Raw genomic sequence first — 458,517 nt, forward strand, 5'->3', positions numbered from 1 at the left:
CTTCGTCATCCTCACGCAGCCGCTCCATTGTTCTGAATTTCAGATCAGTGTACTCGGTATTGGTATCGGATGGACACGTTATCTGTCCTTCTTTCCGGGCATACTGAAAAGAACGTGTTGCACCGCCGCAACCAAGTTCCGCGCATGCCGACGTGCGTGGAGGAAGGAAAATTGTCATGGTAGAACGTCTCCTCGTTACCGGGGGTGCGTCTGGAATCGGTCGTGCCATTGCCTCGCACGGGCTGGCGCAGGGGTGGGAGGTCGTGGTCATAGACAAGCAGCCCACGGACCTCGGCCGTTCAATCACTGCGGATCTCTCCGACGTTGACAGCACAGCGGAAGCCCTCGAGGCTGCCCTATCGGAAGGTCCAATCACTCGGCTGGTCAACAACGTCGGCGCAGTTTTCCCCGCCCCACTCCGTGAGCAATCCCTGACCCAGCTCGATCAATCACATGCGCTGAACCTTCGGTGCGCCATACAGTGCACCCAGGGCGTCCTCGACGGCATGACGGAAGCCGGGTTCGGTCGGATCGTCAATATGTCCTCGCGTGCGGCACTTGGAAAGGAACTGCGCACTGCTTATGCGGCCGCCAAGGCCGGCCTTATCGGGCTGACCCGCACCTGGGCCTTGGAACTAGGCCGAGAGGGAATCACCGTTAACGCAATTGGACCGGGTCCCATCGCCACAGAACTGTTCATGAAGGCGAACCCGGAAGACTCACCGCGGACAAAAGCCATCGTTTCATCTGTTCCCGTGGGAAGGCTCGGCCAGCCGGAGGACATAGCCAACGCTGCAGGCTTCTTCCTGGACGAGCGCTCCGGTTTCATCACCGGCCAGACCCTGTATGTATGCGGCGGGCTCACCGTCGGAACAAATCCTGTCTGACACCGACCTCGCCCAGCCAAGCCACATGCAGCGGGCAGTGCTGCTAACTGGCCGGTGCGTTGCCTGCGTGGCCACGGCCAATTTGTAGCAGGTGCCGCGGTGCCAACACTTGCCCAAGTGGGCAGCTCTGAATGACAGAAATAGATTGAGATGGATAGAACCATGAACCAGGCTTTTGTGTACGACGCCGTGCGCACCCCGTTCGGGAAGTTCGGCTCCGGCCTCGCTGCCGTCCGTCCGGATGACCTTGCCGCGCACGTGATCAAGGAATCCGTCAAGCGGGCGCCGTCCCTCGACGTCGAGCGGATCGACGAAGTGGTGTTCGGCAACGCCAACGGTGCCGGTGAGGAGAACCGCAACATCGCCCGGATGGGCACGCTGCTGGCCGGGCTCCCGGTTTCCATCCCGGGCACCACGGTGAACCGGCTCTGCGGTTCCTCCCTGGACGCCGCGATCATCGCCTCGCGCCAGATCAACGCCGGTGACGCCGACCTGATGCTGGTGGGCGGCGCCGAGTCCATGTCCCGGGCGCCGTGGGTGTTGCCGAAGACGGAGAAGCCGTATCCGGCCGGTGACATGACCCTGGCGTCCACCACGCTGGGCTGGCGTTTGGTGAACAAGGCGATGCCGAAGGAGTGGACCATCTCTCTGGGCGAGGCCACCGAGCGGCTCCGCGAGAAGTACGGTGTGACCCGCGAGGCGCAGGATGAGTTCGCCGCCGCCTCCCATAACCTGTCTGCCGCCGCGTGGGACGAGGGCTTCTACGACAACCTGGTTGCCCCGGTCCCGGGCACGGACCTGGTGCGCGACGAGGGCATCCGGGCGGGTTCTTCGGCGGAGAAGCTCGCCGGGCTCAAGACCGTGTTCCGGGCGGAGAACGGCACGGTCACCGCGGGGAACGCGTCCCCGTTGTCCGACGGCGCCTCCGCGGCCTGGATCGGGTCCGAGGCGGCTGCCGGGCTGCTGGGGCTGGACCCGCTGGCGCGTATCGCCGGGCGTGGCGCGCACGCCAACGATCCCCAGTACTTCGGCTACGCCCCGGTCGAGGCGGCGAACAAGGCCCTCGAAAAGGCGGGCATCGGCTGGGAGCAGGTGGGCGCCGTCGAACTTAACGAAGCGTTCGCCGCGCAGTCCCTGGCCTGCATCAACGCCTGGGGCGTCGACCACTCGATCGTGAACCGGCACGGCGGCGCCATCGCGATGGGCCACCCGCTGGGTGCTTCCGGGACCCGGATCCTGGGCACCCTGGCCCGGTCCCTGCAGGCCTCCGGCGAACGCTGGGGCGTCGCTGCCATCTGCATCGGCGTGGGCCAGGGCCTGGCCGTCGTGCTCGAAAACATGACCGCCGCCGGAACCAACACTGGAAAGGACCAGTAATGCTGAACTTCGTAGATTCGGTCCAGGACGCCGTCGCCGGCATCAAGGACGGCTCCACCGTGATGATCGGCGGGTTCGGCAACGCCGGCCAGCCGTTCGAACTGATCGACGCGCTGCTGGACTGCGGCGCCACGGACCTGACCGTGGTGAACAACAACGCCGGCCAGGGAGACCAGGGCCTGGCCCTGCTGATCAAGGAAGGCCGGGTGAAGAAAATGATCTGCTCCTTCCCCCGGCAGTCCGATTCCTGGCACTTCGACGCCAAGTACAAGGCCGGCGAAATCGAGCTCGAACTCGTCCCGCAGGGCAACCTGGCCGAACGCATCCGCGCCGCAGGGGCCGGGATCGGCGGGTTCTTCACCCCCACCGGATACGGCACCATGCTCGCCGAGGGCAAGGAAACCCGGATCATCGACGGCCGCGGCCACGTGTTCGAAACCCCCATCCACGCCGACGTCGCCCTCATCAAGGCCCTGAAGGCGGACGGCAAGGGCAACCTGGTGTACCGCAAGACCGCCCGGAACTTTGGCCCCATCATGGCAGCGGCCGCGAAGCACACCATCGTCCAGGTCTCCGGGATCGTGCCCACCGGCGGGCTGGACCCGGAGAACGTGGTCACCCCGGGCATCTACGTCAACAGCATCGTCAAGGTTGCCGGCAGCGGCAGCACAGCAGGAAAGGCGGCCTGACATGAGCGTGCAGTCCAACGAAAAGTACCTCCAGACCTCGGCGACGCCCCTGGGCCGGGATGACCTCGCCCGGCTCGTGGCCCGCGACATCGCCCCGGGCTCGTTCGTGAACCTCGGGATCGGCCAGCCCACCCTGGTGTCCAACTACCTCACCGAGGACCAGAACATCACCCTCCACACCGAGAACGGCATGCTGGGCATGGGCCCCGAAGCCAAGGGTGAGGACATTGACGAGGACCTGATCAATGCCGGCAAGATTCCCGTGACCGAACTCCCGGGCGCTTCCTACTTCCATCACGCCGACTCCTTCGCCATCATGCGCGGCGGGCACCTGGACATCTGCGTCCTGGGCGCCTTCCAGGTCTCGGCCACCGGTGACCTGGCCAACTGGCACACCGGCGCACCCGGGGCGATTCCCGCCGTCGGAGGTGCCATGGACCTGGCCACCGGCGCCAAGGACGTCTTCGTCATGATGACCCTCCTGACCCGCGACGGCGCCTCCAAGATCGTCGAGGCCTGCACCTACCCGGTCACCGGCGTCAACTGCGTCACCCGCGTCTACACGGACAAGGCCGTCTTCCTCACCGGTCCCAACGGTGTCACCGTCCGCGAGACTTTTGGCTGCACCCTCGAGGAACTCCAGGAACTCGTCCCCGTCCCACTCAAGGCCCCGTTCTAACGGCCCGGAGCTAGGGAGTCGCATCGGCAGATCTTTCGATTTCCAGTCAGAAGTACACCCCAACTGAGGTCAGGAAACGCTGCAAGTTCGTCAGAATAGGGTGCAAAAGCCATTTTCTGCACATGCCAAGGGCGAAGTCTCAGATTCTGCTCTGACGGCGGTCCCTGTCGCTGAGATTGTGTCCTGCCTGGCAATTGCGCAACAACTTGTTCTCGGTACCGCAGAATCACTGGCAAGTACTGGCTTTTTCCACCGATAAACGACATGCGGCAGCCGTTCCCGGAACTTGTGGCATTCGTCACCTAGCTTGGGTTTATGCCGTTCCGCCGTCAGGCCATCAGGACACCAGGCATGGGTTGCTATTACTGCGTCATCGATGACGACTATGAGCAGCACGAGCTGGCGAGCCTATGGCTGGAATCACGGTTTTTTTCAGGCGCACATTCCGAGTCCACAAGTGCCCAGTACGCGAGTTCGATTTCCCTATTTCTGAGCTGGGCTGAACGGACCCGGCGGACCGCCGTGGAAGCAGCCGCGGATATCCATATTTTCGTAGCGTTCCTTGCCACGACACCCGTCGAGCGATGCGGGCAGCAGCCTCGTGCTGCGTCAAGAATCAACCGCATCCTTGTTGCCGTGAGGGAGTTTTTTCGATGGGCGGTAGCCGAACAAAGACTTCCCACGGCTGTGCTGGGTCATCTGTTTGAAGCAGTCGACCCGGAAGCCCGGCGCTGGGTCAGCCCGAGAGTACGGCACCGGCGTCGCGAGCCGCGGCGGACGGAATCTCCTGATGCCGCAGCGGCCGGCGAAGTAATCTCGCTCATGCGGCAGATGTCGACGGCCAGGGACAGGTTCATGGTCCTTGCGCTTGCCGTTACGGGTTTGCGCATAGGTCAGTTCTTGGGATTGAGACGTCAAGACGTGCATTTGGTTCCGGACGCCTCATTCTTGGGCTTAGCCGACCCCGTCACCAACGTCCTTTGCCGGATTCCTGGAGAGCACCTTCACGTGGTGCGGCGGTCCAATCCGAACGGTGCTTGGTCCAAGAGCCGATTCGACTTCTCCGTGCCGGTCCCGGCCGGACTGCTTCCCCTCTATGACGACTTCGCGGCTGAGCGTGAGGCGTGCCGCGAAGCCGACCGTAACGACATGCTCGTGGTGGCCCTCGTCGGCGACACCCGTGGCAGGGCGATGACTGCCCGCAACGCAAACAAACTCTTTGAGCGAGCATCCGCGCGAGCCGGAATAAGGCACATTCATCCCCACATGCTCCGGCATTTCACGGCCTCGGCTCATCTTGCCCAGGGAACAAGCCGTGATGAACTGCAGGTCCTGCTCGGCTGGAGCACTATGCGGTCAGCGGAACCCTACATCCATGTGTCTAACGAGGCTAAACGCGCAGCCGTGGAACGTGTGGCCGCCAATCTGGCAGAGAGCCAACGATGACGCTTCACCTAGTCCGAGCGGACGGTCAAGAGATTGACGACGGTTTCGCCGCGTCGTTCCTTCGCCAGTGGGATCACGACAGGTGGGACCTGCGGCCCCTCGGTTACCAGGTCCCGACGTGGGCCAGATTCGCCGACCGCCGTGACATGAACGGATTGGGCGCCACGCACATCAGCCAACCATGGCTAGGAGCCATCGCCCGCGAATGGGTCTTCAGAGGTGCGCTCAGACAACTCAGCGGCAGCTATATGGACGATGTCGTCATGGGACTGGCCCTGCTGTCATCGTCCCTGCGGGGCCGGCCGGATCGGGGGGATGATTGCCTCCGGTTGAAACGCGCCGACATGAGCGGATTCATTATCGGCGTCGGACGGCTCCAGAAAGCGGGCAAGATCTCCGACAAAGGCGCAGCGCGAATTATCCGGTTGGTCTCCATGGTGCTCGATGAAGTCCACTCCGGATCCATTCGTCAGGTTCACGGGCTACCGGTGTCATTGCCGTCTGAGTTCGCCCTCAGAAGATCCGATACGCCGAGAGCGCGGCCGGACTCCCCAGACCGCGCGAGCCATGCTCTTCCACACACGGTCGTGCGTCAATTGCTTTCGGACACTTCGCTGAAACAGCTGATCTCCGTCGGCGGGCCTACCGCGGTCAACTACGTCAAGATCGGCCTTGGGACTGGTCGGCGTCCCGGCGAACTGCTGCGACTAAGGGCCTCCAACTGCTTGGACTACAACATGCACCGCGACAGCACAGGGGAACACAGCGAACATGCCGTACTCGTTCACAACATGCCCAAGGTCGGGATTATTGGGTATCGTCTGCCGATCGACGCTCTGACGGCATCGGCCATATCCGAGCAGCAAACTTGGGTGCTGCAGGCATTTCCGCACACCCAGCAGGAACAGCTCCCGCTCTTTCCTTCGATTCATAACAATCCCGACGGGCGGATTCCGATCAACTCGAACCAGCTCGGAGTATGCCTAAGGAAATGGCTTGACCGGTTGCCGGAGCTGGCGGCGCCGGGAATTGATCAGGACGGCCGGGCAAAGCCGGACCAGTCCGCGCAGCCAGGTCACTCGCGCGCTTTCCCAAAGAATCGCATCTATCTTTATGCGTTCCGCCATACCTGGGCCCAAAACCACGCCGACGCAGGAACGCCGCTCGAGGTGCTTCAAGACCTCATGGGCCATGCGAGTCCAAGAACGACGCAGATCTACTACCGGATCACCAGTGCACGGCGCCACGAAGCGGTCTCCCGCCTGGCCCGGATGCGTGTGGACAACCTCGGCGGGCTAGTCGAGGCCGGCACCGCGGCAGGAAGCCGCGAGGAATCCAACCGGGCCATCATCGGCGCCACTGCTGTTCCCTTTGGCCAGTGCGTCGAGCCCAGCAACGTCCAGTCCGGCGGACACAGCTGCCCTTACCGAATGCGATGTCTGGGCTGCTCCCACTTCAGAACGGACCCCTCATACCTCCCGGACCTCCGCGAATACCTCACGCAACTCCTCGTCAGCCGCGAACGGATCAACACCGAAACCGGGATTCTTGAGCCATGGGCAGTCGAAGCTGCGACGCCGCGGCCAGAGGAAATCGAGCGAGTCCGCCATCTCATCCGACGATGCGAAGAATCCCTGGCGACCTTGACCCCTGACGAACGGGAGGAAATCGATGGCTACATCTCCCAACTGCGACGGAGCCGTGGTTCCATGAGCAAGGCAGTGCCATTAATGCTCTCCAAGACCGTTCGCGTCAGCGACCCAGACTTTGCACCTACCGGGCCAGAAGCCAACGCCCTTAGGGCGGGCGGGGTTGCAGGAGTTACAGTCCGATGAACACGAGAACGGCGGCAATGCGCGCCACTCGCCGCGCGACAAGCTCCACCAAACACCAAAGCGTCCGGACAACCATTGAACGATCCCTGGCACGTGCTGAACAGACCTCGGCCGCGGGCATCGCACGGGCAGCTGGAGTCTCGGAAACATTTCTCTATCGCCACGAGAAGCAGGACTGCGACCTCTGCCAAACAGTATTTGGAGGCGGACCCCTGACGTTCTACCGGCGGGCCACAGCACGCACCACCACCGGGAATGAGCAGAGAAACGCTCATGAAGCCATCACGACAACGCTCTCCCTTAAAGCAGACCTCGCCAACAGCACGGCAGCCAACCGGCGACTCCGCGAACAGATCCGCAAACTCGAACGCAAACTATCCACCATCCTCGGTTACCAAGCCGAAGCGAACCTTGGAATCGGCACTCTGACCGGCAACACGATCGACGAATCGGGGATGACCGCGCTCCAGCAAAGGATACGAGAACTCGAAGACACGCTCACTGAACGCGACGAACAACTTGAGGCCGTCAGGCGAGTCAACAGCGACCTTTTCAAACAACTCAACGGAGCGCGCCATGACCAAACCTAAGAACCACTTCATCCTCTCCGACGAAGACCTCATCAGAATAAAAGATGCAGCCCAGGTCCTTGAGGCGCTGGATTCAACCCGCCCCGCGGAGATGACCGAACTCTTTTACGCGGCACACTACTGGGATCTCTTGGAATCCCTCCGCGACTTGCTGGAAATGCTCGACTTCGGAAATACGACTGAGCATCGAGACAACCCCGAGCAAGCCTCAACCGACTGAACCTACCGCCAATCCGTATAGGTTCATCGTTTGTTAGACCACTTGCGCACGTCCCGGGCGCACAATCCCAAGGCTCCGACAGAAACCGGTACCGAGAACAGCCTGTTGCGCAGTTGCCAGAAGCCGTATGGACAACTAAGAATCCTGGCTGCAAGTGGCTGCGCCTGTCCGACCCTTGCCTGTCCTCGAATCTGCGGTAATAGTGCCACAGCCTGTTCTCGGTACCGCAGAATCACTGGCAAGTACTGGCTTTTTCCACCGATAAACGACATGCGGCAGCCGTTCCCGGAACTTGTGGCATTCGTCACCTAGCTTGGGTTTATGCCGTTCCGCCGTCAGGCCATCAGGACACCAGGCATGGGTTGCTATTACTGCGTCATCGATGACGACTATGAGCAGCACGAGCTGGCGAGCCTATGGCTGGAATCACGGTTTTTTTCAGGCGCACATTCCGAGTCCACAAGTGCCCAGTACGCGAGTTCGATTTCCCTATTTCTGAGCTGGGCTGAACGGACCCGGCGGACCGCCGTGGAAGCAGCCGCGGATATCCATATTTTCGTAGCGTTCCTTGCCACGACACCCGTCGAGCGATGCGGGCAGCAGCCTCGTGCTGCGTCAAGAATCAACCGCATCCTTGTTGCCGTGAGGGAGTTTTTTCGATGGGCGGTAGCCGAACAAAGACTTCCCACGGCTGTGCTGGGTCATCTGTTTGAAGCAGTCGACCCGGAAGCCCGGCGCTGGGTCAGCCCGAGAGTACGGCACCGGCGTCGCGAGCCGCGGCGGACGGAATCTCCTGATGCCGCAGCGGCCGGCGAAGTAATCTCGCTCATGCGGCAGATGTCGACGGCCAGGGACAGGTTCATGGTCCTTGCGCTTGCCGTTACGGGTTTGCGCATAGGTCAGTTCTTGGGATTGAGACGTCAAGACGTGCATTTGGTTCCGGACGCCTCATTCTTGGGCTTAGCCGACCCCGTCACCAACGTCCTTTGCCGGATTCCTGGAGAGCACCTTCACGTGGTGCGGCGGTCCAATCCGAACGGTGCTTGGTCCAAGAGCCGATTCGACTTCTCCGTGCCGGTCCCGGCCGGACTGCTTCCCCTCTATGACGACTTCGCGGCTGAGCGTGAGGCGTGCCGCGAAGCCGACCGTAACGACATGCTCGTGGTGGCCCTCGTCGGCGACACCCGTGGCAGGGCGATGACTGCCCGCAACGCAAACAAACTCTTTGAGCGAGCATCCGCGCGAGCCGGAATAAGGCACATTCATCCCCACATGCTCCGGCATTTCACGGCCTCGGCTCATCTTGCCCAGGGAACAAGCCGTGATGAACTGCAGGTCCTGCTCGGCTGGAGCACTATGCGGTCAGCGGAACCCTACATCCATGTGTCTAACGAGGCTAAACGCGCAGCCGTGGAACGTGTGGCCGCCAATCTGGCAGAGAGCCAACGATGACGCTTCACCTAGTCCGAGCGGACGGTCAAGAGATTGACGACGGTTTCGCCGCGTCGTTCCTTCGCCAGTGGGATCACGACAGGTGGGACCTGCGGCCCCTCGGTTACCAGGTCCCGACGTGGGCCAGATTCGCCGACCGCCGTGACATGAACGGATTGGGCGCCACGCACATCAGCCAACCATGGCTAGGAGCCATCGCCCGCGAATGGGTCTTCAGAGGTGCGCTCAGACAACTCAGCGGCAGCTATATGGACGATGTCGTCATGGGACTGGCCCTGCTGTCATCGTCCCTGCGGGGCCGGCCGGATCGGGGGGATGATTGCCTCCGGTTGAAACGCGCCGACATGAGCGGATTCATTATCGGCGTCGGACGGCTCCAGAAAGCGGGCAAGATCTCCGACAAAGGCGCAGCGCGAATTATCCGGTTGGTCTCCATGGTGCTCGATGAAGTCCACTCCGGATCCATTCGTCAGGTTCACGGGCTACCGGTGTCATTGCCGTCTGAGTTCGCCCTCAGAAGATCCGATACGCCGAGAGCGCGGCCGGACTCCCCAGACCGCGCGAGCCATGCTCTTCCACACACGGTCGTGCGTCAATTGCTTTCGGACACTTCGCTGAAACAGCTGATCTCCGTCGGCGGGCCTACCGCGGTCAACTACGTCAAGATCGGCCTTGGGACTGGTCGGCGTCCCGGCGAACTGCTGCGACTAAGGGCCTCCAACTGCTTGGACTACAACATGCACCGCGACAGCACAGGGGAACACAGCGAACATGCCGTACTCGTTCACAACATGCCCAAGGTCGGGATTATTGGGTATCGTCTGCCGATCGACGCTCTGACGGCATCGGCCATATCCGAGCAGCAAACTTGGGTGCTGCAGGCATTTCCGCACACCCAGCAGGAACAGCTCCCGCTCTTTCCTTCGATTCATAACAATCCCGACGGGCGGATTCCGATCAACTCGAACCAGCTCGGAGTATGCCTAAGGAAATGGCTTGACCGGTTGCCGGAGCTGGCGGCGCCGGGAATTGATCAGGACGGCCGGGCAAAGCCGGACCAGTCCGCGCAGCCAGGTCACTCGCGCGCTTTCCCAAAGAATCGCATCTATCTTTATGCGTTCCGCCATACCTGGGCCCAAAACCACGCCGACGCAGGAACGCCGCTCGAGGTGCTTCAAGACCTCATGGGCCATGCGAGTCCAAGAACGACGCAGATCTACTACCGGATCACCAGTGCACGGCGCCACGAAGCGGTCTCCCGCCTGGCCCGGATGCGTGTGGACAACCTCGGCGGGCTAGTCGAGGCCGGCACCGCGGCAGGAAGCCGCGAGGAATCCAACCGGGCCATCATCGGCGCCACTGCTGTTCCCTTTGGCCAGTGCGTCGAGCCCAGCAACGTCCAGTCCGGCGGACACAGCTGCCCTTACCGAATGCGATGTCTGGGCTGCTCCCACTTCAGAACGGACCCCTCATACCTCCCGGACCTCCGCGAATACCTCACGCAACTCCTCGTCAGCCGCGAACGGATCAACACCGAAACCGGGATTCTTGAGCCATGGGCAGTCGAAGCTGCGACGCCGCGGCCAGAGGAAATCGAGCGAGTCCGCCATCTCATCCGACGATGCGAAGAATCCCTGGCGACCTTGACCCCTGACGAACGGGAGGAAATCGATGGCTACATCTCCCAACTGCGACGGAGCCGTGGTTCCATGAGCAAGGCAGTGCCATTAATGCTCTCCAAGACCGTTCGCGTCAGCGACCCAGACTTTGCACCTACCGGGCCAGAAGCCAACGCCCTTAGGGCGGGCGGGGTTGCAGGAGTTACAGTCCGATGAACACGAGAACGGCGGCAATGCGCGCCACTCGCCGCGCGACAAGCTCCACCAAACACCAAAGCGTCCGGACAACCATTGAACGATCCCTGGCACGTGCTGAACAGACCTCGGCCGCGGGCATCGCACGGGCAGCTGGAGTCTCGGAAACATTTCTCTATCGCCACGAGAAGCAGGACTGCGACCTCTGCCAAACAGTATTTGGAGGCGGACCCCTGACGTTCTACCGGCGGGCCACAGCACGCACCACCACCGGGAATGAGCAGAGAAACGCTCATGAAGCCATCACGACAACGCTCTCCCTTAAAGCAGACCTCGCCAACAGCACGGCAGCCAACCGGCGACTCCGCGAACAGATCCGCAAACTCGAACGCAAACTATCCACCATCCTCGGTTACCAAGCCGAAGCGAACCTTGGAATCGGCACTCTGACCGGCAACACGATCGACGAATCGGGGATGACCGCGCTCCAGCAAAGGATACGAGAACTCGAAGACACGCTCACTGAACGCGACGAACAACTTGAGGCCGTCAGGCGAGTCAACAGCGACCTTTTCAAACAACTCAACGGAGCGCGCCATGACCAAACCTAAGAACCACTTCATCCTCTCCGACGAAGACCTCATCAGAATAAAAGATGCAGCCCAGGTCCTTGAGGCGCTGGATTCAACCCGCCCCGCGGAGATGACCGAACTCTTTTACGCGGCACACTACTGGGATCTCTTGGAATCCCTCCGCGACTTGCTGGAAATGCTCGACTTCGGAAATACGACTGAGCATCGAGACAACCCCGAGCAAGCCTCAACCGACTGAACCTACCGCCAATCCGTATAGGTTCATCGTTTGTTAGACCACTTGCGCACGTCCCGGGCGCACAATCCCAAGGCTCCGACAGAAACCGGTACCGAGAACGGGCTGTAGCGCTATTCAGCTGTCCGCCTCATCTTCCACACGCCCAGCCTAGATACCGATGCCACAGTTGTCGCAGGCCGCCTATGTACCCATCCGTCCTTCACACCTCTGGCATCCAAGGCGCCAGCGTTAGATGCTGTCACGGCCAGTCATGTTGCCCCGCTGAGCCTCGCTGATGAATCAACGTGAACCAGAAGAATTGCGAAGAGTGCCGTACCACTTTCGAAGCGACGCGGAGGAGCCACCGGTTCTGCTCCCAACGTTGCGCGAACAGGCACCGGAGTCGTCGCCACCGAGCCACAATTCGACCTTCTACAGTGCCGGCAACAACTTTGAGCTCGCCGCACCTCAAAGCGCAGTTGCAGGCTACGAAGCGTCGTCTGGAGTCCGAGAGGATATCCTGCGAGCGCCAACGCCAAGTGGTTCAGTCCAAGCTCCGCTCTCAAGCCGCAGAGATCGACCGGCTCGAAGCCGAGAGTTCGGAACAGCGGCTGAGCATCAACCTCCTCCAGTCGGAGGTCGCACGCCTTAAACGAGCTCAACGGACTAATGTGCAGGACCTGGCGCACACCGCGGCCTTGCTTGTCTCAATCTCCCGTGCCAAGGGAGTGGCCCTTGACGTCCGAACCTTGGACATCCTCCGCCGGCGGGGTTGGGATCCAAGCAAACAGCAAGCAGGGGCACCCCGACTGTGACCATGTCTATCGCACGTCTGTCTGCCCAGTCGGGTCTGCGCTACCTGTTCAAGACGACGATGATGGATGACTTTTCCGGTTCTCCCCCGGACCCCACCACGTACTACATGAAGGCGGGCACACCCCAGGGGCGTTGGATTGGCGGCGGACTAAACGGCATCGGTAAGACGCTGGGTGACGCCGTTACGGAAACCGACGCAAGAGCGGTATTTGACATGGCGGTGCATCCGCAGACCGGCACTCCCCTGGGCAGGCCGCACGCCCAATCTGCCGCTGTCGAGAACAAGGCCGGCCAATCAGCTCAACGGCGTGCGGTCGTTGGCTTCGACCTGACGTTCAGCGTGCCAAAGTCGGTGTCCGTACTCTGGGCGCTGAGCCCGCACAGCAAGCAGCAGCAGATCCTGCGAACCCACCACGAAGCGGTAGAGGCGACCCTTGCGTGGCTGGAAAAGAACGTCATCCACACAAGGGCCGGCCGTAACGGAGTCGCCCATATCGGCACGCAAGGAGCAGCGAGCTCAACCCCATGAGCATCCACGCCCACGCGGGGACCCTGCCCTTCCCTGGCTGCGGGGATGGCTCGTTGCCGACAGGCGACGGCTGCGGCGGAAACGGCTCCGTTGGTTCGGACATGATTAGAATCCCCACATTCTGATGGCTATACGGGCAGCGCTCTAGTACAGATGCCAGTACAAGTCACTGCGGGTTGAAGCGCACGAGTACCCGGTACTCGATTTCTCCTCGTCGTCCGGAGGTAAGCTGTCGTGCGGCATCGGCAGTCCCACAGCACCACGGATACTGAAGTTCAGCCATCGGCTTACGGGCAGTTGGCATTCCCGTGCTGGTGGATGAGCAGTATTCTGCTTCCAACGGCGGGGGAATCATGGCGGAGACCGAGACGGAGAAGCTTGCGGACGGCGGCTCGATGGAGCTGGTCCGCGTGCCGGCCTGGGAAGTGAAGTACCGGCTGACAGACAACCAGGACGAGTTGGCGCACTTCGTATGCTGCCGCGACCTGGACTGGCGCAAGGCCGCCTGCGGCTACGAGGAACCCGACATGCCGATCATGAAGGAAGCCACGGTCCTCTGCACCATGTGCGTGGAAGTCATCCGCCGCCTGGGCGGCGAGCCGGGAGTACCCACCTGCCCCTACGACCAGCAGCCGTGCCCGGACGATGAGGAACTGGACCGGATCATCGACGAGCGAACCTCACGCTGACAGCGGCCCCATGCCTCAGTGGTTCGCGGTCCAGGTGTCTGAGCGCCTGGCGACGTTGTAGATGACGTCCACCCAGGCTGGCGTGAAGACCTCGCCCCCGCGTGTAACGGCGGCCCATGCCCCTTCCCCGGGCACGAGGAGGGTGGGCAGGTAACTGAGCACGCTGACGGTCGACCATGCCGCCACCAACGGCTGGACCGCCAGGTCCATCCGCGCTGCCCGGGACATGTACTCGGCGGCAAGGCCGGCATCCCGGGACAACGACTCGATCCATGTCTGCCGGTAGCCATCCGCGTAGGCAGTACCGTCTTTGGCCGTGACGGCATAGGTGCTGGTCTTGGTGTTGATGGCATGGATCCTGGTCGGGCCGATGACCAGGTGGTCTATGTCCTTCCGCGGCGACAGCGGGATCGAGTGCAGCACCTTGTAGCCGTCCCGCTCCAAGGCCGCGAGGACACCGGCTGTCCGCTGCTCACCGGCGAGACCGGCCCGGTACGAGGCATCGTCAAGGTTCTCGAGGAGCTTGCCTGGCCGGTTGGCGGCCAAGTCCTGCCAGGGCATCACCGCGCGCTGAGGTCTGGTCAGTTTCTCCGTCTCAGACTGAGGCTCCAGCGAGGGGGCCGGAGCCGAGAACCCGGGCGCCAGACCGGCCAGGGCACGCCTCAGCAGGGCCGCCGTCTCGACCGACTCCGGGACTGCGGCCATTGTGGCCAGGTCCAGGTAGCCGACCTTGGATCCGTCCTGCAGGTTGATGTACAGCCTCCGCAGTTCCTTGAGCTTCCAGGGGTTGTAGACGAAAGTGGGAGCAGGCGCAGGCGTCGGGGGCGGGTCAACGACCGCGGCAGGCGACGCCGCCCGCTCGGCCAGGGCCGCTGGTTTCATCCAGGCAAACGCATCCATGGCATGCTCCCTCATCGTCGTTTACAGGGAGCATGCGTAGGTCTATGCCATGACAGCCAGCCTCAGCGGATGACCTTGCGGATGATGGCCGCTGCCTCCTGGATGGCGTCGTGCTCCATTGTGAGCGGTTCGGGCTCGCCCGCGACCTGGAGGCCCTTCACGTCCCAAAGGCCGATGCTGGCCCAGCGCGGTTCGTAGAAAGACCACCACGACAGGCCCTCGACGGTGCCCGTGTCGTAGATGGCCCTGGCCCACTGCTGGGTGGAATCCCGGTCGCGGGAAACGACACTGCTGGGGCGCAGCGACCAGTCCAGCAGCACCTGCGGGTCATCGAGGTCCAGGATGGCGGGGTCCCCGGTGTACCGCACCAGCGCCTTCCGGGTCCGGTACGGGGTGCCGGGCGGCGGGGCCAGGATGTCCGGGGTCCAGGTCAGGTATCTGCCGAAAGCCTCGGCTACCGCGCCCTCCGGGCTGTCACCGACGTACAGCACCTTGTACTCACGGTCGGGGTCATCGACCCGGCCGGCCCCCTGGCGCGGCCAGATGTAGAGGGGGTGCCCTTGAACGGCACGACCGGGGTCCTCTCCGGCACCCCGACTACAGCAGGGAGGTCGACCTTCACAGTCGCCGCCACCAATGGGGTAAGCCCTGACGCCGTCTCGCCACGCATCACGATCACCGTTTCAAAAGGGCGCTCAAATTCAGGGGGCGTGGAAAAGCAAGAACGGGACCTTGGTAGCCACGGGCTGACCGCAACCTGCCCCAAGGTCTTCCGTTTGCACCCTTGGAGGACGAGATTAGTCAGTCCGGAGTGCCGGCTACCGTCCAGTCAATGTCACGCGCACACAGCTCCAGGTCCCTGGGACCTGATGGGGAAGAACCCTGGACGTGCCGGGCAAGCTATTCGGGAAAGACTCCCCTTCGTCCGTCAGCGGGTCACCGAAGATGTCTGGAGCCTCGCCAAGCTGTTCAAGGCCCTCGATTCGGGCGCTCTTCCTGCATTCGTCGGACACGGTGTAGCACCAGGTGGCGCGGCCTTCGGCGACGAGGCGCAGCAGGTCCATATGGCCGATCTGTGCCAAGTTCACCAGCACGGTGTTGTCGGGCATGAACAGCTGACCGCTCAAGCGTTTGCCGCCAACCCCAATTCGGCTGCCAGATCGTCAAGACGCATGGTCGATGTCACCCTCTCCAACCGGGTGCGGTCATCCGGAGCCAGCGCACCTTGAGCGAGGTCGAAACCATTGACTCACACCTCCGGGACAGATGCCAGCGATCCTTCACCCCCAGACCCATATGGCTTGACTACCTAACTATCAGCCTGCTTACAATAGCTACAGAGGATGGGGATCCGCCGTACGGGGAATCGAAGAGGGTGCGCTCAGCGAACGGGGCGCACCTTCTTCGCGTCCAGGGGCCATGGTCCGACGCAGCCGCTTTTGCCGCTGGTACCGTTCAACGATGGCGACCAAGAACAGGATCGGCAGATCCATCATCATCTTCCTGGCCGGCTTCGTGCCGTGGGCGCTGCTGTGGCAGCCACTCGGAGCTGTGCAGGCCTTCCTCGTCGGCCTGGTGGTGGCTGCCGCCGTCGCCATTTCCTTTGCTCTCATGGCCAGACGTGCCAGACGGCGAGCTTCATGACGCAGACCAAACGCCAAGCGCCGGATCCGGAGTGGGTGCTGATGTACCGGCAGGGTATCCCGGCCGCGAAGATTGCCGCCGGCGCGGGCGTGGCATGGTCCGTGGTGCGGTACCACCTGGCCCTGGCTGTGAAGCAGGACCCAGGCCTGCGTACCGAACATCTGAGGGCCCTGCCGCCTTCTCCCCCGCGGCTGACGGCCGCCGGCCAGCGCACCCTGGAGGAGCTTCTGGCCTTCCACGAGACGGAGGGACGGCTGCCGGTCGCCGGCCGGGACGCGCAAGAGTCGAAGCTTGCCGGGTGGCTGGCCCGGCGCCGCAAGGAGGCGGGCGACGGGGCCCTCTCCCCCGCCTACGCCCACGCGCTGGCGGCCATCCCTGGTTGGCGGGATCAGCCCACGAAACGGGACGTCGACGCGGCCCGCTGGGAGCGGCGCCTCACCGAGCTGGCCGCCTGGCTGGCAGCAGGCCATGAGCTCCCCCGGCACCAGAAGACCGAGGACCAGGAGGAAGGCACGCTGGGCGTGTGGCTGCACACGCAGCGCATCGACCATCGGGCCGGGAAGCTCACCGCGGCCAAGGAGAAGCAGCTGAACGAGGTCATCCCGGGCTGGCGGCAGGGCCGGGTGCGGCCGGGCGGGACAAGCCGGAGAGGCAGAGTCTAAGCGTCGGGCATTTTCCAGACGGGGCGCCTCGGCTCCTTAGCCGCCAGCCCAATGGCTAAAATTTCCCCCGCCCACAGCCCGTTCATCGTCGTCTTTGCCACACCGCAGACAGCGCTTGTACACCCGGCCGTCTTCGGAATGTTCGACGTGCCACTTATGGCTGATATTCAGCTTGCACAACAGCGCCCCAAACATGACAGTCTCCGTTCGGCGCAGACGGCTACTGGCAATCTAATGATGGCCCTGATCCAGCGCGGCCGGAACCGGTAAATACTGGCCCTTTACCCGTGCCAGAACCAGCAAGACTGTGCCTCAGTCAGGAAGGGTGAAGAAGCTGGCCGGATCCTCAGCGCCCAGCAGGTCGTGGTGGAAGGCGATGGCGTCCACCGGCCGCGTGTCCACGAAGAGGACGGCCACATTCCGTGAATGGACCACCGTGTACCGGGTGAGGTCTTCGACCCAGGAGTGGATGCCGGTGTACTCCTCGACAAACAGTCCGTTACCGAGCAGCCCCCGCTGATCGAGCAGGTCGTAGACAAGATTCCAGGCGAGATCCATGAGTTCATGGATGGCCGCCTCCACCGTTGGAGCCGTCATGATTCCATGGTCCTCCGGGGCACCGACAGATTTGCGGACCAGGGCAGGTGTGTCCCTAATGTGCCTGCATCAGAAGGGCCGGGAAACTACTCCGGCCTGCGGCCGCCAACTTCTCGATGCCAGTACCTGGCGTCCTCGCTCCCGGTGCTGAGTATTGCATCGAGCTGCCACGGCGCCGGCCACAGCTGCAGGAGATACTCGTCGACGGCGCCCTCGGCAAACTCCCCGAGGCGCCCCTCATCCCGGCCCTTGGCGCTAACACGCAGCCTGTAGGAACCTGGCGGAAGTCCTACGGGCCCGGTGTGGCCCCACCAGTCACTCCAGACCATCTCATGCCGGTTCGGCAGCGCGATAGATACCTCGACGACGTCCTCCCACTGCCCGTAATCGCTTCCCGGCGGTGAATCCAGGAGGACAATGCGAACGGGTGAGCCGCCCGAGCGCCGTGCAAGGTTAACATGAACCCCTTGCCAGTTGGCTGCGCCCACTAGACCGTTGATCTGTCCCCGGTAGAAGCGGTCAAAGTCTCCGTCAAAGGTGCCCTCCTCACCCCAGGAAAGATCGAACTGGCCGTAATCAGTCTCGATCACCTGGTCAAGGAGTACCTGTTCCACAGCCCCAGCGTAGCGCCACTACTGCCGGTCATCGTTCCAAGCGTCGTTCGGGAACCGTTCCGGGTGTTTGGGGTTCCTCCCCCGTTCCCGCCAGTACTCGTCGCGCTGCCAGAGCGATAACCGCACCGCCGCGGTCCCGTAGACGATGACGAAGACGACCTCGACCGCCAGCATCCCGGCCCGCCACGGCCACGGGACGTTCGGGATCAGGTTCAGCACAGCAAAGACCCCGACGAATGGCAGTAACCAGTACGTCAGGCGGTTGATCCTTCGCCGGGCTTCCTCTTTGGAGGCCGGAGGTTGGCCGCCTTGGGGTTCCTTCGCCGGTGCTGGCATGGATGAACTGAATCACCGGCCAGCGGCAGGGGCAAGGTGCTTGAGCTGATCTTTCGGTGGGCGGCTATGGAGAGGCTGGCTCGACGGCTTCCTGGATCTTCTGGACCGTGTCAGGGCTGGCTGCGATTTCGATGGGACCACCGTCTGAGTCGAAGCTGATGACCTGGAAGCCGTACGGCACTGCCTGCTTGTTATCGTGGCGGTCAGCCTTGCGCAGAGGGGATGGAGCGCCAAGGAGTCCGGTGAGGGCCCTGCTGCGGCCGATGGGGACCAAGTCTTCGTAGACGACCGGCTGGAAGTCGATCCGACCCGGCGCCGGCGTCGCGACGCCCAATTGCCAGACGCCGCTCAAAGATCCCAGCCTGGAGTCCGGATACCGCAGGAACATGAGCGACTGGCCGTGCTCGTCTAGCCTGGCCTTGGTCTTCCGAGTGCGCTTTTGAGCGAAGTAGCTGCTGCCCCAGAAAAACAACATCCAAAACACTGTATTCGCAACAGCGGTATCCAGCTTTCGTCCTAGGAGTATGTCAACGATTAGGACGACGACGCCGGCGAGGATGGCGAAAAGGACGGACGACAGGACTGGATGCTTAGCGGCCCACTTCCTCATGGCCAGAGTCTAAGGGCGAACGCGGTCCGCCACTACGGCTCTTCGTCGCCCGGCCCGGCGTCCTCGAGCCCGCCTGTGGCAATGCGCTGGGAGTCTTGAAAACTCTGCTGGCTGGTGGTTTCTAGGAGAGCAAGCAGGAACCTGAACGGTTCGGGGTCAAATTCGACCTGCCTTCGCCCCGCCCAAGCTTCGGCCGCGTCAACGGCTGCTCGCATGGCTTGCACCCCATACACATATGGGGTGTCCGGCGGATGGACCGGGACGGCTACCTGGACCTTCAGGAGGCGGTCGGTCTTCCGGAACGTTCCGGTGCGAACCCCTTGGAAACCAGGTGCGATGAGGTTCCCGGGCACATGGAACTCGACGTTCAGATTCAAGTTCGAATTGAGTTGATCTCTTACACCCGCAACATCCCTTGATAGCCGGATGAGAGCCTCCCGCCACATCCTGCTTTTAGGTGTGAAACCGCCGACGATGACCCCCACGGAGAGGGGTCTGGGTCGGTCGGATGAATCAGTCACGCCTCCTCGGCCCCCACCCCATCATCCACGAACTCGCCGGCGGCAATCCGCCCAGCGGTGCGCCGGTACGCCTCGGCGATGTAGTCCTCCAGATCCTGACGGCCGATGCGCCACATGCCGCGCGCACCAACCTGAAAAGCCCTCAGGTCACCGGCCTTGATCAGCACGTGGACCTGGTTCGGCTTCACGTTCAGCTCGTCCGCGACCTGGGTGGGCGTCAGTAAGCGCGGCTGGTTCGGTTTGTCAGTCACTCGGCCATCCTATGTGTGGAGGTGTACGGGTTTCTGTGTTTCAGGCGGTCTGTTGATGACGGTCCCCCACGGCAAACCCCTGGAACGTCACCTCGCAGCTGACGATGTCACGATTGGTCGGTGTCGGGGGCAACGACCGGGCCGGCCCACTTACCAAGCAGGTCCTTGTTGGCCTCCCTCAGGACGTCGAAGCCAGTTTCGGGGAAGCCCTCGGGGCGGCCCCACCACGCGGTGGGGGTCCGGGAAACCACCATCCGTTTTCCGTCAGCGAGGGGGAAGCTGTTCCAAGCGCCCACCGGCTTCAGGTCCCCATGCCCGGGACCGAGAACCTGGAATGCGAAAATCCCCGGCACCAGCGCCTTGACGAACGAATGATCTGCTGCGAACTCCCGGTCCTCGGGGCCTGGTACGTGCGTTTGAATCATGACGACGCGGGGCGTGACTCCTCCGAAATCGCGAAGCGTCACCGCGGCGTAGTCGTAGAGGGGTGCCAAGTCCTTGAGCAGTTTCGTCAGGGCGTTGATGCCTTCGGGCGCCCCGTCTTTGTACTCAGTGCCGACGATGACCCATCCTTCCCAGGTGAAGTTGACGTACCAGTCGCCGTGACTGGTGGGGAATATCAGGTCTGCTTTCCCGACGTCCGCGCAGCATTGTGTCAGTACCGCAGCGACCTGCCTGGGTTCGCAGCTGGACATCGTGGCGTGTAGCCCAGCGAGGATTCGGCCTGTGGTGTTGTCCGCAGCCCAGTCCGCCAGCCGGGCTACCAGGGTCCTGAAGGCGGGTGATTCAACCGCCCAGCATGTCTGGTTGTCCTTGACTTCCCGGAAGGCCAGAGGCGCCCCGTCTCTGTCGATGGCGGCGTCGCTGGAGCAGAGCGCGGCGATGTAGGCGAAGCGTCGCCGGGTGCGGGGACGGGGACCGAGTTTGTCCGAGCAGGCGGTGATGATTCCTTTGAATCCGAGTGGTTGTATCGCTTCGGCGATACTCGTGGCAATTTGGATCGCATGACTCGGGGCATTGACCGGAAAAACAAAGACGGCAAACCCCTGGCTGACCTCGACGGCATGGAATCGCTGGTGAGGAGCCCACGTCACGGTAATCCCCGCAATGGCCGCATTGATGTCAGCAGTAGAGAGCTGCACCGAACCCGTGCCAGGAATGCAGAGGAAGCCTTGCGCGAAAACCGCGAACGTATTCACCCGGCGGATTTTGGCGGCCTCGATGGTGACCGCGCCAATTGTCAGTTGCTTGCTTGGCTGAGTCCTCATGAAGCGATCCAAGTCTGCCGTCCCGCATCGCGGCAAGGGATTAATCAAGCCTTGAAGGAAAATTCATGACTAGCCGGTCTGGCCAGTAAGAAGCGCCTGGGGTGGTCATGGGCCGCGAGGGCGCCGTCCGAGTAGTCGATGGCCTTCCGGTCCATGGATTTGAGGGCCGCGAGCCGTGCTTCCACTTCGGTCTGCTCTCCGAGGTCTTCGAGGGAGTCGAACTGGGTGTCCAAGGATGAGGCCGCAAGTTCCTGCTGGCCGCGGACGGTGGCTTCCTTCCGGCGAATGTTCTCCTCGTACCGGCCGATGGCCGACGTAGGATCGCCGGCGTCCAAGGCCTTGAGGGCATCGTTGACCTGGGCGCACTCTGGAGATCCTCTACGTGCCGTGTCACCTGTCTCGTAACTATCAACGAACACCCCGATTCCAGCCCAAGGTTGCAAGACATAGTTACGAGAATGGCACTTGCCGGCGCCCGGCCGGGATTCCACCGAAAATCTGTGACCGTGCAGGTGAAGTGAGTGGTCAGTCGTTAAGACGTCTCCAGTCGCAGAAGTACTGATCAGATCAGAGCTCGACTTCTTCCGGGGCCACTAGGGACTTGCTCTTTTCCTGTCCGCATTGCCTGCGCGCACCACAGCCCGTAAGCCCTCACGAAGACCTAGCACCCAATTGCCGCGTTGCGTCCTGGCAAGCGGGGCCAGGTCCGCATGCAATTGCCTGCGTGCGGAGATCGCCGCGCGTATGTCTTGCGCGATCTTCGCGTCAATCATTTCGAGGTCCCTATCGATGAGGCCAAGGTCGACCTCAGATCCATGCAGTAGATCTGCCGTTCCCAAGTAGGCACTGGCCAACGTCGCCTGGGCGAATGCTCGGTCCTCATGGCTTGGGGCCATGAGCTGTGTCTTGAAGTTTGCCGCATCCTCACGGAGTTGCGCGCGAACGTAACCTGCCAGGGGAAGCGATGCACGCCATGGCCCTGAAATGCCCGTATCAGCGAGAATCCAGCGTGTGTGGTTTTGGGTCGGCGTTCGTGACCGCGAGACCCGCGCTTCGCCTAAGTAGATGTCATCCGCTCTCAGGACGGGAACGGTTCCGGACAGGCTCACTTTCCGGTCCTCCTGGAGATTTTCCTGGTATAGGATCTGGAGGGTTCGGATGGCATTCACAATCGTCGCTACCCCCGGTAACCACAACATGAGCCGAAGTACCTGGCCTGGCCGCGAAGGCCGTCCCGAGGCATCGACGATTAGATTCATGGTTGGACATATGGTGCAGGACGACCAGGGACCGGCACCATGGCCACAGTCCGGGCGCGGGGGGCGAGGCTCTCGCACCGTACGGACGGGCTCATCGAATGCCCCCCGCTCCTCCTCAGTCAGCTCAAACCCCTCCAGCTCAGGTTGCTGAAGCACGGTGCTGACTAGCAAAACGGTGTGGCGTTGGATCCGTCGCGACGCTTCGAGGGCCTCGGACGTCGAATCCCGTTGCATCAGGTTGACGTCTTCAAAGACGGTCTCTCCTTGTTGGGAGCGGACTCGACGAAGAACAGACGCCGCGACGGGATCGCTCATTAGGCGGTCGTAGATGAGTTGCACTTTAAGCGATCGGACTAATTCGTCATGCGCTTCTTGACGTAAGTCCAATTGATCATTGATGTCGTCGAAGTTGTCAGTTAGCGTGCCAAATGCTGCTGCCAGGCTTCTTTGGGCCGCAAATACCGTGTCGAATTGCGTGGTCACACCCGTGATTCCAGGATCGGATTGAATACCCAGGTTTCCAGTAACCCCTCCATCAACCAGCCAAAGACTGTTTGGCCGTCGCAGCCCCTTTCGGTTGCGGCTCCCCGTGGGATCGACAGGGTGCTTGATACCGATACGGACGGCGGGCAGAAATGGAGGCAAAGCGGTACTTGCCCGAAGGGCGGTGGAAAAGCTAATTGCAGACGCGTTCATGGGCTGGAGCGGCGGTGCCGCGATGAACGACTGATCCGTGTGTGCGATTATCCCGACATAACCCGACAGCCACAGCTCTGAGGCGACAAAAACATGTTCTCGATGCCAGTTACTGTTGCTGAGAAGACCAAGTCTGCCTGAGAAAACTCTATAATCCTGGGCGAGGAAAACGCGCGGAGCCAGCCATAACAGGTTCCCAAGACTAACGACAAACGCAGTGCCGCCGTAGGCCCATATCCAACCACCTAAAACGGGGGCGAGCGCGAAACCAATACCGATGGCTGCTGCCGTGGGCACTATAAACACAGCGGCAGCCATAAGCATGTGTCGCATTGAGCGGTGACGATCCATCAAGAGTTCGTACAGCTCTTCCAAGGCTTTGACGAGCTCGTCATCGGACGTCGGTCGGCGGATCGCGATCCATGCGTTCGCGAGGCCGCCGCCGCTGACGGAAACAATCTTGCGGACATCCTGCCACTGCCCGGCTGTGACGATCGCAAGCAACGCGCCAATGGCCGCAATGGCCGCACGATACCCGCCGCCTGACAGATAAACAACAACCCTCCGTGGCAACGGCGCCCCCTATCCCTGTTGAGACTTTTCATGCGCGGTGTCGGCTTGCGCAGCCTATTTCTACTTAGTAGCCTGCGAGTCATCAAACCACCACTAATGGCACTAGCGGGTAAAGACACCCCGGCTTCACTTCGGTTGGAGGTACGACTAAGTGCAACGCTGCCGCTAAAGAAGGGGCGATTAAGCAGCTGTTTCGTAACCTCCGCGCCTCGAGTCCCAAGAATTCCGAGACAATCTGGAGCATAGTGTTTGGGCACCTTCACCCTGCATTTCATCTTGCGGGGTAAACGTGTCTACGGCGGAAGCAACGGCACTTAGGCAAGAAAGCATGTTCCAGCTGCACGCTCGACCACCGTGGTGTAGGAAAACTGAAGTCGCGGTAGCTGCGCTGGGGGACCAAGCGTCGGCCCGCTTTTGCCTTTCCCAACCCCGGGTGTCCGCGTTTCCTCCTGGGCAGTGGTGTCGCCGAAGACACACCTGCGCCGTTCTTGCTCCGTCCATTCGTATGATGAAGGCTCCGTAGGGCGTTAAATATTCAATCAACGTGGGGAAGTCACTATGACCATTGAATCCAATCTCGTCGACGCACTTCGGGGTCCGTCCTTGAATTCGCCTGACCCGTGGAGGCGGCAGGCTCACATAATTGCGGATGGCATAGACAGATCGGGACTTGGTGCGCTCATTACCCGTGGAATGAGCGCACCATCCGAGAGCCGCAGTTGAGTGCGGATCGTGTGGAACAGGCTGTGATGAGATCAGCCACCATGCTCTCCTCAGATATTTCAGCATTGAGCGCGGCTGTAGCGCGCCAGACTTTAGTCCTCAGAGCATTGGAGGATGCGATTCGCAATCCTCGCGCCACTCAGGCCAGGGAACTGTATGAACGAGGCCTGAAATCAGTGAGGGCGGGCTGGGGACAGGAGGCCGTCCGCGACCTCCAGGAGTCCGTCGGCGCGACGCAGAATCCCTACGATGTGTCGGCCCAATTCGTGCTGGGCCTGGCATTGGCAGTTGAATCATAGCCGGCAGCCAGTGGCGATGCTTTCTCCCTTGCCTTCCGCTACTCATCCGACGACCCGGGCCTAAATTCGCTTGCTGCCGGCGCTGGCTTGCTGGGTTGCCGTGCGTATCTCGATGCCGGGGACGAGACGTCTGCAAAGTCACTCGTGGCCGCTGCCTTGGAACGAATACCAGATTGCGCGGAGCTCTGGTTCATGAGGGCCAGTCTCCACAGGGATTCAGTCGCCCTAGAGACTGCCCTAAGCCTTGCACCTGAGTTGTCCTTGGACGCAGTGGCGCTCGGCCTCCCTGAAGCGCGAGAAGTATCGGAACAGATAGCGGAGCGCGGGCCCATTGCCTCCATGCACGACATCAACGAGCTCTGCCGACGCACCGACCTTCCGGCAATGGACCTGCCTCCAAGGGAGGATGTGGCAGCATCATCCACCGTATACCCGACCTGGGCCGGCATGGTGGTTCCCGGCATACGACAAGCCATCGCCAAACATCACACCGAAATGAGCAGCGTCAGGTCCTCCATTCCATCTGCAGAAGCGATAGCGGACAGCAAGCCTGCAGGCGTCACAGCGAGTCATGCCTGGCTCAAGTGGGTTATCGGCTTCGGTGTACCGACGGCGATTCTCATCGGGGTGAGCAACTGGGTAGGTGCTGGACTTTCTCGTTTTGATTTTGTTCCCGGGATTCTGGGGGCTTTGATAGTCATCGCGACCCCTTGGATCACGATGTCAGCGGTTGGGATAGCCTCCATCGCGACGAAGAACAGCGAGAAAGTGAATCGTGAAACCACGAGGCGGATGGATGCTGCCCGTGAGGCTGAAAGAGATCTTGTCCGACTCCGGCAAGAGCAGTCGAGCCTGCTCAAGACTGAGTCCGCCGTACTCGAGATTGAAAGCCTGCTGAAACGAGCTGTGCCACCCCGCGTCTACCCTCTGACGCAGCCCTAAACCAGGCAGTCCAGATTTCCCAATGATCCGATGTTCACGGGTCTCCGCATGAATCTGCATGAGTGTAAGCGGCCATGAAAAACTGCCCATAGGCGGCCACGAAATTGCCCACTGACGGCCAGTAGAACTGCCCACTGGTGGCCATGAGATCTGCCCACTTCCTCAACTGTTCCTGCCGCGTCTTCAGCGGCGGGGGCCTCTCCCCGGGATTTGATGACGGTGTCTAGTCGCACCAAATGTCGTCCCAGGAAGAGGCCCTGTATGAAGCATGACGGAGAAATCATGGAAATTCTTGCTGCCTATGATCTGACCGGATCGTTGCGCGCCACCGCGGAGCTCACGGGCTGCTCGCACCACACTGTAGCCAGGCACGTCGCCGCGCGGGACGCCGGCCGGCCAATTGCAGAACCGGCGCCCCGGCCCAGGGTCACGGACGCTTACCTGCCTAAGATCGAGGAATGGGTAGAGGCGTCCAAGGGCCGGATCCGCGCCGACAAGGCCCACGAAAAGCTGCTCGCCCTAGGCTATGAGGGGTCCGAGCGGTCTACGCGCCGGGCGATCGCGCAGGTCAAGGCCGCGTGGCGGCTCGGACACACCCGTGTGCACCGGCCGTGGATCACCGAGCCTGGGATGTGGCTGCAGTACGACTTCGGCGACGGGCCACGGATCGGCGGCGTAAAAACCATTCTGTTCGTTGCCTGGCTGGCGTTCTCAAGGTTCCGGATCGTGATCCCGTTGCGGGACCGGACCGCGCCGAGCGTGTTCGCAGCCCTCGACCGGTGCTTCCGGATCCTGGGCGGGGCACCAACGTATGTCCTGACCGATAACGAGAAAACCGTGACAACGGCCCATGTCGCAGGGGTTCCGGTGCGGAACCAGCAGACCCTGGACTTCGCCCGGCACTACGGGGTCACCGTGCTGACCTGCCAGCCCGCGGACCCTGCAACGAAAGGCGGAGTCGAAGCGTCGGTGAAACTGGCCAAAGCCGACCTCGTGCCCACCGACACGAACCTGAGGCCCGGTTACGCTTCCTTTGCCGAGCTGGAGGCCGCCTGCGAGGCGTTCATGGACGAGGTCAACAACCGCGAACACCGGGCCACCCGACGTAAACCCGCAATGGTTTTGGCGGAGGAAGCGGCCCGGCTGCACCGGATCCCGGAGACCGCGCACACGGTCGCGTTCGGGCTGGCCCGTATAGTCCCGGAGAACACCCCGATGGTCTCCTTCGAGAACGCCCAGTACTCGGTGCCGTCGCATTTGCTCGGCGCGAAGGTGTTCGTCCGCTCCCACGGCACCGGCCCTGACGAACAGGTCATCATCGTCCACCACGGCCCGACCGGCCCGGTCGAAGTCGCCCGCCACGGCCGGGCAAGGCCCGGCAGTCCCGCGGTCATCGAGGAGCACTTCCCAGGGACCAGTACCAGAACCCCGGGCGACTACGCCGTGAAGGCACGCACCGCCGGTGAAGCCGAGTTCCTGGCCATCGGCGCCGGCGCCAAGACCTGGCTCGTGGAAGCCGCGGCTGCAGGAACAGGCCGGATGAACATGAAAATGGCCGAGGCCGTGACCCTGGCCAAGATCGCCGGGACCGAGTCCGTGGACCGTGCCCTGGGAGACGCCGCGCTGCACGGCCGGTTCGCCCACGGCGACCTGCCCTCCATCCTGAACGCGAACATCCGCCGCACCACCACCCACGCCGCTAACGAAACCAGGTCCCTCACCCAAGGCACCAGCGCCTGGGCAGGCCTCGGCGCCGAGCCGTCCAGCGCCCCCGCAAAGGAGCAGAGCCGATGAGCCCGGTCACCACCACGAACACCACCGCCCCGGCCCTGCCGGCCGAACTGGAAGCGCTGATGCGGCAACTGAAGATGCCCCACGCCCGGGCACTGGCACCGGAGCTGATCGCGACCGCCCGCGCCCAGCGCTGGGAACCAACCGAGATCATCAAGGCACTGTTCACCGAAGAAGCCGCAGGCCGGGCCCGGTCCATGCTCGCCACCCGGCGCAAAGCAGCAGGCTTCCCGACCGGGAAGACCTTCGACGTCTGGGACCCCGCCGTCTCCTCCATCCCGGCGCCCACCCAGCAAGCCCTGCGCACCCTGGAATGGATCACCCGACGCGAGAACCTGGTCGTCTGCGGGCCCTCCGGCACCGGGAAAACGTTCTTCCTCGAAGCCCTCGGCCAGCAAGCCGTCGAAGCCGGGATGCGCGTTGCCTGGTTCAGACTCGAAGACCTCGGCGCCCTCATCCGCGCACACCGCACCGACGACAGCGTCACCAGGGCCGTGGCTAGAATCCTCCGCGCGGAACTCGTCGTGATCGATGACATCGGCCTTCTCCCGGTGGCCACCGACGCCGCCGAAGGACTCTACCGGGTCGTGGACGCCGCCTACGAGAAACGCTCCGTCGCGATCAGCTCGAACCTGCACCCCGCCGGCTTCGATGAACTGATGCCCAAAACCCTCGCCACGGCAACCGTGGACCGGCTCCTGCACCACGCCCACGTCTGCCAAACCAGCGGCGACTCCATCCGACTCACTCAAGCCCTCGCCGGGAAAGGAGTCACCGAACTGAACTAACAAACCCTCGACGATGGCCAATCCCACCGAAAACCCTCAGTGGGCAGATCTGTTGGCCATCACCGGGCAGATTTACTGGCCACCAGCGGGCCGATTAACTGGCCGCCCGTGGGCAGAAACCAAAGGCCATTGACACATGAGCAGGAACCAGCAGTTCCACGTCCCGGTATGGGCACGGGGGCCATGCCTGTACTGTGCGAAGTGCGGGCCCAGTGGTTCTAAGACCTGCGCCGCACTTGGCTAGCCGTCCCCACGGATCCCTGAACGGCATGAGGCCGAATCGATACTGGGAAAATTGGACGCACGAAAACCAATTAGTTATCGCATAGACGCTGGACTGCTAACGGGGGCCCATCAGATCCCCTTACGGGCACCCGAAGCTATGTGTCGCCGACTCTCCCTATCTCGTAACCCAGCCGTCTCAAATCCTTAGGGATATGAGACGGCGAGAATGTTCGGTCCTAGTAGTCGATGGCCTTGCGGTCCATGGATTTGAGGGCCGCGAGGCGGGCCTCCACTTCGGTCTGCTCGCCGAGGTCTTCGAGGGCCGCGAACTGGGCGTCCAGGGATGAGGCCGCGAGTTCCTGCTGGCCGCGGACCGTGGCTTCCTTCCGGCGAATGTTCTCCTCGTACCGGCCGATCGCGGAGGTGGGGTCCCCGGAGTCCAGGGCTTTCAGGGCGTCGTGGACCTGGGACTGTGCGGCTGCCGTCCGGGACCGGGCCACGAGCTCGTTGCGCTTGGCGGCCAGCTCCCCAAGTTTGCCGCGCATCTGGTCCAGGCCCTGCTTGAGCTTGTCGACGACCTCGTTCTGAGTGGCCAAGGCCGGTTCCTGGGCCTTGGCGGTGGACTCGGCGGTCATCTGCCGGCCGATGGCGACTTTGGCCAGGTTGTCGAACTTGTCGGCGTTCACCGGGTTCCCGGCGGCCCGGAACTCGTCAGCCTTCTTCGAGGCTGCGATGGCCTTGCTGCTCCAGGTGCTGGCCTCGGTCATGGCACGGTTGTGGTCTTCTTCAGCCATCCGGAGGTTGCCGATCGTGGTGGCGACGGCGGCCTCGGCTTCGCGGATGTTCTCCGAGTAGTCCCGGACCATCTGGTCCAGCATCTTCTGCGGGTCTTCCGCGGAGTCCAGGAGGGCGTTCAGGTTGGCCTTTGCCAGCTGGGCGACGCGGGCGAAAATACTCTGCTTCACAGTGGTCTTTCTATCAGGAACGGGTTTCAGGCTTCATGTGTGCGGCAGCGTCAGGGGACAGACACAACGTGCAGCCCCTCCGCCGGCTACTCCGGCTACTGGGTCAGTGCATAGCTGCAGTGATGCGTACCGAGGCGAATGCCCCCGTTCCCCACTCCGACTCATCGACTTCTCCGTTGATGACATCGACCGTTATCCCGCCAGACCTCAGGTCAACAGTCTGGACAGCGGGCGTGCCGCACGTGAAATCGAAGGAGTGGTTGAGTGAGGATCCTCCAGGCTTGCGCTGGTCCAAGACCATCCTGGCTTGCGAAGTACCAATGCAGGCCATTGTGATGTCGTAGCTTCCGTCAGCGGGCACCCGACCGTTCACGACGAAGGAATTCATTCCGCCGCTGATCATCTCGGTCACGGCCATATAGGTGTCCGAAGTCGGGATGCCCAGCACCTCGTTCAGCTTTGCCCGGTTGCCCTGCTCAAGCTCTACAACATGAGATGGCTTTTCATGAGAAACCGTCGGTGGCTGAGCATTGACAGTGGCAGTCGCGTCGCCAGCCGGCTCGTTGGATCCGTCGTGGTATTCGCAGCCGGCGAGTCCTCCGCCACCTAGGACTGCTGCCGCAAAAGCTGCCGTGTACCGCCAATGTCGTACTCCCCCAAGACGTGACATGCCCTTGAGCCTACGCCAACCAGTGATCATGACGGAGCGCTTCAGACTGATTGCCCAGGCTGGCTCTCCTCGCCTGGCGTTATCCCCGCTGCCGGCGGCCGCGCGCCCAGATGACTTCCGCGACGCCGGCCAGGGCCAACGGGAACGCCACTACAGCGGCCACAAACCGCTTCAGGTCGTAGGGGGCCTGCAACCTAGCCAAGCCCACCAGAGCTCCGGGCAGCCCGACGCAGATGGTCACCCAGACGGGGTTGTCACGTGCGCCGGACCAGACAGCAGCCCCGAGCGACAGCGCGCAGCCGGCGTAGATGAAGAGACTGCCGGTCCAGACCTCCTGCTGTTCTGCCGGAGAAGGAAGCCAGATGTGCCAGCCGGCGCGCATATGCCGTAGCCGATCAGGAGTATCGAGGCGAGAATGAGCAGGATCCAAGTGCCCGTCCCCCGCCCGGCGCCTGGCCTTAGCCGACTCGTGCCTGGTCCAAGGCATTGAGCAGCCCGTCGGTGTCCGCAACGTCGTAAAAGGCCACTGTTTGCCCGAGCCCGGCACTGAAGAAGTCCATCCCCGTGTTCTGATACATTCCCATCCCCATCCCGAAGAGTCCTCCCTGAGATCCGAAGGTAACACTGACATGCCGTCCGTCCTTGGACCGGTCAACCTTGGTTGGCATGCCACTCACGGGCGACTCTGAAACGGATCTATCCCCCACGCAGACAATCGCGCGGCGGTCAGTGAGCCCGTAGGCCGTGCGGAGCTTCCGCCGCTTCTTGATGATGAACCGGCCAAAGATGAAGTAGAGGCCGACCAGGACGAAGGGGACGCCCCAAAGTGCGAAGAAGGGCTGTTGCTTGGCGGTGGTGACAGCCATGAACTCCCAGAAGATCGCGAAGCCGCCCCAGAGGATGCTGAACGGCACCAGGAAGGCGTCCGCACCGGTAAATCGGACCTTGGGGTCCGGTTGCCCAATCCATAAAAGGTGTTCACCTTGGCGGAGGAGCGGCAGAATACGGCTTCGCGGGTCGTCCATGCCGGAAGTCTTGCACAGCACCTCCGGCCTGAACAGGGCAAACTCCGCAGATACTCCACATCACTTGGCGGCCACGTCGTTGCGGCGGAAGGTGCCGGCGATGGAGAGTTTGCGGCCGTATTCGATGGACCCGTACCGGAACAGGTGGACGGCGAGGCGGATGATGAGGGCCCCGACGACCAGTAGCTCGACGATGACGATGGTCGCTTCGACCGGGGTTGAGGGTGCCGAAGGCGTTGCGGAGCAGCGCGGTGACCGGGGCGGTGAGCGGGAAGTACGTGAAGACCTGCACGATGAGGGCGCCGGGGTTGGAGATGACGAGGCTGAATGTGTAGAAGGGGATGAACATCATGGCCATCAGCGGCCCGAAGAGGGTGCCGGCTTCCTTGGCGGTGGGCATGATCGCCCCGATGGCGACCAGGACGCCGGTGAAGACGGTGAACCCGCCAACCAGCAGCAGGGCGCCGGTGACCATGGGGCCGGGTTCGAAGACCAGGGACGAGAGGTTCATTTCCGGCAGGGCGAGGGAGTCGCGGAAGAACAGGTAGGCGAGCCCGACCGGGGCCAGGAACACCAGGATCTGGACGAGCCCGACAGCGAACAGGGAGATGATCTTGCCCGTGATCAAGGTGGTCGGGTTCAGGGTGGTCAGGATCATCTCGGTGACCCGGTTCTCCTTCTCCTCCAGGGTGGAGTTCAGCATCTAGTTGGAGAGCAGAATCATCGAGATGTAGAAGACCACGAGGAACAGCATTGGCGGGATCACTCCCCGATGCCGGCGGCGACCTTGCCGTCCTTGAAGGTTTCGGAGTCGAATTTCACGGTCCCGGTCAGGGCTGCCGTCAGCTGGGGCGAGGCGACCTGGTACTGGGCCGACGCTGCCAGCAGCTGCTTGGCCACGGCTTCGTACTTGCCGTTCTCGAACATCCCTTTGTCGGCCCCGTAGACCTTCACTGGTTCCTTGGTCGGGTCCGCCGGGAACTGGAAGTACGCCTCGCTGCTGCCGTCACGCACCGCGGCGATCGCGGCCTCCGGGTTGTCCGTGTACGTCCCGCCGGCGGCCTTGGCGCCCGGGGCCATGATGATGCCGGAGGCGTCGCTGTACGTGAAGGCGAAGCGGGCGCTCTTCTGCGCCTCGGCGCTGTCCTTGGTGCTCTCATTGGAGGCGAACACGAGGGCGAAGACGACGATCAGGAGGACCGGGATCGCCAGGGTCGCGATGGCGAAGCCGCGCTTCTTGATGGTCCGGATGAATTCGAAGGCGACCACGGTGCCAAGGTTGTGCTGTGCCATGTCTAGTCCTCTGCCGTCTGTTCGCCGTAGACCTTGATGAAGATCTCATCCAGGGAGATCCGTGCCGGCGTGAAGGACCGGAGTGCGACGCCGGTCTCCACAAGTTCGCGCAGAACCTTCTCTTCGGAGGCTCCCTGCACGGGGGCCAGCTCGGCCCGGCCGTCGTTGGCCGTGATGATCCCGTACAGCTCCGATTCCGGCAGCACGCCGTCGTAGGCGATCCGGTAGACGGTGCCGCCGAACTCTTCCTGGACCTCTTCCACCGTCCCGTAAGCGTGGGAGACCCCGTCTTTGAGCAGGATTACCCGGTCACACAGCCGTTCGACTTCTTCCATCTGGTGGGTGACCATGATGACGGTGGCGCCGGCCCGCTTGTGCTCTTCGATAATGTCCATCAGCAGCCGCCGGTTCACGGGGTCAAAGCCCTTGGTCGGCTCGTCCAAAATAAGCAGTTCGGGATCGTTCATGATCGTCACGCCCAGCTGGACCTTTTGCTGTTGGCCGCTGGAGAGCTTGTCCAACCGGGACTTTGCCTTGTCGGCCAGACCCACCCGCTCCAAGTAGTGTCCGGACCAGGACCGGGCCGCGGCCTTGGACAGGCCCTTGAGCCGGCCGAAGTAGACCATCACATCCAGGACGTGCTCCTTTTTGTACAGGCCGCGTTCCTCCGGCAGGTACCCGAGCCGGGCGCCGTCCCGGGGTTCGAAGACCTTGACCCCGATATGCAGGGTCCCGGCCGTGGGCTGGTAGATGCCCAGTAACGCCCGCAAAGTGGTGGTCTTCCCCGACCCATTGGAGCCCAGGAAACCGAACGTCTCCCCCGCGTGCACGTCGAAGGACAGATCCCGGATGACCGTGGTGTCCCCGAAGTCCATCCGGAAGTCTTTGATGTGCACAAGCGGCTCCGCCGCGTCCCCCAACGTCATGGTCTCAGCCTATCTATGGCAGGTGGGTCCGTCCCCGACAGGCATGCGTAGAGGGACAGCCGTGGGTGCCAGTCTTGAGCAAACCTTGCGGGGGATCGTGGGCTGGCGTTTAGGAACGGGTCCTACCGTAGTGGCAAGGGCCCGCTTGTTGGGGGCAGGACCTTACACATGGGGACAGGGCCGGCGGCCGGGACACCACTGAGACCGGATGTCACAACGCCGTCGGCCCAACCCCCTCATCCCCGACCCGGACTCCATGGGCTCATCCTCAAAGCCGGCTTTTCACGCGGATGAAGAGGGCGACCAGCGCAGCCACGAAAAACGACAACGTGAGGACGGACAGGACGGCCAGGGCCGGGTTCGTCCACGGCGGCACCAGGTCGTACTCGGCGTTGCACTTAGTGGTCAGCGGGAACAGCTGGAGCTGCTCATGAGGGTGCGCGACGTGGTACTCGTGGTCGTACGGCTGCCCGGCACCCAGTTCGCATGCCTCTGCGACGTCGAGCCCGCCAGCGGCAGCGCCCTGGAAGAAGACGACAAACAGCAGGAACGCCGACAGTATCGTCAACCTCAGCCAAAAACCGGTCGGCTTCATATGCAGCAAGGCTTGCCCCCATCCTTTTGCTGGCAGCCTACCTATGTGTCCCCTAACCGCCGAAACGGGTACCGGTTACTCGGGCGGCCGTCAGGGAGGGTGTCGTAGCGTAATGGGCAGGGCCGGCGGCGATGGTGCCGCCTGAGACCGCGGCACCTCCCCCAGCCGCCGCCGGCCCCAGCACAAACTTAGCCCGTGATGAAGCCCTATACGGCGTCGTACTCCAGGCCGGTATTAAAGCTGTCGTGCTTCGGGTCTGCTCCGGACGAGCTCCACCCGTGGAGGCTGTAGCCCCATCCGGCCGGCCCATGAAGAGGTGTTGATTGCCTCGTCCCAGGCATCCTTTCTTCCTGGTTCCAAATGGGGGAGATGTGGTCGAAACCGTTCATCACCCAGTCGGGGCAGTCCCGCTCGATGCCAGATAGGCGTCAAGCCGGCAGGCAGCAAAGCGGATTTGCTTGCGGTGCGGTCGCCTACCAGCTCAGAATCCGGGATTGGCTGACCGACCGACGGGTCGGGGCCTGCCATGGTCTGACCTGCAATGGGTAAGTACGCTTCCGTCGGCGGGGAGAGTGATTTTCGCTGCGGAGGTAAGGGTGAGGACCTTAGTCAGGAATGAAAGAAAGCCCCAGGTCCTGGACTCGAACCACGGGGGCTTCCATTAGCTACCTCTTGCATAAATGACTACGATTTCCGTCTCGCGACGGAGTCAATGGCGAGCATCGCGTGGGTGAATCTTGATTCAGAGTCATAGAGAGATTTGTTAATTGAGGACGAATCTGCGCATCTTCTGCGCCTCAGAATAGGATAGGTGATGCGATCGTTTAGCGCCGCATATGTTGTTCGACACTGATTTCGTGGCGAGATCCGTAGAGCTGTGAGCTGAATGGCCGACTGGCTACCACCAGCGACTCCGTCGTCGCTGCGAACTCATAGAATCAGCGCACCCATGAAACGCCCGCATGAAGCCCCACTCCTGCAGGTAGCAGTTCGGGGGCCTTAGTCAACTGCTCGCGGTGTTCCTCACGCAGAACGTGCAACACCGCTTCTCCCCTATGTCCGGACATAAGAGGCGCAAGAATCTGCACTGCATCAAGCAGCAGGGTCACATGCGTTGCCGAAGGATTCTGGGTCGTTTGAATCAACGGTTCTCGCCCGTCATCAAATACGAGCGTCCAAGTGCAGTATGGCGGGGCAATGAATGTAGTCAATAGGATGCTGAGCGCGTGGACGGGCGGCACAGCAGGAATGCCTGACAAAGCACGGCGAAGAGGAACTAAGCCGTGGTCGGGAAGCTCGGAAGTAGTCTCAGTTCCGTCGATCCCCGCGTCATCCAGCGCCGACATGGAGGTGGCATATTGCTTCGTTGCATTTTGCCGGACCGCCTCCTCACTCCTCAGAAACTCCTCGGCCTCGACAGTAAGTTTTTCGACTTCCCGATTCAAGGGAGATAGGGTTTTTTCGATTATCGATGGGTCTTCCGCCAAGGCGTGGAGTTCTGCCTTCTTTCGAGCGGCTTTTGCCAGAGCATCTGCCAGCCGGTTGTACACATTATGAGAATGACCTGCAACCCACACGATGTCTGAATCCATAACTCCGCGGAGGCCCCGAATGGATTCAACGACTGGCATGTCACTTTCGTCCTTGCTGCCTGCCGGGCTCTGCAGTGCATGAAGTGCCTGGGTACTGTCAGTGCAGATGAGAAACTTGCGAGTAATAGCCGGCTTTCCCAAGGCACCATTTCGCACGGCGGCAGCAAGTTGCGGGTATATTTTATGCGTTTCCTCGATTGCACACTTAATGGCTAACAGTTCAGCACGTTTAATGGTGCCCTTGTCCTCAGCGAAACAGCTGGAGCCTTTGTGTACATGCAATTGGTCGTCGTGACTGCCCTTTATGGCAACGACCCATCCGACACCCATGAAGTATTTGTTTCCGGTCGCTGGATCCGGGAGACTCACGGAGGCGTCCGCAGCCACAACCGTCAGTCTGCTATTCGGCAGAACAATGGATTCGACTGACCTGATCTTCCTGTGAGCATCAGCCTTCGCGTTCCGAAAAGCCGTTTCCCCAATCTCCAATAGCTCCGGAAAGGGCGCTTCAGGGCTAACCGTGAATCGTTCAGGAAGCTCATAAAGTGAGGGGTTCCGAAGGTCCTTCGCCAGGAAGCTCACAACGACTTGTCCCTCGGCAACCGTATCCACCAACGCCTGGACTGCTGCGGAACACAGCTGCGAATGCGTGTGGCATCCAACGATTAGAAGCTCGCACAGCGGCTGACGACGGTCCGAAAAAGCAACCGTCCATCCATAAAACGGGTTGTTCAACCATGTGGAAATCACAACACAAAGCGGCTCGCCAGACAACGAATCGGTGGTCATCACAAAAACCTCAATGCCGGAACGAGCTCGCCAAAACGAGCGCGGCACCGCCCGCGTCTTGCTCCACACCGCTCGCCATACAGCCAGACCGCCATAGATAGCCTCCTCATAGGAGTGGCACCTTGACCGGAATCATACATCTTCGGGACCACCCAAGACCGCTTACAGCACCGATGTAGGTCAGGTATTGCGGCGGAATTCTGATGCCCGGAACCTGACCCGACGGCACTTACCGCAATCTCCCGTCACAAGGGGCAGCTTCCGGACCTACCTGATCTTTGAAGTCGCTTGCCCAGTGCGGCCAGTTAGGGCCACCATCAGTTGCGCGTCTGAATTGGCTGGGTGACTGGACGGGTCGAGACTAACAACGGCGGGCCGCAAGCAAGCACGCCCTGCATGCCCGCTCCGCGGCCCAGCTTCTGGCGATCGTAAAGTGCCCGGTCGAGCTGTGGTCGTGACCCGTGCGCTCCGGAGACGCCGTGGTGTACGTAAGGGTCATCACGGCGGGCGCCGGCGCCCAACAGGTCCGCCCTCTGCCGGTCGACGGATTGCTGCCGCGTCGAAACTCGCGCGTAGCGCCAGCAGGGAAGTTTCAGATCGTTCCGCGAAACTAGGATTCTTGCGATCGGAGCGAATACTCGTTCGATGAGACGCCTCGTCCCGATGATGCCGGATTCGTTCCCTTGGGATACGAGACAATCTGAAATTGGGGCACCGTCTCTCGGCAGTTTTGCCCGCGGGTGTTATGGGGATCCGCTGACGCCCATACTGAGCATTTCTGGTCCTTTTCGGCTAGCCGGGAAAGGTCATCAGGTGAAACTCCCTAGGGCGCGAGGAGACCCGGAAGCAGGATCTTCGTTCCGGAAATCACCACATCGGCTTGCCTGTTAGCGCAATGCCAGCTCGACTCGTCCGATTACAGAGTTGCTTAGAACCGCCAAGAGGTCAAAGGTCGTCAGCATTGGAATGGCCTCGGCCCAGCACAGCGATCGACTAAGGGCCCCCGACAGGATTAAAGGCAGTTCTTCAGGACGCCGACAATGACGTCATGCTCGGGTTGGGTGACCCAAAGCGCGTACTTGGCCTTGACGTCAGTTTGCCGCTCGACATATTCACACCGAAAAGCTTTGTTCGGGGGAAGCCATGTGGCGGCGTCTTTGTCGCCTTTGGCGCTGTTAGTAGGGCCGTCGGCGACCATGAGGTTCAGTGGGTCGTTCGCGAGCTCTTTGCGCTGATCTGCGCTCAGCTGCTGGGCACCTTTCTGCCACGCGTCGCTAAGCGGGACAATGTGGTCAATTTGGATGTCGGAGCTGGTGTCCTGCCCGCGGACGAAGTTGATCGTGGTGCCCGTGTACTTGTCGGCCAGTGTGCCTGTCGCGACGACGCAGTTGTTGGTACCGGGTTTGAACGTCTCCTCGGTCAGGTCGCGGGCGAGGATGTCATTACGTGTGTCGCAGCCGTTGTGGTCTGTGTCGGCCCAGGCGGGTCCGAACTCATCGCGGGTGTAACCAGTCTTTGGGGCTCGGCCCTTGACCGGGATGGTCTCAAGCTGGACGAGGGCTTGTCCTGCCTCTCGGGCAGCGCCACCGCCCGAAGACTGACCAGCAGAGGTACTTGGAGCGGTTCCGATGCCCTCTATGGCATGGGCGGCAGCGTCACAGCCGGCAAGCGGGCCGACCAGCAAGAGGGCGGCAGCGACTGTCAGGGCTGGGGCAATCGAGCGAATGATTTGAACGGCCCTTCCGTATTGAGGCGAGTTGCTTCACACTAACTTCGGCCACCTTGTGCAAGCGGTAAGAGGACATGTCGTGCCCGCCACACCGGAGCAAGTGTAAGAACTGAACCAGGAAGCCCCTGGCAGGCCGAATCAATTCACCGTGGCCAGGCGGGCCTTGGAACGGGTCCCTATCAGCCGCTGCTTGGTCAGGGGTTGCTCCGTTGATTGCTTGGACTCCGCGCCACCAGGAAGGATCTCGCTCAATCTCGCAATTTCCCGGATGTGCTCTGAGGTAAAGATGATCTTTCCCTTTCCCCAGCAGGCGTGAGGGAACTTTCCGCTGGTCGCGCCGTCACGCAGCCAAGACTCAGTGCAGCGCATCAGCGCTGCTGCTTCGGCAGGCTCAAAAAATTCGATATCCACAGCGTCTCCCAGGAATAGGTGCACGTTTCCCAGTTCATGCACCCGGCAGGACTCGCCAACATGACCGAGACCCGTAGTCGCCGGCGCCGACTCCCTGAAGGCTCGCTACAGCGGCTGGAAAGCCGTCACGGACCGCTCAGTGGCGTCGGCACCCACCTGCAATGCCTCAGGCATCAAGTGCCCGTAAACCTGCTCGGTGGTCTTCGTGGAGGCGTGCCCGAGCCGGCGCGAGATAGTGAACAGGGGGACGCCGTCCTGGATCAGCCAGGACGCGTGCGTGTGCCGCAGGTCGTGGATCCGCGGGCTTTTGGTCAGGCCGATGGCCTGGGCCGTGCGAACGGCAGGCACCCAATAGTCAGCCCAGTAGAGCTTGTGAACTATCCGGCCGCCCGTAGGCGTTGTAAACACCAGTTCTTTTCCTGGCCTGCTTGCCACCAGCGGGATCAGCAGTTCCACCAGCGCAGGGTTCAGCCCGATGGTCCGCTTGCCAGCGCCGGTCTTGGGCGGGCCAACATAAAACTGATTCTGCCCATCCCGCTTCCAAGCCTTGTTGATACGCGCGGTGGGCGGCTTCGAAAGCAAATCGACATCCGCCACGGTCAATGCGGTGGCTTCTCCGAAGCGGGTGCCGGTCATGACCAGGAAGTCCGTGAAGGCCTTGTACCGCTCCCCCATCCCCTCCATGATCAGCCTGTACTCGGCATGAGTCAGGAACATGGCCTCATCTTCAGCCTTCTCAATGTTCGGCAGCTGCACCCCACGACAGGGATTGCGGCTAATGTAGCCGAGCATCTCGGCGGTGTTCATCGCAGCCGAAATCAGGCCGTGAATGTTGTGGATCGTCTTGGGTGCCTTGCTCTTCGCCATCATCGACTTCACCCAGTGCGCGATGACGCGGTAGTCGAGTTTGTCCACGGGAACGTGACCTATGACTGGCCGGATGTGGAGGTCCAGCATGGTCTGGTATGTCTTGACCGTTCCGCTCGATGGGCGGACCAGCAGGTCGATGTGTTCCTGGATGACTTCCGCCACAGTGGGTGGATGTTTCTCATTGCTCAGGATGGCGTGCTGAGCAATTTCAAATGACTGTCCATTGGCGTCCAACAGGCGCTTAAGGGTTTCCGCCTCGGTAAGGGTGGCTACTGTAAGGCCTTGGGCGGTCTTGGTCTTCTTGTCCCGCCAGCGAACCATGTAGGACTTTGAACCGTCCTTTTTGGTGCGAGTACTGATGCTGGCCACACACAAAACGGTACGCTCGTGTACACACTTTGGCGGATTTTGTACACGCACATTCCTTCAACAGGCCCTTGACCTGCGGAAACACTGTGCCCGAGGTGGGACTCGAACCCACACACCTTTCGATACCGCATTTTGAGTGCGGCGCGTCTGCCAATTCCGCCACTCGGGCGCGGATTACGCGGAGCCAAAGTACGCTCACAGCTGACTGTGAGCAACGCGATCGCTTCACGTACGCGGAATTACTCTACATGCAGATAGGCTGAATTCCAGAATCGCGCCGCCGTCGCCGCAAACGAACCCTGCAAACCAAGTACAGCAGCGGTGGCACCTAAGATAGTGATGTCCCGCCGTACCTTTTCAAGGAGATCCCGTGACTGAACAGACGGAGTCCAAGCCCACGTCCCAGCCGGCGCGCCGCGTCATTGTGGCAGAGGATGAAACCCTCATCCGCCTCGACATCATCGAGATCCTGCGCGGCGAAGGTTACGATGTCGTGGGTGAGGCGGACAATGGCGAGAAGGCCGTCCAGCTCGCCGAGGAACTCAAGCCGGACCTGGTCCTCATGGACGTCAAAATGCCCGTCATGGACGGCATTTCTGCGGCCGAAAAGATCGTCAAGGCCCGCATCGCCCCCGTGGTGCTGCTGACCGCCTTCAGCCAGAAGGAACTGGTGGAGCGTGCCCGCGACGCCGGCGCCATGGCCTACGTCGTCAAGCCCTTCACCCCCGCGGACCTCATCCCGGCGCTGGAGATCGCACTCTCCCGGCACGAGGAAATCAAGGCCCTCGAGAGCGAGGTGTCCGACCTGCAGGAGCAGTTCGCCACCCGCAAGCTCGTGGAACGCGCCAAGAGCCTGCTGACCACCAAGATGGGCCTGACCGAACCCGAAGCCTTCCGCTGGATCCAGAAGACCTCGATGGACCGCCGCCTTAGCATGCGCGAGGTTGCAGAGACCATCATCAACCAGGTCAACTAACGCGCCGGCCAGGCCCCGAAGAGTTTCCGACGGCGGCCCGGCCCTACGCGTAAAGTACCCTAACGCGCACAGCACCAAAGCAAAGGACCCCTGCCAACCGGCAGGGGTCCTTCGCTGTGTCTGAAGACCAGGCTAGGCCTTCTTCTTCTTTTCCGGCCACGGGCCGAGCTTTTCCTTGTTGCTGGCGACGTCTCCGGCGCGCGTGGAGTCGGCGAGGTCGCCCACCTTGTGCACCTTCAGCGAGTTGGTGGAACCCGCCTTTCCGGGAGGCGAACCGGCGGCGATGACCACCAGGTCACCGTCTTCCACAAGTCCCATTTCCTCAAGGCTGCGGTCCACCTGGGCCGTCATGGCGTCGGTGTGGTCAACCATCTGGACAAGCACCGGCTGGATGCCCCAGGTCAGCGCCATCTGGTTCCAGACCTGCTCCACCGGGGTGAACGCGAAGACCGGCTTGATGGGCCGCAGACGGGAGAGCCGGCGGGCCGAGTCACCGGACTGGGTGAACGCACAGATGTACTTGGCGTCCAGCTGGTCGGCGATTTCGACGGCGGCACGGGTGATGGCGCCACCACGGGTCCTGGGCTTGGTCCCCAGCGGGGGGACGCGCTCCAGGCCGTGGACCTCGGTGGATTCGATGATCCGGGCCATGGTCTTGACCGTCTCGATCGGGTACTTGCCCACGCTGGTCTCACCGGACAGCATGACAGCGTCAGCACCGTCCAGGACGGCGTTGGCGCAGTCGGAAGCCTCTGCACGGGTGGGGCGCGGGTTGTCGATCATGGACTCAAGGACCTGGGTGGCCACGATGACCGGCTTGGCCCAGCGGCGTGCCAGTTCAATGGCGCGCTTCTGCACGATCGGCACTTCCTCCAGCGGAAGCTCCACGCCCAGGTCGCCACGGGCCACCATGATGGCGTCGAAGGCGTCGATGATCTCGGGCAGCTGCTCAACGGCCTGCGGCTTTTCGATCTTGGCGATGACCGGTACGCGGCGGCCTTCCTCGTCCATGATCTCGTGGACGCGGGCGATGTCCGTAGCGTCACGCACGAACGACAGCGCCACCAGGTCAACGCCGCGGCGCAGCGCCCAGCGGAGATCGTCCTCGTCCTTCTCGCTCAGCGCGGGCACGTTCACGGCCACGCCGGGAAGGTTGATGCCCTTGTTGTTGGACACCATGCCGCCAACGGTCACCTCGGTGACCACCTTGACGTCGTCCACCGCCGTGGCACGCAGGGCCACCTTGCCGTCGTCGATCAGCAGGGCATCGCCCACCTTGACGTCCTCGGTGAGGCTCTTCAGCGTGGTGGAGCAGATCTCCCGGGTACCGGGAACGTCTTCGGTGGTGATGGTGAAGACGTCACCCACGGCCAGGGCGTGCGGACCGTCGACGAAACGGCCCAGGCGGATCTTGGGGCCCTGCAGGTCGGCCATGATGGCCACGGCCTTGCCAAGGTCGGATGCTGCCTTGCGGACGTTCTCGTAGGTGTTGTCATGCACGGAGTAGTCGCCGTGGCTCATGTTCATGCGGGCGACGTCAACGCCGGCTTCCAGCACCGCGAGGGTGTTTTCGTAGCTGGCAATTGCCGGGCCAAACGTAGCCACAATTTTTGCGCGTCTCATATACCTACCCTATTGGTCTCTTGCATTGGTTAAGTTGTCTGCGAGGTGAACCCTCGATGCATCCTGCGGGACTGCGGCCAGAGGACGGCGGCTAGAGGACGGCGATGGCCCGGTCCGTCGGTGCTACGGGAGCGGGAAGGATCGTGCTTCCCATCAGGTACTTGTCAACGGCGGCAGCGGCGGCACGTCCCTCGGCGATGGCCCACACGATCAGGGACTGCCCGCGGCCGGCGTCACCGGCAACAAACACGCCCTCGGTGTTGGTCATGTAGTAGCCGTCGCGGGCCACGTTGCCGCGGCCGTCGAATTCGGCGTGCACCTGTTCGGTGATGCCGGCAGGCTCGGCACCGGTGAAGCCGAGGGACAGGAACACCAGGTCCGCCGGGATGATCCGCTCGGTGCCGGCCTTGGGGAGGCGCTTGCCGTCAACGAACTCGGTCTCCGCCACCTTCACGCCGGTCAGCTTGCCGTTCTCGCCAACGAACTCGACCGTGGACGCGAGGTAGGTGCGTTCGCCGCCTTCCTCGTGCGCGCTGGCCACCTCGAACAGGGTGGGGAACGTCGGCCACGGCTGGTGGCTGGCACGCTCCGACGGCGGCTGCTTGCCAATCGCCAGGGTGGTCACCGAGGCGGCGCCGTGCCGGTGCGCGGTCCCCAGGCAGTCAGCACCGGTGTCGCCGCCACCCAGGATGACAACATGCTTGCCGTGGGCGTTGATCTGGTTCTCGATGGTTTCCCCGGCGACTGCACGGTTGGCCGGCACCAGGTAGTCCATGGCGAAGTGGATGCCGTCCAGGTCGCGGCCCGGGATGGGCAGGTCACGCGGAACGGTGGCGCCGGTGCAGACCACGACGGCGTCGTAGCGCCTGCGCAGCTGCTCCCAGGTGACGTCGGTCCCCACGGAGACGCCGGTACGGAAGCGGGTGCCCTCGGCCTTCATCTGCTCGACGCGGCGGTCCACCTGCTCCTTTTCCATCTTGAAGTCGGGGATGCCGTAGCGGAGCAGGCCGCCGATCTTGTCGTCCCGCTCATAGACGGCAACCGTGTGGCCCACGCGGGTGAGCTGCTGGGCGACGGCGAGTCCTGCCGGGCCGGAGCCAACCACCGCAACGGTCTTGCCGGTCAGGCGTGCGGGCGGCAGCGGGTTGACCCAGCCGTTGTCCCAGGCCTCGTCGATGATCGAGACTTCCACCTGCTTGATGGTGACCGCGGGCTGGTTGATTCCCAGCACGCAGGACGCCTCGCACGGCGCCGGGCAGAGCCGTCCGGTGAACTCGGGGAAGTTGTTCGTGGCGTGCAGGCGCTCGATCGCTTCCTCACCCTTGTCCCGCCACATGAGGTCGTTCCACTCGGGAATGAGGTTGCCCAGCGGGCAGCCCTGGTGGCAGAACGGGACGCCGCAGTCCATGCAGCGTCCGGCCTGGGCCTTCAGCGTGCCTTTTTCCTGCGCCTCATAGACCTCTTTCCAGTCCATGATGCGGACGGGAACAGGACGGCGTGGCTGGGTTTCACGCTGGCGTACTTTCAGAAATCCGCGTGGATCAGCCACCGGTCACCTCCAGGATTCGAGACCATACTTCTTCGCCGTCGGGGTCAAGGCCCTCTTCGATGGCGTCGAGACGGGTTTGCAGCACAGCCGCGTAGTCGCGCGGCAGCACCTTGGTAATGCGGGCAGCGGTGTCATCGAAGTTCTCGAGGAGACGCGCCGCCAGCTGGGAGTCAGTTTCTTCCACATGCTTGACCAGCAGGCCGTGGACGATGTCGCGGTCTTCGGCGTCCAGCTCGCGGAGCTGGAGTTCGCCGGACTGCAGGGCGTCCTTGTTGACCTTGGCAGTGTCCAGGTCCAGGACGTAGGCGGTTCCGCCGGACATGCCGGCACCGAAGTTGCGGCCGGTGCGCCCGATGATCAGCGTCTGGCCGCCGGTCATGTACTCGCAGCCATGGTCGCCAATGCCTTCGACGACGGCGGTGGCACCGGAGTTGCGGACCAGGAAGCGTTCGCCCACCTGGCCGCGCAGGAACATCTCGCCGCTGGTGGCGCCGTAGCCGATGACGTTGCCGGCGATGACGTTGGTCTCCGCCTTGAACACGTTGGTACGGTCCGGGCGGACGACGATCCGGCCGCCGGAGAGGCCCTTGCCCACGTAGTCGTTGGAGTCGCCGTAGAGCCGCAGGGTGATGCCGGCAGGCAGGAAGGCACCCAACGACTGGCCGGCGGTGCCGTTCAGCGTGATGTCGATCGTGTCCGTGGCCAGCACATCCGTGCCGAAGGTCTTGGTGACCACGTGGCCCAGCATGGTGCCCACCGAACGGTCGGTGTTGATGACGTCAACGGTGATCTTCACCGGGCTGCGGTCCGTCAGCGCTTCCGTGGCCATGGTGATCAGCCGCTGGTCGAAGTGCTTGTCCAGCTCATGGTTCTGGCCGGTCATGTTGCGCAGCGGCGCGTCGTCGTCGAACTCCAGGCCGTGCAGGATCGGGTCCAGGTCCAGGCCGTCGGCCTTCCAGTGGTCGATCGCCTCGCGGGCGTCCAGGACCTCTGCGTGGCCAATGGCCTCCTCGAGGCTGCGGAAGCCAAGCTCCGCCAGGATCTCGCGGACTTCCTCGGCAAGGAACTCGAAGAAGTTGACCACGAACTCCGGCTTGCCGCTGAAGCGGGCGCGCAGCTCGGGGTTCTGCGTGGCCACACCCACGGGGCAGGTGTCCAGGTGGCAGACGCGCATCATGATGCAGCCTTCCACCACCAGCGGAGCGGTGGCGAAGCCGAACTCCTCGCCGCCCAGCAGCGCGGCGATCACAACGTCGCGGCCGGTCTTGAGCTGGCCATCCACCTGCACCACCACGCGGTCGCGCAGTCCGTTGAGCATCAGCGTCTGCTGGGTTTCGGCCAGGCCGAGCTCCCACGGGACACCGGCGTGCTTGAGCGAGTTCAGCGGTGAGGCGCCGGTACCGCCGTCGTGCCCGGAAACGAGTACGACGTCGGCCTTGGCCTTGGTCACGCCGGACGCCACGGTGCCGATCCCGACTTCCGAGACCAGCTTCACGTGGACCCTCGCCGAGGGGTTGGCGCGCTTGGCATCGTAGATGAGCTGCGCGAGGTCCTCGATCGAGTAGATGTCGTGGTGCGGAGGCGGGGAGATCAGCCCCACGCCGGGGGTTGAGTGCCGTGTCCGGGCCACCCAGGGGTAGACCTTCTGCGCCATCAGCTGGCCGCCTTCGCCGGGCTTGGCACCCTGGGCCATCTTGATCTGGATGTCGTCCGCGTTGGTCAGGTAGAGGCTGGTCACGCCGAAACGGCCGGACGCGATCTGCTTGACCGCAGAGCGGCGCTTGGGATCGAGCAGGCGATCCACGTCCTCGCCGCCTTCACCGGTGTTGGACTTGCCGCCCAGCTGGTTCATGGCGATGGCCAGCGTCTCGTGGGCCTCCTGCGAGATGGAGCCGTAGCTCATCGCTCCCGTGGAGAACCGCTTGACGATGCTGGAGACCGGCTCCACTTCCTCAAGGGGCACGGACGGGCGGTCGTTCTTGAACTTGAGCAGGCCGCGGAGGGTCATCAGGTTGGTGGACTGGTCGTCCACGCCCTTGGTGTAGGCCTTGAAGATGTCGTAGCGGCGCTCACGCGTGGCGTGCTGCAGCCGGAACACGGTCTCCGGGTTGAACAGGTGCGGTTCGCCGTCACGGCGCCACTGGTACTCGCCGCCGCCCAGCAGGGGGCGGTGCGGCTGCTCGATGCCGCCCTCGGGGTAGGCCATCTGGTGGCGTGCGGACACTTCGGCCGCGATCACGTCCAGGCCCACGCCGCCCAGCTGGGAGTGCGTGCCGGCAAAGAACTCGTCCACCAGGTCCTGGCCCAGGCCAAGGGCTTCGAAGGTCTGGGCGCCGGTGTAGGACGCCACGGTGGAGATGCCCATCTTGGACATGATCTTCAGGACGCCCTTGCCCAGGCCCTTGATCAGGTTGTAGACGCCGTCCTGCGGGGTCACACCGGTGACGTCGCCGGCAGCGATCAGCTGCTCCACGGATTCCATCGCCAGGTACGGGTTGACGGCGGACGCGCCGTAACCAATGAGCACGGCCACGTGGTGCGTTTCGCGGACATCGCCGGCCTCGACCACCAGGGCAGTCTTGGTGCGGTTGGCGCTGCGCAGCAGGTGATGGTGCACGGCGCTGACCAGCAGCAGCGACGGGATGGGTGCCCACTGGGCGTTGGAGTCACGGTCGGACAGCACGATGTACTGCACGCCGCGGTTGATGGCACCGGAGACCTGCTCGCAGATCTCGGTGAGCCGGGCGCGGAGCGCGTTCTCGCCGCCTTCGGGCCGGTACAGGCCGCGGACCTTCATGGCCACGCGATTGCCGTCCGCGTCCTCGATGTTGGCGATCTTGGCGAGCTGGTCGTTGTTGATCACCGGGAAGGGCAGCTGGACCTGGGGCTGGCGGACCTGCTTGGTGTCCAGCAGGTTGCCGTTGGGTCCGATGGCGCAGGTCAGGGACGTGACCAGTTCCTCGCGGATGGCGTCCAGCGGCGGGTTGGTGACCTGCGCGAAGGACTGGACGAAGTAGTCGAAGAGCAGGCGGGGGCGCTTGGACAGCACGGCCACGGGGGTGTCGGAACCCATGGCGCCCAGCGGCTCGGCGCCGGTACGGGCCATCGGGCCGAGCAGGATCTTCAGTTCCTCGGTGGTGTAGCCGAAGGTGCGCTGGCGGATGTTCACGGACGCGGCAGTGTGCACCACGTGCTCACGCTCGGGCAGGTCGTTGAGGTCGATCAGGTTGTCCTTGACCCACTCCGCCCACGGGTTGGCCGCGGCAACTTCGGCTTTGACCTCTTCGTCATCGATGATGCGGCCGGCCTCGGTGTCCACCAGGAACATCTTGCCCGGGGACACCCGGCCCTTCTTGACCACCTTGGAGGGTTCGACGTCGATCACGCCCACCTCGGAGGCGAAGACGATCAGGCCGTCTTCGGTGATCCAGAATCGTCCGGGGCGCAGGCCGTTGCGGTCAAGGGTTGCGCCCACCAGGTTGCCGTCGGTAAAGGACACGGCGGCGGGGCCGTCCCACGGTTCCATCAGCAGGGAGTGGTACTCGTAGAAGGCGCGGCGGGCCGGATCCATGGTGGCGTGGTTTTCCCAGGCCTCGGGGATCATCATCATGATCGAGTGCGTGATGGGCCGGCCGGACAGCCACAGCAGCTCCGCTACCTCGTCGAACGAGGCGGAGTCGGAGGCGCCGGGGGTGCAGATGGGGTACAGCTCTTCCGGCGAGTCGCCCAGCAGCGGGTTGGCGAGCTGGGACTGGCGGGCGCGCATCCAGTTCCGGTTGCCCTTGACGGTGTTGATCTCACCGTTGTGGGCAATGGTCCGGAACGGCTGGGCGAGCGGCCAGGACGGGAAGGTGTTCGTGGAGAAGCGTGAGTGCACGATCGCCAGCTTGGTCTTGAACCGCTTGTCCGAAAGGTCCGGGTAGAACGGCTCCAGCTGGGCGGTGGTGAGCATGCCCTTATAGACGATGGTGCGCGAGGACAGCGAGGGGAAGTACACACCGAACTTGTTCTGGGCACGCTTGCGGATGCGCCAGGCGCGCGAGTCGAGCTCGTTGCGGTCCAGCTCCTCGCCGTTGGCGGATGCCAGGAAGGGCTGGGAGAAGTAGGGCATGCAGGCGCGGGCCATGGCGCCCACGAGGTCGGCGACCACCGGCACTTCACGCCAGCCGAGGACCTTCAGGCCCTCATCGGCGGCCAGGCCCTCGATACCTGCCTTGGCGGCGTCGGCCTCGCGCTGCTCGGCAGGCAGGAACGCGGTACCGGCGACGTACTGGCCCGGTGCGGGCAGCTCGAACTCGGTGACCGCACGGAAGAACTCGTCGGGGATCTGCATGAGCAGGCCCGCGCCGTCGCCCGTGCCCTCGTCAGCACCCACGGCACCGCGGTGCTCCAGGTTGCGCAGGGCGGTCAGGGCGGCGTCGACAATGTCATACCCGGGTTCGCCGCGCAGGGTCGCGATGATCGCGAGTCCGCAGGCGTCCTTCTCCTGTTCCGGGTTGTAGAGCCCGGCGGCCTCCGGCATGGCTGCGAAGCGCTTGAACGGCGACATTGCAGTCTCAGGCTGGTCCGGTTCGGACCAGCTGGGAGTGTGAAGAGTTTGGGTCATGGGAGACGTCCTTCCTCCTGATCGTGCGTATGGAAGGGACACCGTTGGCCCCACTCGTCGGCGCCGCTGCGGTGGGCACAACAAAGTGTTGATTACTGGAAATTGTAGGTCAGCGCAGCCTGCTGAACTAACGGTTACGCAGGCCCCTGCCCGAGGCATCATCAGCCAGCAAATCCATGCTGGGCGGACGGTGCCCCATGCCACGACATTGTGGTTTTCGGGCGCTTCGAGCGGTGGCTCTGCTGCCCTGCCTGGCCGGCGCCCTACTTGCCGGTGCCGGCCTCCGGTGCGGGTCCTGTGGCTGTGCTGCCGGAGTGTCCGGCAGCCGTTGCATCCGTTCCGGGCTTTGAGCCCGCCGGTGCCGCCGCGGCTTCTTCCGTGGGATCGGAAGCATGCCTGGAACCGCTGTGGTTATCAGGGAGATTACCACGCGAATCACTATCTGAGACAACATCGTCCGGATCACGGACTTCATGACTGGCCACGGAATCGGTTCCCGGTTCCACGGTTTCCTCCGCTCCGTGCCCCGGAAGGTACACGGTGTCCGGGGCCGTCCGGCTTTTGAGGCCCAACAGGATGAAGGCGACCAGGGCCGCCAGGAACACGAAGATGCTGGTCCACACGTTGAGCCTGGTGGTGATGCCGAAGATGGTGATCTGTTCGGCGTCGTCGATGCGCATTGCCTCGATCCAGACCCGGCCCAGGGTGTAGTACATGGCGTACAGCCAGAAAAGCCGGCTCCGGCGGAAGTTGAAGCGCCGGTCCAGGGCCAGCAGGATCAGGACGCCGGCCAGGTTCCACAGGGACTCGTAGAGGAACGTGGGGTGGAAGAGGGTGTCCGCGGGCATGCCGGCGGGGAAGTTGGGGTTGTCGGCGTCCACCTGCAGGCCCCACGGCAGCGTGGTGGGACCGCCGAAAAGTTCCTGGTTGAAGTAGTTGCCCCACCGGCCTATGGCCTGGGCCAGGAGCAGGCCCGGGGCCGCTGCGTCGGCGAATGCGCTCAGCTTCACTCCGCTGCGGCGGCAGCCGATCCAGGCGCCAAGGGCCCCAAGGACCACGGCGCCCCAGATTCCCAGCCCGCCGCGCTGGATCTGCGGGATCAGCGAGAGGTCTCCGGTGCCGTCGAACCCCGGGCCGAAGTAAGCGTCCGGTGATGACACCACGTGGTAGAGCCGGCCTCCAATGATGCCGAAGGGGATGGCCCAGATGACGATGTCCCAGACGCTGCCTTCAGGGGCGCCGCGCCTGGCCCAGCGGACGGATGTGAGCCAGAGCCCCGCGACGATCCCCGCGAGGATGCACAGCGCGTAGGCGTGGATCCGGAGGCTGCCCCAAGGCAGGGGAATGTCGAAGCCGGACCAGTCCGGGCTGGGGATGCTGGCCGGCACCATCGTAGGTACCAGCGCGGCTGCCTGAAGGAGTGGCTGCATGTCCTAGGCCCCGGCTTCCTGCGCCAGGCCCGGTTCAGGCGCCAGGCCGGTGCTCAGGTCCTTGGTGAGGGCGGCGACGGCATCCACTCCCCCGTCGCGGAGGGCCGCCACCAGGGCGGTGCCCACGATGACGCCTTCGGCGTAGGCGGCGATTTCGCGGACCTGGTCCGCGGTGGAGACGCCCAGCCCGACGCAGACGCGCTCGGCGCCGGCGCCGTGCGCCGCCGCCACAACGTCCTTGGCTGCGGTGCTGACGGAGGTGCGGGCACCGGTGACGCCCATGATGGAGACGGCGTACACGAATCCACGGCTGGCATCCACGGTCCGCTGCATGCGCTCCGCGGTGGAGGACGGCGCCACGAGGAACACACGGTCCAGGCCGTACTTGTCCGAGGCTTCCATCCACTCGGCGGCCTCGTCCGGAATCAGGTCCGGGGTGATCAGCCCGGCTCCCCCGGCTTCGGCCAGCCGGCGCGAGAACTCATCCACGCCCATCCGGACCACCGGGTTCCAGTACGTCATGACCAGGACGGCGGCGTCGGTCCTGCTGGTGATGCCGGCCACGACGTCGAACACCTGGCTGACGTGGAAGCCCTTGGCCAATGCCTCGGTGGTGGCGGCCTGGATGACCTGGCCATCCATGACGGGGTCCGAGTAGGGAATGCCGATCTCGATCAGGTCCGCGCCGTTTTCCGCCAGGGCAATGCCTGCGGCGATGGTGTCCTCCACACTGGGGTAGCCGGCGGGGAGGTAGCCGATGAGGGCGGAGCGTCCCTGGGAGCGCGCCCTGTCGATGGCTGCTGCCGACTTGCTGGTCATCTCTGCCCGGTTGGCCATTTCTGCACTGCTCACAGCTGCTCCCCCTCTTTGCCGATCTCGGATTCGGCGGAATTCTTGTCCAACAGGTCAAACCATTCGGCGGCGGTGGCCACGTCCTTGTCTCCGCGTCCGGACAGGTTGACGATGACGATCTTTTCGGCCGCGGCCGCCGGGTCTTCGGCAGCAAGCCGCTGTCCCACCTTGATGGCTCCGGCCAGCGCGTGCGAGGACTCGATGGCGGGGATGATGCCCTCGGTGCGGCACAGGAGGCGGAAGGCCTCCATGGCTTCGCTGTCCGTGATGGGCTCGTAGCTGACCCGTCCGATGTCGGCCAGGTAGGAGTGCTCGGGTCCCACGCCGGGGTAGTCCAGGCCGGCGGAGATGGAGTGCGACTCGATCGTCTGGCCGTCGTCGTCCTGCATCAGGTAGGAGCGTGCGCCGTGCAGCACGCCGGGCTTGCCCAGGGTGATGGTGGCGGCGTGCCGGCCGGTTTCGACGCCGTCGCCGCCGGCCTCGAAGCCGTAGATCTTCACGGAGGGATCATCCAGGAACCCGTGGAAGATGCCGATGGCGTTCGAGCCGCCGCCGATGCAGGCGCAGACGGCGTCCGGGAGGCGGCCCTCCTGCTCCAGGATCTGGGCGCGGGCTTCCTCGCCGATGACCTCGTGGAAGTAACGGACCATGGCCGGGAACGGGTGGGCTCCGGCAGCGGTGCCCAACAGGTAGTGGGTGTTGCCAACGTTGGCCACCCAGTCCCGGAGGGCCTCGTTGATGGCGTCCTTGAGGGTCTGGGATCCGCTGGTGACGGGAATCACCTTGGCGCCCAGGAGTTCCATGCGGGCGACGTTAAGCGCCTGGCGGCGGCAGTCCTCGGCGCCCATGTACACCACGCACTCCAGGCCCATCAGGGCGGCAGCGGTAGCGCTTGCCACGCCGTGCTGGCCTGCGCCGGTCTCGGCGATGACGCGCGTCTTGCCCATGCGCTTGGCGAGCAGCGCCTGGCCAAGGACGTTGTTGATCTTGTGCGAACCCGTGTGGTTGAGGTCTTCGCGCTTGAGGAAGATGCGCACTCCCCCGGCGTGCCGGGAGAACCGCTTGGCTTCGGTCAGGAGGGACGGCCGGCCGGAGTAGTTCTTGTTCAGGTCAGCGATCTGCGCACGGAAGTCGGGATCGTCCTTGGCCTTGTTGAAGGTCTCTTCAAGTTCGTCCAAGGCGGCGATGAGGGACTCGGGCATCCATCGCCCGCCGTAGTTTCCGAAGTACGGCCCCGGGGCGTGGCGGAGGGATCCGCCCTGCAGGAATGCTTCCGCGGTGTTGTTGTCAGCGTTTCCTGAGGGTGCGTCAGCCATCAGTCCTGTCCTGTTCGGTGGTGGTTGGTCAAAAAGTTGCTGTTCCGGCGGTGGCGGCCGGACTGGTGTGCTGTCCTGCGGGCCGGCGTGCCACGGGTCCGCAGGACGACGGTTTGGTGCGTTTCGTCAGCCGCGGGCGGCGATGGCGGCGGCACCTGCGGCAGTGAACTCTGCGATGCGTTCCCGGGGCGTGGCGTGGCTTACCAGTGCCTCGCCCACCAGTATGGCGTTGGCGCCGCTGCCGGCGTAGTGCGTGACGTCGGCGGCGTCGCGGACGCCGGATTCGGCAACCACCACGGCCTCGGCCGGAATCAGCCCCGCCAGTGCGGCAAAGACGGAACGGTCGACGTCGAGCGTTTTGAGGTTGCGCACGTTGACGCCGATGATCCGCGCGTTGGCGGCCACGGCCCGCTCGATTTCCTCTTCCGTGTGGGTCTCCACGAGCACGTTCATGCCCAGGTCCCGGCTGAGGGCGCTGAATTCGGCCAGCTGGGCGTCCGAGAGGGCAGCCACGATGAGCAGGATGAGGTCGGCGCCGTGGGCACGGGCCTCCCAGATCTGGTACTCGTCGAGCGTGAAGTCCTTCCGCAGCAGCGGGATGTCGACGGCGGCGCGCACGGCGTCGAGGTCGGCCAGGGACCCGTTGAAGCGGCGCTGTTCGGTGAGGACGCTGATGACGGAGGCACCGCCGTCGGCGTACTGCCGGGCGAGCGACGCCGGATCCCCGATGCTGGCGAGATCGCCCTTGGAGGGGCTGCGGCGTTTGATTTCGGCAATGACTTTCAGCTGTTCCCGGGTTCGGGAGGTGCCGCCGAGGGCTGCCCACGCGTCACGGGCAGGTGCCGCGGCCTGGGCCAGGTCCTTCAGCTCGGCCAGGGAAACGAGCCGTTTCCTGGCCTCCATATCCTCCCTGACACCGGCGTTGATGTCGTCGAGAACAGTCGCCATCAGTGGCCGGAGTTCTTCAGCTTGCTGCCTTCGACGCCGTAGCCTGCCTTGCGCATGACGTATCCGAGGATCAGTCCGACGACCATGACAACGGCGCCGCCGATGAAGATGGGGGTGCTGGCGATGACGAAGGCGATGGCTGCGATGAGCGCGCCGACGAGCATGACGATGACGCAGGTCCACGCGGCCGGGCTGTTGCCGTGGCCCAGTTCCTGGCTGTGGTCAATGGCGCCGGGGGCAACGGTGCGGGTGCCTGACTTGGAAACGGACGCAGGTGCTTTGCTCATGGAAATCTCCTCAGGATGGATACTGCTTACATTCTGCCATTTTTTGGCTGCCGCCCGCGTACCGCAGGGCCTGCCGCCCCTGCCGGCGCCGGCGTCCGCCGGTCTTAGGTGGGGTCCTCGCCCCGGGAAAGCCGGTCCCAGCTGTCGATCTCGTCCACGGGGCCGGCCACCGCCGTGGCGCCGGCGGCCGTGGGTGCTGCCGCTCCGGCCGCGTCATATTTGGTGCGCGTCTTCCAGTAACGGGAGGCGGGCAGGATCAGCAGGGCTGACAGGGCGAGAAGGCAGCCCGCGACGACGGCGAGCAGCGGGAACGGGGTAACGTCCACGTGCGCCTGGCTGCCGGAGACGCCGGTGGCTGCCGCAATGGACCCTTGCGCCGCGGCGAGCGGATCGGCCAGGACGGTGGCCGCCGCCGTCACCACGCCTGCGGAGGCAAGGACGATGATGGCCGTGATCGCCCACCGGGCGATCCTGCCGGCGATGGCCGCTGCGAGCCCGCCTGCCAGGGCCACCAGGGCCAGGGCCGTCACCGTGGTGGCGGCCTTGCTGCCCTGCACCTGGATGGTGCTTTGGGCGGCTCCGGCCTGTCCCACCTGGTTGGGGTCCAGGGTGGCGGTCATCCAGGTCTGGGTGGTGGTGCCGAAGGCGGCCAGCGCCAGGAGGGTAATCAGCATGACCAGGGTGGACTTGCGCGCCCAGACCGGCACGGCCCGGGTCTTGCGGGCTTTGCCGGCCTTGGCCGCCGTATCCGCCTGTCCTGCCTTGGCCGCCTCTTCGGGGCGGCCTGCCGCCATGCCGGAGTCCGGCATCAGGAAACCGACCCGTCGGGAAGGGATTCCGCGGAAATGTTGTGCAGCGATCCGGCCGTGTGCACGGCGCGCAACGGAGCGGCGGCCTTGTTGACCGTTTCCAGGGCCTCGGTGGGGTTCACGGAGTCTGCCACGATGCCACCCCCTGCCTGGACGTAGGCGCGTCCTTCCCGGATCAGGGCGGACCTGATGGCGATAGCCATATCCATGTCGCCGGCGAAGTCGAGGTAGCCCACCACGCCGCCATAGATGCCGCGGCGGTGCGGTTCCAGCTCGTCCAGCAGCCGCAGGGCACGGGGCTTGGGTGCGCCGGAGAGGGTGCCGGCCGGGAAGGTGGCCTTCAGCACGTCATAGGCTTTGGCCTGCGGAGCCAAACGGCCCACCACGGTGGACACCAGGTGCATGATGTGGCTGAAGCGCTCCACCTCCATGAACTGGGTGACGTCCACCGTTCCCGCCACGCAGACCTTGGAGAGGTCGTTGCGGGAGAGGTCCACCAGCATCAGGTGTTCGGCACGTTCCTTTTGGTCGGCGAGCAGTTCCTCGGCCAGGGCCTTGTCCGCCTCGACCGTCTTGCCGCGCGGACGCGAGCCGGCGATGGGGTGGGTGATGACTTCCTCGCCGGTGACCGTGACCAAGGCTTCGGGCGAGGAGCCGACGATCGAGTACTCGCGGCCCTCGGCGTCGGCCAGGCTGAAGATGTACATGTACGGGCTGGGGTTGGTGTTGCGCAGGACCCTGTAGACGTCCAGCGCGGACGCCTTGCACTCCATCTCGAACCGGCGCGAAATCACCACCTGGAAGACCTCGCCGTCCACGATCGCTTCCTTGCCGCGGTCCAGCGCCGCAAGGTATTCAGCCTCGTCCCAGCGTTCCTGGACGCTGGAGGCAAAGTCCAGGGCCGCCGGCGTCAGGACGGAGACCGGCTGCACCACCGGGGTGCTGATTTTGGCCAGGAGTTCCTTGACCCGGCGCACGGCGTCGTGCCAGGCCTCGTCAACGCGTTCGGAGCTGTTGTCGAAGTTGATGGCGTTGGCGATGAGCAGGACCGTACCGTCCACGTTGTCATGCACGGCCATGTCGGTGACCAGGTTCAGGGCCATTTCCGGCAGCTGCAGGTCATCCTCGGGCGGGCTGACCAGCCGTTCCCAGTGCCGGACGGTTTCCCAGCCGAGGAAGCCCACCAGCCCGGAGGTAAAGGGCGGCAGCCCTTCGAAACGGTCGGTGCGCAGCGCCTCCACGGTGTCGCGGATGGCGTCCACCGGACTGCCGCTGACCGGCACGCCCGCGGGCGGCTGGCCCAGCCAGTGCGCCTGGCCGTCCTTGGTGGTCAGGGTGGCACGGGACTTGGCGCCGATGAAGGAGTACCGGGACCAGGCTCCGCCCACCGCTGCCGATTCCATCAGGAAGGTGCCGGGCTGACCCTGCGCCAGCTTCCGGTACAGCCCGATGGGGGTTTCGGCGTCGGCGAGGACCTTGAGCCGGACGGGAATGACGCGGCTGTGGCCGGCAAGTTCCCGGAATTCCTCGAGGCTCGGGCTGATGGTTCCAAGGTCCTGCATGGTTATGCTTGTCCGCCTGTTCTTCGAAAGGGCCGGCATTGCCGGGCGCCTTGGTGTGCTTGCTGGGGTGGCCGGGGTGTGGAGGAAACCCGGCCGGGCAGCGTGTCCGCCTAGCCTGCGTGGCCTGCCACCACGTCGAGGTCCCTGCCGTCGAAGCAGGTGCGGGTGCCCGTGTGGCAGGCCGCGCCCACCTGGTCCACGCGCACCAGCAGTGCGTCGCCGTCGCAGTCCATGGCCACGGATTTGACCCATTGCACATGCCCCGAGGTATCACCCTTGCGCCAGTACTCCTGCCGTGAGCGGGAGTAGAAGGTCACCCGGCCGGTGGTCATGGTGCGGTGCAGCGCCTCGTCGTCCATCCAGCCAAGCATGAGGACTTCGTTGGTGTCGTACTGCTGCACCACCGCGGCCACCAGGCCGGCGGCGTCGCGCTTGAGTGCCGCGGCTACCTCCATGGGCAGCGGGCTGGCCGGGACGGATTCCCCGGACGACGGCGGCACGGATGCCACAGACTGGGACACGGCGGATCCTGCGGTGGGGACGGGGGTTGGCTGCTCAGACATCGGGTCAAGTCTAGTGCCTTCGCGTGCCCGTCCTCCTGTTGTGAACAACGGCACGCCACCTGCCCCGGCGCTGCTGCCCAACTCCGCGCCTGTCGTGCTAGTTTTCCAAGTGATGCATTTCGTCGAACCGTCCCGAGAAGTCCTGGCCGAAACCCTGCTTGCGGCCGGCCCTGATGCGCCCACACTGTGCAAGGGCTGGCGTACCAGGGACCTTGCCGCGCACCTTTACCTGCGCGAGCGGAAGGCCGCCGTCGGGCTCGGTTTGATCATCAAGCGCCTGGCCAAGGCCTCGGACCAGGCAACCGCCAAGCTGGCAGCCAAGCTGACCACCAACGAGGACTACGCCCGGCTGGTCAACACCTTCCGCGCCGGTCCACCGGCGCTGTCGCCGATGAAGATCAAGGCACTGGACGAAAGTTCCAACCTGATCGAATACTTCGTGCACACCGAGGATGTCCGGCGGGCCGTGGACCGGTGGGCGCCCAGGGCACTTGATGAAGCGTACTCTGACGCACTGTGGGACGAACTGGTCAAGCGTGCCGCCATCCTCTACCGCGGCGTGGACCTGGGCATTGTCCTGGTCCGTCCGTCCGGTCCGCGGCATGTTGCCAAGCGCGCCCCCGTTTCGGTGGCGATCGTCGGCGAGCCGGGCGAACTGCTGATGCACGCCCACGGCCGGACACGCCACGCGCTGGTCACCTTCGAAGGCCAGCCCGACGCCGTCGCCCTCCTCCAGTCAGCCGAAGTAGGCCTCTGACCCAACTGGGTCGCAGTTGTTGTCGTTATGGGCGTTCATAACGACAACAAATGCGAGTCAGTCGGGTCAGCGGACTTCGAAGCCGGCTTCCCGGATCGCTTCCTTGACCTGGGACATCATGTTGTCCGGTCCCCAGTGGAAAATCGAAGCCGCCAGGACGGCGTCCGCGCCGGCTGCGACGGCCGGCGGGAAGTGTGCGGGCTCTCCGGCACCGCCGGACGCGATGATCGGGACCCTGACGGCAGCCCGGACCAGCTTGATGAGTTCGAGGTCGAACCCGTCCTTGGTGCCGTCGGCGTCGATGGAGTTCAGCAGGATCTCCCCCACCCCGCGGTCAGCCGCTTCCCTGGCCCACTCAATGGCGTCGATGCCGGTGCCGGTGCGGCCGCCGTGGGTGGTCACTTCGAATCCCGACGGCGTGGGCTGGGACCCCGGGCGGGTGCGGCGGGCGTCAACGGACAGGACGAGCACCTGGGAACCGAAGTGCCGGGTGATTTCGTCGATGACGTCGGGCCGGGCCACGGCCGCGGTGTTGATGGAGGCCTTGTCGGCGCCGTAGCGCAGGAGCTTGTCCACTTCCGCCACGCCGCGGACGCCGCCGCCCACCGTCAGCGGGATGAATACTTCTTCGGCCGTGCGGCGGACAACGTCGAACGTGGTCTCGCGGTTGCCCGAGGAAGCTGTGACGTCAAGGAAGGTCAGTTCGTCGGCGCCGGCGTTGTCGTAGCGGTGGGCGAGTTCCACGGGGTCGCCGGCATCGCGCAGGCCCTCGAAGTTGACGCCCTTGACGACGCGTCCGGCGTCGACGTCGAGGCAGGGAATGACGCGTACTGCTACTGCCATGGGGTACTCCTGGAGTCTGTGTTGGTTGCTGCGGGGCCGGCTCAGATGCGGCAGGCGTGGATGCTGCTGACCAGGATGGCGCGGGCGCCGAGGTCGTACAGTTCATCCATGATGCGGTTGGTTTCCTTCTTGGGAACCATGGACCGGACGGCCACCCAGTCGGAGTCGCGCAGCGGCGAGACCGTGGGCGATTCGAGGCCAGGCGTCAGGCCGGCCGCCTTCTCCACGAGTTCCTTGCGGATGTCGTAGTCCATCAGCACGTACTGGCGTGCCACCAGGACGCCCTGGAGCCGGCGGATGAGGACGTCGATTTCCTTGGCGGTGCCGTTGGCGGCGCCCCCGTTGCCGGTGCGGCGGATCAGGACGGCCTCGGATTTGAGGATGGGGTCGCCGAAGATTTCCATGCCGGCGGCCTTGAGGGTGTTGCCGGTTTCCACGACGTCGGCGATGGCGTCGGCGACGCCCAGGCGGACCGAGGATTCAACCGCGCCATCCAGCCGGACCACCTTGGCGTTGATGCCGCGTTCGGCCAGGTAGTTGCGCAGCAGTCCGTCGTAGCTGGTGGCCAGGCGCTTGCCCTCGAGTTCCTCCACCTTGCTGAAGTCGCCGACGGGTCCGGCAAAACGGAAGGTGGAGCCGGCGAAACCCAGCGGCAGCAGCTCTTCGGCTTCCACGCCGGCGTCCAGGAGCAGGTCGCGTCCGGTGATGCCGACGTCGAGTGTTCCCTGGCCGACATAGACCGCAATATCGCGGGGGCGGAGGAAGAAGAACTCGATCTCGTTGTCAGGGTCCACCATGACCAGTTCGCGTGTGTCGCGGCGCTGGCGGTATCCGGCTTCGGAGAGCATGGCGGAGGCGGCTTCGGACAGGGAGCCCTTGTTGGGGACGGCTACTCGCAGCATGGGAAATTCTTTCTGGGGTGGAAGGTCTGGGTTTTCAGGCAGTGCAGGCCACGGCGGGCCCGGCGGCAGTGCGCCGGACCGGTGGCTACAGATGCTTGTAGACGTCTTCCAGGGTCAGGCCTTTGGCGAGCATCAGAACCTGCAGGTGGTACAGCAGCTGGGAGATTTCCTCGGCCGCGGCTTCATCGGATTCATATTCGGCAGCCATCCACACTTCGGCTGCTTCCTCAACGACTTTTTTGCCGATGCCGTGAACACCGGACTCCAATTCAGCGACGGTGCGGGAGCCTTCCGGGCGGGTGGCTGCCTTCTCGCTGAGCTCAGCGAACAGCGTCTCGAAATTCTTCACGCCCTCCAGCCTACTTGGTGCAGCCGCAGCGGCGCTTCCCGGGCCGTTGCATGACGGGCGCGATGTGAGCGAATACACACACCGCGCCCGTGCAACAACCTGACGCCGGGTCCGGTGCTGCGCCTAGCTCCGGTACTGCTTGAGGACGACGGCGGTAGCCAGCGCAGCTGTCACGGCCTCATGGCCCTTGTCTTCCTTGGAGCCGGGCAGGCCTGCCCGGTCCAGCCCCTGCTGTTCGTTGTCGCAGGTGAGCACGCCGAAGCCCACCGGCACGCCCGTGGACACGCTGACGTCGGTGAGGCCCGACGTCGCGGCCTGGCAGACGTAGTCAAAGTGCGGGGTTCCGCCGCGGATTACGACGCCGAGGGCAACAACGGCGTCAAAGTGCGGTGCCAGCCGCGCTGCGGCAACCGGGAGCTCGAAGCTGCCGGGAACCCGCAGCACCGTGGGCTCCGCGATGCCGGCGTCCTTGGCGGCCCGGAGTGCGCCGTCCAGGAGCCCGTCCATGATCTGTGTGTGCCAGCTTGCTGCGATGATGGCCAGTTTCAGCTGCGACGTCTCGGCCGGGTTGAGGGTGCTGAGGTCGATGTCGGGGGCGCCGTGTCCACTCATGGGTTCTTGTTCCGTTCAGTCTTGTTCGTGGTCGAAGGGGGTTTCAGGGGCGGGCACGGGCACGGGAGCCACCCCGGTGTCCAGCAGCAGCCGGTGTTCCATGCGGTCCTTCTTGGTGCGCAGGTAGCGGATGTTCTGTTCGCGGGACGGCACCTCCGTAGGCACCATTTCCACGACCTTCACGCCCGCCTTGGCCAGCCTGTTCTGCTTGTCCGGGTTGTTGCTCAGCAGCCGCACCTCATGCAGGCCCATTTCGGCCAGGATCTGGGCTGCGGCCTTGTAGCACCGGGCGTCAACGGGGAGGCCCAGCTGCTCGTTCGCCTCAACGGTGTCGAAGCCGGCCTCCTGCAGGGCGTAGGCCTTGATCTTGTTGGCCAGGCCAATGCCGCGGCCTTCCTGGCCGCGCAGGTAGAGCAGCGTGCCGCCGTTGTCCCGGATCAGTTCCAGCGCGAAGGCAAGTTGTTCGCCGCAGTCGCAGCGGTAGGAACCGAAGACGTCGCCGGTGAGGCACTCGGAGTGCAGCCGCACCAGTGGTGCTTTACCGTCAGTGGGAGCGTTGGGGGAACTGACGGCGAGGTGTTCCACACCCGTCACCAGGTCCGTCCATGCCTGTGCCACGAACTCGCCGAAGGCCGTGGGCAACTGTACAACCGGCCCTCCGCTGACGGGATGGGGCGCTGCGCCGGACACCGTGTGGTGTTTCCGGTGGCCGTTCTGGTGGCTGTCGTCGCTGGCTGCCGCTGCCGTCATCGCTTCTCCTTCTCTTCGCCCGGCGTTACCCGGACATCCTCACGCTGGGTTCCCCCGGCCCCGGCTTCAAGATACGCCACCAGGTCCTCGATGGAGATCAGGGGGCATCCATGTTCAGCTGCGAACGAACGGAGCCCGTCCAGGCGCATCATTTCACCGTCGTCATACACCACTTCCGCGATCACCCCGACAGGCTCCAGGCCTGCAAGGCGGCACAGATCCACCGCGGCCTCGGTGTGGCCCTGGCGTTCCCGCACTCCACCGTCAACCGCGCGGAGCGGGAAAATATGCCCCGGGCGGGTCACGGATGCAGGACCGGCGTGCGGGTCGGCCAGAATCCGGGCGGTCAGGGCCCGGTCCGTGGCGGAGATTCCGGTGCTGACGCCGGTGGCGGCGTCACAGGACACCGTGTAGGCCGTGCCTTTGGCGTCCTCGTTGACCGCCGTCATGGGAGGCAGTGCCAGCGCATCCGCGCGGTCTCCGGTCAGCGGCACGCAAATGACGCCGGAGCTGTACCGGATGGTCCAGCCCATCAGGGCGGGCGTGGCGTGCTGGGCGGCGAAGATGATGTCGCCTTCGTTTTCGCGGTCCTCGTTGTCGACGACGAGCACGGGCCGGCCGGCGGCCATGGCCCGGACTGCGTCCTCAATGGAGTCCAGTCCCACGGCAGGCGCGGACGTCCGTCCGTCGGTCACAGTGACAGCCTCCGCGGATGCGGCGGGTTCCAGGCGTACGGCGGCGTTCACCATGCACCTCCTGCAACCGCGGCGCCACCGGTACCGGTTGCTGCATCCGCGTCGCGGAAGGCCAGCAGCCGCTCGGTGTACTTTGCCAGCACGTCGACCTCCAGGTTCACCCGGCTGCCGGTGGTTTTGGTCCCCAGGCCCGTTTCTGCCAGCGTGGTGGGGATCAGGCCTACCTCGAACCAGGGTTCCTGCTCCGAAGCCGGGCTGACGGCCGTCACGGTGAGGGAGACGCCGTCGATGGCGATGGAGCCTTTCTCGGCAATGTAGCGGGCCAGGTTGGCGGGGACGCCAAAACGCAGCCGCTCCCAGTTGCCCTGGGGTTCGCGTTCCAGCAGGACCCCCACGCCGTCCACGTGGCCCTGGACCACGTGTCCGTCCAGCCGGCCGCCCGCGGGAACACAGCGCTCCAGGTTGACCGAATCGCCGGCTGCGAGTTCGCCGATGGTGCTCCGGACCAGGGTCTCCCCCATGACGTCCACGCTGAACTCCTTGCCGTCGATGGCGGTTGCCGTGAGGCAGACCCCGTTCACGGCAATGGAGCCGCCAAGTGCCAGGCCTTCGGTGGAGCCGGGGGCGTGCAGCCGCACGGTGGCGCTGGTGTTACCGTCACGCTCGACGGACAGCACCTGCCCCTGCTCGGCAATAATTCCGGTGAACATCAGTAGCCTCCCTGGGCTTCTTCCGCGCTGCCGCGGGTTGGTGGGTGGTCGAGTGCAACTTTCCGTTGCGGTCTGAGGTGAAGCCTGAGGTCCCGGCCGAGCTTCCGGACGGCGCCGCCGTCGGCCTCGTCCCATTCCCATTGCTGGGCGTCCGGGAGGCTGGTGATGCCCAGCCCGTTCAGGGCGGGGGTGCCGGATCCCAGCAGGGTGGGGGCAAGGTAGACGATGAGTTCGTCTACCAGGCCGGCAGAGAGGAAGGAGCTGAGGATCCGTGAGCCGCCTTCCACCATCACATGCCGGATCCCGGCTTTGTACAGCAGGGTCAACGCTTCGCGGGGGTTCCGGGTGGGGAGGTGGACAGCCAGGCCGTCATCGCCGTGGATCGCGGCGTCGTCCGGAATTCCGCGCAGTCCCATGACGGCCCGTACCGGCTGTTTGGGTGCGGGGTCTCCGGAGGGTTCCCGGGCGGTCAGGCGGGGGTTGTCCACCAGCACGGTCTGGGTGCCCACCAGGATGGCGTCGATGCGGCCGCGGATTCCGTGGTTGTCTGCCAGCGACTCAGGGCTGGAGATCCATTGGCTGGTGCCGTCTTCGGCTGCTATCCGGGCGTCCAGGGTCTGGGCGATGTGGAGGGTGACGAACGGGCGCTTGGCGGCGACTGCCTCAAACCACTGGCGGTTCAGGTCCAGGGACTCGTCGGCGCCGAGGCCACTGCGGACCCGGACGCCGGCCGCCCGCAGTGTTGCTGCGCCACCGGCCGCCGGGTCATGGGGGTCGTCGACGGCGTACACCACGTCCGTGATGCCGGCGTCGATGATCGCCTGCGTGCACGGCCCGGTGCGGCCCACGTGGTCGCAGGGCTCCAGCGTGACCACCATGGTGCAGCCGGACAGATCAAGGCCGACGGCGGCGGCCTGGGCGATTGCGTCCGCTTCGGCATGCGCGGTGCCGGCGCCGCGGTGGTAGCCGGTGACAAGTTGGCGCCCGTCAGGACCGACGACGACGGCGCCCACCAGGGGATTCGCTCCGCGCGGACCCTGCAGGGCTGCCTGCAGGGCGTGCTCCATGGCGCGGGTTTCGTCGGCGCTGAAGGCGGTGACCACCCCGGCCGCGGGCTTCAGTTCCACCGGGCCCGTCATGCGGCGGCCGGGACGGATGGGGTGCCTGCCTTGGAGGCGGCAGTATTTTCGGCGGTTAAGAGCCATCGCTGGGGGTTCATGCGTGTCGTTCCTTCCCTGTCGAACCGCGATGGCTCCGGGGATACGACAGCAGAACGTTGCGGACCCAACGGGCCCACTGATACAGCTGTACGTGCTTCTCTCATCCAGACTTTAACTGTCGGTACCGGAATTCCACCGGTTCAACCGTCCGCCGGAATCCTCCTGGGAGGAAGCCGGCTCGCGGGTCGCGGACTGTCACCGCCGGTTCGGACTTACACCGACCCCGGAGCACGTATGTGTGTTGTTATTGTGCCACAACCGGCAGGGGCACCCGGTTATTCCGTCGCCCCGCGTAATGTCCGGCTGCCCTTGTGGCGCAGCAGGTCGATGGCTGCGGCGGGGTCATCGGCGCCGTAGACGGCAGAGCCCGCCACAAAGACGTTGGCGCCGGCCTCGGCGGCGCGGGTGATGGTTTCCTCGGTGATCCCGCCGTCCACCTGGATGGCTACTCCCAGCCCGGAGCCTTCCACGGCTTCGCGGGCCCGGCGGATTTTGGGGAGCGTGACGTCCAGGAACGCCTGGCCGCCAAAGCCCGGTTCCACTGTCATGATGAGCAGCATGTCCAGTTCCGGCAGCATGTCGAGGTACGGCTCCACGGGGGTGGCCGGGCGAAGCGCCATGCCCGCTTTGGCCCCCCTGCTGCGCAGTTCCCGCGCCAGCTTGATGGGCGCAATGGATGCCTCGGCGTGGAACGTGACCGATGCCAGGCCTGCGTCGGCGAACCCGGGCGCCCAGCGGTCCGCGTCGGCAATCATCAGGTGGGCGTCGAGTGGAACCGGGCTGACGGCCTGGATCCGCTGCACCACCGGCAGCCCGATGGTCAGGTTGGGGACGAAGTGGTTGTCCATGACGTCCACGTGCACGGCGTCGGCGTTGCTGATCCGCCGCAGTTCGGCCTCAAGGTTGACGAAGTCGGCGGAGAGGATGCTCGGGTTGATGCAGCATTGCGTCACAGGGTTGCCTTTCGGATGAACGTGCGTTGGTCGCAGGGAAGTTCCAGCCCGCTGCAGGGAGCGGGCGGGGCTGGTAGCCGCAGGTCGGGAAGCCGGGAATTCTTCCTGATCAGGTTTCTTTGCCTGTCAGGGTTTCTTCTCCTGTCAGGATTTTTTCTGTATCAGGGCCAGGAACATGGCATCGGTGTGGTGGATGTGGGGCCAGAGCTGCGCGGTCAGTTCATGGCCGGCGCCAAGGCTTCCAGTGAGGCTGACTGCGTCAAGTGCGGCGCCGGCATCGAGGAGTTCCAGGTCGCCGCGCTTCCGGAGCACGTCGGCCACAACAGCTGTGGTCTCTGCCGGGTGCGGTGAACACGTCACGTAGGCCACCACTCCCCCGGGCCGAACCGCGGCCAGGGCAGAGTTCAGCAGCTCGCGCTGCAGTGGGCCCAGGTCTGCAATGTCCTTGGGCGAGCGACGCCACCGGGACTCGGGCCTGCGCCGAAGTGCCCCCAGGCCGGTGCAGGGAACGTCCACCAGGACACGGGAGTATTGCCCCGGCTGTTCGGCGCCTACATCCCGGCCGTCGCCGGTCCGGACCTGCCAGCTGTCCTGCGGTACGGCGGACAGTGCCTGGCTGACAAGCTTTGCGCGGTGCGGGGCGGGCTCGTTCGCAAGAAGCGTGGCCCCCCGCTGGTGCGCAAGGGCACCAAGGAGTGCCGCCTTTCCACCCGGGCCTGCGCAGAGGTCGAGCCACGCTTCACCGGCACCATCGGCCGCCTGGCCGATACTCACCGAGGCCAGGGCCCTGGCCACCAGCTGGGAACCGACATCCTGCACCCGGAGGGTACCGGCGCGTACGGATGCCAACCGCCCCAGGTCACCGCCGCTGGAGAGCGCGGAGCCTTCCACCAGTTCCCCGGGGGTGGCACCGTTTTCCAGCGCTTCGTCGAGGCTGCCCAGCCCCGGCAGGGCCACAAGGTTGACCACAGGGGCGGCGTTGTCCGCTTCGAGCAGGTCGTTGATCTCGGCTGCGGGCCGGCCATGGGCCACGAGCGACTGGCGCATTGCCCGGACAATCCATTCGGGGTGGGCGTACCTGAGCGAGGCAATCTTCGTCTCGTCGGTTTCGCCCTCCACCAGCAGGTCCAGCCATTCCTCAAGGGGGTGGGCAGTGACCTTGCGGAGGACGGCATTGATCAGCGCGGAGGGTCCCGCCCCGATGAGGGCACGGGCAAGTCCAACCGTCTGGTCCAGTGCGGCGTGCGCGGGGACCCGCATGGCCAGCAGCTGGTGGGCGCCGATACGGAGGGCGTCGAGGACGGCGGGGTCAAGCTGGGCCAGGGGCCGGTCCACGCACCGCGCCAGGATGGCGTCGTAGGTGCCTTGGCCGCGCAGGGCTCCGTAGCTTAGTTCCGTGGCGAATCCGGCGTCGCGTTTGTCCAGCCGGTGGTGCCGGATCCGCGCGGGCAGCACGAGGTTGGCGTAGGCGTCCTCCTCAGCCACGGCACGCAGCACTTCGAAGGCCACCAGGCGGGCTGGATCGGCGCGCCTGGTCCGCTGCGACGGCGCCTGCCCGGTGAAGTTCCGCTGCGGCCCGCGGTTGCGTTCCCGCCCTTTGGCATCCCTTCTGCTGGCATCCCGGGGTCCGCCCTTGCCGCGGCCGCCTCCTCCGGCGCTTCCCCCTCCGCCGGTGTTTGGTCCGCCCGTGTTCCGTCCACCTGTATTACCGCCGGACACGCTCATTCGAACACCACACCCTCCAGTGAAGCCATGCCGCGTGCCCAGTCGGCTGCAGCCATCATCTTTTTCCCAGCGGGCTGGACCCGGGTGAGTTCCACGGCGTGTGAACCTGTTCCCACCAACACGGCTTTCCCCTGCAATGCCACTGAGCCAGGGGCAAGTCCTGAAATATCCGGCCGGAGCCGGACAGGTTCGAGCTTGACCCGCTGCCCGTCCAGCAGGGTCCAGGCGCCGGGCTCAGGGGTGACTCCGCGGGCCTGCCTGTTGATGGCAAGGGCCGGGTGGGACCAGTTAAGGTGTCCGTCCTCCAGAGTCAGCTTGGGTGCCAGGGAGACCTCTCCGGCCTGCGGCTGCGGCGACGCTTTTCCGGCCTCGATGGCGGACAGTGTCTGCGCCAGCAGGACGGCACCGCTGTGGGACAGCCGCTCAAGCAGGTCTCCTGCCGTGTCCTGGGGCCTGACCGCCTCGGTGAGGGTGCCAAAAACAGGACCGGTGTCGAGTCCCTCTTCAAGCTGGAAGGTCACGGCACCTGTGACATCGTCTCCGGCAATGACGGACCGCTGGACCGGTGCCGCGCCTCGCCAGGCCGGCAGCAGGGAGAAATGCAGATTGACCCAGCCGTGCGCCGGTATGCCCAGGGCCGCAGGGGGGACCAGTCCGCCATAAGCAACGATGGCCGCGACGTCCGGCTGCGCTGCGGCGATGGCGGCGACGGCGTCGGCGTCGACCCGGGCGGCACGGATGACATCAATGCCCAGTTCCCCGGCCCGTTGTGCCACCGGCGACGGCGTCAGTACGCGTTTGCGGCCTACCGGGGCATCGGGACGGGTCAGGACCGCGACCACGTTGAAGCCGGCATTGACGAGGGCGTCCAGGGATGGCACGGCGACGGCGGGCGTCCCCGCGAAGAGGACCCTCACCCTGCTCCGCCAAAGCTGGAGCCGGGGGTGCTGGTTTGGCCAAAGCCGGCACCGCCGAAACTCGATCCCACGTTCTTGGCGCGCTTGGCTGTGGTCCGCCCGGCGACGGCGTCGTAATTGGCGTTGCGGATGGACCGCAAGGCAGCCTTCCGGTCTTCGCCTTCGAGGCGGTCGGTGTAGAGGATGCCGTCCAGGTGGTCATTTTCGTGCTGGAAGCAGCGTGCCAGCATGCCCTCCCCGTCGATGGACACCGGGTGTCCATGCATGTCCACGCCGGTGACCCGGGTGGCGCGGAAGCGGCGGACAGGGAAACCGAGGCCCGGAATGGAAAGGCAGCCTTCCACCTGGTCCGGCTGGTAGTCCCCGCTGTTCTCCAGGACCGGATTGATGATGTGCCCTTCCACACCGTCGATGCGGTAGGTGAAGACGCGCTTGCTGACGCCGACCTGCGGGGCGGCAAGCCCTGCACCGTCCACGTCCTCCATGGTTTCGGTCATGTCGGCCACCAGTTTGGCAAGCTCGGGTCCGAATTCCGTCACGGGATCGGCAACTGTGCGCAGCACAGGATCACCGATGATGCGGATATTCAGAATAGCCATGCGCTTTTTGTCCTCACGGTTGGCGGCAAAGGGAACCTATCCAGTTTAGGTGCAGTCTCTCCGGGTCCATCCGGCGCTTAGGCGGTACGGGCCTGTGCCAGCGGCGGGGGTGCGATGGGCAGCAGCGCGGTGCCTGCACTGATGGTGTCCGCCGACAGTTCCCAGACCCGGCGCAAGGCGCAGAATTTCCACCAGTGGTGCTTGAGGACTTCGGGGTTGGCACGGACGGGCCGGACCTCCGTCTCCCCGATGGCGACGGCCAGCAGGACCGGGTTTTCGCCGTACTTCCAGGGCTCCCAGGTTCCCGCCTCCGCATCCACCAGGCTTTCCTCCGCCTTCATGCCGGCCACCAGCTGCATCACTACTTTGTCGTCCAGCGGTTTGACCAGGCCGTCGCGCGTTGTGCCCTTGGTCTTGTAGTCGATCAGGCAAATGCGTCCGTTGATCCGGGCCACAAGGTCAAGGGTGCCGGCGTAGCCCACGGTGTTGTTCCAGACCGTGATCTCGGGGGCGATGGGCTCCACCTGGAAGAGCTCCCACCACTCGTCGAAGCGGACCGCGAACGCTTCCTCCCCGTTGGCGGCCAACGCCTCACGGGCCTCCTTCATGGCGTGGGGACGTCCCAGCGCGCGCAACGCCACCTGCTCGCAGTAATTGTGGACGCGGTCCCCGCGCCGGGCGGCATCATCACGATAGGTTTCCGCAGCCTTGGCCGCACGGTTGATGGCCTGCTTGATTTTGGCCGGGCTGCCCAGGCAGTCCGACAGCAGCGGATCATTGGCCAGGCTGCTGGCACCCATGTAACCGAACCAGCCATCAAGGCCATGCGGCTGCTGGCTGATAACCGTGGTGATGGAAGGTACGGAAAACTGCTCAGACGTTGACCGTGCGTACATCCGGCCGTATTCGGTGGCGTGGGCGAGAAGCGGATCAGTCATACAAAAGACTCTTTCACAGGGGGCCGACAAAAGCTCCGGGAGGCAGGCGCTGCACATGAAAAAGGCCCGTCTCCGCTGCTGATGAGCGGAAACGGGCCTCTGCGGTGGGCGATACTGGGTTCGAACCAGTGACCTCTTCGGTGTGAACGAAGCGCGCTACCACTGCGCCAATCGCCCCGATGCATTTGAATGCTAGCCCACCTCTGCCCTATTTCAAAAATCGAACAACACACCCCGCTGACCGGTACCGCGCCGCCGCCTCTGCCTGGCCGGGAATCCTCGAAAGCAGACCGGCGGGACACAGCCTGCCGCCCCCGGGCGCCCCTGCCGCCGTCGGAAATTACACACCTGTAACTCGCAAAATCCGCGTGATTACAGCGATCTGGAGGCACACAATGGGCGCAGGGCCGGAGCGATTTGGAGAATCCCGGAACCTCCGATATTGTTTTTACTCGTTGGAACGCGAGGAAATGCCGGAAACGGCAGGGAATCAACCCTCCAAAATGCGGACGTAGCTCAGCTGGTAGAGCACCACCTTGCCAAGGTGGATGTCGCGAGTTCGAATCTCGTCGTCCGCTCGCAGGACACTGTCACAGCAAAGGTTCTTCGGAATTGACGCTAACACGGTGGGTTGGCCGAGAGGCGAGGCAGCGGCCTGCAAAGCCGTATACACGGGTTCGAATCCCGTACCCACCTCGGTGAAAACCATGGTTTCCGGATCCTTCGGATGCAATGGGCGATTGGCGCAGCGGTAGCGCGCTTCCCTGACACGGAAGAGGTCACTGGTTCGATCCCAGTATCGCCCACTGGCAAGGCAACTTGCCCGCAGTACCACCGGTTTACCGGTCCATCCTGCACACGCGGACGTAGCTCAGCTGGTAGAGCACCACCTTGCCAAGGTGGATGTCGCGAGTTCGAATCTCGTCGTCCGCTCTCTTACATCCCACAGCCGGTCTTCCGGTTCGGGGCGATTGGCGCAGCGGTAGCGCGCTTCCCTGACACGGAAGAGGTCACTGGTTCGATCCCAGTATCGCCCACCATGTAAAGCAGCTCTGCGGAGCTGCTTTTTTCGTATTCCCAATCCGCTGCAGGCGAATTCCCTTGGCACACCTTTCACGCCCGGATAGGATCGAAGGCGCGAGGAGCGACCTGGCTCCGCGACAGAAGGGAGGTGCTCGTGGGTTTGATTGACGATCTAAAGGGCAAGGCTCAGGGTCTCATCCGCGGCAACGAGCAGGCCATCAAGGACGGCATCAGCAAGGCCGGCGATTTCGTCGACACGAAGACCGGCGGCAAGTACGCAGGCCACGTCGACAAGATCCAGGATGGCGCTTCCAAGCTCATTGACAAGAACGGAACCCCGGGCCAGGCACCTGCCCCCGGACAGGTTCCCCCGGCAGCTCCTGAAAATCCGGTTCCGCCGGTGGACAGGGCTCCGTAAAGGATTTGGCCGGGGCCTTGCCCCAGCACGTCAACGGGGCGCGGGTCCCGCCGCGAGGCGGCGCCCGCGCCTTTGGCGTTTAAAGATGCCCTCGGCTGCCCGGCCAGTCTGCCTTTGGCAGCCCCGATTGCCGGTTCCCAAACCCGCGCCGGTAACCTGCCGGGTATGCCCAACTCCCCCGCACCCTCCAGGACAACCAAGGCCGGACTGCCGCGGTTCGACTCCCGGCCCGTTGTCGCCGGGATCGTTACCGCCCTGGTGGGCTTTACCTCGTCCTTTGCCGTAGTCCTCGCCGGCCTCAAGGCGGTGGGCGCCGATTCCACCCAGGCCGCGTCCGGCCTGCTGGCGCTGACCCTCGCCGTCGGGCTGGGCGTCCTGGTCCTCGCCTGGCGCTCCCGGGTTCCGGTGACACTGGCCTGGTCGACGCCGGGTGCGGCGCTGCTGGCTGCAGCGGGAATGCCCGACGGCGGGTGGCCGGCCGCCGTCGGCGCCTTCCTGGCGACAGGCCTGCTGTTGGCGCTGACCGGCATGGTGCCGGCGCTTGGCAGGTTGATGGCGCGGATTCCGTCCCCGCTGGCGCAGGCGATGCTGGCGGGGGTCCTGCTCCAGCTTTGCGTGGCCCCCTTCAAAGCCCTGGGCACGGTTCCCGGTTTTGTGGCGCCGGTGATCCTGTGCTGGCTGGTGATGATGAAGTTCGCTCCGCGGTGGGCGGTGCCCGCGGCTTTGCTCATGGCCCTGGGCGTGATCGGAATTTCCCTGGCGTCCGCCGGGACGCCGGTGGATGCGGGAGGCCTTATGCCCGCACTCGCCTGGACCACGCCGGCGTTCAGCCTGCAGGCCCTGGTGGGCATCGCCGTCCCCTTGTTCGTGGTGACCATGGCGTCGCAGAACGTTCCCGGGGTGGCTGTCCTGCGGTCATTCGGATATGACACTCCGTGGCGGCCGGCGATGCTGGTCACGGGAGCGGGGACTGTTGCGGGGGCTCCCTTCGGCGGCCACGCCATCAATCTTGCAGCGCTCAGCGCGGCGCTGGCCGCGGGCGGGGAAGCAGGCGGGGACCGGAGCAGGCGGTGGGTTGCCGGCTTCACCTCCGGGCTGGCCTACCTGGTGCTTGCCGCTTTTTCCGCTGCCTTGGTGGCGGTGGTGAACCTGGCGCCGGCCGGGATGCTCGAAGCAGTGGCCGGGTTGGCCCTGCTGGGAACCCTTGCGTCGGCGATTTCGGCTGCCCTGGCGGACACGGAAGACCGCATCGCCCCGGCCGTCACGTTCCTGATGGCGGCCTCAGGCCTGGCATTTGCCGGAATCGGTTCCGCGTTCTGGGCGCTCATTGCCGGGCTGGCGGTGCGGTGGGTGCTGCAGCCACGGCGCAGCGGGACCGCCTCTTAGGACGGTTCGTGGTTCTGCCCTTCACGCGCCAGGGCGGTCAGGCGGGACACGGCGCGGAAGTATTTCTTCATGTACCCGCCGGTCATCATTTCCTCGGTGAACAGCTGGTCGAAGGGGACGCCGCTGGCCAGGATGGGAACGTCCTTGTCGTAGAGCCGGTCCGCCAAGACCACGAACCGCAGCGCCACAGCCTGCTCCTTGATGGTTTCCACGTTGCGCCACACCACGCCGTCAATGCCGTCAATCAGTTGGCGGTAGCGGCTGGGGTGGACACCGGCCAGGTGGTGGATGAGGGTGGAGAATTCGTCCTGGGCAACCGTCTTGCCGTCGAACTCCGCCTTCATGTGGGCGTTAAGTTCGCTGTTTCTCAGCGGGGCCGGTGCGGCGGGGAGGCCGCGGTGGCGGAAGTCCTCGCCGTCGATGCGGATGACCTCGAACTGGTCCGCCAGGACCTGGATTTCGCGCTGGAAGTCTACTGCGGCAAAGCGGCCGTCACCCAGGGAACCCGGCAAAGTGTTGGACGTGGCGGCGAGCTTGACGCCGGCGTCGGCCAGTTCCCGCATGAGCCGGGACATCAGGACGGTGTCGCCGGGATCGTCGAGTTCGAATTCGTCGATGCAGACCAGCTTGTAGCTGCTCAGGGCGTCAACGGTCTTGCGGAAGGACAGGGCGCCCACGAGGTTGGTGTACTCCACGAACGTGCCGAAAGCCTTGGGGCCCGGCGAGGCATGCCACAGCGAAGCGAGCAGGTGGGTCTTGCCCACGCCAAACCCGCCGTCAAGGTAGATGCCGGCACGGGAATCGTCCTTTTTGCCGAACAGCTTCTTGAACAGCCCGCCTCCGTTGCCCGACCCCACGCCGTCGGCAAACCCTTCCAGTTCGCGCACGGCGGCGGCCTGGCTGGGCTGCTTGGGGTCCGGGCGGTAGCTCGCAAAGGAGACCTCCCCGAACCGCGGCGATGGGTAGAAGCCCTTGAGGAGTTCGTCCACCGAAACTGCCGGAGTGCGGGCGGCAAGCTGTTCGATCTGTACCAAGGTGGTCCGTTCTGCTGGTGGTTGGTCCCCAGAAAGGATACCGGCAATGCGGACCGGACCCGGGCTGGTTGCCTCCCTCCCGACCGAGGGCGTGACGAAGGCAACATTTCGTCCTATTAACGGAATACGGACAACGTCATGGGCGCTGGCTAGGGTGGGAACAGGTTCCAATGCATGTTCCACGGTTTCCCGTGCTCTTACTGAAAGGCCAAGCCATGCCCTACCCGGTTGAACAGAATGAGAAGTTCGCAGCCTACGCCCACCCGGAGCGGCTCGTTTCCACGGAGTGGCTCGAGGCTGCCATCAAGGACGGCGCGGTGGCCAATGGTGGGCTGGTGGTGGTGGAGTCCGACGAGGACGTGCTGCTGTACGAGACCGGCCATATCCCCGGTGCCGTCAAGATCGACTGGCACACCGACCTGAACGACGAAGTGTCCCGCGACTACATTGACGGCGCGGCCTTCGCTGAGCTGGCGGCGTCCAAGGGCATCTCCCGGGACAGCACCGTGGTCATCTATGGCGACAAGTCCAACTGGTGGGCCGCATACGCGCTCTGGGTCTTCACGCTCTTTGGCCACCAGGATGTCCGGCTGCTTGACGGCGGCCGGGACAAATGGATCGCCGAAGGCCGCGAGCTGACCAAGGACCGGCCTGCCCCCGCCCGGGGCAGCTACCCGGTAGTTGAGCGCGACGACGCCCCGATCCGCGCCTTCAAGGACGACGTCCTGGCTCACCTGGGCAAGCCCCTCATCGACGTCCGCTCCCCCGAGGAATACACCGGCCAGCGCACCCACATGCCTGCCTACCCGGAGGAGGGCGCCCTCCGCGGCGGCCACATCCCCACTGCGGCATCCATTCCCTGGGCCCGTGCCGCCGCAGCTGACGGCACCTTCCGCAGCAGGGAGGAACTGGAGGCCATCTACCTGGGCGAAGCCGGGCTGTCCGAGGGTGACGACGTCGTGGCGTACTGCCGCATCGGCGAGCGGTCCAGCCACACCTGGTTCGCCCTGAAGTACCTCCTGGGCTTTGATTCCGTCCGCAACTACGACGGATCGTGGACCGAGTGGGGTAACGCCGTGCGGGTGCCGATCGTCAAGGGCGCCGAGCGTGGTTCCGTTCCCGTCGCCGTCGGAGCCTGACGCAGGACCACCCGCGTAGACTTGGAACGATGACTACTCAAGCTTTGCCTTCCGCCCTGGCGGCGATCGTGGACGACTTCCAGGCCCTGTCCGAACCCGAGAGGCTGCAGCTGCTGCTGGAGTTCTCCGAAGGACTGCCGGAGCTCCCCGACCGGCTCAAGGACCACCCCGAACTCCTGGAGCAGGTGGTGGAGTGCCAGTCGCCGCTGTTCCTCACCATCGAGACAGAGAAGAACGACGCCGGTCCCGCCGGCGCCGTGCGGCTGTACTTCAAGGCCCCGGCTGAGGCTCCCACCACCCGGGGTTTTGCCGGCGTCCTGCACGAGGGACTGGACGGCCTGTCCGCGGAGGAGATCCTGTCCGTGCCGGACGACATGCCGGAGCTGCTGGGGCTCACCCGGGCCATCACCCCGCTGCGCATGAGGGGCATGACCGCCATGCTGGGAAGGATCAAGCGCAAGGTGGCCGCCGCCGCCAAGGTCGCCTGACCCCGCCTCCATGGCACGCAGGAACGGCTCCCAGGGAACCCCGGCCACAGCGGCTTTGACCGCGGCCGGGGTTCCCTTTGTGCTCCGCCCCTACACCCACGATCCGGCGGCCGCGAGCTATGGCACCGAGGCCGCCGAGGCCCTCGGCATTGATCCGTCCCGCGTCTTCAAGACGTTGATGGTGGACGTGGAGGGCCGGCTGGCCGTGGGCATCGTACCTGTCAGCGGAACCCTCGACCTGAAGGCAATGGCTGCCGCGCTCGGAGCCAAGAAGGCTGCCATGGCTGATCCCGCAGCGGCCCAGCGGCGCACAGGCTATGTGCTGGGCGGCATCTCCCCGATCGGCCAGCGCCAGCCCTCCCCCACGGTCCTGGACTCCTCCGCGTTGCGGCTGGAGACGATGCTGGTGTCTGGGGGGCGCCGCGGCCTGGACATCGAGCTAGCTCCGGCCGACCTCATCCGGCTGACGGAAGCTGTTGCGGCGCCCATCGGTTCGCCGGCTGCGGGCAACTCCCGTCCATAGCAGTGCAGGGGCTGGGAGCCCCTGGCTACTCGATGACGTACCGCTGCATCATGTCGTTGTCCTCGTGCTCCAGGATGTGGCAGTGCCAGACGTATTCACCCGTGAAGGATGAGCCGATGGCCAATGGGGCTCCCCCTGCCGCGGCCGCACCGAAGGGGACGCGGATCCGCGTCACTTCGCCAGGCATCGCCACCACGGTGTCCTTCCATCCCTGTTCATTGGCCGGCGCGGCCTTGGGACGGCCGATCAGGAAGGGCTTGACCGGTACAGCGCACCCCCTTCCGGGCGTGACGAGTCCGGTTTTGGGGTCTACGTAGTCCGTGGCCTCAAGGTAGGAGTCGGCATCGAACTTTTGCCGGTTGAGCACCTGGAACTGGGTGAAGTGAAGGTGGATCGGGTGGGCGTCCACGGTGGTGTTGATGAGTTCCCACTGTTCCAGTGTGTCTTGCTTCACCACCGTAATGTCGGGGCTGTCGAACATCCTGTTGTTCAGCAGCGCCATGATGGGAACGTCATCGGCGTTCGCCACTTCCACCAATGCCATGGACCTGGTGGCCACGGTGGGCAGTTCCACGAGCCGGGTGAGAGGCTCGGACCGCAGCTGGGCCGGCAGCGGCACCGTATAGCCGGGCTCGGAGAGGACAGTGAACTGCATGATTTGTGGGAGCGGGATGGCGCCGCGCTGGACAGATTCCGGCCCGTTCGGGAAGGGCACCCGGGCACTGTTGGCCAGGACCACCTTCGAACCTGCCTTCAGCCCGGCGAAGTCCACCACAATGTCTGCCCGCTCACCGGGTCCCATGACCAGCCTGTTGAGCCTGACCGGGGCGTCCAGCAGGCCGCCGTCGGACCCTATCTGGTGGAAAGTGACTGCGGTGCCGTCCGCGATGAACTTGAAGTCGTAGAACCGCGCGTTGGAGCCGTTGAACATCCGGAAGCGGTACTTGCCGCGGGCCACGTCCAGGTTGGGCCGGCATTTTCCGTTGACCGTGGCAACATCGCCGAAGAACTCAGGGGCCCAGGGCCGGGCTGCGCCGTCTGCGTCCACTAGTTCAGGGTTGGGCGGGTAGGCAAACGAGCCGTCCGGGTTGAACATGCGGTCCTGGATGACCAGCGGCAATTCATATGGCGGCGGTGGAAGATGTGTCCCGTCGCCGGTGTCGATGCCCGTACTGCGGGTGTCCCGGAGCAGGTAGCCACCGGCCAGCCCGGCGTAGACATTCAGGCGGGTGAGGCCCAGCGCGTGGTCGTGGTACCAGAGGCCGGCCGCATCCTGGTTGTTGCCATAGTGGTAGGTGTACGAGGCGCCGGGCCGGAAAGTCTGTCCAGGGCCGCCGTCGGACGTTGGTGCAGTGTTGCCGCCGTGGAGGTGGACAGCCGTCCTGGGAGATCGGGCGTCGTTGCTGCCAGGCGGGACCAGTTCCGGGTCGATGGCGAAGGCAAGGGGATGCCGCCCAATATCGTTGTGGACTGTGAGGCTCAGGGGTGTACCCTTCCGGGCGATGATGACCGGCCCCAGGTAACTCCTGGTTGATGCAGCGTCCTGGTACGTCAGCGTGTCGGTCAGGCCCATTTCGGCCTGGAAGCGGTGGCGGGAGTTGCGGGCCCACAACTCAAGGTTGCCGCCGGACCGCATGTCGATAACCCCCAGGTCGGCGAGCGCGGGAAGCTGCTCCGTAAAGGTGCCGGGCGGGGAAACAGGGGCCGCCAGTCCCGGGCTGGCCCCGGATCCATAAGCCTGGGTCAGAACACCTGCACCGGCCACAGCGCCGGCCTGCAGCAGTTGTCGTCTTGTAATGCGCATTTTGGGGCCCCATTTCTTCGCAGCGGTATCCCCCCTTGGGCAGCAGGATAAACCTGTGCTTTAGTCCGTCATAGGGTCACGGGTCCCCTCTGTAAGGGGGTGGGCCACCCCGGTATGCCCTCCAGTCCGCCCCGCGGCCCGGCCGGTGAAATGGTCCATGGTTTGGTTGACCCCCAGCACATCCATGACCCGGTCGAAGACGCCAACCGGAAGGACCCGCAGGGCCGGCAGCAGGTTCACGATGGGCGGCAGGACCAGCTTTCGGCGCCCGGCTTCGATGGCATCCAGGACCTTGGTTGCCACCTGCTCTTCCTGGAGGATGGGAAGAAGCAGGGGCCAGCGCGTCCGGACGCCGTCGAACATCCCCGTGTCGATGTAATAAGGGCACACCGCCAGCGTATTGACACCAATTTTTCCAGCGCGGAGCTCGGCACGGAGTGATTCGTTGAAACCGAAGGCGGCAAACTTGCTGGCGGAATAGTCTGTCTGGCGGGCGACGCCCACCAGGGCTGCAGCACTGGCAATGGTGACCACGGTTCCCCGCCGGCGGTCTACCATTCCGCCCAGGAAGCCGCGGGTGACCCAGTACAGGGCCATGACGTTGACCTTCATGGTCCTTTCGATGGCTTCTTCCGTGGCGTCGAGGAGTGCCAGGCCGCTGACCACTCCGGCGTTGTTGACCAGGATATCCACGGGTCCGGCAACAGCCGCCGCGGCCTTCACGCCCCCACGGTCCGTGACGTCCACGGCATGGGCTTCGGCCAAACCGCCGGCAGCCCGGATCTCGTCGCGCACCGCCGTGCCGCGTTGGACGTCCACATCCCAGATCACCACCCGGCTTCCGCGCCGGGCTGCTCCAAGCGCCAGGCGGCGGCCCAGCCCGCTGCCGCCTCCCGTGATCAGCACAGTTGCGCCGGAAAGCCTGGTTCCCTGGGGCATATCAGTCCTCCTGCGATGTTGGCGGCGCGTGTCCCGGCGCCACGGGCAGTGTCCTTTGACGGCTTCGGGGTACGCGGCCCATCACCCTGATGGCCCCTTTCATGATCCGTGCGTAGGTCCGGTTGGACATGCCGGGAAGGGGTGCAACACGGAGCAGCCGCTGCACGGCGATGGTCTGCGGCTCGGTGTACTTGAGGATGCCTTCCCGGCCGTGGCGGCGGCCTGCGCCGGACTCCTTCATGCCCCCGATCGGTGCATCATGGGATGCCCAGGTGGCTGCGTAGCCTTCATTGACATTGACCGTTCCCGTCAGAAGCCTGCGGGCCACTGCCTCGCCCCGCCGGGCCGACCAGACGCTGGCATTCAGTCCGAAGTCGGAATCGTTGGCCAGGGCAACGGCTTCGTCGTCGTCCGTTGTGCGGTAGACGGCCACCACCGGCCCAAAGGTCTCTTCCCTGGCAAGGAGCATCTCCTGCGTGACTCCCGTCAGGACCGTTGGCTCGTAGAACAGCGGCCCCAGATCCGGCCGGTGCCGTCCGCCGGTGACCAGTTGGGCGCCTTTGGCGAGCGCATCCTGGACGTGGCGGTCAACCCGTTCCAGCTGCGCCGGGCTGATGAGGGATCCCATGCCAATGTCCCAGTCCGGTCCGGGAGCCATGCGGATGCCTTTCACCGCGGCCGCGAAGGCGGCCAGGAAGCTGTCATGGACGTCAGTGTGCACGTAGATCCGTTCGATGCTGACGCACAGCTGTCCGGAGTTGGAAAAACAGGCGTGTACCGCGCCGGCGGCGGCTTTGCCCACATCCGCATCGGCCAGGACCAGCATGGGGTTCTTGCCGCCGAGTTCGGCCGAGAAGCCGATCAGCCGCTCACTGCACTGCCGCGCCACGGTCTTGCCGGTCTGCGAGGATCCGGTGAACATCAGAAAGTCGACCCGCGCGATCAAGGCAGGGCCAATTGCAGTGCCGGGCCCTGTGACCACTTGGAACAGGCCTGCGGGAAGCCCCGCCTGCCGGAGCAGTTTGAGCATCAGCAGGGCGGTGAAGGGCGTCTGCGAATCCGGCTTCAGGACGATGCCGTTCCCGGCCAGCAGGGCCGGGACGGCGTCCGAGACCGCAAGGGTCAGCGGGTAGTTCCAGGGGCTGATGACCCCCACCACTCCCTTCGGAAGACGGTGTTCGGTGGTGCGGGTCAGGACCGGGGCGGCGCCCTTCCGGCGGCGCGGCCCAAGGTGCCGTTCTGCGGTGCGCGCGTAGTAGTCCGCCGTCAGGACCACGTCCGCAAGTTCCTCAAAGGCGCTCAGCCGGGACTTGCCGCTCTCTGCCTGCACCAGGTCCAGGATGTCCTGCTCCCGGTCCAGCACCAGCCGGCGGAAGCGCCGGATCACCCGGCAACGGTCTTCGACGGAAACGCCTGCCCAGTACCGCTGCGCCACGCGGGCAGTTCCGACGGCGGCATCAACGTCGGGTGCGCTGCACAGGGGCACTTCGCCCACAAGCGTGCCGTCAAAGGGTGCGTGCGAAGCCTGCGTCGGGGCGCCCGGTGCTGCCGCAACCAGCCTTGACAGTCCCGCGGCGAGATCCCGGCCCCGCGCGCTCAAGGCCGCCGTCCCGGGCTGTTGTTCGTGGAGTTGGTCCGCCATGTCACGCCCCCGCAGCGGTGTGCCCGGCCAGCGTTCCAGGGGTGAGCCCCGTGCCGGGGTTGAGGCGCGGAGCGAGCTGCTGCCGGAGCCAGGCCTTAACCAGCCGTTCCCAGCGCTCGGGGTCCACATTCCATTCCTTGGTGTGCCGTGCGTGGTTGAACGTCTCGAACGTGACCATCTCCGGGTTCCGTTCGGCCAGGAGCGCGGACGGTCCGTAGGGCACGTACTCGTCGTCAACGCTGTGGATGATCAGCGTGGGTGTCCGCAGCTCCACGGCCCGGGACACCCAGTCCATGACCTTCAGGTCCACCGGTGCCGACAGGCCGGTCAGGCGGCGCCCCAGCGGGTGGCCCAGCATCAGCTGCCCGTAGCGGCCCACCAGCGACGGAATCCGGTTCAGCTGTGCATGGTGCGCCAACACGGTGACCCAGTCGATCACGGGTGCGTCAAGCACCATGGCCCGGATCAGGTGCCGGTACCGGGAAAGGTCCGCGGTCTGCAGGCAGATGGCCCCTCCCATGGACCAGCCGAACAGGACAATTTCCTCGGCCCCCTCGGCCAGCGCATACTCAATGGCGGCTTCGATGTCCTGCCACTCCGTGGAGCCCAGGCCGTACCGTCCGTCATCGGCCGACGGCGCCAGCCCGTCGTTGCGGTAGGACACCAGCAGGCTGGTCAGGCCCAACTCCAGTGCCGGTCCCACCGCCCGCAGCGCTTCCTGCCGGGTGGCTCCGCGGCCGTGCACCATGATGGCCCAGGTGCGGGCTGTCCCCTTGGCCCGGACCAGCCAGGCCGGCGCTTCCCCGCGCTCCACGGGTATCAGCACGTCCTCGGCAGGAATTCCGACGGCGGCCGGGTCAGGGTAGGTGGCGCCGCTCCACCATCCCCAGCGGGCCGTGGACAGGTCGCCGCTGTAGACGGCTTCGACCTCGCGCAGGACCGTGCGTTCGGCCGGCGAGTAGGAGATGATGCGGCCGATCCGCGCGTGGCCCTTGCCGCCGTCGAAAAAGAATCCGTAAACCCCATCCACGGTGGTGTCGTCATTGGCGGCCAGGATCACCTGCTGCTTCTGCCCGTCCCGGATTACGGCCAGCAGTTCCTTGTCCGCTGCCCGTTGCCGGGCCGGGGTAATGACGCGGCGGGCAAAGTACACGGCGAGCGCGGACGAACCGGCGCCCAGCAGGCTGGCCACGGAGCCGCCGGCGACGGCTCCGCCGATGGCCCACTTCGCCCCCGGCGACATTCCGCCGGAATCCCTGGTGGTTGCAGTCATTGCAGGGCGCGCTCGCCGGAAAGGTGCCATGGGACTATTCTTACCGGCGTTACCGCCGATACCCGCATTCCCGGGCAGGAACGGCACGGCGGCGCACGGCTCTCCGGTCGTGTTCCGGCACTTTCTCCAAGTGCGGTGCGGGCGCCCCCGAGCGGCGCTAGGCTAAGGCCATGAGTGATCCGATCATCATCCTGACCGAAGAACCCCTGGGCGCGGACGACCGCGTGAACATTGAACGGCTGGTGGATGGGTCGGACAGCCGGCTGCTGGTCCTGGTCCCTGCGAACACCGAGCGCCACCTGCTCGTGGACTTCCTCGAAAACCTCTCCATGCTGGACGTTGCCAAGGCATTCCGGGAACTCGCCGGCCGCAACCCGGACGCCGCCGCCGAGCGGGCGCACGCGGATGAAACACTCGCCACCTCGCTTGCCGCGCTGGAGGGCCTGGGCTCGGGTGTGACCGGCCAGGTGGTGGAGGGGAAGGCGGTGGACGGCCTTGTGGCGAAGGTCCGGGAAACCGGCGCCGCGCAGGCCGTGGTGATCACCAGGCCGCATGCCGTGGCCGATACCTTCCACACCGACTGGGCCAACAAGGCGCAGGACCAGCTCGGTGTCCCTGTGCTCCACCTGTACGCGGGCTCGGGATTTATCGGCGACTCCTGAGCGTTGGGAATGCTATGAGCATCTTTGGAAACAGCATCTTCGGTAACAAGTCGGCAGGCGTTGTTGGCGGGGCACCGGCCAATGCCACGCAGGACCCGGCCCGGCATGACACTGCCAGGCAGGACACCCCTCAGCAGGACACCGGCATCCCGGAAACTGCCGTCAGGAAGAGCGATGAACAGTGGCGGGAGGAACTGACGCCGGAGGAGTACCACGTGCTGCGGCAGGCCGGAACCGAGCGCCCTTACACCGGTGAGTACTGGGATACCCACACAGAGGGTGTGTATCAGTGCCGGGCGTGTGGCGCCGAACTGTTCACCAGCAACGAAAAGTTTGACTCGCACTGCGGCTGGCCTTCCTTCTGGGCTCCGCTGGCTGAGGGGAATGTGCGCTACATCCACGACAGGACCCTGGGCATGGAAAGGATTGAGGTGCGGTGCGCGTCGTGCGACTCGCACCTGGGCCACGTCTTTGAGGGCGAGGGGTATGGAACGCCCACCGACCAGCGCTACTGCATCAATTCGGTGTCACTCCGGCTGGTGGCCAGGGATGATGCCGGGGACAGTACGCCGGAAAGCTGAACCGGAGAGGGCAGCGTTCCGGGACTGATCCCACAGCGGAGGGACAGTCTCGATCCTTCCCGGAAACCATCGAGGCTAAGCATTTCTTACTAATGAGTTGTTTTGGCATAAGTCCTGCTGGTTGCTTGTTACGCTCACCGGAGAAGCAAGCAACCAGAAAGGCAGCCGACGATGACAGAGACCCTGACCACCGCCGTCACCGGGATTTCCGCACAGGACCACGACTGGCTCCGGCTCAAGGCCGCCGCCACCGCACTGCAGGCGCTCCAGGTCCAGGACGGGTCCGTCCCCAACCCCGCGGACCACGGGGAGGCAGCGCAGTACGTGGATGCCATTGTGGCCGCCATCCGGGCCCTGGCCCCCGCCTTTCCGCACGACGCCGACTACCTGGACGCCGCCTGCAAAGACTTCGAGGCATGGGCCGCCGGCGGCTTTCCTGTCCCCGACTTCCTCTCCTCGCTCCTGGCCTTCCAGCCGCAGGAGCACCGCCGCGACGGGCTGCAGCACCTTGTGGTGTTCCCTATGTACACCCAGAACGGCAGCAGCAACAGGCTGGTGGAGGCTGTGCTGGTGGAGGTCATCTGGCCCGAATTCATCGCCGGACTGGAGGCCGGGGACTACTCGAACAAGCTGTTCGTCCCCATCCGGTTCGTCGACTTCACTCCCGGCTACGACACGAACTCGGCCGTTCTCTTCCCCGAGACTGTGGCCGTCAGCCAGACCCCCACGTTCACATGGGGCGCCATCTTTGCCGACCGTGAAGCCGCCCGGTTCCGCCGCGTGCTGAAGGCCGCCGCGGAGATCACGGCCCTGGAGCTGCCGGAGGCCGCCGCGGAACTGCTCGCGGACCAGGACCTCACCGAGGCCACCTTCGTGATGTGGGACCTGATCCACGACCGGACGCATATGCGCGGGGACCTGCCGTTCGATCCGTTCATGATCAAGCAGCGGATGCCCTACTTCCTGTATTCGCTGGAAGAACTGCGCTGCGACCTCACGGCCTTCCGCGAATCGGTGCGGATCGAAAGGGACGACGACGCCGACCCCGACGCACGGCGGCACGCGAAGCTCGTACAGTACGCAATCATCTTCGACCGCATTTTCCGCTTCGCCATCACCGGCAGCCGGGTCCGCAACTACGATGGCCTGGGCGGCCAGCTCCTCTTTGCCTGGCTGCACCAGCACCACGTGCTGCACTGGACGGATACCCGGCTTACCATCGACTGGGATGAGGTGGCGGACGCCGTGATCGCCCTGGGTGCCAGCATCGACGAACTCTACTGGCGGTCCATTGACCGTCCCAAGACCGCCCACTGGCTGGCGGCCTACCAGCTGGTTTCGGCCACCGTCACGCCCAACCCCGCCTCCGTCTGGGCCAAGGGCCCGGACGCGCTGCCGTTGGCGGGGACGCCCCGCGGACTCACTGACCAGGTGCTGGACGACGAGTTCCCGCTGTCCATGTTCTACGAGGCACTGGAGAAGAAGATGCGCCCCGTCATTGAGTCCACCGCCGGGATCACCGGCCGCTCCGCGCTGTGAGCAGCGCCGGTCCGGCCGGGGGTGCGCCCTCCGCCCGGCCGCTCACTGTCCTGGTGGCCGGCGGCAGCGGCGCGTCGGGAATCGCCGTGGCGCGGGCACTGGCTGCCGCGGGGCACCGGGTGGCCACGGCGGGCTCCGACCAGGCCCGGATCACGGAGGCAGCGCGGAAAGCGGGCGACGGCGTCAGTCCATTTGCGTGCGACCTGGCGGTTTTGGCGGACGTCCGGCGGCTTCGCGACGACGTCACCGGCGCCTTGGGGGCGGTGGACGGCGTGATCCACCTGGTGGGCGGCTGGCGCGGGGCCAAGGGCATCGCGGACCAGTCCGACGACGACTGGGACTTCCTGGAACGCGGCGCCATCACCACGCTGCGCAACGTGTCACGCGTCTTTTTCGACGACATCGCCGCCTCCACGTCGGGAAGGTTTGCGATGGTTTCATCCACTGCCCTGGATCAGCCCGCCGCAGCGGTCGCCAGCTACGTGGCGGCGAAGGCCGCCGCGGAAACCTGGACCATGGCCATGGCCGATGGCTTCCGCCAGGCCTCAGGGAGCAGCGGGAGCCCGGCGGCCGCCACCATCCTGGTGGTCAAGGCGCTGGTGGACGATGACCTGCGCCGCGCCCATCCCGAGCGGAAATTCCCGGGGGCAACGGACGTAACTGACCTGGCTGCCGCCGTCGTCCGGCTTTTCACCACTCCGTCCGCCGAACTCAACGGCGCCCGGCTCCGGCTGGCGGACTGACCGCCTGTCTGGCTTTGCCTGGCGTGGCAGTACCTAAACTGAAAGCGTGAGCAACCCTATGACCACCACAGCAGAAACCCGTGCGGCGCTGCGGCTGCATGATCCCAACGTGCGCGGATTTGCCTCCGACAACTACTCCGGGGTCCACCCGGAAGTCCTGGCGGCCCTTGCCGCAGCCAATGGCGGACACCAGGTCTCCTACGGCGAAGACGACTACACCGCGCGGCTGCAGGAACTGATGGTTGACCACTTCGGCCCAGGCATCGAATGCTTCCCCGTCTTCAACGGCACCGGCGCCAACGTCCTGTCGCTGCAGTCCCTGCTCCCCCGCTGGGGTGCCGTGGTATGCGCCTCCACCGCCCACATCAACATGGACGAGAACGGGGCACCGGAACGCATCGGCGGCCTCAAACTCCTGCACGTGCCCACGCCGGACGGGAAACTGACTCCTGAACTGATCGACCGGGAGGCCTGGGGCTGGGGTGACGAGCACCGAGCCCAGCCGCTCGCCGTCTCCATCACCCAGACCACGGAACTGGGCACCTGCTACACGCCGGAAGAAGTCCGTGCCATCGCCGACCACGCGCACGCCAGGGGCATGAAGCTGCACATGGACGGGGCGCGGCTGGCCAACGCGGCAGCCCACCTGGGCGTGCCCCTGCGCGCCTTCACCCGGGACGCCGGCGTCGATATCCTCTCCTTCGGCGGCACCAAGAACGGGCTGCTCTTCGGCGAAGTAGTGGTGGCACTGAACCCGGAAGCCGCCCACGGCCTGGTCTACCTGCGCAAGATGGACATGCAGCTGGCCTCCAAGATGCGTTTCATGTCCGCCCAGTTCATCGCCCTGCTGGAAGGCGACCTGTGGCTGCGCTCGGCCGCACACGCCAACGCCATGGCCACCCGGCTGCGTGCCGCCGTCGACACCATTGAGGGCGTCCGGCCCACCCAGGAAACCGAATCCAACGGAGTCTTCGCCATCCTTCCCCCCGGCACGGCGGACCGTCTGCGGAAGTCCTTCCGGTTCTACGACTGGGATGAGGCGAAAGGGGAAGTCCGGTGGATGTGTTCCTTTGACACCACGGAAGAGGACGTCGATACCTTTGCTGCCGCGATCCGCCATGAGCTCCGGGAATACCGCGCCGGCCAGGCCGGGTGAGCGGCCGCCGACGGCGAGCCTTCCTGCCCCGGCCCGTCCCGCCCCGTAATCTGCCAAGGTGAACGCACTGGACCAGGTTCCCCCGGATTTTCTCCACGCCTTGGGAACCCTCAGGAAAGCCCGCTGCCGGAAGGAACTTCGCCTCGCGGAGATCCCAGCCCCCGCGCGGCTGGCACCCTTCGCCGTCGCGCTGGGCGCAGAGGTGATGGCACCGGGCGCCGCAACCCCGGCCACGCCGGTCCACGGACCTGCGGCCATTGCGTTTGCCGCCGCATCCGGAACGGCCGCCCCGGGACCGGCGGACGAGGACGAAACGGAGCTGGCCACCGGACGCTTCATCCTGCTGCACGATCCGGATGGCTCGGCGGTCTGGGACGGCGAGTTCCGGATTGTCACCTACATCCGGGCAGAGCTGGAACCGGAAATGGGCAACGACCAGATGCTGGGAACCGTGGCGTGGACCTGGCTGGTGGAGGCGTTGGAAAACCACAAGGCGGCATACCGGGCCGCCGGCGGCACCGCCACCCGCGTCCTCTCCGAAAGCTTCGGGACACTGGCCGGGCGGCCCGGGTCCATCGACATCGAACTCCGCGCCTCCTGGACGCCCGCTTCCTCCGATGTCCAGGCCCACCTTGAGGCCTGGTCCGACATGGTGTGCACGTTCGCCGGCCTGCCGCCGCTCCCCGACGGCGTCACCGCACTCCCACCCCGTCGGCGAAGCCAGCAGAACGGTTATGGGGCAGCCCGGTAAACTGGGGGCATCATGACCCCAAACATCCCGGAAAACACCACGGCCGGCGTCCCGGCTGCTGCTGCCGCATCCCACATCACGGTGGAGGGCTTTGACAGCCCCATCCCCGAAATCATCGACCTTGACTCCCCCCGGGACGGCGTTCCGCTGGTCATCGAAACTGCGTCCGGCCTGGAGCGGTGTGCCGCGGCCATTGCCGCCGGCACCGGACCCGCCGGCGTGGACGCCGAGCGCGCATCAGGTTTCCGCTACGGACAGCGCGCCTTCCTGGTCCAGATCCGCCGCGAGGGCGCCGGAACCTGGCTGATCGATCCCGAACCGTTCGAGAACCTGGACATCATCAACGACGCCCTGCGGGGCGTCGAATGGATCCTGCACGCCGCCACCCAGGACCTGCCCTGCCTTTCCGAGCTCGGGATGTGGCCGGACAAGCTCTTTGACACCGAACTCGCCGCGCGCCTGGCCGGGCTGCCCCGGGTAGGCCTGGCCGCCGTCATCGAGCAGCTGCTGGGATTCGGGCTTGCCAAGGAACACTCCGCGGCCGACTGGTCCACCCGGCCCCTGCCGGAGCCCTGGCTGCGCTATGCCGCCCTGGACGTGGAAGTCCTGACCGAACTGCGTGAGGAACTTATCGAGCTGCTGGAGGCGGACGGGAAACTGGAGTACGCCCAGCAGGAATTTGCGGCAATCCTCGCAGCGGGCATCGCTCCCCCGCGCGTTGACCCGTGGCGGAAGACCTCGGGCCTGCACCAGATCCGGGACCGCCGCCAGCTGGCCGCAGTCCGCGAACTGTGGCTGGAACGCGACTCGCTGGCGCAAAAACGCGATGTGGCACCGGGCCGGCTGCTCCCCGACTCGGCCCTCGTCGCCGCGGCGAAGGCCATGCCCGCCACCGTCCCACAGCTGCTCACCACCAAGGGGTTCCACGGGCGCGCTGCCCAGCGCGAAGCGCCGCGGTGGCTGCGCTGCATCGCGGCCGCCCGGGACCTGGAGGACCTGCCACCCCTGCACCTGGCCACCAACGCCCCGCCGCCGCCGCGGGTCTGGGCCGACCGCGATCCGGAAGCCGCTGCCCGCCTGGCCACGGCCCGGCCCCTGCTCCAGGCGAAAGCCGAGGAATTGAACCTCCCGCTGGAGAACCTCCTGACGCCCGACTACCTCCGGCGCGTGGCCTGGCGGCCGCCCGCGGACGTCACTGAAGACTCGATTTCCGCGGAATTGCGGACCCTGGGCGCCCGCCCGTGGCAGGTGGAACTCACGGCTCCGCTGATCTCCGCCGCCTTCCTGGACCCGCAGCCGCTTCCACCCAAGGAACCCAAACAGGCCGCTGCGGCGGCCGGCCAATAACCTTTTCGCGTTAGCCCTTGCAGGCTAAGTTACTCGCGAGTAACATCGGTGTGACCGACGCCAGGTGAGTGCCGCACTCCGGCATGCGCCCGGCGCTACGTCTCGATGAGGAGTTACACGTGAGCCAGCACGGAAGCGGCGCATCCCCGCGCACTGTCCGCGACGTCGTCTTTGTGGACGGCATCCGCACACCCTTCGGCAGGGCCGGCGAGAAAGGAATTTACGCCGGAACCCGGGCCGACGACCTGATCGTGAAGTGCATCCGCGGCCTCCTTCGCCGCAACCCGTCCCTGCCTTCGGAGCGGATCGATGAGGTGGCCATTGCCGCCACCACCCAGACCGGCGACCAGGGCCTCACCCTGGGCCGGACCGCCGCGCTGCTGGCCGGTCTCCCCCGGACGGTCCCCGGCTTCGCCATCGACCGGATGTGCGCCGGTGCCATGACGGCCGTCACCACCACGGCCGGCGGCATCGGATTCGGCGCCTACGACGTGGTGGTTGCCGGCGGAGTGGAACACATGGGCCACCACCCCATGGGCTCCGGCGCCGACCCCAACCCCCGGTTCATGTCCGAGCGGCTGGTGGACCCGGCAGCCCTGAACATGGGAAACACGGCCGAGAACCTGCACGACCGCTTCCCCGCCATCACCAAGCAGCGCACCGATGCCTACGCGGTGGCCTCGCAGGACAAGCTGGCAGCCGCCTACCGGGACGGCAGGATCCAGCCGGACCTGGTTCCCGTTGCCGCCCGGAAGCCGGGCGAGGGCTGGACCGTCCACAGCAAGGACGAACCGCCGCGCCCGGGCACCACCATGGACGACCTGGCCGCCCTGCGCACGCCGTTCCGGGCCCACGGCCGGGTTACTGCCGGAAACGCCGCCGGCCTGAACGACGGCGCAACCGCCGCTGTCCTTGCCTCCTCCGAGGCCGCCGCAGAGCTGGGGCTGCCCGTGAAGATGCGGCTGGTGAGCTACGCCTATGCGGGGGTGGAGCCCGAGGTGATGGGCATCGGCCCCGTCCCGGCCACCGAGAAAGCACTGAAGAACGCCGGGCTGACCATCGGGGACATCGGCCTGTTCGAGATCAACGAGGCGTTCGCCGTCCAGGTCCTGAGCTTCCTTGACCACTACGGCATCGCCGACGACGACCCCCGGGTCAACCGGTACGGCGGCGCCATCGCCGTGGGGCACCCCCTTGCCTCCTCCGGTGTCCGGCTGATGATCCAGCTGGCCCGCCAGTTCGAAGAGGACCCCTCCGTGCGGTACGGGATCACCACCATGTGCGTGGGCCTTGGCATGGGCGGCACCGTGATCTGGGAGAACCCGCACCACCCCGACTACAGCGGAACCCCCTCCGGGAAGACCGCCGCCGTTTCCGAAGGAGCCATGGCATGAGCGCCGCAGATTACCGCAAGTTGGCGGACCTTTTCCCCAACGAAACCGTGACCCACTCCTATGTGCAGGACATCGCCCTGCCAGGCACGGCGGGCAGGCCCAGCCCGGGCACCTTTGCCCTCGTCACCCTGGACAACGACCTGGACCACACCAAACCCACCACCCTGGGCCCCAACACCCTGGTGGAGCTCGGCACCGTCCTGGAGGGCCTGCGCGACCGTGCGGCCCGTGGCGGGATTGTGGGCGTCGGGGTGACCGGCAAGCCGCATTACCTGGTGGCGGGCGCGGACCTCTCCGCCGTGAAGTCGCTGGAAAAGCGTGAGCACGGGCTGTGGATGGCACAGCTGGGCCACGACGTCTATGCAACCCTGGCAAACCTTGGCGTCCCCAGCTTCGCCTTCATCAACGGCGCCGCGCTGGGCGGCGGCCTGGAAATCGCCCTGCAGTCCACCTACCGCACGGTGTCCACGGGGGCGGCTGCCCTGGCGCTTCCGGAAGCCTTCCTTGGCCTGGTGCCCGGCTGGGGCGGCGTCTACATCCTTCCCCGCCTGGTGGGCCCGGAAAATGCCGTAAAGGTCATGATCGAAAACCCGCTCAGCAACAACCGCCCCCTCACCGGTGCGCAGGCATTCGGCATGGGCATCGCCGACGCCCTCTTCGAGCCTGCCGACTTCCTGGAACAGTCGCTGGCCTGGGCGGCCGGTGTCATCTCCGGTGAGGTGGTCCCGGAGCGGGCCAACGCCGTCGACCCTTCCTCCCCTGACGCGGCAACCCGCTGGGCCGCCGCGGTGGACGCGGGGCGGGCCTTCGTCGAGGCCAAGACCTCCAACGCCTCCCCAGCCCCAGCCAAGGTCCTGGACATCCTCGAGGCAAACCGCACCATGACAGCGGCGGAGTCCGCCGCGCTGGAATGCGACACACTGGCCGGGCTGATGCAGACGGATGAGTTCCGCTCCACCGTCTACGCCTTCCTCGACCTGGTGCAGAAGCGTGCCAAACGCCCGGCCGGCGCCCCTGACCGCAAGCTGGCCCGGCCCGTCACCAAGGTGGGCGTGGTGGGCGCCGGACTGATGGCCGGCCAACTGGCCCTGCTTTTTGCCCGCCAGCTGAAGGTGCCCGTGGTCCTGACCGACATCGACCAGGCGCGCGTGGACAAAGGCGTTGCGTACGTCCACGCCGAGGTGGACAAGCTGCTGGCCAAGCAGCGCCTAAGCCAGGACGCGGCCAACCGGACCAAGGCGCTGGTGACGGGCTCGGTGTCAAAGGACGCCTTCGCTGACGCCGACTTCGTGATCGAGGCCGTCTTCGAGAAACTGCACATCAAGAAGCAGGTCTTCGCCGAGCTGGAAGGCATCGTGGCGCCGGAGTGCATCCTGGCCACGAACACGTCCTCGCTCTCCGTGACGGAAATGGCCGCGGACCTGCAGCATCCCGAACGGCTGGTGGGCTTCCACTTCTTCAATCCCGTGGCTGTGATGCCGCTGCTGGAAATCGTGCGCGCCCCGCGCACGGACGATGCCGTGCTGGCCACCGCCTTCGAACTGGCCAAGGCGCTGAAGAAGAACGGCGTGCTGGTCAAGGATGCGGCCGCGTTCGTGGTCAACCGCATCCTGCTGAGGCTCATGGGGGAAGTCACGGCGGCCTTCGACGAGGGCACCCCGGCGGAGGTGGCGGACGCCGCGCTGCGGCCCATGGGGCTGCCCATGACGCCGTTCACGCTGCTGGCCATGGTGGGCCTGCCCGTTGCGCAGCATGTCCAGGAGTCCCTGAACGCCGCCTTCGGCGACCGCTTCCCGGTCTCCGATAACCTCAAGAAGCTCATCGACAACAACGTCAAAGCACTGTGGGAGACCGCCCCGGACGGTTCGCGGACCATCCCCCAGTCCACGCTTGAGCTGCTGTCCTTTGGCTCCAGCCCGTCCACGGCGGAGCAGGTGCTGCACCGCGTCCAGGATGCCCTGGCTGAGGAAATCGGCCTCATGCTGGACGAGGGCGTCGTCGCCGGACCCGAGGACATCGACCTGTGCATGATCCTGGGCGCGGGCTGGCCCATGTTCCTGGGTGGCATCACGCCGTACCTGGACCGGGTGGGGGCCGCGGAGCGGGTCAACGGCAGGCGTTTCCTGGCACCGGGCGTCGCGTCCCCCGCCGCAGGGTAACCGGCACCAGGCCGGCAGCCAGGACGGTGGGTGCTGCCTGTCAGGCCGGGGTCAGCCGGCCGCCGTCGAGCGTCAGGAGCCGGTGCGCCGCCGTCCGTGCGTAGCCCAGGTCATGGGTGACCAGCACGACGGCGGCGCCCGCCGCTGCTGCCGATCCGACGGCGGCGTCCAGCAGGGCCAGCCCGTCCCCGTCCAGTGCCACGGTGGGTTCGTCCAGCGCCAGGACGGCGGGCCTGCGCGCCAGGACGGTGGCCAGCGCCAGGAGGCGCTGGTCGGATGCCGGCAGCTCGGCGGGGTGCTCGTCGGCGGCCTCCGCCAGCCCGACGGCCTGAAGCGCCGCGGCGGCGCGGCCGGCAACCATGTCCCGGCCCACCAATCGCTCCAGCCCGAAGCTGACCTCCCGCAGTACGGTCCGTTCAAACAGCTGGTCGCGCGGCTGCTGGAACAACAGGCCCACGGATGCAGCGGTCCGTCCGACGGGGTCGCTTGAGATGTCGCTGCCGCTGACCAGGACAGTTCCCGCGGTGGGTCGCAGCAGCCCGTTGAAGTGCCGCAGGAGCGTCGATTTTCCGGCGCCGTTGGGCCCGGTGACCGCCACGATCTCCCCCGGGTGGACCTGCAGGCTGATGTCCTGCAGCACTGGGGTGCCTGTGTTCAGGCCGCCCGCCGGTGCCGCCCTGCCCCATCTTCTGCGGCTTTCTTTTCCGCGAACCTGCGGGTCCGGGTACGCGAAGGAGACGCCGCGGAGCTGCAGGGCAGCCGGCCCCGTCTGCCGGGCTGCAGGCCGCCTTGGCGGTACCGCGGACTCCGGCACGGCAGGACGCCTGATTGCCCGGGGCAGCACTGGCGGGACACCGCCATCTCCGGAATGCCCCGCTCCCATACCGGCGGGATGCCCCGCTGCCGTGACCATGCCCCCAGCGAGTACCACCCATGTGTCTGCGTCCAGGAGCAGGGGGTCGACCACCTGGCTGAGGATTACGACGGCGGTACCCCGCTTCAGCAGGTCCAGGACCAGGGTGGCAAGATCCTCCGCCCCTGCCGCGTCCAGGGAGGCGAAGGGCTCGTCCATGACCAGCACAGGAGGTCCGGCGATGATGGCGCAGCCGATGGCCAGCCGGCGGAGCTGGCCACCGGAAAGCGTCCCGGGGTCCTGGTCCAGCAGGCCCTGAAGTCCCAGCAGCCCGGCCGTGCGCTGCACCGCCGCCTGCATGTCACCACGCCCCGTACCGGCATTCTCCAGTCCAAACGCGAGTTCCTCCGCCACCGTGGCGCGGACGGTGGACAGCACGGCGCCGGGGTCCTGGGGGACAAAGCCCACGTGGCGGCCCCACTGGGCGGGATCGATCCGCGGGTCCCCCGCGCCGCCGGCAAACTCAAGGCGCGTGCCGGACAACTCAAGGAACCCTGCCAGCGATCCGTGGCCGCCCGGAGGCAGCCAACCGGCCAGCAGGCGGCCCAGGGTGGACTTCCCGCTTCCGGAGGCGCCCAGGATGGCCGTGAAGGAGCCCGGTGCAAGAGATATGGCGACATCCTGCAGGGCCGGGACCTGCCCGTCGTGGAAGGTGAAGTGCCGGATCCCGGCGGCCAGCACCGGCTTGCCTGACGTGGCCGCATCACCGGCATGGCTGTCATTGCCCGCATTACTGTCATTGCCTGCATTACTGGCATTGCTGGCATTGCCCGCATCACTGGCATTGCGTTGGCCGCGGGACACCATGGGCTCAGCCACGTGCGCCCGCCTGCACTACCCGGAGAACCACTGCCGCCAGGGCAGCGAGCACCAGCACGATGCGTACTGTCCGCTGCCGGCCGGAATCAGCCACCTCGCGGTAGCTGGTCCGCGGCCCGGTGTTGCTGAGTCCCCGGGCTTCCAGGGCGGCAGCACGGGTGCCGGCATCATCGATCAGGGAGAGGACCAGCGGAACGGCCTGCAGCCGGAACGCGCCCAGCCTGGACACCATGCTGCGGGAGACCACAAGGCCGCGTGATTCCTGGGCCTGCCGGATCCGCTGCGCCCGGGCGGCGATGGCCGGCAGCAGGGTCAGGGTGGACGCCAGGACGAAGGCGAACCGGCCCTGTACGCCGCGGGCGGACAAGGCCGCCACGAGGTCGGGCACGCGGACGCTGAAGGAGAACAGCAGGAGGGCCAGGACCACGGCCGCCAGCTGCAGGAACCGCTGCCCGGCGAAGGCCAGGCCCTCCTGGGTGATACGGGCAGGTCCCCACTCTGCCAGGACGGTCCTGCCCTCCGGGAAGAACAGTCCGTGCAGCCACAGCAGCGACAGGCCAAGCGGGACCAGGACTGCCGCAGCCGCCGGGAGCACCCGCCGGGCCGTGCCGCCCGCCACGGACAGGCCAAGGCAGGCGGCAACCACGGCGAGGGACAGCGGCCAGGTGCCGGCCGCCGTCGTAATGGCCGCCGTGGCCGCGGCAGCCGTCAGCGACGTCAGCGGGTTAAGGCGTTCCCGCCTGGCCGGCGCTGCCGTCCTGCCTGCCGATGGTGCCGTCACAGCGTTGCGGTCAGCCCTTCCGTGCAGAATCCGGGGAGGTGCCCTGCGCGGGACCGTGCCCGGGCCCCTGTGCGGGAGCGTCAGCCGCGGCCTCCACGGGGGTGTTGCCGGCCAGGACCCGGTGGCGCCGCACGAAAGGGAACTGCAGGCGTGCCCTGCGGGGCAGCGCATAGACCAGGATGGCCACGACTGTGAACACGATGGCCTTGTCCATAGGGTCGGAGATCAGTGCCTGCTTGGTGATCGCGGCCAGGAGGGTGTCCCCCATGGCCCGGAAGGCGCTGACGATGGCCCCCGTGGCCACGCCGGAGGTGCCCCCGAAGACGAAGGCGGCCACCGGGGCGGACACCACGCCGGCGATGATTCCGGTGGCGAAACCGGCCACGGGAGCCAGGTAGAAGCGGCGGAAGAGGCCGTAGCGTGCTGCCAGCCCGGCGAGGCAGCCAATGAGCGCGGCGCCGGCTGCGAACGGAAGCACCGTGGGGTTGAAGAAGGACCAGACGATGCTGCTGAGCGCTCCGGTGGCGGCACCGGCGGCCGGGCCGGCCAGGACCGCGATCAACACCGTGCCGATGGCGTCGAGGTAGAAGGGAACCAGGGTGCTGCCAACGAACTGGCCGAGCACGATGTTCAGGACCAGGGCCACCGGAATGAGCACCAGGGTGGACGCGGGCAGCGTGGGCAGGACGGCGACGATCAGCAGGACTGCGCCTGCCAGGAAGCCGGTGAGGGCGATCAGGGCCGATGCGCTGCCCGGACCTCCGGTGATGTCTGCCGGCTGGTTGAGCACCAGGTAGACATAGGTGGCCGCGATGGCCAGGGCGCCGAGGATCTCCAGCAGCCGGCGGCGGGCCGCCGGGCGTTCCTGGGACGGAAGCGTCAAAGAGGGCGATGACATGGGGAATGTTCCTTTGGGTGCAGGCAGTGGCCCGGCAGTGCCGGGCCGGAGTGTGGCTGCCTATGTCACCTCGGCAGCAGCCGGCGGCAACTGCGCCGGGCCGGTCCGTGGCCCATTCTACCGGCCATCGTCCGGCAGCGTCCCGTGCCGGGTGGCCCGGTCATGACGGGTCCGTCCCTGCCCTGTCAGCCAACCCGGCGGGCCAGGCTTCCGATGGCGGACACGAGTTCGCGGAACGCCTGCTCCGGGTTGTTGCTGTCGACAATCCTGGCGTTTGGGGGTGTGCCCCAGAGCCCGCGGAAGTCGGCCACAGTGGTTCCCGCCAGGAGCGGCGAATCCGTTTCGACGTCCACGGTGGCGGTCCGCGCCGTGTACTCGAGCGTGCCTGCCGCGACTCCTGCGGCGAAGAAGTCGTGGACGTGGGCCAGGTATCCCTGGTCGTAGAGCCGGTGGAATTCAAAGTAGAACCGCAGGGCATCTGAAAGGTGCCTGATGAGGGTGTTGTCGGAGGTGCTGCGCCGCCCTTCCGGCTGTTCCGGGAGCAGCAGTTCGGGAACGCCGGCACCCGCGGCCCGGGCCAGCGCCGTGACGTGGGCCGGGTGCAGTTCCATGCGTTCGGTGGTGTCAAGGGAGCAGACGATGGGGAGTTTCTCCAGCGGCCTTCCCCGGTACGCGGCGTAGACCTCCTTGGCGGCGTGCGGATCCACGTGCGTGTTCCACTCGGCGGTGGGGGTGGTGTTGCCCTGGTGGTAGAAGGCGCCGCCCATGATTACTGCCTTGGCCAGGAGGTTGGGCAGTTCCGGTTCCTTGCGCAGGGCCAGGGCGAAGTTGGTCAGCGGTGCGGTGATGAGCGCGGTGAGCTCGCCTGGCCTGGCCCTGGCATGTTCGATCCAGAGGTCCACGGCGTCCCGGTCGCAGAGCCGCCCGGCGGGTTCGGGCAGCACGGCGTACCCGATCCCTTGCGGTCCGTGGGTCTCAGGGGTGGTGAGCAGCGGGATGGACAGGGGCTGGCGGGCACCAACCGCCACCTGGACCCCGGACCTGCCGCACAGTTCCAGCAGGGCCAGGGTGTTGCGGGCAACCTGGTCCGCGTCCACGTTGCCGGGAGAGGCCGTGACCGCCACGATCTCCGTGTCCGGGAGGGCGGCCAGGTAGGCAAGGGCCAGGGCGTCGTCGATCCCGGTGTCAACATCCAGGAGGTAGGCGGGCACGGCGGCCTAGAAGAGCGCGACTTTGGGCACTGCCGGGAAGATCCAGTCCAGGTCAGCCAGGTCTTCGGGCGTGGGGACCCAGTTCGCCGCTTCCGCGTTCTGCCTGACCTGCTCCGCCCTGGTGGCCCCGGCGATGACGCTGGCCACCGAGGGCTGGGCGGCAAGCCAGGAGAAGGCCACCTCGATTTCGGTCAGCCCGCGTTCCTTCGCGAAGGCGCTGAACCGGCCCAACTGGTCCCAGTCGGCGTCGTCCACCATGTTGGTGCGGGTGTGGCTGAGCCGGGACCCCTCCGGGGCATGGCCCGGTGAGTACTTGCCGGTGAGGAGTCCGTTGGCCAGCGGGAAATACGGCAGGACACCGAGCCCGAACTCCTCCGCGGCGGGCGTCACCTCAAGCTCGGCACGGCGGTCCAGGAGGTTGTAGTGGTTCTGGGTGGAGATGAAGCGGGCCGTGCCCAGTTCGCGGGCCACGTACTCCGCCTGGGCGATCTGCCAGCCGGAACGGTTGGAGTGGCCGATGTAGCGGACCTTGCCGCTGCGGACCAGGGTGTCCAGCGCCGCGAGGGTCTCATCGATGGGGGTCAGCGGATCCGGGGTGTGGAACTGATAGAGGTCGATCCAGTCCGTGCCGAGGCGCCGCAGCGAGGCCTCCACCGCCTGGATGATGTAGCGCCGCGACCCGCGGGCGCCGAAGTCCGGCCCGCTGCCGCCCTTCATGTCCATGCCGAACTTGGTGGCCAGGACGACGCCGGAGCGCTTGTTTCCGAGGGCCTTGCCGAGCATGGTTTCGCTCAATCCGGGCTCCCGCCCATAGGTGTCGGCAACGTCGAAGAGGGTGATGCCGGCATCCACCGCTGCGTGGACGACGGCGTCCGTGGCGTCCTGCGTCTCGGTGGCGGTATTGGCGCGGCCAAGGTTGTTGCAGCCAAGGCCCACGGTGGAGACGGTCAGGCCGGATTTTCCAACGCGGCGGTAACTGGTCAAGGACGCCTCCTAGAGGGTGAAGTTGCTGGCAGGCTTGGCTGAGTGCTTGAGCTTGAAGTGGTCAGGGTCGCCGTAGGGGGCGGCGCCGATGCTGAGCTTGGTGAAGTCAAGGTCCTCGCCGCGGGCGCAGACTTTGATGGCGTTGACGGCCTTGTTCACGTCCGGGCAGAGGCAGAAGATGTTGAGCTTGTAGTCAGTGAATTCGGACCGCTCCACCGTGCCCAGGCCGCGCCAGGCGAGGTGGCTGATCAGGGCGTCCGTGGCCTTCTGCTCCAGGTAGCGGTCCCGGTCGGTGCCCTCCCTGGTCTTGAGCGCGAACTGCGCCACCACCCAGAACTGTTCCTCGGTGGGGATCTCGGCGTAGCCGTCCTCCGCGCACTGGGCTGCGAAGGCGTCGAGGAGGCCCTCCGCGGCAGCAGCATCCGGGACGTCGGTTTCCTCGGTTTTGCTCTGGTGCCCCACGGCGCCGAAGTTCATGACGAACTGGGAGTACTCATCGTCGAACCAGGCCTCCCGGAAGTGGAGGGTGCCCTCGTCGTCGCGCTTGTAGACCCTGACAATGCCGCTCATTTACGTCCTTCTGTAAACCATTCGACGTCGGTGCCGTCGAATGGCGCCTGCTGTGCCTTCACGGCGTGGTAAAGCCCGTCCGCTGCGGCCTGGATGTCTTCAATCAGTTGCTGCGGGTAGCGCATGGAGACGCTGTGTTCGGCGAACTCGTCCTGGTCGTCGATGAAGACGCCGCGGTCAGCCGTCCGGATGACGTCCAGGTCCATGTCGATCACGTGGAACTCGGTCACCGCCGGCCGGATGTGTGTCCATTCGTGGCCCACCGCCAGGTCGATGTAGACCCGTACTCCCGCCGGATGCGCGGAGTCGTAGAACGTGGCCACCCAGTCACCCTCGCGCGGCACCAGCAGGACGGCGTCGGAGCGCGTGTAGAACGCGGCGCCGGGGCGGGAACAGAACTCGTTGGTGCCCTGGAAAATCCACCACCCGTGCCGGTCTTCGCCCAGGTACCGGCCCGGCACCACCCAGTGGGCCTTGCCGTTCCACTTCCGGTTCCGGGAGACCACCAGCTGTCCCGGCTTTAGGCCGTTGGGAACGCGCGTGGTGGTGGTGTGCAGGACCGGTCCGGACTCCCCGGCGGGGCCGGGATACTTCAGCTCGTCCTCGTCCCTCACAGGATCGGGAGGCTGCCGGTGGTGGGGTGCTGCTGCCCGGGCAGGGGCCGCGCAAACGGAACCTTGGTTCCCAGGACCTGCGCAACGACGTCGTGAGTGATCTGCTGGGCGGTCAGCCCAACGCGCTCCAGCACCTGGTTGCGGGTGCCATGCTCCAGGAATTCGACGGGCAGGCCAACCTCGTTCAGGGCGGTGTCCACGCCTGCCGCCCGCATCTCCTGCCGGATGCGCGATCCCACGCCACCGGCGCGGACGCCGTCTTCGATGCAGATCACCAGCCGGTGGTGCGAGGCCAGCGCGATGATGGAACGGCGGACCGGGAGGACCCAGCGCGGATCCACTACGGTGGTGCTGATGCCCTGCGCCCCGAGCCGGTTGGAAACGTCGAGGGCCAGCTCGGACATCGCGCCGACGCTGACGATCAGGACGTCGTTCTCGGTGGAGCCGGAGGGGCGGCGGGCAAGGATGTCCACGCCGTCGCTCAACCGCTCCAGCGCCTCGACCGCCGGACCAACAGAGCCCTTGGAGAAGCGGACCACGCTGGGGGCGTCGCTGATGGCCACCGCTTCGCGCAGTTCCTCCCGGAGCCGGGTGGCGTCGCGGGGCGCTGCCAGGTGGAGGCCGGGGACGATCTGGACCATGGCCATGTCCCACATGCCGTGGTGGCTGGCGCCGTCCGGGCCGGTGACCCCTGCACGGTCCAGGACAATGGTGACGCCTGCCTTGTGCAGGGCCACGTCCATCAGCAGTTGGTCGAAGGCACGGTTCAGGAAAGTGGCATAGACGGCAACCACCGGATGCAGCCCGCCAAAGGCCATGCCGGCGGCCGCGGTGAGCGCATGCTGTTCGGCGATCCCGACGTCGATGACGCGCTCGGGGTGCTTGGCCGCAAATTTGTGCAGGCCCACCGGGATCAGCATGGCGCCGGTGATGCCGACAATGTCCTCGCGCTCGTCGGCGATGGCGGCGATCTCATCGGCGAAGACGGAGGTCCAGGACTGGGCGCCCCCACTGCCGGTTGGTTCGCCGGTCTCGGGGTCGATGATGCCGACGGCGTGGAACTGGTCTGCTTCATGGGCCCGGGCAGGAGCGTAGCCGTGGCCCTTCTCCGTCATGGCGTGGACGATGACGGGGCCGCCGTAGTTCCTGGCGGTGGAGAGCGCGTGTTCCATGGCCTGGAGGTTGTGCCCGTCCACCGGACCGATGTATTTCATGCCCAGGTCCTCGAACATGCCCTGCGGGGCCCACCAGTCCTTGATGCCCTTCTTCATGGCATGCAGGCTCTTGTAGGTGAACTGGCCCACCGGGCCACCGTTCTGGAGCTTCTTCTTCCACCAGTCCAGTGCGCCCTCATACGCCGGCGCGGCGCGGAAGGAGTCGATGGTGGGGCGCAGGGAGGCAAGATAGTCGGCGAATCCGCCGACGGTGGGTGCGTAGGAGCGGCCGTTGTCGTTGACCACGATGACGACGCGGCGCTTCTTGTCCGCGGCGATGTTGTTGATGGCTTCCCAGGCCATCCCTCCGGTGAGGGCGCCGTCGCCCACGATGGCGACGACGTGCCTGTCGCCTTCTCCCGTGAGCTGGCGGGCGCGGGAGATGCCGTCGGCCCAGGACAGGGAGGAGGATGCGTGGGAGCTTTCGACGATGTCGTGCTCCGATTCGGCCCGCGCGGGGTAGCCGGAGAGTCCGCCTTCCTGGCGAAGGGTGCTGAAGTCCTGGCGTCCGGTCAGCAGCTTATGGACGTAGGACTGGTGGCCCGTGTCGAAGACGATGCTGTCGCGGGGCGATTCGAAAATGCGGTGCACGGCCAGCGTCAGCTCCACGACGCCGAGGTTGGGTCCGAGGTGGCCGCCCGTCTGGGAAACGTTAGTGATCAGGAATTCCCTGATCTCCGAGGCCAGCTGTTCCAGCTGTTTCTCGGTCAACTCGTTCAGGTCCTGCGGATTCCGGATGGTGTCCAAGATTCCCAATGACCCCTCCTTCGGGTGGTAGACGTGCCGTTTAACTCTAACGCCTTGGCTTGGCTGCAAAGCCGAAGCCCCGGCTGGTCGGTGACCGGCCGGGGCTTCGGGAGGATGGTGCCTGCTGGCAGTTACCGCTAGTTGGCGGAGATCTGGCGCAGCACGTACTGCAGGATGCCGCCGTTGCGGTAGTAGTCCGCTTCACCCGGCGTATCGATGCGCAGGACGGCGTCGAACGACTTCGAGGAGCCGTCCTCGGCGGTGGCGGTGACCTTCAGGGTCTTGGGCGTGGTGCCCTCGTTCAGGGCAGTGACGCCCTCCACCGAGAAGGTTTCCGTGCCGGTCAGGCCCAGGCTGGCAGCGTTCTCCCCGGCCGGGAACTGCAGCGGCAGGACGCCCATGCCGATCAGGTTGGAGCGGTGGATGCGCTCGTAGCTTTCGGCGATGACAGCCTTGACACCCAGCAGGGCGGTACCCTTGGCGGCCCAGTCACGGGACGAACCGGAGCCGTACTCCTTGCCGGCCAGGACCACCAGCGGGGTGCCGGCTGCCTGGTAGTTCTGCGCGGCGTCGTAGACGTAGGCCTGCGGGCCGTCAGCCTGGGTGAAGTCGCGGGTGAAGCCACCCTCAACACCGTCCAGGAGCTGGTTCTTGATGCGGATGTTCGCGAACGTACCGCGGATCATCACCTCGTGGTTGCCACGGCGCGAGCCGTAGGAGTTGAAGTCCTTGCGCTCCACGCCGTTGGCCAGCAGGTACTGGCCGGCGGGGGTGTCGGACTTGAACGAACCGGCCGGTGAGATGTGGTCGGTGGTGACGGAGTCGCCGAGCTTCAGCAGCACGCGGGCGCCGGTGATGTCCTTGACCGGTTCCGGCGTCGCCTGCATGCCCTCGAAGTACGGGGGCTTCCGGACGTAGGTGGAGTTCGGATCCCAGGCGAAGGTGTCGCCAGCCGGGGTGTCCAGTGCCTTCCAGCGGTCGTCGCCGTCGAAGACGCCCTCGTAGCCCTTGGCGAACATTTCCTTGTCGATCGAGGAATCGATGACCTGCTGGACCTCAACGGGGTTGGGCCAGATGTCCTTCAGGAAGACGTCGTTGCCGGCCTCGTCCTTGCCGAGCGCGTCGGTCTCGAAGTCGAAGTCCATGGAACCGGCCAGGGCGTAGGCGATGACCAGCGGCGGGGACGCCAGGTAGTTCATCTTGACGTCCGGGTTGATCCGGCCTTCGAAGTTGCGGTTGCCCGACAGGACGGCGCTGACGGCGAGGTCGTTGGCCTGGATGGCCTCGGAGATCTCGGGTTCCAGCGGGCCGGAGTTGCCGATGCAGGTGGCGCAGCCGTAGCCCACGATGTAGAAGCCGAGCTTCTCCAGGTAGGGGGTCAGGCCGGACTTTTCGTAGTAGTCGGTGACAACCTTCGAACCCGGGGCGACTGAGGTCTTGACCCACGGCTTGGCGGTGAGGCCCTTTTCGACGGCGTTGCGCGCCAGGACGGCGGCGGCCAGCATGACCGAGGGGTTGGACGTGTTGGTGCAGGACGTGATGGACGCGATGGTGACCGCGCCGTGGTCCAGCTCGAACTCGCGTCCGTCAGCCATCTTCACGGGAACCGGGCTGGTGATCCGCCCGGCGCCGCCGTGGGCCGCCGAATACTTCGGCGGTTCGCGGTCGGTGTCGGAGACGTGGGTTCCGCCGGAGGTGAAGGACGGGGCGTCGGAGGCCGGGAAGCTCTCTTCGAGGGACTCGTCCAGGGTGCCCGCGTTGGCGTCATGGGACACGTAGTTCTTGAGGTCGTGGCGGAACTCGTCCTTGGCCTCGGTCAACTCGATGCGGTCCTGCGGGCGCTTGGGGCCTGCAATGGACGGGACAACGGTGGACAGGTCCAGTTCCAGGTACTCGGAGAACTTGATGTCGCGCGACGCGTCGTGCCACAGGCCCTGTTCCTTCGCGTACGCCTCCACGAGGGCGACGTTCTGCTCGGAGCGGCCGGTGAGGCGCAGGTAGTCCAGGGTGACGTCGTCGATCGGGAACATGGCAGCCGTGGAGCCGAATTCCGGGCTCATGTTGCCGATGGTGGCGCGGTTGGCCAGCGGCACCGCTGCGACACCCTCGCCGTAGAACTCCACGAACTTGCCCACCACGCCGTGCTTGCGGAGCATCTCGGTGATGGTCAGCACTACGTCGGTTGCGGTGGCGCCGGCGGGGATGCTGCCGCTGAGCTTGAAACCCACAACGCGCGGGATCAGCATGGAGACGGGCTGGCCGAGCATGGCGGCCTCGGCTTCGATGCCGCCCACGCCCCAGCCCAGCACGCCCAGGCCGTTGACCATGGTGGTGTGGGAGTCGGTGCCTACGCAGGTGTCAGGGTAGGCGCGCAGGACGCCGCCCACTTCGCGGGTCATGACGGTGCGGGCCAGGTACTCGATGTTGACCTGGTGCACAATGCCGGTTCCCGGGGGAACCACCTTGAAGTCGTCGAATGCGGTCTGGCCCCAGCGCAGGAACTGGTAGCGCTCACCGTTGCGCTGGTATTCGATCTCCATGTTGCGCTCCAGCGCGCCGGAGTTGCCGAAGGCATCGATCTGGACCGAGTGGTCGATGACCATCTCGGCCGGCGCCAGCGGGTTGACCCGCTTGGGGTCGCCGCCCAGTTCCTTGACGGCTTCACGCATCGTCGCCAGGTCAACCACGCAGGGAACGCCGGTGAAGTCCTGCATGATCACGCGTGCCGGCGTGAACTGGATTTCTGTATCGGGCTCCGCATTCGGATCCCAGCCTGCCAAAGCGCGAACGTGATCGGCAGTGATGTTCGCGCCGTCCTCGGTCCTCAGCAGGTTTTCAAGCAATACCTTGAGGCTGAACGGAAGGGCTTCTGCACCTTCAACGGAGTTCAACCGGAAAATTTCGTATTCGGTTCCGGCTACATTAAGTTTGCCTTTTGAACCGAAGCTGTCCACAGTGCTCATCGCAGGACTCCTCTCGCAACAGTTTCATCTTTGTCGCGCGGTTGACCGCCTGCTAGTTAGGACGCCCTAAGTAGTTACAGGGCCCGAAAATTGCACACGGCCGGCCGAGAATTCGGGCGCGACGTGGGACTACTACGGTCATCGTAGTCCAAAACCGCGGCCGCATCACGGAGCCGGAGCCAGCAGTGCCACGGTCTCAAGGTGGTGGGTGTGGGGGTACAGGTCGAAGGCCCGGAGGCCGGCGAGGTCCCACCCTGAGCGGCGGAAGTAACCCAGGTCACGGGCGAACGACGCCGGGTCGCAGGACACGTAGGCAATGGCCCGGGGCTGCGAGGCAACGAGTTGGCCGACGACGGCTTTCCCGGCTCCGGCCCTGGGCGGGTCAAGGACCAGGGCGTCGAAATTCCGCGGCTTCTGGCGCAGGACCCGTTCCACGCGGCCCTGGACCACCTCCACCTGCGGCGCGGAGTGCAGGTTTTTCCGGGCGTCGCGGCTGGCGCCGGGCGCCCCTTCGACCGAGAGCACGGACCCGGTCTCCCCCACGGCGTCGGCCAGGACAGCGGTGAAGAGCCCGGCTCCTGCGTAGAGGTCGGCCACCACGGCTCCGGGGTGGAGGAAGTCTCCATGCCGGAGGAATTCTGTGACAGCCCCCACAAGTGTCCCGGGCGCGTCGCGGTGGATCTGCCAGAAGCCCTCTCCGGTAACGCGGAAATCGTGTCCCTCGGCGGACTCCTGCACCCAGGTCCGGCCGCGGAGCTGTGTCACGTCACCGGTCAGCGCATCAAAGGCCGCCACGGAAACGTCCCCCGGCACTTCCGCAGCAATTGCCCTCAGCCGTTTGTCCTTTGTCCCGGGCGCGGGCGCAAGGAGCACCAGGGGCCGGGAAGCGTTGGCCGGAGCGGCCACCTCAACCCGCTCGATGCCCTGGAGGTCCAAGTCCCACAAGCGCAGCGCGTTGATGGCGCCGCTGGCCAGGGGCATCTCCCGCACCGGGATGATCTGGCTGGAACGGTGAGCGTGCATTCCCAGCCTGCCGCCGGGGGTGACCGAAAAGCTGGCCCGTGTGCGCCACCCAAGGCCGGTGCCGCCGTCGTACTTTTCCCCTACCGCCTCCACGCTGCCCGCCCAGGCGGCGGGCAGTTGCTCAAAGCCGGCCAGCCGGGTGAGCTGTTCGGCCAGGACATCCGCCTTGAGGCTGCGCTGCCGGGCCAGTGTCATGTGCCCGAACTCCGCACCCCCCACAGGCGGGTGGCCGTGGCCCCATGCCCGGCGGGAATCCGCAGGATGCCAAAAGTGCTCCACCCGGTCGGGGGAAGCCTCGAGCACCTCGATGACGTCCGCCCGCCAAAACTTGGCGTCGTCCGCTGCATCGGTCAGCCGGACCCGGACTTTCTCTCCCGGGATGGCGTGCCGGACAAAGATGACCCTGCCCTCATGCCGCGCAACACAGTGCCCGCCATGGGCCACGGGCCCGACGTCGAGGACCGCCTCTTCGCCTGCATGCCCGGCAGCGTCCGGTGCCTGCGGCGCGGCTGTTGAAGTTCTTGCGGTCACTGGACGTCCTGGAGGTTCTTTGCTTCTTCGGATGATTTGAGCTGCCACGGAACACTGGCCACCATGACTCCGGGTTCGAAGTGCAGGCGGGTCTTGATGCGCAGGGCGGTCTGGTTATGCACCAGCTGCTCCCACCACTTGCCCACCACGTATTCCGGGATGTAGACCACGATCAGGTCCCGCGGGGAGTCCAGGCGCATTTGCTTGATGTACTCCATGATGGGCGTGACCGTCTCGCGGTAGGGGCTGGCCAGGACGGTCAGCGGGACCGGGATTTCGAGCTTTTCCCAGTCGGCGATGGTGTGGGCCGTTTCCTCCGCGTCGATGTCCACCGTTATGGCGTCCAGCCGGGAGGGCCGGGACGCACGGGCGTAGGCCAGCGCACGCAGGACGGGTTTGCGGACGTGGGACACCAGCAGGACGGCGTGCACCCTGGTGGGCAGGGCCCGGGGTGAGGAGTCCTCATCCACCGCGAGTTCCTTGGCCACGTTGTCGTAATGCGCCCGGATGCTCCACATGATCAGGAAGAGGACGAACATGGCCAGGAGGGCGATCCAGGCGCCCTGTTCGAACTTGGTGATGAGGACGATGACCAGCACCAGCCCGGTCATGCCGAAGCCGATGCTGTTGATGGTGCGGGACTTCATCATCCGGCGCCGGACGGCTTTGTCCTTGGCAAGCTTCAGCTCGCGCCCCCAGTGCCGGATCATGCCGAGCTGGCTGAGGGTGAAGGAGATGAAGACGCCCACGATGTAGAGCTGGATGAGCTTGGTGACGTCCGCGTCGAACGAAATGATGAGCACCAGGGCGCCTGCCGCGAGGGCAAGGACACCGTTGCTGAACGCAAGCCTGTCGCCCCTGGTCCGGAGCTGGCGGGGAAGGTAGCCGTCCTGGGCCAGGATGGAGCCGAGGACCGGGAAGCCGTTGAAGGCCGTGTTGGACGCGAACACCAGGATGACGCCGGTGGCCGCCACCACGATGTAGAACGGGATGCTGCCCGGGCCGAAGATGGTCTGGGCAATCTGGCTGATGGCCGGGTTCTGGACGTATCCCTCCGGCAGCGGGTTCCCGTCGAGCAGGAATTCCGTGGCCGGATCCAGCACGATGTGGACCTTGGTAGCGTTGGCCAGGTAGATGATGCCGGCCAGCATCGCGGCGCCGATCACCCCCAGGAGCAGGAGGGTGGTGGCCGCATTCTTGCTCTTTGGGTGCCTGAAGTTCGGCACGCCGTTGCTGATCGCTTCCACGCCCGTAAGCGCTGCGGCGCCGGAGGAGAAGGCCCGGAGCAGCAGGAACGCGCCGGCCAGGCCCACCAGGCCCTGGTCGAAGCCTTCCGTGGGGACGATGGTGAAGGCCGCCGACGGCGCCTCCCCCAGCTGCCCCGTTGCGGCCTGGAACACGCCCACCGCGGTCATGCCCAGGATCGATGCCATGAAGATGTAGGTGGGGACGGCGAATACGCTGCCCGCTTCCTTGATGCCGCGCAGGTTGACCAGGGCAAGGATGACGACGCCGATGGTGGCGATGACGGCCTGCTCACCGTGCAGTGACGGTACAGCAGTGGTGAGGTACGCCGCTGCCGAGGACATGGACACGGCAACGGTCAGGACATAGTCCACCAGGAGGGCCGAGGCTACCGTCAGCCCGGCGTACTTGCCGAGGTTTACGTTGGCGATCTCGTAGTCGCCGCCGCCCGACGGGTACGCGTGGACGTTTTGCCGGTAGGAAGCGACAACGGTCAGCAGGACCACCATGACCGCCAGTCCCACCAGGGGCGAGATCGCCACGGCGCTCACACCTGCCAGGGCAAGGGTCAGGAGGATCTCGTCCGGCGCGTAGGCTACGGAGGAAAGGGCGTCGGAGGCGAAGATCGGCAGTGCGATCTTCTTGGGAAGCAGGGTATGGGCCAGCCGGTCGTTCCGGAACGGCCTGCCCACCAGCACGCGTTTGACGGCGTTCAGTATTGTCAACACCCCACAAAGCTAGTCTGAATCGCGGACGATGTCATGACGGGCCCCGGCCGGGCCTAACCAGGGCCGTGCCGGTAGAGTTCTAGCTGCACGATCCTGACTTACATATGGAGGAGATACGGTGGCGCATTTCGTGATCATGGGATGTGGCCGGGTGGGGGCAACGCTGGCGCACACGCTGGAGGATGCCGGACATTCCGTGGCCATCATCGACCAGGACGACCGCGCCTTCCGCCGGCTCCGCCAGGGCTTTACCGGACGGAAAGTCACGGGCATTGGCTTTGACCGGGACACCCTCAAGCAGGCCGGGGTGGGCGAGGCCTATGCCTTCGCCGCGGTCTCCAGCGGGGACAACTCCAACATCCTGGCCACCCGGGTGGCCCGTGAGACCTTCCACGTCCCGCACGTCGTCGCAAGGATCTATGACCCGGGACGCGCCGAGATTTACCAGCGCCTTGGCATTCCCACCGTGGCGGCCGTCCGCTGGAGCGCCGACCAGGTGCTGCGCCGCATCCTTCCCGAACAGCACCTCGCGGGCGACTTCCGGGAGCCCTCAGGACGCCTGGTCCTGGCCGAACTGGACCTCGACGCCGGCTGGACCGGGCACCGCATCAGCAGCATTGAGAAGGCTGCCGATGTGCGCGTGGCGTACCTGACCCGCTTCGGCGAGGGCCTGCTGCCCGACGCCGGAACCGCCTACCAGGATGGCGACACCGTGCACGCCATGCTGCAGGTGGACCGCAGCGCCCAGATCGCCCAGATCCTCGCCAAAGCCCCCGCCAAGGAGTATCAGTGAAAGTCGTTATTGTCGGCGCCGGCAGCGTCGGATCGTCCATTGCCCGCGAACTGCTGGCGCACAAGCACGAAATCCTCCTTATCGACCTCAAACCGGAAGTGATCGGGCGCAGCGGCCTGCGGGGCGCCCACTGGCTGGTGGGTGACGCCTGCGAGCTCTCCACGCTGCAGGGCGCGAAGGTGGAAGACGCCGACGTGGTGGTTTCCGCCACGGGCGATGACAAGGTGAACCTGGTGGTGTCCCTGCTGGCCAAGACCGAGTTCGGGGTTGGCCGGACGGTGGGCCGGGTGAACAACCCCAAGAACGACTGGATGTTCAACGATTCATGGGGTGTCGACGTCGCCGTGAACACCCCGCAGCTGATGACGGCCCTGGTGGAAGAGGCAGTGGAGATCGGCGACCTGGTCCGGCTGCTGACGCTTCAGACGGGCGTGGCGTCGCTGGTGGAATTCACCGTCCCGCATGATTCGCACGTGATCGGCATGACCGTGGGCGACATCCACTGGCCGGAGGACGCCACCCTGGTGGCGATCCTGCGGGACCAGGCACCCATTACCCCCAGCCGCGACGACGTGATCGACGGCGGCGATGAACTCTTCTTCGTCACCACCATCGCCGCCGAGGACCGGCTGCGGGAGCTGCTTTCCTCCGCACCCGGCAGCATCGACACCGCCGGCATCAACGGTGGAGAGCAGGCGGGCGGCAGCGCCCAGCCGGCCACCGCCAGCGGATACGGCCCGGTCCCGGAGGACGACGGCTTCGACGGCTAGGTCCGCCGCTGCCCGGGGAGAGGCGGGGCGGCCTGGCCGTCAGGCGGGCTGGTCTGTCAGGCGGGCTGGTCTGTGCCGGCTTCAGGCTCCGCCGGGGCAGGCCGGGTCACCAGCCAGGCCACCCAGACGCCCAGGATGTACAGGGGGGCGCCCATAATGAGCCGTGTGGTGGCGAGGGCGGCCAGGCCGTCGGTGCCCATCAGGTAGAGGGGCACCTGCACAATGAGCCGGAGCGCCAGGACGCCCACGATGATCCAGGTGCCCAGGCGGTACGCCTTGACCCGGTCAGGTTCCTTACGCCATTCCACGCCCTCGTTGCGGATGAAGCCAAAGAGGAGCCCGGCCACGGGCCACTTCACGGCAATAGAGATGACCATCGCCAGGATGTAGGCGGCGTTGGTGAAGAAGCCGGGGAGGTAGAAGTCTTCGGCCTTGCCGGTGGTGTTGGCCAGCCAGGCGGAGATGCCGACGCCGACAATCCCCGCCAGGGCCTGGGTCAGAGGCCGCCGCTGTATCAGGCGGACAACGGTGAACACGGCTGCCGATGCCAGGGCGGCCACCAGTGACAGCGTGAGCTCGCGGGTGATGGTGAACGCCACCAGGAACACCAGGCCGGGAACGATGCTCTCGGCAATTCCCTGCACTCCCCCGGCGCTGCGCAGCACGTCCACCTGCCCGTCGTGGGTGCGGTGGAGTCCCGCTTTGGCGGCGTACCCGGCGGCGAGGCCGGCAACGGGTGATGGACCGGGAGCCTGCGGCCTGCCCTGCTGTTCTCTGCCCGGATGTGCAGGGCCGGATGGCTGTTCGGGCTCTTGCGCGGTCATTCGTTCTCCTGGCGGGACAGTATCTCGTAGCGGGGATTGAATATGGTGGGCATGTCTTCGCCCCGGGCCAGCATCCCCTCAACCCGGATCCGCGCGCCCGCTTCGATGCCCGGCACGCGGCGGCGGCCCACCCAGACGACACGGAGCCGGGGCGGCCTGCCCCGCTTCGGACCAGGGCCCGGACGTTCGGCGTCATCCTCGGACAGAATGGCACTGAATTCCGGGGTCCGGTCGGCAGGGACAAAGGTCACCGATTCAATGTGCCCCTGGCACATGACGCGTCCCTTGTCAGGAAGTTGCTCCAGTGGGGTGATCCGGCCGGACGCATGGACCGGGTTGTTGTAGGGAGACTCAGCCGATCTGGGTAATTTCGGGACCACGTTCGGGCTCCTCCAGGGTGGGCGCGGCGGGCGGAGGAGTGGCGGAGGCGTCCTTCGGCAGCCTCAGCTGCAGGAGGTCCCGCGGGGGCATGGGGCTGTCGCCACGGACCACTACGACCTGCCGGAACAGTGCTTCGAGCGGTTCCGCGGCGGGGCGTTCCAGCGCCGCAGGTCCGCCCAGGACGCCGCGCAGGAACCAGCGGGGACCATCGACGCCGATGAACCGGGCCACGCGGTAGCCCTGGCTCCCGTCCGGGAGCCCGGCAGGCAGCTTGGCCACCAGCTCGGTACCGAAAGCCCCTTCCACCTCTTCAACCTGGCCGCCCTGCGCACCGACCGACTGGCCGATCTGTTCGCGGATCTCATCCCACAAGGTCTCGGTTTTGGGCGCTGCAAAGGCCTGCAGCTGGAGGCTGGAGCCGTCCAGGTCGAGCGTCACCGCCACCACGCGCTGTGTTGCCTCCTCGACTTCGAGGCGGAGCTGAAGGCCCTCGCTGGGCGTGATCAGCAAGGCACCAAGATCCACATAGCCGTCGCGGCTGCTGATCTCGGCCTCATCGAAGGGGCCGTCCTGGCGGCGGGCGGCGGTGGCGGATCCGCTTTCTTCGCCGTCCGCAACCGTGAGCTCGTCGGCCGGCTCTGCCGGCTCTTCACTCTTTGCTTTCCTGCCGAACCCAAAGACCATGGGTGACTCCTTAATTCTGGAAAAGTGCCAGTCCTGAAACCTGCCGGCGAAACTTTGGAGGTTCCGCCGTCGTGCATGCCGGCGTGGCTGCGGGTGCAGCCTAAAGGTCAGGCTCCGGGGACGCTGAACCCGCCGGTGGAACCGAAGCCTCCGGTGCCCCGCACGGATCCGCTCAGTTCGCTGACAGGAATGAATTGGGCGTGCTCCACCCGCTGGATAACCATTTGGGCAATTCTATCGCCGCGCCGGAGCTCAATGGGCTGGGACGAGTCGGTGTTCAGCAGTGTTACCGAAATCTCGCCCCGGTAGCCCGCGTCAACGGTGCCGGGGGCGTTCACGATCGTCAGGCCATGCTTGCTGGCCAGGCCGGAGCGGGGGTGGATCAGCGCCACGAACCCATAAGGAAGGGCAATGGCCACGCCGGTGGGGACCAATTTGCGCTCACCGGGCATCAGGACCACGTCCTCGCGGGCGCGGAGGTCTGCGCCGGCGTCGCCCGGATGTGCGTAGGACGGTGCTTCCAGCTCAGGATCCAGCATCTTCAACTGGACCTGCAGGGTGGGAGCGGCGGTGGCGGGCAAGGCTGCGTCCGGGACAAGGTCTACCGTGGCGGGATGATCAGTCACAGTCACTCACTCTAACCCGCGCCCCCAAATCACTCCTAGGGAGACTCCCGGGGGGCCGGGCCGCGGAGCCTGTCCCAAGGTGAAATAGCCGGCCAAAGGTGGAAAGCTTGGGCTATGCCCGATTCAAGCTCGCCTGCGTCCGTTCCCAGCACACCCTCTGCCGGGACACCTGTTGTCTACAGGGAGAAGCTGTGGCCCAACGCCTGGATCTGGATCATCGCGGCCGGCGTCTCCGCAGCGGGCATCCTGGTTTTCGCCCCCATCAGCATGGCGGCAGGCTACACCGCGGCATTGGTGCTTTTCGCCATCATCGCGGTCCTCCTGGTTGTTTCCACCCCCGTCATTTCGGTCACGGCTGACACCCTCACCGTTGGAAGGGCCACCATCGAACGCCGTTTCGTCGGCGCTGTGCAGCAGTTCAAGGCCGGGGAGGCGACCGCGGAACGGGGCACCCGGCTCAACGGGCTCGCCTACCTGTGCATTCGCGGCTGGATCGATCCCGTCGTAAAAATCGAGATCACGGACCCCGCCGACCGGACCCCCTACTGGCTCGCCTCGACCCGCCATCCGGACCAGCTGACGGCAGCCCTGACGCGGCACTGACGCCGCCGGGGCCGCCGGTCCTTGCGCCCGCACGCACCTTTCGGGCCTGCTTCCAGCGGAAAATGACGGCGCGCCCTGCTCCTTGAGCCAATTCCCCGCCGCCGGGTGGCAGAGTTTCGATTGATAGTAATGCCAGGGTGGAGGATTTGTATGCAGGATCTACGGCTTGTAGGCGTGCACGACGACGGGACGCATCTCCTGTTAAGCGGGCCCGGCGGCGAGATGTTCCAGCTGCCGATCGATGAGGCCCTCAGGACGGCCAGCCGGTCCACGGCCAGGCCGCGGACGGAGAGGCCGGCCGTTCCCATGTCCCCCCGGGACATCCAGGCACGGATCCGTGCCGGTGCCACGGCTGCCGACGTCGCCGAGCTGTCCGGGATGCCGCTGGCCAAGGTGGAGCGTTACGAGGGCCCTGTCTTGGCGGAGCGCGAATATGTTGCCCAGCAGGCGCGGAAAGTTGAAGTCGCGGCGCCTTCCCCCGGCCACGACGTCTACCGGTCCGCCTTCGGCGACAACCCGGCAACGCTGGAGGACATGGTGGCCCACCGCCTGTCCGCCCACGGCATCGACCCCTCAACCGTGGAGTGGGACTCCTGGCGGCGCCAGGACGGTACCTGGACTGTCTCAGCAAGCTTCGAAGCCAAGCCCGGGGGTACCTCGGGAATCGGCGAAGAACCTCCTGCACTGTGGACCTTCAGCCCGGCACGGAAGTCCCTGCAGAACACCAACCGCTGGGCGCAGCAGCTGAGCGAACTTGAACCGCTGGACGGGCCCGTTCCTGCCCGCCGCCTCACCGCGGTTTCCGACCGCCCCTTTGATTTCGAGACGGACGCGGATGCGTCCAGGACGTCGCCGGCCGGCCAGGGAGTGCCCGTGCAGGATTCCGGCAAGGAATCCGACGGCCTCCTTGACATGCTCCGCTCCCGCCGCGGCCAGCGCCTGGGCGTAGATGAGGATTCCGACGACGCACTGGCGCTGCTGCTGACCCATGGCGTGCCCGCTGCCCACCCGCGCCCTTCCGAAGTGGCGGCTGAACCGGAGGCCGGGGAGACGGAACCGCAGGATGACCAGCGGGATGCGCCGGCAGCCCAGGGCGACTCCTTCATCAGGCGCAGGGACACCAGGCCTTCAATGCTGTCGAGGCTCAGCATCCTTCCGCCGCACCGTGACAGCCACGATGATGCGCTGCGGCTTCACGACGGCGTCAGCACCGACACGAGGGAAATCACCATTGCGGCGTCCCCGCAGAAGCCCGCCGGTCCGACTCCCGGGGCTGGTTCCGGAACTTCCGGCGGCGCCGGGCTGGACGAGCTGCTGGGCAGCAATCCCCGCCGCCCGGCGGCGAAGCAGGAAGACGCTTCCCCCTCCACCGGACAGCTGCCGGAGACTGAGGCGCCGGACCGGCCCGCACGGCCCAAGCGGTCCAGCGTGCCGTCCTGGGACGAAATCGTTTTTGGCACGCGGAGCGACTAGAAGCTCCCTCCCCGCACCGATGATGGCATTGGCCGCGTTACGCACGGGCGCGTGCTAAGCTCCCCACCACACGGCCGCTTCACATAGCGCAATCACCAGGAGGTCTGCGGTGCCGGACACAACCTGCCACATGTCCATCTCCCTGGACGGTTTCGTCGCCGGGCCGGACCAAAGCCGCGACAACCCCTTGGGTAGACGGGGCATGGAACTGCATGCGTGGCACCTGGGCGACCCCCGGGCCAACGACGCCGACAAGGTGGCCAGCGAATGGCTTATGCGCCCGCGCGGCGCTTATGTGATGGGGCGGAACATGTTCGGCCCTATCCGCGGAGACTGGGACGGGGAATGGAGCGGTTGGTGGGGACCCGAACCGCCCTACCACGCGCCAGTGTTCGTCCTCACGCATCATGCCCGCGACTCCCTCCAGATGGAGGGCGGGACGACCTTCCATTTCATCACCGACGGCTTCGATGCCGCCTACGCTGCCGCCCGTGACACCGCCGGGGACAAAGGCGTGGACATCGCCGGCGGGGCATCTACCGTCCGGCAGGCGCTGATCGCGGGAGTAATCGACGAACTCACCCTCGACATCGCGCCGGTGCTGCTCGGGTCAGGGGAACGGATTTTCGACGGCGTTGAATCCTTCGGCTTTGAACCCACCGAAGTGCTCCACTCGCCGCTGGCAACGCACATCCGCTATCGCCGCGTGCACTGACGGCCTCAACGTCTCCGTACGGCGACATGCTCCAAAGGCTCAAGCGCTGAGGTACTCCTGAAGTGCCTCTTCGAGGAGGCTTCGTTCGCCGGGCAGGAATCCTGGTGGCCACTTTGGTGGTTCCCAGTCCTGGTGTTCGCTTGTGTAGTGGCGGCCGGTGGTGAGGTCCAGCCGGGTGGTTCGTTCGTGCTGGCCGGGGTGGGTTTCCAGCCGGTGGTGTGCCGGAGCCGGTGGTGCTTCGGGCAGGGCTGTCCCAGGTTGCTGATTCCGGTGGTGCCGCCGTGGTGCCAGGCGAGGAGATGGTCGGCCTCCGTGTCCAGGGAGGTGTTGCTGCAGCCCGGGAACGGGCATTTCCCGTCCCGCATCCGCAGCCAGGCCCGCATCGCCCTGGGAACCCGGTAACTCTTCCGGCCGATCTCCAACGGCGCCCCGTCCCGCGGGTCCACCAACACCCGGTAAAACGAGCCCGCCCCGTCCGCGACCAGTCGCCGCGCCATCGACGCCGGCACCGGACCATACCCGTCCAGCATCGCCGGCTCATCGGTCAGGCCCATCAGCGCGAACACCGGAACCGTAACCAGCACCTCAGCGCGGACCGGCGACGGCTGGTGGCCAGTTCCGGATGCGGCGCTATCAGTGCCACCGGCACCGGCGCCCGGCCCCACAGCAGCCAAGACGCCGGCAGTGGCACTGGCACTGATGAGACTGGTGCTGCCGCCCCGGATGTTGCCGCTGCCGAGGATCGCTGCGGCGAAACTGTCGGCCCGCAGCTGGGGCATGGTCCTGTCCTCGCCCGGCCCCTGCAGGCCCCGTGCGGCAGCGGTGAGCCGGTTCCACCCAGCCTGGGCCTGGTCCGCGGGCAGGTACGCGCCCAGCCACGCCATCCCGTCCCGGTCCGCCCGGAACTCCACCCGCCGCTCCGCCACACCCCTGGCATGCCGCTTCTCCATCGACTCGGCGTGGTGGCGCTCCCGCCAGGTCCGGGCCTTGACCCGGAACCGGTGCGCCGGCAGCTCCCCAACCGGGCAGCCCCGGGCGGCATCCTGTGCTTCAGGGTCCAGGAAATGCGCCTCCAACGCCGCCGCTCCCACCGCATCAAGGGACGCCGTCTCATCTGCCAGCACTATCGCGTGCTGCCACGACAGGGTCCCGGACTGCAACGCCTCCAAAGTCCGCGGCAAGCTGCTGGTCAGGGCATGGGAGGTGGCCAGGAACGACGCCGCCGCCCGCGGACCCAACGCCAGCACGCACCCGATCTCCGCCGCGACCGCCATCTCCTGCGCCACCACCGGCACCCCCGGGCCCGCCACAGCATGCGCAGCCTCCGCGTACCCCACCGCAGCCTTCGCCTTCACCCCCGCAACCCGCGCCTCCACCTCCCGGGCCCCGGCAAGAATATCCAGGCAGCCATCGGCCAGACCGGCCAGCGGATCAATATCCGAGAACGGCAACGAACCCGCCCCATCCACCTCAGCCTGAAGCACCGCAAGGGCAGTACGGATCTCCTCGAACGCCCTCACCACCGCCGACTTCCCCATAAACCCGTCATGGCAAGGGGGTCCGACAATCAGAGCTGGCCACCTCAGTTTCAAGGGCAGCCCCGCTTCAGGGGTTTCTTTGACGAAGAGGGTGGGGCTAAGCCCCTCGGCTCCCGCCGGGTCCGCCGGAACCGCGCCAGAGGCAGGCGTCGACGTCGAACGGCAGCAACTGGTCCTGCTGGGCCATCAGGTTGGCGCCGTGGGCCGTCACCCGCCGCATGAAGTGGCGCCGGCACAGCGTTTCGTAGCCCACTACGGGTACATGCCCGGCGTCCGGGGCGGCGGCAGCCTCAACCACCATGTCCACGTCACCCACCACCACCTGCGCGCCCTCGGTGACCATGACGCCGTCGACCGTCCTGGCGTTGTGCGTTGCACGCCGCCCGCACCAGCACAGCGCCTCCACCTGCAGCACCTGAACCCGGTCGGCAAGCTCGATGAGCCGCTGCGAACCCGGGAACAGCCTGGTGCGGAAGTCGGCCGTGATGCCGAAGGCAAAGACGTCGACGTCGATTTCGTCCACCACCTTGGCCAGCTGCTCCACCTGCTCCGGGGAGTAGAACTGGGCCTCGTCGCAGATCAGGTAATCCACACGCTGGCCCTGGGTGCGGCGAAGCATGACTTCTTCCCAGAAGTCGGTGCTGTCCAGCACCTCCACGGCGTCCGTCTCCAGGCCCAGGCGGCTGGAGATCCGGGACTCTCCGGCGCGGTCGTTGCGGCTGAAGCGGACGCCGCCGCGGCCGCGGGCCCGGTGGTTGTAGTCCATCTGCAGCGCCAGCGTCGATTTGCCGCAGTCCATGGTGCCGGAGAAGAAGATGAGTTCAGCCACGCCGGCGGTTCCTTCCTTCGGCGGTGAAGCAGAGCAGCGGGACCTCCCGCTCCGCCTTCGTCAGCGAGCCGTGTTGGCCCACCACTTCCATGGCGGTGGGTCGCATCCGCCGGCCGTCATAAAGTGCGACGGCGTCACGCGCCGCGATCATCACGTCACCGATCCTGCCCGCAACAGCGGGACGGACGTCACCAAATAGTCCCCCGGCAACGGCTTCCTGGCGCGTAAAGGCCCATACCCGGTCGCCGAACCGCGCCTTCCAGGCGGCAAGCAGCCGTTCCGCTGCCCCCGCACCGGCTTCCAGGTCCGCCTCCTCCAGGTACAGGTGCACCATCCGCGGTTCACCGGCCGTATGGCGCACCCCGTCCACCAACCCGGGGTCGGTGGAGAAATCAATCCGCTGGGATTCCGGGACGTCCAGCATGCCGTGGTCTGCGGTGAGCACAATGGTGGTGCCGGCGGGAAGGGTGGAGTTGAGCCGTTTGACGGTGGAATCGAGCTCCTCCAACTGGTGTTCCCACTGCTCGGAACGGCAGCCGTGGCGGTGGCCCGCCTTGTCCAGTTCGTTGACGTAGAAGTACATGAGGGACGGGCCGGAGGTCGCCATGGCCTCGGCCGCGGCCGCGGTCCGCGCATGCGCGGTTATCCCGGAGATGAACCTGCCGCCCCGCAGCGCGGCGCGGGTCATGGGCGAGCCGTCGAACTGGGAGAGGCTGACGGTGCTGACGTCCACCTGTTCGGCGATCTGTTCAAACACCGTGGGGAAAGGCTGCCAGGTGGACGGGTCGACGCCCGGATCCCAGTTCCCCAGCAGATTGACCACCTTGTCCTGGTCAGGGTCCAGGACGTCGTAGCCCACCATGCCGTGCTGGCCCGGGGCAAGTCCGGTTCCAAAGCTGGACAGCGCCGCCGCCGTGGTGGAAGGGAAGGCGGAATCCAGCCACACGGGGACCTCGCCCTGCCCCGCCTGGATCACGGACCGCAGGAAGGGCGTGTGGGCCGCCTTTTGCTTCAGCAGGTTCCTGCCCAGGCCATCAGCCAGTACAACGCAGACCCGGGACGCGTCCGGTAGCCCAAGGGTATTGGTAAAGCCCACCACGCCGAGGCTTGCCGCGGCGCTGGTGAGGACTTCAGCCACGGAACGCTGTCCGTAGGCGGGAGGGGCTGGAAGGTCGGGCGTGCGGCCGATGGTTGGGGTTTCCTGGATGGCGCGGTGGCGGTCTTCCGGCATCTCAGCGCTGCTGGTGCCCGCGGCTGAGCCGGTTTCCGAACACCCCGGACCGCGTCCGCGGACCCATGGACTGGGCATGGGTTACGGGAGCCGCGGAACCGGTGTTGACCGCCCGCAGGGCCCTGGCGAAGAGCTTGGCGTCCTGCACTGCCTGCAGCCCGTCTGCCTCCGCGCTGATGCGGAGCACGATGTCTTCCTGGGCGATGGTTCCGGTGTAGCCGTGGTCAGCTTCGCACTGCGGATCGCCGCAGCTGGCCGGACCCATGTCCAGTCGCTGGCCACCGGACCATGCAATGGACAACGTGAGTTCCCGGACGGGGTCGGAGGGCTTGTAGTTCTGCGGCTGGGCGTACATGTAGCTCAGGACCACGGACCGGATCTGGGCCACGGGAACGGACTCGGTGGAGATCTGGGCGACGATTTGCTCCCCCGCCTCGTCCAGTTGCTGGTCATCCACGTGGGTGATCACCAGCATGTCCGCGGTGAGGACCAGCACGGTGATGTGGCGGCGCACCTCTGCCCGGTCGAAGTGGGTTTCCAGGTGCACCAGGTGGGCCACGCAGTCCCGGCCGTCCAGTGCGTCGTCGACGACGTCGGAGACCAGGCGGGGGTAGAAGCCGGCCTTCTGCAGCGCGTCTTCCAGGCTCTGGCCCTGTGTTCCGTGGTTGTGTGAGCTGTGCTGGCGGAGTGCCTGGTTTTCATTGCCGGGCGTTTCGGGCGCCGAAGCGGGAGGCTGGAAGCTCATGCCCCCATTTTCACAGATCGTCCGGTCACTTGCTAACCGCGTCAGCCCAGCATGGCGCGGCGGGCACTGTCCGTGCGCTGCGCGGCGTTGCCGATGCGTACATCAGCGGCGAGGATGGTGGCCCCGGCGGTGCCGCACAAAACCGGGTTGAATTCCACCAGCGCGATCTCCGGGTGGTTGTCCTTCATCCAGGCCAGCCTGGCGGCCAGGTCCTCCAGCGCAGGGACGTCGACAGCCGGCAGGCCCTGGTAGCCGAAGAGCTTCCGGGACGCCCGCGGAGCTCGGATGAAGTCGTGCACATCCGCCGCGGAGAGCGGCGGAACCCGGTGTGACCAGTCGTCCAGGAGGTTGACGGCGTCGCCGGCGAGGCCGAAGGAAATGACCGGGCCCAGCAACGGATCCTCGATGGCACGGAAGGTGCAGGCCTGTCCCACCGGCGCCATCGCCTGTACTTCCAGGGCGGGATCACCGTAGGCCGCGAGCGCGCGCCGCATCTGCACCACGTTTTGGCGCAGTGATTCGGCGTCCTCAATGCCAAGCCTGACCCCGCCAAGGTCAAGCCGGTGCCGCAGCGCGGGGTCGGTGGTTTTCAGCACCACCGGCCAGCCCAGCGCATCTGCCGCTGCCACGGCCTCGTCCGGTGTGGTGAATCCTGCAGAGGGCAGGACCGGGATGCCGTAATGCTTCAGCAGCGAAGCAGCCGCGGCCGGGTCCAGCTGATTGAGCTGGTCGCCCGTGACGTCCCCGAGCAGGGCGTCCAGCTCGGCCTCCGCCTTGCGGGGGTCGCAGCCGGCGGGTTCGACGAAATGCCCCTGGTCACGGCCGGCCCACTCCGCATAACGGACCACGGCCGCGAGCGCGGCCACGGCAGCCCCGGGGTTGGAAAAGCAGGGGACGGTACAGCCCTCCGCTCCCACCAGGCCCTCCACGTTGATGGCGGGGTCCAGGATGCCGGTGAAGGCGGCCACCACCGGCTTCCCGGCAGTAGCTGAACATTCGGCCAGGACCTGCGCCACCGCGTCGGCGGTCAGCCCTCGGGCAGGCAGCAGCGCGGCGACGGCGGCGTGCACGGCATCGGAGGCCAGGGCGTCAAGGAGGGCGGTCCGCAGTGCGGGCAGGGCCACCGACTGGCCGGCATCAAGGTCCAGTCCCGAAACCACCCGGGCAACGCCCAGCCCGTGCGCGGCGGCACTGTCCGCCACCACGTTGCCCAGCGCCTGGGAATTGCTGAAGATGGCGACGTCGGCTCCGGCGGGCAGTGGCTGCCCGGACACCACCTGCGCCACATCCACCAGCTGTTCCACGGTTTCCACGCGGATCACGCCCGACTGGCGCAGCATGGCATCCAGCGCCCCGGCCGGCGCCTGGGTGGTCCGGACGGCATGTCCGGGCGGCAGACGGAGCCCCATGGTGTCCGACTTGGCCACGATGACCGGCTTGGTGCGGGCCAGGCGCCGTGCGATCCGGGAGAACTTGCGCGGGTTGCCGATTGACTCCAGGTAGAGGCCTACGGCGGAGGTGTCGGCATCGTCTTCCCAGTACTGCATCATGTCGTTGCCGGAGACATCCGCCCTGTTGCCTGCCGAGAGCAGGCTGGACAGTCCCAGCCGACGCCGGGCCGAGGCGGCGTAGAGCGAGACGCCGATGGCGGCCGACTGGCTGAACAGGCCCAGGCCGCCGCGCAGCGGCATGGTGGGCGCCATCGACGCGTTCAGCGACACGTCCGGGTGAGTGTTGGCGATGCCCAGCGACGCCGGGCCGATCACCCGCATCCCGCTGGCCCGGGCCTGGCGCACCAGGGCGCGCTGCCGCAGCAGGCCCCGCTCGCCGTCGTCGGCAAAACCTGCCGAGGCGATCACAACGCCCTTGACGCCCGCTGCCGCGCACTCCGCCACGACGCCGGCCACTTCCTCGTAGGGAACGGCGATGATTGCCAGCTGGACGGGCTCGGGGACTTCGGAGAGCTTGCCGTAGGACATCATCCCGGCCAGTTCCAGCGCCTCCGGGTTGATGGCGTACACGGACCCGTGGAAGCCGCCCTCGATGATGTGCTCCAGCAGTTGGTACCCCACGGTGCCCCATTTGCGGCTGGCACCGATGACCGCAACGGACGACGGCGCCAGCAGGTCCCGGACGCTCCTCGCCTCGGCGCGGTGCTCGCGGGATTCCATGACGGCGCGCGATTTTTCGGTGGGGTCGATATTGAACTCGAGGCTGACGACGCCGTCGTCGAAATGGCGCTTGACGTCGTAGCCGGCGTCGGAGAAGACCATCAGCATCTTGCGGTTTTCCGGCAGCACCTCGGCGCTGAAGCGGCGGATCCCGTTTTCATGCGCGGCGGCGGCAAGGTGCTCCAGCAGGATGGAGCCGATTCCCCGGCCCTGGTGGGCGTCGGAGATGTTGAAAGCAACTTCGGCCTCCGTGGGATCGGCAAGCCGGTCGTAGCGGCCGATGCCGACGATTTCGCCGCGGATGGTGATGACGAACGCCACCCGGTCCTTGTAGTCCACTTCGGTGAAGCGCTTGAGCTCCTTGGCCGACAACCTGGCCTTGAACGCAAAGAAGCGCATGTAGATTGAATTCTGCGACTGTCCGGTGTGGAAGGCCTGCACGGCGTCCGCGTCCGACGGATGGATGGGCCGGAGATGCGCTGTCCCGCCGTCACGCAGGACGACATCGGCTTCCCAATGTTCCGGATATTCGCCGTCCCCGGGCTGATCCACCATAGGCTTAGCCTAGCCAAAAACTATCGCAGCACACCCCCAAGGCTGCACAGTAACCCCAGAAGGATTCACCAAACCCCATGGCCCGCCGCCAAAGTTCCAAGCCCATCGTGGAGAGCGACTACACGGAAAACATCGTCGATATCGATGTCACGTCCGAAATGCAGGGCTCCTTCCTGGAGTACGCGTACTCGGTGATCTACTCCCGGGCCCTCCCGGATGCCCGCGACGGGCTGAAGCCGGTACAGCGCCGCATCCTGTACATGATGAGCGACATGGGGCTGCGCCCGGACCGGGGCCACGTCAAGAGCGCCCGCGTGGTGGGCGAAGTCATGGGAAAGCTGCACCCCCACGGCGACGCCGCCATCTACGACGCCATGGTGCGCATGGCGCAGGATTTCTCGCTGCGACTGCCGCTGATCGACGGGCACGGCAACTTCGGATCGCTCGACGACGGCCCGGCAGCACCCCGCTATACGGAAGCCAGGCTGGCTGCGGCCGCCCTCACCCTCACCAACCACCTCGACGAAGACGTGGTGGACTTCGTCCCCAACTATGACAACCAGCTGACCCAGCCGGACGTCCTTCCCGCCGCCTTCCCCAACCTGCTGGTTAACGGCGCCACCGGCATCGCCGTCGGCATGGCCACCAACATGGCCCCGCACAACCTGGTCGAGGTCATCTCCGCCGCCCGGCACCTCATTGCGCACCCTGACGCAACCCTGGATGACCTCATGCGGTTCGTCCCGGGCCCGGACCTGCCCAGCGGCGGCCGGATCGTCGGCCTGGACGGCATCCGCGACGCCTATGCCACCGGCCGCGGCTCGTTCAAGACCCGGGCCAAGGTGGAGGTGGAACAGCTCTCCGCGCGCCGCACCGGCCTGGTGGTCACCGAACTGCCGTACATGGTGGGCCCGGAAAAGGTGATCGAAAAGATCAAGGATGCCGTCAACGCCAAGAAGCTGACCGGCATCAGCGACATCGTGGACCTGACGGACCGCAAGCACGGCCTGCGGCTGGTCATCGAGCTCAAGAACGGCTTCAACCCGAACGCGGTGCTGCAGCAGCTGTACCGCTACACGCCGATGGAGGACTCCTTCGGCATCAACAACGTCACCCTGGTGGACGGCCAGCCGCAGACGCTGGGCCTGGTGGACCTGTTGCGTGTCTACGTCGACCACCGCATCAACGTCGTCCGGCGCCGGACCGCCTTCCGGCTCGGGAAGAAGAAGGACCGCCTGCACCTGGTGGAGGGCCTCCTCATCGCCATCGTGGACATTGACGAGGTCATCCAGATCATCCGGTCCTCGGACGAGGCCGCCGCGGCCCGCGAGCGGCTGATGTCCATCTACGACCTCACCGAAATCCAGGCCAACTACATCCTGGAACTGCGCCTCCGGCAGCTGACCAAGTATTCCCGGATCGAGCTGGAGAAGGAGCAGGACGAGCTTCGCCGCGAGATCGCCGAGCTGGAGGCGATCCTGGGCTCGGAGGAACTGCTGCGCACCGTGGTTTCCGACGAACTGGGTGCCATTGCCGAAGACCACGGCACCCCGCGCCGCACCGTGCTGCTGGAGTCCGAGGCCGTGTCCCCCACCGTTGCGTCCGCCGAACTTGCCGGGGCCAACGGGAAGAAGGGCAAGGCCGTGCCGCTGGCACTGGAGATCGCGGACGACCCCTGCTGGGCCATCCTCACCGCGTCCGGCCAGATAGCCCGCACCGGCAACCAGGAGCCGCTGGCCGAGGCAGGGCCACGGAGCAAGCATGATGTGTACACCTCAGTGGTTAAGACGTCGGCCCGCGGCGAAATCGCCGCCGTCACGTCGCTGGGCCGCATGCTCCGGCTGCAGGTCATGGACATGCCGGTCCTGGCGCCGGTGGCCGGACTGCCCAACCTGGCGGGCGGCGTCCCCGCAAAGGATTTCCTCACGCTGGTGAAGGGCGAAACCCTGGTGGCGTTCGTGCGCCTGGATGAGGTCCTGGCCATCGGCACCGCCCAGGGCGTGGTGAAACGCGTCCAGCCGGACTACCCGCTGAACCGGGAAGACTGGGAAGTCATCACCCTCAAGGACAAGGACACCGTGGTGGGCGTGGCTCCTGCCGGTGACGATGCCACCGAACTGGTGTTCCTCACCAGGGAGGCCCAGCTGCTGAAGTTCCCCGCCGCCGCCGTCCGCCCGCAGGGGCGTACCGCCGGCGGGATGGCGGGCATCAAGCTCGCCGCAGGTGACCAGGTGATCTTCTTCGGCGCCGTCCAGCCCAAGGACGAGGCCGCCGTCGTGGTCACCATCGCCGGGACCAACGGCGCCCTGCCGGGCACGGCCCCTGGCACCGCCAAGGTCACAGCCGTCTCCGAGTATCCGGCCAAGGGCCGTGCCACCGCCGGAGTCCGGTCGCACCGGTTCCTGAAGGGTGAGGACATGCTGCTGCTGGCCTGGGCAGGGCACGGCCCGGCCAAGGCTTCATCCGCTGCCGGGGTGGCCCGGTCGCTGCCGCAGGAGCATGGCCGCCGCGACGGCTCCGGCGTCCCGCTCTCACAGGTCGTCGAAGCAGTGGGCCCGGCCATGGCATGGACGGACGGACCGGCAGCCGGGGAATAGCCCGGGCGCCACGGGCGATGCCGCGCGTCCGGCGCTCAGCCCGCTATGTCCCTGCGCCGGAAGCCGGCGACGGCAAGCCCCAGCAGCACGGCAACGGTGGCAGCGGACACCAGCACGCTGTCCCAGGCCACGCCCTGCCGCAGGGGGTCGTGGGCAACGTACTGGAAGAACGGCGACACCTTCTGGATGCGGTCGAAGGCATCCACCAGCGGCGCGAGGGCGTTGACGATGTAGGCGAGGACGGCCAGCACGGCCGGAACACCCCGGCTGAGGCCGGTCCGTCCGGTCCCTGCTGAAAGGGCAAGGGCAACGGTACCGAAAACGACGCCCAGCAGCGCTAAATGCAGCATGGCGGCAGCCACCTTGCCGGCCGGAAGGACCAGGTCCACCATGCTGCCCTCCAGCACCAGCGATATTCCCAGCACGGCGGCCAGCAGGAAGGTGCCCAGCACCATGGCCAGGAACTTGTCCACCACCACCCGGCCCCGCCCCACGGGGTTGGAAAGCAGCAGGTCCATCGTGTGCCGGTCCTCTTCCCCGCCGATGGCGCCCGCGCCGGAACTGATGGCATAGATCAGCACCGCAATCGGCCCCATGAAGGACAGCAGCTCCACCTGGATGTATCCGGTGGGAGTGGACATGTCGGCGCTGGAGGTGGCGAAAAGCGAGCGGAACGCCTCCGGCATCTGCTCGATGAAGCTGCTGATGGAGGGCTGTGACTTCACCGCGGGCCAAACGGCCGCGTACGTTGCCACGATGAGTGCCAGGGAGACGGCCCACGCCACCAGCAGCCTGCCCTGGTCCCGGAGCGTCTTCAGCAGGACGTTAGCCAGCATGGCGCGCCGCCGTTCCCGCGCCGGCGAGGCTGGCGCTGCCGGGTCCGTCCATTCCGTAGTAGCTCAGGAACGTCTCTTCCAGCGGCGCTTCAGAGCATTCGAAGTCCACCACCTCCCGGGCGCTGACCAGCTTCAGCAGCGCATCCAGGGCCGCCTGCGGCGCATTGCAGCTCAACGTGGTCCCATCCGCCAGCAGGTCCCGCACGCCGGGCACGCCGGCGAACTCCGCCGCGGACACCTCCGCCGCGAAGCGGGCCCGGACCCGGTGCAGTGAACGTGCGGCGAGGTCCTGCAGCCGCTCCACCGCCACCAGCTGTCCCTGGCGCACCACCCCGATGCGGTCTGCCACGCGCTCCACCTCGCCCAGCACGTGGGAGGAAAACAAGGCGGAGCCGCCCTCGGCAGTATGTTCACGCAGGATGGAATGGAAAACCTGCTGCACCAGCGGGTCGATTCCGCTGGTCGGCTCGTCCAGCACCAGTAGCCGCGGCCGCGACATCACCGCCAGGACCACGGCGAGCTTCTGGCGGTTGCCGCGGGACAAAGTGCGTGCGGGCCGGCCCAGGTCCAGCTCCAGCCGGGCCGCCACCTCGGCCGCCCGTTTGCCGTCGTCCCGGTGCCGGAGGTGGGCGCAGTAGGCCACGTGCTGGCTGCCGGTGAGGCGGTCGTAAAGCGCCGGCTCACCTGGCACGTAGCCCACCAGGCGGTGGACGTCCCGGGACTGCCGCCAGGCGTCCAGTCCCAGCACCGACGCTGTACCGGAGGTAGGCCGCAGCAGCCCCATCAGGAGCCGGATGGTGGTGGTCTTGCCTGCCCCGTTGGGGCCCAGGTAGCCGAACACCTCGCCCGGCCCAATGGTGAGTGTCACGCCGTCGAGCGCAGTGTTGCGGCCGAACCGCTTGGTCAGGCCCGCCAGCCGCACCATGCTTTCGGCACCGCTTTCCGCACCCCCGCGCTCTTCCGGGCTCATGCGGCAAGGCTATGCCGGGCGCTGCACGGGTCCCAGAGTCTTTCGGCCCACCGCTTAGACTGCTCCCATGCCTATCGTTCCTGATGAAAAGGACTGGACCTGGGTCCTGTCCCGTCCCTGCCCGGAATGCCATTTCGACGCTTCCAGCGCCACCCCGGCAACGGTACCGGGAAGCATCGAAAGCCTGATCCCCCGGTGGCTCGCCGTCCTGCGCCGGCCGGACGCGGCGCAGCGCCCCGATGACCACACCTGGTCCGCGCTGGAGTACGCGTGCCATGTGCGGGACGTTTTCGCGCTGTTCGACCAGCGGCTGAACCTGATGCTGGCAGAGGATGACGCCCGCTTCGAGGATTGGGACCAGGACCGGACCGCCATCGAGAAGGACTACGCCAACGCCGATCCGGCCGAGGTGGGCCGCGAACTGGCGGCGGAAGGACATCAGGCCGCCGAGTCCTTCGCCGGAGTCCATGAGGACGACTGGGGACGCAAGGGGCTGCGCAGCAATGGCTCGCAGTTCACCGTCCTCACGCTGTCCCAGTACTTCCTGCACGACGTCGTCCACCACCTTCACGACGTCAGCGGCTAAAGGCGCAGGCACGCCGGGGACCGTCCCGCCCTAGCGGGAAGCGGCCAACGATTCCCGGGGTTGTCCGGCGAAGGCCGAAAGATCCAGCCTGGCGTCGCCGGCCCTGATGTCAGCGGGATTGTGGGTAACCAGCACCACGGTGCGGTCCCGGAGTCCCGTGCGAAGGTCCGCCAGCATGGCTGCCGCCGATTCGGCGTCCAGGTGGGCAGTGGGCTCATCCAGCAGGATCACCTCCGCACCGGTCAGCAGGGTCCGCGCCACGGCCAGCCGCTGGCGCTCGCCGCCGCTCAGGAAGGCACCGCCGGGACCGATCCGGGTGTCCAGGCCCGCCGGCAGCCGGGCCACCAGGCCGGCAAGTCCGACGGCGGCCAGGACAGACTCCAGCTCGTCGTCCGCCAGGGTTGGTGCACCGTTCCCGGACGGCCGGCCCAGCATGAGGTTGCCGCGGATGGTGGAGTCGAACAGGTGTGCCTCCTGCGGACACCACGCCGCCCGGCCGGTGACCAGCGCCCGTCCCGCGGCCGGCGGCAGGAAGCCAAGCAGCACCGAGAGCAGGGTGGACTTTCCCGACCCCGATGGTCCGGTGACCGCCAGCCAGCGCCCGGGACCTGCCACCGCGAACACGCCGGAGAAGACCGGGACGTCTCCGGGCCAGGCCGCGGCCAGGTCCACCAGTTCAAGGCCCGGAGTGCCGCCGGCGCGGCCGGGAACGGACTGCAGCCCAGCAGACACGTCGAGGCGGCCGTCAAGGGCGCCCGACTCCCCCACCCGGCGCATCACGGCACGGAGCGCGGGGAACTGGCGGACCGCCGTCGTCATCGCTGCGTAGGGTTCCACCAGTGCCAGCAGCAGGAGGACCACCACGGCTGCCGTGGCCGGGGCAACCTGGGCCGCAAGGACCCCGGGAGCCGCCAGCCATGCGGCGGCCAGTGCGGCGGTGCCGCAGGCGGCGGTGGCAACAGCGTGTCCCAGCCCGTCGGCCCAGGCTGAGCGCTGGGATGCGCGCGTGGCGTCGCGGTCCTCCGCCAGCAGCGCCTCAAGCACACGGGCTGCCACGCCGTTTGCGTGCAGTTCCGCCCTGGCGTCCAGGGCTGCCGTCACGCGGCGCAGGACCCCGGAGCGCAGGGACTGCTCGGCGTTGGCGGATTTGCGGTCTCCCCACAGGGCGGCCGCGGGTGCCAGCAGCAGGCCGCTGATGGCCGCGCCGGCCACTGCGGGAAGGGCCGCCGGCACCAGCACGCCGGTGGCAGCCACGGCCAGGACGGAAACCGCGAGCGCCGTGAGGGGTGGCAGGACAACGCGTGGAAGGAGGTCGCGGACCGTGTCCACATCGTCGATGACCGTCCCCAGCACGTTGCCGCCCTGCAGGAGCCGGCGCAGCGACAGCGCCCTGCGGCTCAGAGATTCCCAGAGCCGGCCGCGCAGGCGGGTGAGCGCGGCGAAGACGGCATCATGCAGCAGCAGCCGCTCCCAGTAGCGGAAAACGGCCCGGCCGATGCCGAAGAACCGGACGCCGACGATCGCTGTCAGCAGGTAGAGAATGGGCGGCTGCTCGCTGGCCCGGATGATGAGCCAGCCGGAAAGGCCGGAAAGCGCGACGGCGAAGACGGCCGCCAGGGTGCCCACGACAGCAGCGGCGGCGAACCTGCCCCGCACCGGCGCCAGGAGGGCCGCCAGGAGGCGGGCCGCGCCTGGGGTAGCGCGAACGCTTGGGCTGACGGACCCGCTGGTGCCCGCTTCCGCCGCGTCGTCAACGCGTGCGCTGTCATTGCCGGCGGAAGCGGCGTCGGCAGAGCCGGGTTGGGTGGAGCCGCTTCCGCCGGGGCCGGGCAGGATGCCGGTCGCGCCGCCGCCGTGGTGCGGTGCTGCGGCAGCCCGGACCGCCGGCACGACGGGCACCAGCAGGTCTGCGAGCCGGCGGGTGCGCTGGTTGTGGGCCACCAGGATCACGGTGGCCTGGCCGCGGAGCCGCCGGATGGCCTCCTCCACAATGAGTGCGGAGGCGTCATCCAGGTGTGCCGTGGGCTCGTCCAGCAGCAGGAGGGTGGCACCGGCCTCGATCCTGGCCAGTCCGCGGGCCAGTGCCACGCGGCGCAGCTCGCCCGGGCTTAGCTCCGCCTGGTGCTTCGCTGCAAGGTGGGCGGCTCCGGCCCTCTCCAGGCAGCGGCGGGCAGTCTCTTCGCCGGTAAAGCGGTCGGGGGCATGGGTGGGGTCCGGCGAGAGGTACAGCAGCACCTCCTCCAGCACGGTTCCGGCCACCATGACGGGATGCTGCGGCACCCAGGCTACGGAACTGCGGTCCAGGCCGCTGATGGATCCGGTGATGCCCGTCCCGTCACCGGCGCCGATGGTTCCGGCCAGTACGCCCAGGACAGTGCTCTTGCCGGCACCGCTGGGTCCGTCCAGGGCGGTGATCCGATCCTGGGGGGCGGTGAAGGTGAGGGGGCCGACGGCGGCTCCGGACCGGCCGGCGTAGGTCACCGTGAGTCCGGTGACCTCGAGTGGGGCACCGGGCCTGCCGGCCCTGGCCGCCGGCAGGGGTATCGCTTCGGCCGCGCCGGTCACGGCGGCTGTTTCCGCGAGTGCCACCCGGCCGTCGTCGCTGGCGTGGTGGGCGGTGCCCAGTTCCCGCAGCGGAAGGTAGCAGTCCGGTGCCAGGAGCAGCGCCAGCAGGCCGGCCTCCAGCGGCATGCCGCCGTGGACCAGCCGGACGCCGATGAAGACCGCCACCACGGCGACTGAGATGGTGGCAATGAGCTCCAGGGCCAGGGCGGACAGGAACGCGGTCCGCAGGGTGCCCATGGTGCGGGAGCGGTACTCTTCGGAGATTTCTTCGAGGGCCTTGCGCTGGGCGGTTGCCCTGCCCAGTCCCACCAGGACCGGCAGGCCCTTGGCGAGCTCCAGCATGTGTGCGGACAGCCGGGCCAGCGACGCCTGGGCCTGGCGGACGCTGTCCTCGGTGTACCGGCCGATCAGCACCATGAACAGCGGGATCAGGGGCACCGTGAGCACAATGACCAGCGCGCTCACCCAGTCCGCGAAGAGGATCCGTGCCCCCAGCAGCAGCGGCACGGCGGCGCAGTTGACCAGCGCGGGAAGGAACTGGGTGTAGTAGCTGTCCAGGGCGTCCAGGCCGCGGGTGGCCAGCACCGCCAGGCCGCCGTCACCCGGCCCGGAGGACCGGACGCCCGTGCGCAGGGCACGCCCCAGCAGTTCTGCCCGGAGTTCTTCCTTGACCCCCAGCGCCGCCCGGCGGCCCGCGACGGCCTGGCCCCAGACGCTCAGGGAGCGGAGGACGACGCCGGCGAGCCCGGCGGCGAGCTGGGTTGCCCAGTCCGGGTTTCCGGCCACGAGTCCGGCCAGGACGGAGGCCACGGCCTGGCCGATCAGCACCAGGGAAAGCGCCTTGAGCGCGGCCAGGACGCCCAGCCAGTAGATTGCTGAACGGGTGGCCGGACCGGCGGGAAAGGTTGGCCGCACGTCAGCCCTTGGTGGTGAACGCCCTGGCGGCCACCGCCGGGAGGAAGCTGTGGGCTTCCGGGATGTGGGCGGCGCTGACGCGGCGGCGGAAGACCCAGTAGGTCCAGGCCTGGTAGGCGATCACCAGGGGAAGGCCAAAGGCTGCCACAATGCTCATCAGTCCCAGGGTGTAGTCCGAGGAGGAGGCGTTGGAGATGGTGAGGTCAAACGCGCTGTCCAGCGTGGAGGGCAGCACCACCGGGAACACGGCCCCGAAAATGGACGCCGTGCCCAGAACCAGGAAGGCGCCCAGGGCCAGGAAGGACCGGCCTTCGGAGCCCTTCCGGGCCAGCAGCCAGGCAGTAACGGCCGCAGCAACGGCCAGGACGACGGCGGCCCAGGTCCAGGGTTTGCCGTCCATGAACTGGATGGCCAGGGCCCACGCCGCGATGGGCAGGAGCAGGGCCGGCAGGAGCCGAACGAACCACTGGCGGGCGCGGTGCCGTACCTCCCCGTCGGTCTTGAGGGCGAGGAACGCCAGCGCGTGGAGCAGCGCGAACCCCACCACGGCGATACCGCCCAGCAGGGCGTAGCCGCTGAACCAGGCCATGGGGCCGCCTTCGCGGTCGCCGTTGGCGTTCAGCGGAAGGCCGGTGGTGGTGAGGGCCAGTGCGGCGCCCACGCCGAAGGCGGCAAAGAAGGAACCCAGCGCGATGGCCCAGTCCCACCGGTTCCGCCAGCTGTCCGTGTCCACCTTGCCGCGGTATTCGAACGCCACCGCCCGGAAGATCAGTGCCAGCAGGACGACCAGCAGCGGGAGATAGAGCGCGGAGAACAGCGACGCGTACCAGAGCGGGAAGGCTGCGAAGGTGGCGCCGCCGGCGGTCAGCAGCCATACCTCATTGCCGTCCCAGACGGGTCCGATCGTGTTCAGCAGCACCCTGCGCTCGGTGTTGTCGCGGGCGAAGAGCTTCATCAGCATCCCCACGCCCAGGTCGAAGCCCTCCAGGAAGAGGTAGCCGGTCCACAGCACCGCGATGGCGATGAACCACATGGTGGGAAGCAGTTCCATTGTTTGTTTCCTCTGCTTGGTTTCGGGCTAGTAGGCGAAGGCCAGGACGTCGTCTGCGTGTTTCGCGTCCCCGGGGCCGCCGGGTCCCGGGGTGGCGTCCTCGTTCTCGTCCACCGGCGCGTGGACCAGTTCGGGCATCGCGGAGACCACGCCGCCGCGGATGTACTTGACCAGCAGCTTCACCTCCACCACCAGCAGGACTGCGTAGACGGCCGTCAGGGCCACCAGCGAGGCGATCAGTTCCCCTGCGGAGACACCCGGCGATACGGCGGCGGCGGTAAACATGAACACCTGGTCGATGCCGCTGGGATCCGGGTTGGGCGCCACGACGAACGGCTGGCGGCCCATCTCGGTGAAGATCCAGCCGGCGGCATTGGCGCCGAAGGGGGCCAGGATGCCAAAGACTGCCAGCCGCATCATCCAGTGCGACTCCGGCACGGTCCCCTTGCGGGTGAACCACAGCGCCACCAATGCTGCCAGGGCGGCGAGTCCGCCAAATCCGATCATCATCCGGAATCCCCAGTAGGTGACTTCCATGACGGGCACGTATTCGATTTCCTGGCCGGCCCGCTCACCGTAGATGGGGTTGTCCGGCAGGTTGGTCCCGTAGTTGGCCTTGTACTCGGGCAGCAGGCTGTTGACGCCCTTGACCTCGGTGGTGAAGTCGCCCTTGGCAAGGAAGGACAGGATGCCCGGAACCTCGATGACGGCCACGACGTCGTCGCAGTTCCTGGACCCCACGTTTCCGACGCTCAGGACGGAGAAACCGGTGCCGTCGTGGCAGGCCGCCTCCGCGGCGGCCATCTTCATGGGCTGCTGCTGGAACATCAGCTTGCCCTGCAGGTCGCCGGTGACCGCGGTGCCGGCGAAGGAGATCATGGCCACCACGGCGCCGATCCGCAGGGACCGGATCCATACGCTGTGGTCTGTACGGTCACGGCCGGGGATGCGGACGTCTTCACCGGGGATGACCTTGCCGTCGGCACCCACCGTGTCAACGCCGTCGTGCCGCCTCCGCCACAGGTGGTACCAGGCGATGCCCAGGAGGAAGCCGCCGGCCACGGCCAGGGCGCCGAACAGGGTGTGCGGGACGGCCACGAGCGCGGTGTTGTTGGTGAAGACGGCCCACGCGTCGGTCATGACGGGCCGGCCGTTGATCATTTCCACCCCTACTGGGTGCTGCATCCAGCTGTTGGCCACGATGATGAAGTAGGCGGAGAGGGCCGATCCAATAACGGCCACCCAGAGGCAGGCAAGGTGGATGGCGGGCTTTAGCTGCTTCCAGCCAAAGATCCACAGTCCCAGGAAGGTGGACTCGACGAAGAAGGCAAGGAGGGCCTCGAGGGCCAGCGGGGCTCCGAAGACGTCACCCACGAACCGGCTGTACTCGCTCCAGGCCATGCCGAACTGGAATTCCTGCACGATTCCGGTGGCCACGCCCATGATGAAGTTGATGAGGAACAGCTTTCCCCAGAACTTGGTCATGCGCAGGTACTCGGGTTTGCCGGTGCGGTACCAGGCGGTCTGGATGACGGCCACCACCAGGCCCAGGCCAATGGTCAGCGGCACCATCATGAAGTGGTAGACGGTGGTGATGCCGAATTGCCAGCGTGCGATTTCCAAGGCGTCCATGGCAGTCCCTACTGTTTAGCCAATGTAGTTTTCTACGCTTTGTAGAACTGTAACTTCTACAAAGTGTAGAACATTGGCAGTGGCGGGCGAAAACCAATCGCCCTCCCCTAGCATGGCGCGGCAGGGGCCGGCGCGCCACATGTTCTACCCGATGTAGAACCCGGGCGGTTTTCGGGGTAGATTTGGTTATGTAGTTGAACAACCGCGCGACGTCACCGGGCGCCTTAGAATGCGCGGTGCGGGGAAACAAAAGGAAAAGTGAAATGGCTAGTCTTGGTGAACTGGAACGGGCAGTCATGGACCTGCTCTGGGCGGGCCAGGAAGCGGCTACGGCCAATACCCTGAGGGATCAGCTGGCGCGCACGTCCGCGGCGCAGGGCGGACCGGGCCACGAAGGCAAGGAACTGGCCGTCACCACGGTGCTCACCGTACTCTCCCGCCTGGAAAAGAAGGGGCTGGTGGAACGCGAACGCGGAACCCGCCCGCACCGGTACCAGGCCGTGTCCAGCCGTGCGGACCACACCGCCGAACTCATGCATGAGGTCCTCGGATCAGCCCCGGACCGCGAGGCCGTCCTGGCCCGCTTCATCGGGTCCGTTTCCGAAGGTGAAGCCGAGACGCTGCGTAAACTGCTGGGCCACCTCTAGCACACCATGTTCTGGGCCTCATACCTGCTGGCGGTCCTGGCGATAATCCTGGCCTGGCCGGTGCCAATTCTCCTGTCACGGGCCCAATGGCCGGCAAGGTCGCCGTTCACGGCCATGCTGCTGTGGCAGGCGATCGCGCTCGCGGGTGGACTCTCCATGATCGGCGCCATGCTGGTCTATGGCCTGGAACCAATCGGTGACAACCTCATCGCAGGGCTTCGCGCGCTGGCGGGAATGGTGCTGTTCAATGCCCCCACCACGGCGTTGGGCTTTTGGCATATCTTCGCACTGTCCACTGCTGCCCTGCTGACGGCCCACCTGGTGTTCACGCTGCTGCTGACGTACTACAAGATCCAGCGGCAGCGGCGCCGGCACCGTGAACTGCTCGCACTGTTGGCCTCCCCATCGGCCCAGGATGCCGGGACGCTGGTGATCAGCCACGACTCCCCCGTCGCGTACTGCCTCCCGGGGGGCGCCCGCTCCGTGACCGTGCTGTCGGACGGCCTGATGGCCGCCCTCGAACCGGACGAGCTGCGGGCCGTCCTGATTCACGAGAACGCGCACCTCAGCCAGCGGCACCACCTGCTGCTCTGGGCCTTTGCCGCCTGGCGGCAGGCCCTCCCGTGGCTGCCCACCACCCGGCTTGCACAGGAATCGGTCAACTCCCTGATCGAGATGCTGGCCGACGACGTCGCACTGCGGACGGAGAGCAAGGCCACCCTCATCAAGGCGATAGCCATCGTTGCCAGCGGGTCGACCGGAAACGCGGGCGCCGGCGACATCCGCCCGTCCTCGCCCTCGTTGGCCCTGTCCGGGCTGGAGTCGGCGTCGGGCGGACCGGGCTCGGACGCGGTCAGGACCGCGGCCTCCCGGGTCAGCCGCCTCCTGACCCCCCAGCCCCAGCTTCCTGCGGCCGTCCGCAGCGCCGTGTTGGCCGGGTCCGTCCTGCTGCTGGCGCTGCCTACGGCACTGCTGGTGGTTCCGGGGCTGCTGGGCTGACGCCGCCGTCGCGCTTCAACCCGGCGGGTGGGCTTGTCAAAGCCCCGGGATCGCCGAACCCATCCCAGCGCCCGGCGACCCTGCGCCCGGTCAGGCGTCGATGCGCTCCCGGTCCAGGCTGGACGCGCCGGCGATGATGAAGTCCTTGCGCGGGGAGACGTCGGAGCCCATCAGCAGGTCGAAGATCTCCTCTGCCTGCTGCGCGTTTTCGATCCCCACCTTGCGCAGGGTGCGGTGCCGCGGGTCCATAGTGGTCTCCGCCAGCTGCTCGGCGTCCATCTCCCCAAGGCCCTTGTACCGCTGGATCGGCTCCTTGTACCGCTTGCCCTCCTTGGCCAGGCGGGCCAGCAGGACGTGCAGTTCGGCCTCGGAGTAGGTGTAGATCATCTCGTTGGCCTTCTGGCCGGCGTTGATGACCTCCACCCGGTGCAGCGGCGGAACCGCGGCAAACACCCTTCCCTCCACGATCATGGGCCGCATGTAGCGGAAGAACAGGGTCAGCAGCAGGGTCCGGATGTGGGCGCCGTCAACGTCGGCGTCAGTCATGAGGATCACCTTGCCGTACCGGGCGGCATTGATGTCGAAGCTGCGGCCGGACCCCGCGCCCACCACCTGGATGAGCGCTGCACATTCGGCATTGGAGAGCATGTCCCCCACCGATGCCTTCTGCACGTTGAGGATCTTGCCGCGGATGGGCAGCAGGGCCTGGAAGTCGGAGGACCGGGCCAGCTTGGCGGTGCCCAGCGCGGAGTCGCCTTCCACGATGAACAGTTCGGAACGTTCGACGTCGTCCGTCCGGCAGTCAGCGAGCTTGGTGGGCATCGAGGACGTTTCCAGCGCGTTCTTGCGCCGTTGGGTCTCCTTGTGCACGCGGGCCGAGATGCGGGACTTCATCTCGTTGACGATTTTTTCCAGCAGCAGGGCCGACTGGGCCTTGTCGTTCCGGTTGCTGGAGGACAGTTTGGCGGAGATCTCCCGCTCCACCACCCGGGCCACGATGGCGCGCACGGCGCTGGTGCCCAGGATCTCCTTGGTTTGGCCCTCGAACTGTGGTTCGGCGAGCCGTACGGTCAGGACCGCGGTCAAGCCGGCGAAGATGTCGTCCTTTTCGATCTTGTCGTTGCCGGCCTTGAGTTTGCGGGCATTGGTTTCCACGGCTTTCCGGAAAGTCTTGACCAGCGCCTGCTCAAACCCTGACTGGTGCGTGCCGCCCTTGGGGGTCGCGATGATGTTGACGAAGCTTCGCACGGTGCTGTCGTAGCCGATGCCCCAGCGCAGTGCCACGTCCACTTCGCAGTCACGTTCGACCTCGGCCAGCTGGCTGTGCCCCCGTTCGTCAAGGACCGGGACGGTCTCCTTGAACTTCCCGGATCCATGCAGCCGCCACACGTCGGTCACCGCCGGGTCCGCGGCCAGGAACTCGGCGAATTCGGAGATGCCGCCGTCGTGGTGGAAGACCTCCTCGTGCGGGCCGGCTTCCCCCGGGGTTCCGGGGAGCTTGCGCTCATCCCGCACGGTGAGCTTGAGGCCGGGCACCAGGAAGGAGGTCTGGCGTGCGCGGGCAGCAAGGTCCTCGTAGGAGAACTTGGCATCCGGGGTAAAGATCTGCCGGTCCGCCCAGTAGCGGATCCGGGTCCCGGTGACTCCGCGCTTGGCCTTGCCCACAATGTCCAGTACCGAGTCATCGACGAACGGAGTGAACGGCGCTGCGGGGTCCGGGCGGGACCCGGTGTCCTTAAAGCGTCCGGGCTCGCCGCGCCGGAAGGACATCCGGTAGGTCTTGCCGCCGCGGTCCACCTCGACGTCCAGGCGCGACGAGAGAGCGTTGACCACTGACGCTCCAACGCCGTGCAGGCCGCCGGAGGCGGTATAGGAGCCGCCGCCGAACTTGCCGCCGGCGTGCAGCTTGGTGAACACCACTTCGACGCCGGTGAGCCCCGTCTTGGGTTCCTTGTCGATGGGGATGCCGCGGCCGTCGTCGTGGATCTCCACAGAGTTGTCCGCGTGGAGGATGATGCGGATGTCGTGGCCGAACCCGGCAAGCGCCTCATCCACGGAGTTGTCGATGATCTCCCAGAGGCAGTGCATGAGGCCGCGCGAGTCCGTTGAGCCGATGTACATGCCCGGACGCTTGCGGACGGCTTCGAGGCCCTCCAGTACGGAAAGGTGCCGGGCGGTGTACTCAGAGCTTGGTGCCACTGGTGATGAACTCCTTCAGGGACGTGGAAGCGGCGCTGGGACCGCACCTTCTAGGGTAGTCGGCGGCAGCGGCGACAGCCGTCTGCCACACCCGCAGCGCCTTGTGCGCCGCGCCACCAGCCTCCGTGATCCGCGGAACTGGGCAATTCTTGACCTAACCTTGCGGATACGCGGACAGCGAACTTGCCCCATCCTTGCGATGGATCGGATACGAATACTGGTTATATAGATGTACTGATCTACTAAGGAGGCCGACATGACAACAGCAGTGGCAGACCGCACACTAAACGCACTCGACCGGTGCGACCGTTGCGGAGCTCAGGCATATGTCCGGGTTGTACTCGAGTCCTCCGGCGGTGAGCTGTTGTTCTGCGGCCACCACGCCCGTGCAGTGGAGGCGACGCTCAAACCGTTGAGCTCCGGCTGGCACGACGAGACGGGAAAGCTTCACGAGAAAGCTGCCGTGGAAATCGACTAGATGAGGCATCGGTAACAACGAACCCTGCGGGGCCTTTCCACCACGGAAAGGCCCCGCAGGCGTTTAACGGGCCCCGCAGGCCTTTAGCCGCACGGAGGGAGCTCCTAAACAAACAGGGGCCGTTCGGGAACCCACCGTGCAGTGGGTTCCCGAACGGCCCCTGTTTTGTCGTGCGGAAGAGGTTAGTCCAGGTAGTCCCGCAGCACCTGCGACCGGGAGGGGTGCCGGAGCTTGGACATGGTCTTCGACTCGATCTGGCGGATCCGCTCGCGGGTGACGCCGTAGACCTTTCCGATTTCGTCTAAAGTCTTCGGCTGTCCGTCAGTCAGGCCAAAGCGCATGGCAACCACGCCGGCCTCGCGTTCGGAAAGGGTGTCCAGGACGGAGTGCAGCTGTTCCTGCAGGAGGGTGAAGCTCACAGCGTCAGCCGGAACAACGGCTTCCGAGTCCTCGATCAGGTCGCCGAATTCGGAATCGCCGTCCTCACCCAGGGGGGTGTGCAGCGAAATCGGCTCGCGGCCGTACTTCTGGACCTCGACCACCTTTTCCGGCGTCATGTCCAGTTCCAGTGCCAGTTCTTCGGGCGTGGGTTCGCGGCCCAGGTCCTGCAGCATCTGGCGCTGTACACGTGCCAGCTTGTTGATGACCTCGACCATGTGCACCGGGATACGGATGGTGCGGGCCTGGTCGGCCATGGCGCGGGTGATGGCCTGGCGGATCCACCAGGTGGCGTAGGTGGAGAACTTGAAGCCCTTGGTGTAGTCGAACTTCTCCACGGCGCGGATCAGGCCAAGGTTGCCTTCCTGGATCAGGTCCAGGAACAGCATGCCGCGGCCGGTGTAGCGCTTGGCCAGCGAGACCACCAGGCGGAGGTTGGCTTCCAGCAGGTGGTTCTTGGCGCGCTTGCCGTCGTGGATGATGAATTCGAGTTCACGCTTGTACTTCGGATCCATGGAGCCGTCGTCCGCGGCGATCTTTTCCTCGGCGAACAGCCCGGCCTCGATCCGCAGCGCAAGGTCGACTTCCTGCTCCGCATTGAGCAGCGCCACCTTACCGATCTGCTTCAGGTAGTCCTTGACGGGGTCGGCCGTGGCGCCGGCAGACATAACCTGCTGCACGGGCGCGTCGTCGTCGTCTGCATCGGAGTAGACGAAGCCCTTGCCGCTGCCGGCGGCACCCTTGACGGGGTCGGCGTCGACGTCCTCTGCTGCGTCCGGACCTTCGAGGACGATGTCGTCGAGGTCTTCCTCGACGTCTTCGACCTCGTCCGGGTCAACGTCACCGGCGGCGGACTTTCCCGCAGCCTCGGCTGCGGCCTTGGCGCCGGGCTTGGGCCCACGCTTCTTGGGCTCGCGCTTGCTGTCGCCTGCAGCCTCGCCGGCCGAAGCCTTGTTGGCTGCCCGCGTAGCTGCCCGCTTGGCATTGGTCGCGGCCTGCTTCTCCTCAGGGGACAAGACATCCTGGGCGGCGGAATCCTTCTTCGTGGAAGACGGGGTCACAGAAAACCTTTCTAGCGGTGGTCTGTGGAATCACCATACGGGCAACACCACTATGACCCTGTCAAGTCCGTGGTGGAAACCAAGCACCACCACGGCCGGCAGAGTCACTTAAGACAACTCCCGGAGTGGCTGTAATGTTCCCTTGCGGGGACGCTTACAAGCACTCGATACACGGACCCAACCGGGTCTCGGCATCCATTGTCTCACGATTTGCCCGGATCCAACCTCCCCTGCCGCCATCCGTTACGGCTGCCCCGGCGGGCCCGGCCCGGCCGGGGCATGTCCGGCCGGCTTCACGACGCTCGGGTCCGGCTCACAGCGTCTCCTTCTCCCCAGCAGGATCCTTCGGGAACTTTTGCCAGGCCGCCTCCTTCCGGGCGGCCCAGCCACAAAGCGTCCCCCTGCCCACGATATCCAGCAGGAGCTGGGCAAGCCGGTACTCCGGTTCAAGCTCAAGCGCCCGGCCCAAGTGGGCAGCCGCGTAGGAGCCGCGTCCCCGGGACCAGGCCACCCATCCTCGGAGCGTGAGCGCTGCGGCGGCCGGGTGTCCGCCCAACACTGCCAGGTGCCCCAGAATCCGGTCCAGCGCGTCCAGTCCGGCCCAGTCCGGCGCGGCCGGCGCCAGGCCCATGAGGACCTCGCCATAGCCGGCAGGAACAGCGCCGGAAGCGGCACCGCCCGCCCGGCGCTGCTGCCGGCCGGCGAATCCCGGCGGAGGCAGCAACGGCAGCGCCACTGCGGAAACGTCGCCCCCGTCCTCGGAAAGGACGCCGAACTGTTCTGCGCCTGCCTCCGCGGCGGCCCGTCCCGCCGCAGCCATCACGAGCAGGGCGTCGCGCCAGGTGGGAACGAGCAGCGTGGCGCGCAGGAAGGCGTCCCGTTCAACGTCCGGAATCCACTGCCCGTCATGGCTCCGCTCCAGCAGCAACTCCCAGAAGTCAAGCACCGCGTTGAACTGTGCCCTGCTGCGGGACTGCCCGCCGAGCTCGTCCTCCCAGCCGGCCTGTGCCTCAAGGACGGCCGCCAGGTGCATGGCAGGGACCGGGGCTTCCGGCTGGCTCCCCGCTCGTGGCGCGGGTCCAATGCTGCTGCCCCGGTACACCATCTCCGTATTCAGCATGCTGTCCCTGATCTCCTGCACGGGACGTCCCGGAAGCGGGCAGCAGGAGGCGTCGCTGCACAGGGCGTCCCGCCAGTACTCATCGCCCACCAACCAGGCATCGCGGACAGGCATCCCGGCCTGGTCCAGCGCACGTCGCACCGTGTCGACCAGGAGCTCGTAGGCGGATGGCGGTCCCATTCCGGCGTCGCTGGTGAAGACAGCCAGCAAAGAGCCGTCAGCGTCCTGGTCTGATTCAAGGTAGCGCCGGACGGCACGGGCAAACGCGGCGGGGTCGGCCTGGTTCGCCGGGCCCGGAAGGTCAAGCCGGAGTGTGGCTCCGAGCGTGGTGCCGTGCAGCGTCATGGCCACCAGGCTGGCAGCTGGCCAGTACCCGAGCGAATGCGGAATGAAGCCAAGGATGTCTTCCGGGCCGCGCACTATTAATCGTTCTGAACCTGTCATGGCTCCAGCATTCGCCGCCGGCGGGGGCGCGGGCAGTGGCCCGTCCGGCTATGTGGGTAACCGGTGCCGTGGAGGAAGAGTGCGGGGACCCCGCGAACGGGAGTGGCTCAGTCGTCCGTGGGCGTCGGCTGGCGGCGGCGGGCCAGGCTTTCACGGCGCTGCCGGGCGATGGCGCTGCGCAGCGGCGGAACCACGATGCCCTGGGCGGCCATTTGCCGGCGGACCTTCCGGCGGGAGGCCAGGATGGCTGCGGCACCAATCCCCAGGAGCAGGAACTGGACGCTCAAAGCCAGCCGGAAGGGTGCCAGGCCGTAGAGCACCCCCTGTGAAAACCCGGTGGCGTTCAGGACGTCGAGCACAAGGCCAATCAGGAAGATGGAGACCAGGGCAGCGATGAAGCCACCAACGTTGACAATGCCGGTGGCAGTGCCGATCCGGTGCGCGGGGTTGAAGGTCCGCGCGAAGTCGAAGCCGATCATGGAACCGGGGCCGCCGATTGCGAGCACCACCACCAGGCCTGCCAGCAGCCACAGCGGAGCGCGCCCGGGCAGCAGCAGCACCGCGGCCCATGCCGTGGCGGTGGCGCCGGCGATCAGCAGCACCATGGTGGAACGGCGCAGTGGATGGCGCGAAACGAAGCGCCCGATGAACGGGCCCACTGCCATGGCTGCGGCAACGTACAGGGCCATCAGCGCTGCGACGGTGGCTGCGTCCAGGCCCTGGCCCGAGATCAGGAACGGGTAGCCCCACGTCATGGCAAAGACGGTGCCACTGAACTGGATGGTGAAGTGGCTCCACATTCCCAGCCGGGTTCCGGGCTGGCTCCAGGCACGGGCCAGTGAGGCGCCGGTGGCCTTGAGTCCCTGCCGGGCGTGCGGCCGTTCGGTCCCCGGTGGGACATCCTGCAGGAGCAGGAGTACCAGCACGACGGCGAGTGCGGACATTCCTGCCAGCATCAGGAAAGCGGGGGTCCAGCCGGACAGGTGCAGGACCAGCGCGAAGGGCAGGACACTGAACAGCTGACCCAACTGGCCGGACATGCCGGTCAACTGCGTGACCAGGGGGACGCGGGCGGGGGCGAACCACAGCGGGATGAGCCTGATCACCGAGATAAAGGTCATGGCGTCGCCGGCGCCCACCAGGACACGGCCAAGGACTCCCCCGGGGATGCTCTCGGCGAAGGCCAGCTGCACCTGTCCGAGTCCCATCAGGACAGCGCCGCCTGCGATCATGGCACGGGAGCCGAACCTGTCCACCAGCAGGCCCACCGGGATCTGGAGCCCGGCGTACACCAGCAGCTGCAGGACGGTGAAGAAGGAGATGGCGGACGCGGTGGCGTGGAACCGCTCCGTGGCCTCGAGCCCCACCACGCCGAAGGAGGTCCGCTGCGCCACGGCCACCAGGTACCCGAAAATTCCAATGGTCCAGATAAGCCAGGCGCGGGGAGCAGTCACCAGTTCATTATGCCCGGCGCGCGCCCGCAGCCCGGAAGCCGTGACGTCCCGCTACTGCCCCGGGTTCTCCCTGGCCAGGTAGGCCTCCACGGCGGCACCCAGGTCGTCGGCGTCGGGAAGCTCGTCGTTCTCGTTGGCCAGGAGCGACCGGCGGACGATGCCGTCGGCCTTCTCGTCGTAGCGTGTCTCGAGGCGGGAGACCACCTGCTGGACCTCCTCGGACGCCTCGATCTGCTGGGCAATCTGCCGGCTGACCTCGCGCCCGGACTCACGGAGCCGGTCGGTGGGCAGCATCAGGGACGTTGCGGCGCCAAGGTATTCCAGGCCGGCGACGGCGGCGGTGGGGTACTCGGCCTCGGCGAGGTAGTGCGGGACGTGGATGACGTAGCCGGCAACATTGCGGCCCGCCTCCACGAGGCGCAGCTCCAGGATGTGGCCAACAGCGGCGGGAACTTCAACGGTGGGCTTCCACACGGAGATGCCCTCGATCAGCTCAGGCCGGTTCCCGTGTACCGTCACGCCCACGGGCCGGGTGTGCGGCACGGGCATGGGGATGGAGTGGATCCATGTGACCAGGTTGACGTCCAGCTTTTCCACGATGTTCACCACGGCACGGGCAAACCGTTCCCATTGCAGGTCAGGTTCGAAGCCGGCCAGGAGGAGGAATGGCTTCCCCAGCCCGTCCACCAGTCGGTAGAGGGCCAGCCGGGGCTCCTGGTAGTCCTGGATGTGGTCTTCCACGAAACTCAGGTGCGGCCGGCGGGACCTGTAGTCAATCAACTGGTCCGCATCGAAGACCGCCACGGGCTGGGCGTCGAGGGTGTCCAGCAGTTCGGCGTTGATCTGCTTCACCACATGGCCGGCGTCGGCGAACCCGGTGAAACCCATGACCAGGTTCAGCCCCTGCAGCTCCGGGCTGTGGAACAGCTCGATGTTGCTGGCATAGAGCGCGTCGGGGTCCAGCAGGGAGCCGGAAATCCGTTCAAGCACGGCGTGTTCCTTTCAGGGGTACGGGTGGACATCATTCATAACGCCGCAGGGGCACCCGGCATTCCGGGCCGCGGTGTGGCGCACATCTCAGGAAATTCTGTCGCTCCGCAGGGGAACGGCTACGATCGGAACTGGCCTGCCAGGCGGGCTTGCAACCACCCGGGCACCGTCCAGAACGGCCGGATCCGGGCCACCATGGCAGAGCGCCCAACATGCATCCCTGCCCGATCGTTTCGAGAATTGAGGACTCATCCCTGTGGTCAAGAATACTGAAGTCAACCTTAGTACCGTCTCGCGGGACCTTAAGAGGAACCCCAGCGATGCCGTGGTGATCGGGGTGGGGCAGGGAAGCGACGGGCCCGTCCTGCTGGACAACCCGCTGACGGCGAAGTCCGCGGAGGCCCTGGCTGACTCCCTCAAGGCACTCGGAGTTACCGGCGCGGCGGACCAGCTGGTCCGCCTCCCGGGACTGCCCGAAACCGGCGCCGGCATCCTGGTCCTCGCCGGAGTGGGAAAGGTGCCGGAAGGCACACCGCTCACCGGTGAGGCACTCCGCCGGGCAGCGGGATCCGCGGTCCGGCAGCTGGCCGGCCTCGCCACCGTAACCCTGGCGTTCCCGACGGCGACGGTGCAGGATGTCTCGGCCGTCGCCGAGGGGGCCGCGCTGGGCGCCTACGCCTTCACCGAGTTCCGGTCTTCCACGGACGGGCTCAAGGATCCCGTCCGCAATGCCGTCATCTTCACGGAACTGGCAGGCAGCACGGACCTGGGCGCCGCACTGAAGCGGGCAGGACTGGTGGCCAAAGCCGTCAACGCGACCCGCTCACTGGTCAACACGCCGCCGAGCCACCTTTACCCGGAGTCCTTCGCCGAGGCCGCCAAGGACCTTGCCAAGGGCCTCCCCGTCAAGGTCACCGTCTGGGACGAGAAGCGGCTTGAGAAGGAAGGCTTCGGCGGCATCATGGGCGTGGGCAAGGGCTCCACCCGCCAGCCCCGGCTGGTTAAGGTGGAGTACTCCCCCGCCAAGGCCACCACCAAGGTTGCGCTGGTCGGCAAGGGGATCACGTTCGACACCGGCGGCATCTCCCTCAAGCCGGCCCTGAACATGGGCGACATGAAGAGCGACATGGCGGGCGCCGCCGTCGTACTTAATACTGTTTTGGCCCTTGCCGGCCTGGGCCTGCCCGTGAAGGCGACCGCCTGGCTGTGCATCGCGGAGAACATGCCGGGCGGCGGCGCGTCGCGCCCGGCCGATGTGCTGACCATGTTCGGCGGCAAGACGGTTGAAGTCCTCAACACCGACGCCGAAGGCCGCCTGGTCATGGCGGACGGCATCGTTGCAGCCAGCCGCGAATACCCGGACGCCATCATCGACGTGGCCACGCTGACCGGCGCGCAGCTCATCGCCCTCGGCAACCGCACTGCCGGTGTCATGGGCTCGGAAAGCGTCACGGGCGCCCTCAAGGCGGCGGCCGACCGTGCCGGCGAACTGGTCTGGCCCATGCCCCTGCCGGAGGAGCTGCGCCCCAGCCTGGATTCCCAGGTGGCGGACCTGGCCAACATTGGCGAACGCCACGGCGGCATGATGACCGCTGCTGTGTTCCTTCGCGAATTCGTGGGTAAGGACAAAGCGGGCGAACAGATCCCCTGGGCGCACATCGATATTGCGGGGCCGTCCTTTAATAACGGCAGCCCCTACGGCTACACCCACAAGCAGGGCACCGGATGCACTGTCCGTACCCTGGTTGCCTACGTGGAGGACATCCTGGCCGCGGCCTGAGCAAACTGCCTGGGTCACGGGCTCCAGGCCCCGTGCCGCGCGGCCCTGCGGTGCAGTGATTGCTGTGCCACAGGGCCGCGTGACACTGGACACAAGCGCTCCACAAACGCAGCGCCAAGGTGGAGCATGGATAGGTGGTTCGCTAAGGTGAACCACGGTAGTCACAAATGCAAGAGAGTTGCCCTGCTGACATAATCACGGCAGTGCAAGTTCCAAGACCAGATGATGCGCGCAGAACGCGTCATCGTTCACGCGAGGGAGCGTTTTAGTGGCCGATCAGGCAACTGCGCAAGAATTCGACATCCTGGTACTCGGTGGCGGCAGCGGCGGATACGCTGCGGCGCTGCGTGCGGTACAGCTCGGCCTCACCGTCGGCCTCGTGGAGAAGGGCAAGCTGGGCGGCACCTGCCTCCACAACGGCTGCATTCCCACCAAGGCCCTGCTGCACTCCGCAGAGCTGGCCGACCACGCCCGTGACTCCGCCAAGTACGGCGTGAACGTCACCCTGGACGGCATCGACATCAACGCCGTCAACGCGTACAAGGACGGCATCATCGCCGGCAAGTTCAAGGGACTGCAGGGACTCATCAAGTCCAAGGGCATCACCGTCATCGAGGGTGAAGGCAAGCTGCAGGGCACCGACACCGTCGTGGTGAACGGCACCGCGTACAAGGGCAAGAACATCGTCCTGGCCACCGGTTCCTACTCGCGCACCCTTCCCGGCCTGGAAATCGGCGGCAAGGTCATCACCTCCGACCAGGCCTTGACCATGGACTTCATCCCCAAGAGCGCCATCATCCTGGGCGGCGGCGTCATCGGCGTCGAGTTCGCCTCGGTCTGGAAGTCGTTCGGCGTGGACGTCACCATCGTCGAAGGCCTGCCCTCCCTCGTTCCCAACGAGGACGCAACGATCGTCAAGAACTTCGAGCGCGCCTTCAAGAAGCGCGGCATCAAGTTCTCCACCGGCGTCTTCTTCCAGGGCGTTGAGCAGAATGACGACGGCGTCAAGGTCACCCTGGTGGACGGCAAGACCTTCGAAGCCGACCTGCTGCTGGTCGCCGTCGGCCGCGGCCCCGTCACCGCCAACCTGGGCTACGAGGAGGCCGGCGTCACCATCGACCGCGGCTTCGTCATCACCAACGAGCGCCTGCACACCGGCGTGGGCAACATCTACGCCGTAGGCGACATCGTCCCCGGCGTGCAGCTGGCCCACCGCGGCTACCAGCAGGGCATTTTCGTGGCCGAGGAAATTGCCGGCCTGAAGCCCGTGGTGGTCGAGGACATCAACATCCCCAAGGTCACCTACTCCGACCCCGAAATCGCCACCGTTGGTTACACCGAAAAGGCTGCCAAGGAAAAGTTCGGCGAAGACCAGGTGCAGACCCAGGAATACAACCTGGCCGGCAACGGCAAGAGCTCCATCCTGGGTACCTCCGGCCTGGTCAAGCTGGTCCGCCAGAAGGACGGCCCCGTGGTGGGCGTCCACATGATCGGCGCACGCATGGGCGAGCAGGTTGGCGAGGCCCAGCTGATCGTGAACTGGGAAGCCTACCCGGAGGACGTGGCCCAGCTGGTGCACGCCCACCCCACCCAGAACGAAGCCCTCGGCGAAGCGCACCTGGCACTGGCCGGCAAGCCGCTGCACGGCTAGTTTTCCGCAGCATTACCAGGCCCGGTGCACCCGGTCGTCCAGACCGGGTGCACTAGGCTTCCAACAAGGCAGCAATCATTCGCACTAAAGATCAATAAGGAGAACGGGGACGACATGTCTGAATCCGTTAACTTGCCCGCCCTCGGTGAGAGTGTCACCGAAGGAACCGTCACCCGCTGGCTCAAGCAGGTAGGTGACCGGGTAGAGGTGGACGAGCCGCTGCTCGAAGTCTCCACCGACAAAGTAGACACTGAAATCCCCTCTCCTGTAGCTGGCGTGATTGAAGAAATCCTGGTCGCTGAAGACGAGACCGCCGAGGTGGGCGCACCCCTGGTACGCATTGGTGACGGCTCCGGCGGCGGTTCCGCCCCAGCCGGGGAAGCTCCCGCTGCGACACCGGCCCAGGAAGCTCCCGCTCCTGCGGAGGCGCCTTCCACCGAGGCACCCGCTCCTGAAGCCCCGGCCCAGGCACCTTCCGCACCGGAGGCACCGGCCGCAGGCGGCGGCGAAAGCCATGAAGTAACCCTCCCCGCACTGGGCGAAAGCGTCACCGAAGGCACTGTCACCCGATGGCTCAAGGCCGTTGGCGACCAGGTGGAGGTCGACGAGCCCCTGCTGGAAGTCTCCACGGACAAGGTGGACACCGAGATCCCGTCCCCGGTTGCCGGCACGCTGCAGGAAATCCGGGTCAATGAGGACGAGACCGCTGAAGTCGGTTCCGTGCTGGCCGTCATCGGCTCCGGCGCTGCCGCTGCTCCGGCTCCCCAAGCTGCACCGGCCCCCGCCGAGGCTCCCCGGCAGGAAGCCCCCCAGCAGGAAGCTCCGGCTGCCGCCCCGGCCCCCGCTGCTCCGGCACCCGCCCAGGAAGCGCCCAAGGCAGCCCCCGCTCCCGCTGCAGTCCCTGCAGCCCAGGAGGCCGCACCGGCCAACGGGTCCGAATCCGGCTACGTCACTCCCCTGGTCCGCAAGCTGGCCAACCAGCACGGGGTGGACATCACTTCACTGTCCGGCACCGGCGTCGGCGGCCGCATCCGCAAGCAGGATGTCATCGCCGCCGCTGAAGCCAAGGCGGCTCCCGCTGCCGCACCGGCCGCAACCCCTGCCGCATCCGCACCGGCCGCATCGGCTGGAGCTGCCTCCTCGCTTCGCGGCACCACCCAGAAGGCTCCCCGCATCCGCCAGGTCATTGCCCGGCGCATGCGCGAGTCCCTGGAGATCTCCACCCAGCTCACCCAGGTCCACGAGGTGGACATGACCAAGGTCGCCAAGCTGCGCGCCAGGGCCAAGAACTCTTTCCAGGCCCAGAACGGCACCAAGCTGACGTTCCTGCCCTTCATCGCCAAGGCCGTGGCCGAGGCCCTCAAGCAGCACCCCAAGCTCAACGCTGCCTACGACGAGGACAAGCAGGAAATCACCTACCACAACGCCGAACACCTGGCGATCGCCGTCGACACTGACAAGGGCCTGCTGGTTCCGGTCATCGCAGACGCCGGCAACCTGAACCTTGCCGGCCTCGCCGGCAAGATCGCCGACGTTGCCTCCCGCACCCGCGACGGCAAGATCGGCCCGGACGAACTGTCCGGCGGCACGTTCAGCATCACCAACATCGGCTCGGTGGGCGCGCTGTTCGACACCCCGATCATCAACCAGCCGCAGGTGGGCATCCTGGGCACCGGCGCCATCGTCAAGCGGCCCGTCGTGGTTGCTGACGAAAACGGCGACGACTCGATCGCCATCCGCTCCATGATGTACCTGTCCCTTACGTACGACCACCGCCTGGTGGACGGTGCCGACGCCGGCCGGTTCCTCCAGACCCTGAAGGCACGCCTCGAAGAAGGCGCTTTCGAAGCGGACCTGGGGCTCTAGCCTCCGCAGCAATACGACAACGGCGGTGCCGGCATGGGTGGGAAACCTCCCGCAGCCGGCACCGCCGTCGCGGTTTAACCAACGCAGCCGCCTGCGCCCGGAGCCCCCGTGCGCGTGGCTTTGCTACGGGCCGTAGAACTGACTGGCTAAGCTGGAGCCATGAATATTCTCTTCAACATCCTGGTTTTCCTGCACGTGGTGGGAGCCGCCATGATCGTGGGCTACTGGATCGCCACGATGCGGACGCCCACCGTGCACCCCCGCCAGCGTGACGGCGCCTTCCTGCAACTGCTGACCGGCATCGCCATGATGGGCATCCTGCCGTTCCTGCCGGACAAGGATCCCAACTACGCCAAGCTGGGCATCAAGTTCGTCATCGCCGTCGTGGTCGCCGTCCTGGCAGTCATTGGGACACGCAAGGCCAAGAACGGCCAGCCCGTCTCCACCGGTCTCGCCCATGGCGTGGGCGGGCTGGCCCTGGTCAACATCGCCATCGCCACCATCTGGCAGTAACCGCTCCACCCCGGGGGCCCCGGTCATAATCCTCTGAGAGCGGACAATCCGTGCACAGGAGGTGCCTGGTCCCTAGGATGGAAAACGGTGGGTCCGGCCGCGGGTGCCGGGCCCGGATCGAATCGACGCTGAGGAGAGACATGGCTACAACACGCAACGCCCACACGGTATGGACCGGAAGCCTGACCGAGGGCTCTGGCAACACCACCCTGGACAGCTCCGGCCTGGGCACCTTCGATGTCACCTGGAAGGCGCGCACGGAGGCTGCCGGCGGAAAGACCAGCCCCGAAGAGCTGATCGCTGCAGCCCACTCCGCCTGCTTCTCCATGGCCTTCAGCCACGAACTCAGCCAGGCGGGATTCACGCCGGAGGAGGTCAACACCAGGTCCGAGGTTGGCTTCCAGCCCGGCACCGGCATCACCGGCAGCCACCTGACCCTGGAGGCCCGCATCCCCGGCATCTCGCAGGAAGACTTCCAGCGCATTGCCGAAGCCGCCAAGAAGGGTTGCCCCGTGTCCCAGGCCCTGGCCGGCATCGAGATCACCCTGGACGCCACCCTGCAGTCCTAGGCCACGCCGGCCTTGAGCGCATGATCTGAGCGCCACCGTCTGCACAACGCAAAGGCCCTGCCTTCCGGGCAATCCCGGAAAGGCAGGGCCTTTGCTGTTGCCGGTGAAGGCTAGCTCTCCTGCCGGCGGGCGGGCAGCGGAGCGGGCTTCAACCGGCGGTAGCCGGAACGCGCCGGCGGCCGGTCGGTCGGCAGTTCCTGGATCATTTCCTTCAGCGCCCCAATGCCGTACTCCAATTGGGGATCGCGCCCCGCGGCGTAGGCGTGCGGCGGGAAGGTCACTTCGATGTCCGGATCAACGCCGTAGTTCTCCACGCTCCACCCCACGCCGCCGCTGAACCAGTTGGCATAGCGGGGCTGGGTGACGCCGGTGCCGTCCGCCAGCGCGAACCGGTTGTCGATGCCCACCACACCGCCCCACGTACGTGTTCCGATGACCGGGCCGATGCCACGCAGCTTCGAGACCTGGGTGATGATGTCGCCGTCGGACCCGGCAAACTCGTCCGCGAGGATGATCACGGGCCCCCTGGGTGCGTGGTGGGGGTAGGTCCGCGGCTTTTCCCCGCGCGGCATACTCCATCCGGTGACCTTGCGGCCTATCAGTTCCGCGACGAGCTGCGATGTGTGTCCCCCACGGTTGCGGCGGACATCGACGATCAGGCCGTCAAGAGCTGTTTCCGTATCGAGGTCGCGGTGCAGCTGCGCCCAGCCGTTGGCCATCATGTCCGGGATATGCAGGTAGCCAAAGGTTCCGTTGGACGCTTCCCGGACGGTGCGCCGGTTGCCGGCAACCCATTCCTGGTAACGCAGCCGCTCCTCATCCTTGATGGGCACGACGGCGACCCGGCGCTGGGTGCCTTGGGCACCGCCGTGCCCCGGGCCGTTGAGGAGGGTCAGCTCCACGGCACGGCCGGCCGCTCCCACCAACTGCATGGCCGGGGTGACGGCTCCGGACAACGGGACGCCGTCAATGGCCAGCAGGATGTCTCCCGCCTTGGCCCCAACCCCGGGCCTGGTCAGCGGGGAGATGGCAAGCGGGTCGGAGGACTCGCCGGCCAGGATGCGGCTGATTTCCCAGCCGTGGGCGGTGTGCGCCAGGTCTGCGCCCAGCCTGCCCTGTCCCCGGCTGCCGCGTTCGGTAACCGGAGCGGGGCGCACGTACGCGTGCGATGTCCCCAGCTCGCCGTGCAGTTCCCACAGCAGGTCCACCAGGTCATCGTGGGAGCCCAGCCGCCCGACCAGGGGCCGGTAGCGGGCGTGGATGGATTCCCAGTCCTGCCCCGCCATGTCCTCGGTCCAGAAAAAGTCCCGCTGCAGGCGCCAGGCTTCATCGAACGCCTGTCCCCAGACGCTGAGCGGGTCCATCAGGACGCGGATGCGGCCCAGGTCCACTTTGACTGCCTTGCCGGAGTCCTCGTCCGCCTTGGCGTCAGAAGGCACCACGGTGACCTGTTTGTCGGAAACCAGTACCACCTTGCTGCGGTCGCCGGAGAGCCGGTAGCTGTCCACGGCGTCCACCAGGGTGGTCTGCCTGCGCCGTCCGATGTCGTACCGGACCAGGCTGGGGCTGGCGTCCTTGTCCTCCTGGCTGGCCTTTCCGTCGCCGGTCACGCCGGCCAGGGCTGAGTCGAGCCAGAGGAGGGCGCCGTCAACGGCCTTCAGCGAGCTGTAGTTGCCCTGCGGCACGGGAACGCTGATGACGCGGTGCGCCAGGCCCTCCGCGTCCACGTGCACGGCAGGCACGGCATCATCCCGTGCTTCGGCGCCGGCTGTGGCATCCGCGTCCGTTGTGGTTTCCGGCCCGGCGCCCGCGGGATCAACGGAAGGGCCAAAGGGCGACGGCGTCTCCGCGGCGAGTGCCACGAGGTACGGCTTGATGGGGCTGGGGAAGGAGAGGTCGAACGAATGTCCGTCGTACACGGGATCGAAGCTGCGGTTGGACAGGAAGGCGAGGAACTTTCCGTCCGGGGTGAAGGCGGGCGAGGCGTCGCGGAAGCGTCCGTCGGTCACGTCCACCGGTTCGGCATCGAGCTGGTCAACGGTGGCCAGGCGCAGCCGGCTGCGCGAGCCAAAGGACGTGACCGGTTCAGACCAGGCCAGCCAGCGGGAGTCCGCCGACCATGCCAGCTCGGAGATGCTGCCTTCGCCAATGCTGGCCACCCGCGAGAGATCTCCGCTGCGGGTGTCCAGGACGTGCACGTCGCCAAACGAGGTACCCAGGGCAACCCAGCGGCCGTCGGGGCTTGCTTCCAGCGAACTGGCGCGTGACGGCGTGGGGACGGTGATGCCTGGTTCTGCCGCGGGTTCCTGGGCGTCGGCCGCGGGGGCCGGGGCCTGCGGTGCAACATCTGCCTGCTGTTCGTCGTCCGCGGGCACGTGGACGGCCCCTCCGGACAGCACTGCCGCGCCGGACGCGGGAACAGGCTGCGGCAGGCTGACCGTTTCCGGCCCTGCCGCGCCGTCCTGTGCCGTATCGGCGGGAGCGGGATTTTCGGAATCGGGAGTTTCAGAAATTGCGCCGGCCTTGCCGCCGCTTGCCGGCGCGTGCCCGGCGCCGTGCGGTACTGGAGCGGCAATGTCCTTGATATGCAGTGCCTCCACGCCGTCGTGGTCCGCGATGTAGGCGATGCGGCCATCCCCCAAGGGCCGGGGAAGCCGGGCCCGCACTCCCGGGGTGGCCTCGATGATGCGGGACGGCCCGTCCTTGTGCCGCAGCCAGTGGATGGTTCCGTGCGACTCCACCGCGCTGGCGGCCCCCGCCGCATCCGGCGCCACCGCGCCCAGGTGCTTGACGGCATCAAGGAGGGCGGGACGCCTGGTCTGCGATGCCGAGCCAAGGGTGATGTCCAGCTTTACAGCCTCCGAGCCAAGATCATTCAGGACCCAGAGTTCGCCGGCTGATTCGAAAATGACGCGCTTGCCGTCCGAGGCGGCGTGCCGGACGTAAAAGTCCTGGTGGTCGGTGTGGCGCCGCAGGTCCTGTCCGTTGGGAAGGACCGAGTACAGGTTGCCGTAGCCTTCGTGGTCGGACAGGAAGGCGATCCGGCCGTCCACCCACAGGGGATCGGTGAGGTTGCCGTCAACGTCCGGCAGCAGCCGCTCGAACTCCCCGTTGCCGTCGCGGTCGATCCACAGTTTTCCCGCCGTCCCGCCACGGTACCGCTTCCACCAGGCCGGTTCGCGGGACAGCACGCTGGCCAGCACCACGGGACGTTCGTCGCCCACCTCGGGGCCAAATGCAACGGATTCCACCGGCCCGTAGGGGAGCTCCTGCGCCCAGCCGCCCTCCAAAGGGACACTGTATGCGTGGGTGTGCCGGCTTTCGGCCTGGCGGAAGGCGCTGGTGACCACCACCGAACCGCCGGCAGTGAATCCCTTGACCTTCGTGGTGCTGTGGCCAAAGTAGGTGAGCTGGCGGTACCCGCCGCCGTCGACCCGTGCCGACACAACTTCCGGCGCCGTTCCCTGCACAACCGTCCAGACCAGGCGCTTGCCGTCCGGGGTGAAACGCGGGTTGCGGGCAGGAAGCTGGAGCGACGAGACGCGCCACGCGCGGCCGCCGTCCAGGGGCGCAATCCACACGTCGTCCTCGGCCACGAAAGTGACCAGATCGCCGTGCAAATGCGGGAAACGGAAGTAGCTCGAAGAGGTCATCGTTCGATCATAGTCAACCCCTCCCCTGCGCCGCGGGAGGTACACAGCCCTTGCTGCCGTGGTGAGATGGACCATGCATATCGTCATGGCCGGCGCCTCCGGGCTCATCGGCAGCTCCATGTCCGCAGCCTTCCGCAGTGCCGGCCATTCGGTGGTGTCCCTGGTCCGCCGGCCGCCTGCCGGTGCCACCGAAATCCGCTGGGATCCGGCGGCCGGTGTCCTGGACCCCGGCGTCCTTGCCGGGGCAGACGCCGTCGTCAACCTCGCAGGTGCCGGAATTGGCGACAGACCCTGGACGCGGAAGCGGGTGGCGGAGCTGTTCAGTTCCCGGCTGGGGCCCACCAGGACACTGGTGCAGGCCATGGCACAGCTGGATGCCCCGCCGGCAACCTTCATCAGCCAGTCGGCGTCCGGCTTCTACGGCGACGCCGGCAATACTGTCCTGCGTGAAGACGCACCCGCCGGTTCCGGGACTTTGGCGCAGATCTGCGTTGAGTGGGAGCAGGCTGCGCTGATGGCGCCGGCAGGGGTACGCGTGGTGACGCCCCGCACCGGGGTGGTGTTCAGCCGTTCCGGTGGCGCGCTGGGAAAGCTGCTTCCACTGCTGCGCCTGGGAGTTGGTGGTCCGTTCGGCAACGGCCGCCAGTTCTGGCCCTGGGTAACGCTTCCGGACGTTACGGCCGCCTTCCTCTTCCTCCTCGAAACACCGGTCTCCGGCGCGGTGAATGTGAACGCGCCGGAGCAGGCGAACGTCAACACGATCGTCGCGGCGCTGGCCCACGCCCTGCACCGGCCCGCCATACTCAGGGTCCCGGCCCCCGTGCTGCGCACGGTGATGCCGGGCCTCGGCGAGGAATTGCTGCTGCACAGCCAGCGGATGGAACCGGCAGTCCTGTCCTCGGCCGGATTCCAATGGCAGCACGGGCGCCTGGAAGACGCCGCCCGCTGGGTGGCCGGCCAGGACCCCGCCGCCTAGCCCGGCCCTTCCCCGGACGCGCGGACCGCCAGAATGTCGCTGACCCGCCATTGGCCGTCCACGAACACCAGGACCAGCCGAAGCCGCCGTTCCGGGCTGGGAGCCCCCGCTGCCAGCACAGCACCCGCCGCATCGAGTGTTTGGTACCCGGAGGTGGCCGATGTCACCGCCAGCACCGCCCGGTCCGGGGTCCCGCCGTCTTCGGCCGCCACCCCGGACAGCGCGCTGGTATCCGGCGAGGCGGTGCCCGGAAGGGTGGAGTTGGCCGGCGATGCGCTCGTCGGCGGCAGCTGCAGGTGACCCGGCGGCGTTCACGTCCCCCAGCAGCTCCAACCTGCCTGCTCTGAAGGCATAATCCCGCAGTGCCGCCAGCCCCTGCACGGCAACCACGGGATCAGTAGCCCTTGCCCGCTGCCGGGCCTCGTCAACGGAACCAACCGCTTCCGTCCCGCCGGCAACAGTCCCGGATGCGGCTGCGGACACCGGCGGCCGACCGGCTGCGGGACCATCCGGCCCCGCCCCTTGGCCCGCCCCCTGGCCGGCGGCCGCGGACAACCACCATATTCCGGCTGCCAACGCAGCAACTACCGGCATGACTGCACTCACCACCACCCGAGTGCCCCGGCCGGCAACAGTCCCATCCGCGTGCCTTCCGCGCGGCGCAGGCGCCGCGTTTGACGGCGGCAGGGCGCTTGACTTCGGCAGGGCGGTGTTCGGCGCCGGCACCGGCCGCGCTGGCCAGCGCCAGGTTTCCATCCGGCGGCGCATGCCCTGGAGTTTCATGCGAAGGCTGCCGCCCTTGGACGGACCGGGAACGTGCCGCCGTGTCAGCAGCTCTGGCAGGACGGTGGGATGGACGGCATCGGAGAGGTCCACCGGCTGGGGTTCGGCGCTGCGGTAAACGGCCGCGGCCAGCGACACCGCGTCAGGGCGCAGCCTCCGGTCCTCGTTCAGTCCTGCTTCCAGGGCAGCCGCCAGATCCTTGGGGACACCTGGAACCAGGAGGGACAACGGCGGACGATCGGCAGTGCGGCCGGGCGCCTCACCCGTGAGGCAGAACCAGCCCAGGGCCGCCGCGGAGAACACATCGCGTCCTGGCTGGAGGCCGGCGCGGACGGCGTCCACGGGGGAAGGATCCAGGAATCCGCCAGTTCCAAAGGTCGCCGCGCTGCCCGGGTCGCCGAGCATCCTGGCGACGCCGAGGTCAGAGAGCATGGGCTTGCCCTGCCCGGTGAACAGCACGTTCCCGGGCGAGACATCCGAGTGCGTGAAGCCTTTTCCATGCAGGTAGCCCAGGGCCTGGAAGATGGGAGTCAGGACGGTAACCGTCTCGCCTACGGTGAGCCTGCCACGGGCAGACACCAACTGGGCCAGCGAGCCGCCGGCGGCATAATCCATGGTCAAGGCCGTACCGCCGCCGGGCCCTGCCACCCGGACCACGTCGTGCGCCGTGATGAGGTGCTGGTGTTCCAGGACCGACAGGATCCGGATCTCCCGCCGCACATCCTCTTCGCTGACGGCCGCGCTGCCCAGGGACCGGCGGCCTGCGCCGCGGAAGCATTTGAGCGCGCAATCCCTGCCGGTCCTTTGTTCCCTGGCCAGCCACACGTCGGCACTGCCTCCCCGGCCCAGCAACCTGCCGACGTCATAACCGGGAACCTCCGGCGCCTGTGCATCGTCCATACTGCATGTCTAGTCGAGTTTCGGCCCTGCTGCAGAAGTTATCCACAGGCGTGGCCGCCGCGGTCACAAAGCGGGGCGCCGGTGAGCTTGGACACTAAACCGGGCCGGTGCGGCTGCGGGGTCTAAGCTGGATGCCATGACTCTTGAGTTTTCACAGCTGGGTCTTGCCCCTGACTTCGTTGACTACATGGAAGGCTGGGACGCCCAGCGCGAACTCCATGACAAGGTTGTCGCCGGAGCTGCACCCAGCACAGTCCTGCTTCTGGAGCACGCCGCCGTCTACACGGCCGGCAAGCTGACCGAGGACCATGAGCGGCCGTTTGACGGTACGCCGGTGGTTGCGGTGGACCGTGGCGGCAAACTCACCTGGCACGGGCCGGGCCAGCTGATTGCCTACCCCATCCTGAAGCTTAGGAACCGCGCAGGCATCCGGGATTACGTGGAGCGGCTGGAAGACATCATGATCACGGTCATGGCGGACTATGCCATCAAGGCCGAACGCATCAAGGGCCGGGCCGGCGTGTGGATCAAGGCTGACGCCAAGGGCCCCGACCGCAAGATCGCCGCGATCGGCATCCGGGTCCTGAACGGCGTCACCATGCACGGCATTGCCATCAACTGCAGCAACGACCTGGCACCCTACGGCCAGATCATCGCCTGCGGCATCACCGACGCCGGCGTGACCACCATGTCCCTGGAAACAGGCCGGGACATTCGGCCCGCGGATATCGTGGACCGTTTCGTGGAGGAATTCCACAAGCATGAAGAAGCATTGGTTTCGAGCCCTGAAGGAGCTCTACTGTGACATTGGCACCTGAAGGCCGGAAGATGCTGCGGATTGAGCAGCGCAACGCTGCGGTCCCGGTGGAACGCAAACCGGAGTGGATCAAGGCCAAGGTCCAGATGGGCCCGGAATTCGTCCAACTCAAGAACCTGGTGAAAAAGGAAGGCCTGCACACCGTCTGCGAAGAGGCCGGCTGCCCCAACATCTTCGAATGCTGGGAAGACAAGGAAGCCACCTTCCTGATCGGCGGCTCCGAATGCACCCGCCGCTGCGACTTCTGCCAGATCGACACCGGCAAACCCTCACCCCTGGACCGGTTCGAACCCACCAAGGTGGCCCGCTCCGTCCAATCCATGCAGCTGCGCTACGCCACCGTCACCGGCGTCGCCCGCGACGACCTGGAAGACGAAGGCGTCTGGCTCTACGCCGAAACCGTCCGCAAAATCCACGAACTGAACCCCGGCACCGGCGTGGAACTGCTCATCCCGGACTTCTCCGGCAAACCCGAGCACATCAAGGCCATCTGCGACTCCGCCCCCGAGGTCTTCGCGCACAACGTCGAAACCGTGCCCCGGATCTTCAAGCGGATCCGCCCCGCGTTCCGCTACGACCGCTCCCTGGACGTCATCACCCAGGGCCGGAACCTGGGCATGGTCACCAAGTCCAACCTCATCCTGGGCATGGGCGAAACCCGCGAAGAAATCAGCGAAGCACTCCGCGACCTCCACGCCGCCGGCTGCGACCTGATCACCATCACCCAGTACCTGCGCCCCTCCGAACGGCACCTGCCCGTGGACCGCTGGGTCAAACCCCAGGAATTCGTGGACCTCCAGCACGAAGCCCAGGAAATCGGCTTCCTCGGCGTCATGTCCGGCCCCCTGGTCCGCTCCTCCTACCGCGCCGGGCGGCTCTGGGCCACCGCCATGCGCAAAAAAGGCCGCGACATCCCCGCCGAACTCGCCCACATCGCCGACGGCATCCAGGACTCCGGCACCACCCGCCAGGAAGCCGCCACCCTCCTGGCAGCACATTCCTGACCTCCTGCCATGAACTGGCCAAGGGCCGGACGCCGGACGATTCCAGCGTCCGGCCCTTGGCTTTTGTCACGTAGAATTGAGGCACTATGGCGAAATCCCCTGACTCCAGCAACTCCACCCCGTCTGGCTCAAGCGCGGTGAAGCGCGGCCTCTTCACGCGCAAGCCGAAGGAAGCAAAGGCCAAGAAGCCCAGCAGGCTTAAGCAGATCGGCGAGGTCTTCACCATGACCCGCCGCCACGACCCCATGGTTCCGTGGCTGATGCTGCTGGCGTTCCTGGGCGTTGTGGCGGTGAGCTTCCTGGTGGGCTTCTGGCTGGACAACTGGATTACCGGCCTGATCATCGGCATTCCGCTGGGCCTGCTGGCGGCCACCTTCATCCTGTCCCGCCGGGCCGAACGCGCCGCCTTTGCACAGATCGAAAACCAGCCCGGCGCCTCCGGCGCTGCCCTGGGCACGCTCCGCCGTGGCTGGATCACCGAGGAACAGCCCGTGGCGGTCAATCCGCGCACGCAGGATGCCGTGTTCCGCGCCGTGGGCCGGCCCGGCGTCGTCCTTGTCAGTGAAGGCCCCGCCCACCGCGTGAAGCCGCTGCTCGATGCTGAGCGCAAGCGCCTGGCGCGCATCCTGCCCAACGTTCCTGTGCACACCATCCAGACCGGGCACGGCGAAGGCCAGGTGCCGCTGAGCCAGGTGGCCAAGCACATGGGCAAGATGAAGAATGAACTGACCAAGCTGGAAGTCAGCACCGTGTCCAAGCGCATCGCCTCGATGGGTACCCGGCTTCCCATTCCCAAGGGCATCGATCCCTACAAGGCCCGTCCCAACCGCGGACGCTAGCTGGTGGGAACGCCCCGGTACCGGCACAGCCGGCCGGGGCGTTTTTTCTTGCGCCCCAACCGCTTGCCTGAACCGCTAGCCTAAACCGCCTGCGCGCCTTAACGGCGCACGCCTTCCCCCACTGCCGGACCCAGACATCCACCCATGACAGGACGTGACCATGAACCCCAGGACAACCGTGATCCGCGCCTTCCGTATCCTCGCAGTGGCCGAGGCCTGCAGTTGGGCCGCGCTCCTGGCCGGGATGTACTTCAAATGGATCGCCGGAACCACTGAGCTTGGCGTCCAGGTGGCGGGACCTGTGCACGGCGCGCTGTTTGTCGGCTATGGGGTTGCCGCGCTGATGCTGTGGCGGGTGCAGCGCTGGCCCTTCATGGTGGCTCTGCTGGCGGGCGTCTCCGCCGTCTTCCCCTTCGCCACCCTCCTTTTTGAGCGCTGGGCCGGACGGCGCGGTTTCCTCAGCGCCCCGGGGGCAGAAGCGCCTGCCGCTGAACTTGCGTCCAGCCGGGCGTAGGCGGACGCATCACTGACCGTGGACTCCTCTGATGCAGGACTGCAGGCACAGCCGTCAGCCAAGGGAGGGCCGTCCTCCCCACGCGCCCAGGGCCGTAAGCGAATGGTCGCGGTCCTCTCCCTCCTGGGGGCGACGCTGTTCTGGGCCGGCAACTATGTGGTGGGTGCGGGCGCCGTCCAAAGCATTGAACCCCTGAGCCTGGTTCTCCTGCGCTGGGCCATCGCACTGGTGCCGCTACTGGTGATAGCCCGGCTTGTGGAGCGGCCAGACTGGCGGTCGGTCCTGGCCGCCTGGCCGTGGCTTCTCGCGCTCAGCGTGTGCGGGCTGCTCGGCTACAACCTCCTGCTGTATGTCGCCCTGCAGCACACCGATGCGTTCAACGCCTCGCTGATCAACGCCTTCAATCCCGCTCTCATCACGCTGGCTGCCGCCGTTTTCCTGCGCGAACGGCTGACACCGTTGTCGGTCGCCGGCGTCCTGTTGGCCCTGGCCGGCGTCCTGATCGTGATCAGCGGAGGGGATGCCGGCAGGCTGCTCTCCGCCGGTTTCGGAACCGGCGAAGTCCTGATGGTGGGCGCCGTGGTTGTCTGGACGGCGTACACAGTCATCGGCCGCCTGGCCCCCAAAATCCCGCCGATCACGGCCACAGCTGTCCAGGCAGCGGCAGCGGTGGCCCTGCTGGCCCCGGTCCGCTTCCTGACAGGCGGACTGGCCCTCCCCTCAACCGGCAGCGCGCTGGCGTCCCTGCTGTTTATCGCCGTCTTCCCGTCGGTGCTGTCCTACCTGCTCTGGAACCGCGCCCTGACGGTCCTGCCCACCGGTGGCGCAGGGGTGTTCCTCAACCTCATCACGGTCTTCACAGCAGTCCTCACCATCCTCGCCGGGCACGTCCATACAGCGGCGCAACTGGTGGGCGGCGCCATCGTGATCGGCGGCGTGGTCATCACCAACGCGCCGGCCCTCCGCCGGCAGCGCGCAAGGACCGGAAAGTGAACGGCTAAGGGAATCGGCGGACGCGCAGAAGGGGCACGCGGTGCTCAGCGGCGGATGAGGAGCGTGTTCATTGCCTTGTCGTGAAGGCCGCGCTGATCCGGATCGAAGATCACGGCGGGGATGACCAGGCAGAGCAGCGCGGCCCTCACCAGGGCCGCGAGGGGTCCGGGGGTGCCGCCTCCCGGCTTCACCACGGCGATGCCCATGACCCGGTGCCCGATGCTGTATCCGAGTGTTCCCACCAGCAGGATCTGCTCAATCGCGAAGACCGCCAGGGTGGCCCAGGAGTCACCGGCAAAGGCAAAGTTGCTGATCAGCAGGGCGATCCCCCAGTCGATGCAGATTGCTGCGATCCTGCGGCCCGCCCGGGCAATGGAGCCCGGACCGGACTCCGGAAGGCCCAGCCGCTCCCCCGGATATTTGGAAATACCGGAGGTGTCCGGTCCGCTGAGCCAGGACCCAATGTCTTTGCGATCTACCACCGTCCAAGCTTACCGATCCCCGGCACGGCGGCGCGCCCACAGTGTGGATAGGACTCGACCACAGTGTGGACGGAAGATAGCGTGGTCATAGCAGGGCATTCTGTAACCTGCCCGAAACAAAGCGGACACGGACGGGAAATGCCGCATCCATAGTCTGTTAGCAGTTTCAAGCAATCCCCCGGCAGGTACGCAGCAGGGAAAACCCCGCGTTCTCCCTGCTTTTGGATTGCGCTGGATCATGTGGCTTGCATGCCAGATATTTACATATGCGTTAGGAGCATAGATGTTCAAGACTGCGGACGAAGTCCTCAAGTTCATCAAGGACGAAGATGTAAAGTTCGTCGATATCCGCTTCACCGATCTTCCGGGCGTCCAGCAGCACTTCAACGTCCCCGCTAAGAGTGTTGACGCTGATTTCTTCGTCAACGGCCAGCTCTTCGACGGTTCCTCCATCCGTGGCTTCCAGGGCATCGCCGAATCTGACATGCAGCTGATCCCGGACGTCACCACCGCGTTCCTGGACACCTTCCGCATGGAGAAGACCCTCGCGCTGAACTTCTCGATCGTCAACCCGCGCACCGGAGACCCGTACCACCGCGATCCCCGCGGCGTGGCCGAGAAGGCTGAGGCCTACCTGGCTTCCACCGGCATCGCCGACACCGCGTTCTTCGCCCCCGAAGCCGAGTTCTTCGTGTTCGACAACGTCCAGTACCAGTCCTCCCCGCAGGGCAGCTTCTACAAGATCGATTCCGAGGAAGCCCACTGGAACACCGGCCGCGAGGAAGAAGGCGGAAACCTCGGCTACAAGACCCCCGTCAAGGGCGGTTACTTCCCGGTCTCCCCCACCGACAAGCAGGCTGACCTTCGCGACGCCATGTGTGTTGCACTGGACGAAGCCGGCCTCGAGGTCGAGCGCAGCCACCACGAAGTTGGCTCCGCCGGCCAGGCTGAGATCAACTACAAGTTCACCACCCTGACCCACGCTGCTGATGACCTGCAGAAGTTCAAGTACGTCATCAAGAACACCGCAGACGCCTGGGGCAAGTCCGTAACCTTCATGCCCAAGCCGGTCTTCGGCGACAACGGATCCGGCATGCACTGCCACCAGTCGCTCTGGAACGGTGGCGAGCCGCTGTTCTACGACGAGAAGGGCTACGCCGGCCTGTCCGACACCGCCCGCTGGTACATCGGTGGCCTGCTCAAGCACGCCTCCGCCGTCCTGGCCTTCACCAACCCCACGGTGAACTCCTACCGCCGCCTGGTCAAGGGCTTCGAGGCTCCGGTCAACATGGTGTACTCCCAGGGCAACCGCTCTGCCGGTATCCGTATCCCCATCACCGGTTCCAACCCGAAGGCCAAGCGCATCGAGTTCCGCGCTCCGGACCCCTCCTCCAACCCGTACCTGGCGTTCGCTGCGCAGCTGATGGCCGGCATTGACGGCATCCGCAACCGCATCGAGCCGCCGGCTCCGATCGACAAGGACCTCTACGAGCTCCCTGCCGAGGAAGCCAAGGACATCCCCAAGGCTCCGGGCACCCTGGAGGAAGCACTGGAGGCCCTGCGCGAGGACAACGAGTTCCTGCAGGCCGGTGGCGTCTTCACCCAGGACCTGATTGACACCTGGATCGAGTACAAGTACGAAAACGAGATCCGCCCGCTGTCCCTGCGCCCGAACCCCTACGAGTTCGAGCTCTACTACGGCGTCTAGTTCCAGCCCTGCCCAGCAGGAATCCTGAACAGTAAAAGGCGGCCACCGGTGATGAACCGGTGGCCGCCTTTTGCGTTGCCCGTTCCTTCAGTGGCACGGGCGGCAGCTGTTGGGTGGGGGCCCGGCTCCAGACGTGCTGAGACCGGGAGCCGGGCCCCCTGACGAATGCCCCCCGGAACGAAGACTGTCCAGCCTTCCCCCCAACAAGGTTGGAGAACACCGCCAATCCACATGATCGGGCAAACGCTTGCTAAGCGCAATGCCGGTACGGAGAGTTACGCCGGTACCGTTGCCGAAAAGCTGCGGAACATGGTTCGTTGGGGCCCTGCCGGCCCGCCGGTATACGGTCCCGAGTCGACGAAGCCGGCGCGGCGGTAGGCGGACAGGCCCGCAGGGTTTTCCTGGTTGACGGACAGTACGACGCCGGACTCGCCAGTTTGGTGCCGCGCGGTGAGCTTGCGTCCGGCCTCCACAGCGGCGGCGGCAGCGAGCGTGCCCATGCCCCTGCCCTGGTGGGGCCGGTCGATGAGGAACCCGCGCAGCAGCCATGCTGAGTGGTCGTCAGGCCAGCCTGCAAGCGTTGCCGCCCCGGACTGCAGGGTCAACAGGCCGACGGCGCTGCCTCCGGCCTCGACCACGTACGGCCGTCGTGATTCTTCCGCCAGTCCCGCAAGGGCCATCCGCAGCGGGTCGCCGACGAAGCGGTCCTGGCCCGGCACCAGCGACATTTCCGCGATGGCGCCCAACTGGATGGCGCGGGCGTCCGAATCAAGGTCCCGCAGCGGGACCAGCCAGACCCACGGCGCTGGTTCAGTGCCCATAGAAGAGGCGTTCAAAGACTGCCCTGGCCCGGCGGCTCACCCTCAGGTAGTCCTCCTCCAGCGCGGCGGCGCGGCCCGGTTCATAGCCGCACCAGCGGGCCACAGCCTCGAGATCGCGGCGCGAGGAGGGCAGGACGTCCGAGGCCTTGCCGCTCCAGATGACATTGGCTGACCGGATACGGCTGGCAAGCCGCCAGGCCTCGGCGAGGAGCCGGGCATCGGCGCCGTCCAACAGGCCCAGTTCCGCCGCGGCTGCCAGGGCCTCCAGGGTGGAGGTGGTCCGGAGCTCCGGATGCTTACCGGCGTGCTGGAGCTGCAGCAGCTGCACCAGCCACTCGACGTCGCTGAGGCCGCCGCGGCCCAGTTTGAGGTGGCGTGCGGGGTCGGCGCCGCGCGGCAGCCGTTCGGACTCCACCCGCGCCTTGACGCGCCTGATTTCGCGCACGTCCTGCTCCGAGACGGACTCCGGGTACCGGATGGGATCGATGAGCCTGATGAAGTCAGCGGCCAGGGCGTCGTCGCCGGCCATGGGGCGTGCCCGCAGCAGGGCCTGCGCTTCCCAGATCAGGGACCAGCGGCGGTAGTACTCGGCGAACGAGTCCAGGGAGCGCACCATGGCCCCGTTCTTGCCCTCGGGCCTGAGGTCGGCGTCCATCTGCAGGACACGTTCCGCCATGATGGCAGGCTTCAGCGGCTGCGTGAGCAGGCTGGATACCTTGGCAACGATGCGGGCGGCCTGTTCCTGCGCCTCCGCTTCGGAGAAGCCCGGCAGTGCGCGGTGGACGTACATGACGTCGGCGTCGGACCCGTAGCCGATCTCGCGGCCGCCCTGGCGGCCCATGGCCACCACCAGCACCGTGGTCTTGAGCGGGCCGCCGGCGGAGACAATGCCTTCTGCCACCCGCAGGGCACCCAGGACGGCGGCGCGGTCCGTGTCGGCCAGCGCCCCGCCTACCCGTTCCTGGTCCAGGAGGCCGGCGGAATCAGCGATGGCGATGCGCAGGATTTCGCGCCGCCGGATCAGGCGGATCAGGCGCATGGCGCTTTCCGGGTCCGCGTGCCGTGCCATCTTCGCGGTGATTTCCTGCCACTGTGCCTCGAAGCCCAGCGGCACCAGGTCCTTGTCCTGTCCCAGCCAGGCGACGGATTCCGGCGAAACTTCCAGGAGGTCTGCGATCAGCCGCGAATTGGAGAGCATGTGGCACAGGCGCTCGGCCGCGGCGTTGGAGTCCCGGAGCATGCCCAGGTACCAGTGCGTGGTGCCCAGGGCCTCGCTGACGCGGCGGAAGGCAAGAAGGCCGGCATCCGGGTCCACGCCTTCCGCGAGCCAGTCCAGCAGGATGGGCAGGAGCTGGCGCTGCAGGGCGGCCCGGCGGCTTACCCCGGCCGTCAACGCCTCAATGTGGCGCATTGCCCCCTGGGGGTCCCGGTAGCCGAGGGCAGCCAGCCGTCCCTGCGCTGCCTCGGGCGTGAGCCTGGCGTCCTCGCTGCTGAGCTTGGCCGCGGTGTTCAGCAGCGGCCGGTAGAAGATGCGCTCGTGCAGTTCACGGACGGAACGCTTGGTGCGCTGCCATGCGGACAGCAGGGAGTCCGGGCTGGGCCGCTCGTTGGAGAAGGGGCCCAGCACGGCTTTGGCCAGTGAGCGCAGCGCAGGCTCCGCCACGGGCATCAGGTGGGTGCGGCGCAGCTGGAACAGCTGGATCCGGTGTTCCAGCAGCCGGAGGTAGCGGTAGGCGTTGTCGAAGGCGGCAGCGTCGGAACGGCCGATGTACCCTCCGGCTGACAGCGCGGCGATCGCGGAGGTGGTGTCCCGCCGTCGTAATGTCTCATCCGCCTTGCCGTGCACCAGCTGGAGCAGCTGGACAGTGAATTCGACGTCACGCAGGCCGCCCCGCCCCAGCTTGATCTGGCGCTGCTCCTCGGCGGCCGGGATGTGCTCGGTGACCCGGCGGCGCATCGCCTGGACGGACTCGACAAAGCCCTCGCGGCCGGCCGAGCTCCAGATCAGCGGCGCCACGGCGTCCTCGTAGGCGCGGCCCAGGGCGGCATCACCGGCGATGGCACGGGCTTTGAGGAGCGCCTGGAATTCCCAGCTTTCCGCCCACCTGGCGTAGTAAGTCTCGTGGGAGGCGAGGGTGCGGACCAGCGGCCCCGATTTGCCTTCGGGCCGCAGGTTCGCGTCCACCTCCCAAAGTCCCGGCTCCCTGGCCACTGATGAAATGGCCCGCGAGATCCCGCTCGCCAGTGCCGTGCCGATGGTGTTGGCGTGGGCGTCCTCCAGGCTGCCGGCGTCCACCACGTAGATGACGTCGACGTCGGAGATGTAGTTCAGCTCCCGGGCGCCGCATTTGCCCATGCCGATCACCGCAAGGCCGACGTCGGCCACATCGGCAGCGCTGTGCTGGTCCGCGGCCTCGGCCCGGGAGACGGCGAGGGCAGCCTCGATGGCGGCAGCAGCAAGGTCCGCCAGTTCACCGCCCACCGATGGCAGGAAGTCCAGCGGATCCGCGGCGCACAGGTCCTTGACGGCGAGATCGACAAGTCCCCGCCGGTAGGCGGTGCGCAGGGCGGCATAGGCGTCCACGCCGGTAACGGCGGCCACGGGACGGGCCGCCCGGGGGTCGGCCCCCACGGATTGCAGGAGCGTGGCGCGCAACAGCCCCGGGTTGGCCGGCAGTGGCTCGGGACTGGCGCGGACCTCGAAGGCCTCCAGGTGCTCGGGGTGCCGGATGAGGAACTCCCCCAAAGCCTCCGAGGCCCCCAGGACCCGGTACATCGGTTCGCTGGCCTCCGGCTCGGCGTCCGCCAGCTCCCGCAGCTGCGGGTGCTTTTCGATCAGCCGGACCAGGGACTGCAGCGCGGTATCCGGACTGGCCGCAAGGTGCAGCCCGGCAAAGAGCCTGTCCTGGTCCAGGCCCTCGAGTTCGCGCGCGGAAAGGAACCGTTCGCCCTTCTCCAGGTCGCTGAATCCGGCCGCGATCAGGCGGCGTGCCAGGCTCACGCCTGGCACCTAGAGGATGCCGAGGTTGCGCTGCAGCTCGTAGGGCGTCACCTGCAGCCGGTAGTCCTGCCATTCGGCGCGCTTGTTGCGCAGGAAGTGCTCGTAGACCTGCTCGCCCAGGATCTGCGGCATCAGCTCCGAGTCCTCCATGGAGCGGATGGCGTCGTGCAGGCTTGCCGGCAGCGGATCGTGGCCCATGGCGCGGCGCTCGGCCGAGCTGAGCGACCAGACGTCGTCCTCAGCGGCTGCCGGCAGCTCGTAGCCTTCCTCAATGCCCTTCAGCCCTGCACCGAGCAGGACGGCATAGGCAAGGTAGGGGTTGGCCGCGGAATCGATGCCGCGGTACTCGATGCGGGCGGACTGGCCCTTGCCCGGCTTGTACAGCGGCACGCGGACCAGGGCGGAACGGTTGTTATGCCCCCAGCTCAGGTAGCTGGGAGCCTCGCCGCCGCCCCACAGGCGCTTGTAGGAGTTGACGAACTGGTTGGTGACTGCCGTGAACTCGGGGGCGTGCTTGAGGATGCCGGCAATGAACTGGCGGGCCGTCTTGGACAGCTGGAACTCGGCACCTGCCTCGAAGAACGCATTGCTGTCCCCCTCGAACAGCGAGAAGTGCGTATGCATTCCGGAACCGGGGTGGTCGGTGAACGGCTTGGGCATGAAGGTGGCGTAGGTTCCCTGCTGCAGGGCCACCTCCTTGATGACCGTGCGGAACGTCATGATGTTGTCCGCGGTCTGCAGTGCGTCGGCGTAGCGAAGGTCGATCTCGTTCTGGCCGGGACCGCCTTCGTGATGGCTGAACTCCACCGAGATTCCCACCGATTCCAGCATGGTGACGGCGGTGCGGCGGAAGTCCTGGGCCACGCCGCCGGGAACGTGGTCGAAGTAGCCGCCCTCATCCACTGGCACGGGTGCGCCGTCCGGACCCGGCTCCTGGGACTTGAGCAGGTAGAACTCGATCTCGGGATGCGTGTAGCAGGTGAAGCCCATGTCCGCGGCCTTGGCAAGGGTCCGCTTGAGGACGTTGCGTGGATCAGCGGTGGAGGGCTCGCCGTCGGGAGTCAGGATGTCGCAGAACATGCGTGAGGTCTGCTCCGTCTCGCCGCGCCACGGCAGGATCTGGAAGGTTGCCGGGTCCGGCTGCAGCAGCATGTCCGATTCGAAGACGCGGGCCAGGCCCTCAATGGAGGAACCGTCGAAGCCGAGGCCTTCCTCGAACGCTCCCTCGACTTCCGCCGGCGCCAGCGCCACGGACTTCAGCGAACCCACGACGTCGGTGAACCACAGCCGCACGAAACGTACGTCGCGCTCTTCGATCGTGCGCAGGACAAATTCTTGCTGGCGGTCCATGATGGCCTCTTCTCCGGTCAACGTTCATGCTCCGGGGCCCGCGCAAAGGGGAAAGCCGGCAGCAGTTCATCATCACTGTACTAATCATTCGGCGCCGATGCTTGAGCCTGCGCCGTGCGTAACACAGCATTAACCTGTTCGGCCGCCCAGGCCGCCCCCCGCCCGGGTCTCCAGCGCCCTTTGGCACCCGTCCAAAGCGCCGCTATGACGCTAATCACCTTTGACCGGCGCCGCCCGCGGTAGCTAGGACGCCGGGTACCGCACTACGCTCATCCCATGGCCTCCAGCAACAGCTCCGACTCCAGCGCGTCCGCAGAAGTACCCGCACCTTACGGAAGCGGCCCGGGCACACCGGCCGCGGCTGCGGCCCCGGCCCCGGCGGAACGGAAGCCGGCAAAGGTCCGCATCCACCACCTGCAGCAGGCCAAGAACGACGGCACCAAGTTCGCCATGCTTACCGCGTACGAGCAATACACGGCCGAGATCTTTGACGCAGCCGGCATCGAGGTGCTCCTGGTTGGCGATTCGGCGTCGAACAACGTGTTCGGCAACGAGACCAGCCTTCCGGTGACCGTGGACGAGCTGCTCCCCCTGTGCCGGGCCGTCGCCAGGACCGCCAAACGCGCCCTGGTGGTGGCGGACCTTCCGTTCGGCAGCTACGAGGTCAGCGCCGAACAGGCCGTGGCCGCCGGTGTCCGTTTCCTGAAGGAAGGGCTGGCCCACGCCGTGAAGATCGAGGGCGGGAAGTACTACGCTCCAACGGTCCGGGCCATGGTGCAGGCAGGCATTCCGGTCATGGCCCATATCGGCTTCACCCCCCAAAGCGAACACGCCCTGGGCGGGTACCGTGTCCAGGGCCGCGGCGACGATGCCCGGCGCCTGATTGACGACGCCGTCGCGCTGGCGGACGCCGGGGCATTCTGCGTGCTGATGGAGATGGTCCCTGCCGAAACAGCGGCGGCGGTCGACGCGGCAGTGAGCGTTCCCACGGTTGGTATCGGTGCCGGCAAGGCGACGACCGGCCAGGTGCTCGTGTGGCAGGACATGGCCGGCCTGCGGGGCGGCCGGATGGCCAAGTTCGTCAAGCAGTACGCGGACCTGCGCAGCACATTGCTCGACGCCGCCACCGCCTATGGCGAGGACGTCCGGTCAGGCCAGTTCCCCGGCCCGGAGCACTCGTTCTAAACCCGCCCGGGTAAGCCGGCTGCAGCGCGGCCGGACGCACCCAACGGGTCAGTCGTCGTCGCCCTTTTCCCAGGCCTCGTTGCGCGCTTTGACCTTTTCCAGGGCGTGTTCGGCTTCCGCCCGGGTCTGGTAGGGCCCAATGAGCTGGCTCCAGTCCGACATCCGGTCCTCTTCCACCTCGTGGGTCTTGATGTTGAACCAGTACTCAGTCATCGTTGCTCCTCGTTCCGGCGACAGGGAAAGCCGGGGGTGATCCACGTAACACAAACACTTACGCGTGCCCTCCGCCGCTTGTCGGTTGTTAGGCGTTCTGTGGTGCCTTATATGATCAATCTATGCCTTCCCTTGCCTCGACTGCACCCATTGGCACCCTGACCCCGGGTACCGTGAGTCCGCAGCGTCCCGTCCCGGCGTCCATCCCCCGTCCGGAGTATGTCGGCAAGCCCGCCCCGGCCAAGTTCACCGGTTCCGAGGTCAAATCCGCGGAGACCATCGAGAAGATCCGGATTGCCAGCAGGATCGCGGCCCAGGCCATCGTTGAAGTGGGCAGGCACATCCAGCCGGGCGTCACCACGGACGAGCTGGACAAGGTGGGCCACGAGTTCCTGCTGGACCACAACGCCTACCCGTCCACGCTCGGTTACCGCGGATTCCCCAAATCGCTCTGCTCGTCCTTGAACGAGGTCATTTGCCATGGCATTCCGGACAGCACGGTGGTCCAGGACGGCGACATCCTGAACATCGACATCACTGCCTACATCAACGGCGTCCACGGCGACACCAACTTCACCTTCCTGGTGGGGAACGTTGACGAGGAATCACGGCTGCTGGTGGAGCGCACCAGGGAGTCGCTGAACCGCGCCATCAAGGCCGTGGCGCCCGGACGCGAGATCAACGTCATTGGCCGTGCCATCCAGTCCTACGCCAAGCGGTTCGGCTACGGCGTGGTGCGCGACTTCACCGGCCACGGGGTTGGCGAGGCATTCCACACCGGGCTGATCATTCCGCACTATGATGCCGCGCCTGCGTACAACACGGTGATCGAGGCCGGCATGGTGTTCACCATCGAACCGATGCTCACCCTGGGCACCGTGGAGTGGGACATGTGGAGCGACGACTGGACCGTGGTCACCCGGGACCGTCGGCGCACCGCACAGTTCGAGCACACCCTGCTGGTCACCGAGACCGGCGCCGTAATCCTCACCCTCCCGTAACCCGGCCATGCCCGCACGGGCATGCTGCCGGCGCAGACCGGACACCTGTTACCGGCCGCGCAAGCGGCCCCTTTTCCTGCCCGCCCCTGTCACACGAACGGAATCCCATTGGCCAAGAAGGACGAAAAACCGCACAAGAACGCACCGCTGATCGGCATCGACATCGGTGGCACGGGCATCAAGGGCGGCATTGTCGACCTGAAGAAGGGCAAGCTCCTGGGTGAGCGCTTCCGTGTGCCCACGCCCCAGCCCGCCACCCCGGAGGCTGTGGCCGAGGCCGTGGCCCTGGTGGTGGCCGAGCTTTCTGCGCGCCCCGAGGCTCCTGAAGCCGGCTCTCCCGTGGGCGTGACGTTCCCGGGGATCATCCAGCACGGCGTGGTCCATTCGGCCGCCAACGTGGACAAGAGCTGGCTGGACACCGACATCGATGCCCTCCTTACCGCGCGGCTGGGCCGTCCCGTGGAGGTCATCAACGACGCCGACGCCGCCGGCCTGGCCGAAGCACGCTACGGTGCCGGCGCCGGCGTGTCCGGCACGGTCCTGGTCATCACCCTCGGTACAGGCATCGGTTCGGCCTTCATCTTCGACGGCAAACTGGTCCCCAACGCCGAGCTGGGCCACCTTGAAATTGACGGCTTCGACGCCGAATCCAAGGCATCCGCTGTGGCCCGGGAACGGGACGGGCTGTCATGGGACGAGTACAGCGTGCTGCTTCAGCGCTACTTCTCCCACGTGGAGTTCCTGTTCTCGCCGGAACTGTTCATCGTGGGCGGCGGAATCTCGAAGCGCGCGGACGAGTACCTTCCCAACCTCAAGCTCCGCACCCCGATTGTCCCGGCTGTCCTGCGCAACGAGGCAGGCATTGTGGGCGCCGCCCTGGAAATCGCCCTGAAGCACAGGCTGGCCAAGTAGGAGTGGTGCCGGTGGCGGCTGCGGCTTCCCCTCCGCTGCCGCCACCGGAGTCTAGAGGGGGCTCTTCTCGGAGCTCTTGGCGTTGCCGGCCGGGCCTTTTGCGTCCTCTTCGGCCTCGTGGCGGAGCAGGGCGATAGCAGTTTCGAAATCCTCAAGGGACTCGAACGCCTGGTACACGCTGGCAAAGCGCAGGTACGCCACCTTGTCGAGTTTCTGCAGTGGTCCAAGGATCACCAGGCCCACCTCGTGGGCATCGATTTCGGCTGCACCGGACGCCCGGATTTGTTCTTCGACTTCCTGGGCCAGCATGGCGAGGTCATCCTCGCTCACGGGGCGGCCCTGGCAGGCCTTGCGGACTCCGTTGATGACCTTGCTGCGGCTGAAGGGTTCGCCCACGCCGGACCGCTTGATCACGGAGAGGCTGGTTGTTTCCACGGTGGTGAACCGGCGGCCGCATTCGGGGCACTGCCGGCGCCGGCGGATGGCTGAACCGTCATCCGCCATCCGGCTGTCCACCACGCGGGAATCGGGGTTGCGGCAGAACGGGCAGTACATGTCGTTCCCCCTTTTTCGCTTGTGGTGTGCAAGATTCCTAGGAAGCCATCAGCACCGCCGGGGGGCAATGCTGTGGCGCCTCCCAGTTTACGGGCACATGTGGGGTAATAACAATCCTGTAATTACTACATGTAGTGGTGTCACCCCTGGTCGGGGAACCGCACCGTGACGGCGTCGCCGTGGGCCGGAAGGTCCTCGGCCCGGGACAGGCTCACGATGTGCCCGCTGACCTCTGCCAGGGCTTCCCGGCTGTAGTTGACCACCTGGATGGCGCGCAGGAAGGTGGTGACGTTCAGGCCCGAGGAAAAGGCGGCGGTGCCACTGGTAGGCAGCACGTGGTTGGAGCCTGCGCAGTAGTCGCCCAGGCTCACCGGGCTGTAGTCGCCGACGAAGATTGCCCCCGCATTGCGGATCCGTGCAGCCACGGCTGCGGCATCGCGGGTCATGATTTCCAGGTGCTCGGCCGCGTAGGCGTCGCAGGCAGCGATCCCCTGCTCCAGTCCGTCCACCAGCACGACGCCGGACTGCGGGCCGGACAGCGCCTCCCGGACCCTCGCCGAGTGTTTGGTTGCAGCGGCCTGAAGCTCCAGTTCAGCGCGCACGGCCGCGGCCAGCTCTTCCGAATCGGTGATCAGGACCGATGCGGCCTTGGGATCGTGCTCGGCCTGGCTGAGCAGGTCTGCGGCAACCAGCGCCGGCTGGGCGGAGTCGTCGGCCAGGATGGCGATTTCCGTGGTTCCCGCCTCGGAGTCGATTCCAACAACGCCCTTGACCAGCCGTTTGGCCGTGGCGACGAAGATGTTCCCGGGCCCTGTCACCACATCGACGGGCTCCAGCGCGGGACCGGCCGGTGAGGCTTCGACGCCGTACGCGAAGGCGGCGATGGCCTGCGCACCGCCGATGGCATAGACCTCGGTGACGCCCAGCAGCGCCGCTGCGGCCAGGATGGTGGGGTGCGGCAGGCCGCCGAACTCCTTCTGCGGCGGTGAGGCCAGGGCAACGGATTCCACGCCTGCCGCGAGTGCGGGCACGACGTTCATGATCACCGATGAGGGGTACACGGCAAGGCCGCCGGGAACGTACAGCCCCACCCGCGCCACGGGGACCCAGTTCTGGCTGACGACGGCGCCGTCGCCAAGTTCGACGTCCACGTTGCGGGGGCGCTGGGCGTCAGCGAATTTCCGTGCCCGGCTGATCGATTCCTCCAGCGCGGCCCGCACCTCCGGTTCCAACTGGGCCAGCGCTGCGTCAATCGCCTCCCTGGGGACCAGCGGGTGGTCCTGGGCCACGCCGTCGAACCTTTCCGCCAAGTCCGCCAGCGCCGCAAAGCCGCGCTGCCGGACGGCGGAGATGATCTCCAGGACCTTTTCTTCGGCATCCGCCACGGTCTGGCCCTTGGCCCGGGGAACGGCGGCGCGCAGGGCTGCGAGCGTCAGGTTGCGGCCGCGAAGGTCGACGGTGCGGAAATCGACGGCGGCTGCCGCGGGGGCGGGAAACTCCGGGAAAGTGGTCACCGGACTATTTTACGGGGCCGTTCGCGCCTGCCTGTTCCGTCCCCTTCTCCCGGGGCTTCCTGCCCGCCCCGCCGAACAGTTCCAGCACGAAGACCGACATTGCCGTGGCGGCAGGCCACAGCAGCAGCACCGGCCACGCCCGGAGGGAAAAGGCGATGCTGGCGTTCGCCGACGCATCAACAGCAGGTCCCAAGAGCCGGCCTGCAAAAACCCCGGTCCCCCAGGCGAGTACACTGCCTGCCAGCGCTCCGGCAAGGCCGGTCAGCAGGGCCGCCTGCGGGTCCGCACGCCTGCCATCCGCCAGGAACACGGCCAGGAGGCAACCGGCCAGCACCAGGATCCCTGCCAGGGTGAGGTCGCGCGGAAGCCACACCAGGGGAACCGTGCCCGACGCCAGGGCGGGATCCCGTGTAACCAGGTTCAATCCGCCCGGCGCCAGGAGCCACCACAGGATGCCTGCCGGAATTCCGACCGCCGCCGGAACCAGCAGCAGGGACCAGGGCAGCCGCCGTGCGGAGTTTGTCATGCATCACACCTTAACAAAGGTTCCTGCCAGGTGATCCGGCCACGCAGTGCGTGCGGCTGTTCTCCGCCCCGGCCGCGGGCCAATAGGCTTGGAGGAAGAGTTACACCACTTAGTGCAGGAGTTCCGGTGACCGACAGCAGCGAGCCGTTCGAGCAGACGTTCAGGGAGATGTTCCGCCGCCACGCCGCGGGCGTTGCCATCATCACCGTGAACTACCAGGACGAGCCCTACGGCTTCACCGCCACCTCGGTGGCGTCGCTGTCCGCCAAGCCGCCCCGGTTCACGTTCAACATGGCACGCAGTTCAAGGTCCTGGCCGGCCGTGGCCAACACCCAGTACCTGGGTGTGCACATGCTGGGGCTGGAGAACCAGGAACTGGCCGCCCGCTTTGCCCGCCCGGGCAACCGCTTCGAAGGCAACCACTGGGAGATCGGTCCGCACGGTGTGCCCATTCTGAAGGACGTCGCAGGGTGGCTGATCGGCGAGGTGCAGATGCGGCTCTCCTTCGAGAACAACGCGGTGGTGGTGGTCCAGGTGGTGGACGGCCAGGTGGGCGGCGAGGGATCACCCCTGCTGTACCACGGCGGCGCCTACGGGCAGCCCATGCCGCTGGATTACGAAATCTAGGCGCGGCACGCAGCCCCACCCCCGCCCCCAGCCACGAACCCGGGCAGGGCACGACGGCGGCAGGTGCCGGCCGCCGTCGGCTGTTCCTTTGTCAGGCGTCCAGGCAGGCGGGGCCCAGCAGGACCTTCAGGTCGCCGAACAGCGACGGGCTGGGGTTGACGCGGAGGTGGACCGGCAGGCCCATGATTTCCGTGCGGGTGTCTCCCTGCAGGTGCAGCCGCACCTCCGAATTGCCCCGGTGGGTGCGCAGCACATCGCCCAGCTCGGTGACCACGGCCTCGGTGGCCTTGTGGGTGGGCATGGTGATCACCAGGGGCCCGTTCAGCCCTTCGCTGAGGTCCGGGACGGACAACTCCATGCAGTTCAGGGTGATGGCGCCGTCGTCGCGCTTCTGCAGCCGGCCCTTGACCACCACGATCAAGTCCTCGGCGAGGACGGAGGCGATGGGCCCGTAAACCTGCCCGAAGAACATGACCTCGATCGAGCCGCCCAGGTCTTCGACCTCCGCCCGGGCGTAAGCGTTGCCGCTGGCTTTGGCGATGCGCCGGCTCAGCGACGTGATCATGCCCGCGATGGTGATGATGGCGCCGTCCTGCGGACCGTCCTCGCCCAGGATAGTGGTGATGCTCATCTCGGCGTGCTGGGCCAGAAGTCCCTCGAGGCCCTGCAGCGGATGGTCCGACACGTAGAGTCCCAGCATGTCCCGCTCGAAGGAGAGCTTGTCCTTCTTCTCCCACTCGGGCAGGTCCGGAATCTCGATGCTCAGGGAGGACGACTCCGAACCGGCTTCCTCGAATCCGGCGAAAAGGTCGAACTGGCCAATGGCCTCGTTGCGCTTGAGGGTGATGACGGAGTCGATCGCCTCTTCATGGATCATTGCCAGGGCACGGCGGTGGTGGCCCAGTGAGTCGAACGCCCCCGACTTGATGAGGGATTCGATGGTCCGCTTGTTGCAGACCACGGCCGGCACCTTCATCAGGTAGTCCTTGAACGAGGTGAAGGCGCCCTCGCTTTCGCGGGCGGCCACCATGGCCTCGACGGCGTTGACGCCCACATTGCGGATGGCACCCATGCCAAAGCGGATGTCGTTCCCCACCGGAGTGAAGTTCAGGGCGGACTCGTTGACGTCCGGCGGAAGGACCGTGATGCCCATGCGCCGGCACTCGTTGAGGTAGATTGCCGATTTGTCCTTGTCATCGCCCACCGAGGTCAGCAGGGCCGCCATGTATTCCGGCGCATAGTGCGCCTTGAGGTACGCGGTCCAGTAGGAGATCACGCCGTACGCGGCGGAGTGCGCCTTGTTGAAGGCGTAGTCGGAGAAGGGCAGCAGGATGTCCCAGAGGGTCTTGACGGCCTCCATGGAGTAGCCGTTGTCCTGCATGCCCTGGGAGAAGCCCGCAAACTGCTTGTCCAGCTCGGACTTCTTCTTCTTGCCCATGGCGCGGCGGAGGATGTCTGCCTGGCCCAGGGAGTAGCCTGCCAGCTTCTGGGCCACGGCCATGACCTGCTCCTGGTACACAATCAGGCCATAGGTGCCGCCGAGGATTTCCTTGAGGGGTTCCTCGAGTTCCGGATGGATGGGGATCACTTCCTGGATCCCGTTCTTGCGCAGCGCGTAGTCGGTGTGCGCGTTGGCGCCCATGGGGCCCGGACGGTAGAGCGCCAGGACGGCGGAAATGTCTTCGAAGTTGTCAGGCTTCATGAGCTTGAGCAGCGACCGCATGGGACCGCCATCGAGCTGGAAGACACCCAGGGTGTCGCCGCGGGCCAGGAGTTCATAGGACTCGGCATCGTCCAGCTCGAGGTTTTCCAGGTCCAGCTCGATGCCCCGGTTCATCTTGATGTTCTCAAGGGCATCGGAAATGATCGTCAGGTTCCGCAGGCCCAGGAAGTCCATCTTGATCAGGCCAAGGCCCTCGGACGTGGGATAGTCGAACTGGGTGATCACCTGGCCGTCCTGGAAACGGCGCATGATGGGGATGACGTCGATGATCGGGTCGGAGGACATGATCACGCCGGCCGCGTGCACGCCCCACTGCCGCTTCAGGCCTTCAATGCCCAGGGCCGTCTCGAAAACTTTGGCGGCTTCGGGGTCGGTGGCAATGAGCTGCCGGAAGTCCCCCGCCTCGCTGTAACGCTTGGCTTCCGGGTTCTGGATGTCCGCCAGCGGGATGTCCTTTGCCATCACGGCCGGCGGCAGTGCCTTGGTCAGCTGCTCGCCCATGCTGAAGGGGTAGCCAAGGACACGGGAGGAGTCCTTGAGGGCCTGCTTGGTCTTGATGGTGCCGTACGTGACGATCATGGCCACGCGCTCGTCGCCGTACTTCCGGGTCACATAGTCGATGACCTCGGAACGGCGCCGGTCATCGAAGTCGACGTCGAAGTCGGGCATGGAGACGCGGTCCGGGTTGAGGAACCGTTCGAAGATCAGTCCGTGGCGCAGGGGGTCAAGGTCGGTGATGCGCATGGCGTAGGCCACCATCGAGCCTGCACCCGAACCACGCCCGGGGCCCACCCGGATGCCGTTGTTCTTGGCCCAGTTGATGAAGTCGGCAACCACCAGGAAGTAGCCCGGGAAGCCCATGGAGGTGATGACGCCGAGCTCGTAGTCGGCCTGCTTGCGCACCTCGTCCGGTATGCCGCCCGGGTAACGGTACTTCAGGCCCTTGTCCACTTCCTTGACCAGCCAGGAGGTTTCGTCCTCGCCGGGCGGGCAGGGGAACCGCGGCATGTAGTTGGCATCCGTGTTGAAGGACACCTCGCAGCGCTCGGCGATGAGCAGGGTGTTGTCGCATGCCTCCGGGTGGTCGCGGAAGAGCTCCCGCATCTCCTTGGGGGATTTGAGGTAGTAGCCGCTCCCCGAGAACGCGAACCGCGAACCGCCGTTGTCATAGGTAGGTTCCAGCAGCGTGGAGCCGGACTGGATGGCCAGCAGCGCCTCGTGTGCCTTGGCGTCGTGCTCGTGGGTGTAGTGGAGGTCATTGGTGGCCACCAGCGGCAGGTTCAGGTCCTTGGCCAGCCGCAGCAGGTCACCGGTGACGCGCCGTTCAATGTCCAGCCCGTGGTCCATCAGTTCGCAGAAGTAGTTGTCCGCGCCGAAGATGTCCCGGAATTCGGCCGCTGCTTCCAAGGCTTCGCGGTACTGGCCGAGCCGGAGCCGGGTCTGGACCTCACCGGAGGGGCATCCGGTGGTGGCGATCAGCCCTTCCGAGTAGGTGTTCAGCAGTTCGCGGTCCAGCCGGGGCCACTTGCCGAACACCGAGTCAAGCGAGGCGATGGACGAGGCCCGGAACAGGTTCCGCATGCCCACGTTGTTGTAGCTCAGCAGCGTCATGTGGGTGTAGGACCCACCGCCGGAGACGTCGTCCTTGCGCTGGGATTCGTCGCCCCACCGGACGCGTTCCTTGTCCGTCCGGGCGGTGCCGGGGGTTACGTACGCCTCGACGCCGATGATCGGCTTGATGCCCTTGTCCGTGGCCTTTCGCCAGAAATCGAAGGCACCGAACAGGTAGCCGTGGTCCGTCGTGGCGAGGGCAGGCATGCCCAGGCGCTCGGTTTCGTCGAACAGCTCCCCCAGCCGGGCAGCTCCATCCAGCATGGAATATTCGGTGTGGGTGTGCAGGTGGACAAACGAATCTTTGCTGGAACTCACCGCACCATTCTAAGCGCTGCCGCTTTGCTGCTCCGCCAGGAGGCCCGTGTCAGGCCTGTCCCGATTCGAGTACTTCCAGTGCGTAAGCCAGGTCCTGGGGGTAGTCGCTGGTGACCGTGACACGCTCCCCCGTCACGGGGTGGTCGAATGACAGTGCGCGGGCGTGCAGCCACTGGCGGGTAAGCCCAAGGGTGGCGGCAAGGCGGGGGTCGGCGCCGTACGTGAGGTCGCCGGCGCAGGGGTGGCGGAGTGCGGAGAAGTGGACCCGGATCTGGTGGGTCCGCCCGGTTTCAAGGTGGACCTCCACCAGGCTGGCCTTGCCGAATGCCTCCAGGACCTCGTAATGGGTCACCGAGGGGCGGCCATCCTCGATTACTGCAAAACGCCAGTCATGCCCGGGGTGGCGTCCGATGGGGGCGTCGATGGTCCCGGTCAGGGGATCGGGAAGGCCCTGCACCACCGCGTGGTAGACCTTGTCCACCGTGCGCTCCTTGAAGGCGCGTTTCAGGGCTGTGTAGGCCCGCTCGGACTTGGCCACGACCATCACGCCGGAGGTCCCGACGTCGAGGCGGTGGACGATTCCTGCCCGCTCCGGGGCACCCGACGTGGAGATGCGGTACCCGGCGGCGGCCAGGCCGCCTACCACTGTGGGCCCCACCCAGCCGGGCGAGGGATGGGCGGCCACGCCCACGGGTTTGTCGACGACGACGAAATCGTCGTCGTCGAGCAGGATGTTCAGGCCTTCCACAATCTCCTCCACGACTTCCAGCGGGTCACGCCGCTCCGGGACGGTGACGTCCAGGACGTCCCCGGCCACGAGTTTTGCCGACTTTCCCAGTGCCTTGCCCCGGTTCAGGACGTGGCCCTCCGCCAGCAGGAACGCGGCCACGGAACGGGATACCCCCAAAAGCCCGGCCAGCCCGGCGTCAGCCCGCGTCCCGCCGTATTCGTCAGCCACCACAACGCGCTCAGTCATGGGCGGTCTTTTCCTTATGCGCGTTCCCCAGCCGGGTTCCGTCCAGCGCGATTCCGCGGATGGTCAGGAGGCAGATGATGGCGACGGCGGAGACGACGGCCGAGTCGGCGATGTTGAAGATGGCGAAATTGGGCAGCTGGATGAAGTCCACCACGTGGCCCATGCCGAAGGACGGTTCGCGGAAGAGCCGGTCGGTGAGGTTGCCCAGGGCCCCGCCGAGCAGCAAACCCAAGGCAAGGGACCACCAGGCAGAACCCAGCCTGCGCACCTGGAAAAGGATGGCGACGGCCACGGCGGCCATGATGATGGAAAACACCCACGTGACATTCTCACCAATGGAAAACGCGGCACCCGAATTCCGGATGAAGTACCAGTGCAGGAGGGGCGGCAGGACGGGAATCCGCTCCCCTTCCACCATGGTGGAAGTGACCCAGAGTTTGGTCAGCTGGTCCAGGACGTAGGCGAAAACCGCGAACCCGGCGAACAGGGACAGCAGCACTGCCCGGCGCGGGCGTGGTGAGGGTGGGACAGGGCGTGCCGCATCCGCAGCGAGTTCGTCAGTCATGGTGCTTTCAATTCGTGGTGCTGGGTCTCAATGCTGAAAGCCGGTGGCCGAGGAATCCTCAGCCACCGGCTTTCAGAATACGTGCTGCCAGACTTAGTTGGCTTCGCTGACTTCCGGGGTCGCTACTGAGCCGCGGGCATCCAGGTCGCGGAGCTGGCCCTCGATGTAGGCCTTCAGGCGTGAACGGTAGTCGCGTTCGAAGCCACGGAGCTGCTCCACCTTGCGTTCCAGGACGGAGCGCTGCTGCTCCAGCGCGCCGAGGATCTTGCGGGACTTCTCCTGGGCGTCGTTGACGAGGCTGCTGGCTTCGATCTGCGCTTCGGCGATGATCTTGTCCTTCTGGGCCTGGCCGTCGGCGACGTGGCGGTCGTGCATCTGCTGCGCCATGGCCAGCAGGCCGGCAGCGGATTCAGCGGAAGGAGTGGCCACGCCTGCAGAGGCGGCCGGTGCGGCGGCAGCCGGGGCAGCCGGCTGGATGTCCTTCTTCTTGGCTTCGGCAGCCTTCGCCTCGGCCTCAGCCTTTTCACGGGCCTCGTCCTTGTCGGCCTTGACCGGCGCGGGGACCTTCTCCACCACGGGGGCGGCAGCTGAGCTGGCCGGAACACTCGAACCTGCTTCGGCGAGCTTCTTGCGGAGCTCGTCGTTTTCCTGGTTCAGGCGGCGGAGTTCAACGACGATTTCGTCCAGGAAGTCGTCAACCTCGTCCTGGTCATAGCCCTCGCGGAACTTGGTGGGCTGAAAGCGCTTGTTGACAACGTCTTCTGGCGTCAAAGCCATCTGGTCACCTCACTGGTCTGGTTAGTCAGTAGGCCTTCCGGCCGTCAAAACTACGGTACCTAAATTTGGTCTGCTTACTCTAATTCAACACTGCGGTGTCAAACGCGAGGTTTCTTCGCTTTACACTAGCTGTTCCCGGGGGGAACACCTTGCATTGCCCGGCCCTGGTGGGTAAATCAGGCCAGTCCCCTGGTGACGCTCATCGCAATGCTGACGCCGATGAACAGGATCAGGAAGCCCAGGTCCAGGGAGACGCCGCCGAGCCGGAGCGGCGGGATCATGCGCCGCAGGCCCTTCAGCGGCGGGTCGGTAATGGAATACACGGCGTGCGCCACCACCAGAGCCGCGCCCCGGGGCCGCCAGTCCCTGGCAAACATCTGCACCCAGTCGAACACCAGGCGGATGATGAGGGCGACAAAGAACAGCAGCAGGGCGAGATAGAGAAGTCCGAAAACAATTCCCATGACTTATTTCATATCTCCATGTTCGTGCGGCCCATCCATCGTGGCGGCCGGGATCGTACTGCCGGTGTCTTGTCTATTTCAGCACAGATGCCAGACAGGTGTCCCTGCCTGGCATCTGTGTGCAGCCTCTGCGCTCAGCTTTGGTTGAAAAAACTGGCCTGCGTATCGCTGGCCTTCTTGTCGTCACCGATCACTTCAACGTAGGACGGTGAGAGCAGGAACACCTTGTTGGTCACCCGCTCAATGCTTCCCCTCAGGCCAAAGACAAGTCCGGCCGAGAAGTCCACCAGGCGCTTGGCATCGGCCTCACCCATGTCCGTGACGTTCATGATCACCGGAATCCCGTCCCGGAAACTCTCACCGATGAGCTTGGCATCGTTGTAGGAGCGCGGGTGGATGGTAGTGATCTGGCGAAGTCCAGTGTTCTCTTCGCGGCTGGAAGCCGCACGCTTAATGGGGGTCACAGGGGCGCGGTATTCCTCTTCAGGGGCGTAGGACGCCTCGCGGCTGACTTCGCGGACCGGCGCCGGAGCGCGGCGTTCCTCGCGGTCAACTTCCATCGGTTCGTCCTCATCCTTACGTGTGGTCGTTTGCTCGGGCTCGTAATGCTCATCGCCGTCGGCGAGCCCAAGATAGATCATTGTCTTGCGCAGAGCGCCGGCCATGGTCGACTCCTAATCGTGTCCCGTAAGCGGGCCGCCCAATGATTTGACAGCACTGGAGTCCCCCGCCCATCACTTCCAATAGCTCCGACGCTACCCCACGGCGGGACGGGAACCGAGAACATCCGAACCGATTCGCAGGTGTGTCGCCCCGAACTTAATGGCCGCCTCCAGGTCCTGGCTCATGCCTGCCGATATGGCAGTGGCGGAGGGGTAGTCCGCAGCCAGCCGGGCGGAAATTCCCGCGAGCTGTTCGAACGCCGGCTCAGGTGGCGCGCCCAGCGGGGCAACTGCCATCACGCCGGCCAGGTTCAGGCCTTCCGACCCGGCGATCCGTTCTGCCAGGTGTGGCACGTCGGTGGGGTCCGCACCGCCGCGGTGCGTGCCGCCGTCGTGCTCAAGGCTGACCTGGATGAAGCAGTCCAGGGGTGCCCGCCCGGTGGCGTCCATTTCGTGGCGAACCGCCTTGGCCAGCGCCTCCACAAGCTGGGGCCGGTCTACGGAATGGACGGCGGAGGCGTAGCGGGCCACGGACTTGGCCTTCTTGGTCTGCAGTTGGCCAACGAAATGCCACGCCAGGTCCAGGTCTGCCAGCTCGAGGGCTTTGGCGGCAGCCTCCTGGTCCCGGTTCTCGCCCACATCCGTAACTCCAAGGGCGGCCAGGCGCCGGATATCGTCCGCGGGGTGGAACTTCGTGACCACGATCAGGGAGGGCAGCCTGTCCCCGCGGCCGGCGCCCGCAGCCGCGGCTGCGATGCGCTTCCAGACGGCGGCAAGCCGTTCCGCAAGTTCGGCACTGCGCGAGTCATCCGCACTGCCGTGCCCGGTACCTGCAACCTCAGTCATGGCACCAGACCAACCCGGCAAAACGGCCGGTATTGCGGTCGCGGCGGTACGAATAGAGCGTTTCCGTCTCAAGGGTGCAGCCCCCTGCGTATTCCACGCCCACGCCCGCACCCTCGAGCTGGCTGCGCGCACCGGCAGGAAGGTCCAGGGCAGGTGTCCCCCAGGACGTGGTGCTCCGGGCGGCGGGGACCACGGCAGCCACCTCATCCCGCAGTGCTGCAGGAACCTCGTAGCAGGACCCGCAGATTGAGGGCCCCAGCCAGGCCCGGATCCGTGACGCACCAAGGGACTGCATGCTGTCTACGGCGGCAGGAAGGACACCGTTTGCGATGCCCGGGCGGCCGGCGTGCACCGCGGCAATCACAGGCCCGGCCGCGGACTCCCCGGCGAGCAGCACGGGAATGCAGTCCGCAACCATGACGGCCAGCGGAAGTCCGCGGGACACCATGGCGTCGGCTTCAGGGCCGGGAGACTCCGCTTCCATCAGCGCCACACTGGTCCCGTGGACCTGGTTCATGAAGCGGAGCGCCCGGGGCGCGACTCCGATGGACCGCTCCAGGCGTGCCCTGCGCTCCAGGACGGCAGCGGGATCGTCTCCTACATGCAGGGCAAGGTTTCCCGCATGCACGTCGGTGAATGCGGCCGACACCCCGGGGAGGATGTCGGCGCGCCAGTGGAACAAACCGGTGCCTACTTCAGGAAGTCGGGGACATCCAGGTCATCCGGGTGGGTGCCGGTCAGGTCCGGCTCCACGACGGAGGGCAGGTCGACGTCGAAGCCCGAGTCAGCGGGGACGGCAGAGGGGCGCTGCTGCCCCCAATTGCTGAGTCCCGCGGCACCAACACCGGCATGGATCGGCTGGACGTTCTGCTGGTGGTTTCCGTTGCCCTGGTGGTTTCCGTTTTGGGGGTGGGCAGAGGCGGGCGCCGCGGCAGGGGCAGCGGGCCGCTGCGGGGCGGTCTGCGGCTGGGACTGGTCCATGGAGGGCGAGGTGGCCTTGACGTCGTCGAATCCGGCAGCGATGACCGTGACGCGTGCTTCATCGCCCAGGGCATCGTCGATGACGGCACCGAAGATGATATTGGCCTCGGGGTGGGCCACTTCCTGGACCAGCCGCGCAGCCTCGTTGATTTCGAACAGGCCAAGGTCCGAGCCGCCCTGGATGGACAGCAGGACGCCGTGGGCGCCGTCGATGGACGCTTCCAGCAGCGGCGAGGCGATGGCCAGTTCGGCCGCCTTGACGGCGCGGTCTTCGCCACGGGCGGAACCGATGCCCATGAGGGCCGAGCCGGCACCCTGCATGACGGACTTGACGTCGGCGAAGTCCAGGTTGATCAGGCCGGGCGTGGTGATGAGGTCGGTGATGCCCTGGACACCGGACAGCAGGACCTGGTCCGCGGAGCGGAAGGCGTCGAGCACGGACACGTTGCGGTCGCTGATGGACAGCAAACGGTCGTTGGGGATCACGATCAGGGTATCCACCTCGTCGCGCAGGGCGTCGATGCCGGCCTCGGCGGAACCGGCACGGCGGCGGCCCTCGAAGGTGAACGGGCGGGTGACCACGCCGATGGTCAGGGCGCCGAGCGAGCGGGCAATGCGGGCGACGACGGGCGCGCCGCCGGTACCGGTGCCGCCGCCTTCACCGGCGGTGACGAAGACCATGTCGGCGCCGCGCAGGACTTCCTCGATCTCGTCCGCGTGGTCCTCGGCGGCCTGCTTGCCCACCTCGGGATTGGCGCCGGCGCCCAGGCCCCGGGTCAGTTCCCGTCCGACGTCGAGCTTCACGTCGGCGTCGCTCATGAGCAGGGCCTGGGCGTCGGTGTTGATGGCGATGAATTCAACACCCCTGAGGCCGACCTCGATCATGCGGTTGACTGCGTTCACGCCACCGCCGCCGATGCCGACGACTTTGATGACGGCCAAGTAATTCTGCGGAGCTGCCACGTTACGTGTCCCTTGTTCGTGTCTTATTGCGAAAACTGATGGAGAGCTTGAAGCCTGCAACCTTAACCTTCGAGTTGAAGGTTATAGTTATGTCAAGTAACTCTTGTCTGTGACGGTATTTCCTCTGGTTCCCACATTCAATAACCGGGTCCGCGTGTCGGATTAATACCGGGAAAGAAAGCGCTCAGCGCGTCACGGGGTGCCGGGGCACACTGACATCGTAGACCCTGACCGGATTCTTGGGATCGGCCGGAGCCTTGAGGAGGGCGGCCAGGACCTTGGCCTTGAGTTCCTTCTCGGAGGCGTTGCCCCACACGATGGTCTGGCCGTCCACCAGCTTGAGTTCAACGGCGTCCACGGACTGCGCGGACGCGTTCGAGAGCTTCGCCAGCACGTCGGCCGGCAGGGCCCCCAGGACGGCGGCGGTGGCGCGGAACAGGTCCTGGCCGATCGCGCCGGCGCCGCCGTCGATCACCGGCAGCGACGCCGACGCCGGATCGTCCGTGGTAGCCAGCTGGACGCCGTCGACGTCCACCAGCTGGTACTGCTCCCCCTGCTTGACCAGCGCCACGGGCACCCGCTCGTGCACTGCGACGGCGAGGGTGGACGGCGGCCGTGCCTCGACGGACACGGACTTGACCTGGATCAGGTTGTCCAGCAGCCTGCGGACGTCGTCGTCACTGATCTGCGGCAGCGGCTTGCCGCGCAGGGGCTCCAGCGCAGTCTGCACCTGGGCCGGGGTGAGAAGCCGCGTGCCTGTCACCGAGACGTTCTGCAGGGCAAGGACCGGCGAGTAGACGGCTCCGGCCAGCAGCCCGGCCACCAGAACCAGCACCGTTCCCACGGCGAGGAGGATCTTTTTCCGGCGGCGCCGGCCTTTGGGCTCAGGGAACGCAAGGACTGTCGCGCCGGCGGCCTGCTGTTCCTTGGCCGGATTGGAGGGCGCCTGGTCCGGGACGCTGCGGGATGCGGTAATCACGTCGCCGCTGCCACCGGCTGCGGCGGTCGGGGAAGATGCGGCCCCCTTGGGGGCATTGTCACCTGCGTTGTTCGCGGCGGTTTTCCCGGAGCCGGGATCGGCCCGCCTGTTCCGGCCGGCCGGGGCGTAGGTGGGGCGTCGGGAACTAGGCACTCAGTGCCTCCACAATTTTCGGGCCGTAGGCTGTGACGTCGCCGGCGCCCACGGTAAGGACAACGTCCCCGTCCGCAGCGGCCCGTGCCAGGGTGCCTACGGCGTCGTCGGCCGAGACCAGCCGACCGCCCTCCGTGAGGTGGTCCGCGATGAGCTGGCTCGTGACGCCCGGGATCGGGTCTTCCCTCGCCGGGTAGATGTCCAGGACCAGGGCGGTATCGGCCAGGTTCAGGGCATCGGCGAACTCTGCCGCGAATTCACGGGTCCGGGAAAACAGGTGCGGCTGGAACAGGACATGGACCTTGTGGCCGCCTGCCACCGAGCGGGCTGCGGTGAGGGCGGCGCGGACCTCCGTGGGGTGGTGCGCGTAGTCGTCGAATACCCGCACGCCCCGTGCCCCACCTTTGAGCTCAAACCGGCGGGATGCGCCGGAGAAGCGGGCCAGGCCGGCGGCCGCGGCTGCCGCGTCCACCCCGAGCTCGAGGGCCACCGCAAAGGCAGCTGCGGCGTTCAGCGCGTTGTGCCGTCCGGGCACCTGCAATGACAAAGGGAACCGCGCACCGCCGGCGGATATGGCAACCTGCCCCGGGCCGCCGTCGTCCAGCCTGACGTCCGCCGCATCACCGGTGCCGTACAGGACCACCCGTGTGTTGCCCCGCGCCCGGGTCCGCTCCGCCAGGGCCAGGGCTCCGGCGTCGTCGGCGCAGGCCACCAGGAGGCCGTCAGCGGGCAACAGGGCCGTGAAGCGGTCGAACGACTCGTAGACGGCTTCAGCGGTGCCGTAGTAATCAAGGTGGTCAGGTTCCACGTTGGTGACGACGGCGATGCGGGGCCGGTAGTTCAGGAAGGAGCCGTCGGATTCATCAGCCTCGGCAACGAAGATGCCGGACGTACCATGCGCAGCGTTCACGCCGAGTGCGGGGATGTTGGCGCCGACGGCAAAGGACGGATCCAGGCCCGCCGCGCGGAGCAGCACCGTCACCATCGAGGTGGTGGTGGACTTGCCGTGTGTTCCAGCCACCGTTACCACGGTGTCGTCGCCCATGGTGGCTGCCAGGGCCTGGGACCGGTGCAGCACCGGCAGTCCCGCCTTCCGCGCCGCGGCGAGCTCGGGGTTGTCCCCGCGGATGGCCGAGCCCGCAACCACGGTCTGCGCGTCGGCCAGGTTTCCGGCGGAGTAGCCGACGGCGATGCGCGCCCCGGCCGCGGCGAGGTCGGCCATGACGGGCAGGTCCTTCGCATCGGATCCGCTGACCGGGACTCCGCGCGCCACCATGATGCGGGCCACGGCGGACATGCCGACTCCCCCGATGCCGATGAAGTGCACCTTTCCCAGGGATTCCAGCCGGGGGGTGTTGTGGGGGCTCATGCAGATACCGCTTCCAGGACAAGACCAGCCATGCGCTGGTCGGCATTTCGGATTCCGAGCCGGTAGGACTTGGCTTCCATTTCGGCCAGCCGTGCTTTATCGGTGACCAGCGGGATCAGCTCCCGGGCAACCCATTCCGGAGTGAAGTCACGGTCGGCCACCAGCACTGCTCCGCCTGCGGCGACCAGGCCGGCCGCGTTCAGCGCCTGTTCCCCGTTTCCGATGGGCAGCGGCACCAGGACTGCCGGGACGCCAACTGCGGCCACTTCGCTCACCGTTGCCGCTCCCGACCGGGCCAGGAGAAGGTCGGCCGCGGCATAGGCAAGCTCCATGCCGTCGATGTACTCCACCTGCCGGTAGCCATCCGCAGCGAGGGGTTGGCCCGTTTGGTCCAGGACTGTCTTGCCGCGGCCGGTGATGTGGAGGGTCTGGATACCGGCGTCCGCAAGGTGGCCAACGGCGGCGGCGATTGTCCGGTTGATGCTCTGGGCGCCGGAGGAACCGCCGGTGACGATCAGGGTTGGCTGCTGGGGATCGAGCCCCAGCGCCTCGCGTGCGGCGGTGCGGGCGCTCTTCCGGTCCAGGCCGGAAATCTCCTTCCGCATGGGCATGCCCACGTGCACGGCATTGGGCAGCGGGGTGCCCTCGAAGGCCACGGCAACCCGGCCCTTCAGGAAGGCCCCCACACGGTTGGCCAGTCCCGGACGGGCGTTGGCTTCATGGATCACCACGGGGATCCGGCGCTTCCGCGCCGCCAGGTACATCGGCGTGCACACGTAACCGCCTACGCCCACCAGGACATCGGCCTGCGCCCGGTCCAGGATGGCGCCGGCCTGGCGGACTGCGCCGGCCAGCCTGGCCGGCAGGCGGAGCAGGTCTGCGGAGGGCTTGCGCGGAAGCGGCACGCGGTCGATCGTGGCCAGCTGCACGCCGGCGGCCGGAACCAGCCGGGTTTCCATGCCTGAGGGCGTACCAACCGCCAGGATGGCGGCATCCGGGGCTTCGCTCCGGAGGGCGGCGGCGATGGCGAGCAGCGGGCTGATATGGCCCGCCGTTCCGCCGCCGGCCAGGACAATGGAAGGGTGTGTCGCAGTCATTTGGGGTCAGGCACGCTTTCTGGAATTCTTTGGTTGGTTCTGTTTCCGCCCTGGCCGGGCCTTGAACTTCAGCATCCGTTTGGGCCGCATGGCCGGAGCCATCTGCTCCCGCGCCAGCGAGAGGACAACGCCCACGGCGCACAGTGACATCAGCAGCGCCGAGCCACCGTAGGAAATGAACGGCAGCGGCACGCCGATGACGGGCATCAAACCCGTGACCACGGACATGTTCACGGTTGCCTGGCCCAGCAGCCAGACCATGATGGTGCCGGCCAGGACCCGGTGGAACATGTCCTCCTGTGCCACCACCACGCGGTAGATGGCGGCACCCAGGATGGCAAAAAGGACCAGGACGACGACGGTCCCCACCAGGCCGAGTTCCTCGCCGATGATGGCGAAGATGAAGTCGTTGTGGGCTTCGGGGATCCAGCTGTACTTTTGCCGGCTCTGCCCCAGGCCCACACCCAGCCAGCCGCCGGAGGCAAGGCCGTACATGCCGTTGGTGGCCTGGTAGTTGGCGTCGATGCCGTCGGCGCAGGACTGGCCGGTCCACCACGAGGTGATGCGGCACATGCGGTTGGAGCTGGTGATGGCCATGACAGCGGTGCCGGCAGCAGCGATGATGCCGGCGATGCCGAAGAGGTAAAGCGGAACACCTGCGAAGAACAGTGCGGCGGCCATGATCATCATGATGATCATGGCGGTGCCGAGGTCGTTGCCCACCAGGATCAGCACGATGACGATGGCTGCCATGGGCACTGCGGGGACCAGCACGTGCTGCCACCGGCTGAGCAGTTTGCCCTTCCGGGCCAGCACCGTTGCCAGCCACAGGGCAAGGGCGAGTTTGGCCGCTTCGGAAGGCTGGAAGGTGATCCCGCCCAGGTCGATCCAGTTCCGGTTGCCGTTGACCTCGTCTCCCACCACCTGCACCAGGCCCAGGAGCAGCACGGCAACACCCACGGCGGGCCATGCGAGGCGTTTCAGCCAGACGACGTTGATCCGCGAGAGCACGAACATGGTGAAGATGCCGATCGCTGCGAAGATCCCCTGTTTCAGGGCGTCCCCGTAGGGGGACTTGCCGGCAGCGATGGACTCAACGCTGGAGGCGGAGAGGACCATCATGATCCCGATAGCCGTCAACGCAAGCGTGGCGCCGAGGATGAGGTAGTACGTGGAGCCGTTCCGGGACGTGCCTGTCCCCTCCAGCGCCGACCAGAACCGGCGGTAGAGGGTCCGCAGCTTCGCGCCCGCCGCAGCAGGCTGCCGGGTGGCCGTGGAGCCGGGGCGTGGCTTGCCACCCTGCGGCTTGCCACCCTTCGGCCGGGTGGGCGTGCTGACCATCGTTACTCCTCGCCGGTCTGGGCCTTCCCTTCCACCAGCTCGCGGACAGCGTCGATGAAAGTACCACCACGGTGAGCGTAGGAAGAGAACTGATCCATGGAAGCAGCTGCCGGCGCCATCAGCACGGTGTCGCCGGATTCGGCGAGCCGTGCCGCTGACGCAACGGCCCGGGACATCACCTGTTCTCCGTTGCCGGTGGAACCGGCGGAAGTGCCACCGGGCGCCGGAGCAGTCTGCACTCCTTCAGTCTCGCCTGCCCCCGGCTCGATCACCGGGACATCGGGCGCGTGTCGCCGGAGGGCCTCCCGGAGCTGGGAGGAGTCCGTTCCGATCAGTACCACGGCCTTGAGCCGGGCTGCGTGGTCCCTCACCAGGTCGTCGTAGCTCACGCCCTTGGAGAGGCCGCCGGCGATCCAGACCACGTTGCTGAAGGCCGACAGGGATGCGGACGCCGCATGCGGGTTGGTGGCTTTGGAGTCGTTGACCCAAAGGACGCCGTTCAGGCGGGCTACAGGCTGGATCCGGTGGTCGCCCGGGACATAGTCCAGGATGCCTTGGCGGACAGCCTTGGCGTCCACACCGTACGCGCGCACGAGGCCGGCGGCGGCCAGGGCATTGGCAACCATGTGGCGCGGAGCCAGCGGACCAAGGTCGGTCATTGAGGCCAGCTCGGCAGCGCTGTTCCTGCGTTCCTCAATGAACGCCCGGTCCACCAGTAGTCCTTCCACCACTCCGAGCATGCTGACCGCGGGAGTGACCGTCGTGAAGCCCACAGCGCGGCAACCCTCCACCACATCCGCGTTTTCCACCATGCGTTCGGTTTCCACCTGCTCCGCGTTATAGATGCAGGCCTTTTGGGTTCGCTCGTAGACCTTCGCCTTGTCGGCGAGATACGAGTCGTAGGAACCGTGCCAGTCCACGTGGTCTTCGGCCACATTGAGGCAGACGCTGGCTACCGGCGACACGGATTCCGCCCAGTGCAGCTGGAAACTGGAGAGTTCGACGGCGAAGACGTCGTACTCCACGGGGTCCCGCAGGGCATCGAGGATAGGGGTGCCGACGTTTCCCACCGCGATCGCCTTGAGCCCGGCGGCACGCAGCATCGATTCGGTGAGTCCAACCGTGGTGGTCTTGCCGTTGGTGCCCGTGATGGCAAGCCAGTCGGCCGTCTTCCGGCCTTCCCGGGTGCGCACCCGCCAGGCTAGTTCGACGTCGCCCCAGACGGGAATGTGTGCCCGGGCCGCGGCAGCCAGCAGGGCCTGGTCCGGGCGCCATCCGGGTGACGTCACGATCAGTTCGGGTAGTTCGCCGTCGATGCGGGGTATGTGGGTGACGGCGTCCGGTCCCAGCAGCACGTCGGCGGCGCCCACGATCTTCAGGGTGTCGGCATGGGCCCGGGCCGTGTCGCTGGTGGCAGCATCGACCACCACCACGCGTGCACCGAGTTCGATCAGGGTGTCTGCGGCGGCGAAGCCGGATACTCCGATGCCGGTCACGACCACGCGGAGGCCGGCCCAGTCGGAGTCCCAGGAGACAAGGTTTGCCAGGCGGGGGGAAACGGTCACAGCAGTACAACCCATTCAGCGTAGAAGATGCCAAGCCCGACAGCGACGAAGAGGCCGCCCAGGATCCAGAACCGGACCACGACGGTGACTTCGGCCCACCCCTTCAGCTCGAAGTGGTGCTGCAGCGGCGCCATCTTGAACACGCGTTTACCGCCGGTGGCTTTGAAGTAGCCCACCTGGATGATGACGGACAGGGTGATCAGCACGAAGAGGCCGCCCACAATGCCGAGCAGGAGCTCGGTCCGGGAAAGGATGGCAAAGCCGGCCACCGCTCCGCCAATAGCCAATGACCCGGTGTCGCCCATGAAGATCTTGGCCGGCGAGGTGTTCCACCACAGGAAGCCCACCAGGGCGGCGCTCAGGATCGCCGCCAGCAGGGCCAAATCAAGGGGATCCCGGACCAGGTAGCAGCCGCTGCCGGCTTCCCGGGGCGAGCCGCAGGCCTGGTTGCTCTGCCATATGCCCATGAGGGTATATGCACCGAACACCATGATCGAGGCTCCCGCGGCAAGGCCATCCAGGCCGTCCGTGAGGTTCACGCCATTGGTGGCGGCGGTGACGATCAGGTTGGACCAGATGACGAACAGGATGGCGCCGAGGACGGTTCCGCCGAAGGCGAGGTCGAGCCATGGCAGGTCGCGGACCAGCGAAATCTTCGTTGACGCCGGCGTCAGGCCCGCGCTGTTGGGGAAGTTCAACGCCAGGATGGCGAAGATGATGCCGACGGCTCCCTGGAGGATGAGCTTCGCCTTGGCGTTGAGGCCCAGGCTCCGCTGCCGCGAGATCTTGATGAAGTCGTCCAGGAATCCCACCAGGCCCATTCCGACCATGAGGAACAGCAGGATCAGTGCCGAAGCGGACGGCCCGGGCGAATCCGGGTTCATCATCAGCATGATGAGGTGCGTTAGCCCGTAGCTCAGCAGTACCGCGGCTACGACGACGGTTCCGCCCATGGTGGGCGTTCCACGCTTGGTGTGGTGCGACGTCGGGCCGTCGTCGCGGATGAACTGGCCGTAGCCGCGGTGCACCAGGAGGCGGATGAAAAGGGGGGTGCCCACCAGGGCGAAGAGCAGGGCCAGGCCTGCGCCGATCAGCAGAGCAATCACAGCAGAGTGCTCCTTTCGTCGGCAGGGGTCGGGGTTGGGGGTAATGCTATCCGATCGCCCAAATGGCGAAGCCCCACACTGTTGGAGGACTTGAACAGCACCAGGTCACCCGGCTGGAGTTCGGTGTCCAGGATGTCGTGGGCCTCCTCCACGGTTTCGGCAAAGAGGCATTCGTCGCCCCAGGACCCTTCCTGCACGGCGGAGACGTAGAGCGCCCGCGCCTCCCGGCCCACCACCAGCAGCCTGGAAATGTTGAGGCGCACCACTTGGGTGCCCACGGCGGTGTGCTCGCGGATGGAGTCATCCCCCAGTTCCAGCATGGCTCCGAGGACCGCCCAGGTGCGGCGGCCGCGGCCAAGGTCGGCCAGCGTGCGGAGGGCTGCGCGCATCGATTCGGGGTTGGCGTTGTAGGCGTCGTTGATCACGGTGACGCCGTCCGGCCGCTCCGTGCGTTCCATGCGCCAGCGGCTGGCGGCGGCCTGGCTGCTCAGCGAAGCTGCGATGTGGTCTGCCGGTACTCCGGCGGCCCATGCGGCAGCCGCGGCTGCCAGCAGGTTTCCAGTGTGGTGCGCTCCGATAAGCCGGCTGGCCACGTGGCGGGGAGCACCGCCGTCGGGCAGCTGCAGGTCGAATTCTGGGCTGCCGCCGGCGTCGGTGTCGGCATTCAGGGCCTGCACCTGGGCGTCCCGGTGTCCGTCGGCGGAGAAGCCGAGGACCTTGGCCGGGGTACGGCTGCGCATGGCGGCGACGCGTTCATCGTCGAGATTGATGATGGCGGTGCCGGCGGCGGAAAGGCCCTCAACCATCTCGCCCTTCGCCTGCGCTATGTTTTCCACGCCCCCGAACTCGCCGGCATGTGCTGTTCCGACTGCCAGGACCACTCCGATGTCCGGCTTGACCATCTCCGCGAGGTAGCGGATGTGGCCGATGCCCGTGGCTCCCATCTCGATGACAAGGTAGCGGGTGTCGGTGTCCGCCCGGAAGACGGTCAGCGGAACGCCCACCTCACCGTTGTAGGAGCCCTGCGGCGCCACGGTGTTGCCCTGTCCGGCCAGGATGCCGGCCAGCAGGTCCTTGGTGGTGGTCTTGCCGGCCGAACCGGTGATCCCCACGACGGTAAGCTGCTCCCCCCCTTCTGAGCGGGCGGAGCGGATCCGCCGGACGGCTTCGGCGGCAAGGGCGCCCATTGCCAGGACTGCATCCTCAACCACGACGGCCGGGTAGGCAGTGCCTTCCGGCGCCTCGACGGTGCGCTCGACGAGTGCCAGGACGGCGCCCGCTGCAAAGGCTGCGTCGATGAAGTCGTGGCCGTCGGCGTTCTCGCCCGGCTTTGCGACGTACAGCGAACCGGGGGTGGCTTCGCGTGAATCCGTCACCACCGAGAGGGGCGTAATTCCGGGATCGGCGTCCAGGCGCCCGCTGGTGATTTCGGCGATTTCCGCCGCAGTAAATGCAATCATCTCGGTCTAGGACTCTATCCGGTCGTCGTGGAGAACGTTGAATCCCCTGGCTGTCAAGGCGCTGCGCAGCTCCACCCTGTCGTCCAGGGCGAGGTTCACACCCTTCACTTCCTGCCAGACCTCGTGGCCGCGGCCTGCCACCAGGATGGTGTCCTGCGGCCGCGCCAACGCTGCGGCGTGCCGGATGGCCTCGTCCCGCGGAAAGACCTCAAGGATGTCAGCCTGCAGGGATTCCTTTTCCACGGCCTCCCGGGCACCGCCGAGCACGTCAGCCCGGATGGCTGCTGCGTCTTCGTCGTGCGGGTCGTCATCGGTGATGATCACGGTGTCAGCAAGCCGGGCGGCAATGGCTCCCATGGCCGGCCGCTTGCCCTGGTCCCGCTGGCCTGTGGCGCCGAAGACAACGATCAGGCGGGAGTCCGGTTCCGGCGAGCGGACTGCCTCCAGGGCCCGCGCCAGGGCGTCGGTGTTGTGCGCGAAGTCCACCACGGCGGCGGGCTGCTCGGCGACCAGCTGCATCCGTCCCGGCACGGCCACGGTGAACGGGTCGCTGCTGTCCAGGGCGGCCTGGAGGTCGGGGACTTCCACCCCGGACGTGAGCACCATGAGCGTCGCCAGGGCCGCGTTGGCAACGTTGAAACTGCCGGGCAAACCGGTGTGGATGTTCAGGACGGCGCCGGCCGGCCCGGTCAGGGTGAAGTCGGTACCGAGCCCGCGCGGCGAGGCAGCGCTGACCGTCCAGTCCGCGGCGGCCTGGCCGCTGGTGCTGAGCGTGGTGACGGGCACCTGGGTGGTGGCGGCCAGGCGCCGTCCCCACTCGTCGTCGACCGTCACCACGGCAGCCCTGGCGCGCCCCGGTGTGAAGAGTTCGGCTTTGGTGGCGAAGTAGCCGTCCATGGTGTGGTGCAGGTCCAGGTGGTCCTGGGTGAGGTTGGTGAATCCGGCGACGTCGAAGAGCAGGCCATCCACCCGCTGGTACGAGATGGCGTGGGAGGACACCTCCATGGCTGCGGTGTCGAGCCCGCGTTCGTGCATGAGGGCGAGGAGCCCGTGGACTTCGGGCGATTCCGGCGTGGTGAGGAGGCTGGGGATCGGCTCTGCGCCGGCCAGGATCTCGATGGTGCCGATCAGGCCCGGCTGGCGGCCCAGTGCACGCAGCAGGGAGGTGATGAAGTAGGTGGTGGTGGTCTTCCCGTTGGTCCCGGTGACGCCGAAAAGCTGCAGCGGGCGGCCGTCGCCGGACTGGCTCCGGTAAATCATGGCGGAGAGGGGGCCCACCTCGTTGCGCGGATTGTCGAGGACGAGCACGGGCACGGGCGTGTCCGCGGACAGGGCAAGCAGGCGCGCCCCGGCCTCGTCCGTGAGGACGGCGGCAGCTCCGGCCCCGATGGCATCCGTGGCGAAGTCAGCCCCGTGCCTGCTTGCCCCGGGGAGGGCCACATACAGGTCGCCGGGCTCCACGGTGCGTGAGTTGATCGAGATGCCAGTGATTTCCACGTCGGCGGCGGGGGCGGGGACGGCTACGCCAACGGCCTGTCCGACGGCGGCCAGCGGCACGGCCGCTACGGCTGCAGGCCGGAAGCGGCCCGGCGTGTCGTCCCGGGCCGTGTCGTTGCCGGGCGTGGTGAACTCTGACAAGGGGATCTCCGATGGTGCTAGTGCGTGCCCGGCATGGTTCGCGCCGGGCACTGTGATGCGCTGGATGCTGCTGGTACTTCCGGCGTGGCGCAGCTGCTACTTGGCGTACTGCGGCATTCTGGCCGGCTGGCCGGTGGAAGGCTGGACGTTGTAGGTCCGCAGCGTCTGGCTCATGACGGACCGGAACACCGGTCCGTTGGTGATGCCGTAGATGCTGCCCTTCGGCCGCTGGAGCACCACCTCCACAATAAACCGCGGATCATCCATCGGCGCCATTCCCACGATGGAGGCCGTGTACCCGCAGTAGCCGGACTTGCCGTCGTCGCACGGTGATTCGGACGTGCCGGTCTTGGCCCCAACGCGGTAGCCGTCGATCCCGGCGTCCTTGATTTCGCCTTCGGTGACAGCGCTTTCAAGGATGTCCTGGACCTGTTGGGCCGTGCTTTCGGAGACAATCTGCCGCGACGGCTGGGCCGGCACTTTCTCCTCGGCGCCGTCGGGGGAAATGTAGGAATCGATCAGCCGCGGCTGCAGCATGACGCCGTTGTTCGCGATGCTCTGGTAGGCACGGACTGTCTGGAGGGTGGACTGCGAAACGCCCTGCCCGAACAGGACGGTGTACTGCTGGCGTCCGTCCCATTGGTCCGCCGGCGTGAGGATGCCCGATGCCGTGGCGGGAAGTCCGATGTCCGGTGCCTCGCCGATGCCGAACTTCTTCAGCCAGTCGTAGCGTTGTTCCTTGCTGAGCCGCTGTCCGGCCATAACCGTTCCGGTGTTCATGGAGTAACCGATGATGCCGGCCAGTGTCCGTTCCTCGGTGCCATGGGCAAACGCGTCGCTGAAGGTCTGGCCGTCCACGGTGTAGGTGGGTGGAATAGTGAAATGGTCCAGGGGGCTGGCGAGTCCCTCGTCGATGACGGCTGCAGCCGTCATCATCTTCTCCACCGAGCCGGGCTCATAGGCGGCCGTCACGGAACGGACGCCGCGGTCCTTGGCCGCCACCAGCCCCGGGTTGTTGGGGTCCGGGGAGTTGGTATCAGCCAGGGCCAGGAGGTTCCCGGTCTTGGCGTCCATCACAATGATGACGCCCCATTCGGCACTGAGTTTGTCCGCCTGGCTCTGGATGGCCTGCTGGGCAAAGTACTGAAGATCGGAATTGAGCGTGAGTTTGACGTCCTTGCCGTTTTGCGGTGGGGTCAGCTCGTCAAGACCCACCGGGATGCGGAGCCCGTCGGCACCGATCTCGAACAGGCGCTTGCCGTCTTTGCCCTTGAGCTGGTCGTCCTGCGTCTGCTCGATGCCTGCCTGGCCCGTGGTGCCGTCCTGGAGGAAGCCCACAACTCCCCCGGCCACGGCGCCGTTGGGGTAGACGCGTTTGCTGACGCCCTCGGCCACGATGCCGGGCACCTGGAGCTTGGAGATGCGGTCCTCGACGTCGGGCTTTACGTCCTTGGCCACAATGTAATAGGGCTGTTCCCCTGTCACTGCGTCACGGACCGCGTTTGAGTCCATGCCCAATGCCGCGGCAAGTTCTGAGATCGCCTGGTCGCGGCTGACGTCCACCAGTTTGTCGTGGCCGTCGGCCTGGGGCTCGAGGCGTTTGTAGGCGTCCGTTTTGGTGTTGACGCGCTGGTCCACCACGATGTTGTACCGGATCACGCTGTTGGCAAGAACAGTGCCGCGTGAGTCCAGGATGCTGCCGCGCTCGGCCGGAAGGATCGCCGAGGTCATCCGGCTGTTCAGTGCCGCTTCGGCCATGCCGCCGACGTCAAGCCCCTGGACCAGGAAGAGCTTCCCGCCCACCACCAGCAGGAGCGTGAGCATGACGCCCAGTCCCAGTCGCAAGCGCTTGGTGGCGTTGGGTTCCTTGCTTTTTCCTGCTTTGCCGGTCGTCTCCGCCACCGTGATATTCCTTGCTGCTCGACGCTGCTGCCTGACCTGCCTGCTGGCCTACTGTCCGGGGACCTTCTGCTGGGGCGCCGGAACAGAGCCGCCGTGAAGCTCGGGCGCCGGAGTTGCCGCGGCAGCCGCAGCCGCAGCGGCAGCCTGCGCGGCAGCGGCAGCCTGCGCGGCAGCGGCCTGGGCAGCAGGGGCCTGGGCAGCGCCGGCGGAGGGAGCGGCGGCAGGAGCCTTGCCGGTTTCTGCCGTCCTGGCCTTGTCCGCCGTGTCACCCTTGGACGCAGGCGGCACAATAAGCTGTCCGGCCACCGCCGGCGATGGGATAACGGCTCCCGCTGCTGCGCCCTTGACCGCAGGCGTGGCCTTTCCTGTCACTGACAGCGTGGACAGGTCGATCTGGCCTTTGACGGTGGAGGCCACCATTCCCAGTTCGGTGGCCTTGGCCGCCAGGTTCTGCGGGGCCTCGAAGTTCTGCACCTGCTGGGTGAGGTCCTGGTTCGTCTTGGTCAGCGTGCTCTGCTTGGCACGCAGTTCCACCAGCTGGTACTGGGCGGTGGACACCGAGATATTCAGGACCAGCACCGCCATCAACGCCACTGCGAGCATGGCAAAGCAAAGGACGACGAACGGCGCCCGGCGTTTCCGCGGCGCAGTGCGGACCACGGAAAGCGGGGTGCGGCCCTTCCGTCCACCGGCGGGGTCGGCCGCGCGCCGGGTGTCGGCCGCCGAACTGCCTGAGACAACGGGAAAGTTCTTGACGGCGGCGGTGCTCATGCAGCTCTCCTGGCTCTGATTCGTTCTGCCGCGCGGAGCCTGGCGGAGGCAGCGCGCGGATTTTCGGCGATTTCGACGGCGGTGGGCACCTCGGTGCCTTTGGTCAGGGTCTTGAGTTCGGGCTTGTGTTCTTCCAGCTCAACGGGGAAGCCAAGGGGAGCGGAAGACTTGGAGCGGGCCTGGAGAACGCCTTTGACGATTTTGTCCTCCAGGGAGTGGTAGGACATGACCACGATGCGGCCCCCGATAGCCAGGGAGGCCACGGCGGCGGGGACGGCACGCTCCAGGACGTCGAGTTCCTCGTTGACCTCGATCCTGAGGGCCTGAAAGGTCCGCTTGGCAGGATGTCCACCGGACTTCGCTGCAGAAGCGGGAACCACGGAACGGATCTGCTCCACCAGTTCGCCGGTGGTGGTGAACGGTTTGATGGCCCGTGCCGCGACGATCCTGTTGGCAATCCGTCCGGCGAACTTTTCCTCGCCCCATTTGCGGATAATCCGGACCAGGTCCTCTTCGCTGTAGGTATTGACCACGTCCGCCGCGGTCTGGCCCCGGCTGGTGTCCATGCGCATGTCCAGGGGCGCGTCAAATGAGTAGGCGAAACCGCGTTCACGCTCATCCAGCTGCAGGGAGGAAACACCCAGGTCCATCAGGATCCCGTGCACTTCAGCCACACCGAGGTCCTCCAGGACGTCCTGGATCTCGTCGTACACCGCGTGGACCAGGTCGATCCGGGCGGCGAACGGAGCCAGCCGCTCCCCCGCCAGGGAGAGTGCTTCCTCGTCACGGTCAATGCCGATGAGGTGGAGGTCGGGAAACCGCTGGAGCATCGCCTCGGAATGACCGCCCATGCCAAGGGTGGCGTCCACCGCGATGGGGGTCTCGCCGCGGAGCCTTGCTGCTTCGAATCCCGGTGCCAACAAATTGATGCACCGGTCGCGAAGGACCGGCACATGGCGTTCGGACGTGGGCTTGGGTTGATCGGTCATGCCTGGTCCTTTCCCGCCGTCGTTGTCACCTGCTGCTTCTGGGACCAGATCCCCATCCGTGCCTACCGTTCCGCCCGCCTGGCTCCGGGGAAGGTGAGCCAGGTTGGCAGCCGGTGGGCCGGCTGGAGATCTCATCCAAGAAGCCACCTGCCGCCCCGCTCCGGAATTCAGAGAATGCCCGGAATGGGATCGTCAGTTTCGGAAAAGGCTGTTTCCTTCTCCGCAAGGTATTCATTCCAAGCCTGGGCGTCCCAGATCTCGGCGCGGGTACCGGCGCCGATGACGGCAAGTTCCCTCCCGAGTCCTGCATACTCCCGGAGCGCCGGTGGAATGGTCACGCGCCCCTGCTTGTCAGGTACCTCGTCAGAGGCTCCAGAGAGAAATACGCGGATATAGTCACGTGCCTGCTTGGAGGAGATTGGCGCCTCCCGCATTTGCTCGTGGACCCGTGCAAATTCCTTCTCGCTGAAGACGTAGATGCAACGTTCCTGGCCCCTCGTGAGCACCAGGCCGCTGGCAAGCTCCTCGCGGAACTTGGCGGGGAGAATGATCCGTCCCTTTTCATCCAGACGCGGCGAGTGTGTGCCCAGAAACACTGGCCCACCGCCTGTCCGTAGTCAGGAACTGCACATCCCCTAATGTTGCAACCACCCTCTTATGTCCTCCACATTACTCCACTTTCCACCACAGTCAACGCGAAACTGCCATGTGAGCAGGTAATTTATGGGAAATGGTCCTTGAAATGGCGCGGAATCCAGGCCGTGGTGGAAAGTGGAGGACTTTTTGCTCCGGGCGGGGCGAACCGGAGTCCCAGGGCCGCCCGGACGGCGGAATTGCCGTTAAACACGAAAAGACCCGCCGCAGCGGGTCTTTTCGTGCAGTCCCCCTCCTCGAGGGGGAGAGAAATGGAGGAGCCTGGTACCCGGAGGTCCCGGCTGTTTAGGGTTCACCCCTGCGGCGCTCGTCCCAGCGCTCTTCGAGGTTGCTCATGAAAGAACTGCGCTGCTTGCCCGGTTTTCCGCCGCCGGCCTTTGACGCGGCCGTCCCGCGGGAACTGCGCATGGTGGCGAAGTACACCCCACCGCCCATCACCACGAAGCCCAGGACGCCGACAAAGATGTTCTGGAGGGTGACCCCCACCAGTAGCAGGAAGACGCCGGCAAGTGCGCAAAGGACCCCAATAACCACATGCCTCGTGGACCAGGAACGTCCCGGGTCCGAACCCATTGAGTTCGCGAACTTCGGGTCGTCCTCGTGAAGCTGCTTCTCAAGCTGCTCAAGCAGCTTCTGTTCGTGCTCCGACAGCGGCATCACGACCTCCTTTTGTAGGCCAACGTCCGGGCTGATCCCAGCCACTACTTCTACTTCCCTTGAAACGCCTGCTGTTGCTGGAAAGTTCCCGCCTGGCCGACAGTGGCCAGAACAGGAACGCAGCACGCGTACGCGGGAGCGGGAGCATGTCCAAGAGGGTCCGGCAGTAAGTCCATTCACTCGAAAACTATGTATCTATAAGGATAGATTGTTGAGGGCTGATCTGAAAGACGGCAATGACTTTGCCGGACCCCTCCGGCGGGCACTCAGGCGGGCCGCTGGGAACTGTCTCCCGGCCGGCTTTCGTGCTCCATCAGGCGGGCGGGCAGGACGGATTTGCTGCCGAATTTGCGCGTCACCTCGTCCAGTGCCTGCTCGGCTGCCCGCCAGTTGTCATCCCTGCGGTCGATGCTCAGCTGGAGCGAGGTCCTTGCAGCTTCCTCCAGCTGCTCAGCCCTTACTCCCACCAGCCGCACAGCCATGGCCCGGGTCCCGAGCGACTCCAGGAGCTGGATGACCACTGCGTAGATCAGCTGGGCACTGTCCACTGGAGTCTGGACTGTCCTGCTGCGCGTGATGGTGGAAAAGTCGGCGAAGCGCAGCTTCAGCGCCACGGTCCGGGCAACCATTCCGGAGCTCCGCAGGCGCGCGGCGGTGCGGTGGGAGAGCCGCAGCAGTTCCCGGCGAAGGAGGGCGTCATCGGCGGTGTCCACGGCGAAGGTCTCTTCGGCGCCGATACTCTTTTCCAGCCGTACCGGGGTAACGGGACGGCGATCGATGCCCCAGGCAAGCTGGTGCACGTGCTCCCCCGTTGCCCCCAGTACCTTCTTCAAGGACGACACCGGCGTCGCCGCCACGTCCGCCACCGTCCTGATTCCCATCTTGGCAAGCACCTCTCCGGTCTTGGCGCCGACGCCCCAAAGGGCGCCTACCGGAAGGCTGTGAAGATAGGGCACGGTTTCGTCCGGCCCGATGAGCAGCAGGCCGTCGGGCTTGCAGCGGGTTGAAGCGATCTTCGCCACGAACTTGGTTTCCGCAATTCCCACGGATGCAGTAATGCCCAGTTCCGCTGCCACGCGCCGCCGGATGAGCTCGCCGATTCCCCTGGGCGGGCCCAGCCGCCGCAGCGCCCCCGTGACGTCCAGGAAGGCCTCGTCAACGCTGAGCGGCTCCACAAGCCCGGTGATGGATTCGAAGATGGCCATCAGTTGCCCGGACACCTCGTAGTACAGCTTGTGCCGGGGTTCAATGACCACCGCCTGCGGACACATGCGCATGGCCACGGCCATGGGCATCGCCGACTTCACACCGAAGGCGCGGGCCTCGTATGACCCTGAGAGGACCACCGAGCGTTCCCCGGGGAAGCCAACAATGACGGGCTTGCCCCGGAGCTCGGGGCGCGTCCGGAGTTCCACTGAAACAAAGAAAGCGTCCATGTCCACGTGCATCATGCACGAGGGCCGGCGGCCCGGAGGGCGCGCGGCGGTTGGCTGGTTCGTACCTGCGGGCCCCACGGATCCCATCCTATCGGTTCACCGGAGACTGCAGGTTTGTCAGGGCGGCAGGGGAGGCTGGCTAAACTGGAGGCTGGTTCCGCCAACAACACCAGGAGGAAAGTCTCTGTGACGGCTATTGGAAACTTCAAGCCAGCTGGCCTGGCCGCGCTTGCCGCCATCGGGGCACTTACCCTGGCGGCATGCCAGACCCCGTCCGGCCAGGCAGAGCCGTCCCGGTCCGCATCCGTCGCCGCGACCCAATCCACTGTGACCGCCTCCCCCAGCCCCTCGGCGTCGCCCAACACGTCCGCAACCGTGGGCGCCGTCGTGGCGGGCTTCCCCCAGCAACTCCTGCCCCTGATGCCGGGGGCAACAGTGGTGTCCAGCAGCTTTGACAAGGCCTCAGCGCCCGCCACTGCAGCCCTCGTGGGTACTGTCACGGCGCCCACTGCCTCCGTGATGGACTTTTATTCCAAGGCTTTGGAAGGCCAGGGCTTCAAGGCCGTTCCCGGGGACAAGGTGGGCGCGGTGGCTTCCAAGGATTTCGTCCGCGGTGACAACGAGACCGTGAACCTCTCCGTGGTGGAAGCCGCCGGTGTTTCCACTTTCACCATCGGGGCCAACGTGGCAGCTGAGTCAGCCAAGTGACGGCCGCGGAGCAGTTGAGGAATGAACAGGCTGATTTTGTGGCAGGAGTTGCCGGCGAGCTGACCAGCTTCCTGACCGCACGCCAGTCGGTGATGTCCGGCATTTCCCCGGACATCGAGCCCATCATGGGTTCCATCTCGAATTTGGTGACCGGCGGAAAACGCCTCCGCGCCCTGATGTGCTACTGGGGATGGCGGGGTGCAGGCGGCGAGGCCGGATCAGGCCAGGTGGTCACGGCCGGCGCAGCCCTCGAGCTGTTCCAGGCTGCCGCCCTGATCCACGACGACATCATCGACCGTTCGGACACCCGGCGGGGCGGTCCCAGCGTGCACCGCCGCTTCAGCCAGCTGCACACATCGCAGGGCTGGGCGCTGGACAGCGAACGGTTTGGGCAGGCCGCAGCGATCCTTGCCGGCGACCTTTGCCTGTCCTTCAGCGAGGAGGCGTTCACCGACATCGGCGAGCCGGCCGCGTCGGGCAGCAGGGCCAGGCTCATCTTCAACCTCATGCGCGCCGAGGTCATGGCCGGACAGTACCTGGACATCCTGGAGGAAGTGGCCGGACCGGTCCGGGACCGCGCCGGTGCCGTTGGCAGGGCGCAATCGATCATCCGGTTCAAGAGTGCCAAGTACTCCACCGAGCACCCCTTGGCGTTGGGCGGAGCTTTGGCCGGAGCGTCCAATGACCTGCTCCGCGGCTATTCAGCGTTCGCCCTCCCGCTGGGCGAGGCCTTCCAGCTCCGCGATGACGTCCTGGGCGTGTTCGGGGATCCGCTGACCACAGGCAAGCCGGCCGGCGATGATTTGCGTGAAGGGAAGCGGACCGTTCTGGTGGCCCTCGCCCTGGACCAGGCTTCGCCGGAAGAGTCCGCGTTCATCGATGCCAGCCTGGGCAGGCCCGATCTGTCCGAATCCGACATCGTCGAAATTCGACGGATTATCGAGGATTCCGGCGCGCTGCAGGCCACGGAAGTCCTTATCAATGAATTCGGCGCGGCAGCATTCGATGCCCTTGACGGGCTTCCGTTGGACGAGCTGCCCAAGACCGCCCTTCGGAAGCTGGCTGAAGCTACCGTCAGCCGAGCCTCCTGAAAGCGGCAGCTACCAGGCCAGAGTCTGGGCCCTGCGCCTGATTTCGGTCTTGCGCCCTTCCCGAAGGGCATCGATGGGGCGGCCGCGCAGGGATTCGTCGGCGGTGAACAGCCAGCCAATAAGGTCCTCGTCCGAATAGCCGGCATCTGCCAGCACCACGATGGTCCCCTTTAGGCTGTCCACTACCTGGCCGTCCTGGATGAATTCCGCTGGAACCGACCGGATCTTCCGTTCCCCAACGCGCAATGCAGCGAGGGCATGTTCGTCAATCAGGCTGTGGACCTTGGTGATGGAGACATCCAATAAACGGGCGACGTCGGGCAGTGGCAGCCACTCGCCCACCAGGTTTTCTACGTTATTCACGGATCAAGGTTGCCACGCTGCGCACCCCCGCGCCTAGTCGGAGCATTCCATTCCGCTCCTGGCCTGCGGACACTCCCGAAAAGAGGGCATTACGGGGAATCCCAAAATTCTTGTGCTATCCGCTAATTCATGAGAGATTCACACTCATAACATTTGTAACACTAATAACTTGAGTCACAGTAGTATCAAGATTGACAGCGGCATCCCCGTCCGCGTCCGCACCCGCAGTTGAGAAGAGGATTCCTTCCGATGACGACGTCCCGCTCGCCAAAGCAGCCCCCCAAGCCGAGTCTGCCGATGATTGCCGCCACCACAGCGGCGCTGCCAGCGGTCGTATTGTCATCCTTGGCCCTCGCTCAACCTGCCGCAGCACAGCAGCCCGCACGGAACATCCCCAGCAGCCTCGCAGCAGCCATGAAGGCCCAGGCTGCAGCGAAGGCAGCCGGAACGGTGATTCCCGCCGCCGTGGTATCCACCACCATCCCGGCCGCCTTCCAGCCCGCACAGCCGGCGGCACCTGCGGAGTACACGATTGCCCGCGGCGACACCGTCAGCGCGATTGCCGGCCGCTTCGGTTTGGATACCGGCGAAATCCTCAAGCTGAACAACCTGCAGGCCAACACCATCATTTACCCGGGGCAGAAACTAAAGCTGTCCGGTTCGGCTGCACCTGCGGCCCCCGCACCTGCGGCTGCCCCGGCTGCTCCGGCCCCTGCTGGTGGAGCAACGTACACGGTGAAGCCGGGCGACACCCTCGGTGCGATCGCAGCAAAGCACAACGTGGCCCTTTCCGACGTCTTCACCTGGAACAATCTCTCCATGCGCTCCATCATCTACCCGGGGCAGAAGATCAAGGTGGGTGGCGGCGATTCCACGCCTGCTCCCGCAGCGGCCCCGGCCCCCGCCCCGGCCGCACCTGCGCTGGCCGCCACCTCAGCACCGGCAACCGGCTCCTACACGATCAAAGCCGGAGACACGCTGTCGGCGATTGCATCCCGGCACGGGGTAAAGCTGTCTGACCTGCTCTCGGCGAACAAGCTGGGCATGACCAGCATCATCTACCCTGGCAGCAAGCTGGCCATTCCCGGCGGCTCCGGCCAGTCGGATCCGCAGCCGGCTGCTGCGGCCCCGCAGCCTGCTGCCGCGCCCCTGGTGCCCAGCTCCTTCCTGGGCTTCAGCTACCCGGCTGCCGTGGTCAGCTCGGCCAATGAAAACAAGGCCCTGCTGAACGCCTCCCCCGTTCCCTCGCGGGATGAAATGAAGAACATCGTTGCCGATACGGCACGCCGGATGGGAGTGGATCCTTCCCTGGCCCTCGCCTTCGCCTTCCAGGAATCCGGTTTCAACCAGCGCGCCGTGTCACCGGCCAACGCCATCGGCACCATGCAGGTCATTCCCAGTTCCGGGCAGTGGGCCTCAGACCTGGTGGGCCGGAAGCTGAACCTGTTGGACCCCTACGACAATGCCACAGCCGGCATCGCCATCATCCGGCAGTTGCTGGCCACCAGCAAGGACCAGGACACCGCCATTGCCGGGTACTACCAGGGCCAGTACTCGGTGAGCAAGTACGGCATGTACGACGACACCAAGGCCTACCTCGCTGCCATCAAGGCGCACCAGAAGAACTTCGGCTGAGCCGGCCGCCGGCCAGTTCCTGAGTGCGGGTCCGAACCGTTACCGGTTCGGACCCGTTTTCGTGTCGGACGCGTTTTGCTGCGGGATTAGGATCGTATGGTGCAGGAACACGTGTCAGACCCAGTTGCAGGGACCCTGGTGGACAACCGTTATGCAGTCACCTCCAGGCTTGCCCGTGGCGGAATGTCCACCGTCTACCTGGCCATAGACCAAAGGCTGGACCGTGAGGTGGCGCTGAAGGTGCTGCACCCCCACCTCGCTGCTGACGGGAACTTCCTGGACCGGCTGGGCCGGGAGGCAAAGGCGGCCGCCCGGCTGTCGCATCCGCACGTGGTGGGTGTCCTTGACCAGGGCAATGACGGCAACACGGCCTACCTCGTAATGGAGTACATCAAGGGCCACACGCTGAGGGACGTTCTCAGGGAAAGGGGTGCCCTGCCTCCCCGGCTGGCGCTGGCACTGATCGATCCGGTGGTGGAGGGCCTGGGCGCGGCACACGCTGCCGGCTTTATCCACCGTGACGTCAAGCCCGAGAACGTCCTGATCGCCGATGACGGCAGGATCAAAATAGGCGACTTTGGACTTGCCCGTGCCGTTACCAGTTCAACCAGCACCGGGGCCCTGCTCGGAACGGTGGCCTATATCTCCCCGGAACTGGTCCTGGGCAAGCCGGCAGACGCCCGCAGCGACGTCTACTCCGTGGGCATCATGCTGTATGAGATGTTGACCGGCAGGCAGCCGTTCGAGGGCGAAGTCCCCATCCAGGTGGCCTACCAGCACGTCAACGGAACCGTGGGCCCGCCATCGGACCTGGTGCCGGGGCTGGCCGGGGAAGTGGACGAACTGGTGCAGTGGTGTACTGCCAATGATCCGGAAAACCGGCCGGTGGACGGCAATGCCCTGCTGCAGGAACTGCGCCACATCCGGACCAACCTCACTGATGCCGAACTGGACCTGCTGCCTCCTGCAGCCGCTGCCGCCGCGTCCCAGCACCAGACCGAGGTCCTGGCACGGCGCAGCAACCCCACAACGCTGATGCCTCCCGCCCGGCCCGCCGCCCCTGCCTACCCGCCCGGCCGGCAGGAGGCACCGGCCCCGTCGGCATCGGCGGGCCCTGCCGCCCAGGTGCCATACCACCAACGGCCCGGATTAGCATTGCCCGACGACGACGATGCGGACAACGGGTGGTCTCCCCCGCCGCGGCTGGGCAAGCGGGCCCAGCGCCGGGCGGACAAGGAAAGCGGGAAACTCCGCGCCCTTGCCGCTGCCACGCCGGTGCGCACGCTTCGGGAGGGAAATCCCCGCCGCCGCGGCATCCTTTGGGTCCTGGTCCTCATCATCGCCGCACTCCTGGCGACGGGCGCCGGCTGGTTTTTCGGAATGGGTCCGGGCGCCGCGGCCGCCGTACCGGCGGTCGCCAACAAGACTGTGGCGCAGGCCCAGCAGTTGCTGGGCGGAGCGGGCTTCCGCTCCACTACGAGCGATGTCTTCGACGACGAGGTGCCCACCGGGCTGATAGTGGGCACGGACCCCGCCGCGGGGACGGAGATCCGGAAGTTCCAGCCGGTTTCCCTGCTGGTTTCAAAAGGTCCCCAGCTTTTCCCCTTGCCGAAACTCACGGGCGGAACCTTGTCTGAGGCGAAGACCTCCCTCAACTCCGATGGCATGGCCCTGGGCACTGTCACTGAACAGTTCGATGAACAGGCGGCTGCTGGAACCGTCATGTCGCAGGACCCTGCCGCGGGCACGCCTGCCCGCCACGGCACCCCCGTTGCGATCGTGGTTTCCAAGGGCCCGCAGCCCATCGCCGTCCCTTCGGTGGTCGGGAAATCCGGGGACGACGCCGTGGCGGCACTGAAGGCAGCAGGCCTCACTGCCAAAGTAGCCCCGGAGGCGGTGTTTGACCGGAACATCCCGGAGGGCGCCGTCGTCAGCCAGTCCCCCGCCAACGGGACACTGACCCGGGGTGGCACTGTTACCCTGACCATTTCCAAGGGCCCCAGGATGGTGGCGGTGCCGAGCTACATCGGCAAGCAGGCAACTGAAGCGCGCAAGGCGCTGGAAGCACTCGGCTTCCAGGTCCGGGTGAACAACATTTTGGGCGGCTTCTTCGGCACGGTGAGGGACCAGTCGCCGGTGAACCGGGAAGTTCCGGAGGGCTCAGTCATCACCATCACCGTGGTGTAGCCCCCTGTCTTTCAATGAAAAAGGGTGGGCCGGCAGTGCCGGCCCACCCTTTTACTGCCCTGGTCCTAGTGCTTGGCGAGGGCGCCGGCCACCAGGAACGCCATCTCAAGGGACTGCATGTGGTTCAGGCGGGGATCGCAGACGGACTCGTAGCGGTCCAGGAAGGCCTCCTGGTCGATCGGGTCCGCGCCACCCAGGCACTCCGCGACGTCATCGCCGGTCATCTCGACGTGCAGGCCGCCCGGTACCGTCCCCAGCCCGTGGTGCACCTCGAAGAAACCGCGCACCTCGTCAATGACGTCGTCGAAATTGCGCGTCTTGTAACCGTTGGGCGACGTGACGGTGTTGCCATGCATGGGGTCCGTCACCCACAGGACCTGCGCGCCGGAGGCGGTGACCTTTTCGACGACGGCCGGCAGTTTTTCGCGGATGTTGCCGGCGCCCATACGGGTAATGAAGGTGAGCCGGCCGGGTTCGCGGTCCGGATCCAGCTTGTCGATCAGGCGGAGGGCGTCATCACCGGTGGTGGACGGCCCGAGCTTGACGCCGATCGGGTTGCGCACCCGTGAAAGGAAGTCGACGTGGGCGTGGTCCAGCTCGCGGGTGCGCTCCCCGATCCAGAGGAAGTGGGCCGAAGTGTCGTACGGGAAGCCGGTGCGGGAGTCGATGCGGGTGAGGGCGCGTTCGTAGTCGAGCAGCAGGGCCTCGTGGCTTGCGAAGAACTCAACCCGCTTAAGTGCTTCGAAATCGGCGCCGCAGGACGCCATGAACTTGATGGCCCGGTCGATGTCGCGGGCCAGCGACTCATAGCGGGCGTGGGCCGGGTTCTCGGTGAAGCCCTTGTTCCACTGGTGCACGGAGCGCAGGTCCGCGAAACCGCCCTGGGTGAAGGCCCGGATGAGGTTCAGCGTGGATGCGGAAGTGTGGTAGGCACGCAGCATCCTCGACGCATCGTGGCCGCGTGACTCGGCGGTGAAGTCGTAGCCGTTGACGATGTCGCCGCGGTAGGCGGGCAGGGTCACTCCGTTACGGGTTTCGTCATTGGAGGAGCGGGGCTTGGCGAACTGGCCGGCCATCCGGCCCATCTTGATAACCGGCATTGCTGCGCCGTAGGTAAGCACCACGGCCATCTGGAGGATGGTTTTGACCCGGGCGCTGATCTTGTCAGCCGTGGCGGCCTCGAATGTTTCGGCGCAATCACCGCCCTGCAGCAGGAACGCCTTGCCTTGGGCGGCAGCAGCCAGGCGCTCGCGCAGCACGTCCACTTCGCCGGCGAACACCAGCGGCGGCAGGACGGAGAGTTCTTTCACCGAAGCCTCAAATACATCCCGGTCCTGCCAACTGGGCTGCTGGGAAATGGGAAGGTCCCGCCAGTGGTCCAGTCCGGGATAGTTTGCCGCTCCGCTCTGGGCGGTGCTGGACAGCGAAAAGGCGGGTTTTGCAGATAGCTCAGTCACCCTCTAAGACTAACGGCAGGGCGGCACCACCGGGCACCTGGCCGTCACGCTGACCGTCGCCGCCGTCACAACTGCGGCGCGCCCCGAGGAAGGTCCGGCTACCCCGTCGCCGATGTTCCGGCGTCGTCCCCGGCGTCATCGCGGGCACCGGGCTGCGGTACGGACGGTCCTCCGGCGCCTGGCTCCGGGACAAAACCATTGTCGGCGGCCACCGGAGCGGCAAGCGGTTCGGCTGCAGCCACGGGTTCTCCGGGCTTGCCGGCGAGCCGAAGCTTCACCACGGCGGCGTACTCGTCCACGTACTCCTGCCCGGAAAGCCTCATCAGCTGGGACATAATCTCATCCGTGACCTTGCGCTGGACCGTCCTGTCCTCTGCCTGCTCACGGTACTGGCTGAAGTCCAGCGGTTCGCCGAAGATCATCCCGATCCGGCGGATATTGGGCAGCCGTTTGCCGATGGGCTGGACCTTGTCAGTGCCGATCATGGCAACCGGAATCACCGGGACGCCGGCCTGCAGGGCCAGCCTGGCCACGCCCACCTTGCCGCGGTACAACCGCCCGTCGGGGCTGCGCGTGCCCTCGGGGTAAATGCCCAGCAGGCCGCCTGCGTTAAGTACTTCCATCCCGGCATTCAGGGATGCGGCAGAGGCAGCGCCTCCGGACCGGTCCATGGGCAACTGGTTGGTGAGGCGGAAGAACGCGGCAGTCAGCCTGCCCTTGATTCCGGTGCCCGTGAAGTACTCGGACTTGGCCAGGAAGACCACGGGCCGCCGCACCATGAGTGGCATGAAGATGGAATCGGAGAATGAAAGGTGGTTGGAGGCGATGATGGCGGCCCCCTGCGCGGGAATATTGTCCAGGCCCTTGACCCAAGGCCGGAACAGCAGCTTGATCACCGGACCGAGGAAGATCCTTTTCATAACCCAATAGAACACGTGGTGAACCTCTCCGGAAGGCAGCCCCCGGGCCCTGCGTCGGGCCTGGCCAGCGAGTCAATGCAACCCTACTCTAGTGAGATTTGGCGGGAACAGTGACACGATGGAGTCATGACTGAAAGCAGCATCCCGACCCGGCCGGCCGCTTTCAGTTATCCAGGCCACGGGGCCAATGCCCGCATCGGGGTAGCCATATGCCACGGCTTCACGGGCAGTCCGCTGAGCATCATGCCGTGGGCGCAGCACCTGGCGGAGCTGGGGTACGCCGTATCCGTCCCCCTGCTGCCGGGGCACGGCACGGACTGGCGCCAGCTTGCGCGGACAAGCTGGAAAGACTGGTACCGCAGCTACGAAACGGCCCTCCTGGATCTCTCGGGGCGCACCGATGCCTGCTTCGCCGCGGGTCTGTCCATGGGCGGTGCCATTGCACTGCTTGCGGCGTCCCGCCACCACGTGGCCGGTGTCAGTGTGGTCAACCCCGGGCTGAGCTTCTACGACCGGCGGGTGCGGATCATAGGACTCCTCAAATACTTCCAGCGGACCACGGTTCCCATTCAGGAGGACCAACCCACGGCACCCGCGACGGACGACGGCGACTATTCGCTGACTCCGCTGGCTGCCGTGCATGAGCTGAAGAAACTGTTCGGGGCGGCAGTGCGCGGCCTGCCCCGGGTGGACGCCCCGGTCCAGGTCTTCAAGTCGCGCACTGACGCCGTTGTTCCGCCAACATCGCTGGCGCTGCTGCGCAAAGGGCTGGCCGGACACCTCGCGGAAGTGACGGACCTTGCCAGCAGCGGACATGTGGCTACTCTTGACGTTGACGCGCCCGTAATTTTCGCCCGGTCGGCAGAATTCGTCGCCGCCCACGCCCGCCGCACCAGCACCTTGGAGACGACATGACGTCCGGTCCGGACCACAGCCCCTTCAGCAGTGCCTTCAGCGGCGAAGGGCCCCGCACGGGAGTCGTCCTGTCCCACGGCTTCACGGGGAGCCCCCATGGCCTGCGCGCCTGGGCCATGGCCTTCGCCGCGGCCGGTTTCGCCGTCCGGATGCCGCTGCTGCCGGGCCACGGGACCAGTTGGCAGGACCTTGCCCGAACCCGCTGGCAGCAATGGCACGGCGCCCTGGATGACGCCTTCCTGGAACTGGACGCCGAGTGTGACCAGGTCTTCGCGGCGGGCCTTAGCATGGGCGGGGCCCTGGCCCTGCGCATCGCGGCCACCCGGCCGGTCGCCGGAGTCCTCCTGGTGAACCCCGGCCTGGTGATTGACGATCCCCGGGCGTCGCTGGCCGGGCTCCTCAAACTGGTGCTGAAAAGCACCCCGTCCATCGGCAATGACATCCTCAAGGCAGGTGTGGACGAGGGCGCGTATGCCCGCACCCCTGTGGCCGCGGCCCATGAGCTCAACAAAATGTTCAAGGACACTGTCCGGCTCCTCCCACGGGTCACGGCACCTGTCCAGGTGTACCGTTCCGCTGTGGACCACGTGGTGTCCGATGCCAGCATGGATGTCCTCCGGCGGGGCCTGGCACACGCGCCCCTGGAAGTGGTCCGGCTGGAGAACAGCTACCACGTGGCCACGCTGGACAACGACGCCGACCGCATCTTCGAGGGGTCGGTGGACTTTATCCGCCGGGTGCTGGCATCCGGGCCCGCCAGCCCGGCCGGACCGGGACAGGAGGTCCGCAGTGAACAGGCCTGATTCGGAGCAGCCGGACCAGGGTGCCAACCAGGACGACGCCGTATGGCTTGACTTGGTGGCGCGGCTCGAATCGGACACCGTGGCCATTCGGCCCGACACTCCTGTATCCGGGGAGCAACCGCCCACCGGGATTGTGCCCAATGGAACTGTGCCCCATGGAACCGGGCACAATGAAACTGCGCCCACCGGAAGTGGACCTACCGCGCCCGAAACGCCTGGCCCGTCCTCCTTCCGGGACTTCGATCCCTTGGGCCTGGCCGGGAGGCCGCCGGCCGAACCGTCTGCGGCGCAGCGCCAGGCGTCAGGTGGGCCGGACGGTCCTACGGCAAGCGGGTCCCCGGAGGGACCGCGGGACTATGAGGTGGACGACGACGGCGAGGAGTTCGTGCCGGAGGAACCGCCCAGCCTGGCCGGCACCGATCCCCTGACCATGCTGGCCTGGCTCGGCGCCGTAGGTGGACCGGTGGCGCTGCTGCTGTCGGCAATGTTCTGGCGCACGGCGCCCCTGCTGGCCATCGTCGGCATTGTTGCCGTGTTCGTGCTGGGGACGGTGTACCTGATCATGAAGCTGCCCGAAGAAAAGAACGGCGACGACGACGGCGCGAGGGTCTAGCGCAGCTCCTCCTGGGCCACCGCCGGACCAGCCGCCGTCGTCAATTGCGGACGCGGCTGCTGACGCGCGAAAGGTCGGCCGCGCCGATGAGGCCCGCGTTGGGGCCCAGGGCCGCCAACTCGATCCCTGCGGCCGGGCGGAATCCGCGGCCCGTCAGGTTCCGCGCGAACGCTTTGCGGGCCGGCTCCACCAGCAGGTCGCCCGCCGAGCAGAGCCCGCCGCCGATAACGAAGAGGCCCGGGTCCAGCGCCGCCGCCAGGTTGGCCAGCCCCAGGCCGAGCCATTCGCCAACTTCCTCGATCAGCTCCCGTGAGGCGGGATCGCCGGCCAGGGCCAGTTCGGTCACGATGGCTCCGGTGATGGCCTCGGGATGTCCGCCCACGGCTGCCAGCAGGTCGTGGGCCACCGGCGAGTTCGACCGGGCCAGGAGCCTGGCTTCGCGGCCCAGGGCGTTGCCGGAGGCGTATTGTTCCCAGCATCCGCGGTTGCCGCATTCGCAGCGGTGGCCTCCGGGCATGATGATCTGGTGGCCGAACTCCCCTGCCACGCCGAACCGGCCACGTTCCACCCTGCCGTCCATCACCATGGCGCCCCCGATGCCGGTGCCCAGCGTGATGCAGACCAGCCGGTCCTCTCCCTGCCCGGCGCCAAAGCGCCATTCGGCCCAGGCCGCGGCGTCGGCGTCGTTGGTCAGCAACACCGGACGGCGGAGGAGCCGCTGGAGGTTCTCACGCAGCGGTTCGTTGCGCCAGGCCAGGTGCGGGCTGAAGAGCACGGTTCCACCGGCCAGGTCCATCCACCCCGCAGCACCGATGCCCACGGACCAGATGCGGTGCCCCCGGCCGAGTTCCTCCACCAGTTCCACGATGACCTGCTCCACTGCCCGTGGGTCGGTGCCCGGGGTGGACCGGCGCGCTTCACTGAGGATCCTGCCTTCCGCGTCCACCACCCCGGCGGCCACCTTGGTCCCCCCGATGTCTATGCCGATGGCCAGCCCCTTGCGGCCAAGGCGAAGGTGCCCGCCCACACTTCCGTGCAACTGTCCGGCGCGGTACGTGGCGGGACGGCGGCGCCAGGGCGCTGGTCTTTTGAGGGGGCCGGCCTGATCGCCGGACGACGGTCCGTACATAGTGCACCATTCTAGGCGGGCGGAAGGATTGTCTTGACATACAGTCCCCCATCCAGCGCCCATTGACGGCTAAGTTACTCGCCAGTAGGTTTGTGTACTGCACAGTTCCGGCAGGGGTACTAGTCTTTAGGCAAACCCCTGCGCGGGACTTCAGATATCAAAGGAGCTATAGTGCGCGAATTCAGTGTTCCGCCCCTGGTTGTTGTCCCTCCGGAAACCAACATCACCGACCTGGTGCTGCGGCAGGCAGCCAAGCCCAGCAACCCGGCACTGTTTTCCCGCCTGGACTCCGCAGGCTCGTGGCGCGACGTGTCCGCCACCGAGTTCCTCGCCGACGTGAAGGCGCTGGCCAAGGGGCTCATCGCCAGTGGGGTGGGGGCGGGCGACCGCGTTGGCATCATGTCCCGCACCCGTTACGAGTGGGCACTCGTGGACTTCTCCATCTGGTTCGCCGGGGCTGTGTCGGTGCCCATCTATGAAACCTCGTCCCCTTCCCAGGTTGCCTGGAACCTGGGCGATTCCGGCGCTGTGGCGGCATTCGGCGAGTCCGCCCATCACGAAAACGTCATCCGGCAGGCCGTCACCGCCGAAGGACTCACGGCAGTGCAGCATGTGTGGCAACTCGAGGGCCAAGGCCTCGACAGCCTTCGCGAGGCAGGCCGCGACGTCAGCGATGAAGAGCTGGAGTCACGACGCAGTGCAGCCGGCCTCCACGACATTGCCACGATCATTTACACGTCGGGCACCACAGGGCGTCCCAAAGGCTGCGAACTCACGCATGGCAACTTTGTGGAGCTGTCCGACAACGCACTGGCCATCATCGGTGAAATCGTCCACGAGAACGCCAAGACCATCATGTTCCTCCCGCTGGCCCATGTGTTTGCCCGCTTCATTTCGGTGCTGGCCATGGCGGCCGGTACCACCGTGGCCCACACTCCGGACATCAAGAACCTCCTGGCCGACCTGCAAAGCTACGAGCCGACATTCATCCTTGCGGTGCCCAGGGTCTTTGAAAAGGTCTACAACTCCGCGCTGACCAAGGCGGAGGACGGCGGCAAGGGCGCCATCTTCCACCGCGCCGCCGAAACTGCCATCGCGTTTTCCAAAGCCCGCCAGGACGGACACGTGGGGCTGGGCCTGAAGCTGCGGCACGCACTGTTCGACAAACTGGTGTACGGCAAGCTGCGGGCGGCGATGGGCGGACACGTTGCCCACGCGGTGTCCGGCGGCGGCCCGCTTGGCGAGCGGCTGGGACACTTCTTCCAGGGCATCGGGATGCAGGTGCTGGAGGGCTATGGCCTCACCGAGACCACCGCCCCCATCACGGTCAACACCCCGTCCCGGATCAAGATCGGTTCGGTGGGCAAGCCCCTCCCGGGAAACGCCGTGAAGATTGCCGACGACGGCGAGATCCTGGCCAAGGGGGTCTGCGTGATGCGGGGCTACTACCGGCGGGACGACCTCACAGCAGAGGCGTTCACCGATGGCTGGTTCCACACCGGTGACATCGGCCGGCTGGACGATGAAGGCTTCGTCTGGATCACCGGCCGCAAGAAGGAGATCATCGTCACCGCGGGCGGCAAGAACGTCATCCCCGCGTTGCTCGAAGACCAGATCCGTGCCGACGCCCTGGTGTCGCAGGTCCTGGTGGTGGGTGACAACAGGCCGTTCATCGGGGCCCTGGTGACCCTCGACCAGGAAGCGCTTCCAGGGTGGCTCCAGCGCCACGGCCTTCCGGCGGACACCACCCTTGAGCAGGCGGCGGGCAACCCGGTAGTGAAGGCAGCAGTGCAGGACCTGATTACCGCGGCAAACACCTCGGTTTCCCAGGCCGAGGCCATCAAGTCCTTCCGCATCGTCCCGGCAGACTTCACCGAAGCCTCCGGGCACCTGACCCCCTCCATGAAGGTGAAGCGGGCGCAGGTGATGAAGGACTTCGAAACCGTCATCGAGGAGATGTACTCCGCGCCGCATTCCTGACGTCCCACAACAAAGGAAGGGTCCTTCACCTTGTGAAGGACCCTTCCTTTGTTGTGCAGCCTTACCCTACTGTTCGATGACCAGCAGCAGGTCCCCGCCCTGGACTTGCTCCACCGCTGAGATGGCCAGGCGGGAAACCTTGCCGCCCACCGGCGTCGTGATGGACGCCTCCATCTTCATGGCCTCGATGGTTGCCACCGTGTCACCCGCGTTGACGGAATCGCCGGGTTTGACAGTGACGGTAACGGCACCTGCGAACGGTGCGGCCACCTGCCCGGGCTGCGCGGGATCGGCCTTCTCGGCGGCCTTGACGTTGCTGACCACCGACCGGTCGCGCACCATGACCGGGCGGGACTGGCCGTTGAGGGTGCACATGACGGTGCGCATGCCCTTCTCGTCCGGCTCCGAGACCGCCTCCAGGGAAGCAATCAGCCGGACACCGCGCTCCAGCTGGATCTCGTGCTCGGTGCCGCGCTGCAGCCCGTAAAGGTAGTCGCGGGTATCCAGCACGGAGATGTTGCCGTAAGTCTCCACGCTCTTCAGGTAGTCCTTGGTGGGACCGTCGAAGAGCAGCCGGTTCAGCGTGCGCTGGCGGGTCTTGGAATCGGACTTCAGTGCGGCGCTGTCCTCGGCGCTGAGTTCCACGTCGCGGACCTTCACGCTGCGGCCCTGGAGGGCCTTGGTGCGGAAGGGCTCCGGCCAGCCTCCGGGAGGATCACCGAGCTCGCCGGACAGGAAGCCGATCACGGAGTCCGGAATGTCGTAGTTCTGCGGATTCGCCTCAAAGTCAGCGGGATCGGCGTTCAGGCCCACCAGGTGCAGGGCGAGGTCGCCCACTACCTTAGACGACGGCGTCACCTTGACCAGGTGCCCCAGGATGCGGTCCGCAGCGGTGTACATGTCCTCGATGGCTTCGAACCGCTCCCCCAACCCCAGCGCCATGGCCTGCTGGCGCAGGTTGGACAGCTGGCCGCCCGGGATCTCGTGCTTGTACACGCGGCCGGTGGGGCCGGGCAGGCCCGACTCGAACGGTGCGTACACGCGGCGGACGGCCTCCCAGTACGGCTCGAGCGAGCTGACGGCGTCCAGGCTGATGCCGGTGTCCCGTGGAGTGTGGGCAAGGGCGGCGACAAGGGCCGACGCCGAGGGCTGGCTGGTGGTGCCGGCCAGGGATGCGGAAGCAACGTCCACGGCATCCACACCCGCGTCGACGGCGGCCAGCAGCGTGGCCAGCTGGCCACCGGCGGTGTCGTGCGTGTGCAGGTGGACCGGCAGGTCGAACCGTTCGCGGAGGGCAGCCACGAGCCTGGCGGCAGCTGCGGGACGGAGCAGGCCGGCCATATCCTTGATCGCCAGGATGTGGGCTCCGGCGTCGACGATCTTCTGTGCCAGCTGGAGGTAGTAGTCCAGCGTGTAGAGCTTCTCCTCCGGGTCCAGCATGTCGCCCGTGTAGCAGAGGGCCACCTCGGCGACGGCGGTGCCGGTGGCGCGCACGGCACGGATGGCGGGTGCCATCTGGCTGACGTCGTTCAGGGCGTCGAAGATGCGGAAAATGTCGATGCCGGTGGCGGCCGCCTCGTTGACGAACGCCTCGGTGACCTCCTCCGGGTACGGTGTGTAGCCAACGGTGTTCCGGCCGCGCAGCAGCATTTGGATGCAGACGTTCGGCATGGCGGCGCGCAGGGCAGCGAGCCGGTCCCAGGGGTCCTCCCCCAGGAAGCGCAGCGCGACGTCATAGGTTGCTCCACCCCAGGCTTCCACGGACAGCAGCTGTGGAAGGAGCGCCGTGACGGCCGGACCGGCGGCAACGAGGTCCCGGGTGCGGACGCGGGTGGCCAGCAGGGACTGGTGCGCATCGCGGAAGGTGGTGTCCGTGACGGCCACGGCGTTCTGCTCCCGCAGCGCCTTCGCGAAGCCTTCCGGCCCCAGCTCGAGGAGTTTCTGGCGCGAACCCGGTGCTGCCGTTATGCCTTTGACATCAGGCAGCTTCTGGGCGGGATTGGAGTGCACGGTCAATTCACCGTTGGGCTTGTTGACGGTGACGTCGGCCAGCCAGGTGAGGAGCTTCGTGCCGCGGTCTGCCGAAACGCGGGCCTTGAGCAATTCCGGGCGCTGGTCAATGAAGTTCGTGGCCACATCCCCGGCGATGAAGTCGGGATCGTCCAGCACTGCCTGGAGGAAGGGGATGTTCGTGGAGACACCGCGGATGCGGAATTCGGCCAGGGCACGGCGGGCCCGGGCCACTGCTGCCGGGTAGTCCCGGCCGCGGCAGGTGAGCTTGACCAGCATGGAATCAAAGTGGGGGCTGATTTCGGCGCCGGAGTAGACCGTGCCGCCGTCCAGCCGCACGCCGGCACCGCCGGCCGAACGGTAACCGGTGATCTTTCCGACGTCGGGCCGGAAACCGTTTGCGGGATCTTCCGTGGTGATGCGGCTCTGCAGTGCTGCGCCGCGCAGCTTGACGGAGTCCTGTGACAGGCCAAGGTCGGCGAGGGTCTCGCCGGAGGCGATCCGCATCTGGGCCTGGACCAGGTCCACGTCCGTGACTTCCTCGGTGACCGTGTGCTCCACCTGGATGCGCGGGTTCATTTCGATGAAGACGTGCTGGCCTGCCCGCTCGCCCTCGGTGTCCACCAGGAACTCGACGGTACCGGCGTTGACGTAGTTCAAGGCCTTGGCGAACTTCACCGCATCGCGGTAGAGGGCCTGGCGGATGCCTTCATCCAGGTTGGGGGCCGGAGCGATCTCGATGACCTTCTGGTGCCGCCGCTGGATGGAACAGTCGCGCTCGAAAAGGTGCATGACGTTGCCTTCGGCGTCCGCGAGGATCTGCACCTCGATGTGCCGCGGGCGCAGGACAGCCTGCTCCAGGAACATGGTGGGGTCACCGAACGCCGCGTCCGCTTCGCGCATTGCCGATTTCAAGGCCTCGGGCAGGGCCTCGCGGGTATCCACCCGGCGCATGCCGCGGCCGCCGCCGCCTGCCACAGCCTTGGCGAAGATGGGGAATCCGATCTCATCGGCCGCGGCCAGGAGCTCGTCCAGGTCCTTGGACGGCTCGCTGGACTTCAGGACCGGCACGCCCGCCTCGCGGGCCGCCTTCAGTGCGGCAACCTTGTTGCCCGCAAGCTCCAGCACCTCGGCGGGCGGACCCACGAAGGTGATGCCGGCTTCCTTGGCCGCACGCGCCAGGTCCGGGTTTTCCGACAGGAAGCCGTAGCCCGGGTAGATGGCGTCCGCGCCGGACTCCTTGGCCACCCGTACCACTTCTGCGACGTCGAGGTATGCCCGGACGGGGTGGCCTTCCTCGCCAATCAGGTACGCCTCGTCCGCTTTCTGGCGGTGGATCGAGTTTCGGTCCTCTTGGGGAAAAACGGCAACGGTCTTGGCGCCCAGCTCGTAGCCGGCGCGGAAGGCCCTGATCGCGATTTCACCGCGGTTGGCCACCAGAATTTTGGAAAACATGCTTCTCCTGCATCATTGCGGGGTGGATCGATGAGTGGTCACAGTGTCTAGGACCTACAAGGACAAACACAAATCTTTGTGGCAACAGTCACAGATTTTCCCGTCATGTCCCGATCGCTTTCAGCCTGGCTGGCGGAAACCGCCCCGGCAGCACAGTCGGTGCCATGCCGACGCCCGGTAAAGCAGGATTCGCCGACGCATCAACATATGATGAGTAGGGCGGCAGGACCGTCCGGCTTCGGCTCTGCCGAGGCAAACATTACCCCCAACACGGCATCCGGCGTTAGGTTTTGGTCTCTCAAGTGCAAGTAGTCAGCATCAGCAGCCTCAAGGGTGGAGTCGGCAAGACTTCCGTCACCACAGGATTGGCGTCTGCGGCGCTTGCCGCCGGAGTCCGCACGCTGGTGGTGGACCTGGATCCGCACGCCGACGCCACCACGGCCCTCGGCGTACAGCCGGGCGACCAGTTGGATATCGGCCGGATGCTGAAGAGCCCACGAAGGGCGAAACTGGCCGGGAACGTGGTGCGCAGCAGCTGGGCTGACCGCACCCCCTCCAACGGCGCCGGGCCCGCTGTCCTGGATGTCGCCGTCGGCTCTGCCTACACCGGAATCTACGACCGGCCGGACCTTGGCCGCCGGGACCTCCGCAGGCTTTCCGCCGTGCTCGCCGGCGCGGAAGAGTACCAGCTTGTCCTCATCGATTGCCCGCCGTCGCTCAACGGCCTGACGCGCATGGCGTGGGCTGCCAGCGACAAGGTCGCCCTGGTTGCCGAACCTGGCCTGTTCTCGGTTGCCGGTACGGAACGCACCATGCGGGCCATCCAGCTGTTCAAGCAGGAGTTTGCGCCCAATCTGTCACCGGCGGGCATCGTGGCCAACCGCGTCCGCAGCGGCTCTTCCGAGCACACCTACCGCCTGGCGGAGATGGAGTCCATGTTCGGCGAACTCCTGCTGAGCCCGCGGATTCCCGAACAGGCCAACTGGCAGCAGATCCAGGGCGCGGCGCACCCCGTCCACCACTGGCCCGGGGATTCAGCCAAGTCCGCGGCCGGTTTGTTCGACGAACTGCTGTCCACCCTGATGGCGTCCGGCAAGGGTCTGCGCAGCCGCGCCCGCTAGGACCTCACGTCTTAAACAATCAGGGCGGCCCTCCAACTGGAGGGCCGCCCTGATTGTTTACGTGTAAGAACCGGTCAGCTGATCTTCCGGGCGGCGCGCCGCTTGCTCAGTTCATCGTCCGGAAAGGACTGCTCGGCGGCATGCTCGCTGGGCAGGGACGCGAGGCTGCCTTCCACCTCGCGCCAGACGCGTCCCACGGCAATGCCGAAAACGCCTTGGCCGCCCTGCACCAAATCAATGACTTCGTCCGCGGACGTGCACTCGTAGACACTGGCGCCGTCGCTCATGAGCGTGATCTGGGCCAGGTCCTCGACGCCGCGTTCCCGGAGGTGTTCAACGGCGGTGCGGATCTGCTGAAGGGAAACGCCGGTGTCGAGGAGCCGCTTGACCACCTTGAGCACCAGGATGTCCCTGAATCCGTACAACCGCTGGGAGCCGGATCCTGCCGCGCCGCGGACGGCCGGCTCAACCAGGCCCGTCCGGGCCCAGTAATCGAGCTGGCGGTAAGTAATGCCGGCTGCCTTGCAGGCAGTAGGACCGCGGTAGCCGGCGTCCTCGTCCAGTACGGGAAGGTCCTCGGTGAACAGGAGGCCCTGGGCACCGCTCACGGGCACAGCAACACCAGCCGTGGGCTGTTTTAGCCCGCCTGCTTCGCCTTTGGGACTCACCTGGATCCTCCTTGTCGTACGCTCCCGGGAACTTGTAACGGCAAGCCTTGGCATGAAGACCATGCGTGTAATTATTCCGCGGGGCGCACTTTCCAGTGTGACTTGCGCGGCTGCCGTAAGCAAGGGAACTTGATACTTCGACGTTAGGCCCGGCAGGTCCCGAGGTCAAAGACCTTCGGGGGTTGGAAGAGGCGTGTCGAAACTTTCAGGCTTAACTTTAACCTTAACGTGACCTTAGCCGTCGAAATCCTCAGGTTCCACATCGTCAAGGAACTCGCGGAAGCGGCGCAGTTCGCGCTCCTCATCCACGGTGGGACCGGGCTCTGTATCCTCGCCTTCGTCGTGCTCAGTGATGCGGACGCCGGCCTCATCCATCACGGAGTCGGCGCACCAGATCCGGCACTTGGCGCGGAGCGCCACCGCAAGGGCATCAGACGCCCGCGAGCTCACCGTGGTCCCATTTTCGAACTGCAGCTGCCCGTAGAAGATGTTGTCCTCCACCGCGACGATGTTGACACTGACCACTGAGTGGCCCAGGGACTCCACGACGTCCACCAGGAGATCATGGGTCATGGGCCGGGGCGGGACCACACCCTGCTGGGCAAGGGCGATGGCGCTGGCTTCCGGGGTGCCGATCCAAATGGGGACGTGGCGTTCGCCGTGCATCTCCTTGAGCAGGACCAGCGGCTGGTTTGAAGGCAGTTCGATGCGAACGCCTACAATCTCGACTTCAATCATCAGATGTCCATGCGTGAGATGTGGTCCTGCACCAGGGCCCGGTGCAGGGTGAGGCAAAGATCGCTGATCTCGCGGGCCGCCTCTGCCGCGCGCGCCTGTGATGCAGAGTCCTTGCGCGAGGCAAGCGGCGCCACAGCGCGTTCCACCAGGCCGAATTCCCGTTCGGCCGCGGCCTGGAAAGGCCGCAGGTGCCTTGGTTCCAGCCCGTGGCTTTCCAGCTGGACGCACGCGCGGGCCACCTGGAGGGCATGTTCGTCGAACTGGCCGCTGCTGTGGCTGATGAGGCCGAAGCTCAGGAGCGACTGCAGCAGGGGCACGCTGGCGCCGGATTCGGTGCGGAGCTGTTCCTCGCTCAGTTTCCGGCCGCGGTTCTGAAGTTCGGCGGCCAGCTCGTCGGAGACTATGCGCGGGGAAACCACGACGCCGGGAGGCAGGTTCTCCGGCCGTTCCCCCCTGTCAATGGCGTCAAGGTAGTCCTTGATGACTTTCAGGGGCAGGTACTGGTCCCGCTGCAGGGCCAGTACGAAGCGCAGCCGCTCCACGTCACCGTCGGAATACTGGCGGTAGCCGGCAGGGGTGCGGCGTGGGTTGATCAGTCCCTTTTCCTCAAGGAACCGGATCTTCGACGCGGTCATGCCAGGGAAGTCGGCGCTCAGCTGGGCGAGAACTTCGCCAATGTTCAGGACCTGGGGGCCCCGGCGTTCCGGTTGTGCCATTGCCACAGGCAGCGGTCCCCGGGTCAGCTGCGGCCTGCAGCCGTGGCAGGGCTCAGGTAGAAGGTGAGGCGGAATTTGCCGATCTGGACTTCGCTGCCGGACCTCAGCTCAACGCGGTCCACGCGGTCGTGGTTGACGTAGGTGCCGTTGAGGCTGTTCATGTCCACGACTTCGAAGCTGCGTGCCGTGCGCCGGAATTCGACATGGCGGCGCGAAACCGTGACATCGTCCAGGAAGATGTCCGCGTCCGGGTGGCGCCCCGCGGTGGTCACGTCCGAATCCAGCAGGAACCGGGCGCCGGCATTCGGCCCGCTGTGGGCCACGAGGAGCGCGGAACCGGCGGGCAGGGCTTCCACCGAGTTGCGCTCTTCCGAGGACAGCCTGGGCGCGATGGTGGGTTCATCGGTGATGGGGGTCAGATGGATCGAGGTGGTCTCCGACGCCTTAGCCGCACCCGTGCCGTAATCCCCATCGGCAGGGTTGTGTCTGTGGCCAGCCATGGATTCCTCCTCTGTGACGCTGCAGGCGCAAACCTGCAGCCAACGTTTGCTCTCCGGCCCTGCCAGCAGGTCCGGCGCCGGCTCCCGATCCGGGGGCTGACGTGCGAAGACGCTTTGCCTGCGGCGCGGGGCCGGACCGGAATTACCGGTTAGCTTTAGCCTACCTGTTGTTCGTACTCGGATGCACTGAGCAGGGACTCAACTGCATCCGGTTCGGCGAGTTTGACCTCGATGAGCCAGCCGTCACCGTAGGGATCGGTGTTGATCAGGGCCGAATCGCTGTCCAGGGAGTCGTTCCGGGCCACCACTTCGCCGGAAACGGGTGCGTAGATGTCGCTCACGCTCTTGGTGGACTCGACCTCGCCCACCACTTCGTTCGCCGTAATCTTCGTGCCGACTTCGGGCATCTGGGCGTAGACGACATCTCCAAGGGCGTCCTGGGCAAAGTCGGTGATTCCCACGCGGACCACGCCGTCGGCATTCGGGGCCGTGACCCACTCGTGTTCGGCGGTGTAGGACAGGTCTTCGGGAATGTTGCTCATGGGTGGCCTTTCATCGGGGTACGCGCCAATGTCAAAAGGGGCCCGTAAAACGGGCCGCCGCTGAAAGTATAGGCATAACTGCCGGGGCCGGCGCGGGCGTTTCTGACAAGATGGGACCCATGAGTGCAAGCACCGGTTCAGCATGCCGGGGACAGGAAAGGTAGGCCATGCCGGAACTGCCTGAAGTCGCCGGTCTGGCCGCGTTCCTTGATGAACAGCTGCGGGGCTGCGTTGTAGCGAAACTCCAGATTGTCTCGTTTGCCGTGCTCAAGACGGCCGATCCGCCGTTCAACGCCATCGAGGGCCGCACCGTGTCCGGCGTCCGCCGGTTCGGAAAGTTCATCAGCATTGACACGGACGGCATTTCCCTGGTGTTCCATTTGGCGCGCGCGGGCTGGGTGCGCTTCACGGACTCCCCCGCCGACAGCCAGCTCAGGATGGGCAAGGGCCTCATCGCAGTGCGGGCTGCTTTCTCCGGTCCCGACGGGCCGCGCGGGCTGGACCTGACGGAAGCGGGCACCAAGAAAAGCCTGGCCGTCTACGTCGTGCGGGATCCGCAGGACGTGCCGGGCATCGCCACGTTGGGCCCGGATCCGTTTACCGAGGCGTTCGACGCCGACATGCTGGCTGCGATCCTGGCCGGCAGTTCGCAGCAGATCAAGGGACTGCTGCGCAGCCAAAGCGTGATCGCCGGCATCGGCAACGCTTACAGCGACGAGATCCTCCATGCCGCCCGGGTCTCTCCGTTCGCCATCGCCAAATCCCTGGACCGGGAGACGGTGCAGGTGCTGTACGACGCCATCCACAGCGTGCTGGGCGAGGCACTGGCCGAAGCAGCCGGCAAGCCGCCCAAGGACCTCAAGGACGTCAAACGCAGCCACATGCGGGTTCACGCCCGGACCGGACAGCCCTGCCCCGTCTGCGGCGACACGGTACGGGAAGTCTCATTCGCGGACACTGCCCTTCAGTACTGCCCCACCTGCCAGACCAAAGGCAAGATCCTGGCCGACCGCAGGACTTCGAAGTTCCTGAAGTAGGAAGATCCGGCACCCAAGGCATCCCGCGGCTGCGGACGGTGTCGCGGGTGACCGGATTGCGGTTCGGGACCTCTGGCCCTGCCCCGGCACACCCCTGGGGCGTAGCGTCTTGACCAAGGCTCGCATGTCTCGGTCACCACGAAGGGGTCACAATGCGCAGGTCCCGCCCCACAGTCATCGGAATGGCCTTGGCCCTCGCCCTCGGCGGTGGTCTCGGGGGCACGGCCCTGGTGCCCGCCGCGGCCGCCGTACCAGCGGTGGCGGTGCAGCGGAGCGGTCCGGCGTCGATGGCGGTCCAGCAGGCCGGTGACGACGCGATTGTCCAGCATTACGAGCAGCTCGGCGGCAGCGCATCGTTCCTCGGCACGCCAGTCGGGAGCACGTACGACATCGCTGGGGGCCGCGCGCAGGATTACACGGCCGGCACCATCTACTGGAGCCCCGGCACCGGAGCCCACGAGGTCCATGGGGCAATCAGCGGACGCTATCTCGCCTTCGGCGGACCTGCAGGCCTCCTGGGCTTCCCACTCACCGACGAGACCGCCACTCCGGGCGCCGCCGGCCGATACAACGACTTCGCCGCAGGATCCATCTACTGGAGCCCCGCCACCGGAGCCCACGAGGTCCATGGGGCAATCCGCGGACGCTATCTCGCCTTCGGCGGACCCGCAGGCCTCCTGGGCTTCCCACTCACCGACGAGACCGCCACCCCGGGCGCCGCCGGCCGATACAACGACTTCGCCGCAGGATCCATCTACTGGAGCCCCGCCACCGGAGCACACGAGGTGCACGGGGCAATCCGCGGACGCTATCTCGCCTTCGGCGGACCCGCAGGCCTCCTGGGCTTCCCACTCACCGACGAGACCGCCGCCCCGGGCGCCGCCGGCCGATACAACGACTTCGCCGCAGGATCCATCTACTGGAGCCCCGCCACCGGAGCACACGAGGTGCACGGGGCAATCCGCGGACGCTATCTCGCCTTCGGCGGACCCGCAGGCCTCCTGGGCTTCCCACTCACCGACGAGACCGCCGCCCCGGGCGCCCCCGGCCGATACAACGACTTCGCCGCAGGATCCATCTACTGGAGCCCCGCCACCGGAGCGCACGAGGTGCACGGGGCAATCCGCGGACGCTATCTGGAGCTCGGCGGGCCGGCAGGCGTGCTCGGATTCCCGCTGACGGACGAGACAGGCACCCCCGACGGGGTCGGCCGGTACAACCACTTCAGCGGCTCGAATGCCGGCTCGTCGATCTACTGGTCGCCCGCCACCGGAGCCCACGAGGTGTACGGCGCAATCCGGGCCCAGTGGGCGGCCCTCGGCTGGGAGCGCAGCCGGCTCGGCTACCCAACCAGCGGCGAGTACGGCATCACGGGCGGCCGCCGCAATGACTTCCAGCACGGTTCGCTCCTGTGGCACTCGGCCAGCGGCAGGATCGAGGTCATCTACACCAGCATCCCGCCGGCGCTCCTGGGCGTGGATCTTGAGCGCATTCCGACTGCGCAGAAGGTTGTCGCGCTCACGTTCGACGCCGGCGCCAACGACGCCGGCCTCCGATCGATCCTCGCCACCCTCGCAGCCAACGGCGTCCCGGGCACGTTTTTCCTCACCGGAGACTGGGTCAACCAGTTCCCCTCCGACCCGGCGCTGATCTACAACGCGGGGCATCGGATCGGCAATCACTCCATGACCCACCCGGACTTTACCGCCCTGACGGACGCCCAGATCACGGCTGAGATCAGCAGCGCGCAGAGGACCATCGAGGCCGCTGGAGGCGACCCGCTCCCGTTCTTCCGCTTCCCGTTCGGCGCCCGCGATTCCCGCACGATTGCAGACGCCAACGCCGCCGGGTACGCGGCGATCCGGTGGACCGTCGACACCTTGGGTTGGCAAGGCACCATGAACGGAACGCGCGGCCCGGGCTTTGTCGTCCAGCGCATCATGGCTTCCGCACAGCCTGGGGAGATTGTCCTGATGCACCTCGGCTCGAACCCCGACGACGGTTCAACGCTCGACGCCGCGGCCCTCCCGCAGGTGATCTCCCAGCTCCGGGCGGCAGGCTACGGCTTCGTCACCCTCGACGCCGCCCTCGGCTAGCTGGGCCACCGACGGGCTGGTCCATATCCCACCAACGCAAAAGCCGCGGAAACCCTAAGGTTTCCGCGGCTTTCTGGTCGGGCTGACAGGATTTGAACCTGCGACCCCTTGACCCCCAGTCAAGTGCGCTACCAAGCTGCGCTACAGCCCGCTGGTTCCGCCGCTCTCCGCTGAACTCAACCCGAGGGTTTTCATCAGCAGTCCGGCCGAACCACCTAGAAGAGCTTACACGATCCGGAGGGGTGCCTGTGACACTTTCCGGTGATCAGCCCCAAGGTGTGTCGCAATTAACGCTTCCGGCCACGCTTCTCGCGCACGCGCATGCTGACCTCAATCGGGGTTCCCTCGAATCCGAAGGTCTCCCGCAGGCGGCGCGTGATGAAACGGCGGTACCCGGGGTCCAGGAATCCCGTGGTGAACAGCACGAATTTGGGCGGGCGGCTGGAGGCCTGGGTGCCAAAGAGGATGCGGGGCTGCTTGCCGCCGCGGACCGGGTGGGGGTGGGCGGCCACGAGCTCACCCAGGAAGGCGTTGAGGCGCCCGGTGGCGATCCGCTTGTCCCAGTTCTCCAGGGCAAGGTCCAGGGCCGGGACCAGGCGGTCCTTGTGCCAGCCGGTCTTTGCCGAAATGTTGACCCGCGGCGCCCATTCCACATGGGCCAGGTCCTGCTCGATCTCGCGCTCCAGGTAACGGCGGCGTTCATCGTCGAGCAGGTCCCACTTGTTGAATGCCAGGACCAGCGCGCGGCCGGACTCGATGGCCAGCTGCAGGATGCGCACGTCCTGTTCGCTGAGGACCTCGTCCACGGCGAGGAGCACGACGGCGACCTCCGCCTTCTCGAGCGCGGCCTGCGTCCGAAGTGAGGCGTAGTAGTCAGCGCCCTGCGCCATGTGCTGGCGGCGGCGGATGCCGGCGGTGTCCACAAAGCGCCAGGTGCGGCCGCCGAGTTCGATGAATTCGTCAACGGGGTCACGCGTGGTTCCTGCGGTGTTGTCCACCACTACGCGCTCGGATCCTGCAAGCTTGTTCAGCAGCGAGGACTTGCCCACGTTGGGGCGGCCGATCAGGGCGATACGGCGCGGGCCGCCTGAGCGGTCCGTTCCCTCGATCGTTGAGTATTCAGGGAGCACGTCCATGACGTGGTCCAGGAGGTCCGCGACACCTCGGCCGTGAAGGGCAGAGACCGGGTAGGGCTCGCCGAAACCGAGGCCCCACAATGCGGCGCTGTCCGCTTCCTGGGCGAAGTCGTCCACCTTGTTGGCCACCATGATGACCGGCTTCTTGCTGCGGCGCAGCATCTTCATGACGCCTTCGTCCGTGGCGGTGGCGCCCACTGCGGAGTCCACCACGAAAAGCACGGCGTCGGCGAGTTTCACGGCCATCTCGGCCTGCTCGGCGACGCGGGCGTGGATGCCGCGGGCGTCGTGCTCCCAGCCGCCGGTGTCCACCAGCGTGAAGTTGCGGCCGTTCCAGTTCGCGGAGTACATGACCCGGTCACGGGTGACGCCCGGGGTGTCCTCCACCACTGCTTCGCGGCGGCCCAGGATGCGGTTCACCAGCGTGGACTTCCCCACGTTTGGCCGGCCGATGATTGCCAGGACGGGATCCAGCTTGACGGGACCGTCAAAGTCCTCGTCGCCGTACTCCCCGCTCAGCAGGGCGGCATCGTCCTCGTCAAGCTCGTAATCCTCCAGGCCGGCCCGGAGGGAGGCGGCACGCAGCTCCGCTTCGTCGTCGCCAATCGCTGCCAGCCGTTCGGCAACCTGGTCGGTGCCGGTGGGAGTGTATTCGTCGTCGGTGCCGGAAGGCCCGGAAGTCTGGGTGGTATCGCTCATTGCACTGTCCTTAGTGGTCATCTGCCGGCGTCCCCGGCTACTGCTGTCAAGTCGTTGTGGTCAGCGGAAGGCAAAGGCTGCCCGCTGAGTTGGATAGCGTCCTGGACGTGCCCGGCCAGCGCTGCACGGATGTCCTGCGCCGCCCTGTCCATTGAAGCACGCCCGCTTTCACCGGCCCGGCGGGCCAGGGTAAGGGCTGATCCGAAGCTCACGTGGAATCGCCGCCCCGGCCGCGGGACGAAGTCCAGGTGCTCGTCGCCCTGCCGGGTGCCCAGGATGGCCACCGGAACAACCGGTGCCCCGGAGTTCAGCGCCAGCCAGGCCACGCCCCCGTTGATGTCCGCGGCTGCCCCGCTCCCCCGCGTCCCTTCCGGAAGAATCCCAACGCAACGTCCGGCGTCGAGCACGTCCTTGCAGCGCTGCAGCGCCGCCCGGTCACCCTGCCGGTCCACCGGAAGCTGCCCGGAGGCGGTGAGTACCCGGCCCAGGAAGCCCTGGAACATCTCCTGTTTTACCAGGATGTGCATGGGGCGCGGCGCCGCGCCGAACATGACCGGCCCGTCGAGGAAGCTGATGTGGTTGGCTGCGAAGATCACCGGACCGCCGGTGGGGACGTTGCTCCTGCCCGTCACCGTGGTCCGGTAGACCACGTGGTCCAGGATCCATCCCACCGGCCTGCTCCACGCCATGGTCAGTCGGGTTGGCACACCCGCCCGGGCCTCAGTCACGGTTGAGGACCTTTGTAACGATCACGAGGGCGGCATTGACGGTCTGCTCGAAGTCCAGGTCCGAGGAGTCCAGCGTGACCACGCCGTCTGCCGCCTGGGTGAAGTTCACCACGGTTGAGTCCCTGGCATCCCGGTGGGTCACCTGGGCTGCCAGCTGTTCGGCGTTCTGGGTACCGCCCAGCTGGATGCCGCGCCGGCGGAGGCGGGCTTCCTCGCTTGCGGTGAGGAGCATGCGCACCTCGGCTCCGGGCGCGACGACGGTGGTGATGTCCCGGCCTTCCACCACCATTCGGCGGTGGTGCTTTTCAATCAGGTCCCGCTGCCTGCGGATCAGTTCGGTCCGGGCACCAAGCGTGGTGGCCACGGAGCTGACCGCGGCGGAAATTGCCGGTTCGCGGATGGCATCGGTGACGTCCACGCCGCCTACCCGCACGTATTCCTCCTGGGGGCTGGTGCTCAGTTCCAGCGCAAAGTCCCGGGAGGCCTGTTCCACGGCCGGCGTGTCATCAAGGTCAATCCCCTGGTTTACGCAGTACCAGGTCAGTGCGCGGTACATCGCTCCGGTGTCCAGGTAGGCCAGCCGCAGCCTGCGGGCAACCTCCTTGCTCACGCTGGATTTACCGGAGCCGGACGGTCCGTCGATGGCAACCACCAGCGGCCGGCCGATGCGCAGGGCGCGCATGGTCTCGAGGAGTTCCTGTGTCATTACTGAAGTACCCGCCATCCGCGGTCGTTGAGAGCTTCGATCAGGTGGTCGTGCTTGTTCGGCAACACAGACAATTCCACCATGCCAACGTTCTGTCCGGAGGAATGGTCCAGCCGAAGATCCTCGACGTTCACACCGATTTCACCGATCTCGGTGAGCAGCTGCGCGATCTGGCCGGGCTTGTCATCCACCAGGACGGTGAGCCAGGAGTATGCCTGCGGCGGGCCGCCGTGCTTGCCGGGAATCCGGGCCTGGCCGGCGTTGCCCTCACTGATCAGCTGTGCCAGGTCCAGCCGGGCTCCCGGTGCCGTGGGCTGTTCCAGGGTTCCGATGAGGCGGTTCAGGTCCTCGCGGACGCCGTAGAGGATCTCCACGACCTTGGCTGCATTCCCGCCGAGGATCTGCACCCAGAGGGTGGGATCGCTCGCGGCAATCCTGGTGACGTCGCGGAGGCCGTTGCCGGCCAGCGACAGGGCGTGCAGTGGCGTTCCCTGGAGGCGGCTGGCCAGCAGGGATGACATGACCTGGGGCAGGTGCGACACCAGGGCCACTGCTTCATCATGTTCGTCCGCCGTGAACTGCGAGACAACCGCTCCAAGATCCGAGGCAAGCGACCGTGCCACTTGCAGGGCAGCGCCGGAGGTCTCCCCGGAGGGGCACAGCACCCAAGGCATGGAGGTGAACAGCTCGCCGCGGGCGGCCACCGGTCCCGATTTTTCCCGCCCGGCCATGGGGTGGGTGCCCACGTACCGGGTGAGGTCGGCACCGAGGCTGCGCAGACGGGCCAGGATGTCAGCCTTGACGCTGGCTATGTCCACCACGACGGCGTCGGGGTAGTCAGCCAGCGCCTGGCACACGACGCCGGCCGTCACGTCCGGCGGGGCGGCAACCACAACCAGTTGCGGTTTGCGGTTGCCCAGCTCGGACAGGGGACGCCCGGCACCGATGTCCACCGCAACCGCCTGGTTGGTGGGTGACGGGTCGGAAAGGAACACAGGTACGCCACGCCCCCGCAGGCCCAGCCCAATGCTGGTGCCCAGCAGTCCGGTACCAATCACCACCACCGGGCCATCCAGGTGGCCGCGGCCCTGGCTTTTGAACGCGGACATGCGTCAGAGTCCTACGGATGCCAGCAGGTGGCCGACTTCCTGCTTGCCCAGGTTGCGGATGCTGCCCTGGCGCTGGTCCCCGAGTCCGATGGGGCCCACCTTGACGCGGACCAGCCGCTGGACCGGGAAGCCGACAGCATCAAAGAGGCGGCGGACAATCCGGTTCTTACCCGAGTGGAGCACAACCTCGATCAGCACGTGGCCCGGGGTGGAGTCCACCAGGCGGAAGGAGTCAACGGACGCGAACCCGTCCTCCAGTTCCACGCCGGCTTTCAGCTGGGCGCCTACGCCCTGCGGGAACGGCCCGCGCACCTGCACCAGGTAGGTCTTGGGAACCTCGTAGGACGGGTGGGTCAGCCTGTTGGCGAGTTCGCCGTCGTTGGTCAGCAGCAGCAGGCCTTCGGTGGCGACGTCGAGCCTTCCCACATGGAAGAGGCGTTCGCCGGTGTTCTTGTTGCTCTTCAGGAAGTCGCTGATGCACGGCCGGCCCTCGGGATCCTCCATGGTGGACACCACGCCCTTGGGCTTGTTGAACACCATGTAGACCAGGTTCTCGTCCAACTGGATCCGCAAGCCGTCAACATGGATGACGGCGGTCTTGGGATCGACGCGCATGCCGAGTTCCGTAACCACCTGGCCGTCCACCTCAACGCGGCCCTCGGCGATCATTTCTTCGCAGACGCGCCGGGATGCGACTCCGGCGGACGCCATTACTTTCTGGAGGCGCACGCCGTCTGCATCATGGAGTTCGGACTGCGGAACGTTACCGCGGGGGCCCTTCTTCCGGCCGGGCTTGCGGACCGGACCCAGGTTCTGGCCGAAGCGTTCGCTGCCGAATGCACGGGAAGCGGCTGTCCCGGGTGCACCGGTACGCGGCTTGGGCTTGAGGGCACCGGGAGTTCCGGGAGCCTTCTTGGCGCCGGGCTTGCGTGCCGCGGGCTTGCGCGACGACGGCTTGGCGCCACGGGCGCCCTCCGATGTCCGTGCCTGCTGGTCCCCCGCCAGATCGGGGTCGATGAAGCGTTCCTCGCGCGGCTTGGGGGCGCGGTGGGGCCGGTCCCCGCCGAATCCTGCTGCCCGCTTGGCTGTTCCGCCGCGGGAACCGCCGCTGAAGCCGCCGCCCTGTGCGCTGCGCTGCTGGGAGTTGTTGCGCTCGTTGCCGCCGCGTCCCGAACTGTTACGTGGTGAACCCTGGCGTCCCGCCTGTGTCATGACCCGTCCTTCAATGTGTTTTGGCCGGCAGAGATGTCCAAGGACAACCCTAGCCAGCCGCGCAGACTTCGTCTGCCCTGATAGAAAACCTGATAAACAAACTGCTCATGAGACCGCTGCCGGCAGAAGGGTCCTGCCTACATTGTCCCGGCGTCGTAGAACTCTGCGATCCCGTCGAGTCCCGGAAGGTGCGGCGACAGCTGGGGCAGGTCCTCCACTGAACTGATTCCCATCCGTTCAAGGAAATAGGAGGTGGTCCGGTAGAGGATTGCGCCGGACTCGGGATCCGTTCCCGCGTCCTCGATCAGCCCGCGCTGGGCAAGCGTCCGTACGACGGAATCAACATTGACACCGCGAATTGCAGACACCCGGGCCCGGGAAACGGGCTGGCGGTACGCGATGACTGCCAGCGTTTCCAACGCCGCCTGGGTAAGCCTGGCGGTCTGCCCCTCAAGCACATATTTGCCGACAATGTCGGCAAACTCCGTGCGCGAGTAGATCCGCCAGCCACCGGCGATGTTCCGCAATTCAAAACCCCGGGGGCTGGAACCAATGCCAGTGTGGCTGGCATCCTCCATCTCCGGGGCTTTAACAGTATAGCCGTTATACTCACGCTGCAGTTCTGCCAGCAGGGAGCGGACCGCTGTGACCGTCAGGCCTACCCCGGCTGCCAGCTCTTCCTCCGTGGCGGGTTGGTCCAGGACCATGAGCACCGCTTCGAGGGCAGCCTTGGCACCGCCGGGGAGGTCGTCGAAGTCCGGGCCGTGGTCCGCGTCCTCCCGTGGCGCCGTGTCCTCCGGCTTCCCTGCGCCCGCCGGCTTCCATGTGTCCTCAAGCATTGCCCCGCCTTCCACGGCCAGGTCCTGCGGCTTGGAATTCACGCCTGCTCCTCATACTCTTCGCTCAGGTTTTCCGCCGACCAGTCGCGGCCTTCGGCTGTCCAGTGGATGGCAAGCTCGGACAGCGGGGACAGCTGATCGAACGACACGGCCCGGTCCCGGAACAGTTCCAGGAGCGCCAGGAAGCGGGCCACCACCACCAGGGTGGAATCGGCGTCGGCAATCAGGGAACGGAAGGTCTGGGGCGACTCCTGTTGCAGGCGAAGCCCCATCATCCGGGCCTGTTCCTTGACGCTGACGTTGCTCCCATGCAGGTGGCCGAGTGCCACTTGCGGCGGCTGGGCGGGCGCTTTGGGCCGGAGCGCGGCCTCGGCCAGCGCGGCGAACTGTTGCGGCGTGTGTTTCCACACCAGTTCAGGGAGCATCGACGCGAAGTGCTCCTCCAGGGCCACCTGGCGTGGAAAGCGCCGGCCTTCCTGGTGCAGGGTTTCGCCCAGGATTCCTGCCACCTGCTTGAAAGCCTTGTATTGCAGCAGCCGGGCAAAGAGGAGGTCCCGCGCCTCCAGAAGGGCGATGTCCTCGTCGTCCTCCACCTCACCCGCGGGAAGGAGCCGTGCCGCCTTGAGGTCAAGCAGCGTGGCGGCGATCACCAGGAATTCGCTCGCCTCGTCCAGGGCCCACTCTTCACCGAGCCGCTGCAGTTTACGGATGTACTTGATGAACTCATCCGTGACGGTGGCAATGGCCACTTCTGTAATGTCCAGCTGGTGTTTGGCGATCAGCCCCAGAAGGAGGTCGAAGGGACCCGTGAAGTTGGCCAGCCGCACCTCGAAGCCGGGTTTGGATTCGGCCACGGCGTGGTTAGGGTGCGCCGCCGCGGGAGATCAGCTCCTTTGCCAGCCGGCGGTAGGCGTCGGCGCCCACGTGGTTTCCGGCGTAGCTGGTGATGGGCTCCGCGGCCACGGTAGCGTCTGCGAACTTGATGGAGCGCTTGATGACAGTTTCGAAGACCTTGTCGCCGAACGCCTCCACCAGACGGGTGATCACTTCGCGGCTGTGCAGTGTCCTTGCGTCGTACATGGTGGCCAGTACGCCGTCCACCTGAAGGCGAGGGTTCAGCCGGTCCTGGACCTTGTCGATGGTTTCGACCAGCAGCGCCACGGCGCGAAGGGCGAAGAACTCGCAAATGAGCGGGATGATGACGCCGTGGGCTGCCGTGAGGGCGTTGACGGTCAGGAGGCCCAGGGAGGGCTGGCAGTCGATGAGGACGACGTCGTAATCGTCTTCGACTTTCTTGAGCGCACGGTCCAGGACCTGTTCGCGCGCCACCTCGTTGACCAGCTGGACTTCCGCGGCGGAGAGGTCGATGTTGGCGGGCAGCAGGTCGACGTTCTCGACGCCCGTGTGGTGGATGGCGTCACGGATATCCACCTTGCGGTCCATCAGGACGTTGTACACCGTGAGGTCCAGCTCATGCGGGTTGACACCAAGGCCGGCGGAGAGCGCGCCCTGGGGGTCGAAGTCCACCAGGAGGACGCGGCGGCCGTACTCGGCGAGCGCCGCGGCGAGGTTGATGGTGGAGGTGGTCTTCCCCACGCCGCCCTTTTGGTTGACCATGGCGATGACGCGGGCCGGACCGTGGGAGGACAGCGGCGCGGGTTCCGGGAACTCCCGGTATGGGCGCCCGGTGGGCCCCATCACCGCGTTTTCCAGGTCGAATTCCGTGCCCTCCAGAGTTGCTGAACCCTGTTCGCTGCTCACGTATCTGTCCACACTTTCGATGACGGTGATTTCCTGCCGCTGGCTCACCAGCGCCGTTCGTTCTGCTCCCTAGGTTACAGCGCCCGACACGGCATTCGACGGAACTTGACTTTCCGCGAATGTTGAGCCTTGACCCTCTAGCTGAGGTCGAAGGTTGCTCTGCCGGGGAACGCAGGACCGCCCCCGCAGCATGGCTGCGGGGGCGGTCCCGTGGGGTGTCCTGGCGGTGGCTAGGCCTTGGCAGCCTCGCGGGCGCCCTCTTCCTTGGGTGCCATTTCGCCGTGATGGTGGACCATCATGGTTGCCTCGTCGAAAGGTTCTTCGCCGGACAGCACCCGGCCAACCTGGCCGCCGTCGATCTCCTTGACCCAGGTGCCGATCAGGACGGTGGCCACCGCGTTGCCCGTGAAGTTGGTCAGGGCGCGGGCCTCGGACATGAACCGGTCGATGCCGACGATCATGCCCACGCCGCCGAGCAGTTCGGGCTTGTGTGCCTGCAGGCCGGCCGCGAGGGTTGCAAGGCCGGCACCGGTCACACCGGCGGCACCCTTGGAGGCGATGATCATGAACACCAGCAGGGAGATCTGGGCGCCGAGGTCCAGCGGGGTGCCCATGGCGTTGGCCACGAACAGGGACGCCATGGTCAGGTAGATGGCGGTTCCGTCCAGGTTGAAGGAGTAGCCGGTGGGAACGGTGACGCCGACGACCGGCTTGGAGACGCCGAGGTGTTCCATCTTGGCGATCAGCCGCGGCAGTGCCGCTTCCGAGGACGACGTGGAGAAGATGATGAGGTACTCACGGGCCAGGTACTTCATCAGCTTGAAGATGTTGACGCCGGCAACCACCTGGAGCAGGCCGCCCAGGATCACCACGATGAACAGTGCGCAGGTGATGTAGAAGGCGATCATCAGGGTGAACATGCTGACGATGGCCTGCACGCCGGTTGCGCCCACGACGGCGGCGATGGCACCGAAGGCACCTACCGGAGCGAGCCACATGATCATGATGAGGATGCGGAACACCAGTGCCTGGCCGTAGCCGACAGCCTTGAGGATCGGGGCACCCTGGGCGCCCATCTTCTGCAGCGCGAAGCCAACCAGGATGGCTGCCAGCAGAGTGGGCAGCACGGGGACGTCACTGGGGATGATGCCCAGCAGGAAGTCCACGGTGCTGTCGGTCGCCGCCTTCTTGTTGGGGTCGTACGGCGTCAGCTTCAGGCCCTCGCCGGGGTGGATGATGTTGCCTACCACCAGGCCGATGGCCAGGGCGAAGGTTGACATGATGATGAAGTAGCCCAGTGCCAGGCCGCCGACCTTGCCGACGGTGGCTGCCTTGGCGATGGAGCCGATGCCCAGGACGATGGTGCAGAAAATGACCGGTGCGATCATCATCTTGATGAGCTTGACGAAGCCGTCGCCCAGGGGCTTGAGGGACTTGCCCACCTCCGGGAACAGCAGGCCCACCACCGCGCCGAGGACGACGGCGGCGATAACTGCGATGTAGAGGTAGTGGGACTTGTCCAGTCCCTTGCGCCGCGGGGTCGCGGTCTCGAGCGACTCTCCTCGTTGAGAAGCCATGATGTGTCTCCTTGTGGATATTCTGATAGACGTTGCGGCGCAGTCTCTGGGCTCAACACGTCCGTCCAATGTGATATCCATCATTGGGCACCCCGTGATCCAGCTCACCGTTGCGTTCATATTGGTCACGGTATCGGCAGGGTCCAAGGGAGGCAGGCATGATCCACCGCTGGAGTATCGCCCGCCGGCTCTTCCTGGCGAACCTGCTGATCGTCGTGTCGTTTATCGCCATCGTGGGAACGGCCGCCTACGTGGACGCGCGGGACCGGACGTATGACGAAGCGGGCCGCCGGATGGAAGGCGTGGCTGCCTCCATCGCCGCCAATCCCCTGGTGCTCCAGGCTGCTGCCACGCCGGACCCGTCCGCCGTCCTGCAGCCGTATGCCAAAGACGTCACCACCGCGGCCCACGTGGACTTCATCACGATCATGGCGCCGGACCGTACCCGCTGGACCCACCCGCGGGACGAGGAGCTGGGCCGGCCCTACATCGGCTCCATCGATGAAGCACTCCGCGGCCACACCTACACCGAAGTGACGGCAGGTACGCTGGGCCCGTCGGTGCGGACCATTGTTCCGGTCAAGGATTCTGCGGGGACAGTCAAGGCCCTCGTAGCGGTGGGTGTTACCGTCCGCAGCGTCGATATCGCCTTTGCCGGGCGCCTTCCCGTCCTGCTGGCCGTCGGCATGGCCCTCCTGGTGGGCGGTTCACTGGCGTCGTGGCTGCTGGGCAGGTACCTGCGGCGGGTTACCCGGGGCTGGGGTCCCGAACAGCTGGCACAGCTGTTCGCCTACTACGAGTCGGTGCTGCACTCGGTCCGGGAAGGGCTGATCCTGATCGATGCCCGGAAGCGCGTGGTGATGTACAACGACCAGGCTGCCGAGCTGCTGGGCCTGGCCGACACCGGCAACAATGACCCCACCCGGCCCCCATCGCTGGCAGACCTTCCCCTGGACGACGAACTGCGCAGCCTGTTCGAGTCCGGGCGGACCACCAAGGACGAGATGGTCCTGACCGGCTCCCGCGTGCTGGTGGTCAACCAGGGGCCGGCCCGGGGTCCCGAGGCCCGGGGCACCCGCGGGAAGGTCCCCGTCTACGGGACCGTGGCCACCCTCAGGGACCGGACAGAAATCGAAGCGCTGGGCAACGAACTGCAGACCATGCGCACCCTTTCCGACGCGCTGCGCGCCCAGACCCACGAGCACGCCAACCGGCTGCACACCTTGGTTTCGCTCCTGGAACTCGGCCGGACCAGGGAAGCCCTGGACTTTGCAACCCAGGACCTGGCCCTGAGCCAGCAGCTGACAGATGACATGGTGAGTTCGATCGATGAACCGGTGGTGGGCGCCCTGCTCATGGGAAAGGTGGCCGAGGCCCACGAACGCGGCGTCCAGCTGGATCTCTCCACCCTGGGCTCCGGCACGGCACCCGGGGTGGCCGTCCAGGACCTGGTGACGATCCTGGGCAACCTGCTGGACAATGCCATCGATGCCGCCGCCGATGCACCCCCTCCGCGGAGGGTGGTGCTGACGCTGGAGGCCGATGAAGAAGGCCTGGACATCGCCGTCAACGATTCCGGAACGCCCATCGACCCCACCGATGCGGAAAAGATCTTCAGGCACGGATTCAGCACCAAGCCTGCGGGGGCCGGGGGCCGGGGCATCGGCCTGGCCCTGGTGCGGCAGGCGGTGCAGCGTTTGGGCGGTACGCTGGCCATCAACGGCCGGCGCGGCGCCAAGTTCGAAGTATTCCTGCCTGCAGCGGTGTCCGCGGAGAAGGAGCACAGACAGTGAGCAACATCCGGGTCCTCGTCGTCGAAGATGAGGCCATCGCTTCGGCAGCGCACGCGGCCTACGTGGGGAGGCTGGAAGGATTCGAGCTCGCCGGGACAGCCCCCGACGGCCAGTCGGCCCTGCGGCTGCTGAACGAATTCGTGGCCGCGGGAGAGCCCGTTGAACTGGTCCTGCTGGACATGAACCTACCCGACCTGCATGGCCTGGACATCGCCCGCCGGATGCGTTCGGCGGGGATCCTGGCGGACATCATTGCGATCACCGCCGTGCGCGAACTGGCGATCGTCCGCAGCGCCGTGGCAATCGGCGTGGTCCAGTACCTGATCAAGCCCTTCACGTTCGCCACGTTCTCCGACAAGCTGGAAAATTACCGCCAGTTCCGGCAGCAGTTGGCCGGTTCCGGCGGTGGCCCCGGCAAGGGGGGCGCCTCGCAAAGCGAAGTGGACCAGGCCTTTGCCAGCCTCCGGGCGCCATCCGAACTCCCGCTGCCCAAGGGACTCTCAACCTCGACGCTCGGATCCGTCCAGGAGTTCCTCCGGGGGCAGCCCGAAGCAGTGTCCGCCACGGAGGTCATGGACGCCCTGGGGATGTCGCGCGTGACGGCTCGGCGCTACCTTGAGTACCTGGCCGATGCGGGAACAGTTTCCCGGACCGCCCGCTACGGCACCCCCGGCAGGCCGGAGAACGAATACCGCTGGAACACCCGCTGAGCCGCTCGGGGTTGGACGTGCGCGCCCCGGCCATGCGCCTCAGCCAGCCTCCGCCTCCCCCGCCCGGAGTGCTCCGATCAATTGATCGATGACGCCTGGATCCTCGATGGTGGACGGAACGGTGTACTCCTCGCCGTCCGCTATCTGGCGCATGGTCTTGCGGAGGATCTTCCCCGAACGGGTCTTGGGCAGTGCATCCACCACTGTCACCTGTTTGAAGTCCGCAACCGCACCAATGTCCCGCCGGACCAGTGCCACTAGATCCTTGGCCAGGACGTCTTCGGCGATGTCCACCCCGGTTTTGAGCACCACGTAGCCGCTGGGACGCTGGCCCTTCACGGGGTCGGCGAGGCCGATCACGGCGCACTCCGCAACGGCCGGATGCTGGCCGATCACCTGTTCCATGGCGCCGGTTGAGAGCCTGTGGCCGGCAACATTGATGATGTCGTCCGTACGGCCCATGACAAAGATGTACCCGTCCCGGTCCTGGTAACCCGAATCGCCGGTGGCGTAGCAGCCCTCGAAAGCCTGAAGGTAGGAAGAGATGTAGCGCTCATCATTCCGCCACAGCGTTGTGAGGGTGCCCGGCGGCAGCGGCAGTCCAAGCACGATGTTGCCCTCGGTGCCGGGTTCCACCTCTCCGCCTGCGCCGTCGAGGATCTGCAGCCGGAACCCGGGCATGGGCACGCTCGGGGAGCCGGCCTTGATGGGCAACTGCTCCAGGCCACGCGGGTTGGCGCAAATGGCCCACCCGGTCTCGGTCTGCCACCAGTGGTCCACCACCGGCACGCCGAGGGCCCGTGATGCCCAATGGAAGGTGTCCGTGTCCAGCCTCTCGCCGGCAGTGAACAGGGTCCGCAGGCTGGAGATGTCGTACTTCCGCAGCAGCGACGCCGCCGGATCCGCCTTGCGGATGGCCCGGAGTGCCGTGGGCGCAGTGAAGAGCACATTGACCCTGTGGTCCCGGACCACGCGCCAGAATGCGCCGGCATCCGGGGTGCCTACGGGCTTGCCCTCGTACATCACCGTGGTGGCGCCGGCCAGCAGCGGGCCATAGACAATGTAGGAGTGCCCCACTACCCAGCCGACGTCTGACGCGGTCCACATCACGTCGCCCGGACCGACGTCGTAAATGTTCTCCAGGGTCCAGCGCAGGGCGACGGCGTGGCCGCCGTTGTCCCGCACCACTCCCTTTGGCGTGCCGGTGGTTCCGGATGTGTAGAGGATGTAGAGCGGATCGGTGGCCTTCACCTCAACGGGAGCGGCAGGCTCTGCGGAAGCCATTTCCGTGTCCCAGTCCAGCCAGCCCGCATGGTCCGCAGCCTTGGACGCGAATCCGTCGCGCTCCTTGACCAATACGGGAAGGTCCGGCATGCCCGCCAGTTCCAGCGCCTCCGCGACGGCCGGCAGATACTCGATGCGGCGGGCGGGTTCGATCCCGCCCGAAGCGGTCACCACCGCCGTGGGTGCGGCGTCCCGGATCCGGGCCGCGAGCTCCTTGGGCGCAAAGCCGCCGAACACCACGGAATGGACCGCGCCCAGCCGGGCCGACGCCAGCATGGCGATAGCGGCTTCCGGGATCATTGGCATGTAAATCACCACGCGGTGCCCCTTTCCCACGCCATGGCCGCGCAGCACACCGGCAAAGCGCGCCACGGCGTCCGTGAGCTGGGCATACGTGTAGCGGTGCCGGGTTCCCAGCATGGCCGAGTCATGGATCAGGGCCACCTGCTCCCCGCGGCCTTCGGCGATATGCCGGTCAAGGGCGTTGTAGCAGGTATTCAGTGTGCCGTCGGGAAACCAGCTGTAGAGCGGTGCCCGCGTGGAGTCCAGCGCCTGCGCCGGAGGAGAGCTCCAGGCGATGTTTCCCGCGGCCTCCAGCCAAAAGTCGTCGGGCTCTTCGATGCTGCGCCGGTAACTGTCCCGATAGCCGGTGGTGACCATAACGTAATCCCGTCCACGACGTTGTGATGCAGCTCATGCTAGCTGGCGGAGTTAACCACCACAAGGGTCGCTGTATACAAGGAAGTCAATTTCTGGCATATTTTCTCAAAGGTCCATTCTTTTGAGCCCAGTTGTGTATACACTGATGCAGTCAGCCGAGGAAGGAGACGAGCATGCGCGCCAGCGACAAGGCCTATGCCGCCCTGCGCGATGACATCATCGAATGGCGTCTGGCGCCGGGTACGGTCCTTGCCGAGGTGGAACAGTCCGAGCGTCTGGGCGTCTCGCGCACACCGCTGCGGGAAGCCTTGGGGCGCCTTACGGCGGAAGGCCTCACGACGGCAGGCGGCCGCGGCGTCGTCGTCACCGACATCTCGCTTGAGGACATTGACGAACTGTTCGAACTCCGCGAAACCCTTGAGGGCAGGGCGGCGGCACTGGCTGCGCGGCGCGGCGAGGCTGCGACGTTCGAGCGCCTGCAGCGCGAACTGCTCGAGGCTCCCGCATTGATTGGCGGTGACGAGCCGGCCCTGCATGACTACTACGAACTGGTGGGCCGGCTGGACACAGCAATCGACGCCGCCATCTCCAACTCCTACCTGGCCCAGGCCATGCGCAGCCTGCGCGTTCACCTGGTCCGGATCCGCCGGCTTGCCGCCGACGATGCCTGCCGGCTCACTGCCGCAGCCGCCGAGCATGCCGCCATCGCGGAGGCGATCGCGGCCGGCAACCCCAGGCTCGCCGAGGCGGCCACCATCGTCCACCTGCACCGAAGCCTCTCCCACGTCAAAGCAACCCACGCATCCCACCCGAAGGAGCACCATGGTTAAGGAACACCACGTCCGCGTCTATAAAAGCGAAGAAAACCTGCCCCGCGAGGACCAGCTGGCCTACAAAATCGCCCAGGTCGCCGCGGACCCGGTGGCTGTGTCTGACGACGTGACCGCTATGGTGATCAACCGCGTCATCGACAACGCCTCGGTGGCGATCGCTTCCCTGAACCGCGCGCCGATCGTCGCCGCCCGTGCCCAGGCGCTCACCCACGGCCCCAGCACCGGCGGCAAGGGGTCCAAGGTCTTCGGCATCGAGGACCGCGTGTCCCCGGAGTGGGCAGCCTGGGCCAATGGGGTGGCTGTCCGGGAACTGGACTACCACGACACCTTCCTCGCGGCCGACTACTCCCACCCCGGGGACAACATCCCGCCGATCCTCGCCGTCGCCCAGCACGTTGGCGCCACCGGCCACGACCTGATCCGGGGCATCGCCACCGGGTACGAGATTCAGGTCAACCTGGTCAAGGCCATCTGCCTGCACAAGCACAAGATCGACCACGTGGCCCACCTCGGCCCCTCGGCCGCGGCCGGGATCGGCACCCTGCTTGGCCTCGATGTGGAGACCATCTTCCAGTCAGTGGGCCAGGCGCTGCACACCACCACCGCCACCCGGCAGTCCCGCAAGGGCGAGATCTCCACCTGGAAGGCCCACGCCCCGGCCTTTGCCGGCAAGATGGCCATCGAATCAGCGGACCGGGCCATGCGCGGCCAGACCTCCCCCGTGCCCATCTACGAAGGCGAAGACGGCGTCATCGCCTGGATGCTCGATGGCCCGGACGCCTCCTACATGGTCCCGCTTCCCACCCCGGGTGAAGTCAAGCGTGCCATCCTGGACACCTACACCAAGGAACATTCCGCGGAGTACCAGGCCCAGGCGTGGATCGACCTTGCCCGCAAGCTGCACGGGGAACACCCCGAGGTCACCGATCCGGCCAACGTCGAGTCAGTGCTGATCAAGACCAGCCACCACACGCACTACGTGATCGGCTCCGGCGCCAACGACCCCCAGAAATACAGCCCCACCGCGTCCAGGGAAACCCTGGACCACTCCATCCCGTACATCTTCACCGTGGCCCTGCAGGACGGGGCCTGGCACCACGTGGACTCCTACGCACCGCAGCGCGCCGCCCGTCCGGACACCGTGGAACTGTGGCACAAAGTCAGCACGGTGGAAGATCCCGAATGGACCCGCCGCTACCACTCCCTGGACATCGCAGAGAAGGCTTTCGGCGGCTCGGTGGAGATCACGCTCAAGGACGGCACCGTCATCACCGACCAGATCGCCGTTGCCGACGCCCACCCGCTCGGCGCCCGCCCCTTCGCCCGGGAACAGTACATCAACAAGTTCCGCACCCTCGCCGCCGGGCTCGTGGAGGAGGCTGAGATCGAAAGGTTCCTCACCGCCGTCGAACGCCTCCCACAGCTCGCCGCCGGTGAGCTGGACCAGCTGAACATCACCGCCGCTCCCGGCGTCATCGACCTCGCGGCGGCACCGAAGGGACTGTTCTAGATGCTGTACTCAAAGACCACCCCGGAACAGAAGCGGGTCCGCTTCCGGGAACTGCTGGCCTCCGGGACCATCCAGCAGTTCCCCGGCGCGTTCAACCCGCTCTCCGCCCGGCTGATCGAGGAAAAGGGCTTCGCCGGGGTGTACATCTCCGGCGCCGTCCTCGCCAACGACCTCGGCCTGCCGGACATCGGCCTGACCACCCTGACCGAGGTAGCCGCCCGTGCCGGGCAGATCGCCCGCATGACGGACCTGCCCTCGATCGTTGACGCGGACACCGGCTTCGGGGAGCCCATGAACGTGGCACGCACCGTCCAGGAACTCGAGAACGCAGGCCTGGCCGGCTGCCATATCGAGGACCAGTTCAACCCCAAGCGCTGCGGCCACCTCGACGGCAAGAACGTGGTGGACCAGGACACCGCCACCAAACGCATCAGGGCCGCGGCCGACGCCCGGCGGGACCCGAACTTCCTGATCATGGCCCGCACCGACATCCGCGCCACCGAGGGGCTGGAAGCCGCACAGCAGCGCGCCAAAGCCCTCGTCGAAGCCGGCGCCGACGCAATTTTCCCCGAAGCCATGAAGGACCTGGGCGAGTTCAAGGCCATCCGCGACGCGGTGGACGTGCCGATCCTGGCCAACATGACCGAGTTCGGCAAGAGCGACCTCTTCACCGTGGATGAACTGGCCGGCGTCGGCGTCAACATGGTGATCTATCCGGTGACGCTGCTCCGTAGTGCCATGGGGGCTGCTGAGCGTACTCTGGAATCGATCAAATCCGACGGCACCCAGGAGGCGCAGGTTCCAAACATGCTGACCCGTGCCCGGCTCTACGACCTCGTTGACTACGAGGCCTACAACCGCTTCGACACCGGCGTGTTCAATTTCCAGGTTCCCGGAACATGACACCCGGCACCTGACACCCAATCGGAAGGCCGGCCTCCGCCGGACGAACAGGCTTTAGGAACAAAGGAGTTTCAGCATGGCTGAAAATGAGATCAAAAAAGGCCTTGCCGGCGTGGTGGTGGACTACACCGCCGTTTCCAAGGTCAATCCGGACACCAACTCCCTGCTCTACCGCGGCTACCCTGTCCAGGAACTGGCAGCGCGGTGCAGCTTCGAGGAAGTGGCGTACCTGCTGTGGAACGGTGAACTGCCCACCAAGGACCAGCTTGCCGAGTTCAGCGCGAAGGAACGCGCCGGCCGCGCCCTCGATCCGGTGGTGAAGCAGGTGATCGATACCCTTCCGGTCACTTCGCACCCGATGGACGTCTGCAGGACTGCTGCTTCCGTTATGGGGGCACGGCATCCCCTGACCGGGGATTCCTCCCGGGAAGCCAACATGGCCAAGGCCGTGGACCTGTTCGCCGCCATGCCCGCGGTGGTGGCCTACGACCAGCGCCGCCGCCACGGGCAGGATGTGGTGGAGCCCCGCGAAGACCTTGGCTACTCGGCCAACTTCCTGTGGATGGCCTTCGGCGAGGAGCAGGTGCCGGAGGTGGTGGATGCCTTCAACGTCTCGATGATTCTTTACGCCGAGCACTCCTTCAACGCCTCCACATTCACCGCCCGTGTGATCACCTCGACGCTCTCGGACCTGCATTCAGCCGTGACCGGTGCCATCGGCGCCCTCAAGGGTCCGCTGCACGGCGGCGCCAACGAAGCCGTCATGCACACCTTCGACGAGATCGGCATCCGGCAGGAGGAGTCCCTGGAGGAAGCAGCGGCCCGGGCCAAGGCATGGATGGAAGACGCCCTGGCGCAGAAGAAGAAGGTGATGGGCTTCGGCCACCGTGTCTACAAGCACGGCGACTCCCGGGTCCCCACCATGAAAGCCGCACTGGACAAGATGATCGCCCACTACGGCCGGCCGGAACTGCTGGGGCTGTACAACGGGCTCGAGCAGGCCATGGACGAAGCCAAGGCCATCAAGCCGAACCTCGACTACCCGGCCGGGCCCACGTACCACCTGATGGGCTTTGATACGCCCACATTCACTCCCCTGTTCGTGGCCAGCCGGATCACAGGCTGGACCGCCCACATCATGGAGCAACTGGACGCGAACTCCCTGATCAGGCCGCTGAGCGAGTACATCGGTCCGGAGGAGCGGCACCTCCCCTGACTCCTGGCAGGAACGTCCGACGGCGGCCCGGCACCCAGGTGCCCGGGCCGCCGTCGGCCGTTAATTGCCTGCTCAGTCCAGCAGGCTCTCGGATGAGGCGACTGATTCGTTGTCTGTGTGCATAGTGACCACCACGTTGATCCTTCGGCCTTCCAGAACCACCGGGAGCCAGTGGTCGGCGTCCTGCCACATGCGGTCCACGGGCAGCGTATCCACCCGGAACCACTCGGGCAGGATCTCGTCGCTGGGTGCCGGCTCGCCCTGCCAGGTCCGGGCGGTAAAGAGGGTGGTCCGCATATTCCATTCCGGGCGGGCCGGAAAGACGAATTGGACCGATCCGGCGTCCGCCAGGTCCTCAACCCGCAGCACCACACCGGTCTCTTCCAGGACCTCCCGGATGACGGCCTGCGCGTCCGACTCCCCCGGTTCCACGTGGCCGCCGATGCCCACGATCTTGCCCCTGCCGAACCCGGTCTGTTTCAGCCCGAGGAGTACCTCGGGGCCGCCCGGCCCGTCACGGAGCAGGAAGCAAAGGGTCACAGAGGCTGTGGTCATGCCTTCAAGCCTATGGGGTCCGGGAGTTGTCATCGGGGAAGCGCCAAGGGACGCCGGATATGCCAAGCTCTAGGTGTGACTCCCGAAACAGGACACGGAATACGGCCCGCCAGGATTTCGGCCATTGACACCCGCCTGCCGGGGTGGCTGGTGCGCAACCCATTGTATTGGGGCTGGGCCTGGGCCTGTGTCTGGACAGCGCTCATCCTTGCAGATGAGTTCGTGAACCTGGCTGGTTGGACGTGGTACCTGCTGGTGGCAGCAGCGGCCCTGCCCACGCTGCTCAGCACCCTGGCCGTTCTCCACGTGACTCCCCGGCAGCAGGTGAAAGCCGCCCGGGAGTCGGTTTTGGGCCTGTTCTTCGTGCGGTTCCTGGCACTTGTTGCGGCCTTCATGGTCTGGGCCATCTCGGTGGTGTTGAGTGCGTCCATCTCAACCACTGTCCAAGCGGTGGCGGGAGACTCAGAGCGCGAGGTGACGGCTCTGGGATTCACCCTGATGGCGGCCCTGGTGCCGCTGGTGGTAGCCGTCCTATGGTTGGCGTTTGTCGCCCGGTGCGCCTGGTTCCTTCGGAGGCTTCGCGGCTGGCGGCAGGTGCCCGCGCTCTCCCGCGTACCGAAATCCTTCCTCCGCGGCCGGCCACGGCTGCGGAGGGTGGTGATCGGCCTGGCACATCCCGGGCTGATGTTGGTCGCCTGCATGGGAACTTCTGTGCTGGCTTTCCTGCTGGGGCCCGTGGAACTGACCATCGAGGCCATGTTCTAGCTGTCCGCGCGACCCTGGCGGCCGGACGTGCCCTGCCTGGCGGAACGTCAGCCCAGCGCGCGGGGATGAGCGGCCGCGTAGATTTCCCGGAGCGTATCAGCCGTGACCAGCGTGTACACCTGGGTTGTGGTTACCGATGCGTGGCCCAAAAGTTCCTGCACCACCCTGACGTCCGCGCCGCCTTCAAGCAGGTGGGTGGCGAAGGAGTGCCGCAGCGTGTGCGGTGAGACGTCCCGGGTGATGTTGGCCTTCTCCGCCGCCGCCTTGAGGATGGTCCAGGCGCTCTGCCGGCTGATCCGGCCGCCGCGGGCATTCAGGAACAGCGCAGGCGTGCCCTTGCCCTTGGCAGCAAGCAGCGGCCGGCCGCGGACCAGATAGGCATCCAGCGCCCGGGCCCCGTAGGAGCCCAGCGGCACCAGCCGCTCCTTCGACCCCTTGCCGAACAGCCGGACAATGGCAGGCCCGGATTCCGGCCCGGCAAGGGAGATGTCATCAACGTCCAGTCCCACCGCTTCGCTGATCCTGGCTCCCGTGGAGTAAAGGAATTCAAGCAGGGCGCGGTCCCGCAGTCCGGCGGCCGTATCCGTTCCTGCCGCCTCCAGGATGCGGGTCACTTCGTCAACGCTGATGGCCTTGGGCAGCCGTTTACCTGCCATGGGTGGGTGGACGTCGCGGGCTGGATCGGCCGGCGTATAACCTTCGAGAGCCCAGAACTTGTGCAGGCCACGGACCGCCACCACCGTCCGGGCCGCGGACCGGACCCCCAGGGTGGAACCGCCGTCGGAACCGTCCGACAGGGCGCGGACGTAACCCGTGACGTGGTGCCGGGTGATGTCCTCCGGCCGGCCGCAGCCGGCTGCGGCAACATACCGGGCGTAGCGGGCCAGGTCCCGGCGGTAGGCTGCCAAGGTATTCGCTGCCAGTCCCCGTTCCACACCCATGTGCTGGAGGTAGTCGGTAATTGCACGGTCGATGGCGGAAGGTACAGGTGCCGGGGCAGCGGCAGCCTCCGCCGGGCCCGGTTCGACCGCCGGCGCTGCTTCAGCCGAAGGAGGCGCCATCAGCGCTGGCTGGGGTGGGCGGGCCAGGGGGCGTCGGCGGGGCGGAGGCCTTCATAGTCGTTGGCGCGGGCGGCAGCGGCAGCCAGGATCCCGACGACGGCGGACGGGTTGTGCAGGCGTCCGGCCAGGACGGACGCCACGGCATCATCCAGGCCGATCCAGTGGAACTCGATCTCCGCCTCCTCGTCCGTCCGTTCGTGGCGTTCGTGGTGCGGCACTTCGGTGAGGTCACGGGCCAGGTAGATACGGATGGCCTCGCTGGAGGATCCCGGGGAATTGAAGACATCCGCCAGGACGTTCCAGGTCCCGGCAGCAAGGTCCGCTTCCTCGGCCAGTTCGCGCGCCGCCCCCACCACGAAGTCTTCGCCTTCAACATCCAGCAGGCCCGCCGGAACCTCCCAGAGGTCCATGCCCACGGGGTGCCGGTACTGCTTCAACAGCAGGACCTGGCCCTCGGCGTTCATGGGCAGGACGGCTACGGCGCCGGGATGGTCGATGTAATCGCGGGTGAGGGCGTCCCCGGAGTCCGAGAGCTGGAAGGTGTCGCTGACGACATCCCAGATCCTGCCCTGGTAGACCTTCTCCGTAGACAAAAGACGGCGCGGGCTTGGTGCATCCGAAACCTGTTTGGCAGGGGTGGCTTCAGGTGTACCAGGCATCGCGCCGTCCTTTGTGTGTTCTATCGACTACTTAGCGGTAACGGTACCCGATGCCGCATGTTCGCCGGCCGGGGGCACAGCCGTGTCGGCAACGCCCTCCTGGCCTGCACCCTGGCCGCCCGCGTTCCGGTGGCCTGCGTTCTGGTGGTCAAGTGCAGCCTTGACCAGGCCGGCGAACAGCGGGTGCGGGCGGGTGGGCCGCGAGCTCAGCTCGGGGTGGGCCTGCGTGGCCACGTAGTACGGGTGCACGTCGGCGGGCAGCTCAACGAATTCCACCAGCTTGCCGTCCGGGGAAGTGCCGGAGAAGACCAGGCCCTTGTCCGCGATCTGCTGGCGGTACTTGTTGTTCACCTCGTAGCGGTGCCGGTGGCGTTCGCTCACGGTGGTCTTGCCGTAGGTTCCGGCGATGACCGAGCCTTCATCCAGTTTGGCTTCGTACAGTCCAAGGCGCATGGTGCCGCCCAGGTCGCCGCGGCCTTCCACGTACTCCAGCTGCTCCTCCATGGTGGCGATCACCGGGTACTTGGAGTCCGGCTCGAATTCGCTGGAGGAGGCACCCTCCAGGCCCACCACGTTGCGGGCGTACTCGATCACCATGCACTGCAGGCCGAGGCACAGGCCCAGCACGGGCAGCTTGGTTTCGCGGGCAAACTTCAGGGCGCCGAGCTTGCCTTCGAGTCCACGGATGCCGAAGCCGCCGGGAACGCAGATGGCGTCCACGCCGTCGAGGGCCTTGATGGCGCCTTCGCGGGTCTCGCATTCGTCCGACGGGACCCAGCGGATCTTGACCTTGGCCTCGTTGGCGAAGCCGCCGGCACGCAGCGCTTCGGTGACCGAGAGGTAGGCGTCAGGCAGGTCGATGTACTTGCCCACCAGGGCAATCTCGACGTGGTGCTTGGGGTTGTGGACGGCTTCAAGCAGCTTGTCCCAGCTGGTCCAGTCAACGTCCTTGAAGGGCAGGTCAAGGGCCCGGACGATGTAGGAGTCAAGGCCCTGTCCGTGCAGGGTCTTGGGGATGTCGTAGATGCTGGGGGCGTCCGCGGCGTTCACCACGGCGTCGATGTCGACGTCGCACATGCGGCCGATCTTCTCCCGCATGGCCTCCGGCACTTCACGGTCCGAACGGATCACGATCGCCTCGGGCTGGATGCCGATGGACCGCAGCGCGGCCACGGAGTGCTGGGTGGGCTTGGTCTTCAGCTCCTGCGAGGGGCCAATGTACGGCACCAGGGAGACGTGCAGGAAGAACACGTTTCCGCGGCCGATGTCCTGGCGGACCTGGCGGGCCGATTCGAGGAACGGCTGGGATTCGATGTCGCCAACGGTGCCGCCGATTTCGGTGATGATGACGTCCGGGGCGTTCTTGCCCTCGGCGGGCAAACGCATGCGGCGCTTGATCTCATCCGTGATGTGCGGGATGACCTGGACGGTGTCCCCCAGGTACTCGCCGCGGCGTTCCTTGGCAATCACCGTGGAGTACACCTGGCCGGTGGTGACGTTCGCGGACCCCTCGAGGTTTTCATCAAGGAAGCGCTCGTAGTGCCCGATGTCCAGGTCCGTTTCGGCGCCGTCGTCTGTGACGAAGACCTCGCCGTGCTGGAAGGGGTTCATTGTGCCCGGATCCACGTTCAGGTAGGGATCGAGCTTCTGCATTGTCACGGACAGGCCGCGTGCCCGGAGCAGGTGACCAAGGCTGGACGCCGTCAGTCCCTTACCAAGCGAGGACGCCACACCGCCGGTGACAAAGATGTGCTTCGTCGTCTTGGAGGAGCCCGGGAACCGGGAATTTACACGGGAATTTGATCGCTGCACCACGGAATTCGAGCCTATCATCAATTCGTCCGTCCCGTGGTTGTCCCTGTCAGGCCCGCTGGGGCAGGAGCTTGGCGTCATCCAGCAGTTCCTGGGCGTGGGCCTGCGCGGTTTCGGAGTCTTCCTGGCCGGCCAGCATCCGGGCGAGCTCACGGACCCGCTCCGGACCGTCGAGGAGGCGGACGTCACTGGAGGTGAACCCGGTGGCGGTGCCGCCGTCGGCTCCCCTGACGGAAGTCTTGGTGACGGTGATGTGCTGGTCCGCGAACGCTGCCACCTGCGGCAGGTGCGTGACCACCAGCACCTGCACGTGGCGTGCCAGCATGGCCAGGCGGCGGCCGATCTCGACGGCGGCGCGGCCGCCCACGCCGGCGTCCACCTCGTCGAAGACGAAGGTGGGGACGGGATCGACGGCGGCAAGCACCACTTCGATGGCCAGCATGACGCGGGACAGCTCACCGCCGGACGCCCCCTTGCCCAGCGGCCGGGCCGGGGCGCCCGAATGCGGCCGCAGCAGGAAGCTGATGTCGTCCGCGCCGTGCGGGCCCAGCTGACCGGTCGGCTCGAGGTTGATCACCAGCGTGGCATCGGCCATGGCCAGGGCCTTGAGCTCCGCACTGACGCGGCCGGACAGGTCCTTTGCGGCCTTGGCGCGGATCTTGCTGATGCCCGCTGCCTGCTTCTTCAGCTCCGCCTCGGCGCGGACCACCTCAGCGTCCAGGGCCTCGATGCGGGACGAGTCGTCCTGGAGCTCGTCGAAGCGGACGCGCGCCTGCTCCGCCCACTCCAGCACCTCGTCGATGGTGGGGGCGTATTTCCGGACCAGTTTGGCCAGCGCAGCGCGCCGGTCCTCGATCTCGGCCAGCCGCTCCGGGCCCTCGGAGTCCAGGCTGGCCTGGTAGCTGGCCAGCTCGGCGGCGATGTCAGTAAGCAGGAAGCCCACCTCGGCCAGCCGGGCGGCTGCGGAGCCCAGCTGCGCATCGTGCTCGGACACGTGCTCCAGGGTCCGCTTGGCGGAGTCCACCAATGTGGTGGCGTCACCGGCTTCACCAAAGTCCTCGGCAATGAGTGCCTGGTGGGCGGTGCTCGCGGCGATCCGCAGTTCCTCCACGTTGGCAAGCTTCACGGCCTCGGCCTTCAGGAGCTCATCCTCCCCCGGCTGCGGATCCACCTCGTCAATCTCGGCAAGGGCAGCCTCCAGGGATTCAGCTTCGCGGAGCCTGTCGCGGGCGGCGCTGCGGAGGTTGTCCAGCTCGGCCTGGCTGGACTTCCACCGGCCATACAGCTCCTGGTAGGCGGCCAGTGGACCGGCCAGGTTGTCGCCGGCGAACTTGTCCAGGGCTTCACGCTGCGCCGTGGCGCTCTTGAGCCGGATCTGGTCCGACTGTCCGTGCACCACCACCAGGGTCTCGCCGATCTCAGCCAGTACGCCCACAGGTGCAGCACGGCCGCCCAGGAAGGCACGGCTGCGTCCATCCGCACCAAGGCGCCGGGCCAGGATCAGCTCTGCGCCGCCGTCGAACTCTTCCGCCTCGGCACCGGCGTCCAGGGCACGCGCAATGGCCGGGTGGCCGGCGTCGAGCTTCAGGACTGCTTCAGCGGTAGCACTCTTGGCGCCGCTGCGGACGGCCCCGGCATCCGAACGGGCGCCCAGCAGCAGGCCAACGGCGGTGACCACCATGGTCTTGCCGGCGCCGGTTTCGCCGGTTACGACGCTCAGTCCAGGGCCGAGCGGAAGCGTTGCGTCGGTGATGACGCCCAGATCGCGGATTCTCAGTTCTTCAAGCATGGATTCACTTTGCAGTCGACGGATCGGGATCGCTGTCGGAGTTCTCCACATGCGGCACGGGCAGCGGCGGCATGGGCCGCGGCGTCCGCACAATGGGGATGGGGCCGGTGTGCACGGCGTCGGACTTGGGTACCGGCCCGCGCCAGCCGTGGATAGGCAGCTCGAACTTGCGGACCAGCCGGGCGGAGAACGGCGTCTGGTGGGTGCGGGCCAGCCGGACAGGAGTGGCGGACTTGGTCACTTCCACGCGGGCTCCCGGCGGCAGGTCCACCGAGCGCCGTCCGTCGCACCACAACACGCCCTGGGCGTCGGTCCGGCCCAGCACCTCCACTGCAAGCTTCGACCTGGGCGACACCACCAGGGGCTTGGCGAAGAGTGCATGGGCGCTGATGGGCACAATGACCAGGGCCTCCACCTCCGGCCAGACCACCGGACCGCCCGCCGAGAACGCGTAGGCCGTGGATCCGGTGGGGGTGGCCAGCACGATGCCGTCTGAGCCGAAGGACGTCAGCGGGCGCTCGTCCACCTCGGTCACGACTTCGAGCATGCGTTCGCGGTTGGCCTTCTCGATGGCGGCCTCGTTTAAAGCCCAGGTGTGCCAAATCTTCTGGCCGCGGACCCAGACCTGGACATCGATGGTCATCCGCTCTTCAACCGTGTACTCGCGGCTGGCAACCCACTCCACGGTCTGGGCAAGGTCCGCCCGCTCGCTTTCGGCCAGGAAGCCCACGTGGCCCAGGTTGACGCCCAGCAGCGGCACATCCACCTCACGGACCAGTTCGGCGGCCCGCAGGATGGTGCCGTCACCGCCAAGGACCATGACGAGTTCCACATCGGGCAGCTGGACGTGGTCGTGGAGGACCTCCACCGGCTGGGCCAGGTGCCCAAAGAACCTTTCCATGTCCCCCAGTTCGGACTCCTGCATCACGGGGACCATGCCGGAGGCGTGCAGCAGGGCGCAGGCTTCCCAGGCGGCTTTCAGTGATTCCTCGCGGCCGGTGTGGGCAAGGACCAGTACACGCCTGCTCATCAGGTTCCGCTCTCTAGTGGTTAGGCCAGATTTGTCCGAGCAACGCAGCGGCTGCTGCCTCTCGCTCTTCGATCTTAGGCAAGTCTTTGCTGATCCTGCGTTTTATCCACAGGAAGTATTCGACGTTTCCGTCCTGCCCCGGCAGCGGACTGGCCGCCAGCCCGCAAAGGTCCAGGCCGGCGTCGAGCGCTGCCCCGGCCACCTTCTCCACGGCCATCCGCCGCTCACGCTCCGAGTTGACCACGCCGGTGCGGCCCAGGCGGTCCTTGCCGATCTCGAACTGGGGCTTGACCATCAGCACCAGGTCGCCGCCGGGTTCGGTGCAGCCGGCCAGTGGCTGGACCACGAGGGTGAGGGAAATAAAGGACAGGTCGGCGACGGTCAGCGCTGCCGGGCCGCCAATGTCTTCCGGAGCCATGTACCTGACGTTCATGCCTTCATGGACGTCCACGCGGGGGTCGTCGCGGAGGTGCGGCACCAGCTGGCCGTGTCCGACGTCGACAGCCACCACGTGCGCGGCACCCCGCCGAAGCAGGACATCGGTAAAGCCCCCGGTGGAGGCGCCGGCGTCCAGGCACCTCTTGCCCGCCACCGAAACTTGGGGGAAGGCGTCGAGGGCCCCGGCCAGCTTATGGCCCGCGCGGCTGGCGTAGCTGTCCTGGTCATCGTGTTCGACGGCGAGGTCCCGGCTGTCATCAACCTGGAGGGAGGCCTTGGCGAGGACCTGGCCACCGGAGCTGACCTTGCCTTCGGCGATGAGCGTCGCGGCATGGGTGCGCGACCTCGCCAGCCCGCGTGCCACCAGTGCCTGGTCGAGGCGAACCGGCATCAGGCTGCACCCCCGGCGGGACCGGGCAGTGTGGAGCCGGTCCCGGTGGGGGCGGTCTCTGCGGGATCAGCACTTGCGGGATCGGCGTCTGCGGGATCGGTGCCTGCGGGATCGGCGTTGAGGGCGGCCAGCAGTTCATCGTGGAGGTCGTCGTAGACGGTCCCGTGGTCCGGGACAGGGAGCCCGGGCATGTCGAAAAGCCTGGCTACGGCCTGCGCAACCTGCGGATCGGTGAGGTCCATCCCACCTGGCTGCGGCCACTCCGGGGCCGGCTGGGCTGTCGCGTCGTCCGGTTCGGTCAGCTCAGTCATTCAACCAGTCTAGTGATCCAGCCACACCAGCTTGGGCGCCTTCGGGGCTGCGGCGTCCGGCGTCGCCGCCCACCAGGCCGCACATGCGGCCCGCCAGGAGTCGAGCTGGTCCTGGCTGCCAATGATGCCCACGGCTCCGTTGGCCACGCGCGCGGTTGACTGGCCGCACGTATACGTGCCGTCGTCGTGCGTCACTTCGGGGTACGGGCGGTGCAGGCCGGCCAGGTTTTCGATGATGTAGTTGGGCCGTTCCGCAGACCTCGCGGCCAGAATGGTTTCGCGCGTGTCGACGCCGGTCAGGACAGCAACGGTGGCAAAGCCGGCGTTGTTGCCGCCCAGGATGTCCGTGTCCAGCCGGTCGCCGACCACCAGGGGACGCTCGGCCCCGAGGCGCTTGGCTGCCGAATGGAACAGCGGAGCTTCGGGCTTTCCAGCAACCTTGGGCTGCTGCCCCGTGGCAGCAGTGACAGCGGCAACCAAGGTGCCATTTCCCGGGGCGATGCCACGCGCCTGGGGAATGGACATGTCCGTGTTGGTGGCCACCCAAAGCGCCCCGGCGGACACCACGTAGGTGGCCTCTGCCAGGTCCTTCCAGCCGATGGTTGGGCTGAAACCCTGGACGACCGCGACCGGATCCTCCGCCTGGCTGCCCACCGGCACCAGGCCCACCAGTTCAATTTCGCGGGCAAGCGCCGTGCTGCCCGTGATGAGGATCCTGGACCCTGGTGGAAGCAGCGAGGCCAGGAGCTCGGCTGCCGCCTGCGAGGAACTGACCACCTGGTTGTCCTCGGCGGGGGCACCAAGCTCACGGAGATGCGCGGCCACCTCCGCCGGCGAGCGGGAGGCGTTGTTCGTCACATAGCCCAGGCCGATACCCAGGCCGGAGAGCTGCTGCAGTGAATCCACAGCTCCGGGAATGGCGTGGGGCCCGGCATAGACCACGCCGTCCAGGTCGGCGAGCAGTGCATCGAAGCGGGAAACCAGTGAAATGTCACTCATGCTTGTCAGTCTTCCCGGCGTTCTTCATCATGCTGGGTGGCACCGCTGTCCTCCGCTTCGGCATCACCGGCAGCTTCGGAATCCAGCTCGTCCCGTTCCACCGAGTCCTGGTCCGATTCGGCGTCGTCGGAGACGAAGTAGTCGGCGTCCTGGTCGTCCAGGTTGCTGTCCTGGGCTGCTTCCGCTTCGGTAGCGCGGGTGCTTTCAGCTTCGGCGTCTGCGTCACCGGCGGTGGGGGTTTCAGCGGGAGCTTCGGTTTCGGCGGCGCCGGAGGCACGCTCCAGCAGCCGGCGTCGCTCAGCCTCTTCCCGTGCCTCTTCTTCCTCGTCCCAGCCGAGGTCGATGATTTCGGGTTCCTGGTCCGCACCCTGGCCCAGCGCGTTTTCTGCCACGACCGCCTGGCGGTTCCACTTTTCCGACTCTTCCTGGCGTCCCACCGCTGCAAGTGCATCGGCGTAGGCACGGAAGAGTCGCGGGCTGTAGGAGAAGGCACGGTTGATGTCCAGTTGCGGGATCTCCAGTTCCGCTACTGCCGCGTCCAGCTGGCCCAGATCGGTCCGTGCACCGGCTGCCACGATTGCCAGTTCCACCTTGCCGGGCGCGTCAAGGTCCCGTGCTTCCTCCGAGCGGGCAACATCGAGGGCACGGTCGGGGCGCCCCAGGCCACGCTCGCAGTCGGCCATCACGGGGAGGTGCACGTTGGAACCACTGATCCGGCGAAAGGTGCGGAACTCGCGGAGTGCCTCACCATAATGGCCGGCAGCATAGGCCGTCAGGCCAACGGCCTCGCGGACGGCTGCGAGCCGTCCGCCACGACGACTGGCGGCGAGGGCGTGCTGGAAGGCAAGCTCGGGCTCGTCGTCGATAAGGCGGCCGGCCATCACCAAGTGACGGGCAACCCACTCCGCGCTCTTGGGCTCAAGGGTCTTGATCTGGTGGTGCGTGGCGCGGTCCAGTTCCTTGCCCGTGACGTCCTCATCGATCTCGGGTGAGCGTTCCCGGTCAGGGCGGTTGGCGCTGCGAAGGTCTGCGGCGTTGGGCACGCGGACAGGGCGCTCCTCCTGGCGGTCGCGGCCAAAGCCGCGGGGGCCGGAGCCGCCACGACCTGATTCGGCCCGGGAGTCGCCGCGGTCGAAGCTGCGCGGTGCGCGATCCTGCCTGTCACCAAACGGCTTGCGGTTCTCGCCACCGAAGCCGCGGCGGTCGCCTTCGCCTTCGCGGCGCGGACGGTCACCGAAAGGCTTCCGGTCACGGTCACCACCGCCAAAGCTGCGGCGGTCGCCCTCACCGTCACGGCGCGGACGGTCACCAAAGGGCTTACGATCACGGTCGCCGAAAGGCTTCCGGTCACGGTCCCCGAAAGGCTTCCGGTCACGGTCCCCGAAAGGCTTCCGGTCACCGCCACCAGTACCACCGGTGAAACCACGACGGTCACCCTCACCGTCACGGCGCGGACGGTCACCAAACGGCTTACGATCACGGTCGCCGAAAGGCTTCCGGTCGCGGTCACCCTCACCGTCACGGCGCGGACGGTCACCAAACGGCTTACGATCACGGTCACCAAACGGCTTACGATCACGATCACCGAAAGGCTTCCGCTCACCGCCACCAGTACCACCGGTGAAACCGCGACGGTCACCCTCGCCGTCGCGGCGGGGACGGTCACCAAACGGCTTACGATCACGATCACCGAAAGGCTTCCGCTCACCGCCGGCCCCGGAACCGCCGCGGGAGGGGCTGTTGCCGTCGCGGTCGGAGCGGGACCGGAATCCGCGGGGATCCCCGCCGGAGTTGTTGTTGCCGCGGAACGCGCCGCGGTCGTTGCCGCGGTTGCCCCCGTTGTGCTCGGCCATATGGATTCCTCCTGTTGTGAGCCGACCACTGGCGCAACTGCAGCCGCTCGTTTCGTTTCCTACGCAACCCGAAATCAAGCGCTTCGAAGTCCGTACATCTTCATCAATTCTAGTGGAGCCGCAAAATCCCAAGGGACAGCGGGCTCCTTGGGAGCGGTATCGTGGCCATCTTCACAGGCGACGCCCCATCACATCCTGCCCGTTTCCGCGGGATGCGCCATCACATCCTGTGGGTTTTCGAGGGATGCGCCATCATATCCGGCCCGTTCGCCGGCCACGTCTCATCACTTCGTGAGAGTCTTCTGTCGTGGCACGGGGCCTGGTGTCGCGTTACCGGTGGGGGAGGAAAGCTGATGTCGCGTCACCCATAACCGCACAGGACGTGGTGTCGCGTCTGCGGTGAGGGGACGAAAGCTGATGGCGCGTCACGGGGCCTAGGTGCGGGATCGCGTTGTGGTGTTGGTGGGTTAAATACTTTGGTGTTGGTGGGTTAAATGTGGGAGGCCCCAACCTGGTGGTTGGGGCCTCGACCAATGTGTGTCCGGCGGTGACCTACTCTCCCACACCCTCCCGGGTGCAGTACCATCGGCGCTGTGGGTCTTAGCTTCCGGGTTCGGAATGGGACCGGGCGTTTCCCCCACGCTATGACCGCCGTAACCCTTGTACCCGCCCGCCCGTGTTTTTTCGGGGGTGGGAAGTCTGGTGGTTACAACATTGTGGTGTTGTTCTTCAGTTGTGTTGGTTCCGTGCCGTGACAACCCCGCGTGTTGGGGGGTTGTTGGTTGGGAACCACATAGTGGACGCAAGCAGAGTTTTGTATGTATCTGTGTGGTGTAAGTTGTTGGCCTATTAGTACCGGTCAGCTTCACGAGTCGTTAGTCCTCGCTTCCACATCCGGCCTATCAACCCAGTGGTCTGGCTGGGGGCCTCTCACACCCGAGGGTGTATGGAAATCTCATCTCGAAGCGAGCTTCCCGCTTAGATGCTTTCAGCGGTTATCCCATCCGAACGTAGCTAATCAGCGGTGCACTTGGCAGTACAACTGACACACCAGAGGTTCGTCCGTCCCGGTCCTCTCGTACTAAGGACAGCCCTTCTCAAATTTCCTGCGCGCGCAGCGGATAGGGACCGAACTGTCTCACGACGTTCTAAACCCAGCTCGCGTACCGCTTTAATGGGCGAACAGCCCAACCCTTGGGACCTACTCCAGCCCCAGGATGCGACGAGCCGACATCGAGGTGCCAAACCATGCCGTCGATATGGACTCTTGGGCAAGATCAGCCTGTTATCCCCGAGGTACCTTTTATCCGTTGAGCGACGGCCATTCCACAATGTACCGCCGGATCACTAGTCCCGACTTTCGTCCCTGCTCGAGATGTCTCTCTCACAGTCAAGCTCCCTTGTGCACTTACACTCGACACCTGATTGCCAACCAGGCTGAGGGAACCTTTGGGCGCCTCCGTTACTTTTTAGGAGGCAACCGCCCCAGTTAAACTACCCATCAGGCACTGTCCCTGACCCGGATTACGGGCCGAAGTTAGATGTCCAAAGTGACCAGAGTGGTATTTCAACGATGACTCCACCCGAACTGGCGTCCGGGCTTCAACGTCTCCCACCTATCCTACACAAGCCACTCCGAACACCAATACCAAACTATAGTAAAGGTCTCGGGGTCTTTCCGTCCTGCTGCGCGTAACGAGCATCTTTACTCGTACTGCAATTTCGCCGAGTTTATGGTTGAGACAGCGGGGAAGTCGTTACTCCATTCGTGCAGGTCGGAACTTACCCGACAAGGAATTTCGCTACCTTAGGATGGTTATAGTTACCACCGCCGTTTACTGGGGCTTAAATTCTCAGCTTCGCCTTGCGGCTAACCGGTCCTCTTAACCTTCCAGCACCGGGCAGGAGTCAGTCCGTATACATCGTCTTGCGACTTCGCACGGACCTGTGTTTTTAGTAAACAGTCGCTTCCCCCTGGTCTCTGCGGCCCCGATCCCCTCCACACCGCAAAGGGTGTATCAAGGTTGGGGCCCCCCTTCTCCCGAAGTTACGGGGGCATTTTGCCGAGTTCCTTAACCATAATTCTCTCGATCGCCTTGGTATTCTCTACCTGATCACCTGTGTCGGTTTGGGGTACGGGCGGCTAAAACCTCGCGTCGATGCTTTTCTCGGCAGCATAGGATCACCAAATCCCCCCAAACGGGGGTCCCATCAGATCTCAGGCACCATGAGTGGCGGATTTGCCTACCACTCGCCCTACATCCTTAGACCGGGACAACCATCGCCCGGCTCGGCTACCTTCCTGCGTCACACCTGTTAATACGCTTGCCTCCCGGGATCAGGTCCTGCGCTCCACCAAAACCCTCACACCACAAGGGCGCTCGGGCAGGCTTCGGGCAGTTAGTATCCCCCGCTCAGCATGGGCGGTTTTTCGCCGGTACGGGAATATCAACCCGTTGTCCATCGACTACGCCTGTCGGCCTCGCCTTAGGTCCCGACTTACCCAGGGCAGATTAGCTTGACCCTGGAACCCTTGATCATTCGGCGGACGGGTTTCTCACCCGTCTTTCGCTACTCATGCCTGCATTCTCACTCGTGTAGGCTCCACCGCTGGTTTACACCGCGACTTCACCGCCCACACGACGCTCCCCTACCCATCCACACGCCTGAACCACAAGGGCTTAGCTAAAATGTGAATGCCACAACTTCGGCGGTGTACTTGAGCCCCGCTACATTGTCGGCGCGGAATCACTTGACCAGTGAGCTATTACGCACTCTTTTAAGGGTGGCTGCTTCTAAGCCAACCTCCTGGTTGTCTGGGCAACTCCACATCCTTTCCCACTTAGCACACGCTTAGGGGCCTTAGTTGGTGGTCTGGGCTGTTTCCCTCTCGACTATGAAGCTTATCCCCCACAGTCTCACTGCTGCGCTCTCACTTACCGGCATTCGGAGTTTGGCTGACGTCAGTAACCTTGTAGGGCCCATTAGCCATCCAGTAGCTCTACCTCCAGCAAGAAACACGCAACGCTGCACCTAAATGCATTTCGGGGAGAACCAGCTATCACGAAGTTTGATTGGCCTTTCACCCCTACCCACAGCTCATCCCCTCCATTTTCAACTGAAGTGGGTTCGGTCCTCCACGACGTCTTACCGTCGCTTCAACCTGGCCATGGGTAGATCACTTCGCTTCGGGTCTAGATCACGCCACTCACACGCCCTATTCAGACTCGCTTTCGCTACGGCTGCCCCACACGGGTTAACCTCGCGACGTAACACTAACTCGCAGGCTCATTCTTCAAAAGGCACGCCGTCACCAGAATCAGACTGGCTCCGACGGATTGTAAGCACACGGTTTCAGGTACTGTTTCACTCCCCTCCCGGGGTACTTTTCACCTTTCCCTCACGGTACTGGTCCGCTATCGGTCATTAGGGAGTATTTAGGCTTATCAGGTGGTCCTGACAGATTCGCACGGGATTTCTCGGGCCCCGTACTACTTGGGATACTCTCACAGGCGGTACAAACACATTACGGTTACGGGACTAACACCCTCTCTGGCCGGCCTTTCAAAACCGTTCACCTATGCGCGCACATCACACCCCACCAGCCCGGCAGAACTGGTATGGAAAGTCCCACAACCCCGACCATGCAACGCCCGCCGGCTATCACACATGGAACGGTTTAGCCTGATCCGCGTTCGCTCGCCACTACTAACGGAATCACTATTGTTTTCTCTTCCTGCGGGTACTGAGATGTTTCACTTCCCCGCGTTCCCCCCACGCACCCTATGTGTTCAGGTACGGGTCACCGAGTCACTCGCGCGCTCGGCGGGGTTTCCCCATTCGGACACCCTGGGATCACAGTCCGGTTATCGACTCCCCCAGGCTTATCGCAGATTCCTACGTCCTTCTTCGGCTCCTAATGCCAAGGCATCCACCGTGTGCTCTTAAAAACTTGACCACAAAGATCAAAAACATTTCTCGAGAGAACCACAGAAACCAACCACACCCCAACACCCAAAGGGCATCAACAGCGCAGCCAGATCCAGGTTCATTAATCTTGGAAATTGCTTCTTATACAAGATGCTCGCGTCCACTATGTAGTTCTCAAACAACAACCCCACACCACACACCCCACACACCCAAACAGGCGCACAGAACGTCACGGCAGGGAAACCAGAAACAAACAAACCCGACAAGGAACCACCACGACCAAAGCCGCAGCAACCCCTCCCCGGCCCTGTTGCCTCAGGACCCAACAGTGTGCCAAACACTACCCAGCAACCCAAACCAGCCGCGTTCCAGAACACCCGCCCTCCCCCGAAGAGAAGAACAAAACATTCGTACTAACCACACCGGTCCGTGCCACCAGGCACCTATTTGTTGATATTCCACCCATGAGCACCCGCCACGGAACAATCGTCCATGCTGCGGGCTTGCTTCCTGACAACCCCCCACACCGGCATTCACCAGCACAGAAGAGTTGGAGGTGCTCCTTAGAAAGGAGGTGATCCAGCCGCACCTTCCGGTACGGCTACCTTGTTACGACTTAGTCCCAATCGCCAGTCCCACCTTCGACAGCTCCCTCCCACAAGGGGTTAGGCCACCGGCTTCGGGTGTTACCAACTTTCGTGACTTGACGGGCGGTGTGTACAAGGCCCGGGAACGTATTCACCGCAGCGTTGCTGATCTGCGATTACTAGCGACTCCGACTTCATGGGGTCGAGTTGCAGACCCCAATCCGAACTGAGACCGGCTTTTTGGGATTAGCTCCACCTCACAGTATCGCAACCCTTTGTACCGGCCATTGTAGCATGCGTGAAGCCCAAGACATAAGGGGCATGATGATTTGACGTCGTCCCCACCTTCCTCCGAGTTGACCCCGGCAGTCTCCTATGAGTCCCCACCATCACGTGCTGGCAACATAGAACGAGGGTTGCGCTCGTTGCGGGACTTAACCCAACATCTCACGACACGAGCTGACGACAACCATGCACCACCTGTAAACCAGCCCCAAAGGGGAAACCACATTTCTGCAGCGGTCCGGTTCATGTCAAGCCTTGGTAAGGTTCTTCGCGTTGCATCGAATTAATCCGCATGCTCCGCCGCTTGTGCGGGCCCCCGTCAATTCCTTTGAGTTTTAGCCTTGCGGCCGTACTCCCCAGGCGGGGCACTTAATGCGTTAGCTACGGCGCGGAAAACGTGGAATGTCCCCCACACCTAGTGCCCAACGTTTACGGCATGGACTACCAGGGTATCTAATCCTGTTCGCTCCCCATGCTTTCGCTCCTCAGCGTCAGTTAATGCCCAGAGACCTGCCTTCGCCATCGGTGTTCCTCCTGATATCTGCGCATTTCACCGCTACACCAGGAATTCCAGTCTCCCCTACATCACTCTAGTCTGCCCGTACCCACCGCAGATCCGGAGTTGAGCCCCGGACTTTCACGGCAGACGCGACAAACCGCCTACGAGCTCTTTACGCCCAATAATTCCGGATAACGCTTGCGCCCTACGTATTACCGCGGCTGCTGGCACGTAGTTAGCCGGCGCTTCTTCTGCAGGTACCGTCACTTACGCTTCTTCCCTACTGAAAGAGGTTTACAACCCGAAGGCCGTCATCCCTCACGCGGCGTCGCTGCATCAGGCTTTCGCCCATTGTGCAATATTCCCCACTGCTGCCTCCCGTAGGAGTCTGGGCCGTGTCTCAGTCCCAGTGTGGCCGGTCACCCTCTCAGGCCGGCTACCCGTCGTCGCCTTGGTAGGCCATTACCCCACCAACAAGCTGATAGGCCGCGAGTCCATCCAAAACCACAAAAGCTTTCCACCAACCACCATGCGATGGAAGGTCATATCCGGTATTAGACCCAGTTTCCCAGGCTTATCCCAGAGTCAAGGGCAGGTTACTCACGTGTTACTCACCCGTTCGCCACTAATCCACCAGCAAGCTGGCATCATCGTTCGACTTGCATGTGTTAAGCACGCCGCCAGCGTTCATCCTGAGCCAGGATCAAACTCTCCGTTGAAGTAAAACAAAAACAGACACAACCACAACCACCGGAAATAACGGCAGAAACAGCTGCACAAAATTTGAAACCAGCCAAAAACACCATGCACACCACGGGGTGGCGGCACAGCACAATCAACCAATTACATACATAATCGGTATCAACAAACTTGGCACACTATTGAGTTCTCAAACAACAGACACATTCGAATATTCCCGGAAACAATTCAAAAGAATTTCTTTTCCGTATTTCTTCGCTGCGATGTTTCCATCTTATTTCATTCATATTCACTTTCGCAAATCCGGATTTTCTTCCGGAATTCACTCGGTGGAATGAATCCGCCCAGCACAACGAGAAGCAATTTCTCCAATTCCACGCGGTGCGCGGCAAGAATTGCTTCTCATAAGTTGGGGGTTTGTCACCACTCAGCGGCGGCGACTCAGAAAACAATACACGCCCCCCAGCGGCCGTGCAAATCGGCCGCCGAAGGGCGTGCATACGGACCGTGAAGGTGCTAGGGAACCAGCACCTCAACAGTGGCCAGGTTCTTCTTGCCCCGGCGCAGGAGCAGGTACTGGCCGTGCAACAGTTCAGACTCGGAGATCACGGCCTCCGGATCGGACACCTTCTCGTTGTTCACGTAGGCACCTCCTTCACCAACGGTGCGCCGGGCGGCGGACTTGCTTTCCGATAGACCGGACGCCACCAGCAGGTCGACGATCCCCATCCCGTCCACCTGCACCGTGGCCGAAGGAAGTTCGGAGGTAGCCGCCTGGAGCGTTGCCTTGTCCAGGGCCGCCAGGTCGCCGTTGCCGAAAAGCGCCGCTGAAGCGGCGATGACTTTTTCGGTGGCGTCCACGCCGTGCACCAGTGAGGTCACTTCGAAGGCCAGCTTCCGCTGTCCTTCCCTGGCAAAGGGACGCTCGGCCACGGAAACCGCGATCTCTTCGATCTCGGCCCGGGTGAGGAACGTGAACACCTTGAGCCGGTCCACAACGTCGGCGTCGGCCGTGTTGAGCCAGAACTGGTAGAAGGCGTACGGGCTGCACATGCCCGCGTCCAGCCAGATGGCGTTGCCCTCGCTCTTGCCGAACTTGGTTCCGTCGGAGTTGGTGATGAGGGGAGTTCCCAGGGCGTGGACGCTCTTGCCCTCCACCTTGCGGATCAGGTCCGTACCGCTGGTGAGGTTGCCCCACTGGTCCGAACCACCGGTCTGCAGCACACAGCCGTAGTCGCGGTAGAGCTGCAGGTAGTCCATGCCCTGCAGGATCTGGTAACTGAACTCGGTGTAACTGATGCCCTCGTCGGAGTTCAGGCGGGATGCCACGGCGTCCTTGCGCAGCATCGTTCCAACCCTGAAGTGCTTGCCCACTTCACGCAGGAAGTCGATGGCGCTCAAGGGCGCCGTCCAGTCCAGGTTGTTTACGATCCTGGCAGCGTTCTCACCCTCGAAGCTGAGGAAGCGGCTGACCTGGGCCTGCAGGTAGCCCACCCACTCCGCCACCGTGTCCTTGGTGTTCAGGGTTCGTTCAGCGGTGGGGCGGGGATCGCCGATCATACCCGTGGAGCCGCCAACGAGTCCCAGTGGCTTGTGCCCGGCCAGCTGCAGCCGCCGCATGACCAGGAGCTGGACGAGGTTTCCCAGGTGCAGGCTCGGGGCGGTGGGGTCGAAGCCGCAATAGTATGTGACCGGCCCGTCGGCGAGGAGCTTCTCAAGCTCTGCTTCGTCGGTGGACACATGGACCAGCCCACGCCACTTCAGTTCCTGCCAAATGTTGGCGAAAGTGGGGTCGTTGCGCTGCGGTTCGAGGTTGTTCAGTTCTGGCACGCTTCCTAAGTTAGCAGTAACGCCCGGCGCCGGCTCAGCCGGCAATGCCGGCAGGCACGGGTTGCGAGGCAATCAGCCGCAGGCGCTGTGTTGCACGTGTCATGGCTACGTACAGGTCCCCCACCTTGCCGTGCTCATGGTTGAGCATGACGGATGGTTCCAGGACCACCACGCCGTCGAACTCCAGGCCCTTGGCCTCGCGCGGGCTGATCACCACGATGTCCTGCTCGTAGCTGCCGGCGCCAGTGCCGATCCGTCGCCCATACACGGCACGCAGTGCTGCTGTGGCCTGGGGCAGGAGGTCACCATCAGCGATCACGGCGAGCAGGCCGCCGTCGAGCGCGTCAAGTTCTTCCGGGAGGACCTCCACGAGCCGGCCGACCACCGCGCCGTTCCCTACTTCGTCGATGATGGGCGCCCAGCGCCCCTCACGAACGGCCTTCGGCGCGGAAACCACCAGGCCAGCCGCGTTGGCCATCCTGACGGCGGCTTCGGCGATCTGCGAGGGCGTGCGGTAGTTGACGGTCAGCTCCTCCAGCTGCCAGCGGTCACCGAACAGCGGAGCAAGCGCCCCCTGCCACGAGTTGGCTCCGGCCACAGAGCTGGTCTGCGCGATGTCGCCCACGATGGTGAAGGACTTCAGCGGGCAGCGCCGGACCAGGAGCCGCCACTGCATGGGTGAGAGTTCCTGTGCCTCATCCACCACGATGTGCCCGAAGGCCCAGGTGCGGTCGCTCGTTGCGCGTTCGGCAGCGGTTTGCCGCCCTTCCTGTTCCTGGTTCTGCTCGGCCAGTTCCTCCGCGGACATCAGGGGGTCCACGCCGGCGGCCTGCATGTTGACCAGGGTCTGCTTGGCGTTGGCAAGGTCGCGGGCACGGTCATGCTCCTGCTGGGCCAGTCCGCGCCCGGCGGCCGGGTCCAGCTCGCCGAGCAGTTCGGCGGCCTCGTCCAGCAGCGGCACGTCCGATTCCGTCCACGGGGCATCCGCGGGACGCTGCAGCAGCGCCCGCTGGGCCGGGGTCAGGTTGGGGGTGCAGAATTCCAGCACCTCCGGCTTGCTGAACAGATCCGAGATCAGCTTCTCCGGCGTCATGGGCATCCAGCACAGGTTCAGCGCAATCCGCACATCGCGGGCCGTCCGGACATCTTCGGCAAGGTACGAGCGGTCCGCGTTGTTGCCGAGGTTGCCGGCTTCGACGAGCTCGGTCATCTGTTCGGTCAGCTCGCGCAGCAGGATCTTCACGAACGTCACGCGTGCCTCGTTGTACGGCTTTCCGGTGGCGCGGGCACGTTCCCTTGCACGCCGGACCTGCCGGGGCGTGAGGGTGAGCTTGCGGCCGTCCACTTCAAGGATCCGGTTCTGCGCGGGGACGCGCATGCGGTTGGACACGGCGTTGGCCACGATCGCGGCCATGTCCAGGCGGCCCTTCAGGGCTGCCACGTCCGCATCAGTTTCGGGCACGGCATTGATGCCGGGCATCAGGCGGCCCACGCTGGCCATGACGACACCGGTTTCACCGAGCGAGGGCAGCACCCGTTCGATGTACTTCATGAACGACGACGACGGCCCCACCAGGAGCACGCCGGCACTTTTGAGGCGGTCACGGTGGGTGTACAGCAGGTAGGCGGCCCGGTGCAGGGCCACGGCGGTTTTGCCGGTGCCCGGCCCGCCCTGGACCACGACGGCGCCGGAAATGGAGGACCGGATGATGCGGTCCTGTTCCGACTGGATGGTGCTGACGATGTCCGACATGCGGCCGGTCCGCTTGGAGTTCAGGGCCGCGAGCAGGGCCCCTTCGCCCTGCAGCGATTCGTCGTCGGTAAGCATCCCAGCGTCCAGGACGTCGTCCTCGATCGCCTTGACGTCCCGCCCCTGCAGGATCAGGTGCCGGCGGCGGCGGACGCCCTGCCGGTCGAAGGCCGTGGCCTGGTAGAAGTGCCCGGCCTCGGGCGCACGCCAGTCCACCATCAGCCGCTGCAGGTCCTCGGTGGTAAGCCCGATGCGGCCAATGTACTGGGCTTCACCGGAGTCCAGGTCCAGGCGGCCGAACACCAGCCGGTCATCGACGGCGTCCAGCTGGGCCAGGCGGTCCTCATACAGTGCAGCGAACGCATCACGTTCCGAAACGTTCTGCATGGTGCCCACGGCTCCGGCGCGCCGGACCTGCGCCAGCTGGCGGCGCTTTTCCTCCCGGAGTTCCTCCAGCCGGGCATACAGGCCGGCTACATACTCCCGTTCGTGGGCCAATTCGGCGTCGTGCATTAACGTTCCCCTATCGCGAAAGACAGACCGTCCATTCTACAACCATTTCCGTTAACGCTTGTGAAACGTTGCAGCCGGCAGTCAACGTGCCGGCTGCTTCCGGATCCGGGGCTTGGCAGCCTTGTATTTGGAGACGGTGGGGTCGCCGGTGAGCCAGAACCGCCAGGCGTATTCCGCCGATCCCCCGGCGCCGGCCACGCCCACCCGCGGGCCCGTACTTACCGGACCGCCGGTGCAGGAGGGAAGCTCCAGGCCGAAAGGTGGAGCCAGCGCGTCCCGGCCACTGTCCGCCGTCGTCAATCCAAGCGCTTTGGCCAGGCGGGCCGGACCGCTGGCCAGGTCGGCGGGCGTTCTCGACGTGGGACGGCGCCGTTGCGCCAGTTCAAGTCCGTCCACCACCTCCCCTGCCCGCAGCAGCAGGGCGGACGCAACGCCTGCCGGGCCGCAGACAATGTTGGTGCAGTGGTGCATGCCGTAGGTGAAGTAGACGTAGAGGTGCCCGGCGGGGCCGAACATTGGCGCATTGCGGGGTGTCGGGCCCCGGTAGGTATGCGAGCCCGGGTCCGGATGGAGCGAATCCTCGGGCCCAAGGTAGGCCTCCACCTCGGTGAGCCGGATGGACACCGCGCCGTCCCGGGACTGGTGCGTCAGTACGGCGCCAAGAAGCTGCGGGGCGAGCTCGCGGGCATCTCCGGACAGGAAACTCCGGAGCGTCCCGGCGTCCGGAGCACTTTCGTTCATTGCTCGACTTTACCCGGATGCCGCCCGTTTCATCCGCCCGGCAGCCGCCCCGGCGCCGGATTCCCGCCCTCCACGGCCATGTCCGATTTCCGCTAGTACCGGCCGGGGTGGGCTGGCAGGATGGAGGAATGGACTTCTGGCAGCGCTACCGGGCAATCGATGCCCGCGACCCCCGGTTCGACGGCCAGTTCTATACCGCCGTCCGCACAACCGGGATCTACTGCCGCCCCTCCTGCCCGGCCCGCACCCCCAAGGCGTCCAACGTGACGTTTTACGAGACGTCCGCCGCGGCACACGAGGCGGGCTACCGGGCCTGCAAGCGCTGCCTGCCGGAGGCGGTGCCGGGAACCCCTGCCTGGAACGTGCGGCAGGACGTTGCGGGCCGGGCCATGCGGCTGATCAACGACGGCGTGATCAACCGGGACGGGGTGGCAGGCCTTGCGTCCCGCCTGGGGTATTCGCCGCGCCAGCTTAACCGGATCCTGGGGCAGGAACTGGGTGCCGGTCCCCTGTCGCTGGCCCGCGCTGCGAGGGCGCAGACCGCACGTACGCTGCTGGTGTCCACCTCCATGAAGCTGGCCGACATCGCCTTCGCGGCCGGCTTCAGCAGCGTGCGGCAGTTCAACGAGACCATCGCCGAGGTGTTCGACATGACCCCCACCGCACTTCGCAGGACGGTCCGGCACCCGGCCCCCGGTGGCGGCACGACGGCGCTGACCCTTGGCCTGCCCTACCGTCCGCCGTTCGATCCAAGCATCTTCTCCTTCCTTGCGGTCCGTGCCATCCCCGGCATCGAGGAGGGCACGGCCACCTCCTACGTACGGACCCTGCGGCTCCCCCATGGCGATGCGCGCTTCCAGGTGGCGTACGACGGCGGCACGCGGGCACGGCAGCTCACCCTCACCGTGGGTGCGGTGGACCTGCGGGACCTTCCGGCACTCCTGAGCCGCGTGCGGAGGCTGTTCGACCTGGACGCAGACCCCGAAGCGATCGACGGTGCCCTCACGGCCGACCCCAGGCTTGCCGCCTCCGTTGCCGGCGCTCCCGGAATGAGGATGCCGGGGGCGCTGGACCCGCAGGAACTGCTGGTGCGGGCCATGGTGGGCCAGCAGATCACGGTGGCGGCGGCCCGGACCGCACTGACCCAACTGTCCGCCGCCGGCAGTCCCAGCAGCACGGCCGGCGACGGCCTGGACAGGCTCTTCCCGACGCCGGCCCAAATAGCCGCGGCGGGCCACCTGCTGCGCGGGCCCAGGAGACGGACCGAATCGCTCCTCCAGGCGGCCTCGGCCATGGCCGCCGGAGAACTGGAGTTCGGCTATGGGGACGACCTAACCGGCCTGGGCGCCAAACTGCTGCCCTTGCCGGGGGTGGGACCATGGACCGTGGGGTACGTGGCCATGCGGGTCCTGGGCGCCCCGGACGTCTTCCTCGCCAACGACGCCGCCGTTCGGAACGGAATCCGCGCCATCGATAATGGTGACAGCGCCCTGAGCCCGGACTTCCGGGAGACCAGCCCGTGGCGCTCCTACGCCACCATGCACCTGTGGCGCGCCGCAGCACGGCCCGCACCGACAACAACCGTTCCCGCGAAAGGGATGCCATGAAAGCGCAACTGATGCAGCTGTCCACGCCTGACGGGCCCTTCACCATCCTTGCCCGGGACGGTGTGGTCCTCGCTTCGGGCTGGACGGCAGGCCTTGCAGAACTCACCGGACAGGTCCATCCCACGCTGCGGCCCGACGCCGTGGAAGAGGTGGCAAGCCTTGGCGGGATCTCGTCCGCCGTTGAAGCCTTCTACGACGGCGACCCCGCTCCCGCCATGTCAGTCCGGGTCCTGCAGCAGTCGGGCCCGTTCCGTGCCCACGCCTGGGACGTGCTGCGCCAGGTCAAACCCGGCTCACCCGTTACGTACACCGAGTATGCGGCCCTCGCGGGCAACCCGCGTGCGGTCAGGGCGGCGGCCAGCGCCTGTGCCTTCAATGCAGCGGCGTTGTTCGTTCCCTGCCACCGGGTGATCCGGACCGATGGCTCGCTGGGCGGCTTCCGCTGGGGCCTGCCCATCAAGGAAAGCCTGCTGGCCCGCGAGGCTGGCCAGGACTGCTTCAGTTGAGGACGATTACTTTGGGTCGGGCATCGCCGAAGGCCAGGGCAGCAGGGCGGGAAGGTCGGTGCCGTCCCCGGCGGCGGTGGCCCGCAGGCTGTCCAGCGACGGCTTGCGCCCAGCGAGCCAGGCGGCGATATCCGTGACCATGCCGCTGACGACGACGGTGCTGCCGCCGGCGCCAAGGGCCAGCGGCGGAAGTGCCACCGGCTGCAGGACAAGCCGGGTACCGGCCGGGACGCGGGCGGCCAGGAAATCGAAGAGGTGGGAGCAGAATTCCCTGTTCCAGGTTTCGGGTCCCGTGCCGGCATCCAGGTCCGCGGTGTGGATGACGAGCTCGCGCCATAGCGCCAGCCCCGCATCGAAGATGACGCCGTCGCGGAACGCGATGGGCGTCTGCCACTCATCCCCGTCCAGTGCGTCAAAAGCCGCCAGTGCGCGGCGCAGCGCGGCATCGACGTCCTCCCGGTGCTGCCCAAGGCTGTGCCCCGCGGCCAGATCGATGGCGCGGTTGCGGCCTTCCACGCCGCCGTCGTAAAGCTCCACCGTTTCACCGCGGCGGCCGTACTCCACCTGACGGGCCAGGGCGTCGCAGATTCCGGCGAGGTGGGCCAAAAGGTGCCCGCGGCTCCAGCCGGGAAGGGTGGACGGAGCACGTTCGCCGCCCTCGGGAATCCGGTCCAGCCCGGCAGTCAGCGCGGCGCCGGCCGTGTGCAGTTCGGCCAGGAGGCCGGCAGGAGAAGGAGAGGTCATGCGGCCAGCCTAGCCGAGCACCCAGGCGCGCCAGCTACTTATTCCAGCGGCGATCCGTCCGGCCCGACACGGTGCCGGACATGGCTGCCGTCGTTGCTGGCCTGCCAGAACTCGATCTCGACGGGCTGGAGGGCGTAGAGCTGCCACTGGGGATTGTCGCTTCCGTCGGCCCGGGGCCGCTCGTGCCAGTCCACCGCGGAAGCCTCGGCAGAAAGCTCGGCCACAGCGCCGGCCACCCGGACCTGACGGCCCAGGCCCGGCCAGTAGAAGTTCATGGCGGCACGTGGTTCAGCGGCCAGCTCCCGGCCCTTGCGGGAGGTGCGTGACGTGGCGAAGTGCCAGCCGTCGTCGTCAATGTTCTTCAGGATCAGCATCCGCGAGGACGGCTGCTGCCCACCGCCGGATGCCGCGCCACCGTGGCCAGGCTGAACGCGTGCGGCTGCTGCTCCCCCGCGTCCAGCGCCTCATCCAGCCACTGCTTGAACAGCAGCGCCGGGTCCTGCGGGGCGTTGTCCGGGTCGAAACCGGGCAGGCCGGAGGGGAAATCGGGAAGGGTGCGAAGGAACTTGCGGAAGGTTTCGCTCATGGCTCCACCCTAGCCACAATCAGCAAGGGGCCCCGCGGAAAAACCACGGCGCCCCTTGCAGATCCGGTATTTAGCCTGCGTACGCCCGGACGTCGGCGAGCTCGGCTTCCAGTGCGGCGAGCTGGCGTTCGACGGCGGCCGGCGCCGTTCCGCCCTGGGAGTTGCGGCTGTTCAGGGAGCCTTCCGTGGACAGGACCGTGCGGACCTCGGGGGTGAGATGCTCCGAGATGGCAGCGTACTCCCCGTCCGTAAGGTCCCACAGTTCCACACCACGGGATTCCGCCTGCTTGACCGCCGCGCCGGAGAGTTCGTGCGCCTCGCGGAACGGCACGCCCTGGCGGACCAGCCATTCGGCGATGTCCGTGGCCAACGCGAAGCCCTGCGGGGCCAGCGACTGCATCCGTTCAGTGTTGAACTTGAGGGTGGCGATCATGCCGGAGACGGCCGGAAGCAGCAGCTCCAGGGTGTCGGCGGCGTCGAATACCGGTTCCTTGTCCTCCTGCAGGTCGCGGTTGTACGCAAGCGGAAGGCCCTTGAGCGTGGCCAGCAGCCCGGTGAGGTTGCCGATCAGGCGCCCTGCCTTGCCGCGGGCCAGCTCTGCCACATCCGGGTTCTTCTTTTGCGGCATGATCGAGGACCCCGTGGAGTACGAATCATGCAGCGTGACGAAGGAGAACTCCTTGGTGGCCCAGAAGATGACTTCCTCTGAGATCCGGGAGAGGTCCACGCCGATCATCGAGCAGACCCAGGCGAACTCGGCGAAGACGTCGCGGGACGCGGTGCCGTCGATCGAGTTATGAGTGGCGGAGTAGAAGCCCAGCTCAGCGGCCACTGCTTCCGGGTCGAGCCCCAGCGAGGAGCCGGCCAGGGCACCCGAACCGTACGGCGAGACGCCGGCCCGCTTGTCCCAGTCCTGCAGCCGCTGCACGTCGCGCAGCAGCGCCCAGGCGTGGGCCAGCAGGTGGTGGCTAAGCAGGACCGGCTGGGCGTGCTGCAGGTGGGTGCGGCCCGGCATGGCAACACCGTGGTGTGCCTTTGCCTGCTCCACCAGGGCATCCACCGTGGCAAGGACGCCGCGCGCGATGATCCTGGCGTGGTCGCGCAGGAACATCCGGCCCAGGGTGGCCACCTGGTCGTTGCGGGACCGGCCGGCGCGGAGCTTGCCGCCCAGTTGGGTTCCGGCCCGCTCGATCAGTCCGCGTTCCAGGGAACCATGCACGTCCTCGTCGGATTCCGCCGGCAGGTACGCCCCGGACGCCACGTCCTCGTCCAGCTGCGTGAGGGCGGCCAGCATGCCTTCGAGCTCGGCATCGTCCAGCAGTCCTGCTTTGTGCAGGACGCGGGCGTGCGCCTTGGAGCCGGCGATGTCGTAACGGGCCAGGCGCCAGTCGAAGTGCGTCGATTTGCTTAGCGCCGCGAGGGCGTCCGCGGGGCCACCGGCGAACCGGCCGCCCCACAGCGCGCCTGTATTGGTGGCTTCCAGTTTTTGCCCAGCCACAGGGGCTACTTCCCTGCGACCCGGATGTCGCGGCCGGAGGCAACCTTGGCGGACATGCCCCACAGCTCGATGAAGCCCTTGGCCTGGGACTGGTCGAAGGTGTCGCCGGTGTCGTAGGTGGCCAGCGAGAAGTCGTACAGCGAGGTGTCCGAGCGGCGGCCGTTGACGATGGCCTGGCCGCCGTGCAGGGTCATGCGGATGTCGCCGGAGACGTACTTCTGGGTGTCCTCGATGAAGGCGTCCAGGGAGCGCTTCAGCGGGGAGAACCACTGGCCGTCATAGACCAGCTCGGCCCAGCGCTGGCCAACGGTGGCCTTGAAGCGGGCCTGCTCGCGCTCCACGGTGATGTCCTCGAGGTGCTTGTGCGCGGTGATCAGGGCCATGGCACCGGGGGCTTCGTAGATTTCGCGCGACTTGATGCCCACCAGGCGGTCCTCGACGACGTCGATGCGGCCCACGCCCTGGGCGCCGGCGCGGCGGTTGAGTTCCTTGATGGCCTGCAGCGGAGTGACCTTGACGCCGTCGATCGCTACCGGGACGCCGGCTTCGAAGGAGATGATGACCTCATCCGGGGCCGGCGGGAACTCCGGGGTGGCGGTGTAGTCGTAGATGTCCTTGGTGGGGGCGTTCCAAATGTCCTCGAGGTAGCCGGTTTCCACGGCGCGTCCCCAGACGTTCTGGTCGATGGAGTACGGGTTCTTCTTGGTGGTCTCGATGGGCAGTCCCTTTTCCTCGGCGAAGGCGATGGCCTTGTCGCGGGTCAGGGCGAGGTCGCGGACCGGTGCGATGCACTTCAGGTCCGGGCCCAGGGTCTGGATGCCAACCTCGAAGCGGACCTGGTCGTTGCCCTTGCCGGTGCAGCCGTGGGCCACGGTGGTGGCGCCAAATTCGCGGGCTGCCTTCACCAGGTGCTTGACGATGACCGGGCGGGAGATGGCGGACACCAGCGGGTAGTGGCCCTGGTAGAGGGCGTTGGCCTTCAGGGTGGGCACGCAGTATTCGTTGGCGAACTCGTCCGATGCGTCGGCCACGTAGGCCTCGACGGCGCCGCAGCCCAGGGCGCGCTGGCGGATGGTTTCCAGCGATTCGCCGCCCTGTCCGACGTCCACCGCCACGGCGATGACCTCGGCACCGGTGGCTTCACCGATCCAGCCGATGGCGACGGACGTGTCCAGGCCGCCGGAGTAGGCCAGCACAATGCGTTCAGTCACTTTAGATGCTCCTTGTTGGGGTTGGTTGGTTCGTTGTCTTCAAGCTTATTGCCCGGCTTCTTCTGCCATTTGCAGGAAGCGGGCTGCCAGGTCCGGTCCGCCCAGCGGGTCGCGGGAGACCAACAGGACGGTGTCGTCCCCGGCGATGGTGCCCAGGATGGACGGCATCACCGAGTGGTCGATGGCCAGGGCCAGGAAGTTCGCGGCGCCGGGCGGAGTGCGCAGGACCGCGATGTTGGCCGAAGCTTCGGCGGCGACCAGCAGTTCGCTGCACAGCCGGGCCAGCCGGGCATCCAGGATCTCCTGCGTCACGCCGCTTTTTGCGGCCCGCTCGCCGCCTTCGCCGGGAACGGCGTAGACCAGGACGCCTTCCTTGCCGCGGACGCGGACGGCGCCCAGTTCCACCAGGTCGCGGGACAGCGTGGCCTGGGTGACCTGCACGCCGTCGTCGGCCAGCAGCGCCGCAAGCTCGGCCTGGGAACGCACGGACTGCCCGGTGAGGATGGCGGTGATGCGCGCCTGCCGGGCGGTCTTGGTGGCCGGGCTGGTGCCCGGGGAGGACGGCTGGGCGGACACTAGAACGTGCTCTCTCCGGTGCCCTCGACGGGGGAAAGGCCGTCAACGAAGGCCAGGCCCGAGCGGTGCATCAGCCAGGCCATCAGCGCCTTCTGGGCGTGCAGCCGGTTTTCCGCCTCGTCCCAGACGATGGACTGCGGGCCGTCGATGACGTCGGCGGAGATTTCGTAGCCCCGGTAGGCCGGGAGGCAGTGCAGCACGACGGCGTCATCCGCGGCGAGTGCCATGGCGTCCGAATCGACGGAGTAGTCCCGGAACAGCTGGAGCCGGGCCTCCTTCTCGGCTTCCTGCCCCATGGAGACCCACGTGTCGGTGGCCACGACGTCGGCACCCTTCAGTGCTTCCTTGGCATCGGTGGTGATGAGCACGGAACCGCCGGTCTCAGCCGCGCGCTCCTCAGCCGCGGCCACGATGTCCGCGGCCGGCAGGTAGCCCTCCGGGCCGGCGATGCGGACGTGCATGCCGGCGGTGACTCCGGCCAGCAGGTAGGAGTTGGCCATGTTGTTGGCGGCGTCGCCGAGGTAGCTCATGGTGAGTCCCTTGAGGTCGCCCTTGTGTTCCTTGACGGCCAGCAGGTCCGCCAGGAGCTGGCACGGGTGGTAGTCATCGCACAGGGCGTTGATGACGGGAACCCTTGAGTTCTCCGCCATGGCCACCAGGCCGGCGTGGGCGCCGGTGCGCCACACAATGGTGGAGACCATCCGTTCGAGCACCTTGGCGGTGTCCTCCACGGATTCCTTGTGCCCGATCTGCGCCTCGCCGGGGTTGATGACCAGGGCATTGCCGCCCATGTCCGCGATGCCGGTGGCGAATGAGACCCGGGTCCGGGTGGAGGTCTTGTCGAAGATCACGGCCACGGTCTTGCGGCCGCTGCCTTCAGCGGCGAACGGCTGGACGCTGTAGGGGGCCGCCTTCATGCGGGCGGCGAGCTCCAGGACTTCCGCCTGTTCGGCGGGGCTGAGGTCGGTGTCCTTGAGGAAGTGCCGGGTTGCGGTGGTCACTGGGCGTCCTTAGCTGTCTGGAGGATTGCCGGGAATGCGGCGAGGAACGTGTCGGCCTGTGCCGTGGTGAGGATCAGCGGCGGGGCCAGGCGGATGGTCCGCGGGCCCGGGCTGTTGACGATGAAGCCTGCGTCGAGGGCCGCCTGCACGACGGCCGGTGCTACGTCGGCGTCGAGGTCGAAGCCGATCAGCAGCCCTTCACCCCGGACCTCGGTGACGCCGGGGATCGCGGCCAGTGCGGAGCGCAGGTGTTCGCCCACGGCCGTGGCGTTGGCCAGGACGTTCTGGCTTTCGAGGGCGTGGAGGGTGGCGAGGGCGGCTGCCGTGGCCACCGGGTTTCCGCCGAAGGTGGTGCCGTGCTGGCCGGCGGACAACAACGACGACGTCTGCCCACCCATGGTGATCAGGGCACCGATGGGGAATCCGCCGCCCAGCCCTTTGGCCAGGGTGATGGCGTCAGGGACAATCCCCGCATCCTCGCTGGCGAGCCACTTGCCGGTGCGGCCGATGCCGGTCTGGACCTCGTCCAGGATCAGCAGGGCGCCGGCTTTGCTGGTGGCCTCCCGCGCGGCCTTCAGGTAGCCCGGCGGCAGGGGGCGCACACCTGCCTCACCCTGGATGGGCTCCAGGAACACGGCGGCCACGGTTTCGTCCACTGCTGCCTCCAGCGCAGAAATATCGCCGAACGGGATGTGCACCACGCCACCGGGCAGCGGCTCGAAGGGCGCCCGGTAGGCCTCCTTGGCGGTCAGGGCCAGGGCGCCCATGGTCCGGCCGTGGAACGCGCCCTCGAGGGCGATGATGGTGGTCCGCTTGACCGTACCGTCGCCGGTATTGCGGCGGGCAAGTTTGAAGGCGGCCTCGTTGGCTTCGGTGCCCGAGTTGCTGAAGAACACCTTGGAGCCGGCAGGAGCGTGCGCCAGTTCCAGCAGTTTTTCGGCCAGCGCCACCTGGGTGGGGCTGGTAAAGAAGTTGGAGACATGGCCCAGTGTGGCCAGCTGGCTGGCGATGACTGACGTCACGAAGGGGTGGGCGTGGCCCAGGGCGTTAACGGCGATCCCGCCCAGCAGGTCCAGGTATTCCTTGCCGTCGGCGTCCCACACCAGGCAGCCGGCACCGCGGACAAGGACCCGCTGCGGCGTGCCGAACACGTTCATCAGCGAACTGGAGTAGCGCGAGAGCCACTCGGAGCCTGCGTGGCCCGTGGTTTCCACCAACTCGGTGACTGAAGGCTTTTCAACCGTGTTCATCCGTTGATCTCCTCGTCCGGGACTACCTGGGTGCCGATGCCCGCCGTCGTAAATGTTTCCAGAAGCATGGAGTGGGCCAGGCGCCCGTCCACGATGTGTGCCCGTTCCACGCCCTCGTCAACGGCCTTGAGGCAGGCCGCCATCTTGGGGATCATCCCGGACTCGAGCCTGGGCAGCATCTCCCGCAGCTCCGACGCCGTGAGGGAGGAGATCAGGGAAGTCTTGTCCGGCCAGTTGGCGTAGAGGCCTTCAACGTCGGTGAGGATCACCAGCTTCGAAGCGCCCAGCGCCGAGGCGACGGCGGCCGCTGCGGTGTCCGCGTTGACGTTCAGGACCTGGCCCGTGGGCTGGAACCGCGCGGTCCCCGCCACGCTTTCTCCGCCGTCGACAATTTCCGGGGCCACCGTGGAGATCACGGGGATGCGGCCGGCGTCGAGGATGTCCACGATGCCGGCGGGGTCGACGCCCACCACCTCGCCCACCAGCCCGAGGTCCACCTCTTCGCCGTCCACCACGGTGCCGGTGCGGACAGCGCGCAGCAGCCCGCCGTCTTCACCTGACATGCCCACGGCGTAGGGCCCGTGGGAGTTGATCAGGCCCACCAGTTCGCGTCCCACCTGGCCGGTGAGGACCATGCGGACCACATCCATGGCCTCGGGCGTGGTGACCCGGAGGCCGCCCTTGAACTCGGATTCGATGCCCAGCCGGCCCAGCATGGAGTTGATCTGCGGGCCGCCGCCGTGGACCACCACGGGGTGGATGCCCACATGGTGGAGGAAGACGATGTCTTCGGCGAAGGCGCGGCGGAGTTCGTCGTTCACCATGGCATTGCCGCCGTACTTGATCACCATGGTGGTGCCGGCAAACCGCTGGATCCAGGGCAGCGCCTCGATCAGGGTTGCCGCCTTGTCCTGGGCAGCGGACATGCTGGTGGTTTCACGCGTTTGGGTGTTCATGTTGTCACTTTCCGCAGCGGTTTATGCCTTGGCGGGCAATGGCTGGAGGGGCCCTAGCTGGAGTAGGCGCTGTTCTCGTGCACGTAGTCATGGGTGAGGTCGTTGGTCCAGATGGTGGCCTCGGCATCGCCTGCCTGCAGGTCGATTTCCACCAGGACTTCGCGCGGCTCCAGGTCCACCAGGCTGCGGTCGTCGCCGATGCTGCCGTTGCGGCAGATCTGGACGCCGTTCATGGCCACGTTGAGCTGGTCTGGCTCAAAGGCGGCGTCCGTGGTGCCCACCGCGGAGAGCACGCGGCCCCAGTTGGGATCCTTGCCGAAAATGGCCGCTTTGAACAGGTTGGAGCGGGCCACGGAGCGGCTGACGGTTTCGGCGTCCGCTTCGCTGGCAGCGTTGAACGTGCGGATGGCGATGTCGTGGCTGGCGCCCTCGGCATCGGCGATCAGTTTGCGGGCCAGCTCGGCGCAGACCTTGGTCAGCCCGGCACCGAAATCCTCGGCCGAGGGCACAGCCGCGGAAGCGCCGGAAGCCAGCAGGACAACCGTGTCGTTGGTGGACATGCAGCCGTCGGAGTCGGCGCGGTCGAACGTAACCCGCGTGGCGTCGCGGAGGACGACGTCGAGCATTTCGGGCTGCACCACGGCATCCGTGGTGAGGACCACCAGCATGGTGGCCAGGCCGGGGGCCAGCATGCCGGCGCCCTTGGCGATGCCGCCGATGCTGAATTCCTGGCCGTCGGCGTCGGTGCCGATGAAGAGGGCCGACTTGGGCACGCTGTCGGTGGTCATGATGGCCGTGCCGGCGTCCGGTCCCCCGTCGGTGCTGAGTGCTGCTGCAGCGGCCTCGACGCCCGGCAGGATCTTGTCCATGGGCAGCTGCTCGCCAATCAGGCCGGTGGAGCAGACGAACACGTCGGTGGCTGAGATGCCCAGGACCTCGGCCACTTTCTCCGCGGTGCTGTGGGTGTTCTGGAAGCCCGTGGGACCGGTGCAGGCGTTGGCCCCGCCGGAGTTGAGGATGACGGCATCCACGCGGCCGTCCGAGACCACCTGGCGTGACCAGTGCACGGGGGCTGCGGCCACGCGGTTGCTGGTGAACACGGCGGCGGCGGCTTTGGATGGTCCGTCGTTGACGACCAGGGCGAGGTCCGGGTTGCCGGAGGCCTTGAGTCCGGCGGTGACGCCTGCTGCCCGGAATCCCTGGGGGGTGGTGATGGTCACGGAGCTACTCCCTGCAGGTTGAGGCCGGCGGTTTCGGGCAGGCCGAGTGCGATGTTCATGGACTGCACGGCTCCGCCGGCAGTGCCCTTGGTCAGGTTGTCGATCACGCAGGTGACGACCACCCGTCCCGTGTGGGCGTCGAAGGCCAGCTGCATGGCTGCGTGGTTGGAACCCTGGACCGATTTGGTCCCGGGCCACTGCCCCTCGGACAGCACGTGGACGAACGGCTCGTCGTCGTACGCTTCGGTCCATGCCTGCCGCAGCTGCGCTGCGGTGGTGCCCGCCTTGACCTTGGCAGTGGCGGTGGTCAGGATGCCGCGGCTCATGGGAGCAAGGGTGGGCGTGAAGGAAACGCTGACTTTTTCCCCTGCCGCGTTGGAGAGGCCCTGCTCGATCTCGGGGGTGTGCCGGTGTCCACCGCCCACGCCGTAGGGACTCATGGAGCCCATGACTTCAGCGCCGATCAGGTTGACCTTGGCGGCCTTGCCCGCGCCCGAGGTGCCGGAGGCGGAAACGATCACGACGTCGTCGGGCTCCAGCAGGTGCGCAGCGAAGCCGGGGGTCAGCGCCAGGAGGGCGGACGTTGGGTAGCAGCCGGGAACGGCGATGCGCTTGGCGCCCTTGAGGGCTTCCCGCTGGCCGGGCAGCTCCGGGAGTCCGTAGGGCCAGGTGCCGGCATGGGGCGAGCCGTAGAACTTCTCCCACGCGGCGGGGTCTTCAAGGCGATGGTCGGCGCCGGCGTCGATGACAACTGTCCCTTCGGGAAGCTGGGCGGCGATCTCGGCGGAAGCACCGTGCGGCAGCGCCAGGAAGACGACATCGTGGCCGGAGAGGTTCTCCACCGTGGTGTCTTCAAGGATGCGGCTGGCCAGTTCATGCAGGTGCGGCTGCAGTTCGCCGAGGCGGGACCCGGCATTGCTGTGCGCTGTGATGGCACCGATGGTCACACCGGGGTGCCCCGCCAGAAGGCGAAGGACCTCTCCCCCGGCGTAGCCGCTGGCACCCGAAACCGCAACAGAAATAGTCATGCTTCGACTATACAGCAATAGTTATGCATTGATGCCGATATTTATGCATGGCCGTCCTTGAGGCCTGCGGTGACGCCGGGACTTGCCGTGCCGGTCTGCGGTGTCCCTAGGATGGTCTCGGCAGCCGGGGCCGGAAACGCCGGGACCCGCGAAAGGAGAGCCATGACGCATGCAATCGTCGCACGGCAGGCAGGCGGACCGGAAGTCCTTGACTACGCCGAGGTTCAAACACCCGCTCCGGGGCCGGGCCAGGTGCTCTTCAAAGTCGGGGCGGCCGGCGTCAACTTCATCGACACCTACAAGCGCAGCGGGACCTACAAAGTCCAGTACCCCTTCACCCCCGGCACGGAAGCCGCAGGGACGGTGGAAGCCGTGGGCGAAGGCGTCACCGGCTTCTCCGTGGGCGACCGGATAGCCACGGCCGAGGGCCTCAACTGCTACGCGGACTACGCCCTGGTGGATGAGGACGCCGCACTGCCGGTACCGAAAGGCCTGGATGTCTTCACCGCCGCCGCCCTTCCCCTCCAGGGCATCACCGCGCATTACCTGGTCAATTCCACCTTCAAGGTGGAATCCGGGCACACCGTGCTGCTGCACGCCGGGGCCGGCGGGGTTGGACTGCTGCTCATCCAGCTGCTCAAGGCAAAGGGCGCCCGGGTCATCACTACCGTGTCCAATGACGGGAAAAAGGCCCTCGCCCTTGAGGCCGGCGCGGACCATGTGCTGCGCTACGAAGGTTTTCCGCACCACGTGCGCGAGCTCACCGGCGGCAAGGGCGTGGACGTGGTGTACGACGGCGTGGGTAAGGATACGTTCGACGGCTCCCTTAACGCCCTTGGTGTCCGGGGAATGCTGGTGCTGTTCGGCGCAGCCTCCGGCCCGGTCCCGCCATTTGACCCGCAGCGCCTCAACGCCGGGGGTTCCCTGTTCCTCACCCGGCCCACCATGGGCCACTACCTGCGGGATGCCGCGGAGCGGCGCTGGCGCTCCGACGAGGTCTTTGCAGCGGCCGCCGGCGGGAGCCTGAAGGTCCGCATCGGGGCCCGCTACCCGTTGAGCCAGGCCGGGCAGGCACACCGTGACCTTGAGGGCCGGAAAACCACCGGAAAGGTTCTCCTGGTGCCGTAGGGAAACCCCGCTTCGCCGGATAATGAAGAAGTCCCCGCGCCCATTCAAGGGTGCGGGGACTTCCGTGGTTCAGGAGTTTGTCCTGCTTAGCGCTGGACGGCTCCGAACCGTTCCGCGGCCAGGGCAACTGCCTGCTCACGCGCGGCCGAGGCTTCGTCAGCGGTGAGGGTGCGGTCAGCGGCGCGGAAGCGGAGGCCGAAGGCCAGCGACTTCTTGCCCTCCTCGATGCCCTTGCCTGCGTAGACATCGAACAGCGCGACGTCCTCCAGCAGCTCACCGGCGCCTTCACGCAGCGCACCAAGGACCTCGTCCGCGGGCACGTCGGCGGGAACAACGAGTGCAACGTCCTGCGTCGCCACCGGGAACGTGGAGATGTGGCGGGCCACGATCACATCCGGTGCCGCCTCAAACAGGGCGTCGGCATTGAGTTCAAGTGCCACCGAACGGGCCGGCATGTCCGAGGCCGCCAGCAGCTTGGGGTGCAGTTCGCCCGCGTACCCCACGGTCTCTCCCGTCCGCAGTGCGAGCCGGGCGGTGCGGCCGGGATGGAACGCCTGGTGGCTGCCCTGCGTGACCACAAGGTCGACGCCGAGGACGTCGCCCGCAAGGCGGGCAACATCCAGCGCGTCGGCCCAGTCCCACGTCCGCGGAGTATGGCCGGCAGCAGCCGGGGAATCGTGGCCGGTGAGGATGGCGGCCACATGGAACGGCTGGTCCGGGACGCCGTCGTACAGTGCGTCGAGCACCTCGTCGGCGGGCTTGGCGCCCAGCGGCGGGATGGAGGCAGTGCCCACGGTCCCGGCGGGAAGGAACACCAGGCCCGATTCGAACAGGGCGAGGTCGCGGAAGCCGCGCGAGTGGTTGCGCTTGGCCACCTCGATCAGCCCCGGCAGGATGGACGTGCGCAGGTAGCCCTGCTCCTCGCTGATGGGGTTGGCCAGCTTGACCGCGCTCCGCTGGGCACCCTGCTCGGCGACGCCAAAGGTGTCGTTGGCGGCCTTGGACACGAACGGGTAGGACAGCACCTCGGTCAGGCCGGCGTCGGCCAGCGACTGGATCAGGCGCCGGCGCTGCTGCTGGATCCGGGTGAGTCCGCGCCCCGGAGGGGCCACCGGCAGGGTGGCCGGGATCTTGTCGTAGCCCACCAGCCGTGCGATTTCCTCGGTCAGGTCTTCCTTGGTCTCCAGGTCGCTGCGCCACGTGGGCGGCGTAACGCTCCAGCCGCCGTCGTTCTTCTCCACGACGGCGCCCAGGTCCTCCAGGGAGGTGACGATCTGCTCTTCGGTGAAGTCGACGCCGATGCGGGCAGCGGCGAAGCCGGCGGGCAGCCCGATGGTGATGGTTTCCGGAGCCGTGCCCACGTCGGTTCCGGGTTCGTCGGCGGTGCCGCCGGCCAGTTCCACCAGGAGGTCCACCACGCGCTGGGCGGCGACGCCCGCCACCTGCCAGTCAACCCCGCGCTCGAAGCGCTTGGACGCCTCGGAGGGCAGCTTGTGCCGGCGACGCGACCGCCCAATGGACACCTCGTCGAAGTGCGCTGCTTCCACCAGGACGTTCGACGTCGAGTCACTCACCTCAGTGGTGGCGCCGCCCATGACGCCCGCAATGCCGATGGCGCCCGAATTGTCGGTGATCAGCAGGTCCTCGGCGTCAAGGGTGCGCTCCTTGCCGTCCAGGGTGGTGATCTTCTCGCCTGCGGAGGCACGCCGCACCACGATGTCGCCGGACAGCTTGTCCAGGTCGTAGCAGTGCGTGGGCTGGCCCAGCTCGAGCATGACGTAATTGGAGATGTCCACCGGCAGGGAGATGGAGCGGATGCCTGCCAGCCGGAGCCGGGACACCATCCACGGCGGGGTGGGGCGGGTAGCGTCAACGCCGCGCACGGTGCGTGCCACGAAGCGGTCGCAGCCGGGCTTGCCGTAAATGGGGGCGTCGTCGTTGAGTTTGACGCCGTAACCCCCGGACAGCTCTGCCGGGGCGTCGACCTTCGCGGCAGGGTCCGTGAAGGCGGTGCCGGTGGCGTGGGCGTACTCGCGGGCAACCCCGCGGATGGAGAAGGCGTACCCGCGGTCCGGGGTGACGTTGATTTCCGCGGCCTGGTCATAGAGGCCCAGCAGTTCCATGGCGTCGGTGCCCACTTCCGGGTCCAGCCCGATGCGGGACAGCACCAGGATGCCGTCGTGGTCCTCGCCGATGCCCAGTTCGCGGACTGAGGCGATCATGCCGGCGGACAGGTGGCCGTAGGTCTTGCGGGCCGAAATGTGGAAGTCGCCGGGCAGCACGGCACCCGGAAGCGTGACCACCACTTTGTCGCCCTCAACGAAGTTGTGGGCGCCGCAGATGATGCCCTGGACGCCGGAGGGGTCAATGCCGTCCCCGGTGAGGGTCTGCTCCTGCCCTTCGGGGACAACGCGGACCTGGCACCAGTTGATGGTCTTGCCGTTGGTCTGGGGTTCCTTGACCAGGCTCAGGACCTGGCCCACCACGACAGGGCCCCTCAGCGTGTCCGTGGGGCGGTGGACCGCTTCTTCCTCGAAGCCCACCTTGACCAGTTCGGCCATGACGTCTTCGGCCGTTGCATCGGCCGGTACGGCCGCGAATTCACGCAGCCAGGAAAGTGGGATACGCACTGTTAGATCTCCATCCCGAAGTGCTCGCTGAACCGTACATCGCCTTCGATCATGTCGCGCATGTCCCCCACCTCGTTACGGAACATGAGGGTGCGCTCGATGCCCATGCCGAAGGCAAAACCTGAATAGACGTCCGGGTCGATGCCGGCGGCGCGCAGGACGTTGGGGTTGACCATGCCGCAGCCGCCCCACTCGATCCACGCCGGGCCCCCCTTGGCCCCGGGATGGAAGATGTCCAGTTCGGCGGACGGCTCCGTGAACGGGAAGTAGTTGGGGCGCAGCCGGATCTGGGCTTCATCGCCGAACATCTGCCGGGCGAAGTGCTCAAGGGTGCCGCGCAGGTCCGCCATGCTGAGGTTCCTGTCGATGGCCAGGCCCTCGAACTGGTGGAACACCGGGGTGTGGGTCGCGTCCAGTTCATCCGTGCGGAACACTTTTCCCGGGCACAGCACGTAGATGGGAACCTCGCGTTCCAGCATGGACCGGACCTGCACCGGGGAGGTGTGGGTCCGCATCAGCAGGTGGGCTTCAGGCGGTTCCACGAAGAAGGTGTCCTGCATTTCGCGGGCAGGGTGGTCCGGCTTGAAGTTCAGGGCGTCGAAGTTGAACCACTCGGATTCCACCTCGGGGCCTTCGGCGATTTCCCAGCCCATGCCCACGAAGATGTCCGCCACGCGGTCCTGCAGCGTGGAGAGCGGGTGGCGGGCACCTGCACGACGGCGGCGCGGAGCGGCGGTGACATCCACAGTTTCCTCGACCAGGATCCTGGCGTCGTTCTCGGCTTCCAGTACCGCCGTGCGGTCGGCGAGCGCCTTGTTGACCCGGCCGCGGGAGGCGCCCATCAGCTTCCCGGCGAGCGCCTTCTGGTCCTTGGGCAGGCGGCCAATCTCACGGTTGGCAAGGCTCAGCGGGGACTTCTCGCCGCTGTGGGCAAGGCGCACCGCCTTCAGCTCGTCAAGGGTGGCCGCACCGGCGATGGCGGTGATGGCCTGATCTACAGCGGCGTTGATGGCGGCCTCATCCGTGGGGTTCGGGATGGCGGCGCCCGGCAAAGTTTCAGTCATCTACTGTTCTTAGCTACGAGTCGTGGCTGCCGGCGGCCGGGGCAGCCGTTGGCGGTTTCCCGCCCGGCGCGTCCGTCGCTGGCAGGTCATGGATGAATGCGCTGAACGTCAGTGTCATTCAATGACCAGGTCAGGGCTCGCCGGCAGGACCGGCGGCCACTGCCCTCCAGTCTAGTTGAACCCTCCGGCTACCATGGCCTCATGACTTTGCGGCAGCGCGCGGGTACCTTTCACGGCCCGACGACGGCCCAGCGGCTCAGGCGGGCAGCGAACCTCCTGAACGGGAGCACCCTGGCCGGGCTCGCCGTCGCGCTCGCCGCCAGGACGCAGATCAGCCGGGGCCCCCGCGGCCTGATCATAGCCGCAGGCTACCGCTGGCGGTTGCCGTTCGCGCACGCCTACACCCTTGGGAACGTCGTGCTGTGCCGGAGCACGGCCGGTGAGCTGCTGTCCCGGCCCGCACTCCTGGGACACGAGGAAGGGCACTGCACCCAGTACGCGTGGTGCCTCGGATTGCCCTTCATCCCCCTGTACCTGGCAGCCGCCGGCTGGTCGGTGCTGCGCACCGGAAATCCGGGAACGGGCAACATCTTTGAGCGCCGGGCCGGGCTGGCGGCCGGCGGCTACCCGCCCACTGCGTCGAGGCGCGCGTGATGGGCCCGGAAGCCCCCGCGCACGGGAATGCGCGAACAGTCACCGCCACGGGCACGGGATGGGCGGAGGCACCCCCTGACCTGATGCTGGTTTCGGTGGGCGTCGAGTGCCGTGCCGGATCGGCGGAGGAGGCGTATGCGGCGGCCGCGGAAGGCCTGGCCATGATGGGCTCGGTCCTCCGCGGCCACGGTGTTGCACCGGCCGATATCCGCTCAGCGGGGATGAGCGTCCGCGCCGACCTCGCCTGGCGGGACGGCGAGGGCCAAAAGCTCGTGGGGTACGTAGCGGCCAGCAGCGTCACGGTCCGGCTCAGGGACATCGCCACCGCGTCCGCCACCATTGCCGCGGCCGTCGACGCGGCCGGGGATTCCGCCCGGCTGAACAACCTGCAATTGGTCCTTTCCGACGACACCGCCGTCCGGGCTGAGGCCCGGGAAGCCGCCTGGCACGACGCACTCCGCACTGCCGGGCAGTACGCAGCGTTGGCCTCCGCCCGCCTGGGACCGGTGTTGTCAGTGACGGACCAGCGCCCGGCGCCGGGTCCGGTTCCACTTGCGGGCATGCAGCGGGCCTCGGCCCCGGAGGGCATGACGGTGGAACCGGGCGCAAACCGGGTGGAGGCGACCGTGACCGCCACGTGGGCCCTGGAGCAGTAGGCCGCCCCCTTCCACCGGCCGGTACCTTTGGGCGACCGGCTGGTATCCGCGCGCGGCGCCTTGACTTCCATTCGAACATGTTTTCGAATGGAACCATGAGATGGGAAGCGCAGGCACTGGTACCCGATACGCCTGACACCGCGGGTGCCGCTGCTCCGGCGCTGCTTCCGCTGGCAGGACTGGTGCGTTCCGTCACCACCCCCGAGTTCGCCGGCATCACGTTCCACGAGGTCACCGCCAAATCGGTGCTCAACAGGGTCCCGGCAGGGTCAAAGATGCCTTTCGAATGGACCGTCAATCCCTACCGCGGCTGCAGCCATGCCTGTGTCTACTGCTTCGCCCGCAAGTCCCACACCTACCTGGATTTCGACGCCGGGATGGACTTTGACAGCCAGGTGGTGGTGAAGGTGAATGCCGCGGAGGTCCTCCGCAAGGAACTGAACAAGGCATCCTGGACACGCCAGCAGGTGGCGCTGGGTACCAATACAGACCCCTACCAGCGGGCCGAGGGCCGGTACCGGCTCATGCCCGGCATCATTGCCGCCTTGGCGGAATCCGGCACTCCCCTGTCCATCCTCACCAAGGGAACGCTGTTGGCGCGGGACATCCCGTTGCTCAAAAGGGCTGCCACGCAGGTGCCCGTGGGGCTGGGCATTTCCCTGGCCATGACGGACGAGGCCCTCTCGGAGGCCATCGAACCCGGTACCCCAGGACCCAGGGCCCGGCTGAAACTCGTCTCCCGCTTACGTGAGGCCGGACTGCCATGCGGCGTCATGGCCATGCCCATCCTGCCGTGGTTGTCGGACAGCGACGAAGCACTTGATTCCCTCTTCGCTTCCCTGGCCACTACCGGGGCCACCGGCGTTACGGCCGGCGCCCTCTACCTGAAACCTGGCACCCGGGAGTGGTTCATGCAGTGGATTGCCAAACACCACCCCGAATTGGCCGGCCGCTACCGGCGCCTGTACGGGACGGGTTCCTACGCCTCCAAGGAGTACCGCACCTGGCTGGCCGGCAGGGTCCGCTATTTCAAGGCACGCCATGGGTTTTCGCATTCGTCCGGCTTCAGCCACCGGGACCTGGACGATCCCCGTGCCGAGGAAGCGCAGTACCCGGCAGGAAGCATTCCGGCCGGCACGAATGCCGGGCCCCCCGGCGTCCCTTCTTCGTCCCGGCCCTCGCAGCAGGACGCGCTTTTCTAGCGGCTCCGGCCCAGCGACGATCCCACGGATTCCAGCAGCGCATGGACAATCGGATAGTCGGCGGGGATCCACGGCAAGGTGAGGACAGCTTCCCGGTCCCGCAGGTCCACCCAGCGCAGTTCGTCATGGTCTTCAAGGGGCAATGGTTCGCCGTGGGTCACCTCAGCGAACCACACCCTCATACTGGCCCGGTCATTGAGGGGCCAGCCAGCCGGTGTTTCCGCATGAAGTTCCAGTCCCAGGCGCACGCCGATTCCCAGTTCCTCAGCCAGCTCCCTCACCAGCGCCGTTTCGGGTTCCTCCCCGGGCTCCACCTTGCCGCCGGGGAACTCCCACAGCCCCGCCAGGTGCTCCGGCGCGCTTCGCCGTGCCACCAACAGGGCCGCCGGATTGGCCAGCCGGTCCACCACAGCTCCGCCCACAACCTGAATCAGTCCAGTCACCGGGTCATTCTATGGGCCACAATGGAGTGTCCGGGAACAGCATTCCCGCCTTAGGAACAGTTCCTGCCGGGAATACGTCCTGCCCAGCCGGGGTTTGCCACACTGTCCGGACCGTCCTGCCCCACTGCCGTGGCATCCGTCCCTTGCGAGTCCCACGTTTCAAGAAGCAGGAATATGAGCAGCGTTCTTTCCCCGTCCACGGCAACCCGCAGCACGACCCCCAACATCGGCATGGCGATTTTCGCCCTGGCCATGGGCGGCGTAGGCATCGGCGTCACCGAGTTCACCATGATGGGCCTGCTCAAGGAAGTGGAGCAGGGCCTGGCAATTACCACTCCGCAGGCCGGCAACCTGATCTCCGCCTATGCGCTGGGGGTAGTGGTAGGCGCTCCGCTGCTGGCCGCCGTCGGCGCCAGGCTCCCCCGCAAGAAACTGGCGCTGGGGCTGCTGCTGTTCTTTACCGTGGCCAACCTGGCGTCATTCGTTGCCCCCGACTATGGCTGGATGCTGGTGTCCCGCTTTGCCGCCGGCCTGCCGCACGGAGCGTTCTTCGGCGTTGCAGCCGTCATCGCGGCTTCCCTCGTTCCGCCCACACGGCGCGGTTGGGCCATCTCCATGGTCATGGCCGGGCTCAGCGTCTCCAACGTCGTGGGAGTACCGTTCGCCACCTGGCTGGGACAGACCTTCGGCTGGCGCCTGCTGTTTGTCCTGGTCGGTGCCATCGGCCTGCTGGCACTGGCCATGGTGTGGAAATTCGTCCCCTTCCAGCACGCCCACCCCGACGCGAGCATCCGGCGCGAGCTCGGGGCCCTCAAACGGCTCCAGGTATGGCTGGCACTCCTGGTGGGCATCGTGGGTTTCGGCGGCTTCTTCGCCACCTATACCTACATCGCCCACACCATGACCTCCGTGGCCGGCATCCCCTCCACCCTGATCCCCCTTGTGGTGGCGCTCTACGGTCTTGGCATGGTGGCCGGGAACGTCGTCGGCGGCAGGCTCGCTGACAAATCCGTCATGGGCACCCTGTACCGGGTTCTCCCTGCCATCGCCGTGGCTCTGGTGGTCTATGGGGTGGCGGCGCACTGGCAGTGGAGCGCCATGGTCATGGTGTTTGTGGTGGGAGCTTCCGGTTCCATGCTCATCCCCGCTCTGCAGACCCGGCTGCTGGACGCCTCGCCGGATGCCCCATCGCTGGCATCCTCCCTCAACCATGCCGCGCTGAACGTCGCCAACGCGCTGGGAGCCTTCCTCGGCGGCCTTGTCATCGCCCTCGGGTGGGGCTTTGTTGCCCCGGCGCTGGTCGGCGCCGGCCTCGCCGTCCTTGGTTTCGGCGTCGCGCTCCTCAGCGGCCTGCTCGAACGCAAGAGGCCGCTGGCTGCCTGAGGTTATGCGCACGGAGCCCCGAAAACGGGGGCCCGCGCTGTCCTAACGATGCAGCAACGCCGTCACCCGAGCTACTGACTTTGCAGGGGGCTTATGTTAGCTTGAGCCTCATCGGGACTATTAATCCCGGTCACAATAAGGAGGAGACATGGGTTTTCTTGCTTGGATTATTTTGGGCCTCATAGTCGGGGCCATCGTTAAGGCCGTTATGCCCGGACGGGTCGGCGGCGGCTGGGTCACCAGCCTCATCCTCGGTGTCGTCGGTGCCATTGTTGGCGGCTGGATTGGCAGCCTCCTGTTCAACAAGGGCGATCTTGCCTTCTTCGACCTCGGCACCTGGATTCTCGCTATCGTCGGCGGCCTGCTTGTCGCCGGCATCTACGGAGCAGTCACCGGACGCGGAAAAGCAACCCGCGCACCCTGATCACTCTGTCTACCAACACCCCATCGGCCCCGGACTTCCGGGGCCTTTCTTTTTTTAGAAGGTCCCTGGCCTTTCCCCGAAGTTCCCGGCCGTGGCGCGTCCCTATCCGGCCTGTTCCTGCCCCACTGCAGCTGCCGCACGGCGCTGGGAGCGGGCGCTGGCGTAGAGGCATACCGTGGCCGCCGTCCCAAGGTTGAGGCTCTCGGCGGCGCCGTAGACAGGAACGGCCACCCGGTGGTCGGCCAGTTCCAGCTCCTCCGCGGAGAGTCCCTGCGCCTCGTTCCCAAAGAACCAGGCCGTGGGACCGGCGAGGTCGTACACAGACTCCGGCCCTGTTCCGGTGAGCCGGCGCCGGGCGTTCTCGTCCTGCAGGACATCAAGGTCCAGCTGCCCGTAGCCGTCGGCGGCCAGGATGCCGATGCCGCGGGCCTTGCAGGCTGCAGCCAGTTCCGCGGGATCGGCGGCCAGCACCACCGGAAGGTGGAACAGCGAACCTGCGGTGGACCGGACGGCCTTGGGGTTGTAGATGTCCACGCTGGACGTCGTGAACACCACGGCGTCGGCACCAGCGGAATCGGCCGCACGCAGGACCGTTCCCGCGTTCCCCGGGTCCCGCACCTGGCAGAGCACGGCAATCAGGCGGGGCCCGGCGTCGAGCACGTCCGCCAGAGCCACGTCCACAAACCTGCAGACCGCCACTATCCCCTGCGGGTTGACGGTGTCCGCCATGGCTGCCAGGACCTCATCCGTGGCCAGCCGTGCGCTGGTGCCCTCGGAGAGCTCTTCAAATTCGGGAAAACGGTCAAGGCAGCTTTCGCTGGCGAAGACCTCAGTCACTACTCCGGGACCTCCCGCCGCAAGGCGCTGCTGGTGGAGCTTGAGTGCTTCACGGACGGCCTGCGGGCCCTCGGCCAGGAACTGCCCGCGCTTTAAACGGGCCGGGCGCCCTGCAAGCTTTGCCACATCCCTGACCCGATCAGCTCGGGGGTTGGAAAGTGGAAGGTCTTGCGGGCGCCCGGTTTCGTTCATACAGAAAACTGTAGTAGCTGCTGCCACCAGTTCCTGAACGGGCCCCTCAGGCGAGGGGCGGAAGCTGCTTGCCTAGGCTGCGGCTGCCTTCTTGGCGGAGGTGTCTGCCGGAAGGGAGTCCTTGGCCACCTGGACCAGCGCGGCGAAGGCGTTGGCGTCAGAGACGGCAAGCTCGGCCAGCATACGGCGGTCAACCTCGACCTCGGCGGCCTTCAGGCCCTGGATGAGGCGGTTGTAGGTGAGGCCGTTGGCGCGGGACGCAGCGTTGATGCGCTGGATCCACAGGCGGCGGAAGTCACCCTTCTTCTTCTTGCGGTCGCCGTAGCTGTACACAAACGAGTGCAGCAGCTGCTCCTTGGCCTTGCGGTACAGGCGCGAACGCTGTCCGCGGTAACCCTTTGCGCGTTCAAGAACAACCCGGCGCTTCTTGTGGGCGTTGACCGCCCTCTTCACACGTGCCACGTGCGTACTCCTTCGAAAATCTGATCCCAAGCATCTACTGCCGGTGAACCGGCGGCCTGAGAATGCTGTTTGGCAGGTGACGGACCGCCAGGCGGCGGCCCCTCATAGAACTTGGAAATTAGATGCCGAGCATCTTCCGGATGACCTTGGCGTCGCCCTTGAAGACGATCCGGTCGCCGGCAAGGCGGCGGGTCAGGCGGGAGGACTTGTGCTCCAGGTAGTGGCGGCGGTTGGCCTGCTGGCGGCGCAGCTTGCCGCTGCCGGTCAGCTTGAAGCGCTTCTTAGCACCACTGTGGGTCTTCATCTTCGGCATGGGAACCGATCTCCTTACGTTTCTGCAGGCCCGGGGGCCGCAGTTCTATCGCGCAGCCACCCCTGCGGGCAGCATGCTGGTTGCTGACTGCCGGAGGCGTACCCCGGCAGCTGTGAACTAGTTGGTCTTCTTGCCGGCCGGCTTCGGCGCTGCCTTGGGGGCAGGGCGCGCAGCAGGCTTCGGCGCAGCAGGCCTGGCCACCGGCTTGGGTGGTGCAGGCACAGCGGCCGGTTTCGGTGCCGCCGGCGCGGCGGCTTCCGGCTTGGCGGCAGCTGCAGGCCTGGGAGCCGGAGCGGCCTTCGGCGCAGCAGCCTTGGGGGCTTCCTGCTTCGGAGCTTCCTGCTTCGGCGCAGCAGCCTTGGGGGCTTCCTGCTTCGGAGCTTCCTGCTTCGGCGCAGCAGCCTTGGGGGCTTCCTGCCTCGGAGCTTCCTGCTCAGGTGCCTCAACAGCGGGTGCCTCAACAGCGGGCGCCTCGGCGGGGGCGTTGTCCTCGGCTACAACCTCCGGCTCCGTGGAGACGGTGAAACCTTCGGGCAGCAGGTCCGCCAGTGACTGCGTCAAGGGGGCCTGGTCCTCGCCGGACGTGTCAACGCGTCCGGAAGCCTTGGCTTCGTTCTGGGCCTTGGCCTCGGCCCGCTGCGTGGCGCGCCGTGCCTCAGCCTTGGCTTCAGCCTTGTTCTTCAGCGGCCCAACCACCATGACCATGTTGCGGCCGTCAATGCGGGGGCTGGACTCCACCACGCCAACTTCGGCGACGTCGTCCGCGAAGCGCTGGAGCAGGCGGATGCCCATCTCCGGACGCTGCTGCTCACGGCCACGGAACTGGATCATGGCCTTGACCTTGTCCCCGGCACCGAGGAAGCGCAGGGCGTGGCCGCGCTTGGTCTCGTAGTCGTGGGTGTCGATCTTCAACCGGAAACGAATTTCCTTCAGAACAGTGTTCGTCTGGTTCTTCCGGGCCTCACGTGCCTTGACCGCGGCCTCGTACTTGTACTTGCCGAAGTCCATCAGCTTGCACACCGGAGGCTTCGCCTGAGGTGCAACTTCAACGAGATCAAGGTCGGACTCGGCAGCCAGTCGCAGGGCATCCTCAATACGGACGATTCCTACCTGTTCACCTGCAGGGCCGACCAGCCGCACCTCGGGGACGCGGATACGCTCATTGATTCTTGGCTCGCTAATGTTAAAGCTCCTGTGTTTGTTGTTGAGTCCGGCAAATAGAGAAGGCCCCCAATTGCCGGAGCAATCGAAGGCCTCAGATAGGTTGGCTCGGCAACCCCGTCAGGGCTGCACGCACACAGTCCCGGCGTGTGCCGGTCCATGCCCAACCAGATACCCGGCAACCTTACGTCCCCTGCAGGTTCCAAATGAACGCCTGGGACAGCGGCTGACGCGGGTGGGAGAGAACTCCGCTTGCAAACTGGAAGCCATTCTACAGAAAAAATTCCCGTCAACGCCGCAAAAGCGCTGTTGGGAACCTGATCGTTTGGGACAATCCCTGAAATAACGACATCCAGTCGGTCTGTGTCAAGCTTACCAGTATGAGCACCTCAGACAGTAATTCGTACGTCTTCGAGCCCGGTGACGCAGGCGCAGACGTTTCACAACAGATCCGGGACATCTCGGAAGTCCCCGCCATCGAGGTCATCACCACGGCCGCCGTGCACCTCATGAGCGCAGCCGCGGTAAAGCTTGGCCTGGCCGCAGAAGACAACGCGGCCGAGCTGAAGGACCTGGACGAGGCCCGGAAGCTGATCACCGCCCTGGCCGGCCTGGTGACGGCAGCTGCCCCCGAAATCGGCTCGCAGCACGCCGGACCGTTGCGCGATGGGCTGCGGTCCCTCCAGCTGGCGTTCCGTGAAGAGTCGCTGATTCCGGATGCACCGGGCAAGGGCCCCGGCGAAAAGTACACCGGCGCAGTGAACTAAGGAAGAACCCACCCAAGCAGCGTCCGACGGCGGGACGGCCTTTCAAGGTCGTCCCGCCGTCGTCGTTTCCAGGCAAAGCACCCGGGGCTTGACCGGCCACTCCGTACCTGCCGTTCAGCGCGGCGGACGGAAATATCAGGCGGCGGCTTTTCGGCGGCGCTGCTGGAGGGCCAGGCCCACCAGGCACAGCACGACGCCGGCGGCGCCAACCGAAACGAAACCCCCGGACGGTCCCATGAGGTCGATGAAGATGCCGGCCAGCGGCGAGCCGAGGGCAACACCGGCGGTCAGGGCTGAGCCGTACCAGCCCATCGCCTCCCCGCGCCGTTCCTCCGACACCAGGTCCGCGACCTTTTCGGAGGCTGCGGAGAGGACGGGAGCGCAGAGCATGCCGGGCAGGATGGAAACCAGTGCCAGCGTCCAGGTGTCGTGGGCGAAGGCCATGGGCAGCGTCAGCGCCGCCATTCCCAGCAGCAGGATGACAGGCGGGATGGGCCGGTGCATGGCGCCGTAGATGAGTCCGCCCACCACCGAGGCGGCGCACCAGAAGACGAACACGATGCCGATCTCGCTCTGGCGGCCTCCGGTTTCCAGCGCCGCAACGATGCCAACGTCGGTACCGCTCAGGACCATGCCGGCGCCGGCGGCAACGGCAAAGAGTGCCGCGACCGTTGCGGTGAACCATGCGAAGCCGCCCGCCAGCCTTCCGCGCAGTCCCTCTGCCGCACGGCCGGCCGTCCCGGCCGGTGACAGTTCCGCGGCGGCTTCCTGGACGTGGGCCGGAGCGGTGGCGACCACGGCAGCTTCCGCGGCATGTTGCTCATCCCCGGCGCATTCGGCGGTTTGCGCCGGACTGCGGGTGGGCGGGTTGAACCACATGAGGGACAGCCCTGCCAGGGACGTGGCCACGCCCACCACGGTCAACCCGGCAACGGTAAATCCACTGGTGGCCACCACGGCGCCGGCGGCCGGCCCGATCATGAACACCATTTCGGTGGTGATGGCGTCTAGGGCGAACGCGGTGCGGCGCTGGTCGCCCTCCGCCAGGACGCCCAGGGACTGCCGGACCACGCTGAAAATTGGCAGCGTGAGCAGGCCGCCCACGAAGACCAGTGGGAGGAGCCACTGGTAGGACACATGCGGCACCACAGACCAGATCAGCGTCTCCGAGATCACGGACGGGATGAGTGCGGTCCGCAACCCTACGGTGTCAACGCGCCTGCCGCGCCACGGGGCGCCCAGGGCAATACCGATGGTCATGACCGCTGCGGCGGCACCGGCCGCGGCATAGCCCTGGCCAAGGGTGAGGACGATGTGCAGGGTCAGGAGCACCCCGGCCGCTGAGTGCGGGATGCGGGCGATCATGCCAACCAGCAGCAGCCGGCGGATTGGCCGGACGGCGAGCAACTCCCGGTAGAGAGCGAAATTCACGAAACGGTCCTTCAGGGTATGCCGCAGCACTGGCGGGGATCACCCATCCGGCTGCGTCTAGTCGGGAGCGCGCCTCAGTTTGATTTCCAAGGAGTCGACGCGCTCCCCAAACAATACATTCCGCGACCACTCCGCCTGGAGGTTGGCCACCAGTTCCTGGACACCGGCGGCGTCCAGGCCGTCCTCAAGGTACAGCACCACCTGAAGTTCCGGCCCGGCACCCCCGCCAGGGACTACCGCGCCATCGGCAGCACGGGAAGCCACTCCCCTGCCCCGCATAAGCCCAATGCTGCGGATGGCGGCGAACCCGGAGGCCGCGCGCGCCATTTCATCGGCCAGCTGGGGGTCGTTGTAGGAGGGGGTCCAGTCGTGCTGCTTTGCCAATGCCCAGACCCCCGGACGGCGCACCACGAACGTCACGTCGGCGCCCGGGTCCAGGACCAGGAGCTCGGCGCCTTCGGCGACTGCCGAGAGGGCAGCCCGCGCGGCGTACACGGCGACGGGCCGGGCCTCGGGATGCCAGGCGGCCAGCGCGGCGGCCGAGGTGAAGGCGGGGAGGGCAGTCCTGCCGTCAGCCGCCTTCAGCGTTACCAGCGCCATGTCCGCCTGCTTGTCAGCGTGCAGTCCGTGGGCTGTTTCCGACTCTTCAGCCAGCTGCGCCACAATCGGAATGAAGACCCGGGCCGTTGCCAGGGCGGCCACGACGCCCGCTTCATCGCCTGCCCCTTGCCGGAGCGCGTCCAGGGCGGCGAGGTAACCGGCGTCGGCCGTTCCGTCGTCGTCCTCGAAGTTGTGGATCCTGCCGTCGTCACCGGCCAGGCTGCGTCCTGCCCATGGCTGGCCCGCCGAATCCGTGGCGCCACCAGCGCCGGACAGGGCTGCCGCGATATGTCCGGGCAGCTGGCGTGCTGGCTGCCGCCCTGGCTCCTCGACGTTAGGCATGGGGTCGATGTCCGCCGGGTCAGCGCCGGCCGGCGACGTCGAGGGCTTCGGGCAGCGTGAAGGCTCCGGCGTACAGGGCCTTGCCCACAATCGCGCCTTCCACGCCCAGCGGGACCAGGGACCGGAGGACCTTCAGGTCGTCCAGGCTGGAGATGCCGCCGGAAGCCACAACCGGCTTGCCGGTCTTTTCCACCATCTGGCGGAGGAGTTCGACGTTGGGGCCCTGCAGAGTGCCGTCCTTGGTCACGTCGGTCACGACGTAGCGGGAGCAGCCGGCCTCTTCGAGACGGCCAAGGACCTCCCAGAGGTCCCCGCCTTCCTTGGTCCAGCCGCGGCCGGCGAGGGTTGTTCCGCGGACGTCGAGGCCCACGGCGATTTTGTCGCCAAAGCGTTCGATGGCCCGGCGGGTCCACTCCGGGTTCTCCAGTGCTGCCGTTCCCAGGTTGACCCGGGCCACGCCCAGGTCAAGGGCGGCTTCCAGTGTTTCGTCGTCGCGGAGGCCTCCGGAGAGCTCCACCTTGATGTCCAGCCGGCCCACGACTTCCCGGAGCAGGTCTGCGTTGGAGCCGCGGCCGAAGGCGGCGTCCAGGTCCACCAGGTGCACCCATTCGGCGCCTTGCTGCTGCCAGTTCAGCGCAGCTTCAAGGGGGGTGCCGTAGCTGGTTTCACTGCCCGCCTCGCCCTGGACCAGCCGGACGGCCTGGCCGTCGACGACGTCGACGGCTGGCAGCAGTTCAAGTACCGGCAGGTCATGTGCGGTGGTCATACTCATCCTCGGTGTCGATTTCGGTGCGGAAAGCAGGTCGCTGGGTCCGCGATGCTGTTGGGGTGAAGTTGGCGGCCCTCGCGCTGTGGGCTGTGGTCAGTTTGCCGGCAGGGTCAGCAGGTAGGCCGCCACCAGTGACATGGCGGCCAGGACGTAGAACGCCACCTGTGTCCAGAGTGGCTTGCGCTGCTGCCGGAATGAGATGCCGCCACCGATGAGGATGCCGGCGAGGCCCATCAGGAGTACCGACCACATCTAGGCGTCACTGCCGGCGTCCGCCGGTGCTGCAGCGGATTGACCGCCGGCCGGTTTCCGCAGGCCTTCCACCCAGTTGCGCAGGAGCCGCGCACCGGCGTCGCCGGACTTTTCGGGGTGGAACTGGGTGGCGCAGAGGGGGCCGTTCTCGACGGCGGCGATGAAGGGGCCGCCGTGTTCGGACCAGGTGACCAGGGGCGGCGCCATCCGTGGCTGGATGACGTCGAAGTTCCATTCCTGCACGCCGTATGAGTGCACGAAGTAGAAGCGTTCGTTTTCGACCCCGGCAAAGAGTTTGGAGCCTTCCGGCACCTTGACCGTGTTCCAGCCCATGTGCGGAACCACCTCCGCGGGGAGGGCCTCTACCTTGCCGGGCCATTCGCCAATGCCTTCGGCTTCGGTGCCGTGTTCCACGCCGGCTTCAAAAAGGACCTGGAGGCCCACGCAGATTCCAAGCACGGGGCGTCCGCCTGCCACCCGCCTGCCGATCAGCCTGATGCCGTCCACGGCCTTGAGTTCGCGCATGACGGTCTCGAACGCACCTACGCCCGGAACCACCAGGCCGTCCGCGTTCAGTACATCCTCGGGCTTGGCGCTCAGGACTACTTCCGCGCCGGCACGTTCCAGTGCCCGGACTGCGGACCTGACGTTCCCGGAACCGTAATCGAGCACGGTGACCGTGGGTTTGCCCTCAGGTGAAGGCAGCTTGCCTGATGCTGACGGATCGATGATCGCCCCGTCTTTGAGGACCTGGCCGCTCACAGCGCCCCCTTGGTGGAGGGGATGCCTTCAACCCGGGGATCGGGTTCGACGGCGGCGCGGAGGGCGCGGGCGAAGGCTTTGAACTGTGCCTCGACGATGTGGTGCGGGTCCCGTCCGGCCAGCACGTTCATGTGCAGGCAGATGCCGGCGTGCAGTGTGATGGCTTCGAAGACGTGGCGGGTCAGGGAACCGGTGAAGTGACCGCCGATCAGATGGTACTCCTGCCCGGCCGGCTCGCCCCCGTGCACCAGGTACGGGCGTCCGGACACGTCCACCACAGCGTTCGCAAGCGCTTCGTCCAGCGGAACGGTGGCCTCACCGAACCGGCGGATCCCCGCCTTGTTCCCGAGGGCGGTCCGCAGGACCTCGCCGAAGGTGATGGCCACGTCCTCAACAGTGTGGTGGACATCGATGTGGGTGTCACCCGTGGCCTTGACCGTCATGTCGATCAGGGAGTGCTTGCACAGGGCCGTGAGCATGTGGTCGTAGAACGGCACGGAGGTATCGATGTCCGATACGCCGGTTCCATCGAGGTTGATCTCCACGAGCACGGAGGACTCGCTGGTGGCACGCTCCATGCGGGCGGTCCGGGCCGCAGCCGTATTCGATCCGGTGGGACTCATGGTGAAGGATCCTTTGTGGGAGAAGAAGTAGTTCAAGGCGCCCAGCGCCGCAGTATCAAGTCTAGGCGGGAAGCGCGGCCTGGCCCGCAAGGATGCGTTCCAGGGAGGTAAGGAAGGCTGTGGTTTCCGCCTCAGTGCCTGCGGTGACCCGAAGGTGGCCGGGGATGCCCACGTCGCGGATGAGCACTCCGGCGTCCAGCAGCTCCTGCCATACCTGGTGCGGATTTTCCAGGCCCCCGAAGAACACGTAGTTGGAGTCCGAGGCGGCAGGCTTGAGGCCCATCCTGGTCAGTTCGGCCACAATGCGGTCCCGCTGCGCCTTGATGTCCTGGACATCGGCCATCAGTGCCTCGCGGTGTTGGAGCGCGGCCAGTGCGGTTGCCTGGGTAATCGCGGACAGGTGGTACGGAAGGCGCACCAGCCGCAGGGCATCGGTGACCTCCGGGGCCGCGGCCATGTAGCCGAGGCGGGCGCCGGCGAGTGCGAAGGCCTTGCTCATGGTGCGGGAAACTATCAGCCGCTCCCGGCCGGGCAGCAGGGTCAGGGCGCTGGGCGTGCCGTCATGCGCGAACTCGTGGTAGGCCTCGTCGACGATCACCACGGTCTGGCTGTCCTCGCCGGCGTCATAGACAGCCTCCACAACGTCAAGCCCCAGGCCGGTCCCCGTGGGGTTGTTGGGCGAGCAGAGGAAGACGATGTTGGGCCGCAGCTCCTCGACCTGCCGGGCGGCGGATTCGGCGCTCAGGTCGTAGCCTTCCGAGCGCACTCCCGTGATGTATTGGGTGTCGGTTCCGCTGGCGAGCAGGGGGTACATGGAGTACGTGGGTGGAAAGCCCAGGGCGGTGCGGCCGGGGCCGCCGAAGGCCTGGAGGATCTGCTGCAGGACCTCGTTGGAGCCGTTGGCTGCCCAGAGGTTTGATTCGTCGAGCCCGTGCCCCAGGTATTCCGCGAGAGCTTTCCGCAGGTCGGTGAATTCCCTGTCCGGGTACCGGTTGAGGCCTGCAGCTGCTTCCGTGACCGCCGCGCTGATGGCGGCGCGCACGTCCGCCGGAACACCATGGGTGTTCTCATTGACGTTCAGCAAAATGGGAACGTCCAGTTGGGGTGCCCCGTAGGGGGTCAGCCCGCGAAGATTGCTGCGGAGGGGAAGTCGGTTCAGACGCTCTAGCTGGTCGTTCACCTGAACAGTTTAGTTGCCGCGGCAACTACCGGAAAATGTGACGGATTCTGTTCGCCACCGGCGTTGCTGTCCCGGTCATCTTTCTCAAAGGCCAACACCAGGTGCCGCTCAGTGCGTGGGGACGAACAGCTGCTGCCCCGGCAGCACAGCGGCGGCCGGAAGGTTGTTGAGCTGGACGATGTCCGCCACCACGTCCCGGGCATCGCGGTCCGGAGCAACAGCGCCTGCGATGCTCCACAACGACTGACCCGCCTGCACCGTCACGGTGACCGTCGGCGTCACGGCCAAATCCGCAGCTGAATCGGATGCCTTGGCCGGTGCGTTGAAAAGTCCGGACAGGGACAGCAGGAGTACCGCAAGGAGCACAAGCGGAACTCCGATCAGGACGATCCGCCCCCGGCGGGTCAGCCGCAGGGGCGCTGCTGACGGCGTCCGGCGCTGCGAGGGCTTCCGGGTCTGCAGGGAAACGCGGTGCGTAGGTGAAACCTGGTGAAGAGATAAAGCTGACATGAACTAAGCCCTCCTGGACCTGCCGTGCTGCCCGGGTGTCCGCCCGCTGCCGCCCTGCCGTTCACACCGTATCCGGAGCTTCTCCGGCCATGTTTTCGAACGGGGCAATCGCTGGTTAGAACACATGTTCGAACTTTGCTTGTTAAGTTTTAGCACCTATCAACGAACAATGTCGAGACTCGCTAGAACAAATGTTTGAAAAAGCAATGTGGCTGGCCTAGCTTTGAACCAAAGAACAACCACCACTGAAGTTGAACAGCAGGGTCTGACAATGACAGTGGGAGTCCTTCCGGCGGCGCTGTGGAACAGGCCGCAACGGAAGATCCGGCGGCAAGCGAAAGGCATTGGCGAATATGGCAGCAGCAGCCGCCGGGGGCAGGACCGCCCCGCAACCCAGGAAGACCGCCAAGGGCTTGACCCCCCGGCAGAAGAAGATCCTCGAGACCATCCAGCGCTCGGTCAATGACAACGGCTACCCGCCCTCCATGCGGGAGATCGGCGACACGGTTGGCCTGGCCAGCCTGTCCAGCGTGACCCACCAGCTCTCGCAGCTGGAGAAGCTGGGTTACCTGCGGCGCGACCCCAAACGGCCGCGGGCCATGGAGGTGCTGATGCCCCTCACGCTGGACAGCGGAAGCAATGCCGCCGGCGCCTCCCCCGCGCCGCAGGCCACGGGCGGCGGTGCCACGGTAACGGAGCTGCCCACCGCGCTGGATACGGCCATGGTTCCGCTGGTTGGCCGGATTGCTGCCGGCGGTCCCATCCTCGCTGAGCAGCTCGTGGAGGATGTCATGCCGCTCCCCCGCCAGCTGGTCGGCCAGGGCGAGCTCTTCATGCTTAGGGTGGCCGGCGACTCCATGGTGGATGCCGCCATCTGTGACGGTGACTGGGTGGTGGTGCGGCGCCAGGCGGACGCAGCCAACGGGGACATCGTTGCTGCCCTGCTGGATGACGAGGCAACCGTCAAGACATTCCGCCAGCGCGACGGCCACACCTGGCTGCTGCCCCAAAACACGCAGTACGAACCCATTCTGGGCGACCATGCCACCATCATGGGCAAGGTTGTCTCGGTCCTGCGTTCCCTCTGACCGGGTCTCCCGCGAAGGGACGGCCTGCCGGAAATTGCACGGCGGCTGCCCCCGCTGGCGTCGTTCGCCGGCCGGGCCCTACGTGGCCGCGTCCGCGCCCAGCCTGGCCAATGCCGCCAGCGCCTTGCTGCGGTCCGTGGTAGCCCAGAACGGCGGCAGAGCGCCGCGGAGGAATCCGGCGTAGCGCTCTGTTGCCAGCCGGGAATCCAGAACGGCCACCACTCCCTTGTCTCCCGTGGACCGGATCAGGCGGCCGGCACCCTGGGCCAGCCTGATGGCGGCATGCGTGGCCGAGACGGACATGAAGCCGTTTCCGCCGGCCTGGGCCACGGCACGCGAACGCGCGGTCATCAGCGGATCATCCGGCCTGGGGAACGGGATGCGGTCGATCACCACGAGGCGGCAGGAGCCTCCCGGAACGTCAACCCCCTGCCACAGGGACATAGTCCCGAAGAGGCAGGTGTCCGGTTCGTCGGCGAACTGCTTCACCAAAGCGGTCATGGTCGACTCGCCCTGGCAGAGGACAGTCACATCGAGCTTCGGCCGCAGGGCGTCGGCAGCCTCTTCGGCAGCCCGTCGGGATGAAAACAGGCAGAGGGCACCCCCGCCGGACGCTTTGATGAGCGCTTCCAGTTCCTCCAGCGCCTCCGGCGAAACGCCGCGGCCCGGCTTTGGCAGGTGGCCGGCCACGTAGAGGATGCCCTGTTTCGGGTAGTCGAAGGGCGAGCCGACATCCACACCCGTCCAGCTGGGTGCGCCGTCGCCGATAAGGCCCAGTCCCCCGGCCGCGGGTTCAAATGCCGAGCCAATGGCGAGGGTTGCGGACGTCAGCACGACGGTGTGCCCGGCGAAGAGTCCTTCCCGGAGCCTGCCTGCCACGGACAGCGGCGCGATGTTGACCAGGACCGGGGCATTGTCATCGGGCTGGGAATATCCCTGGCCGGGATCGAACGTGCCGGCCCGGGAAAACCACACGACCTCGCGGTTTTCACGGGCAGCAATAAGCCGCTCACACAATTCCAGGATGAGCATGAGGCGGGACCGGGCCAGCTGCCGGCCGCCGTCGGCCGTGGCGTTGCTGTCCCCCTTGGAATCGGACAACGCGGCCCGGCACGCCTCCCGCAACTGGTCCATGCAGTCCAGCTGTTCGTCGTTCAGCCCGTTGGGAAGCAGGCCGCTGGGCGCACCGGCGAGGGCCAGTTCAAGGTTTGCGGCTGCGGCGTTCAGCGCGTCCACCGTGATGGCGGTATGTTTGCGGGCGCCGGAAGCGGCAGCGTGGACCATGGCCACCGACAGCTGACCGGACACGGCTCCGGTGACCCGGTCCTGCAACTCGTGCGCTTCATCCACCACCACGACGTCGTACTCGGGCAGGACTGCAAGTCCTTCGAAGGCGCTGACGGCCAGCATGGCGTGATTCGTCACCACCACATCTGCCTCGGCTGCGTCCTGCCGGGCCAGCTCGCTGAAGCACTCGGCGGCCATGGGGCACTTTTGGGCCCCCAGGCACTCCATGGAAGTGACGGAGACCTGGCGCCAGGCACGGTCCGTCACACCAGGCAGGAGCTCATCCCGGTCGCCGGTGGCCGTCTTCTCCGCCCACTCGCGGAGCCGCACCACCTCCTTGCCAAGCTGGGACGAGGGTCCGCCCACGGAGGCGGCAAAGTGCGGGACGCTGGTGTCTTCGCCCAAGGAGAAAAGCTGACCCTCGGAAGGCTCCTCGGAGGGGAACCCGCCTTCCAGTTTGTGCCGGCAGACATAGTTTGACCGGCCTTTCACCAAGGCAACCTTGACCGGCCGTTCCAGGGCCGGGGTGATGTTCTTCAGCAACCGCGGCAGGTCCCTGCCAACAATCTGGGTTTGCAGGGCCAGCGTGGCCGTGGACACCAGAGCGGGCTTGTTGCTCTCCAGGGCGTGGGCGATGAGCGGCACCAGGTAGGCCAGCGACTTGCCCGTGCCCGTGCCCGCCTGGACCAGCAAGTGGTTGCCGGTTTTGATGGCCCGGGCCACCTGCCGGGCCATCTCGTGTTGTCCGGTGCGGCTTTGTCCGCCCATGCCGGCGACGGCGCGGTCGAGCAATTCGATGACGAACTGCTCGCCGGCCGTCTGCGCGGTTTCGCCGGCGGCGGGGTCACTCATTGACGATGAATGGTTCCAGTTCGGACGCCAGGCCCTCGCGGACCTTCACCGCAGCCCTGGTACCTGCCTCAACGTGGTCAACGCTGAGGATTTCAGCGTCGGACTCATGGAGCTTGCTGACCAGGTCTCCGCGGTCATACGGGATGAGGAGTTCCATCTTGACCGAAGGCCGGGGAATGGCTTCGCTGATGGCCTTCAGCAGTTCCGGGATGCCCTCACCCGTCCGGGCCGAGACCACCACATGCCGCGGTTCGCGCTGCTTCAGGCGCTCCACCACGAACGGGTCAGCTGCATCAGCCTTGTTCAGCACGATGATCTCCGGCACCTTGCGGGCATCAACTTCGCTGAAGACCTTCCGGACGGCGGCGATCTGCCCTTCGGGGTCCGGATGCGACACGTCCACCACGTGCAGGATCAGATCCGAGTCCGCCACTTCCTCGAGGGTCGAACGGAAGGCCTCCACCAGCTGGGTGGGCAGCGAACGGACGAATCCGACGGTGTCGGCCAGGGTGTATCCCAGGCCGTCCGCGGTTTCCGCCTTGCGGACGGTGGGATCCAGGGTGGCGAACAGTGCGTTCTCCACGAGGACTCCGGCGTCCGTAAGCCGGTTCAGCAGTGAGGACTTGCCGGCGTTGGTATACCCGGCAATCGCCACGGAGGGCACTTCATTACGACGGCGGTTGGCCCGCTTGGTCTCGCGTGCCGGCTTCATTGCGGCGATTTCACGCCGCAGCTTCGCCATGCGGGTACGGATCCGGCGCCGGTCCAACTCGATCTTGGTTTCACCAGGACCGCGGGAGCCCATGCCGGCGGCAGCGCCACCCACCTGGCCACCGGCCTGGCGGGACATCGACTCACCCCAGCCGCGGAGGCGCGGAAGCAGGTACTCGAGCTGCGCGAGCTCCACCTGCGCTTTGCCTTCACGGCTCTTGGCATGCTGGGCGAAGATGTCAAGGATCAGCGCCGTGCGGTCGATGACCTTGACCTTGACGATGTCCTCAAGTCCGCGGCGCTGGGAAGGCGCAAGTTCAGCGTCCACCACCACCGTGTCCGCGCCCGTGGACATGACGATGTCTTTGAGCTCCAGTGCCTTGCCTGACCCCAGGAAGGTTCCCGGGTCCTGCTTGTCACGGCGCTGCACCATGCCATCCAGTACCTCCGAACCGGCGGTCTCGGCGAGGGCTGCCAGCTCACGCAGCGAGTTTTCGGCGTCGGCAAGCGTTCCCTCGGACCAAATCCCGGCCAGGACCACGCGCTCCAGGCGCAGCTGGCGGTATTCAACTTCGGTGACGTCTTCGAGCTCGGTGGACAGGCCTGCCCTTCGGCGCAGCGCGCGCCGTTCCTCGAGGTCCTGCTGGTCGCCGTCGTATGTTGAGTGTTCTTCGTCGAGGCGGGAAATGGCCTGCGCCTTGCCGAGCACCGCTTTTCCATTGCCGCTGCTCTCACCGCCGGGCGTGCTGACAGTCTTGGCCGGGACGTCCTTGGCGAGGATCCGGTCGATAACAGCCTGGATTTCCTGTGGACTCATGTCCTGGGCGGCTGGATCGGAACCGGTGTTGGGCTGGCTGGTCATGGTCTCCTTTGAAGATTCGGCAATTCCAGAATAGTGCTGATTGCTTGGAAGTTGGAACGTATTCGCGCTGGGCTGACGGCCTGCGGTCATGCAATTCTCCTGGTTGTCTCGCGGCCGGCTGCGATGCCGGGGCCGGGATGCCGCGTCAGAAGAGCGGCAGGGCTAAAAAGGCCGGAAAAATAGCGGGAAGTGCAGCAGGAGGCTGACTTTCGAGTATCGTCCGGCGGCCGGGCAGAACAGATGCGTCTGGCCGGTGCACAAGCGGAAGGCTGAAAAACCTGCATCGCTGCGGGACGGGCTGTCGCTGGAGGACAGGCTGCGGGGACGGGCGTGGCCCGTGCCGGCTACTCGAAGATCAGGAACATGCCATCCAGCGTAGCAGAGGGGGTTCTGCACGGTTTCCCATTACGCTGCAAGGGGAACTACTCTGGCCAGTTATGGAGTCCGCACACTATTTCAGCACGTCCCCCGCCGGCCCCTTTACCCGTAAGCCACTCACGGTGGAGCTGGCCGGCGAGACCCGCAGGCTCCACACCTCCGCGGGAATCTTCAGCCCGGACGGGATCGACAAGGGCACCGCAGTGCTCCTCGCCGATGTTCCGGCGCCGCACCCCCAGGGGAACCTGCTGGATATCGGATGCGGCTGGGGGCCCATCGCACTCACCATGGCGCTGCTGGCGCCCGGGTCGACGGTCTACGCCGTAGACGTCAACGAACGCTGCGTCGCCCTGACCAACGAAAACGCGGCCGCGCTGGGGCTGTCCAACGTCGTCGCCAGTACACCCCAGGAGGTGGACGCCGGCGTCAGGTTCGACACCATCTGGTCCAACCCGCCCATCCGGATTGGCAAGGACGAACTGCACGCCCTGCTGAAGCTGTGGCTTCCGCGCCTCGCGGACGGCGGCACGGCATGGCTGGTGGTGCAGAAGAACCTGGGCTCGGATTCGCTCCAGCGCTGGCTGGCCGCCGAACTGGACAGTTCCTTTACCGTGACCCGCGAGTCAACGTCCAAGTCCTTCCGGATCCTGAAGGTTACGAAAGCGTCCCGCTCGCCACAATGACGGCGGGGCCGCTGAGTTCCACGTGCTCGTGGCCGGCGGTGCCGGCGAAGAACTTCACGCCCACCACACCTCCGGGAACGTTGACCCGCCAGGCATCAGGGGCTTCCGCGCCGGCCCAGTGCCGGATGGCGACGGCGGCAGCACAGGCCCCCGTTCCGCAGGACTGGGTCTCCCCCACGCCTCGCTCATGCACCCGCATGGTCACGGATCCGACGCCGTCATGGACCAGAGGCTCCGCAGGGACGACGAACTCCACATTGGTCCCATTCACAGGGACCGGATCGACCTTGGGAGCAGTGAAGAGGCGGGTGCCTTCGAGCTCGCTGAGTTCCGCGAGGGCCACTACGGTGTGTGGGTTGCCCATGCTCACGGAGAGGGCCGGCCGGGGAACTTCCAGGCCGTCGGCAGTGACCAGGGAATCCATCGCCTTGGCGCTGGCCTCCCCGGGGAATATGAACTCCCACGGGCCCATGTCCACCGCGTAACCGTTCCCTGTCCGGACCACGGTCTTGACCCCTCCGCGGGTGCCGATGGTGAGTGATCCGCCGTCGGGCAGGTCGATCAGGCCCTCGGACCGCAGGAAGTGGACGAAGACCCGCACGCCGTTGCCGCACATTTCAGACAGTGAGCCGTCGGCATTGCGGTAATCCATGAACCATTCGGCGTCCGGGGCATCGGTGAGCAGTTCCCGGCCTTCCGGCAGGAAACGGGACGGGACAGCCCTGATCAGGCCGTCGGCGCCGATTCCCCGGTGCCGGTCGCAGAGCGCTGCGGCCTGGTCTGCGCCGATGGCGTGCACCCCCTCGGGATCGGCCACCAGGACGAAGTCGTTGCCGGTGCCATGCCCCTTGGAAAAGCGGAGCCCGCTCAGTGCGTGCAAGGCGGTCCCAGTGGCTTCTGCGGGGGTTGCATTCATGGTCACAAGCGTAACGGCGGATGCCGCCGGTGCTGAAACTGCGGCTACCGGCCCGGATCCTGGACGCACACCTCGGCCGCCTTACCCGTCAGCTCCGGGTCCTGCCAGTCCAGCCAGGTGATGCGGGGGTCGGCGCGGAACCACGTCAACTGGCGGCGGGCGAACTGCCGGGTGGCCACGATTGTTTCCTCTGCGGCCTGCTCAACTGTTGACGTGCCGTCGATGACCCGCAGGAACTGTGAATAGCCCAGTGCACGGGATGCTGTTTTGCCCTGCCGAAGGCCCCGCGCGTCCAGCATCCGGACCTCCTCCAGCAGGCCGGACTCCACCATCCGGTGAACCCGTACCGCCAAGCGCTCCCGCAGGACCTCCCGGTCCACGCTCAGGCCCACCTGAACCGCAGGCTGGTAGTACTCGCGGCGCGGCATGAAGGAACTGAAGGGCCGTCCGGTAAGTTCATGGACTTCCAGTGCGCGGATAATCCGCCGGGCGTCCGAGACCCTGTCCGCGGATACGGGGTCCAGGGCCCTCAGCCTGTCCAGCAGCGCCGGGGTCCCCAGCCGTATGTGGTCCGCCTCCAGTCGTGCACGGAGCTTGGGGTCGGTCCCCGGGAACTCCAGGACGTCCAGGGCGGCCCGCACGTACAGTCCGGAGCCGCCCGCCAGGATTGCGCGCTTGCCGCGGGCATGGATATCCCCGATGAGGCTGCGGGCCTGTTGCTGGAAGTCGGAGACGCTGGCTTCCTGGGTCACGTCCAGGATGTCCAGGAGGTGGTGCGGCACTCCCCTGCGCTCGGCCGTCGTGATTTTGGCAGTGCCAATGTCCATGCCGCGGTAGAACTGCATGGCGTCAGCGTTGATGACCTCGCCGTCCAGTTCGAGGGCAAGGTTGACGGCCAGGTCGGATTTGCCGGAGCCGGTGGGACCGACGACGGCGATGACAGGCGGGGCAGTCACCTTCAGCGGGTGCGCAGCGGCAGCGAGGGCATGCCAAGGGAGACAGCCTTGGGTCCTGCGCTGGAGCCGGGGGCAGGCGCACCACAGGAGTCGGCCTGGGACCTGTCCCAGGCGTCCCCCGCCCTGGACCGGCGCAGGCTGTAGTCCTCCGGCGTGGGATCGGCCACCAGGTGGAAGGCCGCCGCCTCCGTAATGGTGACGGTGACGAGGTCTCCGGGCCTGGGTGCCGGGGCCCCTTCGGGGACTGAGAAGTGGACCAGCCGCTGGTCCTGGGAGCGGCCGGACAACCGGTGGGTTTCCTCCGACTTCCGTCCGGACTGGGCGGTGACCATGACTTCCAGCCTCCGGCCCAACTGCTTCCGGTTTTCCTCGGCGGCGATCCTGTCCTGCAGGGCGGTGAGGCGTTCGAAGCGTTCCTGGACCACGGCCTTCGGCAGCTGGTCCGGCAGATCGGCAGCGAGCGTGCCGGGGCGCTTTGAATACTGGAAGGTGAAGGCGGTGGCAAAGCGTGACTTTTCCACCACGTCCAGCGTCGCCTGGAAGTCCTCTTCGGTTTCGCCCGGGAAGCCGACGATGATGTCGGTGGAGATGGCGGCGTGCGGAATCCTGTCCCGGACCTTGTCCAGGATGCCCAGGAACTTCGTGGAACGGTAGGAACGCTTCATGGCGCGGAGGATGCGGTCCGAACCGGACTGCAGGGGCATGTGCAGCTGCGGCATCACGTTGGGCGTCTCGGCCATGGCATCAATGACGTCATCGGTGAAGGCGGCCGGGTGCGGGCTGGTGAAGCGGACGCGTTCAAGGCCCTCGATTTCGCCGCAGGCGCGAAGGAGTTTGGAGAAGGCCTGGCGGTCGCCGAACTCGACACCGTAGGAGTTGACGTTCTGGCCCAGGAGGGTCACTTCGATGGCGCCGTCGTCCACGAGGGCCTGGATTTCGGCGAGGATGTCTCCGGGCCGGCGGTCCTTTTCCTTGCCGCGGAGGGCCGGCACGATGCAGAACGTGCACGTGTTGTTGCAGCCAACGGAGATGGATACCCAGCCGGAGTAGACGGAGTCGCGTTTGGTGGGGAGCGTGGAGGGGAAGACGTCCAGGGACTCCAGGATTTCCAGCTGGGCCTCATTGTTGTGCCGTGCACGGTCCAAAAGTGCGGGCAGGGCGCCGACGTTGTGGGTGCCGAAGACAGCATCCACCCATGGTGCCTTCTTGAGGATGGTTTCGCGGTCCTTTTGGGCCAGGCACCCGCCCACGGCGATCTGCATGCCGGGGTTGGCGGCCTTCACGGGCGCCAGGATGCCGAGGTTGCCGTAGAGCTTGTTGTCCGCGTTCTCCCGGACTGCGCAGGTATTGAACACGACCACGTCAGCATGGTCGCCGGCTGCCGGTACGTAGCCCGCATCCTCCAGCATGCCGGCCATGCGTTCGGAGTCGTGCACGTTCATCTGGCAACCGAACGTGCGGACCTGGTAAGTACGCGGCTGCACTGCCCCGGATTGCGGAACAGCACCGGCTTGCGCATCAGCAGCAGGCTCAACGGACGCGGCAGCGCCGGAATGGGGGGAAGGAATGGTCAAACTCACCAGTTAAGGGTACCGGCTTTGGAGCATCCCGCTGTCGGGATCCTGCCGGGAATCCAGGACGTCGTTGACGATCCTGAACGCCTGGGACGGCTGGTAGCCCTTCCTGGCCAGCATGGAGGCGAGCCGCCGGACGGCTTTGTCCCGTTCCGACTGGTCAGGCAAAACCGTCCCGGGCCGGAGCTTGCGCTCCACCAGTGCGCGTGCCGCCCCTTCCTCGTCGGCGTCCGTCAGCTGCTCCAGGGCAGAAGCCGCCGTTTCCTGGTCGATGCCCTTCTCGGCAAGTTCGCGCCGGAGAGCGCCCTTGGCAAGCTTGCGGGACTGGGACCGGCTCCTGACCCACATATCGGCAAACTCGGCGTCATTGATCAGGCGCGCCTCCTGGAACTTGTCCAGCACCGCCTCGGCGACGTGTTCGGGGATATTCCGTTCCGCCAGTTTCCGGGCAAGCTGCAGCCTGCTCTTGGGAGCTGCCGTGAGCTGGCGGTACACGATGGCCTGCGCCACCGAGAACGGATCCGGTTCGGCGTCAACAGCCTGCGGATCCTCAGGGATGGAAAAGCCGTCCGGCGGCCCTGAAGAGGGGCCGCCGGACCGGGTCCGCCGTGAACGTGGTCCGGTCAAGGGCTAGAACCCGTCGACGGCTTTCAGCTTTGGCGCGTCCTTGGACTCGTCCTCGGCGGGCTTGACCCCTACGCCGAGCTTTTCCTTGATCAGGCGTTCCAGTTCAGCCGCGAGCTCGGGGTTGTCGCGCAGGAAGCGGCGCGAGTTCTCCATGCCCTGGCCCAGCTGGTCGCCGTCGTACGTGAACCAGGAACCGGACTTCTTGATGATGCCGTGCTCCACGCCCATGTCGATGATCCCGCCTTCGCGGGAGATGCCCTGGCCGTAGATGATGTCGAACTCAGCAACTTTGAAGGGCGGAGCCATCTTGTTCTTGACGATCTTGGCCTTGGTCCGGTTACCGACGGAATCGGCACCTTCCTTGAGGGTCTGGATCCGCCGGACATCGATGCGGACCGACGCGTAGAACTTCAGGGCCTTACCACCGGTGGTGGTTTCGGGGGAGCCGAAGAAGACACCGATCTTTTCGCGGAGCTGGTTGATGAAGATGGCGGTGGTCTTGGTCTGGCTCAAGCGTCCGGTGATCTTACGCAGGGCCTGGCTCATGAGCCGTGCCTGGAGGCCGACGTGGCTGTCGCCCATGTCACCTTCGATTTCGGCGCGCGGCACCAGGGCGGCGACGGAGTCGATGACGACAACGTCCAGCGATCCCGAGCCGACCAGCATGTCCATGATCTCGAGCGCCTGCTCACCTGTGTCCGGCTGCGACACGAGGAGGGCGTCGGTGTCCACACCCAGCTTGGCGGCGTAGTCGGGGTCCAGGGCGTGTTCTGCGTCGATGAAGGCTGCGATGCCGCCGGCGCGCTGGGCATTGGCCACGGCGTGCAGGGCAACGGTGGTCTTACCCGAGGATTCAGGACCATAGATCTCGATGACGCGGCCCCGCGGAAGGCCGCCAATCCCCAGAGCGACGTCCAGTGCGATGGAACCGGTGGGGATGACTTCGATCGGGGCGCGTACTTCGTCGCCCAGGCGCATGACCGACCCCTTGCCGAACTGCTTGTCAATCTGGGCAAGCGCTGCTTCCAGCGCTTTTGCACGATCCGGGGCTGCCGCCATGGTTGACACCTCTAATGCTTTCTCGATGGTGGCCTTCGCGGCCGTTTTATTGGTCATCTCTGACGCTACTGGGACCCACTGACATTCCGGCCTGAGGACAACGGCTATGTGGATAAGCCCAATAGAAAAAGCATAGCGTTATCCGAACAGGTATTCGAAGAGTGCCGGTCCTGCGGCGTGTCCGTCCAAGGGCGCTTCGGCTGCGGCAGGCTCACGAAGGACCACCCGGGAAGCCGTTGTTAGGCGCTGCTAGTCGCGGCGAGGGGCGATGTCCCGGCCCAGCCGCCGTTCGGCCGGGACGTCCTGGACATCGCAGACTGCCAGCCAGACTTTGCGCGGTTCGATGCCTGCAGCCAGCGCCTGGTCCGCAGTGCGCCCGCCGACGCCGGTCAGGACCAGGGTACTGCTCAGCACGCGGGAGTACCCCGCACCGAACTCGTCATCCATCAGACGCCAGTACTCGCTGATTCGCATCGGTAAATCCTCTCATGATTGCGGACCCTAGAATTGTTGCCATGAGCAACTCCCCGGATCTCCCGCCGCCGCCGGACGCAGGCGCTGATGCCGCCGATACCGCGCTGCAGAATGTTGAACACCAGATCAGCCTTTTCTGGCGGCGGGCCAGGGCCATCTCCAACCAGCTCTCGCGCGAAGTCCACCCGGACATGGAGCCTGCCGCGTACGGGCTGTTAACGGTTATCCGCCGGGAAGGGCCCATCCGCCTGACGGAGCTTGCCATGAACATCGGGGTGGGCAAGCCGTCGGTCAGCCGGCAGATTGCCTTCCTGGAGAGCCTCGGACTGGTATCCAAGGAAGCCGATCCCCTGGACCGCCGGGCACAGTCCATCCGGCTGACGCCCAAGGGCGAAGAGAAGATGCACCAGGTCCAGGACGCCAGGCGCCAGGTTTTCCAGGAACGGCTGCGCGAGTGGCCCGTGCAGGACCTGCAGGAGCTGGCCCGCTACATGGCCAAGCTGAACTCCACCTACGAGCGTGACGGATTCCCCAGGGAAGGCGGAGGCGGCTCCCCCGCAGAAGAGGAATAGCCCGCAGCGACGAACAGCCGGCAGGAGTACCACCAGCCGGGCACATCAATTGGGCGCCAACGCAGGAAGCCCCCGGCGCGGCCGGGGGCTTCCTGCGTTCCAAGGCCCACCTGCGGTGGGGCTGGCTTTACCGGGCGCCGGAGAGAAGGCCCGTGGAGAGTTCGTCGTTCAGTTCAGTGTTGAGGTCGCGCTCGAGGTCACGGCCGTAACGCTGGGAGAATTCCTGCGGAACTGTGTCCGGAACTGCGACGCCTTCGGCTACTGCCACACGGTCGCTGACTTCACGGAGCATGCTTGACAACGGAACATCCAGTGCCGAGCAGATCGAGGACAGAAGCTCTGACGAGGCTTCCTTCTGGCCGCGCTCCACTTCGCTGAGATACCCCAGGGAGACGCGGGCGCTGTGCGAAACTTCACGGAGCGTGCGTCCCTGACGCTGGCGGACATCGCGCAGCACATCACCGATTTCGTGACGAAGTACTACCATCTTGCGCTCCTTCTGTTCGCTCTTAGCCTGTTCGGCGAGGCCCACATCCTTCCAGCGGACAACGCCGTTTACGGATACGGGCTGCTTTACCATCTGTATCGCCTTGCTCCCTCATTGGTCAGGTTCACCGTGGGGCGAACCGTCGTGGTCATTTCATCCTAGGCGCCTCCACTATCCGGAAGCGACACAATGTAATAACTAATCGGTACCGGCTTTTGTTCCCGGCAACTTTACGCCCGGTAACTTGGGGTCCGGCAGGCGTCAGGCGGGCAGTGCCTCGAGGAGCCGTTCCAGGGCGGCGGCGCAGGCTGCGGCCCTGATGTCGGGCCTGCTGCCGGTGAAGGAGTATTCGAAAGCCGCCGTTCCGGCCGCTGTGGCAATTCCAATGTAGACGCGCCCCACGGGCTTGCCGTCATGGGCATCGGGACCTGCCACCCCCGTTGTGGAAATCCCGACGTCGGCGCCCAGGACCGTGCGTGCCCCGGCTGCCATGGCACGGGCAACGTCGGGGTCCACGGAGCCGGCACGGGCCAGGAGGTCGGCAGGAACGTGCAGCACCGCGTCCTTCACTGAGTTCTGGTAGGCGACCACACCGCCCTGCAGCATGCCGGAGGCCCCGGGAGTGTCGGCAAGGACAGCGGACACCATCCCCGCCGTCAACGACTCGGCGGTGGCGACGGTCTGCCCGGAGTCGAGCGCCTGCTGGACGGCCTGCCCGGCCAAACGGTGGAGGTTGCTCATGCCTGGTCCTGGCCCGTCGCTGATTCCTGCCCGCTGGCTGTGTCCTGCCCCGTCACTGTGCCCTGCCCTGTGACAGTCCCTGCCTGCCGTTTCCCCTTCGCGCGCAGTCGCAGGGCCTCGATGACGTATTCGACGCCGGTCCACAGCGTGATCGCCACGGCAGCCATCATGACGGCAAACGCAACCCAGGACATCCAGGGCGCGAATGCCCCGAACGGCAGGAGATAGAGGAAGATCGCCGCGGTCTGCACCACGGTCTTGAGCTTGCCGCCCCGCGAGGCGGGGATGACCCCGTACCGGATCACGAAGAAGCGCAGGGCGGTGATGCCCCATTCCCGCACCAGGATCACCAGCGTGGCCCACCAGGGCAGCTCACCCAGCAAGGAGAGCATCACCAGCGCGGAGCCGATCAGGAGCTTGTCTGCGATGGGGTCCGCGATCTTGCCGAAGTCCGTGACCAGGTTCCGGCTCCTGGCGATGTCGCCGTCGAGCTTGTCCGTGTAGATGGCGACGGCGAAGGCCGCCACTGCCGCCCAGCGCCATGGTCCGGAAACACTGTGCAGGCCGGGCGCGTCCGCCACGAGGAACCACACAAAAAACGGGACCAGCGCGATGCGGATCATGGTCAGGACGTTGGGAAGGTTCCAGACCCCGGCACGGCCCTGGCCGGCGGCGGTTGCATCGGTGCTAGTCACGTTCCTAGGCTACCGGCCTAGCGCCCGGTGAGGGACCATGCGTCTTCGGAGCCGTCGTCGTCATCGCCGTACCCGCCGGGGGCGGAATCCGAGCCGTCGTAATATTCGACGTTCTGCTTCCGCTGGTCCAGGTCCGCCGCCACCAGGTCTTCGGCGTAGCCGCCCTGGGCGATGTTGGCGTTGGCATTGTCGCTGAGGGCAGCGGTCTGGGAATCGGCGGCGGCCGGCGCCTCCTGGCCCTTCATGGCGGCCAGGACGGCGGCGAGGTCATCAGGTTTGACCAGCACATCGCGCGCCTTGGAGCCCTCGGATGGTCCCACGACGCCGCGGGATTCGAGCAGGTCCATGAGCCGTCCGGCCTTGGCGAACCCGACGCGGAGCTTGCGCTGCAGCATGGAGGTGGAGCCGAACTGCGTGGTGACCACCAGCTCCGTCGCCTGCAGCAGGACCTCGAGGTCATCCCCGATGTCGTCGTCGATCTGCTTCTTGGGCGCTTCGGCAGCAACGTCGTCACGGTAGGAAGCCTGCAGTTGCCCCTTGACGTGTTCCACCACCTTGTGGATCTCCGACTCGGTAACCCAGGCGCCCTGGACGCGCATGGCCTTGGAGGCGCCCATGGGCAGGAAGAGCGCGTCACCCTGGCCAATGAGCTTCTCGGCGCCGGGCTGGTCCAGGACCACGCGGGAGTCGGTGACGGAGGACGTGGCGAAGGCCATGCGCGAGGGCACGTTGGCCTTGATGAGGCCGGTGACAACGTCCACGGACGGCCTCTGGGTGGCCAGCACCAGGTGGATGCCGGCGGCACGGGCAAGCTGGGTGATGCGGACGATCGAGTCCTCCACGTCGCGTGGTGCCACCATCATCAGGTCGGCAAGCTCGTCGACGATCACCAGCAGATACGGGTAGGGCCTGATGACGCGCTTGGAGTCCACCGGCGGCTGGACCTTTCCGGCCCGCACCGCCTTGTTGAAATCGTCGATGTGCTTGAAGCCGTAATTTGCGAGGTCGTCGTAGCGGGCGTCCATTTCACGGACCACCCACTGCAGCGCCTCGGCGGCTTTTTTGGGGTTGGTGATGATGGGCGTGATCAGGTGCGGGACGCCCTCGTAGGCCGTCAGCTCCACGCGCTTGGGGTCCACCATGACCATGCGCACCTCGTCGGGGGTGGCCCGCATCAGGATGGAGGTGATCATGGAGTTCACGAAGGACGACTTACCGGCGCCGGTGGCGCCGGCCACCAGGAGGTGCGGCATCTTGGCCAGGTTGGCCACCACGTAGCCTCCCTCCACGTCCTTGCCCACACCCATGACCATGGGGTGGTCGGTGCGCCGCGCATTCTGGCTGCGCAGCACGTCGCCCAGTGACACGGTCTCGCGGTCGGTGTTGGGGATTTCGATGCCGATGGCGGACTTGCCGGGGATGGGGCTCAGGATGCGCACGTCGCTGGAGGCCACAGCGTAGGAGATGTTCTTGGACAGCGCGGTGACGCGCTCAACCTTGGTTCCGGGAGCAAGTTCGATTTCGTACCGGGTGACGGTGGGACCACGGCTGAAGCCGGTGACGGTGGCGTCGACGTTGAACTGCTGCAGGGTATCCGTCAGGGCAGCGACGACGGCGTCATTGGCTTCGGTGCGCTCCTTCGGGATCGAGCCGGGTGTCAGGTAGTCCGAGGCAGGGAGGGTGTACGTGACGTCCCCGGCGAGCGAGAGCTGTTCGGTCCGCTGCGGGATGGGAACGGGCGGCGGCGCGGGGGCCACCGGGTTGGAGGGCACGGTGGGCGCGGCGGCGGCTTTGGCGGGAGCGGCGGCACCGGGGATGACCAGGGGGATGGCCTCGGTGGCGTTTTCCGCCGGAGGTGCCTGGGCACCGGCACCCAATCCCTGGGCTGCCTTGATCTTTTCGACGGCGATCTCCGCCTGGGTGGGGCGCCGCACTCCGGGCGCGGGCCGCTCGGGTTCGGGCTCGTCGTCGTCAATGACGGCGTGCTCGAAGGCTTCGTCGCCCACGTAGCCCTCAAGGCCGGCGTCGGACTCCTGGTCCTTGCCGAAAAGCTTCCGCTTCCTCTTCTTGGGCGCAGCGGCAGCCGTGCGTTCGAGGTAGCTGCGGTCGTGGGTGTCCTGGTGTTCCTGGTCCATCAGGTCGATGCCCATGAGGTGTTCATAGGCGCCGCGGATGCGGCGCGGGATCGCCGTGAACGGGGTGGCGGTGATGATCAGTACCGACACAAAGGCCAGCAGGGCATACAGGGCCACAGGCACAGCCGGATGGATGGCCGCCAGCGGCGTGGCGGCCAGGAAGCCGAGCATCCCGCCGGCTTTGCGGAGGCCGTCGAAGCCGTCGGCCACGGTGGGCTGGCCGCCAAGGATATGAGCCAACCCGCACCCGGCGAAGGTCATGATCAGGAAACCGATGCCCACCCGGTTATTGCCCCGGCCGTCCGAGGGCCGGCGGAACAGCCGGAAGGCGCACACGAACAGCATGAGCGGGAGCAGCAGGGAGATCCAGCCGAAGGTGCCGTTCGCCACGGCGTAGACGGCGTCCGGGAACCAGCCCGTCAGTCCCCACCATGCGAAGGTGGCGATGAAAATACCAAGGGCCAGGTTGAAGAGGGCGGCACCGTCGCGGCGTTCCTCCGCGGGGAGGTCGCTGACGTCGTGGCCGATGCGGCGCACTCCCCCGCCCACCAGGTGGCCCACTCCAAGCCACGCTCCGCCCACCACGCGCAGCAGCCAGGGCTGGTGGTGCTCGACGGCGGGAAGCTGGCGGGTGCGTGCAGTGCTGGTTGAGCCGCCGCGCCCTGTCCTGCTGGCGGTGGAGCCGGTTCCGCGGCCTGTAGAACTGCCCGCTTTGCTGCCGGAGCTCCCCCTGCCGGTACCTTTGGGCGCGGAAGTAGTACGTGTGGCCATAATAGCCACGGTACCGGAAGCATGCTGTGATTCCGGGGATATCGGGGCCGCCGGGCCACCCGCCGGGCGCCAGGTGCGGACCTGCCCGGACGCGCCCGGGGACCGTCCGGATGCGCCGAAGGGCCCGGTCCATGAAGAACCGGGCCCTTCCGGGTGTGCACCAGCGCGACGCCAGCCTGGTGTCAGGCCTCGAGCACCACGGGAATGATCATGGGCTTGCGGCGCAGCTTGCGGTTGACCCAGGTTCCCACGACGCGGCGTACCACCTGCTGGAGCTGGTGGCTGGTGTGGTCGGCGTGGTTCTGGACCGCTTCCTCCAGGGCTGCGTTGATCTTGGGGATGATGTCGTCGAAGACCGAATCGTCCTCGGCAACGCCGCGGGCGTGGATCTCGGGCCCGGACACCACCTTGCCGGTGGCGCGGTGGACAACGGTGATGATGGAGATGAAGCCTTCATCGCCCAGGATGCGGCGGTCCTTGAGGTCGGCGTCGGTGATCTCGCCCACGCTGGAGCCGTCCACGTAGACGAAGCCCACCTCGACCTGGCCGACGATGTCTGCCTGGTGGTCGCGGAGGTCGATGACCGTGCCGTTGTCAGCAAGGATCACGCTGGCATCCGGGACGCCGGATTCGATGGCGATCTTGCCGTTGGCGATCAGGTGCCGGGTTTCGCCGTGCACGGGCATGGCGTTGAGCGGCTCAAGGATGTTGTAGCAGTAGAGCAGCTCACCGGCGGCGGCGTGGCCGGAGACGTGGACCTTGGCGTTGCCCTTGTGGATCACGTCGGCGCCGAGCTTCAGGAGGCCGTTGATGATGCGGAACACCGCGTTCTCGTTGCCCGGGATGAGGCTGGAGGCCAGGATGACGGTGTCGCCGTCCCCCACCACCACGCGGTGGTCGCCGTTGGCCATCCGGGACAGGGCCGCCATGGGCTCGCCCTGGGAGCCGGTGGACATGAGCACCACGCGGTTGTCCGGAAGGTTGTCGATGTTCTTGATGTCCACGATCAGTCCGGCGGGGACGTCAAGGTAGCCCAGCTTTTCGGCGATGGCCATATTGCGGACCATGGAGCGGCCCACGAAGGCCACCTTGCGGTTGTGCTTGGCCGCTGCATCCAGCACCTGCTGCACGCGGTGGACGTGGGAGGAGAAGGAGGCCACGATGATGCGCTTGGTGGCCTGGCCGAAAAGCCGCTCCAACGTGGGGCCGATTTCCTTCTCGGCCGTGGTGAATCCGGGGACGTCGGCGTTGGTGGAGTCGGACATGAAGAGGTCCACGCCTTCTTCACCCAGTTTGGCGAAGTGCCGGAGGTCGGTGATGCGTCCGTCCAGCGGCAGCTGGTCCATCTTGAAGTCGCCGGTATGCAGGACAGTGCCGCCCGCCGTGCGGATGAACACCGCCAGGGCATCCGGAATGGAGTGGTTCACAGCCACGAACTCGCATTCGAACGGCCCGAACTTCTCAACCTGACCCTCTTCCACTGTCAGCGTGTAGGGCCGGATGCGGTGCTCCTGCAGCTTCGCCTCGATCAGCGCGAGGGTCAGCTGAGATCCCACCAGGGGAATGTCGTTGCGCAGGCGCAGCAGGTACGGCACGGCGCCGATGTGGTCCTCGTGGCCGTGCGTGAGGATCACGGCCACGACGTCGTCCAGCCGGTCTTCGATGTAGGAGAAATCCGGCAGGATCAGGTCAACGCCGGGCTGGGTTTCCTCGGGAAAGAGGACGCCGCAGTCCACGATCAGCAGCTTGCCGTCGATTTCGAACACGGCCATATTCCGGCCGATCTCCCCGAGTCCGCCAAGCGGAACGATCCTGAGCGTGCCCTGGGGCAGGCGCGGAGGGGTGACAAGGCCGGTAAGGGCAGTTTGGGTCATAGTGCACTACTTTCCAGGCGGAAGGGTGCCGGTCTTAGCCTCAGGAGAAGACCAGCCCCGCTTCCGCCAAATCCCCGCGGATGGTTTCGATCTCGGTTTCGTCCGGCTCCACGAGGGGCAAACGGACGATCGAGTTGGGCAGGACTCCCTGCCATTTAAGAATCTGTTTGGCCGCCACGGCGCCCTGGACCCGGGTCATGGTGGCGCGTACCACCGGCTGCAGCTCGAAGTTGATCTTGCGCGCGGTGCCGAGGTCGTTGGCGTTGATGGCGTCGATGAGTTCGCGGAAGCGGCGGGTGGCGACGTGGGTGGTAACGCCCACCAGGCCGACGGCGCCCAGCGCCATCCAGGGAAGGGTCAGTCCGTCGTCGCCCGAGTAGAACAGGAGGTCCGTTTCCGCCATGACACGGGTGGCTGCCATGAAGTCGGCCTTCGCGTCCTTGACGGCCACGATGTTGGGGTGCTGCGCCAGCCGGATCATGGTGTCTGGCTCGATGGCGATGGAGGACCGGCCGGGAATGTCGTACAGCATGACGGGTACGTCCACGGCCGAGGCGATGGTCTCGAAGTGGGCGCGGACACCGGCCTGGCTGGGCTTGTTGTAGTAAGGAGTCACCAGGAGGACGCCGTCGACGCCGAGGGCAGCAGCCTGCTGGGAAAGGTGGACCGAGTGCGCGGTGTCGTTGGTGCCGGTGCCGGCGATGATGGCCGCCCGGCCGCCGACGGCCTCCTTCACGGCGCGGAACATGCCGAGGTTCTCTTCGTCCGTCAGCGTGGAGGTTTCACCGGTGGTGCCGGTGACCACCAGGCCGTCACAGCCGTCGTCGACAAGCTTGCTGGCCAGCGCTGCCGCCTGGTCGTAGTCCACTGCGCCGTCCTTGGTGAACGGCGTGACCATGGCGGTCAGGAGGGTACCGAGGGCAGGGATGTGCGCGGAAGAGTCAGCCATGGAAAAAACGTTACCCTGTCCCCGGCTGGTTAGGACAATGCCACGGGCGTGACAAGCGTCAAATACGGCTCCGCCCGGACTTCGGAGTATCTGCTCCGGCGTGGCAATAGCGGCCGACGGCGGCCTGCCGGAGGTCCTCAGCCCAGCTGGCGAGCCGCTGCGCCGCCCGAACGTAGTGGAACAGTTCCGTGGGCGTCAGGGCGTCGATGTCCGTTTCCGCGAGTCGGCGGGCGAGCTCCGCTCCTTCCGGCTGGGCGGACAGGCTGATGCCTTCCCGTTCCCACTGGACGTCCTCGGCCGGACGCCCGGAGACAAGTTGGCGGAACAGGTAGTCCACCACGCCCGGGCTCATCGCCTTCAGCACTCCTGAACCCTGGCTTTCCTGCGGGGCGGGCTTAAATCCCTGCGGGGCAGGCTTAAATCCCTGCGGGGAAGCGGCTCCCAATGATGGCATCTCCATGGCCCCATGCTATTCGAACATATATTCGAACACAAGAGCCCACACCTCCGCGTCTCCCCCTGCGGCAGCCAGCCCACGGACGCATGTGAGACGATCTGGTCATGACGTCCCGCACCCCGGCCACCCGGCCCCGGAAGACCGCAGACCGTCAACAACCGGGGCGTCTTAGGGGCATCGATGCGGCCCGGGGCCTGGCTTTGCTGGGCATGATGGCCACTCACCTGCTGCCGACGTTCGAATCGAACTCAAGCCTCACACCAACCTGGATCGGCCTCACGTTCTCGGGACGGGCCGCCGCCCTCTTCGCAGTGCTGGCGGGCGTCGGGCTTGCCCTGTCCACGGGAAAGAACAGGCCGTTGGAGGGCGCCGAACTCTCCGCGGCCCGCCGCGGGGTGGGGCTGCGCGCCCTGGTGATTGCCGCCGTCGGACTGACCCTCGGCGGCCTGGACGTGAACGTGGCCATCATCCTGGTCCACTACGCCGTGCTGTTCCTGTGCGTCCTGCCCTTCCTGGGGCTGGGCGTGAAGCGCCTGTGTGCGTGGGCCGCCGGCTGGATCCTGGGCTCCCCGGTGCTGGCCTACCTGCTGCGGCCCTGGCTCCTTGCCCCGGAGCCGCCATTGAGGCTGGGCCACAACCCGGCATGGGAGGACCTCGGAACGCCGTCCCGGCTGCTCGCGGACCTGTTCCTCACGGGCTACTACCCGGTGCTGCAGTGGCTGTCCTACCTGCTGGTGGGGCTGGCCATCGGCCGCCTGGTGCTGACCAAGGCGCTGGTACCCGCGCTGCTGCTGGTGGGCGGAACGGTAGTGGCCGTGGCGGCCAAGAGCCTGGGTGTCGCGGCCATGGAGGACTGGGGCGGCCGCGCAGCGCTGGAGAAGGTCCTCAACTCACCGGGCTACCCGCTGGGCAGCGTACTCCAGGTGAACCTGGCCGGACTCCCCCAGGAAGGTTCATGGTGGTGGCTGGCATCGGCCGCACCGCATTCGGGTACGCCGCTCGATTTGCTGCATACCTCGGCAGTTGCGGCGGCCGTCATCGGTGCCTGCCTGCTTCTGGGGCGGCTGGCCGAATGGGTGGACCTGGACCTGCTGCTGCCGCTGCGGGGACCCGGCGCCATGACGCTGACGCTGTACACCGTCCATGTCTGGGTGGTCTCCAGCTTCTACCTCAAACCGCTGCCCGCAGGCTGGACCGAGGACGGAATGTACTTTGCCCATGCCGCGGCTGCCATCGCCGTGGGCATCGTGTTTGCGCGGATGTCGTGGCGCGGCCCCCTGGAATGGGTGGGCCATACTGCAAGCCTGGTGGGGCGCGGCGGCTTCAAGGCCCTGTCCTGAACCCCTGCGGCAGCAGGGGCTAGGATGCCGTGGTGAAGAGCTTCACAGCGTCGCGCATGGAAGCCCGCGCGCGTTTGCGGTCCCCGGCGGCGTCATAGGCACAGCTGAGCCGGAACCAGGAACGCCAGTCATCAGGAGCGGCCTCGGCTTCGGCCCGGTACTTTTCGAACTCCGCGTCGGCTGCGGCGCGGACAATCCGGCCACCGGGCGTGCGGGGAAGCTCGTCCACCGGCAGCCCGCCTTCGGCTTCCAGGACCTTGGCCATCTGCTCGGTGCGGGCGCCAAACATCAGTTCGCGGATCAGGGCCCACGCGCCAACAATGGGCAGCACCAGGTAGGCGGCCCCGATGGCCTTGGCGGTGAGGTTGCTGTCTGCAAGGAGCAGGAGCGAGCGCTGGAAGGACACCACCAGGTAGAAGACCAGCAACAGCGTCACCGCTCCCACCCAGATCTTGGTGCGGTTCTTAAGGAAACCGGCTGCGAACCCGTTCACCGCCTAGAGTCCCAGGTCCAGGTAACCGTCCAGGCCCACGGTCAGCCCGGGGTGGGCAGCAACGTTACGCACGCCCAGAAGCACGCCGGGCATGAACGACGCGCGGTCGAAGGAATCGTGGCGGAAGGTCAGCTGCTCGCCGGGACCGCCCAGCAGGACTTCCTGGTGGGCCACGAGGCCACGGAGCCGGACGCTGTGGACGCGGACGCCGTCCACGTCGCAGCCGCGTGCGCCCGCGCGTTCTGAAGTGGTGGCATCCGGGCTGGGCGGCACCTGGGCAGCCTTGCGTTCAGCGGCGATGAGCTCTGCGGTGCGGACGGCGGTGCCGGAAGGGGCGTCCACCTTGTCCGGATGGTGGAGCTCGATGATTTCCACGGACTCGAAGTACTTTGACGCCTTCGCGGCGAACGCCGAAGCCAGCACAGAGCCCAAGGCAAAGTTGGGCGCGATGAGTACGCCCGTTTCCGGGTGCTCCGCCAAAAGGGATTCAAGCGCGGACAGGCGTCCCGCGTCCCAGCCGGTGGTGCCCACCACGGCGTGGATCCCATGCTCGACGGCGAAGCGGACGTTGGCTTCGGTGCTTTCGGGGACTGTGAGGTCCACCAGGTACTGGGCACCGGAGGCCGTCAGCTGCTCCAGCGAGTCACCCCGTCCCAGGGCTGCGACGAGCTTCAGGTCGGGCGCGGCATCAATGGCCTTAACGGCCTCGGCGCCCATGCGTCCACTGGCGCCAAGGACGGCCACCAGTTTGGGGGCGGGGTGTTGTTCGGTCATGGGATTAACCCTACCGGCGGGACAGGTTGGGGCAGGAACCGGACGGCGTGCGTTACCTCGCAGTTTGCGGAGCAACGCCGGCCGGCCCGGGCAGCGTGGAGGCGCGGCCCGGCGTGCCCCGGCGCGGCATCAGCTGCCGGCGCCGACCCATTCCACGGTGCCGTCCGAAAAGAACTGTTCCTTCCAGATGGGCACCTGGTCCTTGATCCGGTCCACCAGCTCGGAGCAGACGGCAAACGCCTGTCCGCGGTGCGCGGCGGATACCGCGCACACCAGCGCCGGGTCCCCGATCTCCAGCATCCCGATCCGGTGTGCGGCCCAGATCCTGACGGGTTGGGCTGCCTTTCCCGCGGGGGTCTCCCCGGCCGCGTCACCGGCCTCGGCGTCCTGCTCGGCAACCAGGCGCGCGACGACGTCGGCCATCACCTGGTGCGCCGTGGGGTGCGCACTGTAGCTGAGGCGCTCGACGGCCTTGCCGCCGTCGTGGTTGCGCACTACACCGCTGAAGCTGACCACCGCACCCGCAGTGTCGCTTTCCACCGCGGCAATCGCCTGGTCCACGGAGATGGGCTCCGCGCTCAGGACTGCCCGCACTACCTCGAATGCTGCTTCAGTGCCCATGTCCGCCTTCCAACTGGTCGCAAAGATGTCCGATCACCGGGTCCAGGACGCTCAGCCCATCCATGACACCCTTCGGTGACCCGGGCAGGTTCACAATGAACGTCTGCCCGGCAGCGCCCGCATAGCCCCTGCTCAGGGCCGCCAGCGGAGTCTTGGCAGCGCCGGCACGCCTTATCGCCTCCATGATGCCCGGGATTTCCCGGTCCAGCAGGGGCAGGGTGACGTCGGGTGTCCGGTCGTCCGGGCTGAGGCCGGTTCCGCCGCTGGTGATGACGACGGCGGGACGCTGGGTGAGGAGCGCCCGGATGGCAGCGCCCACGGGCTCGCCGTCGGGAACCACCATGGCCGGGAAGACGTCAAAGCCGTGTTCAGTGAGCCAGTCGGTGATCACGGGGCCGGTTTCGTCGTCGTAGATGCCCGCTGCGGCACGGGTGGACGCGATAACGACGCCGGCCTTCCGCCCCTGCACGTCGCCGTGGCGGTGGGGTTCGGAGACGTCCAGGATGTTGGGGTCGGTCACAGTGCCCAGTCTCCGCTCTTGCCGCCGCTCTTGGCCAGCACCTTGATGTCCGTCAGGACGGCATGCTTGTCCACGGCCTTGATCATGTCGTAAACGCTGAGGGCTGCCACGGAGGCAGCCGTCAGGGCCTCCATTTCAACTCCCGTGACGCCCCTGGTCTTCACGGTGGAGCTGATGGTGACGGCGGCCGCGCCGAGGTCGAAGTCAACGGTGACTTTCGAGAGGGGCAACGGATGGCACAGCGGAATCAGGTCCGGCGTCTTCTTGGCCGCCATGATGCCGGCCACCCGGGCAACGGCCAGGGCGTCGCCCTTGGGGAGCCCGCCGGAGCCCAGGAGCTGCATCACCTCGGGGGTGGTCCGGACGGTGGCGGTGGCGGTGGCCTCCCGCGTGGTCTCGACCTTGGCGGAGACATCAACCATCTGGGCGCTGCCGTCCTGGCGCAGGTGCGTCAGTGCGGGGGTATGTTCTGCGTTCACAGCATCCATACTTCCACCTCGTCGCCGTCAGCGAGTTCCGTTACACCCACAGGGACATGGACCAGGACGTTCGACCCCGCGAGTGCGTGCATCAGGTGCGAACTCTCGCCGCCCTCCAGCTTCACGGTCCCGTCCGGCTGCAGGCTGCCGCGGCGGACCTGGTGCTTGTGCCCGGGAGAGGTGAGCGGACGGCCCGGGCCCCCAAGATCAAGGCGGGCGCGCAACGGCAGCCTCCGGCCCGGTGCCCCCAGCAAGGCTGACAAAGCGGGACGGAGGAACATCTCGAAGGACACCAGGCAGCTGACCGGATTGCCGGGAAACCCAAGGAATGGCACGCCGTCGAACGTTCCCAGTCCTTGGGGGCCGCCCGGCTGCATGGCCACGTGCACGAAGCGGACCGGCTGGTCCGCCATTGCCTGCCGCACTACCTCGTAGGCTCCCTTGCTGACCCCGCCGGTGGTGACGATCAGGTCAGCCCCCGGGCTTTCGGTCCGCAGCAGCGCCTGCAGTTCCGCCGGAGTGTCGGTGGAGATGCCGGTGCGGCGGACTGTGAGTCCCGCCTGCTTCATGGCGGCCTCAAGGAGCGTTCCGTTGGAGTCGTAGATTTTGCCGGGAGGAAGCGGCAGGCCGGGTTCCACCACTTCGTCGCCCGTGGTGACGAGCAGGACGGTCACCGCCTTGTACACCGCCACCTCTGGGAGGCCCAAGGCAGCGAGCAGCCCCAACTGGGCCGGCCCCAGGCAGGTCCCGGAGGCCAGCGCCCGCTCCCCCGCCGCGATGTCGCTGCCCGGGAAGCGCACGAACGTTCCCGGCGCGGTGCCGGGCAGCCGCACGGTGGCGCCGCTGCCGTCCCCCGCTGTGTTTCCGGGGTCCAGGAAGTGATCGGGCACCGCCTTTTCAATGGGTACGACGGCGTCGGCCCCCGCCGGGATCATGGCACCGGTCATGATGGGTGCCGCGGTTCCTGGTTCGAGTGGCTCCGGGCTTGACCCGGCCGGAACCGGGGGCATGATGCGGAGGTCCCCGCCGCCGTCGGGAAGGTCGCCGGAACGGACGGCGTATCCGTCCATTTGGGAATTGGCGAAAGGAGGAAGGCTGAGTGGCGCGGCCACATCGTCCACCAGGGCCCGGCCCAGCGCCTGGCTAAGCGGGAGGGTTTCCATCCGGTCCATTGACAGGAGCGGCCGCAGGAGTTCCACGACTGCGGCGGCATGGCCAGCGACCGGCCGGGAACCCTCCGCTGCATGGTGGACGTGGCCTTCCGGGGTGTGGTCTGCCAGGGCGTGCGGGGTGTGGCTGGTCATGGATACGCCTTTGGTCTGGGCCGTCAGGGTTTGGGCCGTCAGGGTTTGGGCCGTCAGGGTTTGGGCCGTCAGGGTTTGAGCCGTCAGGATTTCACGTCAACTCTAACCGTGTGGAATCCCGTGGCGCCGTCCGGTGCCGGCGGCCGCGCGGTTTCGTCCTGGGGTTCGCCCGCCAGGTTGGTGGCCCGGACCTGGACCTCGTACTGCCCCGGGGCAAGGTCCATGGCCAGCTTCCACTGGTACCAGGTGTCGGCGGAGATTCCCGTGGCCAGTTCCGCTTCCCGCCACGGTCCCCGGTTGATCCGCAGTTCCACGTTCCGGATGCCGGTGTGCTGGGCCCAGGCAACGCCGGCGAAGACAACTGTTCCCGCGTTGACCGGGCGGCCGCTGCGGGGGACGTCAATGCGGGACGAGGTCTTGATGGGGCCGCGCGCGGACCAGCCGCGAGGGGTCCAATATCCGGCGTCATCGGCGAACCGGGTGACCCTGAGCTCGGTGACCCATTTGGTGGCCGAGACATAGCCGTAGAGGCCGGGAACCACCAACCGGACCGGGAAGCCGTGCTCCAGCGGGAGCGGTTCACCGTTCATGCCCACGGCAAGCAGGGCGTCCCAGTTGTCGGTGAGGACATCCAGGGGCGTACCGGCGGTCCAGCCGTCGGCACTGCGGGAGAGGACCATGTCTGCGCCCGGCTGGGGAACGGCCAGGGCCAGCAGTTCCCGGACCGGCCAGCCGAGCCAGCGGGCGTTGCCGATCAGGTCGCCGCCCACTCCGTTGGAGACGCAGGCAATGGTGATGTGCCGCTCGGTGAGGGGCTTCGCCATTAGGTCGGCGAAGGAGAGCAGGACTTCCCGGGCCACCATGCCGGTTACCTTGAGGACCCAGGTATCCGGGCTGACCGCCGGGACGGACAGCGCGGTGTCGATCCGGTAGAAATCCCGGTTCGGGGTCACCAGCGGCGGCATTCCGGCAACACCGGCTTCCGCAGCCGGGGGCACAGGTATTGCCGGCGATGCCGCTGCGGGCAGGGTGATGCGTGCCCTGGCCTCATTGACAGCCATGGTGGCCCCGCGCCAGATTCCCGCCAGTACTCCCCCTGCCGCAGCGGCCGCTGCGGTGATGCCCAGGGCCTGGAAGAAACTGCGGCGCGATTGGGTGGCCGCGGAGTCCGGTGTGGCCTCACCGGGGGCAGCGGGAAGGCTGTCCTCGGGATGATCTGCGGCTGCTTGGTGGGAGGCCGCTTGGTGGGAGGCTGCTTGGCCGGCAATCGCGGCATCCCATGCCTGCAGCCTGCGCAGCAGGAACCGCAACAGCACGACGGCGGCCACCGCGGCCAGGAGCGGCGGCACGAGCGACAGGGGGGTCATCTGGGAACGCGTCAGGGCGGCGGCCGCTCCGGCAAGTCCAAAGATTCCGATCACGGCAGCACCAGTGAACCGGCGGCGGCGCTCGAGCGCTCCGGCCAGTGCGGCCAGGGCGGCGATGACCAACGCCATTCCCACCAGGAGCGCTGCCTTGTCGGCCGTGCCGAAGACAGAGATCGCCCAGTCCTTGATGCCCGGAGGCACGGCATCGATCACGGCACCGCCAACCGCCGTCAACGGCGAAAGGGAGGGGCTGAGAACCCCCGCAGCCAACTCCCCTGCTGCAATACCGCCGCCTGCCGCGGCTATCCCGGCAGCCGCGGCCCAACCACCTCCGGCGCGCGGGACTGCCGGTAGTGGGAAGGGACTGTCCGCCCGCTCCCCAAGGCCGGCGCCGCCGTCGTACGCCGCATGCCCGCGCTGGGAACTCCTCACAACACCAGCATAGGTTTGCCGGTGGTCCCCGGCGCCGGTGCCGCCGGGATTCCTGCCCCGCGTCTCACAGCGGGGTCACGGGTGTGATGGGCGGCTCAACGTGGCGTAGCCTGATTTCATGACTGTCCAGCTAGGCATGCCGCAGCCGCGGGAGGAAGCAGCATCGGCGCTGCCGGGCGTTCCCGCGCGCCGGCCAGCGGATGCACCGGCCGGGCTGGCGGACCGCTACGGCCGCCGCGCCACCGACATGAGGCTGTCCCTGACGGACAAGTGCAACCTCCGCTGCACCTACTGCATGCCGGCGGAGGGCCTGGAATGGCTGGCAAAGCAGGCCGTCATGTCCGCCGAGGAGATCGTGCGGATCGTCAAGGTAGGCGTGGAGCAGCTGGGAGTGCGCGAACTGCGCCTCACGGGCGGTGAGCCGCTGGTGCGGCACGATCTGGTCCAGATCATCTCGGCACTGCGGGCCAACCACCCGGACCTGCCGATCTCCATGACCACCAACGGCGTTGGCCTGGCGAAGAAGGCAGCGGCCCTCAAGGACGCCGGCCTGACGCGCATCAATGTGTCGCTGGATTCCCTGCATGAGGAAACGTTCACCAAGCTGACCCGGCGTCCGTTCCTGGACCAGGTCCTGGCGGGTGTGGACGCGGCCTGGGCTGCCGGCCTGGGCCCTGTGAAACTGAACGCCGTCCTGATGCGCGGCATCAATGACCTCGAGTCGCCGCAGCTGCTCGCGTGGGCCTTGGAGCGCGGGTACGAACTGCGGTTCATCGAACAGATGCCGCTCGATGCGGACCACGGCTGGACGCGCCGCAACATGATCACGGCGGCCGAGATCCGCGGGCTGTTGTCCCGGGACTTTGCCCTCAGTCCGGATCCCCGGGCACGTGACGGCGCTCCTGCGGAGCGGTTTGAAGTACGACGGCGGGCGGCAGGTTCCGCGGACGCGGACGGACCGGTGCTGGGAACCGTGGGAATTATCGCCTCCGTCACCGAGCCGTTTTGCTCCGACTGCCGGCGCACCAGGATCACCGCCGAGGGCAAGATCATGAGCTGCCTGTTCTCCCGCGAGGAGTTCGACCTGCTGGGCCTGCTGCGGGCGGGCGCCACCGATGATGATCTGGCGCAGCGGTGGCAGGACGCCATGTGGATCAAACCCAAAGCCCACGGCATGGACCACGTGGGACTGGATGCTCCGGACTTCGTCCAGCCGGACCGCAGCATGAGTGCTATCGGGGGCTGACCGGGATGCTTGTACGTTATTTTGCTGCCGCACGCGCTGCGGCAGGTTTCGAGGAAGAAAAGTTCCACCTTCCCCAGGGCGCCACCGTGGCGGACCTGCTCGAGGCCGTGCTGGCCGTGGACCGCCCTGAACCCCCTGCCGGGACCCCGCCCCTTTCCCGGCTTCTTTCCCGCAGCAGCTTCCTGCTCAATGAGGTGGCCGTACGGGACCAGGCGGCGGTCCTTGGTCCGGACGACGTGGTGGACGTACTGCCTCCGTTCGCCGGCGGGTAAGTATTCGCGCACGTCCAGGCGAATGGGCAGCAGCCGCCCTGGCCTTGCCAAAGCTGCCGTGGCTTTGAATGTCGGTGCCTCGCTGGATGATGTGGGTATGGGAATCGGCACGGATGTTGGGGTGGTTTTGGAGGGTGTTTCTGCCTCTGTTGCTGCCCTCGATGCTCTTACCCGTGAGGATCATTTCCTTGCTGCCGGGTCCGGTGTTGGTGCTGACGTGGATGTGCTGCAGCGGCGGTATGAGCTCCGGCTGGAACGGCTGGAGGCAGTCTCCCGGGTCGAGGCTCAGCTCGCCGCGGTGAAAGCCCTGGACGCGGTGGAAGCGGTCGAGATCCAGCAGGCACTCCTTGCCCCCGACGCCCCGGTGGATGAGCGCATGTTTTCGGAGATGTCAACGGTGGAGGAGATCGCCGGTGTCCTGAGCATCAGTTCCGCGGCCGCAGGCGGGTTGGTGGAACAATCCCGCCGGGTGTGTTCCCTGCCGCCGCTCCTGGGCGCCCTGTCAGCCGGTGACCTGTCGTGGCAGCATGCCAGGATTGTCGCCGACGAAACCGAAGGGCTCACCCCGGACGGGGCTGCTGCCTTGGTGGCGCACTTCTTCGACCCCGACGCCCCCAACCCCGCCCGCGGCGCCGCGCCCGGTGAACTTGTCCCTGCCCGGTTCCGCGCCAAGGTCCGCGCCTGGCGGGAACGCCACCACCCCGAAACCCTCGAAAAACGCCACGCCAAAGGCGTCGCGGACCGGCGGATGGAATACACCCCGGACCGCGACGGCATGGCCTGGCTCTCGCTCTACCTCCCCGGCGACACCGCCTGCGCCATCTGGAACCGCACCACCGCCACCGCCCGCGGCCTCCAAGGCCCCAACGAGCCCCGCACCCTCACCCAACTCCGCCCCGACATCGCAGCAGCACTCCTCCTCGGCGCAGGAACCACCACGGCCACGGCCGAGGCTGCTCCGGGTGGGGCTGCACGGGCTACAGGTGATACGGCGGCCGCAGGCAGCGTTTCCGGCACAGGGAGCACTGGTGATGTTGGCAAGGTCCCCACCCCGCGGGCCGATGTCCTGGTCACCGTCCCGGTCTTCGCCCTGCTCGGACTCACCGATGAGCCGGCCGTGCTGGACGGCCTGGGCCCCATCCCGGCGTCGATGGCGCGGAGGCTCGTCGCGGACGGGGCGGAGTCGTTCTACCGCGTCCTGGTCGACCCCCGCGACGGGGCACCCCTGGAGATCGGACGCACCCGCTACCGGCTCCCCGAAACCATCAAACAATGGATCCGCATGCGGGACCGGAAATGCACCTTCCCCGGCTGCACCAACCACACCCCCGACAACCACACCGACCACCTCACCGCCTGGGAACACGGCGGCAGAACAGCCGTCCGGAACCTGGCCCAGCTATGCCCCAAACATCACCGCTTGAAGCACGCCCGCGCCTGGACCCCCGACCCCGCCACCAACAACGGACCGCCCGGCTGGACCTCACCCACCGGCCGCCACTACAACCCCGAACACCACGACCCCCAACCAACCCACCGGCCGCCAGGGCTTCTGCGGAGGAACAGCACCGTGTCCGGGCAATCCGCACCGGCAGTCTTGAACCCACCGGGAGGGTTGGGCACACCCCGGAAAGCGGACGAAGCGGGGCTACGGGAACCACCACCGCCTGAATTGCGGCGCGATCTGCCGTTTGGGCTGCCGCAATGGTGCCAGTTGCTGGCTGACATGCCGGAGTGGCTGGAGGTGCCAAGCGAGGAGCCGCCTGGCGGGAACTTGCTTGAGCCGGATCAACTCCCGCCAACAGATCCTTTGTGGGACGATTTCTACGCCATGCCGTTCTTCCTGCCGCCAGACCCGGCGGGGAATTGGGACGTGCTCTTGTCGTAGGACTTCCCCAGGGGCATGTGCGTCAACGCGTGGCTCCAGGAGACGACGGCCCACCGCTAGACCCGGGCCCCCGTTCCCAGGGCAATGGCCAGCAGTGACGCCCGGCTGTGGACTCCGCAAGCCTGGAAGAGTTGCTTGAATTGGTCCTGGACCGTGTACGGTGTCACGCCCTGGGCATCCGCCATGGCTGCCGTATCGGCCCCTGTTGCAGTGAGCCACAGCAGTTCCCCCTGCCGGGGTGTCAGGCCAAACGCCCGGGCAAACATGTCAAGCCGCGCGGCAGGCGTGCTGGCCTGAATCGTCACGGCCACCGGTGGAGTGGGTCCGGACACTCCCGACTCCATGCGGTTGGCCCGCAGGGAGGCCCAGCGGCCCGCCCCGACGTACACCCTGCATTCCGCGGCGTGGGTGTCCACCAGTGCTTCCCTTGCCGCCAGCTGGGCAGCAACGTTCAACACCTCAGCAGGCACATGATCGTGAGGGACCGGACCAGGCTGAAGCAGCTGCAGCCAGTCGTCCACGGACGCCGTTCGGCCAGCTATCGCCAGATCGTCGTCCAGGGTGAGGACAGCCTGCTCCGGCAATCCGGGCTGCCCGGCTCCTGTCCCGGCGGCCGGGTCCGGGCCAGGTTCCGGTTCCAGTCGAGTCCGAAACTGCCTGGCCACGGACCTCCGCAGGCCGGCGGTCACTGCCGCTGCGGGCTCGCCCAGGTACGCAGTTTCCTCATCCGTGAAGGGGACCGAATCGCCCGTCCGCCACAAATCGAGCCAGGCCCAGCACCCATACTTGTCGGCAAACACGACGGACAGTACATCGCGGACCCCATAGCGTTGCAACACGCCACTCCACACCGGGCTGCGGGAGGGCTCTCCCTGCGTTGCCTTCAGGAGGGATGCCGCCGGCACCGGCGAATGCATCAGCTCGGTCCAGCGGCCGGCCCCGGAGAGGTACTTGAGGCGGATAAGTGTGGGCAATTCCTGAGGGCAGGGAATCCTGGCCCTCGGCGCCATCCCTACCGTCGTGACGGGATCACACAGCGGCCAAACGAATGCATCGAAAGGCACCATGGTGGCCACTTCTGCCAGAATCGCTGTCCGGAGAGCTTGGTGATCCAGGTCCGAGCCTGCCAGGAGTCGGATGCGCTCCTGGCTCCGGTTTCCAGCCCAGCCCTTGGTCATGTTCCAAGTATGCTCCGGCCATCCCGGGCAACCCGGAGGCGCTGCCACCCAGAATTCTGGGATACCCGCCGCAGCCCGGACCGTCTAGCTTTAGCAGCGTGGAGCGTCCTCCAACCTGGCGGGACGAGTAAGGAGACTGGGATGTTCACCCTGCAGATCGAACACAGCATCACCGATTTCAGCACGTGGAAGGCGGCATTCGACCGGGATCCGGTGGGCCGGTCCGCGTCAGGGGTTCTCGCGCACCGGATAGGCCGGCCCGTGGGCGAACCGCAATACATTGTTGTGGAACTCGACTTCGCGGACCTGGCCCAGGCAGAGCAGCTGCTCACGAACCTTCGAACACAGGTATGGCGTTCGCCCGCCAACGCCCCTGCCCTCGCCGGTGCGCCGAAAACGCGCATTATTGAGGCGGCGTCCTAGCCATGCCTCAGGCGCGGTGGAATTCCGAGCGCATGAATGGCCTGTAGGACAAAGCCTCGCCGTCCACACCGGCCTCCGGGGCGTCGCCGCCGTCGTCCCGCCCGGGCGAACGCAATTCGGTGACGTGTGTCAGGACACCGTTCGCCACCTTGATGGAGTGGCGCGTCCAGCCTCCGGCATTGCGGCGTTCAACACGGAGGACGCCGTCGCGCCAGGTGCAGCGGGCGGCGTTGCCGGGCGGCACGCCGGTGCTGTCAACGTAGTACCACAGCACGTCGTTGTGGACCGGATCGATCGTGAAGATGCCGTGGCCTTCGAAGTGGCTGCCGTCCGGTTCAATGTGCCGGTAGCTCTGCACCACGCCGAGGCCCCCGGCAACCTGCGTGTAGGACACCTGGGCGCTCACGCGGTGTTCCGGCCCCCAGGGACCGGCAGCCACGTGTGTGTAGCCCTGCCAGTGACCCAGCAGGTTCGTTAACGCCGGATGTCCGTGCTCCGCTCCTGGCCCGTTCACCGTTCCGCCTTCCCCTGCCGAAGAATCACTCCCCACTCAGGATGGACTCTGCAGAGCCGGGCCGCCAGCGTCTTCGCGGCATCTCCGCGGCGCGGGGTGTTACAGGCCGAAGGTTTCGGTCTCGTCGAACGGGCCAACCACGGTGACGGTCCGGGGCGCGGCGGCGAGTTCGGCGGCAAGCTCCTGGACCTGTTCCGTGGTGACGGCTTTGATCAGCCGCAGTGTTTCGTCAATGTCCTGGTACTCGCCGGACACCAGTTCGGCGCGGCCCAGCCGGGACATCCGGGAGCCGGTGTCCTCCAGTGCCAGGACGATTCCGCCGCCCAGTTGTCCCACGGCCTTGCGCAGTTCGTCGTCTGAAATCCCGTGTTCCGCGAGCTTGTCGAGCTCCACAGCCAGCAGGTCCAGCACCTGCCGGACCTTGGACGGCGTGCAGCCCGCGTACATCCCAAAGTAGCCGGCGTCGGCGTAGGACGAGGCAAAGGAGTAAGTGGAGTACACCAGCCCGCGCTTCTCACGGACTTCCTGGAACAGCCGCGAGGACATGCCGCCGCCCAGGACCGCGTTCAGGACACTCATGACGTAGCGGCGTTCATCGGTGGCAACGATCGTGGGGCAGCCCATGATGATGTTCGCCTGCTCCACGGCCCGCTTGACCACATGCAGGCCCGCCGTTCCCGTGATCAGGGCACGTTCGGTGGAACGCCGCTGCACCGGCGCGGCGTCCGGCTTAAGCGACCAGCCCGCGGTCTGGAGGGCATCCACCACGAGTCCGCATACGACGTCGTGGTCCAGGCCGCCGGCGGCGGTAATGACCAGCTCTTCAGGCTTGTAGTACCTGCGGTAGTGCTCCCACACGGAATCGCGGGCTACGGCCTTGATGGCGGCGGGAGTGCCGCCGATGGGCCGTCCCAGCGGATGGCTGCCGAGGACCGCGGCGACGAAGTGCTCGTGCGCCACATCAGTGGGGTCATCACTGTCCATGGCAATTTCTTCCAGGATGACGTCCCGTTCCTGCTCCATCTCGTCAGGATCCAGCACGGCGCCGGTGATCATGTCAGCGATGACGTCGATGGCCATGGGAAGGTCCGAGTCCAGCACCCGCGCAAAGTAGCAGGTGCTTTCCTTGGCCGTTGCCGCGTTCGATTCGCCGCCCACCTCGTCAAACGCGGAAGCAATCTCCAAGGCCGTGCGGCGCTTGGTGCCCTTGAACAGCAGGTGTTCAAGGAAGTGGGTGGACCCGTGCTGGCCGGGTGCCTCGTCACGGGATCCGACGCCCACCCAGAAGCCGATGGTGGCAGACCGCTGTCCCGGCATCGCCTCGGTCAGTACCCGCACTCCCCCTGGCAGCACTGAACGCCGGACCTCGGACCCGCCGTCGGAGCCGTGGACCAGGGTGTCGCCGGCGTGGTTCTGCTCAAGCGGCAGGGGTACAACAGTCATTGATGCCTTTCAGGACGGGCAGCCGGATCTGGCTGCCATCGTAACAGCGGCGGGACCGGTGGATCATCCACCGGTCCCGCCGATTCATGCTTATGCCGGGAAGCCCCTGCTGTTAGACCTCAGCGCCTTCAGCAGGCTCCGTGGCGTGAACGCGCTCGGTGTCGTCGGCGCCTTCCTCTTCAGCCACGACCGGAGACAGGGACAGCTTTCCGCGGTCATCGATCTTGGTGATTTCCACCTGGATCTTCTGGCCCACGGAAACAACGTCGTCAACGTTGTCCACCCGCTTGCCGCCGGCGATCTTGCGCAGCTCGGAGATGTGCAGCAGGCCGTCCTTGCCCGGGGTCAGCGACACGAAGGCACCGAAGGTGGTGGTCTTGACCACCGTGCCCAGGTAACGCTCGCCGATCTCCGGGACCTGCGGGTTGGCGATGGCGTTGATGGCGGAGCGTGCTGCATCTGCAGACGGACCGTTCGTGGCGCCAATGTAGACCGTGCCGTCGTCCTCGATGGAGATGTCGGCGCCGGTGTCTTCCTGGATCTGGTTGATCATCTTGCCCTTGGGGCCGATGACCTCGCCGATCTTGTCCACGGGGATCTTGACGGCGATGACGCGCGGTGCGAACTCGGAGAGCTCGTCCGGGGTGTCGATGGCCGAGTTGATGACCTCGAGGATGTGCAGGCGCGCCTCGCGGGCCTGCTTCAGGGCTGCCGCGAGCACGGAAGCGGGGATGCCGTCGAGCTTGGTGTCCAGCTGGATGGCCGTGACGAACTCGGCGGTACCGGCAACCTTGAAGTCCATGTCACCGAAGGCGTCTTCGGCGCCGAGGATGTCGGTCAGTGCCGCGTAGCGGGTCTGGCCGTCAACCTGGTCGGACACCAGGCCCATGGCGATGCCGGCGACGGCGGCCTTCAGGGGCACGCCGGCGTTCAGCAGGGACAGGGTGGAGGCGCAGACGGAACCCATCGACGTGGAGCCGTTGGAGCCGAGGGCCTCGGATACCTGGCGGATGGCGTACGGGAATTCCTCGCGGGACGGCAGCACGGGCACGATGGCGCGCTCTGCCAGGGCACCGTGGCCGATTTCGCGGCGCTTGGGCGAGCCCACGCGGCCGGTCTCACCGGTGGAGTACGGCGGGAAGTTGTAGTTGTGCATGTAGCGCTTGCGGGTGACGGGAGACAGCGAGTCGATCTGCTGTTCCATCTTGAGCATGTTCAGCGTGGTGACACCCATGATCTGGGTCTCGCCGCGTTCGAAGATGGCCGAACCGTGAACACGGGGCAGAACCTCGACCTCTGCGGTGAGCTGGCGGATGTCCGTCAGGCCGCGGCCGTCAATGCGGATCTGGTCCTTGAGGATGCGCTGGCGCACAACGTGCTTGGTGACGGAGCGGAAAGCAGCGGACAGCTCCTTTTCGCGACCTTCGAACTGGCCTGCCAGGCCGGCGAGGACCTCGTCCTTGAGCGCGTCGGAGGCGTTGTCGCGTTCCTGCTTGTCGGCGATCTGGAAGACAGCGGCGAGCTTTTCGGCGGCAGCGGATTCGACGGCGGCGTAAGCGTCGTCTTCGTAGTCCAGGAAGACCGGGAACTCGACCGTGGGCTTTGCAGCGCGTGCGGCGAGGTCGGCCTGGGCGTCGCAGAGTGCCTTGATGAACGGCTTGGCAGCCTCCAGGCCCTCGGCCACAACCTCTTCGGTGGGGGCGGTGGCGCCCTGTTCCTTGATGAGGTTCCAGGAGTTGTCGGTTGCTTCGGCCTCGACCATCATGATGGCGACGTCGTCACCGGCAACGCGGCCGGCAACCACCATGTTGAACACGGAGTTTTCCAGCTGCGAGTGCTTGGGGAAGGCAACCCACTGCGATCCGTTTTCGTCGTTGACCAGGGCAACGCGGACGCCGCCGATGGGGCCGGAGAACGGGAGGCCGGACAGCTGGGTGGACATCGAGGAAGCGTTGATGGCAACGACGTCGTACAGCTCATCGGGGTTGATGGCCAGGACGGTGACCACGATCTGGACCTCGTTGCGCAGGCCCTTGATGAAGGCGGGGCGCAGCGGGCGGTCCATCAGGCGGCAGGCCAGGATGGCTTCGGTGGACGGGCGGCCTTCGCGGCGGAAGAACGAGCCCGGGATACGGCCGGCAGCGTACATGCGCTCTTCGACGTCGACCGTGAGCGGGAAGAAGTCGAAGCCTTCACGCGGGTGCTTGCCGGCGGTGGTTGCGGACAGCAGGGCGGTGTCATCGTCGATGTACACCATTGCTGCGCCGGCTGCCTGCTTGGCGAGGCGGCCGGTTTCAAAGCGGATTACGCGCTTGCCGAAACGGCCATTGTCAATGACTGCTTCCGAGAACTGGATTTCGGGACCCTCCAAGAGAGTCACCTCCGTTTCTATTTACGGAAGTCCAGCCGCATCAACCCAGCCAGCATCTGTCTACTGGCCCTGCACCCGGTCATCGATCGAGACCCACGGGCCGCCGGCTTCAGTCAACGAAGCCGTTCCCGGGGATCACTACCGAGGACCGCGAATGCGTGATGCGGTTGATCCTCCTGTTTAGTTTTTATTTGAAGAAGGCGGCCCGTTCCGGAGGGAAAGGGCCGCCCCAAAGTGTGACTAGCGGCGCAGGCCGAGACGCTCGATGAGCGAACGGTAGCGGGCGATGTCAGTCTTCTTGAGGTAGCTCAGCATGCGCTTGCGACGACCAACCATGGCCAGCAGACCGCGCTGGGTGTGGTAGTCGTGCTTGTGCTCCTTCATGTGCTCAGTCAGATCCTTGATCCGCTGGGTCAGGACAGCAACCTGGACCTCGGGTGAACCGGTGTCACCTTCGCCAGTTGCGTATTCCTTGATGATGGACTGCTTTACAGCGGCGTCAAGTGCCACAATATCTCCTTGGGATGTGCCGTGAGGGCCCAGGTCAGTAATTCACTGCCGGGTCTGCCGTGCTGGTCCTGATCCGGATAACCGGAGAAGGCCGACCACAACAGGAACCAGCCGCCACGGACTGCAGCCGGATCCATCGTCCAGTTTACCGGGCGCGGCCTAACCTTGTCGAAACAGTGCGCCGTCAGCCCTGCAGCCGGGCCCGGATCGCTGCCATGCCCTGGAGCACTTCCGCAAAACTGGTGCTCAACGGCGACAACCCCACCCGGATGCCATGGGGAGAGCGGAAGTCAGGGATCACGTCCCCTTCCCAGAGCGCTTCCACGGTGGCCTTGGTGAAGTTGGGATGGTCCACCGTGATATGCCCGCCCCGCTCCCCCGGGTTCCGCGGCGACGCCAGTTCGGCTCCCAGCGGGGCCAGCCAGGCATCGAAGACCTCCACGGCGAATGCGGTCAGGGCCAGGGACTTCTCCCGGATGGCAGCCATGGTGGCTTCCTCGATGAGGTCCAGGGTTCCCCGCATGGCGATCATGCCGAAAATGGCGGGGGTGCCGCTGAGGAAGCCCCGGATGCCGGCGGCAGGTTCATAGCCGGCGGCCATCTCGAAGGCGTCCTTCCGCCCCATCCAGCCCCAGATGGGCTGGTTCAACGAGGGCAGGTGCCGGGCATTGACGTAGGCGAAAGCAGGCGAGCCCGGGCCCCCGTTGAGGTACTTGTAGGTGCAGCCGGCCGCGAAGTCCACGTCGGCACCGTCCAGGTCGATCTCCACCGACCCCGCGGAATGGCACAGGTCCCACACCACCAGCGCGCCGGCGTCGTGCACTGCCGCGGTGATCCCCGGCAGGTCCGCGAGGTGGCCTGAGCGGTAGGCGATCTGGCTGAGGAGGACGACGGCGGTCCTCGGCCCGGTGGCCTGGCGCACCTGGTCAAGGGTCACCCCGGCGGCCGGGTCGGGCTCGATCCAGCGCAGGGTGAGGCCTTCCTCGAGGGCGATGCCCTCCACCAGGTAGCGGTCCGTGGGGAAGTTTTCCGTGTCCAGCACCAGCTCGTTGCGGTCTGGATCCTGTACGGCGGCCAGGGCCGCGCGGATCAGCTTGTAGAGGACCACGGTGGTGGAATCGGCGATGATGGTCTGCCCCGGAGCAGCTCCGAGGACGGCGCGTCCGAGCTGGTCCCCGATGGCCTGCGGCATGCTGAGCCACTGTTCGTCCCAGCCACGGATGAGGCGTCCGCCCCACTCGTCCCGGATGAAGGCGGCGACGTCGTCGGCAGTGCGCGTCAGGGGCCGGCCCAGGGAGTTGCCGTCCAGGTAGGACAGCGGTGTGTCCGTGCCAATGAAAAGGTCCCGGTAGTGTGCCAGGGCGTCCCGGCGGTCCAGCTCTTCGGCGCGCCCGCGGAGCGCTTCGGCAGACACATCGAGGTGGTTTTCCTGATGGATGCTCATTGTCCGATCTCCGTCCTGACAGCGAATAATTCCGGGAAGAACGTCAGTTCAAGGGCCTTCTGCAGGAAGGTCACCCCGCTGGATCCCCCGGTGCCGGTCTTCATGCCGATGGTCCGCTGCACGGTGCGCAGGTGGCGGAACCGCCAGAGCTGGAAGTTGTCCTCCAGGTCCACCAGTTCCTCGCACGCCTCGTAGGCAGCCCAGTTGTCCGCCGCGTTTTCATAGATGTGCTTGAAAAGCGGGACCAGTTCCGGGGTGAACTCATGGGCCTGGGTCACATCCCGGTCCAGGACCGATCCCGGCACATCGAAGCCCTGCCGCGCGAGGTAGGCCAGGAACTCGTCGTAGATGCTGGGGGCGGCAAGCAGTTCGGCCAGCATGGCGTGGGCTTGCGGATCGGATTCGAAGACGGGCAGCATCTTGCTGTTCTTGTTCCCCAGGACGAATTCCACCGCCCGGTACTGGGCCGACTGGAACCCTGACGAGTTGCCCAGGAAGCCCCGGAACTGCGAGTACTCGGTGGGTGTCAGGGTGGCCAGGACAGACCATTGTTCGGTAAGGGTCTTCTGGATGTGCTTGACCCGGGCAATGCCCTTGAGCGCGGAACCGAGGTCGTCCCCGCGGAGCCACGCGGCCGCGCTGCGCAGCTCGTGCAGGACCAGCTTCAGCCACAGCTCCGTGGTCTGGTGCTGGATGATGAACAGCAGTTCATCGTGGTGCTCGGGCTGGCTGACCGGCTGCTGCGCGCTGAGCAGCGTGGGAAGCTGCAGGTAGGAGGCGTAGCTCATCCGCGAGCTGAAGTCGCGGACAATCCCCTCATCCAGCTTGCGGGTGTTCTTTTCGACGGACACGTGCTGCCTTTCGTTGTTGTCACCCCGTTGTTGCAGCCACGTGTTGCAACCGGCGGATGCTGCAGTCAGTGGTGGCTGAGGAGCTGGTGGGCCTGGGCCACATCCAGCCGCATTTGTTCCACCAGTGCCTCAGGGCCACGGTAGGCCACCATGCCGCGAAGCCGCGCCACGAATTCAACAATCACTGTCTGGCCGTACAGATCGAAGTCCTCCACGGCCTCCTTGGGCCTGTCGATGACGTGCGCCTCCACCTGGCGGCTCACGCCCTCGAACGTGGGATTGGACCCCACCGAGATCGCAGCAGGCCAGCGCGTGCCCGCCTGGTCCACCAGCCAGCCCGCATAGATGCCGTCCGCGGGGATCAGCCCCGTGGCGTTCGAGGAAAGGTTTGCCGTGGGGAAGCCGAGGGCGCGGCCGCGGGCTGCCCCGTGAACCACTTCGCCGCGCATTCTGTGCGGGCGGCCCAGGACCGAGGCGGCGGTGGCAACATCGCCTTCCTGCAAGGCTTCGCGCACCCAGGTGGAGGAGCAGCGCCGGTCCGTGCCGTCGTCGTCATGCAGGGGGTAGCCCTCGGCGCCGAACTCGCTGATGACCTGGACATCGAAGCCGAACTTGTCGCCCAGCGCCTTCATGGTGTCCAGGTCTCCGGAGTTGCCCCGTCCAAAGCGGGCGTCGTGGCCGATCACCACGTGGCTGGCGTGGAGGCAGTCCACCAGGTACTGCTCCACGAATTCCTCAGCCGTGAGGCTGGCCAGATCCAGTGAGTACTTGATCACCAAAATGGCGTCCAGTCCGAGTCCGCCCAGCGCGTCCAGTTTGTCGTCCAGGCCCATGATGAGCTCGGGCGCGGCCTCGGGCCGGTGGATTACCGCCGGGTGGGGGTCGAAGGTCACGGCCACAGCCTTGGCGTGGGAAAGGCGGGCCGAGCGGATCAGCTGGGACAGCACCTGCTGGTGGCCGCGGTGAACACCGTCGAAGTTGCCGAAAGTGACAACAGATGGGCCGAAATCCGCCGGGACATCGGACGGATCGTTCCAGATGTAAACCATCACCCTCGCCTTAAGCTGCCTGCAAGCCACGTTCCGGAACCATGCCGGCCGCGGAACTCTTCAAGGTTACCCGGATTCACTGTGCTGCCTTTGACATCACTGCGCGGCTTTGGAACGCGATTCAGCCGCCACCGAAGGCCGGCGCCGGTAGAGCCACACCAGTCCCAGGATGGGCAGCAGCAGCGGAATGAAGCCATAGCCGCGGCCAAACAGGGACCACACGGTCTCGTGCGGGAACTGCACGGAGTCCAGGATGCTCAGGGTACCCACCACCAGGACGCCCACGAGTTCAACGAGCACCGCGGCAACGGAGACCTTGAACCAGGTGGTTCCGGCTCTGGCCAGCGACACCGTGGCCACCACGTACACCAGCGCGGCCAAGGCGGAGAGCAGATAGGCCAGCGGAGCCTCGGAGAACTTGGTGAGGATCTGGTATCCGGCCCGGGCCGTGGCCGAGATCGCGAAAACGCCGTACACGGCAATCAGCAGGCGGCCTGGCCCGGTATTGCGGGTATTGCGGGTGGGTGCCTCGCCGGGAGCCGCCGGGGCTTGCTTGTCGTTCATTCCTGCTGCTTCTTCCACTTCAGTACCAGATCTGGTTCATTCGGGCGGCCATGACGAGTGCCGTGACGCCGACCGCGGCCAGGACAAAGTTGCTCCACCGGGTGCGCTCCAAAATGGACCAGTAGATTGCCGCCGGCGGCAGGAGCACGGCGGTGGCCATGTAGCCCCAAAACTCCCACGCCTCCCCGGCAATCGGTTCGCCGGCGATCACGCGGACGATGGACCCCACCAGGTACACCACCAGGGCCGCTTCCACGGCTGCGACGGAGAGGATGGTGACGTCGTTCGGCGCCTTCTTGAGGATGCCCGCACCCAGGCACACCAGCGTGGACCCCAGGCCGACCACGAGGATGATCCAAAAATATGCGTCCACGTGTCAGGCCTCCGCGGCGGCGGTTGCGGCCGTCCCGGCGCCGGGGGCGAAGACGAGCACCGGCTTGGCGTAACTGCCTGCGTCGGCAAGAAGGGCCACGAGGCTGCCGTCGGGAGCGAAGGCGGCGGCCGGATGCTCCACAGTGGCGGCGCCGGGAGCGCCGGGGGCCGCGCCGGCAGCGATCCGCCGCCCGAAGGATATCTCCGTGGTTTCCTCGGCGCTGAGTTCGCGGTTGGGCATCAGTGCCCGGGCAGCCTGCGACATTTCCAGGACGTTGAGCTCTTCGGCGAGCTGTTCGAGCGTGCGCGCCTGGTCCAGCGAATAGGGGCCCACATGGGTCCTGCGGAGGGCAGTGAGATGCCCTCCAACACCCAGCGCATTGCCAAGGTCCCGGGCCAGGGCACGGATGTATGTGCCCGAGGAGCATTCAACGGTGACGTCGAGGTCAATCACACCCGCCGCCGGATCCCGCCGGACGGCGTGCACCTCGAACCGGTGGATGGTGACAGGGCGTGCGGCCAGCTTCACATCCTCGCCGGACCGGACGCGCGCGTAGGCGCGTTCGCCGTTCACTTTGATGGCGCTGACGCTGCTTGGCACCTGCTCGATGTCGCCTGTGAGTGCCGCGACGCCGTCGTGAATTGCCTGCTCAGTGACACCGGAAGTGCCGGCCGTGGCCGTGACCTCCCCTTCCGCGTCGTCCGTGACGGTGGCCTGGCCCAGCCGGATGGTGGCGGTGTAGGTCTTTGAGGTGCCCACGATGTAGGTCAGCAGGCGCGTGGCCTTGTTGATGCCGACCACCAGGACGCCCGTGGCCATGGGATCCAGGGTTCCGGCGTGCCCTACTTTCCGGGTACCTGCGAGGCGCCGCATCCGGCCAACCACATCATGGCTGGTCCATCCCTGCGGCTTGTCCACTATCACCAGTCCAGAAAGCACGCCTCCCAGTATATCGGCGCTGGTTGGCCCGCCGGCCCACGCCACCACCCCGGTCCCGGACGCACCGCGGCAGCCCGACGGGGACGGCTAGGATGGCTGCCATGCCTGAGCTTGCCGCCCATGTCCGCGACGTGCCCGTCAACCAGATCCGCGAGATCACCGAGGCCGCGTGGCGTACTCCCGGCGCCATTGTGTTGAGTATCGGGGAGCCGGGTTTCCCGCTCCCCCGCCATGTCCTGGACGCAGGCATCGCCTGCCTGGACCGCGATGAAACCAACTACACACCCAACGCCGGGATCCCCGCCCTTCGGGAAGCGTTCGCTGCCAGGTTCCGGGAAGAACAAGGGGTGGACGTCGGTGCTGACCGCGTCTACGTGGTGTCCGGGGCGCAGCAGGGCCTGCATTTCGCCATGAGCCTGCTGCTGTCCCCCGGCGACGAAATCCTGATCCCCAACCCGGGCTACCCCACCTTTGCGATGACCAGCCGGTTGCTCGGTGCCGTGCCGGTGGGCTATCCGCTGCGCCCCGAACACAGCTTCCAGCCACAGGTTGCCGACGTGGAGGCCCTCATCACCAGCCGCACCCGGGCGCTGGTGCTCAATTCCCCGTCCAACCCCCTCGGAGCAGTGCTGGGTGAAGAAGTGGTCCGGGAACTGATGGACCTGGCCCGCCGGCATGACATTTGGGTGGTTTCGGACGAGTGCTACGAGGCGTTCACTTACGATGTTCCCCACGTCAGCCCGGCAAGGTTCGACGGCGGCACCCCGGCGGATGCACGCGTGTTCACTTCGCTGACACTGTCCAAGACGTACGGCCTGACGGGTCTGCGAATCGGCGCGCTCATCTGCCCGCCCGGCCTCAAACAGCAGATGGACAACGTGATGGAATCCATCGTGTCGTGCGTGGCGTCAGCGCCGCAGTACGCGGCGCTGGCTGCCCTGACCGGGCCGCAGGACTACGTCCGGCACGCCCACCAGCACTACCGGGAGAACCGGGATGCCGCCTCGGCAGTCCTCACCGCAAAAGGGATCCGCTATCTGCCGGCGCAGGGGGCGTTCTACCTTTGGGCCGATATGTCCCATGTGACCGGCGGGGACGTGCGGGCCTGGGTTCGGCGTTTCCTGGCGGATTCCGGTGTGGCGCTGGCCCCAGGGACCGCCTTCGGCTCCATCGGCGAAGGGTGGGTCCGGATCGCGCTGTGCGGCCGGAAGCAGGATCTGCTGGACGGGCTGTCCCGGCTTCCGGACGGCCGGCCCTGACGTCCTGGGTTGATACCTGGCTTGGCCGGCCGGCGAAGCTGCCTGCCCTGTTAGCTGCGGGCGCCGGCGAGGGCCTTGTCCAGCCAGGAACGGAGGACGCCCGCCGGTGCGGCGCCGGCCTGGCGGGCTGCGACCTTTCCGTCGACCAGAACCATGAGGGTTGGAATGGCCTGGACGTCGAACCGCCGCGACAGGCCCGGAGACGCGTCCACATCCACCTTCACCAGCTTGATCTTCCCGGGCCGCTCCCGGGCCAGCTGGTCCAGGACGGGGCTTACCATGCGGCAGGGCCCGCACCAGGCGGCCCAGAAATCCACCAGCACCGGAACCGGCGACTGCTCCGCCACGGCGGCGAAGTCGCTGTCGCCCGCGGACACGATCCAGGGCAGGTCCGCCTTGCAGTTGCCGCAGCGGGGATGTCCGGAGGCCTGGGCCGGCACCCGGTTGGTCTTACCGCAGGCGGGGCAGCGGAGTAGGGCGGATTCCATGGCTAGTATTCCTTCCTGCTGTCAAAGGCGCGCCACGCCTGGAAGGGGACGTCCGACGTCGGGATGTCACTCCTGGTGACGGGCATCAGCTCCGGGGCCGCGCCGCTGAAGTAGTCGTAGAAGAGGGCGTCGTCGAAGCCTGCCGCAGCGGCGCCGTGGCGGTCCGCGGCGAAGTAGACGTGGCCGATCCTGGCCCACAAGGCAGACGCCAGGCACATGGGGCACGGCTCGCAGCTTGCGTAAAGGACAGAGCCGGTGAGGTCGAAGTCCGCCGCAGCCGCGGCCGCTGCCCGGATGGCCACCACTTCCGCGTGGGCAGTGGGATCGTTGTCCCGGGTCACCCTGTTGACCCCGGCATGCACGCGCCCGTCGGGTGTTACCACAACAGCTCCGAAGGGGCCGCCGCCTTCACCAACATTTTGTGTGGCCAACTCCACGGCCTGTTCAAGGTACTGGGCAAATGCAGGGTGCCGTAAGCCCCGGTTGCCGTGTTCTGCGGAGGTCATAGCACGATCCTAGCCATGTGCACCCCATAGGGGGACGGAAAGGGGGCCAGGAAGGGGGCAGGCCCCCAACGCCTACCCGCTGGTAGGAGCCTACGCTGACGCCCGGGGGATATATTCGCCTCTACGGAGGCGCCACATCCAGCCCGTAAGGGCCTCGCACCCCGGAGAATCCAATGAAGAAAAGACTCACACTTATAGCCTGTGTAGCGGCCTCGGCCGCTGCCATAGCGTCCGCAGGCCCCGCCGCTGCTTCCACCGGTACGGACGGGTACGACGTCCTCGCAGGGGGCCTCGTCTCACCGCTGCACGTCACCGCCGGAACGGGAAGAACGGTCCTGGTGTCGCAGGACTTTGCCGGGAAACTCACCCGGATCAGCCGGGACGGGTCCACCGAAGACCTGGCCACAAAGACTCCCAAGGGCTGGGAAGTGGCCGGGGCAGATACCCGCGGCAGCACAACCTATTTCCTTGAAAGTGTGGGCGCCGGCGAGGGAGACCCGGCCGCACTGGACGGACACCTGAAGTCAATCGATTCCAGGGGCGACGTGGACACGATCGCCAACTTTGCCGACTACGAGCGGCGCCACAACCCCGATGGCGACCAGCGCTATGGTTTCGGCAACGACGTGGGCGCCCAGTGCCTTGCGGGCTGGCCGGCTTTCCCGCCTACCAAGTACAAGGGCCTGGTGGATTCCCATCCGTACGCGCTGGCAGTGAAGGATGACACCGCATATGTGGCTGACGCCGGCATGAATGCTGTCCTCAAGGTCAACCTGAAGAATGGTGACATAGATACGGTCGCTGTCCTGCCTCCACGCCCGGCGGTCATCCCCAAGGGTTTGGTGGTTCCCACCGACATGCAGGGTGGCACTATGACGGTGCCGGACTGCGTGGCTGGTCATAAGTATGCCTTCGAACCGGTACCCACCGACGTGGCGATCGGTTCTGACGGCATGCTGTACGTGACGTCGCTGCCCGGCGGCCCCGAGGGACCGGAACTGGGTGCACGCGGTGCCATCTTCAAGATCAACCCATGGAACGGCGACACGGATCTCTGGGTCGATCACATCATGAGCCCCACGGGCCTGGCCGTGACAGACAACGGTGATGTGTACGTCGCTTCACTGTTTGGCGGTGAGATCATCAAGTTCAACTGCGAAGGCCACCGCTCACAGTTCCTGGCGGTGAACCTGCCGGCGGATGTCGACATCAGCGGGCACACCCTCTACGCCACGATCGACGCACTTGGCGACCCGTCCAAGCCACCTGCAGGCAGGGTCATCAAGGCGGATCTCAGGTAAGCAGGTTCACTAACGCAGCAGGACCCGGAGGTGCCTCCGGGTCCTGCTGCTGTGTTTGCGGAAGTCCGCTGCCTACTTGTTGGCGTCCTCGTCGAGGTCTTCGTCGTCGCTGAGGTCCAGGTCCTCTTCGTCGAAGTCGTCCTCGTCGATGTCAACGTCGGCGACCGCGTCGGACTTGTACGGATCCGCGTCGCCGGCGTGCCGGGCGTTGGCGGCAAGGGCGGCAACCTCGGCATCCCGCTTCTTGGCCTCCCGGAGCAGTTCCTCCAGGTTGGAGGCGTTGACCGGAATCTGGTCGGCCACGAACTCGAGGGTGGGGGTCAGCCGGACGGTGATGTTCCGGCCCACCTCCTGCCGGAGCACACCCTTGGCCTTCTCAAGGCCCTTGGCAGCGTCGGCCTGGACAGCCTGGTCCCCGAAGACGGTGTAGTAGACGGTGGCATGCTGCAGATCATTGGTCACGCGGGCATCGGTAACGGTAATGCCCTCAAGCCGGGGATCCTTGACCTTCCGGCCCAGGGCCTCAGCAACAACAACCTTAATCCGCTGCGCCAATTTGGCAGCACGTGCCGGATCAGCCATGAACAACTCCTAAAAGAAGAAAAATTTGGGACGTACGACGGCGGCGCAAACGTCAGCCAACGCGCCCAGGGTCTGGATGCCACGCACCCAAGCGAGCCGATGACGCACCCGTTGGATTTTTTCCGGCGGCCCGGGAGTGGCTTCTAAGGAAATAGCCGAGGGTCCCGACGCGAGCTTGCGAGTGTTGGGAAGGCCATTTCCGCTGCCGAAGCTGGGCGGCGCGGGATCGAAGATCCCAAGCCGCCCAGCGAAGGGGCGGGGCCGCCGGAAAAATCCAACGGCCCCGGCCACGGACTAACAAGAGTTAGACGCGCGGCTTCTCGCGCATCTCGAAGGTCTCGATGATGTCGCCTTCGGTGATGTCGTTGTACGACCCAAGGCCGATACCACATTCGAAGTCCGTGCGGACCTCGGTGGCGTCGTCCTTGAAGCGCTTGAGCGACTCAACGGTGAGGTTGTCACCGATGATCTTGCCGTCGCGGCTGACGCGTGCCTTGGCGTTGCGTCGGATGATGCCCGAGCGGACGATCGAGCCGGCGATGTTTCCGAACTTGGAGGAGCGGAAGACTTCGCGGACCTCGGCGGTGCCGAGCTGGACTTCTTCGTATTCCGGCTTGAGCATGCCCTTGAGCGCTGCCTCGATGTCATCGATTGCTGCGTAGATGACGGAGTAGAAGCGCATGTCCACGCCTTCGCGGTCTGCCAGTTCGGCAACCCGCTCGGCGGGCTTGACGTTGAAGCCGATGATGACGGCGGAGTCGACCGTTGCCAGGTTGACGTCGTTCTGGGTGATGGCACCCACACCGCGGTGGATGACGCGCAGCTGCACGCCTTCGCCGACATCGATCTTGAGCAGCGCGTCTTCGAGGGCTTCCACGGCACCGGACACGTCACCCTTGAGGATGAGGTTGAGGGTGTCGATCTTGCCTTCGGCGACGGCCTGGTCGAAGTCTTCCAGGCTGATGCGCTTGCGGCGCTTGGCCAGGGCGGCGTTGCGGTCGGCTGCTTCACGCTTCTCGGCGATCTGGCGGGCGGTGCGCTCGTCAGCAGTCACGAAGAAGGTGTCGCCGGCGCGCGGCACGTTGGACAGACCCAGCACCTGGACGGGGCGGGACGGACCGGCCTCGGTCAGGGCGCTGCCGTCGTCGTCGAACATCGCACGGACGCGGCCGTGGGCCGTACCTGCCACGATGGTGTCGCCGACGCGCAAGGTACCGGACTGGACCAGGACGGTTGCAACAGCACCGCGGCCCTTATCCAGGTTGGCTTCGATCGCGATGCCGCGGGCGTCCTTGTTCGGGTTGGCGCGCATGTCCAGGGCAGCGTCCGCGGTGAGCAGGACCGCCTCGAGCAGCTCGTCGATGTTGAGGTTCTGGCGGGCAGAGACCTCCACGAACATGGTGTCGCCACCGTATTCCTCGGGAACCAGGCCGTACTCGGTCAGCTGGCCGCGGACCTTCTCCGGGTTGGCGCCTTCCTTGTCGATCTTGTTCACTGCCACGACGATCGGCACGTTGGCCGCCTGGGCGTGGTTGAGGGCTTCAACGGTCTGCGGCATCACGCCGTCGTCCGCTGCGACCACCAGGATGGCGATGTCGGTGACCTTCGCACCACGGGCACGCATGGCGGTGAACGCCTCGTGGCCCGGGGTATCGATGAACGTGATCTTGCGGTCGTTGCCGTCGTGGTTGTGCGTGACCTGGTAGGCACCGATGTGCTGGGTGATGCCGCCGTGCTCGCCCGCCATGACGTCGGACTTGCGGATGGCGTCGAGCAGCCGGGTCTTACCGTGGTCGACGTGGCCCATGACGGTGACAACCGGGGGACGTGCTTCCAGTTCCTCGTCGCCTTCGGCTTCGAGTTCGGCATCAAAGTCGATGTCGAAGCTGGAGAGCAGCTCGCGCTCCTCGTCCTCAGGGGAAACGACCTGGAGCTTGTAGCCCAGTTCCTCGCCGAGCAGGGCGAAGGTGTCCTCGTCCAGCGACTGGGTGGCGGTGGCCATTTCACCAAGGTGGAACAGCACCGTCACCAGTGCGGCGGGGTTTGCCTCGATCTTGTCGGCAAAGTCCGTGATGGACGAGCCACGGCGGAGCCGGATGACGGTGTTGCCGTCGCCGCGGGGTACGCTCACGCCACCCAGCGACGGGGCACTCATCTGCTCAAGTTCCTGGCGCTTTGCACGCTTCGACTTGCGCTGCTTGCCACGGCCTGCGCCGCCCTTGCCGAAGGCACCCTGGGTGCCGCCGCGGCCGCGGCCGCCCTTGCCGAAGCCACCGCCGGCGGGAGCACCGCCGCCGGCACCGGGACCACCGGTACCGGGAGCGCCACCAGGGCGTCCGGGACCGCGGCCGCCGCCGCCCGGACGGCCGGCACCTGCGGGTGCGGGACGCTCAGTGCGGTTGGGCATCATGCCGGGAGTAGGACGGGGACCGCCGGGACGGGGAGCGCCCGGACGGGGTCCGCCTGCGCCTGCTGCAGGACGGGGGCCACCGGCACCCGCTGCGGGACGCGGCCCACCCGGACGAGGTCCGCCTGCACCTGCTGCGGGACGGGGACCACCGGGGCGGTCGCCGTCGGTACGGCTGCCACCGGGGCGGGGCATACCCTGCGAAGTGGCGAAGGGGTTGTTGCCCGGACGGGGGGCGCGTTCACCGTCTCCGCCGCGGCCGCGGGGCATGCCCTGCGAGGTGGCGAAGGGGTTGTTGCCCGGACGGGGACCGCCGGGACGCGGGCCGGACCCGCCCGGCGTGGATCCACCCGGACGGGTGGAGGGAGCCGGGGTTTCGGCCTTGGGTGCCGGGCGTGCACCGGGCTTGGCGCCGGTGGAGGGAGCACCCGCGGACGGAGCCGCGGGGGCGGCAGGCGTGGCGGCCGGCGCAGCCGGTGCTTCTGCCTGTGCAGGTGCGGTGGGGGCAGCGGGAGCCGGTGCCTGTGCCTTGGGGGCCGGAGCCTTGGGCGCAGCGGGGCCGGGAGCCGGTGCTGAAGGGCGTGATTCTGCCACGGGGGCAGGTGCCTTGGGTGCAGCGGCGGGCGCTGCGGCCGGGGCCGCTGACTTGGCAGCGGCGTCGGGGAAGGCGTTGCGCAGTTTCCGCACAACGGGGGCCTCAATGGTTGACGAGGCGGAGCGAACGAATTCGCCCAGTTCCTGCAGTTTTGTCACTGCATCTTTGGAAGTTATACCGAGCTCTTTGGCGAGCTCATGTACGCGGACCTTGGCCACATTTCTCCTGTCTCGGTCCGCACCGAGCCAGGCACGAACCGTCTACTTCTTACTGCGGACCCCAGCCGCTGTTGATGCGAAGGGGCCCATTGCAGAGCGCAACAAAGTTGTCATCGTTACGCACTCATCGCTGGGAACTCATCGGGTTTCCATCAGATTTCTGACCCGCTTTCAGGTTGGACGGTTGGTGTTGCAGCCACCGGGGCGGCGTCAACGTTCGGACCTGACATGATCCAGTGTTCGACGGCGACTGTTCCGGTTGCGCCCGGAAGGGCACGTCCGAATGCTCGCCGCTTGATCGCCAGAGCCAGGCACGATTGGCTGGGGTGCAGCCATGCACCCCGGCCAGACATCCGGCGTCGTTCATCCACCAGGACAGCGGTTGACCCGCTGCCTTCGGCGACGAGCCGGAGCAACTGCGACCGCGGGCCTTTCTTCCGGCATCCGATGCAGGTACGTTCAGGTTGACTTCCGGTGGAAAGCACTTCTGCCACGGTCATCGTCCTGACGTTCATTCTGCTGGCCGAAGGTTTACCGCTTCCGCAGTTACGGAAACGAGCACGCCCAAGGCACACGGCTACCGGCCGTTAGGCGCGGTCCTGTCTATTCTAGCCCCTTTGGGCCGTTCTGCCAGAAACCGGGTGGCCGCCGCGTCGCGCCAGCCACCGGTGCCTGGACGTTACTTGTCGCGGGAAACCGCGGCGTCGGAGACGATGTCGATGCGCCAGCCGGTCAGCTTCGCCGCCAGCCGGGCGTTCTGGCCTTCCTTGCCGATGGCCAGCGACAGCTGGTAGTCGGGAACGACAACCCGGGCGGAGCGCGTGGCTTCGTCCGTGATGGTGACGGAATTCACGCGCGACGGCGAGAGTGCGCTGGCGATGAAGGTGGCCGGGTTCTCGCTGAAGTCAACGATGTCGATCTTTTCATCGTTCAACTCGGTCATGACCGCGCGCACGCGTGAGCCCATCTCGCCGATGCAGGCACCCTTGGCGTTGATCCCCGGGGTGTTCGCCTTGACGGCGATCTTGGTGCGGTGGCCGGCTTCGCGGGCCAGGGCAACGATTTCCACGGAGTGGTCGGCGATCTCGGGTACTTCGAGTTCGAAGAGCTTGCGGACCAGGCCCGGGTGGGACCGGGACAGCGTGACGGACGGACCCTTGGTCCCGCGGTGCACGTCGATGACCAACGCGCGGAGGCGGTTGCCGTGGATGTACTTCTCACCGGGAACCTGCTCGGGCGGCGGCAGCAGGGCTTCGATGGAGCCGAGGTTTACCTGGATCATGTGCGGGTTGTTGCCCTGCTGGATGGTACCGGACACCAGTTCGCCTTCGCGGCCCTTGAATTCGCCCAGGACGTTATCGTCCTCGACATCGCGGAGCCGCTGCAGGATGATCTGGCGAGCAGTGCTGGCGGCGATCCGGCCGAACCCTTCCGGGGTGTGCTCGAATTCACCGATGGGGGCGCCGTCGTCGTCAATCTCCACGGCCCAAATAGTGACGTGGCCGCTCTTGCGGTCCAGCTCGGCGCGCGCTTTCTCGAAGGCGCCGGGTGACTTGTGGTAGGCCACCAGGAGCGCCTGCTCGATGGTGGGGATCAGGAGGTCCAGCGGGATTTCACGCTCACGCTCCAAAAGTCTCAGTGCGCTCATGTCAATATCCATCAGGCCTCCTCAGAAGGTCCATTGTGTTCAGGTTCCAGACCGTCCTCGGGGAGGTGGCTGAATTCGATCTCGACTTTTCCGTTGCGGATCCTGTCGAAAGGAAGTTTTACGGGTTCGCCCTGCCGGGGCTTCATGCCCTTCTTGACGGCGACCTCCGGGACCAGGGTGACTCCCCCATCGTCCACGGACTGGATGCGGCCGGTGATGTTGTCGCCCTGGATCACGTTCACCTTGACCATCCGGCCACGGGCCCGGTGCCAGTGGCGGGGTTCCGTCAGGGGGCGCCCCACGCCGGGCGAGGACACTTCGAGGTCATACGGACGGCCGTCGTCGTTGGGATCGTTGTCCAGTACATCCGAGAGCACTTTGGAGATGTCCGCAATGACGTCAAGGCTGACGCCACCGCTTTCCTCCTGCGGCAGGTCCACCACGACGTGGACCACCCGGTGCGAGCCGGGGATGATGGCCACATCCTCCAGGTACAGGCGGTTGGCCTGTACTGCGGGTTCCAGGAGGGCCCGGAGCCGGGCAGCTTCGGGGTTGTGGGCCGGCGCGGATCCGCTTCCCGTACCGGTGTGGTCTGGTGAAGCCGTGGCTTCTGCATTGCTCACGATGCCGGCCGCCTCCCTATAGATGATGTGGTTTTACTAGCGTAGCTATTTTACCGGCCATTGGTGCACCCGGGTTCCCCTTCAGCGTGACACCATGGTCTGTTGTGAAAGACCGCCCCCAGGACCCCAGCCCCCGCATGCGCCCGCTCCGTTTTGCCGTCTTCGCCCTTGCCGCGCTGGTTGTCCTGAGCCTCGGTTTTGCCCTGGTTCCCGCGGAAAAGCCCGCACCTGCCCAGCCTTCCTTCTCGGAGCGGGCCCGGGCGGCGGCGTTCAGCAAGGCAGTGGACCTGCGTACTGCGGGAATGCAGCTCGCCTCCGCCGGTGCCGCGGACGCCACCGTGCTGGAGCCGGTTGTGACCTTGCTGACCATCCAGGCAAGGGCACTGCTGGGCCCTGCCCCGGAGTCAGCGCCGGCGTCGCCCCCACCACCTTCCACTTCCGGCCTCCCCAGTGCCAATCTTCCCAGCGCAAATCTTCCCAGTGCCAATCTTCCCAGTGCCGGCCTCCCAACTGCCGCCGAATTTGTCCAGGCCCTGGCTGACAGCGGCGCCGCGCGCGTCAAGGACGCGGAAACGGCCGACGGCGGCATGGCGCGGCTTCTGGCGGGCACCGGCACGGCACAGCTCCTCGCAGCCGGGCGTCTTGCTGCCGCAACGGGGATGCCCGCGCCGCAGGGACACGCAGGAACGCAGGGACAGTCAGGAACGGAGGGTACGGGAGTAACTGAGGGACAGACTTCCGGGGCAGCGAGAACCCCAGCGCCCTGCCCCTCGCCTTCGGCGCCGGCCACCGTCCCGGAGACCACCGGGCCCGGCACTGCTGCGGGGATACGCCAGGCACTGGCCGCTGCCATCACCGCGGAGCACCAGGCCACCTACGGCTACCAGGCGGCACTCCCCCGGCTGGCGCCCGCGGAGGAGGGACCGGCGTCGGAATTCCTGGTCCGGCATAAGGAACAGGCCGCGGCCGCGGAGGAACGCCTGCTGTCTGCCTGCGGCGCGCCCGTGCCGCAACAGCCCGGGTACGTCCTTGATCCTGGCTTCCTGGCAGCACCGGCCGCCGGTTTGGGCAAGCTTGAGACGGCCACGCTGGCGGCCTACGGCGACGTCGTGGCGGTATCCCAGGGCCAGAACCGGCAGTGGGCAATGTCAGCGCTGCAGTCTGCCGCCGGACGGGCCATGCGGTGGGGCGCAGACCCCGGACCTGTTCCCGGCCTGGCCCTGGACGTCGACCAACTGCCCGCCCTCCCTGCCGGTGCCAGGCTTCCTGCCAGCGCCGGCCCCACGACGTCGCCAACCGCATCCTGAACCCGTGCGGTCTCAGCGTGCCCGTTTCGTTCTGTCGCGTGCCCGAAGAAAGCCGCCTACAGGGTGGCGATGGGCGGGCATGGGTGGTTTGCTGATGGGATGAACGCGGACCAACCGGCCGACGACCCGGGAGGGACGGCAGCGAGCCCCGGGCTCAACAGCCACCTCGAGACCGAACCACACGGCAACGATATTGCGCACCGGCTGAACTGGCTCAGGGCTGGCGTCCTGGGCGCCAATGACGGCATTGTCTCCGTCGCTGCCATTGTGGTGGGCGTGGCCGGGGCCACCGCCGAGATAGGACCCATCCTCACGGCAGGCGTCGCCGGAGTGGTGGGCGGTGCAGTGTCGATGGCCTTGGGCGAATATGTGTCGGTCAGCAGCCAAAGCGACAGCCAGCGGGCCCTGATCGAGAAGGAACGCCGCGAGCTGGCGGAAGAACCGGAAGCGGAACTGGCCGAGCTGACCGCCATCTACCAGGCCAAGGGTCTCACCCCTGAAACAGCGGCCAAGGTTGCCCGGGAGCTTACCGCCCACGATGTGCTGGCCGCGCACCTGTCCGCCGAGCTCAACATTGATGAGGCGGACATCGTCAGCCCCTGGCATGCGGCTTTCGCTTCCGCCATCGCGTTCACCGTCGGGGCCATCCTGCCCATGCTGGCCATCCTGCTTCCGCCGCCGGAGATCCGGGTCCTGCTGACTTTTATTTCGGTCCTGCTGGCTTTGGCCTTGACGGGGGCAGTTGGCGCCTGGATCGGCGGCGGTTCAAAAACACGCGCCGCCGTCCGCGTGGTGGTGGGCGGTGCCTTGGCGCTCGCTGCAACATTCCTGATCGGCAACCTGCTCGGGGCCTCCGGTGTTGTCTGACCCCGCGGTGCCTGACGCTGTGATTCCTGACGCCGTGATTCCCGATCCCATGATTCCTGACAACGGGATGACCAACCCCATGGTGAGCGGCTCCGCGGCGGCGGTCCCCATTCCGCCCGGCCTTTCGGCCCGCTACGCCCGCAGCAGCGAGGGAAGGGCATGGCTTGTCAGCCTTCCGGTCCTGCTGCGGGACCGCTTGGAGCAGTGGCAACTGGCGGTTGACCTGCCGCCTGCGACCCTGCCGTGGAACGGCCACGGCGGCTTGGTGGTGCCGGTGCGCCGGCACGATGGCTCCCCGGCAGCGCTCAAGATCGCTTTTCCCCACGACGAGGCAACGGTGGAGCGGCATGCCCTTGCGCTTTGGGACGGCCGGGGCGCAGTTGCGCTGCTGGCCTCTGATGCAGGGTCTTGCGCCATGCTCCTGGAACGCCTCGACGCCGGCAGGACGCTGGCGGACCTGGCGATGGAGGACGCCGCGCAGGTGTGGGGCGGGCTGGTGCGGCAGCTGGGGATTGTCCCTGACCACCGCCCTGAGTGGCGGGAATTCGGTCACATCGCGGCCAGGGCGGAACAGTGGAGTGACGACCTTCCAGCGGACTGGGAGCAGCTGGGCCGGCCGTTTCCCAGGTGGCTGTTGGAGGCAGCCCTGGAGGTGTGCCAGACGCGCGGCGCGGTGGGACGCCGGTCCGCGCATGATCTGCTGGTCCACACCGACCTCCATTTCCTGAACATCCTCGCGCGCCCGGGCACGGACGGGCCGCCGGCACCGGCAGGTTACGCGGCGATCGACCCCCAGCCGATGATCGGCGAGCCGGAGTTCGCGGTGGCGCCGCTGCTGTGGAACCGCCTTGGAGACCTGCCGGCAGTCCAAGCCGGGCCGTCGCTGCTCAGCCGCTGCAACGACTTCAGCACGGCCGCCGGACTTGACTCCGATGTAGCCCGGCAATGGGGTATCGCCAGGGAGGTGGACAATGCCCTGTGGTACGCGTCGCACCGCCATCCTGGCGACCTGGCCCGGTCCCTCTGGGTTGCCAGCACCCTTGCCGGAAACACCTTGGAAGGCCTCCCGCATCCCCATGCGCTGCCGGAACCCGGCCAGGGCGGCTAAGGGCACTCCGCACCCCGAGAGGGCCGCACCGTCCGGTGAAGAACGATCGAAAAACCGTCAGGAGTTCCGAACAGCAGCCAGGGCTGAGCGGACAGCATCCACGGCTATGGCCACCTCGTCGTCCGAGGTATGCCAGTTGCTCACCGAAACCCGAAGGATGTCGCGGTCCCGCCACCGTGAGCCGGACATCCACACCCTTCCCTCCTCGATGATGCGGGCTGTGACTGCGCGGGTGGTGTCGTCGTCGCCAAAAGCCAGGCACACCTGGGTGTAGCCGACGTCGTTGAGCACCTCCACGCCGTCCAAAGCCGCCATGCCTTGGGCGATTGCGGTGGCAGCAGAGGCCAGTCCGCCCACCTGGGCTGCCACGCCGTCCCGGCCCAGGCTTTTCAGGGCCGCCCATACCGGCACTCCGCGGGCCCGCCGGGACAGTTCCGGGACCTTCTCGAACGGGTCGCCCGGGCCTTCCGCATCGTGGACGAGATAGCTGGCGTGCAGGCCCATGGCGGCCCGCAGGGCTGACGGGTCCCTGACGATGGCAATGCCGCAGTCGTACGGCACATTCAGGGTTTTGTGGGCATCCGTCCCCCACGAGTCCGCTTCCTCACAGCCGCGCATGAGGTGCCGCAGTTCCGGCGCGGCCGCGGCCCACAGCCCGAAGGCGCCATCAACGTGCACCCAGGCGCCATGTTTGCGGGCAACGGCGATGGCCTCGGTGAAGGGGTCGAAGGCGCCGGAGTGCAGGTTGCCTGCCTGGAGGCACACCAGGGCGGGGCCGGTGCCGGCGGCAAGGGCGGCGTCCAGTGCTGCGGGGACCAGGCGGCCCTGCCCGTCGGCGGGGACCTGCGTGGGCTGTCCCAGGCCCAGGTAGCGCAGGCCAAGGTCCACGGTGTCGTGCCGTTCCCGTCCCACGAAGCAGCGGATCCGGGGTGCGCCGAAGAGTCCGTCCCGGTCCAGGTCCCAGCCCGCATCGGCGAGCAACCGCCAGCGGGCGGCCGCCATCCCGGTGAAATTTGCCATGGTGGCGCCCGTGACGAATCCGACGTCGGCAGTCGAAGGCAGGCCCAGCAACTCCAGGACCCACTGTCCGGCGGCTTCCTCAATCGCCGCGGTGGCCGGGGTTGCATAGCGGAGCCCGGCGTTCTGGTCCCAGGCGCTGACCAGCCAGTCCGACGCCAGGGCCGCGGGCAGTGTCCCGCCGATAACCCAGCCGAAGAACCGGCCCGAGGGCATGGCCATGAGCCCCGGCCCCGCTGCGTTGGCCAGGAAATTGACTACCTCATCGGCGGGCATGCCCGCCGGCGGCAGGGGCCCGCCAAACACTGCGGCGAGCTCGGAGGCGTGCAGGCTGGGTCCCACGGGGCGGTGGGAAAGGCTGTCCAGCCAGGCCTGCGCATGCCCCGCTGCGGCCGCCAGTGCCGGGGTGTACCCGTCATCGCCGTGTGCCATACCTGCATGCTACGCCGGGCCGGTCCACGCCACGAGGAGCAGTTTTTAGGGACCGGTCAGGCGAAGTTTTCCTGCCAGACGTCGTAGCCGAGCTTGATGATCAGGGCCGCAACAACCACCAGGAAGACAATGCGGACAAACTTGCTCCCCTGCTGCACTGCCGTGCGGGCGCCAAGGTAGCCGCCGGCCATGTTGGCTCCGCCGAGCAGCAGGCCGATGCCCCACAGGATGGATCCGTGCGGCAGGAAGAACAGCAGTGCGCCGGCGTTGGTGGCCATGTTCACGATCTTGGCCTTGGCGCTGGCCTCGAGGAACGCGTAACCCATGGCGGACACCAGGGCGATGACCAGGAAGGATCCCGTCCCCGGGCCAATGAGGCCGTCGTAAAAGCCGATCACTGCCCCGATGAGGCAGGCAACGACGTAATGCTTGTGGCCGTCGTGGCGCAGCGCTGTCAGCTCACCGACCCCGGGTTTCAGGGCGGTAAACAGCGCGACGGCGACCAGCGCCACCACGATGATGGGCTTGAATACCCCGGCCGGCAGGGTGGCAGCAAGGCTCGCCCCGCCGAAACTGCCCGCCAGGGCTATCACTGCCATGGGGATGGCGGTCCGGAGGTCCGGGCCCACCCGCCGGTAGTAGGTGGCGGCGCTGGTGGCGGTTCCGAAGATGGAGCCCATCTTGTTGGTGGCCAGCGCCTGGACGGGTGCGATCCCGGGTACCAGGAGCAGCGCGGGAAGCTGGATAAGCCCCCCGCCGCCCACCACCGCGTCAACCCACCCGGCTGCGAATCCAGCCACCACGATCAGGATGATGGTGGCGGGCTGGATCGATTCGAAGCCGGAAATCACTGGTTTCGAACGGCGTTAACCACGTAGTCCACGGCCTTGTCCACCTCGATGTTCTCGGCTTCCCCGCTGCGGCGGTCCTTGATTTCCACCACGCCGTCCACCAGGCCGCGGCCCACGGCCAGGATGGTGGGCACACCAACCAGCTCAGCGTCGCCAAACTTCACGCCCGGCGAAACCTTGGGGCGGTCGTCGTAGATGACGGACAGGCCGGCGTCCTCGAGCTCAGCCGAAAGCTTTTCGGCAGCCTGGAAGACCTCCTCGCCACGACCCACTGCCACCACATGCACGTCGGCCGGGGCTACGGTGCGGGGCCAGACGAGTCCGCGGTCATCGTGGTTGGCCTCGGCCAAAGCGGCAACGGCGCGGGTCACGCCAACGCCGTAGGAGCCCATGGTGACCACCACCTGCTTGCCGTTCTGGTCCAGCACCTTGAGGTCCAGGGCTTCGGCGTACTTGCGGCCGAGCTGGAAGATGTGGCCCATCTCAATGCCGCGGGCGGTCTCCAGGGGGCCCGAGCCATCGGGTGAGGGGTCGCCCGCGCGTACTTCGGTGCACTCAATGACGCCGTCCCAGCCGAAGTCGCGTCCGGCCACCAGGCCGAAGACGTGCTTGCCCGCCTCGTTGGCGCCGGTAATCCACGTTGTTCCGCTGACCACGCGCGGGTCCACCAGGTACAGCAGCTTGGTGGCACTGTCGGATCCGAGGAGCGGCTGGTCCAGCGAAAGCCCCGGGCCCAGGTAGCCCTTGACGATCAGCGGCTGCTTCTTGAGGTCGTCCTCGCCGGCCTGCTCGAGTCCGATCTCGCCCGCGATCGGCAGGAAGGCGCCAATGTTCGCCTCCACGCGCTTGAGGTCCACGGCGCGGTCGCCGGGGACGCCGATGACCACCAGCTGCCGCTCACCGGTGGGCAGCGTGACGGCGAGGACCACGTTCTTGAGCGTGTCCGCCGCAGTCCAGGCGCCGCCGTCGGCCTCTTCGCGCGGGGCAATCTGGTTCGCCGCGGCGACCAGCGTCTCGATGGTGGGGGTGTCCGGGGTGTCCAGGACCTCTGCGGCCGGGGCGTTGCTGAAGTCGATATCGTCGGGGACCACGGTGGTGACGGCTTCGACGTTGGCTGCATAACCGCCGGCCGAGCGGACGAAGGTGTCCTCGCCGATCTCGGTGGGGAACAGGAATTCCTCGCTCTTGGACCCGCCCATGGCACCCGCGGTGGCTGCCACCGGAACCACCTCGAGGCCCAGGCGCTCGAAGATCTTCAGGTAGGCGCCCCGGTGGGCTGCGTAGCTGGCGTCCAGGCCGGCGTCGTCGACGTCGAAGGAGTAGGAGTCCTTCATGATGAACTCACGGCCGCGGAGGAGCCCTGCCCGCGGGCGTGCCTCGTCACGGTACTTGTTCTGGATCTGGTACAGGCTCAACGGGAGGTCCTTGTACGACGAGTACAGGTCCTTGACCAGGAGCGTGAACATCTCCTCATGGGTGGGGGCCAACAGGTAGTCCGCACCCTTGCGGTCCTGGAGCCGGAACAGGCCTTCACCGTATTCGGTCCAGCGGTTGGTGGCCTCGTACGGCTCGCGGGGCAGCAGGGCCGGGAAGTGGACTTCCTGGGCGCCGATGGCAGCCATTTCCTCACGGATGATTTCCTCGACCTTGCGCAGCACGCTCAGCCCCAGCGGAAGCCAGGTGTAGATGCCGGGGGCCGCCCGGCGGATGTAGCCGGCGCGGACCAGGAGTTTGTGGCTGGCAACCTCGGCATCGACGGGGTCTTCGCGCAGCGTGCGCAGGAAAAGCTGGGACAGTCGTATGACCACGGGTGGTATCCGTTTCTGGGGAAGTGCTGGGTCAGCAGGGCCGGACAATTCGTCTGGGTACTAATCTACCGGCACTCAACAAGCGGCACGGACTGCGGACCCCGGACACAGTAGGGCCACGCCCGGCAATACAAAGCCCCTGGCCCCCCAATGAGGCTGGTCATCGCATCCGGGCGTGGCCCAACGCCGTTATCGCCTAAGTACTGGTGAGGACTGGTGAGACCGCCCACCCCACTTCCAGCGCAGCTAGGTTGAACCTATGTGATCGCGCACACGTTTGACAAGTGTTTTTACTTTATGAACCTGTTGACGGCTGTCAGGGCCAGGCCTAGCTTTAATTCATCAGGTGATGAATTAGCCGTTGTGCGGCGCCACCTGCGGACGCGCCCGGAGGCAACAATGTCCCATGCAGCATCCACTACGTTGGACCGCGGTGGCGCGGCCGGTGCGGTCGTGGCCGCGTCGCTCTCTGTCAAACTGCGGCGGCAAGCCGTGCTCCACAGTGTGGACTTCACCATCCCGGCGGGACGGATCACCGGCCTGCTGGGGCCCTCCGGGAGCGGCAAGACCACCCTGATGCGGACCATCGTGGGAGCGCAGCGCATTGCCGCCGGAACCCTCGAGGTGCTGGGGCTGCCCGCCGGAAGCCCGTCCCTGCGGCGGCAGGTGGGCTACGTTACCCAGTCACCCAGCATCTACCCCGACCTCACGGTCGAAGCGAACGTGCGCTATTTCGGCGCCATGCACCGGAAAGGCAAAGCCGACGTGGCGGAGGCGATTGACGCCGTCGGACTTGGCGCCCTGTCCCGCCGCAAGACGGCCGACCTGTCCGGCGGCCAGGTCAACCGGGTATCCCTGGCCTGCGCCCTGGTGGCGAAGCCACGGCTGCTGGTACTGGATGAGCCCACGGTGGGCCTGGATCCCGTGCTGCGCGCGGACCTTTGGGACCGTTTCCGGGCCATGGCGGAGTCAGGAACAACACTCCTCATATCCAGCCACGTCATGGAGGAGGCAAGCCGCTGCGAAACGCTGCTGCTGTTGCGCGAGGGGCGGCTTTTGGCCCAGCTCACGCCGGAAGAGCTGGGCAGGCAGGGGCACAGCGCCAACCTGGAGCAGGCCTTCCTGGCCATCATCAGGGAGCAGGAAAATTACGACGCCGGGATCCCGCCGAAGCGCCATGCCGGCAGGAGCGGCGAAGGGGCAAGGATGCAACAGGGCAGGAGCGTGCGGTGATGGACGTCCGGATGATGCTCGCGACGGCACGCAGGGTGCTCAGCCAGCTCCGCCATGACCACCGCAGCATCGCCATGATCCTGGTGGTCCCGGCACTGCTGCTCACGGCGGTGTACTTCCTCTACGAAAATGAGTCAGTCCCGCCAGGCGCGCCACGCACGTTCGACCGCGTTGGCCTGATGATGCTGGCCATTTTTCCGTTCGTGGTGATGTTCCTGGTCACCTCGATCACCATGCTTCGGGAGCGCACCTCCGGAACCCTGGAGCGGCTGCTGACGACGCCCGTCCACAAGGCCGACCTGCTGTTCGGCTACGGTGTGGCCTTTTCCCTGATGGCCGCCCTGCAGTCCCTGGTGGCCACGGCTGTGGCGTACTGGATTTTCGGGCTCGACATCGCGGGGGCACCGGGTTACGTGGTGCTGATCGCTGTGATCAACGCCGTCCTGGGGGTGGCCCTTGGCCTGTTCTGTTCGGCGTTCGCCAGGACCGAGTTCCAGGCGGTCCAGTTCATGCCAGTGGTGGTGGTGCCGCAGATCCTGTTGTGTGGGCTGTTCGTGGCGCGCGACCGGATGAATGATGTGCTGGAAGCGATCTCCAATGTGCTGCCCCTGACTTTTTCCGTGGATGCCCTCCAGGAGGTGGCGTCCCACGCGGAGGCGACCGGGCGGCTGTGGCAGGACGCGGGCACCATGGCGGCCATCTCCTTTGGTGTCCTGGTCCTCGCCGCCTTCACGCTGCGGCGGCGGACTCCGTGAAGCTGTCCCGTCCTTCAACCGGCCCGGAGGGCCCTGATGCGTTTCCGGTCCGCAGGGGCCGCCGGGGCGGCGCCACGGAGTCCCGGGAGCACATCCTCGACGCCGCCCGGAAGCTCTTCGCCGAGCACGGCTTCGAGGGAACCAGCCTGCGGCAGGTGGCCCGCGCCGCAGGGGTGGATCCGGGAATGGTCCACCACTTCTTCAAGGGCAAGGATGAACTCTTTGCCCTCAGCGTGGAGCTGCCGGCCGACCCGGAACAGGTGCTGGCGGGCGTGGCGGACTCGGACCCCGCCCAGCGGGCGGAACTGATCGTCCGCACGGTGCTCCGCCTGTGGGAGAGCCCCGCGCAGGCCGGCCTGCTGGCCTTCCTTCGCGGGACGATCGGGTCCAAGGCCAAAACGGCACTCCTGCGGGAAACGGTGACCCGCAGGGTGATCACCAGGATCATGGCAGCTGTTCCCGGGACGCCTGAAGAGGTGGCGCTGCGCGGAAGCCTGGTGGCCACCCAGGTGGTGGGCCTGATGATGGTGCGCTACGTGGTCCGGCTGGAGCCGCTCGCGTCCGCAGCCCCCGAGGACGTGGTGCGGCTGGTCGCGCCGGCTGTCCAGCGGTACCTCACCGGGCCCCTGTCCTGAGGAGGTCGACGGACGTGTCCCGGAAGCCGGGTTCTACTTGACCAGGGCGGCAGCCGAGTCCAGGAGCGCACCTGCCCGACGGACCGCGTCGGTTTCGCTTTCGCCGCCGGACGCCACCGAGGCGATCAGTACGCCGCGGTGGACCACCTGCGCCCTGACCATGGACTGCGTGCGGCCATCTGGCAACGCACTGTCCGTGCGGTAGGCGACGGCGCCCGGCAGCCCGGTGACACCCGTTACCGGAGTAATGGTGACGGCAACGTCCATGCCTGACACCGTCATGGTCATGGAGGAGCACTTCGCCAGCTGCTCGGACGGGTCCGTAACCTGGGCCAGGACGCCTTTATCCAGGCCGGCCACCAGCGACAGGGCCGTGACCGCGCCGGTGGCGGTGTCAGTACTCATGCCTATCGCCATGGTTGCATCCTCCACGGACGGCACCGTGCCCGCCGCAGCGAGTTCCTTGCACTCCGCCGGCTGGACGTCGACGGAGGAGATCATGGCCTTGGTTTGCTCGATCGCCGCAGCGATGTCGGCCTTCGGCAGGACGGAAAGCCTGCGGTCGGCAGCATCCCGGACCTGCCCCACGATGGCAGCCAACTGGTCACTGGTGTAACCCGTGGCTGTTGGCGTGGGCGTTGGTGTCGGGGTGGGCGTCGGCGTCGGGGTTGGCGACGCGGTCGGTGTTTGAGGGGCTGCAACCGTGGCCGGTGAAGAGTCCGCTGACTGCGGGGCGGCCGGACCGCCACATGCCGAAACCGCTATGGCCAGAAGGGCCGATGCCCCGAAAGTTCCCAGCACGGACGTCTTCAATTTTTCCCCCAATATTCAAATGAACGCGGACCGCTGCCCGGTTAGAAAAGAACTGTAGCGAACGTCCCCACCTGGCGGAACCCCACACGTTCGTAGGTGGACCGCGCCCGGGTGTTGAAGCCGTTCACGTAGAGGCTGGTCACGGGGGCGATCTGCCGGGCCTTTTCCACCACTGCCGACATGTAGCCCGCGCTCAGCCCCCGGCCGCGGAAGATCGGGTTCATCCAGACGCCCTGGACCTGGGTGACGTCGTCGGTGACTGCCCCGAGCTCGGCTTTGAACACCACCTCGCGGGCGTTGTTGAGGTGGACCAGGGAATGTCCCTGCCTGATGAGGCCCTCCACGCGGCGGCTGTAGAATTCCCTGCCGCCGAGGTAGGGCGAGTACCCCACCTCTTCCTCGAACATGGCGGCGCAGGCGGGAAGGATGCGGTCGAAGTCGGCGAGGTTCCCTTGGTCCAGGCCGCGGTTGGGCTGGACAAGGGGCGGTCCGTCGATGATCATCAGCGGCTGGTCAGCCCTGACCTCGTGTGCACGGTGGCCCAGCACAGCGAGCTCGGCGTTGAGTGCCAGCACTGCGGGGGCCGGCCCAAAGGCAGACGCATACCGGCGGCACGAACTGTTTGCGGCGTCCGCTACAAGGGGCGCCAGGGCGGGATCAAGCTGGACCGGAACCAGGTTGGCTCCGGCCCAGCAGGCACCCGTCAGGATGCCGTCGTCGAAAACCCCGATCACACCGGCGCCCCCGCTGGTGGGCGCCGCAGTCCCCGTGGCCCGCAGGTGGGCCAGGATGAACACGTTGGCCACAGGGTCCTGCTGGGCCAGCAGTTTCAGCGCGGGAGTGTCCTGGCCATCAAGCGTGCGGACAGAAAGCCCCGCAGGGTCTGGAGTCTCCCTACGAGACGCTAACCACGGGGCTACCCTTGACAGCATCTTCGCCATCGGCCTCCCCCATCTCTTCCGCGATACGCATAGCCTCTTCGATCAGTGTCTCAACAATTGCGCTCTCGGGAACAGTCTTGATGACCTCGCCCTTAACGAAGATCTGGCCCTTGCCGTTGCCCGAAGCCACGCCAAGGTCAGCCTCGCGCGCTTCGCCGGGGCCGTTCACGACGCAGCCCATGACCGCCACGCGGAGGGGAATTTCCATCCCTTCGAGCCCGGCGGTGACCTGTTCAGCCAGAGTGTACACGTCAACCTGGGCACGGCCGCAGGAAGGACAGGACACGATTTCCAGCTTGCGGGGCCGCAGGTTCAGCGATTGGAGGATCTGGTTGCCCACCTTGATTTCCTCCACCGGGGGCGCGGAGAGGGACACGCGGATGGTGTCACCGATCCCCCGGGAAAGGAGCGCGCCGAAGGCCGTTGCGGACTTGATGGTGCCCTGGAACGCTGGACCAGCCTCCGTGACGCCAAGGTGCAGGGGCCAGTCACCCTTTTCGGCGAGCATTTCGTAGGCTGCCACCATGATCACGGGGTCGTTGTGCTTCACGGAAATCTTGAAGTCGTGGAAGCCGTGCTCCTCGAAAAGGGAGGCTTCCCAGACGGCTGATTCAACCAGCGCTTCGGGGGTGGCCTTGCCGTACTTCTTCAGGATGCCCGGCTCCAGGGACCCGGCATTGACGCCGATGCGGATGGAGGTGCCGTGGTCCTTGGCGGCGGCGGCAATCTCCTTGACCTGGTCATCGAACTTGCGGATGTTTCCAGGATTCACGCGCACGGCTGCGCAGCCTGCTTCGATGGCCGCAAAGACGTACTTGGGCTGGAAGTGGATGTCCGCGATGACCGGGATCTGGGACTTCCGGGCGATGATGGGCAGCGCCTCGGCATCGTCGGCGGACGGGCAGGCGACGCGGACAATGTCGCAGCCGGACGCCGTGAGTTCGGCGATCTGCTGCAGCGTGGCGTTGATGTCCGTGGTGGGCGTGGTGGTCATCGACTGCACGCTGATGGGGAAATCAGATCCCACGCCTACCGAGCCGACTTTGATCTGGCGCGTCTTGCGGCGGGGGGCAAGGACGGGCGGTGGTGCTGACGGCATTCCCAGGCTGACCGAGGTCACGTGGACTCCTTGAGTTGAAAGGGGTGAAAAGGCGGCTACGCGGCGATCCCGGCCAGCATGCCGGTTACCGGAGACCATTCGGTGATGCGGGTTCCGGCGACCACTCCGGCCGCGGCGAAAGGATCCTGCTTGAGGATCGAGTTGAGGGCGCCTTCATCGGTTGCCTTGAAGATCAGCAGGGCGCCCGCGCCGTCACCGTAGGGGCCGCTGGCCACGATGACGCCGTCCTGCGCCAGGCCGCCGGTCCATTCCCGGTGTGCGGGCCGGACTTCGTTGCGGGTGTCGGTGGAGTTGGCGGCATAAACGTACTCAACGGCAAAAACTGTCATACCGCTACCCTATCGCCATGGCCGGCTTGGTACCGTACCGTTCCCCCTGGAGCAAAAGTGCCCCGCACCGGAGCAGGCCCGCCGGAGCAGGAGTTTCACTGCCAGTGCAGGAGTTTCACTGCCATGGCGGGAGTTTCACTGCCGGTGCGGGAGTTTCACTGCAGGAAGAGGACCTTCACCGCGGCCGCGGTCCCGGCCGCCCAGAGCATGGAGGTGAGGGTCCCGATGATGAAGCGCTCGGCGGCCACCGGCGTCTCCTTCAGTTCGGCGAACCTGCCCAGGCCCTTGATGGCGACGATGTAGGCGATGGCCACGGGTTGGCCGGTGAGGATGGCGAGGCACACCCCCAGCCGCTCCAGCACGCCGATGATGGCGCCGCCGCGCAGGATGCGTTGGCTGGGCAGCGCGGGTCCGGCAGCCGGCCCGGCCGACGCCGGCCCGGCGGCAGGGGCGGTCAGCTCACCGTCCACTGCCTGGCCGGCCGGCCTGCCGGCAGCATCAACCGGCCCATCAGGGGCCGTGACCGCGTCCGGAGCAGTGACCGCGTCCGGAGCAGTGACCGCGTCCGGGTCCGGGGATGTGGCCCTGCCCGGTTCCCCGCGGCCGGCGATGGGGGAAGGATCGTCCACGGTGACGTCGGCAGAGGGGTCCTGTTCCGTCCTGCGGGCTTCCTCCGCGGCCTTGGCAGCATCGGCTTTGTCGTCGATGGTCCGGGCCAGCTTGAACACCAGCGCAGTGACCGGCCAGCCGGCAAAGCCAGCCACCACCAGCGCCACTGCCACCCAAAGTGCGGTCACCTGTCTCCTTCATTGGGGTTGTCTTCGATCCGGCCGTCCGGCTCCTTCAGATGCTGGACACTCCTATGCCTGGCCGTCGTTGAGTGCCTGGGTAATCTGCGAGTCGGCGTAACCAAGAAGCATGGAGGCTGCCGGCCTGGCTGCCCATTCTTCCTGCCAGCCGGACCGAAGCACGGTTCGGCTCACCGATTGCTCCGAGATTCCAAGTTTACGGGCCACCTGCTTCTGGCTTCCATGCCGGCCCGGGCCCTGGCCACCAGCACCCAGGCGGCGCAGGGCATCCACCACCCGCCACTGGGCTTCCGTGCGGTCCTGGACAAGCCGGCCGAGCAACCGGAGCACTGCTTCCGCGTTGGCACACGCCCGGACCCCCTCCTCCGCAGGAACGCCCCTGCCGGCCTCCCCCGCCATGATGCCGGGCACCACCGACAACGGCACCTGGGAACCGGCGCTTTTGGCGTGTTCAACCGCCCTGCGGGCGGCAACAAAAGCAGTCCCGGTCCCTTCCCGCGGACTGGCATCCGGCGGCAGCGAAACGCTGCCGACGCCGATGCCCACGTACCACCGCCCTTCGCGGAGCGCGTGCAGTGCTATCTCCACCACGGCGGAAGCCTCCCGCACCACCCCCTGCACCTCGTCCCCGACGGAACGTTCGAACACCGGGTGCGCCGGCCCCGGGAGTTCGAGGCGGGCAACCTGTGCAAGGAAGGACGGAACCCGGTCCTGGTCGCCGGTGCTTCCGCGTTGGTCAATGGTCATGACGAACATTCATCAACCATAGGCGGTTGATCCCGTATGATCAATCGCATTTGGCTGATTTTTCGGAGTCAGCCGAAATTGAATGACTATCCGAAGAGATTGACGGGCTTGACGATGTCTGCGTAGATCAGCAGCGCGCTCATCCCCATCAGCAGCGCTGCAACCACGTACGTGACGGGAAGCAGCTTGGCGATGTCGAACGCTCCGGGATCCGGCCGTCCGCGGAGCTTTGCCACCCGGCGCCGAATGCCCTCATACAGGGCCCCGGCAACATGGCCGCCGTCGAGCGGCAGGAGCGGAATCAGGTTGAACACGGCAAGCGCAAAGTTCAGTCCGGCCAGCAGGCCAACAAGCGTAGCCACCCGGGACTGCAGCGGTACGGCCTCCATGGCCGCCACCTCGCCCGCCACCCTGCCGACGCCCACCACGCTGATGGGGCCGTTGGGGTCGCGGGGCTCTTCGCTGAAGGCTGCCTTCGCCACTCCCACCACACGGGCCGGCAGATTGAAGACAACGCCGGCCACCTGGCGGATGTTCTCCCCCGCCATGGGCAGGACGGACGACGCCGGCTGGGCCACCAACGCCGTTTGCGCACCGATGCCGAGGAATCCGACGTCCTGGTACTGGAGGTTGCCGGCAGCATCGGTGGCCTGCCGTCCGTCGCTTCCCATCACGGGCCGCGCCGACAGGACGGGGGTCACTGTGGTGGACACGGGATTGCCGTCCCGCTGCACGGTGATGGCTACTTCCCTGCCGGCAGAGGCGCGGATCCACTCCGTCAACTGCTCCCAGCTGGTGACGGGTTTGCCGTCGAAGGAAGTAATCGTGTCGTTTGGCTTCAACCCGGCCGCCGCGGCGGGCGTCAGCCGGCAGTCCGCAGAGTCGGGATCGACGGTTTGGCCCGCGGCCACCTGGCATTTGGAGACGTCCGAAATGGTCGTGGTGGCGGTGGCAATGCCGAAGCCCATCAGCAGCACGGCGGTGAGCAGCACGCCAAGGATCATGTTCATGGCCGGGCCGCCCAGCATCACAATCACTTTTTTCCAGACCGGCAGGCGGTAGAAGACCCGGTGTTCGTCGCCCGGCCCCACTTCCTCGTGGGCCATGGAGCGGGCCTCGGTGGCAAGTGTCTGGAACATGCCCGTGCTGGAGGGGCGGACCGAGCCGTCGTCCTTGTTCGGCGGGTACATGCCGATCATGGAGACGTAGCCGCCCAGCGGAACGGCCTTCACGCCGTACTCGGTTTCGCCCCTCCGGCGGGACCACAGCGTTGGCCCGAAGCCGATCATGTACTTGGTCACGCGGACTTTGAAGAGCTTGGCCGGCACCAGGTGCCCCACCTCGTGGAGCGCGATGGACACGGCAATACCCAGGGCGACGAAGACGACGCCGAGGATGAAAAGTAGGACAGGGGTCATGGAGGTGGTGCTGCTTCCTAGAGACTTCTGACTGCTAAACGTTCGTGGGCCCGGGCACGTGCCCAGCTTTCAGCATCCAGCACTGAATCCACCGTCAGCCCGGAGGAACCTGAGTGTTCGCTGAGCACACTGTCCACGGTATCGACGATGTCGGTAAAACGGATCCGGCCGTCGTGGAACGCCGTCACTGCCTCTTCATTGGCCGCATTGAACACGGCAGGGAAGGTGCTTCCCTGCCGGGCGGCGTCCTTGGCAAGGCCGACGGCGGGGAAGGCCTCGGCGTCCAGCGGCTCGAAGGTCCAGGTAGCGGCCTGGGTCCAGTCGCACGGGCTGGCGGCCTTGGGCACGCGCGCAGGCCAGCCAAGCCCCAGGGCGATGGGCAGCCGCATGTCAGGCGGCGAGGCCTGGGCGATGGTGGAGCCGTCGACGAACTGGACCATTGAGTGGACGATGGATTGGGGGTGGACTACCACGTCGATCCGGTCCAACGGGATATCGAACAACAGGTGGGCCTCGATGACCTCCAGGCCCTTGTTGACCAGCGTGGCGGAGTTGGTGGTGACCATCATGCCCATGTCCCAGGTGGGGTGGGCCAGTGCCTGCTGCGGGGTGACGTCGTGGAGCTCGTCCCGGCTCCTGCCCCGGAACGGTCCGCCGGAGGCGGTGAGGATGAGCTTGTCCACTTCGCCGGCGGTGCCTGAACGCAGGCATTGGGCAATCGCGGAATGTTCCGAGTCCACCGGCACGATCTGGCCGTCCCTTGCCGCGGCCTTGACCAGGCTGCCGCCCACGATCAGCGACTCCTTGTTGGCAAGGGCCAGGGTGGCTCCGGACTTAAGGGCCGCCAGGGTGGGTGCCAGGCCGATGGAACCGGTGATTCCGTTGAGCACCACGTCAGCCTCGACGGCGGCGATCCGGGCGGAGGCGTCGGGGCCGGCCACGATCTCCGGGCGGTATTCCGGTCGGCCTGCCGCTGCGGCGGCGTCGCGGATCAGGCCTTCCAGCCGTCCGGGGTTTCCGGAGGCGATCCCCACGGCCGCGGCCCCGGTGTGGACAGCCTGCCGGGCCAGGAGTTCCAGGTTGCCGCCCCCGGCACTGAGTGCCACCACCTCGAACAGGTGCGGGGCGCCGTCGACGACGTCAATCGCCTGGGTGCCGATGGAACCGGTGGATCCTAGGAGGACGACTCTGCGTGGCTGCATTGCTTAAGTATCCCGCACCCTTCCCGGCCTGCCTGCGCCCCTGGCCTGCAGACGGGCCTTAATCGCCTTGACCCGCGGACGGCCGGGCGTAACGTGGATTGCGTGGACTGGCTCACGTGGTTTGATGCGCCGGAGTACGAATTTGCCCGGCAGGTGCTGCAGCGGGGTGTCGCCGCATTGTATTTCGTTGCCTTCCTCTCCACGCTGAACCAGTTTCCCGCCCTGCTCGGCGAGCGCGGGCTCCTCCCGGTGCCGGAGTTCCTGGCGGCATTCACCCGCCTGCGCCGGCCAACGCTGTTCCGCTGGCGGTACTCGGACAGGCTGCTTCGCGGTGTCTGTGCCGGCGGCCTGGTGATGTCGGCGCTGCTCGTGGCGGGGATACCGCAGGCCGGGCCGCCGTGGGTCCCGATGATCGCCTTCCTGGCCCTGTGGCTGCTGTACATGTCGATCGTGAACGTGGGCCAGACGTTCTATGGGTTCGGCTGGGAAATGCTGCTCCTGGAAGCGGGCTTCACCGTGGCGTTCCTGGGCTCCAACCAGACGGAGCCGCCCCGGACCATCCTGATCCTGATTGTGTGGCTGGTGTTCCGGCTGGAGTTCGGGGCGGGAATGATCAAGATCCGCGGTGGCCGGGAATGGCGGGACCTGACGGCCCTGTACTACCACCACGAGACCCAGCCCATGCCCGGGCCATTGAGCCGGCAGGCGCATCTCCTGCCCAAGCCGCTGCACCGTATCGAAGTGGTGGGCAACCACATCGCCCAGCTGGTGGTGCCGTTCCTGCTGTTCGCCCCGCAGCCGGTGGCCGGCGTGGCGGCGGGGGTCGTCGTCGTGACCCAGCTGTGGCTGGTGGCAAGCGGCAACTTCGCCTGGCTGAACTGGATGGCAATCGTGCTGGCGTTTGCAGCCGTCAGCGATCCCGTGGCGCACGCCGTCATACCGGCAATCCCGGCAGACTGGGACGCCGCCACGGGAGGCCGGCAGGAGACCCCGCTGTGGTGGCTGGCCATCACCCTGGCAGCATCCGCCCTGCTGCTGGCCCTGAGCTACTGGCCGCTGCGGAACCTCTTCTCCCGCCGGCAGCTGATGAATGCCAGCTTCAACCGGTGGCAGCTGGTCAACGCCTACGGCGCGTTCGGCACCGTGACCAGGCAGCGCATCGAGATTGTGGTGGAAGGCACGCTGGACGACGATCCCGACGACAACCCGGAATGGCGCGAGTACGGTTTCAAGGGCAAGCCCGGGGATGTCCGCCGGATTCCGCGGCAGTGGGCCCCGTACCACCTGCGGCTGGACTGGCTGATGTGGTTCCTGCCGCTGCGCAGCGTGCACGAGGAATGGTTCTACGCGTTCCTGGCCAAGCTGCTGGCGGCGGACCGGCAGATGCTGCGGCTGCTGCGGCATGACCCGTTCGACGGCGCCGCGCCGCACTGGGTGCGCGTGCGCAGTTACCATTACCGCTTCGCCACGCGGAAGGAGTTCCGGGAGACGGGGAACCGGTGGGTGCGGACGCTGCTCTACGAGCCCATCCCGCCAACGTCCCTGCGCCGGTCCCCGGGACGCCAACGCTAGCCGAACGTCCCGCTATGCCTCCACGGCGGCCCGGCGCACGATCTCCTGGGCGTGCTTGAGGATGGGCCCGTCGATCATTTTCCCCTGGTACTGGAACACTCCCGATCCGGCTGATGCTGCCGCATCCAAGAGGGCAACCGCGGCGGCCACCTCGTCTTCCGAAGGTGCGTAGGCCTTGCGGACAACGGCGGCCTGGCTGGGGTGGATGCAGGCCTTCGAACTGAAGCCCGAGGCCACGGCGTCGGCAGCCTCGGCTGCCAGTCCGTCAAGGTCGGGGATGTTGGTGTAGACCGCATCCACCGCTTCCTTGCCGTAGGCGCGGGCTGCCAGCAGGACGGCGGAGCGGGCGTGCAGCGCAACCGCCCGGTAAGCGCCGTCGTCCTTCCGGCTGGACGTTCCACCCAGGGTGGCCAGCAGGTCCTCGGCGCCCCACATCAGGCCCACCACGTTAGGGGCGGCGGCGATGGCAGGCGCATTGAGCACGCCAAGCGCCGTTTCGCACAGGGCAATCACCTGGTAGCCCTCCAGCGCTTTGAGCTGTTCGGCGGATTCGGCCTTGGCCAGCATCACCGTGCGGTAGGGGGTGTGGGCCAGGCAGTGCAGGTCCTTTTCGAAGTCCTCAGTCCCCACGGGATTCACCCTGACAATGGTGCAGCTGGGTTCGAGCTCAGGTTCCACACCGGTGGTTCCCAGCTGGGCCAGGATGGCGCCTCGGGCGCGCTGCTTGTCAGCCGGCGCCACCGCGTCTTCAAGGTCCAGGATCACGGCGTCTGCCCGGGCGGCGGCTTTCTGGTAGCGCTCCGGCCTGTCGGCGGGGCAGAAAAGCAGTGCGGGGCCCATTACGAAAGTCATACCGGCATTGTCCCCTGTCCGGCGTCCTGCGTCTTGGCGTGGGCGTCGCGCGTCCACATGAGGCAGCTGCGGGTGGCCCGGGCCACGACTGTTCCGTCCTGGTTGCGCCCGGTGTGCTCCATGGTCACGATGCCCTGGCCGGGCCGTGAGGAGGAAAGCCGCTTTCCGGTGACGGCTGTCTCCGTGTAGAGCGTGTCTCCGTGGTAGAGCGGGTGCGGGAAGGAGACGTCGGTCAGGCCCAGCTGGGCGATGATGGTTCCCTGCGTGAGCTGGGTGACGGACTGGCCCACCATGGTGGCCAGGGTGAACATCGAGTTCATGAGCCGCTGGCCGAAGGGCTGCCCGGCGCTCCAGGCAGCGTCCAGGTGCAGGGCCTGGGTGTTCATGGTCAGCGTGGTGAAGAGGACGTTGTCGGCTTCGGTCACGGTGCGTCCGGGCCGGTGGGCGTACAGCACGCCCTCCTCCAGCTCGTCGAAGTACAGCCCGCGCTGCTCGATGACCCGCCGGCCGCCGTCGTCCTTTTGCCTGGAAACCGGACCGTTGCCATCCGTCATACGGTCAGTTCCTGGTCTTCCTCGAACAGGTCGGCGCCGGTGGCGGCCACCACGTCCTCGAGCGATACGTTGGGGGCCAGTTCGCGCAGCACCAGGCGTGAAGGGCCGCCGTCCTTCACGATGTCAATGACGGCGAGGTCCGTGATGATCCGGTCCACACAGCCCTTGCCGGTGAGGGGCAGGGTGCATTGTTTGACGATTTTCGGATTCCCGTTCCGGTCCACATGCTCCATCATCACGATCACCCTCTTGGCCCCGAACACCAGGTCCATGGCACCGCCCATGCCCTTGACCATCTTGCCGGGGATCATCCAGTTGGCGAGGTCGCCGTTCTCCGCCACTTCCATGGCGCCGAGGACGGCGAGGTCCACGTGGCCGCCGCGGATCATGCCAAAGGATGTCGCGGAGTCGAAGAACGCCGCTCCCCTGTTGACCGTCACGGTTTCCTTGCCGGCGTTGATCAGGTCCGGATCCACCGCGTCGTCCGCAGGGTAGGGGCCGACGCCGAGGATGCCGTTCTCCGAGTGCAGCACCACCTCCACCCCGGCGGGAATGTAGTTCGGGATCAGGGTGGGCATCCCGATGCCCAGGTTCACGTACTGGCCGTTGCGAAGCTCCCTGGCCACCCGCGCGGCGAGTTCGTTGCGCGTCCAGCCCTTCGTTTCGGCGGGGGACGTGGAGTCGCCGGGCCCTGCATGCTGCTGGGAACCGGCCCGCCGGTATTCCGCGCGGACGGCTTCGGGGCGCGGCGCTTCAGGGCTGTTCGGATCCATGGTCATGCTCCTGCCTGCTGGTGGCTGCCGGGTGTTCTTCCTCCTGGGCCCGGCGCCGTCAGGGCAACGGTCCGCTTTTCGATCCGCTTCTCCCCGTCCCGGGCCAGGACCACGCGCTGGACGAAGATGCCAGGAGTGTGGATGTGTTCGGGGTCCAGTTCGCCGGGCTCCACGAGTTCCTCCACCTCGGCGATGGTGATCCGGCCGGCCATGGCGCACAGGGGGTTGAAGTTCATGGCGGTGGCATGGAACACCAGGTTGCCGTGACGGTCGCCCTTCCAGGCGTGCACCAGCCCGAAGTCCGGCGTGAGGGACTCTTCCAGGACGTAGTCCACGCCGCCGAATGACCGCAATTCCTTGGGCGCGGAGGCAACCGCGATGCCGCCGTTGGCGTCGTACTTCTGCGGCAGGCCGCCGTCGGACACCTGCGTGCCCACCCCCGCCTTGGTGTAGAAGGCCGGAATGCCCGCACCACCGGCCCGCAGCTTTTCAGCAAGCGTGCCCTGGGGTGTGAGCACTACCTCGAGCTCACCGGCCAGGTATTGGCGCGCAAATTCCTTGTTCTCGCCCACATAGGAGCTGATGGTGCGGCGGATACGCCCGTCCCGGAGCAGGATGCCCAGGCCCCAGTCGTCCACCCCACAGTTGTTGCTGACGGTCTCCAGACCGGAGGTGCCCGCCCGGTGCAGGGCGTCGATCAGGGCAACCGGAATTCCGCAAAGGCCGAACCCGCCCACCGCCAGCGAGGCGCCGTCCGGGATATCCGCAACCGCCGCGTCGGCGCTGGCAACAACCTTGTCAATCATCAGTGATCCTCTCAGGCCGGCTACGGTCCCAGGTCCTACAGACCCAGTTCGCGGGCGATCAGCATCAACTGGACCTCCGTGGTGCCCTCCCCGACTTCAAGGATCTTGGAATCGCGGTAGTGGCGCGCCACGGTGAACTCGTTGATGAAGCCATAGCCGCCGAATACCTGGGTGGCATCCCGCGCGTTGTCCATGGCCGCCTCGCCTGCGACCATCTTAGCGATGGCCGCCTGGGTCTTGAACGGCTTGCCGGCAAGCATCCGGAAGGCCGCGTCGTAGTACGCCAGGCGGGCGGTGTGGGCCCGGGCTTCCATGCGGGCGATCTTGAACGAAATGGCCTGGTACTTGCCGATGTTCTGCCCGAAGGCGCTGCGTTCCCTCGCGTATTTGACCGAGAGGTCCACACAACCCTGGGCTGCGCCGGTGGCCAGCGCCGCAATGGCGATCCGGCCCTCGTCCAGGATGGACAGGAAGTTGGCGTAGCCGCGGCCTTCCACGCCCAGCAGGTTCGCTTCCGGGACGCGGACATCCTTCAGCGTCAGGGGGTGCGTGTCCGATGCGTTCCAGCCCACCTTGTTGTACGGCTTTTCCGCCTTGAAGCCGGGAGTGTCGGTGGGCACCAGGATGGTGGAGATGTCTTTTTTGACGGTCCCGTCCCCGCGTTCCTGCTGCCCGGTTACGGCAGTGACAGTGACCAGCCGGGTGATGTCCGTTCCGGAGTTGGTGATGAACTCCTTGGTGCCGTTGATGACCCAGTTGCCGTCTTCGCGCCGGGCATGGGTCTTGGTCCCGCCCGCGTCCGACCCGGCCTCGGGCTCGGTAAGTCCAAAGCCTGCGAGCGCCTGGCCGGACGCCAGCATGGGCAGCCACTGCTGTTTCTGCGCGTCCGTGCCGAAGCGGTAGACGGGCATGGCCCCGAGGGACACCCCGGCCTCCAGCGTGATGGCGACGGACTGGTCCACCCGGCCGAGCTGTTCCAGGGCGAGGGCCAGTGCGAAGTAGTCCCCGCCCATGCCGCCGTATTCCTCGGGGAACGGCAGCCCGAACAGGCCCATCTCGGCCATCTGCTTCACCACTTCGTACGGGAAGCTGTGCTCTTCGTCGTGCTTGGCGGAGACCGGGGCCACCACGTTGTCCGCGAAATCGCGCACGGTGTCGCTGAGGTCCCGGTATTCCTCGGTCAGTTCAAAACCGGTCATGGTCAGGCTCCTTCGCCTTGGATTGCAGCTGCGTCTGTTGCTGTTTCTGTGCTGTCTGTTTTTACGCCGGTGGCAGCGGGATGGATGGTGGCCAGCACCTGGTCGGCCTTCACCAGGTCACCGGTACGGGTGGCCAGGTGGACCGTCCCGGCCAGCGGGGCCACCAGGTGGTGCTCCATCTTCATGGCCTCCACGGAAACCAGGACTTCCCCGGCCTGGACGGCGTCCCCGTCGGCCACCGGGACGGCCACGACCGTCCCGGGCATCGGCGAGCGCACCTCCGGGTCGGCTGCCCCTTCCTGCCGCTGGATGGCGGCCAGCACGCGTTCCAGCCGCGCCTCCCGGGTCAGTACGTCCAGGCGGCAGGACCAGCCGTCGTTGCCGAGGTAGAGCTGTGTGGGGCCGTCGGGCACCGCGTTATCCCACGGTTGGACGGCAGCCCCTGTGGAGTCCGCAGCCAGCCGGTAGCCGTGGTGCTGGCCATCGAGGTCAAGTTCGAGGCCTTGCCGGCTGGACCACTGCAGGGCGGCCGGATGCTGCGGACCGCCGCTGACGGCGACCACGGCTCCGGCTCCCCCATTGGGACTGCCGCCGACCTGCACGGTGGCCACGCCGCCGTCGGGCGTTCCCAGGCTGATCCGGCGTGGTGCCGCTGCGCCGAGCCGCCAGCCGTTCCTGCCCTGCCACGGCCCGCGCCCGGGGCCGGGGCCGGGGGTGTTCTGTGCTTCCAGCGACAGGACGAACAGCGCGGCGGCCACCAGTTCGGGGTTCCCGATGCGCCGGAATTCCAGTCCGGGCAGCTTCCGTTCGATCAGCCCGGTGTCCAGGTGCCCTGCCTTGACGTCGGAGTCGTTGACCAGGAGCCGCAGGTACTCGACGTTGGTCTCGATGCCCAGTGCCGTGTAGCCGGCCAGGGCACCATCCAGGGCGGCCAGGGCGGCGGCACGGTCCACGGCCCAGGCGATCACCTTGGACACCATGGGGTCGTAGTGCGCCGACAGTTCCAGGCCTTCCACCAGCGAGGAGTCCACACGTACCCGCCCCTGGGTGCCGGCGGGCAGTTCGTCGAGCATCAGCACGGTCCCGGTGGACGGGAGGAAGTTCTTTTCGGGCACCTCAGCGTAGACCCTTGCCTCCACGGCGTGGCCGGAAAGCTCCACGTCCGCCTGGCGGACGGTCAGCTCCCCGCCCGCTGCGATCCGCACCTGCCATTCCACCAAGTCGATGCCCGTGACCATTTCGGTGACGGGGTGTTCCACCTGCAGCCTGGTGTTCATCTCCATGAAGAAGAACTCGTCCGGCGCGTCATCGGAGACCAGGAACTCCACGGTCCCGGCGCCCACGTAGTTCACGCTGCGGGCCGCGTTGCAGGCGGCCTCGCCAATCCGGTCGCGCACTTCGGGGCCGTTGGGCAGGCCCTCGAGCAGGGGCGACGGGGCTTCCTCGATGACTTTCTGGTGCCGCCGCTGGAGGGAGCATTCGCGCTCGCCGAGGTGGATGACGTTGCCGTGGCTGTCCGCCAGCACCTGCACCTCGATGTGCCTCGGGGTGGTCACCAGGCGCTCCAGGAACAGGGTGTCGTCGCCGAATGCGGCGGCGGCGACGCGCCGGGCCGTGGCCAGGGCGGCGGGCAGGTCCGCCTGGTTTTCGACGGCGTGCATCCCCTTGCCGCCGCCGCCCGCGGACGGCTTGATGAGGAGCGGAAAGCCGACGGCGGCAGCAGCCTCCATCAGTTCGCTGTCCGTCATGCCGGGCTTGGCAATGCCGGGGACGACGGGCACGCCGTACCCCGCCACGTGGTTCTTGGCGCGGATCTTGTCACCCATGACGTTCAGCGCTTCAACGCCCGGGCCAATGAACGTGATGCCGGCCTTTTCCAGGGCCCTGGCGAAGTCCACGTTCTCGCTCAGGAAGCCGTAGCCGGGGTGTACCGCTTCCGCCCCGGACTGCCGGCACGCGTCCACGATGGCGTCCGCGTTCAGGTAGCTTTCGGTTGCAACGGCGGGGCCGATCCGCACGGAGGCATCGGCTTCGCGCACGTGCCGGGCGCCGGCGTCGGCATCGCTGTAGACGGCGACCGAACGGATGCCCAGCTGCCGCAGCGTCCGAATGACGCGGCAGGCGATTTCGCCGCGGTTGGCCACCAGCACGGTGCCGAAGAGGGGCTTGCCGTCGGCCGTTGCGGTGGGGACTTCCCCGGTAGTGGCTGTGTTGGTTTGCATGGTCATTGCTGGCTCACATCCGGAAGAGGCCGAAGGAGGTCTCCGGCAGGGGGGTGCGGGAGACGACGTCGAGCGCCAGGCCCAGGACGGTTCGGGTATCGGCGGGATCGATGACGGCGTCGTCCCACAACCGTGCAGTGGAGTAGTAGGGGCTGCCCTGGTCCTCGTACTGCTGCCGGATGGGCGCTTTGAACGCTTCCTCGTCATCGGCCGGCCAGTCCTCCCCCGCCGCTTCATACTGGTCCCGCTTAACGGTGGCCAGCACGCTGGCGGCCTGGTTGCCGCCCATCACCGAGATCCGGGCAGCAGGCCACATCCACAGGAACCTCGGCGAGTAGGCACGGCCGCACATGGAGTAGTTGCCGGCACCAAAGGAGCCGCCGATCACCACGGTCAGCTTGGGGACCCGCGCGGTGGCAACGGCCGTCACCATCTTGGCGCCGTTCTTGGCGATGCCGCCCTGCTCGGCGTCCCTGCCCACCATGAAGCCGGAGATGTTCTGCAGGAACAGCAGGGGGATACCGCGCTGGTCGCACAGTTCAATGAAGTGCGCGCCCTTGAGCGACGACTCGCTGAACAGGACGCCGTTGTTGGCCACGATTCCCACCGGGTGCCCGTGGATCCGGGCGAAACCTGTGACCAGGGTGGTGCCGTAGTCCTTCTTGAACTCATGGAACCTGCTGCCATCCACCAGCCGGGCAATCACCTCGTGGACGTCGTAGGGCGCATTGACGTCCGTGGGCACCGCACCATAGAGCCCGTCCGGGTCCACGGCGGGTTCGACGGCGGCCTCCACCTGCCAGGCGGGCGCGGCGGGAGGCGGCAGGGTGGAGACGATGTCCCTGACGATCTGCAGGGCGTGCTCGTCATTTTCGGCCAGGTGGTCCGTCACGCCTGAGACCCGGGAGTGCACCTCGCCCCCACCGAGTTCCTCGGCCGTCACGATTTCCCCGATGGCCGCCTTCACCAGCGGCGGTCCGCCCAGGAAGATGGTGCCCTGGTTCCGGACGATGACGGTTTCGTCGCTCATGGCGGGGACATAGGCGCCGCCGGCCGTGCAGGACCCCATCACGGCGGCGATCTGTGGAATTTTGGCGGCTGAGAGGCGCGCCTGGTTGTAGAAGATCCGGCCAAAGTGGTCCCTGTCCGGGAAGACCTCGTCCTGCTTGGGCAGGAAGGCCCCGCCCGAATCCACCAGGTAGATGCAGGGCAGGCCGTTCTCCAGCGCGACCTCCTGGGCGCGGAGGTGCTTCTTCACGGTCATGGGGTAGTACGTGCCGCCCTTGACGGTGGCGTCGTTGGAGATGACCAGGACCTGCCGGCCGTGCACCAGGCCGATGCCGGCGATGACTCCGGCACCGGGTGCGTCATCGCCGTACATGCCGTTGGCGGCCAGCGGTGCGATCTCCAGGAACGGGCTGCCCTCGTCCAGCAACTGGTCGATGCGGTCCCGCGGCAGGAGCTTGCCGCGGGCCACGTGCCGCTCGCGCGACTTCCGGGGCCCGCCCAACGCTGCATCCGCCAGCCTCTTCCGCAGTTCGCCGGCGAGCGACAACTGCGCTTCCCGGTTGGCGCGGAAGGACTCGCTTGCGGGGTCAAGCCGGGTGGCCAGGGTCTCCATCGACGGTCCGTCCTAAGGGTGGGCCAAGCCGGCCCAAGCCAACTCGGTTAGTGACTAATAACTGAAATTCAGGTTAGTCTCGATTAACTGTGATGTCCAACACACTGCTGCTTTGCTAGAATCTGCGGGGTCCAAGGAGGAAAAGTGCGCAGCAATACAGTGCAGCCGGCCCCTGCCACCCAGCCCGTTCCCACAACCCAGTCCGCTCCCACAACCCAGCGCGGCAAGGCCAAGGAGAACCGGCGGCAGGCTTTGCTGTCCGCCGCGGCCTCGTTGTTCGCGCTGAATGGCTTCAACCGCGTTTCGCTGGAGGACCTCGGCGCGGCGGCAGGCGTCAGCGGCCCTGCGGTCTACCGCCACTTTCCCGGCAAGCAGGCCGTCCTGGCCGACCTCCTGGTCACCGTGAGCCAGGAATTGCTGGACGGCGGGCGGCGGGTGGCGCAGAGCACGCCCAATCCCCTGGCTGCCCTGCGGCAACTGGTGGAATTCCAGGTGGATTTCGCGCTCGGAAAACCGGACGTAATCCGGGTGCAGGACCGTGACTTCAGCAACTTGTCGGAGCAGGACCAGTCCGCGGTGCGTACCCTGCAGCGCAGCTACGTGGAGGTCTGGGTGGACATCCTGGGCAAGGTGCACCCCGGCATCGGTGCGGCTGAACTGCGCATGCGGGCCCACGCGACATTCGGCCTGATCAACTCCACGCCGCACTCCGTCCGGCGCCACGGCACCGGATTGACGGCCGGGGTTGCCCGCCCCCTGCTTGAACGGATGGCACTGGCAGCCCTGATGGTGGACAGCGCACCTACAGCCGAACGGGGCGCCTAGTCCCCCGGTCAGACCATCGTGAGGACCATTCCCGGCTCGGCAAGGATCGCTCCGACGTCGGCCAGGAACCGGGACCCCTGTTCGCCGTCCACCAGGCGGTGGTCAAAGGACAGGCTCAGCGTGAGCACCTGCCGCAGTGCCACCTCGCCCTTGTACTCCCACGGCATGGTCCGCACCGCACCCAGGCCTAGGATCGCCGCCTCCCCCGGGTTGAGGATGGGGGTACCCGCGTCGATGCCAAATACGCCGATGTTGGTAATGGAGATGGTACCGCCGGACAGGTCAGCGGGCTGGGTCTTGCCAGCCCTGGCGGTTTCCGCGAGCGCTGTCAGCGCCTGGGCAAGCTGCGGGAGCGCCATGGCGTCAGCGTCCTTGATGTTGGGGACCATCAGTCCGCGGGGTGTGGCGGCGGCAATGCCCAGGTTCACGTAGTTGAAGGTGACGATCTCCTGGTTGTCCTGGTCCCAGCGGGAATTCAGCGCCGGGTTCCGCCGCACCGCCACCAGGACGGCCTTGGCAGCGAGCGTCAACGGGGTGAGCCTGATTCCGGAGAACTCCCTGCTGTTCTTGAGTTTCGCCAGCAACTCAAGGCTGGGCGTGACATCCACGGTGAGGAATTCGGTGGCGTGCGGAGCGGTGAAGGCGCTCTGCACCATCGCCGCCGCGGTGAACTTGCGCACGCCCTTGATGGGAGTCCGGGTCTCCCGCTCCCCCGGCCGGGTTCCACCGGCTACCGGCACGGGTCCGGCCGGCGGCGCAGCAGGCTCGCCCTCGTGCCCTGCAAAGTCCTGGACGTCCTCCCGCGTGATCAGCCCGCCGGGACCTGTGCCGTGCACCTGCGCGAGGTCAACTCCCAGGTCTTTGGCCAGTTTGCGGACGGGAGGCGTGGACCGGGGTCGCTCGGCAGGCTGGACATGGCCAACCTGGACATCGGCAACCTGGACATCGGCAGGCCGGGCGGGTTCAACCACCGGCGCCAGGTTCCCGGAAGCCTCCACCGGGGCGAAGTTCCGCGGCCGCCGCGTTGGCCGGCCGGAACCTTCGACGACGGCGCCGTACCCCACCAGGTTGGGTTCCCGTTTCGGCGTCTCCGCTGGGTTGGGAGTTTGCACGGAAGCCTCCCCCATCCCCGGCGAAAAGGCGCCGGTCACCTGCGCTGGTGACGCACCGGCGTCGTCCGGCACCTCGAAGGAGACAATCGGCTTGCCCACCTCCACCACGGAACCCGGCTGTTCGTGGAGTTCCTTGATGACGCCGGCAAACGGCGACGGGAGCTCCACCACGGCCTTGGCGGTTTCCACTTCGGCGATGACCTGGTTCAGGCTGACGGTGTCGCCAACGGCCACTTTCCAGCTGAGGATTTCGGACTCCGTGAGTCCTTCACCCAGGTCGGGGAGCCGGAATTCCTTGATCATGGTGGCGCTCATCCTTCCAGCCCGCTCAGGGAATTGGGGCGGCCCAGGGCGCGGTCCACGCCATCGAGGATGCGGTCCAGGCCCGGCAGGTGGTGCATTTCCAGCTTGGAGTACGGGTAGGGAATGTCGAACCCGGTCACCCTCACCGGAGCGGCCTCCAGATGGTAGAAGCAGCGCTCCGTAATGCTGGCCGCCACTTCCGCGCCCAGCCCGCCGGATTGTGCGGCCTCGTGCGTCACCACCAGGCGCCCGGTCTTCCGCACGGACGCCACCACGGGCTCATAGTCCACGGGCGCCAGCGAGCGCAGGTCGATGACTTCAATGGAGATGCCTTCGTCCGCCGCGGCGGAGGCGGCATCCAGGGCTGTCTTGACCAGGGGCCCGTAGGCCACCAGCGTGACGTCGCTGCCGTCGGTCAGCACGCGTGCCTTGTCCATGGGCAGGGCGGAACTCGGGTCCACGGACTCGTCAACTTCGCCTTTGTCGTGGTAGCGGCGCTTGGGTTCGAAGTACAGCACGGGGTCGTCGCAGGCGATGGCCTGCTGGATCACGGTGTATGCGTCCTGCGGGTTGGCCACGGTCACCACCCGAAGCCCTGAGGTGTGGGTGAAGTAGGCTTCCGGGGATTCGGAGTGGTGTTCCGGCGAGCCGATGCCGCCGCCGAACGGCACCCTGATGGTGATGGGCATCCTGACCGCCCCGCGGGTGCGGTAGTGGAGTTTTGCCACCTGGCTGACGATTTGGTCGAACGCCGGGTAGATGAAGCCGTCGAACTGGATCTCCACCACGGGCCGGTAACCGCGGTAGGCCAGGCCTACGGCGGTGCCCACGATGGCGGACTCCGCGAGCGGGGTGTCCACCACCCGGTGCTTGCCGAAGTCTTTTTGCAGGCCGTCCGTCACCCGGAAGACGCCGCCCAGGGCGCCGATGTCCTCGCCGAGGAGGACCACCTTGGAGTCGTTTTCCAGCGACTTGCGCAGCCCGGCATTGATGGCACGGGCAAAGGTCAACTGGGTCATCAGCGTGCACCTTCCTTGGAAACGGCTCCGTCGGGGTCACCGAAGGACGCCAGGTAACGGGCGTAATGGTCCTGCTGGCGTTCCAGCCAGGAATTGGGCGTGCTGTAGACGTGCTTGAAGATGTCCATGGGCTGGGGGTCCGGCATGGTGGTGCATCCGCGGCGCATCTCCGATGCAACGGCATCGGCTTTGTCCTTGACCTGCTGCTGCAGCTCCGCGGTCAGGATCCCCTTCCGGTCCAGGAGGCCGGCCAGCCGGGAGATGGGGTCCTTGGCGGCCCAGTCCTCCAGTTCATTGGCGTCCCGGTAACGGGTGGGATCGTCGGCGGTGGTGTGCGGGCCCATGCGGTAGCTGACGGCCTCGATGAAGGTGGGGCCGCCGCCGCGACGGGCCCGGTCCAGTGCCAGCCGGGTGGCAGCCATGACCGCCAGGACATCGTTTCCGTCCACCCGCAGGCTGGGGATGCCGAAACCCGTGGCCCGGTCCGCGAGCTGGATGTGGGACTGCAGCCGTACGGGCTCGGAGATGGCCCAATGGTTGTTGGTGCAGAAAAATACCACCGGGGCCTGGAAGCTGGCGGCGAACACCATGGCCTCGTTCAGGTCGCCCTCACTGGTGGCACCGTCCCCGAAGTAGGTGACGGCCACGGCGTCGGCGCCGTCATTCTGGATCCCCATGGCGTAGCCCGTGGCGTGCAGGGTCTGGGCGCCGATGATGATCTGCGGCGTTGCCATGTTGATGCTGTACGGGTCCCAGCCGCCGGAGGCGTTCCCCCGCCACACCCGGAGGAGGTCGGTCAGGTCAACACCGCGGCAGTACGCCACTCCGTTCTCGCGGTAGCTGGAGAACACGAAGTCGTCCGCCCGCAACGCCCTTCCGGACCCTATCTGGGCTGCCTCCTGGCCCAGGAGCGGGGGCCACAGGGCCAGTTCACCCTGCCGCTGCAGGGCCGTGGCCTCCACATCGATCCGGCGGATGACGGTCATGTCCTCGAAGAGGGAGCACAACTGATCGTCGGTAATGTCCCGGACCCAGAAATCAAACTCCGGGTGGCTGATGCGCTCACCTGACGGGGTGATCAGCTGGAGGAGATCCGGTCCGGCTTCGCCGGGGGTTTTCGCGCTTTCGGGGGTTTTTGCGCCGCCAGGGCCCGTTTCGTCTGTAGACACGATTGCCGCAACCTTCGTACGTCGTTGACCCGTGGTTTGCGGACTTTTGGCCCTGCCGCCACCGGCCTTCCGGGCGTCATTGCCCCAGATACTGTGACCCTACTCACAATGCCCAACGGGTACAACCACTGCGGCGCTTATTGAGCAGGATGCCCTGTCTGGAGGGCTGGCACCGTGCTAGCGTTGCGCATTATGCGAGCTTTGGATGGCACTGACACCCGCCTGTTGTCGGCACTCGCGCAGGATCCCCGCCGCACCGTGGTGGCCCTCGCGCAGAAGCTGGGCCTGTCCCGCAATACCGTCCAGGCGCGCATGGCCCAGCTGGAAAAGAAGCACGTCTTCCTGTCCTTTGAACGGCGCATCAATCCCGTGGCCCTGGGGTATCCGCTCATGGCTTTCATCTCCGTCCACGTGCAACAGCAGAGGCTCGGGCAGCTGGCGGAGGACATTGCCGCCATCCCCGAGGTGCTGGAAGGTTACGGGCTGACAGGATCAGCGGACCTGCTGCTGCGCGTAGTGGCCAGGGACGCAGAGGATCTCTTCCGTATCAACGGCAAGATCCTGGCCTGTGATGGCGTGGAGCGGGCTGACACCGCCCTGGCGATGGGTGAGTTGATCCCCTTCCGGGTGCAGCCCCTGCTGGACCGCGGCTCGGAGGGCGCATAGCGCAGGCACCGGACCTTCCGCGCGGCGCTGCACGCACGACGGCGGCGGGCAGGGTTATAGGCTGGTTTCCGTCATATGCCGGGCCGGGAGAGGCCCGGGCCAGTTCGCCGGCGCCACAGCGCCTGTCAGACGAGAGGCTTCCCTTTTGAGCAGTCCCCAGGATCCGTACCGGCAGGGCCGGGCGGGCTACACGCCACAGCAGTTTCCAGCACTGCCGGAGCAGCCCGCCCCGTTCGGCCTCCCGGGGGAACCGCCCCGGCAGCGGAGCCGGCGGAGGCTGTGGATCATCCTTGGCAGCATCGGCGGGGTGCTGCTCCTGGTGATCCTCGGCGTCGTCATCCTGGTGAACGTCGTGGGAAGCGCCACCAACCAGGCCAGGGGCCTGGCGGACGGCTTCACCAGGAAAGTCATCGCCGGCGACACCTCCCGCGCCTATGACGAATACCTTGACCCGGCCCTGCAGAAGCAGCTTTCCAAGGAGGCCTTCATCTCAGGGGTGAAGAGCCTGGAGATGGACAGTTCCTGCCAGCCCGCCTACAACGAGCTCAAGGTGGCCACCGACAACGGGATGAAGTCGGCCGAGGTAGTGGGCCAGATCAGCTGCACCGGCAAGAAGGTGGACCTCGCCTACCGCTTCGAAGGCACGGACCGGCTGCTGATGACCAACATCAAACTGCGGCCGGCAGCCTAGCCGGACGGCCGGCGCCCCGGGCAGCGGGGCACCGATCGGGAAAGTGGAAAGGGTACTGATCTTTTTACCCATCCATGCGCGGCCATGATCCGAATCGCTTCCGAGGGTCCCGACCAGGGGCCTGTTTATCCGGCGGGAACTGCTGCCCGCCCTATCGGAAGGAACCGGCCATGCGCAACTCACCCAACCGCCTCGTCGCCACCGTTTTCGGAGCCGTCTACCTGCTGGTGGGCCTCCTGGGCTTCGCTGTCACGTCCGGCGTCGGTTTCGCCGCCACCGAAGGCGCGAACCTCATCATCTTCGAAGTCAATCCGCTGCACAACGTCATCCACCTGGCCATCGGCGCCGCGCTGCTCTTCGCCGGGCTTCGCGGAACGGCCACCGCCCGAACCGTGAACGCCACGGTAGGCGCCGTCTACCTCCTGGTGGGCATCGTGGGTCTGTTCCTGCTCAACTCGCCGCTGAACATCATCGCCCTGAACGGCGCCGACAACGTCCTGCACCTCGCCAGCGCCGTACTCCTCCTCGGCGTGGGCCTGTCGCTGGACAAGTCCCCGGCCACCGCAAGGGCTTAGCCGTGGCGGTCCCGGTACCGGTCCGGCCGATGGCGCCGGACCAGCCAGGCCTGCAGGCGGGCAGTGCTGTTCGACTCGTCACCGGGTTTGCGGGCTTTGGTGCGGGATCGGTCAACCTCGCCATTTCGTCCAGTATCTTTTCGGCAGCAGCGGGACCTGCGGCCACCCCAGCGGTTGCCGCAGGTGTTGCGGCCGGGGCCTGGGGGCTGATGCTGCTCGCCGCTGCCGTGGTGTTCCTGGCAAGGGACCGGCTGCCGGGCGGCCGGAAGTCGCGGTATGTGCTGGCCGGTGCAGCCGCCGTCCACCTGGCCGCGATGGCATCACCTCCCGTTGCCGGCCCGGCCTCGGGCCTCAGCCTGACCCACCTTTCGGCGTTGCTGCTCACGCTGATGATCCTCGCGTCGCTCGGGTGGCTCCAGCGCGAACGGCAGCACCGCGAACCGCGGGTTCCGGCCGCAGGGGCCGGAGGGCGGCCGGGCCGGCTGTTGCTGGGAGCTTTCGCCGGCGCCGTCCTGGTGGCAGGGATTGCGACGCCGGGCCTCGCCGCCTCGACGGCCGGCCAGTACGCCGTCCCGCACGGCGGGCACGGGAACCCGGCGCCGGGCGGCCACCACCAGCACTGAATCCCCCCTTCCGGTAAACCGCGCGGGGGGCGGCAAACGCAAAGAGCCTCCAGGCCGCGGTATGCGGCTGGAGGCTCTTCGCTGTCATGCCGACGCTGCCGGCATATCCACCAGTGGCCAGCCAGTTAGTGGTCCATTGATCAGTGGTCCCGCTGTCAGTGGTCCGGCTGTCAGTGGTCCACGGCCTTTTCGGCTCCGATGCCCGTGAGCGAGCGGACTTCCATTTCCGCCTGCTTCGCGGGGTCTTCCGTCCTCTTGTCCAGGGTGGTGCCCAGCCAGCCCAGGAAGAAGGCCAGCGGAATGGACACAATGCCCGGGTTGCTGAGCGGGAAGAGGGCGAAGTTGGCCCCGGGGATCATTGAGGTCTTCGCACCGGAAACCACCGGGGAGAACACGATGAGCAGGATCGCCGCGGCCAGGCCGCCGTACATGCTCCACACGGCACCCTGGGTGGTGAACTTCCGCCAGAACAGCGAGTAGATGATGGTGGGCAGGTTGGCTGAAGCGGCGACGGCGAAGGCCAGCGCCACCAGGAAGGCAACGTTCTGGCCGTTGGCGAAGATACCGCCCAGGATGGCCAGGATGCCGATTACCACCACGGTGCGCCGGGCCACCCGGACTTCAGTCGCCGCGTCGGCCTTGCCCTTGGCGATGACGTTGGCGTAGATGTCATGCGCGAAGGATGCGGCAGCCGTGATGGTCAGGCCTGCCACCACCGCCAGGATGGTGGCGAAGGCGACAGCGGAGATGAAGCCGAGCAGCAGCGGCCCGCCCAGGTGGAAGGCCAGCAGCGGGGCGGCAGCGTTGACGCCGCCCGGGGCGCCCTTGATGGTGTCCGGACCCACCAGGGCCGCAGCACCGTAGCCCAGCACCAGGGTGAACAGGTAGAACAGGCCGATCAGCCAGATGGACCAGACCACGGACTTGCGCGCTTCCTTGGCCGTGGGCACCGTGTAGAAGCGCATCAGGACGTGCGGCAGGGCTGCCGTGCCCAGGACCAGCGCCAGGCCCAGGGACATGAAGTCCAGCTTGGAGGTCTCGGTCTTGCCGTACTGCAGGCCCGGGTTGAGCACGGCCGGGTTGTTGGCCGTCTCCACCGCGCCGCCCAGCAGGGCGGAAAGGTTGAAGCCGTAAATGGCCAGGACCCACAGGGTCATGACTGCGGCGCCTGCGATCAGCAGCATGGCTTTGATGATCTGGACCCAGGTGGTGCCCTTCATGCCGCCGATCAGGACGTACATGATCATGAGGGCGCCGACGACGACGATCACCAGGGCCTGGCCGCCCCAGTCGCTGATGCCCAGCAGGAGCGAAATCAGGCTTCCCGCACCGGCCATCTGGGCCAGCAGGTAGAAGAAGCAGACGGCCAGGGTGGAGATGGCGGCCGCGATCCGCACCGGGCGCTGCTTCAGTCGGAAGGAGAGCACATCGGCCATGGTGAACTTGCCGGTGTTGCGCAGCAGTTCGGCCACCAGCAGCAGCGCCACCAGCCAGGCCACCAGGAAGCCGATGGAGTACATGAAGCCGTCATAGCCGTTGATGGCGATGGCACCGGTGATGCCCAGGAAGGATGCTGCCGACAGGTAGTCGCCGGCGATGGCGGTGCCGTTCTGCGAGCCCGTGAACGAACGCCCGGCGGCGTAGTAGTCGGCGGCAGTTTTGTTGTTGCGGCTGGCGCGGAACACGATCACCATGGTCACGGCCACGAACAGGCCGAAGATGCCCATGTTCAAAAGGGTGGTTTCCTTGAGGGCGGCAACGTCCACCGCGGCTGGGATTGCGATCATTTGTTGGCTCCGCCCACTCGGTTTCCATTCTTATCGAATTCGTGGCCCTCGATCTCATGCCTGATTTCCGAGGCGATAGGGTCCAGTTTCCGGTTCGAGTAGTGGACGTACCAGCCGGTGATGGCAAAGGTCGAGATGAACTGGAGCAGGCCCAGGATCAGGCCCACGTTGATGTTGCCCCAGACCTTGGTGGACATGAACCCCACCGCGTAGTCGGCGAGCAGGACATAGGCGAAGTACCACAGCAGGAAGGCCACTGCCATGGGGAAGACAAAGCTGCGGTGACGCTTGCGCAATTCCTGGAACTGCCCGGTCGACTGGACCTGCTCGAAGTCCACGGACGCCGCTGCGTCCGGAGTATGGGCATCATTACCCATGATTCCTCCTCATTGAGTTGCCGGTACACACCGGGCGGCAGGCCCTGGGACGAAGGCCCCGGACTGGGGCTTCGGACAGGGACACTGCGCAGAGGCACTGCACAGGAACACCGCAGATGTGACACCAATCACTCTGCCGCTGCCGGCCTGCCCGTTCCAGAACTTCGCCGCCCACGGTCGCTCAACGGTTGCGATGCTGCGGCAAACGGCACCCGCCGCTACGCTGGGCACCATGCCGGACTCCCCCCTCCTCACCGCTGCGGCCGTTGCGGTGATCGCCATGGCCATTGCCGTCGTCGTCGGCGTGGGCCTGAAGGTGCTCCGCTCCTTCAGGGACCTTGGCACTGACGCCGAGCGCGCCACCTACCACACGCTCCACGCGGCATCCCAGGCCGGGCAGCACCTGCGCCGCGGCCTGAACCCGGCCGGCGCTGCCAAAGCCAGCCGCCAGCTGCGCACCCTCCTGGGCTGCGACGCCCTGGCGATCACGGACACGTCCGGCGTGCTGGCCTGGGACGGCGGCGCCGAGGACATCCGGCCGCACCTGATGGAACTCGCCGCAGGGGTCCTTTCGTCGGGCCGGACCGCTGTCCTCTCCGCAGGCGTGGACGGAACCGGCGGCCGCCTTGCCGGCGTCATCGCCCCGGTGCGGGCCGGCACCCGTATAGTCGGCGCCGTGGCCGCCTTCGCTCCTTCCGCCGGGGCGGGCCTGGTCAGGGCGACGGGGGAAGTGGCCGACTGGGTGGCGGTGCAGGTGGAGCTCGCGGAATTGGACGCGTCCCGCACCCTGCTGATGGAGGCGGAAGTGCGGGCGCTGCGTGCCCAGATCAGCCCGCACTTCATCTACAACTCACTGAACGCCATCGCGTCGTTCATCAATACGGACCCTGAACGGGCCAGGGAGCTGGTGGTGGAGTTCGCGGACTTCACCCGCTACTCCTTCCGCCGGCACGGCGACTTCACCACCCTCGCAGAGGAGCTTCGCTGCATCGACCGCTACCTGCTGCTGGAACGGGCCCGGTTTGGTGAGCGCGTGCAGGTCAGCCTGCGCATCGCCCCCGAAGTGCTCAGCACCGTCATCCCCTTCCTCAGCCTCCAACCACTGGTCGAGAACGCCGTCCGGCACGGGCTCGAGGCCAAGGCGGGGCCCGGTCATATCAGCATCACCGCCGAGGACGCCGGCGCATTCGCGGAAGTCACCATTGAGGACGATGGCGTGGGAATGGACCCGGAGCAGCTCCGGTCGGTGCTGGCGGGGCATGCGGACGGGGACCACGTGGGGCTGCGGAACGTCGATGCCCGCCTCCGGCAGGTGTACGGCAACGACCATGGACTGGTGGTGGAAACCGCGCCCGGTGAGGGAACGCTGATCACCATGCGGGTGCCAAAGTCCCAGCCCGGGCACGATGCGTGAGGCGGCCGCTGCAGCTGGAAGTACCCTAGGAGAATGATTAACGTCCTCGTCGTTGATGATGAGCTGCCCGCCGTTGAGGAACTGGCGTTCCTGCTGGGCAGGGACGAACGCATCGGCAAGGTGCTGCGGGCGACGTCCGGCGCTGAAGCACTCACGGCCCTGTCCGCCGGGAGCATCGACGCCGTCTTCCTGGACATCCATATGCCCGCCGTGTCCGGCCTGGACATCGCCGGCGCCATCGCCCGGAGCAGCAATCCCCCGGCCGTTGTCTTTGTCACCGCCGACGAGGAGCACGCCCTGGCGGCGTTCGAACTTGCCGCCGTGGACTACCTGCTCAAGCCGGTGCGTGCCGAGCGCCTGGCCCGCTCCGTGGGGCGGATCAGTGAACTGCGCGACGGCGGCGCGGCACCGGAGATGATCACGGTTGACCAGGGCGGGACCACCAGGATGATCCGCCGCGACGACGTCACCTACGTCCAGGCGCAGGGGGACTACGCGCGGCTGCACACCGCCGATGCCAGCTACCTCATCCGGGTGCCGCTGGCCGACCTTGAACAGCAATGGGCGGACGCCGGCTTCATCCGCACCCACCGCTCCTACCTGGTGGCACTGAAGCATGTGTCCTCAATGAAGCTGGCGGCCGACGGGCCGCGCGTCACGGTGGCCGGCGCGGGCCTCCCCATCAGCAGGCGGCACCTGCCCACCGTGCGGGAAAGGCTGGAGGCCACCAGGATCAGGCCGCACGCATGAGCCGCGTCCGGGTCACCGCACCGCACGCTTTCCCCAGGTCCCCGGCGCAGGGCGGGCGGCGTTCGCTCGAATCGCGTGAAGCCGCACAGGATTCCGAGGTGGGTCAGGTCTTCGTCCGCTCCCTCATCAGGTCCCAGCTGCGGCTGGCCCTGGTGGTGGCGGGCGGCTTCCTGCTGATCCTTGCCGCTTTCCCGTTGATCCTTGTGGTGGTTCCCGGCCTGGCCGAAACCCGGATCGGCGGCCTCCCGTTCGGCTGGCTCCTGCTGGGGGTTGGGATCTACCCGGTGATCGGGTTGAGCGCCTGGCTGTACGTCAGGACTGCGGCGCGCAACGAGGCCCGCTACCGGGACCTGGCCGGCGAACCATGAACACGCGTTCGCACCACAACCCGGTGAGGTACGGGTGAATGCCGGCGTCGCCATGGCAGCCGTGGCGGTGGTGTCCCTTGCCACGGCCATTATTGGTTTCTACGGGCTGCGGATCTCACGCACCACGGGGGACTTCTACGTTGCCTCGCGCACCGTGCGGCCGTGGTGGAACGCGTCGGCGATCGGCGGCGAGTACCTGTCCGCCGCCAGCTTCCTGGGCGTGGCCGGGCTCATCCTGCTGTCCGGGACCGACGCGCTTTGGTTCCCGGTGGGATACACCGCCGGCTACCTGATGCTGCTGCTCTTCGTCGCCGCGCCGCTGCGGCGTTCGGGCGCCTACACCATCCCGGACTTTACCGAATCACGGCTCTCTTCCAGGACGGTGCGGAGGGTTACCAGCCTGGTGGTGGTCGTGGTGGGCTGGCTGTATATCGTCCCGCAGCTCCACGGAGCGGCCCTGACAATCCACATCGCCACGGGCCTGCCGTCCTGGGTGGGTTCCGTGGCCGTCGTGGTGGTGGTTTGCCTGACGGTGGTGGCGGGCGGAATGCGGTCCATAACCTTTGTCCAGGCGTTCCAGTACTGGCTCAAGCTGACAGCCCTGGCCGTGCCCATCCTGTTCATCATCTTCGTGCTGGCGGGCCACGGGGCCCAGCCGCAGTCCGCGCCGGCGGTCAACCCCACGGACCTGGCACCCGCCGGGCTGTACCAGAACGTGTCCCTGCTGGTGGCCCTGCTGTTCGGCACCCTGGGGCTGCCGCACGTGCTGGTGCGTTTCTACACCAATCCGGACGGGCACTCGGCGCGGCGCACCACCCTGATCGTCCTGGGCCTGCTGTCCGTGTTCTACCTCTTCCCCACGGCCTACGGCCTGGTGGCCCGCATGTACGCACCCGGCCTGGCCCGTTCCGGACAGCCTGACGCCATGGTCCTGCGGCTGCCGGGTGAACTCGTCGGCGGGATGCCCGGGGACCTGCTCTCTGCCCTGGTGGTGGCGGGCGCCTTCGCCGCGTTCCTGTCCACCACGTCGGGCCTGGTGGTGTCGCTTGCCGGCGTCATCAGCCAGGACGTCCTGGGCGGCAGCGTCCGCGGTTTCCGCCTCGCCGCCGTCGTGTCCGCCGTCGTCCCCCTTGGCTTTGCCTTCATGACGGGATCCCTGGCACTGGCCGGCAGCGTGGGCCTGGTCTTCGCCTTCACCGCCTCCACCGTGTGCCCGGTCCTGCTGCTGGGCATCTGGTGGCGCGGCCTGACCGACGCCGGGGCCATCGCCGGCATGCTGACCGGCGGGGTGCTGTGCGGCGGGGCAATGATTGCGGGCTCCGTGACCGGTTCGGTGCAGACACCCGCGTGGCTCGCGCAGCCTGCGGCGTGGAGCGTGCCTGCCGCCTTCGCCGTCATGGTCATCGTGTCCCGGGCCACCTCCCACCGGGTTCCCGCCACGATGCCGCGGATCATGACCCGCCTCCATACCCCGGAGCGGCCGCTGGCCACCGAACGGGGGCCGGGAGGACAATAACGCCATGTCCACCCAGGACGGCGGTACGTCCGACCAGCATGGTGCAGTTCCGGCCTCCGTGCGTGCGCAGCTGCTCGCCACGGAACACTGGGGCCTGCTGGCATCCCGCAGCACGGCCCAAGGCGAGGTACTGACCCGCATCAGCATGTTCCTCACCTTTACGTCGGCAAGCCTGGTCAGCGTGGCGCTGGTGGGGCAGGCCACAGGGTTTTCGGATGTTTTTGTCCTGCTGGCCGTGGTTATTCTCTTCATCGACGTGGCGATCGGGCTCCTGACCCAGCTCCGGGTCATGAACGTGGCGCACGAGGACCTCATGTACGTCACGGCCATGAACAGGTTGCGGGCTGCCTACGTGGACCTTGATCCGGGAGTGGCACCGTACCTGATGGCTGCGCACCACGACGACGAGGCAGGCTCCCGGCAGACGTACTACTTCTTTGGGGGCAGGGGCAGCTTCAGCCATGTGGCGGGCAGCAGCATGATCTTCATGGCGACGGCGAACGCCGCCTTGATTGCCATCCTTTCGGGCCTGCTGGTGACTCTGGCCGGAGCGGGTATGGCGGCAGCCATTGTGGCGGGCGCCGCATGCGGTGCAGGGTTCCTCGGCGTGGCCGCCGTGAAGGGGTACAGGGGCTATCGCGATGTATGGCGTCGTTTTGCGCCGCTCTCCCCCACTCCGCCGCGGGACCGGGAATAGCGGCTGCGGGGCGTGGCCCGTCAGTCGATGGCAGCCATCAGTTCGACGACGCGGTCCAGGAAGGCATCCACCTGGGATTCCTCGTAGCCATCCTGGCCAACCGCCGGGCGGAAGACTGCGCGGCGCACGCTGTCCACGCTCAACGGCTTGTCCTGTTCGAGGTAGGCGACAAGTTCGTGGCACAGCCGGTCGACGTCGGCCGTGTTGTAACTGCGGGCCTTCTTCTTGGTGGGCCGGCGGAAGCGGTCACCGTCCGGCCGGTGCAGCCGTCCCCGGAGGATGCCGGAGAGGCTTCCGATCTCGCGCAGCCAGGCTTCCTCGCCCTGGGCCGCGATGAGCTCATCCCGTTCCCGGCGGGCGAAGGCGTCCTCCAGCCGGTCCAGTGCGGCGTCCACGACGGCCGCGGAGTAGCCGCCCTTGACGGGGTCGAAGGACACGGCCCTGACATCGGCGCTGTTGACGGGGTCGGTGGCGGCATGGGGTGTTTCCAGCGAGACCCGCGCCCGCTGCAGGAACTCGTCCACCTGCTTGGCGTTGTACCCGTACTCACTGCGCTGCACGCGCTCAAAGGACGCAGGGATCTGCCGATGAATGTCCAATGCCACTTCGATTCCTTCAATGCTCTTCAGCCGTAGTGCTTCCGCACCAGTCTAGGATGCCGGGGTTGCTTCAGCCGCCCGGGCCCTTTTTATGTCGGACGCCCGGTTGTGCCGGGACTGATGGGTTATGCGCCGGCCACGAGCCCGTACAGGATGAAGGCCACGGGCGAGGCGAAGACGATGGAGTCCAGCCTGTCCATGACTCCCCCGTGTCCGGGCAGGATGCTGCTCATGTCCTTGACGCCCAGTTCACGCTTGACCATGGATTCGCCAAGGTCACCGGCGGTGGCCGCGGCAACGGTTCCCACCGCCAGCACCACCCCTACCCACCAGGGCTTGTCCAGCACGAAGATGGCCGCCAGCACGCCGATCAGCATGGCGCCCGCCGCGGACCCTGCGAATCCCTCCCAGGATTTCTTGGGGCTGATCTTCGGCGCCATGGGGTGCTTGCCGATGGACGCGCCCACCAGGTAGCCGAACGTGTCGTTGGAGACCACCAGCAGCAGCATGACGGCAATCTCCCACGCACCGATGGGGGCGGCGCCGCCGGGCCAAAGCCCCAGCGGCGTGGTACCGGCCGCATGCAGCGGCAGTGCCGCGAAGCTGATGAAGAACGGTACCCAGCCCAGCGTGAAGACACCGGCGAAAATGCTGTTGGCCGATCCGGCGGCGCTTTCGATCGACCGCCACAGCAGGACTGCCACGGCGCTGAGGAGCAGGGCAAACAGTTGGCTCTCGATGCCGCCGAAGTAGGCGGCGAAAGGCAAGGCCACCGTGCCGGTCATGACCGGCACGATGGGCATCCTGGTCCCGTTGTGCTCCAACGCCCGGTAGATCTCCCACACGCCAAAAACGGCGAAGGCCGCGACGATGGCTACGAAAGCCAGCGGGATGAACAGCAGGCCGCCCAGGACGGCCAGCAGCATCGCCAGGCCCACCACGACGGCGGCAGGCAGGTTCCGCCCGGCCTTTGGCGTCGGGTTGCTCCTGGGCTGCTTCCCCCGTGTGCGCGCCCTGGGTGCGGGGGCCTGATCTGCCTGGCCCATCAGACTTCGAGCAGCTCTGCTTCCTTGCGCTTGAGCAGCTCGTCGATGCCGTCCACGTGTGCCTTGGTGAGGCTGTCCAGTTCCTTTTCGGCGCGGGTGCCTTCGTCTTCGCCGGCCTCGCCGTCCTTCACCAGGCGGTCAAGGGTCTCCTTTGCCTTGCGGCGGATGTTGCGGATGGAGATCTTGGCGTCTTCGCCCTTGGTCTTGACGATCTTGACGTATTCCTTGCGGCGTTCCTTGGTCAGCTCCGGGATGGTGATCCGGATGACGTTGCCGTCGTTGGACGGGTTGGCGCCGACCTCGGAATCGCTCAGTGCGCGTTCGATGTCGCGCATGGCGGACTTGTCGAACGGGGTGATCAGGATGGTCCGGGCGTCCGGGATGGCGAAGGAGGCCAGCTGCTGCAGCGGGGTGGGCGAGCCGTAGTAGTCCACCAGGACCTTGTTGTAGAGGCCGGGATTGGCGCGACCGGTACGGATGGAGGCGAAGTCTTCCTTGGCTACCTCAACCGCCTTGTCCATCTTCTCTTCGGCCTCAAGCAAGGTATCTTCGATCACGGTCTCTCCTGACGGTTCTGGTGCAGTCCGGGGCGCCGGTTCCCTGCACTCACGTGGTTCTTTGTTGCCGTTTCCGTCCCCGCCGGGAGGGGCGGGGACGGAACTGTCCTGGAATCATCCTAGCCGGAGCTAGGCAGTGACCAGCGTGCCCAGCTTTTCGCCGAGGATGGCGCGGGTGACGTTGCCTTCACCCTCCATGCCGAAGACCACCATGGAGAGGTTGTTGTCCTTGCACATGGTCATGGCCGTCTGGTCCATGACGCGGATGTCGCGGCGCAGCGCATCGTCGTAGCTCAGGGTCTCCAGGCGTTCCGCGGTGGGGTCCTTCTTGGGGTCTGCGGTGTACACGGCGTCCACCCCGCTCTTGGCCATGAGGACCACGTCGGCATGCACCTCCAGGGCCCGCTGGGCTGCCACGGTGTCGGTGGAGAAGTAGGGCAGGCCGGCGCCGGCGCCGAAGATGACCACGCGGCCCTTCTCCATGTGGCGGATGGCACGGCGCGGAATGTAGGCCTCGGCCACCTGGCCCATGGTGATGGCACTCTGGACGCGGGTTTCCACGCCCGCCTGCTCCAGGAAATCCTGCAGTGCAAGGCAATTCATGACCGTGCCCAGCATGCCCATGTAGTCGGCGCGGGATCGGTCCATGCCGCTCTGGGACAGTTCGGCGCCGCGGAAGAAGTTACCGCCGCCCACCACGATGGCCACTTCCACCTGCGGGACGGCCGCCGCAATCTGCTTGGCGACGTCGCGGACGGTCTCGGGGTCGACACCGAGTTTCCCGCCGCCGAAGACCTCGCCGGAAAGCTTCAGGAGGACCCGCCGCTTGTTCTTCTCGGAATGGATGACAGTGTTGACGGCTTCCATGATGCCTTCCCGTTGATGACTCTGAAAAAAGGGTATCCTGCCGGATCCTGTGGTCGGAACCGGCCGCGCTCCATGTGGACTGCGCGCATGCAAAAGGGGCGGCCACCGAAGTGGCCACCCCCTTGCGGAATCGACTAGGAGCCGACGCGGAAACGCGTGAACGCGGTTCCCTTGACACCGGCCTCTTCGAGGATCTGTGCCACGGACTTCTTTGCGTCCTTCGCGAATGCCTGGTCAACCAGGACCTCGCCCTTGTAGAAGCCCGTCACGCGGCCTTCCACAATCTTGGTGAGGGCAGCTTCGGGCTTGCCTTCGGCCTTGGCGGTCTCCTCGGCAATGCGGCGCTCGGACTCAACGAGTTCGGCAGGAACGTCCTCACGGGTGAGGTAGTTCGGAGCCATGGCGGCGATGTGCACGGCGACGTCGTGGGCGGCGGTGGCGGCGGCTTCGCCTTCACCGTCGACAGCGAACAGGACGCCAACCTGGGCCGGGAGGTCCTTGGAGGTCTTGTGCAGGTAAGCGTCAACCGTTGCACCCTCGATGCGGGAGATGCGGCGGACAACAACCTTCTCGCCCAGGACTGCGCCCTCTTCGATGACGACCTCGGACAGCGGCTTGCCGTCGACCTCGGTGGCCAGCAGGGTTTCGAGGTCGGCGGCGCCGGACTCGACGGCGACGGCCAGGACCTTGTCGGCCAGCTGGATGAACTTGTCAGCCTTGGCAACGAAGTCGGTCTCGCAGTTGACCTCGATCATGACGCCGACGCCATTGCTGACCTTGGCGGCCACGAGGCCTTCAGCGGTGGAGCGGCCTTCGCGCTTGGTAGCGCCCTTGAGGCCCTTGATGCGGATGATCTCGATGGCCTTCTCGGCGTCACCGTTCGCTTCGTCAAGAGCCTTCTTGACGTCCATCATGCCGGCGCCGGTGCGCTCGCGCAGGGCCTTGATGTCCGCGGCAGTGTAGTTCGCCATGTGAACCCCTCTGTCTAGAAAATGTGTGGTGGTGTACGGACCGACAGGACGGCGGCCCACAAGGTGGGCTGCCATCCTGTCAGCAGTTCCGGCTGCGGACAGCGCGGAAAATCCGGATTTAAGTTGTGTTACTTGGCGTCTTCGGCGGGAGCCTCGGCGGCGGCCGGAGCTTCGGCTTCTTCAGCCGGAGCAGCGGGGGCTGCAGCAGCTTCCTCGGCCTTGCTGCCTTCGAGGAGCTCGCGCTCCCACTCAGCCAGCGGCTCTTCCGGAGCTTCGGTGGCGCCCGTGCCGCGGTTGTTGCGGGCGATCAGGCCCTCGGCAACGGCGTCGGCGACAACGCGGGTCAGGAGGTTCACGGAGCGGATGGCGTCGTCGTTGCCCGGGATCGGGAAGTCGACTTCGTCCGGATCGCAGTTGGTGTCCAGGATGGCCACAACCGGGATGTTCAGCTTCTTGGCCTCGTCAACGGCGAGGTGTTCCTTCTTGGTGTCCACGACCCAGAGCAGGGACGGAGCCTTGGTCAGGTTGCGGATACCGCCCAGGTTGGACTCCAGCTTGGTGAGCTCGCGCTTGAGGAGCAGCAGCTCCTTCTTGGTGTACGCGGAGCCGGCGACGTCGTCGAAGTCGATCTCTTCGAGTTCCTTCATGCGCTGGATGCGCTTGGCGACGGTCTGGAAGTTGGTCAGCATACCGCCGAGCCAACGCTGGTTGACGTAGGGCTGGCCCACGCGGGTGGCCTGCTCGGCAATTGCTTCCTGGGCCTGCTTCTTGGTGCCGACGAAGAGCACGGTGCCGCCGTGGGCAACAGTGGCCTTGACGAACTCGTAGGCACGGTCGATGTAGGACAGCGACTGCTGAAGGTCGATGATGTAGATGCCGTTGCGCTCGGTGAAGATGAAGCGCTTCATCTTCGGGTTCCAACGGCGGGTCTGGTGTCCAAAGTGGACGCCGCTGTCAAGCAGCTGGCGCATGGTTACGACGGGCATTCCGACGCTCCTTATTTTCCGGCAGGTCATTCATGAGAAAACCCGGAGGCTTCTTACCCTGCCAATAGTTGACGGTTGATTAGCGTGGCCCGGGCGGGCCGTGCTCCTGGCATCCACCGCCCTTCCCATCAGGACCAAAGCCTGACCGCAGGAAGCGCAGTCCTCCGTGCACGACACCGGGGCGTCGGCAGCCGGAGGGCTGGATGCGCGTAGTCAGCCGCCGCTCCCCCACACTTCTGAATGAGATGTGCCGACGCAATCCGGACAGGGGCATGTACCGCGGGGGTAAACCACTGGGACGGGAAGCGTTGAGGGCGCAGCAAACTGCTCCATCAAGTGTACTACAGGCGTCCCCTTCCACCGGACACCCGGCGCTGCCGGCGCACGCCGCCAGGTGGTTGTCCACATAGGCGGAAAATGCCCTGCCGGTACCACGCGCGGCCGGGCAGGCTGGTCCCATGAAACCACCGGTGCTCCTGGCCGCACTCCTGCTGTTGCCTGCGTCCGTGGCCTCGCCCGGCCCGGCCCTGCCGTCCGGCGCTGGCACACTCCAGGCAGCCACACTCCAGGCATCCACACTCCAGGCATCCACCCGCGCGGCAACCATCCACAGGGACAGAACGACGGCGGCTGCCGCGGCGGGTGCAGCACCTTCCTGGCAGTGGCCGCTGGCACCGCGCCCGCCTGTGCTGCGCGGTTTCAATCCCCCGCCAAAGCCCTGGCTCAGCGGCCACCGGGGCGTTGACCTGGGTTTCGCCGTGGCCGGGGCTCCCGTCACGTCCCCCGCGGCGGGAACGGTGGGCTTCGTGGGGGTCGTGGTGGACCGGCCCGTGATCACCATCGACCATGGCGGTGGACTGCGGAGCAGTTTCGAACCCGTGGAGAGCACCCTGGCAGTCGGGGCCACCGTAACTGCGGGCCAGGTGGTGGGGGCCGTGCTGCCGGGACACTGCCCGGCGGCGCAGTGCCTTCACTGGGGAGTCCGGGACGGAGAGGACTACGTCAATCCGCTGCAGTTCGTCCTGGACCTTCGCCCGTCCATCCTGCTTCCGCTGCCAGGCCCGCCGTGACCTGCAGTCCCGTCGGGGGCGGCGGGTCGGTGGCGGCCAGGCGGTGGGGTCGCACCTTGGGAATGCCGGCTAGACGATGGCCGAGATGCCCGTGATGGCCCGCCCGGTGACCAGCGTGTTGATCTCGGCTGTGCCCTCGTAGGAGTAGATGGCCTCGGCGTCGGCGAAGATCTTGGCCATCTCGAAGTCGGTCACGATTCCGTTGCCGCCAAGGATGCTGCGGCCCAGCGCCACGCTGTCCCGCATGCGCGCCGTGGCGAAAGCCTTGGCCAGCGCCGACTGTTCGTCCCTTGCCGCGCCCTCGTCCTCCAGCTGTGACAACCGGACCATCATCCCTGTCGAACTGACGGTGTTGCCCAGGATCCGGACCAGCTGGTCCTGGATGAGCTGGAAGGAAGCCAGGGGGCGGCCGAACTGGTGGCGCTCCACGGCATAGCGGCGGGCAACGTCGAACGCGGCCAGCTGGAGACCAACGGCCTGCCAGGCGACTGACAGGCGGGTGGCCTTGAGTACTTTGTTGACGTCCCGGAAACTGTTGGCGTTGGCCAGTTTGAAGCGTTCCGGGACCACCACGTCCGCCAGGACAATGTCGGCGTTTTGGACGGTGCGCTGGGAGATCTTGTTCTCGATCTTCGTCGCGCTGAACCCGTCAAGCGTGGTGTCCACCATGAAGCCCTTGACCTGGTTGTCCGCCACGTCCCGGGCGTACACCACCACCCAGTCGGAAAAGGTGGCGTTGCCGATCCACCGTTTTGCCCCGTTGAGGATCCAGTTGCCTCCGTCTTTCCGCGCCGTGGTGCGCGTTCCGCCGGCAACATCGCTGCCGCCCAGCGGCTCGGTCAGGCCGAAGGCACCGATCTTCTTCAGCGAGTAGATGTCGGGAAGCCACGCGTCCTTCTGCTCCTGGGACGCCAGCAGCTCGATGGAACCGGTGAACAGCCCGTCGTGCACGCCCAGGAATGTGGCGATGGAGGCGTCGGCACGGGTGACCTCGGCGTGCAGCATGCCGGCGAAGAGGTTGGAGTACCCCTGCCGGCGGACGGGGCTGACCAGGTCCAGGCCGGCAAGCTTCGGCACCAGGTCCGCGGGGAACTCACCGCGGTTCCAGCAGTCCACCGCGATGGGCCTGACCTCACGTGCCAGGAAGTCGCGGACCTCGGCGAGGCGGTCCTGTTCCTTGCCGGAGAGAAGCTGTTCGAAGGCAAAGAAATCCCCGTCGGCGTAGGGAAGTTCGTGGGGATCGGCTGCGGAGGTGGCCATGGGTACCTTCTTTGGTGATCAGCGCTGACCATGCCGCGGAGCGGAGCACGGTATGTTACTGGTCAGTAACATACCGCAGGAGGCGGGGTTAACCAAGAAAACCGCGGCCAACGAAGATCGTCGGCCGCGGTTGTCGATTGGCGGTAGGGCTACTCGGACTTGAACCGAGGACCTTAGGATTATGAGTCCCGCGCTCTAACCAGCTGAGCTATAGCCCCAAACCCCCGCAGACACGTGGTCAAACGCCACGCTCCGGCAGGGCAGAAACACTCTAGCAAACCCGGGAAAGGGTTCAGACCACTTTGTCCTCGTAGGTGGCGCCGCGGTAGAGGTCCTCGAAGGTCTGCAGCGTCGTCTGGATACTGTGCGGCTCCACCATGTGGCGGCTGGCACGGCCCATGGCGCGCTGTTCTTCCTTGGGCAGCTCCAGGACCTGGGTGATCTTCTTGGCGAGGTCGTCACTGTCGTTGGGCGTGAACAGATACCCGTTCTCGCCGTCACGCACCAGGTGCGGCAGCGCCATGGCGTTCGCAAGGACCACCGGGGTGGAGGCGGACATCGCTTCCAGGGTCACCAGCGACTGCAGTTCCGCCGTTCCGGGCATGCAGAACAGGTCCGCCCGGATGTAGGCCTTACGCAGGTCCTCGTCGCTGGCAAGGCCCAGGAACTTCACCCGGTTTCCCAGCCCCAGACGCCGCACCAGGTCCTCCAGGGCGGAGCGCACTTCGCCGCCGCCCACGATCTCCAGATGGACGTTCAGCTCCGGCGGGGTCTTGCCGATGGCCTCGATGAGCACGTCCACATGCTTTTCCTCCGCAAGGCGTCCGGCAAACATGACGGTGGGGTTGGCATGGGGCTCGATGTGTTCGCCCGGCTTGAGTTCGTAGGCCGCGGAGTCGATGCCGTTGGACAGCGGGAGGACTTTCCGCAGGAAGGCGTGGTCGTGCATGGCCCGGGCGGCCAGGGGCGTGGGGGTGGTCACCACGTCTGCCTGTCCCATGACCTTGCCCATGTCCTTCCAGGAGACGCGCCCGATGATGTCCTTGAACCACTGCGGGAAGGGCAGGAAGGGGTTGAGGTTTTCGGGCATGAAGTGGTTAGTGGCGATGATCCTGACGCCGCGTTTCACGGCCTCATAGAGCACGTGCTCGCCGATCATGTAGTGGCTCTGGATGTGCACCACGTCCGGCTTGACCCGGTCGAAGAGCAGGCTGATGTCCTTCTTGATTTCCCAGGGGAAGCAGAGGCGGAAGGTCTCGTGGGTGAAAGCCCTGTGCGAGCGCAGCCGGTGCACGGTTGCTTCCTCGCGGAACTCGGTGAAGCTCTTTCCCTTGCTGTCGCGGGACGCCAGAACATGGACGTCGTGTCCCCGTGCAGTCATGCCCTTGGCCAGCCGGTATCCAAACTGTGCCGCGCCGTTCACGTCCGGCGGATAGGTGTCCGCCGCGATCAGGATGGTCAGGGGGCGCTGGTCGGCTGGCGTGGTCATATGGAGTACTCCTGATGGTCACGGTGCGGGCAGCGTGGAACTGACAGCACGGTTGGCCGGCGGCGCAGTTGGCCCGCGGCCTCGTGGGATTGCTTGGAATTGCTGGAATGGGCTAGTGGGACGGCCTGCCGGCGGCCTTCCGAGCGTCCTTCTTGCGCTTGGTGACCTCCGGGTGGTGCCGGGAAAGGGCGATAACCCCAACGATAGCAAGGCAGGCGGCCGTTCCCATCGCAATCGCCATGACGGCATGGACGTCGGGACGCAGCTCACCCAGGATGATGATGCCGATCGCGATGCCCACCATGGGGTCGACAACCGTGAGGCCGGCTATCACCAGGTCCGGCGGACCGGTGGAGTAAGCGCTCTGGACGAACCAGGACCCCAGGCCGCCGGCCGCGACGATGGCCACCACCGAGTACCACTGCACGTTCAGCAGGAACAGGCCGTTGGGGTCCAGGAGGTGCTTGCCGATGATCCTGGTCAGGACCGCGACGAAGCCGAACAGGATACCGGCGCCGAGGATGTAGACGAATGCGTTCATGCGGTGCTTGAACATCACGGCCAGCGTGCCGAACAGGCCCACTGCCAGGGCGAGCAGCAGCACGATGGTGAGTTCGTCCGCCAGGCTGACGTGGTGGCTCTCCTGGGTGACGTTGACCGCCAGGAGGACAAAGAGCGCCGAGCCGGTGACGCATGCGGCGATGGACACGGTGGTGGCACGGTTGATGGTCAGGTCCTGGTCCCGGGCGTTGACCACGGTGGTGATCACCAGGGCGATGGCGCCGATGGGCTGGACCACGGTGAGCGGCGCGGAGACCAGGGCCACCGCGTTCATGGCCATTCCGGTGCAGAGCAGCAGGAGCCCGAACATCCACCGGGGGTTGCGCAGGAGGCGCAGGAACCCGTTGGAACTCAGGGCGAGGCCGCCGGTGTCGGCTTTGACAGCGCTGCCCTGGCGCTGGGCGCCCAAGGCCAGGCAGAAGGCGCCCAGCACCGCCAGGCCGACGGCAACCCACACCATCAGCCGTTCCCGCCGTCGTGCTGTTTCAGTTCCCTGCCCTTTCGCAGGATGGCCCAGAAGTAGTTGTAGGCGGCCACCCAGTGGCCAACCAGGCCAAGGCCCAGCACCACCCAGGCGGCGATGAAGAGTTGGCCGGCGAAGCCGGTGTCCAGGCGGGAGAGGACCAGCAGCGGCGTTCCCAGGAGCAGCAGCCCGGTCCGAACCTTGCCCACCACGCTGACAGGAAGATCCGGGTGCCCGCGGAAAAGGGAGAGCGTCAGGACCAGCAGGACGGCGTCGGGGACTACCAGCGCGGCCAGGTACAGCCAATGCACGACGCCGGCAATCACCAGGGTGAACGCTACGGCGAGCAGGGCCAGCCGGTCGGCGATCGGGTCAAGGACCCTGCCGAGCTTGGAGGCCTGGTCGAAGCGGCGGGCAATGTAGCCGTCGATCCAGTCCGTTCCGGCCATGATTGCCAGGACGACCACGCCGGCTCCATATTCCTTTTGGGCCAGGACGAGCCACATGAAGAGCGGAACGCCCATGAACCGCACCACGGTGAGCAGGTTGGGGATGGTGAGTACGAGGTCATGGTCCACCTGCGGACGGCCGGGGCGGGCACCTGCACCAATGAACTTCACCCGTCCCCCTCTCCTTCCTGCGCCGCGTGGCGGTCTTTCGGTCATGAGTTGTTGAGCGGAAACGGCCTAGTTAGAGCGGAGCAGCTTTCGGAGGAGGACCACCAGGACGGTTCCGGCTGCCACGAAAGCTGCCAGGGGCTTCCACCGCGTGGACAGGTCCGCGGATCCGGACAACGCCGCGAACCTCTGCCCCGCGGCCTCCACACCGCGCTGCGCCAGCACCTGGCTCTCGCGGGCTTTGACCTGGGCGGCGGCCAGCACGTAGCGGGCCTGCGTCTTAAGGTCCAGCTCCACGCCAAGTTCGTCACGCACCTCGGTGATGTGGTGGCGCCGCTGGCTGAGCCGGCGGACAAGCTCGGGCTCGGATGCGTGCGGGAATTCCTTGTCGTGCTCGGCGGCCTTTGCCGCCTTCTCGGCCTTGGCCTTGGCAGCTGCTTCAGCCTTGGCGGCCTTCGCAGCCTTGCCCTCCGGGCTTTCAGGATCCAGCACAGCCGGGTTGAAGGCGGACCCTTCGCGGGCCACGCCGATATCGTGCCTGATGCCGCGGATGGTTTCCTCCGGCATCAGCGGCATGGCCTTCTTGAACCTCGCGAGGCCAACCAGCCCGCCAATGAGGGCCACCAGCAGGAAAGCGGCGGACACCAGGAGGGCTGCCAACCAGGCGGGCATGATGGTGGCCAGTCCCATGATGGCTGCGACAATCAGGCCCACCACCAGGAAGGCAAGGAACAGGAGCGCCACGGCGAAGAAGGCCGCAGCCACGCCGACCTGGATTCCCTTGCGCTTGAGTTCGATCTTGGCGAATGCGATCTCGTCATTGAGCTGGCGGGGCGCCAACCGGAATAGGAGTCTTGCCGTCCCGGGCAGCGCAGTGATACGCAATCCGGGGCTGGTACGCCCGCTGTGACGTCCGCTCATCGGTTCCGCCTTACTGGTCTCATGGGTCACATACTGCTTCCGTCTACTGCGGAAATGTGCAGCCGCACAGTCCACGCCACCCAAACTACCATTCAGGTTCAGGGCGAACTTGGGGGCTTGCCGGGCGGCGCGGCCTACAACGCTGCAAAAACTGCCGTGGCCGGGCCTAGGATTGTTCTCCGTGACCAATCCCCCCAATCCGGGCGACCTGCTGAGCCGCCGCCGCAAGCTCCTGTACATCCTCCTCCTGGGCGCCCTCACGGCCCTCGGCCCGTTCACCATCGACCTGTACCTGCCGGCCTTTCCCGCGCTGGAGGCAAGCCTGGGGGTGACCGAGGCGCAGGTCCAGCTCACCCTGGCCGGGACAACGGTCGGGTTTGCGTTTGGTCAGCTGGTGGTGGGTCCCTTCAGTGACAGGTTCGGCCGGCGGACCCCGCTGATCCTGGCCACGGCAGTGCACATTGCGGCCTCCCTGGGTGCTGCCCTGTCCACGGACATCGCCACCTTGGGAGTCTTCCGTGTGCTCATGGGGGTCGGCGCGGCCGGGGGCGGCGTGGTGGCCATGGCCATGGTGCGTGACCTGTTCTCCGGCTATGCCATGGTGCGGATGTTCTCCCGGATGTCCCTGGTCAACGGGCTGGCACCCATCCTGGCCCCCGTCATCGGCTCACAGCTGCTCCTGGTGATGCCGTGGCCCGGCATCTTTGTGTTCCTGGCGGTATACGGGACGTTGGTGATCGTGGCCGCCCTCCTCCTGGTGCGCGAGACCCTTCCGCCGGAGAAGCGGGGCCAGAGCGGCATGACGGCCCGGCAGCGCTACAAGGCACTCTTCAGCGACCGGATCTTCGTGGGGCTGCTGATGGTGGCCGGCTTCAACTTCGGCGGCCTCTTCACCTACCTCTCCGCCTCCCCCTTCCTGTTCCAGGAAGTGTTCGGATTCTCTGCCCAGCAGTACGGGCTGCTGTTCGGCATCAATTCCCTGGGCATCGTGGCCGGCGTGCAGACCAGTGCCCGGCTGATCAGGATCGTCCCGCCGCAATGGATCCTGGCAGGGGCCACCGCCTGGATGTTCCTGATGGGCCTGCTGATCGTGGTGTTCGACCGGGCGGGCCTTGGGCTGTGGAGCGTGATGGTCCCGCTGTGGTTCTACATCCTGGGCACGGGCTTCATGTTCCCCTGCGTGCAGGTGCTGGCGCTGGCGGGCCATGCGGCCCAGGCCGGGACTGCGGCATCGCTGCTGGGTGCGGCCACGTTCCTCATGGCAGGACTGATTTCGCCCGTGGTGGGCTGGCTGGGCATCACCAGCGCCGCGCCGATGGGTGCGGTGCAGGCCTCCTGCATCCTGCTGGCCATCGCCGCCCTTTGGCTGGTGGTCCGGCCGCGTACCGTACCTTCAATCCACTGAGTACCTTCAATCCACTGAGCCCCTTCGATCCACTGAGCCCCGTCAATCCACTCCACGTTCCAGCCGTCCTGTGAAAGGCAGCCCATGAGCAGCAAACCGCACCGCAACGGCAGGGGACTTTTCCTCGGGGCGGTGCTTGGCGCCGTCGTGGGCTATTTCGCCGGCCGCGCCCTTGGCAACCCTGCCACCGGCATCGTCCTGGGGATGCTGGCAGGCGCCGCTCTCCTCTACCGCGTGAACCCTGGACCGGGGAAGGGTGGACCGGGGAAGGACGGACCAGAGAAGCGCGGGCGCAGGAACCGCCGCTGACCGACATGCCGCACCGGGGCGGCTTTCCCTGCCCCTGCGGCTGCCTGCAGGGATAAAATAATCCCGTGTCCAGCTGGCAGAACCAACCGCCACTTCCGGCCACATGGCAACGGTGCGACGCCCGAATCCTGCCACTGTGGTGGGAGCGGCTGTGCGCGCAGGCGGGCCAGCAGTCGGCGGCACTGTACGCGGCCGGGCTGTTCACCGAAGACCGGCGCCGGCCCATCGCCCAATGGTTCAACCCCGCCTTCAATGCAGCCCTGCTGGTGGCGCCGGAGACCTCGCCGGAATGGCCCGTGCAGCGGTTCGGCATCTTCTACGCCCCGCCGGACGCCGGTTTTGTCAGGATCCACTCCGCTCCGCACGAATGGAACCCCCGCGAGCCCCGGAAGTCACCTACCGAGAAGGAGGCCTTCGAGGCAGCAATTGCCGAGGCCGAAAGATTCCTGCAAGTGGAAATGGACTTCGTCTAGCCCGGCTTCCCGCCCCGCGGAAAGAAAAAATCCCCGTTCCTCCGAGTGGAGGAACGGGGATTTTTCGTAGCGCTCCTCCTGCTGGACTTGAACCAGCAACCCTTCGATTAACAGTCGAATGCTCTGCCAATTGAGCTAAGGAGGAATGAAGCAGGTACGACATTAGCAAAGGATTCCGGCCCAAGGGAAATCGGCGGTTTCACGGGCCCACACGCCCCATATGGGAGACAAAAAATCCCCGTTCCGGAGGCCGGAACGGGGATTGGAAGCTCCTCCTGCTGGACTTGAACCAGCAACCCTTCGATTAACAGTCGAATGCTCTGCCAATTGAGCTAAGGAGGAATGAAGCGGGTATTAGCCTAGCAAACACCTGCGGCGGAAACGAAATCGGGCGGCCGGTGACCTCTGCCACGCCCGCCCGCTCCAGGCTCCCGCCTACGTCTCCGCGCGCAGTGCCCTGCGTTCCATCTCCAGCATCATCAGTTCACGGTTGAGCCGCTGGTAGGTTTCCGGATCCGTTGCGGCGTCCAGGCGCTGCAGCTGGCCCATCTTGTCCGCCTTGACGCGGGTGATCTGGAGTTCGAAAAGCCGGGACAGGATGTCGCGGCAGTACTTCAGCACGGCTTCCTCCGTGTGGGCAGGCAGCGGCACCACGGCAAGCTCCGAGACGAGCGGGCGGAGGGGCTCGGGAACCTCGTGCATGACGTGCTCCACCCAGCGCACGGGATCGCCCACAAGCCCGGGGCCGGTGGCGCGCATGGCGTCATGGACGGCCTGGAAGGCGGGGGTGGCAAACCTGGCGGCGGCGAACCGCTCCCAAACCCCACCGGCCAGCAGCGACGGCTGCTGCAGCGCCACTTCCAGCGCCTGCCGTTCCATGGACGCCACGGGGTCCCGCGGGTCGGGGCGGTGGTAGGAGGGCACAGCGCCCGACGACGGCCCGGCAGCCACGCCGGGCCCGCCGGCCTGGGCGGTGGCGGAGTTGGCAGTGGCCGGGTGGGCAGCCCCTCCCCCCTGCTGTTGGCCGGGTGCGGCGGGGCGCCCCGTGTCTCCGCGCTTTACGGCCGCATTGACCAGGCGCAGGACCTCGTTGGGGTCCGGCATGCCCAGCCAGCCGGTCAGCGCCTGGCAGTAGCCGGTGCGGGTGGAGGCGTCGCGGATGGCCGCCACCACGGGCACGGATGCCTTCAGGCCCTGCACCCGGCCCTCGACGGTGTCCAGGTTGAACTGCTTCAGCGTGGTGCGGATGGCGAACTCGAACAGCGGCCGCCGGGACTGGATCAAGGCGTGCACGGCTTCATCGCCCCGGCTGAGCCGGAGGTCGCAGGGGTCGGCACCCGTGGGTTCCACGGCCACGTAGGTCTGCGCGGTGAACCGCTGGTCCTCCTCGAAGGCCCGGAGGGCCGCCTTCTGGCCGGCGGCGTCGCCGTCGAAGGTGAACACCACCTCTCCCCCGGTGCCGTCGTCTGACAACAGCCGGCGGGCTATCTTGATGTGCTCGGTGCCGAACGCGGTGCCACACGTGGCCACCGCCGTCGTAATTCCCGCCAGGTGGCAGGCCATCACGTCGGTGTAGCCCTCCACCACCACCAGCTGGCGGTCCTTGGCGATGCTGCGCTTGGCGAGGTCGATGCCGTACAGGACCTGTGACTTCTTGTAGAGGGTGGTTTCCGGGGTGTTCAGGTACTTGGGGCCCTGATCGTCCTCGTAGAGCTTGCGCGCGCCGAAGCCGATGGTGTCGCCGGCCATGTCCTTGATGGGCCAGATGAGGCGGCCACGGAAACGGTCGTAAATTCCCCGGTTGCCCTCGCTGAACATCCCGGTGAGCTTGAGCTCGGCATCGGTGAAACCGCGGCCGCGGAGATGCTTCAGGAGGGCATCCCACCCTTGCGGGGCGTACCCGCAGCCAAAGTGTTCCGCCGCTGCCCTGTCAAAGCCCCGGCCAAACAGGAAATTCCTGGCCTCGGCGGCGCCGGGGGTGAGCAGCTGGGCGCGGAAGAACTCGTCCGCGATCTTGTGCGCGTCCAGGAGCCGCTGGCGGCGGCCCACCTCCTCGCGGTTGGGCCCGGTCCCGCCGTCCTCGTAGCGGAGCTCGTAGCCGATCCGGGCGGCAAGCTTTTCCACGGCTTCCTGGAAGGAACTGTGGTCCTGCTTTTGCACGAAGGCAATGACGTCACCGTCCTCGCCGCAGCCGAAGCAGTGGTAGCGGCCTACCTGGGGACGGACGGTGAAGGACGGCGAGCGCTCGTCGTGGAAGGGGCACAGACCCTTGAAGGTTCCCAGCCCGGCACCCTTGAGCGTGACGTAGCCGTCCACCACTTCCTTGATGTCCGTGCGCTGGCGTACTTCGTCGATATCTTCACGTTTGATCAGCCCAGCCACACAGCAATCTTAGTGTCAGGCCTGGCCCCTACCGGCCAGGCACCCTCTGGTCCGGTTGCTGCGGCGTCCGCCCGTGCAGGCTCAGTGCCAGTTTGGGGCAGAGGAAGACGGCCTCCTGGGAGGCTTCCCGGTCGGCTTCCCGCAGGGGCACGTCCGTGCGTTCGCGGCCCGCCTTGCCGCGGGCCACGGGATACCCCCAGTCGTCCCGGTCCAGCACGCCGGGAAGAAGTTCGGTGCACAGGCCCCGGCCGTCACAGCTGGTCCAGTCGATGTGCAGGTACGTCGTCATGCCGCTGCGCCTCCCGGACCCGTGCAGTATCCGGAAAGGTGGGCCCGGAAGTCCGGGGCAAACACCTCAAGGGCGCTGCTGACCAGTCCGGTGGTTCCCTCCGGATGCCGGCATGCGCCGCGGCCGGAAACCAGCCGCCCCAGGCGGTCCAGCTCGGAGGCCAAGCGGGGATTGCGTTCCCCTCCGCCAATCCTGTTCAGGACGGATGCCATGGCCGGCAGGCCGAACATGCATGGCCCGCATTGCCGGGCGGACTGGTTGGCCAGGTAGCTGACAATCCGGGCCGTCGCCTGGATGCCGCAGTCCTGCAGGTCCAGGGCATGGATCACTCCTGCACCCGGCCGGGCGGTCCGGTCCGGCGGTCCCGCGGGCGAGATGGCGTGTGCCCCGGGACGTACCCACCGGCCGTGGTAGCCGCCCACCAGGACGGCGGACAAGGAGGCAGGATCCATCCCCGCTTCCTTCAGGACCGCGGAAAGTTGCACGCCGCCGGGCACCTCCAGCACCACATCCCGGACCGGGGCGGGGCCGGACACGGACACCAGCCGGGTGCCGGGATCCGTTGCGGTGCCGGCCTGGCGGAACCACTGCGCCCCGTAGCGTGCGATCAGGGCAACCTGGGCCAGGGTTTCGACATTGGCCACCAGGGTGGGGCGGCCGTTGAGTCCCGACTCGCTGAGGCGCCCGCGCTGGTCCGTGGGCATGGCGGCACCGTTGGCAATCATGTTGACCACCGCGCTCGACTCCCCGGAGATGAACGTTTCGGGCGACTCCACCAGGCGGATGTTCGCGGCCCCCGGGCGCTCTTTGAGCGCCTGCCGCATGCGGGGCAGGCTGGCCGCCGGCGCGTAGACGTACATGCCGGCGCCGCCCAGGGCAGCGGCCAGGACCAACAGTCCGTCGATGACGAGATGGGGCGCATGGGCCAGGAGCGTCCGATCCTTGAAGCTGAGCGGTTCGCCTTCGGCGCCGTTGGCGATCACCACAGGTTTGGCGGAAAACAAACCCTTCCTGCCCTGGCCGGCGGCCGCCGTGGCCTTGCGCCAGGTTTCGAAGGCGGCCCCACCCCGGCCAGTCAGTCCGGCCACCGCCAGCGCCTTCAGCAGGCCGCCCGCGGCAGGCTGCGGCTCCCAGGGCCCGAAGGTTTCCAGGTGCTGGGCCCACCCTGCGTCGGGGCCTGCGGCCAGGAGGCGCGGCTCCTGGTGGCTGCTGTCCCGGGATGCCGGCCGGTGACCGCTGTTGTGGGGGTCATCGTGGCCCTTCCGGGACACCGTCGGCTGGATCCCGGAGGCCACCTGGGGGTGCATGTCACGGCTCACGGGAGGTTTCCTTGCCTGGCATGCGAGGTCTCGAGGAAGGACGGGCTCAGCCGCCACAGCAGGGCCGCGGCAACAGCCACCGCGGACGCCACAGCCAGCAGGAGGAACCAGCCGCTTGAGGCGTCGGTGCCGTTGCCGAGGGCGTGCGCCATTGCCACCGGCCACACGCCGTAGCTGAGCCAGTGGACGGCCTTGAAGCTGCGCAGCCCGATCCGGTGGCGCAGCAGCCCCGTCACCACCACAGCCAGGACAAGGTCCAGGGCCACCGTCCCCAGCCCCTGCCAGAACGGCTGGAAAGAACCAAGGAACGGCACCACGATGTCCACCGGGTTCAATTTTGCGTAGGAGTCAAGAAGCAGGGAGCCCACGTGCAGCCCCAGGAAGACCGTGGCGAGCAGGGAGATGTTCCGGTGCAGGAGGCTGATGGAAAACCGGGGCAGCACCATGAACGGCCGGCCGGACCGGTTCAGGATCCCCAGCAGTACGGATCCGGTGAACAGGGCAAGGGACACAAACCCACTGACGCGGCCAAAGGCCCACATCGCTTCATCCATGGCGGACACCCCCACCGGCCGTGAAGCTTCCAGCGCTGGTGCCTGCAGCGTTTGCGGCAGGGCGGCAGCCACCGGCCGGCCAGCCACCGGTGGTTGTCACCCTGCCTCTGCTGTCCACGAGCCGGGCCGGGATCCCTTCGGCCCGGAACCATTCCAGGGCCGCGAAGCCGCGGACTATGGCAGCAGTACTGAACGCGTTGGCTTGCAGGCAGGTAAGGGCCGCCACGGTCACCGAACGCCAAACTGTTTCGGCCGGGAGGCCAAAGCGGGGGTCAAGGATGTGGTGGACGGTCGTCCCTTCGTGCGTCCAGCGGCGCTTTTGGGTACTGGACGTAGCCAGGGCATATCCCGGCGCCAAAGAGATTTGTTGGGCTGGGTCTGCGGGAAGGTCCTGAACCAGGATCTGCCACTGGCCCGGCTTCCCTTCCACCGTGGGTCCCGGCCCTGCGGACGCAAGGTCGCCGCCCAGGCCCACGAGGACCCCGCAGCCCAGCTTCCGGTGCACCTCGGCGGCGGCAAGATCCGCGGCGACAGCCTTGGCTGACGCGCCCAGGTCGAGGCGCAGGTCAGCCGGTACGGTCAGCTTGGCCGAATCGAGTGTTACCCGGGACCATCCCGGGAGCCTGGGAGCAGGGTCGGGCGGCAACGGGACGTGCGGCGACGGCGCGGGCAGCGCCGGCACCGGCACGCTGTGCAGCCCGGGCCAGCCCTGCATCTCCGGGCCGTGGCCCAGGGCTGCCAGGTCTGCCCCGAGCGTGGGATCCACATCGCCGCCGGTCATCTCCGCCACGTCCAGGGCGCGTTCCAGGAGCAGCCGGAACAGTGGGCTTACGCTGACGCCCGACGCCATTCGCGGCTGGAGCCGCACCAGTTCAGAATCGCCGCGGAAACGGCTGCAGGCGAGGTCGACGGCGGCCACCACGCCGCGGACAATGGCTTCCGCCGCGGCAAGCCTGCCGGGATCGGTAACGGTCACGGATGCGTCCAACTGCCAGACTGTCCAGCTGGATTGCGCTGTGCTTTCCGGAGTTGCTGTGGCTTCCGGAGTTGCAGTGGCTTCCGGAGTTATGGTGTCGACGGAGGCTGCTGCGCCGCCGGTGGTGGTGGAACCAGCAACCCCGGTACCGGAAACATCTACGCTGTCCACGTCAGGACCCCGAGGACCTGCCATGGACGGTGGCGCCGTTCCCGGGCTGGACCGGACTGGTGCTGCCGTTATTGCCATAGCTCTTGGAGCGGCGCGTGCTGTTGTCTTTGCGGGTTCCGTAGTCGTCGCCGTCAGAGCGGGAAGAACCGGATTTGGGCGTGCTCCCCTGGGTGCTCTTGTCCTGCGTGCTCTTGTCCTGGGTGGTCTTGTCCTGGGTGCTGCTGTCCTGGGTGTGGGTGGTCCTGGCTATCACGGACGGCGTTGCAGCATAGACGGCAGCCGCCGCCACGCCGGCAGCGGCGAAACTGCCAACGCCCACGGCCGCGGTAATCCCGGTGGCGAGGCGCTTGCCCCTGCTGCGAGTACTCATGACCTGCTCCCGATCCTAGCGGCCCGTCTTTCCTCCCATGGTGCGCTTCATTCCTGTGTAGATCCTTTAAGGAAGCTGTTGATCCGGCCGATGTCCAGGGGCGGTCTTCACGGGCGGTTCACCAGAGCGAGGGCAGGCTCCCCACCAAACGCTCGTACATGGCCAGGGCGGACCCGTCGGTGAGGGACGCCACCTGGTCGATGATCACGCGAAGGCGGGCGCCGTCGTCGTCCGCCGCCCGCCAGTCCGCCGCGAACATCGGCTCCAGATGCCGGTCCCCCGTGGCGCTGAGGGCTGTCACCAGGGCGTGCAGCACCTCGCGCTGGCGCTCATAGATGGGCTGCCGGTGTTCGGTGGTCATCACGAAGGTGGTGGCAAGGCCCTTCATCACCGCGATTTCCATGACGGTCTCGTCCGGGACCATGAGTTCGGCGTTGTAGCGCGTGAGGTTCTCCGGCCCGTAAACGGCCCGGGTGGTTTCCAGGGCGCTCTGGCAGAACCTGCCGATCAGCTGGCTGGTCATGTTCTTCAGGGCAGCCATGGACTTGCGGCTTCCATCCGCCTCGCGGACCCAGACGTCGGTGGCTTCGAGCCGTCCCAGGGCGGCGTCGATGGCGGCGGGGTCGTTGTGCGGGAGATACCACTGCTTGGCGTACCCCACCACCCGGGCGCGGTGGTCCGGGTTGTCCATCCAGCGCAGCTGGAAGTGGCCGGCAACGATCGCGTCCTCCACGTCGTGCACCGAGTAGGAGATGTCGTCGGCCAGGTCCATCACCTGGGCTTCCAGGCAGGTCCGGCGTTCCGGGGCGCCCTCGCGGATCCAGTTGAAGATGGGCAGGTCGTCCTCGTACGCGCCGAACTTGCTGGTGCGCTGGCCGTGGATCACCGGCGCTTCCAGCGCGGACCACGGGTATTTCGACGCCGCGTCAAGGCTGGCGCGGGTGAGGTTCAGTCCGGCAGGCCGGCCGTCAGCAGTGAGCACCTTGGGTTCGAGCCGGGTGAGCAGGCGGAGGGTCTGGGCGTTGCCCTCGAAACCGCCGATGGCATGGGCCACCTCGTTCAGCGCCGATTCGCCGTTGTGGCCGAAGGGCGGGTGGCCCAGGTCGTGGCTGAGGCAGGCGGTGTCCACCACGTCCGGATCGCAGCCCAGGGCACGGCCCAGTTCGCGGCCTACCTGCGCCACTTCCAGGCTGTGCGTGAGGCGGGTGCGGACAAAGTCGTCGGTGTCCGGTGCCACCACCTGGGTTTTGGCGCCCAGCCTGCGCAGGGCCGAGGAATGCAGCACCCGGGCGCGGTCCCGCTCAAAGTCGGACCGGTAGGTGCTCTTCGGCGGCTCCTCAAACCAGCGGGCAGAATCGTGCGTGTCGTACCCGGGGAGCGCCAGGGCGGCGGTGGGGGTTCCTGCCGTCGGTGTTTCAGCCACCGGAAACATCCAGTTCTGCGGCGGAAATATCCCGGGACTGATCATCGTTCAGGGCCCGGGAGTCCAGCCAGTCCTTGGGCAGGGCAGGCCTCTTGGGTGAGCCGGCGCGGCCGCGCGGGCCCTCGGCGTCCACCCCCGGATAGGGCGAATCCAGGTCCAGCTCGGCCAGGGTGTCCCGGAGTACCTCCAGGCTGGTGACCAGGGCCAGCCGGGTGCGCAGTTCCCCGCCCACCACGTAGCCCTTGAAGTACCAGGCGATGTGCTTGCGGATCTCGCGCAGCGCCTTCCCTTCATCGCCGAAGGTTTCCACCATCAGTTCTGCATGGCGGTAGACGCCCTCTGCCACCTGCCGCAGGTTGGGCCGGTGGCGGACGTCGCTGCCTTCGAAAGCGGCCTGCAGGTCGCCGAAGAGCCACGGCCGGCCCTGGCAGCCGCGGCCCACGACTACGCCGTCCACGCCGGTTTCGCGGACCATCCGGACGGCGTCCTCCGCGGACCAGATATCGCCGTTGCCCAGCACCGGGATGTCGGGCAGGGCCTCACGGAGCCGGGCGATGGCGGACCAGTCGGCCTTGCCTGAGTAGAACTGGGCGGCGGTGCGCCCGTGGAGGGCGACGGCGGCAACGCCGGAATCGCGGGCGATGCGGCCGGCGTCGAGGTACGTCAGGTGGTCATCGTCGATGCCCTTGCGCATCTTGATGGTCAGTGGAACGTTGCCTTTGGAGGCTTCCCTGACGGCGGTCTGCACGATCGAGGTGAAAAGGTCGGTCTTCCAGGGCAGGGCGGAGCCGCCGCCGCGCCGGGTCACCTTGGGAACGGGGCAGCCAAAGTTGAGGTCGATGTGGTCCGCCCTGTCTTCCTCCACCAGCATCCGGACGGCGGCGCCGACGGTGACGGGGTCCACGCCGTACAGCTGGACGGACCGGACCTTTTCGTCCTCGTCATGCGAGATGATGCGGAGGGATTCGGGTGTCCGCTCCACCAGCGCGCGGGAGGTGACCATCTCCGCCACGTACATGCCGCCGCCGTACTCACGGCAGAGCCTGCGGAAGGCGGAGTTGGTGATGCCGGCCATCGGGGCCAGGATCACCGGGGTGTCAACCGTGATGGGTCCCAGCTTCAGGGGCGGGAGTTCCAGCTTGGGGGCGGGGGGAGTTGCTGCAACAGTCACCTGTCCATTGTTGCAAAGCCGGGCAAATCGGCCATTCCCGCCAGTGCCAGTGGCCCGTCGCAGGTTTTGGGCAACCGGATTTCCAGGCTGGCCGACGCCCAGCAGCACGCGGCAGCAAAGCAGCCCGCTGAAAGGCCGTCCGTCGTAAGGCTGTTCAGCCGCGGTCGGCCCGGCGGCCCCGCCGGGTGGCGGGTTCGTGCACTTGTTCGTTCACTTGTTCGTGCGGGGGTTCGACGGCGGCGCGCCGGCTGCGCTGCTCGAGCGCGGCAGCGGCGAGCGCCCCGGTGTCCGCAACGCCGTCCGCGGGGCTGTGCCCGCCGTCGTTCTTTCCGTCTCCTGCTGCAATGTCCTGCGCCTCAGTGTCCTGTGACCCGGCAACCGCAGGAGCGGCGTCCGCGGCCCTGATGCCGGTTGCCTTGACTACGAGCACGGCGATCAGGGTGGTGACGGGGATGGCCAGGACCAGCCCGATCGATCCCACAAGGGTCCGGATGACTTCCTCGGACAGTTCGGCGCTGGTGAGGGTGTCCAGCAGCGGCCGGTCGTAGAGCATGACGATGATGAGGATGGGCAGTGCGGCGCCGGCGTAGGCGAAGGCGATGGTGTACACGGTGGAGGCGATGTGGTCGCGGCCGATCCGCATGGCGGAGGTGAACAGCTTCCGCGCACTGCTGGCCGGTGCCAGTTCGTAGAGCTCCCACACCGCGGAGGACTGGGTGATGGTGACGTCGTTGAGGACACCCAGGCCGGAGATGATGAGTCCGCAAAGGATCACCCCCGAGATGGAGATGTTGGCCGAGGTGTTCACCAGAGTGGCGGCGTCGTGGCTGCCCACTCCGGCAAGGTTGGCGGCGTCGGTGGCCCAGGCTGCCAGCAGCGCGGTGATGGCCAGGCCGAAGATGGTGCCCAGGAGTGCGGTGGATGTGCGCGCGGAGAATCCGTGCGCGAAATACAGCACCCCGATCATGATCACGGTGGAACCCACCAGGGCCAGCAGCAGCGGCGGTTTGCCTTCCACCAGGCCTGGAAGCAGGAAGTTGGCCAGCACGAAATAGGCGCCCACCAGCCCGATCAGGGCCCGGAGGCCGCGCCACCTGGCGACCGCGATGACCACCGCGGCGTAGAGCACGGCGAGCAGGACAATCGGCAGCGTGCGGACGAAGTCCACGAAGATGTAGGCCGGTGAGCCCTGCGAGCCCGTGGCGCCCTGGACCTTGGAGAGATTCAGGTACCGGATCTGGTCCCCGGGCTTGACCCCGTGCGAGGAGGCCACATCCGGGTTGATGACCACCTTCACCGGGCTGCCGCCCTTGTCCGGCTCCGTGAAGGCGAAGGTGCAGTCCGAGCCCTGTCCCGGCGGCTGCTGTGTGGTGCCCTGTTGGCCCGTGCCCTGTTGACCTGTCCCCTGTTGGCTGGTGCCCTGTTGACCCGTCCCCTGCTGGCTGGTGCCCTGCATGCAGTTTTCGGTCACCACGTTCTGGATGGTGCCCGTATCGAAGGTCACCCCGGGGGCTGTGGAGTACGGGTTGGCGAGCGAGACACCTTCCCTGCTGCCCGACGGCCACAATGCGGCCATCCCGGCCAGGGTCAGCAGCGCCAGCGGAATGAGCACCGCGGCAAGGATACGGTTCGCCTTGCTGCGGGCAGCCATCGCCTGGGGCGTCGGCTCCGAATGATCCAAGGAAGCATGGGAGTGACCGGCGCCCATCAGAAGTACAACCTCATGGTTGAACTCTACGTGGGCCGCCTTAGGGTTTATAAATGGACCATCGGGATGGGGAGGAACCAGGCATGGGCAACCGTGGTACGCATGGGCCAGGCGTTCAAGGGGCAGGAGTTCAAGGCGAAGGTGACGCCGGCGGGGTGCAGGCCGGGCAGGCGCCGGTGGTTCCCGGCCACCAGCCTGTACTGAGCGTCCTTGAAGCATCCGGCGACACCAAGGGCGTGGTCCTGGTCCTGCACGGCGGCAAGGCCCACAGCCGCGATCCGGTGGAGGCCCGGCACCTGAGCCCGGCCAGGATGGTCCCCTTCGCCAGGCACCTGCACCGCGCCGGCCGGAAACACGGGCTGGCCGTCTGGTCACTGCGCAACAGCGTCCGCGGCTGGAACGGGCCTGACATGTCGCCGTTGCAGGATGCCCGCTGGGCGCTGGGGAAGATTTCCGAACGCCACCCCGACGTTCCGGTCTTCCTGCTGGGCCACTCCATGGGCGGCCTGACAGCCGTGTGCGCAGCGGACCACGCCCAGGTTGAGGCCGTTGTGGCGCTTGCCCCGTGGCTGAGCCCGCAGACTCCCGCAGCCAGTGTCGCCGGAAGGAAAGTCCTGATCATCCACGGCACCACCGACCACATGACCAGCCCCTCCCAGTCCCTTGCCTTCGCCCGCCGGGCCTCGGCCGACGCCGCGAGCATGCAGTACGTGGCCCTCAAAGGCGTGGGGCACTTCATGCTCCGTAAGATCCGGGTGTGGCAGACACTCGCCACCGGGTTCGTCATCAAGTCCTTTGCCGAGAGCACGGGCGCCGCAGTCCGGCCGTCGCCTGCCTTCACCCGGCTGCTGCCGGACTCATCCGCCCAGGTCACCCTCTAGGCAGTTTCCCATGCCCTGGCGTCCACCAACCAACGACCGCTTCTACCGGCTGATCGTCCGGACCGGGCAGTTCCTGCGCTGGGCGCTGCGGCTGGACATCCACGCAACCGGCCTGGAACACCTGCCCGAAAAGGGACCCACCAGGGGGCCCTCGCGGCTGGTGGCCCCCGGCAAGGGGGCGGTGTTCGCCGTCACGCATTTCGGCTACCTGGATTTTGCCGTGCTGGAGCTGCTCCTGTGGCGGCACGCCCGTGCCCAGCTGCGGTTCCTGGTCCACCAGGGCGCGGCAGACCATTGGCTTGCCGGCCCCGCCATCAGCGCCAGCGGCCACGTGGTGGTGGGATATACGGACCGTTCGGACGCCTATGACGCCGCGGTGGCCAAGCTGCGCGACGGCGAGTACCTTGCCGTGTTCCCGGAAGCGGGGGTCAGCCGCAGTTTTACCGTACGCGAGTGCCGCACTGGGGCTGTCCGGATGGCTGCGGAGGCCGGCGTCCCGGTGATTCCGGTGTCCGTCTGGGGCGCCCACCGGGTGTTGACCCGCGGCCACGGCTTTTCCCTGCGCCGCAGCTGGCGGGCGCCGGTACGGGTGCACGTGGCCGAACCGGTGGTCTATCCGCCTGACGTTGACGTTGAAGCGGCCACGGAAGCACTGCGCCGGACACTGCAGTCAGGGATCGACCAGTGCATCGCCGGGTTTCCCCTCCGACCGGAATCCGGCGCGTGGTGGATGCCGGCGCATTTGGGCGGCGGCGCGCCGACCGACGCCGAGCGGCAGCTGCTGGACGCGGCAGACGCAGCCGCGGGCCGCCGTCGGGCTCCCCGCCGAAGGCAGGCCCCGCAACGGACAGCCCGCTCCCCCAAGTGACCCGCACGCAGCGTTGAGGGCCTGTGTGGGCGTCCAACGGGGGCCGCCTGGGGGCAGGCAGGCAGTTCCTTAGTCCGAGACCACCAGGGTTTCAGACCCCGCCAACCGTGCCTTGCCGCTTTCCAGCAGGGGCTCGACGGCGGCGCGCAGGGCGGCCATGGAGTCGTCCAGTTCCAGCATGACCGGGTGCTGGTACGCGATCAGGGCAAGCATGTCCCGGACCGCCTCCGCGGCATCGTTGGCGTCCAGCGAAGGCTCGTGCCCCACGAACACGTCGGTGGGCGTATCCGAACCTGAGCCCGCAGCCGCGTCAGCATGGGGTGCGGCGTCCGGGTCTGCCGGGGCCGCGTAGCTCACCGCGAAGGCACGGATGCGGCCCTTTTTGGTCGGCGCCACGCCTGAGCCGAACGCGGACTCCGGCTGCGCCCGCAGGACGATGGCGCCGTGGGCCCCGGTGAGCTCGTCCAGGAACAGCTTCTGCACCTGCCCCCGGGACAGGACGCCGGGCGAGTCCCACCCGTGGATGGAGGTGTAGTACCGGCCCACCACGTCGGTCAGCTCCACGGAGCCGGTGGCAAGGTCCATCACCACGTCCGAGCCGGCGTTCTCGCCGCTGGCCGCGCCGCCGTCGTCCTTGGCGGGGAACACCGGAAGCCGCAGGGCGCCCGGCTCCACCACCACAAGGCGGGAACGCTGGATGGGTGCCAGCCCAAACGCCTCGGCAAAGGCCGCCCCCGCGGTGCCGGGCTCCACCTTGGCGCGCAGCCTGGTGACCCCCGACGGCGCGTGTTCGGCCTCGCGCCGCAGCATGGTCAGGAGGCTCGCCCCGATGCCCGCGCGGCGGTGGTCGCGGGCCACCTCGATGTAGCACCAGAGGCGTTCCGGGTGCAGGGAGGCCTCATAGACGACGCCGGCCGCCACCGGAATGCCCACGCCGTCAATGACGTCCTCGGCCACGACGCAGCGGCGCCACGGGGAGCCGTCCCTCCCGTTGGAGGACACGGCCAGGGCCCCGCGGAACTGGCGGGCCTGGGCGGTGTCCGGGTCGCCCCAGATTTCCAGGAGCGCCAGGTCGTCGCCGTCCCGCCATTCGCGGTATTCGATGGCCATGCTCAGGCCCCGATCAGCCGTGCCGCCAGGTAGCCCTCCACCTTGTCCAGGGAGACCCGCTCCTGGCTCATGGTGTCCCGCTCGCGGATGGTGACGGCCTGGTCCTCCAGCGTGTCGAAGTCCACGGTGATGCAGAACGGGGTGCCGATCTCGTCCTGGCGGCGGTAGCGGCGGCCGATGGCACCGGCGTCGTCGAAGTCGATGTTCCAGTTCTTCCGCAGCTGCGCGCCGAGGTCCTTGGCCTTCGGGGACAGGTCCTCGTTGCGGCTCAGCGGCAGCACGGCGGCCTTGACCGGGGCCAGGCGCGGGTCCAGCTTCAGGACGGTGCGCACGTCCACGCCGCCCTTGGCGTTGGGGGCCTCGTCCTCGGTGTAGGCGTCCACCAGGAAGGCCATGAAGGAGCGCGTGAGCCCGGCCGCAGGCTCGATCACGTACGGGGTGTAGCGCTCGTTGGTGGCCTGGTTGAAGTAGCTCAGGTCCTGGCCGGAGGCCTTCGAGTGCGTGGTGAGGTCGAAGTCGGTGCGGTTGGCGATGCCTTCGAGTTCGCCCCACTCCGAGCCCTGGAAGCCAAAGCGGTATTCGATGTCCGTGGTGCCCTTGGAGTAGTGGCTCAGCTTCTCTTTCGGGTGCTCAAAGAAGCGCAGGTTTTCCTCGCGGATGCCCAGGCCGGTGTACCAGGCCATGCGCTCCTTCATCCAGTACTGGTGCCATTCCTCATCGGTGCCGGGCTCGACGAAGAACTCCATTTCCATCTGTTCGAATTCACGGGTGCGGAAGATGAAGTTGCCGGGCGTGATCTCGTTGCGGAAGGACTTGCCGATCTGGCCGATGCCGAACGGGGGCTTCTTCCGGGAGGTGGTGAGGACGTTGTTGAAGTTCACGAAGATGCCCTGGGCGGTTTCCGGGCGGAGGTAGTGCAGGCCTTCCTCGCTGGCCACCGGGCCCAGGTAGGTCTTGAGCAGGCCGGAGAACTCCTGCGGTTCGGTCCACTGGCCGCGGGTGCCGCAGTTGGCGCAGGCAATGTCCTTCAGGCCGTTCTCGGCCGGCCGGCCCTTCTTTTCCTCGTATTCTTCCTCGAGGTGGTCGGCGCGGTAGCGCTTGTGGCAGGAGAGGCATTCCACCAGGGGGTCGGAGAAGACCTCTACGTGGCCGGAGGCTTCCCATACCTGGCGGGGCAGGATGACGGATGAGTCCAGACCCACCACGTCTTCGCGGCCGCGGACCATGGACTGCCACCACTGGCGCTTGATGTTTTCCTTCAGCTCCGCGCCCAGGGGGCCGTAGTCCCAGGCCGAGCGCGAGCCGCCGTAGATCTCACCGGCCTGGAACACGAAGCCCCTCCGCTTGGAGAGGGAAATGACCTGGTCGAGGACGGACTTTGCTGCCATGGGGTAACTCCAATTTCTACAGGGCCGCTGGGTGCGGTCCGCGGGTTGTCAGGCCCCGGCCGCCGTATGCCTGGAGGCACAGTGGGCAGGGTGCCGGGGCGAATGAAGGAAGATCGTTGAAAAGCTCGTGTCCTAGCGTACCGGCCGCTGCCTGCGGAGCGCGCCCCGCGGCCACGGCAGAGTTGCCAGGATGATCGCGGCGAGGGTCAGCAGGGTCCCGAGGACGGTGGCCGGGGCGACGACGGTGCCCGGGGCGGGCAGCGCCAGGTCCAGGGCCAGCGAGCCGAGCAGCTGGCCGGCAATCATGCCCAGCCCGGTGACCAGTACGCCAAGGCTGCGGACCAGGAGGGCGCCGAGCCCAATGAAGACGCAGCCCATGGGACCGCCCAGGTAGTACCACCATTCGGACGGCAGCGGGTTGGCTGGGCCGGCCACCGCCAGCTTCACCGCCAGCGCTGTCCAGAGCACGATGCAGCCGGCCACGAAGTTGACCAGGGTGGCCGCGATCGGTGTGCCGTAGTGGACGGTGGCGGTGCCGTTCATGGCCTGCTGGAAGCTCATCAGGAAGCCAGCCGCCACGGGCAGCAGGATGGGAAGCAGCAGGGAGGACGGACCACCGTCGGTTCCGCCGGCCCCCGCGCCGCTGAACCGGGGCGAAACCGCCCAGGCGACGGCGGCGATAGTGAGGACGCAGCCAATGATGCGGATGCCGGTGACGGATTTCTTCCCGGCCGGCCCGATTCCCAGGCGGTCCACCAGCAGGCCGCTCACGGTCTGCCCGGTGACCGTGGCCACGGTGAAGAGTGCCACGCCCAGGATGCCCACCGTGAACGACTGGGCAAAAACGAACAGCGCGCCGATGGCACCGGCCACCACGTAGATACGTGGAAAGGCGCGTTTGCGGACCGCGGGAAGGATGCCGGCCAGCCCCGCCCGCCCGCGCGGCAGGACCAGCGAAATCACGATCATGACCAGCAGGCCTGTGCTGAAACTCACGGCCGCCGCGGCGATGCCGTCACCGAGGCGGGCGCCCAGGGCCCCGTTGATGCGCCCCTGGACTGGGATGGCAAGGCCGGAACCCACGGCCAGGGGCAGGCCTGCGAGCACCGGCAGGCGGGAAGGGGAGGTCATTGAATCCACCTTAGTTCAGGCATTATTGCTCTATGAGCAACCCCATTGACGACGTCCCCATCCGCGACAGCATGATCCGGCTGGGCCAGCTGCTGAAGCTCGCCAACCTCGTGGAGGACGGCGTGGAGGCGGCGGAGCTCATCAAGAACGGGCTGGTCAAGGTCAACGGCGAAATCGACGACCGCCGCGGCCGCCAGCTGCACAACGGCGACGTTGTCACGGTGAACGGACAGAGCGTCCGGGTAGTGGCGCCCGAAACGGACTGACGCAACGCAGGCGCACTGCCCGGCGGAGGACGTGCAGGCCGCGTGACGTGACGTCCGCCGGGACTGCCGGCCGCCGTCGTACGCCTACTTGTTCAGCACCTCGTGAGTGAGGAACTCCCCCACGTGCCCGATCTCCTGCTGGTTGATCCCGTGCCACATGCCGGTGTAGAGCACCTTGGTGAGCTTGACGTGCTTGCGGACCCAGCCCATGGTGTACTCGATCTTGTCCTGGGTGATCACCGGATCCTGCTGGTCCCGGCCCCAGAACATGGGCACGGTGCCGTCCAGCTCATCGTCCCTGAACGAAGGGTCGCCGGCTGCGTCCACCACGAAACCGGACAGTCCGACGACGGCAGCGAAGTCCGTGGGCCGCTGCCGCAGGAGCGTGGTTGCCATGGCCATGCCCATAGAGAAGCCGAGCAGGGTCACCGACGGATGCCCCACCCGGATGGTGTCGATCCACTCCATTACGTATGCCGAGGCCTTCTTGACCCGCTCCAGCGAGTACTCGATGGAGGCCGTGAGCGGGAACCAGGTGTAGCCGGGGCCCGTGGCGATCGGCGCACGCACGGACGCGACGGCGAAGTCCCCGGGCAGCAGGTCGGCCAGGCTGAGCAGGTCCCGCTCATTGGCGCCGTAGCCGTGGAGGAGCACCAGCAGCGGCTTGCCGTCGCGCTGGTCCTCCGGATGGGACCACAGGACAACGGGGGCAGGAAATACTTCGGCGTCAGTCATGGTTTCCATTCATATCAGTTACCCACAAGTAACAACCTACGTTCGCGTAGGCAGTGAAACGGAAGGCAGGATAGGACCGTGACTGACGCAAGTGACATCAAGGCCCCGTCCGCGCACCCGGGATCCCACCCGTGGACCCGTTACGTGGCGATGGGCGATTCCTTCACCGAGGGCATCGGCGACCCCGAACCCGCGAGCCCCGGCGGCCACCGCGGCTGGGCCGACAGGGTGGCCGAGGAGCTGGGCAGGACCCAGCCTGACTTCGCCTACGCCAACCTGGCCGTCCGCGGCCGCCTGCTGCAGCAGATCGTTGACCAGCAGCTGGCGCCTGCCCTGGAGCTGAAGCCGGACCTGGTCACCCTGTCGGCGGGCGGCAACGACCTCATCCGCCCGGGCGGCGACCCGGACGTGCTGGCCGAAAAGCTCGATTCCGTGGTCCAGATCCTGTCCCTGGGCGGTGCCACGGTGGTCCTGTTCAACGGACCTGACACCGGCTCGTCAGTGCTCGGCAGGATCCGCAGCAAGGTGGCCATCTACAACGAGAACCTGCGGACGGTGGCAACGCGGCACGACGCCATCATCGCGGACATGTGGTCGCTGCGGCAGTTGAGCGATCCGCAGATGTGGGACCAGGACCGGCTGCACTTCTCCCCGCTGGGGCACCACACCATAGCGGCCATGGTGCTGGACGCGCTCAACGTTGAGCATTCCCTGGAGCCGCTGCAGCCCAAGCCCCTGCCGCCCCGGACCTGGCGCGAGGCCAGGAGCGGGGACCTGGTGTGGGCGCGCGAATACTTCGTGCCGTGGGTGCTGCGGCGGTTGCGCCGCCAGTCCTCCGGGGACGGCATCACGGCAAAGCGGCCGACGCCGGGCCCCGTCTTCGGTCCGGGCGTTCCCTTGGGTGCCGGTGAGGGCCCGTTGGGAACGTCGGAGCCCAGCCGCCGGTAAGGCCGCCCGGGGTTAGGCTGGAAGGACAACACTCGAGAGGCGCGGCACCGTGAGCAGCTTGTTTTTCTGGATTATCGTCCTGTCCTTCGTCGTCCCCATGGCCATGCGGATGTACCGGCGGTCCGTGGCACGGCGGGACCGGGACCAGTCGTTGCCCGGGCGCTTCCCTGAACAGTTCCCGGGGCAATACGGACAAGACGGGTATCCCGGCCCCGGCCAGTACCCGGGACCGGGCCAGTATCCAGGCTCGGCCGGGCCGCAGAGCAACCAGCCCCGCGACGGCTATACCCAGCAGGACTACTTCTCCGGCGGCTTCCGCAGTATCCAGCGGCCGCAGCCCCTGGGCGACCCGCAGCCGTTGCCCCACCAGTACGGCCAGCAGCCTCTGCCGGACCCCGGCTACGGTCCCCCGCAGGGACAGGGGTTTGGTCAGCCAGGCTTTGGCCGGCCCGGCTTTGATCAGCAGGGGTCTCAGCAGCCGCGTCCCGGAGAGCCGACGCCGGGACAGTCCCCAGCGCCGGCCACTCCCCCGCCGCCGGCGGCACCGCAAGGGTACCGCGCCCGCAAGCTCGCGGAACTGGACCAGCAGTACACCAACGGTGAGCTGTCCATGGAGGACTACATGAAGCGGCGCAGCGACATCATGAACGGCTAGTAACAGGAGCGCCACCGGGCCTGCCCGGTGGCGCTCCTTTATGCGTTCAGTGCTCCTGTCAAGCTCAGTGGACCTGCGGGAAGCCCAGGTCAATCACCGAGGTGGAGGGATCCGGCCAGCGCGTGGTCACCACCTTGCCCCGGGTGTAGAACCGGATGCTGTCCGGGCCGTACATGTGGGTGTCGCCGAACAGCGAGTTCTTCCAGCCGCCGAACGAGAACGTGCCTACCGGCACCGGAATTGGCACGTTGACGCCCACCATGCCTGCCTCGACGTCGAACTCGAACTGCCGGGCCGCCCCGCCGTCACGGGTGAAGATGGCCGTGCCGTTGCCGAACTCGTTGTCGTTGACCAGCTTCACGGCGTCGCCGTAGGTATCGACGCGGACCACGGACAGGACCGGGCCGAAGATCTCGTCGTCGTACACCTTCATGCCCGGCTTGACGTGGTCCACCAGGCTGACGCCGATGAAGAATCCGTTTGAATCGAACTGCTGCGAGCGCCCGTCCACAACCACGGATGCGCCTTCATTTTCGGCCCCCGCCACATAGGAGGCCACGCGGTCCCGGTGCTCCGCGGTGATCAAGGGGCCCATCTGGGACGCGGGGTCCGTTCCCGGGCCGATCTTCAAACCCGCCATGCGGCTGGAGATTGCCTTCACCAGGTCGTCCGCGATGTTGCCCACGGCCACCAGGACGCTGACGGCCATGCAGCGTTCGCCGGCTGACCCGTAGGCGGCCGAAACCGCAGCGTCGGCAGCCATGTCCAGGTCGGCGTCGGGAAGCACCACCATGTGGTTCTTGGCACCGCCCAGTGCCTGCACCCGCTTGCCGTGTTCTGCCGCCCGCTTGTAGATCGACTGGGCAACGGGAGTGGAGCCGACAAAACTCACGGCTTTGACGTCCGGGTGCTCCAGCAGGACATCCACGGCTTCCTTGTCACCGTGGACCACGTTCAGCACCCCGGCCGGCAGGCCCGCTTCGGCGAAGGCCTCCGCGATGAAGACGGCGGCCGACGGGTCCTTCTCGCTGGGCTTCAGCAGCACGGTGTTGCCGCAGGCCAGGGCACTGCCGATCATCCACAGCGGCACCATGGCCGGAAAGTTGAACGGCGTAATGCAGGCTACGACGCCCACCGGCTGGCGGACGGAGTGCACGTCCACCCCGGTGGAGACCTGCTCGGACCGCTCGCCCTTGAGCATGTGGGACAGGCCGGTGGCGAAATCGATGTTCTCCAGGCCGCGGGCGATTTCGCCCTCTGCGTCGGAGAGGACCTTCCCGTGCTCGCTGGTGAGGATGGCTGCGAGCTCTGGCTTCCGCTGGGTCAGGATTTCGCGGACCCGGAAGAAGATGCCGGTCCGCCGGGCCAGGCTGGTGGCCCGCCAGGCCGGCAGCGCGGAACGGGCAGCCGCGATGGCTTCCTCTGTCCGTGCCGCCGAGGCAAGCGCCACCTGCTTCTCCTGTTCACCGGTGGCGGGATTGAACACTGGGCCGAAGCGGTCTGCGTCGCTGACGCGGGTGCCGTTGATGTAGTGCGGGATGGTTTCCACGGGGAGTCTCTTTTCCTGCGTTGCGTGGTGCGGGCTAGTTGGCGGACGGCGCCGGGTTGGCGGGTTCGAGTGAGCCGTCCACGAGCTTGATGATCATGGAGCAGTCCTTGCCGGCGTCACCGGCGTCAATAAGCCGCTGGAACAGCTGCTGGACGTGCCTGCCGATCTCCAGGGGCGTGCCGGTATCCTCGGCTGCGCTGATGGCCAGCCCAATGTCCTTGTTCGCCAGCTCTGTGGTGAAGGTGGGCGCGAAGCCGTTGTTCGAGGCTGCGGTAGGAACCACGCCGGGCACCGGGTACCAGGTCCGCAGTGCCCACGAGTCGCCCGAGGAGACAGAGGCAATGTTCCAGAAGACCTGCTTGTCCAGGCCCAGCCGGTCGGCGAGCACAGCGCCCTCCGCGGTGGAGGCCAGGTTGATGAAAAGCATCAGGTTGTTGCAGATCTTGGCCGCCTGCCCCGTGGTGGGGCCGCCCGTGGGGATGATGTTGGCGGCCATGGGGCCGATGTAGCCCGTGGCGTCCGCCACGGCCCCCTCTTCGCCGCCAACCATGAAAGTAAGCGTTCCCGCTTCCGCCCCGCTCATTCCACCCGACACTGGCGCGTCCACGAAGCGGAAGCCAGCGGCAGCAGCGGCGTCGTGCAGTTCCTGGGCGGAGGCGACGTCGATAGTCGAGGAGTCAATCAGCAGCGTCCGGGTGTCCGCGTGCGCCAGCACGCCGTCCCCGCCGAGATACACCGCACGGGCATGTTCGCCCTTGGGCAGCATGGTGAACACGGCGTCCGCACCATCCACCGCTTCGGCGATGCTGGCGGTCCGCTTGACGCCGCCTGCTTCAGCGGCTGCCAGGGCTGCCGGGTTGAGGTCGAAACCGCGCACATCATGCCCGGCTTTCGCCAGGTTTACGGACATGTGGCCGCCCATGTTGCCCAGGCCAATCCAACCGATAACTGCCACGAGTAAGCTCCTTTGCTTCCATTCCAGCCGTACTGCCGGCATGTCTGTGTCAACGATCACACCCTGCTAGAGTGCAATCAAGGGGAAAAATCACAGAGGCCATGTGCATTGCTGCACATCGAAGGAAGGACCGGAGTGGACCTGAGACGGTTGCCAAGCCCCGACGACCTGCTCATCCTGCTCACCGTTGCCCGCCTGGGCCGGTTCAACGCGGTAGCCGAGACGCTGGGAACAACCCACACCACCATCTCCCGCCGCATCCTCGCCCTGGACAGGCAACTGGGCGGCCGGACTTTGGAACGCAGCCCGCAGGGTTGGGAGCTGACGCAGCTCGGTGCCGCGGCCGTGGAAGCGGCAGAGGCGATCGAAGGTACCCTTGGCTCGCTGTCCGGCCTGATCAGCCAGGACCAAAGCACCCTCGCCGGCCTGGTCCGCGTCGCCACGACGGACGGCGTGGGGGCAGTGTTCGTCACCCCGTCGCTGGTGCGGCTCCAGCAGCAAAACCCGCAGCTGAACATCGAAATGCTCAGCGCCACCCGGAAAGTCAGCCAGAACCGGTCGGGCGTGGACCTGGAGATCGTGGTGGGCCGGGCGGACGTCACCACCGCGCAGACAATCTTCCTGAGCAACTACTACCTGCGCCTCTACGCAAGCTCAGCGTATGCCGCCCGGCATGGCCTGCCGGAAACGCTCGACGACGTGGGGCAGCACGGGTTTGTGTCCTACGTCGAGTCCGCACTCCAGGTGGCGGAGCTGGGGCCGCGCTGGTCCTCGCAGCTTCCGCTGCCCAGGACGAGCTTCCAGGCCACCAGCGTGTTCGCCCAGGTGGAGGCGGTACGGCAGGGTGCAGGCATTGGGCTGCTGCCCAACTTCATGGTGGCGGGCTGCGGGGACTTCGTGCCCGTCCTGGCGGCCGACTTTGAGCGCCAGCTCCCCATCTGGGCCGTTGCCCGCCCGGAGTCGCTCCGGTCCGCACCGGTCCAGGCAGTGATTGCGGCACTCAAGGCGGAAATGAAGGAGCGCTCCGGGGTGCTGGCGGGGTAAGCGCTGTTCTTGCGGACCCAGGCCCCCGCACAAGTCAGGCCTGGAACAGCCGCCTTACCACCTGCCCGGATGCCAGCGCATCCAGGCCCTCATTGATCTCGCTGAGCGGCCGGGTGTCAGTATGCAGCAGCTCAACCGGCAGCCTGCCTTCGCGCCAGAACGCCAGGTACTGCGGAATGTCGCGCGCCGGCACGGCATCCCCCATGTAGGAGCCCAGCAGCCGTTTTCCCGCCCCGGCAAACTGCAGGGCCGGCACCGTCAACTGGGCGGACGGATGGGGCAGGCCCACCGACACCACGGCGCCTCCCCGCGTCACCTGCTCCAGGCAGGAGGCGATAACGCCTGCTGATCCCACCGCTTCAATGGCAACGTCCACACCGTCCCCGGACGCTTCCGCGATCAGCCGTGCCGCGTCCTCCGGCGTTCCCACCGATGTGGCGCCGGCGTCGCGGGCCAGCTGGTGCTTGCCTTGGTTTGGATCGATGGCAATGACGTCGGCGGCTCCAGCGAGGCGCGCTGCCATGACGGCTGACAGGCCCACGGCTCCGAGGCCGAACACCGCTACGGACTGCCCCGGACTGACAGCCGCGGTATTCAACACTGCACCCATTCCGGTGAGCACGGCGCAACCAAACATCGCGGCAACCGTGTCCGGGACGTCGTCGTCGATCACCACCACCGATTCCCTTGCCACCACTGCGTAATCGGCGAAGGCCGAGACGCCAAGGTGGTGGTTGATCCGTTCCCCTGCCGGAGTCCGCAGCAGTGCCGGCCCGCGCAGCAGGTCGCCGGAGCCATTGACCTCTGCTGCACGGTGGCAGAGGGCCGGCCGGCCGGCCAGGCACGCACGGCACCCGCCACAGCTCGGCACGAAGACCAGCACCACATGGTCGCCGACGGACACGTCGGACACGCCGGCCCCCACGGACACCACCCGACCCACCGCCTCGTGGCCCAAGGCCATGGGCAGCGGCCGGACGCGGGAACCGTCCACCACCGAGAGGTCCGAGTGGCAGAGGCTGGAGTACGTGATGGCAACACCAAGCTCACCGGCGCGGGGCTCCGGCTGCTCCAGTTCCTGCACCAGCAGCGGAGCGGCCTCGGAGTAGGTCTGCTTCCCGTTGCCGGCCCCCGTGGTGGGGGCGGCGGGAACGGTGGAGTACAGGACGGCGGCTTTCACGGATCCTGCTACTTCTTGCGGGCGGCAAGGAGGTCGGCGGTGCCCTGGGCGTCGGCGGCGTCCACGTCGTGCAGCGAGATGCCGCGGGTTTCCTTCAGGAAGTAGACCGCGACGGCGGTAATGGCGCAGGCGATCAGCAGGTAGACCGCCACGGGGACGGAGGATTTGTAGGCGCCCAGGAGCGAGGCGGCGATGATCGGGGCCAGGGATCCTGCAACGATCGACGTCACCTGGTAGCCCAGGGAAACCCCGGAGTAGCGCATCCGGGTGGGGAACATTTCCGCCATGATGGCAGGCTGCCCGGCGTACATGAAGGCGTGGAACACCAGGCCGATCATGATGGCCGCCAGGATGATGGCATCGTTCTTGGTGTCCATCATGGGGAAGGCGAAGAAGCCCCAGGTGGCCCCCATGATGGCGCCGGCCATGTAGACGGGCCTGCGGCCAAACCGGTCCGACAGCTTGCCCACCATGGGCACGACGGCGAAGTGCAGGGCGTGGGCAAGGAGCAGCAGGAGGAGGATGCGGGTGGTGTCGGCCTGGACCACGGTTTTCAGGTAGGTGATGGAGAACGTGACCACGAGGTAGTACAGGATGTTTTCCGCCAGGCGCAGGCCCATGGCGGTGAAGACGCCGCGGGGGTAGCGCCGGAATACCTCAGCGACGCCGTAGCCCTTGTGGCCGGCTTCGACCTCTTTGCGGGCTTCGAGGAAGATCGGTGCGTCATTGACCTTGGTGCGGATGTAGTAACCGATCAGGACGATCACCGCGGACAGCCAGAACGCTACGCGCCAGCCCCACCCCAGGAAGGCGTCCTGGGTCAACGTGGAGGACAGGGTGAACAAGACGGCGGTGGCAAGCAGGTTTCCCAGCGGCACTGCCGACTGTGGCCAGCTGGCCCAGAAACCGCGGGATTTGCTGGGGCTGTGTTCGGCCACGAGGAGGACGGCGCCGCCCCACTCGCCGCCAACGGCAAAGCCCTGGGCGAACCGGAGGACCACCAGCAGTGCGGGAGCCCAGTAGCCGATCTGCTGGAACGTGGGCAGGCAGCCCATGAGGAAGGTGGAGACGCCTACCAGGATGATGCTCAGCTGCAGCAGCTTCTTGCGTCCGAACTTGTCGCCGAAGTGGCCAAAGACGATGCCGCCGATGGGGCGCGCCACGAAACCGACGGCATAAGTGAGGAAGGCGGCGATGATGCCATCCAGTTCTGTGCCGGCGTTGGGGAAGAAGGCCTTTCCGAACACCAGGGTGGCAGCCGAGGCGTAGAGGAAGAACTCGTACCACTCAACAACGGTTCCGGCCATGGAGGCCGTAACCACTTTCTTAAGGCCTGAAGCCTTGACGTCGGTTTCCTCTGTGCGCCTTGCGGCGGAGCTTTCCGTACTCATGCGAACTCCTTCGGCGTCGTCGTCGACACCACGGGGACCAATCAATGGCGGCCGGGTGTGATGCACACCACGAACGCACCGGATTCGATTGAGTATGGTCTGCCTGCGGTGCAACCTCAACGCCGATTAGTGCAGAAGGCATCTGCAGGAATGCACATGCGGGGCGCTAGGCCAGGAAGCTGCTCCGGAGCTGGCTGCCCAGCTGCCCGATCTCTGTCAGGAACCCGTCGTGCCCGATCGGCGCCTGGATGACGTGCACGTCCACGTCCCCCGGCAGGGCCTGGGCCAGCTCACGGGACTGCGACGGGAAATACAGCCGGTCCGAATCCACGGCGGCCACGAAGAACCTGGCGGTGGACCTGGCCAGGGTTTCGGCCAGGGTTCCGCGGCCCCGGCAGATGTCATGGCTCATCAGCGCCTCGGTGAGGGCGATATAGCTGTTGGCGTCGAAGCGCTTCACGAGCTTGCTGCCCTGGTGGTCCAGGTAGCTTTCCACCTGGTAGCGGCCGCGGGCGGCCAGAGCCTCACCCTTCAGGGGCGACTCCGGCGCCTGGGGTTCCCGGCCGAAGCGGCCTTCCAGTTCAGCCGCGGACCGGTAGGTGATGTGGGCAATGCGCCGGGCAAGTGCCAGCCCGGCTTCCGGGCAGGGGCCGCCATAGTAGTCGCCGCCGTTGAAATGTGGGTCCTGCCGGATGGCCAGGGTCTGGGCCTGCGCGAAGGCGATCTGTTCCGCCGTGCTCGCGGCACCCACGGAGATGACGGCGCAGCGCTGCACCCTCTCCGGGTAGGTCACTGCCCATTCAAGGGCGCGGGCGCCGCCCATGGATCCGCCCAGGACAGCGAACCAGCTGCTGATGCCCAGCTGGTCAGCCAGCCGGGCCTCTGCCACCGTGCTGTCCCGCAGGGTGACCAGGGGGAAGCGGGAGCCCCAGGGGGCTCCGTCCGGGGCGGCCGAGGACGGGCCCGTGGACCCGTAGCAGCCGCCCACGATGTTGACGGACACCACGAAGAACTTGTCCGTGTCCACGGGAGCGCCGGGACCGGCCAATTGTTCCCACCAGCCTTCTTCGTCCGTGTCACCGCGGGTCACGTGGGTGCTGCCGGTCAGGGCGTGCTCGATCAGGATGGCGTTGCTGGCGTCGGCGTTGAGCGTGCCCCAGGTTTCGTAGGCCAGCGTGACGTCCGGGAGGTATCCCCCGGCTTCAAGTTCCAGCCCTCCGATGGAGGCGTAGCGGACAATTCCGTGTTCGGGGATGGTGGTTCGGGCGACGGTAACCGTCATGGCAAGACCTCTTCTACGCGCTTGCCTGCCGTCGTCTGACCGGCAGGCCAGGTCCTCACCCGGGGCACCCCACCGCGGATGGAGGGTTGCCGGCCAGCAAGCCGGGGCTGTCACTGGCACTCATGACCTGGTTCGAGTGTACGAAACACCCCCCGCTCCAGGCCAAGAGTGTGACTGGTTGTGACTTCCCCGCTTGCCGGCCCTCCCGGCGTCAGCCCTGGCGCGCTTTTAGCTCTGGGCGCCTTTGGCAGCGCGGAAACCCGCTTCCAGGTCGGCCAGGATGTCATCGATGTGCTCCAGGCCAACAGAGAGCCGGACCAGTCCCGGATTCACCCCGGCCACCGCTTGCTGCTCCGGCGAGAGCTGGCTGTGGGTGGTCGACGCCGGGTGGATGACCAGGGAGCGGACGTCGCCGATGTTGGCCACGTGGGAGTGCAGCTCCAGGGCGTCGACGAAGCGCTTGCCCGCCTCCGCTCCGCCGGCAAGGTTGAAGGCCACGACGGCGCCCGTTCCCTTGGGCCCGTACTTGCGGCCACGCTCGTACCAGGGGCTGGAGGGCAGCCCGGCGTAGGCGACGGATTCGACGTCGTCCCTTCCTTCCAGCCAGCGCGCCACTTCCGTGGCGTTGGCAATGTGGCGTTCCACCCGCAGGCTCAGCGTCTCCAGGCCCTGGGAGATCAGGAAGGCGTTGAAGGGGGAAACCGCCGAGCCAAGGTCGCGCAGCAGCTGGACGCGGGCCTTGAGGATGTAGGAGAGGTTGGCCCCCAGTGTACCGTCGGCGCCTAGGTCGCGGGCGTAGACCAGGCCGTTGTAGGTGGGGTCCGGGGTGTTGAAGCCGGGGAACCGTTCAGGGTCATTGCCGAAGTCGAATTTGCCGGAGTCCACGATCACGCCGGCAATTGCGGAGCCGTGGCCGCCCAGGTATTTGGTGGCGGAGTGGATCACGATGTCCGCACCCCACTCCAGTGGGCGGATCAGGTAGGGCGTGGACAGGGTGTTGTCCACGATCAGTGGCACGCCTGCCTGGTGGGCCACCTCCGAGATGCCTTCGATGTCCAGGACGTCCTGGCGGGGATTGGACACCACTTCACCGAAAAAGAGCTTGGTGTTCGGCTGGACGGCGTCGCGCCACTGGTCCAGGTTGTCGGGATCCTGGACGAAGGTGACCGAGATGCCGAACTTCTTCAGGGTGTGGGCGAACAGGTTGTACGTTCCGCCGTAAAGACTGGGGCTCGCCACAATATGGTCCCCCGCCTCCGCAATGTTCAGCACCGCGAACGTCTCGGCGGCCTGGCCAGAGCTCAGCAGCAAAGCGGCCAGGCCTCCCTCAAGGCTGGCGATCCGCTGTTCGACGGCATCCTGGGTGGGGTTGCCGATCCGGGTGTAGATGGGTGCAAGTTCGGCGAGGGCAAAGCGGTTGGCTGCGCTTTCGGCGCTGGGGAACACGAAGGACGTGGTCTGGTAAATGGGGAGCGCGCGGGCTCCTGTGGCACTGTCGGGCTCCTGGCCGGCATGGATCTGGCGGGTTTCGAAAGACCATCCGTTGGACATCCAAATCTCCTTTGACGTGGGCCCGGAATGCGTGGGGCAGTACGGGCCGCGCTTGCTTCCGGCTCTTGCCGGACAGCCAGGTCCTCACCCGGGGCACCCCACCGCGGGTGGAGGGTTGCCGGCCAGCGAGCCGGGGCTTGGCGCTGGCGCTCATGACCTGCGCCCAGTCTAGGAACGGGGTAGTCGCCGTGGACAGCATTGTGACGAACAAGGTCGCCCTGCATGGCTTTCGAGCCGCCACAGGTGGGCCGCCCCGCACCCGGCCGGGGACGCCGCCGTCGTCCTTCTTGCCCATGTTCCCGGCCCTTTTCCCGGCCGCCTTTCCAGTAAGGGTACCCTTAGCTGAGAGCCGGATCACAAAGTGCCAAGATGTTGCCATGCGCATGGATCACGTCTCTTACGCCTGTGAACAAGATGGCCTCGCGGCCACTACCGAACGTATTTCATCTGCCCTCGGCGTTGAGGCAGTGAAGGGCGGGGTGCACCCCCGGTTCGGAACCCGGAATATGATCATCCCGCTCGCCGGGCACAAGTACCTGGAAGTCGTAGAGGTCCTGGACCACCCGGCTTCGGACAAGGCACCGTTCGGACAGGCAGTGCGTGCCCGTTCCGCGGCCGGTGGTGGCTGGATGGGCTGGTGCGTCGAAGTGGACGACCTCGCCCCGTTCGAGGCACGCCTTGGCCGCGCCGCGGTGAACGGCAACCGCAAGTTCCCGGACGGCCGGGAGCTGGTCTGGAAACAGATTGGCATCCTTGGCCTTATCGCCGATCCCCAGGTGCCGTACATGCTCAAGTGGGAAGGCGACCCGGCACTGCACCCGTCCAACGCCTACCCCAGCAACCTTAAGATGAGCTGCCTGACCATCGCCGGCTCCGCGTCCCGCGTGACCGAGTGGCTGGGTGAACCGGTGGAGAAGCCGCTTGAGGACGTTGCGGTGGAGTGGGTCGCCCCGCACGGAACTCCGGGCATCCTGTCGGTCACGTTTGAAACCGCCAACGGAGCCGTCACCATCTGACGCTCCACCCCAGCCTCCCGGAATGTCCGGGAGGGGGTTCGCCGGGCCAGTACCCGGATCAGCTTCGGCCGCCATCAGGTGGTGACAACGGCGTCACTACCCGATGGCGGCCGAATTCATTTAAGTGGCTGCTTCCTACATCGCTGCGATCCAGGTCTGAATGTCGGTGCCTCGCTGGATGATGTGGGTATGGGAATCGGCACGGATGTTGGGGTGGTGTTGGAGGGTGTTTCTGCCTCTGTTGCTGCCCTCGATGCGCTGGACCGTGAGGATCATTTCCTTGCCGCCGGGTCCGGTGTTGGCGCTGACGTGGATGTGCTGCAGCGGCGGTATGAGCTCCGGCTGGAACGGCTGGAGGCAGTCTCCCGGGTCGAGGCTCAGCTCGCGGCGGTCAAAGCTCGTGATGCCGTGGAGTGCGTCGGTTTCCAGCAGGCACTGCTTGCCCCCGACGCCCCGGTGAATGAGCGCATGTTTTCGGAGACGTCAACGGTGGAGGAGATCGCCGGTGTCCTGACTGTCAGTTCGGCGGCCGCGGGTGCTTTGGTGGAACAGTCCCGGCTCGTGTGTTCCCTGCCGCCGCTCCTGGGCGCCCTGTCAGCCGGTGACCTGTCGTGGCAGCATGCCAGGATTGTCGCCGACGAAACCGAGGGGCTCACCCCTGACGGGGCTGCTGCCTTGGTGGCGCACTTCTTCGACCCCGCCGCCCCCAACCCCGCCCGCGGCGCCGCCCCCGGCGAACTCGTCCCCGCCCGGTTCCGCGCCAAGATCCGCGCCTGGCGGGAACGCCACCACCCCGAAACCCTCGAAAAACGCCACGCCAAAGGCGTCGCGGACCGGCGGATGGAATACACCCCCGACCGCGACGGCATGGCCTGGCTCTCGCTCTACCTCCCCGGCGACACCGCCTGCGCCATCTGGAACCGCACCACCGCCACCGCCCGCGGCCTCCAAGGCCCTAACGAGCCCCGCACCCTCACCCAACTCCGCCCCGACATCGCAGCATCACTCCTCCTCGGCGCCGGAACCACCACGGCCACCGGTGAGGCTGCTCCGGGTGGGGCTGCACGGGCTACAGGTGATACGGCGGCCGCAGGCAGCGTTTCCGGCACAGGGAGCACTGGTGATGTTGGCAAGGTCCCCACCCCTCGGGCCGATGTCCTGGTCACCGTCCCGGTCTTCGCCCTGCTCGGACTCACCGATGAGCCGGCGGTGCTGGACGGCATGGGCCCCATCCCTGCCTCAATGGCACGGAGGCTTGTCGCGGACGGGGCGGAGTCGTTCTACCGCGTCCTGGTCGACCCCCGCGACGGGGCACCACTGGAGATCGGACGCACCCGCTACCGGCTCCCCGAAACCATCAAACAATGGATCCGCATGCGGGACCGGAAATGCACCTTCCCCGGCTGCACCAACCACACCCCCGACAACCACACCGACCACCTCACAGCCTGGGAACACGGCGGCAGAACAGCCGTCCGGAACCTGGCGCAGCTATGCCCCAAACATCACCGCTTGAAGCACGCCCGCACCTGGAACCCGGATCCCGCGACGGAACACGGACCACCCGGCTGGACCTCACCCACAGGCCGCCACTACAACCCCGAACACCAAGACCCCGAACCAACCCACTGGCCGCCAGGAATAGTGCCGCTTGCCGCCGTTCCAGCCTGGCCGGAACCGGAAGTGGAGGAGCTTGAAATGGAGGAACCCGACGGCGACAACCTGCTGGACCCGGAGGACCTTTTCGCTGCTGATGCCCTCTGGGACGACTTCTACGCGAAACCCTTCGTGTTGCCACCAGACCCACAAGCAGACTGGCCGTTGCTGCTGACGCTGATGTGACAGCAACAAGCATGGCTGGAGCCGCGCAGGCTGGTGTCCAGGGTCCTACCCCAACCCCACGGCTTTGCCGAACAGGCTGAAGCCAACGAAGGCCACGATATCCAGCAGGGCGTGGGCGATGACCAGTGGCATGACCCGGCGGGTCCGGGTGTACAGCCAGGCAAAGACCACGCCCATCACGGCGTTGCCAATGAAGGGACCAAAGCCTTGGTAAAGGTGGTAGCTGCCGCGCAGCACGGAGCTCGCCGCAATGGCCAGCGGCATGCTCCAGCCGAACTTGCCAAAGCGGTCCAGGAGGTAGCCCACCACAATGACTTCCTCAAGCACGGCGTGCCGCATGGCGGACAGGATGAGCACAGGCACGGTCCACCAATAGGCATCCAGGGCGCTGGGGATGATGGCGGTGGTAATTCCGAGCGCCCGGCCGGCCGCATAGAGACCCAGCGAGGGTATGCCGATCAGTCCAGCCAGTCCGAGGCCCTGGAGCAGATCCCTGCCGGGCCGGGCAAAATTGAACCCCAGTTTCTGAAAGGCAGAGCGGGAGTTGTCCGCCTCGCCCGGCACTGCCTGGCGCTGGTCCGTCAGGAAGTAGAAGACCAGCAGCACGGGCACCAGCGCAAAGATGATGTCCAGCAGCTGATATGTGAGGTCGAAGTATTCGCGGGTGCTCTGGGAGCGGTTCAGGGTGGACGTGCCCTCGGCAAGCGGGGCGCGTGTCATCTTGTCCAGCAGCTGCACCACGGAGTAGACAGCCGACTGGCCCAGGGACAGGCCCAGGACGATCCATACTTCGAGCCGAAGGCGACGGCGGGAGGGAACCAGCATGTTCCCATCTTGCCTTCAGTTTCTGGATCCGGCCTGATGGAGCGGCTGGTGTCCGCAGTCGCAAGCGGGCAGCGGTGCGCCGCCGGAGGAGCCCGGTGCCGGCAGTTCGGGTCAGGCGGGCGCGACAATCACTTCCGTGCCGTTGGCTTCAAAGGCAGCCTTGTCGCGGGGCGAGATGCCGGCATCGGTGATCAGCCGGGTGAAGTTGTAGCCGTCCATGGTGGCGAAGGCCCGCACGCCCACTTTGGAGGAATCGGCCAGGACGTAGGACACCCTGGCCCTGCTGGCCAGCAGCGCATTGACGGAGGCCTCCCCCTCCCCCGTGTTGGTGGGCCCGACTTCGGGATCGATGCCGTTGACGCCGATGAAGGCGATGTCCAGCACCACCTTCTGCATGATGATGTCCGTATAGGGTCCCACCAGTTCATAGGACCGCGGGTTGAGGATTCCACCGGTCACCATCACCTTGATGTTGGGCCGTACGGCCAACTGGCCCGCGATGTTGATGGCGTTGGTAACCACGGTGAGGGTGGGCTGGTTGGAGGGGGCGTTCAGGTCTTCCCGGGTGGCCAGGATCTGCGCGAGCGCTGTGCTGGTGGTCCCTCCGCACAGGCCGATCACAGCGCCGGGCCGGATCAGCGCCGAGGCGCACTGCGCGATTTGTTCCTTGGCTTCGGCGTGGTCGTCGCGGTTGTAGCGGCCGGGGAGGTCGTAGGCCAGGGCACCGGTGGTGGCGCCGCCGCGGGTACGCGTCAGCAGCCGGCGTTTGGCGAGGCTGTCCAGGTCACGCCGAGCGGTGGCCGGGGATACGTTGAGGGTGCTGACAATCTCGTCGACCTCCACCTGGCCGGTTCTGGCCAGCAGGTCAAGAATCGCGGTCAGCCGGTCAGTGCGCGTCATGCAAGCGGGGCCTTTCCGTACATCAGCCACCACGATCGATGACGTTTCCTGATTATAACTCAAGGAAAACAGTCAGGAACAATCAAAAAAAACGGTATGGACCTACCGCTCCCTGGCTCCGGCCCGCCACACAGCGTACGTCAATGGCATGCCGGGACGGTAAGCGAGATGCGTTGCGGACGGGGCGTTGAGCAGGTGCAGGTCGGCGCGGTGCCCGACGGCGATGGACCCCACGGCGCGTTCACCGTCCGCATCGCGCCCGCTTTCCTTGTGCAACGCCAGTGCGCCGCCATGGGTGGCGGCGCGGACGGCCTCATGCACGCTCAGGTGCATCTGGAGGACGGCGGTGGTGACGCAGAATGCCATGGAACTTGTATACGACGTTCCGGGATTGCAGTTGGAAGCGAGCGCCACCTGCACACCGGCGTCGAGAAGCGTGCGGGCCGGGGCCAGCGGCTGGCGGGTTGAGAGGTCGCAGGCCGGGAGGCAGGTGGCCACAGTGCCCCGCTCGCCTGTGCCGGTGGCGGGGTCCCACCCGGACCAGGAAGCCGCAAGGGACTTCACATCCTGCCCGGCCAGGTAGTTGACGTGGTCCACGCTGGCGGCACGCATCTCCACGGCAAGCTGCACCCCGGGGCCCTCACCCAACTGGTTGCCGTGCACGCGCAGGCCCAGTCCGGCGTCGCGGCAGGCCGTCAGCACGCGGCGGGACTGTTCGGCAGTAAACGCGCCCTCCTCGCAGAAAACGTCGGCCCACTGGACGTAGGGGCGGACGGCATCAAGCATCGGTCCGCAGACCAGGTCTGTGTACTCCTCCGGGTCCTGTCCGGCAGGAACCAGGTGGGCGCCCAGGTAGGTCACCTGGTCCGCCACGCCGGCGGCGATACGCGCGCTGCGGGCCTCGTTCCCGATATCCAGGCCGTAGCCGGTCTTCGTTTCCAGGTAAGTGGTCCCCTGCGAGACTGCCTCGGCAACCCGGCCCATGGCCAGGCGGGTGAGGTCAAAGTCCGACGTGGCACGCGTGGCGTTCATGGTGACGGCGATGCCTCCGGCAGCGTACGCCTCCCCCGCCATCCGTGCTTCGAATTCCGCGGTACGGTCCCCGGCGAACAACAGGTGGCTGTGGGAGTCCACCCATCCGGGGAGCATGGCGCGGCCGCCGGCGTCGATGGCTTCGTCCGCCGCCGGGGCCTCGGCCGCGGCGCCGATCCACGAGATCCGTTCGCCCTCGACCACTACCGCCGCGTCCTTCAGGACCCGGTGTTCAAGGTCCTGGGTCATCAGCTCGGCAATATTGGTGATCAGGGTGCTCATTGAACCATTCTTCAGCGTCGGATGGACCAGCGGCTGGCAGCAAGGGCCCGCGCTGTCCGGGATTCCGGACCGTCGGCGGCGGCACCTCCGGACGCTCCCTGGCCGGCGAGGATCTGGTCAGCCGCCAGCTCGGCCATCGCAGCGGAGGTCTGGAAGCCGTAGCCGCCCTGCCCCACGAGCCAGTAGAAGCCGGGGGCTTCGGCATCGAAGCCCGCCACCGGAACCCCGTCGGCGGCCTCAGTGCGCAGGCCGGTCCAGGCGCGGCGGATTCCCGTGATCCCCAGGCTGGTGATGGAGTTCAGCTTTTCCACCAGGCGTTCCACGTCGCCTGGCCGGGGCCGCGCGTCCTCGGGGCCACTGGGCACGGTTTCGGACGGCGAAACCAGGACGTCGTCACCGTCAGGGCGGAAGTAGAAGGTATTGTCCGCTGCCGCCACCATCGGGGTGGCGGCAGGCAGGGGGCGTTCGACGGCGGCAATCGCCGCAGTGCGCCGGTACGGCTGCAGCCCCAGCTTCTCGACGCCGCTGATCACTGCGAGCTCATCAGCCCATGCCCCGGCTGCATTGACCAGGACGCCGGCTTCAAAGCCCTCGGCCCCGGCACCTACCTGCCATCCGGAACCCAGCCGTTGCGCCGAATGCACCCGTGCGCCGGTGATGATATCGGCTCCGGCCTCGAGTGCCTGTTTGCGGTGCGTGTCCAGGAGCAGGGGCGCGTTGCAGCCAAACGAGCCAGTATCCAGTCCGGCGGCGGCGAAGGTTCCCGGGAGCAGGGCCGGGCACAGCTCAAGCGCGCGGTCAACGGCGATGGGCTGCATGTGCCCGCTGGATTCCGCGGCAACATCGGCCTCGGAGCCGATCAGCATGAAGCTGCGCGGCGTCAGGACCGGTTCCGGCAGTTCCGCGTCCCGCGCCGCGATCAGTTCCAGCGTCCGGAGCGTGAGTTCCTGCACCACGGGAGGGCCGTAGCTCGGGATCAGCTGCCGGGCGGAGCGGGAGGACGTGTGGTACGCCAGCTCCTGCTCCGCCTCCACCAGTGCCACGCTGCAGCGACCGGCCAGCGCGGAGGCCAGGGACAGGCCGGCAATGCCGCCGCCCACGATCAGGACATCGTAATGTGCTGCCATCCGTCCATCCTTGCAGAGTTCGTGGCCGGTGGAACTTTCGTCAGGCTGCTGCCTCGGCACGGCTGGCGACGAAGGCACGAACGCACGCTTCGACGTCGTCCGCTGAATGGGCGGCGGACAGCTGCACCCGGATCCTCGCGGCACCGCGCGGAACCACGGGGAAGCTGAAGGCGGTGACGAAGACGCCGTGCTGCAGCATCCGGTCGGCAACCTTGGCGGCCATCACGGCATCGCCGAACATCACCGGCACGATGGCGTGTTCGCCGGGCAGCAGGTCGAAGCCCTCCCCGGTCATGCGGCGGCGGAACAGTTCGGCGTTTTCGAAGAGCCGGCGGCGCAGGTCGGCCGAGTTTTCCACCAGGTCCAGAGCCTTGAGGGTGGCGGCCACAATGGCGGGAGCCACCGAGTTGGAGAACAGGTAGGGGCGCGCCTTCTGCCGCAGCATGGCAATGATCTCCCTGCGGCCGGACACGTAGCCGCCTGACGCCCCGCCCAGGGCCTTGCCGAAGGTGCCGGTGTAGATGTCCACGCGGGAGGACACGCCGGCGTGTTCGGGGGTGCCCGCGCCGGTGGCGCCCATGAAGCCCACGGCGTGGGAGTCGTCCACCATCACCAGGGCGCCGTACTTTTCGGCGAGGTCGCAGATGGCCTCGAGCGGAGCCAGGTAGCCGTCCATTGAAAACACGCCGTCGGTGACGATGATCTTCCGGCGGGCGTCCTGCGCCTCCTGCAGGCGGGCCTCGAGCTCGGCCATGTCCTGGTTGGCGTAGCGGTAGCGGCGCGCCTTGCACAGCCGGATGCCGTCGATGATGGAAGCGTGGTTAAGAGCGTCCGAAATGACCGCATCCTCGGACCCGAAGAGGGATTCGAAGACGCCGCCATTGGCGTCGAAGCAGCTTGAGAACAGGATGGTGTCCTCGGTACCCAGGAAAGCGGAAACCCTGGCCTCGAGTTTGAGGTGCAGGTCCTGGGTTCCGCAGATGAAACGGACGCTGGCCATGCCGAAGCCGCGCTCGTCCATGGCGGCCTTGGCGGCATTGATGATGTCCGGGTGGTCGGCCAGGCCCAGGTAGTTGTTGGCGCAGAAGTTCAGCACGTCGGCACCCGGCGCGCCGATCTGTCCGGCGGTGATGTGGCTGGACTGCGGCGAGCTGATGCTGCGTTCGGTCTTGTAGAGCCCGGCGGTGCGGATTTCCTCCAGCTCGCCGCGAAGCTGGTCCTTGATGGAGGTGTACATGGGTTTCCTTACAGTCGGGTCCAGTCGAGGACTACTTTGCCGCCCACGCCGCTGCGGGCAATGTCGAAGCCCTTCTCCCAGTCCGTGGCGGGAAGCGTGTCCGTGACCACGGCGGAGATGCCCGCATGGAGCACGGGGTTGGATGAGAGCATGGCGCTCATGGCGTACCAGGTTTCGTACATCTCCCGGCCATAGATGCCCTTCAGGGTCAGCATGTGGGTGACCACCTTGCCCCAGTCGATGATGATTTCCTGGCTGGGCAGCCCCAGCATGGCGATCCGGCCGCCGTGGTTCATGTTGTCGATCATCTCAGGCAGGGCGGAGGGGTGGCCGGACATTTCCATTCCGACGTCGAAGCCTTCGCGCATGCCGAGCTCGCGCTGGGCGTCGCGGACCCGCGTGGTGGAGACGTCGATGGCGAGGTCGGCCCCGAGCTGCCGGGCCAGGTCCAGCCGGGGCCGGGAGACGTCGGTGATGGCGATCTTGCGGGCTCCGGCGTGGCGGGCGACGGCGACTGCCATCAGGCCAATGGGGCCGGCCCCGGTGATGAGGACGTCCTCCCCCACCAGCGGGAAGCTCAGTGCGGTGTGCACGGCGTTGCCGAAGGGGTCGAAGATGGCGCCAAGTTCGGGCGTGACGGAGGGGTCGTGGTGGACCCACGCGTTGGTCTCGGGGATCACCACGTACTCGGCGAAAGCCCCGTCGCGCTGGACCCCCACGCTGACCGTGTGGATGCACATCTGGCGGCGTCCTGCGCGGCAGTTCCGGCAAATGCCGCACACCACGTGGCCTTCCCCGGAGACCCTGTCGCCAACCTTGACTTCGCGGACGTCTTCGCCCACCTCCACCACTTCGCCGTAGAACTCGTGGCCGGCGATGAGGGGCGCTTCGATGATCCCCTGGGCCCAGGAGTCCCAGGACTGGATGTGCAGGTCCGTGCCGCAGATCCCGGTGGTCATGACCCGGATCTTCACGTCCGCCGGACCGGCCTCCGGCTCGGGCCTGTCGACGAGTTCGAATCCGGCCTGCGGGCCGGGCTTGTACAGGGCCTTCATTGGCGTCCTTACTTCTTGGCATTCAGATCTGGAGGTCTTGTCCTCCTCATTGAAGCCTCGGCAAAGCGTTAGCACAACAGGAATTTTCTCAATCAACGATTTAGGAATTGCTAATGATTAGACTGGCGGGGTGGAGATACATCAGCTGGAGATCCTGCGTGAACTGGGCGCCCTGGGGAGCGTGAAGGCCGTAGCAGACACCCTCATGGTGACCCCGTCTGCGGTCTCGCAGCAACTGGCCCACCTGCAGCGCACAGTCGAGGTGCCGCTGACACGCAAGGAGGGCCGGAACCTGGTGCTTACGGAAGCCGGCCAAGTGCTCGCCGACGCAGGCGCCGCCGTCGTCAGCGCCATGGCCGACGCCCGCGGAGCCCTGGGCACCTACCACCACTCGCCGGCTGGCCGGGTGACGCTCAGCGGCTTCCACAGTGCCGGGCAGGCGCTGTTCGCGCCGCTGGCACGCATGCTGGACCGGCCGGAACACCCCCGGATCGAACTGTCCGATGAGGATGTTGCCCAGCAGGACTTCCCTGCCCTCACCGCCCGGTACGACCTGGTCCTGGCGCACCGCATGGACCACAGTCCCCGCTGGCCCGCGGAACGCGTGGCCGTGATCCCGCTGGCGCACGAGCCCCTGGACGTGGCACTGCCCGCCGGCCACCCGTTGGCCCAAAAAAGTACGGTCACGGCGGACGACGTCGGCGCCGAGGCCTGGGTGACCAGCCACCCCGGCTACTCCCCCGCCGATGTCCTGTCTGCCGTCGCTGCCGTGTCCAGCCGGGAGCCAAACATCGTCCACCGCATCAACGACTACTTCACGGTGGCGGCGCTCGTGGCCGCGGGCGGCGTGGTGGGGCTGCTGCCCAGGTATACGGCAGGGCCGGTCCTGAATCCGGGCATTGTGCTGCGGCCCCTGGAAGGCATCAGCACGCGCCGCAGGATAGACCTGCTGGCCAGGCCGGAAAACCTGAAACGGCGGGCGGTGGTGATGGTCTGCGAGGCGCTGGAGGACATCATGGCCGGGCTGGTGCGGCAGGGCTGACCTGGGCTCAACCCGCGCTGGAGGGGCAGTTCAAGGGGCAACCGGACGCTATGCCCCTTCGTCGTCCTGGTGGTTCCCCTTGCCCATCTTGTGTCCAAGGCCGTGGCCGCGTCCCAATCCAAGGCCAGGCCCGTCACCGGCACCCTTCACGATCCGTTTGGCTGCTGCCTTGTCCCCGTCCTTGGTGCCGGAGATGCGTACTGTGTCCCCGGCGGCGATGTCTGCGGTGGTTCCGTCCGTCGGCTTAAGCCGCTTGCCGTCGTCGCCTGTTGGAAACATGGTGATCCTGGTATCGGCGTTGACGGTGTAGGTCTGGGAGTAGCCGTCCTCGCTCTTGACGGTGATGGCCGAGTCGCTGACCGATTCCACCGTCCCACGCTGTTCCAGGACGGTCTGGAAGGTGCCGTCGGCGTTCTTGACCACGCCCTCGCCGTGGAGTGCCTGCGGACGCTGGGCCTTCTTCTCCTGCTTGTCCTGTTGGTCCTTCCTGTCCTGCTGGCCGGGCGCAGAGTCTTTGCCGGGCGCGGTGTCTTTGCCTGGTGCCGTTTGCGAGGGCGACGGCGTCGGCGTGCCCGTGGCGGACCACGCCAGGGCCGTCCCTGTACCCGTCAACGCCAGTGCCACTGCCCCGGCAAGCAATGCCTTGCGCGCCCTCATCGGTTCCCTTGCCACCATGGTTGTTCCTCCCGCACGCCGCCGGGGCACCAGCGCCCCGTGGGCTCAAGTGTAAGTCCGCCGCGGACGCGCAGCCACGGGTACTTTCAGCCGGCGGCACCTGAGTACTTAAAGCCCAACTGGGCCGCAGTTAATGTCGTTATCAGCGCTCAAAACGACATCTGCTGCGACCCAGTTGGGTATGGGAGTGCTAGACGGTGACGCCCAGCTTCTCCAGGATCAGTTCCCGGACTCGGGCGGCGTCGGCCTGTCCGCGGGTGGCCTTCATGACCCCGCCCACGATGGCGCCGATGGCCTGGACCTTACCGCCGCGGATCTTGTCCGCGACGTCGGGCTGGGCAGCGAGTGCGGCATCGATGGCTTCCAGGAGGGGGCCGTCGTCGGAAACCACGGCGAGTCCGCGCTTCTCGACGATTTCTTCGGGGGTGCCTTCGCCGGCGAGCACGCCGTCCAGCACTTCCGTTGCCATCTTGTTGTTGATCTTGCCGGCCTCCACCATGCGGTTGAGCTCCACGATGGTTGCGGGCTGGACGCCCAGCTGGCCGGGGTCGACGTCGGCGGCCTTGGCGCGGCCCACGATCTCGCCCATCCACCACTTGCGGGCCACGGACGCGGACGCGCCGGCCGCGATGGTTTCCTCGATCTCGTCCAGGACGCCGGCGTTCACCACGTCGCGGAATTCCAGGTCAGAATAGCCCCAGTCGGCCTTGAGCCGCTTGCGGCGCTCGGCCGGCGGTTCTGGCAGCGTGGCGCGCAGTTCCTCCACCCATTCACGGGACGCCACCACGGGGACCAGGTCCGGTTCCGGGAAGTAGCGGTAGTCGTCCGCGTCCGACTTGGGCCGGCCCGACGTGGTGGTGCGGGTGTCCTCGTGCCAGTGCCGGGTCTCCTGGACCACGGGATTGCCGGAGTCCAGGACGGCGGCGTGGCGCTGGATCTCGTAGCGGACGGCGTGCTCGACAGCGCGCAGCGAGTTCACGTTCTTGGTTTCGGACCGGATACCGAACCGTTCCCGGCCGTGCGGGCGGAGCGAGACGTTGGCGTCGCACCGCACGTTGCCGCGTTCCATGCGGGCATCGGAGACGCCAAGGTTCTTGACGATCTCGCGGATGGCGGCCACGTAGGCCTTGGCCAGTTCCGGGGCGCGGGAGCCGGCGCCCTCGATGGGCTTGGTGACGATTTCCACCAGCGGGACGCCGGCGCGGTTGTAGTCCACCAGCGAAAAGTCGGCGCCGTGGATGCGGCCGGTGGCACCGCCCATATGGGTCAGCTTTCCGGCGTCCTCCTCCATGTGAGCGCGCTCGATCTCCACGCGGAACACGGTGCCGTCCTCCAGTTCCACGTCCAGGTAGCCGTCGTACGCGATGGGCTCGTCGTACTGGGAGGTCTGGAAGTTCTTGGGGGTGTCCGGGTAGAAGTAGTTCTTCCGGGCAAAGCGGCAGGATTCGGCGATCTTGCAGTTCAGCGCCAGGCCGATCTTGATGGAGGACTCCACCGCCGTCTTGTTGACCACGGGCAGCACGCCGGGCATGCCCAGGTCCACCTCGTTGACGTTGGTGTTGGGCTCGTCGCCGAAAACGTTGGGTGCGGAGGAGAACATCTTGGTCTTGGTGTTGAGCTCCACGTGGACCTCAAAGCCCAGGACGGGGTCGTACTTCTCCATGGCCTCTTCGAAGCTCAGGATTGCCTCGGTGTTCATTATTTTGCCTCCTGGGCTTCGAGGGTACCGGCTGCGGCAAGGTCGGGAGCCTGGGCCAGCAGCGGGCCGCCCCACTTGGCTTCGAGCAGCGATTCCAGGACCGCGCCAACCCGGTAGAGGCGGGCGTCCTCGCGGGCCGGGGCCAGCAGCTGGATGCCGACGGGAAGTCCGTCCTCGTCGGCCAGGCCGCCGGGCAGTGACAGGCCGGGAACACCTGCCAGGTTGGCGGGGATGGTGGCGACGTCGTTCAGGTACATGGCCAGCGGATCGTCCAGCTTTTCCCCGAGCGGGAAGGCCGTGGTGGGGGCGGTGGGTGAAATCAGGACGTCGGCCTGTTCAAAGGCGGCGTCAAAGTCCCGCTGCACCAGGGTGCGGACCTTCTGGGCCGAGCCGTAGTAGGCGTCGTAGTAGCCGGCGGACAGGGCGTAGGTGCCCAGGATGATGCGGCGCTTGACCTCGTCGCCGAACCCGGCGGCGCGGGTGGCACCCATGACGCGTTCAATGGTCATGGGCCCGTCCTCGGGGAGGACGCGCAGGCCGTACCGGACGCCGTCGAACTTGGCCAGGTTGGAAGAGGCCTCGGACGGCATGATCAGGTAGTAGGCGCCCAGGGCGTACTGGAAGTTGGGGCAGGAGACCTCCACGATCTCCGCGCCGGCTTCCTTGAGTAGCTCCAAGGCGTCGTTGAAGCGGTTTTCGACGCCGGCCTGGTAGCCCTCGCCGTGAAGTTCCTTGATGATGCCGATCCGCAGGCCATCGACGTTGCCGGTCTTCGCGGCAGCCACGAGGTCTGCCAAGGGGTCCGGCAGCGACGTGGAGTCGCGGGGATCGTGGCCGCCGATGACCTGGTGCAGCAGGGCGGAGTCCAGCACGGTGCGGGTGACCGGGCCGATCTGGTCCAGCGAGGAGGCCATGGCGATGGCACCGTAGCGGGAGACGCTGCCGTAGGTGGGCTTCACCCCAACGGTTCCCGTGACGGCACCGGGCTGGCGGATGGAGCCACCGGTGTCCGTTCCCAGGGCGAGAGGCGCTTCGAAGGCGGCAACCGCCGCAGCCGAGCCACCGCCGGAGCCGCCGGGGATCCGGTCCAGGTCCCAGGGGTTGCGGGTGGGGCCGTAGGCCGAGTGCTCGGTGGAGGAGCCCATGGCGAATTCGTCCAGGTTGGTCTTGCCAAGGATGGGCATCTTCGCGGCGCGCAGGCGCTCCACCACGGTGGCGTCGTACGGGCTGTGCCAGCCTTCGAGGATTTTGGACCCTGCAGTGGTGGGCTGGCCGATGGTGACGATGAGGTCCTTGACGGCGATGGGGACGCCGGCCAGGACGTGCAGGGCCTGGGCCTCAGCACCGCCGGCGGCGCGGATGGCGTCCACCTCGGCGGCGACGGCGAGCGCTTCCTCGGCGTTGACGTGCAGGAAGGCGTTGACCTTGCCGTCGACGGCGGCGATGCGGTCCAGGTAGGCCTGGGTAACTTCGACGGCGGTGACCTCGCCGGCGTGGAGCTTTTCGGCCAGCTGCGCGGCGGACAGCCGGATCAGGGTGTCGGCGCTGGTGCCGGCGGTGTTGTGTTCAGTCATGGTTATGCCTCATCCAGGATGGCCGGGACCTTGAAACGGTTGTCATCGGAATCCGGGGCGCCGGAGAGTGCCTGTTCCGCCGTGAAGGTGTGTCCAACAACGTCGTCGCGGAACACGTTGGTGAGCGGAATGGGGTGGGACGTGGCCGGGACGTCATCCCCGGCGGCCTCACTGACGGACTTGACCGAATCGACGATGACGGCGAGCTCGCCGGCCATCCTGTCCAGCTCTTCGGCACTCATCTCGATGTGAGCGAGCCGCGCGAGATGCGCGACGTCGTCACGGTTGATCGCAGCCATGGATCTCCCCTGCAAAGTTCGGATTGTTTTCCGATCCAGTCTAGTGCGGAAACGCAGATGCCCGTCTGACGGCCCCCAGCGGGCGTCAGACGGGCACCTTACCTACCCGGTCCTGCCTCGGGGACAGGAGCGCGGGCAGCTAAAGACTAACCGATACCAATGGCTCCAGTCAGCAGCCCGACGCCGAGCATTACCAGGGAGATGACGGCAGTGCGCCACAGGACCTTCTTGTGGTGGTCACCGAGGTCCACCTTGGCCAGCGAAACCAGCAGCAGGATGGCAGGGACCAGCGGGCTCTGCAGGTGGAACGGCTGGCCGGTGATGGAGGCACGGGCCATGTCAGCGGCGCCAACGCCGTAGTGGGCGGCGGTCTCGCTCAGCACCGGCAGGACGCCGAAGTAGAAGGCGTCGTTGCTCATGAAGAACGTCATGGGGATGCTCAGGATGCCGGTGATGACCGCCATGAACGGGCCCATGGAGGACGGGATGATCTGGACGAGCCATGCGGACATCGCTTCCACCATGCCGGTGCCCTTGAGGACGCCGGTGAGGACGGCTGCGGCCATGACCATGCTGACGACGGCAACGATGGAGGGGGCGTGGGCGATCAACTGGGCGCCCTGGTCCTTGACCTTGGGGAAGTTGACCAGCAGGGCGACCGCGGCGCCCACCATGAAGACGAACGGCAGCGGGATGATGTTGGCTACGAGCACCACCATGACGGCGACGGTCAGGGCCAGGTTGAACCAGAACAGCTTGGGGCGAAGGGTGGAGCGGTTCGGGTCAAGGGCGGTGTCGGTGAGTCCGGCGCCGCTGTCCTCAATGAGGGTGTCGGCGCGGTCCAGTACGGCCACGGACGATCCTGCCGGGGAGCCGTCGACGGCGGGGGCTGCTCCGCCGGGGTTGCCCTGGCGTCCGCGGCCGGTTCCGGCACCCGTGCCGCCGGTTCCGCCGGCGGAGGCACCGCCGTCGGACATTCCGTCAAACCCTGCCGCCGTCTCCGGGACGCCCCAGATTTCCGGAGCGGTGGCACGGAGGCGGTTGCGCTCCTGCAGGCCCAGCAGCCAGGCGAAGGCGAACACGACCACCAGGCCGGCCACCAGGGACGGGATCATGGGGACGAAGACGTCATTGACGTCGATCTTCAGGGCGGTGGCGGCGCGGGCGGTGGGGCCGCCCCACGGCAGGATGTTCATGGTGCCGTTGGCCAGGCCGGCCACGCAGGTGAGGACCACGGGGCTCATCTTGAGGCGCAGGTAGACCGGCAGCATGGCGGCCGTGGTGAGGATGAACGTGGTGGACCCGTCGCCATCCAGCGACACGGCGGCCGCCAGGATGGCGGTGCCCAGGACAACCTTGGCGGGGTCGTTGCCCAGCTTGCGGAGGATGAACTTCACCAGCGGGTCAAAGAGCCCGACGTCGATCATCAGGCCGAAGTAGATGATGGCGAACATCAGCAGCGCCGCGGTGGAGGTCATGGACTTCATGGAGTCCATCACCATGTCGCCGATGCCGAGGCCGGCACCGGCAAAAAGGCCAAAAACAGTAGGGACAATGATCAACGCCAGCACTGGCGTCAACTTCTTCGTCATGATCAGCACCATGAATACCGCGATCATGGCGAATCCAAGTATTACCAGCACAGCCGGCTCCTTCTTGTGAACAGCACCACAGCGTTGTGATGCGTGCTACAGACTGTAGGGTGGCGTCCGTCACGGCAGTGCCTTTGGCTCAATTGATTGGCATACTGCTTATTGGGAGCATTTTGCTCATTGTGCTCACGGGCCTGATGCGCTGAAACCACCGGCTCGGCCGCACCCGCATCCTACGCAAATACACCCCTGCCAATACACCGTCAAGGAGGATGAATGCAGCGTTCCGCACCCCGGCCGCCGCTGCGGTTTTCCACCCAGACGCTGCTGCTGCAGCTGGCGGTGGTACTGCTGGTGGTGCTGCTCAGCGCCACCGTGCATGCCTGGCTGACGTACGACCGGGTTGGCAGCGACGCCGAAAACCAGGCCCTGACGCTGGCGCGCACCGTTGCATCGGATCCGCAGGTCAGGGCCGACGTGCTGGCCATCAGTGAACAGCCCGGCACTCCCCCGCCCGGCGAGCTTCTGGCCGGGCCGCTCCAGTCAGCAGCCGAGGCAGCACGGACCCGGACCGGAGCGCTGTTCGTGGTGATCACCGACGAAACCGGGATCAGGCTGGCCCATCCCGATCCCCAGCGGCTGGGTGAGAAAGTCAGCACGGACCCGTCCGAGGCGCTGTCCGGCCAGGAAATCACCACCCGGAACACCGGAACCCTGGGCCCCTCCGCGGGCGCCAAGGTTCCCGTGTATGCGCCCGGCAGCACCACGGTGGTGGGTGAGGTGAGCGTGGGCTACTCCATGGAGACGGTGGCCCAGAGCGTGGCCCGCGACATCGGGCCGGTGGCGCTGACGGCCGCGGGTGCCCTGCTGGCCGGGATCCTGGGGTCCTTCCTGCTGCGCCGCCGCCTGCAGCGGCTCACCCTTGGCCTGGAGCCGGAAGAGATCAGCACGCTGGTCCACGACCAGGTGGCGGTGCTGCAGGGCGTGGACGACGGCGTCATCGGCGTCAGTGCCGACGGCCGGGTGAGCGTCTTCAACGCCGCGGCGCAGCGCCTGCTGGAGTTGCCGGATCTGTCCGGCACCCGCTGGGAGGATGCCCCGGTTCCGGAGCAGCTGAAGTCCCTTACGCGGACCGCGGCCGGCGCTGTGGCAGTTCCAGGCGCTGTGGCAGTTCCAGGCACTGTGGCAGTTCCAGGCGCTGTGGCAGTTCCAGGCGCCGTGACTGCTGCAAACTCCGCCGGTCCGGCCGTGGATGCGCTGGAACTGGTGGCCGGTGGCCGGGTCCTGGTGGCGAACGCCCGCAAGGCGCTGCACCGCCGGGAGGACCTGGGCTGGGTGATCATGCTGCGGGACCGCACCGAGCTGCAGCAGCTGACCCGCCAGTTGGACGCCGTGGGAACCATGTCCACCGCACTGCGTGCCCAGCGGCACGAGTTCGCCAACCAGCTGCACACCCTGGCCGGCTTCCTGGGCATCGGGCAGCACCAGGAGGCACGGGACTACCTTGCCCGGTTGGCCGCTACCGGTCCGCTGAAGTTCCCGGTGGACCAGGCGGAACTGTTACAGGACCCGTATCTCCAGGCCTTCGTCGGCGCCAAGGGCGTGGAGGCGGACGAGCGCGGCGTTGCGCTCCGCATCGGCCCGGAGACCCTGGTCAGGGGGCAGGTCACCGAAGCCCAGGACGTGACCACGGTGCTGGGCAACCTGATCGACAACGCCGTCAACGCCGCCGTTGCCGGGTCATCAACGGAGCGCTGGGTTGAGCTTGAGGTCCTGGATGAGCCGGCCGACGACGGCGGAACGCTGCATATCGTGGTGGCGGACTCGGGTGACGGGCTGGCAGAAGGCACAGACGCGGAGGGCGTGTTTGCCGAGGGTTTCACCACGGCCTCCGGCCCTGTCCGGGCAGGTGGCGGACAGGGCTTCGGACTGGCTCTCGCGCGCCAGCTGGCACGGCGCCGCGGCGGCGACGTGAAAGTGCTGGAGCGCGGAACCAAGGGCGGGCCGGGCGCCGTGTTCATGGCGACCCTTCCGCAGACGACGGCGGGAAAGCCCGCCGCCGCAACCCCGGGGGCAGCCGGAAAGGATGAGAATGGCTGACGATTTTCGGGTCCTGATCGTGGACGACGACTTCCATGTGGCCAAGCTCCACGCAACGTATGTCGACTCGGTGGCAGGGTTCCTGGCGCTGGCGCCCGTGGGCACTGCCTCCCTGGCACTGCAGGCCATCCACAGCCTGCGGCCGGACCTGGTGCTGCTGGACGTGTACCTGCCGGATGCATCGGGCCTGGACCTGCTGCAGCAACTGGATGTGGACACCATCATCCTCAGCGCCGCCTCCGATGCCTCGTCCCTCCGGGTGGCGTTCCGCCGGGGAGCGCTGGGATACCTGCTCAAACCCTTCACTGCGGAGTCGCTGTCCCAGCAGCTGCGCTCCTATGCCCGGTACCGGCGCCTCCTGGGCCAGCCGGGGGCACTGGACCAGGAGGCGGTGGAACGTGCAAAACGTTCCCTGATTCCGGGTGATGTCACGCCGTCGTCGAAACCCCGCTCCGCCACCGAAGCGGCAGTGCTGGAGTCCCTGGCCCCCGGTGAGCAGTACTCGGCCGCGGAAGTGGCCTCCCGGGTGGGCGTCTCCCGGGCCACCGCCCAGCGGTACCTGTCCTCCCTGGCCGACGACGGCGCGGTGGACATCCAGCTCCGCTACGGCACCACCGGCAGGCCGGAACACCGGTACGGCCTGCCGGCGCGGTAGTCCAGGGAGAGCGTCAGGCAGCTTTCTGGGCGACGAGTTCGATCTCGACAAGCATCTTCGGATCCAGGAACGGCAGCACGTGGACCAGGGAGAGGGTGGGGCGGATGTCACCGAACACCTCGCCGTGCGCCCGGCCGGCCTCTTCCCATTTGCTGATGTCCGTCAGGTACAGCTTGGACTGCACCACGTCCTCGTAGCCGAAGCCGGCGTCGGCCAGGACCTTGCCGAGTTTCTGCAGGATGTACTGGGTCTGGGTGTAGAAGTCGTCCCCCACGATCCCGTCGTCACCGCTTGCCGCGGTTGCGGAAATGTAGAGGGTGTTGTCCACCTGGACGGCACGGGAGTAGCCGAGGGTCTGTTCCCAGACGGATCCGCTGCCGAAGGTTTTGCGCATGGGTGGCCTTTCAAAGCTGGAATGGGTCGCCACCACTGTAGGGCTGCTACAGGTCGCGCCGGTAAACCAGCAGTTTTGTGTCGGTTCCGGGAACGAACCAGTCCCGTTCAGCCACCCGGTGGAAGCCGGTCCTGCGGTACAGGCCGTGCGCGCTTTCCCAGTCTTTCCCCGTGGTCAGGGCCACCGCGCGGATGCCCGGAAGGGTACGGGCATAATCGATGATTGCCCCCACCATGGCCCGGCCGGCGCCGCTGCGCTGGACGGCAGGGTCCACCACCAGCATGCGGAATTCCAGCTCGTCCGGCAGGGCAATGTCCGCGTAGGGTTCCCCGGCGAGCGCCAGCGTGACGGAGCCGATGACGGTTCCCTCCCGTTCGGCTACCCAGATGGTGGCCTGTTGGGCCCGTTCAGCAACGTCCATGATCTTGACCATATACGGATGGGCGGGGTCGTCGAAGTAGCCTGCGGAGAGATAGGAGTCGCCGGTGATCCGGGCGATGGCCGGGAAGTCGGCTTCGACGGCGGGACGGATGGTTGGCTGCTGCTGCACCCGTCAATGGTAGTGGCGGCCCGGCCCCGGTTCCGGCGGAAACGCGCTTTCCGTGATCGAACTATCAGAACCGGTGAGCAGCACCAGTGCAGTACCAGTGGGCAGTGCCGGTGTTGCAGAGCCAGTGTTGCAGAGCCGGCCCGGCTTCCCGCGCCGCCTAGAGCGGAAACTTGCCGCTCAGCTCCAGGCTGGCCGCGCACGTCCAGGCGTCGAGCCGCTCCTCATCGGTGGGACCGCCGTCGAGCGGGCTGGTCAGGCGTGGCCTGCGCACCCAGCAGCCGGCTTCCTCTGCGATCAGCGCCCCGGCCGAGAAATCGTGCTCGTTCAGGCCCCTCTCGCCGTAGGCGTCATGCGTTCCGTCCGCCACCATGCACAGGTCCAGGGCCGCGGAACCAAGCCGGCGGACATCGGCAAACCCATCCATCAGGGTGGCGAAGGCGGCAGCCTGCTGGGAGCGGATGCCGGGTTCGTAACTGAATCCGGTGGCCAGGATCTGCCCGGTCCGGCCCGGGACCGGGCCCTCAAGCCTGGTGGTGGTTCCGCGCTCCTCCAGCCAGGCACCCCGGCCGCGGGCGGCGTAGTAGATCCGGCCCAGCGCCGGGGCGTTGACCACGCCGGCCAGCCAGGCGCCGTCGGAGTCGGCAACAGCCACGGAGGTGGCGTAGTAGACGATGTTGCGGATGAAGTTGGTGGTGCCGTCCAGCGGGTCGATGGACCAGCGGTAGCCGGTGGGATCGGCGGGGCGGGTGGTGCCCTGTTCCTCGCCGGTGATGCTGTCCCCCGGGCGGGCCGCGGCAATGACGTCCCGCACCGCGTTTTCGGCGGCGACGTCGAAGGCCGTCACCCAGTCCCCGGCCGCCCCCTTGTTGCTGGCGTCCAGCGCGGTGCCGTCCCGGCCGGAAAGGACCCTGGCACCGGCAGCGGCTGCCTGTTTGGCGACCTCCAGCAGTTCCGATGCGGACGTCATGCGTTCTCCTCCACTGCGGCCGGTACGGCCGCTTCCCCGTTGGCGTCCCCGTCCGCTCCCGGCGCTGCCGCATCCCCCAGGGCTGTCGCATCCCCCAGGGCTGCCGGGCCGCCGTCGAGCAATTGCCGGAACCCGTCCTCGTCCAGCACTGGAATCCCCAGCTGCTCTGCTTTGTCCAGCTTGCTGCCGGCACTTTCGCCGGCCACCACGTAACTGGTGTTTTTCGAAACGGAACCGGCCGCCTTTCCGCCGCGGAGCAGGATGGCCTCCTTGGCCTCGTCGCGGCTGAAGTTGGGCAGCGAGCCGGTGACCACCACCGTCAGCCCTTCGAGCGTGCGCGGCATGGATTCGTCCCGTTCGTCCTCCATGCGCACCCCGGCGGCGGCCCAGCGGTCGATGATTTCAAGATGCCAGTCCTCCGCGAACCATTCCTTCAGCGCGGCGGCGATGGTGGGACCCACGCCGTCCACATGGGCCAGCTCCTGCTCCGACGCTGCCCGGATGCGGTCCATGGAGCCGAACGCCTGGGCCAGGGCCCGGGACGCCCGCGGGCCCACGTGTCGGATGGACAGGGCAACCAGCACCCGCCACAGGGGCTGGGTCTTGGCCTTTTCGAGTTCCTTGAACAGCTTCTGCGTGGTGGCGGTGGGCCTGGACGGCGACTTGGCCGTGCCCTTGCTGAAGAAGTACGGCACCAGCTCGTACTCGCCGGTGGGAACGCCCTTGGTTTTCTTCTCCCTCCGGATCCGGACGCCGGCCAGGTCCTCGGGGGTGAGGTCGAACAGTCCGGCTTCGGAGGCCAGGGGCGGAACATCGGGTTCGGCCGGCTGGGTCAGCGCAATGGCCGCTTCCCAGCCCAGGGCCTCGATGTCGAAGGCGCCACGGCCCGCTACGTGGAACACCCGCTCACGAAGCTGCGACGGGCAGGACCTGGCGTTGGGGCAGCGGACATCCACGTCCCCCTCCTTGGCCGGGGCCAGCGGAGTACCGCAGGATGGACATTCGGTGGGCATCACGAAATCCCGCACGGGCGGGTCCTGCTGGTCCCGGAGGGCCAGCACCGGGCCCACGATTTCGGGGATGACGTCGCCCGCCTTCCGCAGGACCACGATGTCGCCGATCTTGACGCCTTTGGCCTTGACCACGTCCTGGTTGTGCAGGGTGGCCATTTCCACCGTGGAGCCGGCCACCTTGACCGGCTCCATGACCCCGTAGGGGGTGACGCGGCCGGTTCGGCCCACGTTGACCTGGATGTCCAGCAGCTTGGTGTGGACTTCCTCCGGCGGGTACTTGTAGGCCACGGCCCAGCGCGGAACGCGGGTGGTGTTGCCCAGGGCCCGCTGGGTGGCAAAGTCGTCCACCTTGATCACGATGCCGTCGATTTCGTGGAGCAGCTTGTGGCGCTGGTCCCCGTAGCGCTTGATGAAGCCAAGGACGTCTTCCCTGGTCTCCAGCACCTCGAAGTACGGGCTGACCGGCAGGCCCCACTCCTTGAGCAGCCCGTATGTTTCCGACTGGCTGCCGGCCGCGAGCCCCTCGCGGGCGCCGATGCCGTGGACGAACATCTTCAGCGGCCGCTTGGCCGTCTCCGCGGGGTCCTTCTGCCGCAGGGAGCCGGCGGCCGCGTTGCGGGGATTGGCCAGCGGTGCCTTGCCGGCTTCGATCAGGGCCTCGTTGAACTCCGCGAACGCCTTGGAGGGGATGAAGACCTCCCCGCGCACCTCCATTTCGGCGGGGAAACCGCTGCCGCGCAGTTCCTGCGGGATTTCCTTGATGGTGAGCAGGTTGTGGGTGATGTCCTCGCCCGTGGTTCCATCGCCGCGGGTGGCAGCCCGCACCAGTCTGCCGTCGCGGTACAGGAGGTTGACAGCAAGGCCATCGATCTTGAGTTCGGTAAGCCAGGCTGCCTTGGTGCCGCCGTCCCCGATTTTTTCGATGCTGGCCTCGGCCCGGTTGAGCCAGGCCTCAAGCTCGTCCAGCGAGAAGACGTCTTCCAGGCTGTACATCCGCTGCAGGTGCTCCACGGGCGCGAAGGCGGCGGATACTTCGCCGCCCACTTCCTGCGTTGGCGAGTCGTTGGCCACCAGTTCCGGGTGCAGCGCCTCGATCTCCTCGAGGCGGCGGAAGAGGGTGTCGAACTCGGCGTCCGAAACCAGGGGTGCGTCCTCCTGGTAGTACGCGAACCGGTACTTCCGCACCAGGTCCGCGAGGTTTTCGTATTCCTCGCGGATGGCTTCGGTGGGAACGGCTTCGGGCTCGTGTGGTTCCGCGGTTCGGGTGGCGGTCTGTTCTGCGGGTCCTGGTCCTGTGCTCACAGACCTATCTTGCCTTACACCTGCGACAGCCAGCGGGCAGGGCGGCGTGAACGCTGTCAGTGCGAGCGCAGCCGGTTCCGGTTTCGGTTCCACCAGGCGAAGGCGCGAGCGGAAACGCCCACCAGCAGCGCTCCAAGGGCGATGGGCAGGAGCGCAGGTCCGCCGGGGCCCTCGTCACGGGCAGGGGCAGCAGCGGCAGCCATCCGGGCAGGCCCGGCAGTCCGGTTGACCGGGCTGTTCCAGTCCACCCCGCTGGAGGGGCCGGTCGGCGGCCGGTAGCCGGCAGCGGGTGACGTGGTTCCGGTGGCGGACCCATCCGGGAGTTCCGCTGCCGTGGCGGGAGGCCCGGCCGGTTCGGGAGTGCCTGCCTGCGGCTGCGCGGCTGGCTCCGTTGGCTGCGGCTGGAGTGGCTGGGCGGGAGGCTCGGCGGGTGGCGCCGGTTGGGCCGGCGGCTGGGCAGCCTCCTTGGATTTGCGGGGCCGGCCGGGGTCGGGGTTGTCGGCAAGGATGGGCACGCAGACAAGACCGCAGTCTGGTGGGGCCTGGGTGCCTGCCGTCGGAGAGGGGTCCGCGGTTGCAGCCAGCGCGGGACCGGAGGGGAACAAGCCGAGGGCCAGGGCAAGGACAGCTGCTGATGCCGTCGTCGAAACAGTGCGGAGGATCGGGGCGGACGGGGTCATTGCTACCTTTCGATGCGCGCAGTCCCCCCACCGCGGCTTTCTGGTGTCCCCGGTAGTCTTCTACAACGTCCTGCGGGGCCGCAAATCCCGACGGATCGCGGCCCCCGCATTCATCGGCGCTGTTCAGTCCCGGTTTTCGGGCGGGAGCGCCACCTGGATTTTCCGTGCCTTGCCCCGCCCCACCACGTACCCGCGGCCCGGAATGAAGTCCGGGCTGACCCGGCCCAGGGACGTGTTGAGCAGGCTGTCGCCCTCAATATCCCCCGGGCTCAGCAGCAGGCCGCGGCGGCCCGATTTGAAGGGCTGGGCAAGCTGCCAGGCGGAGGACCAGGTGGAGGATTCGGACTCGCCGATGACCCATTGGTCTGCTTTGAGGGACGCCGTCACCAGCTGCGCCATTCCTGACTCGGCGATGGTGTCGGTGAACTCGGTGAGGCCCTCGATGAAGAAGGCCACGGTGCCAGGGTTTCCGGTGGAGTGCTCCACCAGGTCCTCCACCACTTCGGCGACGTCGTCCGGGCCCACCACGGCGCGGTTCCAGATGGGAAGGGACGCGACGGCGGACCGGCGGGACCCGAGGTAGACCAGTTCCGTGGCGGGATTGGACCGGCGCAGCGCGTAGGCCAGGGTGACCAGCGCCACGGTGCGCCCCGAGCCCGGCGGCCCGGCCAGGAGCAACGGTCCGCGCGCCATGAGTTCGGCCGGTTGCAGGGACTCGTCGTCCACTCCAATAACGGGCAGGTCGGGGCTGCCTGCCGGCAGGACATCCAGGTCCACCTGCTCGGGGAGCCGCTCAATGCCCGGGGCGGTTTCCAGGCCCTGACGCTGCATGGCTTCGCTGAGCTTATGGACCTCGCGGGCCTGCAGGGCCAGGTTCGAATTGCCGCCCAGGACGGCCAGCTGGACTTCAAGCCCGTCCAGCAGCCCACGGCCCGGGGGCGACGTGGCCGTGAGGACATCCCTGGGAACATCCATGGAAATGTAGTCGTCCTCAGAGGACAGGCGCAGGACCAGGCGGCGCTGGATGGAGGCGAGCAGGGACGCGGGGACGGCGTTGGGCCGGTCCCCGGTCACCACCAGGTGGATGCCCAGGGTCCGGCCGTCCGTGGCCAGCTGCAGGAAGATGTCCCAGAGCCCGGAAAGCTTGCTGTGCTCGTACGCCTCGCGGAAGGCTGACATGCCGTCCACCAGCACGAAGATCCGCTTCTCGTCCGGCCGGTTGGCCAGCCTCCGGTACTCCACGATGGTGGAGGCGCGCACCTCGGCGAACTGCGCGGAACGCAGCTCGGCGATGTCCCGGAGGAGGCGCAGCAACCGCCCGACGCGTTCGACGTCGTCGCCATTGATGATCTCCCCCACGTGCGGAAGCTCCTCAAGCATCCGCAGCCCGGAAGAGCCGCAGTCGATGCCGTAGACGTGGACGGGGCCGCCGCGCGGGGTGACGGCCGCGGCAATCGCGATGCCGCGCAGGGCGGCGGACTTGCCGGAACCACCGGTGCCGTAGATGGCCATGTTGCCGTCGCGGTCAGGCTCGTAGAAGACGGTGGGCTGGTCCTGGTGGACGGGGTCGTCCGCGACGCCCAGCAGCAGCTGTTCGTCGGTGCGGGGGTTGGGCAACTTGGAGAAGTCGTAGGTCTTGGCCAGCTCGTCCAGCCATGGTTTCCGCGGCGGCCGGATGGCCAGGGTGTCCGCCGCGTGCACGATGGTGGAGGTCATCCTGGCGATGTCATTGGGACCGGCCGGTTCCGGGGCCGCAGGCTTTTCGGGTGCCGGCGCTTCCCAGCTGGGACCGGAGCCGAAGGCCATCTCCACGATGTCGATCTGGGGGCGCTGCGGTTTATCCGTGGTCCAGCCGCCGGCGTAGCCGGTCTGGAATCCCTGGATCCGTCCGGGCCCGGTCTTGGCGGCACCGCGGCCCGGGATGGCGGGGTCGAAGTAGGCAGCATCCGGCACCCCCAGGATGTCGGTGGCGTCGTCCTCGTCGGCCATGCGCAGCGCCACCCGCAGGTTGGTGTTGGCGCGCAGGTTGTCCTTGATGACGCCCGCCGGCCGCTGGGTGGCCAGGATGAGGTGCAGGCCCAGGGAACGGCCGCGGGCGGCGACGTCCACCACCCCGTCCACGAATTCGGGCACGTCGTTGGCCAGCGCGGCGAACTCGTCCACGATGATCACCAGGTACGGCGGGGCCTCCGGATCCGCCTCCCGCTGCAGGGCCAGCAGGTCCTTGGCCTTCTTCCGGTTCAACAGCTGCTCGCGGTAGTGCAGCTCCGCGCGCAGGGATGTGAGGGCCCGCCGCACCAGGTGCGGGGAAAGGTCCGTGACCAGGCCCACCGTGTGTGGAAGGTTGATGCAGTCGGCAAACGCCGCTCCGCCCTTGTAGTCCACGAAAAGGAAGCTGACCCGGTCCGGGCTGTAGGCCGCAGCCATGCCCATGACCCACGACTGCAGGAACTCGGACTTGCCGGCACCGGTGGTGCCGCCCACCAGGGCGTGCGGTCCTTCGTTCTTCAGGTCCAGGTACAGCGGCTCGATACCCTTGGATCCCACCAGCGCCCTGAGGGTTCCGTTGTCCTTGCGGTTGGCCACGGCGGTGGCGTGCAGGGAGTTGTTTTCCGTCCAGCGCTCCACCACGGCCTGCGGATTGTCCAGGAAGTCCTTGCCGATCAGGGCCGCATAGGACACCGCGCGGGGCAGGTCGGAATCGTCATTGACCGGCTTGCCCACGTCAACCACGGGCGCCAGCATCCGGGCCAGCTGTGCTGCGAGCTCCGCGTCCACGCTCTCGCAGCTGACCGGGTAGGTGTGGCGGCCCAGCCGGACCTGGCCGGTGGTGGTGCCATGGTCGCCGTCCACCACCATGAAGTCACGGCAGGCAGCCGGGAGTGACTGGATGTCAGTGGCCACCCACAGGATGTGCACGCCGGAGTCGGGACCGCGTTCGGCCAGCCGGGTCAGGCGGCCGCGGTCCACGGGGGCGTCGTCCTCCACGATGACCAGCACGGAGGGAAGGACCGGCTCTTCGGGCTCATGCTTCACGGGGTCGATGCCGGGGCGCAGGTCCGGGCCTGACCGTTTGGCCGCCGCCTCCCGGGCGTCGACCAGGTCCTCGAGGCGGGCCAGCAGTGAGGAGCCGCCGGCCGACCCCGCGGCAAGGTGGTCCCCGCCCAGCGGGCTGTGGCCCGAGACTACGTGCGGCAGCCACTGCAGCCAGTTCCAGCGCTCCCGCGACTGGGCGGACGTGATGGCGGTGAGGACCACCTCGGCCGGGGAATGCAGTCCCACCAGCTGCAGCACCATGCCACGGGCCACGTCGTCCACCAGGCCGCGGGCGCCGGCGATCCCCAGCGCGCCGGAGGTGCGCAGCTGGGACACCACGGGGACGCCTTCGATCCCGCTGAACTGCTTGATGCAGTCCTGGATTTCGCGGCTGTACTGGACCTCGGTGTCGTTGCTGGAGGGCTCTTCCAACGGGATGCGGGACGGGGCGGTCCCCAGCCCGAACCGCAGGCCGAGGAACGACGGGTGTTCCGGCCGGTGCGTCCACAGCAGCGGCCCCAGCTTGTAAATCGCGTCCACCGTGTCGCTTACGGACGGCGCTTCCTGCAGCCGGACCGCCCGTTCCACCTGCTGCAGCTCCGTAAGGTCCTGCCGGAATGCGGCCATGGCGGCGCGGAACTGCTTGAGCTGCTCCTTCTGCTGCTTCCGGGTCCGCATTGTCTGGTCCACGTGGTGGCCCACGATGAACAGGGGCATCATCAGCATGAACACCATGGAGAGCACGTTCTGCGTGACCGCGAAAATGACCGCGCCCATCATCAGCGGTGCCACCAGCATGATGTAGGGGAAGGGATGGTCCTCGGGGCGCTTGGGCCCGGCAGGAAGAACCCGCTTGGGGACGTCGAAGCGGGGCACCACCCGCGGGGAGCGGTTGAAGTCCACCAGGGGCGACGTCGGCGCTGCCGCATGGTTGTGGCCCAGCGGCACCACGGTGACGGTGGTGTCACCCAGGGTCACCGTGTCGGAGGAGTTCAGCGTGGCCCTAGTGACGGGCAGCCCGTCCATCAGGAGGCCGTTGGCGGAGTTGGTGTCAACGATCTCGATGCCTTCGCCTACCGTGATCCGGGCGTGCCGTTTGGAGGTCAGCGGATCCGTCAGGCGGATGTCCACGTCCCGGTCCCGGCCAATGTAGCTGGTGCCGGTGGGCAGCGAGAATTCGCGCCCGGCGTCGGGCCCTGACAACACGCGCAGGGTTGCGGCGGCCGGTCCCCGGTTGGCCCCGGGTTCGTGGAACTGCCCACTGACCTGGGCCAGCGATACCACCGAGCCGGGGCGCAGGCCTGATTCGAGGAGGTTGTCCTCCCGGGCCAGGATGTTCCCGCTGATGCCGGCACCCACGAACGCTTCATCGATCCGCAGCGAAAGGTTGTCCGGCGCCGGGGTGCCTTTGCGGGCGGGGTCCGCCGTCCACAGCACGGTGGCGATGTCGGCCACGGTGGCCATGCCGTCCACCGTGACGGCCAGGTCCTTGGCGTCGGCGGGTTCGCGGCGGAGTGTCAGCCGGATCCTCATCCTTCGTCCACGCCCCTCATCTTCTCCAGCAGGTACAGGTCATCGGGTGTCACCAGGTGGGTGGTGACGGCGTGTTCAACCAGGCGTGCCCGGCGGTTGGTTGCCAGCTTGCCGCCGCCGCCGCGCAGTCCCGCCACGCCCACCCG

At 66.5% G+C, this 458,517-nt stretch carries 415 protein-coding genes, 11 tRNA genes, 3 rRNA genes, 5 pseudogenes and 3 riboswitches (2 of these 437 cut by a window edge); of the genes and pseudogenes, 136 read left to right on the top strand and 298 right to left on the bottom strand.

What is annotated here, in order from left to right; genetic code table 11:
• A protein-coding gene (locus ACV095_RS11900) for a LysR substrate-binding domain-containing protein (RefSeq protein WP_478221946.1) crosses the window boundary here: on the bottom strand, positions 1-178 show its start. Its footprint begins 917 nt before the window's first position; 178 of the gene's 1,095 nt are visible here — the first part of the coding sequence; its start codon is at positions 176-178; the stop codon falls past the left edge of the window.
• On the opposite strand from ACV095_RS11900, the gene ACV095_RS11905 reads away from it, so the two are divergent.
• From ACV095_RS11905 to ACV095_RS11970, 14 genes are all read left to right on the top strand, one after another.
• The gene (locus ACV095_RS11905; protein ID WP_331322373.1) at positions 177-887 is read left to right on the top strand and encodes an SDR family oxidoreductase; all 711 of its coding nucleotides are present in this window, start codon (positions 177-179) and stop codon (positions 885-887) included. The two genes, ACV095_RS11900 and ACV095_RS11905, sit on opposite strands and share 2 nt — an antisense overlap.
• A 162-nt stretch (positions 888-1,049) precedes the next feature.
• The gene (locus tag ACV095_RS11910; RefSeq protein ID WP_478221947.1) at positions 1,050-2,264 is read left to right on the top strand and encodes a thiolase family protein; all 1,215 of its coding nucleotides are present in this window, start codon (positions 1,050-1,052) and stop codon (positions 2,262-2,264) included.
• Positions 2,264-2,953 (top strand): 3-oxoacid CoA-transferase subunit A, encoded by a 690-nt coding sequence (locus ACV095_RS11915; protein WP_478221948.1) that lies wholly within the window; start codon positions 2,264-2,266, stop codon positions 2,951-2,953. The genes ACV095_RS11910 and ACV095_RS11915 overlap by 1 nt, the downstream gene beginning before the upstream one ends.
• Position 2,954: 1 nt before the next feature.
• A complete protein-coding gene (locus ACV095_RS11920) occupies positions 2,955-3,632 on the top strand; it encodes a 3-oxoacid CoA-transferase subunit B (RefSeq protein WP_478221949.1) in 678 nt (225 codons plus the stop codon).
• Between the two features lie 315 nt (positions 3,633-3,947).
• On the top strand, positions 3,948-5,078 hold the full coding sequence (locus ACV095_RS11925; protein ID WP_478221950.1) for a tyrosine-type recombinase/integrase: 1,131 nt from the start codon (positions 3,948-3,950) through the stop codon (positions 5,076-5,078).
• Positions 5,079-5,224: 146 nt separating this feature from the next.
• Positions 5,225-6,913 carry a tyrosine-type recombinase/integrase gene (locus ACV095_RS11930; RefSeq protein ID WP_478221951.1) on the top strand — a complete coding sequence of 563 codons (1,689 nt, stop codon included), beginning with the start codon at positions 5,225-5,227 and terminating at the stop codon, positions 6,911-6,913.
• The gene (locus tag ACV095_RS11935; protein ID WP_478221952.1) at positions 6,910-7,503 is read left to right on the top strand and encodes a hypothetical protein; all 594 of its coding nucleotides are present in this window, start codon (positions 6,910-6,912) and stop codon (positions 7,501-7,503) included. Before ACV095_RS11930 ends, ACV095_RS11935 begins: the two co-directional genes overlap by 4 nt.
• Positions 7,490-7,723: a hypothetical protein gene (locus ACV095_RS11940; protein ID WP_478221953.1), complete on the top strand. Its 234-nt coding sequence runs from the start codon at positions 7,490-7,492 to the stop codon at positions 7,721-7,723. Before ACV095_RS11935 ends, ACV095_RS11940 begins: the two co-directional genes overlap by 14 nt.
• A 321-nt stretch (positions 7,724-8,044) precedes the next feature.
• Complete coding sequence (locus tag ACV095_RS11945) at positions 8,045-9,175, top strand: tyrosine-type recombinase/integrase (RefSeq protein WP_478221950.1); 1,131 nt, start codon at positions 8,045-8,047, stop codon at positions 9,173-9,175.
• 146 nt (positions 9,176-9,321) lie between these two features.
• The gene (locus tag ACV095_RS11950) at positions 9,322-11,010 is read left to right on the top strand and encodes a tyrosine-type recombinase/integrase (protein ID WP_478221951.1); all 1,689 of its coding nucleotides are present in this window, start codon (positions 9,322-9,324) and stop codon (positions 11,008-11,010) included.
• Positions 11,007-11,600, top strand: a complete 594-nt coding sequence (locus ACV095_RS11955; RefSeq protein WP_478221952.1) for a hypothetical protein — start codon at positions 11,007-11,009, stop codon at positions 11,598-11,600. Before ACV095_RS11950 ends, ACV095_RS11955 begins: the two co-directional genes overlap by 4 nt.
• A complete protein-coding gene (locus ACV095_RS11960; RefSeq protein ID WP_478221953.1) occupies positions 11,587-11,820 on the top strand; it encodes a hypothetical protein in 234 nt (77 codons plus the stop codon). Before ACV095_RS11955 ends, ACV095_RS11960 begins: the two co-directional genes overlap by 14 nt.
• Positions 11,821-12,616: 796 nt before the next feature.
• Positions 12,617-13,144 carry a relaxase domain-containing protein gene (locus ACV095_RS11965; RefSeq protein ID WP_478221954.1) on the top strand — a complete coding sequence of 176 codons (528 nt, stop codon included), beginning with the start codon at positions 12,617-12,619 and terminating at the stop codon, positions 13,142-13,144.
• 314 nt (positions 13,145-13,458) lie between these two features.
• A complete protein-coding gene (locus ACV095_RS11970) occupies positions 13,459-13,833 on the top strand; it encodes a hypothetical protein (RefSeq protein WP_478221955.1) in 375 nt (124 codons plus the stop codon).
• A 15-nt stretch (positions 13,834-13,848) separates the two neighbouring features.
• Here ACV095_RS11970 and ACV095_RS11975 read toward each other — a convergent pair whose 3' ends face one another.
• From ACV095_RS11975 to ACV095_RS11985, 3 genes are all read right to left on the bottom strand, one after another.
• Positions 13,849-14,733: a nuclease-related domain-containing protein gene (locus ACV095_RS11975; RefSeq protein ID WP_478221956.1), complete on the bottom strand. Its 885-nt coding sequence runs from the start codon at positions 14,731-14,733 to the stop codon at positions 13,849-13,851.
• 62 nt (positions 14,734-14,795) lie between these two features.
• Complete coding sequence (locus ACV095_RS11980) at positions 14,796-15,224, bottom strand: RES domain-containing protein (RefSeq protein ID WP_478221957.1); 429 nt, start codon at positions 15,222-15,224, stop codon at positions 14,796-14,798.
• A gap of 327 nt (positions 15,225-15,551) precedes the next feature.
• Positions 15,552-15,842, bottom strand: coding sequence for a hypothetical protein (locus ACV095_RS11985; protein ID WP_478221958.1), 291 nt, complete (start codon positions 15,840-15,842; stop codon positions 15,552-15,554).
• 352 nt (positions 15,843-16,194) lie between these two features.
• Here ACV095_RS11985 and ACV095_RS11990 point away from each other — a divergent pair, with 352 nt between their 5' ends.
• Both ACV095_RS11990 and ACV095_RS11995 read left to right on the top strand, forming a co-directional pair.
• Positions 16,195-16,377, top strand: coding sequence for a hypothetical protein (locus tag ACV095_RS11990; protein WP_478221959.1), 183 nt, complete (start codon positions 16,195-16,197; stop codon positions 16,375-16,377).
• The gene (locus ACV095_RS11995) at positions 16,374-17,039 is read left to right on the top strand and encodes a helicase associated domain-containing protein (RefSeq protein ID WP_478221960.1); all 666 of its coding nucleotides are present in this window, start codon (positions 16,374-16,376) and stop codon (positions 17,037-17,039) included. Before ACV095_RS11990 ends, ACV095_RS11995 begins: the two co-directional genes overlap by 4 nt.
• 312 nt (positions 17,040-17,351) lie before the next feature.
• Here ACV095_RS11995 and ACV095_RS12000 read toward each other — a convergent pair whose 3' ends face one another.
• The 9 genes and pseudogenes from ACV095_RS12000 to ACV095_RS12040 all read right to left on the bottom strand — a co-directional run bounded on the left by ACV095_RS12000 (position 17,352) and on the right by ACV095_RS12040 (position 23,695).
• Entirely contained in the window at positions 17,352-17,636 is a 285-nt protein-coding gene (locus ACV095_RS12000) for a hypothetical protein (protein WP_478221961.1), read from the bottom strand.
• An 86-nt stretch (positions 17,637-17,722) separates the two neighbouring features.
• Positions 17,723-18,250: a hypothetical protein gene (locus ACV095_RS12005; RefSeq protein WP_478221962.1), complete on the bottom strand. Its 528-nt coding sequence runs from the start codon at positions 18,248-18,250 to the stop codon at positions 17,723-17,725.
• Positions 18,251-18,268: 18 nt separating this feature from the next.
• Entirely contained in the window at positions 18,269-18,586 is a 318-nt protein-coding gene (locus tag ACV095_RS12010; protein WP_478221963.1) for a hypothetical protein, read from the bottom strand.
• A gap of 64 nt (positions 18,587-18,650) precedes the next feature.
• A complete protein-coding gene (locus ACV095_RS12015) occupies positions 18,651-19,196 on the bottom strand; it encodes a hypothetical protein (protein WP_478221964.1) in 546 nt (181 codons plus the stop codon).
• Positions 19,197-19,228: 32 nt separating this feature from the next.
• Positions 19,229-19,717 carry a hypothetical protein gene (locus ACV095_RS12020; RefSeq protein WP_478221965.1) on the bottom strand — a complete coding sequence of 163 codons (489 nt, stop codon included), beginning with the start codon at positions 19,715-19,717 and terminating at the stop codon, positions 19,229-19,231.
• Positions 19,714-19,968: a helix-turn-helix domain-containing protein gene (locus tag ACV095_RS12025; RefSeq protein WP_478221966.1), complete on the bottom strand. Its 255-nt coding sequence runs from the start codon at positions 19,966-19,968 to the stop codon at positions 19,714-19,716. Before ACV095_RS12025 ends, ACV095_RS12020 begins: the two co-directional genes overlap by 4 nt.
• Before the next feature lie 107 nt (positions 19,969-20,075).
• Positions 20,076-21,236, bottom strand: coding sequence for a hypothetical protein (locus tag ACV095_RS12030; protein ID WP_478221967.1), 1,161 nt, complete (start codon positions 21,234-21,236; stop codon positions 20,076-20,078).
• 44 nt (positions 21,237-21,280) lie between these two features.
• Positions 21,281-21,598 (bottom strand): annotated as a pseudogene (locus tag ACV095_RS12035) (PspA/IM30 family protein); the annotation flags it as partial.
• Between the two features lie 231 nt (positions 21,599-21,829).
• Positions 21,830-23,695, bottom strand: coding sequence for a hypothetical protein (locus ACV095_RS12040; protein ID WP_478221968.1), 1,866 nt, complete (start codon positions 23,693-23,695; stop codon positions 21,830-21,832).
• A gap of 1,430 nt (positions 23,696-25,125) precedes the next feature.
• On the opposite strand from ACV095_RS12040, the gene ACV095_RS12045 reads away from it, so the two are divergent.
• From ACV095_RS12045 to istB, 3 genes are all read left to right on the top strand, one after another.
• Positions 25,126-25,728 (top strand): hypothetical protein, encoded by a 603-nt coding sequence (locus ACV095_RS12045; RefSeq protein ID WP_478221969.1) that lies wholly within the window; start codon positions 25,126-25,128, stop codon positions 25,726-25,728.
• A gap of 261 nt (positions 25,729-25,989) precedes the next feature.
• Positions 25,990-27,522 carry an IS21 family transposase gene (gene istA, locus ACV095_RS12050; protein ID WP_223993174.1) on the top strand — a complete coding sequence of 511 codons (1,533 nt, stop codon included), beginning with the start codon at positions 25,990-25,992 and terminating at the stop codon, positions 27,520-27,522.
• A complete protein-coding gene (istB, locus tag ACV095_RS12055; protein ID WP_223917527.1) occupies positions 27,519-28,307 on the top strand; it encodes an IS21-like element helper ATPase IstB in 789 nt (262 codons plus the stop codon). Before istA ends, istB begins: the two co-directional genes overlap by 4 nt.
• Positions 28,308-28,768: 461 nt before the next feature.
• Here istB and ACV095_RS12060 read toward each other — a convergent pair whose 3' ends face one another.
• The 14 genes from ACV095_RS12060 to ACV095_RS12125 all read right to left on the bottom strand — a co-directional run bounded on the left by ACV095_RS12060 (position 28,769) and on the right by ACV095_RS12125 (position 39,935).
• The gene (locus tag ACV095_RS12060) at positions 28,769-29,497 is read right to left on the bottom strand and encodes a PspA/IM30 family protein (protein WP_478221970.1); all 729 of its coding nucleotides are present in this window, start codon (positions 29,495-29,497) and stop codon (positions 28,769-28,771) included.
• A gap of 103 nt (positions 29,498-29,600) precedes the next feature.
• Positions 29,601-30,167 carry a hypothetical protein gene (locus tag ACV095_RS12065; protein WP_478221971.1) on the bottom strand — a complete coding sequence of 189 codons (567 nt, stop codon included), beginning with the start codon at positions 30,165-30,167 and terminating at the stop codon, positions 29,601-29,603.
• Between the two features lie 79 nt (positions 30,168-30,246).
• The gene (locus ACV095_RS12070; protein WP_478221972.1) at positions 30,247-30,549 is read right to left on the bottom strand and encodes a hypothetical protein; all 303 of its coding nucleotides are present in this window, start codon (positions 30,547-30,549) and stop codon (positions 30,247-30,249) included.
• A gap of 76 nt (positions 30,550-30,625) precedes the next feature.
• On the bottom strand, positions 30,626-31,192 hold the full coding sequence (locus ACV095_RS12075; RefSeq protein WP_478221973.1) for a hypothetical protein: 567 nt from the start codon (positions 31,190-31,192) through the stop codon (positions 30,626-30,628).
• The gene (locus tag ACV095_RS12080) at positions 31,146-31,895 is read right to left on the bottom strand and encodes an ABC transporter permease (protein ID WP_478221974.1); all 750 of its coding nucleotides are present in this window, start codon (positions 31,893-31,895) and stop codon (positions 31,146-31,148) included. Before ACV095_RS12080 ends, ACV095_RS12075 begins: the two co-directional genes overlap by 47 nt.
• A 59-nt stretch (positions 31,896-31,954) precedes the next feature.
• Complete coding sequence (locus tag ACV095_RS12085) at positions 31,955-32,485, bottom strand: ABC transporter permease family protein (RefSeq protein ID WP_478221975.1); 531 nt, start codon at positions 32,483-32,485, stop codon at positions 31,955-31,957.
• A gap of 2 nt (positions 32,486-32,487) precedes the next feature.
• The gene (locus ACV095_RS12090) at positions 32,488-33,411 is read right to left on the bottom strand and encodes an ABC transporter ATP-binding protein (RefSeq protein ID WP_478221976.1); all 924 of its coding nucleotides are present in this window, start codon (positions 33,409-33,411) and stop codon (positions 32,488-32,490) included.
• Positions 33,412-33,679: 268 nt separating this feature from the next.
• Positions 33,680-34,015, bottom strand: a complete 336-nt coding sequence (locus ACV095_RS12095) for a hypothetical protein (protein WP_478221977.1) — start codon at positions 34,013-34,015, stop codon at positions 33,680-33,682.
• Between the two features lie 929 nt (positions 34,016-34,944).
• A complete protein-coding gene (locus ACV095_RS12100) occupies positions 34,945-36,387 on the bottom strand; it encodes a hypothetical protein (RefSeq protein ID WP_478221978.1) in 1,443 nt (480 codons plus the stop codon).
• Positions 36,388-36,704: 317 nt separating this feature from the next.
• Positions 36,705-36,908 carry a hypothetical protein gene (locus ACV095_RS12105; RefSeq protein WP_478221979.1) on the bottom strand — a complete coding sequence of 68 codons (204 nt, stop codon included), beginning with the start codon at positions 36,906-36,908 and terminating at the stop codon, positions 36,705-36,707.
• 491 nt (positions 36,909-37,399) lie between these two features.
• Positions 37,400-38,071: an HNH endonuclease family protein gene (locus ACV095_RS12110; protein ID WP_478221980.1), complete on the bottom strand. Its 672-nt coding sequence runs from the start codon at positions 38,069-38,071 to the stop codon at positions 37,400-37,402.
• 183 nt (positions 38,072-38,254) lie between these two features.
• Entirely contained in the window at positions 38,255-38,527 is a 273-nt protein-coding gene (locus tag ACV095_RS12115) for a hypothetical protein (RefSeq protein WP_133247110.1), read from the bottom strand.
• A 105-nt stretch (positions 38,528-38,632) separates the two neighbouring features.
• Positions 38,633-39,766 (bottom strand): tyrosine-type recombinase/integrase, encoded by a 1,134-nt coding sequence (locus ACV095_RS12120; RefSeq protein WP_478221981.1) that lies wholly within the window; start codon positions 39,764-39,766, stop codon positions 38,633-38,635.
• A gap of 87 nt (positions 39,767-39,853) precedes the next feature.
• Positions 39,854-39,935, bottom strand: a tRNA-Leu gene (locus tag ACV095_RS12125).
• A gap of 201 nt (positions 39,936-40,136) precedes the next feature.
• Here ACV095_RS12125 and ACV095_RS12130 point away from each other — a divergent pair.
• Positions 40,137-40,742: an ANTAR domain-containing response regulator gene (locus ACV095_RS12130; RefSeq protein WP_009358190.1), complete on the top strand. Its 606-nt coding sequence runs from the start codon at positions 40,137-40,139 to the stop codon at positions 40,740-40,742.
• Between the two features lie 132 nt (positions 40,743-40,874).
• Here the strand turns inward: ACV095_RS12130 and pyk are convergent, their stop codons facing one another.
• The 11 genes from pyk to hisI form a co-directional block, all read right to left on the bottom strand.
• Complete coding sequence (pyk, locus tag ACV095_RS12135) at positions 40,875-42,365, bottom strand: pyruvate kinase (RefSeq protein WP_478221982.1); 1,491 nt, start codon at positions 42,363-42,365, stop codon at positions 40,875-40,877.
• 91 nt (positions 42,366-42,456) lie between these two features.
• A complete protein-coding gene (locus tag ACV095_RS12140) occupies positions 42,457-43,914 on the bottom strand; it encodes a glutamate synthase subunit beta (protein ID WP_056393678.1) in 1,458 nt (485 codons plus the stop codon).
• Positions 43,907-48,520: a glutamate synthase large subunit gene (gene gltB, locus ACV095_RS12145; protein WP_056393676.1), complete on the bottom strand. Its 4,614-nt coding sequence runs from the start codon at positions 48,518-48,520 to the stop codon at positions 43,907-43,909. Before gltB ends, ACV095_RS12140 begins: the two co-directional genes overlap by 8 nt.
• Positions 48,521-48,783: 263 nt before the next feature.
• Positions 48,784-49,950 carry a prolipoprotein diacylglyceryl transferase gene (gene lgt, locus ACV095_RS12150; protein ID WP_478221983.1) on the bottom strand — a complete coding sequence of 389 codons (1,167 nt, stop codon included), beginning with the start codon at positions 49,948-49,950 and terminating at the stop codon, positions 48,784-48,786.
• A 3-nt stretch (positions 49,951-49,953) separates the two neighbouring features.
• Positions 49,954-50,787: a tryptophan synthase subunit alpha gene (trpA, locus tag ACV095_RS12155; RefSeq protein ID WP_144600022.1), complete on the bottom strand. Its 834-nt coding sequence runs from the start codon at positions 50,785-50,787 to the stop codon at positions 49,954-49,956.
• A gap of 11 nt (positions 50,788-50,798) precedes the next feature.
• Entirely contained in the window at positions 50,799-52,118 is a 1,320-nt protein-coding gene (trpB, locus tag ACV095_RS12160; RefSeq protein WP_478221984.1) for a tryptophan synthase subunit beta, read from the bottom strand.
• A 126-nt stretch (positions 52,119-52,244) separates the two neighbouring features.
• Positions 52,245-53,066 carry an indole-3-glycerol phosphate synthase TrpC gene (gene trpC, locus ACV095_RS12165; RefSeq protein ID WP_478221985.1) on the bottom strand — a complete coding sequence of 274 codons (822 nt, stop codon included), beginning with the start codon at positions 53,064-53,066 and terminating at the stop codon, positions 52,245-52,247.
• Complete coding sequence (locus tag ACV095_RS12170) at positions 53,066-53,353, bottom strand: HGxxPAAW family protein (RefSeq protein ID WP_018770784.1); 288 nt, start codon at positions 53,351-53,353, stop codon at positions 53,066-53,068. The genes trpC and ACV095_RS12170 overlap by 1 nt, the downstream gene beginning before the upstream one ends.
• A 104-nt stretch (positions 53,354-53,457) precedes the next feature.
• Positions 53,458-54,162, bottom strand: a complete 705-nt coding sequence (locus tag ACV095_RS12175; RefSeq protein WP_478221986.1) for a Trp biosynthesis-associated membrane protein — start codon at positions 54,160-54,162, stop codon at positions 53,458-53,460.
• Entirely contained in the window at positions 54,162-55,724 is a 1,563-nt protein-coding gene (locus ACV095_RS12180) for an anthranilate synthase component I (protein WP_018770782.1), read from the bottom strand. Before ACV095_RS12180 ends, ACV095_RS12175 begins: the two co-directional genes overlap by 1 nt.
• A gap of 110 nt (positions 55,725-55,834) precedes the next feature.
• Positions 55,835-56,287 carry a phosphoribosyl-AMP cyclohydrolase gene (gene hisI / locus ACV095_RS12185; RefSeq protein ID WP_478221987.1) on the bottom strand — a complete coding sequence of 151 codons (453 nt, stop codon included), beginning with the start codon at positions 56,285-56,287 and terminating at the stop codon, positions 55,835-55,837.
• A gap of 112 nt (positions 56,288-56,399) precedes the next feature.
• Between hisI and ACV095_RS12190 the strand changes: the two genes are divergently transcribed.
• A complete protein-coding gene (locus ACV095_RS12190; protein WP_018770779.1) occupies positions 56,400-57,044 on the top strand; it encodes a TIGR03085 family metal-binding protein in 645 nt (214 codons plus the stop codon).
• 66 nt (positions 57,045-57,110) lie between these two features.
• On the opposite strand, the gene hisF is transcribed toward ACV095_RS12190, so the two are convergent.
• The 14 genes from hisF to ACV095_RS12260 all read right to left on the bottom strand — a co-directional run bounded on the left by hisF (position 57,111) and on the right by ACV095_RS12260 (position 68,434).
• Positions 57,111-57,887 carry an imidazole glycerol phosphate synthase subunit HisF gene (gene hisF / locus ACV095_RS12195; RefSeq protein ID WP_018770778.1) on the bottom strand — a complete coding sequence of 259 codons (777 nt, stop codon included), beginning with the start codon at positions 57,885-57,887 and terminating at the stop codon, positions 57,111-57,113.
• A 41-nt stretch (positions 57,888-57,928) separates the two neighbouring features.
• Positions 57,929-58,789, bottom strand: a complete 861-nt coding sequence (hisG, locus tag ACV095_RS12200) for an ATP phosphoribosyltransferase (RefSeq protein ID WP_018770777.1) — start codon at positions 58,787-58,789, stop codon at positions 57,929-57,931.
• A gap of 85 nt (positions 58,790-58,874) precedes the next feature.
• Positions 58,875-59,138, bottom strand: coding sequence for a phosphoribosyl-ATP diphosphatase (locus ACV095_RS12205; RefSeq protein ID WP_009358176.1), 264 nt, complete (start codon positions 59,136-59,138; stop codon positions 58,875-58,877).
• Positions 59,139-59,261: 123 nt separating this feature from the next.
• The gene (gene ribH / locus ACV095_RS12210) at positions 59,262-59,750 is read right to left on the bottom strand and encodes a 6,7-dimethyl-8-ribityllumazine synthase (protein WP_018770776.1); all 489 of its coding nucleotides are present in this window, start codon (positions 59,748-59,750) and stop codon (positions 59,262-59,264) included.
• Between the two features lie 15 nt (positions 59,751-59,765).
• On the bottom strand, positions 59,766-60,500 hold the full coding sequence (gene ribA / locus ACV095_RS12215) for a GTP cyclohydrolase II (protein ID WP_018770775.1): 735 nt from the start codon (positions 60,498-60,500) through the stop codon (positions 59,766-59,768).
• Positions 60,497-61,246, bottom strand: coding sequence for a 3,4-dihydroxy-2-butanone-4-phosphate synthase (ribB, locus tag ACV095_RS12220; protein ID WP_082581848.1), 750 nt, complete (start codon positions 61,244-61,246; stop codon positions 60,497-60,499). Before ribB ends, ribA begins: the two co-directional genes overlap by 4 nt.
• Entirely contained in the window at positions 61,243-61,905 is a 663-nt protein-coding gene (locus tag ACV095_RS12225) for a riboflavin synthase (protein WP_478221988.1), read from the bottom strand. The genes ribB and ACV095_RS12225 overlap by 4 nt, the downstream gene beginning before the upstream one ends.
• Positions 61,905-63,044 carry a bifunctional diaminohydroxyphosphoribosylaminopyrimidine deaminase/5-amino-6-(5-phosphoribosylamino)uracil reductase RibD gene (ribD, locus tag ACV095_RS12230; RefSeq protein ID WP_478223451.1) on the bottom strand — a complete coding sequence of 380 codons (1,140 nt, stop codon included), beginning with the start codon at positions 63,042-63,044 and terminating at the stop codon, positions 61,905-61,907. The genes ACV095_RS12225 and ribD overlap by 1 nt, the downstream gene beginning before the upstream one ends.
• Before the next feature lie 168 nt (positions 63,045-63,212).
• Positions 63,213-63,361: riboswitch (FMN riboswitch) on the bottom strand.
• A gap of 39 nt (positions 63,362-63,400) precedes the next feature.
• The gene (gene rpe, locus ACV095_RS12235) at positions 63,401-64,078 is read right to left on the bottom strand and encodes a ribulose-phosphate 3-epimerase (protein ID WP_018770771.1); all 678 of its coding nucleotides are present in this window, start codon (positions 64,076-64,078) and stop codon (positions 63,401-63,403) included.
• 144 nt (positions 64,079-64,222) lie between these two features.
• Positions 64,223-65,803, bottom strand: a complete 1,581-nt coding sequence (locus ACV095_RS12240; RefSeq protein ID WP_478221989.1) for an RsmB/NOP family class I SAM-dependent RNA methyltransferase — start codon at positions 65,801-65,803, stop codon at positions 64,223-64,225.
• Positions 65,800-66,720: a methionyl-tRNA formyltransferase gene (fmt, locus tag ACV095_RS12245; protein ID WP_478221990.1), complete on the bottom strand. Its 921-nt coding sequence runs from the start codon at positions 66,718-66,720 to the stop codon at positions 65,800-65,802. The genes ACV095_RS12240 and fmt overlap by 4 nt, the downstream gene beginning before the upstream one ends.
• Entirely contained in the window at positions 66,717-67,319 is a 603-nt protein-coding gene (gene def, locus ACV095_RS12250; protein WP_018770768.1) for a peptide deformylase, read from the bottom strand. The genes fmt and def overlap by 4 nt, the downstream gene beginning before the upstream one ends.
• 77 nt (positions 67,320-67,396) lie before the next feature.
• Positions 67,397-68,257 carry a PD-(D/E)XK nuclease family protein gene (locus ACV095_RS12255; RefSeq protein WP_018770767.1) on the bottom strand — a complete coding sequence of 287 codons (861 nt, stop codon included), beginning with the start codon at positions 68,255-68,257 and terminating at the stop codon, positions 67,397-67,399.
• 105 nt (positions 68,258-68,362) lie between these two features.
• Positions 68,363-68,434 (bottom strand) — tRNA-Val (locus ACV095_RS12260).
• Positions 68,435-68,762: 328 nt separating this feature from the next.
• Here ACV095_RS12260 and ACV095_RS12265 point away from each other — a divergent pair.
• From ACV095_RS12265 to ACV095_RS12295, 7 genes are all read left to right on the top strand, one after another.
• Positions 68,763-68,835 (top strand) — tRNA-Gly (locus ACV095_RS12265).
• Positions 68,836-68,882: 47 nt separating this feature from the next.
• Positions 68,883-68,953 (top strand) — tRNA-Cys (locus ACV095_RS12270).
• 38 nt (positions 68,954-68,991) lie between these two features.
• Positions 68,992-69,063, top strand: a tRNA-Val gene (locus ACV095_RS12275).
• Between the two features lie 54 nt (positions 69,064-69,117).
• A tRNA-Gly gene (locus ACV095_RS12280) sits at positions 69,118-69,190 on the top strand.
• A 32-nt stretch (positions 69,191-69,222) separates the two neighbouring features.
• Positions 69,223-69,297 (top strand) — tRNA-Val (locus ACV095_RS12285).
• 137 nt (positions 69,298-69,434) lie between these two features.
• The gene (locus tag ACV095_RS12290; protein ID WP_026265999.1) at positions 69,435-69,698 is read left to right on the top strand and encodes an antitoxin; all 264 of its coding nucleotides are present in this window, start codon (positions 69,435-69,437) and stop codon (positions 69,696-69,698) included.
• 165 nt (positions 69,699-69,863) lie between these two features.
• Positions 69,864-71,084: a benzoate/H(+) symporter BenE family transporter gene (locus ACV095_RS12295; RefSeq protein ID WP_478221991.1), complete on the top strand. Its 1,221-nt coding sequence runs from the start codon at positions 69,864-69,866 to the stop codon at positions 71,082-71,084.
• Here the strand turns inward: ACV095_RS12295 and zapE are convergent.
• Complete coding sequence (gene zapE, locus ACV095_RS12300; protein ID WP_018770764.1) at positions 71,081-72,118, bottom strand: cell division protein ZapE; 1,038 nt, start codon at positions 72,116-72,118, stop codon at positions 71,081-71,083. The two genes, ACV095_RS12295 and zapE, sit on opposite strands and share 4 nt — an antisense overlap.
• 215 nt (positions 72,119-72,333) lie before the next feature.
• Here zapE and ACV095_RS12305 point away from each other — a divergent pair, with 215 nt between their 5' ends.
• Genes ACV095_RS12305 through ybaK form a run of 3 tightly spaced genes read left to right on the top strand, consistent with a single transcriptional unit; the run spans position 72,334 to position 74,268 of the window.
• Positions 72,334-73,257: a sulfurtransferase gene (locus ACV095_RS12305; protein ID WP_478221992.1), complete on the top strand. Its 924-nt coding sequence runs from the start codon at positions 72,334-72,336 to the stop codon at positions 73,255-73,257.
• Between the two features lie 29 nt (positions 73,258-73,286).
• Positions 73,287-73,745: a SufE family protein gene (locus tag ACV095_RS12310; protein WP_056393656.1), complete on the top strand. Its 459-nt coding sequence runs from the start codon at positions 73,287-73,289 to the stop codon at positions 73,743-73,745.
• Positions 73,746-73,755: 10 nt separating this feature from the next.
• On the top strand, positions 73,756-74,268 hold the full coding sequence (gene ybaK / locus ACV095_RS12315; protein ID WP_134164352.1) for a Cys-tRNA(Pro) deacylase: 513 nt from the start codon (positions 73,756-73,758) through the stop codon (positions 74,266-74,268).
• Positions 74,269-74,293: 25 nt separating this feature from the next.
• Here ybaK and ACV095_RS12320 read toward each other — a convergent pair whose 3' ends face one another.
• From ACV095_RS12320 to ACV095_RS12335, 4 genes are read right to left on the bottom strand one after another with little or no spacing between them, the layout of a single operon-like run.
• The gene (locus ACV095_RS12320; protein WP_478221993.1) at positions 74,294-76,072 is read right to left on the bottom strand and encodes a multicopper oxidase family protein; all 1,779 of its coding nucleotides are present in this window, start codon (positions 76,070-76,072) and stop codon (positions 74,294-74,296) included.
• Positions 76,073-76,132: 60 nt separating this feature from the next.
• The gene (locus tag ACV095_RS12325; RefSeq protein WP_018770759.1) at positions 76,133-77,011 is read right to left on the bottom strand and encodes an SDR family oxidoreductase; all 879 of its coding nucleotides are present in this window, start codon (positions 77,009-77,011) and stop codon (positions 76,133-76,135) included.
• Between the two features lies 1 nt (position 77,012).
• Positions 77,013-78,653 (bottom strand): succinic semialdehyde dehydrogenase, encoded by a 1,641-nt coding sequence (locus tag ACV095_RS12330; RefSeq protein ID WP_134164354.1) that lies wholly within the window; start codon positions 78,651-78,653, stop codon positions 77,013-77,015.
• Between the two features lies 1 nt (position 78,654).
• Entirely contained in the window at positions 78,655-79,926 is a 1,272-nt protein-coding gene (locus ACV095_RS12335) for an alpha/beta hydrolase family protein (protein WP_056393651.1), read from the bottom strand.
• A 170-nt stretch (positions 79,927-80,096) separates the two neighbouring features.
• On the opposite strand from ACV095_RS12335, the gene ACV095_RS12340 reads away from it, so the two are divergent.
• From ACV095_RS12340 to ACV095_RS12380, 9 genes are all read left to right on the top strand, one after another.
• Positions 80,097-80,588, top strand: a complete 492-nt coding sequence (locus ACV095_RS12340; protein WP_478221994.1) for a hypothetical protein — start codon at positions 80,097-80,099, stop codon at positions 80,586-80,588.
• A 14-nt stretch (positions 80,589-80,602) separates the two neighbouring features.
• Positions 80,603-81,169 carry a peptide-methionine (R)-S-oxide reductase MsrB gene (gene msrB, locus ACV095_RS12345; protein ID WP_478221995.1) on the top strand — a complete coding sequence of 189 codons (567 nt, stop codon included), beginning with the start codon at positions 80,603-80,605 and terminating at the stop codon, positions 81,167-81,169.
• 171 nt (positions 81,170-81,340) lie between these two features.
• Positions 81,341-82,708, top strand: a complete 1,368-nt coding sequence (locus tag ACV095_RS12350) for a DUF6421 family protein (protein ID WP_018770754.1) — start codon at positions 81,341-81,343, stop codon at positions 82,706-82,708.
• Entirely contained in the window at positions 82,705-83,451 is a 747-nt protein-coding gene (locus tag ACV095_RS12355; RefSeq protein WP_134164357.1) for an SDR family NAD(P)-dependent oxidoreductase, read from the top strand. Before ACV095_RS12350 ends, ACV095_RS12355 begins: the two co-directional genes overlap by 4 nt.
• A 58-nt stretch (positions 83,452-83,509) precedes the next feature.
• The gene (locus ACV095_RS12360) at positions 83,510-84,607 is read left to right on the top strand and encodes a threonine aldolase family protein (RefSeq protein ID WP_018770752.1); all 1,098 of its coding nucleotides are present in this window, start codon (positions 83,510-83,512) and stop codon (positions 84,605-84,607) included.
• A 58-nt stretch (positions 84,608-84,665) separates the two neighbouring features.
• On the top strand, positions 84,666-85,358 hold the full coding sequence (locus ACV095_RS12365) for a DUF3000 domain-containing protein (protein WP_478221996.1): 693 nt from the start codon (positions 84,666-84,668) through the stop codon (positions 85,356-85,358).
• Between the two features lie 12 nt (positions 85,359-85,370).
• Positions 85,371-86,705, top strand: coding sequence for an HRDC domain-containing protein (locus ACV095_RS12370; protein WP_144599647.1), 1,335 nt, complete (start codon positions 85,371-85,373; stop codon positions 86,703-86,705).
• Between the two features lie 119 nt (positions 86,706-86,824).
• The gene (locus tag ACV095_RS12375) at positions 86,825-88,099 is read left to right on the top strand and encodes a thiolase family protein (RefSeq protein ID WP_478221997.1); all 1,275 of its coding nucleotides are present in this window, start codon (positions 86,825-86,827) and stop codon (positions 88,097-88,099) included.
• On the top strand, positions 88,096-90,258 hold the full coding sequence (locus ACV095_RS12380) for a 3-hydroxyacyl-CoA dehydrogenase NAD-binding domain-containing protein (protein ID WP_478221998.1): 2,163 nt from the start codon (positions 88,096-88,098) through the stop codon (positions 90,256-90,258). Before ACV095_RS12375 ends, ACV095_RS12380 begins: the two co-directional genes overlap by 4 nt.
• Before the next feature lie 40 nt (positions 90,259-90,298).
• On the opposite strand, the gene ACV095_RS12385 is transcribed toward ACV095_RS12380, so the two are convergent.
• The 11 genes from ACV095_RS12385 to ACV095_RS12435 form a co-directional block, all read right to left on the bottom strand.
• Positions 90,299-91,990, bottom strand: coding sequence for an ABC transporter ATP-binding protein (locus ACV095_RS12385; RefSeq protein WP_478221999.1), 1,692 nt, complete (start codon positions 91,988-91,990; stop codon positions 90,299-90,301).
• Complete coding sequence (locus ACV095_RS12390) at positions 91,983-92,771, bottom strand: energy-coupling factor transporter transmembrane component T (protein ID WP_478222000.1); 789 nt, start codon at positions 92,769-92,771, stop codon at positions 91,983-91,985. The genes ACV095_RS12385 and ACV095_RS12390 overlap by 8 nt, the downstream gene beginning before the upstream one ends.
• A gap of 10 nt (positions 92,772-92,781) precedes the next feature.
• A complete protein-coding gene (locus ACV095_RS12395) occupies positions 92,782-93,669 on the bottom strand; it encodes a hypothetical protein (protein WP_056393637.1) in 888 nt (295 codons plus the stop codon).
• Positions 93,670-93,854: 185 nt separating this feature from the next.
• Positions 93,855-94,880: a nucleoside hydrolase gene (locus tag ACV095_RS12400; protein WP_134164365.1), complete on the bottom strand. Its 1,026-nt coding sequence runs from the start codon at positions 94,878-94,880 to the stop codon at positions 93,855-93,857.
• Between the two features lie 6 nt (positions 94,881-94,886).
• A complete protein-coding gene (locus tag ACV095_RS12405; RefSeq protein ID WP_478222001.1) occupies positions 94,887-95,864 on the bottom strand; it encodes an aldo/keto reductase in 978 nt (325 codons plus the stop codon).
• 9 nt (positions 95,865-95,873) lie between these two features.
• Entirely contained in the window at positions 95,874-96,434 is a 561-nt protein-coding gene (locus tag ACV095_RS12410) for a hypothetical protein (protein ID WP_478222002.1), read from the bottom strand.
• Positions 96,431-97,048 carry a DUF402 domain-containing protein gene (locus ACV095_RS12415; protein WP_018770741.1) on the bottom strand — a complete coding sequence of 206 codons (618 nt, stop codon included), beginning with the start codon at positions 97,046-97,048 and terminating at the stop codon, positions 96,431-96,433. The genes ACV095_RS12410 and ACV095_RS12415 overlap by 4 nt, the downstream gene beginning before the upstream one ends.
• On the bottom strand, positions 97,045-99,018 hold the full coding sequence (gene dxs, locus ACV095_RS12420) for a 1-deoxy-D-xylulose-5-phosphate synthase (RefSeq protein WP_478222003.1): 1,974 nt from the start codon (positions 99,016-99,018) through the stop codon (positions 97,045-97,047). The genes ACV095_RS12415 and dxs overlap by 4 nt, the downstream gene beginning before the upstream one ends.
• A 128-nt stretch (positions 99,019-99,146) precedes the next feature.
• Complete coding sequence (locus tag ACV095_RS12425) at positions 99,147-101,972, bottom strand: aconitate hydratase (RefSeq protein ID WP_056393627.1); 2,826 nt, start codon at positions 101,970-101,972, stop codon at positions 99,147-99,149.
• A 165-nt stretch (positions 101,973-102,137) separates the two neighbouring features.
• Positions 102,138-103,526 carry a class I SAM-dependent RNA methyltransferase gene (locus tag ACV095_RS12430; protein WP_478222004.1) on the bottom strand — a complete coding sequence of 463 codons (1,389 nt, stop codon included), beginning with the start codon at positions 103,524-103,526 and terminating at the stop codon, positions 102,138-102,140.
• Complete coding sequence (locus ACV095_RS12435) at positions 103,523-105,499, bottom strand: APC family permease (RefSeq protein ID WP_043425214.1); 1,977 nt, start codon at positions 105,497-105,499, stop codon at positions 103,523-103,525. Before ACV095_RS12435 ends, ACV095_RS12430 begins: the two co-directional genes overlap by 4 nt.
• Before the next feature lie 118 nt (positions 105,500-105,617).
• Here ACV095_RS12435 and ACV095_RS12440 point away from each other — a divergent pair, with 118 nt between their 5' ends.
• Together ACV095_RS12440 and ACV095_RS12445 are read left to right on the top strand one after the other, a co-directional pair.
• Positions 105,618-106,292 carry a potassium channel family protein gene (locus ACV095_RS12440; RefSeq protein ID WP_478222005.1) on the top strand — a complete coding sequence of 225 codons (675 nt, stop codon included), beginning with the start codon at positions 105,618-105,620 and terminating at the stop codon, positions 106,290-106,292.
• Positions 106,289-107,062: a potassium channel family protein gene (locus tag ACV095_RS12445; protein ID WP_018770735.1), complete on the top strand. Its 774-nt coding sequence runs from the start codon at positions 106,289-106,291 to the stop codon at positions 107,060-107,062. Before ACV095_RS12440 ends, ACV095_RS12445 begins: the two co-directional genes overlap by 4 nt.
• A 56-nt stretch (positions 107,063-107,118) precedes the next feature.
• On the opposite strand, the gene ACV095_RS12450 is transcribed toward ACV095_RS12445, so the two are convergent.
• The 4 genes from ACV095_RS12450 to dut form a co-directional block, all read right to left on the bottom strand.
• Positions 107,119-107,886 (bottom strand): DUF3159 domain-containing protein, encoded by a 768-nt coding sequence (locus tag ACV095_RS12450; protein ID WP_018770734.1) that lies wholly within the window; start codon positions 107,884-107,886, stop codon positions 107,119-107,121.
• Positions 107,883-108,137 (bottom strand): hypothetical protein, encoded by a 255-nt coding sequence (locus ACV095_RS12455; RefSeq protein WP_326498069.1) that lies wholly within the window; start codon positions 108,135-108,137, stop codon positions 107,883-107,885. Before ACV095_RS12455 ends, ACV095_RS12450 begins: the two co-directional genes overlap by 4 nt.
• 100 nt (positions 108,138-108,237) lie before the next feature.
• On the bottom strand, positions 108,238-108,951 hold the full coding sequence (locus tag ACV095_RS12460) for a DUF3710 domain-containing protein (protein WP_018770732.1): 714 nt from the start codon (positions 108,949-108,951) through the stop codon (positions 108,238-108,240).
• Positions 108,952-109,058: 107 nt separating this feature from the next.
• Positions 109,059-109,577, bottom strand: a complete 519-nt coding sequence (gene dut / locus ACV095_RS12465) for a dUTP diphosphatase (RefSeq protein ID WP_478222006.1) — start codon at positions 109,575-109,577, stop codon at positions 109,059-109,061.
• 114 nt (positions 109,578-109,691) lie between these two features.
• Between dut and ACV095_RS12470 the strand changes: the two genes are divergently transcribed.
• The 3 genes from ACV095_RS12470 to ACV095_RS12480 all read left to right on the top strand — a co-directional run bounded on the left by ACV095_RS12470 (position 109,692) and on the right by ACV095_RS12480 (position 112,368).
• A complete protein-coding gene (locus ACV095_RS12470) occupies positions 109,692-110,180 on the top strand; it encodes a DUF3093 domain-containing protein (RefSeq protein ID WP_018770730.1) in 489 nt (162 codons plus the stop codon).
• Between the two features lie 150 nt (positions 110,181-110,330).
• Positions 110,331-111,653, top strand: coding sequence for a septation protein SepH (sepH, locus tag ACV095_RS12475; RefSeq protein ID WP_478222007.1), 1,323 nt, complete (start codon positions 110,331-110,333; stop codon positions 111,651-111,653).
• Between the two features lie 109 nt (positions 111,654-111,762).
• Positions 111,763-112,368 carry a dihydrofolate reductase family protein gene (locus ACV095_RS12480; protein WP_478222008.1) on the top strand — a complete coding sequence of 202 codons (606 nt, stop codon included), beginning with the start codon at positions 111,763-111,765 and terminating at the stop codon, positions 112,366-112,368.
• A 39-nt stretch (positions 112,369-112,407) separates the two neighbouring features.
• Here ACV095_RS12480 and ACV095_RS12485 read toward each other — a convergent pair.
• The 5 genes and pseudogenes from ACV095_RS12485 to ACV095_RS12505 form a co-directional block, all read right to left on the bottom strand.
• Positions 112,408-113,906 (bottom strand): annotated as a pseudogene (locus ACV095_RS12485) (HNH endonuclease signature motif containing protein).
• Between the two features lie 97 nt (positions 113,907-114,003).
• On the bottom strand, positions 114,004-114,735 hold the full coding sequence (locus ACV095_RS12490) for a thymidine kinase (RefSeq protein WP_018769693.1): 732 nt from the start codon (positions 114,733-114,735) through the stop codon (positions 114,004-114,006).
• Positions 114,728-115,966: an alkaline phosphatase family protein gene (locus ACV095_RS12495; RefSeq protein WP_478222009.1), complete on the bottom strand. Its 1,239-nt coding sequence runs from the start codon at positions 115,964-115,966 to the stop codon at positions 114,728-114,730. The genes ACV095_RS12490 and ACV095_RS12495 overlap by 8 nt, the downstream gene beginning before the upstream one ends.
• 1 nt (position 115,967) lies before the next feature.
• Entirely contained in the window at positions 115,968-116,711 is a 744-nt protein-coding gene (locus ACV095_RS12500) for a DUF5998 family protein (RefSeq protein ID WP_018769691.1), read from the bottom strand.
• Between the two features lie 41 nt (positions 116,712-116,752).
• A complete protein-coding gene (locus ACV095_RS12505) occupies positions 116,753-119,437 on the bottom strand; it encodes a bifunctional acetate--CoA ligase family protein/GNAT family N-acetyltransferase (protein WP_223994792.1) in 2,685 nt (894 codons plus the stop codon).
• A gap of 77 nt (positions 119,438-119,514) precedes the next feature.
• Here ACV095_RS12505 and ACV095_RS12510 point away from each other — a divergent pair, with 77 nt between their 5' ends.
• Positions 119,515-122,034: a DNA gyrase/topoisomerase IV subunit A gene (locus ACV095_RS12510; RefSeq protein WP_478222010.1), complete on the top strand. Its 2,520-nt coding sequence runs from the start codon at positions 119,515-119,517 to the stop codon at positions 122,032-122,034.
• 35 nt (positions 122,035-122,069) lie between these two features.
• Here ACV095_RS12510 and ACV095_RS12515 read toward each other — a convergent pair whose 3' ends face one another.
• Together ACV095_RS12515 and ACV095_RS12520 are read right to left on the bottom strand one after the other, a co-directional pair.
• Entirely contained in the window at positions 122,070-122,870 is an 801-nt protein-coding gene (locus ACV095_RS12515) for an ABC transporter permease subunit (protein WP_478222011.1), read from the bottom strand.
• Positions 122,860-123,840 carry an ABC transporter ATP-binding protein gene (locus ACV095_RS12520; protein ID WP_478222012.1) on the bottom strand — a complete coding sequence of 327 codons (981 nt, stop codon included), beginning with the start codon at positions 123,838-123,840 and terminating at the stop codon, positions 122,860-122,862. Before ACV095_RS12520 ends, ACV095_RS12515 begins: the two co-directional genes overlap by 11 nt.
• A 67-nt stretch (positions 123,841-123,907) precedes the next feature.
• Here ACV095_RS12520 and ACV095_RS12525 point away from each other — a divergent pair, with 67 nt between their 5' ends.
• Positions 123,908-124,426 carry a DinB family protein gene (locus tag ACV095_RS12525; RefSeq protein ID WP_018769686.1) on the top strand — a complete coding sequence of 173 codons (519 nt, stop codon included), beginning with the start codon at positions 123,908-123,910 and terminating at the stop codon, positions 124,424-124,426.
• Positions 124,427-124,456: 30 nt separating this feature from the next.
• On the opposite strand, the gene cydD is transcribed toward ACV095_RS12525, so the two are convergent.
• From cydD to ACV095_RS12540, 3 genes are read right to left on the bottom strand one after another with little or no spacing between them, the layout of a single operon-like run.
• Positions 124,457-127,906: a thiol reductant ABC exporter subunit CydD gene (gene cydD, locus ACV095_RS12530; RefSeq protein ID WP_478222013.1), complete on the bottom strand. Its 3,450-nt coding sequence runs from the start codon at positions 127,904-127,906 to the stop codon at positions 124,457-124,459.
• Position 127,907: 1 nt separating this feature from the next.
• Positions 127,908-128,957, bottom strand: coding sequence for a cytochrome d ubiquinol oxidase subunit II (gene cydB / locus ACV095_RS12535; protein ID WP_018769684.1), 1,050 nt, complete (start codon positions 128,955-128,957; stop codon positions 127,908-127,910).
• A gap of 27 nt (positions 128,958-128,984) precedes the next feature.
• Positions 128,985-130,589, bottom strand: a complete 1,605-nt coding sequence (locus tag ACV095_RS12540) for a cytochrome ubiquinol oxidase subunit I (protein WP_478222014.1) — start codon at positions 130,587-130,589, stop codon at positions 128,985-128,987.
• 263 nt (positions 130,590-130,852) lie between these two features.
• On the opposite strand from ACV095_RS12540, the gene ACV095_RS12545 reads away from it, so the two are divergent.
• Together ACV095_RS12545 and ACV095_RS12550 are read left to right on the top strand one after the other, a co-directional pair.
• Positions 130,853-131,236 (top strand): BlaI/MecI/CopY family transcriptional regulator, encoded by a 384-nt coding sequence (locus tag ACV095_RS12545; RefSeq protein ID WP_018769682.1) that lies wholly within the window; start codon positions 130,853-130,855, stop codon positions 131,234-131,236.
• Positions 131,237-131,242: 6 nt separating this feature from the next.
• A complete protein-coding gene (locus tag ACV095_RS12550; protein WP_026265832.1) occupies positions 131,243-132,235 on the top strand; it encodes a M56 family metallopeptidase in 993 nt (330 codons plus the stop codon).
• A gap of 90 nt (positions 132,236-132,325) precedes the next feature.
• Here the strand turns inward: ACV095_RS12550 and ACV095_RS12555 are convergent, their stop codons facing one another.
• Positions 132,326-134,434: a DNA gyrase/topoisomerase IV subunit B gene (locus ACV095_RS12555; RefSeq protein ID WP_056389822.1), complete on the bottom strand. Its 2,109-nt coding sequence runs from the start codon at positions 134,432-134,434 to the stop codon at positions 132,326-132,328.
• A 256-nt stretch (positions 134,435-134,690) separates the two neighbouring features.
• On the opposite strand from ACV095_RS12555, the gene ACV095_RS12560 reads away from it, so the two are divergent.
• Positions 134,691-134,912 carry a DUF7455 domain-containing protein gene (locus ACV095_RS12560; protein ID WP_018769678.1) on the top strand — a complete coding sequence of 74 codons (222 nt, stop codon included), beginning with the start codon at positions 134,691-134,693 and terminating at the stop codon, positions 134,910-134,912.
• A gap of 182 nt (positions 134,913-135,094) precedes the next feature.
• Here the strand turns inward: ACV095_RS12560 and ACV095_RS12565 are convergent, their stop codons facing one another.
• From ACV095_RS12565 to ACV095_RS12580, 4 genes are all read right to left on the bottom strand, one after another.
• On the bottom strand, positions 135,095-136,411 hold the full coding sequence (locus ACV095_RS12565) for an RNA polymerase sigma factor (protein ID WP_018769677.1): 1,317 nt from the start codon (positions 136,409-136,411) through the stop codon (positions 135,095-135,097).
• A 313-nt stretch (positions 136,412-136,724) separates the two neighbouring features.
• The gene (locus ACV095_RS12570; RefSeq protein WP_478222015.1) at positions 136,725-137,975 is read right to left on the bottom strand and encodes a DUF4192 domain-containing protein; all 1,251 of its coding nucleotides are present in this window, start codon (positions 137,973-137,975) and stop codon (positions 136,725-136,727) included.
• A gap of 107 nt (positions 137,976-138,082) precedes the next feature.
• Positions 138,083-139,429 (bottom strand): MFS transporter, encoded by a 1,347-nt coding sequence (locus ACV095_RS12575; RefSeq protein WP_134164382.1) that lies wholly within the window; start codon positions 139,427-139,429, stop codon positions 138,083-138,085.
• 51 nt (positions 139,430-139,480) lie between these two features.
• Positions 139,481-140,419, bottom strand: coding sequence for a proteasome assembly chaperone family protein (locus ACV095_RS12580; protein ID WP_018769674.1), 939 nt, complete (start codon positions 140,417-140,419; stop codon positions 139,481-139,483).
• A 256-nt stretch (positions 140,420-140,675) separates the two neighbouring features.
• Between ACV095_RS12580 and ACV095_RS12585 the strand changes: the two genes are divergently transcribed.
• The 5 genes from ACV095_RS12585 to ACV095_RS12605 all read left to right on the top strand — a co-directional run bounded on the left by ACV095_RS12585 (position 140,676) and on the right by ACV095_RS12605 (position 146,798).
• Positions 140,676-142,199 (top strand): leucyl aminopeptidase, encoded by a 1,524-nt coding sequence (locus ACV095_RS12585; protein ID WP_478222016.1) that lies wholly within the window; start codon positions 140,676-140,678, stop codon positions 142,197-142,199.
• Between the two features lie 268 nt (positions 142,200-142,467).
• Complete coding sequence (gene lpdA, locus ACV095_RS12590) at positions 142,468-143,850, top strand: dihydrolipoyl dehydrogenase (RefSeq protein ID WP_018769672.1); 1,383 nt, start codon at positions 142,468-142,470, stop codon at positions 143,848-143,850.
• 114 nt (positions 143,851-143,964) lie between these two features.
• Positions 143,965-145,716 carry a 2-oxoglutarate dehydrogenase, E2 component, dihydrolipoamide succinyltransferase gene (gene sucB, locus ACV095_RS12595; RefSeq protein WP_223994771.1) on the top strand — a complete coding sequence of 584 codons (1,752 nt, stop codon included), beginning with the start codon at positions 143,965-143,967 and terminating at the stop codon, positions 145,714-145,716.
• Between the two features lie 159 nt (positions 145,717-145,875).
• Positions 145,876-146,229, top strand: coding sequence for a hypothetical protein (locus ACV095_RS12600; protein WP_134164385.1), 354 nt, complete (start codon positions 145,876-145,878; stop codon positions 146,227-146,229).
• A 140-nt stretch (positions 146,230-146,369) separates the two neighbouring features.
• Positions 146,370-146,798, top strand: coding sequence for an OsmC family protein (locus tag ACV095_RS12605; protein WP_018769669.1), 429 nt, complete (start codon positions 146,370-146,372; stop codon positions 146,796-146,798).
• A gap of 110 nt (positions 146,799-146,908) precedes the next feature.
• Here the strand turns inward: ACV095_RS12605 and ACV095_RS12610 are convergent, their stop codons facing one another.
• Positions 146,909-150,451 (bottom strand): S41 family peptidase, encoded by a 3,543-nt coding sequence (locus ACV095_RS12610; RefSeq protein ID WP_134164386.1) that lies wholly within the window; start codon positions 150,449-150,451, stop codon positions 146,909-146,911.
• A gap of 73 nt (positions 150,452-150,524) precedes the next feature.
• Here ACV095_RS12610 and ACV095_RS12615 point away from each other — a divergent pair, with 73 nt between their 5' ends.
• A complete protein-coding gene (locus ACV095_RS12615; RefSeq protein WP_018769667.1) occupies positions 150,525-151,427 on the top strand; it encodes a TIGR01777 family oxidoreductase in 903 nt (300 codons plus the stop codon).
• Here ACV095_RS12615 and ACV095_RS12620 read toward each other — a convergent pair.
• Both ACV095_RS12620 and ACV095_RS12625 read right to left on the bottom strand, forming a co-directional pair.
• Positions 151,424-151,639, bottom strand: a complete 216-nt coding sequence (locus ACV095_RS12620) for a hypothetical protein (protein WP_478222017.1) — start codon at positions 151,637-151,639, stop codon at positions 151,424-151,426. The two genes, ACV095_RS12615 and ACV095_RS12620, sit on opposite strands and share 4 nt — an antisense overlap.
• 877 nt (positions 151,640-152,516) lie before the next feature.
• Positions 152,517-153,110 (bottom strand): annotated as a pseudogene (locus tag ACV095_RS12625) (protein kinase domain-containing protein); the annotation flags it as partial.
• Positions 153,111-153,246: 136 nt separating this feature from the next.
• Between ACV095_RS12625 and lipB the strand changes: the two are divergent.
• The 5 genes from lipB to ACV095_RS12650 all read left to right on the top strand — a co-directional run bounded on the left by lipB (position 153,247) and on the right by ACV095_RS12650 (position 157,277).
• A complete protein-coding gene (lipB, locus tag ACV095_RS12630) occupies positions 153,247-153,915 on the top strand; it encodes a lipoyl(octanoyl) transferase LipB (protein ID WP_478222018.1) in 669 nt (222 codons plus the stop codon).
• Positions 153,912-154,931 (top strand): lipoyl synthase, encoded by a 1,020-nt coding sequence (gene lipA / locus ACV095_RS12635; protein WP_224084417.1) that lies wholly within the window; start codon positions 153,912-153,914, stop codon positions 154,929-154,931. The genes lipB and lipA overlap by 4 nt, the downstream gene beginning before the upstream one ends.
• A gap of 86 nt (positions 154,932-155,017) precedes the next feature.
• The gene (locus tag ACV095_RS12640) at positions 155,018-155,770 is read left to right on the top strand and encodes a DUF4191 domain-containing protein (RefSeq protein WP_018771547.1); all 753 of its coding nucleotides are present in this window, start codon (positions 155,018-155,020) and stop codon (positions 155,768-155,770) included.
• Between the two features lie 160 nt (positions 155,771-155,930).
• On the top strand, positions 155,931-156,284 hold the full coding sequence (locus ACV095_RS12645) for a DUF3817 domain-containing protein (protein WP_018771546.1): 354 nt from the start codon (positions 155,931-155,933) through the stop codon (positions 156,282-156,284).
• A 102-nt stretch (positions 156,285-156,386) separates the two neighbouring features.
• Positions 156,387-157,277, top strand: coding sequence for a DMT family transporter (locus tag ACV095_RS12650; RefSeq protein WP_134164390.1), 891 nt, complete (start codon positions 156,387-156,389; stop codon positions 157,275-157,277).
• A 44-nt stretch (positions 157,278-157,321) separates the two neighbouring features.
• Here ACV095_RS12650 and ACV095_RS12655 read toward each other — a convergent pair whose 3' ends face one another.
• Positions 157,322-157,759 (bottom strand): RDD family protein, encoded by a 438-nt coding sequence (locus ACV095_RS12655; RefSeq protein WP_134164391.1) that lies wholly within the window; start codon positions 157,757-157,759, stop codon positions 157,322-157,324.
• Positions 157,760-158,042: 283 nt separating this feature from the next.
• Here ACV095_RS12655 and glnA (ACV095_RS12660) point away from each other — a divergent pair, with 283 nt between their 5' ends.
• Complete coding sequence (gene glnA / locus ACV095_RS12660) at positions 158,043-159,467, top strand: type I glutamate--ammonia ligase (RefSeq protein WP_018763577.1); 1,425 nt, start codon at positions 158,043-158,045, stop codon at positions 159,465-159,467.
• Positions 159,468-159,742: 275 nt separating this feature from the next.
• On the opposite strand, the gene ACV095_RS12665 is transcribed toward glnA (ACV095_RS12660), so the two are convergent.
• From ACV095_RS12665 to glnA (ACV095_RS12675), 3 genes are read right to left on the bottom strand one after another with little or no spacing between them, the layout of a single operon-like run.
• Positions 159,743-160,288, bottom strand: a complete 546-nt coding sequence (locus tag ACV095_RS12665) for a GNAT family N-acetyltransferase (RefSeq protein ID WP_268002929.1) — start codon at positions 160,286-160,288, stop codon at positions 159,743-159,745.
• On the bottom strand, positions 160,278-163,289 hold the full coding sequence (locus ACV095_RS12670; RefSeq protein ID WP_134164393.1) for a bifunctional [glutamine synthetase] adenylyltransferase/[glutamine synthetase]-adenylyl-L-tyrosine phosphorylase: 3,012 nt from the start codon (positions 163,287-163,289) through the stop codon (positions 160,278-160,280). Before ACV095_RS12670 ends, ACV095_RS12665 begins: the two co-directional genes overlap by 11 nt.
• Before the next feature lie 9 nt (positions 163,290-163,298).
• A complete protein-coding gene (glnA, locus tag ACV095_RS12675) occupies positions 163,299-164,639 on the bottom strand; it encodes a type I glutamate--ammonia ligase (RefSeq protein ID WP_026266112.1) in 1,341 nt (446 codons plus the stop codon).
• Between the two features lie 276 nt (positions 164,640-164,915).
• Here glnA (ACV095_RS12675) and panB point away from each other — a divergent pair, with 276 nt between their 5' ends.
• A complete protein-coding gene (gene panB / locus ACV095_RS12680) occupies positions 164,916-165,824 on the top strand; it encodes a 3-methyl-2-oxobutanoate hydroxymethyltransferase (RefSeq protein WP_018771539.1) in 909 nt (302 codons plus the stop codon).
• A 48-nt stretch (positions 165,825-165,872) separates the two neighbouring features.
• Here panB and ACV095_RS12685 read toward each other — a convergent pair whose 3' ends face one another.
• Complete coding sequence (locus ACV095_RS12685) at positions 165,873-166,037, bottom strand: hypothetical protein (protein WP_018771538.1); 165 nt, start codon at positions 166,035-166,037, stop codon at positions 165,873-165,875.
• A gap of 122 nt (positions 166,038-166,159) precedes the next feature.
• On the opposite strand from ACV095_RS12685, the gene map reads away from it, so the two are divergent.
• Positions 166,160-167,038, top strand: a complete 879-nt coding sequence (gene map / locus ACV095_RS12690; RefSeq protein ID WP_478222019.1) for a type I methionyl aminopeptidase — start codon at positions 166,160-166,162, stop codon at positions 167,036-167,038.
• 108 nt (positions 167,039-167,146) lie between these two features.
• On the top strand, positions 167,147-167,950 hold the full coding sequence (gene ppgK / locus ACV095_RS12695) for a polyphosphate--glucose phosphotransferase (RefSeq protein ID WP_134164395.1): 804 nt from the start codon (positions 167,147-167,149) through the stop codon (positions 167,948-167,950).
• A gap of 51 nt (positions 167,951-168,001) precedes the next feature.
• Here ppgK and nrdR read toward each other — a convergent pair whose 3' ends face one another.
• The 3 genes from nrdR to ACV095_RS12710 all read right to left on the bottom strand — a co-directional run bounded on the left by nrdR (position 168,002) and on the right by ACV095_RS12710 (position 170,545).
• Positions 168,002-168,505 carry a transcriptional regulator NrdR gene (nrdR, locus tag ACV095_RS12700; RefSeq protein WP_018771535.1) on the bottom strand — a complete coding sequence of 168 codons (504 nt, stop codon included), beginning with the start codon at positions 168,503-168,505 and terminating at the stop codon, positions 168,002-168,004.
• Positions 168,506-168,645: 140 nt separating this feature from the next.
• Positions 168,646-170,019, bottom strand: coding sequence for a histidinol dehydrogenase (gene hisD / locus ACV095_RS12705; protein ID WP_134164396.1), 1,374 nt, complete (start codon positions 170,017-170,019; stop codon positions 168,646-168,648).
• A 4-nt stretch (positions 170,020-170,023) separates the two neighbouring features.
• On the bottom strand, positions 170,024-170,545 hold the full coding sequence (locus ACV095_RS12710) for a hypothetical protein (protein ID WP_134164397.1): 522 nt from the start codon (positions 170,543-170,545) through the stop codon (positions 170,024-170,026).
• 126 nt (positions 170,546-170,671) lie between these two features.
• Between ACV095_RS12710 and ACV095_RS12715 the strand changes: the two genes are divergently transcribed.
• Positions 170,672-171,172, top strand: coding sequence for a flavin reductase family protein (locus ACV095_RS12715; RefSeq protein ID WP_018771532.1), 501 nt, complete (start codon positions 170,672-170,674; stop codon positions 171,170-171,172).
• A gap of 91 nt (positions 171,173-171,263) precedes the next feature.
• Here ACV095_RS12715 and dnaE read toward each other — a convergent pair whose 3' ends face one another.
• The 23 genes from dnaE to dinB form a co-directional block, all read right to left on the bottom strand.
• A complete protein-coding gene (gene dnaE, locus ACV095_RS12720; protein WP_134164398.1) occupies positions 171,264-174,824 on the bottom strand; it encodes a DNA polymerase III subunit alpha in 3,561 nt (1,186 codons plus the stop codon).
• 49 nt (positions 174,825-174,873) lie between these two features.
• The gene (locus tag ACV095_RS12725; RefSeq protein ID WP_134164399.1) at positions 174,874-175,800 is read right to left on the bottom strand and encodes an RluA family pseudouridine synthase; all 927 of its coding nucleotides are present in this window, start codon (positions 175,798-175,800) and stop codon (positions 174,874-174,876) included.
• Entirely contained in the window at positions 175,793-176,365 is a 573-nt protein-coding gene (gene lspA, locus ACV095_RS12730; RefSeq protein ID WP_056389775.1) for a signal peptidase II, read from the bottom strand. The genes ACV095_RS12725 and lspA overlap by 8 nt, the downstream gene beginning before the upstream one ends.
• 93 nt (positions 176,366-176,458) lie before the next feature.
• Positions 176,459-177,142 (bottom strand): DivIVA domain-containing protein, encoded by a 684-nt coding sequence (locus tag ACV095_RS12735; protein WP_018771528.1) that lies wholly within the window; start codon positions 177,140-177,142, stop codon positions 176,459-176,461.
• A 176-nt stretch (positions 177,143-177,318) separates the two neighbouring features.
• Positions 177,319-177,606, bottom strand: a complete 288-nt coding sequence (locus ACV095_RS12740; RefSeq protein WP_018771527.1) for a YggT family protein — start codon at positions 177,604-177,606, stop codon at positions 177,319-177,321.
• Between the two features lie 134 nt (positions 177,607-177,740).
• A complete protein-coding gene (locus ACV095_RS12745) occupies positions 177,741-178,271 on the bottom strand; it encodes a cell division protein SepF (protein WP_018771526.1) in 531 nt (176 codons plus the stop codon).
• Positions 178,272-178,361: 90 nt separating this feature from the next.
• A complete protein-coding gene (locus ACV095_RS12750; RefSeq protein WP_478222020.1) occupies positions 178,362-179,114 on the bottom strand; it encodes a YggS family pyridoxal phosphate-dependent enzyme in 753 nt (250 codons plus the stop codon).
• Positions 179,107-179,796, bottom strand: a complete 690-nt coding sequence (gene pgeF / locus ACV095_RS12755; RefSeq protein WP_018771524.1) for a peptidoglycan editing factor PgeF — start codon at positions 179,794-179,796, stop codon at positions 179,107-179,109. The genes ACV095_RS12750 and pgeF overlap by 8 nt, the downstream gene beginning before the upstream one ends.
• Positions 179,797-179,804: 8 nt before the next feature.
• Complete coding sequence (ftsZ, locus tag ACV095_RS12760) at positions 179,805-181,058, bottom strand: cell division protein FtsZ (protein ID WP_056389768.1); 1,254 nt, start codon at positions 181,056-181,058, stop codon at positions 179,805-179,807.
• Positions 181,059-181,242: 184 nt separating this feature from the next.
• Positions 181,243-182,190 carry a cell division protein FtsQ/DivIB gene (locus ACV095_RS12765; protein ID WP_478222021.1) on the bottom strand — a complete coding sequence of 316 codons (948 nt, stop codon included), beginning with the start codon at positions 182,188-182,190 and terminating at the stop codon, positions 181,243-181,245.
• Positions 182,183-183,559 carry a UDP-N-acetylmuramate--L-alanine ligase gene (murC, locus tag ACV095_RS12770; RefSeq protein ID WP_478222022.1) on the bottom strand — a complete coding sequence of 459 codons (1,377 nt, stop codon included), beginning with the start codon at positions 183,557-183,559 and terminating at the stop codon, positions 182,183-182,185. Before murC ends, ACV095_RS12765 begins: the two co-directional genes overlap by 8 nt.
• Positions 183,556-184,656: an undecaprenyldiphospho-muramoylpentapeptide beta-N-acetylglucosaminyltransferase gene (gene murG, locus ACV095_RS12775; RefSeq protein WP_056389759.1), complete on the bottom strand. Its 1,101-nt coding sequence runs from the start codon at positions 184,654-184,656 to the stop codon at positions 183,556-183,558. The genes murC and murG overlap by 4 nt, the downstream gene beginning before the upstream one ends.
• Before the next feature lie 6 nt (positions 184,657-184,662).
• Positions 184,663-185,997, bottom strand: coding sequence for a putative lipid II flippase FtsW (gene ftsW / locus ACV095_RS12780; RefSeq protein WP_018771519.1), 1,335 nt, complete (start codon positions 185,995-185,997; stop codon positions 184,663-184,665).
• 2 nt (positions 185,998-185,999) lie between these two features.
• Positions 186,000-187,577, bottom strand: a complete 1,578-nt coding sequence (gene murD / locus ACV095_RS12785) for a UDP-N-acetylmuramoyl-L-alanine--D-glutamate ligase (RefSeq protein ID WP_056389756.1) — start codon at positions 187,575-187,577, stop codon at positions 186,000-186,002.
• Positions 187,559-188,668 carry a phospho-N-acetylmuramoyl-pentapeptide-transferase gene (gene mraY, locus ACV095_RS12790; RefSeq protein ID WP_018771517.1) on the bottom strand — a complete coding sequence of 370 codons (1,110 nt, stop codon included), beginning with the start codon at positions 188,666-188,668 and terminating at the stop codon, positions 187,559-187,561. The genes murD and mraY overlap by 19 nt, the downstream gene beginning before the upstream one ends.
• Positions 188,665-190,128, bottom strand: a complete 1,464-nt coding sequence (locus ACV095_RS12795) for a UDP-N-acetylmuramoyl-tripeptide--D-alanyl-D-alanine ligase (protein ID WP_018771516.1) — start codon at positions 190,126-190,128, stop codon at positions 188,665-188,667. The genes mraY and ACV095_RS12795 overlap by 4 nt, the downstream gene beginning before the upstream one ends.
• Before the next feature lie 6 nt (positions 190,129-190,134).
• The gene (locus ACV095_RS12800) at positions 190,135-191,766 is read right to left on the bottom strand and encodes a UDP-N-acetylmuramoyl-L-alanyl-D-glutamate--2,6-diaminopimelate ligase (RefSeq protein WP_018771515.1); all 1,632 of its coding nucleotides are present in this window, start codon (positions 191,764-191,766) and stop codon (positions 190,135-190,137) included.
• Positions 191,767-191,862: 96 nt separating this feature from the next.
• Positions 191,863-193,668: a peptidoglycan D,D-transpeptidase FtsI family protein gene (locus ACV095_RS12805; RefSeq protein ID WP_018771514.1), complete on the bottom strand. Its 1,806-nt coding sequence runs from the start codon at positions 193,666-193,668 to the stop codon at positions 191,863-191,865.
• Between the two features lie 48 nt (positions 193,669-193,716).
• Positions 193,717-194,439: a cell division protein FtsL gene (gene ftsL, locus ACV095_RS12810; protein ID WP_018771513.1), complete on the bottom strand. Its 723-nt coding sequence runs from the start codon at positions 194,437-194,439 to the stop codon at positions 193,717-193,719.
• Positions 194,436-195,428 (bottom strand): 16S rRNA (cytosine(1402)-N(4))-methyltransferase RsmH, encoded by a 993-nt coding sequence (gene rsmH / locus ACV095_RS12815; RefSeq protein WP_018771512.1) that lies wholly within the window; start codon positions 195,426-195,428, stop codon positions 194,436-194,438. Before rsmH ends, ftsL begins: the two co-directional genes overlap by 4 nt.
• Positions 195,429-195,595: 167 nt before the next feature.
• Positions 195,596-196,024, bottom strand: coding sequence for a division/cell wall cluster transcriptional repressor MraZ (gene mraZ / locus ACV095_RS12820; protein WP_018763545.1), 429 nt, complete (start codon positions 196,022-196,024; stop codon positions 195,596-195,598).
• A 343-nt stretch (positions 196,025-196,367) separates the two neighbouring features.
• Positions 196,368-196,739 carry a DUF3040 domain-containing protein gene (locus ACV095_RS12825; RefSeq protein WP_018771511.1) on the bottom strand — a complete coding sequence of 124 codons (372 nt, stop codon included), beginning with the start codon at positions 196,737-196,739 and terminating at the stop codon, positions 196,368-196,370.
• Positions 196,740-197,005: 266 nt separating this feature from the next.
• Complete coding sequence (gene dinB / locus ACV095_RS12830; protein ID WP_478222023.1) at positions 197,006-198,253, bottom strand: DNA polymerase IV; 1,248 nt, start codon at positions 198,251-198,253, stop codon at positions 197,006-197,008.
• 108 nt (positions 198,254-198,361) lie between these two features.
• On the opposite strand from dinB, the gene ACV095_RS12835 reads away from it, so the two are divergent.
• Together ACV095_RS12835 and ACV095_RS12840 are read left to right on the top strand one after the other, a co-directional pair.
• Positions 198,362-198,883 (top strand): hypothetical protein, encoded by a 522-nt coding sequence (locus tag ACV095_RS12835; RefSeq protein ID WP_018771509.1) that lies wholly within the window; start codon positions 198,362-198,364, stop codon positions 198,881-198,883.
• Positions 198,880-199,974, top strand: coding sequence for a polyprenyl synthetase family protein (locus ACV095_RS12840; RefSeq protein ID WP_056389738.1), 1,095 nt, complete (start codon positions 198,880-198,882; stop codon positions 199,972-199,974). The genes ACV095_RS12835 and ACV095_RS12840 overlap by 4 nt, the downstream gene beginning before the upstream one ends.
• A 9-nt stretch (positions 199,975-199,983) precedes the next feature.
• On the opposite strand, the gene ACV095_RS12845 is transcribed toward ACV095_RS12840, so the two are convergent.
• Complete coding sequence (locus ACV095_RS12845) at positions 199,984-200,337, bottom strand: Rv2175c family DNA-binding protein (RefSeq protein WP_026266108.1); 354 nt, start codon at positions 200,335-200,337, stop codon at positions 199,984-199,986.
• 249 nt (positions 200,338-200,586) lie between these two features.
• On the opposite strand from ACV095_RS12845, the gene ACV095_RS12850 reads away from it, so the two are divergent.
• The gene (locus ACV095_RS12850) at positions 200,587-201,972 is read left to right on the top strand and encodes a lytic transglycosylase domain-containing protein (RefSeq protein ID WP_026266107.1); all 1,386 of its coding nucleotides are present in this window, start codon (positions 200,587-200,589) and stop codon (positions 201,970-201,972) included.
• Between the two features lie 96 nt (positions 201,973-202,068).
• Entirely contained in the window at positions 202,069-204,159 is a 2,091-nt protein-coding gene (pknB, locus tag ACV095_RS12855; RefSeq protein WP_268002915.1) for a Stk1 family PASTA domain-containing Ser/Thr kinase, read from the top strand.
• 65 nt (positions 204,160-204,224) lie between these two features.
• Here pknB and ACV095_RS12860 read toward each other — a convergent pair whose 3' ends face one another.
• Together ACV095_RS12860 and ACV095_RS12865 are read right to left on the bottom strand one after the other, a co-directional pair.
• The gene (locus ACV095_RS12860; RefSeq protein ID WP_478222024.1) at positions 204,225-205,616 is read right to left on the bottom strand and encodes a class II 3-deoxy-7-phosphoheptulonate synthase; all 1,392 of its coding nucleotides are present in this window, start codon (positions 205,614-205,616) and stop codon (positions 204,225-204,227) included.
• 98 nt (positions 205,617-205,714) lie between these two features.
• Complete coding sequence (locus ACV095_RS12865) at positions 205,715-206,551, bottom strand: lysophospholipid acyltransferase family protein (RefSeq protein WP_026266106.1); 837 nt, start codon at positions 206,549-206,551, stop codon at positions 205,715-205,717.
• Positions 206,552-206,662: 111 nt separating this feature from the next.
• Between ACV095_RS12865 and ACV095_RS12870 the strand changes: the two genes are divergently transcribed.
• From ACV095_RS12870 to ACV095_RS12880, 3 genes are read left to right on the top strand one after another with little or no spacing between them, the layout of a single operon-like run.
• Positions 206,663-207,451, top strand: coding sequence for an alpha/beta hydrolase (locus ACV095_RS12870; RefSeq protein WP_018771502.1), 789 nt, complete (start codon positions 206,663-206,665; stop codon positions 207,449-207,451).
• Positions 207,448-208,254, top strand: coding sequence for an alpha/beta hydrolase (locus ACV095_RS12875; protein ID WP_018771501.1), 807 nt, complete (start codon positions 207,448-207,450; stop codon positions 208,252-208,254). Before ACV095_RS12870 ends, ACV095_RS12875 begins: the two co-directional genes overlap by 4 nt.
• Positions 208,241-208,867, top strand: a complete 627-nt coding sequence (locus ACV095_RS12880) for a hypothetical protein (protein ID WP_134164411.1) — start codon at positions 208,241-208,243, stop codon at positions 208,865-208,867. The genes ACV095_RS12875 and ACV095_RS12880 overlap by 14 nt, the downstream gene beginning before the upstream one ends.
• 40 nt (positions 208,868-208,907) lie before the next feature.
• Here ACV095_RS12880 and ACV095_RS12885 read toward each other — a convergent pair whose 3' ends face one another.
• Positions 208,908-209,996 (bottom strand): ROK family glucokinase, encoded by a 1,089-nt coding sequence (locus ACV095_RS12885; protein ID WP_026266105.1) that lies wholly within the window; start codon positions 209,994-209,996, stop codon positions 208,908-208,910.
• Between the two features lie 171 nt (positions 209,997-210,167).
• Between ACV095_RS12885 and ACV095_RS12890 the strand changes: the two genes are divergently transcribed.
• A complete protein-coding gene (locus ACV095_RS12890; protein WP_478222025.1) occupies positions 210,168-211,976 on the top strand; it encodes an AMP-dependent synthetase/ligase in 1,809 nt (602 codons plus the stop codon).
• A gap of 66 nt (positions 211,977-212,042) precedes the next feature.
• On the opposite strand, the gene ACV095_RS12895 is transcribed toward ACV095_RS12890, so the two are convergent.
• Entirely contained in the window at positions 212,043-215,441 is a 3,399-nt protein-coding gene (locus ACV095_RS12895) for a pyruvate carboxylase (RefSeq protein ID WP_144599585.1), read from the bottom strand.
• Between the two features lie 302 nt (positions 215,442-215,743).
• Here ACV095_RS12895 and ACV095_RS12900 point away from each other — a divergent pair, with 302 nt between their 5' ends.
• On the top strand, positions 215,744-216,562 hold the full coding sequence (locus tag ACV095_RS12900; protein ID WP_018771496.1) for a ParA family protein: 819 nt from the start codon (positions 215,744-215,746) through the stop codon (positions 216,560-216,562).
• 74 nt (positions 216,563-216,636) lie between these two features.
• On the opposite strand, the gene ACV095_RS12905 is transcribed toward ACV095_RS12900, so the two are convergent.
• From ACV095_RS12905 to gcvH, 5 genes are all read right to left on the bottom strand, one after another.
• Complete coding sequence (locus tag ACV095_RS12905) at positions 216,637-217,230, bottom strand: MerR family transcriptional regulator (RefSeq protein WP_018763528.1); 594 nt, start codon at positions 217,228-217,230, stop codon at positions 216,637-216,639.
• Positions 217,231-217,464: 234 nt separating this feature from the next.
• Positions 217,465-217,968: a bifunctional nuclease family protein gene (locus ACV095_RS12910; RefSeq protein ID WP_018771495.1), complete on the bottom strand. Its 504-nt coding sequence runs from the start codon at positions 217,966-217,968 to the stop codon at positions 217,465-217,467.
• Entirely contained in the window at positions 217,968-218,684 is a 717-nt protein-coding gene (ftsR, locus tag ACV095_RS12915) for a transcriptional regulator FtsR (RefSeq protein ID WP_018771494.1), read from the bottom strand. Before ftsR ends, ACV095_RS12910 begins: the two co-directional genes overlap by 1 nt.
• A gap of 23 nt (positions 218,685-218,707) precedes the next feature.
• Positions 218,708-219,184, bottom strand: coding sequence for an FHA domain-containing protein (locus ACV095_RS12920; RefSeq protein ID WP_018771493.1), 477 nt, complete (start codon positions 219,182-219,184; stop codon positions 218,708-218,710).
• Between the two features lie 155 nt (positions 219,185-219,339).
• A complete protein-coding gene (gene gcvH, locus ACV095_RS12925; protein ID WP_018763524.1) occupies positions 219,340-219,726 on the bottom strand; it encodes a glycine cleavage system protein GcvH in 387 nt (128 codons plus the stop codon).
• A gap of 167 nt (positions 219,727-219,893) precedes the next feature.
• Here gcvH and ACV095_RS12930 point away from each other — a divergent pair, with 167 nt between their 5' ends.
• Positions 219,894-220,763, top strand: a complete 870-nt coding sequence (locus tag ACV095_RS12930; protein WP_018771492.1) for an Fpg/Nei family DNA glycosylase — start codon at positions 219,894-219,896, stop codon at positions 220,761-220,763.
• A gap of 152 nt (positions 220,764-220,915) precedes the next feature.
• Positions 220,916-222,859, top strand: coding sequence for a polysaccharide deacetylase family protein (locus ACV095_RS12935; protein ID WP_478222026.1), 1,944 nt, complete (start codon positions 220,916-220,918; stop codon positions 222,857-222,859).
• Between the two features lie 74 nt (positions 222,860-222,933).
• Here ACV095_RS12935 and ACV095_RS12940 read toward each other — a convergent pair.
• From ACV095_RS12940 to ACV095_RS12985, 10 genes and pseudogenes are all read right to left on the bottom strand, one after another.
• Positions 222,934-223,010 (bottom strand) — tRNA-Pro (locus ACV095_RS12940).
• Between the two features lie 136 nt (positions 223,011-223,146).
• Complete coding sequence (gene der, locus ACV095_RS12945; protein WP_478222027.1) at positions 223,147-224,694, bottom strand: ribosome biogenesis GTPase Der; 1,548 nt, start codon at positions 224,692-224,694, stop codon at positions 223,147-223,149.
• Between the two features lie 10 nt (positions 224,695-224,704).
• Positions 224,705-225,383, bottom strand: a pseudogene (locus ACV095_RS12950) (lysophospholipid acyltransferase family protein).
• Between the two features lie 31 nt (positions 225,384-225,414).
• Positions 225,415-226,128 (bottom strand): (d)CMP kinase, encoded by a 714-nt coding sequence (gene cmk, locus ACV095_RS12955; RefSeq protein WP_018772025.1) that lies wholly within the window; start codon positions 226,126-226,128, stop codon positions 225,415-225,417.
• Entirely contained in the window at positions 226,128-227,237 is a 1,110-nt protein-coding gene (locus tag ACV095_RS12960; protein WP_134164415.1) for a prephenate dehydrogenase, read from the bottom strand. Before ACV095_RS12960 ends, cmk begins: the two co-directional genes overlap by 1 nt.
• A 3-nt stretch (positions 227,238-227,240) precedes the next feature.
• A complete protein-coding gene (locus ACV095_RS12965; RefSeq protein ID WP_478222028.1) occupies positions 227,241-228,449 on the bottom strand; it encodes a pseudouridine synthase in 1,209 nt (402 codons plus the stop codon).
• Between the two features lie 137 nt (positions 228,450-228,586).
• Complete coding sequence (gene scpB / locus ACV095_RS12970) at positions 228,587-229,330, bottom strand: SMC-Scp complex subunit ScpB (protein ID WP_144599573.1); 744 nt, start codon at positions 229,328-229,330, stop codon at positions 228,587-228,589.
• Positions 229,327-230,142 carry a segregation and condensation protein A gene (locus ACV095_RS12975; RefSeq protein ID WP_018772021.1) on the bottom strand — a complete coding sequence of 272 codons (816 nt, stop codon included), beginning with the start codon at positions 230,140-230,142 and terminating at the stop codon, positions 229,327-229,329. The genes scpB and ACV095_RS12975 overlap by 4 nt, the downstream gene beginning before the upstream one ends.
• A gap of 7 nt (positions 230,143-230,149) precedes the next feature.
• On the bottom strand, positions 230,150-231,049 hold the full coding sequence (locus ACV095_RS12980; RefSeq protein WP_026266195.1) for a ParA family protein: 900 nt from the start codon (positions 231,047-231,049) through the stop codon (positions 230,150-230,152).
• Between the two features lie 230 nt (positions 231,050-231,279).
• Positions 231,280-232,626 (bottom strand): C4-dicarboxylate transporter DctA, encoded by a 1,347-nt coding sequence (locus ACV095_RS12985; RefSeq protein WP_018772019.1) that lies wholly within the window; start codon positions 232,624-232,626, stop codon positions 231,280-231,282.
• Positions 232,627-232,784: 158 nt separating this feature from the next.
• Here ACV095_RS12985 and ACV095_RS12990 point away from each other — a divergent pair, with 158 nt between their 5' ends.
• Both ACV095_RS12990 and ACV095_RS12995 read left to right on the top strand, forming a co-directional pair.
• Positions 232,785-234,419, top strand: a complete 1,635-nt coding sequence (locus ACV095_RS12990; RefSeq protein ID WP_018772018.1) for a sensor histidine kinase — start codon at positions 232,785-232,787, stop codon at positions 234,417-234,419.
• Complete coding sequence (locus ACV095_RS12995) at positions 234,416-235,129, top strand: response regulator (protein ID WP_018772017.1); 714 nt, start codon at positions 234,416-234,418, stop codon at positions 235,127-235,129. Before ACV095_RS12990 ends, ACV095_RS12995 begins: the two co-directional genes overlap by 4 nt.
• 39 nt (positions 235,130-235,168) lie before the next feature.
• Here ACV095_RS12995 and ACV095_RS13000 read toward each other — a convergent pair whose 3' ends face one another.
• Positions 235,169-237,073 (bottom strand): propionyl-CoA synthetase, encoded by a 1,905-nt coding sequence (locus tag ACV095_RS13000; protein ID WP_478222029.1) that lies wholly within the window; start codon positions 237,071-237,073, stop codon positions 235,169-235,171.
• Positions 237,074-237,246: 173 nt separating this feature from the next.
• Here ACV095_RS13000 and ACV095_RS13005 point away from each other — a divergent pair, with 173 nt between their 5' ends.
• From ACV095_RS13005 to ACV095_RS13020, 4 genes are all read left to right on the top strand, one after another.
• Positions 237,247-237,903 carry a GntR family transcriptional regulator gene (locus ACV095_RS13005; RefSeq protein WP_018772015.1) on the top strand — a complete coding sequence of 219 codons (657 nt, stop codon included), beginning with the start codon at positions 237,247-237,249 and terminating at the stop codon, positions 237,901-237,903.
• Complete coding sequence (locus tag ACV095_RS13010) at positions 237,896-239,416, top strand: MmgE/PrpD family protein (RefSeq protein WP_478222030.1); 1,521 nt, start codon at positions 237,896-237,898, stop codon at positions 239,414-239,416. Before ACV095_RS13005 ends, ACV095_RS13010 begins: the two co-directional genes overlap by 8 nt.
• Positions 239,417-240,319 (top strand): methylisocitrate lyase, encoded by a 903-nt coding sequence (prpB, locus tag ACV095_RS13015; protein WP_478222031.1) that lies wholly within the window; start codon positions 239,417-239,419, stop codon positions 240,317-240,319.
• Positions 240,320-240,395: 76 nt separating this feature from the next.
• Positions 240,396-241,535 carry a bifunctional 2-methylcitrate synthase/citrate synthase gene (locus tag ACV095_RS13020; RefSeq protein WP_018772012.1) on the top strand — a complete coding sequence of 380 codons (1,140 nt, stop codon included), beginning with the start codon at positions 240,396-240,398 and terminating at the stop codon, positions 241,533-241,535.
• A 72-nt stretch (positions 241,536-241,607) separates the two neighbouring features.
• On the opposite strand, the gene ACV095_RS13025 is transcribed toward ACV095_RS13020, so the two are convergent.
• Entirely contained in the window at positions 241,608-242,090 is a 483-nt protein-coding gene (locus ACV095_RS13025) for an 8-oxo-dGTP diphosphatase (protein WP_056389691.1), read from the bottom strand.
• Between the two features lie 75 nt (positions 242,091-242,165).
• Here ACV095_RS13025 and ACV095_RS13030 point away from each other — a divergent pair, with 75 nt between their 5' ends.
• Entirely contained in the window at positions 242,166-242,855 is a 690-nt protein-coding gene (locus tag ACV095_RS13030; protein WP_224084414.1) for a hypothetical protein, read from the top strand.
• A 47-nt stretch (positions 242,856-242,902) separates the two neighbouring features.
• Here ACV095_RS13030 and xerD read toward each other — a convergent pair whose 3' ends face one another.
• From xerD to ACV095_RS13105, 15 genes are all read right to left on the bottom strand, one after another.
• Positions 242,903-243,916, bottom strand: coding sequence for a site-specific tyrosine recombinase XerD (xerD, locus tag ACV095_RS13035; protein ID WP_056389686.1), 1,014 nt, complete (start codon positions 243,914-243,916; stop codon positions 242,903-242,905).
• Positions 243,916-244,575, bottom strand: a complete 660-nt coding sequence (locus ACV095_RS13040) for an NUDIX domain-containing protein (protein WP_018772008.1) — start codon at positions 244,573-244,575, stop codon at positions 243,916-243,918. Before ACV095_RS13040 ends, xerD begins: the two co-directional genes overlap by 1 nt.
• A 27-nt stretch (positions 244,576-244,602) precedes the next feature.
• A complete protein-coding gene (locus ACV095_RS13045; protein WP_142073639.1) occupies positions 244,603-246,408 on the bottom strand; it encodes a CTP synthase in 1,806 nt (601 codons plus the stop codon).
• Between the two features lie 28 nt (positions 246,409-246,436).
• A complete protein-coding gene (recN, locus tag ACV095_RS13050) occupies positions 246,437-248,176 on the bottom strand; it encodes a DNA repair protein RecN (RefSeq protein WP_478222032.1) in 1,740 nt (579 codons plus the stop codon).
• A gap of 4 nt (positions 248,177-248,180) precedes the next feature.
• Positions 248,181-249,206, bottom strand: a complete 1,026-nt coding sequence (locus tag ACV095_RS13055) for an NAD kinase (protein WP_018772005.1) — start codon at positions 249,204-249,206, stop codon at positions 248,181-248,183.
• Between the two features lie 13 nt (positions 249,207-249,219).
• Positions 249,220-250,035, bottom strand: coding sequence for a TlyA family RNA methyltransferase (locus ACV095_RS13060; RefSeq protein ID WP_478222033.1), 816 nt, complete (start codon positions 250,033-250,035; stop codon positions 249,220-249,222).
• Complete coding sequence (locus ACV095_RS13065) at positions 250,035-250,346, bottom strand: hypothetical protein (protein WP_478222034.1); 312 nt, start codon at positions 250,344-250,346, stop codon at positions 250,035-250,037. Before ACV095_RS13065 ends, ACV095_RS13060 begins: the two co-directional genes overlap by 1 nt.
• A 9-nt stretch (positions 250,347-250,355) precedes the next feature.
• On the bottom strand, positions 250,356-251,345 hold the full coding sequence (locus ACV095_RS13070) for an HAD-IIA family hydrolase (RefSeq protein ID WP_478222035.1): 990 nt from the start codon (positions 251,343-251,345) through the stop codon (positions 250,356-250,358).
• A 5-nt stretch (positions 251,346-251,350) separates the two neighbouring features.
• Complete coding sequence (locus ACV095_RS13075) at positions 251,351-253,198, bottom strand: tetratricopeptide repeat protein (protein WP_478222036.1); 1,848 nt, start codon at positions 253,196-253,198, stop codon at positions 251,351-251,353.
• 539 nt (positions 253,199-253,737) lie between these two features.
• A 5S ribosomal RNA gene (rrf, locus tag ACV095_RS13080) occupies positions 253,738-253,854 on the bottom strand.
• Between the two features lie 172 nt (positions 253,855-254,026).
• Positions 254,027-257,156, bottom strand: a 23S ribosomal RNA gene (locus ACV095_RS13085).
• Positions 257,157-257,695: 539 nt separating this feature from the next.
• Positions 257,696-259,218: ribosomal RNA gene (locus ACV095_RS13090) — 16S ribosomal RNA — on the bottom strand.
• The 16S, 23S and 5S rRNA genes sit together here, the layout of an rRNA operon.
• Before the next feature lie 496 nt (positions 259,219-259,714).
• A complete protein-coding gene (gene tyrS, locus ACV095_RS13095) occupies positions 259,715-261,028 on the bottom strand; it encodes a tyrosine--tRNA ligase (RefSeq protein ID WP_478222037.1) in 1,314 nt (437 codons plus the stop codon).
• Positions 261,029-261,062: 34 nt separating this feature from the next.
• A complete protein-coding gene (locus ACV095_RS13100; RefSeq protein ID WP_018771550.1) occupies positions 261,063-263,291 on the bottom strand; it encodes a HelD family protein in 2,229 nt (742 codons plus the stop codon).
• Positions 263,292-263,372: 81 nt separating this feature from the next.
• Positions 263,373-264,032, bottom strand: coding sequence for a DNA-3-methyladenine glycosylase (locus ACV095_RS13105; RefSeq protein ID WP_018771551.1), 660 nt, complete (start codon positions 264,030-264,032; stop codon positions 263,373-263,375).
• Positions 264,033-264,160: 128 nt separating this feature from the next.
• Between ACV095_RS13105 and ACV095_RS13110 the strand changes: the two genes are divergently transcribed.
• The gene (locus tag ACV095_RS13110) at positions 264,161-265,639 is read left to right on the top strand and encodes an AlkA N-terminal domain-containing protein (protein ID WP_478222038.1); all 1,479 of its coding nucleotides are present in this window, start codon (positions 264,161-264,163) and stop codon (positions 265,637-265,639) included.
• Positions 265,636-266,145, top strand: coding sequence for a methylated-DNA--[protein]-cysteine S-methyltransferase (locus ACV095_RS13115; RefSeq protein ID WP_018771553.1), 510 nt, complete (start codon positions 265,636-265,638; stop codon positions 266,143-266,145). The genes ACV095_RS13110 and ACV095_RS13115 overlap by 4 nt, the downstream gene beginning before the upstream one ends.
• Positions 266,146-266,151: 6 nt before the next feature.
• Here ACV095_RS13115 and ACV095_RS13120 read toward each other — a convergent pair whose 3' ends face one another.
• The 10 genes and pseudogenes from ACV095_RS13120 to argC all read right to left on the bottom strand — a co-directional run bounded on the left by ACV095_RS13120 (position 266,152) and on the right by argC (position 276,215).
• The gene (locus tag ACV095_RS13120; RefSeq protein ID WP_478222039.1) at positions 266,152-266,889 is read right to left on the bottom strand and encodes a maleylpyruvate isomerase family mycothiol-dependent enzyme; all 738 of its coding nucleotides are present in this window, start codon (positions 266,887-266,889) and stop codon (positions 266,152-266,154) included.
• Positions 266,890-266,927: 38 nt separating this feature from the next.
• Positions 266,928-267,475 (bottom strand): annotated as a pseudogene (locus ACV095_RS13125) (pyridoxine/pyridoxamine 5'-phosphate oxidase).
• Between the two features lie 70 nt (positions 267,476-267,545).
• Positions 267,546-268,973, bottom strand: coding sequence for an argininosuccinate lyase (gene argH / locus ACV095_RS13130; protein ID WP_134166032.1), 1,428 nt, complete (start codon positions 268,971-268,973; stop codon positions 267,546-267,548).
• Positions 268,974-268,978: 5 nt separating this feature from the next.
• Positions 268,979-270,184 carry an argininosuccinate synthase gene (locus ACV095_RS13135; RefSeq protein WP_018771557.1) on the bottom strand — a complete coding sequence of 402 codons (1,206 nt, stop codon included), beginning with the start codon at positions 270,182-270,184 and terminating at the stop codon, positions 268,979-268,981.
• Between the two features lie 45 nt (positions 270,185-270,229).
• Positions 270,230-270,760 (bottom strand): arginine repressor, encoded by a 531-nt coding sequence (locus ACV095_RS13140; RefSeq protein ID WP_478222040.1) that lies wholly within the window; start codon positions 270,758-270,760, stop codon positions 270,230-270,232.
• Positions 270,760-271,761 carry an ornithine carbamoyltransferase gene (argF, locus tag ACV095_RS13145; protein WP_018771559.1) on the bottom strand — a complete coding sequence of 334 codons (1,002 nt, stop codon included), beginning with the start codon at positions 271,759-271,761 and terminating at the stop codon, positions 270,760-270,762. The genes ACV095_RS13140 and argF overlap by 1 nt, the downstream gene beginning before the upstream one ends.
• A complete protein-coding gene (locus tag ACV095_RS13150) occupies positions 271,758-273,011 on the bottom strand; it encodes an acetylornithine transaminase (RefSeq protein ID WP_478222041.1) in 1,254 nt (417 codons plus the stop codon). The genes argF and ACV095_RS13150 overlap by 4 nt, the downstream gene beginning before the upstream one ends.
• Positions 273,008-273,967 carry an acetylglutamate kinase gene (argB, locus tag ACV095_RS13155; protein ID WP_018771561.1) on the bottom strand — a complete coding sequence of 320 codons (960 nt, stop codon included), beginning with the start codon at positions 273,965-273,967 and terminating at the stop codon, positions 273,008-273,010. The genes ACV095_RS13150 and argB overlap by 4 nt, the downstream gene beginning before the upstream one ends.
• Before the next feature lie 53 nt (positions 273,968-274,020).
• A complete protein-coding gene (gene argJ, locus ACV095_RS13160) occupies positions 274,021-275,187 on the bottom strand; it encodes a bifunctional glutamate N-acetyltransferase/amino-acid acetyltransferase ArgJ (protein ID WP_056391324.1) in 1,167 nt (388 codons plus the stop codon).
• Positions 275,184-276,215: an N-acetyl-gamma-glutamyl-phosphate reductase gene (argC, locus tag ACV095_RS13165; protein WP_478222042.1), complete on the bottom strand. Its 1,032-nt coding sequence runs from the start codon at positions 276,213-276,215 to the stop codon at positions 275,184-275,186. Before argC ends, argJ begins: the two co-directional genes overlap by 4 nt.
• Before the next feature lie 162 nt (positions 276,216-276,377).
• Here argC and ACV095_RS13170 point away from each other — a divergent pair, with 162 nt between their 5' ends.
• Positions 276,378-277,343, top strand: coding sequence for a quinone oxidoreductase family protein (locus ACV095_RS13170; protein ID WP_018771564.1), 966 nt, complete (start codon positions 276,378-276,380; stop codon positions 277,341-277,343).
• Between the two features lie 86 nt (positions 277,344-277,429).
• On the opposite strand, the gene pheT is transcribed toward ACV095_RS13170, so the two are convergent.
• Both pheT and pheS read right to left on the bottom strand, forming a co-directional pair.
• Positions 277,430-279,973: a phenylalanine--tRNA ligase subunit beta gene (pheT, locus tag ACV095_RS13175; RefSeq protein ID WP_478222043.1), complete on the bottom strand. Its 2,544-nt coding sequence runs from the start codon at positions 279,971-279,973 to the stop codon at positions 277,430-277,432.
• A gap of 2 nt (positions 279,974-279,975) precedes the next feature.
• Positions 279,976-281,037 (bottom strand): phenylalanine--tRNA ligase subunit alpha, encoded by a 1,062-nt coding sequence (gene pheS, locus ACV095_RS13180; protein WP_018771566.1) that lies wholly within the window; start codon positions 281,035-281,037, stop codon positions 279,976-279,978.
• Between the two features lie 201 nt (positions 281,038-281,238).
• On the opposite strand from pheS, the gene ACV095_RS13185 reads away from it, so the two are divergent.
• From ACV095_RS13185 to ACV095_RS13195, 3 genes are all read left to right on the top strand, one after another.
• Positions 281,239-281,691: a hypothetical protein gene (locus ACV095_RS13185; protein WP_478222044.1), complete on the top strand. Its 453-nt coding sequence runs from the start codon at positions 281,239-281,241 to the stop codon at positions 281,689-281,691.
• A complete protein-coding gene (locus ACV095_RS13190; protein ID WP_478222045.1) occupies positions 281,691-282,347 on the top strand; it encodes an SIMPL domain-containing protein in 657 nt (218 codons plus the stop codon). Before ACV095_RS13185 ends, ACV095_RS13190 begins: the two co-directional genes overlap by 1 nt.
• Positions 282,348-282,442: 95 nt before the next feature.
• On the top strand, positions 282,443-283,549 hold the full coding sequence (locus tag ACV095_RS13195; RefSeq protein ID WP_478222046.1) for an Rv2578c family radical SAM protein: 1,107 nt from the start codon (positions 282,443-282,445) through the stop codon (positions 283,547-283,549).
• On the opposite strand, the gene ACV095_RS13200 is transcribed toward ACV095_RS13195, so the two are convergent.
• Positions 283,546-283,992 carry a (deoxy)nucleoside triphosphate pyrophosphohydrolase gene (locus ACV095_RS13200; RefSeq protein ID WP_056390889.1) on the bottom strand — a complete coding sequence of 149 codons (447 nt, stop codon included), beginning with the start codon at positions 283,990-283,992 and terminating at the stop codon, positions 283,546-283,548. The two genes, ACV095_RS13195 and ACV095_RS13200, sit on opposite strands and share 4 nt — an antisense overlap.
• A gap of 174 nt (positions 283,993-284,166) precedes the next feature.
• On the opposite strand from ACV095_RS13200, the gene ACV095_RS13205 reads away from it, so the two are divergent.
• Both ACV095_RS13205 and ACV095_RS13210 read left to right on the top strand, forming a co-directional pair.
• Positions 284,167-285,375: an MFS transporter gene (locus ACV095_RS13205; protein WP_478222047.1), complete on the top strand. Its 1,209-nt coding sequence runs from the start codon at positions 284,167-284,169 to the stop codon at positions 285,373-285,375.
• Between the two features lie 148 nt (positions 285,376-285,523).
• On the top strand, positions 285,524-285,799 hold the full coding sequence (locus tag ACV095_RS13210; protein WP_018771572.1) for a GlsB/YeaQ/YmgE family stress response membrane protein: 276 nt from the start codon (positions 285,524-285,526) through the stop codon (positions 285,797-285,799).
• Positions 285,800-285,901: 102 nt separating this feature from the next.
• Here ACV095_RS13210 and ACV095_RS13215 read toward each other — a convergent pair whose 3' ends face one another.
• The 4 genes from ACV095_RS13215 to infC form a co-directional block, all read right to left on the bottom strand.
• Positions 285,902-286,828, bottom strand: a complete 927-nt coding sequence (locus ACV095_RS13215) for a TrmH family RNA methyltransferase (RefSeq protein ID WP_478222048.1) — start codon at positions 286,826-286,828, stop codon at positions 285,902-285,904.
• 72 nt (positions 286,829-286,900) lie between these two features.
• Complete coding sequence (gene rplT / locus ACV095_RS13220; protein ID WP_018771574.1) at positions 286,901-287,290, bottom strand: 50S ribosomal protein L20; 390 nt, start codon at positions 287,288-287,290, stop codon at positions 286,901-286,903.
• A 118-nt stretch (positions 287,291-287,408) separates the two neighbouring features.
• Positions 287,409-287,603: a 50S ribosomal protein L35 gene (gene rpmI / locus ACV095_RS13225; protein WP_018771575.1), complete on the bottom strand. Its 195-nt coding sequence runs from the start codon at positions 287,601-287,603 to the stop codon at positions 287,409-287,411.
• A 117-nt stretch (positions 287,604-287,720) separates the two neighbouring features.
• A complete protein-coding gene (infC, locus tag ACV095_RS13230; protein ID WP_478222049.1) occupies positions 287,721-288,743 on the bottom strand; it encodes a translation initiation factor IF-3 in 1,023 nt (340 codons plus the stop codon).
• Between the two features lie 401 nt (positions 288,744-289,144).
• On the opposite strand from infC, the gene ACV095_RS13235 reads away from it, so the two are divergent.
• Positions 289,145-289,531: a DUF1844 domain-containing protein gene (locus ACV095_RS13235; RefSeq protein WP_018771577.1), complete on the top strand. Its 387-nt coding sequence runs from the start codon at positions 289,145-289,147 to the stop codon at positions 289,529-289,531.
• A 135-nt stretch (positions 289,532-289,666) separates the two neighbouring features.
• On the opposite strand, the gene ACV095_RS13240 is transcribed toward ACV095_RS13235, so the two are convergent.
• From ACV095_RS13240 to ACV095_RS13275, 8 genes are all read right to left on the bottom strand, one after another.
• A complete protein-coding gene (locus ACV095_RS13240; protein WP_144600335.1) occupies positions 289,667-290,962 on the bottom strand; it encodes an MFS transporter in 1,296 nt (431 codons plus the stop codon).
• Between the two features lie 57 nt (positions 290,963-291,019).
• On the bottom strand, positions 291,020-291,904 hold the full coding sequence (locus tag ACV095_RS13245) for an SseB family protein (RefSeq protein ID WP_478222050.1): 885 nt from the start codon (positions 291,902-291,904) through the stop codon (positions 291,020-291,022).
• 19 nt (positions 291,905-291,923) lie between these two features.
• Positions 291,924-292,670: a bifunctional 1-(5-phosphoribosyl)-5-((5-phosphoribosylamino)methylideneamino)imidazole-4-carboxamide isomerase/phosphoribosylanthranilate isomerase PriA gene (gene priA / locus ACV095_RS13250; protein WP_144600339.1), complete on the bottom strand. Its 747-nt coding sequence runs from the start codon at positions 292,668-292,670 to the stop codon at positions 291,924-291,926.
• Between the two features lie 96 nt (positions 292,671-292,766).
• The gene (locus tag ACV095_RS13255) at positions 292,767-292,925 is read right to left on the bottom strand and encodes a hypothetical protein (protein WP_166673152.1); all 159 of its coding nucleotides are present in this window, start codon (positions 292,923-292,925) and stop codon (positions 292,767-292,769) included.
• Positions 292,926-293,687, bottom strand: a complete 762-nt coding sequence (gene hisH, locus ACV095_RS13260; protein ID WP_018771582.1) for an imidazole glycerol phosphate synthase subunit HisH — start codon at positions 293,685-293,687, stop codon at positions 292,926-292,928.
• Positions 293,684-294,310: an imidazoleglycerol-phosphate dehydratase HisB gene (gene hisB / locus ACV095_RS13265; RefSeq protein ID WP_018771583.1), complete on the bottom strand. Its 627-nt coding sequence runs from the start codon at positions 294,308-294,310 to the stop codon at positions 293,684-293,686. The genes hisH and hisB overlap by 4 nt, the downstream gene beginning before the upstream one ends.
• Positions 294,311-294,371: 61 nt before the next feature.
• A complete protein-coding gene (locus ACV095_RS13270) occupies positions 294,372-295,490 on the bottom strand; it encodes a histidinol-phosphate transaminase (protein WP_026266116.1) in 1,119 nt (372 codons plus the stop codon).
• A gap of 108 nt (positions 295,491-295,598) precedes the next feature.
• Positions 295,599-296,000 (bottom strand): LysM peptidoglycan-binding domain-containing protein, encoded by a 402-nt coding sequence (locus tag ACV095_RS13275; RefSeq protein WP_081620253.1) that lies wholly within the window; start codon positions 295,998-296,000, stop codon positions 295,599-295,601.
• A gap of 353 nt (positions 296,001-296,353) precedes the next feature.
• Between ACV095_RS13275 and lexA the strand changes: the two genes are divergently transcribed.
• Positions 296,354-297,088, top strand: coding sequence for a transcriptional repressor LexA (gene lexA, locus ACV095_RS13280; RefSeq protein WP_018771586.1), 735 nt, complete (start codon positions 296,354-296,356; stop codon positions 297,086-297,088).
• Positions 297,089-297,166: 78 nt separating this feature from the next.
• Here lexA and ACV095_RS13285 read toward each other — a convergent pair whose 3' ends face one another.
• Together ACV095_RS13285 and hflX are read right to left on the bottom strand one after the other, a co-directional pair.
• Positions 297,167-299,227 carry an ATP-dependent DNA helicase gene (locus ACV095_RS13285; RefSeq protein WP_018771587.1) on the bottom strand — a complete coding sequence of 687 codons (2,061 nt, stop codon included), beginning with the start codon at positions 299,225-299,227 and terminating at the stop codon, positions 297,167-297,169.
• Positions 299,220-300,800: a GTPase HflX gene (gene hflX, locus ACV095_RS13290; RefSeq protein WP_478222051.1), complete on the bottom strand. Its 1,581-nt coding sequence runs from the start codon at positions 300,798-300,800 to the stop codon at positions 299,220-299,222. Before hflX ends, ACV095_RS13285 begins: the two co-directional genes overlap by 8 nt.
• 437 nt (positions 300,801-301,237) lie before the next feature.
• Here hflX and ACV095_RS13295 point away from each other — a divergent pair, with 437 nt between their 5' ends.
• Positions 301,238-301,861 carry a class I SAM-dependent methyltransferase gene (locus ACV095_RS13295; RefSeq protein ID WP_478222052.1) on the top strand — a complete coding sequence of 208 codons (624 nt, stop codon included), beginning with the start codon at positions 301,238-301,240 and terminating at the stop codon, positions 301,859-301,861.
• Here ACV095_RS13295 and dapF read toward each other — a convergent pair.
• The 6 genes from dapF to ACV095_RS13325 form a co-directional block, all read right to left on the bottom strand.
• Positions 301,833-302,777 carry a diaminopimelate epimerase gene (dapF, locus tag ACV095_RS13300; RefSeq protein ID WP_478222053.1) on the bottom strand — a complete coding sequence of 315 codons (945 nt, stop codon included), beginning with the start codon at positions 302,775-302,777 and terminating at the stop codon, positions 301,833-301,835. The two genes, ACV095_RS13295 and dapF, sit on opposite strands and share 29 nt — an antisense overlap.
• 44 nt (positions 302,778-302,821) lie before the next feature.
• A complete protein-coding gene (gene miaA, locus ACV095_RS13305; RefSeq protein ID WP_018771591.1) occupies positions 302,822-303,733 on the bottom strand; it encodes a tRNA (adenosine(37)-N6)-dimethylallyltransferase MiaA in 912 nt (303 codons plus the stop codon).
• A 2-nt stretch (positions 303,734-303,735) separates the two neighbouring features.
• A complete protein-coding gene (gene miaB / locus ACV095_RS13310; protein ID WP_478222054.1) occupies positions 303,736-305,313 on the bottom strand; it encodes a tRNA (N6-isopentenyl adenosine(37)-C2)-methylthiotransferase MiaB in 1,578 nt (525 codons plus the stop codon).
• Between the two features lie 3 nt (positions 305,314-305,316).
• On the bottom strand, positions 305,317-305,865 hold the full coding sequence (locus ACV095_RS13315; RefSeq protein WP_478223452.1) for a regulatory protein RecX: 549 nt from the start codon (positions 305,863-305,865) through the stop codon (positions 305,317-305,319).
• Positions 305,866-305,937: 72 nt separating this feature from the next.
• Complete coding sequence (gene recA / locus ACV095_RS13320; RefSeq protein WP_026266121.1) at positions 305,938-306,993, bottom strand: recombinase RecA; 1,056 nt, start codon at positions 306,991-306,993, stop codon at positions 305,938-305,940.
• Between the two features lie 249 nt (positions 306,994-307,242).
• Positions 307,243-307,467 (bottom strand): DUF3046 domain-containing protein, encoded by a 225-nt coding sequence (locus tag ACV095_RS13325; protein ID WP_018771595.1) that lies wholly within the window; start codon positions 307,465-307,467, stop codon positions 307,243-307,245.
• Between the two features lie 41 nt (positions 307,468-307,508).
• Between ACV095_RS13325 and ACV095_RS13330 the strand changes: the two genes are divergently transcribed.
• The gene (locus tag ACV095_RS13330; RefSeq protein WP_018771596.1) at positions 307,509-308,039 is read left to right on the top strand and encodes a MarR family winged helix-turn-helix transcriptional regulator; all 531 of its coding nucleotides are present in this window, start codon (positions 307,509-307,511) and stop codon (positions 308,037-308,039) included.
• A gap of 127 nt (positions 308,040-308,166) precedes the next feature.
• Here the strand turns inward: ACV095_RS13330 and ACV095_RS13335 are convergent, their stop codons facing one another.
• The 7 genes from ACV095_RS13335 to ACV095_RS13365 all read right to left on the bottom strand — a co-directional run bounded on the left by ACV095_RS13335 (position 308,167) and on the right by ACV095_RS13365 (position 316,151).
• Entirely contained in the window at positions 308,167-308,619 is a 453-nt protein-coding gene (locus ACV095_RS13335; protein ID WP_018771597.1) for a helix-turn-helix domain-containing protein, read from the bottom strand.
• 168 nt (positions 308,620-308,787) lie between these two features.
• On the bottom strand, positions 308,788-309,267 hold the full coding sequence (locus tag ACV095_RS13340; protein ID WP_134164457.1) for a CinA family protein: 480 nt from the start codon (positions 309,265-309,267) through the stop codon (positions 308,788-308,790).
• Positions 309,264-309,962 carry a CDP-diacylglycerol--glycerol-3-phosphate 3-phosphatidyltransferase gene (pgsA, locus tag ACV095_RS13345; RefSeq protein ID WP_478222055.1) on the bottom strand — a complete coding sequence of 233 codons (699 nt, stop codon included), beginning with the start codon at positions 309,960-309,962 and terminating at the stop codon, positions 309,264-309,266. The genes ACV095_RS13340 and pgsA overlap by 4 nt, the downstream gene beginning before the upstream one ends.
• A 17-nt stretch (positions 309,963-309,979) precedes the next feature.
• Positions 309,980-312,868, bottom strand: coding sequence for an FtsK/SpoIIIE family DNA translocase (locus tag ACV095_RS13350; protein ID WP_478222056.1), 2,889 nt, complete (start codon positions 312,866-312,868; stop codon positions 309,980-309,982).
• A 182-nt stretch (positions 312,869-313,050) separates the two neighbouring features.
• Complete coding sequence (locus tag ACV095_RS13355) at positions 313,051-314,742, bottom strand: ribonuclease J (protein ID WP_018771601.1); 1,692 nt, start codon at positions 314,740-314,742, stop codon at positions 313,051-313,053.
• A gap of 40 nt (positions 314,743-314,782) precedes the next feature.
• Positions 314,783-315,691 (bottom strand): 4-hydroxy-tetrahydrodipicolinate synthase, encoded by a 909-nt coding sequence (gene dapA, locus ACV095_RS13360; protein WP_056390923.1) that lies wholly within the window; start codon positions 315,689-315,691, stop codon positions 314,783-314,785.
• Positions 315,692-315,749: 58 nt separating this feature from the next.
• A complete protein-coding gene (locus tag ACV095_RS13365) occupies positions 315,750-316,151 on the bottom strand; it encodes a hypothetical protein (protein WP_478222057.1) in 402 nt (133 codons plus the stop codon).
• A 101-nt stretch (positions 316,152-316,252) separates the two neighbouring features.
• Between ACV095_RS13365 and ACV095_RS13370 the strand changes: the two genes are divergently transcribed.
• Complete coding sequence (locus ACV095_RS13370; RefSeq protein WP_478222058.1) at positions 316,253-317,488, top strand: heparan-alpha-glucosaminide N-acetyltransferase domain-containing protein; 1,236 nt, start codon at positions 316,253-316,255, stop codon at positions 317,486-317,488.
• 19 nt (positions 317,489-317,507) lie between these two features.
• Here the strand turns inward: ACV095_RS13370 and ACV095_RS13375 are convergent, their stop codons facing one another.
• The 7 genes from ACV095_RS13375 to ACV095_RS13405 all read right to left on the bottom strand — a co-directional run bounded on the left by ACV095_RS13375 (position 317,508) and on the right by ACV095_RS13405 (position 323,331).
• Entirely contained in the window at positions 317,508-317,981 is a 474-nt protein-coding gene (locus tag ACV095_RS13375; protein WP_018771605.1) for a hypothetical protein, read from the bottom strand.
• A gap of 3 nt (positions 317,982-317,984) precedes the next feature.
• On the bottom strand, positions 317,985-318,755 hold the full coding sequence (gene dapB, locus ACV095_RS13380) for a 4-hydroxy-tetrahydrodipicolinate reductase (RefSeq protein WP_134164459.1): 771 nt from the start codon (positions 318,753-318,755) through the stop codon (positions 317,985-317,987).
• Positions 318,756-318,884: 129 nt separating this feature from the next.
• Positions 318,885-319,376 (bottom strand): molybdenum cofactor biosynthesis protein MoaE, encoded by a 492-nt coding sequence (locus ACV095_RS13385; protein ID WP_018771607.1) that lies wholly within the window; start codon positions 319,374-319,376, stop codon positions 318,885-318,887.
• Positions 319,366-319,896, bottom strand: a complete 531-nt coding sequence (locus tag ACV095_RS13390) for a MogA/MoaB family molybdenum cofactor biosynthesis protein (RefSeq protein WP_018771608.1) — start codon at positions 319,894-319,896, stop codon at positions 319,366-319,368. The genes ACV095_RS13385 and ACV095_RS13390 overlap by 11 nt, the downstream gene beginning before the upstream one ends.
• Positions 319,893-320,384, bottom strand: a complete 492-nt coding sequence (gene moaC / locus ACV095_RS13395) for a cyclic pyranopterin monophosphate synthase MoaC (RefSeq protein WP_478222059.1) — start codon at positions 320,382-320,384, stop codon at positions 319,893-319,895. The genes ACV095_RS13390 and moaC overlap by 4 nt, the downstream gene beginning before the upstream one ends.
• A complete protein-coding gene (locus tag ACV095_RS13400) occupies positions 320,372-321,679 on the bottom strand; it encodes a molybdopterin molybdotransferase MoeA (protein WP_478222060.1) in 1,308 nt (435 codons plus the stop codon). Before ACV095_RS13400 ends, moaC begins: the two co-directional genes overlap by 13 nt.
• An 83-nt stretch (positions 321,680-321,762) precedes the next feature.
• Positions 321,763-323,331, bottom strand: a complete 1,569-nt coding sequence (locus tag ACV095_RS13405; protein WP_478223453.1) for a molybdopterin-dependent oxidoreductase — start codon at positions 323,329-323,331, stop codon at positions 321,763-321,765.
• Between the two features lie 265 nt (positions 323,332-323,596).
• On the opposite strand from ACV095_RS13405, the gene moaA reads away from it, so the two are divergent.
• The 3 genes from moaA (at position 323,597) to ACV095_RS13420 (ending at position 326,884) form a co-directional block, all read left to right on the top strand.
• Positions 323,597-324,724: a GTP 3',8-cyclase MoaA gene (gene moaA / locus ACV095_RS13410; protein WP_026266125.1), complete on the top strand. Its 1,128-nt coding sequence runs from the start codon at positions 323,597-323,599 to the stop codon at positions 324,722-324,724.
• A gap of 5 nt (positions 324,725-324,729) precedes the next feature.
• Positions 324,730-324,996, top strand: a complete 267-nt coding sequence (locus ACV095_RS13415) for a MoaD/ThiS family protein (protein WP_056390936.1) — start codon at positions 324,730-324,732, stop codon at positions 324,994-324,996.
• A gap of 97 nt (positions 324,997-325,093) precedes the next feature.
• Positions 325,094-326,884 (top strand): HNH endonuclease signature motif containing protein, encoded by a 1,791-nt coding sequence (locus ACV095_RS13420; protein ID WP_478222061.1) that lies wholly within the window; start codon positions 325,094-325,096, stop codon positions 326,882-326,884.
• 56 nt (positions 326,885-326,940) lie between these two features.
• On the opposite strand, the gene ACV095_RS13425 is transcribed toward ACV095_RS13420, so the two are convergent.
• On the bottom strand, positions 326,941-327,858 hold the full coding sequence (locus ACV095_RS13425; protein ID WP_223994641.1) for a helix-turn-helix transcriptional regulator: 918 nt from the start codon (positions 327,856-327,858) through the stop codon (positions 326,941-326,943).
• Positions 327,859-328,203: 345 nt separating this feature from the next.
• On the opposite strand from ACV095_RS13425, the gene ACV095_RS13430 reads away from it, so the two are divergent.
• A complete protein-coding gene (locus ACV095_RS13430) occupies positions 328,204-328,485 on the top strand; it encodes a hypothetical protein (RefSeq protein WP_018772255.1) in 282 nt (93 codons plus the stop codon).
• Positions 328,486-328,492: 7 nt separating this feature from the next.
• On the opposite strand, the gene ACV095_RS13435 is transcribed toward ACV095_RS13430, so the two are convergent.
• From ACV095_RS13435 to truB, 10 genes are all read right to left on the bottom strand, one after another.
• Positions 328,493-329,035: a DUF1579 family protein gene (locus ACV095_RS13435; protein ID WP_478222062.1), complete on the bottom strand. Its 543-nt coding sequence runs from the start codon at positions 329,033-329,035 to the stop codon at positions 328,493-328,495.
• Between the two features lie 63 nt (positions 329,036-329,098).
• Positions 329,099-330,442, bottom strand: coding sequence for a M16 family metallopeptidase (locus tag ACV095_RS13440; RefSeq protein WP_018772253.1), 1,344 nt, complete (start codon positions 330,440-330,442; stop codon positions 329,099-329,101).
• 112 nt (positions 330,443-330,554) lie between these two features.
• The gene (locus ACV095_RS13445; protein ID WP_018771972.1) at positions 330,555-332,813 is read right to left on the bottom strand and encodes a polyribonucleotide nucleotidyltransferase; all 2,259 of its coding nucleotides are present in this window, start codon (positions 332,811-332,813) and stop codon (positions 330,555-330,557) included.
• Between the two features lie 240 nt (positions 332,814-333,053).
• A complete protein-coding gene (gene rpsO / locus ACV095_RS13450) occupies positions 333,054-333,323 on the bottom strand; it encodes a 30S ribosomal protein S15 (RefSeq protein ID WP_013600532.1) in 270 nt (89 codons plus the stop codon).
• Positions 333,324-333,507: 184 nt separating this feature from the next.
• On the bottom strand, positions 333,508-334,767 hold the full coding sequence (locus ACV095_RS13455; RefSeq protein WP_478222063.1) for a kynureninase: 1,260 nt from the start codon (positions 334,765-334,767) through the stop codon (positions 333,508-333,510).
• A complete protein-coding gene (gene kynA, locus ACV095_RS13460) occupies positions 334,764-335,618 on the bottom strand; it encodes a tryptophan 2,3-dioxygenase (RefSeq protein WP_018771970.1) in 855 nt (284 codons plus the stop codon). The genes ACV095_RS13455 and kynA overlap by 4 nt, the downstream gene beginning before the upstream one ends.
• A 65-nt stretch (positions 335,619-335,683) precedes the next feature.
• Positions 335,684-336,667 carry a bifunctional riboflavin kinase/FAD synthetase gene (locus ACV095_RS13465; RefSeq protein ID WP_018771969.1) on the bottom strand — a complete coding sequence of 328 codons (984 nt, stop codon included), beginning with the start codon at positions 336,665-336,667 and terminating at the stop codon, positions 335,684-335,686.
• 96 nt (positions 336,668-336,763) lie between these two features.
• Entirely contained in the window at positions 336,764-337,231 is a 468-nt protein-coding gene (locus tag ACV095_RS13470) for a hypothetical protein (RefSeq protein WP_223994637.1), read from the bottom strand.
• A gap of 19 nt (positions 337,232-337,250) precedes the next feature.
• Positions 337,251-337,604, bottom strand: a complete 354-nt coding sequence (locus ACV095_RS13475; RefSeq protein ID WP_223994635.1) for a hypothetical protein — start codon at positions 337,602-337,604, stop codon at positions 337,251-337,253.
• Between the two features lie 3 nt (positions 337,605-337,607).
• Entirely contained in the window at positions 337,608-338,543 is a 936-nt protein-coding gene (truB, locus tag ACV095_RS13480) for a tRNA pseudouridine(55) synthase TruB (RefSeq protein ID WP_026266187.1), read from the bottom strand.
• A 101-nt stretch (positions 338,544-338,644) separates the two neighbouring features.
• Here truB and ACV095_RS13485 point away from each other — a divergent pair, with 101 nt between their 5' ends.
• On the top strand, positions 338,645-339,802 hold the full coding sequence (locus tag ACV095_RS13485; protein ID WP_478222064.1) for a pyridoxal phosphate-dependent aminotransferase: 1,158 nt from the start codon (positions 338,645-338,647) through the stop codon (positions 339,800-339,802).
• A 50-nt stretch (positions 339,803-339,852) separates the two neighbouring features.
• Here the strand turns inward: ACV095_RS13485 and trxA are convergent, their stop codons facing one another.
• Positions 339,853-340,290, bottom strand: coding sequence for a thioredoxin (trxA, locus tag ACV095_RS13490; protein WP_018771964.1), 438 nt, complete (start codon positions 340,288-340,290; stop codon positions 339,853-339,855).
• A 2-nt stretch (positions 340,291-340,292) separates the two neighbouring features.
• The gene (locus ACV095_RS13495; protein ID WP_018771963.1) at positions 340,293-340,796 is read right to left on the bottom strand and encodes a nucleoside deaminase; all 504 of its coding nucleotides are present in this window, start codon (positions 340,794-340,796) and stop codon (positions 340,293-340,295) included.
• 173 nt (positions 340,797-340,969) lie between these two features.
• Between ACV095_RS13495 and ACV095_RS13500 the strand changes: the two genes are divergently transcribed.
• Positions 340,970-342,097 carry a ScyD/ScyE family protein gene (locus tag ACV095_RS13500; RefSeq protein ID WP_026266186.1) on the top strand — a complete coding sequence of 376 codons (1,128 nt, stop codon included), beginning with the start codon at positions 340,970-340,972 and terminating at the stop codon, positions 342,095-342,097.
• 72 nt (positions 342,098-342,169) lie between these two features.
• Here the strand turns inward: ACV095_RS13500 and rbfA are convergent, their stop codons facing one another.
• From rbfA to ACV095_RS13525, 5 genes are all read right to left on the bottom strand, one after another.
• Positions 342,170-342,679: a 30S ribosome-binding factor RbfA gene (gene rbfA / locus ACV095_RS13505; protein ID WP_018771961.1), complete on the bottom strand. Its 510-nt coding sequence runs from the start codon at positions 342,677-342,679 to the stop codon at positions 342,170-342,172.
• A gap of 304 nt (positions 342,680-342,983) precedes the next feature.
• Complete coding sequence (gene infB, locus ACV095_RS13510; RefSeq protein WP_018771960.1) at positions 342,984-345,899, bottom strand: translation initiation factor IF-2; 2,916 nt, start codon at positions 345,897-345,899, stop codon at positions 342,984-342,986.
• Between the two features lie 152 nt (positions 345,900-346,051).
• The gene (locus tag ACV095_RS13515; RefSeq protein ID WP_478222065.1) at positions 346,052-346,414 is read right to left on the bottom strand and encodes a YlxR family protein; all 363 of its coding nucleotides are present in this window, start codon (positions 346,412-346,414) and stop codon (positions 346,052-346,054) included.
• 164 nt (positions 346,415-346,578) lie between these two features.
• On the bottom strand, positions 346,579-347,559 hold the full coding sequence (gene nusA / locus ACV095_RS13520; protein ID WP_018771959.1) for a transcription termination factor NusA: 981 nt from the start codon (positions 347,557-347,559) through the stop codon (positions 346,579-346,581).
• The gene (locus tag ACV095_RS13525) at positions 347,559-348,170 is read right to left on the bottom strand and encodes a ribosome maturation factor RimP (RefSeq protein ID WP_056389881.1); all 612 of its coding nucleotides are present in this window, start codon (positions 348,168-348,170) and stop codon (positions 347,559-347,561) included. Before ACV095_RS13525 ends, nusA begins: the two co-directional genes overlap by 1 nt.
• A gap of 104 nt (positions 348,171-348,274) precedes the next feature.
• Here ACV095_RS13525 and ACV095_RS13530 point away from each other — a divergent pair, with 104 nt between their 5' ends.
• The 3 genes from ACV095_RS13530 to ACV095_RS13540 all read left to right on the top strand — a co-directional run bounded on the left by ACV095_RS13530 (position 348,275) and on the right by ACV095_RS13540 (position 351,452).
• Positions 348,275-349,477, top strand: a complete 1,203-nt coding sequence (locus tag ACV095_RS13530) for a DUF4439 domain-containing protein (RefSeq protein ID WP_478222066.1) — start codon at positions 348,275-348,277, stop codon at positions 349,475-349,477.
• 99 nt (positions 349,478-349,576) lie between these two features.
• Entirely contained in the window at positions 349,577-350,344 is a 768-nt protein-coding gene (locus tag ACV095_RS13535; protein ID WP_018771956.1) for a VIT1/CCC1 transporter family protein, read from the top strand.
• Positions 350,345-350,411: 67 nt separating this feature from the next.
• A complete protein-coding gene (locus ACV095_RS13540) occupies positions 350,412-351,452 on the top strand; it encodes an aminoglycoside phosphotransferase family protein (RefSeq protein ID WP_478223454.1) in 1,041 nt (346 codons plus the stop codon).
• A gap of 57 nt (positions 351,453-351,509) precedes the next feature.
• Here the strand turns inward: ACV095_RS13540 and ACV095_RS13545 are convergent, their stop codons facing one another.
• Genes ACV095_RS13545 through ACV095_RS13555 form a run of 3 tightly spaced genes read right to left on the bottom strand, consistent with a single transcriptional unit; the run spans position 351,510 to position 355,560 of the window.
• Positions 351,510-352,901, bottom strand: a complete 1,392-nt coding sequence (locus tag ACV095_RS13545) for a pyridoxal phosphate-dependent decarboxylase family protein (RefSeq protein ID WP_478222067.1) — start codon at positions 352,899-352,901, stop codon at positions 351,510-351,512.
• A gap of 56 nt (positions 352,902-352,957) precedes the next feature.
• Complete coding sequence (locus ACV095_RS13550) at positions 352,958-353,752, bottom strand: sulfite exporter TauE/SafE family protein (RefSeq protein WP_056389888.1); 795 nt, start codon at positions 353,750-353,752, stop codon at positions 352,958-352,960.
• Complete coding sequence (locus tag ACV095_RS13555; RefSeq protein WP_478222068.1) at positions 353,749-355,560, bottom strand: proline--tRNA ligase; 1,812 nt, start codon at positions 355,558-355,560, stop codon at positions 353,749-353,751. The genes ACV095_RS13550 and ACV095_RS13555 overlap by 4 nt, the downstream gene beginning before the upstream one ends.
• A 399-nt stretch (positions 355,561-355,959) precedes the next feature.
• On the opposite strand from ACV095_RS13555, the gene ACV095_RS13560 reads away from it, so the two are divergent.
• The 3 genes from ACV095_RS13560 to ACV095_RS13570 all read left to right on the top strand — a co-directional run bounded on the left by ACV095_RS13560 (position 355,960) and on the right by ACV095_RS13570 (position 358,183).
• Positions 355,960-356,793 carry an ABC transporter ATP-binding protein gene (locus ACV095_RS13560; RefSeq protein WP_478222069.1) on the top strand — a complete coding sequence of 278 codons (834 nt, stop codon included), beginning with the start codon at positions 355,960-355,962 and terminating at the stop codon, positions 356,791-356,793.
• Entirely contained in the window at positions 356,793-357,548 is a 756-nt protein-coding gene (locus tag ACV095_RS13565; RefSeq protein WP_056389897.1) for an ABC transporter permease, read from the top strand. Before ACV095_RS13560 ends, ACV095_RS13565 begins: the two co-directional genes overlap by 1 nt.
• Before the next feature lie 92 nt (positions 357,549-357,640).
• Entirely contained in the window at positions 357,641-358,183 is a 543-nt protein-coding gene (locus ACV095_RS13570; RefSeq protein ID WP_478223455.1) for a TetR/AcrR family transcriptional regulator, read from the top strand.
• Between the two features lie 33 nt (positions 358,184-358,216).
• Here the strand turns inward: ACV095_RS13570 and ACV095_RS13575 are convergent, their stop codons facing one another.
• From ACV095_RS13575 to dxr, 9 genes are all read right to left on the bottom strand, one after another.
• The gene (locus ACV095_RS13575) at positions 358,217-358,783 is read right to left on the bottom strand and encodes a hypothetical protein (protein WP_478222070.1); all 567 of its coding nucleotides are present in this window, start codon (positions 358,781-358,783) and stop codon (positions 358,217-358,219) included.
• A gap of 4 nt (positions 358,784-358,787) precedes the next feature.
• Positions 358,788-358,934 (bottom strand): hypothetical protein, encoded by a 147-nt coding sequence (locus ACV095_RS13580; protein ID WP_268002874.1) that lies wholly within the window; start codon positions 358,932-358,934, stop codon positions 358,788-358,790.
• 103 nt (positions 358,935-359,037) lie between these two features.
• Positions 359,038-359,928, bottom strand: coding sequence for a GNAT family N-acetyltransferase (locus ACV095_RS13585; RefSeq protein ID WP_478223456.1), 891 nt, complete (start codon positions 359,926-359,928; stop codon positions 359,038-359,040).
• Positions 359,891-361,057, bottom strand: coding sequence for a flavodoxin-dependent (E)-4-hydroxy-3-methylbut-2-enyl-diphosphate synthase (gene ispG / locus ACV095_RS13590; protein WP_018771945.1), 1,167 nt, complete (start codon positions 361,055-361,057; stop codon positions 359,891-359,893). Before ispG ends, ACV095_RS13585 begins: the two co-directional genes overlap by 38 nt.
• Before the next feature lie 35 nt (positions 361,058-361,092).
• On the bottom strand, positions 361,093-361,386 hold the full coding sequence (locus tag ACV095_RS13595) for a YciI family protein (RefSeq protein WP_018771944.1): 294 nt from the start codon (positions 361,384-361,386) through the stop codon (positions 361,093-361,095).
• Positions 361,387-361,541: 155 nt separating this feature from the next.
• Positions 361,542-362,183, bottom strand: coding sequence for a hypothetical protein (locus ACV095_RS13600; protein ID WP_478222071.1), 642 nt, complete (start codon positions 362,181-362,183; stop codon positions 361,542-361,544).
• A gap of 63 nt (positions 362,184-362,246) precedes the next feature.
• The gene (locus tag ACV095_RS13605; RefSeq protein ID WP_478222072.1) at positions 362,247-362,951 is read right to left on the bottom strand and encodes a MarR family transcriptional regulator; all 705 of its coding nucleotides are present in this window, start codon (positions 362,949-362,951) and stop codon (positions 362,247-362,249) included.
• A gap of 77 nt (positions 362,952-363,028) precedes the next feature.
• Complete coding sequence (locus tag ACV095_RS13610; RefSeq protein ID WP_134164470.1) at positions 363,029-364,360, bottom strand: M50 family metallopeptidase; 1,332 nt, start codon at positions 364,358-364,360, stop codon at positions 363,029-363,031.
• Between the two features lie 17 nt (positions 364,361-364,377).
• Complete coding sequence (gene dxr / locus ACV095_RS13615) at positions 364,378-365,562, bottom strand: 1-deoxy-D-xylulose-5-phosphate reductoisomerase (RefSeq protein WP_478222073.1); 1,185 nt, start codon at positions 365,560-365,562, stop codon at positions 364,378-364,380.
• 102 nt (positions 365,563-365,664) lie between these two features.
• Here dxr and ACV095_RS13620 point away from each other — a divergent pair, with 102 nt between their 5' ends.
• Positions 365,665-367,134, top strand: a complete 1,470-nt coding sequence (locus tag ACV095_RS13620) for a lipase maturation factor family protein (RefSeq protein ID WP_478222074.1) — start codon at positions 365,665-365,667, stop codon at positions 367,132-367,134.
• A 12-nt stretch (positions 367,135-367,146) separates the two neighbouring features.
• Here the strand turns inward: ACV095_RS13620 and ACV095_RS13625 are convergent, their stop codons facing one another.
• The 7 genes from ACV095_RS13625 to ACV095_RS13655 are packed head-to-tail and all read right to left on the bottom strand — an operon-like array spanning position 367,147 to position 375,161.
• Positions 367,147-367,986 carry an HpcH/HpaI aldolase/citrate lyase family protein gene (locus ACV095_RS13625; protein ID WP_478222075.1) on the bottom strand — a complete coding sequence of 280 codons (840 nt, stop codon included), beginning with the start codon at positions 367,984-367,986 and terminating at the stop codon, positions 367,147-367,149.
• Positions 367,983-368,540, bottom strand: coding sequence for a MaoC family dehydratase (locus ACV095_RS13630; protein ID WP_018771676.1), 558 nt, complete (start codon positions 368,538-368,540; stop codon positions 367,983-367,985). The genes ACV095_RS13625 and ACV095_RS13630 overlap by 4 nt, the downstream gene beginning before the upstream one ends.
• Positions 368,537-369,319 (bottom strand): CoA transferase subunit B, encoded by a 783-nt coding sequence (locus ACV095_RS13635; RefSeq protein WP_478222076.1) that lies wholly within the window; start codon positions 369,317-369,319, stop codon positions 368,537-368,539. Before ACV095_RS13635 ends, ACV095_RS13630 begins: the two co-directional genes overlap by 4 nt.
• Positions 369,316-370,119, bottom strand: a complete 804-nt coding sequence (locus ACV095_RS13640) for a CoA transferase subunit A (protein ID WP_478222077.1) — start codon at positions 370,117-370,119, stop codon at positions 369,316-369,318. Before ACV095_RS13640 ends, ACV095_RS13635 begins: the two co-directional genes overlap by 4 nt.
• A gap of 35 nt (positions 370,120-370,154) precedes the next feature.
• A complete protein-coding gene (locus ACV095_RS13645; protein ID WP_018771673.1) occupies positions 370,155-371,318 on the bottom strand; it encodes an acyl-CoA dehydrogenase family protein in 1,164 nt (387 codons plus the stop codon).
• A 2-nt stretch (positions 371,319-371,320) separates the two neighbouring features.
• On the bottom strand, positions 371,321-373,546 hold the full coding sequence (locus ACV095_RS13650) for an acetyl/propionyl/methylcrotonyl-CoA carboxylase subunit alpha (protein WP_478222078.1): 2,226 nt from the start codon (positions 373,544-373,546) through the stop codon (positions 371,321-371,323).
• Between the two features lie 7 nt (positions 373,547-373,553).
• Positions 373,554-375,161: a carboxyl transferase domain-containing protein gene (locus ACV095_RS13655; protein ID WP_056389937.1), complete on the bottom strand. Its 1,608-nt coding sequence runs from the start codon at positions 375,159-375,161 to the stop codon at positions 373,554-373,556.
• A gap of 144 nt (positions 375,162-375,305) precedes the next feature.
• On the opposite strand from ACV095_RS13655, the gene ACV095_RS13660 reads away from it, so the two are divergent.
• A complete protein-coding gene (locus tag ACV095_RS13660) occupies positions 375,306-375,986 on the top strand; it encodes an SACE_7040 family transcriptional regulator (RefSeq protein ID WP_478222079.1) in 681 nt (226 codons plus the stop codon).
• A gap of 8 nt (positions 375,987-375,994) precedes the next feature.
• Here ACV095_RS13660 and ACV095_RS13665 read toward each other — a convergent pair whose 3' ends face one another.
• From ACV095_RS13665 to pdhA, 3 genes are read right to left on the bottom strand one after another with little or no spacing between them, the layout of a single operon-like run.
• Positions 375,995-377,401, bottom strand: coding sequence for a dihydrolipoamide acetyltransferase family protein (locus ACV095_RS13665; protein WP_478222080.1), 1,407 nt, complete (start codon positions 377,399-377,401; stop codon positions 375,995-375,997).
• A gap of 8 nt (positions 377,402-377,409) precedes the next feature.
• Positions 377,410-378,420 carry an alpha-ketoacid dehydrogenase subunit beta gene (locus tag ACV095_RS13670; protein WP_018771669.1) on the bottom strand — a complete coding sequence of 337 codons (1,011 nt, stop codon included), beginning with the start codon at positions 378,418-378,420 and terminating at the stop codon, positions 377,410-377,412.
• A complete protein-coding gene (gene pdhA / locus ACV095_RS13675; RefSeq protein ID WP_478222081.1) occupies positions 378,420-379,589 on the bottom strand; it encodes a pyruvate dehydrogenase (acetyl-transferring) E1 component subunit alpha in 1,170 nt (389 codons plus the stop codon). The genes ACV095_RS13670 and pdhA overlap by 1 nt, the downstream gene beginning before the upstream one ends.
• 192 nt (positions 379,590-379,781) lie before the next feature.
• Between pdhA and ACV095_RS13680 the strand changes: the two genes are divergently transcribed.
• From ACV095_RS13680 to ACV095_RS13695, 4 genes are all read left to right on the top strand, one after another.
• Positions 379,782-380,255, top strand: coding sequence for an Lrp/AsnC family transcriptional regulator (locus tag ACV095_RS13680; protein WP_142073819.1), 474 nt, complete (start codon positions 379,782-379,784; stop codon positions 380,253-380,255).
• A 145-nt stretch (positions 380,256-380,400) separates the two neighbouring features.
• Entirely contained in the window at positions 380,401-380,946 is a 546-nt protein-coding gene (locus tag ACV095_RS13685; RefSeq protein WP_018771666.1) for a hypothetical protein, read from the top strand.
• A 170-nt stretch (positions 380,947-381,116) separates the two neighbouring features.
• Positions 381,117-381,521, top strand: a complete 405-nt coding sequence (locus ACV095_RS13690; protein ID WP_056389952.1) for a DUF4383 domain-containing protein — start codon at positions 381,117-381,119, stop codon at positions 381,519-381,521.
• 2 nt (positions 381,522-381,523) lie between these two features.
• The gene (locus ACV095_RS13695) at positions 381,524-382,144 is read left to right on the top strand and encodes a hypothetical protein (protein ID WP_223994594.1); all 621 of its coding nucleotides are present in this window, start codon (positions 381,524-381,526) and stop codon (positions 382,142-382,144) included.
• Between the two features lie 170 nt (positions 382,145-382,314).
• Here ACV095_RS13695 and ACV095_RS13700 read toward each other — a convergent pair whose 3' ends face one another.
• Positions 382,315-383,931: a solute symporter family protein gene (locus ACV095_RS13700; RefSeq protein WP_018771663.1), complete on the bottom strand. Its 1,617-nt coding sequence runs from the start codon at positions 383,929-383,931 to the stop codon at positions 382,315-382,317.
• Positions 383,928-384,308: a DUF485 domain-containing protein gene (locus tag ACV095_RS13705; protein WP_018771662.1), complete on the bottom strand. Its 381-nt coding sequence runs from the start codon at positions 384,306-384,308 to the stop codon at positions 383,928-383,930. The genes ACV095_RS13700 and ACV095_RS13705 overlap by 4 nt, the downstream gene beginning before the upstream one ends.
• Before the next feature lie 232 nt (positions 384,309-384,540).
• Here ACV095_RS13705 and ACV095_RS13710 point away from each other — a divergent pair, with 232 nt between their 5' ends.
• Genes ACV095_RS13710 through ACV095_RS13730 form a run of 5 tightly spaced genes read left to right on the top strand, consistent with a single transcriptional unit; the run spans position 384,541 to position 389,053 of the window.
• Positions 384,541-385,722, top strand: coding sequence for a sensor histidine kinase (locus ACV095_RS13710; protein ID WP_026266130.1), 1,182 nt, complete (start codon positions 384,541-384,543; stop codon positions 385,720-385,722).
• 33 nt (positions 385,723-385,755) lie between these two features.
• Positions 385,756-386,472 carry a LytR/AlgR family response regulator transcription factor gene (locus ACV095_RS13715; protein ID WP_018771660.1) on the top strand — a complete coding sequence of 239 codons (717 nt, stop codon included), beginning with the start codon at positions 385,756-385,758 and terminating at the stop codon, positions 386,470-386,472.
• Complete coding sequence (locus tag ACV095_RS13720; RefSeq protein ID WP_018771659.1) at positions 386,469-386,840, top strand: DUF485 domain-containing protein; 372 nt, start codon at positions 386,469-386,471, stop codon at positions 386,838-386,840. Before ACV095_RS13715 ends, ACV095_RS13720 begins: the two co-directional genes overlap by 4 nt.
• Before the next feature lie 52 nt (positions 386,841-386,892).
• Complete coding sequence (locus ACV095_RS13725) at positions 386,893-388,356, top strand: sodium/solute symporter (protein WP_377204789.1); 1,464 nt, start codon at positions 386,893-386,895, stop codon at positions 388,354-388,356.
• A 4-nt stretch (positions 388,357-388,360) separates the two neighbouring features.
• On the top strand, positions 388,361-389,053 hold the full coding sequence (locus ACV095_RS13730) for a hypothetical protein (protein ID WP_478222082.1): 693 nt from the start codon (positions 388,361-388,363) through the stop codon (positions 389,051-389,053).
• 20 nt (positions 389,054-389,073) lie between these two features.
• Here ACV095_RS13730 and ACV095_RS13735 read toward each other — a convergent pair whose 3' ends face one another.
• The 6 genes from ACV095_RS13735 to rpsB all read right to left on the bottom strand — a co-directional run bounded on the left by ACV095_RS13735 (position 389,074) and on the right by rpsB (position 394,079).
• The gene (locus ACV095_RS13735; protein WP_018771656.1) at positions 389,074-389,658 is read right to left on the bottom strand and encodes a DivIVA domain-containing protein; all 585 of its coding nucleotides are present in this window, start codon (positions 389,656-389,658) and stop codon (positions 389,074-389,076) included.
• A gap of 119 nt (positions 389,659-389,777) precedes the next feature.
• Positions 389,778-390,698: a phosphatidate cytidylyltransferase gene (locus tag ACV095_RS13740; RefSeq protein WP_018771655.1), complete on the bottom strand. Its 921-nt coding sequence runs from the start codon at positions 390,696-390,698 to the stop codon at positions 389,778-389,780.
• Positions 390,698-391,255 carry a ribosome recycling factor gene (gene frr / locus ACV095_RS13745; protein ID WP_018771654.1) on the bottom strand — a complete coding sequence of 186 codons (558 nt, stop codon included), beginning with the start codon at positions 391,253-391,255 and terminating at the stop codon, positions 390,698-390,700. The genes ACV095_RS13740 and frr overlap by 1 nt, the downstream gene beginning before the upstream one ends.
• A gap of 129 nt (positions 391,256-391,384) precedes the next feature.
• Positions 391,385-392,122 carry a UMP kinase gene (gene pyrH / locus ACV095_RS13750; protein ID WP_018771653.1) on the bottom strand — a complete coding sequence of 246 codons (738 nt, stop codon included), beginning with the start codon at positions 392,120-392,122 and terminating at the stop codon, positions 391,385-391,387.
• Positions 392,123-392,256: 134 nt separating this feature from the next.
• Complete coding sequence (gene tsf, locus ACV095_RS13755) at positions 392,257-393,093, bottom strand: translation elongation factor Ts (RefSeq protein ID WP_018771652.1); 837 nt, start codon at positions 393,091-393,093, stop codon at positions 392,257-392,259.
• 128 nt (positions 393,094-393,221) lie between these two features.
• Positions 393,222-394,079 carry a 30S ribosomal protein S2 gene (gene rpsB, locus ACV095_RS13760; protein WP_018771651.1) on the bottom strand — a complete coding sequence of 286 codons (858 nt, stop codon included), beginning with the start codon at positions 394,077-394,079 and terminating at the stop codon, positions 393,222-393,224.
• Positions 394,080-394,537: 458 nt separating this feature from the next.
• Here rpsB and ACV095_RS13765 point away from each other — a divergent pair, with 458 nt between their 5' ends.
• Positions 394,538-395,149 carry a M23 family metallopeptidase gene (locus ACV095_RS13765; RefSeq protein WP_018771650.1) on the top strand — a complete coding sequence of 204 codons (612 nt, stop codon included), beginning with the start codon at positions 394,538-394,540 and terminating at the stop codon, positions 395,147-395,149.
• A gap of 69 nt (positions 395,150-395,218) precedes the next feature.
• On the opposite strand, the gene ACV095_RS13770 is transcribed toward ACV095_RS13765, so the two are convergent.
• The 6 genes from ACV095_RS13770 to ACV095_RS13795 form a co-directional block, all read right to left on the bottom strand.
• Positions 395,219-396,409, bottom strand: a complete 1,191-nt coding sequence (locus ACV095_RS13770; protein ID WP_478222083.1) for an acyl-CoA dehydrogenase family protein — start codon at positions 396,407-396,409, stop codon at positions 395,219-395,221.
• A 144-nt stretch (positions 396,410-396,553) separates the two neighbouring features.
• A tRNA-Ile gene (locus tag ACV095_RS13775) sits at positions 396,554-396,627 on the bottom strand.
• 74 nt (positions 396,628-396,701) lie between these two features.
• Positions 396,702-397,898, bottom strand: coding sequence for a glycosyltransferase (locus ACV095_RS13780; protein WP_478222084.1), 1,197 nt, complete (start codon positions 397,896-397,898; stop codon positions 396,702-396,704).
• A 112-nt stretch (positions 397,899-398,010) separates the two neighbouring features.
• Entirely contained in the window at positions 398,011-398,919 is a 909-nt protein-coding gene (locus tag ACV095_RS13785) for a DMT family transporter (protein ID WP_018771647.1), read from the bottom strand.
• The gene (locus ACV095_RS13790; protein WP_018771646.1) at positions 398,919-399,542 is read right to left on the bottom strand and encodes a CDP-alcohol phosphatidyltransferase family protein; all 624 of its coding nucleotides are present in this window, start codon (positions 399,540-399,542) and stop codon (positions 398,919-398,921) included. The genes ACV095_RS13785 and ACV095_RS13790 overlap by 1 nt, the downstream gene beginning before the upstream one ends.
• A gap of 66 nt (positions 399,543-399,608) precedes the next feature.
• Positions 399,609-400,460 (bottom strand): phage holin family protein, encoded by an 852-nt coding sequence (locus tag ACV095_RS13795; protein ID WP_026266129.1) that lies wholly within the window; start codon positions 400,458-400,460, stop codon positions 399,609-399,611.
• 181 nt (positions 400,461-400,641) lie between these two features.
• On the opposite strand from ACV095_RS13795, the gene ACV095_RS13800 reads away from it, so the two are divergent.
• From ACV095_RS13800 to ACV095_RS13810, 3 genes are all read left to right on the top strand, one after another.
• Positions 400,642-401,865 carry a multidrug effflux MFS transporter gene (locus tag ACV095_RS13800; RefSeq protein WP_478222085.1) on the top strand — a complete coding sequence of 408 codons (1,224 nt, stop codon included), beginning with the start codon at positions 400,642-400,644 and terminating at the stop codon, positions 401,863-401,865.
• An 84-nt stretch (positions 401,866-401,949) separates the two neighbouring features.
• Positions 401,950-402,174 carry a hypothetical protein gene (locus tag ACV095_RS13805; RefSeq protein ID WP_478222086.1) on the top strand — a complete coding sequence of 75 codons (225 nt, stop codon included), beginning with the start codon at positions 401,950-401,952 and terminating at the stop codon, positions 402,172-402,174.
• Positions 402,175-402,239: 65 nt separating this feature from the next.
• Positions 402,240-402,647: a hypothetical protein gene (locus tag ACV095_RS13810; RefSeq protein WP_018771642.1), complete on the top strand. Its 408-nt coding sequence runs from the start codon at positions 402,240-402,242 to the stop codon at positions 402,645-402,647.
• A gap of 72 nt (positions 402,648-402,719) precedes the next feature.
• Here ACV095_RS13810 and ACV095_RS13815 read toward each other — a convergent pair.
• The 11 genes from ACV095_RS13815 to ACV095_RS13865 all read right to left on the bottom strand — a co-directional run bounded on the left by ACV095_RS13815 (position 402,720) and on the right by ACV095_RS13865 (position 413,010).
• Positions 402,720-402,792 (bottom strand) — tRNA-Asn (locus ACV095_RS13815).
• Positions 402,793-402,916: 124 nt separating this feature from the next.
• Positions 402,917-402,989 (bottom strand) — tRNA-Asn (locus ACV095_RS13820).
• A 93-nt stretch (positions 402,990-403,082) separates the two neighbouring features.
• Positions 403,083-405,029: a DNA primase gene (gene dnaG / locus ACV095_RS13825; RefSeq protein ID WP_056389994.1), complete on the bottom strand. Its 1,947-nt coding sequence runs from the start codon at positions 405,027-405,029 to the stop codon at positions 403,083-403,085.
• A gap of 28 nt (positions 405,030-405,057) precedes the next feature.
• Complete coding sequence (locus tag ACV095_RS13830; RefSeq protein WP_478222087.1) at positions 405,058-405,318, bottom strand: ferredoxin; 261 nt, start codon at positions 405,316-405,318, stop codon at positions 405,058-405,060.
• Complete coding sequence (locus ACV095_RS13835; protein ID WP_478222088.1) at positions 405,315-406,637, bottom strand: NADH-ubiquinone oxidoreductase-F iron-sulfur binding region domain-containing protein; 1,323 nt, start codon at positions 406,635-406,637, stop codon at positions 405,315-405,317. The genes ACV095_RS13830 and ACV095_RS13835 overlap by 4 nt, the downstream gene beginning before the upstream one ends.
• On the bottom strand, positions 406,634-407,191 hold the full coding sequence (locus ACV095_RS13840; RefSeq protein ID WP_223994590.1) for a ferric reductase-like transmembrane domain-containing protein: 558 nt from the start codon (positions 407,189-407,191) through the stop codon (positions 406,634-406,636). The genes ACV095_RS13835 and ACV095_RS13840 overlap by 4 nt, the downstream gene beginning before the upstream one ends.
• Complete coding sequence (locus ACV095_RS13845) at positions 407,184-408,338, bottom strand: FAD:protein FMN transferase (protein WP_478222089.1); 1,155 nt, start codon at positions 408,336-408,338, stop codon at positions 407,184-407,186. The genes ACV095_RS13840 and ACV095_RS13845 overlap by 8 nt, the downstream gene beginning before the upstream one ends.
• Position 408,339: 1 nt before the next feature.
• Entirely contained in the window at positions 408,340-408,708 is a 369-nt protein-coding gene (locus tag ACV095_RS13850) for a hypothetical protein (RefSeq protein WP_478222090.1), read from the bottom strand.
• A gap of 118 nt (positions 408,709-408,826) precedes the next feature.
• Complete coding sequence (locus ACV095_RS13855) at positions 408,827-410,140, bottom strand: deoxyguanosinetriphosphate triphosphohydrolase (protein WP_051081449.1); 1,314 nt, start codon at positions 410,138-410,140, stop codon at positions 408,827-408,829.
• Positions 410,124-411,302, bottom strand: coding sequence for a tRNA dihydrouridine synthase DusB (gene dusB, locus ACV095_RS13860; RefSeq protein ID WP_018771634.1), 1,179 nt, complete (start codon positions 411,300-411,302; stop codon positions 410,124-410,126). Before dusB ends, ACV095_RS13855 begins: the two co-directional genes overlap by 17 nt.
• Positions 411,303-411,456: 154 nt before the next feature.
• On the bottom strand, positions 411,457-413,010 hold the full coding sequence (locus tag ACV095_RS13865) for a YibE/F family protein (protein ID WP_235509763.1): 1,554 nt from the start codon (positions 413,008-413,010) through the stop codon (positions 411,457-411,459).
• Here ACV095_RS13865 and ACV095_RS13870 point away from each other — a divergent pair.
• From ACV095_RS13870 to ACV095_RS13880, 3 genes are read left to right on the top strand one after another with little or no spacing between them, the layout of a single operon-like run.
• Entirely contained in the window at positions 412,996-413,214 is a 219-nt protein-coding gene (locus ACV095_RS13870; RefSeq protein ID WP_478222091.1) for a hypothetical protein, read from the top strand. The genes ACV095_RS13865 and ACV095_RS13870 overlap by 15 nt on opposite strands.
• The gene (locus tag ACV095_RS13875) at positions 413,166-413,891 is read left to right on the top strand and encodes an alpha/beta hydrolase (RefSeq protein ID WP_018771631.1); all 726 of its coding nucleotides are present in this window, start codon (positions 413,166-413,168) and stop codon (positions 413,889-413,891) included. Before ACV095_RS13870 ends, ACV095_RS13875 begins: the two co-directional genes overlap by 49 nt.
• A 10-nt stretch (positions 413,892-413,901) precedes the next feature.
• Positions 413,902-414,759 (top strand): lysophospholipid acyltransferase family protein, encoded by an 858-nt coding sequence (locus ACV095_RS13880; RefSeq protein WP_018771630.1) that lies wholly within the window; start codon positions 413,902-413,904, stop codon positions 414,757-414,759.
• Positions 414,760-414,828: 69 nt separating this feature from the next.
• Here ACV095_RS13880 and ACV095_RS13885 read toward each other — a convergent pair whose 3' ends face one another.
• The 3 genes from ACV095_RS13885 to ACV095_RS13895 all read right to left on the bottom strand — a co-directional run bounded on the left by ACV095_RS13885 (position 414,829) and on the right by ACV095_RS13895 (position 418,388).
• On the bottom strand, positions 414,829-415,869 hold the full coding sequence (locus ACV095_RS13885) for a GNAT family N-acetyltransferase (protein WP_478222092.1): 1,041 nt from the start codon (positions 415,867-415,869) through the stop codon (positions 414,829-414,831).
• A gap of 2 nt (positions 415,870-415,871) precedes the next feature.
• Positions 415,872-417,257: a glycine--tRNA ligase gene (locus tag ACV095_RS13890; protein WP_018771628.1), complete on the bottom strand. Its 1,386-nt coding sequence runs from the start codon at positions 417,255-417,257 to the stop codon at positions 415,872-415,874.
• A gap of 132 nt (positions 417,258-417,389) precedes the next feature.
• Entirely contained in the window at positions 417,390-418,388 is a 999-nt protein-coding gene (locus ACV095_RS13895; RefSeq protein ID WP_144600386.1) for a DMT family transporter, read from the bottom strand.
• Between the two features lie 32 nt (positions 418,389-418,420).
• On the opposite strand from ACV095_RS13895, the gene ACV095_RS13900 reads away from it, so the two are divergent.
• Complete coding sequence (locus tag ACV095_RS13900; protein WP_056390008.1) at positions 418,421-418,654, top strand: RNA-binding S4 domain-containing protein; 234 nt, start codon at positions 418,421-418,423, stop codon at positions 418,652-418,654.
• 84 nt (positions 418,655-418,738) lie between these two features.
• On the opposite strand, the gene ACV095_RS13905 is transcribed toward ACV095_RS13900, so the two are convergent.
• A complete protein-coding gene (locus tag ACV095_RS13905; protein WP_478222093.1) occupies positions 418,739-419,389 on the bottom strand; it encodes an alpha/beta hydrolase in 651 nt (216 codons plus the stop codon).
• A gap of 78 nt (positions 419,390-419,467) precedes the next feature.
• On the opposite strand from ACV095_RS13905, the gene ACV095_RS13910 reads away from it, so the two are divergent.
• Positions 419,468-420,337, top strand: coding sequence for an SGNH/GDSL hydrolase family protein (locus tag ACV095_RS13910; protein ID WP_018771624.1), 870 nt, complete (start codon positions 419,468-419,470; stop codon positions 420,335-420,337).
• Positions 420,338-420,386: 49 nt separating this feature from the next.
• Positions 420,387-420,992 (top strand): hypothetical protein, encoded by a 606-nt coding sequence (locus ACV095_RS13915; protein WP_056390012.1) that lies wholly within the window; start codon positions 420,387-420,389, stop codon positions 420,990-420,992.
• Positions 420,993-421,056: 64 nt separating this feature from the next.
• Here ACV095_RS13915 and ACV095_RS13920 read toward each other — a convergent pair whose 3' ends face one another.
• Positions 421,057-422,541: a CoA-acylating methylmalonate-semialdehyde dehydrogenase gene (locus ACV095_RS13920; protein ID WP_018771622.1), complete on the bottom strand. Its 1,485-nt coding sequence runs from the start codon at positions 422,539-422,541 to the stop codon at positions 421,057-421,059.
• Between the two features lie 34 nt (positions 422,542-422,575).
• Positions 422,576-423,496, bottom strand: coding sequence for a 3-hydroxyisobutyrate dehydrogenase (mmsB, locus tag ACV095_RS13925; RefSeq protein ID WP_056390018.1), 921 nt, complete (start codon positions 423,494-423,496; stop codon positions 422,576-422,578).
• A 141-nt stretch (positions 423,497-423,637) separates the two neighbouring features.
• Between mmsB and ACV095_RS13930 the strand changes: the two genes are divergently transcribed.
• Positions 423,638-424,540, top strand: a complete 903-nt coding sequence (locus ACV095_RS13930; protein WP_026266127.1) for a LysR family transcriptional regulator — start codon at positions 423,638-423,640, stop codon at positions 424,538-424,540.
• Positions 424,541-424,574: 34 nt separating this feature from the next.
• Here the strand turns inward: ACV095_RS13930 and ACV095_RS13935 are convergent, their stop codons facing one another.
• The 4 genes from ACV095_RS13935 to ACV095_RS13950 form a co-directional block, all read right to left on the bottom strand.
• Entirely contained in the window at positions 424,575-425,720 is a 1,146-nt protein-coding gene (locus ACV095_RS13935; protein WP_144600397.1) for a zinc-binding dehydrogenase, read from the bottom strand.
• Between the two features lie 8 nt (positions 425,721-425,728).
• Positions 425,729-427,111, bottom strand: coding sequence for an MFS transporter (locus tag ACV095_RS13940; protein WP_018771618.1), 1,383 nt, complete (start codon positions 427,109-427,111; stop codon positions 425,729-425,731).
• A 166-nt stretch (positions 427,112-427,277) separates the two neighbouring features.
• Positions 427,278-428,393, bottom strand: coding sequence for a homoserine O-acetyltransferase MetX (gene metX / locus ACV095_RS13945; protein ID WP_144600399.1), 1,116 nt, complete (start codon positions 428,391-428,393; stop codon positions 427,278-427,280).
• 12 nt (positions 428,394-428,405) lie between these two features.
• Positions 428,406-428,521: riboswitch (SAM riboswitch) on the bottom strand.
• Positions 428,522-428,621: 100 nt separating this feature from the next.
• A complete protein-coding gene (locus tag ACV095_RS13950) occupies positions 428,622-429,944 on the bottom strand; it encodes a bifunctional o-acetylhomoserine/o-acetylserine sulfhydrylase (RefSeq protein WP_478222094.1) in 1,323 nt (440 codons plus the stop codon).
• A gap of 43 nt (positions 429,945-429,987) precedes the next feature.
• Positions 429,988-430,102: riboswitch (SAM riboswitch) on the bottom strand.
• A gap of 225 nt (positions 430,103-430,327) precedes the next feature.
• On the opposite strand from ACV095_RS13950, the gene ACV095_RS13955 reads away from it, so the two are divergent.
• Both ACV095_RS13955 and ACV095_RS13960 read left to right on the top strand, forming a co-directional pair.
• Complete coding sequence (locus tag ACV095_RS13955; protein WP_261377395.1) at positions 430,328-430,960, top strand: VOC family protein; 633 nt, start codon at positions 430,328-430,330, stop codon at positions 430,958-430,960.
• A gap of 189 nt (positions 430,961-431,149) precedes the next feature.
• Positions 431,150-432,802, top strand: coding sequence for an HNH endonuclease signature motif containing protein (locus tag ACV095_RS13960; protein ID WP_478222095.1), 1,653 nt, complete (start codon positions 431,150-431,152; stop codon positions 432,800-432,802).
• Positions 432,803-432,847: 45 nt separating this feature from the next.
• Here the strand turns inward: ACV095_RS13960 and ACV095_RS13965 are convergent, their stop codons facing one another.
• The 6 genes from ACV095_RS13965 to tdh all read right to left on the bottom strand — a co-directional run bounded on the left by ACV095_RS13965 (position 432,848) and on the right by tdh (position 439,260).
• Entirely contained in the window at positions 432,848-433,627 is a 780-nt protein-coding gene (locus ACV095_RS13965; RefSeq protein ID WP_478222096.1) for a CPBP family intramembrane glutamic endopeptidase, read from the bottom strand.
• Positions 433,628-433,738: 111 nt separating this feature from the next.
• Entirely contained in the window at positions 433,739-434,527 is a 789-nt protein-coding gene (locus ACV095_RS13970) for a DeoR/GlpR family DNA-binding transcription regulator (RefSeq protein ID WP_018771901.1), read from the bottom strand.
• 102 nt (positions 434,528-434,629) lie between these two features.
• A complete protein-coding gene (gene hutI / locus ACV095_RS13975; RefSeq protein ID WP_478222097.1) occupies positions 434,630-435,841 on the bottom strand; it encodes an imidazolonepropionase in 1,212 nt (403 codons plus the stop codon).
• An 11-nt stretch (positions 435,842-435,852) separates the two neighbouring features.
• Positions 435,853-436,968: an NAD(P)/FAD-dependent oxidoreductase gene (locus ACV095_RS13980; RefSeq protein WP_478222098.1), complete on the bottom strand. Its 1,116-nt coding sequence runs from the start codon at positions 436,966-436,968 to the stop codon at positions 435,853-435,855.
• A gap of 40 nt (positions 436,969-437,008) precedes the next feature.
• Positions 437,009-438,205: a glycine C-acetyltransferase gene (locus ACV095_RS13985; protein ID WP_478222099.1), complete on the bottom strand. Its 1,197-nt coding sequence runs from the start codon at positions 438,203-438,205 to the stop codon at positions 437,009-437,011.
• Positions 438,206-438,213: 8 nt separating this feature from the next.
• A complete protein-coding gene (gene tdh / locus ACV095_RS13990) occupies positions 438,214-439,260 on the bottom strand; it encodes an L-threonine 3-dehydrogenase (RefSeq protein ID WP_134164499.1) in 1,047 nt (348 codons plus the stop codon).
• A 130-nt stretch (positions 439,261-439,390) separates the two neighbouring features.
• On the opposite strand from tdh, the gene ACV095_RS13995 reads away from it, so the two are divergent.
• Complete coding sequence (locus tag ACV095_RS13995; protein WP_144600414.1) at positions 439,391-440,302, top strand: LysR family transcriptional regulator; 912 nt, start codon at positions 439,391-439,393, stop codon at positions 440,300-440,302.
• A gap of 48 nt (positions 440,303-440,350) precedes the next feature.
• Here the strand turns inward: ACV095_RS13995 and ACV095_RS14000 are convergent, their stop codons facing one another.
• The 5 genes from ACV095_RS14000 to ACV095_RS14020 form a co-directional block, all read right to left on the bottom strand.
• Positions 440,351-440,977, bottom strand: coding sequence for a DUF5666 domain-containing protein (locus tag ACV095_RS14000; protein WP_478222100.1), 627 nt, complete (start codon positions 440,975-440,977; stop codon positions 440,351-440,353).
• A gap of 190 nt (positions 440,978-441,167) precedes the next feature.
• Positions 441,168-442,676: an Asp-tRNA(Asn)/Glu-tRNA(Gln) amidotransferase subunit GatB gene (gene gatB, locus ACV095_RS14005; protein WP_018771894.1), complete on the bottom strand. Its 1,509-nt coding sequence runs from the start codon at positions 442,674-442,676 to the stop codon at positions 441,168-441,170.
• Positions 442,676-444,250, bottom strand: a complete 1,575-nt coding sequence (gene gatA, locus ACV095_RS14010; RefSeq protein WP_018771893.1) for an Asp-tRNA(Asn)/Glu-tRNA(Gln) amidotransferase subunit GatA — start codon at positions 444,248-444,250, stop codon at positions 442,676-442,678. Before gatA ends, gatB begins: the two co-directional genes overlap by 1 nt.
• Positions 444,251-444,252: 2 nt before the next feature.
• Complete coding sequence (gatC, locus tag ACV095_RS14015) at positions 444,253-444,549, bottom strand: Asp-tRNA(Asn)/Glu-tRNA(Gln) amidotransferase subunit GatC (protein WP_018763018.1); 297 nt, start codon at positions 444,547-444,549, stop codon at positions 444,253-444,255.
• A gap of 146 nt (positions 444,550-444,695) precedes the next feature.
• Positions 444,696-446,192, bottom strand: a complete 1,497-nt coding sequence (locus ACV095_RS14020; RefSeq protein WP_478222101.1) for a CitMHS family transporter — start codon at positions 446,190-446,192, stop codon at positions 444,696-444,698.
• A 225-nt stretch (positions 446,193-446,417) separates the two neighbouring features.
• Here ACV095_RS14020 and ACV095_RS14025 point away from each other — a divergent pair, with 225 nt between their 5' ends.
• Both ACV095_RS14025 and ACV095_RS14030 read left to right on the top strand, forming a co-directional pair.
• Positions 446,418-448,241: a sensor histidine kinase gene (locus ACV095_RS14025; protein WP_478222102.1), complete on the top strand. Its 1,824-nt coding sequence runs from the start codon at positions 446,418-446,420 to the stop codon at positions 448,239-448,241.
• Entirely contained in the window at positions 448,234-448,896 is a 663-nt protein-coding gene (locus tag ACV095_RS14030) for a response regulator (RefSeq protein ID WP_018771890.1), read from the top strand. The genes ACV095_RS14025 and ACV095_RS14030 overlap by 8 nt, the downstream gene beginning before the upstream one ends.
• Positions 448,897-448,909: 13 nt before the next feature.
• Here ACV095_RS14030 and ACV095_RS14035 read toward each other — a convergent pair whose 3' ends face one another.
• From ACV095_RS14035 to ACV095_RS14065, 7 genes are all read right to left on the bottom strand, one after another.
• The gene (locus ACV095_RS14035) at positions 448,910-449,290 is read right to left on the bottom strand and encodes a RidA family protein (RefSeq protein ID WP_223994571.1); all 381 of its coding nucleotides are present in this window, start codon (positions 449,288-449,290) and stop codon (positions 448,910-448,912) included.
• Between the two features lie 46 nt (positions 449,291-449,336).
• Positions 449,337-449,840 carry a GNAT family N-acetyltransferase gene (locus ACV095_RS14040; RefSeq protein ID WP_478222103.1) on the bottom strand — a complete coding sequence of 168 codons (504 nt, stop codon included), beginning with the start codon at positions 449,838-449,840 and terminating at the stop codon, positions 449,337-449,339.
• A gap of 157 nt (positions 449,841-449,997) precedes the next feature.
• Positions 449,998-450,807 carry an inositol monophosphatase family protein gene (locus tag ACV095_RS14045; protein ID WP_018771887.1) on the bottom strand — a complete coding sequence of 270 codons (810 nt, stop codon included), beginning with the start codon at positions 450,805-450,807 and terminating at the stop codon, positions 449,998-450,000.
• A complete protein-coding gene (ligA, locus tag ACV095_RS14050) occupies positions 450,804-453,122 on the bottom strand; it encodes an NAD-dependent DNA ligase LigA (RefSeq protein WP_442781112.1) in 2,319 nt (772 codons plus the stop codon). Before ligA ends, ACV095_RS14045 begins: the two co-directional genes overlap by 4 nt.
• Before the next feature lie 56 nt (positions 453,123-453,178).
• Positions 453,179-453,802 (bottom strand): hypothetical protein, encoded by a 624-nt coding sequence (locus tag ACV095_RS14055; RefSeq protein WP_478222104.1) that lies wholly within the window; start codon positions 453,800-453,802, stop codon positions 453,179-453,181.
• Between the two features lie 123 nt (positions 453,803-453,925).
• Entirely contained in the window at positions 453,926-458,371 is a 4,446-nt protein-coding gene (locus ACV095_RS14060) for an FtsK/SpoIIIE domain-containing protein (RefSeq protein WP_478222105.1), read from the bottom strand.
• Positions 458,368-458,517 carry the final stretch of a hypothetical protein gene (locus ACV095_RS14065; protein WP_018771884.1) on the bottom strand. The gene runs 555 nt beyond the window's last position, so only the last 150 of its 705 coding nucleotides appear in the window; the start codon falls outside the window, past its right edge; its stop codon occupies positions 458,368-458,370. Before ACV095_RS14065 ends, ACV095_RS14060 begins: the two co-directional genes overlap by 4 nt.

Source organism: Arthrobacter sp. JDC6 (genome assembly GCF_056484025.1).

What these genes read in the sequence shown, in the direction of transcription:
- ACV095_RS11905 (WP_331322373.1), top strand. Translation starts at nt 177, where the DNA reads ATGGTAGAACGTCTCCTCGTTACCGGGGGTGCGTCTGGAATCGGTCGT.
- ACV095_RS11910 (WP_478221947.1), top strand. Translation starts at nt 1,050, where the DNA reads ATGAACCAGGCTTTTGTGTACGACGCCGTGCGCACCCCGTTCGGGAAG.
- ACV095_RS11915 (WP_478221948.1), top strand. Translation starts at nt 2,264, where the DNA reads ATGCTGAACTTCGTAGATTCGGTCCAGGACGCCGTCGCCGGCATCAAG.
- ACV095_RS11920 (WP_478221949.1), top strand. Translation starts at nt 2,955, where the DNA reads ATGAGCGTGCAGTCCAACGAAAAGTACCTCCAGACCTCGGCGACGCCC.
- ACV095_RS11925 (WP_478221950.1), top strand. Translation starts at nt 3,948, where the DNA reads ATGCCGTTCCGCCGTCAGGCCATCAGGACACCAGGCATGGGTTGCTAT.
- ACV095_RS11930 (WP_478221951.1), top strand. Translation starts at nt 5,225, where the DNA reads ATGAACGGATTGGGCGCCACGCACATCAGCCAACCATGGCTAGGAGCC.
- ACV095_RS11935 (WP_478221952.1), top strand. Translation starts at nt 6,910, where the DNA reads ATGAACACGAGAACGGCGGCAATGCGCGCCACTCGCCGCGCGACAAGC.
- ACV095_RS11940 (WP_478221953.1), top strand. Translation starts at nt 7,490, where the DNA reads ATGACCAAACCTAAGAACCACTTCATCCTCTCCGACGAAGACCTCATC.
- ACV095_RS11945 (WP_478221950.1), top strand. Translation starts at nt 8,045, where the DNA reads ATGCCGTTCCGCCGTCAGGCCATCAGGACACCAGGCATGGGTTGCTAT.
- ACV095_RS11950 (WP_478221951.1), top strand. Translation starts at nt 9,322, where the DNA reads ATGAACGGATTGGGCGCCACGCACATCAGCCAACCATGGCTAGGAGCC.
- ACV095_RS11955 (WP_478221952.1), top strand. Translation starts at nt 11,007, where the DNA reads ATGAACACGAGAACGGCGGCAATGCGCGCCACTCGCCGCGCGACAAGC.
- ACV095_RS11960 (WP_478221953.1), top strand. Translation starts at nt 11,587, where the DNA reads ATGACCAAACCTAAGAACCACTTCATCCTCTCCGACGAAGACCTCATC.
- ACV095_RS11965 (WP_478221954.1), top strand. Translation starts at nt 12,617, where the DNA reads ATGTCTATCGCACGTCTGTCTGCCCAGTCGGGTCTGCGCTACCTGTTC.
- ACV095_RS11975 (WP_478221956.1), bottom strand. Translation starts at nt 14,733, where the DNA reads ATGGATGCGTTTGCCTGGATGAAACCAGCGGCCCTGGCCGAGCGGGCG.
- ACV095_RS11985 (WP_478221958.1), bottom strand. Translation starts at nt 15,842, where the DNA reads ATGCCCGACAACACCGTGCTGGTGAACTTGGCACAGATCGGCCATATG.
- ACV095_RS11990 (WP_478221959.1), top strand. Translation starts at nt 16,195, where the DNA reads ATGGCGACCAAGAACAGGATCGGCAGATCCATCATCATCTTCCTGGCC.
- ACV095_RS11995 (WP_478221960.1), top strand. Translation starts at nt 16,374, where the DNA reads ATGACGCAGACCAAACGCCAAGCGCCGGATCCGGAGTGGGTGCTGATG.
- ACV095_RS12000 (WP_478221961.1), bottom strand. Translation starts at nt 17,636, where the DNA reads ATGACGGCTCCAACGGTGGAGGCGGCCATCCATGAACTCATGGATCTC.
- ACV095_RS12010 (WP_478221963.1), bottom strand. Translation starts at nt 18,586, where the DNA reads ATGCCAGCACCGGCGAAGGAACCCCAAGGCGGCCAACCTCCGGCCTCC.
- ACV095_RS12015 (WP_478221964.1), bottom strand. Translation starts at nt 19,196, where the DNA reads ATGAGGAAGTGGGCCGCTAAGCATCCAGTCCTGTCGTCCGTCCTTTTC.
- ACV095_RS12030 (WP_478221967.1), bottom strand. Translation starts at nt 21,236, where the DNA reads ATGAGGACTCAGCCAAGCAAGCAACTGACAATTGGCGCGGTCACCATC.
- ACV095_RS12045 (WP_478221969.1), top strand. Translation starts at nt 25,126, where the DNA reads ATGCACGACATCAACGAGCTCTGCCGACGCACCGACCTTCCGGCAATG.
- istA (WP_223993174.1), top strand. Translation starts at nt 25,990, where the DNA reads ATGAAGCATGACGGAGAAATCATGGAAATTCTTGCTGCCTATGATCTG.
- istB (WP_223917527.1), top strand. Translation starts at nt 27,519, where the DNA reads ATGAGCCCGGTCACCACCACGAACACCACCGCCCCGGCCCTGCCGGCC.
- ACV095_RS12065 (WP_478221971.1), bottom strand. Translation starts at nt 30,167, where the DNA reads ATGTCACGTCTTGGGGGAGTACGACATTGGCGGTACACGGCAGCTTTT.
- ACV095_RS12070 (WP_478221972.1), bottom strand. Translation starts at nt 30,549, where the DNA reads ATGCGCGCCGGCTGGCACATCTGGCTTCCTTCTCCGGCAGAACAGCAG.
- ACV095_RS12075 (WP_478221973.1), bottom strand. Translation starts at nt 31,192, where the DNA reads ATGGACGACCCGCGAAGCCGTATTCTGCCGCTCCTCCGCCAAGGTGAA.
- ACV095_RS12080 (WP_478221974.1), bottom strand. Translation starts at nt 31,895, where the DNA reads ATGCTGAACTCCACCCTGGAGGAGAAGGAGAACCGGGTCACCGAGATG.
- ACV095_RS12085 (WP_478221975.1), bottom strand. Translation starts at nt 32,485, where the DNA reads ATGGCACAGCACAACCTTGGCACCGTGGTCGCCTTCGAATTCATCCGG.
- ACV095_RS12090 (WP_478221976.1), bottom strand. Translation starts at nt 33,411, where the DNA reads ATGACGTTGGGGGACGCGGCGGAGCCGCTTGTGCACATCAAAGACTTC.
- ACV095_RS12100 (WP_478221978.1), bottom strand. Translation starts at nt 36,387, where the DNA reads ATGACCACCGATTCGTTGTCTGGCGAGCCGCTTTGTGTTGTGATTTCC.
- pyk (WP_478221982.1), bottom strand. Translation starts at nt 42,365, where the DNA reads ATGAGACGCGCAAAAATTGTGGCTACGTTTGGCCCGGCAATTGCCAGC.
- gltB (WP_056393676.1), bottom strand. Translation starts at nt 48,520, where the DNA reads ATGACCCAAACTCTTCACACTCCCAGCTGGTCCGAACCGGACCAGCCT.
- lgt (WP_478221983.1), bottom strand. Translation starts at nt 49,950, where the DNA reads ATGCAGCCACTCCTTCAGGCAGCCGCGCTGGTACCTACGATGGTGCCG.
- trpA (WP_144600022.1), bottom strand. Translation starts at nt 50,787, where the DNA reads ATGGCCAACCGGGCAGAGATGACCAGCAAGTCGGCAGCAGCCATCGAC.
- trpB (WP_478221984.1), bottom strand. Translation starts at nt 52,118, where the DNA reads ATGGCTGACGCACCCTCAGGAAACGCTGACAACAACACCGCGGAAGCA.
- trpC (WP_478221985.1), bottom strand. Translation starts at nt 53,066, where the DNA reads ATGGCGACTGTTCTCGACGACATCAACGCCGGTGTCAGGGAGGATATG.
- ACV095_RS12170 (WP_018770784.1), bottom strand. Translation starts at nt 53,353, where the DNA reads ATGAGCAAAGCACCTGCGTCCGTTTCCAAGTCAGGCACCCGCACCGTT.
- ACV095_RS12175 (WP_478221986.1), bottom strand. Translation starts at nt 54,162, where the DNA reads ATGCCGGACTCCGGCATGGCGGCAGGCCGCCCCGAAGAGGCGGCCAAG.
- ACV095_RS12180 (WP_018770782.1), bottom strand. Translation starts at nt 55,724, where the DNA reads ATGCAGGACCTTGGAACCATCAGCCCGAGCCTCGAGGAATTCCGGGAA.
- hisI (WP_478221987.1), bottom strand. Translation starts at nt 56,287, where the DNA reads ATGTCTGAGCAGCCAACCCCCGTCCCCACCGCAGGATCCGCCGTGTCC.
- ACV095_RS12190 (WP_018770779.1), top strand. Translation starts at nt 56,400, where the DNA reads ATGCATTTCGTCGAACCGTCCCGAGAAGTCCTGGCCGAAACCCTGCTT.
- hisF (WP_018770778.1), bottom strand. Translation starts at nt 57,887, where the DNA reads ATGGCAGTAGCAGTACGCGTCATTCCCTGCCTCGACGTCGACGCCGGA.
- hisG (WP_018770777.1), bottom strand. Translation starts at nt 58,789, where the DNA reads ATGCTGCGAGTAGCCGTCCCCAACAAGGGCTCCCTGTCCGAAGCCGCC.
- ribH (WP_018770776.1), bottom strand. Translation starts at nt 59,750, where the DNA reads ATGAGTGGACACGGCGCCCCCGACATCGACCTCAGCACCCTCAACCCG.
- ribA (WP_018770775.1), bottom strand. Translation starts at nt 60,500, where the DNA reads ATGACGGCAGCGGCAGCCAGCGACGACAGCCACCAGAACGGCCACCGG.
- ACV095_RS12225 (WP_478221988.1), bottom strand. Translation starts at nt 61,905, where the DNA reads ATGTTCACCGGAATTATTGCCGAGCAGGGGCAGGTGCTGTCCGTCGAG.
- ribD (WP_478223451.1), bottom strand. Translation starts at nt 63,044, where the DNA reads ATGACGGGCCCGGTGGAACTGAAGCCCGCGGCCGGGGTGGTCACCGCC.
- ACV095_RS12240 (WP_478221989.1), bottom strand. Translation starts at nt 65,803, where the DNA reads ATGAGCGTGTCCGGCGGTAATACAGGTGGACGGAACACGGGCGGACCA.
- def (WP_018770768.1), bottom strand. Translation starts at nt 67,319, where the DNA reads ATGGCTATTCTGAATATCCGCATCATCGGTGATCCTGTGCTGCGCACA.
- ACV095_RS12255 (WP_018770767.1), bottom strand. Translation starts at nt 68,257, where the DNA reads ATGACTGATCCGCTTCTCGCCCACGCCACCGAATACGGCCGGATGTAC.
- ACV095_RS12295 (WP_478221991.1), top strand. Translation starts at nt 69,864, where the DNA reads ATGCCCAACTCCCCCGCACCCTCCAGGACAACCAAGGCCGGACTGCCG.
- ACV095_RS12305 (WP_478221992.1), top strand. Translation starts at nt 72,334, where the DNA reads ATGCCCTACCCGGTTGAACAGAATGAGAAGTTCGCAGCCTACGCCCAC.
- ACV095_RS12310 (WP_056393656.1), top strand. Translation starts at nt 73,287, where the DNA reads ATGACTACTCAAGCTTTGCCTTCCGCCCTGGCGGCGATCGTGGACGAC.
- ybaK (WP_134164352.1), top strand. Translation starts at nt 73,756, where the DNA reads ATGGCACGCAGGAACGGCTCCCAGGGAACCCCGGCCACAGCGGCTTTG.
- ACV095_RS12320 (WP_478221993.1), bottom strand. Translation starts at nt 76,072, where the DNA reads ATGCGCATTACAAGACGACAACTGCTGCAGGCCGGCGCTGTGGCCGGT.
- ACV095_RS12325 (WP_018770759.1), bottom strand. Translation starts at nt 77,011, where the DNA reads ATGCCCCAGGGAACCAGGCTTTCCGGCGCAACTGTGCTGATCACGGGA.
- ACV095_RS12330 (WP_134164354.1), bottom strand. Translation starts at nt 78,653, where the DNA reads ATGGCGGACCAACTCCACGAACAACAGCCCGGGACGGCGGCCTTGAGC.
- ACV095_RS12335 (WP_056393651.1), bottom strand. Translation starts at nt 79,926, where the DNA reads ATGACTGCAACCACCAGGGATTCCGGCGGAATGTCGCCGGGGGCGAAG.
- ACV095_RS12340 (WP_478221994.1), top strand. Translation starts at nt 80,097, where the DNA reads ATGAGTGATCCGATCATCATCCTGACCGAAGAACCCCTGGGCGCGGAC.
- msrB (WP_478221995.1), top strand. Translation starts at nt 80,603, where the DNA reads ATGAGCATCTTTGGAAACAGCATCTTCGGTAACAAGTCGGCAGGCGTT.
- ACV095_RS12350 (WP_018770754.1), top strand. Translation starts at nt 81,341, where the DNA reads ATGACAGAGACCCTGACCACCGCCGTCACCGGGATTTCCGCACAGGAC.
- ACV095_RS12360 (WP_018770752.1), top strand. Translation starts at nt 83,510, where the DNA reads ATGACCACCACAGCAGAAACCCGTGCGGCGCTGCGGCTGCATGATCCC.
- ACV095_RS12370 (WP_144599647.1), top strand. Translation starts at nt 85,371, where the DNA reads ATGACCCCAAACATCCCGGAAAACACCACGGCCGGCGTCCCGGCTGCT.
- ACV095_RS12380 (WP_478221998.1), top strand. Translation starts at nt 88,096, where the DNA reads ATGAGCGCCGCAGATTACCGCAAGTTGGCGGACCTTTTCCCCAACGAA.
- ACV095_RS12395 (WP_056393637.1), bottom strand. Translation starts at nt 93,669, where the DNA reads ATGTCATCGCCCTCTTTGACGCTTCCGTCCCAGGAACGCCCGGCGGCC.
- ACV095_RS12410 (WP_478222002.1), bottom strand. Translation starts at nt 96,434, where the DNA reads ATGAGCGGCATTGTCAGGGTCTACAAGCGCGACGACGAGGGCACCCTC.
- ACV095_RS12425 (WP_056393627.1), bottom strand. Translation starts at nt 101,972, where the DNA reads ATGAGCACTGTGGACAGCTTCGGTTCAAAAGGCAAACTTAATGTAGCC.
- ACV095_RS12450 (WP_018770734.1), bottom strand. Translation starts at nt 107,886, where the DNA reads ATGACCGCGCAAGAGCCCGAACAGCCATCCGGCCCTGCACATCCGGGC.
- ACV095_RS12460 (WP_018770732.1), bottom strand. Translation starts at nt 108,951, where the DNA reads ATGGTCTTTGGGTTCGGCAGGAAAGCAAAGAGTGAAGAGCCGGCAGAG.
- ACV095_RS12470 (WP_018770730.1), top strand. Translation starts at nt 109,692, where the DNA reads ATGCCCGATTCAAGCTCGCCTGCGTCCGTTCCCAGCACACCCTCTGCC.
- sepH (WP_478222007.1), top strand. Translation starts at nt 110,331, where the DNA reads ATGCAGGATCTACGGCTTGTAGGCGTGCACGACGACGGGACGCATCTC.
- ACV095_RS12495 (WP_478222009.1), bottom strand. Translation starts at nt 115,966, where the DNA reads ATGCCGGAAGACCGCCACCGCGCCATCCAGGAAACCCCAACCATCGGC.
- ACV095_RS12500 (WP_018769691.1), bottom strand. Translation starts at nt 116,711, where the DNA reads ATGAGCTTCCAGCCTCCCGCTTCGGCGCCCGAAACGCCCGGCAATGAA.
- ACV095_RS12505 (WP_223994792.1), bottom strand. Translation starts at nt 119,437, where the DNA reads ATGGTGGATCAGCCCGGGGACGGCGAATATCCGGAACATTGGGAAGCC.
- ACV095_RS12510 (WP_478222010.1), top strand. Translation starts at nt 119,515, where the DNA reads ATGGCCCGCCGCCAAAGTTCCAAGCCCATCGTGGAGAGCGACTACACG.
- ACV095_RS12515 (WP_478222011.1), bottom strand. Translation starts at nt 122,870, where the DNA reads ATGCTGGCTAACGTCCTGCTGAAGACGCTCCGGGACCAGGGCAGGCTG.
- ACV095_RS12520 (WP_478222012.1), bottom strand. Translation starts at nt 123,840, where the DNA reads ATGAGCCCGGAAGAGCGCGGGGGTGCGGAAAGCGGTGCCGAAAGCATG.
- ACV095_RS12525 (WP_018769686.1), top strand. Translation starts at nt 123,908, where the DNA reads ATGCCTATCGTTCCTGATGAAAAGGACTGGACCTGGGTCCTGTCCCGT.
- cydB (WP_018769684.1), bottom strand. Translation starts at nt 128,957, where the DNA reads ATGGAACTGCTTCCCACCATGTGGTTCATCGCCATCGCGGTGCTGTGG.
- ACV095_RS12540 (WP_478222014.1), bottom strand. Translation starts at nt 130,589, where the DNA reads ATGGACGCCTTGGAAATCGCACGCTGGCAATTCGGCATCACCACCGTC.
- ACV095_RS12545 (WP_018769682.1), top strand. Translation starts at nt 130,853, where the DNA reads ATGGCTAGTCTTGGTGAACTGGAACGGGCAGTCATGGACCTGCTCTGG.
- ACV095_RS12550 (WP_026265832.1), top strand. Translation starts at nt 131,243, where the DNA reads ATGTTCTGGGCCTCATACCTGCTGGCGGTCCTGGCGATAATCCTGGCC.
- ACV095_RS12560 (WP_018769678.1), top strand. Translation starts at nt 134,691, where the DNA reads ATGACAACAGCAGTGGCAGACCGCACACTAAACGCACTCGACCGGTGC.
- ACV095_RS12570 (WP_478222015.1), bottom strand. Translation starts at nt 137,975, where the DNA reads ATGACAGGTTCAGAACGATTAATAGTGCGCGGCCCGGAAGACATCCTT.
- sucB (WP_223994771.1), top strand. Translation starts at nt 143,965, where the DNA reads ATGTCTGAATCCGTTAACTTGCCCGCCCTCGGTGAGAGTGTCACCGAA.
- ACV095_RS12600 (WP_134164385.1), top strand. Translation starts at nt 145,876, where the DNA reads ATGAATATTCTCTTCAACATCCTGGTTTTCCTGCACGTGGTGGGAGCC.
- ACV095_RS12605 (WP_018769669.1), top strand. Translation starts at nt 146,370, where the DNA reads ATGGCTACAACACGCAACGCCCACACGGTATGGACCGGAAGCCTGACC.
- ACV095_RS12610 (WP_134164386.1), bottom strand. Translation starts at nt 150,451, where the DNA reads ATGACCTCTTCGAGCTACTTCCGTTTCCCGCATTTGCACGGCGATCTG.
- ACV095_RS12615 (WP_018769667.1), top strand. Translation starts at nt 150,525, where the DNA reads ATGCATATCGTCATGGCCGGCGCCTCCGGGCTCATCGGCAGCTCCATG.
- lipB (WP_478222018.1), top strand. Translation starts at nt 153,247, where the DNA reads ATGACTCTTGAGTTTTCACAGCTGGGTCTTGCCCCTGACTTCGTTGAC.
- ACV095_RS12640 (WP_018771547.1), top strand. Translation starts at nt 155,018, where the DNA reads ATGGCGAAATCCCCTGACTCCAGCAACTCCACCCCGTCTGGCTCAAGC.
- ACV095_RS12645 (WP_018771546.1), top strand. Translation starts at nt 155,931, where the DNA reads ATGAACCCCAGGACAACCGTGATCCGCGCCTTCCGTATCCTCGCAGTG.
- ACV095_RS12650 (WP_134164390.1), top strand. Translation starts at nt 156,387, where the DNA reads ATGGTCGCGGTCCTCTCCCTCCTGGGGGCGACGCTGTTCTGGGCCGGC.
- glnA (WP_018763577.1), top strand. Translation starts at nt 158,043, where the DNA reads ATGTTCAAGACTGCGGACGAAGTCCTCAAGTTCATCAAGGACGAAGAT.
- ACV095_RS12665 (WP_268002929.1), bottom strand. Translation starts at nt 160,288, where the DNA reads ATGGGCACTGAACCAGCGCCGTGGGTCTGGCTGGTCCCGCTGCGGGAC.
- glnA (WP_026266112.1), bottom strand. Translation starts at nt 164,639, where the DNA reads ATGGACCGCCAGCAAGAATTTGTCCTGCGCACGATCGAAGAGCGCGAC.
- panB (WP_018771539.1), top strand. Translation starts at nt 164,916, where the DNA reads ATGGCCTCCAGCAACAGCTCCGACTCCAGCGCGTCCGCAGAAGTACCC.
- ACV095_RS12685 (WP_018771538.1), bottom strand. Translation starts at nt 166,037, where the DNA reads ATGACTGAGTACTGGTTCAACATCAAGACCCACGAGGTGGAAGAGGAC.
- map (WP_478222019.1), top strand. Translation starts at nt 166,160, where the DNA reads ATGCCTTCCCTTGCCTCGACTGCACCCATTGGCACCCTGACCCCGGGT.
- nrdR (WP_018771535.1), bottom strand. Translation starts at nt 168,505, where the DNA reads ATGTACTGCCCGTTCTGCCGCAACCCCGATTCCCGCGTGGTGGACAGC.
- ACV095_RS12710 (WP_134164397.1), bottom strand. Translation starts at nt 170,545, where the DNA reads ATGACAAACTCCGCACGGCGGCTGCCCTGGTCCCTGCTGCTGGTTCCG.
- ACV095_RS12725 (WP_134164399.1), bottom strand. Translation starts at nt 175,800, where the DNA reads ATGACTGAGCGCGTTGTGGTGGCTGACGAATACGGCGGGACGCGGGCT.
- lspA (WP_056389775.1), bottom strand. Translation starts at nt 176,365, where the DNA reads ATGACTGACGAACTCGCTGCGGATGCGGCACGCCCTGTCCCACCCTCA.
- ACV095_RS12735 (WP_018771528.1), bottom strand. Translation starts at nt 177,142, where the DNA reads ATGGCTTTGACGCCAGAAGACGTTGTCAACAAGCGCTTTCAGCCCACC.
- ACV095_RS12740 (WP_018771527.1), bottom strand. Translation starts at nt 177,606, where the DNA reads ATGGGAATTGTTTTCGGACTTCTCTATCTCGCCCTGCTGCTGTTCTTT.
- ACV095_RS12745 (WP_018771526.1), bottom strand. Translation starts at nt 178,271, where the DNA reads ATGGCCGGCGCTCTGCGCAAGACAATGATCTATCTTGGGCTCGCCGAC.
- ACV095_RS12750 (WP_478222020.1), bottom strand. Translation starts at nt 179,114, where the DNA reads ATGACTGAGGTTGCAGGTACCGGGCACGGCAGTGCGGATGACTCGCGC.
- murC (WP_478222022.1), bottom strand. Translation starts at nt 183,559, where the DNA reads ATGAGCCCCCACAACACCCCCCGGCTGGAATCCCTGGGAAAGGTGCAC.
- murG (WP_056389759.1), bottom strand. Translation starts at nt 184,656, where the DNA reads ATGACTGCGACACACCCTTCCATTGTCCTGGCCGGCGGCGGAACGGCG.
- ftsW (WP_018771519.1), bottom strand. Translation starts at nt 185,997, where the DNA reads ATGGTCAGCACGCCCACCCGGCCGAAGGGTGGCAAGCCGCAGGGTGGC.
- murD (WP_056389756.1), bottom strand. Translation starts at nt 187,577, where the DNA reads ATGGGTTGTACTGCTGTGACCGTTTCCCCCCGCCTGGCAAACCTTGTC.
- ACV095_RS12795 (WP_018771516.1), bottom strand. Translation starts at nt 190,128, where the DNA reads ATGATTGCATTTACTGCGGCGGAAATCGCCGAAATCACCAGCGGGCGC.
- ftsL (WP_018771513.1), bottom strand. Translation starts at nt 194,439, where the DNA reads ATGAGCACCGCCGCCGTCAAGAACTTTCCCGTTGTCTCAGGCAGTTCG.
- rsmH (WP_018771512.1), bottom strand. Translation starts at nt 195,428, where the DNA reads ATGACCGATCAACCCAAGCCCACGTCCGAACGCCATGTGCCGGTCCTT.
- ACV095_RS12825 (WP_018771511.1), bottom strand. Translation starts at nt 196,739, where the DNA reads ATGCCGCTGTCGGAGCACGAACAGAAGCTGCTTGAGCAGCTTGAGAAG.
- ACV095_RS12850 (WP_026266107.1), top strand. Translation starts at nt 200,587, where the DNA reads ATGACGACGTCCCGCTCGCCAAAGCAGCCCCCCAAGCCGAGTCTGCCG.
- pknB (WP_268002915.1), top strand. Translation starts at nt 202,069, where the DNA reads ATGGTGCAGGAACACGTGTCAGACCCAGTTGCAGGGACCCTGGTGGAC.
- ACV095_RS12870 (WP_018771502.1), top strand. Translation starts at nt 206,663, where the DNA reads ATGACTGAAAGCAGCATCCCGACCCGGCCGGCCGCTTTCAGTTATCCA.
- ACV095_RS12875 (WP_018771501.1), top strand. Translation starts at nt 207,448, where the DNA reads ATGACGTCCGGTCCGGACCACAGCCCCTTCAGCAGTGCCTTCAGCGGC.
- ACV095_RS12885 (WP_026266105.1), bottom strand. Translation starts at nt 209,996, where the DNA reads ATGTACGGACCGTCGTCCGGCGATCAGGCCGGCCCCCTCAAAAGACCA.
- ACV095_RS12895 (WP_144599585.1), bottom strand. Translation starts at nt 215,441, where the DNA reads ATGTTTTCCAAAATTCTGGTGGCCAACCGCGGTGAAATCGCGATCAGG.
- ACV095_RS12910 (WP_018771495.1), bottom strand. Translation starts at nt 217,968, where the DNA reads ATGATTGAAGTCGAGATTGTAGGCGTTCGCATCGAACTGCCTTCAAAC.
- ftsR (WP_018771494.1), bottom strand. Translation starts at nt 218,684, where the DNA reads ATGGCACAACCGGAACGCCGGGGCCCCCAGGTCCTGAACATTGGCGAA.
- ACV095_RS12920 (WP_018771493.1), bottom strand. Translation starts at nt 219,184, where the DNA reads ATGGCTGGCCACAGACACAACCCTGCCGATGGGGATTACGGCACGGGT.
- gcvH (WP_018763524.1), bottom strand. Translation starts at nt 219,726, where the DNA reads ATGAGCAACATTCCCGAAGACCTGTCCTACACCGCCGAACACGAGTGG.
- ACV095_RS12930 (WP_018771492.1), top strand. Translation starts at nt 219,894, where the DNA reads ATGCCGGAACTGCCTGAAGTCGCCGGTCTGGCCGCGTTCCTTGATGAA.
- ACV095_RS12935 (WP_478222026.1), top strand. Translation starts at nt 220,916, where the DNA reads ATGCGCAGGTCCCGCCCCACAGTCATCGGAATGGCCTTGGCCCTCGCC.
- der (WP_478222027.1), bottom strand. Translation starts at nt 224,694, where the DNA reads ATGAGCGATACCACCCAGACTTCCGGGCCTTCCGGCACCGACGACGAA.
- cmk (WP_018772025.1), bottom strand. Translation starts at nt 226,128, where the DNA reads ATGACACAGGAACTCCTCGAGACCATGCGCGCCCTGCGCATCGGCCGG.
- ACV095_RS12960 (WP_134164415.1), bottom strand. Translation starts at nt 227,237, where the DNA reads ATGTCCGCGTTCAAAAGCCAGGGCCGCGGCCACCTGGATGGCCCGGTG.
- ACV095_RS12965 (WP_478222028.1), bottom strand. Translation starts at nt 228,449, where the DNA reads ATGACACAGGCGGGACGCCAGGGTTCACCACGTAACAGTTCGGGACGC.
- ACV095_RS12985 (WP_018772019.1), bottom strand. Translation starts at nt 232,626, where the DNA reads ATGGCTTCTCAACGAGGAGAGTCGCTCGAGACCGCGACCCCGCGGCGC.
- ACV095_RS12990 (WP_018772018.1), top strand. Translation starts at nt 232,785, where the DNA reads ATGATCCACCGCTGGAGTATCGCCCGCCGGCTCTTCCTGGCGAACCTG.
- ACV095_RS13000 (WP_478222029.1), bottom strand. Translation starts at nt 237,073, where the DNA reads ATGGTCACCACCGGCTATCGGGACAGTTACCGGCGCAGCATCGAAGAG.
- ACV095_RS13005 (WP_018772015.1), top strand. Translation starts at nt 237,247, where the DNA reads ATGCGCGCCAGCGACAAGGCCTATGCCGCCCTGCGCGATGACATCATC.
- ACV095_RS13010 (WP_478222030.1), top strand. Translation starts at nt 237,896, where the DNA reads ATGGTTAAGGAACACCACGTCCGCGTCTATAAAAGCGAAGAAAACCTG.
- prpB (WP_478222031.1), top strand. Translation starts at nt 239,417, where the DNA reads ATGCTGTACTCAAAGACCACCCCGGAACAGAAGCGGGTCCGCTTCCGG.
- ACV095_RS13020 (WP_018772012.1), top strand. Translation starts at nt 240,396, where the DNA reads ATGGCTGAAAATGAGATCAAAAAAGGCCTTGCCGGCGTGGTGGTGGAC.
- ACV095_RS13025 (WP_056389691.1), bottom strand. Translation starts at nt 242,090, where the DNA reads ATGACCACAGCCTCTGTGACCCTTTGCTTCCTGCTCCGTGACGGGCCG.
- xerD (WP_056389686.1), bottom strand. Translation starts at nt 243,916, where the DNA reads ATGGCGCCTCCTTCGGCTGAAGCAGCGCCGGCGGTCGAACCGGGCCCG.
- ACV095_RS13040 (WP_018772008.1), bottom strand. Translation starts at nt 244,575, where the DNA reads ATGCCTGGTACACCTGAAGCCACCCCTGCCAAACAGGTTTCGGATGCA.
- ACV095_RS13045 (WP_142073639.1), bottom strand. Translation starts at nt 246,408, where the DNA reads ATGATAGGCTCGAATTCCGTGGTGCAGCGATCAAATTCCCGTGTAAAT.
- recN (WP_478222032.1), bottom strand. Translation starts at nt 248,176, where the DNA reads ATGCTTGAAGAACTGAGAATCCGCGATCTGGGCGTCATCACCGACGCA.
- ACV095_RS13055 (WP_018772005.1), bottom strand. Translation starts at nt 249,206, where the DNA reads ATGAGCAGGCGTGTACTGGTCCTTGCCCACACCGGCCGCGAGGAATCA.
- ACV095_RS13060 (WP_478222033.1), bottom strand. Translation starts at nt 250,035, where the DNA reads ATGCCGGTTCGCCTCGACCAGGCACTGGTGGCACGCGGGCTGGCGAGG.
- ACV095_RS13065 (WP_478222034.1), bottom strand. Translation starts at nt 250,346, where the DNA reads ATGACTGAGCTGACCGAACCGGACGACGCGACAGCCCAGCCGGCCCCG.
- ACV095_RS13070 (WP_478222035.1), bottom strand. Translation starts at nt 251,345, where the DNA reads ATGAGTGACATTTCACTGGTTTCCCGCTTCGATGCACTGCTCGCCGAC.
- ACV095_RS13075 (WP_478222036.1), bottom strand. Translation starts at nt 253,198, where the DNA reads ATGGCCGAGCACAACGGGGGCAACCGCGGCAACGACCGCGGCGCGTTC.
- ACV095_RS13100 (WP_018771550.1), bottom strand. Translation starts at nt 263,291, where the DNA reads ATGCACGACGCCGAATTGGCCCACGAACGGGAGTATGTAGCCGGCCTG.
- ACV095_RS13105 (WP_018771551.1), bottom strand. Translation starts at nt 264,032, where the DNA reads ATGAACGAAAGTGCTCCGGACGCCGGGACGCTCCGGAGTTTCCTGTCC.
- ACV095_RS13110 (WP_478222038.1), top strand. Translation starts at nt 264,161, where the DNA reads ATGGACTTCTGGCAGCGCTACCGGGCAATCGATGCCCGCGACCCCCGG.
- ACV095_RS13115 (WP_018771553.1), top strand. Translation starts at nt 265,636, where the DNA reads ATGAAAGCGCAACTGATGCAGCTGTCCACGCCTGACGGGCCCTTCACC.
- ACV095_RS13120 (WP_478222039.1), bottom strand. Translation starts at nt 266,889, where the DNA reads ATGACCTCTCCTTCTCCTGCCGGCCTCCTGGCCGAACTGCACACGGCC.
- ACV095_RS13150 (WP_478222041.1), bottom strand. Translation starts at nt 273,011, where the DNA reads ATGAACACGGTTGAAAAGCCTTCAGTCACCGAGTTGGTGGAAACCACG.
- argB (WP_018771561.1), bottom strand. Translation starts at nt 273,967, where the DNA reads ATGAACACCCAAACGCGTGAAACCACCAGCATGTCCGCTGCCCAGGAC.
- argC (WP_478222042.1), bottom strand. Translation starts at nt 276,215, where the DNA reads ATGACTATTTCTGTTGCGGTTTCGGGTGCCAGCGGCTACGCCGGGGGA.
- ACV095_RS13170 (WP_018771564.1), top strand. Translation starts at nt 276,378, where the DNA reads ATGACGCATGCAATCGTCGCACGGCAGGCAGGCGGACCGGAAGTCCTT.
- pheS (WP_018771566.1), bottom strand. Translation starts at nt 281,037, where the DNA reads ATGACTGAAACTTTGCCGGGCGCCGCCATCCCGAACCCCACGGATGAG.
- ACV095_RS13185 (WP_478222044.1), top strand. Translation starts at nt 281,239, where the DNA reads ATGACTTTGCGGCAGCGCGCGGGTACCTTTCACGGCCCGACGACGGCC.
- ACV095_RS13190 (WP_478222045.1), top strand. Translation starts at nt 281,691, where the DNA reads ATGGGCCCGGAAGCCCCCGCGCACGGGAATGCGCGAACAGTCACCGCC.
- ACV095_RS13195 (WP_478222046.1), top strand. Translation starts at nt 282,443, where the DNA reads ATGAGATGGGAAGCGCAGGCACTGGTACCCGATACGCCTGACACCGCG.
- ACV095_RS13205 (WP_478222047.1), top strand. Translation starts at nt 284,167, where the DNA reads ATGAGCAGCGTTCTTTCCCCGTCCACGGCAACCCGCAGCACGACCCCC.
- ACV095_RS13210 (WP_018771572.1), top strand. Translation starts at nt 285,524, where the DNA reads ATGGGTTTTCTTGCTTGGATTATTTTGGGCCTCATAGTCGGGGCCATC.
- ACV095_RS13215 (WP_478222048.1), bottom strand. Translation starts at nt 286,828, where the DNA reads ATGAACGAAACCGGGCGCCCGCAAGACCTTCCACTTTCCAACCCCCGA.
- rpmI (WP_018771575.1), bottom strand. Translation starts at nt 287,603, where the DNA reads ATGCCGAAGATGAAGACCCACAGTGGTGCTAAGAAGCGCTTCAAGCTG.
- ACV095_RS13235 (WP_018771577.1), top strand. Translation starts at nt 289,145, where the DNA reads ATGAGCACCTCAGACAGTAATTCGTACGTCTTCGAGCCCGGTGACGCA.
- ACV095_RS13245 (WP_478222050.1), bottom strand. Translation starts at nt 291,904, where the DNA reads ATGCCTAACGTCGAGGAGCCAGGGCGGCAGCCAGCACGCCAGCTGCCC.
- priA (WP_144600339.1), bottom strand. Translation starts at nt 292,670, where the DNA reads ATGACCACCGCACATGACCTGCCGGTACTTGAACTGCTGCCAGCCGTC.
- ACV095_RS13255 (WP_166673152.1), bottom strand. Translation starts at nt 292,925, where the DNA reads ATGTGGTCGGTACTCCTGATGGGCCTCGCCGGCATCCTCATCGGTGGC.
- hisB (WP_018771583.1), bottom strand. Translation starts at nt 294,310, where the DNA reads ATGAGTCCCACCGGATCGAATACGGCTGCGGCCCGGACCGCCCGCATG.
- ACV095_RS13275 (WP_081620253.1), bottom strand. Translation starts at nt 296,000, where the DNA reads ATGTCAGCTTTATCTCTTCACCAGGTTTCACCTACGCACCGCGTTTCC.
- lexA (WP_018771586.1), top strand. Translation starts at nt 296,354, where the DNA reads ATGGCAGCAGCAGCCGCCGGGGGCAGGACCGCCCCGCAACCCAGGAAG.
- ACV095_RS13285 (WP_018771587.1), bottom strand. Translation starts at nt 299,227, where the DNA reads ATGAGTGACCCCGCCGCCGGCGAAACCGCGCAGACGGCCGGCGAGCAG.
- hflX (WP_478222051.1), bottom strand. Translation starts at nt 300,800, where the DNA reads ATGACCAGCCAGCCCAACACCGGTTCCGATCCAGCCGCCCAGGACATG.
- ACV095_RS13295 (WP_478222052.1), top strand. Translation starts at nt 301,238, where the DNA reads ATGGAGTCCGCACACTATTTCAGCACGTCCCCCGCCGGCCCCTTTACC.
- dapF (WP_478222053.1), bottom strand. Translation starts at nt 302,777, where the DNA reads ATGAATGCAACCCCCGCAGAAGCCACTGGGACCGCCTTGCACGCACTG.
- recA (WP_026266121.1), bottom strand. Translation starts at nt 306,993, where the DNA reads ATGGCGGCAGCCCCGGATCGTGCAAAAGCGCTGGAAGCAGCGCTTGCC.
- ACV095_RS13325 (WP_018771595.1), bottom strand. Translation starts at nt 307,467, where the DNA reads ATGCGAATCAGCGAGTACTGGCGTCTGATGGATGACGAGTTCGGTGCG.
- ACV095_RS13330 (WP_018771596.1), top strand. Translation starts at nt 307,509, where the DNA reads ATGAGCAACTCCCCGGATCTCCCGCCGCCGCCGGACGCAGGCGCTGAT.
- ACV095_RS13335 (WP_018771597.1), bottom strand. Translation starts at nt 308,619, where the DNA reads ATGGTAAAGCAGCCCGTATCCGTAAACGGCGTTGTCCGCTGGAAGGAT.
- ACV095_RS13340 (WP_134164457.1), bottom strand. Translation starts at nt 309,267, where the DNA reads ATGAGCAACCTCCACCGTTTGGCCGGGCAGGCCGTCCAGCAGGCGCTC.
- ACV095_RS13350 (WP_478222056.1), bottom strand. Translation starts at nt 312,868, where the DNA reads ATGGCCACACGTACTACTTCCGCGCCCAAAGGTACCGGCAGGGGGAGC.
- ACV095_RS13355 (WP_018771601.1), bottom strand. Translation starts at nt 314,742, where the DNA reads ATGACCCAAACTGCCCTTACCGGCCTTGTCACCCCTCCGCGCCTGCCC.
- dapA (WP_056390923.1), bottom strand. Translation starts at nt 315,691, where the DNA reads ATGGCTGACTCTTCCGCGCACATCCCTGCCCTCGGTACCCTCCTGACC.
- ACV095_RS13365 (WP_478222057.1), bottom strand. Translation starts at nt 316,151, where the DNA reads ATGGAGATGCCATCATTGGGAGCCGCTTCCCCGCAGGGATTTAAGCCT.
- ACV095_RS13370 (WP_478222058.1), top strand. Translation starts at nt 316,253, where the DNA reads ATGACGTCCCGCACCCCGGCCACCCGGCCCCGGAAGACCGCAGACCGT.
- dapB (WP_134164459.1), bottom strand. Translation starts at nt 318,755, where the DNA reads ATGACCGAACAACACCCCGCCCCCAAACTGGTGGCCGTCCTTGGCGCC.
- ACV095_RS13385 (WP_018771607.1), bottom strand. Translation starts at nt 319,376, where the DNA reads ATGGGCACTGAAGCAGCATTCGAGGTAGTGCGGGCAGTCCTGAGCGCG.
- moaC (WP_478222059.1), bottom strand. Translation starts at nt 320,384, where the DNA reads ATGGATGCTGTGAACGCAGAACATACCCCCGCACTGACGCACCTGCGC.
- ACV095_RS13400 (WP_478222060.1), bottom strand. Translation starts at nt 321,679, where the DNA reads ATGACCAGCCACACCCCGCACGCCCTGGCAGACCACACCCCGGAAGGC.
- moaA (WP_026266125.1), top strand. Translation starts at nt 323,597, where the DNA reads ATGACTGTCCAGCTAGGCATGCCGCAGCCGCGGGAGGAAGCAGCATCG.
- ACV095_RS13415 (WP_056390936.1), top strand. Translation starts at nt 324,730, where the DNA reads ATGCTTGTACGTTATTTTGCTGCCGCACGCGCTGCGGCAGGTTTCGAG.
- ACV095_RS13420 (WP_478222061.1), top strand. Translation starts at nt 325,094, where the DNA reads ATGGGAATCGGCACGGATGTTGGGGTGGTTTTGGAGGGTGTTTCTGCC.
- ACV095_RS13430 (WP_018772255.1), top strand. Translation starts at nt 328,204, where the DNA reads ATGTTCACCCTGCAGATCGAACACAGCATCACCGATTTCAGCACGTGG.
- ACV095_RS13440 (WP_018772253.1), bottom strand. Translation starts at nt 330,442, where the DNA reads ATGACTGTTGTACCCCTGCCGCTTGAGCAGAACCACGCCGGCGACACC.
- ACV095_RS13455 (WP_478222063.1), bottom strand. Translation starts at nt 334,767, where the DNA reads ATGAGCATCCATCAGGAAAACCACCTCGATGTGTCTGCCGAAGCGCTC.
- ACV095_RS13465 (WP_018771969.1), bottom strand. Translation starts at nt 336,667, where the DNA reads ATGGTTTACATCTGGAACGATCCGTCCGATGTCCCGGCGGATTTCGGC.
- ACV095_RS13470 (WP_223994637.1), bottom strand. Translation starts at nt 337,231, where the DNA reads ATGAACGACAAGCAAGCCCCGGCGGCTCCCGGCGAGGCACCCACCCGC.
- ACV095_RS13485 (WP_478222064.1), top strand. Translation starts at nt 338,645, where the DNA reads ATGCCTGAGCTTGCCGCCCATGTCCGCGACGTGCCCGTCAACCAGATC.
- trxA (WP_018771964.1), bottom strand. Translation starts at nt 340,290, where the DNA reads ATGGAATCCGCCCTACTCCGCTGCCCCGCCTGCGGTAAGACCAACCGG.
- ACV095_RS13495 (WP_018771963.1), bottom strand. Translation starts at nt 340,796, where the DNA reads ATGACCTCCGCAGAACACGGCAACCGGGGCTTACGGCACCCTGCATTT.
- ACV095_RS13500 (WP_026266186.1), top strand. Translation starts at nt 340,970, where the DNA reads ATGAAGAAAAGACTCACACTTATAGCCTGTGTAGCGGCCTCGGCCGCT.
- rbfA (WP_018771961.1), bottom strand. Translation starts at nt 342,679, where the DNA reads ATGGCTGATCCGGCACGTGCTGCCAAATTGGCGCAGCGGATTAAGGTT.
- ACV095_RS13515 (WP_478222065.1), bottom strand. Translation starts at nt 346,414, where the DNA reads ATGAACGTCAGGACGATGACCGTGGCAGAAGTGCTTTCCACCGGAAGT.
- nusA (WP_018771959.1), bottom strand. Translation starts at nt 347,559, where the DNA reads ATGGATATTGACATGAGCGCACTGAGACTTTTGGAGCGTGAGCGTGAA.
- ACV095_RS13535 (WP_018771956.1), top strand. Translation starts at nt 349,577, where the DNA reads ATGAACGCGGACCAACCGGCCGACGACCCGGGAGGGACGGCAGCGAGC.
- ACV095_RS13540 (WP_478223454.1), top strand. Translation starts at nt 350,412, where the DNA reads ATGACCAACCCCATGGTGAGCGGCTCCGCGGCGGCGGTCCCCATTCCG.
- ACV095_RS13545 (WP_478222067.1), bottom strand. Translation starts at nt 352,901, where the DNA reads ATGGCACACGGCGATGACGGGTACACCCCGGCACTGGCGGCCGCAGCG.
- ACV095_RS13560 (WP_478222069.1), top strand. Translation starts at nt 355,960, where the DNA reads ATGTCCCATGCAGCATCCACTACGTTGGACCGCGGTGGCGCGGCCGGT.
- ACV095_RS13565 (WP_056389897.1), top strand. Translation starts at nt 356,793, where the DNA reads ATGGACGTCCGGATGATGCTCGCGACGGCACGCAGGGTGCTCAGCCAG.
- ACV095_RS13580 (WP_268002874.1), bottom strand. Translation starts at nt 358,934, where the DNA reads ATGTGGCGGTCCGGCCGCCCCGCAGTCAGCGGACTCTTCACCGGCCAC.
- ACV095_RS13585 (WP_478223456.1), bottom strand. Translation starts at nt 359,928, where the DNA reads ATGCTGTCAAGGGTAGCCCCGTGGTTAGCGTCTCGTAGGGAGACTCCA.
- ACV095_RS13595 (WP_018771944.1), bottom strand. Translation starts at nt 361,386, where the DNA reads ATGACAGTTTTTGCCGTTGAGTACGTTTATGCCGCCAACTCCACCGAC.
- ACV095_RS13605 (WP_478222072.1), bottom strand. Translation starts at nt 362,951, where the DNA reads ATGTTCGTCATGACCATTGACCAACGCGGAAGCACCGGCGACCAGGAC.
- ACV095_RS13610 (WP_134164470.1), bottom strand. Translation starts at nt 364,360, where the DNA reads ATGACCCCTGTCCTACTTTTCATCCTCGGCGTCGTCTTCGTCGCCCTG.
- dxr (WP_478222073.1), bottom strand. Translation starts at nt 365,562, where the DNA reads ATGCAGCCACGCAGAGTCGTCCTCCTAGGATCCACCGGTTCCATCGGC.
- ACV095_RS13625 (WP_478222075.1), bottom strand. Translation starts at nt 367,986, where the DNA reads ATGACTTTCGTAATGGGCCCCGCACTGCTTTTCTGCCCCGCCGACAGG.
- ACV095_RS13630 (WP_018771676.1), bottom strand. Translation starts at nt 368,540, where the DNA reads ATGACGGATGGCAACGGTCCGGTTTCCAGGCAAAAGGACGACGGCGGC.
- ACV095_RS13635 (WP_478222076.1), bottom strand. Translation starts at nt 369,319, where the DNA reads ATGACCATGGATCCGAACAGCCCTGAAGCGCCGCGCCCCGAAGCCGTC.
- ACV095_RS13640 (WP_478222077.1), bottom strand. Translation starts at nt 370,119, where the DNA reads ATGATTGACAAGGTTGTTGCCAGCGCCGACGCGGCGGTTGCGGATATC.
- ACV095_RS13645 (WP_018771673.1), bottom strand. Translation starts at nt 371,318, where the DNA reads ATGACCGGTTTTGAACTGACCGAGGAATACCGGGACCTCAGCGACACC.
- ACV095_RS13650 (WP_478222078.1), bottom strand. Translation starts at nt 373,546, where the DNA reads ATGACCATGCAAACCAACACAGCCACTACCGGGGAAGTCCCCACCGCA.
- ACV095_RS13655 (WP_056389937.1), bottom strand. Translation starts at nt 375,161, where the DNA reads ATGGAGACCCTGGCCACCCGGCTTGACCCCGCAAGCGAGTCCTTCCGC.
- ACV095_RS13665 (WP_478222080.1), bottom strand. Translation starts at nt 377,401, where the DNA reads ATGATCAAGGAATTCCGGCTCCCCGACCTGGGTGAAGGACTCACGGAG.
- ACV095_RS13670 (WP_018771669.1), bottom strand. Translation starts at nt 378,420, where the DNA reads ATGACCCAGTTGACCTTTGCCCGTGCCATCAATGCCGGGCTGCGCAAG.
- ACV095_RS13680 (WP_142073819.1), top strand. Translation starts at nt 379,782, where the DNA reads ATGCGAGCTTTGGATGGCACTGACACCCGCCTGTTGTCGGCACTCGCG.
- ACV095_RS13690 (WP_056389952.1), top strand. Translation starts at nt 381,117, where the DNA reads ATGCGCAACTCACCCAACCGCCTCGTCGCCACCGTTTTCGGAGCCGTC.
- ACV095_RS13700 (WP_018771663.1), bottom strand. Translation starts at nt 383,931, where the DNA reads ATGATCGCAATCCCAGCCGCGGTGGACGTTGCCGCCCTCAAGGAAACC.
- ACV095_RS13705 (WP_018771662.1), bottom strand. Translation starts at nt 384,308, where the DNA reads ATGGGTAATGATGCCCATACTCCGGACGCAGCGGCGTCCGTGGACTTC.
- ACV095_RS13710 (WP_026266130.1), top strand. Translation starts at nt 384,541, where the DNA reads ATGCCGGACTCCCCCCTCCTCACCGCTGCGGCCGTTGCGGTGATCGCC.
- ACV095_RS13715 (WP_018771660.1), top strand. Translation starts at nt 385,756, where the DNA reads ATGATTAACGTCCTCGTCGTTGATGATGAGCTGCCCGCCGTTGAGGAA.
- ACV095_RS13720 (WP_018771659.1), top strand. Translation starts at nt 386,469, where the DNA reads ATGAGCCGCGTCCGGGTCACCGCACCGCACGCTTTCCCCAGGTCCCCG.
- ACV095_RS13725 (WP_377204789.1), top strand. Translation starts at nt 386,893, where the DNA reads ATGGCAGCCGTGGCGGTGGTGTCCCTTGCCACGGCCATTATTGGTTTC.
- ACV095_RS13730 (WP_478222082.1), top strand. Translation starts at nt 388,361, where the DNA reads ATGTCCACCCAGGACGGCGGTACGTCCGACCAGCATGGTGCAGTTCCG.
- ACV095_RS13740 (WP_018771655.1), bottom strand. Translation starts at nt 390,698, where the DNA reads ATGGGCCAGGCAGATCAGGCCCCCGCACCCAGGGCGCGCACACGGGGG.
- pyrH (WP_018771653.1), bottom strand. Translation starts at nt 392,122, where the DNA reads ATGGAAGCCGTCAACACTGTCATCCATTCCGAGAAGAACAAGCGGCGG.
- tsf (WP_018771652.1), bottom strand. Translation starts at nt 393,093, where the DNA reads ATGGCGAACTACACTGCCGCGGACATCAAGGCCCTGCGCGAGCGCACC.
- rpsB (WP_018771651.1), bottom strand. Translation starts at nt 394,079, where the DNA reads ATGCCCGTCGTAACCATGCGCCAGCTGCTTGACAGCGGCGTCCACTTT.
- ACV095_RS13765 (WP_018771650.1), top strand. Translation starts at nt 394,538, where the DNA reads ATGAAACCACCGGTGCTCCTGGCCGCACTCCTGCTGTTGCCTGCGTCC.
- ACV095_RS13770 (WP_478222083.1), bottom strand. Translation starts at nt 396,409, where the DNA reads ATGGCCACCTCCGCAGCCGATCCCCACGAACTTCCCTACGCCGACGGG.
- ACV095_RS13780 (WP_478222084.1), bottom strand. Translation starts at nt 397,898, where the DNA reads ATGACCACGCCAGCCGACCAGCGCCCCCTGACCATCCTGATCGCGGCG.
- ACV095_RS13785 (WP_018771647.1), bottom strand. Translation starts at nt 398,919, where the DNA reads ATGGTGTGGGTTGCCGTCGGCCTGGCGGTGCTGGGCGCCTTCTGCCTG.
- ACV095_RS13795 (WP_026266129.1), bottom strand. Translation starts at nt 400,460, where the DNA reads ATGAGCGGACGTCACAGCGGGCGTACCAGCCCCGGATTGCGTATCACT.
- ACV095_RS13805 (WP_478222086.1), top strand. Translation starts at nt 401,950, where the DNA reads ATGAGCAGCAAACCGCACCGCAACGGCAGGGGACTTTTCCTCGGGGCG.
- ACV095_RS13830 (WP_478222087.1), bottom strand. Translation starts at nt 405,318, where the DNA reads ATGACGACGTACCTGCACATCGACTGGACCAGCTGTGACGGCCGGGGC.
- ACV095_RS13840 (WP_223994590.1), bottom strand. Translation starts at nt 407,191, where the DNA reads ATGGATGAAGCGATGTGGGCCTTTGGCCGCGTCAGTGGGTTTGTGTCC.
- ACV095_RS13850 (WP_478222090.1), bottom strand. Translation starts at nt 408,708, where the DNA reads ATGAGTACTCGCAGCAGGGGCAAGCGCCTCGCCACCGGGATTACCGCG.
- ACV095_RS13855 (WP_051081449.1), bottom strand. Translation starts at nt 410,140, where the DNA reads ATGTTTCCGGTGGCTGAAACACCGACGGCAGGAACCCCCACCGCCGCC.
- ACV095_RS13865 (WP_235509763.1), bottom strand. Translation starts at nt 413,010, where the DNA reads ATGGGCGCCGGTCACTCCCATGCTTCCTTGGATCATTCGGAGCCGACG.
- ACV095_RS13880 (WP_018771630.1), top strand. Translation starts at nt 413,902, where the DNA reads ATGCCCTGGCGTCCACCAACCAACGACCGCTTCTACCGGCTGATCGTC.
- ACV095_RS13885 (WP_478222092.1), bottom strand. Translation starts at nt 415,869, where the DNA reads ATGGCCATCGAATACCGCGAATGGCGGGACGGCGACGACCTGGCGCTC.
- ACV095_RS13890 (WP_018771628.1), bottom strand. Translation starts at nt 417,257, where the DNA reads ATGGCAGCAAAGTCCGTCCTCGACCAGGTCATTTCCCTCTCCAAGCGG.
- ACV095_RS13895 (WP_144600386.1), bottom strand. Translation starts at nt 418,388, where the DNA reads ATGACCTCCCCTTCCCGCCTGCCGGTGCTCGCAGGCCTGCCCCTGGCC.
- ACV095_RS13900 (WP_056390008.1), top strand. Translation starts at nt 418,421, where the DNA reads ATGAGCAACCCCATTGACGACGTCCCCATCCGCGACAGCATGATCCGG.
- ACV095_RS13905 (WP_478222093.1), bottom strand. Translation starts at nt 419,389, where the DNA reads ATGACTGACGCCGAAGTATTTCCTGCCCCCGTTGTCCTGTGGTCCCAT.
- ACV095_RS13940 (WP_018771618.1), bottom strand. Translation starts at nt 427,111, where the DNA reads ATGAGTACGGAAAGCTCCGCCGCAAGGCGCACAGAGGAAACCGACGTC.
- metX (WP_144600399.1), bottom strand. Translation starts at nt 428,393, where the DNA reads ATGACGGTTACCGTCGCCCGAACCACCATCCCCGAACACGGAATTGTC.
- ACV095_RS13950 (WP_478222094.1), bottom strand. Translation starts at nt 429,944, where the DNA reads ATGTCCAACGGATGGTCTTTCGAAACCCGCCAGATCCATGCCGGCCAG.
- ACV095_RS13955 (WP_261377395.1), top strand. Translation starts at nt 430,328, where the DNA reads ATGGATCACGTCTCTTACGCCTGTGAACAAGATGGCCTCGCGGCCACT.
- ACV095_RS13960 (WP_478222095.1), top strand. Translation starts at nt 431,150, where the DNA reads ATGGGAATCGGCACGGATGTTGGGGTGGTGTTGGAGGGTGTTTCTGCC.
- ACV095_RS13965 (WP_478222096.1), bottom strand. Translation starts at nt 433,627, where the DNA reads ATGCTGGTTCCCTCCCGCCGTCGCCTTCGGCTCGAAGTATGGATCGTC.
- ACV095_RS13970 (WP_018771901.1), bottom strand. Translation starts at nt 434,527, where the DNA reads ATGACGCGCACTGACCGGCTGACCGCGATTCTTGACCTGCTGGCCAGA.
- hutI (WP_478222097.1), bottom strand. Translation starts at nt 435,841, where the DNA reads ATGAGCACCCTGATCACCAATATTGCCGAGCTGATGACCCAGGACCTT.
- ACV095_RS13980 (WP_478222098.1), bottom strand. Translation starts at nt 436,968, where the DNA reads ATGGCAGCACATTACGATGTCCTGATCGTGGGCGGCGGCATTGCCGGC.
- ACV095_RS13985 (WP_478222099.1), bottom strand. Translation starts at nt 438,205, where the DNA reads ATGTACACCTCCATCAAGGACCAGCTTCGCGGCGAGCTGGAGGAAATC.
- tdh (WP_134164499.1), bottom strand. Translation starts at nt 439,260, where the DNA reads ATGAAGGCCCTGTACAAGCCCGGCCCGCAGGCCGGATTCGAACTCGTC.
- ACV095_RS14000 (WP_478222100.1), bottom strand. Translation starts at nt 440,977, where the DNA reads ATGGTGGCAAGGGAACCGATGAGGGCGCGCAAGGCATTGCTTGCCGGG.
- gatB (WP_018771894.1), bottom strand. Translation starts at nt 442,676, where the DNA reads ATGAACACCGAGGCAATCCTGAGCTTCGAAGAGGCCATGGAGAAGTAC.
- gatA (WP_018771893.1), bottom strand. Translation starts at nt 444,250, where the DNA reads ATGACTGAACACAACACCGCCGGCACCAGCGCCGACACCCTGATCCGG.
- gatC (WP_018763018.1), bottom strand. Translation starts at nt 444,549, where the DNA reads ATGGCTGCGATCAACCGTGACGACGTCGCGCATCTCGCGCGGCTCGCT.
- ACV095_RS14025 (WP_478222102.1), top strand. Translation starts at nt 446,418, where the DNA reads ATGCAGCGTTCCGCACCCCGGCCGCCGCTGCGGTTTTCCACCCAGACG.
- ACV095_RS14030 (WP_018771890.1), top strand. Translation starts at nt 448,234, where the DNA reads ATGGCTGACGATTTTCGGGTCCTGATCGTGGACGACGACTTCCATGTG.
- ACV095_RS14035 (WP_223994571.1), bottom strand. Translation starts at nt 449,290, where the DNA reads ATGCGCAAAACCTTCGGCAGCGGATCCGTCTGGGAACAGACCCTCGGC.
- ACV095_RS14045 (WP_018771887.1), bottom strand. Translation starts at nt 450,807, where the DNA reads ATGACGTCCGCATCGGAACTGCTGGAGGTCGCCAAACAGGCAGCCGCT.
- ACV095_RS14055 (WP_478222104.1), bottom strand. Translation starts at nt 453,802, where the DNA reads ATGACCCCGTCCGCCCCGATCCTCCGCACTGTTTCGACGACGGCATCA.
- ACV095_RS14060 (WP_478222105.1), bottom strand. Translation starts at nt 458,371, where the DNA reads ATGAGGATCCGGCTGACACTCCGCCGCGAACCCGCCGACGCCAAGGAC.